The sequence below is a fragment of the Yunchengibacter salinarum genome (genome assembly GCF_037658235.1).
GTDB lineage: Bacteria > Pseudomonadota > Alphaproteobacteria > Sphingomonadales > Kordiimonadaceae > Yunchengibacter > Yunchengibacter salinarum.
Window position 1 is genome coordinate 1 of sequence record NZ_JBBJLN010000002.1, and the last position, 348,404, is coordinate 348,404.

Genomic DNA, 348,404 nt, shown 5'->3' on the forward strand with positions numbered 1-348,404 from the left:
TGACCACAAGGTCAACCGCCTGCACGAACTGCTGCCGTGGAACTGGGCGCCTCTGCACGCCACAAAGCCGGAGACCGAAGCCGCATAAATGCGCAAGGCGGTCTAAACCGGGCGGTTACCCTGAGGCGAAGGGAATTCCCCGGTAATCATTGGTCATTTGTAGTTAATCACCGTTAACGAACTTTCCCGGCGAGCATATTTGCGGCTTTCTTGTCACCGTCGCGGTATAACCAGATGGAGGTACCGTGATGCCGATTGATGACCCTGCTTGACTCTTTGAAGCCCTGACCACCGACGAGGCCGCGAAGGTGCTCGGCTCCACTTCGAAAACGCTGACCACATGGCGGTGCCGGAAGGGCGGGCCCCACGGCGTGCAGGGTGTGCCTGATGAAAGACAATCCACGAATGGTCCGCACAGCGTCTGGCTTTATAAATTATTACTCTTCCCATTGTGCCTTTGGGCAAGCGCCGGTGATTGCTTCAGTCGTGCTGTTTTGCGCGGAGGGGCGCCGGGGCATACAGCACGGCAAATCCCAGAAAGGATGCGATCCAGCTTATGCCTGCTACGGTGTGGATCATCTGGGCCTGAGCTGGCCATATGCCGGCCATCAGGCGCGCCCCTACGGCGATCAACAGTAGGACATAGAGCCCGCATGTGCCCGCATCGGCGCGCAGCGGGCGGCCACTATGGCCAAGGGTGGCGCGGCTCATCACCGCCAATGTCATCAACCCGATGGCGCCCGCCATCCACAGATGTTGCGCCGTGGCCAGGCCAAGGCCGCCGGGCTGCCTGATTTCCGCTATGCCGATCTCCACCGCCATGAGCAGGGCGCCGAGGGGCAGGAACGCATAGCCCACATGCAGCACCCACACCAGCGGCTCCGACAGGGTGCGTTCCCCGGCCCAGCGCGCGAGCCGGATCAGGTGCGCCGCTGCGGCGATCAGCAGCAGAATACCGGTCGCCCGTGCGTCGGGGGCCATCACCCAACCGGCGAGGGCGAGCGCAAGGGCCGCGAGGGCGGCCTTGTCATATGGCTGCATGGGGGGCACGGGAAGCCGCCCCGCCCGTTGCCCACCCAGCCAGTTGCGGGTGAAGGCCGGGACAATGCGCCCGCCGATCACCGCGATCATCATGAGCGCCGCCGCCAGCCCGGTGCGCAGGCCGGTGCCCCGTGCGGCGAAAATACCGTGTGCCGCTTCCCAGTGGAACAGGGCGTTACCCATGGCGAAGACACCCAGCAGGACGACGATGATCAGGTTCCGCCAGTTGCGGCTTGAGACGATTTCATATGTGAGAACCGCGGCCAGGGCGAGCACAAGGGCGCTGTCCGCAATGAACACGGCCATGGGCGGCAGGTCGCCCGCCGCTGTGACCGCCAGCCGCCCAAGCAGCCAGAGCAGGAAAAGGCCAATGAGCGGCCAACCGGACAGGGGCGGTCGCCCGGTCCAGTTGGGAACGGCGGTCAGCAGAAAGCCGCTGAGAATGGCAAAGAGATAGCCGTAGAGAAACTCATGCGCGTGCCAGGAAACCGGGTCGAAGCGTGTTGGCAGGGCGATCGCCCCGCTTATCGCCAACAGCCACAGGCCCATGGATAGGGCGGCCCAGACCGCCCCGCTGAAAAAGAATATTCTGAATCCGTGGCTGAAAACAGGCAGACGACTGATGGCGCGGTGTTTATGCATGGTGTCCGTCACTTTCAATGCCCCGCAAGGGTCCGAACCGTCAGGGCTGGCCGCGCCCCGCCGCCCTGATCCGGGACGTGCGCAGGCGAATCTGTTTTTCCGTTTCGATGATGGCGAACAGCGCCGCGCCCACGCCCACAATCAGAACGCCGTCCCAGAAGGCGATGGGGCGGGTGGCGAACACAGCCTGCAAGGGCGGCAGATAGGTTATGGCGAATTGCGCCGCGGTCACGACGATTACCACGATCCAGACCGTTCGGGTGCCGCGCACGGCCCGCCATGTGAGCGAGGTGCCATAAATGTTACGGATAAAGAACAAATGGAAGATTTCCATGACCACCAGCGTGTTAAGCGCGATGGTGCGGGCAAGATCAATGGCATATCCCTGATCCATGGCATATTGATACATGCCGAACACGCCGCCAAGAAACAGCACGGACACCAGCACGATATGCCAGACCAGCTCGCCGGTGAGCAGCGGCTCGTCGCGTGGCCGGGGCGGGCGGCGCATGGTGTTTTCCTCCGTCGGTTCGAACGCGAGCGCGATGCCCAGGGTCACGGCGGTGATCAGGTTGATCCACAGGATCTGAACCGGCGTGACCGGCAGGGTCATCCCGGCGAGCAGGGCCACGATGATGGTCATGGCTTCACCCGCATTGGTGGGGAGGGTCCAACTGATCACCTTCTTGATGTTGTCATACACGGTGCGGCCTTCCCGCACGGCCGCGGCGATGGAAGCGAAATTGTCATCCGCCAGCACCAGTTCAGACGCTTCCTTTGCGGCCTCGCTGCCCTTCATGCCCATGGCGATACCGGCATCGGCACGCTTCAGCGCGGGCGCATCGTTCACGCCGTCCCCCGTCATGGCCACGGTCATGCCGTGGGATTGCAGTGCCATCACCAGCCGCAGCTTGTGTTCCGGGGTGGTGCGGGCGAAGATGTCACAGTCCAGCACGGCCTGCCGCAGGTCCGCATCATTCATGCTGTCCAAGTCGTTTCCGGTCAGCACTTTTTCCGGGTTTTGCAGCCCCACCTTTCCGCCAATGGCGGCGGCTGTCCTGGCATGGTCGCCGGTGATCATTTTCACGCGAATGCCGGCGCTGTGGCATTCCTTCACCGCGGCAATGGCTTCCGGGCGCGGCGGGTCGATCATGCCCGTCATGCCCAGCAGGGTCAGCGATCCGTCCACATCGTCCCGCTCCAGCACGGTATGTTCGGGATTTACCGGCATCAGCGCGAAGGCGAGCACGCGCTGACCTTCCGCCGCGAGCGCCTCGGCCCTGGCAGTCCAGTAAGGCGCGTTCAGGGGCTCCGCCGCGCCGTCCCCGGTGCGCTGATCGCGGCACATGGCAAGAATGCGCTCCGGCGCTCCCTTGACGAACACGAAGGCATGGCGGTCATGGTCATGGTTCAGTGTCGCCATGAAGCGGTGCTGGGAATCGAACGGGATGGCATCGGTGCGTGCCCACGCCTTCTGAGTCGTGCGAACGTCCACGTCCATTTTCTCGGCAAGGGCAAGAAGCGCCCCTTCCATCGGGTCGCCTTCCACCGTCCATGTGCCGTCGTGCATACGCAGGGCGGCATCGTTGCAAAGCGCCGCGGCGCGGGCCAACTCGCCCAGAATCGCATGGTCACCCGGCCTTTCGTGGCTTTCGTCCAGCTTCAGAGCCCCTTTTGGCGCATAGCCATGCCCTTCCACGGTGAACATGTGCTGATGGGTGAGCAGGGATGCCACCATCATTTCATTGCGCGTCAATGTGCCGGTCTTGTCGGTGCAGATGACGGAAACGGACCCCAGCGTTTCGATGGCCGGCAGCCGCCGGACAATGGCATTGCGCCGGGCCATGCTCTGCACGCCGATGGCCAGGGTGATGGTCAGCACGGCGGGCAGCCCTTCGGGGATCGCGGCCACAGACAGCCCCACCACCGCCATGAACATTTCCGTGAAGGCGTAATGGGTGACGAAATAGCCATAGACGAGCAGCAGGGCGGCGATCAGCAGAATGAGAATGGTCAGCCATTTGGCAAAAACGCCCATTTGCGCCACCAGCGGCGTGGTGAGCGTTTCCACCGCCGACAGCATCCCGCTGATGCGGCCAATCCGGGTTCGGCTGCCGGTATCCACCACCACGCCCTTGCCCTGACCGCTTGTGACCAATGTGCCGGAAAACGCCATGCAGGCCCGGTCGCCAAGGGGGGCGTTTTCGGCAACCGGCGTGGTGTCTTTCTCCACGGGAACCGATTCACCGGTCAGAATGGCTTCCTGCACCGACATGCCATACGCGCTCAGCAGCCGCAGATCGGCGGGTACCTTGTCGCCCGCTTCCAGCAGAACGATATCGCCGGGCACCAGCGCGTCGCCCTCTACGCTGTGCCGGTCCCCCTCTCGCAGCACATGGGCGTGCGGGGCAAGCATGTGGCGGATGGCATCCATGGCCTTCTCCGCCTTGCCTTCCTGAATGAAGCCGATCACACCATTGGCGACGACCACGGCCAGAATGACGCCCGTATCGATCCAGTGGCCGAGCATGGCCGTGATCACGGCGGCGCCGAGCAGCACATAAATCAGGATATGGTGGAAGTGCATCAGGAAGCGCAACAGGGCGCTCCGCCGGGCGGCCAGGGGCAGGCGATTGGGGCCGTGGGCCGCCAGTCGGGCGGTGGCGTCAGCGTGGGACAGCCCCTCCGCTCCGGTATCGAGTTTGTCCAGTGTCTCGCTCGCGGACAGGGTGTGCCATGGGGGGGTGCCGGTATCGTCTTCCGTCAATGTCATCATTGTCCCCTGATGGGTGGCGCGCCCCGTCTCAGCGCTGTGTCAGGCGCATTTCGATGCGGCGGTTGCGGGCATAGGCGAGGGCGTTGTCCGCCGGGTCGATGGGTTGGTGGGCGCCGAAGCCGGTGGCGGCCAGCCGATCCGGCGCGACGCCCTGATCGATCAGAAACTGCACAACGGAAATCGCCCGCGCGGCGGACAGTTCCCAGTTATTGGCAAAGCGCGGGGATGAAATGGGGCGCTTGTCGGTGTGGCCGTCCACCCGCAGAATCCAGTTCAGATCGTCTGGAATCTCGGCGGCGATGGTTTTCAGCGTGTCCGCGAAACGGCGCATTTCCGCCCGGCCTTCCGGCCCCAGTTCGGCGCTGCCGCTGGCGAACAGAAGCTCGGACGCGAAGACGAACCTGTCCCCCTCCACCCGGATTTCAGGGCGGCTGGACAGCGCCTTTTTCAGCCGCCCGAAAAACTCGCTGCGATAGTCGGCCAGTTCTTCCACCTTGCTGGCCAGCGCCTGATTCAGCCGCTTGCCCAGATTGACGATCACCGCCTGATTGCGCTTGTCCCGCGCCTCGCTTGCCTCCAGCGCCGCCTGCAGGCGGGACAGCTTGTCCCGCAGCGCATCCAGATTGCGGCGCAGCCGGGACACTTCTTTCTGCGCGCGGGCCGACAGGCGCTCTTCCTCGCTCAGTTGTGCCTGTGCGTTATCCCGTTCGGCGCGCGTTTCTTCCAGGTTCGTGGCCAGCCGGTCCCGCTCTTGCTGGACGGTTTCAAGCTGCTCCCGCGCGGTTTCCAGCGCGTCGCGGGTTTCGCCCAGTTTGCCGGACAGCGTATCCCGCTCGTCATTGGCGCTTTCCAGTGCCGCCGACAGGTCGGCCATGGACCGGCGCAGCTCGTCATTGGCCTGCCGTTCCATTTTCAGCATGTTGGACAGTTGCGCCACCTGGCCGCGCAGCTCCGCCAGCGCCTGTTCCCGGCCCGACAGCGCCTGCCCCAGAAAGAACTGGGCCAGCGCGAACAGGCTGATCAGGAACATCATCACCAGAAGCAGGGTGGACAGCGCGTCCACAAAGCCGGGCCATACGCTGTCCCCGCCGCTGTCGGTGATGCGTCGGCGGCCTCCGATCATTGGCCCGGCCCGTCCTGATTGGCGCCATTGTCGCCGCGGCGCAGAAAGGCGGGGGCATCCGGGTCGTCATACGGGTCGGCGGTGCGCTCCGCGGCGGTGGTGTCGGCGCGTGTTTCCTCCCGCGTATTTTCCATGGCACTCGCAATGGTGCGGGCCAGCAGCTTGATTTCGCTGCGCAATTCGTCGGCCAGCATGTCGCTCTGGCGGCTTTGCTCGTCGATCAGGCGCTTGATGCCCACATCCAGATTGCGGATATGGCTTTTGGTGGCATCGTCCAGCGCGGGCGCGGCGGGTTTTTCGCCGTGGCTGGCCAGCCGCTCGATCGCCTGGGCCAGTTGCCGGGTGCTGGCGTCGGTTTTCTCTCGCGCCGCCTCGGCTTCCGCGCGGGCCGTGCTGTCGCCCTCCACCAGCCGATCCCCCAGCGCGCCCAGCTTTTCCGACATGTCCGCAAGCAGGTGATTGAATTCGCCGCGCTCGTCCTCGCCGCGTTTCAGGGTGCGTTGCAGCCGGTCGATCCCATCGGCGGTCTGCTCCATCAGGGCGGTCATATAGGCGCCGGGGCGCGCGCCCTCGCCGTCTCCTTCGCCGCCGCGAGACAGCTTGGTGACACTGGCCAGCCAGTCTTCCACCTGATTGTAGAAGCGGGTCTGGGCCTGACTGGCCTGAAGGTCCATGAAGCCCAGCACCAGCGATCCCGCCAACCCGAACAGGGAGGAGGAAAACGCCGTGCGCATCCCGGTGATCGGCGCGGTCAGGCCGGATTTCAATTCGTCGAACATCAGCGCCATGTCGCTGCTGTCCACGCTCAGGCCGTCAATGGTGTCCACGATGGCCCCCATGGCGCCCAGCAGGCCCCAAAAGGTGCCAAGCAGGCCCAGAAAGATCATCAGCCCGGTGAAATAGCGGCTGATCTCGCGGGTTTCCTCAAGCCTTGAGGCGATGCCGTCCAGCACCGAGCGCATGGACATGGCGGACAGGCGCACCGTGCGCTCTTCATCCTTTGCCAGCAGCGCGGCGGCGGGCGCCAGCAGCCGGGGTTCCGCGCTGGTTGCGGTTTCCTGGCGCTTGAAGGCGTTGATCCAGTCGATTTCCGTATTGAGTGCCACCACGCGGCGAAAGGCGAAGATGATGCCCAGGAGCCCGATTCCGATGATTACCGAATTGAGCGCCATATTGGCCGCAAAGGCAAAGGCCACCGCATCCCGCAGCACCGCCACCAGCAGGAAGACCACCACCAGAAAGGCGGCCATGCGGCGCAGGAATTTCGCCGGTTTCTGCATGATGTGCTGTCCTCCCCCGATGATGGGCAATCGGTGCCCGAATACCGCGCAGGGCCGAACCGCCCCCGCATCACTTGTGACCGCGCCAGTCTATCCGGTGTGCGCGGCCTGACAAGGGCAGGCTTGGCCGGGCGGGCAGGGTCTCTGCCTCCGCTGGCGTTCCATGCAGGGAGAATGCGGCGGGAATCCGGCGCCGTTATGGCATTTCAACAGCGCCGGGGCGGCGGCCACGGGGCAGTCACGGGGCAGTCACGGGGCGGGCAGGGGGTGCCTATGCCGTGTTCGCGTCCTTCAGTTTGCGCCGGGCGCGCTTGATCACGCGCTCCATGGGGGCGTGCAGGCGGTCATTGGCGGCGATGATGTCGCCGCGTTTCAGCATGTCCTTGCCGCCCGACAGGTCGGTCACATAGCCGCCCGCTTCCTGAACGATCAGGATGCCCGCCGCCATGTCCCAGGCATTCAGGCCGTGTTCCCAGAAGCCGTCAAAGCGCCCGGCGGCCACATAGGCCAGGTCCAGTGCCGCCGAGCCGAAGCGGCGTATGCCCGCCACGGAGGGCATGAATTCCGCCAGCTCCGCGTGAAATTCCACATGGCCGGGGCGGCCATGAAAGGGAATGCCGGTGGCCAGAAGGGCGCGTTCCATGCGGTCCCGCCCGGAAACCCGGAGCCGCGTATCGTTCAGATAGGCGCCCGTGCCCTTTTCGGCCCAGTACAGTTCGTCCGTGATGGGCTGATACACCAGGCCCGCCGTGATCTCGCCCCGTTCTTCCAGCGCCACGGTGATGGCGAAATGGGGCAGGCCGTGCAGGAAATTGGTGGTGCCGTCCAGCGGATCGATGATGAAGCGGCTGTCGCCCTTGCCCGCAATCTCGCCCTTTTCCTCCATCAGCAGGCCGAAATCGGGGCGGGCGCGCTGCAATTCCTCTTGCAGGATGCGCTCGGCCCGTTCATCGGCCACGGACACGAAATCCGCCGGCCCCTTGCGGGACACCTGAAGCTGTTCCACCTCGCCGAAATCGCGGCGCATACCCTTGGCGGCTTTCATGGTGGCGGAGACCATCACATTCATGACGGGGGAACGGCGGGACATGGGGCTAAAGCCTTTCTTGCGGGGTCAGGATTATTGCACGGTCAGGATTATTGCCCGGTCAGGGGGCGTAAAGTGGTGCGGCAAAGGACGGCGCCGGGGCGGGCCCGTCAGTCGGCCCGGCTGGCATATTCGCGGGTGTCGGTGGATACCACCACCCGGTCCCCCTCATTGACAAAGGGCGGCACCATGATGCGCAGATCGTTTTCCAGCAGCGCGGGCTTGTAGGAACTGGCCGCGGTCTGGCCCTTCACCACCGGCTCGGTTTCCTTCACTTCCAGCGTGACCTTTTCCGGCGGGCGCACGCCAAGCGGCGTTTCCTCGTGGAACTCGATCTCCACTTCCATGCCATCCTGCAGGAAAACGGCCTTGTCGCCCACATCCTCGGCATTGATGGAAATCTGGTCGAAGGTTTCCTGGTCCATGAAGGTGAACATGTCGTCATCGGCGAACAGGAACTGGTAGGGCCGCTGCTCCAGCCGCACCTTTTCCACTTTTTCGCTGGACCGGAAACGCTCGTTCAGCTTGGTGTTCCCGATCAGGCTTTTCAGCTCCACCTGAAGATAGGCGCCGCCCTTGCCGGGCTGCGTATGCTGGATTTTCGTGGCGCGCCACAGCTCGCCCTTGTGTTCGATCACATTGCCGGGCCGGATCGCGTTACCATCGATCTTCATGATGTCACCTCGCCTGATTCACCGAATCATCGCCGCGCCGCCCTGAAAAAGGCGGCGCATCTGAATTCGGGGCGCATATAGCAGCAAAGCCCGATGCTGGCAAACGCTTATGGGGGCCGTCAGCCCAGAACCCAGGTGCCGCCCTCGGCGGTGATGGCAAGGCCGTGCTCGGCGGCGAAGGCTTCCACGATGCGGCGCATGGGATAGTTCTTGCGGCGGTTCCAGTCCCAGTCGTCGCCGGTGATGCGCGCGGCGGGCCACAGCGCGCGCACCGTGTCCAGATCGGCGCGTTGCTTGGCGGCGTCGATATAAACCAGGTCGGGGACCAGCCCGGCGGCGTCGATGTCCTGAAGCGCCTCCGGCGCGCGCCCGCGCCAGGGCAGGAAGCGATCCCGCACACCGTCCAGATTGGCCAGCGCGCTTTCAAACGGCCCCTGCCGGGCGATGGCGTCGGCGAAGCGCTGTTGGGTCTCCCTCTCCGGCCAGGTTTCCGCCAGCTTGGGGCGGCCCACATAGCGGCGAACCTGATCGATCAGGCCGTCATCCCACGGGTCCAGCCCGATCAGGCGCAGGGCCGGGTTCGCATCCAGCCAGCGCCGGGCGGACACACCCAGAAAACAGCCGATTTCCAGCATCAGGGCAGGGCGGTCGCGCCGGATCACGTCTTCAATCAGATGCCGCCCGCCACTGTCCAGCGTATAAGGCCAGCGCTCCAGCCCCGACACATCCGGCAGGGTCAGCCCCGCCCGCACCCGATCAAACGCCGCCACTTTATCCATGCCACGTCCCAGCCTATCTTCCACCGCCACAGCACGGACCCGCCCGACGGGCGCGAAAACAAAACCCCGCGCCAAAGCCGCCCCTATCGCCACAGCACGGATCCATCCGACGGGCGCGACCGCGCCCCGCCGCCAATGCGGCGCCCTCGCGGAGCCTTAGCGCGCAGCGCTCAGGCGTGAGCGGTAACAAAGCGCGCGACCGCGTCCCGCCGCCAATGCGGCGCCCCCGCGGAGCCGGGCGCATAGCGCTCAGGCGTGAGCGGCAAACAACCCCCGCACTGGCGTTGCCTCTACCGGTGCTGCCCACGGCAGCGCCGGAGGCCACAAGCGTGGCCCGCCGCCAATGCGGCGCCCCCGCGGAGCCGGGCGCATAGCGCCAAGGCGTGAGCGGCAAACTAGAGAATACTAAAGCCCGTCTCGCCCCAGTCCTTCAGGAAGGCATCCAGGCCCTTGTCGGTCAGCGGGTGGTTGAACAGCTTTTTCATCACGTCCCAGGGCAGGGTGACCACATCGCCGCCGATGCGGGCGCTTTCCAGCACATGGGTGGGGTGGCGCACGCTGGCCACCAGGATTTCCGTGTCGAAGCCGTAATTGTCATAGATCAGGCGGATATCCTCGATCAGTTCCATACCGTTGAAGCCGGTGTCGTCATGCCGACCCACAAAGGGGGAAATGAAGCTGGCGCCCGCCTTGGCGGCCAGCAGGGCCTGATTGGCGGAAAAGCACAGCGTGACATTCACCATGATGCCCTTTTCCCGAAGCGCCTTGCAGGTTTTCAGCCCGTCGCGGGTCAGCGGTACCTTGACGGCGATATTGTCCGCGATCCCGGCGCATTTCAGCCCTTCTTTCAGCATGGTTTCATGGTCGGTGGCCACGGTTTCGGCGGAGACGGGGCCGTCCACTTCCGATGCGATTTCGCGGATCACCTCGAAAAAGTCGCGCCCCGCCTTTTTGATCAGCGAGGGGTTGGTGGTCACGCCGTCCAGAAGGCCGGTGGCGTTGGCTTCGCGGATCTCGTCGATATTGGCGGTGTCGAGAAAGAATTTCATGGCTGTCTGCTCCCCGGCTCAAAAGCCTGTGTCATGCAATGCGGCCCCTTGCGAAGTGGTCGCGCGCGTGCGGCGCGGGATTACGGGCCGTGTCTATCCTATCCGTGGTGCTACTTGACCGGGCGACGGATTTCAAGCGACCTTGAGCGCCGTGCCCCGGTGAACCATCGGGGCGTTCAAGGGTTCATCCCGCAAAATCCAGGATGTCATGGCCGATCTGTTTGCATCTGCGCCCGGTGCGCCCCCCGCCACGGTGCCCGTGCTGCTGCCCCTGCCGCTTGCGGGGCCGCTGGATTATGCCTGTGACCGGGCTTTGCCGCCCGGCACGGTGGTGCGGGTCACGCTGTCCGGGCGCCGGGCGGTGGGCGTGGTCTGGGACCGGCAGGCGGATGGCCCGCAGGTGCCGCCCGACCGGCTGAAACCGGTGGAGTCGGTGCTGGACACGCCGGGCATCACGCCGGACCTGCGCCAATTGGTGGATTTCGTCGCCGCCTATACGCTGGCTTTGCCGGGGCTGGTGCTGCGCATGGTCCTGAGTGTGCCCGAGGCGCTGGAAGCGCCGCCCATGCGCCGCCATTACCGCGCCATAAGCCCGATGCCGACCGGCGCGCGCCTGACCGAGGCGCGCCGTAAGGCCCATACGGCGCTGATGACAGCCGGGCCGCAGACCGCCACCGATCTGGCGACACTTGCCGGGGTGAGCGCCGCCGTGGTGCGGGGGCTGGTGGATGCCGGGCTGGCGACGGTGGAAGACCGCTCGCAGGATGCCCCCTTTGCACCGCCGGACCCGGATCGGCAAGGCCCCACTCTGTCCCATGAGCAGCGCGAAGCGGCGACGCGCCTGTGCGATGCGGTGGCGGCGGCCAATTTCGCGCCTTTTTTGCTGGACGGCGTGACCGGTTCCGGAAAGACGGAGGTATATTTTCAGGCCGTGGCGTCGGCGCTGGCCGACGGGCGGCAGGCGCTGGTGCTGGTGCCGGAGATCGCGCTCACCAGCCAGTGGCTGGATCGCTTTCAGGCCCGCTTCGGCGTGGAGCCGGTGGTCTGGCATTCCAATCAGGGCAAGGCGGCCCGCCGCCGGGGCTGGCGCGCGGTGGCGCGGGGTGAAGCTCCAGTGGTGGTGGGGGCCCGCTCGGCCCTGTTCCTGCCGTTCCACGATCTGGGGGTGATCGTGGTGGACGAGGAGCACGACCCGTCCTTCAAGCAGGAGGACGGGGTGCTCTATCACGCCCGCGACATGGCCGTGATGCGGGCCAAATACGCCGCCTGCCCGGTGGTGCTGGCCAGTGCCACGCCGTCGCTGGAAAGCCGGATCAATGCGGCGGCCGGGCGCTATGGCCTGCTGGAACTGAAAGAGCGCCATGGCGGTGCGGCCCTGCCACGCATGGAAGCGGTGGACATGCGCCATGACGGGCCGCCCGCGGGCCAGTGGCTGGCGCCCGCACTGGCGCGGCGGATGCAGGCCACGCTGGAGGCGGGGCAGCAATCCATGCTGTTCCTGAACCGGCGGGGCTATGCGCCGCTCACCCTGTGCCGGGATTGCGGCCACCGCTTTCAATGCGGGCAGTGTACCGCCTGGCTGGTGGAGCATCGTTTTCGCCGGGAACTGCACTGCCATCATTGCGGCCACCGGGAGCCGGTGCCGGAAACCTGCCCCGCCTGCGGCGCGGCGGAAACGCTTGTGGCCTGCGGGCCGGGCGTGGAACGCATCGAGGAGGAGGTGCGCCAGCGCTTTCCTCAGGCCCGCGTGGCGGTGATGACCAGCGACACCATGACCGGCCCCGATGAGACCGCCCGACTGGTGGCGCGGATCGCCGAGGGGGGCGTGGACATTATCATCGGCACGCAGATCGTCACCAAGGGGTATCACTTTCCCGGCCTGACTCTGGTGGGCGTGGTGGATGCGGACCTGGGCCTGCGCGGCGGCGATTTGCGCGCGGGGGAGCGTACCTATCAGCAACTGGTGCAGGTGGCGGGGCGCGCGGGTCGGGCGGATCGCCCTGGCCGGGTCATGCTGCAAAGCTATGAGCCGAACCATCCGGTGGTGGCAGCCCTGCTGGCCGGGGACGGTGACGCCTTCATGGCGCTGGAGGAGGACGCCCGCGCCCGGCTGAACATGCCGCCTTTTGGCAAGCTGGTGGCCTTGATTCTGTCCGGTTCCGATGAAAACGCGGTGGCCGCCCTTGGTCGCGCCCTGGCCGCCGCCGCGCCGCAGCAGCCGGGCGTGGCCGTGTTCGGGCCGAGCCCGGCACCGCTGGCCCGGCTGCGCGGGCATTATCGCTATCGGCTGCTGATGCACGCCCACAAGGGCGTTCCGGTGCAGAAGCTGGTGCGCGGCTGGCTGAAAGGGCAGGGCCACAAAGGGGTGCGCATCCGGGTGGATGTGGACCCGCTGAGCTTTCTGTGATCGCCGCCTTCGGGCCGCCTTTCACGGCGGAATGGAGGCGGGGTCAGAAAGCGGTGCGCGCGCGCTTGCACAGCATCGGGGCTTGTGCTAGACAGCGCTCGCATTCGGCAAGGCGGCTGATTCAAGGGGCTTGAACGTGCGGTTTTCCGCCGCCCGCCGACCGGACCGGGATTGGATTACACCTCATAGCAGGGGACATCGAACGTGGCCTCTCAGATTGGAATTGTTACGGGCATTGCGGGGCGCTATGCCCTGGCGCTTTTCGACCTCGCCAAAGAGGCAAAAGCGCTGGATGCCACCGCGAAGGACCTGGATGCGTTGGCTGCCATGCAGGCCGAAAGCGCCGAGTTCTCGCTGTTCATCGCCTCGCCGCGCCTGTCGCGGGATGAGCAGGTCAGGGGCGTCGGCGCGCTGGCGGAAAAGGCCGGGTTCGGCGAGCTGACGCGGAAATTTCTCGGCGTGCTGGCAACGAATCGGCGCCTCTCCCATCTGGGGAGCGTGATCGGCGCCTATCGCCGGTTGCTGGCCCATCACAACGGGGAAGTGACCGCCGACGTGACCAGCGCCCGCGCACTGGATGACGGGCAGATGGAAAGCCTGAAGAAAACGCTGAAATCGGCTGTCGGACGGGACGTGGCCGTCGCGCCGCATGTGGATGAAAGCCTGCTGGGCGGGCTTGTGGTCAAGATCGGCTCCCGCATGGTGGACAGCTCGCTCAAGACAAAACTGGATAACCTCAAGGTCGCCATGAAAGGGGTTCAATAATGGATATCCGTGCGGCGGAAATTTCCAAGGTTCTCAAGGACCAGATCGAAGGCTTCGGGAACGAGGCTGAAGTATCCGAAGTTGGCACCGTGCTGTCCGTCGGGGACGGTATTGCCCGCGTGCATGGCCTGGACAATGTGCAGGCCGGTGAAATGGTTGATTTTCCGGGCGGCGTGAAGGGTATGGCCCTGAACCTGGAAAGCGACAATGTGGGGATCGTGATTTTCGGTTCCGACCAGGGCATCAAGGAAGGCGATACCGTCAAGCGTACCGGCGAGATCGTGGACGTGCCCGTGGGCAAGGGCCTGCTGGGTCGCGTGGTGGATGCGCTGGGCAACCCGATCGACGGCAAGGGCCCGCTGAAGGATGTGACGCGCACGCGGGTGGAAACCAAGGCGCCGGGCATCATTCCCCGGAAGTCGGTTCATGAGCCCATGCAGTCCGGCCTGAAGGCGGTGGACGCTCTGGTGCCGGTGGGGCGTGGCCAGCGGGAGCTGATCATTGGCGACCGTCAGACCGGCAAGACCGCCGTGGCGATCGACACCTTCATCAACCAGCGCAATGTGAACGGCGCCGCCAAGGATGAGAGCGAGAAGCTTTACTGCGTCTATGTGGCCGTGGGGCAGAAGCGGTCCACCGTGGCGCAGATCGTCAAGAAGCTGGAAGAAGAAGGCGCGATGGAATATTCCATCGTGGTGGCCGCGACCGCGTCCGAGCCCGCGCCGCTTCAGTTCCTGGCACCCTATGCGGGTTGTGCCATGGGCGAATATTTCCGCGATAACGGTATGCACGCCGTGATCTGCTATGACGACCTGTCCAAGCAGGCGGTGGCGTATCGCCAGATGTCCCTGCTGCTTCGCCGCCCGCCGGGCCGCGAAGCCTATCCGGGGGACGTGTTCTACCTGCACAGCCGTTTGCTGGAGCGGGCCGCGAAGATGTCCGACGACCACGGCGCGGGGTCGCTGACGGCCCTGCCGGTGATCGAAACCCAGGCGGGGGATGTGTCGGCCTATATTCCGACCAATGTGATCTCCATTACGGACGGCCAGATCTTCCTGGAAACGGACCTGTTCTACAAGGGCGTGCGCCCGGCCATTAATGTGGGCCTGTCGGTGAGCCGTGTGGGCTCGTCCGCCCAGGTGAAGGCGATGAAGCAGGTGGCCGGCTCGATCAAGCTGGAACTGGCCCAATACCGCGAAATGGAAGCCTTTGCCCAGTTCGGGTCCGATCTGGATGCCTCCACCCAGAAGCTGCTGGCGCGCGGTGCGCGGCTGACCGAACTGCTCAAGCAGGCGCAATATTCGCCCCTGCCGGTGGAAGAGCAGGTGGCCAGCATCTTTGCCGGCGTGAAGGGCTATCTGGACAATCTTCCGGTGGGTGATGTGACCCGCTTCGAGGAACGCTTCCTGGCGGACATGCGCGCCAAGCACAAGGATGTGCTGGACCAGATCCGCGAAGGCAAGAAGCTGACCGACGAGATTGAGGACAAGCTGAAATCCATCCTTGGCGATTTCGTCAAGTCCTTCTCGTAATGGTCGCCCGGCCCGGCGTGATGCCGGGCCTTCACGCGGATTAAGGAGAGGCTGGAGCCATGCCAAGCCTTAAGGATCTGAAAAACCGGATCTCGTCCGTTCAGTCGACGCAGAAGATCACCAAGGCCATGAAGATGGTCGCGGCGTCGAAGCTGAAGCGTGCGCAGGACGCGGCGGAAGCCAGCCGCCCCTATGCCGAGCGGATGGAAAAGGTGATCGCGGCCCTGGGCGAAGGGGTCAAGGACACGCCGGGCGCCCCCGCCCTGCTTGCCGGTACCGGCAAGGACGATGTGGAACTGGTGATCGTTGCCACGTCCGAACGGGGGCTGTGCGGCGGTTTCAACGCCAATATCGTCAAGGCGGCCAAGGCGCATATCGAAAAGCGCCGATCCGCGGGCAAGACGGTGAAGGTGATGACGGTGGGCCGCAAGGGACATGCGCTGCTCAAGCGCACCCACGGCGCGCTGATTGTCGCCAACCCGGACATGGGCGGCATCCGCAACCTCACCTTTGGCGATGCGGAGCCGATCGGGCGGGACGTGCTCGCCATGTTTGAGCGCGGCGAGTTTGACGTGGCCACGCTGTTCTATGCCCGCTTCCAGTCGGCGCTGACGCAGGTGCCCACCGGGCAGCAATTGATCCCCGCGCCCATGACCTCCGCGGCCAATGAGAACGCCCCCGCACAGGAAGCGGGCGGCGCCGCGGGCTATGAGTATGAGCCGGGGGAAGAAGAAATTCTGACCGATCTGTTGCCGCGCAATGTGGCGGTTCAGATCTATCGCGGGCTTCTTGAAAATGCCGCCAGCGAGCAGGGCGCGCGGATGACCGCCATGGACAATGCCACGCGGAATGCCGGGGACATGATCGACGATCTGACCCTGACCTATAACCGCACGCGCCAGGCATATATCACCAAGGAACTCATCGAAATCATTTCGGGCGCGGAAGCCCTTTAGAGAGGCGAAGGAGTGTAGCAAATGGCTGCCACCAAGAATACCGGCCGCATTACGCAGGTGATTGGCGCCGTTGTGGACGTCCAGTTCGACGACCAACTGCCGAATATCCTGTCGGCTTTGGAAACCATGAACGGCGATCAGCGCCTGGTGCTGGAAGTGGCTCAGCATCTGGGCGAGAACACGGTTCGCACCATTGCCATGGATGGCACGGACGGGCTCGTGCGCGGTCAGCAGGTGACCGACACCGGCTCCGCCATCGAGGTGCCCGTGGGTCCGGAAACGCTGGGTCGCATCATGAATGTGATCGGCGAGCCGATCGACGAGCGCGGCGAGATCAAGACCAAGGGCAAGGCCCCCATCCACGCCGAGGCGCCCAGCTTCGAGGAGCAGAGCACCGAGGCCGAGATGCTGGTGACCGGCATCAAGGTGATCGACATGCTGGCCCCCTATGCCAAGGGCGGCAAGATCGGCCTGTTCGGTGGCGCCGGCGTTGGCAAGACGGTTCTTATTCAGGAACTGATCAACAACATCGCTAAGGGCCATGGCGGCTATTCCGTGTTCGCCGGTGTGGGGGAGCGGACCCGTGAGGGCAACGACCTGTACCACGAGATGATGGACAGCGGCGTGATCCAGCCGGACGGCGAGAGCAAGGCGGCGCTGGTCTATGGCCAGATGAACGAACCGCCCGGCGCGCGGGCGCGCGTGGCGCTGACCGGCCTGACGCTGGCGGAATATTTCCGGGACAAGGAAGGCCAGGACGTGCTGTTCTTCGTGGACAACATCTTCCGCTTCACCCAGGCGGGGGCCGAGGTGTCCGCGCTGCTGGGCCGGATTCCCTCCGCCGTGGGGTATCAGCCCACGTTGGCCACGGACATGGGCCAGTTGCAGGAGCGGATCACCTCCACCAAGAAGGGGTCGATCACGTCCGTGCAGGCCATTTACGTACCGGCGGACGACCTGACCGACCCGGCGCCCGCCACATCGTTCAGCCACCTGGACGCCACCACGGTTCTGTCGCGCTCCATCGCGGAAATGGCCATTTTCCCGGCTGTGGACCCGCTGGACTCCACCTCCCGCATTCTGGAGCCGCAGGCGCTGGGCGAAGAGCACTATAATGTGGCCCGCCGGACGCAGGAAATCCTGCAAAAGTACAAGTCCCTTCAGGACATTATCGCCATTCTCGGCATGGATGAACTGTCGGAGGACGACAAGCTGGTGGTGGCCCGCGCACGGAAGATTCAGCGCTTCCTGTCGCAGCCCTTCCATGTGGCCGAGGTATTCACCGGCCTGCCCGGCGTGTTCGTGCAGCTTGAAGATACCGTCAAGGGCTTCAAGGGTATTGTGGAAGGGGACTATGACCACCTTCCCGAAGCGGCCTTCTACATGGTCGGCACCATTGAGGATGCCGTGGCCAAGGCCGAGAAACTGGCAAAAGACGCGGCCTGAGCCGCTTGAGAGACAAGGGGGCAGGCGGATGATCCCGCCCGCCCCGGTTAACCGGGCATCTGACAGGAAAGCACACCCATCATGGCCGACAGCTTTGCTTTTGAACTGGTCTCTCCCGATCGTCTGGAAAAGACGGGCAGCGCCACCGAAATCGTGGTGCCCGGCATGGATGGCGACTTCGGCGTTCTGGCCGATCACGCGCCGCTCATGTCCACCCTGCGCCCCGGCGTGCTGACGGTGCTGGAAGAAGACGGCAGCGAAGGCACCCTGTTCGTGAAAGGCGGCCTGGCCCAGGTGACGCCGGAAGGGCTGACCATCCTGGCCGAGTCCATCATCGACCCGGCCAGCGTGGACAGCGCCGATCTGGACAAGCAGATCAGCAATACGCGCGAAGATATCGCGGATGCCAGGGATGTCGTGGAAGCCGACCGCCTGACCAAAGACCTGACCTGGATGGAAGCCCTGCGCGAAGTGGTGTGAGTCGGACCTTTCCGGCAATGAGCCTGTCGCCCTTCGCGTGGAGCGAATCTCCTTTCATTCCGCCAGTCAGATGATCACCGGACCTTATCCGGTATGAAAATCAGCGGCAGGGCGCTGTTACGGCGTATAATCTGCCGTGGCCAGAAGCGCCACAGGCGTTCCGCGCCCTCGAACCGCTCCCGATCCGGGCTATCCAGGTACAGGGCCGCGCGACCGGTCATTTGCAGCAGGTGGCCTTCCGCGAAGTCCATAAACAGCAGGCCCGCTTGTCCGGTTTCCAGGATATTGCCCAGCGTGTTGAAAAACTTGTTGCCGGCATAGTCGGGGATGGTCAGGCCGCCGTCCCCGTCGATGGTGACAAAGCCCGGCTTGCCGCCCCGGTGCGACACATCCAGGTGGCGCGCGCCTTCATCGTCCTCATAATAGCTGCCAATGAAGAAGGTGTCGCTGTGGGCGATCAGGGACCGGGCGGCGCTATCCAGCGCTGTCAGATGTTCCGCCGGTCGCGGCACCGGTGCGGGGTCGAGGCGCATGGCCGGGGCGCGGCGGGAGATGTATTTCGGGCAGTTCCCGAAGGATTGCACTACGGATATGGTCGCGCTGTCTGACGACAGGTTCTTGATGATGCCGTTCATCCGGTTGCGCCGCCGGCTCTGAAACTCGATGCCGAGCAGGCCGATGGCAGCGCCCGGTTTCAGGTTTTGCAGCGCCGGGTCATTGCGGCGTGGGCCCGTTTTCAGAACAAGGGTTTCGCGGGTCGGGGATGCGATCATCCCCGGCTGCCCGGTCAGGATGGTGGCCCAGGGAGCATCGGCCCCGTCCAGACCGCTCAGAAACACACAGGGCTGGCTTTCGAAAAATCGCCTGTGCTGATCGGGCATGGCGGGGCGGATCACGCGCTGACCCAGCTCGGCCATGCGCTCTTTCAGGCCGAGGCTTTCCTGAATCCGTTTCTCACCCGGATGCCAGGGCGTGGTGTCGGCAGTTTCGCTTCCGATCACGGGGCCACCTTCCTTTCCGCGGGGACAGTCCGGCGCGCTCAGTTCGCCGCCTCAAGGCCCACGGCGCTTTTGGGGAAGGGGACAAAGCCGGGCAGGGCTTCCACATTGGCGAGCCAGCCCCGGATATTGCGGTAGTCGGCGCAGTCCACATTGCCTTCGGGCGCGCGCTCCACATAGCTGTAAAGTGCGATGTCCGCGATAGTGGGGCCGTCCCCGACCAGCCAGCGGCGCCCCTCAAGGGCATCGTCGATCAGGCGCAGGATGGCATGGGCCTGACTGATCGTGGTTTCCGGGTCGAACGGGGCGCCGAACAGGGTGATCAGGCGCGCCAGCCCCGGCCCGTTGGCCAGTTCCCCCGCGGCCACGGAAAGCCAGCGCTGTACCTGAGCCGCTTCATTCGGTGTTTCGGGCAGCCAGTCGGAGCGGCGGTATTTCTTTGCCAGATAGGTCAGGATGGCATTGGAATCTGGTATGGTCGTTTCCCCGTCCACCAGTACGGGCACCTGGCCGAAGGGGTTGAGCGCAAGAAAGTCGGGCTCCTGATGCTCGCCCTTGGCCAGATCAACCGGGACGGTTTCATAGTCGGCCCCGATCAGGGAAAGGAACAGCTCCGCACGGTGCGCGTGACCGGAAAGGGGGAAGTGATACAGTTTCATGGCAAATCCGTTCGTTTGATGCCTCAAAAGGTACGCGGGAGCCTTGATTGATTTGCCTGAAACAACAATAATGAAAATATAAAAATTATTATTTCAGATTATGGAATGGTCTGTGGATAAGCTGCGGGCCATGGGCATATTCGCGCAGGTGGCGGACAAGGGCGGCTTTGCCGCGGCGGCGCGGCACCTGAACATGAGCCCGCCTTCCGTCACGCGCGCCGTGGCCCAGTTGGAGGACTCGGTGGGCGCCGCGCTTCTGGTGCGTTCCACCCGCCGGGTGAGCCTGACCGATGCTGGCCGCCGCTATCTGGCTCTGTGCCGACAGGTACTGGCGCAGGTGCGGGAGGCGGATGCCGTGGCCACTGGCCTTCAGGCGGCGCCGTCGGGCGTACTGGCGGTCACCGCGCCGGTCATGTTTGGTGAGAAATGCGTGATGCCGGTTCTGCAAACCCTGCTCGCGCGCCATCCGGGCCTGTCCGCGCGGAGCTTTTTTATTGACCGCATGGTCAATCTGCTGGACGAGGGGATGGACGTGGCGGTTCGCATCGGCCCCGTGGCTGACCCCACCCTTGACGCCAGGATGGTGGGCCATGTGCGCCATATGATCGTGGCGGCGCCCGCCTATCTGGAAGAGGCCGGCACACCGGACAGCCCGCAGGCGCTCGAAGGTCACCATCTGATCGCCCCCACCGGGGCGTGGTCCGGCCATCAGTGGGATTTTGGCGGCGCCGGGCCGCGGCGGGTACCTGTCTCCCCCCGCCTGACCACCAATACGAATGAAAGCGCCCTGAACGCCGCGACCGCCGGGCTGGGCATCACGCGCCTGTTGTCCTATCAGGCCGCCCCGGCCATCGCGGACGGTCGGTTGATCCCGATCCTTGAAGCCTTCGAGCCGGACCCGGCCCCCGTCGCCCTCGTCACGCCCAAGGGCCGCCAACGCCCCGCCAAGACCGCTGCCTTCATGGAGCAGGCACAGACCGAAATACCGAAGGTGGCGGGGGTGTTGGGGGAGTAGGTGTGTGGCGGTGCGATTTTAGGGCTGATCGACAAGGGTGCGCAAAACCCGCTCATACATATCCCGTTTGAAAGGCACGATTTCGTCCAGCACTTGTTCCGGGGTGGACCATTTCCAGCGGGTGAATTCGGGGTGGGCGGTGTCCAGATTGATGCGGGAGTCCGGGGCCGTCAGGCGGAGTTTCAGCCAGTGCTGTTTCTGGCCGCGATATTTGCCGCCCCAGACCTTGCCCAGCAGGTGGTCCGGCAGGTCATAGAGCACCCAGTCGTCCGTCTGGCCCTCGATCGTCACGTCCGACGGGGTCAGGCCGATTTCTTCCTCTAGTTCCCGCAGGCCCGCTGTGGTCACATCCTCCCCCGGATCGATGCCGCCCTGGGGCATCTGCCAGGCGCCGGGGGTGTCGATGCGCTCCCCCACAAAGATGTGGCCCCGGTCATTCAGCAGCATCAGCCCCACACAGGGGCGATAGGGCAGGCTGGCGCGGTCGGGGGACGTATCGGGGGGCATGGGGGCTCCTGTCCTGTTGGGGTCGCTGGCGGAGGCTAGCAGGCGGCGGCGCGGCGTCAAGCCGGGGGTGATCCCTCGGCGGCCAACGAAAATGGGGCGGGAGATGACCCCCGCCCCAGGTGTACCGCCAGAGGGCAGTGTGGTTCGGCGTGTTGCCTATTCCGCCGCCTGATCCGCCGGGCGGCCACGCACCAGCCGTTTCACCGCGCCCGCGAGGGCCTGTTTGCCGTGCACCAGATCGTCGCCGATCACGATGATCGCGGGCACCAGCAGCAGGGTGATGAACAGCGCGATCGCCACGCCGAAGGCCAGCGCCACCACGATGGGCTTGAGGAAGGCGGCCTGCGTGCTCTGTTCCAGCATCATGGGCATCAGGCCCACAAATGTGGTGACGGAGGTGAGCAGGATGGGCCGGAAACGCGCCACGCCCGCTTCCACGATGGCTTCCCGCGTGCCCATGCCGCGTTCTTTCAGACGGTTGTAGAAGTCGATCAGCACCAGATTGTCGTTGATGACGACGCCCGCCGCCGCGGCGATCCCGAAATAGCTGAAGATCGCCATGGTCATGCCCAGCAGGAAGTGGCCGTAAATGGCCCCGGCAAAGGCAAAGGGAATGGCCACCAGAATGGCGATGGGCTGGCCATAACTGCGAAAGGCGATGGCCAGCAGCGCATACATGATGAAGAAGGCGGTGCTGTAGAGCGTCAGCACCTCTTGCAGGAAGCGCTGTTCGCCTTCCGCCTGGCCGGTCACGTCGCGGGTGAGGCCGGGATAGCGGGCCTCCCATTCGGGGAAGAAGTTTTCCCGAAGATCCGTCATGATGTCGCCGCGCACGTCGTCGGTCAGGTCGGCGCTCACTTCGGCGGCACGCTTGCCGTTGCGGCGGACGATCTGCTTGATCCCCGGTTCGTACACAAGATCGGCAACCGCCGTTAGCGGCACTTCGCGCCCGTCATCGGTGCGCACCCGGAAGTCTTTCAGGCTTTCCACGGAATTTCGGCTGCTTTCGGGATAGCGGACCATCACCTTCACGTCCGACCCGTCGCGGGGCAGGCGTTGCACTTCCTCCCCGTAATAGGCCTGGCGCACCTGCCGGGAAACGTCCGCCAGGTCCAGCCCCAGCTTTTCCGTGCCGGGCTTCATGCGGAAACGGATTTCCTCCGTCGCGCCCTGAAGATTGTTGCGCACGTCATAGGTGGCGTCATAGCTGCGGAGCTTTTCCTCCAGGTCCGCCACGGCGGCGCGCAGCATGTTCAGGTCCTCATGGGCCACGGAAAGCTGAAAGCCGGGGTCCGGGTTGTTCAGGGTGTAATTGACCGTCACTTCCTTGGCGTCCGGGATGTCGCCGATCAGCTCACGCAGGCGCAGGGCGGCTTGCTTGGAAGACATGTCCCGCACTTCCGGCGGGGCCAGCTTGACAATGGCGATCACGCTGTCCCGGCGGGACCGGGTGTACCAGTTCTCGATCAGGGTGTTCTCTTCGCCGGAGCGTTCCGCCACTTCCCGCACCAGCGTTTCCTGGGCCCGCTGAAGCTGCGCCAGCACATCTTCGGATCGCCAATAGGGGTTGCCGTCCGGCATGGTCACATTGATATAAACCTCGTCGGACTCGATTTCCGGCATGAAGCTGGTCTTGGCAAAGCCGCTCGCCATCAGGGCAAAGGCCAGGAACAGCGCGAACAGGAATATGGCAACCGTCATATAGCGGTTCTTCACCGCCAGTTCGCCAAAGCCGCGATAGCGCGTGTCGGCGAAGGTCACGATGCCGTCGGCGATGCGCTTCTGGAAGCGGTCGAAGCGGGTCAGGTTTTCCCTGGGCTTCAGGTGCGACAGGTGCGCGGGCAGGATCAGCAGGCTTTCCACCAGGCTGAAACTGAGCGCGGCGATCACCACCCAGGTGATGTGCCGGGTGAATTCGGATGTGGACCCCTCGATCCAGATCCATGGCAGAAAGGCGATGATGGTGGTCAGCACCGCGAAGATCACCGGCTTGGCCACAAGCTGCGTGCCCAGCATGGCCGCGGTCAGGCCGCCGCCGGTCTTGTGGCTTTCGGTGTGGATGCTTTCCCCCACCACGATGGCGTCATCCACCACGATCCCCAGCACCAGCAGAAAGGCGAAGGTGGACAGCATGTTGATGCTGACCCCCACCATGGGCAGGATGATGAAGGCCCCGGCATAGGCGGTGGCGATCCCCACCGTCACCCAGAAGGCCACCTTGGGCCGCAGGGTCAGCAGCAGCACCAGCGTGACCAGGAACAGCCCCTGCAGGGCGGCCCCGCCAATGGTCTCCATACGGCTGTTGAAGATGTCCGCATTGTCGGTCCACAGGGTCAGGCTCACGCCTTCGGGCAGGGTTTCCTGGCGCTTGTCCAGCCAGTCGCGCACGGCCTCGCTCGCCTTGACGATGTTCATGGTGTCTGTGGTCATCACCTGGATCAGCACCGCGGGTTCGCCGTTCAGCGTGGCCAGAATGGGTTCGTCCACGAAGCCGTCGATCACCGTGGCCACATCGCCCACGGTGATGGTGCCGCCGTCGCTGGTCTGGCGCACCACGATGCGGGAAAAGTCCTGTTGCGTGTCGGCCATGTTGCGCGCGCGCAGGCTGTAGGAGCCCGTGTCCGTGCGCACCGTGCCGCTGGACAGGTTGATGGAACTGCCGCGAATGGCCTGTGCCACTTCGTCGAAGGTCAGGCCGTAGCGGCGCATCGCCTCTTCCGACACTTCGATGGAGACTTCCTCGTCGCGGGTGCCGAAAAGCTGCACGATGGAAATGGCGGGCAGGGCGGCCACCTCTTCGCGCATGTCCTCGGCCAGCCGTTTCAGTGGCCGTTCGCCAATGTCGCCGGACACCGCCACGCGGATATATTCATTGCGGTTCACCCACTGCACGATGCGCGGCGGCTCGATATCCTGCGGGAAGGTGGATATGGCGTCGATCCGGCGCTGCACATCGGCCATGAACTGGCCGAAATCAATGCCCATATTGTTGGCCAGAATCAGCACCCGGCCCGACCCTTCATTGGCGAAGGAGCGCACCCAGTCCACATTGTCCAGGTCGCTGACGGCTTCCTCGATGCGCAGGATGATCTGTTCCTCCACTTCCTGCGGCGCCGCGCCCGGCCAGGGCACGGTGATCTCAAGGCCGGGGAAATGAACCTGCGGGTCCAGTTCCCGCTCCATGGAATTGAAGGCAAGAAAGCCGGACAGGAAGATCCCGGCCATAAGCAGGTTGGCCGCCACGGTGTTGCGCGCGAACCATTCGATGATGCGATTGATCATGGGGGCCTCCCTCAGCGGTCAGGCGTGGCGGGAACGGCTTCAGCGGAGCGTGTGATGGGCTCCACCTTCATGCCGTCCACGGCGGCCCGCACGGGGGAGGTGACCACCCTGTCCCCGGCTTTCAGGCCGTCCTTCACCAGCACGCGATCGGCGTTGGAGGACAGCACCGTCACTTCCCGGATGGAAAGGGTGTTGTCCCCGGCGATCACATAAACCGTGTTTTCCGAGCGCAGCGCAGCGCGCGGCATGACCAGCGCATCGGTGCGGGTGGCCCCTTCCACACCGGCCTGAACGAACAGGCCCACCGGCAGGGGCATCCCGTCGGATGTGCCCGCGCCATAAGGGTCATCCACCCGTGCCACGGCAAAGGCCAGCCGCGATTCCTGATCGATCCGGGCATGGGTGCGCACGATGCGCCCCTGCCAGTGCCGCACCTGCCCGCCAAGGGTGGCGGTGAGCGTGACTTCGGGCGCCGTGTCCATGGACTTCGCCACGAAGCCGAGCGGCAGGTTCAGGTCCGCAAGCTGGCTGTCCGACAGGGGCAGGCGCACTTCCACCGCATCGGTGGCGAAGACCTGGCCCAGATTGTCGCCGGCCCGCACAAACTGGCCCAGGCTCACGGCCCGTTCGGCCACGCGCCCCTCAAAGGGCAGGCTGATCCGGGTGCGTTCCAGATTGAGTTCGGCCTCCCGCAGGTCCGCCTCGGCTGCGCGCAGCGCCGCCTGGGCACGGGCCACCTGCGGCTTGTTCAGCGCCAGATCGGTGGGGTTGCCGTCCTTGACCCATTCCTTCCACTGTTTCTGCTTGATCCGCTGATCGGCCAGTTCCTGTTCCAGCGTCACGCGGGCTTCCGCCACGCGGGATTCGGCGCGGGTAAGGGCCAGCTCATAGTCGCTGGGGTCGATCTGCAACAGGGTCTCGCCCGGTTGGAAGCCGGCGCCTTCGGAAAAGTTGTCCGCCACGGCGATGATGCGGCCCGATACCTGCGGAATCAGATCCACCTGTGTCAGCGGGCGCACTTCGCCCTGGGTCGCCACTTCAAGCGTCACCTTTTCCCGGCGCACGTCCTCGACGAACAGCGAAACGGGGCGGTTGGCCTCAATCTTTTTGTCGGGGTCGGGTTTGGCGGCCTCAAGTGTGGGAAAGGTGGCCACACCAGCCGCGATCACGACCACGGGGGCCGCGATTTTCCAGATGGTTTTCATATGTCTGTCCTCGCATGTCGTGCAGTTTTGCAGGTCTTGTTACTTGCTGCATGATAAGGGCGCGGAGCGGACTTTATTATTTGGCCGTCTCCGGGCCCGGCTGTCGTGACGTTTTTTGTTGTTGTTGAAACTATCAGCCAGTGCGCGGGGCTTGTCAAGGCCGGTCCCGCGTCCTGTTCGCCCGTCTGTACACACACACGGGGGAAAATCGTGAACATGACTAGGCAGACCGGGTTCACCGTACTAGGGTATCGTCGGTTCGATGCGCGCGTCCGGCTTTGGCCGGGTGAGGGTGTCTGTTTGGCCGTGGCTGCGGCGTATGACGGCGGTTGGTGTCGATATGTGCGGGACGAGAATGTGACGGGCCGAAAGACTGATGATATGGCCGGGTTGCTGGATGGCCTGGCGGAAGCCGTTATGGTGCTGCGCGGCGCCGAGGTGTTGTACCATAACGCCCCCATGGTGGACCTGCTGGGCGGGGACGGCGACCCCTTGTCCGGGAGCATTGATCATCTTGTCCACCCGGAAGACCGGGAAATCCTGCTGGATACCAGCCAGCGCTGCCTGGACGGCGCGTGGGAGCCCGTCGTTTTCCGGTTCCGGCTGCTGTGCCCAAAGGGGGATGACGGCCCGGAAGGGAACGTGCGCTGGGTGGAATGCCGGGCGCGGTCGATCACCTGGCAGGGCGCCCCGGCGATGGCCGCCTGCCTGTTCGATGTTACCGATACTGTCGCCGAAGCCCGCGCCGAAACCCGTGCGCGGGAAATGTTCCAGTCCGTTTTCAGCCTGTCGCCTGAAGTGCTGATGATCACCCGCCTGTCGGATCGGCGGCTTGTGGATGTGAACCCCGCCTTTCTCAATGTGTTCGGCTTGCGGCGGGATCAGGTGCTCGGTCGCACGCCGGACGAGTTGGGCGTGTGGGCCGACCCCATGTTCCAGAGCCGGTTCGCCGAGGAACTGAAGATGACCGCCTCCATGGCCGATGTGCCGGTAACCGTGCGCACGCGGGGCGGGCTGGTGCGTCATTTCCGCCTGTTCGTTCAAAAGATAGAGGAAATCGACAACCCCCTGCTGTTGATCATCGGGCGGGACGTGACCGACGATCTGTTGCAGGCGCAGGAATTGCAGCGCAGCCGCGACATGGCGGAATTGGCGAACCGGGCCAAGTCGGAATTTCTCGCCAATATGAGCCATGAACTGCGCACCCCGCTCAATGCCATTCTCGGTTTTGCCGAGATCATCCGGGATGAAATCCTGGGGCCGATCCATAATGCCCGCTACCGCGAATATGCCGAGGACATCCATGTGAGCGGGACTCACCTTCTCGCCATCATCAATGACATTCTGGACCTGTCCAAGGTGGAAGCCGAGCGCCTGGACACGGAAATCCGCTGGATCAACCCGCGGGACTGCATCGAAATGGCCATGACGATGATCAAGCAGCGCAGCGTGGATGCGGGCCTGATGCTGCGGGAAGACATTGATCGCGGCCTGGAAATCGAAGCGGACGAGCGCCTGGTGAAGCAGATATGCCTCAATCTGCTGGCCAATTCGGTGAAGTTCACGGAAACCGGGGGGCGTATTTTCCTCAAGCTGCGCCAGGCCACCGATGGCGGCGCCATATTGATGGTGGAAGATACCGGCCTGGGCATGACCGAGGAAGAAGTGAAACTGGCCCGTCGGCCCTTCGGCCAGGTGGATACCAGCATGACCCGCCGCCAGAGCGGATCGGGCCTGGGGCTGCCGCTGGTGGCCGCCTTCGCCGAAAAGATGGAAGCCCATATGGCGATTGACAGCGTGCCCGGCAAGGGCACCCGCGTCTCCATCACCTTCCCGCCGGAAAAGGTGCGCATGATTACCGGCGCACCCAATGCCAGTGCGGTGGCCGAGGACATCCGCTCTATCTAGGCCCCCGTCCCGGTGCCAGGGTCTCAGGGCCTCGGTATCAGGGCGCCGGTATCAGGGCGCCGGTATCAGGGCGCCGGTCTCAACGCCCTGGTGTCAGGCGGGATCGCCACGCATTTCGTCGTTCAGGAAGCTTGCCAGCATGGCGTTCACCTGTCCTGGCCGGGTCAGGTGCGGGTGATGCCCGCCGCCCAGCGTGGTCGCCCATTGCAGGTTCGGCGCCCGGTGCAGAATCGCGCTGCGTTCGTTCAGCGGGTTTGGGCCATTGATGATCGCCAAAGGCTTGCCCGTTCCGGCGACGGCGCCAAGCGCCTGCGGGCCGGACCAGTCCAGCATCCCGCGCCAGGCGGTAATGGCAACCTGGCCGGGCACGCGGCGGCTGCTTTCCATCAGCCAGTCCCGAAGCGCCGCTTCCTCCGGCGCGGCGGCAAGGCTGCGGTCGATCATGCGCTCGAAGGTGGGTTTCACGCCGTCCCGTTCCATGGCATCCAGGGCGCGCTGCATGGGGTCGGCAACCGGTGTGTTGTGGATCATCATGGCCGGATCGATCAGCACGGCGGCGCGGACCAGGTCGGGGGCCTGGCGCATCATTTCGATCGCCACCGGCCCGCCCATGGAATGGCCCACCAGCACCGGCGGAAACAGGCGCAGTTCCTTGATCAGGCCCACCATCACCTCGGCCAAAAAGGTGATGCCATGGTCGATCCGTGTCTTGATGGACTGGCCGTGGCCGGGCAGGTCCGGCGCGATGCAGCGGTGGCTGTCCTTGAAGGCGGCCATCTGTTCGGCAAAGCTTTGCCGGTCCCCGCACCAGCCATGCAGGAACATCAGCGGCGGCGGATCGTCCGGCGTTTTCGCCGCCGGGCCGGCCACATCATAGCCGATGGTCAGGCCGTAAACCTTGCTGTTCGCCATGGACGGTGGGTTTCCTTTCACTCCGCGTCCGGCGCGGCCAGGGCGGCAATGTCTTGCCGACAAAAACCACCGGGCCACTCTATCCGGTCCACCGCCTCATAAGCGGTCTGCCGTGCCGCGTCCAGCGTGTCGCCAAGTGCCGACACATTCAAGACCCGACCGCCCGCGCTGACCAGCGTGCCGCCATCCATGGCCGTGCCCGCCTGAAAGATGCGCGCGCCGGTTTGGGCCGCCGCGTCAAGGCCGTGGATCGGCTCCCCCTTGTCATAGGCGCCCGGATACCCCTGCGCCGCCATTACCACGGTCACCGCCGCTTGCGGTGACCAGCGGGGCGGCGTCTCCAGGTGCGCCAGCGCGCCGGTGGCGGCGGCATACAGGGCGGGCACCATGTCCCCGTCCCAGCGCAGCATCAGCACCTGTGCTTCCGGGTCGCCGAACCGCACATTGTATTCGATCAGCCCCATATGGGGGCCGTCGATCATCAGCCCGGCATAGAGCACCCCGCGAAAAGGCGTGCCGCGCGCCTTCATGGTGGCCACGGTGGGGGTGATGATCTCGTCCATGACCTGATTGATGCGCGCCTGCGTCATCAGCGGCGACGGGCTGAACGCCCCCATGCCGCCCGTATTGGGGCCCTTGTCGCCGTCAAAGGCGCGCTTGTGGTCCTGCGCGGTGGCGAGCGGCAGGGCCGTTTCGCCATCCACCAGGGCGAAGAAGCTGGCCTCGATGCCGGTCAGCTTTTCTTCCAGCACCAGCCGGGCGCCCGGCTCGGTAAAGATGGCGTCTATGGCGGCGCGGGCCTCGTCCACGGTTTCGGCCACGGTCACGCCCTTGCCGGCGGCCAGCCCGTCCGCCTTGACCACGATGGGCGCGCCCATGCGATCCAGATGGGCATGGGCATCTGTGGCGCGGTCGAAACTGGCATGGGCGGCGGTGGGAATGCCGGCTTCATCGCACAGCGCCTTGGTGAAGGACTTGGACCCTTCCAGCCGCGCCGCCGCCGCGTCCGGCCCGAAAACGGCCACGCCCGCCGCCCGCAGATGATCGGCCAGGCCGCCCACCAGTGGCCCTTCCGGCCCGATCACCACCAGGTCTATGCCTTGATGATCGCAAAAGGTGGCAACAGCGGCCCGGTCATCCGGGTTCAGCGCCACATTGGTGCCCAGCGTGGCCGTGCCCGGATTGCCCGGCGCGATGAAAAGCGCCGGGGTCAGGGGGGATTGGGCGATCTTCCAGGCAAGGGCGTGTTCCCGCCCGCCCGATCCGATGAGAAGAATATTCATGGGCGCCCCTTCGTGGCCGTGGCCGCTTGTGTGGTGTCGCTTGAAGCGTGGCGTGTTGTATCATAGGCTCCGGGCGAGGCAAGGGGTGGTCGTGCGCCCCTTGCGTTGCTTTTCCCGCTTGAGCGAGGGACCCGCCCCCCGATGACCCATCCCCCGACCGAAAATTCCCGCTCTCACCCCGCGACGGACGCACCGGGGCAGGCGGGCGACAACACCCCGGAATACAGCGTTTCAGAGCTTTCCGGCGCGCTGAAGGCCACGGTGGAAAGCAGCTTTGGCCGGGTGCGCGTGCGGGCGGAGCTGTCGGGCGTGAAGCGGGCGGCATCCGGCCATCTTTATGTCACCCTGAAGGATGACAAGGCGGTGATGGACGGCGTGTGCTGGCGCGGCGTGGCCAGCCGTTTGCGATTCCAGCCGGAAGACGGGCTGGAAGTGGTCTGCACCGGCAAGCTCACCACCTATGCGCCGCGCTCCAAATATCAGATGGTGATCGAACGGATGGAGCCCGCGGGCGCCGGGGCACTTATGGCGCTTCTGGAGGAGCGCAAGAAAAAGCTCGCCGCCGAGGGGCTGTTCGCGGCGGAGCGCAAGCGCCCCGTGCCCTATATGCCGCGCCTGATCGGTGTCGTCACATCGCCCACCGGGGCGGTGATCCGGGACATTCTGCACCGGCTGGCGGATCGCTTTCCGCGCCCCGTTCTGGTCTGGCCGGTGCCGGTGCAGGGGGACAGCGCGGCGGGAAAGATCGCGGCGGCCATTCGCGGCTTCAATGCCCTGTCGGAAGGTGGGCCGATTCCCCGGCCCGATGTGCTGATCGTGGCGCGCGGCGGCGGCTCGATCGAGGATCTGTGGGCCTTTAACGAGGAAGAGGTGGTGCGCGCCGCCGCCGACAGCACCATTCCGCTGATTTCCGCCGTGGGCCATGAAACCGACACCACGCTGATCGACTTTGCCAGCGACCTGCGCGCGCCCACCCCCACGGGCGCGGCGGAAATGGCGGTGCCGGTCATGGCCGACCTGAAGGCCACGCTGGCCGATCTGAATCGGCGACTGGCGGGGCAGAAATCCCGCCTGATCCATGACCGGCGGGACCGCGTGACCGCGCTGGCCCGTGCCCTGCCGCGCCCGCAGGATCTGCTGGGCCTGGCCCGCCAGAAGCTGGACGATCTGAACGACCGGCTGCCCCGCGCGCTCGGCTCCGTGACGGAACGGCATAAGGCCCGGCTGAATCATCTCACCGGCAGCCTGAGCGCCGGGCGCCTGCGTCAGCAGGCCCGATTCCAGCGGGACCGGATGGAGGCGCAGTCCGCCCGCCTGGCCCCCGCCTATCGCCGCCAACTGACCGGCCTTGGGGATCGACTGGCGGCGCAGGGCCGGATGCTGGAAAGCCTGTCGCACAAGCGGGTTCTGGCGCGGGGGTTCGCGCTGGTGCGCGACGGCGATGGCACGCCGGTTACGGCCCGCGCCGGTCTGGCCCTGGACGATGCCGTGACCGTCACTTTCCGGGACGGGGCCAGCCTGATGACGGTCACGGACCCGGCGGTGAGCCTGGATGCGCAGGACAGGCCCGACACGGACACGCCGCCAGACAAAGCCGCGCCGCGTCGCCGTTCCAAGGCGCAGAAACCTACACCGCCGGGGGATGACCGGCAGGGCAGCCTGCTATGACCCTGGCCCTTATACCGTTTAATGGAAAGACCGCGCCCATGAAGCCTTCTCCCTGCCTTTTCCGGCTTTTTATCCGGCGTTTCGCCGGTTATCTGGTGGCTGTTTCCGGCCTGATGCTGGCCGGGGCCCTGCCGGGTTACGCCCTTGATCTGTCCGGCCAGATCACGCAGGGCGGCATGGCCTGGGGCCGGGTGGCGCCGGGCAGCAGCGTTACGCTGGACGGGCGCACCGTGAAGGTGGGGCCTGAAGGGCGCATCGTTTTCGGCTTTGGCCGGGATCATGACGGGGACGCGCTGTTGAAAGTGACCCGCCCGGATGGGGAGACCATCACCCGCACCCTGTCGGTGGCAAGCCGCAAGTTCGATATCGAGCGGGTGGACGGCCTGCCCCCCAAAACGGTGACGCCGCCCGAAAGCTGGCGCAAGCGGCGGCAGACGGAAATGCGCCGGGTGGGCGAGGCGCGCGGCCACCTGACCGACGCCACCTTCTGGACACAGGGGTTCATCAAGCCCGCCGAGGGGCGATTTTCCGGCTTTTATGGCAGCCAGCGGATTTTGAACGGCAAACCCCGAAGCCCCCATTTCGGGCTGGATATCGCCGCCGAGCCGGGCACGCCGGTGCGGGCGCCCGCGGGCGGTGTGGTGCGGCTGGCGGACCCGGATTATCTGCTGGAAGGCGGTATTGTGATCATTGATCACGGCTTCGGCGTTACATCCACCCTGTTTCACATGCGCACCGTGACGGTGAAAGAAGGGCAGGCCGTTTCCCAGGGCGATCAGATCGGTGAGATCGGCGCCAAGGGGCGGGCCAGCGGCCCCCATGTGGACTGGCGCATCAACTGGCGCAATGTGCGGCTGGACCCGGCGTTGATGCTGGGCGCGCAGGTGGCTGAAAGCGAGGTGCGGGATGGTTAGACTGCTCGCGGTGATGGGGCTTGTTGCGGGCCTGGCCGCCCCGGCGGGGGCGGATGACTGGTTCGTGGATGGCTATGTGGGCGGTGTCAGCGACCTTCGGGACCGGGGCCTGAGCCTGTCCGGCGGCGATCCGGCCTTTGACGGCAGCCTGATGATCAGCCATGCGGACGGCGCCTATCTGGGCCTGCAAGTGGGGCTGTTCGACAGTTTCGCCGGGGACCTGACGGAAAAGGACGAGCTGTTCGTCGGCTATCGCACGGACTGGGCGGGACACACGCTGGATTTCTCGGTGGAGATGGACAGCTATCATCAGCTTGACCGGCCCGATCCCACCGTCAACCGCGTGCAGGGCGCGGGCGGGCGCAGTCGTTTCTTTCCCGAAATAAAAGCCAGCCTGTCACGGGATCTGGGGCTGTTCTATGTGCGCCTTGCCACCGCCTATGCCCCTTCAGGCCGGTGGAGCGCGCCGGATGCGGGCGACAGCCTGTTCGTGGGCGTAGACCTGGAAGTGCCCGTACCCACAAGGCCCAGCCTGACCGTGATCGGCAAGCTGGGCTATGACATGATTTCCGAAAGCCGGGTGGGGGACCGGCGCATCAGCAACCCGGATCGGCTGAACTGGGGGGTGGGGCTGAGCTATTTCATCGGCGACGCCGAAATCACGGCCCTCTATGAGGACACGGACCTGAGCGGCCCGGAACCCCTGCCCGAAAGCGCCCCCGGCGGCGGCACCATCGTGCTGGGACTGCGCTATTATTTCTGATCATGGGGCGGCGGGGGCGTGGGCTGCCTTGGGAATATTGCAATGGCATCCGTGATTGTTTTCGATGTGAACGAGACCCTGCTTGACCTGTCGGCGCTTGATCCGGCGTTCGAGGCGGTTTTCGGTGACAGGGCCGTGCGCCGAGAATGGTTTGCTCTGGTGCTGCGCACCGGGTGGACCGGCACCATTATCGGCGCGTACCGCGATTTCGGGGCTGTTGGCGCCGCGGCGCTGGAGATGACGGCGGAAATCCATGGCATTACGCTTGCCGAGGACCACAGGGAGGCGATCCTTGGCGGCATGACACGGCTGCCGCCCCATGCCGAGGTGCCCGGCGCGCTGGCCCGGCTGCGTGGGGCGAATTACCGGCTTGCCGCCCTGACCAATTCGACCCGCAAGGTTGCCAGGGCGCAGCTTGATTTCGCCGGTCTATCCGACAGTTTCGAGGACATATTATCGGCGGATACGGCGGGCGCGCTGAAGCCGGCGGCGTCGGTCTATACCACGGCGGCGCGTGCCCTGGGGGTGCCGCCGGGGCGGATGTGGATGATCGCCGCCCATGACTGGGATGTGGCCGGTGCGATGCGGGCCGGGTGTCGCGCGGGTTTCGTGGCCCGGCCCGGCATGGTGGCCAATCCGCTGTTTGCCGAGCCGGATGTGGTGGCCGATGATCTGGATGCGCTGGCCACGCGGTTGCTGGAACGGGGTCTGGACTGACCGGCACTTTCATTGGCCGACCGTCAGGGTCGCCGCAATCCTTTTGGCTGGTTTTCCGTCCAGTGTTTCAGGGCCGGGTCCACCCGGTTCATCAGGGCGGGCATCAGGGCCGGGGTGCCGGCGACGATATGGGCGTGCAGCGGCTTTCTGGCATTATAGGTGAGCGGCGCGCCTTCGCCGGTGGTGATGGCGCCGCCCGCTTCGCGCAGGATCAGGTCCGCCGCGGCCACGTCCCAGTCGTTCTTGGGACGCAGGGTGACGCAGCAGTCGCTTTCCCCGTCGGCCACCAGACACAGCCGAAGCGCCATGGAATTGATCGCATGGGTGGTCATGGCGGCGGGCCAGGGCTTTGGCCACAGCCTGCGGGAGCGGAAGGCATCCGGGTCCCCGATCATGCGGGCTTCGTTCAGCCTGTCCTGTCCGCTGACCCGGATGGGGGTGCCGTTGCAGGTGGCGCCCCGGCCCAGCCGCGCGCTGTAAAGCGCGTTCCGGGCGGGCGCGGCCATGATGGCCAGCACCGGCACGCCGTCCTGCACCAGCGCCAGGGATACGCCCCAGTCCGTGCCGCCGCGCAGAAAGGCGCGGGTGCCGTCGATCGGGTCCACGATCCACAGCCGGCCACAGCGCAGCCGATCCGGCGCGTCCTCGGTTTCCTCGGACAGCCAGCCATAACCGGGGCGCGCCCCGGTCAGCCGCTCTTTCAACAGGCTGTCCACCGCCATGTCCGCATCCGATACCGGGTCTCCCGCGCGCTTTTCCCATGCCGTTACCCCGCCCCTGAAATAGGACATGGCAAGCTCGGCGGCTTCCTGCGCCGCGTCCGCCAGCACCTGGGCATCCGCATCCAGCGTGGGGCAGGCCGGGTCCGGCGGCTGGTCGGTGGGCGGATATGGCGCATGGTCGCGCATGATGCGATCAGGCCCCCGCGATCATCAGGTCGTCGATCCGCACGGTGGGCGCATTGACGCCGTGCTTGAACACCAGATCGTTCGCCACCTGAAGCCGGGCGAACATGTCCAGCAGGTTTCCGGCGATGGTGATTTCATGCACCGGTTCGGCGATTTCACCGTCTTCGATGCGAAAGCCCGCCGCGCCCCGGCTGTAATCCCCCGTGACGGTGTTGACGCCCATGCCGATCAGCTCCGTCACATAAAGGCCGTCCTTGACATCCGCCATCAGATCGGCGGGCGTTGTGTCGCCCGCCGCCAGATAGAGATTGCTGGGCGAAATGCCGGGCGCGCTGCCCGCGCCGCGACTGGCGTGGCCGGTAACGGGCAGGTTCAGTTGTCGTGCCGTGGTGCTGTTCAGCATCCAGCTTTTCAGCGTGCCGTCCGCCACCAGGCGCTGACGGGTCACCCGCACGCCTTCGCCGTCAAACAGGCGCGAACCGGAGCCGCGCCGCATTTTCGGATCATCGATGATGTCCACACCCGAAGGGAACAGGCGTTCCCCCATGCGGGATTTCAGGAAGCTGGCGCCGCGCGCCACCGCATTGCCATTGATGGCGCCCGCGAAATGGCCCACCAGCGAGCGGGAGACGCGCGGATCGAACAGCACCGGGCGGGGGCCGCTGGTCATGCGGGTGGCGTTCAGCCGGGCCACGGCCCGTTCGCCGGCCGTGCGGCCCACCTGTTCGGCGGCGTCCAGGTCTTCAAAGTGCCGGGCGGTGGTGAAGTCAAAGTCGCGCTGCATGTCCGTGCCACCACCGGCCAGCGCCGAGCAGCCAATGGAAAAGCTGCTGCCGCGAAAGCGGTTGGCAAAGCCATGGCTGGTCATCATGGATACGGTGTTCTCCCCCGCTGTGGCGCTGCCCCCCTCGGAATTGGTCACACCGTTCACGTCGCGGGCGGCTTCATCCGCCTGCCGGGCCAGCGCCAGCAGGTCTTCCGCGCTTGTGCGGCGTTCATCCCACAGGTCCAGCTCGGCGGCGATGGGGTCGATGGGGTCCAGTTCCAGCGCCTCTTCCGGTGCCAGGCCCACATAGGGGTCTTCCGGCACATTGCGGGCCATGGTGACGGTGCGGTCCACCAGCCGGTCCAGCGCGTCGGGGCTGCGCTCGGAAGACGAGGCGATGGCCGCCTTGTGGCCGAAGATGACGCGCAGGCCGATATCCTCCCCCTCGCTGCCTTCCATCTCTTCAAGCTGGCCGTCCCGCCAGCCCGCCGATCGGGACACCCCTTCCAGGGCCACCGCGTCCGCCGCGTCCGCGCCCGCCTTGAGCGCCTTGGTGATGAGATCGTCGAGGAGGTCGAGGCTGTTGGTCATATAATATCCATATCTGTGTGAAGTGCGATTGGCGTGGCTCAACCCCGCCAGATGGGGGCGCCGCTGCCGGGGATGCCAAGGTCGTCCCACATCTGGCTTACCCGGTCCACCACCGATTGGTCCATGGCGATCACGTCGCCCCAGTCCCGGTCGGTTTCGCCGTCGATCTTGTCCGTGGCGTCCATGCCCAGCTTGCCGCCAAGGCCGCTTTTGGGGCTGGCGAAATCCAGATAGTCGATCGGGGTGTTTTCCACCATGACCAGATCCCGCACCGGGTCCATCTTGGTGGAGATGGCCCACATCACGTCCTTCCAGTCCCGCGCGTTCACGCTGTGGTCCACCACGATCACGAATTTGGTGTACATGAACTGGCGCAGGAAGGACCAGACCGCCATCATCACCCGCTTGGCATGGCCCGCATACGCCTTTTTCATGGATACCACGGCGATGCGGTAGCTGCACCCTTCCGGCGGCAGCCAGAAGTCCACGATTTCCGGGAACTGTTGCTGCAACAGGGGGATGAACACTTCGTTCAGCGCCTCGCCCAGCACGCTGGGCTCATCCGGCGGGCGGCCCGTATAGGTGGACAGATAGATCGGGTCTCGCCGCATGGTGATGGCCGTCACCTCGAACACGGGGAAAGGCTCTTTGGCGTTGTAATAGCCGGTATGGTCGCCGTAAGGGCCTTCATCTTCATGCTCGTCCAGGCTCACATAGCCCTCAATGACGATTTCGGCGCTGGCGGGCACCTGAAGGGGCACGGTCTTGCAATCCACCAGCTCCACCTTCTTGCCGCGCAGCAGCCCGGCGAACTGATATTCGCTGAGCGTGTCCGGTACCGGGGTAACGGCGGCGAGCGTCGTGCCGGGGTCTGCCCCGATCACGGCGGCGGCGGGTACGGGTTCGCGCTTTTCGCGCTTCCAGCGGTCATATTGCTGGGCGCCGCCGCGATGCTTCAGCCAGCGCATCAGGGTGCGCTTGCCGTCCAGGCGCTGCATCCGGTAGATGCCCAGATTGACATTGTCCTCCCGCGCGGTGGACGGCCCCCTGGTCACCACCAGCGGCCAGGTGATCAGCGGCGCCGGTTCGCCGGGCCAGCAGGTCTGGACCGGCAGCTTCATCAGATCGATATCGTCGCCGGTCAGCACCACATCCTGCACCGGGCCGGAGCGCACCTTTTTCGGCTTCATGGACAGCACTTTTTTCGCCAGCGGCAGCATGTCGAACGCCTGCCGCAAGCCCTGGGGCGGTTCCGGTTGGCGCAGAAAGGCCAGCGTTTCCCCCACGCCCCGCAGTTCATCCGGCGTGCGGTTCATGCCCAGCGCCACCCGGTCCACCGTGCCGAACAAATTGACCAGCACCGGCATGGGGCTTTTCTCGCCCGTTTCCGTGATGACATTTTCGAACAGCAGGGCGGGGCCACCCTCCGCTATCACACGGGTCTGGATTTCGGTCATCTCCAGATTGGTGGAGACCGGTTGCGTCACCCGGACGAGACGGTTCGTCTGCTCCAGGTGCTGGATGAAATCCCTGAGTGAGTCATAGGCCATACGGGGTTTATAGCCCGCTTTGGGGAAAAAACAATTCCCCCCGGCCATGGCTGCCGGCCTGGCGATGGGGTGGGTCGGTGAGGCGGCGGGAACTTGTAAATGTCAGTCCGGGATCGGTTGATTGTTATTACCTTAAGGGTTTTGTTAACGGCCTTTAGGGATAGTCGCCGTATGTATATCGGGAAGATTCGAAGAAAACTGCGGGCAATGCTGTGTATCGTGGCGTTCGCAATGCCGGCCATGTCCGCCATGGGGTCGCCGCTGATTGCCTATGGCAATACCTATGCGGATGCGATCTTCGGCCCGTTTACCGAGACCGTGGCCTGCCTGTCCGAAGCGGTGGGGCGAAAGATCGAGACCGCGCAGCTCCCCCTGCCGCGGGCCGATCAGGTTCTGAACAGCGACGAGCCCGTCCTGTGGTATCCCGATTTCTACGATCCCACCCGTTCCATTGCGGATCGGCTGATTGGCCCGGCGGCGCAGGTGTCCATTTATTGGTATCAGCGGCGGAAAGACAGCCGTGATGTCACGTCGCGGCATTTCATGGAAACCGCCACGGTGGCGACTCCCAAAGGCTCCCGCACGGGCAAGTTTCTGTCGGATCGCGGGTATCATGTGGTCTGGGCGCCTTTCAAGCCGGGGCGGTCGGTCGCCAGGCTGTTGAGCGGCGACTATGATGCGCTGGTGGGCAGCGATTATGGGCCGGTGCTGGATGAGCGCGTGATGCAACGGATGCGGCGCAGCCTGTACGCCCGGCTGCCGGTGGGGTTTCGGGCCAACAAGGCCCTGAAGCAGCAGGAGCCGGACCTGCTCGCCGCGCTCAAGGTGGCCATCGGGTCCTGCGGCGAACCCGCGAAGACCGCCCCGGAAAAACGGGGTGGGGCGACGCCGCCGCCTCGTTGAGTCCCTTCTCGTGGTTTCGCCTCTGGAGCGCCTTTCTACAGCCAGCGCCGCACCCGGTCCTTATAGGCAAGATAGGGGGCGCCCAGATGCTGTTCCAGAAAGGCTTCTTCCCGCCGGATATAGGCCCGGTCGATCCACAGGGCGAACGCAATCGGCACCAACAGCCCCGCAAGCGTGCCGCTTTTCACAAAGGCGCCCAGAAGAATCAAAACCATGCCCAGATACATGGGGTTGCGGGTCAGGCGGTAAGGGCCGCCGGTGACCAGGTGCCGGGCCTCGCTGAAGGGCTTGATGCCCGTCCCCGCCCGGTGGAACAGGCCGATACCACTGATGGTGAGCGCCAGTCCCAGAACAGCCAGCCCCCTGGTGATGGTTTCGGCGGCGGGATGGTCCAGAAAAGTGGGGCCATAGGGCAGCAGGCGGTGCAGGCCCCAGATCAGGCCGAGCGCCAGAAGGCAACCCACGGGCGGCAGAATGCGCGGGGGGCGGATCTTAGGGGGTTGCGGGGGAGGCGATTGGCGGGAATCGGGTTCCTGGCTCATCGGGCTGTGTCCTTGCGCGGTGTTGGCGGGGTGATCAGGGTCATCGGGCGAACAACTGGCCGGGGTTTCGAAAGGCTTTCAGTTCCAGCGCATTGCCCGCGGGGTCGCGGAAAAACAGGGTGGCCTGCTCCCCCGGTGCACCTTCGAACCGGATGCGCGGGGGAATGATGAAGCGGACGCCGTGTGCTTCAAGATGGGCGGCCAGCGACTGCCACCGCGCCCAGGGCAGCACGGCACCGAAATGAAAGCCGGGCACCGCGTCTCCGTCCACCTCGTTTCTGTCCGGCTGGCCAAGCGGGGTGCCCAGATGCACCACCAGTTGGTGGCCGAAGAAATCGAAATCCACCCAGGTTTCGCTGGACCGGCCTTCCGGGCAGCCCAGCAGATCGCCGTAAAACCGCCGGGCCGCGGCCAGATCGTTCACGGGCACCGCCAGATGAAACGGGCAGCGGCTTTCCAACGTGCGGGTGTCGGCTGTTTCCGGCATGGCGGTTCCTTTCATGATGGTGCACCCTGTATAGCCGCTTTGCCGGGGCCTGTTCAAATCGCCCCGACAGCCGGCGCAAACTTTTTTGCCCGCGCCATGACAGTGCGCATTGACAGGCCGGGGCCCCTTGGCTATCCACGGCGGCGGAGAGGTGGCCGAGTGGTTTAAGGCGCTCGCCTGCTAAGCGAGTTGGGTGGCAACACCCTCGCGGGTTCGAATCCCGTCCTCTCCGCCATATATCGTTTATTTTCAATGACTTATAATTGAAAATACGGATAGTATGCCCATGGTGATGCCTTCCTGAAAGGTGATAGGATGCCATGGGATGCAACAGGGGCCGGGCAGGGAATCGGCTGGTGTTATCCGGCTTTTCCCGCCAGAAGCCGCCTACCCTTTGCGCGCTATGCGCCCGTATTGAAAGCACGCCAGAAGAACCTATGGCACACCCCATGGGGCAGGTAGGCGGTTGCCGCTCACGGGGCACAACAGGGTTTTTGCGATAAGTACACGCGGGCGGGGATATGAGGATTTCGTGATAAGTACACGCGGGCGCGTGGGTGGTGAAAAACTCAGTCGATTTAAGACTTCAAGTCGCTGTTTTGAATAGGCCTTCACGATTTTCGTATTTTGCCCCATTCTTACGTTAAGGGCGGTCTATGCGAAACGTGCTAGTCCCGCGAAACAAGGGCGCGTGTTTCGCATGAATAGCACGATTCGCAAGGGGTCAGCGGGGGTAAGTGGACCGGGTTATATTCTGCCGTGACCGGGCCGGGTTGCGTGCTAATCGTGCTAAATGTGCTAATCACCGGTTCCTGTTTAGCCGTTTTAGCACGTTTAGCACAGGCCAAGGGGGCAGCCGTGTCTTACCGTTGGCGGGGCGTGCGACACCGGTGATATTGGCGACACAGGGCCGAACACGGCGGCGCACATGCCGCCATGCCGCCCGCCTCACCGCGTCATGGGCGCACAATGCGGTAGGCTTCCCGGCGGGCCTTGCCGCGCACCACCGCCCCGGCTTCATGGGGCACCAGCCATCCGGCATCCACCAGCCGCGCCAGTGCCCGGCGGGCCGCTTCCCGGTCCCTTAAAGCCCTTGTGGGCGCTTTTTGCAGAACGTCGCCCGGCAATACATCCGGTTCCGGCCAGCCGTTCACCAGCCAATGGCGCAGGGCTTCCGCTTGGCGGGCGGCTTCGGATACCGCCGCCTTGTCGGTCAGGCGCTTGGCTTCATCCAGATAATAGGCCGCAAGGGTGATTCCCTGGTCCATGGCCTCCCCGTCCACCGCTGGCGCATCCGGGTTTGCCCACAGGGTCAGCACACCGGCAAGGCGTGCCGCCTGTTCCGCCGCCTTGCTGGCGCTGGCGGTCATGTCCGCATAAGTGCCGCCGGGGGCTTGCGCCGCCTCAATCTGGTCCGCCCAGACAATCAGCCTTTCCCGCGCTTCCGGCGACAAGGGCAGTTGCCGGGGGTTCAGCCCGCCGCCGGTATCTTGGCGGGGCATGTCCTGTCCCAGAATATCCCGCAGGCGGGCGTTGAAGGCATCCAGCGCCGCCGGGTCGTGCCGGTTGCGGGCATGAAGGCGGGTGCCGATGGTGGACGGCGGTTCGGTTATCAGAAAGCGGGCCAGAAAGCCTTGCCCCTGTGCCAGCGGGTCCGCCAGCAGTTTTTCCGTCACCACCGGTTGGGCCATCAGGTGAATCGCCAAGCGGCGGCCCCACAGGGTGAACGCGCCGTCCCCGGCACGGGTGCGCTTGATCGGCTCCCCGCCCCACAGGGCGGAAAGCGCCGTGATGGTTTTCTGGCGGTGGTCCTGGCTCATGCCATGGCCGCCCAGCATCTGGCCGCCTTCGTCCGAAAATATCCCCAGCGATGGATTGCCGGTGGCGAACAGGCGGGTCAGCCCTTCAAAGGTCGGTTCGGACACGGTGCGGTCTGGCAGGGCGGGCGGTTCCGGCGGCTGGTTCAGAATGTCCAGTTCCTGTTCCGCCGCCTTCCGCGCGTCCGGCTTGTTGCTGGCGGCTTCCTTGATTAGCCGGGTCCGTTGGTTTTCCCACACGGCTTTCGCGTTTTCATGGTCCACCAGCGCCGCGCCATAATGCGCGCCCTGTTCCCGCTCATGGTCGCGCAGGGCTGCCATCAGGGGCCGGTCACAGGCGCTTTTCCGCTCCCCGCTTCTGGCGATGGTCAGCAGATAGAGCGACAGGGGCGCATAGCCGCCAAGGGTTTCCACATCCGCCAGCCCTTGCACGGCCAGCGATGCCACCGCCAGGGCGCTACCCGCCGGGATTGCCACGGGGGCTTGTGTCTGCCCCTGTACGGCTTCCACCGCCGGGCGCAGGGGGCCAAGGGCTTCCACCGGGAAAGTGGCTGGCCGTGGGCTTTGTGCCACGATGGGTTCCGGCCCGTCGGATGGGGCGGGGATTTCCTGTGCGATGGTCATGCCGCCCCCTTTTGCAGAATGTCGTTCCAGTCCTGCCCGTTGGGGACGGGCAACGCCCAGCAGTCCCAGCCAAGGGCGCGGGCGCGGCCCACAAGGTCCGCCCCGGCTTCCCGGCCCGGTGGGTCACCGTCCGGGGCCACGGTCAGGCGGCCCGGCGCACAGGGCAGGCGCAGGCGCTTTATGCCGCTGGTGGACAGGGCCGCCCAGATGGTGCGGGGGCCGTCCATCAATCCGTTGGCAAGGGAAAGCCCGGTTTCGATGCCTTCACACACCACCAGCGGGCCGCCATCGGTCAGGCGGACAGCACCGCCCACCGCATGGCCCAGCATGGCCTTTGCCGGGGCCACGGCGGCCTTGCGGCCATCACGGGAAAGATAGGTGCGATGCACCCCGAACCCGTCCGCGCCATCAATGCGGGCAATCATGGCGGGCAGGCGCTGGCCGGTGGGGCCGTGCCAGCAGTCGGGCAAAAAGCGCAGGCTGCCCGGCAAGGGGCAGGTGACGCCCCGTCCCCGTAGATAGCGTTCGCCAGGTGTGCCCTCGATCGGTTGCGCGGCTTGCCATATCTCGCCCGCCTGCCGGGCGCGCTGGTCAGCCCTGTGCCGGGCTTCCGCCTGCTGCCGGGCCGGGGCCAGCGGGTCGGGGGCCGGGGCGGTGCCGTCCACCAGCCCGCGCGCCTTCAGGGCCGCCAGAATGGCATCAAAGGTGCAGCCTGCATGACAGGTTAGAAGCAGGCGGCCCCCGCCCCCATCGGCCAGCGACAGGGCAGGCGTCCGGCTGTTCGGGTGGGCCGGGCAAAAGGCGGTGCCATAATGCCCGTACCAGCGGCCCCGCAGGGCGGCGGTCAGGGTGCGTGCATCGCTCATGCGGCCACCTCCACCGGGGCGGCCCGGTCTTTCAGGATATAGCGGCCATGCTGGCCCGGATATGGCCCGCCGTGGGGCTCATAGCGGGTGGCGATGGTCAGCCCGACGGCGCGCAGATTGTGGACATAGGCGGACCAGCGCGGCGCGGGGTTTTCCAGCGTGGTCAGGCCACGCGGCCCGGCCTGAATAAGCTGGTCCAGCGCCCAGGCCGTGCGGCCCTTCAGGGCCACCGTGAAAGCGGGGCCGCCATCGGCGGGGATGATTGTGTAAGTTCGGGATTTCGGATACATTGCAGGCGTCCTTTATGCTGGTTGGACGATTTCACAGGTCGCCGGGGCGCACCCGGCGGCCTTCTCATTCGGTTTCATGGGGTTTTAGCCGCTCGAATTTGACGGCAACGGCGGGGTGGGCCAGCCGCTGTTCCAGAACCCGCGCCATGGTGGCGCAGGGGTCAGGTGTGCCGGTGGGGTCTATCCCCATAATGGCGAGCCATCCGCAGGCGGTGGCGGGGGATGCCTGGCGCGCCTCATGCAGAAAGCGCGCGGCCATTGGGTGCAGGGTCGTGGGGTGTAGAGTCTGGGCGCTCATGCCACGTCACCCCCGGCCCGGTCAGCCTCCCAGCGTTCCACGTCCGCCGCACGCCAGCGGGTGCAGCCTTCCGTGAGTTTGACGGGGCGGGGAAAATGCCCGGCCTGAACCCAGCGCCATACGGTCGCCCGGTTCACGCCAAAGCGGTCAGCAAGTTGAAGGTCGGATAGGTATTGCATCGCTCAATCTCCATGCGTCTTGAATGTCGATGCATGGAGTTTGGCGGCATTCCCTTGCGCGGTCAGGGTTGCGAATGCGGATTTTTTAATCCGCGTTTAGAACCCTAGCGTTGCGGACGGATATATCTTTGTTTTTCAACAGGAAATGGAATTCTAGTGTGCATCCAGTCGGGTGCACGCTTTCGTTCGGGCCTGCAAACATAGCTTCGCGAATCTCTCGGGCGTTTCCGGTAATGGGCCGCCAGCGCTCTCGATGCAATCTTTCACCATTTGCTCATAGGGGGTAAGGTCGGAATATTCGATGCCTTCGCCTGCCCGGCTCCCGCTGGTTACTTGGGGCTCTACACCGTCGAGCAAAAGGTAAAAAAATATCCGTGTTATGAATTCATTGCGCCGCTCGGCGGTAGTATAGGCGCTGCCTTCCACATCCCCATCGCAAACTGATTGAAACTTGTACAAGCGTTCCGCCGCGCCCCATATTTCTTCGAGGGCGGCCCTCACATCGAAGTCTTGCCCGTAGTTTTTTTCAAAGAAAGCATGTTCCAACTCCCTGAAGTAATCGTCCATTCTCATCAGGTCCACTGTGTGGTCCATGATACTTTTAATTTTTCTCTTTGCGCTGGCGCCCTTGGGACCGATGCTGTCGGGGTTGTTTTTGTCGTTATTTTTGACCAGCGCGCCGTTGTTTGAGTCGCGCTGGAATTGCGCGTAAAAAGCGAATTCGTTGCGGATTCGCTCCCACCTTTCGGGCGAAATCTCGCAGCCCAAACGCTCTTCGGCCTCGGCCCGGTCGAGCGGTACGGGGTTTTCCTCGGACCATTCCGCCTCGGTTGGTTCAAAGTACCTGCTCATATCTATTTTTCCATACTCCCGATGCTGACAACATCCGCCCCGGCCTCGAACGGGTGGGTGCAGAAGGTGGCCCAGTCGCCCATCAGGCGGGCGCGTTGGGCCAGCAGTTCATCCCGCGCATAGGCGGCGCGGGTGGCGTCATTGTTCACATGGGCCAGCGCCAGTTCAGAAATTTCATCGGGGTAGCTGGTGCGGTTGCGTGCCCAGTCCTTGAAGGTGGACCGGAAACCGTGAACGGTGACGGGCCGCCCGGTGGTGGGGTCGGTCCAGCCCTCGCCCCCTGCATCAATGGCGGTCTGGTGCATCCGTTTGACCACGGCGGCCATGGTCATGTCGGTCATCACGCCACCGCGCGGCGCGGGAAACACCAGCGGGTTCCCATCCATCCGGGGCAGGCTTTGCAGCAGGGCCACCGCCGCATCGGACAGCGGCACCCGGTGCGGGCGGCCCGCCTTCATGCGCTCACCGGGGACGGTCCACACACGGGCCTTCAGATCAATTTCAGCCCATTCCGCCTTGCGGGTTTCCCCTGACCGGGCCGCCGTCAGGATGGTGAAGGCAAGCGCCCTGGCGGCCATGCCTTCCCGCTGGTGCAGGGCGTCCATGAAGGCGGGCAGGCGTTGCCATGGCAGGGCGCTATGGTGCCGCGCCTTGGCTATCTTGTTGGGGGCGGGCAGCACTTCTTTCAGATTGCCCCGCCAGCGGGCCGGGTTTTCCCCCTTGCGGTGGCCGGTGACTGTGGCCCAGGTCAGCACCGCTTCCATGCGTTGGCGAATCCGGCTGGCGGTTTCAGTGCGGGTGTGCCAGATCGGTTCCAGCACCTTCAGCACATGGGGCAGGTCCACCGCGTCCACCGATACCCGCCCTATGGCGGGGAAGGCGTGGCGTTCAAGGGTGGTTATCCATTCTTTCCGGTGCTTGGCATTGCGGTATTCGCTTTCCCGTGCCGCGTGGCACTGGCGGGCGGCTTCCTCAAAGGTCAGCCCCGCCGCCTGTTCGGCTATCAGGGCCGCCTGCTTCTTGCGGCGTTCCGTCACCGGGTCCACACCCTGCCAAAGCTGGTCCCGAAACTCCCGCGCCCGCTCACGGGCCTGTGCAAGGGTTACATCAGGGAAGCGGCCCAGCCCGGCATTTTTCCGCCGCCCGCCGATATAGTAGCGCAGCACCCATGACCGGCTGGCCCCGGTTGGCGACACCCGCAAGCCCAGACCGGCCACCCCGCCCACGGCATGAAAGCCCGGCGCGGCTATGCGCCGAACCTCTGCCGCCGTCAGTTCCTTCGCCGCCCTTGGCATTGTTACCGTATCCCTATCAGTATGCCTTCCCAGAAGTCATACCATGCGATAGGGCGCAAAGGGGCGCAACAGGAAAATGGCGGTTTTCCGGTACATAAGAAGGTATATGCGACAGGTAACAACATGAAATCATTGAAGAATTGCGGACGTCCTCTCCGCCACAAAACAGGCGCCCCTTGCGGGCGCCTTTTTTTGTGGGGGAATGGTCAGGTTGAGAAGATGCGGCACGGGCTCAGTGACGCGATAGCGGAGCGACGCGCGGGCCTGCCCCGCCCGCCTTGATCAGGGCTGGCTGTGGCCGTGCAGGTGTGTGGCGGCCCATGTCTCGGTGGCGATGATGTCGTCCCTGAATTCATGGAACAGGGCATTGTCCGCCCGGCTTTGGTCCGGGAGCCGGAAATGGTTGATCCCGTGGGATTTCGCGTGGGTTGCCAGCAGGGGCGCAAGGGCCTGTTCCACATCCGTGTGAGCCGGGTTCAGGCCCAGCGCGCGGCATACATGATCCAGTGTATCCCGCAGGTTTTCCGTCAGACCCCGATGGCTTATTTCCAGCGCCGGGCGGTTGCCCCGGTCGGCATTGCGCTGCGCGAGGGTCTGGAAATCCTGCTCCTGCAAGGCATGGAGAACCGCCAGCATGTGAAGCGGCGCCCGTACCGGCGATGTGCCGGTCATGCGGTTGATGTCCGCAATAAGCGGTTTCCAGCTCGGTTTCATGGACAGGTGCAGGTTCAGAAGTGACAGGGAATAGCCAAGGCGGTCTTTCCCGCCGCGAAGGTTCGCCAGCAGAAAAGCGACCAGATCAATGCGCAGCAGGACAAGGCCGGGCGCCGATGCCACGGGATGCGCGGCGAGATATGGATTCACCCAGTTGGACGGCTTGACCACGCAGGGCTGCTCGCCTTGAGGTGCGCGGCGAAAGAGCGCCAGAATGGCTTCTGTCGCCGGTTGGTCCGCCCGTTGGGCATGGCTTTCCAGAGCCTGAATCAGGATTTGCGGTTCACGGTAACTGGCGGCGCATCCCGCCATTTGCAGGGCGCGCGCCAGAAGGGTGGAGCCGCAAAAGGACTGGTGCAGCAAAAGGCGATCCGGTGCGGGGGTGGCGGCCCGCCAGGCGGCGATCACATCGCTTAAGAGGCGCGCATCGGCAGGGCGGTCGGTGATGATCCGGGTGCGCCCGTCATGAAAGGGGGCCCGCCGGAATGCCGCCAGGTCCAATTCCCTGAAAAGGACACGCCCGGCTGCCTGATCCAGATGTATGGGCATCCAGTGAGGGGGCGGCAGGGTGCCGCCCGTCTTGTGGTGTGTCATCAAGGCTACCGTTTTTTCCGCAGCCAGCCGGTGAAGCTGTAGCGATAGCGGTTGGCATAGGGCGCCACGGCGGAGACGCTGTGGCGTCGCGGTACGGTGAAAACGCTCAGGGCGTTGAAAAGGGGGCTTAACCCCGTGGCCCGTTGTGTCTCTTCGTCGTGGAAACAGAGCATCCCGCCGAAATCGATCCGCCAGTTAGGGGTCAGGGACAGCACATAGGCGGCCACCCTGTTCTTGCCCGCCACATCATCATCATGGGCGGTCAGGAAATCGCCGGGGCCGAAGCGGGTAAGCTGGCAATCGGCAAAGGCGATATCCGGTGCCTTGAGAAGGCGCCGCATGGTGGCCAGGAACCCGCTGGAATTGATCAGTTCGTGAACGGCCCGCAATTCCGGCGGGCAGACATGGGCTGCCAGCGCATCGTCTATGGGGAAGCTGTCGAAATGATAGCCAAAGCCACGGGCCGCCTGCGCGCAGGCGGCATGGTGAAGCTGCTGCCGTGTGGTGGTGTCCAGTGCCCTGCGTTGCTCGGCGGTGACGGTATAATGTGTGCCGTTCTGTTGAAGCGATGTGGTCCAGCCGTCAAAGGCGCGCACCCATTCATAGAGTCGCGCGGCCAAATCTGGCTCCAGCACATTGGTCCAGCGGGTTTTGCCTTCTCGCTCAATGGCGCTGTCCGGCGTCTGGGGGAAGGCATCTTTGCGCCAGCGGGGCTGAAGGGCCGCGATGGTATCTGCCGGCATGGGGCGCCTGTCCTTCAACTGTTCCGGGGCTGTCTTCAAGTGCCTGAACAGGCACCGTTTTATCGTGAGTGGAGAGGGCTATCATGACAGGGAAAAAAAGGTAAACACGGCTTATGGTTTAGGGGTGCTCCGGCGCGCCTGTCCCCCGCTGTGGGGACAGACCGGCCAGCCATCGCCGTGGACGGTGGCGCAGGGAGGGGCCAGCATGACGGCACAAAGCGATGCACTTGGCACGCCTGCAGGGGCGCGGCGGTTCGAGGCGCTGCTGGCGGCGCTCGTTTGCCTGACAGCCGTTAGTGTGGATATGAGCCTGCCCGCGCTGCCCAAGGTGACGGCGGCTTACGGCGTACCCTCGGCGCAGGGGGCGCTGGTGGTGGGCGTGTTCGTGGTGGGCTATGCGCTGGGCCAGTTCATCTGGGGGCCGCTGTCCGACGCGGTGGGCCGCCGTCCGGCCTTTCTGGGCGGCCTGCTGGTGTTCGCCGCGCTGGCCTTTCTGACGCCGCTGTCACCGGATTTCGACACGCTTCTGGCGGTGCGCTTCGTGCATGGCATGACCGGCGGCGTGGGGCCGGTGGTGGGCCGCGCAACCATTCGGGACATTGCCAGCGGTGCGCGCGCCGCATCGCTTCTGGCCAAGGTAACGGCCATTCTGGGCCTGGCGCCGCTTCTGGCGCCACTGGCGGGCAGTGGCATTCTGGCGGCCTTGCCCGACGGGGTGGACTGGCAGGCCACCTTCTGGAGCCTGGGAGTGTTTGCCTGTGGCCTGGCCGTGCTGGTCTGGCGCATCGCGCCGGAAACCGTGCCCGCCCACCGGCGCACAAGGCTGCGCATGAGCACTTTTCTGGCACCCTGGCCCGTGGCACGAAGCATGGCGGGCATGGCCGAGGTGCGCCGCGCCATGCTGCTGGTCGCCCTGCCGTTTGCGGGCTATTACGCCATTCTGACCGGCTCCCCCGCCTTGCTGGTGGATGTTTTCGGGTTTTCCGCCGATCTCTTTGGCCCGCTGTTCGCCTTTGTGGCCGTGTTCTGGTTCCTTGGGGCCACCGCGGCCCGGTTTCTGGTGCGCCATATGGCCGATGGCGTGCTGATGCGGGGCGCGGCGGCGCTGGTGCTGGGTGGTGGCGGGCTTGCCCTGTTCGCAAGTGTGTGGACCGACAGCCCCGCCTTCATCCCCATATGGACCGGTTTCGCCCTGTTCGTGGGGGGCGTGGGGGTGATGCTGCCGCTCGCCACGGCGCGGGCGCTGGCACCCTTTGCCGGGGCTGCCGGCTCCGCCGCGGCGGTGCTGGGGGCCACGCAGATGCTGGCCGGGGCGGGCGCGGCGGCGCTGGTGGCGATGCTGTATCAGGGCAGCCCGGTTTCGGTGGCCCTGATTCTCAGTGCATTGGGGTTGGCCTCGGCGGCATTGCTGCTGCGACGACCCTGACGTTTATCGATACAGCTTTTGAGGGATAAACGTATGGAAAAGCACCCGAAAAGGCCCGTGCTCTCTTGTTCGTGATCGGTTTGTGATCCATAGTTAATTCCAGATTAAGGATTGAATCATGCACGAGCAGAAGTCCTTTCACGCCACCAGCCCGGTCCACAGCGAAAGCCAGTGGAATGATGTCCTGCGTGATGTGTGCGGGCCGTTTGACAGCGACTTCCGCGACCGGGGGCGCGTGCGCGGTCATATCGGCGTCAAGCGGATGGGGCCGGCGGACATCGCCCATATCGCCTGTAATGCCCGGCGCATTACCAAGCGCCGTGCCCATCTGGGGCAGTCGTCCAGCGATTATTATTTTCTGGTTTTCCAGAAGGGCGGGCAGGCGCGGCTGGCCCAGAACGGACTGGAAGCCCATTTGCGGCCCGGCGATCTGACATTGATCGACAGTCGCTATCCGTCCCGGTTTTCTTATGACGAAACGAACGAGCAGCTTTCCCTGCATCTGCCGCTGCCCCTGGTGAGCGACTGGATGGGGACGGATCGTGTGCCCTGCGCCACGCCCATTCGCGGCGATACCGGGCTGGGGGCCATGCTGGCGGGCCATGTGCAGGCGTGCCACCGGCTGGGGGACACCATGAACCCGGCGGAGCAGAAAGTGGCGTTCGACATGGTGTTCCGCCTGTTGGAGGGCGTTGTCTCTGGACGGGATGCGGAAGGTGCCGCTGGCAGGCGCGGCGCGGTGGTGGGTGGCAGGCATCTGGAGCGGATCGCGGCCTATGTGCAGGAGCGCCTGAGCGACCCGGACCTGACGGTGGACCGCATCGCGGCGGAGAACAACATGTCCCGCCGCCAGCTTTATCGCCTGTTCGAGGAAACCGGCATGAGCCCGGCGGGGTGGCTGTGGCAGCAGCGTCTGAACCGGGCGCGGGCCATGCTGTGCGATCCGGCCATGAGCGACCGGTCGCTGACCGTGGTGGCGTTCGATTGCGGCTTTTCCGATGCCGCGCACTTTTCCCGTGCCTTCAAGGCGCGCTTCGGGGCCACGCCCAGCGCTTTTCGACAGGCCCGCCTGACCCGAAGTGCCTGAAGCGGGGTCGCCTGATCCGAAGTGCCGGGGGCGCCATGCCTGCCATACGCGGTGCAAAACGCGTTTTTGGCACGCTTAGCAAAGAAGCTGGCAAACCCAGACAAGCCGCCCCGGCCCGCGCCGCGTAGTGTGACACTGGCATGACAGACCGCGCCCCGGCAGGGGGTCGGCTGCGCGGCATCACTCATCAGGGGAGGGGGACCCATGCGTTGTAGCAATCAACCGTCTGCATCTCGTCGTTTGAAGGGGCGCACGCTTCTGGGCACCGCGCTTTCCGGTGTTCTGACCGGTGGCCTTGGCGGTCTTGCCGGGCTGGGGCTTGTGAGCGAGGCGGCCTCCGCGCAGGTGATGATGGACGAGATCACCGTCACCGCGCGCAAGCGCGAGGAAGGGTCGCAGGATGTGCCGGTCTCGGTAACGGCCCTTTCAGGTTCCGCGATCCGCGATCTGGGCTTCGAGGACAGCACCAGCATCGCCTCTCAGGTGCCCAACTTCAGTTTCGGTACGCCGGTGGGGGAGGGCAACAATCCCGGCTTTTCCCTGCGCGGTGTGGGGCTGAATGATTTCGGCGACGGCAATGAAAGCCCGGTGGCCATGTATGTGGATGGCACCTATCTGGGCACGCTGGCCGGTCAGACCATCCAGATCTTCGACGTGGAACGGGTGGAAGTGCTGCGCGGGCCGCAGGGCACGCTGTATGGCCGGAACGCCACCGCCGGGCTGGTGCACTTCATTTCCCGCAAGCCCACGCCCGAACTGGAAGGCTTCGCCAAGCTGGACGTGGCCGAGTTCGGCGAAGTGCGCTTCGAGGGCGGCATTGGCGGCCCGTTGAGCGATACGGTGCGCGGGCGGGTTTCCGGTGTCTATCAAAAGGACAATGGCTTCGTCACCAACCGGCTGGACCCGGATCAGGATGCCAACAATACGGATTTCTATTCCGTGCGCGGGCAGCTTGAATGGGCCCCCAGCGACACGGCGAATGTGCTGCTGATAGGCCATGCCGGGCAAGTGGACCAGTTCGCGCCCTATTATGACCATGTGGGCATTCTGGACGAAAATTTCGCCCCCTGTTCCAATGAGCGCATCCTCAATGACGAATGCCAGGACGTGACCGGCTACCGCGATGCGGACGGCGACATCTATACCGGGGACTTTGACCGCCAGGGCGTTCTGGAAGTGGATACAGCGGGCGTGTCCGCCACCGTGAATCTCACGCTGGGGGGTGTGGACCTTACCTCCATCACTGCCTGGGAAAGCGTGGAAAAACTGCACGAGGAAGACACCGATGTGGGCCCCAATCCCTATCTGGTGCCCACCTTTGGCGTGGATAGCGACCAGTTCAGCGAGGAATTGCGCCTGTCCGGTTCCACGCCGAAGCTGAACTGGGTGCTGGGGGCCTATTATTATACCGATGAAAAGGATGGCCGCGCCGATCTTCTGGTGAACAATGAACTGGATGACTTCCTGATCGATGTGGGCGCGGCGCCGCCGCCGAGCGTGGTGCCGGTGCTGCTGGACTATCGCGGGCTCTATACCATCGAGACCGAGAGCATCGCCCTGTTCGGCCAGGCGGATTATGCCATCACGCCCGATCTGGAACTGACCCTGGGACTGCGCTACACCGACGAGGAAAAGCGCATGGATTTCGAGAGCACCATCAATGGTGCCACCGGCCCCGGCACGGGCGGGGAGCGGAAGACATCCTTTGACGATGTATCCGGCAAGGTCGGGCTGACCTATAATGTCACGCCGGACAACATGTTGTTCGCCAGCGTGGCGCGGGGCTTCAAGTCCGGCGGTTTCAACGCCACTTTCATCTTCGACGAGGCGGGCTTCACCCCCTATGACAAGGAAACGCTCACCTCTTATGAGGTGGGGTCCAAGAACTCGATGTTCGGCGGACGGCTGCGGTTCAACCTGACCGGTTTTTATTATGATTATGAAGACAGTCAGGCGCTTTTGAACATCAATCTGGAAGGCGGCGGCGCCACCTCCATCCTGACCAATATTCCGCAGGTGGAAGTGTATGGCATGGAGGCCGAAGTGGTGGCCAATCCCTTCGAGGGGTTCGAGACCACGCTCGGCGCGGGCCTGATGGACAGCAAGGTGAAACGGGTTCTGCCGGGCAATGAAGACCTGCTGGGCAGCGAGCTGACCTTCGCCCCCAATGCCACGCTCAATGGCGTGTTCCGCTATTACCAGCCGATGGGGAACGCGGGCGAGTTGAGCTATCAGGTGGACTTCACCTATCAGAGCGAGCAGTTCTTCTCGCTGGATAACGATCCGTTGCTGTCACAGGATGGCTATTCCATCTGGAATGCCAGAATCACCTATGCCGGTGACAATGGGCGCTACAAGGTGTCGGCCTTTGTCAACAATCTGTTCGACAAGGAATACACCACCTTCAAGTTCCCCTTCTTCGAGGACGGGTTCTTTCAGCAGATGATCGGTCATCCGCAGTGGTTTGGCGGCTCGATCGAGTTTAACTTCTAGTCAGTGGCTCTTTGCCAGGGAGACCGACCCATGCCGGATAGCAATGAACCCGTTACCGAAGCCCCCATCAGCCCGGCGGTGCGCGCCTTTCTGGATGCCGGGCAGGGCCTTCTGATCGGGGGTGAATGGCTGGCCGCCGCCGACGGCGCCATGCTGGAAACCCCGAACCCCGCCACCGGGGCCATGCTTGCCCGTGTTCCCCGTGGCGGCGCCGCGGACGTGGACAAAGCGGCCCGTGCCGCCCGCCGCGCCTTCGAGGACGGCGCCTGGCCGGCCCTGATGCCCGCCGAGCGGGAACGGCTGATCCTGAAGCTGGCCGACCTGGTGGAGACCCATGCCGACACGCTGGCGGAACTGGAAAGCCTGGACAATGGCAAGGCCAAGGGGCTCGCCCGCGCCGTCGATGTGGCGGGGGCCGTCAATTATCTGCGCTATATGGCGGGCTTTGCCACCAAGATCGAGGGCAGGTCCATTCAGCCGTCCATCAATGCGATCCCGAACGCGAAATTCCACGCCTATACCACGCCGGAGCCGGTGGGCGTGGTGGGCCAGATCATTCCGTGGAACTTCCCCTTCCTGATGGCGATCTGGAAGCTGGCACCGGCGCTGGCCTGCGGCTGCACCTGCGTTCTGAAACCGGCGGAGGAAACCCCGCTGACCGCGCTCTATCTGGGCAAGCTGGTCGGCGAGGCGGGCTTTCCGCCTGGCGTGGTGAATGTGATCACCGGCCTTGGTACCGAGGCGGGCGCGGCGATCACCGAACACCCGGAGATCGACAAGGTGGCCTTCACCGGCTCCACGGAAGTGGGCAAGATCATCAACCGCACCGCCACGGAGAGCATGAAGCGCGTCAGCCTGGAACTGGGCGGCAAAAGCCCCGTGGTGATCATGGACGATGTGGACCTGAAAACGGCGGTCAAGGGCGCCGCCATGGCGAGTTTCTTCAACCATGGCCAGGTTTGCACCGCCGGATCGCGGCTCTATATCCATGAAAGGATTTATGATGATGTGATCGCCGGACTCGCGGAAGCGGCCAGGGGCATGACGCTTGGCTCCGGTCTGGATCCCAAGGCGGACATGGGGCCGCTGGTGTCCGAGGCGCAGCAGAAGCGGGTTCTCGATTACATCGAAGCCGGGCGCGGTGAGGGCGCGGAAATCGTCGCTGGCGGCAACCGCCCCGACCGCCCCGGCTTTTTCGTGGAGCCCACCGTGTTCGCGGCCTGCAAGGGGACCATGCGCATCGTGCGGGAGGAAATCTTCGGCCCCGTGGTGGCGGCGGAAAGTTTCGCGGATGCGGACGAGGCGGTGGCAAAGGCAAATGACTGCGCCTATGGCCTGGCCGCCAGCGTGTGGACGAACAATCTGAGCAATGCCCACCGCCTTACCAGCCGGATCAAGGCGGGCACGGTCTGGGTGAACTGTCATAATCTGGTGGATGCCAGCCTGCCCTTTGGCGGCATGAAGCAATCCGGTTTCGGGCGCGAGCACGGCGCGGAGGCGATCCGCCTCTACACCGAACTCAAAACCACCCTGATGGCGCTATAGGCGGGGAGAGAGCGATGAAGACAGCCTTCAGACACATGGCACCGGGCCTTGTCGCCTGGGCGGCCCTGTTCATGCCGGGGGCCGCCACGGCCCAGGACCGGCCCGCCCCGCTGCCGGTGGAGGATCTGACGGTGGAGACCATGCCCGAACAGGCGGGTGCCCACCATTTCTGGGTCAATGACGTGTCCTTCACGCGGATGCTGGATGGCCGCGCCTATCTGGTGGACGGTGACACGGGCCGGTTCGAGGGCATGGTGAGCGCCGGCTACGGCCACGGCTTCCTGCTGATCCCGGACTCCGCCGATCGCTTTTACATCCCGGAGACCTATTACAGCCGGGGCACGCGGGGCGAACGGACGGACGTGCTGACCGAATACAGCTTCACCGATCTGGCCCCGGTGGATGAAACCGTGCTGCCGCCGCGTGTTTTCTCCGGCCTGCCCTTTATTGGCAACTACGCCCTGCTGGACGGGGACCGCCACGCGGCCATCTATAATTTCACACCGGGCCAGAGCGTATCCATCGTGGACGTGGCCGCCGGTGAAATGGTGCGGGAAGTGGACATTCCCGGCTGCGCCATGATCTTTCCCAGCGGCCCGAAACGCTTTCACAGCCTGTGCGGCGATGGCGCTTTCATGACCGTCACGCTGAAGGGCGACGACCTGACAGCCGAACTGGAACACCATGATCCCTTCTTCGACCCGGACAGTTCCGCGCGCCTGTTCGAAAAGGCGGTGCGGGTGGATGATACATGGCTGTTTTCCACCTATGACAGCCACATTCATCCCGTGGACATGGCCAGCGGCACGCCGGAGCCCGGTCAGCGCTGGTCCCTTCTGACGGACAGCGAGCGCGACGCGGGCTGGCGCATTGGCGGCATTCAGCCGCTGGCGGTCAGCACGGCGGTGGGGCGGCTTTATGCCCTGATGCACAAGGGCGGGCCGAACACCCACAAGAACCCCGGCACCCATGTGTGGGTCTATGATCTGCACAGCCGGGAAAAGGTGGCGACCATCGCGCTGAGCCCCATGGCCACATCCATGGCGGTGTCGAACGATGCCGACCCGGTGCTGGCCACGGCGCTGTTCGGGATGCCGGAAGTGCATGTCTATGACGCGGTGAGCGGCGACATGGTCCGCAAGATCGAGCATATCGGCGATACCATCAGCTATCTTCAGGCGGCCCGGCCATGAGCGGCGCCCTTGCCAGCGTGGCCGTGGACCCGGCCCTGGTGCTGATCGCGGGGCTGGCGGTGGCGGCGCTGTTCGCCGTCGCGGCCTGGCACAAGGCCAGCGATCCGGTGCGCTTTGAAGGCGTGCTACAGGGCTATGGCGTGGCCTCCGCGCGTGGCCGCTGGCTGCTGGCGCGCCTGCTTCCCGCCGTGGAGGCGCTGGTGCCCGTGCTGCTGGTCTGGCGGCCCGGCCCCGGCTTTGCTTTGGGCGCGGGCCTGTTCGCCCTTTTTGGCGTTGCCATGGCGGCGGCGCTGGTTCAGGGCAGGCGCGATCTGGATTGCGGCTGCGGTGGCCCCATGGCGCGGCAAACCGTTGGCTGGGGGCTGGTGGCGCGCAATGCCATATTGACCGTGATCGCCGGGGCCATGGCGGTTCTGCCGGTGGTGGATCGCGGGCTGACCCCCTGGGATGCGGGGCTGGCCCTGTTGGTTCTCGGCGCGCTCTGGTCCCTGTCGCTGGCGGCGGGCGGCCTTGCGGGCAATGCCGGGCGGCTGAAGCGCCTGCGTGCCCTGGATGTTTGAGGAAGGACACCACCCATGACCATCACCCTGATCCTGTCCAATGTGCTGCTGTGGCTGGCGGTGATCGCGCTTGGCGCGGTCGTGTTCGCTCTGACCCGGCAGATCGGCGTGCTGTATGAACGGGTGGCCCCGGCGGGCGCCCTGATGACGGGCGCCGGGCTGAAAACCGGTGAGCGCGCGCCCGAAATCACCGTGGAGGACATGGACGGCGACACCCGCACGGTGGGCGCCCCGCGCGCCGATGGCCGGTCCACGCTGGTGTTTTTCCTGTCGCCGTCCTGCCCGATCTGCGAAAGCCTGCTGCCGGTGCTGCGCCATATCGAAAAGGAGGAGCGCGGCTGGCTGGACATCCTGATCGCCTCGGACGGGGAGGGCGACCATGCCGGGTTTCGCCGCGCCAAGGGGCTGACGGACCTGCCTTATCTGGTGTCCACCCGGCTGGGGCTGGCCTATCAGGTGTCCAAGCTGCCCTTCGCGGCGCTGATCGATGACAAGGGCGTGCTGACCGCCTTCGGCCTGACCAACAGCCGGGAGCATCTGGAAAGCCTGTTTGAAGCCAAGGCCCGCAATGTGGCGAGCCTTCAGGACTATATGAAAGCGGAAGGCCGCAGCGCCTGAAGCGCGGAGCCTTTCAGACGAGGGAGCGGATATGGCCTGGTTTGATACATGGATGGAAAAAGCGGCCCGCGGCACGGCGCGGGGCCTGTCGCGACGGCACTTTCTCAGCCGGCTGGGCAGCGCGCTGGTGGGTGTGGGCCTGCTGCCGCTTCTGCCGATTTCCCGCCTGGCGCCCGCGGGCGCGGCGGACCCCGGCGGCGGGGCGGAAGGCGACCCGCAATCCTGTGACTATTGGCGCTATTGCGGGGTGGATGGGTTTCTCTGCTCCTGTTGCGGGGGCAGCCAGAACACCTGCCCGCCGGGCACGGAACCGTCGCCCATCACCTGGCTCGGCACCTGCCACAACCCTGCTGACGGGCGCGATTATGTGATCTCCTATAATGACTGCTGCGGCAAAAGCGCCTGTGGCCGCTGCGAATGTTACCGCAGCGAGGGCGACCGCCCGATCTATCGGCCCAGCCTGTCCAACGATATCAACTGGTGCCTGGGCACGGAGTCGGTGGTCTATAACTGCTCCACGGCGGTGGTCGTCGGGGTGGCGGATGACAACGGTTAGGCGCGCTGTGGGGATCGGGCTGCTGGCGGGACTGATGGGCCTGCCCGCCACAGCCCTGCCGCCCGCCATCAATTACAAGCTGGAATGCATGGGTTGCCACCGGCCCGACGGCAGCGGCATGGGCGACAAGGTGCCTTCGCTCCGGGGCGACATGGCGCGCTTTCTGGGCGTGGAAGGGGGCCGCGCCTTTCTGGTGCGGGTGCCCGGCACGGCGCAAAGCCCGCTGAATGACGCGGATACCGCCGACTTGCTGAACTGGATGCTCCGGCGCTTCAGTGCCGAGACCCTGCCCGACGATTTCACCCCCTTCACGGCCACGGAAGTGGGCCGCTACCGCGCCGCGCCACTGACCGAGGTGAAAAAGACCCGCCAAGCCCTGATGGACAAGATCGAGCGGCTTGAAAATAGGGGTCATTAGGTTTGCCGCTCACGCCTGGCCGCTTGCGCGGCCCGGCTTTGTTTCCGCTCACGCAAGCGCGCTGTCGCGCGCGCTCCGCTAGGGCGCCGCACTTGCGGCGGGCCACGCTTGTGGCCTCCGGTGCTGCCGTGAGCAGCACCGGTAGAGGCAACGCTGGTGCGGGTGGGGATGGGTTTGTTTTCCGCTCACGCAAGCGTGCTACGCACGCGCTCCGCTGGGGCGCCGCACTGGCGGCGGGCCACGCTTGTGGCTTCCGGCGCTGCCGTGGGCAGCACCGGTAGAGGCAACGCTGGTGTGGGTGGGGATGGGTTTGTTTTCCGCTCACGCAAGCGCGCTGTCGCGCGCGCTCCGCTAGGGCGCCGCACTTGCGGCGGGCCACGCTTGTGGCCTCCGGCGCTGCCGTGGGCAGCACCGGTAGAGGCAATGTTGGTGCGGTCACGGCTGTCGGATAGGTCGGTGTTTGTGTGGGGCGGTGTGGCCTTGCTTGATCCCATGGGCGTGCTGGTCTACACCACCGGCAAGATGGCTCCGCCCTGCCAGCGGGGCTCCGGCTGACAAAAGGGCGCCGATTGCCCGGAAGGAAAAGACCGCCATGACCGATGCCAAACGGGTGATGATCACCAGTGCGCTGCCTTATATCAACGGGATCAAGCATATCGGCAATCTGGTGGGGTCCATGCTGCCCGCGGATGTGTATGCCCGCTATCTGCGCCAGACCGGGCGGGAGGTGATCTATATCTGCGCCACGGACGAGCACGGCACACCGGCGGAACTGGCGGCGCGGGAAGCGGGGCAGGATGTGGCCGACTATTGCGCCGAGCAGCATCAGGTGCAGAAAGACATCTATGAAGGCTTTCACATCGCCTTTGATCATTTTGGCCGGTCCAGCAACCCGTCCAACCATGATCTGACCCAGCATTTCTGCACCCGGCTGGCGGAAAACGGCCTGATCGAGGAACACAGCATCCGCCAGCTTTATTCCCCCGCGGATGACCGCTATCTGCCCGATCGCTATGTGGAGGGCACCTGCCCCCATTGCGGCTATGAAAAAGCGCGCGGCGATCAGTGCGAAAGCTGCACCCGCGTGCTGGAACCGGCGGACCTGGTGACCCCGCGTTCCGCCATTTCCGGCAGCACCGATCTGGAAGTGCGGGAAACCAAGCACCTGTTCCTGAAGCAGTCCGCCATGGCCGACCGGCTGCGCCAGTGGATCGACAGCCACGGGGACTGGCCGCATCTGGTCACATCCATCGCCTATAAATGGCTGGACGAGGGCATCCGGGACCGGGGCATCACCCGTGATCTGAGCTGGGGCGTGCCGGTGAACCGGCCCGGATTCGAGGGCAAGGTATTCTATGTGTGGTTCGATGCCCCCATCGCCTATATCGCCGCCACCCGCGACTGGGCGGAGCAGGACCCCGCCAGGCGGGACTGGAAAAGCTGGTGGTATGACGCGGACGAAACCGTCCACTATGTGCAGTTCATGGCCAAGGACAACATCCCCTTCCATACCATTTCCTTCCCCGCCACCTGCATGGGCAGCGGCGAGCCGTGGAAGCTGGTGGATCAGCTCAAGGGGTTCAACTGGCTGACCTATTATGGCGGCAAGTTTTCCACCAGTTCCAAGCGCGGCATCTTCACCGATCAGGCGCTTGAGGAATTTCCCGCCGACCAGTGGCGCTACTGGCTGATGGCCAATGCCCCGGAAGGCGGGGACAGTTCCTTCACCTTTGACCGGTTCGCCGATCAGGTGAACAAGGATTTGGCCCATGTGCTGGGCAATTTCGTCAACCGGTCCATGAAGTTCTGCGCCAAGAAATTCGGCGAGCAGGTGCCGGAAGCCGCCGCCTTCGGCGCGGCGGAAGAGGCGCTGGTGCAGGAATTGGAGCCGCTGATCGCCGATTATCGCAAACATATGGACGCCATGGAGTTCCGCAAGGCCATGGCGGCCCTGCGTGCCATCTGGGCGGCGGGCAATGGCTATCTGACCGAGGCCGCGCCCTGGACTACGGTGAAGACGGACGAGGCCGCCGCGAAGACCGCCATCAATGTGGCGCTCAATCTGGCGCGGCTGTTTGCCGTGCTCAGCCACCCGGTGATTCCCGGTGCCAGCGCCACCATCCGCGCCGCGTTCGGGGAAGGGGAGGCCAGCGATACGGGCACGCCGCCGCTGCTGCCGGAAGGTGTCCGCCCGGCCCTGTCCGCCCTGCCGGCGGGCACGCCCTTCACCCCCATTCCGCCTCTGTTCCAGCCTATTGACGGGGACCGCGTGGCCCAGTTGACGGAAAAATACGGCGCCCCGGAGGCGGGCTGACCCCCACAGGGCGGGGGCCGCATTTCCCCCTTGCCCTTTCCGGCCTGTCCTGCCACACAGGAAAAAGACGGTGCCCCCGCATGGGGGCTAAGAGGAAACGCGGTGCGGGGGCTGCCCCAAATCCGCGACTGTGCCCGCAACTGTAAGCGGCAAGCCGGTGTCCATCTGTGCCACTGATCGCATGATCGGGAAGGCGGACCCCCGGCGATGACCCGCAAGTCAGGAAGCCTGCCGTCGCGTCGCCTGAGCCCTGGGGCGGGAATACCCCGTGGGCGCGGACCAACCGTTTTGGCGACAGAAGACAACACTGTTGCCGGAACGGGGAGACGAAATTCCCCCGTAAAGGCTGACTTTATGAACAGGGCGGGCGCCCCGCGTGCCTGCCATTGGGGGATATATGATCAATCGCACCGCGCCTGTGAGCGCACTTCTGTTTGCCGCCGCCCTGCCTGCCGGTGTGGCGGCGGAAGGCCCTGAAACCATCCAGATCACGGCCACCCGCGCACCCCGGCTGATCAGCGAGGTGGCGAGTCCGGTGACCGTCATCACCGGCGAAGACCTTGAAAAAGCCCGGATTTTCCGCGTTGCCGATGCGCTCAAGGGCGTGGCGGGGCTGTCCATTGCCCGCGCGGGCGGCGTGGGCGGCCAGACCCAGCTACGCCTGCGCGGCGGGGAGGCCAACCACACCCTGATTCTGATCGACGGCGTGGAAATGAACGATCCCGCCGCCTCGGACGAGGTGCAGCTTGAGCACCTGACCGTGGCCGAGATCGAGCGTATCGAAGTGGTGCGCGGCCCCATGTCCGCCGCCTGGGGCAGCGAGGCGCTTTCCGGTGTCATTAATATCATCACCAAAAAGGGCGCCGGTGCGCCCAGTCTGTCCGCCAGCACCGAGGGCGGCTCTTTCGGCACCGTGCGCGGCCAGCTTGGCCTTGGCGCGGGCGGCACCCTTGGCGACGGGCGCCGCTGGCACCTGCGCGGCGGGCTGACTGCCAGCGACAGCACCGGCACCAATGTGAGCCGCAGCGGGGCGGAAAATGACGGCTATGACAATCTGACCGCCAATCTGCGGGGCGGGCTGGATCTTTGGGGCGCGGTGACGCTGGACATGAGCGCCCGCCATGTGGATACCCGCAATGAATTCGACCCCGTGGGCGCGGACGGCCTGCCGGTGGACGGGGACCGGGTGTCCAAAACGGAAAAGACCTATCTGAGCGGGCGCCTGACGGGTCGCTTTCTGGCTGACCGGCTGACTGTGAACGCCAAGGCCACTTTTCTGGACAGTGCGCTGGACAATTTCGCGGATGGCGCCCCCAATGGCAGCACCGGGGCCGAGGAACTGAACCTGGCCCTTGAAGGCACGCTGCGGATCAACGGGCGCCACACCCTTCATGCGGGTCTGGAGCGGGAGGAGACCGACTTCACCCAGGCCGGGGCGGCCAGCCCCTTCGGCGATCCGAACCAGCGCCAGAGCCTGAACAATACCGCCTTTTTCGCCGACTGGAGCGGCCGCCCGCTGGACGGGGTGAGCCTGAATGCGGGTCTGCGCCACGACGATAACAGCGCCTTTGAGGACGTGACCACCTTCCGGCTGGGCGCGGCCTGGCGGCTGGCCCACAGCGGTACCCGGTTTTTCGCCAATCTGTCGCGCGGGCAGAAGGCCCCTACCTTCATCGAACGTTTCGGCTTCTTTCCCGACAATTTCATCGGCAACCCGGACCTGGAACCGGAGCGCAATCTGTCCGTGGAAGCGGGGCTGGAGCAGAGCCTGTGGGGCGACCGGCTGAGCCTGACCGTGACCGGCTTTTCCACCCGGCTGAAGAACGAGATCGACGGCTTTGCCTTCGACCCCGGCTCCGGCCTGTTCACGGCACGCAACCGGGACGGCAAGTCCAAACGCGAAGGGGTGGAAGCGCGTCTTGTGGCCCGGTTCAGCGATACGATCACCGGCCAGGCCAATTATGCATTCGTGGCCAGCCGCACGCCCGACGGCAGCCGGGAACAGCGCCGCCCCCGGCACACCGCCCATGGGCAACTGGACTGGCAGGTGACACCCCGCCTGGGTCTGTCCCTGACCGGTGATTATACGGGCACCGCGCTGGACACGCTGTTTCCCGCCTTCCCCGAACCGGCCCGCACCGTGGCGCTGGATGATTATCTGCTGGTGCGTATCGCCGGGCGTTACAGTATAACCGATCGCGTGCGTGTCACGGGCCGGATTGAAAACCTGCTCGATGAACGCTATGAGGATGTGATCGGGTTTCAGGCACCGGGCCTTGCCGCCTATGCCGGTCTGGCCGTGGACTTCTAACCCCGCTGGAGGATGTTATGCAGACGTTTCTGACCCTTTTCGCCTTTGTGGGCCGCCTGATCCCGCATCCATGGAATATTTCCCCGGTGGGGGCCAGTGGCCTTTTCGCCGGTGCCCATCTGCCGCTGTGGCGGGCCTGGCTGGTGCCGGTGCTGCCCATGCTGATGGCCGATCTGCTGCTGGGCTTTTATGACTGGCAGTCCATGGCTTTTGTGTATGCCGGTTTCGCGGCGAGCGTGCTGGTGGGCCGGCTGATGCTGGCCCGCGCGCAAAAGCCGGGCCGGGTGGCCGCCGCCGTGGCGGTGAATGCGGCGCTGTTCTTCCTGCTGTCCAATCTGGGGCCGGTGCTGGCGGGCTTCTATCCGCTGACCGGGGAAGGCATCCTGGCCGCCTATGTGGCGGGCCTGCCCTTCCTGGCCGCCAGCCTGATCGGGGACGGGGCCTATGCGGTGGTGCTGTTCGGCGGCTATGCGCTGGCCCGCGATCGTGGCTGGCTGCTCGCCCGTGCCGTTCAGCGCCGCGGGGTGTAAGCCCATGTGGAAGAAGGCCCTGATCGGTCTGGGTCTTGGCCTCGGCGCGTTGGCGCTGGGGCTTTTTCTTTTCTGGCCGGACAAGTGGGTGGTACGCGGCCCGGCGCTGGACATGCTCACCGGCGAACAGGTGGCGGCGCCCGACCGGGAGACCATTAATGACCGCTTCACCCTGCCGGACGGTTTCGCCATGGGTGTTTTTGCCGCGGACGTGCCCCATGCCCGCATGATGCGGGTGACCGGGGCGGGGGATGTGCTGGTTTCATCCATGCGGGAAGGGCGGGTGATCCTGCTGCACCGGGACGACGACGGCGATGGCCGCGCCGACGGGCGCACCGTCCTGTTTGACGGGCTGGACGTGCCCCACGGCCTCGCGCTCAGGGATGGCATGGTCTATGTGGCCGAAACCGACCGGGTGAGCCGCGCGCCCTTCGATGCGGACGCCCGCACCGCCGGGGCGCTGGAGCCGATCATCACCGGCCTGCCGGGCGGCGGCAATCACCGCACCCGCACCATCGGCTTTTCCCCGGATGGCTGGCTGCACATCACTGTGGGGTCGAGCTGCAATGTGTGCCGGGAAGACCACCGCTATCGCGCCACCATGCTGCGCGCGCGAGCCGATGGCAGCGACCTTGAAATTTTCGCCATCGGCCTGCGCAACACGGTGGGGTTCGATTGGCAGCCGCGCACGGGCAGGCTTTTCGGTACCGACAATGGCCGCGACCTGCTGGGCGACACCATCCCCACCGACGAGCTGAACCATATTGTGCGCGGCGGCTTTTACGGCTGGCCGGTGGCCTTTGGCAACCGGATGCCGGACCCGGACATGGGCCGGGGTGCGGCGGATCGCATCGCGCAATCCCTGCCGCCCGCGCACGGTTTCGGCGCGCACCGGGCGCCGCTGGGGATGCGCTTTCTGGCCGGTACCGCGGCGCCGGACGGCTATCAGGGCGCGGCGCTGGTGGCGCTTCACGGCAGTTGGAACAGCAGCGTTCTGGTGGGCTACAAGCTGGTCAGCCTGCACTGGCAGGGGGACGCGGTGACATCCAGGGATTTCCTGACCGGGTTCGAGCGGGACGGGGAGGTGATCGGCCGCCCGGTGGATGTGGCGCTGGGCGGTGATGGCACGATCTATGTGAGCGATGATTATGCCGGGGCCGTGTATGCCATTCGCCGGGGTGACGGGGCGGCGGGCGATGCCCTGCCGGCGCGGGCTCAGGGTGAGACTGCGGACGGCCCGCGGCTTGATGATCTTGATCCGGCTGAGAAGACCGCCGCCCTTGCCAAGGGGGCGCTGGTGTTCGCCACGGGCGGCTGCGCGCGCTGCCATGTGCAGGCTGCCGCGCCGGAAGGGGCCCATGTCACGCCCCTGAAAGGGTTGAAGGCGCGCTATGACCTGCCGGAGATGATCGCGCTTTTGAAAAACCCGCCGCAGCCGATGCCCGTGCCACAGCTCACACAGGCTGAACGAAAGGCGCTGGCGGTTTATCTGTTGGATCAGGCGGGCCGTTAGCAAAAAAGGGCCACAGCTCACACAGGCTGAACGAAAGGCGCTGGCGGTTTATCTGCTGGATCAGGCGGGCCGTTAGCAAAAAAGGGCCACAGCTCACACAGGCTGAACGAAAGGCGCTGGCGGTTTATCTGTTGGATCAGGCGGGCCGTTAGCAAAAAAGCGCCGCCTGAGTCGGGCGGCGCCCCTGCCGGGCCGTGGCTGGGGCCGCGCCGGCCTTCGCTTCAGCTTGTGGGCGCTTCGCTTTCGGCCTTAGGGGTTATGTCGGCCTTCGGAGCCACGTCGGCGCGGGGCACCAGCGCGCGATAGGCGTGCCAGCTTGCGTGGCCCACCAGCGGGAAAACCAGGATCATGCCCAGAAACAGCGTGGCGATGCCAAAGGCGGTAAAGAGCGCGATCAGCCATGCCCACAGCATCATGGGCCAGAAATTTTCCTTCACGGCCCGGATGGAGGTGATCACCGCGGTCATGAAATCCACATCGCGGCGGAACAGCAGCGGCACGGAAATCACCGATACCGCATAGACCGCCAGCGCGATGCCAGCCCCCACAATGGTGCCCACCACCAGCATGGTGGCGCCTTCCACGCTGAACAGAAGCTCCGGTACGAACTGGTCGATGGGGGGAAAGGTCTTCATGCCGAAAAACAGGGCATAGATCAGCGTTGCCAGCCGCACCCAGGCCAGGAACATGAACATCAAGGTCAGCCCCATATAGGCCATCTGCATGGTGAAGGCTCGCTTGACGAACAGCATTTCCTTCGCCGTAATGCCCTGGCCTTCTTCCAGGCGGCGGCTGGCTTCATACAGGCCCACGGCGACCATCGGCCCCACCAGCATGAACCCGCCCCCCAGCACCAGCACAAGGGCCGCCATTTCCAGTTCCAGCAGGGCGAAAAACAAGGCCAGCGAGATGCCGGAGAACAGCACGCCATAGGTCAGGCTGAGCCGGGCATTGGCGCGCAGATCCCGCCATCCCGCGGACAGCCAGCGCCACGGATCTTCCGGCGTGATCCGGTTCAGACCGGGCCCGGTGACGACGGTTGAGAAGCGGTCACTGTGGGTTGGCTTGTCGGATGTCAGGTCCATTGCTGTTCTCCCCCCAAAAAAGCAAATCCGCGTCCATCTATGGGGCAGCCTAACAGAAATCGCCTTGCGATGGATCAAAAACCGTGACAGCCACCGCGCATGATCGACCCCATGCGCGGCTCACGCACGGCCCATGTGTGGCCCAAGGGGCGGCGGGGTGGTTGCCGCCTTGTTTTTCGCCCCGGCCCGCTCAGTCGGGTCAGTCGATTTTCGAATAATCGCTGAGAAAGCCGTCCACGTCCGTGCGCAGGGTCTGGGCGGTCTGTTCCAGCTTTTCGATGGCCGACAGCACATCCGCCGCGGCGGCGCTGGCCTGATCGGCGCCGCCGGTCACCTGTTCCAGGCCGGATGCCACCTCGTCGCTGCCCTGCTGGGTCACGGTGGCGGCCCGGCTCAACTGATCGGTGGCGGAATACTGCTCCTGAATGGTGCCCACCACCCGGCGCAGCACCCCGGCCAGTTCGGTCATCTGCTCGTCGGCGGTGGTGATGGCCTTGCGCACCTCTTCCGAGACGTTTTGCATCGCCTTGACCTGGGTGGAAATGTCGGCTGTGGCGTTGGCGGTCTGGCTGGCGAGCGATTTCACCTCCCCCGCCACCACGGCAAAGCCCTTGCCCGCATCGCCCGCGCGGGCGGCCTCAATGGTGGCGTTCAGCGCCAGCATGTTGGTCTGTTCGGCGATGTCGTCGATCAGTTCCACCACGGCACCGATCTTGCCGGATGCCTCGGTCAGTTTTTCCACCGTGGTGGCGCCGCGCCTGGAGGCTTCGGATGCTTCGCTGGACAGCGAATCCGCCTGTTCCATATGCTCGGTGATGGACTGCATGGCCTGGGTGAAGCCCTCCACCGCATCTTTCATGCCGCTCGCTTCGCTTTGCATTTCCGAGGATGTGCGTGACACGCGGGTCACCTGTTCCTGCGTGCTCTGGGCGCTTTCGGCCATGTCGTCGGCGGTCTGGCGCATGTCGGTGGATGCGCTTTCCATATTGCCTACGCTGGTCAGGATGCGGTTTTCAAAGTCCCGCACCAGTTCTTCCAACTGGTCGGCGCGGGCCTGGCGGCGCTCGGCGGCCTCTTCCCGCTCGGCCACGCGGCGGCGCTCTTCCTCGGCGGCGCGGGCGGATTCCTCCGCCTGCTTTTCCTGCTGGCGGCGGGTTTCCTCGGCCAGGCTTTCCGTTTCCACCATGGCGTCGCGGAACACCACCACCGTCTTGGCCATGGCACCGATTTCATCGCCGCGGCCCTGGTGGGGGATGGACTGTTTCTTGTCCCCGCCCGCAATGGCACGCATGGCGCCGGTGATGTCCTCCACCGGCTGGGCGATCCGCCGCCCGGTCAGGCGGCTCAGGGCGATGGCCAGCAGGATGGCGAGGATGGCGGCGATGCCCAGCGAAACCTTTTGGCTGAAGAAGGCATCGCGCATGGCCGCTTCGGCCTGTGCCTGCTTGGCTTCCTGATGCTCGATCAGGTCGGCGATGGTGAAGAGCACGGTTTCCAGATATTCATACGCCTTGCCCTCGGTCTCATAGGCGATGGCCTTGTCGATATTGCCCTCCTCGCCGGACATGGCGAGTCGCATCTGCTCGCTATAGACCTTTTCCTTCAGGGTCTCGAAGGCGTCCCGCACCTTTCGGCCCATTGCGACGCCCTTTTCGTCGCCTTCGATGAGCTGCATGAATTTGCGGAAATTCTTCTGATAGCGCACGTCGGTATCTTCATAGACCTGCACCAGAAAATCGTTCTGGGTCAGCATGATGCCGCGCACTAGGCCGTTGATGTCCACCATGTCCGCATGGGCCGAACGCAGCGCGATGGTGGCCCGGTACTGGGTGCTGGCGCGCTCGGTGGCGGACTCGGCCATCAGGGTCTCTATGAAGGTGACAAGGATGAACAGCATGAACACCGCCATCACCGCACCCTGGCCCACGGCCACCTTGTGGGTCATTTTCAGGTCCGCGAACCAGCCTTCGAATCGGTCCTTGATTGATGCCACCTTGGCCCCCTTGCTTTTTGTATGCTGCCCTGTCCCGCGCCGCTTTTGCCTGTATTGCCCGCGCGACCCCCGCTTGCCCGCCCGTGTATCTTGAGGAAGGGCGGGCTGGCGTTGGTGTTGCCGGATTTCGACCGGTAGCCTTTCATCTTCCTAGCGCGATGACAGGTCCGCGCCAAGATTCTTCTGGGGACGGGTTAACCATGTGCCCTCGGCAGACTCGCCATGCCAGCGACAGTGTTCCGCATCGCCGCCATTTGCGCAGAACACGTTTTCGTGAACATCGGGTGACCCCGCGCAGCCACCTTTGCGACGCTTTGGCGCAGGGAACCTTCATGGCCTTTGACCTGGATCAACCCGGCTGGCACTCTGTCTTGGCAGAAAGCGGTCTGGAATGAAGAAAAAGACCGTGCGGGCCGCACAGCCGCCTGCATCAAGGGATGAAGCAACACCATTTGGGGAAACGCACATGGCGACCAATCTGACGGCTGAGCCGGGTTCCGGTATGCGGCCTGCTGGCGTGGTGATGATGGCACTGTTCGCGGCGCTCGCGCTGGGCAGCCTTTTCGTTGCCGCGGGGGCCTATGATGCCACCATGGAATTTCACGCGCTGGTTTTCGCCATCTTTTTTATCGGCGGCATTTTGTGGATCGGCAGGGACGCCCAGACCGCGCCGGAGCAGGGCTATGCCATGCAGGTGGTGCGCCACGGCGTGGTTGCTTCTGTTTTCTGGGGCATTGCCGGGTTCGCGGCGGGTACGCTGATCGCTTTTCAGCTTGCCTATCCGGCGCTCAACTTTGATACGAGCTGGTTCAATTTTGGCCGCATGAGACCGCTGCACACCAGCGCGGTAATTTTCGCCTTTGGCGGCAATGTGCTGATCACCACCAGTTTTTACGTGTTGCAGAAAACCACCAAGGCGCGGCTTTGGGGCGGCAATCTTGCCTGGTTCGTGTTCTGGGGCTATCAGCTTTTCATCGTGCTGGCGGCCACGGGCTATCTGATGGGGACCACCCAGTCCCGCGAATATGCCGAGCCCGAATGGTATGTGGATATCTGGCTGACCCTTGTGTGGGTCGCCTATCTGGTGGTCTTCATGGGAACGCTGGCCCGCCGGCACGAGCCGCACATCTATGTGGCCAACTGGTTCTATCTGGCCTTCATCGTCACCATTGCCATGCTGCATCTGATCAACAATCTGGCGGTGCCGGTCAGCATCTATTCCAGCAAGTCGATCGCGCTGTTTTCCGGCCTTCAGGACGCCCTGATCCAGTGGTGGTACGGCCATAACGCGGTGGGCTTCTTCCTGACCGCCGGTTTCCTGGGCATCATGTATTATTTCGTGCCCAAGCAGGCGGAGCGGCCCGTTTACAGCTATCGACTGTCCATCATTCACTTCTGGTCGCTGATCTTCCTGTATATCTGGGCGGGCCCGCACCACCTGCACTATACCGCGCTGCCGGACTGGTCGCAGACGCTGGGCATGGTGTTTTCCGTCATGCTCTGGATGCCAAGCTGGGGCGGCATGATCAACGGCCTGATGACCCTGTCCGGCGCCTGGGACAAGCTGAGGACCGATCCGATCATCCGTATGCTGGTGGTGTCGGTGGCCTTTTACGGCATGTCCACCTTTGAAGGCCCGCTGATGTCGGTGAAGGCGGTGAACTCGCTGTCCCACTATACGGACTGGACCGTGGGTCATGTGCATTCCGGCGCGCTGGGCTGGGTTGGCTTTGTCAGCTTCGGGGCGCTGTACTGCCTGGCCATGTGGGCTTTCGGGCGGCGCCAGCTTTATTCCAAGGCGCTGGTGGAATGGCACTTCTGGATCAGCTCCATCGGCATCGTGCTCTATATCACCTCCATGTGGGTGGCGGGCATCATGCAGGGCCTGATGTGGCGCGCCTATGACGAGCTGGGCTTCCTGCAATACAGCTTCATCGAGACCGTGGAACAGATGCACATCTATTATGTGATCCGCGCGCTTGGCGGGGTGCTCTATCTCATCGGGGCCATCATCATGGCCTATAACATCACACGGACCATACAGGGCGCGGTTCGTCCGGGCGAGGCGGAAGAACCCGCGCCCGCGCCTGCGGCAGCGGAATAAAGGGGGGCGTCATGAAGTTCCAACACGCCATAATCGAAAAAAACTCCATCCTGCTGCTGGTGCTGACCCTGCTTGTGGTCTCCATTGGCGGCCTGGTGGAGATCGTGCCGCTCTTCTTCATCAAGAGCACCATCGAGAAGGTGGAGGGGATGCGCCCCTACACCCCGCTGGAGATGGCGGGCCGGGAAATCTACATCCGGGAGGGCTGCTATAATTGCCACAGCCAGATGGTGCGCCCCTTGCGGGACGAGGTGGAGCGTTACGGCCATTACTCGCTGGCGGCGGAAAGCATGTATGACCACCCCTTCCAGTGGGGCTCCAAGCGCACCGGGCCGGATCTGGCCCGCGTGGGCGGCAAGTATTCAGACGAATGGCACCGCCTGCATATGGAAAAGCCGCAAAGCGTGGTGCCGGAATCCGTGATGCCGGGCTATCCCTTCCTGGCGGAAACGCCGCTGGACTATGAGCACATCCAGGATCACATCGCCACCTACAGGCTGGTGGGCGTGCCCTATGACAAGGCCATGGTGGAAAACGCCAAAGCCGACCTGGAAGCCCAGCTCGACCCTTATTCCGATGGCTATGACGGCCTGGTGGAACGGTACGGCGAAGACATCAATATCCGCGATTTCGATGGCCAGCCGGAACAGGTGACGGAACTGGATGCCCTGGTCGCCTATCTGCAAATGCTGGGCACGCTGGTGGACTTTGAAACCTTCGATGCCGCCAAACAGAAACAGTAGGATCGCGCCATGTATGCCGACCTGATCTATTTCGCGGAAACCTGGGGGCTGGTGTTTCTGGTTGCCCTGTTCCTTGTGGCGGTCGTTTATGCCCTTTGGCCGCGCAACCGCGACATGTTCGATCGGGCCGCGCACTTGCCGCTTGAGGATGACGACGCCCCGACGGGCGACCGGGACGGGCAGGGTGGCGGAACCCGCGACCCCGATGGAGAAAAGCGATGAGCGACACGCACAACACCAACGGCACGGGCCATACGGGGCGGGAACGGGATGCTGTCTCCGGTACCGAAACCACCGGCCATGAATGGGATGGCATCAAGGAACTGAACACGCCGCTGCCGCGCTGGTGGCTGTGGACTTTCTATGCCAGCATTCTCTATGCGGTGGTCTATGTGGTGCTGTATCCCGCCATTCCCTATTATGACGGTGAAAAATGGGATCATACGGATGGCGTGCTCGGCTACCATCAGCGGGAAGTGGTGGCGAAAGACATGGCTCAGGCCGACGCGGCCCAGTCCGGCTATGTGCGGGAAATCCGCGATGCCTCCTATCAGGAAATCATGGCGGATGATGCCTTGCGCACCTTTGCCAATCGCGGCGGCGCGGCGGCTTTCGGGGACAATTGCGCCCCCTGTCATGGCAGCGGGGCGCAGGGGTTCAAGGGCTTCCCCAACCTGAACGACGATGCCTGGCTCTGGGGCGGTACGCTTGAGGCGATCGAAACCACGATCCGGCACGGCATCCGCTGGGAGAAAGACCCGGCAACGCGCTTTTCCGAAATGCCCCGCTTTCTGGATGATCAGATTCTCAGCCGGGACGAGGTGCTGAACGTGGTGGAATATGTGCTCTCGCTTTCCGGCAGGGCGGAGTATGATGACCGTGTGAAGGCCGGGGCCGACATCTTCCAGACCCAGTGCACAAGCTGTCACGGCGCTGATGGCAAGGGCATGAAGGCACTGGGTGCGCCCGACCTTACCGATGCCATCTGGCTTTATGGCGGGGACCGGGAGACGGTCTATGAAACCGTGGCCCATTCCCGCCGCGGCGTTATGCCCTCTTGGGCGGACCGGCTGGATCAGGCAACCATCAAGCAGTTGACCCTGTATGTGCACGGGCTCGGCGGCGGCGTGGCCACGGATTCGGCCAGCAGCCGCTGACGCCGGTGGCAGCAAAGCCAGACGAGGCACCCGCCATGACAGAGGCCGAGGCCGACACACGCAAATCCCCCGCCGGTACCAGTGCGGGCGGGCAGGTGCTGGGCACGCCCGGCGCCGAGCCCGTGAATCGAAAGGAAACCCGGCTTTATGCGGGGCGGAAAAAGGTGTATCCGCGCCGTGTCTATGGCCGCTTCAGGCTGATCAAATGGGTGGTCATGGCGGTGTCGCTGGGCATTTATTATGTCACGCCCTGGCTGCGCTGGGAGCGGCCCGGAAGCGCCCCGGATCAGGCGGTATTGATCGATTTCCCCACGCGCAAGGCCTATGTGTTCGGGCTGGAAATCTGGGCGCAGGAAGTCTATCTGGCCACCGGCCTGCTGATCATGGCGGCCTTTGCGCTGTTTCTGATCACCGCGCTGGCGGGGCGGGTCTGGTGTGGCTATATGTGCCCGCAGACGGTCTGGACCGATCTCTTCGTGCATATCGAGCGCTGGATTCAGGGCGATCGGAACAAGCGCATCAAGCTGGACAAGGCGCCCTGGGGGCCGGAAAAAGTCATCAAGAAGGCCGTGACCCATCTGGCCTTTCTGCTGGTGGCCATGGGCACCGGCGGCGCGTTCGTTTTCTATTTCGGCAATGCGCCCGATCTGGCGGTGCAACTGGTCTCCGGCACGGCGCCGCTGACCAGCTATTTCTTCGTGGGGCTGCTTACCTTCACCACCTATCTGCTGGGCGGCATCGCGCGGGAACAGGTGTGCATCTATATGTGCCCCTGGCCCCGCATTCAGGGCGCGCTGGTGGATGAACACAGCTTTCTGGTATCCTATGACCGCCAGCGCGGGGAACCACGCGGCAAGCACAAAAAGGGCGAAAGCTGGGAAGGCCGGGGCGACTGCATCGATTGCCAGCAATGCGTGGCCGTATGCCCCACGGGGATCGATATTCGGGACGGCTTTCAGCTTGAATGCATCCAGTGCGCGCTGTGCGTGGATGCCTGCAACAGCATCATGGACAAGGTGGGGCGCCCGCCCAATCTGATCCAGTATGCCGCCACCCATGTGGATCAGGCGGGCGGCAAGAAGCTTCAGGAAACCAAGGTCATCCGCCCGCGCGTGGTGCTGTATGCCGCGATGCTGGCGCTGGTGGCGGGGCTGATGCTTGCCTCCGTGGTCACGCGATCCGATATTTCCATGAACATCATGAAGGACCGCAATCCGCTTTTCGTCACCTTGTCGAACGGTGAAATCCGCAATGACTATACGGTCAATATCATGAACCGGCTGCACGATTCCCGGCCTGTGACAGTCACGGTGGATGGCCTGCCGGACCTGGCCGTGAAAACCGCTTTCGGGGCGCCGGGCGAGGCCGTGCGCACCACCGTGCCCCCGGATGACATGCGCGCGCTGAGCCTGTTCGTCATCATGCCGGGGGAGCATGTGCGCGCCGGTGTGCTCGATGCGGGCAAGGGCAGGGTGACAATCAGGGTGAAGGATGATGCGGGGACCGTGCTGCTCAGCGAGTCCGTGGCTTTTCACGGGCCCGAACGATAGGGATACAGCCGCCATGACCGGAACCGACCCATCACAGCCGCCGCATGGCGATCGCCGTCTGACCGGGCGCCATGTGCTCTTTGGCGTGATCGGCTTTTTCGCCGTGGTGTTCGGGGTGAATTTCATCATGGCGTGGCTGGCGCTGGATACCTTTTCCGGTGTCAGCACCAGCAATGCCTATGAGCGGGGGCGGGCTTATAATGACACCCTCGCCGAGGCAAAGGCGCAGGCCGCCCTTGACTGGGACATGGCGCTGGAAACCGAACGCGGCGAGGGGCGCGCGCTCGATCTGACATTCACCATCCGCCAGAACGGCGCCGTGGTGCCGGGCCGCCCGGTGACCGCCCGCATCCGCCGCCCCGCGCGCAAGGATATGGACCACACCATCCGCCTGCAAGAAACCGCCCCCGGCACCTATCGCGGCACGGTCAGCCTGCCGCTGGACGGGCGCTGGTCCGTGCGGATGATCACCGAGGCCGCGAACGGCACGCCGGTGCGTCAGGACCATGATCTGTTTCTGGAGCCGAAGTCCGGCGCGGAAGGGCCGCCGTCATGACGGCGCGCAGCCTCGGCGAACCCGCATCCTATGTGCGGCTGGACGAGGCGGGCCGCGCCCATCTGGATCTGGTGGTGCCCACCATGCATTGCGCCGGATGCATCAAGAAGGTGGAGCGGGGCCTGTCCGCCACGCCGGGGGTGATCGCCGCCCGCGCCAATCTGACCAACAAGCGTGTGTCGGTCACCTATGACCGGGACCGGCAGGATATGGACGGCGTGATCCGCGCCCTGTCCGCCACCGGCTTTGAAGGCACCCCCTTTCATCAGCAAAAGGCCGAAACCGCCGACCGGGAAGGCCGCCGCCTGATGGTGGCGCTGGCGGTGGCGGGGTTCGCCAGCGCTAATATCATGCTGTTTTCCGTGTCCGTCTGGCATGGCGGCGAGATGGCGGAGCCCACCCGCCGGCTGTTTCACTGGCTGTCCGCCCTGCTGGCCATACTGGGCGTGGCGGTGGCCGGTCAGCCCTTTTTCCAAAGCGCCTGGTCCGCGCTGAAGGTGCGCACCACCAATATGGATGTGCCGATTTCGCTGGCCGTGGTGCTGTCCCTGTTTGCCAGTCTGTTCGAAGCCTGGCGCGGCGGCCCGAATGTGTATTTCGAGGCGGGCGTGATGCTGCTCTTTTTCCTGCTGATCGGCCGCGTGCTGGACCATCGGATGCGCGCGCGGGCGGGGGATGCGGCGCGCAACCTGCTGGCCTTGCAGGACAGCCCGGCGGTGGTGATCGGCGATGATGGCCGCCATCGTACCGTGCCCGCCGACAGCGTGGCCGAGGGCGCGCGCATCCTTGTGCAGACCGGGGCCCGCGTGCCGGTGGACGGCGTGGTGGAAACCGGCGAAAGCGACGTGGATCGCTCCCTCGTCAGCGGTGAAAGCCTGCCGGAAAAGGCCGTGCCCGGTGATCGGGTGCTGGCGGGCACGCTGAACATGACGGCGCCGCTGACCGTGCGCGTCACGGGCCGGGGCGAGGATACGCTGCTGGCGGAAATCGTGCGCCTGATGGAAGCCGCGGAGCAGGGCCGGGGCCGGTTCGTGCGGCTTGCGGATCGCATGGCGCGCGCTTATGCGCCGGTGGTGCATGTGCTGGCGCTGGCCACCTTTCTGGGCTGGTGGGCCTATGGGGGGGAGGCTTATCTCGCCCTGATGCGGGCGGTGGCGGTGCTGATCATCACCTGCCCCTGCGCGCTGGGGCTGGCCGTGCCGGTGGTGCAGGTGGTGGCCGCCGGGCGGCTTTTGCGGCGCGGCATTCTGATCAAGGCCGATGACGGGCTGGAGCGGCTGGCCAATGTGGACATGGTGGTGTTCGACAAGACAGGCACGCTGACCCACGGCGCCATGGTACTGCAAAACCCCGCGGCGCTGAGCCATGGCCAGATGACGCTGGCGGCGGGGCTGGCGGCCACCAGCCGTCATCCGCTGGCCCGCGCCCTGGCCGAGGCGGGTGGGGATCGCAAGCTGCCCATGTTCGATCATGTGGATGAAACGCCGGGCGCCGGGCTTTCGGGCAGGCTGGACGGCCACAGCGTGCGCATCGGCAGCCGCGCCCATCTGGACTTGCCGGGTGATGCGGGCGTGGCCACCCACACGCCGGACCTGTGGGTGCGCATTGACGATGGCGCGCCGGTGCAGCTCTTCTTCGAGGACGCGCCCCGCCCCCATATGGCGGAAACCATAGAAGCCCTGAAGGCTCAGGGGCGCCGGGTGGCGCTGCTGTCCGGGGACCGGCAGGCGCCGGTGTCCCATCTGGCGGCGGAAGCGGGCATAGAGGACTGGCACGCCGGGCTCAGCCCCGATGGCAAGATCGAAATATTGGAGGCCATGAAGGCCGAGGGCCACCATATCCTGATGGTGGGGGACGGGCTGAACGACGCGCCGGCGCTCAGGGCGGCGCATGTGTCCCTGTCGCCCGCCAGCGCCAGCGACGTGACCCAGACCGCCGCCGATTTCGTCTTTCAGGGCCAATCGCTTCACGCGGTGTTGGACCTGCTGGATGTGGCCCGCCGCACAAGGCGGCTGGTGCGGGAAAATTTCGCGCTGGCGCTGGGTTATAATGTGATCGCGGTGCCGCTGGCCGTGCTGGGCTTTGTAACGCCGCTGGTGGCGGCGGTGGCCATGTCCGCGTCCAGTATCGTGGTGACGGTGAACAGCCTGCGCCTGCGCCTTGGCCGCCTGTGGGGGGAGGGGTTGCAGCCATGAGCGCGCTCGGCCTGCTCATTCCTATCGCGCTGTTTCTGGGCGGGCTTGGGCTGGCGGCTTTTCTGTGGTCGCTGCGTTCCGGCCAGTTCGATGATCTGGACGGCGCCGCCGAGCGCATCCTGATCGACGATGATGAGGAAGACACACCCCCAGACGACAGCCCGCCCCCCGGTAACGACGACCACTAAGCCCCTACCGCCAGGCTATTGATCCGCTCCCAGCTTGCGCGCACGTCCTCAAGGGTGGTGGCCTCGGCACCGATCTGGAAGCGGATGGCTTTCCGGCCCGCCACCTGGCCGCGTGTGAGATAGCAGAAGCCATCCGCGTTCACCGCTTCCAGAAGCGCCTCGGTCAGCCGATCGCCCTGTGCGCCTTCGGGGCCGAAGCGGAAGGTGACCAGTGACAGGTTCGGCCCCGCCAGCCGTGTGAAACCGGGCGCGGCGTCGATCCAGTCGGCCAGCGCCTGCGCCCAGGTTACATGGTTGCGGATCATGGCGCGGATCGCGTCCAGCCCGGTCAGCCTGAGCACCAGCCACAGCTTCAGCGCCCGGAACCGGCGGCCCAGCGGCAGGCCCCAGTCCCGGTGGTCCCGCACATGGCCGGTATGGGCGGTTTTCAGATAATCAGGCAGGATGGACAGCGTGCGGGTCAGGCTGTCCGGGTCGCGCACATAATGGGCGGTGCAGTCGAAATGCACCCCCATCCATTTGTGCGGGTTGAAGACGAAACTGTCCGCCCCGTCCACGCCGTTCATCCATGAGCGGTATTCCGGGCACAGCATGGCCGTGCCCGCCCAGGCGGCGTCCACATGGAAATACAGGCCGTGCTGGCGTGCCGTGGCGGCCAGATCGCCAAGCGGGTCGAAAGCGCCGATGTCCGTGCTGCCCAGCGTGCCCACCAGCAATGCGGGCCGGTGGCCGGTTTCAAGGTCCGCCGCGATCCGGGCATTGAGCGCATCCACATCCATGCCGCCATCGGCGCGGGCGGGAATCCGCCGCAGCGCCGAGCGGCCGAGCCCGGCCATCATCACCGCCTTTTCCACGCTGGAATGGGCGTGGACACTGGCATAGACGGTGAGCTTCGGCGCACCGGCGAGGCCGTCCTCATTGCCGCGCCAGTCAAGCGCCTTTTCCCGCGCCACCAGCGTGGCGATGAAGGTGGCGCTGGATGCGGTATCCTGTATCACGCCGTGCCAGCCGGGGGCCATGGCCAGGCTCTGGCGCAGCCAGTCCAGCACGCGGGTTTCAAGCTCCGTGGCGGCGGGGCTGGTTTCCCACAGCATGGCATTGACCCCGAAGCCCGCCATCAGCATTTCGCCCAGAAAGCTGGCCGCATTGCCATTGGCGGGGAAATAGGCAAAGAAGCGGGGGTGCTGCCAGTGCGTCAGGCCCGGCAGTATGATGCGCTCGATGGCGTTCAGGGCGTCGTCCAGCGTGCAGGTGGCTGGGGGCGGTGCGCTTTCCAGCAGGGCGGCGATGTCGCCCGGCTGCACCTGCGCGCGCACGGGCCGGTCCCGCAGCCCGGCGCGATATGCCATGATCCAGTCCAGCACGCGCACGGCGTCTGAGCGAAAGCCGTTTTCCATCAGCCCCTCCCCCTCTTTTCAGGTGCATTTCGATGGCGGTTCAGCTATAGCACCGGCCATGCCTGATACCATGGACAAAACGCCCCATGCCCGCCCCGCGCCCGGATCGTTGACCGACCCGGCCAGGGTGGGCTTTGTCTCCCTCGGCTGCCCCAAGGCGCTGGTGGACAGTGAGCGCATTCTCACCACCCTGCGCTCGGAAGGCTATGCCATTGTCGGGGAGTATGACGGCGCGGACGTGGTGGTGGTCAATACTTGCGGCTTCATCGACAGCGCCAAGCAGGAAAGCTTTGAGGCCATCAAGGAAGCCATGCGGGAAAATGGCCGGGTGATCGTCACCGGCTGCCTCGGCCCGGAAGAAGAGGCGATCCGCGAGGTGGCGCCCGATGTGCTGGCGGTGACCGGCCCGCACCAGTATGAGGCCGTCGTGTCCGCCGTGCATGATGCCGCGCCCCGGCCCCATGACCCCTTCACCGACCTGGTGCCGCCGGGCGGGTTGAAGCTGACCCCGCGCCATTATGCCTATGTGAAGATATCGGAAGGGTGCAACCACACTTGCCGCTTCTGCATCATCCCCAGTTTTCGCGGCAGGCTGAACAGCCGCCCGGTGCGCGCCGTGCTCAGGGAAGCGGAAAAACTGAAACAGGCGGGTGTGCAGGAATTGCTGGTCATCAGTCAGGACACCAGCGCCTATGGCGTGGACCGGCGCCACGCGGCGGAAAGCTGGGCGCCCGCAAGCGGCGCGCCGCGGGACGTGCGCGCCCACATTACCGATCTGGCGGATGCGCTGGGGGACCTGGGCCTGTGGGTGCGGCTGCATTATGTGTATCCCTATCCCCATGTGGACGACCTGATCCCGCTGATGGCAAAGGGCGCGATCCTGCCCTATCTGGATATTCCCTTTCAGCACGCCAGCCCGAAAATCCTGAAGGCCATGAAGCGCCCCGGCGACAGCACCGGGCTGCTGGAACGCATCCGCACATGGCGCGATCAGGTGCCGGAACTGGTGATCCGGTCCACCTTCATTGTCGGCTTTCCGGGGGAGACGGAGGCGGACTTCCAGTATCTTCTGGACTGGCTGGAGGAAGCCCGGCTGGACCGGGTGGGCTGCTTCACCTATGAGCCGGTGGAAGGCGCTGCCGCCAACAACCTGCCGGACCCGGTGCCGGAAGACGTGAAGGCGGATCGCAAGCGCCGCTTCATGGCGGTGCAGGGCCGCATCTCCGCCGAAAAGCTGAAGGCGCGCGTGGGGCTGGAAATGGCCGTGCTGATAGATGATGTGGGGCCGGACGGCGCCGTGGGCCGCACCTATGCGGACGCGCCCGAAATCGACGGCGTGGTGTATCTGGATTTTGCCACGGGCCTGCAACCCGGCGACATGGTGATGGCCCGCATCACCGACAGCGACGACCACGACCTTTACGGCCACCCCGTCCCGGACGAAGAAGACGGCGACGACTGGGACTGGTAGGGATGCCCTTCAGGGCGCCGCCGTGACCATTGATCAGTCCCTGTCCTCGGCACCGTCCAGCCCGACGAGGGCTTCGGCGAACTGGCGGGGGTCGAAGGGTTGCAGGTCTTCCACCGCTTCGCCCACGCCGATGGCGTGAACGGGCAGGCCGTAGGCATCCGCCACGGCCACCAGCACGCCGCCGCGGGCGCTGCCGTCCAGCTTGGTCATCACGATGCCGCTGATATCCGCCATGTCCCGGAAGGTGCCCACCTGGTGCAGTGCGTTCTGGCCGGTGGAGGCATCCAGCACGATCACCGTGTCGTGGGGGGCGCCGTCAAGTTTCTTGCCGATCACCCGCACCACCTTGGCCAGTTCCGCCATCAGTTCCTCGCGGTTCTGAAGGCGGCCCGCCGTGTCGATCATCAGTATGTCCGTGCCCTCGGCCTTTGCCCGCTCCAGCGCTTCATAGGCGAGCGCGGCGGCGTCCGAGCCGATCTCTTTGGTGACAACGGGCACGCCGGTGCGCTCCCCCCATATCTGCAACTGTTCCACCGCCGCGGCGCGGAAGGTGTCCCCCGCCGCCAGCATGACGGACTTGCCCGCATCCCGGTATTTCTTCGCCAGCTTGCCGATGGTGGTGGTCTTGCCCGCGCCGTTCACGCCCACCATCAGGATCACATGGGGCGTGTTGGCGGGATCGGGTTCAAGCGGTCTGGCCACGGGCTTGAGGATGGCCTCGATCTCGTCCGCCAGCACGCGGCGCACCTCTTGGTCCGAAATGGCCTTGTCATAGCGGCCTTTCGACAGGGCGGCGGTCAGCCTGCCAGCGGTGGCCACCCCCAGATCGGCGGTGATCAGCAGGTCTTCCAGCTCTTCCAGCGTGTCATCGTCCAGCCGGGCGCGGGTGAAGATGCCGCCAATGCCGTCCGACAGCTTGCCGGTGGATTTCTTCAGGCCGTCCCTGAGGCGGCGGAACCAGCTTTTCTTTTCCTCGGCCATGGGCGAACGGAATCCTTGTTGGTGTTCAGGGGTCGATCGGGGTGCCGGTCATGGCGTTCGGCCCGGTATCGGCAAGCCGCACGGGCAGGATATCCCCCGCCGCGCGGGCGCCGGACGGGATGTGCACGGGGATGAAACGTTCGTCGTGGCCGGTGGCACTGCCGTCATCGGCGATCCGTTCCACCAGAACGCGGGCGTTCGCGCCGTGCGCCGCGCTGAACAGGTCGGCCACCCGTGCATCGCCCAGAGCGCGCAGCCGGGCGGCGCGGGCCTTGCGCACGTCACCGGGCAGTTGCGGCATCCGGGCGGCGGGGGTGCCTTCCCGCGCGCTGTAGGGGAAAACGTGCAGCCAGGTCAGGCCGCAGTCTTCCACCAGCTTCAGCGAGTTCTCGAACATTTCTTCCGTTTCGGTGGGGAAGCCGGCGATGATGTCCGCGCCAAAGGTGATCTCTGGCCGTCGGGCGCGCACGGTTTCGCAGAAGCGGATCGCATCCTCCCGCAGGTGGCGGCGCTTCATGCGCTTCAGGATCATGTTGTCGCCCGCTTGCAGGGACAGGTGCAGATGCGGCATCAGCCGGGGGTCCCCGGTGATGGCGTCCATCAGGGCGTCGTCCACCTCGATGCTGTCGATGGATGAAATGCGCAGCCTTTGCAGGCCCGGCACCAGGGACAGGATTTTCTGCACCAGCGTGCCCAGCGTGGGCGTGCCGGGCAGGTCCTCCCCATAGCTGGTCAGGTCCACGCCGGTCAGCACCACTTCGCCAAAGCCCTGATCCACCAGCGCTTTGATCTGGTCCACCACGCCGCCCATGGGCACGCTGCGGCTGTTGCCCCGGCCATAGGGGATGATGCAGAAGGTGCAGCGATGATTGCAGCCGTTCTGGATCTGCACAAAAGCCCGCGCCCGGTCGCCGAAGCTCTCGATCATGTGGCCCGCCGTTTCCCGCACGGACATGATATCGTTCACCCGCACCCGTTCCAGCCGGTCGGCCTTCAGATCCCGGAAGGGGGCTTCGCTCAGCTTTTCCTGATTGCCGATCACATGGCTGACTTCCGGCATGTCCGCAAAGCTGGCGGGGTCCACCTGCGCGGCGCAACCGGTTACGATGATGCGGGCATCGGGCCGCTCCCGGTGGGTGCGGCGGATCGCCTGCCGCGCCTGCCGGGCGGCTTCCGCCGTGACGGCGCAGGTGTTGAAGATCACGGTATTGTCCAGCCCGGTGCGGCTGGCGTGACCGGCCATCACCTCGGACTCATAGGCGTTCAGCCGACAGCCGAAGGTGACGATCTCCGCGTCCTGTTGTGTGGGCGTGCTGCTCACAAGACAATCCTGCCGTCAAAAACATGGGTGGCCGGGCCTGTCATGGACACATGGCCCGTGTCCTCCAGGGTGATGTCAAGCCGCCCGCCGTCAAGGTCCACCGCCACACGGCGCCCGGTCAGCCCGCGCCGGTGGGCGGCCACGGCGGCGGCACAGGCGGCGGTGCCGCACGCCTGGGTGATGCCCGCGCCCCGCTCCCATACGCCAAGGCGCAGATGGTCCGGGCCTGCCAGCGTGGCAATCGACACGTTCACCCGTTCCGGGAACAGGGCGTCATGCTCCACCAGCGGGCCAAGGCGGGCAAGGTCGATCCCGGCCTCCGCGCCCGGAAAGAACACGATATGGGGATTGCCCAGGTTCACCGCCACGCCGTCGTTGAGTAGGCCGACCGTCAGGTCCATATGGGCCGTGTCCATGGGGCGGGCAAGGGGGATGGCATCCCAGTCCAGCCGGGGGCGGCCCATATCGACCCGTATGCCGTCGGCTGTCCGCTCTGCGCTGAGCAGCCCGGCGTCCGTTTCTATGGTGATGCGGTCGCGGCCCGTTTCCGCGGTCAGCTTCGCACCGATGCAGCGGGTGGCGTTGCCGCAGGCGCCGACGCGGCTGCCGTCTGCATTGTGGATTTCCATGAACACATCGGCGCGGGCGCTGTCGCGCAGCAGGATCAACTGGTCGCACCCCACGCCGCGATGCCGGTCGGCGATGTGGCGCACGTCCGCCGTGTCCAGCACCAGGCCGGACTGGCGCGCGTCAATGACGACAAAATCATTGCCGAGCCCGTGCATCTTGGCAAAGTCCATGGTGCGTGCATCCGTCATGGCGCGCCTTATAAGGCCGCCGGGGGGTGGCTGTCCACGGCTTTCCCGCCCTGTGCCCTACAGGTCGAACACCAGGGGCACCAGCGCATAGGTGATCGCCGAGACCACGAAGGTGCCGATCACATTCATCCAGAAGCCCGCGCGCGCCATGGTGGGAATGCGCACCCGCCCGGTGGAAAAGATCACCGCATTGGGCCCGGTGGCCACCGGCAGCATGAAGGCGCAGCTTGCCGCCATGGCCGCCGGGGCGGCCAGCAATATGGGGTTGAAGTCGGCGTGCGCGGCCAGGGCCCCCAGCACCGGCACCAGGGCGGCGGTGGTGGCGGTGTTGCTGGTCAGTTCGGTCAGGAAGATCACCAGCGCCACGATCGCCAGAATCAACACATAGAGCGGCGCGGCGGCCAGCGGCGAAAGCGCCTCCCCCAGCCATATGGCGAGCCCCGTGCTCTGGATCGCGCTGGCCAGAGACAGGCCGCCGCCGAACAGCACCAGAACGCCCCAGGGCAGGCTTTCGGCGTTTTCCCAGTCCAGCAGGCGGCGGCTCTGGCCCGGCCCGGCGGCGGATGGCACCAGAAACATGGCGAGCGCCCCGCCAATGGCGATGTGCATGTCCCCCAGCCGGGCCAGCGGCGGGATCAGGGCGGTCAGGGTTTCGCTCTGTTGCAGGAAGGGGCGGGCCACCCACAGAAAGGCCATGGACCCCATCACCACGGCCACCCGGCGTTCCGGGCGTGTCATTGTGCCAAGGGCTTCAAGCTCGGCTCTGACCACCGCGTGGCCGCCGGTGACAAGATCGGCGCGGAAGGGAAAGATCAGCCGGGTCAGCAGCAGCCAGGCCAGCGGTACCATCACCACCACCACGGGCACGGCAAAGGCCATCCAGTGGATGAAGGTCAGGGTGATGCCGGTCTGGTCCTCTATGAAGCCCTTGACGAAGGCATTGGGCGGCGTGCCGATATAGGTGCCGAGCCCGCCGATGGAGGCGGCCCACGCCGACCCGATCAGCAGCGCGATACAGAAGGGGTGGGTGCGGCCTTTTTCGCCCAGTACCGTATCCACCACCGTGATGGCGATGGGAATGATCATCAGCGTGGTGGCGGTGTTGGAAATCCACATGGACAGCACCGCCGCCACGCCCATGAATCCGCCGATCAGGGCCTTTGGGTCATCGCCGGTGCGGGCCAGAATGGCCAGCGCGATACGCCGGTGCAGGGACCATTTCTGCATTGCCGTGGCCGCGATGAAGCCGCCCAGCAGCAGGAAGATCACCGGCCTGGCATAGGGCAGCGCCGCGCCGCTTGTGTCCGTGGCGCCCAGAAGCGGCAGCAGCACCAGCGGCAACAGCGCCGTGGCGGCCACGGGGATCGCTTCCGTCACCCACCACACGGCCATCAGCGCCGCCACGGCCACCACCATCCAGCCATCGGCGGTCACGCCCGCGGGGGCGGGCAGGGCATATATACCCAGAAAGGCCAGCGGCCCCAGAACCATGCCGATACGCCGTGTTCGCAGGATGCCCGGTTCCAGTTCGTTCATGCAGCGCTCCCCCTTGCCCGTGATCCGCCGGTCGAGAGCCTAGCCGCCCGGCCAGCCCCGCGCAACGCCGCCTTTACCCGCCCCGGCCACACGCCTTCCCATGCTTGACAGCGGCAGTCCGGGGCAGTAAAAGGCGCCCACTCCCGAAAAAGGAGCCATACAGAATGCGTCCTGGCCCGTCATAGGGGCGCCCGTCAATGAGGCGGGGGGATGTCCACCAGTCAGCGAGGGTTCGCACACTGGTGCCATTCGTGTTGTTTGTGGCCGCCCTTTGCCGGGACACAAGGATTTTTCCGACGGGCCCCTTGGGGCTTCAGAGCATGGAAAGCGCGATGTTCGACAGTTTGTCAGACCGACTGAGCGGTATTTTCGATGGCCTCAAGCGCCGCGGCGCCCTGAAGGCATCGGATGTGGACGCCGCCATGCGCGAAGTGCGCACCGCCCTGCTGGAAGCGGATGTGGCGCTGCCCGTGGTCAAGGACTTCATCAGCCGGGTGAAGAAAAAGGCCGTGGGCCAGGAAGTGCTGAAGTCGGTCACGCCGGGCCAGCAAGTGGTCAAGGTGGTCAATGACGAGCTGGTGGAAACGCTCGGCAGCGAGGCCAGCACCATCAACACGGTGGGCCTGCCGCCCGTGCCGATCCTGATGGTCGGCTTGCAGGGGTCCGGCAAGACCACTACCACCGCCAAGCTGGCAAAGCGGCTCACCGAGAAAGACCGCAAAAAGGTGCTGATGGCGTCGCTGGACGTGCGGCGCCCGGCGGCGCAGGAACAGCTCCGTGTGCTGGGGGAGCAGATCGGCGTCAAGACGCTGCCCGTCGTCGAGGGGCAGATGCCCGTGGCGATCGCCCGTCGCGCCATGGAAGCGGGCCGCCTTCAGGGCTTTGACGTGGTGCTGCTGGACAGCGCCGGGCGGCTCCATGTGGATGAAAGCCTGATGAGCGAGATCCGCGAGGTGCGCGATCAGGTATCCCCGGTGGAAACCCTGCTGGTGGCGGACAGCCTGACCGGGCAGGACGCGGTGAACGTGGCCGAAGCCTTCGACCGGCAGATCGGCATTACCGGCGTGGCGCTGACCCGCATGGACGGCGACGGGCGCGGCGGCGCGGCCCTGTCCATGCGCGCCGTGACGGGCAAGCCCATCAAGCTGGCGGGGACCGGCGAAAAGCTGGACCAGTTGGAGGACTTCCACCCCGAACGGGTGGCCGGGCGCATCCTCGGCATGGGGGATGTGGTCAGCCTGGTGGAAAAGGCCGCCGAAACCATTGAGGAAGAAGACGCCGAGAAAATGGCCAAAAAGATGGCCAGGGGCACCTTCGATCTGGATGACATGCGCAGCCAGCTTCGCCAGATGAAGAAGATGGGCGGCATGAAGGGCGTGCTCGGTATGCTGCCCGGCGTGGGCAATATGAAAAAGCAGCTCGGCCAGGCGGGCATGGATGAAAGCGTCTTCAACCGTCAGGAGGCGATCATCAATTCCATGACGCCGAAGGAACGCACCCGCCCGCAACTGATCAATGCCTCCCGCAAGCGCCGGATCGCCACAGGCTCCGGTACCAGCGTGCAGGAGGTGAACAAGCTTCTCAAGAGCCACAAGCAGATGGCCAGGATGATGAAGAAAATGTCGTCCATGAAAAAGGGGGGCGGGATGCCCGCGCCGGGCCAGCTCCCCCCCGGATTCGACCAGCTTTTCAAGGGCTGAATGGGCGCACCGCGACCTTAGTGAAACCGAACCCTGAACCCACAAGACGATCTGAAAGGATAGACCCCGATGGCAACTGCAATTCGCCTCAGCCGTGGCGGCGCCAAGAAGCGCCCTTATTACCGTATCGTGGTGGCGGACACCCGCGCCCCGCGTGATGGCCGCTTCATCGAACGGGTGGGCAGCTATAACCCGATGCTGCCCAAGGACCACGAAAACCGCGTGGAAATGAACCTTGAGCGGATCAAGGTCTGGCTTGAACATGGCGCCCGCCCCACGGATCGCGTGGCCCGCTTCCTGGAAGCTGAAGGTCTGCTGAGTGCCAAGAAGCGCAATAATCCGAACAAGGCCGAGCCGGGCCAGAAAGCCAAGGACATGGCCGAAGCGCGCCGTGAAAAGGAAGAAGCCCGCAAGGAAGCGGAAAAGGAAGCCCTTGAGGCTGCCAAGGCCGCCAAGGCCGGTGGCGGCGCCGAGGCGGACAGCGGCGAAGAAGCCAGCGAGTCCTGATAGCGGGGCCGATAAGCGGAGCGCGCCATGGCCCGCAAGGGTGCCAGCAGGGGCGGCAGCCCGGAAGACAGCGAAACCCAGCGTCGGCTTGCCGGCGTTGAGGGGGACTGGATCTGTGTTGCCGCCGTGACCGGTGCGCACGGGGTTCACGGCGCGGTCAGGGTGAAGAGCTTCACCGCCGAGCCGGAGACCCTGTTCGCCTTTGACCGGCTGCATGACGGGCCGGGCGGGCCGGTTGTCACGCTGTCGCGCCAGAAGACGGTTCGTGACGGCTTCGTGGTCGCCCTGGATCGGCCCCTTGACCGGGAGGCGGCGCAGGCGCTCAAGGGCACCCGGCTTTATGTGCCGCGCTCGGCGCTCGACCGAATGCATGACGCCGCTGACGAAAGCGCCGGATCGGGCGAGGCCGGACTGGACGAGGAGGAGGACAGCTTCTTCCTCGCCGATCTGATCGGGCTTGAGGCCCGTGACGAGGCCGGGAAGCGCATCGGTTTCGTGCGGGCGGTGGAGGATTTCGGCGCCGGGGACCTGGTGGAACTGGTGCTGGATCAGCCGGTGCCCCATCATGGCCGCTATGCTTTTGTGCCGTTCACACGCACATTGGTGCCCATGGTGGATATCGGCGGCGGCGCGCTTACCGTGGCCTTTGATCTGTGGCGGCACCAATATGCCACCGCGGCGCCAGAGGGCGACGTGCCGAAAGACGGGGACGTGCCGAAAGACGGGGAGGCAACGGGATGAGCGCCCTGTTCACCGCCGAGGTGCTGACCCTGTTCCCGGAGATGTTTCCGGGGCCGCTTGGCCATTCGCTGGCGGGGCGGGCGCTGGAAAACGGTCTTTGGGCGCTGAAAACGGTGGACATCCGCGATTTCTCGCGCGATAAGCACCGCTCTGTGGACGATACCCCCGCGGGCGGGGGTGCGGGCATGGTCCTGCGTGCCGATATTCTGGCCGATGCCATTGACCGAACCGGGCAAGGCATGGCAGATGCGCCGCTGGTTTATCTCAGTCCGCGCGGGCCGCGTTTCGATCAGGCCATGGCGCGGCACTGGGCGAGCGCCGGGGCGGTGCGGCTGATCTGTGGCCGGTTCGAAGGCGTGGATCAGCGCGTGCTGGATGCGCGCGGCGTGCAGGAAGTGAGCCTGGGCGATTTCGTTCTCTCCGGCGGGGAGCCGGCGGCCATCGCCATGCTGGATAGTGTGGTGCGCCTGCTTCCCGGTGTGATGGGCGGGGAGGAAACGCTCAGGGAAGAAAGTTTTGAAAGCGGGTTGCTCGAATATCCGCACTATACCAGGCCCACGGTCTGGGAAGGTCGGGCCATACCCGAGGTGCTAACCAGCGGTCATCATGACCGGATCGCGCGGTGGCGCCGGGAAAAAGCGGAAGAAATCACCCGCATACGCCGGCCAGATCTCTGGTCGTCCTATGTGCGGGATCAAGATCAAAAGGACCGATGAAATGGATACGATTCAGAAGCTGGAACAGGAACAGATTTCCAGGCTGACCGACGGCAAGGACATCCCCGATTTCGCCGCGGGCGACACCGTGCGGGTGGACGTGAAGGTGAAGGAAGGCAACCGGGAGCGGACGCAGGCGTTCCAGGGGCTGGTGATTTCCAAGCGCAACAAGGGCATGGGCTCCAACTTCACCGTGCGCAAGGTCTCCTATGGTGAGGGTGTGGAGCGTATTTTCCCGCTTTACAGCCCGATCCTCGAAAAGATTGTCGTGGTGCGCCGGGGCAAGGTGCGGCGTGCCAAGCTGTATTATCTGCGTGGCCGCACCGGGAAGGCCGCCCGCATCGCGGAAAAGAAGCAGCAGCGCTAAGCCGCGCGCAGCTTCATGCGGACAGTACAAGGCGTCGCCCATCGGGCGGCGCCTTTTTTGTTGGCCAGGCGCGGTTCATGCCCGGCCATTTTGTGCCCGGTCCCGTTGGTCCGGGTTTGCCTGTTTTGATGAGGGCCTCTGCCCACCTGCCCTGTGCCCGCTTGTGTGAGACGGGATGGTGCCCGAAACGCAAGAAAGGCATTGCATCTGAAATTAATAATGATTATCAAACTTAAATGACAGGCTGGCCATGCGGTTCACGGGCCAGCCACCAACCCCTGAATACGGAGGGCCTGCCCATGTCATCCCGCGCCAATCCGAACCATTCCGCCGCCAACCCGGACGGGGCTTTTCACCATGATCCCGCCGCCGCGCGGGGCCCCGCCAGATTATCCGCCAGCCATGCAGGGCAGGAGGCGCTGGACATGCTGGCCATGAGTGGCGTCGGCCCGCGCCTTGTGGGAATGATGCGCCTGTTCGCGCGAATCGCCAATACGCCCGCTGGCAGTGATGAGCGCCGGGCCGCGCTGGAATCCTGGGGGCGTGAAAGCTGCCTGCTGGGCTCCCTTGCCGCCGCGCGGTCGCTGGATGGTTTTCTGGCCACATGGGTGCGCAATGCCCGCTGCATGGTGCGTTGCGGCTGTGCCTGTTGCGGGCGGATCAGTGCGGATGAAGGGCGGTTTCTGGCGGTGGTGTCCCTGATGCAGCACGGGGAAACCGCCGCCGCGCGGCGCTTGCTGGCGGTCATGGTGCACCCTGGCGCAGTTTCAATGGTGCAGGATGCGGCGCTTCATCTGGCCGACGGCCTGAACCGGGGCGGCCTTGGCCTGGCGCCCGCCACGGCACCCGCTTTGCGGAGTCTTTGGGTGATGACGCTGGCGGAACAGGGCCGGGTGCCGCACGGCGCCCCGCATCTGCCCAACAGCCCGGTGGCCCAGGCTTAGCCCCCTGAGCCGCCTGGCGCAGCGCCCCCTGAGCGCTTAACGCAGCAGGCGGCGCCCGGCTGCCACGCCCAGAAGCCCCACGGCCATCAGGGCCAGCAGGGGCGGTTCGGGGACGGTGGCGGGGGCGAAATTCACCTGAAGCAGGAAATCGTCAAAGTCCGAGTCGCCACCCCCGGCGCGGTCATTGAAGCCGAAGACAAGCTGGGTCAGGCCGGTGGTGTCGCTGCCCGACGATCCGAAGAAGCTGGCGACGAAGGGTGAGTCGGTCCCGAAGGTGCCCCTGGTGCGGTTGCCGCCAAAGAAGATGTCATCCCCCGTGAAGCTGGTGCCCGCGGCCACGTTCACGGTGCGGATGGCGCCATTGTTTTCATTGATTCGCACGCCGCGCGCCGGGGTCATGTTCGGGCGCGGGCCGGTATCGAAAGCGAAATAGTTCTGATCCCTGCTTTCTTCCGCCAGAAAGGAGAAGGTGAGCGCGCCGGCGCTTTCCACGCTGAGCGTTACATCGGTCACGGCCTGCGTGAGCCCCCGGTCCCGCATCAGGTCGGTGAAGCTGAAGCCGTTGATACGGTCCCCTTCGCCGTCGTCTTCCAAAGTGAGCCAGACGGAGTCGGAATTGGTGTCCAGGCGCATTTGCGCCTGTACCGGCGCGACAAGGACCACCAGCCCGGCGGCAAGGCCGAGCAGAGCGCGCGGAAAGGAACGGGGTGTGATCATGGCATTTCTCATCTTGCAACCTTTGTCAGAAAGGTATCAGACTGTCGCGAAGAAATTGAGTAAAAATTCAGGATATCGAGAATAAAAGAGAAAAATTCACCATAGGAGTGCGGTTTGTGGCGTGTTTTGTCGAGATGTTCAGGGGGCTTGTTCCGGCCCCGGCACGGCTGCGCGTTTCCGCATTGTGCCTGATGTCATTTGCCGCCCTTGGGCTGGCGGGTTGCGGTGATGACGGCCCCGGCGTCGATGAGGCGCGCAGCCCCACAGTGCAGGAGGAGCCCGCCGCCTGGCGGGTGGCGGCACGGGTGAACGGCGAACCCATCCTGATCGAGGATGTGGACCGGGAAATGGTCCGCCTGCAAATGGAGGGATTGGGGCAGACCTCTCGCCGTAGCGCTTTGCGGGCTTTGGTGGAGCGGGCCGTGCTGCGCCAGAAGGCCGAGGCGGCGGGCTTGCAGGCGAAAGACGATACGGCCTGGCTGATTCGCCGCGCACAGGACCGCCTTCTGGCGGAGGCGTATGCGGCCACCCGCATCGGCACCGGTGTCACGGTCACGGGAAGCGAGGCCCGCGCCCATGTGGCCGAAAACCCGGATTTGTATTCCGATCGTGCCCATGTGGCGCTGGATACCGTGTTCATGGACATGGACGCGGTGAGCCGGGACCTGCGTGCCGCGCTGGACCGGGCGGAGACTTTGGGTGCAGTGGTGAAGCTGGCGCGCGAGGCCGGGGTGCGCCATCGCCGACAGCCCTTTGCCGCCATGAGCGAGACCCTGCCCGCCGCCATACGCAGCCGCCTGAAGGGGCTTGCTGACAGCGGGGCGGTGTTTTTCGTGCGCCGGGGGGACAATTTGCAGGCCCTTCAGGTGTTGTCCCATGAGCCCCGGCCCCTTGAGGGCGGCGCGGCGGTGGACGCGGCGGTGACCTTGCTCCGCCGTCAGCGCGTGCAGGATCGCCTGGCCGAGGTGCGCAAGACCGCGGCGGAACAGGCGTCGGTATCCTATTTCCGGGAATTTTCGTCGCTTGGAAAGGGGGATGACGGGGCTGGTGATGGCGGGGTTGGCGATGGCGGGGCGCAAGAGGGCGGCAAGGACAATGCCGGCAGCGGCGCGAAGGCGGCTGATGCCCCTGATGCCTCTGATCGTCCCTGATCGCCCCTGATTCCGGCCATCCTCCCGTGGTCACCGCGCCCTTTTGAACCCGTTCGTGGCTTTCCGATAATTGCCGGGTCGGCGGAGAAACTGATTCCATCTTGCCCCGCGCCGGGCAGGCGGGTAAACAGCGGGGGACTTCTGGGCAAGAACGGCGCGCGGATCAGGGCGGCGCCTGCCCGATCCCGCGCCCTCCGTAACAAGGGTTTCTGCCATGTCCGATGACCATGCCGCGCCGGGTGAGCGCGTGATCGCCCGCGCCCCCGATGACAACAGTGCGGGCCCCCGCACCCTGTATGACAAGATATGGGACAGCCATCTTGTGGCGCGCCAGGGGGAGACGGGCGGCCTTATCTATATCGACCGCCATCTGGTGCACGAAGTGACCTCGCCGCAGGCGTTCGAGGGGCTGCGCATGGCGGGCCGTTCGGTGTGGCGCAAGGACAGCATCATCGCGGTGCCGGATCATAATGTGCCCACGGTGGACCGGGACAAGCCGAACCCGGACCCCATGTCCACCGCGCAACTGGCCGCGCTGGAAGACAATGTGGCCGAGTTCGGCCTGAATTACATTTCCATGAGCGATGTGCGCCAGGGCATTGTGCATGTGATCGGCCCGGAACTGGGCTTTACCCAACCGGGCGTGACCATGGTGTGCGGCGACAGCCATACCAGCACGCACGGCGCGTTTGGCGCGCTGGCCTTTGGCATCGGCACGTCGGAGGTGGAGCATGTGATGGCCACCCAGACACTTGCCATGACCCGCGCCCGCAATCTGCGCGTGGTGGTGGATGGCACCATGCCCCCCGGCTGCACGGCCAAGGATGTGGCGCTGGCCGTGATTGGCAGGCTGGGTACGGCGGGCGGCACCGGGCACGTGATCGAATATGCGGGCAGCGTGGTGAAGGCCCTGTCCATGGAAGGCCGCATGACCCTGTGCAACATGGCGATCGAGGCGGGCGCCCGTGCCGGTCTGGTGGCGCCTGATGACACCACCTTCGCCTATCTCAAGGGGCGCCCTTATGCGCCATCCGGTGAAAACTGGGACAGGGCGGTGGCTTACTGGTCCGCGCTGCCCAGTGATGACGGCGCCCGGTTCGACCGCGAAATCCATCTGGACGGATCGGATATCAGCCCGCTGGTCACCTGGGGCACCTCGCCCGAAGATGTGGTGCCGGTGACCGGCGACGTGCCCGACCCCGCTGGTTTTGACGATCCCTCCCGCCGGGAGGGGGCCGAAAAGGCGCTGGATTATATGGGCCTGAAGCCGGGCCAGAAAATGACCGATCTGCGCGTGGACCGGGTTTTTATCGGCTCCTGCACCAACAGCCGGATCGAGGATCTGCGCGCCGCCGCCCGCTATGTGAAGGGCGCGCGGCTGGCCGATACGGTGAAAGAAGCCATTGTGGTGCCCGGCTCCGGTCTGGTGAAGCAGATGGCCGAGGCCGAGGGGCTGGACCGTGTTTTCACCGATGCCGGGTTTCAGTGGCGGGAGCCGGGCTGCTCCATGTGCCTGGGTATGAACCCGGACAAGGCCGGGCCGGGGGAGCGGGTGGCGTCCACCTCCAACCGGAATTTCGTGGGCCGCCAGGGGCCGGGATCGCGCACCCATCTGGTATCGCCCGCCATGGCGGCGGCGGCCGGGATTGCCGGGCATTTCGTCGATATTCGCGCCCTGGACACAAAAGATTAGGAGAGCGTGATGGACAAGGTTGGTAAAATCACCGCGCCCGCCATTTCCCTGCCACGGGACAATGTGGACACGGATTTGATCATTCCGGCGAAATATCTCAAATCCATCAAGCGCACCGGCTTTGGCGCCGGGGCCTTTGAAACTTTGCGCTATGATGCGGATGGCCACCTGCGCCCCGACAGCCCGTTTGACAACAAGATGGCCGAAGGCGCGGAAATCCTGCTGTCGGGCCGGAATTTCGGCTGCGGGTCCAGCCGGGAACATGCGCCCTGGGCGCTCAGGGATCTGGGCATCCGCGCCGTGATCGCGCAGAGCTTCGCCGATATTTTCCGGGGCAATTGCGTGAAGAACGGCATTGTCACCGTGGCGTTGGGGGCGCCGGAACTGGCATCGCTGCATGACACGGCGGCTGAAGGCGGGCGCATCACGGTGGACCTGGTGTCGCAGACCGTGATGAGCGAGGGCGGCACCCCCATTCCATTCGATTATGATGCCGGGCACCGGCACATGCTGCTGAATGGCCTGGACGAGATCGGCGTGACGCTGGGAAAAAAGGCGGAAATCGCGGCGTTCGAGCAGTGGCAGCGATCCCGGATGCCCTGGCTTTACAGCGCCTGACCATTGGCGCGGCAGAAGGCGCGCACATCCGTTTTGACCGAAGGAGGCCCCATGGCTGACAAGGCCCTAATGTTCCTGCCCGGTGATGGCATCGGCCCGGAAATCATGATCGAGAACCGCCGCGTGCTTGACCGGCTGGGCGCGCTGTATGGTGTGCGTTTTCAGGTGTCGGAAGACCTGGTGGGCGGCGCCGCCTATGAACGACACGGCGTGCCGCTGGCGGATGAAACGCTGGCCCGCGCGCGGGATGTGGATGCCATACTGTTCGGCGCCGTGGGTGGCCCGCAATGGGACAATGTGGCCTATGACAAGCGCCCGGAAGCGGGCCTGCTGCGCCTGCGCAAGGAACTGGACCTGTTCGCCAATCTTCGGCCCGCCATCTGCATGGAGGCATTGGCCGATGCCAGCGCGCTCAAGAAAGACCGGGTGGCGGGGCTGAACATACTGATCGTGCGCGAATTGGCGGGCGGGGTTTATTTCGGCGAGCCCCGCGGCATCGAAACCGATGCTCACGGCCATCGGGTGGGCATCAACACCCACCGCTATGCGGATTGGGAGATCCACCGCATCGCCCGCGTGGCGTTCGACCTGGCGGAAAAGCGGGACGGGCGCGTGGTGTCGGCGGAAAAATCCAATGTGATGGAGGCGGGCCTGCTGTGGCGGGAGGAAGTGAGCCGCATTCACGACGAATCCTATGATCACATCACGCTGGAACACATGCTGGCGGACAATTGCGCCATGCAACTCGTGCGTGCCCCCAAGCAGTTCGACGTGATCCTGACCGACAATCTGTTCGGCGACATGCTGTCGGACGAAGCGGCCATGCTGACCGGCTCGCTGGGGATGCTGCCGTCCGCTTCTCTGGGCGCGGACGGTCCCGGCCTGTTCGAGCCGGTGCACGGCTCCGCCCCCGATATTGCCGGGGAAGGCAAGGCCAATCCGCTGGCGGCGATTCTGTCGCTGGCCATGGCCCTGCGCTACAGCCTGAATATGGGGAAGGCGGCGGACCATCTTGAAAAAGCGGTCTCGGATGCGCTATTGACCGGGCTGAGAACCAGCGACATCTGGCAGGATGGCATGACGCCTGCGTCCACGCGGGACATGGGTGATGCTGTGCTGAAAGCACTGGAAAGCGACTGACGGGCGCCGCCATCGGCGCCGCTTCGCCGGTCCCTTGAACACATATCCATCAGGAGAGATGACCATGGGCTATCGCCTCGCTGTCGTGGGCGCCACTGGCAATGTGGGCCGTGAAATGCTGACTATTCTGGCCGAGCGGGATTTCCCCGTCGATGAAGTGGTGGCGCTGGCCTCCCGCCGCTCCGTCGGTCAGAAGGTGGGGTTCGGTGACAAGGAGCTGACCATCCAGGCGCTGGACAGCTTCGACTTTTCCAATACGGACATCGCCCTGTTTTCTGCTGGCGGCAGCGTGTCCAAGGAATACGGCCCCAAGGCCGCCGGGCAGGGTGCCATCGTGATCGACAATTCCAGCCATTTCCGCATGGACCCGGATGTGCCGCTGGTGGTGCCGGAAGTGAATGCCCATCACCTGAAGGATTTTCGCAAGAAGAACATCATCGCCAACCCCAACTGCTCCACGGCGCAGATGGTGGTGGCGCTGAAGCCGCTGCATGATCGTGCCAGGATCAAGCGCGTTGTGGTGGACACCTATCAAAGTGTGTCGGGCGCCGGGAATGCCGCCATGGACGAGCTGTTTTCCCAGACCAAGGGGGTCTTCACCAATGACGAGGTGGCACCGGAAAATTTCCCCAAGCAGATGGCCTTCAATGTGATCCCCCATATCGACCAGTTCCTGGAGGATGGCTCCACCAAGGAAGAATGGAAGATGATGGTGGAGACCAAGAAAATGCTGGACCCGGCCATCAAGCTCACCGGCACCTGTGTGCGGGTTCCGGTTTTCGTCGGCCATGCGGAAGCCATCAATATCGAGTTCGAGGAAGCGCTCACCGATGACGAGGCGCGGGACATCCTGCGGGAAGCGCCCGGCTGCCTCGTGGTGGATAAGCGCGAACCCGGCGGCTATATCACGCCGGTGGAGTGCGTGGGCGATTTCGCCACCTATATCTCCCGCATCCGCACCGACCCCACGGTGGATAACGGCCTGAACATCTGGGTGGTGAGCGACAATCTGCGCAAGGGCGCCGCCCTCAACGCCATTCAGATTGCCGAGAGTATGCTCAATCAGGGCCTGCTGAACAAATAGGCGGGCGCCGCACTGATCCCGCGCAGGGCCCGCGCCGCCATTCCGCCCCGCGCGGCGTGGCGGTCGGCCCGGTGCAATGGCCCTGTTGGCGTTGACTTGCCCCGGTGGCGCGCACATCATGGTGACGATCTGGTTCGCGTGCCGATCCCGGCGCGCGGGCTGTTTGTTTTCCAAGGGGGGAAATGTGATGACGACGCGGATGCAGGGCCGTTATTTCGGCGCGAACACACGGGTGTCCAGATGGGCCATGGTCGGGGCGCTGGCCCTGACCCTGGGGGCCTGTTCCGGTGGGGATCAGCCCACGGTGGAAGAGGCGCGCGCCTTCATGGAGCAGGCGGAAGCCGACCTTCAGGAGCTGGGGGTGAAGGTATCCCGCATCTTCTGGGTGCAGAACAATTTCATCACCGTTGATACCAACAAGCTGGCCGCGGAAGCGGATGAGGAATACACCACGCTGGCGGTGAAGCTGGCCAATGCCACCAAGCGCTTTCAGGGGGTGGACCTGCCGCCCGCCCTGGATCGCAAGATGGGGATGCTGAAAGCGGCCCTGACCCTGCCCGCCCCGGAAGACCCGGAAAAAACCCGTGAACTGGCGGAGATCAAATCCCGGCTGGAAAGCACCTATGCCACCGGCTCGGTGGAGATTGACGGCGAGTCGCAGGATCTGGGGCAGTTGTCCGATACCATGGCGCACAGCCGCGATCCGCAGAATCTGCTGGCCGCCTGGCGGGGCTGGCGCACCGTGTCCCCGCCCATGAAGGATGATTATGCCCGCATGGTGCAGATCGCCAATGAAGGGGCGGACGCGCTGGGCTTCAAGGATGTGGGCGCCATGTGGCGGTCCAAATATGACATGCCCGCCGATGATTTCCGGCAAACGGCGGATGAGCTGTTCGAAGACGTGAAGCCGCTTTATGAAAGTCTGCATTGCCATGTGCGGGCCAGGCTCAATGACTTTTACGGCGATGACGTGGCCCCCGATGAAGGCCCGATCCCCGCGCATCTGCTGGGTAATATGTGGGCGCAGCAATGGGGCAACATTTTTGATATCGTCAAGCCGGAAGGCGCGGGCCAGAGCTATGACCTGACCGCTTTGCTGACGGAAAACGATTATACGCCGGTGAAAATGGCCGAGGCGGCGGACAATTTCTTCCAGTCGCTCAGCTTCGAGCCGCTGCCGGATACCTTCTGGGACCGGTCCCTGTTCGAGGACCCCAAGGATCGGGACGTGGTGTGCCATGCCAGCGCCTGGAACATCGATAGCAAGGAAGACGTGCGCATCAAGATGTGCACCAAGGTGAATGGCGAGGATTTCGTGACCATGCATCACGAAATCGGCCACAATATCTATCAGCGCGCCTATAAGGATCAGGACCCGCTGTACCAGACCGGCGCCCATGACGGCTTCCATGAGGCCATTGGAGACATGGTGGCGCTTTCCATCACGCCGCAATATCTAAAGCAGATCGGATTGCTGGATACGGCCCCCGGCTCGGACGCGGACACCGCCATTCTGTTGCAGCAGGCGCTGGACAAGGTGGCCTTCATGCCCTTCGGCCTGATGGTGGACCAATGGCGCTGGCAGGTGTTCTCCGGCGAGGCGACCCCGGATGACTATAACGAAGCCTGGTGGGATCTGCGTGAATCCTATCAGGGCGTGGCCGCGCCGGGGGATCGCCCGGCGAATGCCTTTGATCCGGGTGCCAAGTTCCATATTCCGGGCAACACGCCCTATATGCGCTATTTCCTGGCGCATATTCTGCAATTTCAGTTCCATCAGGCCGCTTGCGAGCAGGCCGGTTGGGACGGCCCGCTGCACCGCTGTTCCGTTTACGGCAATGAAGAGGTGGGCGCGCGTTTCAAGGAAATGCTGCAAATGGGGGCCAGCAAGCCCTGGCCGGACGTGCTGGAAACCTTCACCGGCAGCCGGGAAATGGATGGCTCCGCCGTTCTGGCCTATTTCGCGCCCCTGAAGGCGTGGCTGGATGAGCAGAACAAGGACCGCACCTGCGGCTGGTAGGCGCGGCGCCCGACATGTGTGGCCCCGTCCGCGCCGCGCGGGCGGGGCCGTTTCGTGACCGTCATCGCCCCCCGCGCGGGTATGCGGGGCCAGGTTCCGCGATGGCGTAAGAAAGAGGTTGGATGAATGACCCGCACCGATGGGGCCGCTTCTCGCCCGCAAACAATGTGTGCCGAACCGCCGGGGAGCAGGCCGCTCAGAAGCCTGCTGTTCATGCCGGGCAGCAATGCGCGTGCGCTGGAAAAGGCGCGCGGCCTGCCCGCCGACGGGGTCATCATCGACCTTGAGGACGCCGTGGCGCCGGATCAAAAGGAAGGCGCCCGCGATCAGGCCCGCGCCGCGCTGGCGCAAGGAATGGGAAACCGGCTGACGGCGCTTCGCATCAATGGGGTGGACACGCCCTGGTGGCGGGACGATGTGGCCGCCGCCGTGGCGGGCGGCGCGGATGCGGTGGTGATCCCCAAGGTGGAAAGCCCCGCCCCGGTTCTGGATGTGGCAGGGGCTTTGTTTCTGGAAGGCGCACCCCGGTCTCTGGCGATCTGGGTGATGCTGGAAACGCCCGCGTCTTTCCTGGCGCTGGAGGCGATCGCCAGAAGTCACCCCCGGCTGGGGGCACTGGTGCTGGGCACCAATGATCTGGCGCATGGCCTGAAGGCGGCCCATGTGCCGGGTCGGGCACCGCTGAGCGCGGCCCTGTCAATGGCGTTGCTTACTGCCCGCGCGCATGGTCTGGCGGCGCTGGACGGCGTGTATAACCGGCTGAAGGATACAGCCGGTCTTGAAGAGGAGTGCCGGGCGGGCGCCGCCCTTGGCTTTGACGGCAAGACGCTGATCCACCCCGGCCAGATAGAGGCCGCCAACACCGCCTTCGCCCCGGACCCGGACGCGGTGGCCAACGCCCGCAAGCTGGTGGCGGCGTGGGAGGAGTCCGACGGCGGCGTGGTACGGGTGGACGGCCACATGGTCGAGGACATGCATGTGCGTGACGCCAGAGACCTGATCGCCCGCGCCGAGGCCCTGAGGGAACAGCAATAGCAACCACACTTCCCCCCGCACCGGCGTTGCCCCTACCGCCATCCCGCCCCACGCGGGATGAGCGGAGGCCACAAGCGTGGCCCGCGGCAAGTGCCGCGCCCCCGCGGAGCGCGCGCGATAGCGCGCTTGCGTGAGCGCAAACAAACCCCGTCCCCGCTTGCACCGGCGTCGCCCCTACCGCCATCCCGCCACTACGCGGGATGAGCGGAGGCCACAAGCGTGGCCCGCGGCAAGTGCCGCGCCCCCGCGGAGCGCGCGCGATAGCGCGCTTGCGTGAGCGCAAACAAAGCCACTTGATCGACCGTTTGGTCGATTTATCTGTGAGTTGGCACCGTGGCCGGATCGGGGCTTTTGAAATCGCGCCTTGCGGTGGCGGGTGGGAGCGGAGTACAACAGGCGCGAAAGAAACGGGGCCATCGGCTCGACATATGGGGTGCCTTCGCGGCGCCGATCGACCGACGGGTCAGAACCTACCGGGGAGAGGATTTCATGTCAGAGGCTCGCAATAAGGTGCGCCGCCCCCTGTCGCCACACCTGCAAGTGTATCGCTGGGGCCCGCACATGCTGGTGTCCATTCTGCACCGGGTGACCGGCAGCGCCAATGCGGTGGGCACGGTGCTGCTCGCCTGGTGGCTGTACGCCATGGCGGACGGCAAGGCGCATTTCGATTATGTGCAGGGTCTGGCGGGCAGCGTGATCGGGCAGGTGGTGCTGTTCGGCTTTACGCTGGCGCTGATGCAGCACATGGCCAGCGGCGTGCGCCACCTGGTGATGGATACGGGGCGCGGGCTCGCTCCCGGTCCTAATGCGACATGGGCGCGCATCACTCTGGTCTTTTCCCTTGTTGCCACCATTCTGATTTTTGTCGCGGCCTATGCTGCCAGCGGGAGGCTTTGATCATCATGGCTGAAGTGGAAACCGATTTCAAAACGCCAGCGGCGCGCGTGCACGGGCTTGGTTCGGCCAAGGACGGCACCCACCATTTCTGGATTCAGCGGGTTACGGCGCTGGCCAATATTCCGCTGACCCTGTTCATGCTGGTTTCGGTGGTGCTCAATGCGGGCAAGGATTACGGGCAATGGGTGGCATGGCTCAAGCAGCCGCTGGTGTCCGTGCTGGTGATCCTGTTCCTGCTGAACATGTTTCATCACATGCGGCTGGGTCTTCAGGTGCCGATCGAGGATTATGTGCACGGCAAGGGCGCGCGCGTGGTCAGCCTTGTGCTGATTAATTTCGCCACCGTATTACTGGCCGCGATCAGCATTTTTTCCGTTCTTTACATTTCCTTCGGGGGCTAACGGTATGTCAGCAAGCTATCCGATCTTCGAGCACACATATGACGCCGTTGTGGTGGGCGCTGGCGGTTCCGGGCTCCGGGCCACCATGGGCCTGGCCGAGGCGGGCTTGAGCGTGGCCAATATCACCAAGGTGTTCCCCACCCGATCCCACACCGTGGCGGCGCAGGGCGGCATTGCCGCGTCGCTGGGCAATATGGGGCCGGACACCTGGCAGTGGCACATGTATGACACGGTGAAGGGGTCCGACTGGCTGGGCGATCAGGACGCCATCGAATATATGGTGCGGGAAGCCCCCAAGGCCGTTTACGAGCTGGAGCATTTCGGCGTGCCCTTCTCCCGCACGGAAGAGGGCAAGATCTATCAGCGCCCCTTTGGCGGCATGACCACGGAATTCGGCGAGGGGCCGCCCGCCCAGCGCACCTGCGCGGCGGCCGACCGCACCGGCCATGCCATGCTGCACGCGCTGTATCAGCAGTCCCTGAAGCATGACAGCGACTTCTTCATTGAATATTTCGCCATCGATCTGATCATGGAAGATGGCGAATGTCGCGGTGTCATCGCCATGGACATGGAAGACGGCTCCATCCACGCCTTCCGGGCGCACGCGGTGGTGCTGGCCACCGGCGGCTATGGCCGGGCCTATTTCTCCTGCACCTCGGCGCATACCTGCACCGGGGATGGCGGCGGCATGGTGCTGCGGGCCGGGCTGTCGCTTCAGGACATGGAGTTCGTGCAGTTCCACCCCACCGGCATTTATGGCGCGGGCGTGCTGATCACTGAAGGCGCGCGGGGCGAGGGCGGTTATCTGCTTAACAGCGAGGGCGAGCGCTTCATGGAACGCTATGCCCCCTCCGCCAAGGATCTGGCGAGCCGGGACGTGGTTTCCCGCTCCATGTCCAACGAGATCCGCGAAGGGCGCGGCGTGGGCAAGAATGGCGATCACATCTATCTGCATCTGGACCATCTGGACCCGGATGTGCTGGCGGAACGGTTGCCCGGCATTTCCGAGTCCGCGCGCATCTTCTCCGGTGTGGACGTGACCAAGCAGCCCATCCCGGTGCTGCCCACCGTGCACTATAATATGGGCGGCATTCCCACCGACTATAAAGGCCAGGTGCTGAACCCCACGCAGGAGGATCAGGACGCCAAGGTGACCGGCCTCTATGCCGTGGGGGAGGCGGCGTGCGTGTCCGTGCACGGCGCCAACCGGCTCGGCTCCAACTCGCTGATCGATCTGGTGGTGTTTGGCCGCGCCGTGGCGCAGCATGTGCCCACCGTGGTCAAGGCGGGCACCACGCACAAGCCGCTGCCCAAGGGCTATGCCGACATGGCGCTGGAGCGGCTGGACAAGGCGCGCTATGCCGATGGCGGCGTGTCCACGTCCGAGGCGCGGGGCGCCATGCAGCGCACCATGCAGGAAAACTGCGCCGTGTTCCGTACGGAGGAAGTGCTGGCCGAGGGCCGGGAAAAGATCGCCGATGTGGTGGCCCAGACCGAAGACCTGCGCACCACGGATCGGTCGCTTGTGTGGAACAGCGATCTGATCGAAACGCTGGAATTGCAGAACCTGATCGGGCAGGCGGTGCTGACCATGGAATCCGCCGCCAACCGCAAGGAAAGCCGCGGTGCCCACATGCACGAGGATTACCCGGATCGGGACGACGAAAACTGGATGAAACACACCGCCGCCTGGTGGGATGGCAAGAAAGCCACCATCGGTTACCGGGACGTGCACAGCTATACGCTGAGCGACGAGGTGAAATACATCAAGCCCAAGGCGCGGGTTTACTGATGGCCGCGCGCTGTCTGGTGTTTGAACAGGGGATGAGACATGGCTGAATTCGCACTGCCGGCCAATTCGAAAATCACCAAGGGGCAGGCCCACAAGGCCGAGGGCGCCGAGAGTGCCAGAACCTTCCGGGTCTATCGCTGGAGCCCGGATTCCGGTGAAAATCCGCGCATGGATTCCTATGAAGTGGATCTGGATGACTGCGGCCCGATGGTTCTGGACGCGCTGATCAAGATCAAGGACGAGATCGACAGCACGCTCACCTTCCGCCGGTCCTGCCGGGAAGGGGTGTGCGGGTCCTGTGCCATGAACATTGACGGCAAGAACGGCCTGGCCTGCACCACCGCGATCGAGGATGTGAAGGGCGATGTGACCATCACGCCCCTGCCGCATCTGGAGGTGGTGAAGGATCTGGTGCCTGACCTGAAGATGTTTTACGCCCAGTATGCCTCCATCAAGCCATGGATGCAGACCACGTCCCCCGCGCCGGAGCGGGAGCGGCTGCAATCGCGGGAGGACCGGGAAAAGCTGGATGGTCTGTATGAGTGCATCCTGTGCGCCTGCTGTTCCACAAGCTGCCCCAGCTATTGGTGGAACGGGGACAAATATCTGGGTCCGGCCACGCTGTTGCAGGCCTATCGCTGGCTGCTCGACAGCCGGGACGAGGCCACCGGCGATCGGCTGGACAATCTGGAAGACCCGTTCCGGCTGTATCGCTGCCACACCATCATGAACTGCGCCAATGCCTGCCCCAAGGGCCTGAACCCGGCCAAGGCCATTGCCGAGATCAAGAAGATGATGGTGGAGCGCAAGGGGTGAACCTTGCCATGATCCGATCCGAACCGTACAATCCGGGCATGAGGGGCCGGGGTTTCCCGGCTTTCTGATGCTGTCGCGGGAAAGGATTACATTTTGTCTTCGAAGCGAAATTTGAGCGCACGAAGTGTTCGAAACAAGGTTTTGCGGTATGGCGCAGGACTTAGCTTGTCCGCGTTTGCTGATTTTTATCTTCCGCGCCGCATGGTCGCCACGCGCCTTTCTTTCGACAAGGAAACAGGACGCCGCAACCCGGTGCTCGAAAAGCGGCGTCATATTGTGCTGGCTGACCGCTGATGGATAAGGATACCCACGGGCAGGATCGTGACCCCCATCAGGATCATGGCCACTCTCAGGCCGTGCCGGATGATGCCGCTGAACGCCGCCAGGTGGACGGACATGAACAGCAGGACGCCGTTCTTTCAGCGGCTCTGGTTGCGCAGCGGGAGTTTTCCGGCCCGATCCCCAATCCTGAAATGCTAAAAGAATATGATGCGGTGGTTCCTGGCTCGGCTGAGAAAATCGTCAGGAACTGGGATGATCAGTGCCGTCACGATCGGCTGATAACAGACCGCATTTCCCTCATGGAAGAACGCAGCCTGGCGCGCGGCCAATATTTGGGGTTGATCGCATTGGTCCTGCTTCTGGGTAGCAGTATATTTGCCGGCTTCATGGGTTTGACAGAGATCGGGTTGGCGATTGCGGCCATGGGCGCCGCGGGGATTATAACAGTGTTGGTTCGCGGGCGTAATGGCAACTGATCATGTTGTTTAGATGTTGTGCCTATTGGATTGCCCTGTTGCTTTTTTTCTGGGACGGCCTGACTGCCGCCACGGCGGCAGAGCCGGTGCCCGCCAGCCGGATCGGGCACAGTGTGTACCGCGATGTGTGGCACGCCATTCTGGATGAGGCCGGGATCGAGGCGCGCCTGATCGCGGCGCCGCGCGATGTGCGGCGGGACATGTTCATCAAGGGTGATCTGCTGCTGGACTGCTGCTCCAACCCCGTCTGGCGCGAAAGGCCGGAAGAAAAGCGGCTTCAGCATTTCACCCAACCCTTTGCCGTGATTGTGGATCATCTGATCCTGCACAAGGAGCGGGATTACCACTTGCCCGATCCCACCGACCTGAGCGCCTACAAGGTCGCCCTGATCCGGGGCTTTACCTATCCGTCCAAGCTGCGCTTCGGCGAGACCATCCGCCGCGTGTCCATGCGCGACACGTTTCAGGCGGTGGCGGACGGCGAGGCGGACATGACCGTTGCCAGCACCACGGAATTCCAGCGCCGCCAGCAGGACTGGCCCCGCGCACTCAAGCTCGGGCCGGTGTGTGACCGGGTTCTGTTGAGTGGGCGGGTGCATGAAAAGGCCCGCCATCTGCTGCCCCGGATCAATGACGCCATCGAGCGGCTGAAAGAACGGGGCCGCATTGACCGGCTGACCGGCCAGGCCGTGCGGGAATGGTAGGGATTGCCCCGGTGGCCGGGGGCGGCGGCGGGAATCAGGCCGGTTCCATCCATTTATCCCGCATCTGCGCGCGCGTGGCCTCGCACCAGCCCATATTGTGCGCGATATAGGCATCCACCGAGCCCGCATGGTCCCGGATGGCGTCGAACGCGGCGTCCAGAAAGGCTTCCTCCACGCCCACCAATGGGTGCAGATGATCCGGGTCCACGGGGCGCCCCAGGCGCTTTTCCAGCCGCCGGGCCATCTGTGCGGCGCGCGCGGGCAGGTTCACCGCGCCGTTGGTGGCCAGAAAATCCGCCAGCACGGCATCCCGGTTGATGCCCAGCGCGTGAAGCAGCAGGGCGGCGGCGATACCGGTGCGATCCTTGCCCGCCGTGCAATGGAAGAACACGGGCCCCGGCGCGGCGCGCAGGGCATCGAAAAAGCGGCGCAGCCCGTCTTCATTGGCCACCGGGATTGTGCGGAAGGCGCGCAGGAACTCGGCGCGAAGGGCATCGCCGGGAAAGGGGTCGCTGCCCATTCGCGCGAACAACTGCTTTACCCAGGCGGCCGCATTGCCGCCAATGGGCAGGGGGAGGTAGCGAATATCACGCCGGTCTCGCAGGGGATTGGGGCTGTGGTCCGACTCCGCCGTGCTGCGAAAGTCCACCACGGTCAACGGTGCCGTGGCGGTGGTTATCTCATCCGGCAGGTCGCGCGGCAGGGCGCCACGCATCAACAGGCCCGCCCTGATCCGCCCGTCCGGGCCGGAAAGGCCGCCAAGGTCGCGGAAATTGTCGAGGGCGGGGCTGGCTGCGGGCATGAAATTCGGTTCCGGCTTGATGACGCTGAGGGGATCGCAGATGGTGCCCGCCCGGCCTGTCCCGGTCAATTCCCGAATATGCCGTCATTTCCCGCATATACGGGGCTTGACTGGAACGGTGATCCCGCCAATCTGGGCGGCATGTTCTTTTGTCGCTTCATCTTTCAGGGCCCCGCGTGTGACCGCCGACCATTCCGCTGAAAAACCGAGCCAGCAATATCAGACCCTTGTGGATACGGGTGCGCTGACCGCCGACCCGGAACAGCGCCGCACCGTGGGCTATATGGACCGGCTTCATGATGCCCTTGTGGACTACCCGGAAGTGGGGGGGCGCGGCGCCACCCTGTCCATCAAAAGCTGGCGGCTGGCCAATCTGTTCGGGCGCAAGCGCGTGGCCGAGCCGCCCAGGGGCCTGTATCTCTATGGCGGCGTGGGGCGCGGCAAGTCCATGCTGATGGACCTGTTTTTCCAGTCCGCGCCGGTGCGGGCGAAGCGCCGGGTGCATTTCCACGATTTCATGGCGGACGTGCATGAGCGGCTGCGCCAGTGGCGCGCCATGGACGGACGGGAGCGCGTGCGCCGGGGCGGGCGCGCCTCGGAGGAGGACGTGGTGCTGCCCGTGGCGCGGGAAATCGCGGGCGAGGCCACGCTTCTGTGCTTCGATGAATTGCAGGTCACGGATATTGGCGATGCCATGATCTTGTCGCGCCTGTTTCACGAATTGCTGGAATGCGGCGTGGTGGTGGTGGCCACGTCGAACAGGCCGCCAGATGATCTGTACAAGGACGGCCTGAACCGGCCCCTGTTCGAACCTTTCATCGCCCTGGTGCATCGCAGCTTTCATGTGATCGCGCTGGACGGCGACACCGATTACCGGCTGGAACGCCTGAAGGGCGTGGACACCTATTTCACCCCGGTCAATGAGAAGACCACCGCCCGGCTGCGGGATGCCTTTTTCCGCTTGACCGACCGCAATGTGGATGACCGGGCCAGCGTGCCGTCGGACAAGGTGGAGGTGGCCGGGCGCACCATTTTCGTGCCGAAAGCGGCGCGCGGGGTGGCGGTGTTCTCGTTCAAGCGGCTGTGCGCCAAGCCGCTGGGCGCCCGTGATTACAGCGCCATCGCCCGGCGTTATCACACGCTGATCCTTGTGGCGGTGCCGCAAATGGGGCCGGAAAAGCGCAATGAGGCGAAACGCTTCGTCACCCTGATCGATGTGCTTTATGAACACGGGGTCAAATTATTGTGCAGTGCGGAGGTGCCCCCGGATGCGCTATATACCGAGGGCACGGGCGCCTTTGAGTTCGAGCGAACCGTCTCCCGCCTGATGGAGATGCAAAGCGAGGATTATCTGGCGCGCGGCCACGGCAAACAAACCCCGTGACAGGCGGCGAATCCGTCCTGTTTTCGGGGGACGCGGGCGTGATCACATCAAGGTCGAACAGGCTGTTTTTCCAAGGGGGCGGGGTTGCCTGACCCCGGTAAACACGGTAGAAACTTGCGCGACTTTTCATATCTTGTCGATGCGCGGCGTTCTGCGGCGCACACTCAAGGGCTGGAGCATTTCTCATGGCACGAAGAAAGATTGCATTGATCGGCGGCGGCCAGATCGGTGGTACCCTCGCGCATCTTGCGGCGCTCAAGGATCTCGGAGACGTGGTTCTTTTCGATATCGTGGAGGGCCTGCCGCAGGGCAAGGCGCTGGACCTGGCGCAGAGCGGGCCGGTGGAAGGCTTTGATGCCCGTCTCAAGGGCACCAATGACTATGCGGACATCAAGGGCGCGGACGTGGTGATCGTCACCGCCGGCGTACCCCGCAAGCCGGGCATGAGCCGGGATGACCTGGTGGACACCAATCTCAAGGTGATGAAGGCGGTGGGCGAGGGCATCAAGACTCACGCACCGGATGCCTTTGTCATCTGCATCACCAACCCGCTGGATGCCATGGTCTGGGCATTGCAGAAATATTCCGGCCTGCCGAAGGAAAAGGTCTGCGGCATGGCGGGTGTTCTGGACAGCGCCCGTTTCCGCCACTTCCTGGCCGACGAGTTCGGCGTATCGGTGGAAGACGTGACCGCCTTCGTGCTGGGTGGGCACGGCGACACCATGGTGCCGCTGGTGCGCTATTCCACCATTGCCGGTATCCCCGTGCCCGATCTGCTGGAAATGGGCTGGTCCAGCCAGGAAAGGATCGATTCCATCGTGCAGCGCACCCGTGATGGCGGGGCGGAGATCGTTGGCCTGCTCAAGAGCGGATCGGCCTTTTACGCACCGGCGGAAAGCGCCATTCAGATGGCGGAAAGCTATCTGAAGGACAAGAAGCGCCTGCTGCCCTGCGCGGCTCATCTGGATGGGCAGTATAATGTGTCCGATCGCTATGTGGGCGTGCCCGCGATCATTGGCGAAAGCGGCATCGAGAAAGTGGTGGAAATCCGGCTCAAGGGTGAGGAGCGGGACAATTTCGATCATTCCGTCAAGGCTGTCGAGGGCCTGGTGGAGCTTTGCATCAAGATGGACGGGTCGCTGGCCTGACCATCTCTGGCTGTCCGTCCTTGCCGGGTCCGTGCCCGGCTGCCGGGCGGGATCAACCGGATCGGGAAAACCCGGATTGGGGAAACTATGAATATTCATGAATATCAGGCAAAGGGCCTGTTGAAGACATATGACGCGCCGGTGCTGGACGGCGGCGTGGCCTATACCGCCGACGAAGCGGTGGAGCAGGCGGAAAAGCTGGGCGGCCCGGTATGGGTCGTCAAGGCGCAGATTCACGCCGGTGGCCGCGGCAAGGCGGGCGGCGTGAAGGTGGTCAAGTCGATCGAAGACGTGCGCGCGGCGGCCAGCGAACTGCTGGGCAAGACGCTGGTGACCCATCAGACCGGGCCGGAAGGCAAGGAAGTGGGCCGCGTTTATGTGGAAGACGGCTGCGCCATCGCCAAGGAATTCTACCTTTCCATGCTGGTGGACCGTGTGACCGGTCGGCTGGCCATCATGGCCTCCACCGAGGGCGGTGTGGATATCGAGGAAGTGGCGGAAAAAACCCCGGAAAAGATCGTCACCATCACGATCGATCCCGCCACCGGCCTGCAGGCGTTTCACTGCCGCAAGGTGGCTTTCGGTCTGGGCCTGGAAGGGTCCGCGGCCAAGGAATGCATCAAGCTGGTGGGGTCGCTTTATCGTGCCTTTACCGATCTGGATGCCAGCATGTTGGAGATCAATCCGCTGGTGCTGACGGGAGACGACAAGATGGTGGTGCTCGACACCAAGATGGCTTTTGACAGCAACGCCCTGTTCCGCCACCCCGACGTGAAGGACCTGCGCGACGAGTCGGAAGAAGACCCCAAAGAGATCGAAGCCTCCAAGTTCGATCTCAATTATATCTCGCTTGATGGCAATATCGGCTGCATGGTGAACGGTGCCGGGCTGGCCATGGCCACCATGGACATCATCAAGCTGAAGGGCGGCGAGCCCGCAAACTTCCTGGATGTGGGCGGTGGTGCCACCAAGGAGCGGGTGACGGAAGCCTTCAAGATCATCCTGTCGGATGACAATGTGGAAGGCATCCTGGTCAATATCTTCGGCGGCATCATGCGCTGTGACGTGATCGCCGAGGGCGTGGTCGCCGCGGCCCGCGAAGTGGCGCTGAGCGTGCCGCTGGTGGTGCGCCTGGAAGGCACCAATGTGGAGATCGGCAAGAAGATCCTCGCGGACAGCGGGCTTGCCATTGTCGCCGCCGATGATTTGAACGACGCCGCCGAGAAGGTCGTCAAGGCCGTGAAGGAGGCCGCTTAATGTCTATTCTTGTTGACAGCAACACCAAGGTCATCTGCCAGGGCTTTACCGGCGCGCAGGGGACTTTCCATTCCGAGCAGGCGATCGCCTATGGCACGCGGATGGTGGGCGGTGTCACCCCCGGCAAGGGCGGCCAGACCCATCTTGATCTGCCGATCTTCGACACCGTATCCGATGCGCGGGAAAAAACCGGCGCCAATGCCAGCGTGATCTATGTGCCGCCGCCCTTTGCCGCCGATGCCATTCTGGAAGCCATCGACGCCGAGATCGAGCTGGCCGTGTGCATCACCGAGGGTATTCCGGTGCAGGACATGATCACGGTGAAGCGCGCGTTGAAGAATTCCAACACCCGCCTGGTGGGGCCGAACTGCCCCGGTGTGATCACGCCGGGCCAGTGCAAGATCGGCATCATGCCCGGCCATATCCACAAGCCGGGCAAGGTGGGCATCGTGTCCCGTTCCGGCACGCTGACCTATGAAGCCGTGGCGCAGACCACCGCCGCCGGCCTGGGGCAAAGCAGTTGTGTGGGCATTGGCGGGGACCCGGTCAATGGCACCAATTTCATCGATGTGCTGGAACTCTTCCTGGACGATGACGAGACCGATGCCATCATCATGATTGGCGAGATCGGCGGTTCGGCGGAAGAGGAAGCCGCCGAGTTCATCAAGGCCAACAAGGTGAAGAAGCCGGTGGCCGGTTTCATTGCCGGGCGCACGGCACCGCCGGGCCGCACCATGGGCCATGCCGGGGCGATCGTGTCCGGCGGGTCCGGTGGCGCCGATGACAAGATCGAGGCCATGCGCTCCGCGGGCATCCATGTTTCCGACAGCCCGGCGGCCCTCGGCGAAACCCTGCTGGACGCCATCAAGGGCTGATGACGTCTTAACAAGCGGCACCGTCCCTGCCATGGCGGTGCCGCATCTGCCCCGGCGCGTCGATAACGGCGCGCTCAACCCCAACGGAGGCGGGCGCGGCCACCTGACCGGCCCGGAAACAGCATGGCATCAGACCTGGATCAGCTTGCCGATCTTGAGGGCGTCAGCCCCGGCTTTGTGGAAGCCCTTTATGAGCGCTATCAGTCCAGCCCGGATTCCGTGGACACGGGCTGGCGGGAGACCTTCGACGGGCTGGAGCGGAATATTTCCCACCTGTCCGGCCCAAGCTGGTCCCGCAATGACTGGCCGCCCCGGCCTTCCGATGACTGGACGGACGGGCTCGACCCCGCCGACATGATGATTGAAAAGGCCCCCGCCGAGAAGGCGGCGGGCGGCGGCGTGAGCGAGCAGGCGCTGCGCTCCGCCACCATTGACAGCATCCGGGCGCTGATGATGGTGCGCACCTATCGGGTGCGCGGCCATCTGATTGCCAATCTGGACCCGCTGGGGCTGGAAGAGCGCACGCCCCACCCCGAACTGGACCCGGAAACATACGGCTTCGGCCCCGAAGACATGAACCGGCCCATCTATATGGATTATGTGCTGGGGCTGGAAACCGCCACGGTCACGGAAATCCTGAGAATTCTTCGGCGCACTTATTGTTCCAATCTGGGCGTCGAGTTCATGCACATCAACGACCCGGAGGAAAAAGCCTGGATTCAGCGCAAGATCGAGGGGCGGGACAAGGAAATCCACTTCACCGATCGCGGCAAGATGGCGATCCTGAACAAGCTCATCGAGTCCGAGCAGTTCGAGAAGTTCCTGGGCCGTAAATATACCGGCACCAAGCGGTTCGGCCTGGATGGTGCGGAAAGCATGGTGCCCGCCCTTGAGGCGATCATGAAGACCGGCGGGCAGCACGGCTTGCGGGAAATCGTCATCGGTATGCCGCACCGGGGGCGTCTCAATGTGCTGGCCAATGTGATGAAGAAGCCCTATCGGGCCATGTTCCACGAATTTCACGGCGGCTCTTTCAAGCCCGATGACGTGCAGGGTTCGGGCGATGTGAAATATCACCTTGGCACCAGCGCGGATCGGGAATTTGACGGCAATGCCATCCACCTGTCGCTGACCGCCAACCCGTCCCATCTGGAGGCGGTGAACCCGGTGGTGATCGGCAAGGTGCGCGCCAAGCAGCAACAGCGCGGGGACAAGGAACGCCGCGAAGTGCTGCCTTTGCTGCTGCACGGCGATGCCGCCTTTGCCGGGCAGGGCATCGTGGCGGAATGTTTCGCCATGTCGGGCCTGCGCGGCTATAATTGCGGCGGCACCATCCATTTCATCGTGAACAACCAGATCGGCTTCACCACAAGCCCGCAGTTCGCCCGCTCCAGCCCCTATCCGAGCGACGCGGCGAAGATGGTTCAGGCGCCGATCTTCCACGTCAATGGCGACGACCCGGAAGCGGTGACCTTTGCCACCAAGCTGGCCACCGAGTTCCGGCAGACCTTTGGCCGCGATGTGGTGATCGACATGATCTGCTACCGCCGCTTCGGCCATAATGAATCCGACGAACCCGCCTTCACCCAGCCGCTCATGTACAAGGCGATCAAGGGCCATCCGCCCGTGACCAGGGTGTATGCGGAAAAGCTGGTGAAGCAGAAGCTTCTGGCCGACATGGACGATTTGAAGCGCCTTGAGGGCGAGTTCAACGACATGCTGGAGGAGGAGTTCAGCGCCGGGCGCAATTACGAGGTGAACAAGGCCGACTGGCTGGAAGGCAAGTGGCAGGGCTTTGGCCTTGCCGCGAAGGACCCGGAAAAGCGCCGCGCCGATACCGGTGTGGCGGAAACGGCGCTCAGGGATGTGGGCAAGGCCATCACCGAGGTGCCGGAAAACTTCAATCTGCACCGCACCCTGAAGCGCGTGCTGGACGCCAAGGAGACCATGTTCGAATCCGGCACCGGATTCGACTGGGCCACAGCCGAGGCTTTGGCCTTCGGCACGCTGCTCCGGGAAGGCTTTCATGTGCGCCTCAGCGGCCAGGATTGCGGGCGCGGCACGTTTTCACAGCGCCACGCCCATCTGGTGGATCAGAAGTCGGAAAAGCGCTTCACACCGCTGGCCCAGATCAACCCGGAAGTTCAGTTCGAGGCGCTGGACAGCCCCTTGAGCGAGTTTGGCGTGCTGGGCTTCGAATATGGCATTTCGCTGGCAGAGCCCAACAGCCTGACGCTCTGGGAGGCCCAGTTCGGCGATTTCGTCAATGGCGCCCAGATCATCATCGACCAGTTCATCACGTCCGCCGAGCATAAATGGCTGCGCATGTCGGGCCTGGTGATGCTGCTGCCGCACGGCTATGAAGGCCAGGGGCCGGAACACAGCTCCGCGCGGCTGGAACGCTTCCTTCAGATGTGTGCGGAAGTGAACATTCAGGTGGCCAATTGCACCACCCCGGCCAACTATTTCCATATATTGCGCCGTCAGTTGCACCGGGATTTCCGCAAACCGCTGATCATGATGACGCCCAAATCGCTGCTGCGGCACAAGAAATGCGTCTCGAAGCTGGAGGAATTCGGCCCCGGTTCCCAGTTCCACCGGTTGCTGTGGGACGATGCCGAAATGAAGGACGGCAAGTCGGACCTGAAGCTGAAACCCGCCAAGGGCATCAAGCGGCTGGTGATGTGCAGCGGCAAGGTCTATTACGATCTGCTTGAGGAGCGGGACAAGCGCGGACAGGACGACACCTATCTGCTGCGCGTGGAGCAGCTTTATCCGTATCCGCACAACGCCGTGGTCAAGGAAATCAAGCGGTTTCCCAATCTGGAAACGGTGGTCTGGGCACAGGAAGAGCCGAAGAACATGGGCAGTTGGGCCTTCATCAATGAGCGGATCGAGTATTCGCTGAATGAGGCGGAGTGCAAGGCCCGCCGGGCGGTCTATGCCGGGCGACCGGAAAGCGCGGCCACGGCCACGGGGCTGGCTTCCAAGCATCAGAAAGAACAGCAGGCATTGGTTGAAAGCGCGCTGGACGCGTAAGACAACAAGGGAAGGCGCCAGGCATGGCTATTGAAGATATCAAGATTCCCCAACTGGGCGAGTCGGTGACCGAGGGTACCATCGGAACCTGGCTGAAACAGGAAGGGGACGCCGTAGAGCAGGACGAGCCCATCGTTGAGGTGGAGACCGACAAGGTCGCCATGGAAGTGCCGAGCCCGGTGGCCGGTGTGCTGGTGGAGCAGGTGGTTGCCGAAGGCGACACCGTGGAAATCGGCGCCCTGATCGCCAAGGTGGATACGGAAGGCAAGGCCGGCGGCGGCAAGAAAGACGAAAAGGCCGACAAGGGCGACGAGCCCGAAAAGGCCGCCGACGCCGGGGACGACTCCGCAAAGGATGACTCCGCCACGGACAAAGGCGGCAAGGACAAGAGCGAAAAGGCGGCCAGGGCCGATGATGGCGGCGGCAAGTCCGCCGGTGCGGACAGTGGCAAATCGGGCGCGCCCTCCGGTGGCGGTTCCGGCGATGCGCTGACCCCCATGTCGCCCGCCGTGCGCCGGATCGTGGACGATTACAATCTGGACCCGGCTTCCATCAAGGGCACCGGCAAGGATGGCCGCCTGACCAAGGTGGACGTGCTGGATGCCATCGACAAGGGTACCGCGAAGCAGCGCGGTGGCGGCGGCGGTGGCCAGCGGGCCGCTGGCGGGTCTGCCGCCAGTGCGGACAGCGGCGAACCGCGGGAAGAGCGGGTGAAGATGACCCGCCTGCGCAAGCGCATCGCGGAGCGGCTGAAGGAAGCCCAGAACACTGCGGCCATGCTCACCACCTATAATGAGGTGGACATGTCCGCCGTGATCGCCGCGCGCGGTCGCTACAAGGATCTGTTCGCCAAGAAGCACGGCATCAAGCTGGGCTTCATGAGCTTCTTCACCAAGGCGGCCTGTCTGGCGCTGAAGGAAGTGCCCGCTGTCAATGCCTCCATCGAAGGCGACGAGATCGTCTATCGCAGCTATGCCAATATCGGCGTGGCCGTTTCCACCCCCAACGGGCTGGTGGTACCGGTGCTGAAGGATGCTCAGGACATGAGCTTCGCGGCCACCGAAAAGGCCATTGCCGACATGGGCAAGCGCGCCCGCGACGGCAAGCTGAAGCTGGAAGAAATGCAGGGCGGTACTTTCTCCATCACCAATGGCGGCATCTTCGGGTCGCTTCTGTCCAGCCCCATCCTGAACCCCCCGCAGGCGGGCATTCTGGGGATGCACAAGATTCAGGAACGCCCCATGGCCATCAATGGCGAAGTGGTGATCCGGCCCATGATGTATCTGGCGCTGTCCTATGATCACCGGCTGATCGATGGCCGGGAGGCGGTCACCTTCCTGGTGCGCCTGAAAGAGGCGATTGAAGATCCGAATCGCCTGCTGATCGACATGTAAGACCGACCGACCCGGACTCTGGAAAGGATACATTTCTCATGGCTGACCCTTATGACGTACTGGTGCTGGGCGCTGGTCCCGGCGGGTATGTGGCCGCCATCCGCGCCGCGCAGCTTGGCCTGAAAACCGCCTGCGTGGACAAGCGGGAAACCCTTGGCGGCACCTGTCTGAATGTGGGGTGCATCCCGTCCAAGGCGCTGCTGCACGCCACGCATCTGTATGAGCAGGCGGACCACGACTTCGGCAAGTTCGGCATCAAGACCACCGGCCTGAAGGTGGACCTGAAGGCCATGCTGGGCGCCAAGGACAAGGCTGTGACGGACCTGACCGGCGGTATCGAATATCTGTTCAAGAAGAACAAGATCGACTGGTTCCGGGGCACGGCCAGCTTCAAGGACAAGAGCACCGTCAGCGTGGACCTGAACGATGGTGGCAGCGAAACCCTGTCGGCGAAGAACATCATCATCGCCACCGGCAGCGAGGTGGCGACCCTGCCGGGCATCGAGATCGACGAGAAGAAGATCGTCTCATCCACCGGGGCGCTCAGCCTGCCCAGGGTGCCGAAAAAGATGGTGCTGATCGGCGGCGGCGTGATCGGGCTTGAACTGGGCTCGGTCTGGCGTCGGCTTGGGGCCGAAGTGGAAGTGGTGGAATATATGGACGAGGTTCTCCCCGGCATGGACGGGGAAGTGCGCAAGTCCTTTGGCCGTCTGCTGAAAAAGCAGGGCATGACCATTCACACCAAATCGAAAGTCACCGAGGTCAAGAAAACCAGGGCCGGCGTGTCGGTCACCTATGAACCCGCGAAGGGGGGTGATGCCACCACCATTGAGGCGGATGTGTGCCTGGTCTGTGTGGGGCGCAAGCCGCATACCGAAGGGCTGGCGCTGGACAAGGCGGGTGTGGCGATGGACGACAGGGGGCGCGTGGACATCGGTGCGGATTTCGGCACCAATGTGCCGGGCATCTGGGCCATTGGCGACGTGGTGAAAGGGCCCATGCTGGCCCACAAGGCCGAGGATGAAGGCATCGCCGTGGCGGAGAATGTGGCCGGGCTGACCGGCTATGTGAACCATGATGTGATTCCCAATGTGGTCTATACCTACCCGGAAGTGGCCAGCGTCGGCAAAACGGAAGAGGAACTGAAGGAAGCAGGCGTGGCCTATAATGCCGGCAAGTTCCCCTTTACCGCCAACAGCCGCGCCAAGACCAATCAGGACACGGACGGCTTCGTGAAGATTCTGGCGGACAGCAAGACGGATCGCGTGCTGGGCGTGCATATTGTGCACACCATCGCCGGGAACCTGATCGCACAGGCCGCCACAGCCATGGAAATGGGCGCCAGCGCCGAGGATATCGCGCTGACCTGCCACCCGCACCCGACGGAGACGGAGGCGGTGAAGGAAGCGGCGCTCGCCGTGCACAAGCGGCCCATCCATATGTAAGGCACGCCTGTTGATCGGTCATGGAAAAGGCCCGGCACCCTGTGGGGGAGCCGGGCCTTTTCACATTGCGCTGTCTGTTTCAGCCCCCTTGCGGCGGCTTGATCCGCCCGCCCCGCCGGGGCCTCAGGCGGCTTCAGCCGCGGGCAGGGCCAGCACCAGCCAGCTTGCGGCGAACAGCGTCAGGGCCACGAAGAACAGCGGCACCAACTGGAATTCGGGCGCCGGTTCGTCGGGGGGCGTTCGGGATGCATCGGCGCGGGGGGCGGGCATGAAATAGCTGGTCATCAGATCCCAACTGGCCCGCGCGCAGGTCAGCATGGCCACCACCCCCGCCACCAGCAGCAGAAGCAGCTTGAGATAGCCGCCGACCGACTCAAGCGCGGGCCACAGGAAAAATCCCGCCAGCACCAGCAGCGCGGACAACAGCGACAGGGCACCATAGAGGGCCACCAGCGTGCCGCGTCGAAACCGGGTCAGCCCATCTTCCGGCGTGGGGCCGGGGGTGTTGGGGGTGTGTGGTTCCCGGTTCCTGTGGTCATTTTCGCTGCGGTCGGGCATGAAACCTCCTGATTGGGGTGGTGCGCATCAGCGCCGCCGAAACGCGGCGTCATAGCTGGCTTTCAGATGTGCCGGGTCCACCTGGGTGTATAATTGCGTGCTCGCCAGGTCCGCATGGCCCAGCAGGTCCTGAATGGTCCGCAGGTCCCCGCCCCGGCCCAGCAGATGGGTGGCGAAACTGTGCCTGAGCGCGTGCGGCGTGGCATCTTTCGGCAGGCCCAGTGCGGCGCGCACCGCTTCCATGCGTTTCTGGATGGCCCGCGCCCCCAGTCGCCCGCCCCGCACGCCCCGGAACAGCGGGGCTTCCGGCGCCAGGCTGAACGGCATTTGCGCCACATAGGCATCCACCGCCCGGCGCACCACAGGCAGCAGCGGCACCAGGCGCGTTTTGCCCCGCTTGCCGGTTACGCGCAGCGTGTCGCCGGTGGGTATGTCCTGGCCATTCAGGCCCAGAACCTCGCCAACGCGCAGGCCGCAGCCATACATCAAGGCCAGCACCGCCCGGTCCCGTGCATCCACCCAGTCGCCGCCATCGTCCGCCAGCGAACCGGGCGTGCTGATCGCGGCGCGGGCTTCCTCCTCGGTGATGGGGCGGGGCAGTCGCGCGGGCAGGCGGGGGCGCTTCAGCGCCTGAAGGCTGTCATTGCTGATGCCCTCGAAGCGGTCCAGATAACGATAAAAGGTGCGCAGGGAGGACAGCACCCGTGCCACGGAGCGATTCGCCAGCCCCTCGGCGCGCACATGTGCCAGAAAGGCGCGAAAATCACTGAGCGGCAGCGCGGCCAGCAGGGGCTTTGTCACCGTTTCGCCGCGATGGGCGGCCAGAAAGTCCAGAAAGCGGGTCAGGTCCCGGTCATAGGCATCCAGCGTGTGGGCCGAACAGCCCCGTTCGCTGTGCAGCCACCGTTTGAACCGGCCACGCAGCACCGCCAGATCGGCACCGTCATCGGGTTCCGTGCCGTCATGTGGCCTGTCATCCGGGGCCGGTGGCGCTGTGCCGCCCGCCCGCATCAGGACCGGTAGCGCAGCTTGCCGAGAAAGCGACTGATGGACGGGAAGCGCCCGGAATTACCGGTCAGCCGGGCCTTGGTCTTCTCAAAGGTCATCACATCTTCTATCCGGCGGTCCAGAAAGGCCCATGTGGCTCCGAAATCCTCGGACTCGTCGTCCAGCCAGAACAGCAGTACGCTGGCATAGACCCCCGACAGGGTCAGCCGTTTGGTGTACCAGTTGTAATCGGTGCTGGTATCACCCGCCGCGCGCCACATCACATCCGCCGTCCGCCAAAGGGCCCGGCTGCCTTTTATGGCATAGGGCGGCATCATCAACAGGGCCATGCCGCGGCGGATCGCTTCCCGTTCGTCGCCGTGCTGGGTCAGCCGCGTCTTGATTGCCACGGTGATACGGTCCCGGATTTTCATGGACGGCAGGTCCATTTCCGCCAGTGCGTCCGCCAGCATATCATCGGCCTGGGACAGGTGCAGGTCCAGCGCTTCCAGCGCGCCACCGGGAAAGGCCAGTTCCGCCATTTCGGGCGAAATCGCCAGGTCGGCGGCGGCGCTTTTCAACGCCCGGTCGGTCCAGCCTTCATAGGGTACATGGCCGAGCATGGCATCCAGCAACAGGTTGCGAAGCCCCCTCGGCGCTGTCCTGATCGTTTCGTCCGCCATCATGCATTCTCCTGCCAAACCCGCATGAGCCTAACATAGCGCGGACGGGCTGTCATGAAAGCCCGAAGGTGGGGAACGCCGGAAAAGCGCCCGTGCCCGCGTCCCGTGTGGCGGGGGGTGCGTGGCGGCTTGCGCGGCGGGGCGGTGTGTCTTATACTGTGTCCCAACAGGTTCGTAGGTGCCACCACCGGGATCGCCGGTGGGGTGGTTTTATTTGCTTGTCTCGGCGTCCTGGCTCTGCTAAATGCGCACCCAATGGCGGACGCTGTGGGGGCTATTGCCCGGCAAGTGTCAAATCTGGCCTTGGAAAGGAGTGAGCAACCCCATGCAGGTTGTTGTACGTGACAATAATGTGGATCAGGCGATCCGGGCGCTGAAAAAGAAACTTCAGCGTGAAGGCGTGTATCGTGAAATGAAGATGCGCCGCAATTATGAAAAACCGTCCGAGAAGAAAGCGCGGGAGCGGGCCGCCGCTATCCGCCGCAGCCGGAAGCTTGACCGCAAGCGCGCCGAGCGGGACGGTCTGATCGCCAAGCGCCGTTAAGGCGCCAGATCAGGGTGAGCCGCTAAGGCACTCTGGCTGGACGACCACAGCAAAGTTGGGCGGGCAGTCTTCGCCCGCGCCCAGCAACAGAATAAAAAGCCGCGCGCCCCGGTTTGGGGTGCGCGGTTTTTTCATGGTTCGATGCCTTTCATGGCAGCCGTTTGTGCGCCATACGCCGTGGCGGCGCGGTGGACCGGCCACCCTATAGCGTTTTTCCCGGCGCGATGGCGCGCGGGTCCACCGGTATGTGGATCAGGTGCGGGCCGCCCCGGTCCTGCCAGCGGTCCACCGCGTTCAGCAGGCCGTCCGTATCGGCCACCTTTTCCGCACTGATCGCAAAGCTTTCGGCAAAGGCGACAAAATCGGGATTGGTCAGCCCCGTGGCGCTGATCCGGCCCGGATAGTGCGCTTCCTGATGCATCCGAATGGTGCCGTACTGGCCATTGTCAAAGACCAGAAACAGGATGGTCAGCCGGTGCGCGGCGGCGGTGGCCAGTTCCATGGCGCTCATCATGAAGCAGCCATCCCCGGCGGCGGCGATGACGGGCCGGTCGCCGTGGTGCAGGGCGGCACTGATGGCCGCAGGCACGCCATAGCCCATGGCGCCGCTGGTGGGGGCCAGTTGGCTGACCCCGCCGCGATAGCGGTAAAAGCGGTGCAGCCAGGCGGCATAATTGCCCGCGCCGTTGCAGATGATGGTCTCCGCCGGGATATGGTCGCCAAGCTCGGCCCAGAAGCGCGCCAGCTTCACGGTGCCCGGATTGTCCACCGGTCTGCGCCAGGCATCCAGGTCGGCGCGGGCTGTCTGGCACCAGCGGGCACGGGCGCGGCTGGGGGTCAGGGTCACGCTGTCCAGCGCGGGCAACAGGGTGGCCGGGCTGGCCTGTATGGCAAGATCGGGCTGATAGACGCGGCCCAGTTCCTCCGCGCCCTGATGCACATGAATGAAGGGCTGGTCCAGCACGGGGGGCACAAGGCGCCGATATCCCCCCGTGGTCATTTCGCCAAGGCGCGGCCCCAGCGCCAGAAGCAGGTCCGACTGTTGCATACGCTGTACAAGGGCCGGGTTCGCGCCGATCCCCATATCGCCCACATAGGCGGGGCTGGTGCTGTCCAGCCTGTCCTGACAGCGGAAGGACACCGCCACCGGCAGATGATTGCGCTCCGCAAAGTCTTGCAGGGCGGTGCGCGCCGCCGCGGTCCAGCCGCTGCCGCCGACCAGCAGGAAAGGGCGTTCCGCCTCGTCCAGCGCGGCCACCAGCCGTTCCATCTGGTCCTGCCCGGCATGGGCGGGGGCCGGTTCCGCCGGTTTCAGGCGCGGCATGGGGGCGGTTTCGCTCAACATGTCCTCCGGCAGGGCCAGCGCCACCGGGCCGGGGCGGCCCGCCATGGCGGTGCGCAGGGCCCGGCCCACATATTCGCCCAGCCGATCGGCGCTGGGCACTTCCGCCGTCCACTTGGTCACCTGTTCCAGAAAGCGGCGATAGTCGATCTCCTGAAAGGCTTCCCGATCCATCTGGTCGCGGGCCACCTGGCCGATCAGTAGCAGCATGGGCGTGCTGTCCTGAAAGGCGGTGTGCAGCCCCGTGGTGGCGTGGGTGGCGCCAGGGCCACGGGTGACGAAACAGACACCGGGCCGCCCCGTGAGCTTGCCCGCCGCCTCCGCCATGACGCTTGCCGGGGCTTCGTGGCGGCAGGTGATGAAACGCAGCGCCTCGCCGTGGTCCCGGCAGGCATCCAGCGCGGCGAGGAAGCTTTCACCCGGCACACCGAACACCCGATCCACGCCGTTCCGCCTGAGCGCGGCCATCAGGATCTGGCCACCGGTGCGGATGGCCCCCGGTTCCGGCAGGGCCGTGTTGTTTTCAGTCATGAAATCCCCCTTGCGTCGTTCCCCGGACGGGCGCATCAGCGCACATTAGGGGGCGCCGGGATGCCTGTCACCCCTTGCGGGCAGCCACCCCTCCCGTTCCATTCACCGAGGCGTGATGGCCGATCCGGGCTCTCGGCCTTGAGATTTCCCCGGATCGGTACCACACTCACCCCCTGATTCGGTTTCAAGTGACAGCAATAACAAGGCATTGATACCTGCATGACAGAACAGTCCAAGACGCCGTCCGGCGCGTGCGTGCGGGCCGGAAATCCCGTTCGGGCCACCCACCGGCCCAGCCCCGATGTGGCGCGGGAGTTGAGGGAGCAGGCGGTTTACGGCGTGCCGGAGCAAATGGCGCCCGGCGTTCTCAGGGTGCTGGCGGACAATGCGAAGGATTATACCGGCCCCGGCACCAACACCTATGTGGTGGGCGATGAACGGGTCTGGGTGATCGACCCCGGCCCCGCTTGTGAGCGGCACCTGGACGCGGTGCGGGAAGCCGTGGCCGAGCGCCCGGTCGATGGCATCTTCATCACCCATACGCACCGGGATCACAGCCCGGCGGCCCGCCCGTTGCAACAGGCCGCCGGCGCGCCCGTATACTGTGCCGGGCGCCTGCCGGACAGCCTGCTCGCCGCGACGGAGGAGGACGTGGACCCGGACTTCTCCCCCGACCGGACCCTGAAGGACGGTCAGACGCTTCGCCAGCAGGGCGGGGATGATCGCTGGCACCTGCGGGCGCTGCATACGCCGGGGCATTTCCCCAATCATATGTGTTATGCGCTGCCGGCGCAGGGTCTGCTGTTTTCCGGCGATCATGTGATGGGCTGGTCCACCACCGTGGTGGTGCCGCCCCTTGGCAATCTGAGCGACTATCTGACCAGCCTGGATCGCCTGGCCGGTCAGACATGGCGACTGATGCTGCCCAGTCATGGCCCGCTGGTTGAGGAGCCCGGCGCCCGCATGGCGGAAATCCGTGCCCACAGGATGACCCGGCACGGTCAGGTGCTTGACTGCGTGCGCCGTGGCTGCACCGATCCCGCCCGCATCGTGGACCAGATTTATGAAGGGCTCACGCCGCGTCTTGAGCGGGCGGCCAGGGGCTGTGTGATCGCCCATCTTCACATGGCGGAACGGGATGGAGACCTGGCCCCCATGGATGACACCGCCAACCCCCTTGCCACATCCGCCTGACGGGGTTTCCGATCGGGCGTGATGCGCCCCCTGTATGTGTCTCTCCCCCTGTGCGACAGCCCCCGGCTGCGTGCCCGCAGCGTTTTCGTTCCGTGCCTTATATGGCTTGCGGGGCGCAGACCGTCTCGTTAGCGTATGCGCTTCGCGGTCTGGAGTTCGCAGTTCGGGGTAGACGGTCAGGGTTGAGGAATGCGGATACTGGGGCGGCTGAGGGATGAGATCGGGGCGGATGGCACCGGGATGCTGCCCCCCTTTCAACCGCGCTTTCCATGGCTTTCCGGGGATTTGCAGACGGTGCGCAACACGCTGGTGCGCGAGGCGGCGGGCGCGGCGGCGGATCGGCGGCTCAGCCTGCCCATCACCGGCCAGCGCGGCGCCCGGCTCAGCATTGCGGTGACAGACCCGGCGGCCCCCGCCCCCGACCATGAACTGGACCCCCACGCCGACGAAGTGCCCCGGCCCAATGGCCGCGCGGTGCTGCTGCTACACGGCATTGCGGGCAATGAGGGCAGCGTTTACATGACCGCCACCGCGCGCCGGTTCAGCGCCCGTGGCTGGCGGGTCTATCGTATGAATTATCGCGGTGCCGGGCCGTCCCGCGCCACCAGCCGCGCACCATATCATGCGGGCCTTACGGATGATGTGCGGGATGTGATCGCCGCCCTCCCGCGGGAGGAGTTTCCCGAAGGGCTGTCGCTGATGGGGTTTTCGTTGGGCGGGCAACTGACCTTGCGCCTGCTGGGCGAAGACGGGGCCGCTGGCCGCGATCCGGCGGTGCGTTCCGCCGTTACGGTGTCGGCGCCGCTCAATCTGTCGCATTGCCAGAAAGCGCTGGAGCGCACGCGAAACCGGCTCTATATGCGCTATCTGGTGCGGGATATGAAGCGGGAGTTGGGCAATCTCTGGCCCAGGGCCATTACCCGGCCCGGCGATTCGATCGATACGGTGCGCCAGTTGGACAATCATGTGATCTGCCCGGTGTTCGGCTTCCGGGATGCGGAGGATTATTACGCCCGCGCCTCGGCCATCTATCACCTGGCCGATATTCGCCGCCCCTTTCTGGCCATTCACGGTGATGATGACCCATGGATACCATCGGGGGATTATGAAGCCGCCCCCTGGCCGGATGTTCCGGGCACCGGTGCGGCCCTGCTAAGTGGCGGGGGACATGTGGGTTTTCATGATCGCGCTTTCCGCGACCCTTGGTTTGTCGCGGCGGCGCTGGCCTATTTTGACAAGTACTGAATAACGGTTTCGATATTTTTTATAAAATTCGATCTTTTCTTTAAAAGTTATGTCTTTTCATTTTCAAATTCAGTCGAATTTTACTCGTAAATTGACCATTTAGGCTTTTTGACTTCACCTTGAAGGCAGAGTCGTGGACCGGGTGTTGGTCCCGCCAATGTATGATCGAGGTGGCCAGATGAGCCTGATAAATGAAACCACCATGGAGAAGATCGTCCTCGCCAAGCGGGTGGGGCAGTTTCTCAATGGCAGCCAGGACCCCGGTGAGCGCGATCAGGTGGCCGATGTGGCCCGCAAGCTGGCCGGTGATGTGTGCCGCGAGGTGCGGGAAGTGCTGGCCTATGAACTGCGCAACTGCAAGGATTTGCCCAAGGATCTGGGGGCGCGGATCGCGGCGGATGTGGAGAATGTCTCCGCCCCCTTCCTGGAAGTGACCGAGATTTTCACCGATGCGGAAATGGCCGAGCTGGTGCCGGAACTCTATACCGGCGCGCAGATCACCGTGGCCCGTCGGCTGAGCCTGGGCGACCTGACCATGGTGGCTCTGGCGGAAAAGGGCAGCGAGGAAAGCGTGCTGTATATGGTGCGCAATGACCATATTCAGTTGAGCGATGTGGCCTGCTCAAAGGTGATCACCCGCTTTGTTCATGACAAGCGGGTGCTGGATCAACTCGGCGCGCGGATGGACCTGCCGCTGGCGGTGGTGGAAAAGCTGGTGGACCGGGTATCGGACCATTTCCGGGCCGCGCTGGTGCGCCATTATGCAGTGGATGTGAGCGCCGCCGAGAAGCTGGCCGATCGCGGGCGCTTCGATACCATGCTGGACCATGTGAGGAGCGCCACGCCAGACCAGATTCACGCCTATGTGAAAACCCTGCGCGAAGAAGGCAAGCTGACCAATCTGCTGACCCTGGAAATGGCGCGCAACGGCGTGCACAGCTTCCTGGAAAGCGCGCTGGCGCTGGCGTCCGGGATGCCGCGCGGGGCGGTGCGCGACGCCCTGTCATTGAAAAATGTGCATGATTTCGTGGACCTGATGAAAAAGGCGCGGGTGACCAAGACCATGGCCGCCCATTATATGACCGTGGCGCGGAACGAGTATGCGGCCAAGCAGGATGCCGCCAATGCCGTGCGCCAGATCGACGCGGCGACCACCGCCAGGGTCGCCTGACGGCGGGGGCAGACCCCGGAGACCATGCGCCCCTGGCAGCGGGGCGTTTCTTTGGCAACAAGGCGTGAAAAAGGGCGCGAGGGGATGATCCCACGCGCCCTTTTTCACGGGGGCATTTCAGGCAGCCCGTCCCGGGGCGTGCCTGAAGCCGTCTTCCTTACTGGCCACCGATGATCGGCAGCTTCTGACGGTGCTTCAGCGTCAGATACAGGGCGGAAACGAACACCAGAATGGCCATGTAGAACAGGCCGCCATCCTGCATCACCTGGCCGCCATTTTCACCGCACTGGGCGAGCGGCGCACCGGTGGAGCAATAGCTGACCACCATGCCGAGCCGGGTGAACAGGTGAAAGAAGATCGCCCCGGTCATTACGGCCAGCGCCAGAACGGCACCGTAAGCCCGTGTGGCGGGGATCAGCACCAGGATGCCGGCCACCAGTTCTGCGGTACCCACCAGATAGGCGCCGATGCTTTCGAAAAAGCCCAGACCAAGCGCCTGGCCCACCTGCCGGAAAATGGCATCGGTCATGGCGGCACCGCCGAACTTGGACGGTATTGTCATCAGCAGAATGCCCGCGATGATGATGGCGGGCAGCCAGTCGATATGTTTGCGTACTGCGTCCATGGGTATCCCCCTCATATGCCTTTGCCCGGCCTGTGAAAGGGCAGCCGGGCGGTTTGGCCGATCATGGCCCTGTTGGGTTTCGTTTCGTGCCGCGCTTCATGTGGCGCTTTGTCACACTTATACAGTATGCATCGGGGCGCGGGTCTTCAATGCGTTTGCGGATAACGTTTGCTCAAGTTTTGTTCATGTCGCCAGGCGCGGAACAGGGCGAGCAGGCCGCTTGGCCGGAAACCGCGGCGCCGATTGGCCGCGCCGATGCGATAGAGATGGCGGAACTGATCCGCCAATGTGCGGTAAGCCTGCCAGAGCGTGGTGCGGCTGTCCCAGATATGGGTGGCCTCGCCGCCCGCGCCGTTGATTTCAAGGATGCGGAATCCGTGGCCCGCCCGGAAGGCTTCGAAATCGCCGAAGCGCACGTCGAACCGGCCAAAGTGGAAATCGGGCATGGCCTTGGCGATGTCATCGAAACGGTCGGTCATGGCCTGTGTGACATGATCCGCGCCATTGCGGAAAATGGTGCCGCGACAATGGTTTCCGGCAAAGGCCAAGCGTATTTTTTCGCCTTTGGGGACCACCGTGTCCAGCCGGTCCCGGAAGCGGTCCAGATAAAGGTGAGGCAGGGCACCGGCGCGGGTGTCCGCCATGATCAGATCCCTGAGCGTGCGGTGGCCGTCACCGGTGACGCGGGGAAAATATTTCAGCGTCAGGCTGATGATGCGGCCCTGTGCCTCCCCCGGATAGCGCACATAGAAAACGCCGGCCTCGCCCTCTTCGTCCACAAGCGCCTGAACCAGGAAATGCCCGCCTTCGGGGAAGGCGGCGATATAGGCTTTCAACGCCTCGGCGCTGTCGATCTTCTGAACGCCCGCGCCGCGCATCCCCATGTCCGGCTTGGCGACGCAGGGATAGGTGATGCCCGCCGCGTTCATGGCCTGCTCCGCCCTTGCAAGGGTGGCGGCCATATCGCCGTCGCGGGTGATGGTCACATAAGGCGACAGCCAGTGCCGCATATGGTCCGGCACCGTGCTCATCACCTCTGTCTTGCTTTCGCCGATCAGGCCGGACAGCGGCAGATGCGGGTTCACATTGGTGGGCAGGCTGGCGCCCAGATGTCGCAGCGACAGCCAGGCGATATAGGCGGCGATGGGGGTGTAGAACAGCCTTGGATTGGCGAATTCGAAACTGGAAATGGCCGCCGCGCTGTCGTCCAGCGGCGGCATTCCGGCATGGGGGGCATCGGTGCGGGGCAGCGGGTCCATGGCGTTCAATCGTCCTTTTCCGGGAAGGGCAGGCGGGCTACCGACTTGATATGCCGCATCAGGCGCGGCATCAGGATAATGATGGCGATGGCCAGCACAAGGGCCCCGATCACGCCCCACACGCCGCCGATTTTGGACAGAAGCCGCTGTGTGTTCGATACGAAAAGCACCATGCCGCTGACCCACACAAGGGCCGCCACCGTCATGGTGATCCAGAAACGCCAGACCGAGAAGCGCAGAAAGCCGAAGCTGATATAGGTGGGCACCCGCGTGCCCGGCAGAAAGCGGGAGAAAAACAGAATGGGGATTTCCCGCCCCTTCAGCCAGCGCCGGAAGCGCCGGATACGCCTGAGCGGCAGGCGTCGCCGCAACCAGCGCACGGAGCGCGCCAATCGCCCCACCATATAAACGCCCACATCGCCCAGCGAAATGCCCGCCACCAGCCCGCCAATGGCGAACTCGACGGGCAGGCTGTCATTGCCCACCAGCAGGGAGCCCGCGATCAGGGCGCCGTCTTCGGTGATCAGGGTCGCCACCGCCAGAAGGGCCGCCATGGCCAGCGGTGCATTGCCGATGGCGGTGACAAAATCAATGATGCTGCTGGCGCTGGTTTCGGTCATGGCCTTCCCTGTTGCCGCGGGCGGCGGAATGGCGCCCACCTGCGGCGTCATGAGCCACAGTTGGCCCGTGATTGCAAGTGCCAAGGGGATCACACCGGGTCACAGCCCGGTCAGGTCGGCCCCGGCGCGCATGGGCCGGGGCCGATCGTGGAACAGGGACAGGGCGGTAAGGTCAGGGTACCAGAACCACGGGCACGCCCGCCGTGTGGGCCAGGCTGTTGGCCACGCTGCCCAGCAGCAGGTCTGCCACCTTGGAACGGCCCCGGCGCCCCACAAAGATCATATTGGCCTTTTCGCGCTTGGCGGTTTCATGGATGGTTTCTACCGGGTGGCCCCAGAAGAATTCGCCGCTGATGTCCACGCCGCTGTCTTCGTGCTTCTTCATGATGGCATCGAGGATTTCCTGCTTGGCGGTGGCTTCTTCCTGCTTCTTGTCCAGCGGGCGATGGGCCATTTCGTCCAGCGTCAGCGGCTGAATGCCGGACCATGGGATCACCGTGATCAGGCGCACCTTGGCGCCGGTCTGCCGTGCCAGTGTAATCGCCCTGTCCGCGGCCCGGTTGCCCCATTCGCTGCCGTCAACGGCAACCATGTAAAGCTGCTTACCCATTGCTTTCTCCTCTGTTTGATCTGGATGGGTTGAATATTGGTCTTTCGTGTTCGTGGCCGCCTTGACCCTGATCAAGCCGGGGCGGCGTGCTGACTGTCCTGACGGTCTGGCCGCTCCGCATTCCGGCGGATCATATGGGCCACTTTTTCCGCGATCATGATGGTGGGGGCGTTGGTGTTGCCGCCGATCAGCCGCGGCATGACGGAGGCATCCACCACGCGCAGCCCGGAAAGGCCGATCACCCGGCAGGCCGGGTCCACAACGCTGTCCGCGCGATCCACAGGCCCCATGGCGCAGGTGCCCACCGGGTGATAGATGGTTTCCGCCGCGCCTCGGATCGCTTCCATGGTGGCGGCGTCATCGTCCAGCGGGATGGTGTCGAACGGCGCTTTTTCGCCGCTGATCATGGCTTGCAGCGCGGGTTGGCGATACAGTCGGCGCACCAGTTTCACACCCTCCAGCATGATCCGTTCGTCCTCCGGCTCACCCAGATAGTTGGGGTCTATGGCGGGGGCTTTCAACGGATCATCCGATTTCATCCGGATGGACCCGCGAGACCGGGGCCTGAGCGGGCATATATGGATGCCCATGCCGTGGTCGGTCGCCTTGGTCAGGCCGTGCGCCTCGTCCGCCATGGCCAGCATGATGTGAAGCTGGATATCGGGTCGCTCCAGTGCCGGGTCGGTTCGCAGGAAGCCCCCCGTGGGTGTGATGCAGTCCGACAGAGGGCCGGGCAGCCCCATCAGCCATTTGCCGATTTCCCACAGCCCCCGATGGGGTGCCTGATATTTCAGCACGGACAGCGGCTGCTTCAACGGCGCCGAGACGATCATGTCCAGATGATCCTGAAGATTGCGCCCCACGCCGGACAGTTCATGGACCATGGGAATATTGAAGGGGGTGATGTCCTCCGCCCGGCCCACGCCGGACAATTGCAGCACTTGCGGGCTGTTGATCGCCCCGCCGCACAGGATCACTTCCCGGCCCGCGGCCCAGTTTTCCACCCGGCCCTTGCGGTTCACCTCCACGCCGGTGGCGCGCTTGCCCTTAAAGGTGATGCGGCGTACCTGCGCGCCCGTCAGGATGGTCAGATTATCCCGTCCGCGCGCTTCGTGCAGATAGGCGCGCGCGGCGGTCTGTCGGCGGCCACCGCGAATGGTCTGGTCGTACCAGCCAAGCCCTTCCTGGCTTGGGCCGTTGAAATCGTCCGTATAGGGCAGGCCCATTTCCTCGCCCGCCTTGAGGAAGGCGTCATTGAGCGGGTTCTTCGAGGTGTGCTGGCTGGTTTTCAGCGGCCCGCCCCTGGCGTGGAGCGCATCTTCCGGGCGGTCGCTGTCTTCCAGCTTGCGAAAATAGGGCAGCACCTCATCGAAGCTCCAGCCCGTGCAGCCCAGTTGTGCCCACTCGTCATAGTCCCGTGGGTGGCCGCGCACATACAGCAGGCCGTTGATGGCGCTGGAACCGCCCAGCACCTTGCCGCGCGGCCAGTATACCCGGCGGTTGTTCAGCTTTTCCTGCCGCTCGGTCCAGAAGGCCCAGTTGTATTTGTTGGGCGGGACCACCTTGATCAACATGCCGGGCATGTCGATCTTCATGGAGCCGTCCCTGTCCCCGGCTTCCAGCAGCAGAACGCGGTTGCGGCTGTCCTCGCTCAATCGCGCGGCCATGGCGCAGCCGGCGGAGCCGCCGCCGACAATGATATAATCGAACCCGGTATCGCTCATGCCGCGCGTCGCTCCCCCGAAAACGGCTGTTGAACAATGAAGCCTAGCTGTTCAAGGGCCGCCAAGTCCAGCCCGGACGGGCGGCCACGGGGCATCTATCCGTCAGGCCAGTTGTGCCCGTAGCCAGGCGGCGGCCCGTTCCAGCGCCTGAAGGGCGGTTCGGCTGGCCTGATAGAAGGTGACATAATCGTGGATCAGACCGTTTTCTTCCGTATAGGTGAGCTTCACGCCCGCATCGCGCAGGGCCGTGGCCAGCGCCCGGTTCTGGTCCAGCAACGGATCGAAGCCGCCGACGCCGAGAAAGCAGGGCGGCAGGTCCGCCAGGCGCTCCAGCCGGGTCAGATCCAGAGGCGGGGCGCCGGGGCCGCTGCCCGCCTTTTCGCCGTGGCGCCCGTCCTTGCCCAGATATTGGCGCTGGAACCAGTCTATCATGCCTTTGGTCAGTATATAGCCGTCCCCGAAGGTGGTCATGCTGGGCCAGTCCGTGCCCGGCGCGGCGGCGGGGTTGAACAGCCAGAGCGCGTGCGCCGCCCGCCCGGTCTGGAGCAGGCCGTGTGCCGCGCCCAGCGCCAGCGAGGCCCCCGCGCTGTCCCCGCCCAGCGCCACGCGGCGGCAGCCGGGGGCGAAGGCACCGGGATCGTCCACCACCGCCTGCGCGGCGGCCAGCGCGTCCTGGGATGCGGCGGGAAAGGGGTGTTCCGGCGCCAGGCGATAATCCACCGACAGCACCGGCATCCGGGTCAGATAGGCGACGCGGCGGGTGAAAGGCTCGAAGCCGTCCAGGTCGCCAATGGTGAATCCGCCGCCGTGAAAGAACAGCAGCATACCATCACCGTGGCGGCCATGACTGGGGGTATAGAGCCGGGCGGGGCGGGGCCCCTCGCCGCCGGGAACGGTCAGCTTCAATCGCTCCACGCCCAGCGGCACAAGGCTGATGGACATGGCGCGCAGGGCTTCGCTATAGACGCGCCGGACCCCTTCGACCCCCACCTTGTCGGCCATCTTGTCCACGTCTTTCAGGCCCATCTTTTCCCGAAGCGCGATCAGCCGGGCAAAGCCGGGGTCGAGTGTTTTGCCGTCCCGCAGGATGGCGGTGCGGGGGGTCATTGGCAGGGCCATGGCCGCCTTCATCAGCAGGCATTCAAGGATGGCGCGCATGGGGCTGATCCTTTTCCTTATCTGTGCCCTTTTCCGGGGCGGCATCGCCCGGCAGGTCGGTGGACTTTGGCACGTCGGTAGACTGGCGGTTGCCCGCGCGCACGAAGCGCAGCGTTTTCACACCGGTGCCGCGCTCGATATTCACCTGGTTCACCTGATCGGGAAACACATCGCGGAAGATGTCGTTCTGCACGCTCATCCGGGTGCCGGGGCCGTCCAGCCGGTCGGTTTCCTGATAGAGCACCAGATGATCGCCCATGATCTCCCCGCCAATGGGGGTGAGCGAAAGGGCCTGCCCGTCACGCGCCAGCTTGAAACGATCCGCCACATGCAGCAGCAGGCGGGCGCGGCCTTCCACCTCGGCCACCAGCAAATCCCGATCGCCGTCGATCCGGTCCAGCACTTCCTGGGCGTCGTGCAGATGCACTTCGTGCATGATCTGCCATGTGCCGCTGTCCGGCGACCATTGCATCACCGTGAAGGCGGTTTGCGAACGGTGCGCCCGCGCCGGGGCGGCGGTTGCCAGCAGGGCTGAAAAAAGGGCCGCCGCCACGGCGACGGCCCCCATGTAGCTGCGAATGGGCATGGATCAGCGCCCGGCGGACAGCGGCACCTGGCGGGCGTTGCTGTCGGTCTTGTGGTTGCCTTCCAGCTCTTCCAGCATCCGCTTCATCATGTCCCGGTCGGCGGAGCGCGACTTGTACAGCTCCAGCCGGTTGCGGGTGATCTTCGGCGGGAAGTGGTTGTTGCCGAAATCCGCATCCGCGGTCTGGTGGTGCCGGTCCAGTTCGATGGACGCGATCTCCCGCTCCCGGATCAGCAGCTTGGTGACCGCGCGGTCGTCGCGGCGCCAGATTTCCGCCGGGATCATCAGCTCTTCCGTATCCCCGTTTGCATAGGTGATGGTCAGCGGCAGCGGCGTGACCAGGCCGCCTTTGTTCACCAGGTCCACGAAATAGAGGGTCTTGTCTTCCTCGACGGCCCGCTTGAGCACGTCCCGTTCCCACTGATCCAGCTTTTTCAGATAGGCGTTATAGGTGTTCACGTCAGCCGGCGTGACGGTGTATTCGTCATTCTTGTTGTAGAAATCCTTCAGTTCCGGGTAACGCTCCACCCGCATCTCGATGCCTTCATCCAGATTGCGTTTCTGTTGCAGGCTTTCCGGTTCCAGCGCCGTGTCGCGCTTGCGTTCCAGCGGGAATTCCACGTTCGGGTCCAGCGAGGACACCTTGTAGCTGCGCACATCCGTGATGCCCGCGTCCACATGATCGGTGGAGAAGAACCAGCCTTTCCAGAACCAGTCCAGATCCACGCCGGAGGCATCTTCCATGGTGCGGAAGAAATCTTCCGGGGTGGGCCGCTTGAACTTCCAGCGCCGGGCATATTCCTTGAACGCGAAGTCGAACAGTTCCCGGCCCATCACGGTTTCACGCAGCACCGTAAAGGCGGCCGCGGGCTTGGAATAGGCATTGGGGCCGAACTGCTGGATGCTGTCCGACTGGGTCATGATCGGCACCTGGTTTTCGGATGTCATATAGCGGCCGATATAGTCCAGCACATTGGGCTTGAAGTTGTAGTGCTTGCCGCCGACGGCGGAGCTTTCCACCGCGGTCCAGGCGGGGAAATCCTCTTCCCAGCGCAGTTCCGCCAGATATTCCAGGAAGGTGTTGAAGCCTTCGTCCATCCAGGTCCAGCGCCGCTCGTCCGAATTCACGGTCATCGGGAAATAGATATGGCCGATCTCATGGATAATGACCCCGATCAGGCCGTATTTGATGCGCCGGCTATAGGTGCGGTCCCCGGCCTTTTCCTGGTCCGTGGGCCGGTAGCCGTTGAAGGTGATCATGGGATATTCCATGCCGCCGCGCGCCCAGGTGTTCACCGACTGGGCGGTGGGGTAGGGATAGTCGAAGGAAAATTCCGAATACACATCCATGGTGTGGACCACCGCATGGGTGGAATATTTCGACCAGATGGGCTCCGCCTCATGGGGATAGAAAGACATGGCCATGACGGTTTCATGCTCCGCCCCCGGCTGTTTGTGGCCCATGGCATCCCAGATGAATTTGCGGCTGGATGACCAACTGAAATCCCGCACGTTTTCCGCCGAGAAGTGCCAGGTGCGGCTGCCGCCTTTCTTGTCCTTTTCGTTTTCCAGCGCCTCTTCGGGGGTGACGACGAACACCGGCTTGTCCGCCGTGCGGGCCTTTTTCAGCCGTGCCCGCTGGGTTTTGCTCAGCACCTTGTCGGGGTTTTGCAGCACGCCGGTCGCCGAAACCACATGGTCTTCCGGCACGGTGATCGCCACGTCATAATCGCCAAACTCCAGCGTGAATTCGCCGCGCCCCAGAAAGGGCTTGTTCTGCCAGCCAGTATAGTCGGTCAGCGCCGCCATGCGGGGGAACCACTGGGCCAGGAAATAGATATAGGTGTCGTTTTTCTTGAAGTGCTCGAAGCCGCCACGGCCACCGATCTTCGTTTCCTCGATGATGTTGAAGGCCCAGTCGATGCGGAAGGATATGGTCTCGCCAGTTTCCAGCGGCTCCTTCAGGTCGATCCGCATATTGGTGTCCACCACGGTATAGGGCAGATCGCCGCCCCCTTTCAGGGCCACTTTCTTGATTTCATGGCCGAACTCGCGGTCCTCGAAAGCCTGCTGCCGGCGCAGGGCGCCATAGCTCAGCGAATCGCCCGCGCCCGCGCTGTCCCGCCGCGACCCGGCGGTTTGCGCCGTTTCAGAGCGCCGCGCCAGGCTGTCATCCCGAAAACGGTTCTGATCAAGCTGCACCCAGAGATAGTTCAGATCATAGGGTGCCCGGTTGGTATAGGTGATCACCTCCGAGCCGATGATGCGCTTCTCGTCCTCGTCCAGCGTGACATCGATGTCATAATCCGCCTTCTGCTGCCAATATTCGGGGCCGGGGCGGCCACTGGCATCGCGGTACATGCTGGGCGAGCGCAGCATACCGCGCAGGGGATTGAACTTTTCGGCAGACCGGTTGGGCTGTTCGGCGCCCGCGGCGGTCGCGCCCAGCATCTGGCCCGCCACCATGGGCAGGCCGATGGCCGCCATGGTCAGGCTTTTGCCGAGGCCGCGCGTCACGCGCTTGAGCAAAGTCAGTGGCATGTCCTCTCTCTCCCTTGATGATCCTGTGACGGAACGCTCCGGCCAATGATGCATTGGCACGATCATGGGCGACCTTAGACCGAACTGGACGGCCCGGTCCAGTGTTCCGCTTCTGCTTGACCGGGCGGCCCCACAGGGTGAAGCTGATCCCATGGAAGCACTGTACTTTCTGTTTATGGAGCGCCCCTATGGCGCCATCCTGCTGGGGGCGTTGCTGTGGCTGGCGCTGCGCCCCTTCCGGCACCGAATTGGGCGCCGTGTGCCCGTTTATGTGGCGGCGACGGTGGTGATTCTGGGGGGCTGCGTGCTGCCCAGCCTGCCCCGCTATCAATATGAAACACGCATCCGGGACATGGCCGCCTACAGCCCGGAAATGGTGCTCAGGGAAACGCGCCGGGAGCGCTTTCTGCTGGAGCCGGTCACCTGGATCAACCCGCCCGCCACGCGGCTGGTTTACAGCGGGCCACGGGAACCGTTCGCGCCGGATGCGGCCATTCGCCGCTTCCGGGTGGAGCGCTATGACATGGACATGGGCCACAAGCCCCGGCGGCTGGATATCGATTGCGCCAATGACCGGTTCAAAAGACAGGTGACCGATCGTGCCGGGCGCTTTTTCGAGGATGGGCAAGGGAACCGTCCGCTATCCGACCAGATGCGGGAATTCTACTGCCTGCGTGACTGGCGGGCGGAAGTGGCCGCGCTTGAAGGGGCGGCGGATCAGGCGCCCGACCCAATGGATGAAGGGTCGGATGAAAGCCGGGCTGACAAGAAGGACGCGGACCAATGAGCGAGACCGGTTTCAAACCCGCCGATACCGCCCTGCTCAGCCCGTATCTGACCGTGGACGGCGCCGCCCGCGCGGTGGACTGGTACGGGGATGTGCTGGGCTTCCATCCGCTGCACCGGCTGGAAAGCCCGGATGGTCGGCTGATGCACGCCGAGTTGCGGCTGGATGGCCAGACCCTGATGGTGTCCGATGCCTGGCCGGAACATGGCCGATCCGGCCCGGACGGCACCAATGCGCCACCGGTCAGCCTGATGCTGTATGTGCCGGATGTGGACGCCGCCCATGCCAGGGCATTAGGGGCGGGCGCCACCGAACTGATGGCGCCGGACGATATGTTCTGGGGCGATCGCATGGCCAGGTTCCGCGACCCTTTCGGCCATGACTGGGCCGTGGCCACCCATCACCGCCATGTGGACGCCGAAGAACTGGCCGCCATCATGGACCAGATGCAGGCGGAGGATGCCTGACCATGTGATGACCGCCCGGTGGCCGGGCGCCGGTTGGGAAGGGAGCGCAGGGGGTCAGCCCCCATCCTCTTCTTCCAGCGCGTCGAAGATGGCGTCGGCCTCGCTGGGTTCCTTGGCGCGTTTGCCGTTGCGGATCTGGAACTCCCGGTTCTGGCGATAGGTGGAGCGCATGAAGATATAGGGATCGTCTTCCTGATACAGGCTGTCGATCAGGCCGTCATTGTCGGCCCTCAGTGACAGGCCGTTGGTCAGCACCAGCCCCAGTTGCAGGCCCTTTTCATTGGCCCGATCCGCGGCGATGCTTACCGGGTCGGCCCAGAAGCTGGTTACGGTGCCCGCGCCATCCCGTACGCTGGACGGGCCAAGCAGCGGCAGCACCAGATAGGGCCCCCGATCCACGCCCCAGACCGCCAGGGTCTGCCCCAGGTCTTCATTGTGATATTTGATGCCCATTTCGTCCGACACCCGGAACAGGCCGCCAATACCCAGCGTGGTGTTGATCACGAAGCGCCCCAGCGCCGTGCCGGCGCGGCCGAAATTGCCCTGCAGCAGATCATTCAGGAAGGTCCACGGTTCGCGCAGGTTGCGCATGGCGTTGGACACGCCGTCCCGCGCCGGTTCGGGCACCACGGTATTATAGCCGGTGACCACCGGGTCCAGCAGGTTGCGGTCCACCACCTTGTTGAAGGCGAAAACGGCCCGGTTCATGTCTTCATAAGGGTCATGAATGCCGGATGCGTTTTTCGGTTCCGTGCCACCGGCGCAGGCGGTAAGCAATGTCAGGCAAAGGCCGAGCGTGATTCGCTTGAGCGCGGAGTCCGCGCCGCGTGTGTGCCGAATGTGAGAGGTCACAGCCGCCTCCAGATGGTGATGCCGCATGGCGGCGAACAGGGATCAATGCGGCGACACTGGCGCGAAACCGGCGCCGGGGCAAGGGGGGTCCGGTCAACAGATGCCCCCGCCTTATCAAAGCCGCGTGACCACGGCCTTTTTCCAGGCGATCTTGAGAAGGGCCTTTACAGATATAAAGATTTCCTTATATATGAGCCCTCATCAGCCCTGTGGCTGGTATGGGGCCCGGATCGCCGGGCGGAAACGGAACAGGCAATGGTGGACGATCTTCTGGCAGCCCTGCGCGCCGCGGGGGAGACGACACGGCTTCGCATCCTGGCGCTTCTGGCGCGGGGCGAACTGACCGTGAGCGATCTGGTCCGCATTCTGGACCAGAGCCAGCCGCGTGTCTCCCGCCATTTGAAGCTGATGGTGGATGGCGGGCTGCTGACCCGGTTCCGCGATGGCGCCTGGGTGTTCTACCGGCTGGCCGCCGACGGTGTGGGCCGCCAACTGGCCGAATCGCTGCTGGCGCTGACCCCGTCGCACGATCCCTTGCTGGCGGCGGATGCCGACGCGCTGGATGCGATCCGGGCGGAACGGTTCCGCGCGGCGCAGGACTATTTCCGGGCCAATGCGGACCAGTGGGATGCCGTGCGCTCGCTCCATGTGCCGGAGGCGGAGGTGGAGCAGACCCTGATCGCACTGGCCCCCGAAGGCGGAGATTTGCGGCTGGTGGATGTGGGCACCGGCACCGGGCGGATGCTGGACGTGTTCCGGGACCACACCCGCGAGGCCGTGGGCGTGGACATTTCCCCCGACATGCTGGCCGTGGCCCGTCGCCAGCTTGAACGGCCCGACCTGGCCCATTGCCGGGTGGCGCTGGGCGATATGTACGATCTGCCGGTGGCGGCGGGCGGCAATGATCTGGTGATTTTCCATCAGGTGCTGCACTTCGCCGAACAGCCGGGGCTGGCGCTAAGGGAAGCCGCGCGCGTGCTGGCGCCGGGGGGCAGCCTGCTGGTGGCCGACTTCGCCCCGCATGAGGAAGAAAGTCTGCGCACCGTGCACGCGCACCGGCGGCTCGGCTTTTCGGTGGATGAGATGGCGGGCTGGGCGCGGGAAGCCGGTCTGATACCGGTGGAAAAACGCCACCTGACCGGGGATCGGCTGGTGGTGACGGTCTGGCGTTTCGACAAGCCCGACCAGACGGCGGAAAACGACCGGACAGGGCAAGCCGGCCAAGCGACAAAGGAGAATACATCGCATGTGGCATGACCCCAGCGGGCGCGAGAGACCGGCGCTGCCGCCCCATCTGTCGCCCACCCTGTTTGCCGAAGAGGCGCGGGACGTGGCCGTATCATTCGAATTCTTTCCGCCCAAGACGGACAGGATGGCGGAACGCCTGTTTGATTCGGTAACGGCACTGAGGCCGCTTGGGCCGAAATTCGTTTCCGTTACCTATGGCGCGGGCGGCTCCACCAAGGAGCGCACCCATCGCACCATCGAACGGATTATCGCCGAGACCGACCTGGACGTGGCGGCCCATCTGACCTGCGTGGATGCCACGCGGGAAGACGTGGATGCCGTGATCCGGCGCTATGGGGCGGCGGGCGTGCGGCATATCGTGGCGCTGCGCGGCGATGCCCCGCCGGACTGGGACGGCTATCACGCCACCCCCGGCGGCTATCGCAATGCCGCCGATCTGGTGGCGGGGATCAAGCGCATTGGCGATTTCGAGGTGACCGTGGGCGCCTACCCGGAAAAGCACCCCGACAGCCCAGACTGGCAGGCGGAGATGGACAATCTCAAGCGCAAGATCGATGCCGGGGCCAGCCAGGCCATCACCCAGTTCTTTTTCGAGCCGGACCAGTATTTCCGCTTTCTGGACCGCTGCGAGAAGCATGGAATCGATGTGCCCATCATTCCCGGCGTGCTGCCCGTGACCAATTTCAAAACGCTGTCCAGCTTCGCGGCGGCGTGCGGGGCCACCGTGCCGGACTGGCTGGGCCGCCTGTTCGAGGGGCTGGACGAACAGCCGCAGACGCGCAATCTGGTGGCCGCCACCGTGGCCGGGGAGCTGTGCCGCCGCCTGCACGCGGGCGGTGTGCGCCAGTTCCATTTCTACACGCTGAACCGGTCTGAGCTGAGCTATGCCATCTGCCACATGCTGGGCCTGCGCCCCGACACGAGGGACGCGACCCCGGAACCGGAACAGGAGACCGCCCGATGACCCCGCCCGCAAGCGAAAAGACCGCCGAACTGACGGCGCTGGCCGACCGGCGCATTCTGGTGCTGGATGGCGCCATGGGCACCATGATCCAGTACCAGAAGCCCACCGAGGCCGAGTTTCGCGGTGACCGGTTCACTGACTGGCCCAGCGATCTGAAGGGCAATAATGATCTGCTGAACCTGACCGCACCGCACATGATACGCCGCCTGACCGCCGATTTTCTGGCCGCCGGGGCGGATATCGTGGAAACCAACACCTTCAACAGCACCCGTATTTCCCAGGCGGATTACGGCATGGAGGAACTGGCGCGGGAAATGAACGTGGCCGGCGCGCGGCTGGCGCGGGAAGCCGCCGATGCGGCCATGGCGGAAACGCCGGATCGGCCCCGCTTCGTGGCCGGTGCGGTAGGCCCCACCAACAAGACGCTGTCGGTGTCGCCCGATGTGAACAATCCGGGCTATCGGGAGGTCACCTTCGATCAGGTGGTGGCGGCTTACGCCGAGCAGATCGACGGCCTGATGGAAGGCGGCGCGGACATCATCCTGATCGAAACCGTGTTCGACACCCTGAACGCCAAGGCCGCCGCCTTTGCCGCCGAGCAGGTGTTCGCGGATCGCGGGGTCACGCTGCCGATCATGCTGTCGGTTACGCTGACCGACATGTCTGGCCGCAATCTGTCGGGGCAGACGGTGGAAAGTTTCTGGTATTCCATGCGCCATGTGGCGCCTTTTTCCATCGGGCTGAACTGCGCTTTCGGGGCCGATGCCCTTCGCCCCCATGCCGCCACGCTCGCCCGCATCGCCGAAACCCGTGTGTGCGTGTATCCCAATGCCGGGCTGCCCAATGAAATGGGGGAATATGAGGAAACGCCCGACATTACCGCCGCGCATCTGGGCGCCTGGGCCGATGAGGGGCTGCTGAACATTGTCGGCGGCTGCTGTGGCACCACGCCCGATCATATCCGCGCCATTGCGGCGGCGGTGGCGGGCAAGCCGCCGCGCGTTCTGCCCGGCGACCCCCACAGCCTGCGCCTGGCCGGGATCGACCCGCTGGTGCTGAGCGCCTGAGCTTCCCGAAATTTTGTGTGCAAGAGAGAGTCCCGCCCCATGACCCAATCCACCGCCCAGTTCATCAATATCGGCGAACGCACCAATGTGGCCGGGTCCGCCCGCTTCAAGAAGCTGGTGATGAACGGCGATTATGAAGAAGCGGTCAGCGTGGCCCGCCACCAGGTGGAGGGCGGCGCCCAGATCATCGATGTGAACATGGACGATGCCATGCTGGACGGGGAGGAGGCCATGACCACCTTCCTTCAGCTTATCGCGGCGGAGCCGGACATCGCCCGCGTGCCGGTGATGATCGACAGTTCCAAATGGTCGGTGATCACGGCGGGGCTGAAATGCGTGCAGGGCAAGGCGGTGGTCAATTCCATCAGCCTGAAGGAAGGCGAGGAACCTTTTATCGAGCAGGCGGAAACCCTGCGCCGTTTCGGGGCGGCGGTGGTGGTGATGGCCTTTGACGAAAAGGGCCAGGCCGACACGGTGGAGCGCAAGGTATCCATCTGCACCCGGTGCTACCGGCTATTGGTGGACAAGGTGGGCTTTCCGCCCGAAGACATCATCTTCGACCCCAACATCTTTGCCGTGGCCACGGGCATAGAGGCGCATGACCGCTACGGGCTGGATTTCATAGAAGCCACCCGCATCATCAAGGAAACGCTGCCCCATGCGCGGGTGTCCGGCGGTGTGTCCAACATTTCCTTTTCCTTTCGCGGCAATAATGCGGTGCGGGAGGCCATGCACAGCGTGTTCCTGTATCACGCCATCCGGGCGGGCATGGACATGGGCATCGTCAATGCCGGGCAGTTGACCGTTTATGACGACATTCCCGCCGACCTGAAGGAAGCGGTGGAGGACGTGATCCTGAACCGCCGCAGTGATGCCACGGATCGGCTGCTGGACATGGCGGAGCGCTACAAGGGCAGCGGCGTGAAGCGGGAAACCGATCTGGCCTGGCGCGACCAGCCGGTGGAAAAGCGGCTGGAACATGCGCTGGTCAAAGGCATTACGGACTTTATCATCGAAGACACGGAAGAAGCGCGCCAGAACGCCGCAAAGCCGCTGGATGTGATCGAAGGCCCCCTGATGGACGGCATGAACGTGGTGGGGGACCTGTTCGGCGAGGGCAAGATGTTTCTGCCGCAGGTGGTCAAGTCGGCGCGGGTGATGAAGCAGTCCGTGGGCCATCTTCAGCCGTTCATCGAGGCGGAAAAAGCCGAAGGCGCCCGGCCCAAGGGCACCATCGTCATGGCCACGGTGAAGGGCGACGTGCACGATATTGGCAAGAATATCGTGGGCGTGGTGCTGCAATGTAACAATTTCCGGGTGATCGACCTGGGGGTGATGGTGCCCTTCGCCGACATTCTGAAGGCCGCGAAGGAGCATGACGCGGACATGATCGGCCTGTCGGGCCTGATCACGCCGTCGCTGGATGAAATGGTCACGGTGGCCGAGGAAATGAAGCGCGCGGGCTTCACCATGCCGCTGCTGATCGGCGGTGCCACCACCAGCAAGGTGCACACGGCGGTGAAGATCGACCCCGCCTATGACGGCCCGGTGATCCATGTGCTGGATGCCAGCCGCGCCGTGGGCGTGGCGGGGCATCTTGTCTCGGAAGGCTACCGGGAAAAGCTGGTGACCGATACCGCTGCCCAGTACAGGGAAGCGCGGGAAAAACGCGCCGCCCGGCCAAAGACCGACCGCCTGGTATCGTTGGATGCCGCGCGGGCCAATGCCGCAACCGTTTCCTTTGACGGTTGGCAACCGGTAAAGCCCGCCTTTTTGGGGCCGAAGGTTCTGGACGACTATCCCCTTGAGGACCTGGTGGAACGGATCGACTGGACCCCCTTCTTCCGCACCTGGGAACTGGCGGGCAGTTATCCCGCCATTCTGGAAGATCCGGTGGTGGGCGAAAGCGCCCGCAGCCTGTTCGATGATGCCCGCGCCATGCTGGACCGGATCGTGGCGGAGAAATGGTTGACCGCCAGGGGCGTGGTGGCTTTCTGGCCCGCCATGCGGGTGGGGGACGATATCGCGCTATACGGGGATGAAGCCCGCCGGCAGGAAGTGGGCAGGGTCCATTGCCTGCGCCAGCAGGTGGCCAAGCGCGCCGGGCGGGCCAATGACTGCCTGGCGGATTTCGTGGCGGACAAAGACGGCCCGAACGATTGGTTGGGCGGATTTTGTGTCACCACCGGCCATGGCATCGAGCCGCATCTGGCCCGCTTCAAGGAGGCGGGAGACGACTATAACGAGATCATGCTCAAGGCGCTGGCGGATCGCCTGGCGGAAGCCTTCGCAGAGCGCCTGCATCAGCGGGTGCGCACTGAATTCTGGGGCTATGCCCCCGATGAGGCGCTGGACAATAAAGCGCTCATTCAGGAACGCTATCAGGGCATCCGCCCGGCGCCCGGCTATCCCGCCTGCCCGGATCATAGCGAAAAACCCGCCCTGTTTGACCTGTTGGGCGCGCGGGAGAGCATTGATGTCAGCCTGACGGACAGCTTCGCCATGCTGCCCACGGCGGCGGTGTCCGGCTATTATTTCGCGCACCCGGACGCCCATTATTTCGGCGTGGGCAAGCTGGACCGGGATCAGGTGGCTGATTACGCGGCCCGGCGCGGCGTGGACATGGCGCAGGCGGAGCAGTGGTTGCGGCCCAATCTCGCCTATTGATCCCATCTTGCGCGGTTGTGGGGAATGATACCGTGCCCGCCCCCCATGGCGGGCATGGGTGTGCACTGGGGCGGCACGCAGGGCGGCGCCTGCCAGTACTTGTCCGGTATGGCGCGCACGCTGGCCGACAGCAGGGGGTTGTCCAGCCATACCACCCGTGCCTGCCCCCTAGCGATCAGGTCCAGCGTGTCTTGCACGCCCGGATCGGCATTGAAATGGCGCATGAAGGCACCGCTGAGATAAGCGGCCTTCAACCCTTTTGTGATGATGCGCTGGCGGGCCGTGTCGTCCGCACGCACATAAAAGAACAGCGGGCTGCGATAGGCCAGGATCAGGTCATCGGCGACCCGAATCCTTGCCTTGCCCGGTTGCCGGTTGGCGATCGCCAGTTCCATGGCGACTTCGGTAACGCTTCGGGGCAGGGCATCCACCCGGCCTCGACGCACAAGATCGAAGAGCTTGTCATAGGTGGCGGTGAAAAGCCGGAATCCCCCGGCCTTCAGGATTTGCGTGTCGGGCCATGTGGGGGCGGAGCCGAGCACCAGATCCCGCGCCGGGATTTCTTTCCCGTCCGCCCCGTGGGTGAGCGATTCCCGGTCAGCCCGTATCAGCAGGCGCCGATAGCCCAGCATCCCCCGGATCAGGGGTATGGGGACGGCCTTCAGGCGGTCATCCCGCTGCGGGCTATAGGCCAGCGCCAGCGTGTCATAATCGGCATTTCCGGTGGCCATGATGCGGGCATAGCGGGCCTGTGTGGTTTCCGGCGCTCTGGCAAAGCGCAACTGGTGCGCGCCCGGCGCGTGGTCCAGCGCGATTTGCAGCAGGCCGTGATGATAGGTGCCCTCCGACCAGTGCGGAAGCGTGAAGGTTTCCGCCGCGACCGGTGCCATGGCGCCACCAGCCAGGGCGCCAAGCGCAAGAGCGCTCCGCCTCAGGCTTTTGAGGGGCGGCCTTCTCAAGCCTGTAACGCACCGTCGCACGTCAGCACCCTTTGCCAACAGGGCCGACAGCAGCCGGGGTCGGGGCTTCGGGTTGTGCGCACGGTGAACTCTGAAAACGGTGGCGATAATGCCCCTCCACTGCGGAATGATGATGACGCCGGAATCTGACGCCAGGGTCAGACTGACCTCAGTTTATAGCAAAAACCGGCATCAGAAATCCACAAAGACAGCAAGTGTGACCCATCACCGTCGCGCCTGTCGCTCCTGCCACCATGCCGCCCCGCACACGCGGACCCACCCGCACCGGCGTCGCTTCTACCGGTGCTGCCCTACGACAGCGCCGGAGGCCACGACCGTGGCCCGCCGCCCATGCGGCGCCCTCGCGGAGCGCGTGCGCAGCACGCTTGCGTGAGCGGAAAACAAAGCCCTTCAAGCAGGCCGTTCAAGAGCGAAAAGAGGGTGAAAATACAGGCCGACCAGCACCTGGTTCGGGGTTGTGCCGTCATCCGCCAGGGGCAGGCATAATGCGGAATAGTGCTGCGCGGTCTGGCGCTGGAGAATGGGCCCGCCGCCCAAGCGGACACTGCTGGCGAAATAGGGGGCGGCATCATCGATCAGGCGGTGCAGCCGGTTGATGGTTTCCGATGGAAACACGTCGTCCACGAGGCTGCCGGTCAGATCCCGCCCGAAATCCTCGCTCATTCGGGTGCCCATCAGTTTGACACGAAAGGCGGGGTGGGCGGATTTGGCGGTGGCATCGCTGGCGGGGGCTTCCAGCTTCAATATGGCGATGTTTCCCAGCAGGCCCCGCATGTCACTGGGGTGGATGTCCCGCCGCGCGGGCAGGCCGCTGGCCGCCAGCCCTTCCCAATAGGCATACAGGCGCTTCAGCATGGGGTGCCAGATATCCCGCGCCGTGGGGTGGAAGGTGGTTTCATTCAGAGCGTTTGCCGCGCCTTGCAATACCATCGATCCCAAACCCTTTCCGAGGTGCCATGACCAACCTTCTGGTCGTCCTGCCATGTGCGCTTCCTGTGCCGGGGCATCACGCGCACCTCACGTTTCAGTGAAAGCCTGTCAGAATTCTTTTAAAAGGTTCTTAAAACGAGGCTCAAATTTTAAGCGCTTCTTCTTGGCGCCAAAGGGGATGGTCGCTGGACCGGGTGCCCCCGCCGTGCTAGGTCCACACAAGGGCTTGCGGGGCCTGTTACATCTCTGCGCGTTACAGGGCAAAATTCATGCACAGCATACCGTATATCAGGGAAGGACTGGTCTTTCTGGCCATAGCCGGTCTGGTTGTGCCGATTTTTCACCGTATGCGCATATCGCCCGTTCTGGGCTATCTGGTGGTTGGTCTGCTGGTGGGGCCCAACGGGTTGGGCCTGCTGGTGGATCGCTGGCCGGCGCTGTCCCATGTGGTGATTTCGGATGTGAAAAGTGTCCAGACCTTTGCCGAGCTGGGCGTGATCTTCCTGCTTTTCGTGATCGGGCTTGAACTGTCGGTGGAGCGCCTGTGGCGAATGCGGCGCCTGGTGTTCGGGCTGGGCGGTTTTCAGGTGGTGATCACGGGCGTGATTGTCTTCCTGTTATCCCGCACGCTGGGCCTGTCGGCTTCCGCTTCGGTGGTGGTTGGGGCGGCACTGTCGCTGTCGTCCACGGCCATGGGGGTGCAGCTTCTGTCGGAAAAGCGCCAGCTTGCCACCCGATTCGGGCGGGCCAGCTTCTCCATCCTGCTGTTTCAGGATCTGGCGGTGGTGCCCATCCTGTTCGTGGTCAGCATGTTGGGCCAGCAGTCGGACGGGCAGGTGGGCCAGGCGCTCTTGCTGGCATTGGGGCAGGCGGTGCTGGCCATATTGCTGATTTATGGCGGCGGGCGGCTTTTGCTGCGGCCATTGTTCCGCATGGTCAGCCAGACCCGCAATGTGGAGCTTTTCATGGCCACCACGCTGTTGGTGGTGGTGGGGTTGTCGGTGATCACGGGCGCGGCGGGCCTGTCCATGGCCATGGGCGGCTTTCTTGCCGGGTTGCTGCTGTCCGAGACCGAGTTCGTACATGAGATCAAGGTCCAGATCGAGCCGTTCAAGGGCCTGCTCATGGGGCTGTTCTTCCTGAGCGTGGGCATGGGCATCGATACCCGCATGGTGCTGGATGGCGCATTGCCGGTGATCGGCGGCGCCCTTGGCCTGTTGTTGCTGAAGGGGGTGATTCTGGCCGTTCTGGCGCGGCTTTATGGCCTGCCCCGGCATACCGGGCTGAAAATGGCCTTTTTGCTGCCCCAGGGCGGGGAGTTCGCTTTTATCATTTCCGCCCTGGCGGCCACGCTTGGGGTGTTGAGTGAGCCGGAGCACCAGTATCTGCTGCTTCTGGTGGGGCTGACCATGCTGGCCACACCGGCAATCGCCAGCGTGGGTCAACGGCTGGGCGATCGGCTGGAAGCCGCCATCAGGCCAGAAGACCCGGCCCATGGCGTTGTGCCCGGCGCGGAGGATGTGGACGAGGTGGAAGGCCATGTGGTGATTGCCGGGTTTGGCCGCGTTGGCCGCACACTGGCCCATGTGCTGGACGCGGAGAACATTCCTTTTGTGGGCCTTGATACGGACCCAGGAAATGTGACCCGCGCGCGCAAGGACAATCTGCCGGTTTATTATGGCGATGCCGCCCGCACGGCCATACTGGAAGCGGCCCATGTGGAACGTGCCCAGGCATTGGTGGTGACCCTGAACAATGCCGAAGCCGCCAGCGAGATCGTGGAGGCGGTGCGCTTCATGGCGCCGGACCTGCCGATCTATGCCCGCGCCCGGCACCGCCAGCACGCCCGCGAACTGCGGGATGCGGGGGCGACGATGGCCGTGCCCGAAACGATCGAGGCCAGCCTGTCGCTCGCCGCCCGCGTGATGGAAGGGGCCGGCTTGACGGAAGACCTCGTTACCCGCCGCATTGATACGCAGCGCAGCCAGGAATTGCTGTAACAGGGGCCGGTCGCGCTCGTGCGTTTATGGCAGCCCCAGCATCACCGCGCGTATCGCCGGATGCCATGTAAGCCAAAGCGCCAGCGCCAGCACGGGGCCGAAGGGCAGGGCGGTGCCCGCGGTTACTGTCCGCCCCGCCAACCGGGCGATTCCCGCCACCAAAAGGGCCGAAAGGGCGGCCATCAGGATCATCAGTGGCAGCGCCAGGGGGCCGGTGAAGGCACCCGCCCCGGCCATCAGGCGGCTGTCGCCCCCGCCCAGCCCCTCGCGGCCCCGCAGCGCGCGATAGGATCGCCGCAGCCCTTCGAACAGCAGGAAACCGAAACCGGCGGCGGCCAGATGCCAGATGACCGCTTCCGCCCCGTTGCGGGCCAGGGGATCGCGCACCTCGGGCAGCGCCCAGGCCAGCGCGAGGCCGATGGGCACCAGCGGCAGGGTCAGGCTGTCCGGCAGGCGCCAATGGGTCAGGTCGATCCGTGCCAGTACCAGCAACCACCAGCCAAGCCCCGCCATCGCCAGGGCAACAGCGCCGGATGCGGTCAGCACTGCCAGCAGGGCGATCAACAGGGCGGCGCCTTCCATCAGCGGCAGGTGGCGGGGGATGGGGGCACCGCAGTAACGGCAGCGTCCGCGCCGCGCCAGAAAGCTCAGGGTCGGCACCAGATCACGCGGGCCAAGCGGGTGTTGGCACGCCCCGCAGCGGGACCGCCCGGTGATCCAGCCGCGCCCTTCCGGCAAACGGTCGGCCACCAGCGCGGCGAAGCTGCCCATGAAGGGGGCGACCATCAGGACCATGGCGATCGCCCAAGGGGGTAGCGATGTGTCGGGCATGGGGCGGAACTCCGGGAATGCGCATCGGGGCCAGGGGCCGGTGATCATGCAGTTGCATCTTGTTTACGGTCAGGAAACTGCCTAGATTGCGGCCACTCTTTCAGTGGGACAGTCTAAGGTTGTTAGTATAAAAGGGGCCGTCATGCCGTCCAATCCGGCGTTCATGCGTGCGGGCGTTCTTGTTGTGGATGACGAAGCGGTCATTCGCAAGCTCACCATCAAGCTGCTCAAGCAATTGGGGGTGCGTGACGTGGCGGAGACCGCGGACGGCTCGGAAGCGCTGCGCCTGCTCGACAAGCGCAACTTCGACCTGATCCTGTGCGATATCCATATGGATAAGCTGGATGGCCACGGTTTTGCCCAGTCCCTGCGCCAGGGCGCCAATGTGCGCTATGCGCCGAAGAAAGCCAATACGCCGATCATTTTCCTCACTTCCAGCAGCGACGCCTATGACGTGTTGCAGGCGAAAAAGGTTAAGGCGCAGGGCTATTTGCTGAAACCCCTGCGGCTGGAATCGCTGGAACGCAAGCTGGCCAAGGTGCTGGGCGTGTGATCTGACCGGCGGTGCCCGGTTACACCAGAACCGCATCCGCGACGGCGCGGGCCAGGGTTCCGATAGTGCGGGCCGTGGCCACGGGGTCGGCTTCGCCGTCCGTCAGCACCGCGATCAGAAAGCCGCGCCCCTTGTGCGCCACCATCCCCACATCATTGACAACGCCGTTCAGGCTGCCGGTCTTGTGCGGCGCGTGCCAGTCCTCGTCCAGAAACAGGCTCAGCCGGGTGTTGCGCAGGCTGCTGGCCAGGGCCGCTTCCAGCGTCGGATAATGGGCATGGATATGGGCCATCAGGGCGATCGCGTCCGCCGCCGTCAGGCGGTTGGCGCGGCCCCTGGGGCCAAGCGCCGTTTCATCGAACCCCACATCCATGCGGCTTTCCGGGTGTGCCGCCAACCGGCGGAGGACCGCATTGACAGCCGCCATCCCCACCGCATCCAGAAGGCAGGTGGTCATGGGATTGTCGCTGGTGATCAGTGTCAGGTGCAGCATTTCCCGCAGCGACAGCCGATGGTCCGGCGACAGGCCGTGGATGACGCTGGCATAGCGGGTGTCCGGCAGGTCGGCCACGCGGCGGGTCTCATCGCCGTTCAGCCGGTTGGCCTGGAAAGCCTCCTCGGCGGCGATGGCCAGGGCCAGCTTGATGACACTGGCCGCCGGGCGGGGTGCGTGGCCCGCTTCATGCAGAAGGGGCGCACCATCTTCAAGGCGCTGCACCGCCACGCTGCGCCGCGCGCCGCCGCTGGCAAAGCGCCTGATGGCGGCCTGAATGGTCTGGTCTGTGGTGTTCATGCTGATCCGGTGCTGCGGGAAAAAGGGGTCTGCCTTGTTGGCTATGCCCTTGCAGTCTGGATGTGTGTGCAGTAGCACTGCAAGCGTTTTTGAAGGGACATGACAGGGCAGCAGTTGGGACAGAACCATGCGTTTCCTTATGATTGGTGTGTTGGTCTGGGTTTTGGCAAGCGCCGCTGCATGGGGGCAGGACGGTGGCCTGAAGGATCGTATCGCCCGGCTGGAAGCCCTTGTGGCCGCCCAGCAAAAGACCATCGCCGCGCTTGAAAGCCGCCTCGACGCCCTCAAACGGCCTGACAAGGCGGCTGATGCGCCGGACGGTGTGGCCCTTTCAGCCCGTCAGGAAAAAGCGACTACAAAGGCCGATGCCGGGCAGGATGGGGCGCAGGCCGATTACAGGGTCAAGATCAATCCGGGCCTGACGGTCACGGACGCGGACAGCGGCGAAAGCATCAGCATCCGTGGTATGCTCCAAACCGACCTGGCCTTTTTCAAGGATGACCGGCGCGACTTTCAGGACGATGCCGCGTTCCGCCGGGCCCGGATCGATTTACGCGGCAGGCTGAACCCCGATATCAGTTTCCGGGTGGAATCCGATTTCTCGCTGGGCCGCGCCCGGATCGTCAATGGCTATGCGCGCTGGCAGCCGGGTGACCACAGCCGGTTGACCATCGGCCAGCAAAAGCCCAGGGCCGACATGGCCTTCAATACCAGCAGCCGGGAGCGGACCTTCGATATCGCCGGCGTCAATGCGACCCTGTTGCCCCGCCACAGGATCGGCGCGCAGGTGGAACAGTGGGGCCGCCATCACACCCTGTCCGCTGGCCTGTTCGCGCAGGATTCCGACAAGGACCCCGTGGCCGATGAAGGGCTGATGGTCGCCGGGCGGGCGGTATGGCGCCCGGTGGTCACGCCGGATGCCCGACTGCATCTGGGGGTCAATGTGCTGCACCAGGATGTGAACGGCGACGTGTTCCGGTTGCGGACCCGCCCGGTGGTGCGGCTGTCGCGCGGGGACCGTCTGATCGATACGGGCACGTTGGCCGGCATCAACCGGACCACCACATGGGGCGCGGAACTGGCCGGTGCGCTGGGGCCCGTGACCTGGCAGGGCGAATGGAAGCATATGGACATCGACCGCGACGGCGCCGGTTCGGGCCTGTCGGCGGACGGGGGCTATGGCCAGGTGGGCATATTCCTGACCGGCGAACATCGCCCCTACAGCAATACTGCCGGTGTGTTCGGCAAGGTGATCCCCAATCAGTCATTGGCCGATGGCGGGCCGGGTGCCCTGGAAATGGTGGTGCGTTATCATGAACTGGACCTGTTCGACGGTCCCGCCATGCCGGGCGGCGTGATGTCTGACTGGACTCTGGGCCTAAACTGGTTCCTGACCCGCTCGGTGCGGTTCATGGCCAATTACAGCTTCATCCAGTCCCGCGATCCGCTGACCGGCCTTGAGGACGACCCGGAAGTGCTGTTGCTGCGCACCGCCGTTCACTTCTGATGTACTGCGCAAACACGGACTTATCCAAATACAGACCCATCCGACGGGCGCGACCGCGCCCCGCGGCAAGTGCCGCGCCCTCGCGGAGCGGTGAGCGTCAGCGAACAAGCGTGAGCGGTAAACCAAGCGCGCGACCGCGCCCCGCCGCCAGTGCGGCGCCCCCGCGGAGCGCACGCGCCAGCGTGCTTGCGTGAGCGGAAAAACAGCTTCCCACCCGCACCAACGCCGCCTCTACCGCCATCCCGCCACTGCGCGGGATGAGCGGAGGGCGCGACCGCGCCCCGCCGCCCCTGCGGCGCCCCCGCGGAGCGCACGCGCGAGCGTGCTTGCGTGAGCGCAAACAAAGCCGGGCCGCGCCAGCGGCCAAGGCGCGAGCGGCAAAAAGAGAAATTGACAGCGTGCGCCGCGCGTTCCATCTTCTGGCCCGGTCGCCATCCGGTGAAACATCGGATGTACCCACGCGGGAGAGACCGGCCACGCAGGTGGCCCGGCGCCGAAGGAGCAACCGCCCCGGAAACTCTCAGGCACCCAGGACCGCGCCGGGTGAGACACTCTGGAAAGCAGCGTGGCGGTGCCGCGCTCACCGAAGGGGAAAGCCCGCCAGCCGTGCGGGTCAATCTCTCAGGTTCCATGACAGAGGGGGTGCGGACGGGCCGGGCGATGCACGCCCGGACCAAATGTACCCATTGACCGGGGAGAGCGACCGTGTCCGACCAGACGGAAAACCTGAAGCACACTCCGCTGACCCCGCTGCACATGGCGCGGGGCGCCCGAATGGTGCCTTTTGCGGGTTATTCCATGCCGCTTCAATATGAGGGCGGCATCATCGCCGAGCACACCCATTGCCGCAATCATGCGGGCCTGTTCGACGTGTCGCATATGGGGCAGGCCACCGTGCGCGCCACCGATGGCGGCGACCCGGCGGCGGCTTTGGAAGAGATCACGCCCGGATTCCTGACCGGCCTGAAACCCGGCAAGATGCGCTATACACTGCTGCTGAACGACCGGGGCGGCATTGTGGACGACCTGATGGTCACCCGCCTGCTGGACCCGGAAGGGTCGCTTTATATCGTGGTCAATGCCGCCTGCAAGGAGCAGGACTATGACCGGATAGAGGCCGCGCTTGGTGACCGGGTGGCGCTGGAACCCCATGACGATCATGCCCTTCTGGCCCTTCAGGGGCCGGAGGCCGAGGACGTGCTGGCGGCCATCGCGCCGGATGTGCGGGATCTGGGCTTCATGCAGGGCACCATGATGACCCTTGAAGGCGTGGTCTGCTGGCTGTCCCGCAGCGGCTATACAGGGGAGGACGGCTTCGAGATTTCCATTCCCGCGGACGAGGCGCCGGATTTTGCCCAGCGGCTTCTGCGGGACGACCGGGTGGCCCTGATCGGGCTTGGGGCGCGGGATTCGCTGCGGCTTGAAGCGGGGCTGTGCCTGTCCGGTCATGATTTCAATGCGGATATGGACCCCGTTGAAGCGGGGCTGGCCTTTGCCGTGTCGAAGAAGCGGCGGGGCAGCGGCGGCTTTGCCGGGGCGGATCGCATCCTGTCGGCGCTGGACAAGGGGCCTGCGCGGGTGCGCGTTGGCCTGACGCTGGACGGGCGGCGCCCGGCGCGGGAAGGCGACAGCGTGCTGGATGAAAGCGGCGAGGCGGTGGGCGTGGTCACCAGTGGCGGATACGCGCCCAGCCTGGGTCATCCCATTGCCATGGCGGTGGTGCCCCATGGCCTGAGCGCGCCGGGCACGGCGGTGTCCGTGTCGGTGCGGGGCAAGCCGCTGCCCGCCACGGTGACGACGATGCCGTTCCGCGAGGCGGGCTATAAGCGCCAGGGTTGAGACAGGCTCAGGGTTGAACACGAAAGCACAGGGCCATCAAGGCCCAAGAGGGGGACAAGCATGATCAAATACACACAGGACCATGAATGGGTGCGCCTTGACGGTGAGGAAGCCAGGGTGGGCATTTCCGACTATGCCCAGAAATCCCTTGGGGATGTGGTGTTCGTGGAATTGCCGGAAGAAGGCCGCACGCTCGCCAGGGGCGATGAGGTGGCCGTGGTGGAATCGGTCAAGGCGGCGAGCGAGGTGTATGCGCCCGTCGGCGGCACGGTGACCGGCATCAATGCCACGCTGGAAGACGAGCCGGGACAGGTGAATGAGAGCCCGGAAGGGGATGGCTGGTTCTTCACCATGACATTGTCGGATTCCAGTGAACTGGAAGGCCTGATGGATGCGGCGGCCTATGCGGATTTCGTCGCCACGCTGGACTGAGGCCGCGCACCGCGGGCGCCCGCAAAGGGGGTGCCCACAAGACGGGAGAGCATGATGCGTTATCTGCCCTTGAGCGAGACCGACCGCGCGGACATGCGCCGGGCCATCGGCGTGGATCATGTGGATGATCTGTTCCGGGATGTGCCGGAAAGCGCGCTGAACCCCGCGCTGGACCTGCCCGACCATCAGAGCGAGCTTCAGGTGGAGCGGCACATTGCCCGGCTTGCCGCGCGCAATGTTCATGCGGGCGCGGGGCCGTTCTTTCTGGGCGCCGGGGCGTATCGCCATCATGTACCCGCCAGCGTGGATCATATCATCCAGCGCGGTGAATTCCTGACCGCATACACGCCCTATCAGCCGGAAATCGCCCAGGGCACGCTTCAGGCCATTTTCGAATTTCAAAGCCAGGTGGCCACGCTGACCGGCATGGATGTGGCCAATGCCAGCCTTTATGACGGCTCCACCGCCTGCGGCGAGGCCGTGTTGATGGCCCTGCGCGCCACGCGGCGGAAAAAGGCGCTGATCGCGGGCAATCTGCATCCCCACTATACGGCTGTTGCCGAAACCATGACCCGCTTTCTGGATGAAAGCGTGGACGTGCTGTTCCCGTCGCCGGACGATGCGGCCCGCGACGATGCGGCATTGATCGAAAAGCTGGACCGGGACGTGGCCGCCGTGGTGGTGCAGAACCCGGACGTATTCGGCCATGTGCGGGACTTGACGGCGCTGGCCGAGGCGGTGCACGCCAATGGCAGCCTGCTTGTGGTGGTGGTCACGGAAGCGGTGTCGCTGGGCACCATGACACCGCCCGGCGCCATGGGCGCCGACATCGTGGTGGGTGAGGGGCAGAGCATCGGCAACGGCCTGAATTTCGGCGGGCCCTATCTGGGCCTGTTCGCCACGCGGGACAAGTTTCTGCGTCGGATGCCGGGCCGCCTGTGCGGCGAAACGGTGGATGCGGACGGCGCGCGCGGCTTCGTGCTGACCCTATCCACGCGGGAACAGCATATCCGCCGGGAAAAGGCCACGTCCAATATCTGCACCAATTCGGGCCTGTGCGCGCTGGCCTTCACCGCGCATATGAGCCTGCTGGGCGGCACCGGCCTGCACAGGCTGGCGCGCTGGAACCATCGCCGGGCGCAGGCGCTTCGGGATGCCGTGGCCCGTGTACCGGGGGTGGCGGTGCTCACGCCCGCCTTTTTCAACGAACTGACCGTGCGGCTGCCCGGCCCCGCCGCGCCGCTGGTGGATCGGCTGGCGGCGGACGGCGTGATGGCGGGTGTGCCCGCGTCCCGGCTTTATCCGGGGCGCGGCCTGGATGATCTGCTGATTCTGGCCGCCACGGAACTGAGCGACGATGCGGACATTGCCGCGCTTGAGACGGCAATGCGGGAGGCACTGGCATGAGCATGAATACGCAGGGCCGGCCCAGCAGCCCGGTGGCGATGACGCAACCTGAAGACCATGAGAGCTTTTCCGGTCATCGCGGGCTGGATCTGAAGGAGGGCTTGATCTTCGAGATTGGCGACACGCGCGAGACCGGCGTGGACTTTCCCGGTTTCGATGATGATGGCGCGCTGGACATGGCCGGGCTGGAACGATCCGCGCCGCCCGCGCTGCCGGGCCTGAAGGAACCGCTGGTGCAGCGCCATTATACCCGGCTGAGCCAGAAGAATTACGGCATCGACATGGGGCTGTTTCCGCTTGGTTCCTGCACCATGAAGCACAATCCCCGGCTGAATGAAAAGCTGGCCCGCCTGCCGGGCTTCCTGGACCTGCATCCGTTGCAGCCCATGGGCGCGGTGCAGGGCGCGCTTGAACTGATGGAAGAGCTTTCCCGCTGGTTGACGGAACTGACCGGGATGCCCGCCGTGGCGCTGTCGCCCAAGGCGGGGGCGCACGGGGAGTTGACCGGCATCATGGCGATCCGCGCGGCGCTGGAAGCCCGTGGTGACGCCCGAAAGGTGGTGCTGTGCCCGGATTCGGCCCATGGCACCAACCCGGCCACGGCGGCCTTTTGCGGCTACCGGGTGAAATCCATCCCGGCGACGGATGCGGGCCGGGTGGACCTGCCCGCGCTGCGGGAGGCGCTGGATGACAGCGTGGCGGCGGTGATGATCACCAACCCCAATACCTGCGGCCTGTTCGAGCGGGACATGATCGCCATAGCCGAAGCGGTGCACGCGGCGGGGGCCTTCTTTTACTGCGACGGGGCCAATTTCAACGCCATTGTGGGCAAGGTGCGGCCCGGCGATCTGGGCGTCGATGCCATGCATCTCAATCTGCACAAGACCTTTTCCACGCCCCATGGGGGCGGCGGTCCCGGCTCCGGCCCGGTGGTGTTTTCCGACCGGCTGAAGGATCATGTGCCCTTGCCCTATTGCGTGCGGGACGGCGAAGGGTTGCGGCTGAAGGAATGGCCGGACGGCCCGGATGATCCCGCCTTTGGCCGCATGACCGCCTTTCAGGGGCAGATGGGCATGTATGTGCGGGCGCTGGCCTATATGCTCAGCCATGGCGGCGACGGTCTGCGGCAGGTGGCGGAAGACGCGGTGCTGAATGCCAATTACCTGCTGGCGCGCTTGAAAGACGATCTGAGCGCCAGCTTTGACGGCCCCTGTATGCACGAGGTGCTGTTCGATGACCGTTTCCTGAAGGATTCGGGCGTGACCACGCTGGATTTCGCCAAGGCCATGATCGATGAGGGCTTCCACCCCATGACCATGTATTTCCCGCTGGTGGTTCATGGCGCCATGCTGGTGGAGCCGACGGAAACGGAATCAAAGGCCGATCTGGATCAGTTCGTGGACAGCCTGAAAGGTCTGGCCCGCGCGGCAAAGGCGGGGGAGCTGGAGCGCTTCACCGCCGCGCCCCATTCAGCCCCCTTAAAGCGGCTGGACGAAACCCGCGCCGCCCGCCACCCGGTGCTGCGCTGGCAGGAAGAGCAGCAGACCGCAGCGGAATAAGACACGCCGTCTCTACCGCCGTCCCGCCACAGCACGGACCCATCCCTTGGTCGCGACCGCGCCCCGCTTGCCCCAACCTATCTTCTACCGCCATCCCGCCACTGCGCGGGATGAGCGGAGGCCACGACCGTGGCCCGCCGCCAATGCGGCGCCCATTTGGAGCCGGGCCGCGTAAGCGGCCAAGGCGTGAAATCAAATAAGCCCGCGCCCCGCTTACCCCAACCTATCTTCTACCGCCATCCCGCCACTGCGCGGGATGAGCGGAGGCCACGACCGTGGCCCGCGGCAAGTGCCGCGCCCCCGCGGAGCGCGTGCGCAGCACGCTTGCGTGAGGGCAAACAAAGCCGGGCCGCGCAAGCGGTCAAGGCGTGAGCGGTTAATAACCCCTTTATTTCCCCAGCGTGTCTTTCACCGCCGCTACCAGTGTGTCGGATTGCGGTTCCACCTTGCTGTCGAAATAGGCTTTGGGCGTGCCGTCCGGCGCGATCAGATATTTGTGGAAATTCCACGCGGGGCGGGAGCCTTCGCCCATGCGATCGGCCAGCCAGTTGTAGAAGTCCGCCGTGCCTTCCTCGCCATTCACCTTCATCTTCATGGTCATGGGGAAATCCACGGAATAGTTCATCTTGCAGAAGCGCTTGATGTCCTGCTCGGAGCCCGGCTCCTGCCCGCCGAAATCATTGCTGGGCACGCCGATCACCACCAGCCCGTCGTCCCGGTACTGGTCCCACAGCGCCTGAAGCCCCTCATATTGCGGGGTGAAGCCGCAATAGGTGGCGGTGTTCACCACCAGCAGGGTTTTGCCCTTGTACTGATCCAGCGGCATGGCCGACCGGTCGATGGATGTGAGGGTGAAATCGAATGCGCTCTTGCCGTCCCCGGCGGTGGCGGGCAGGGCCAGGGCCGCCGTGGCCATGATGGTGATGAAAAATCGTTTCAGCATGGGTCGCTCCCCCCGTGAAATTGCACCTGCCCCTATAGTGGGGCGGTGCGGGTGAAAAGCAAGGCCCGCTCGGTGTCTGCCTTGCTGCGCGACGGGCGTGGTTTGACGCAACAGAGCTGTCTGAAAACGCCCGCCCGCTGCCGGTTTCTTGCTTTTCGGGGCAAGGGCGCGCGCCGGGGCCGCTTCCGGGTGACAGGGGGGTGCGTGGTGCGTTAAGAAAAGAGTAACTTTCATATGAAACCGGTTTGTCGGGAGACGCGGCATGGATGACCAGATTGCCCAGAAAATGACCCATAGCGCGGAGGCGAGCGGCCTCGGTGCGGTGCGCGCACGCTTTCACGCGGACGAGGCGGAGGTGGTGGGCGATCTGCGGGCAGCCTATCCGCTGGACGGGCCGGGCCGCGCGGCGGTGTCCGCCGCCGCCAGCGCCATTGTGGCCCAAAGCCGCGCCATGCGGGAGGATCAGGGCAGTCTTGATGCCTTTCTGGCGGAATTCGGCCTGTCCAATCAGGAAGGCGTGGCGCTGATGTGCCTGGCCGAAGCGCTGTTGCGCGTGCCGGATGACCGGACCAGGGATCAGCTTATCGCCGAAAAGATTCGATCGGGGGACTGGTCATCCCATCTGGGCCATTCGGATCGCGTGTTCGTCAATGCTTCCACATGGGCGCTGATGCTGACCGGGCGGGTGGTGTCGCTGGATGACGGCATCACGAAAAGCCCCGGTGCCTGGATCAAGCGCATGGTCAGCCGTACCGGCGAGCCGGTGATTCGCGGTGCCGTGGGGCAGGCCATGAAGATCATGGGTCGTCAGTTCGTGTTTGGCCGCTCCATCGCGGAGGCACTGTCCCGCCAGGCGAAGCAGCCGGAGGAGCGCCGCCGCATGTCTTTTGACATGCTGGGCGAGGGGGCGCGCACCATGGCGGCGGCAGAGCGCTATTTCGAGATGTATGCCGATGCGCTGGAACAGGTGGGCCAGGCCACGGGCGTGGATGGCGCCAGCCCGCACGAGCGGTCCAGCCTGTCGATCAAGTTGTCGGCGCTGCATCCGCGCTATGACAGCCTGCACGAGGACCGGGTGCGGGCCGAAATGCTGCCCCGTGTGAAGACGCTGGCCAAGCGGGCGCGGCACTATGACATTCAGATGACCATTGATGCCGAGGAAGCGGATCGGCTGGACCTGTCGCTCCGGTTGTTCAGGGCGCTGGCGGAAGACCCGGAACTGGCCGGCTGGGAAGGGCTGGGCCTGGCGGTGCAGGCCTATCAGAAACGGGCGCCGGAGGTGGTGGACTGGCTGGCCGATCTGGCCCGCGCCACCGGGCGCCGTTTCCCCGTGCGGCTGGTGAAGGGGGCCTATTGGGACACGGAAATCAAGCACGCCCAGATCGGCGGAGAGGCGGACTATGCCGTCTTTACCCGCAAGCCCAATACGGACCTGTGCTATCTGGTGACGGCATCGCGGATGCTGGATGCGGGCGCGGCCTTTTACCCGCAGTTCGCCACCCATAACGCCCATACCATCGCCGCCATCGCCCATATGGCGGGGGATCGGCCGTTCGAATTCCAGAAGCTGCACGGCATGGGCGATCTGCTGTACGAGGCGGCGGGCCGGGCGCTGGGCCAGACCATCACCACGCGCACTTATGCGCCGGTGGGCGCCCATGCGGACCTGCTGCCTTATCTGGTGCGTCGGCTGCTGGAAAACGGCGCCAATTCCAGCTTCGTCAACCGGTTCATGGATGCGGATGTGCCGGTGGAGGAAATCGCCACCGACCCTTATGAGACCACCGGCGGCGATCGGGTCCGCCATTCGGCCATTCCCCTGCCGGGTGATCTGTACGGCGCGCGGCGGCGCAACAGCAAGGGCATCAACCTGTATGACGAGACCCAGCGGGACGCTTTCCTTGCCGCGATTGAGCGCGCGTCCACCCGCGAGGTGAACGCCACCTGCCTGATTGGCGGAAAGCCCGGCGGTGGTGCGGCCGAGCCGGTGATGAGCCCGTCCGACGGGCGGGAGCGCGTGGGCAGTGCCGCCTTTGCCGAACCGGATGATCTGGAGCGCGCCGTGCAGGCTGCCGAGGCCGCCTTTCCCGCCTGGGACAGCCGGGGCGGCGCGGCGCGGGCGGCGATCCTGCGCCGCATGGCGGATGCGCTGGAAGCCCATATGGCGCGCCTGAGCGACGTGCTGATCCGCGAGGCGGGCAAAACACTGGATGACTGCGTGGCGGAAGTGCGCGAGGCGGTGGATTTCCTGCGCTATTACGCGGTGCAGGCGGAAGATGGCTTCGAGACGCCCATCGAATTGCCCGGTCCTACCGGGGAAAGCAACCGCATGATGCTGACCGGGCGGGGTGTGTTCCTGACCATCGCGCCGTGGAATTTCCCGCTGGCCATTTTCACCGGCCAGCTTGCCGCCGCCTTGGCGGCGGGCAATACGGTGATCGCCAAACCTGCGGAGCAGACATGCCTTGTGGCCCATGAGGCGGTGCGCCTGTTCCATGAGGCGGGCGTGCCGGAAGATGTGCTGCATCTGATCCTCGGCCCCGGCGCGGATGTGGCGGCGCCGCTGGTGGCGGATGCGCGCATCAGCGGTGTGGCCTTTACCGGGTCCACCCGGACGGCCCGCGCGATCAACCGAACGCTTGCGGCGCGGGACGGGGCGATCGTGCCGTTGATCGCGGAGACCGGCGGCCAGAACGCCATGGTGGTGGACAGCACCGCCCTGCATGAGCAGGTGGTGGATGACGTGCTGCTGTCCGCCTTCGGGTCCGCCGGGCAACGCTGTTCGGCGCTGCGGGTGCTTTATGTGCAGCGCGATGTGGCTGACCGGTTTCAGGATATGCTGGTGGGCGCCCTCAAGGAGCGGCGGGTGGGTTATCCCGGCAATCCGGCCACCGATGTGGGGCCGATTATCGACCGGCAGGCGCTGTCACGGCTGGAAGCGCATGTGAGCCGGATGGAGCGGGAAGCCCGGCTGGTGGCCCGTGCCGACCTGACCGACGGCACCCAGTATGGCACTTATCTGGCGCCGCATATCTTCGAGATCGACGGCATTCACCAACTGGACGGCGAGGTTTTCGGCCCGGTGCTGCATATTGTGCGCTTCGATGCGTCTGAGTTGGACAAGGTGATCGCCGCGATCAACAGCACCGGCTTCGGCCTGACCTTTGGCGTGCATTCCCGGCTGGAAAACCGTTGGGCCACGCTGTTTGACGGGGTGAAGGCGGGCAATAGCTATATCAACCGCAACATGACCGGCGCCGTGGTCGGCGTGCAGCCCTTTGGCGGGCAGGGCCTGTCGGGCACCGGGCCGAAAGCGGGCGGGCCGCATTATCTGTACCGCTTCGCCAATGAACGGGTGTTGACGGTGAACACCGCCGCGATCGGCGGCAATACGGCCTTGTTCAGCCTGTCGGATGGCTGAGGCCACCTGAATCAGGCCGGGTCGAACAGGGAATATTGGCCGCGCGCCGCATCCTTCAGTGCGGCCCGGTTCGGCGGTGTGAAGGCACTGCAATCCAGCCGTATCGGGGCCTGGCGGTTCAGCCCGACGGCGCGGGCGGCCATGTGAAAACGCTGGCGCAGCAACGCCCCTTCCATGCCCTGGGCGCGGAAGCGGTCATGAAAGCCGGGATCGTTGAGCGCGCCCCCGTGCAACGCCCGGACACCGGAAAGCACCTTGCCCGCCCGGTGGGGGAAATGGGTGCGCAGCCATTCCTCGAACAGGGGGGCCACTTCGCCCGGCAGGCGCAGGGGGATGAAGCCCGCCTCCCGCGCGCCGGAGCGTGCCGCGGCCTGTAACAGTTCTTCCAGCAGATGGTCATTCAGGCCCGGTATGACCGGTGCCACCATCACGCCCACCGGCACCCCCATATCCGCCAGCACCCGCATGGCATCCAGCCGCCGGGTGGGGGTGGTGGCGCGGGGCTCCAGCGTGGCGGACAGTTTGTGGTCCAGCGTGGTGAGGGACAGTGATACCTTGACCAGATTGCGCCGGGCCATGTCCGCCAATATGTCCCGGTCGCGCAGGATCAGCCGGGATTTGGTGAGCAGCGTGACCGGATGATTGTGCCTGTTCAGCGTTTCCAGTATTTGCCGCGTGGTTTGCGTTTCCTTTTCCACCGGCTGATAGGGGTCGGTATTGGTGCCGATGGCGATGGGCTTCACCTGATAATTCTTGCGGGCGAGATCGTGGCCCAGGCGCTCCGCAAGGCCCGGTTTAATGGTGATGCGCCGTTCGAAATCCTGCCCCGGTGACAGGCCCTGATAGGCATGGGTGGGCCGGGCGAAGCAATAGATGCAACCATGCTCGCAGCCGCGATAAGGATTGATGGACCGATCAAAGGGTATGTCGGGGGAGCGGTTGCGCATCAGGGCATGGCGCGGGGTTTCCGGCGTGATTTCCCGCCGGGGGCGGGATTCCGCCTCGGCGGCCAGGCCGTTCCAGCCATCATCCACCAGCAGGGTTTCGAAGCGCTCGTACCGGCCCGCCGGATTGCCGACCGCACCCATGCCCTTGCGTACAAGGCCGGTGGCGGGCGCGCTCCCGTGGGCGTCTCTGTGGGCATCCCCGCCGGCCCCCGTGCTCGCGCCCCCATAAGCGCCTGTGCGATTGTCATGCGACATGTTCATGGCCACAATCTACACCATGAACAAATCAGGAACAAATCAGGAACAAATCAGGAACAAACAAAAAATGGTCCCTGTGGGGCATGTGGGCAAGGCCCGGTTTTTTGAACCCGGACCTGCCTTTGCGCTACCCCCTGAACAGGTCGCCGCTCAGGCGGTCCAGCAGGGCCATCACCCTGGCGGATGCGTCACCCGCACGATCCACCGCATCCACGGCGGTGGCCAGGTCGCCCCGTTGATAGGCTTGCGCCGCCTCAATACCGGCCCTGTGCACCTCGCTGTGGGGCGATTCCAGCTCCTGAAAGGCGGGGTGGTTGGTGATGGCCGGGTCATCCAGCCTATCCGCCCATTGGCCCAGGCGGCATTTGTGGTGGTCGGCCAGTTCGTTCGGGTTCAGGCGCATTTCGCCAGCCAGCATTTCCGCCAGTTTGCGCATCCACATCACATGGTCCGCCTTGGCCACTTCCAGCGTGGCATAGGGCAGGTCGGCCTCAAGCACGCTGTCGATTCCGGCCTGTAGCGGGCTGTCCAGCTCCTTCAGGGCGGCGATCGCATCGGCCACGGTGCGCACCGTCTCAGCGCTCTGGCCGGAAATGGACTGGATGGTGCCGGAAATTTCCTGCGCCGCTTCGGTTTGCTGGGACAGGATGGCGCTCACGTCCTGCATTCGGGTTTTCACGCTGTCCACCGTTTCGGCCAGTCGGGCAATGGCGTCCCCGGCGGTGCCTGTGGCGTCCTGGCCGGTGCGGGCGTTCTTTTCCGCATCCCCCATGCTGGTGACGATGCCGTCGATCTCGTCGCGCAGGTCGGCGATCCGTTTGCGGATATCTTCGGTGGCGCGGGCGGTCTGCTGGGACAGGGTTTTCACCTCGCTGGCCACCACGGCAAAGCCCTTGCCCGCTTCCCCGGCGCGGGCGGCTTCGATGGTGGCGTTGAGCGCCAGCAGGTTGGTCTGCCCGGCGATGCCGTCAATGGTATCCACGATATCGCCGATATGAACCGAGGCTTCCGCCAGCCGGTTCACCTTTGTCACCGCTTCAGCCACGCCTGATGCCACGGAATTCATGGTGTCCACCGCCGTGTGGGCGGATTGGCGGCCCGTATCCGCTTCAGAACTGGCCTGTTCCGCCTCGGCGGTGGCCTGGCTGGCGTTTTCGGCAATCTCCGAGACGGACTGAACCAGTTCCTCCGACGCGGCGGCGATGGACTGGGCGCCGTCATCCACCTGGCGCGCGGTGCGCATCAGCCGGGCCACGCGGGTCACCCCCTTGTTGGCGCCCACGGCGATGGTTACGGTGCGGCGCAGGCGATCGCGGGCCTGGCTGTCTTCTTTGCCGGATCGCGCGGCAAGCAGGCGGTCTATCCGGCGTGCCAGTGGATCATCCGGCGTATTGCCCGCTTCACCGGATTCCAAAGCGGCCAGATAGGTTTCCAGATTGGCCAAGCGGGCTTCGCTTGTGTGTTCCTGATCCATGATATTCGCCTCCCCTTGCCAACCCGCGCCGGGCCTGCTCGATAAAACTTTAACGGATCGAAGCAGAGCGCCCGGCCCGCGTCAATGCGCGTTTATGGCGCGGGGCAGGGGGGGCTCAGGGGATGGGGTGGGGGTCGTCCAGATAGGCGCGGGCCTTTTCCACCGGCATGGGCGGCGCGATCAGATAGCCCTGGGCGTGGCTGAACCCGGCTTCGCGCACCAGCGCAAGCTGATCCGCGCTTTCCACCCCTTCCGCCACCACGGACAGGCCCAGCCTGCGGCCCAGTTCCACCGCGCATTCCAGCACCATGCGCGCCCGGTCGCTGCCGGTGGCGGCGCGGATGAAGGCGCGGTCCACCAGCAGCGCCTGAAAGGGTATGTCCGCCAGGGTGATGAGGGTTGCAAAGCCGCCGCCGAAATCGTCCAGCGCCAGCGAGAAGCCCCGGTCATACAGGTCCTTGATGGCGTCGATCGGGGGATGGTCCAGATCCAGGCTGCTGTCCTGCACTTCCAGCCGCAAAAGCGCGGGGGGCACATCGAACTGGCTGGCCAGCGAAGCCACCACGTCGGCGAAATCCGGCTTGGCCAGGTTGCGGTTGTCCACATTTACGGACAGCGGCACGGACACCCCCTCTCCGGCCCAGCGGCCCTGCACCTCCGCCGCCAGTTCCAACATGCGGTAGGTGAGCACGTCCATATAGCCTTTTTCCAGCGCCAGTTTCAGCACCGCGCCCGCCCCCAACAGGGCGCCGCGCGGGCTGCGCCAGCGGGCCAGCACTTCGAAGCTGGACACCCGATTGTCGGCCAGGTCCAGACGGGGCTGTAAAAGCGGGGTCAGGCCATCCGTCATCAGGCCACGGACGAATTCGGTTTCCATCAGAACCGGGCTGTCGCCACCCACGCGCCGATCCATTATGCCGGCGAGCAGGTCGGTCAGGTCATTGGCATTGAGCGGCGGTTCCAGATGGCCCAGCAGATTGATGCTGTAGGCCAGCGCCATATCCTCGGCATGGGCGAGCCGCGCCGGGTCACCGTCGGACACCAGAACCACGGATGCCCCCTTGCCGCCCCTGGCGAGCGCCTGAAGGCCGCTTTCCAGGTCCGCCCCCAGCGCGCCCATATGGACCAGAAGGGCGTCATAGTGTTCCGTGGCAAGCACTTCCACCGCCTGATCCAGCGTGGCCGCATGGGCGATCGGCGTGCCATGCTGGCTCGATGCCCGGTGGGCGGCGTCGCGCAGGGTGCCGGTGGCATCCACCACCAGAATATGCGTGTCCATGCGTTTTCCCCTCAGGGCCATGCCCGGCCCAACCATTACCACCGGGCGTTTCCCGCGCGGAAGTGTAGGGCCACCATCCAACCCGGCGCAAGCCCGCACCAAAGCGAGAGCGCCAATCAAACCGCCCCCACAGACCGATCCGACCTATCCGACGGGCGCGACCGCGCCCCGCCGCCCATGCGGCGCCCTCGCGGAGCGGTGAGCGTCAGCGAACAAGCGTGAGCGGAAACCAAGCGCGCGACCGCGCCCCGCCGCCCATGCGGCGCCCTCGCGGAGCCGCAACGCGCAGCGTTCAGGCGTGAGCGGTACACAAACCTCGCTCCGTCCGCACCAACGTCGCCTCTACCGGTGCTGCCTCACGGCAGCGCCGGAGGCCACAAGCGCGCCCCGCCGCCTATGCGGCGCCCTCGCGGAGCCGCAACGCGCAGCGTTCAGGCGTGAGCGGTACACAAACCTCGCTCCACCCGCACCAACGTCGCCTCTACCGGTGCTGCCTCACGGCAGCGCCGGAGGCCACAAGCGTGGCCCGCCGCCAGTGCGGCGCCCTCGCGGAGCCGTAGCGCGCAGCGCTCAGGCGTGAGCGGAATCAAAGACCTCTAAACATTAAACCGGAACAGCAGCACGTCGCCGTCGCGGACCAGATAGTCCTTGCCCTCAAGGCGCATCTTGCCCTGTTCCTTGGCGCCCACTTCGCCGCCGCAGGCGATATAGTCGTCAAAGGCGATGGTTTCGGCGCGGATGAAGCCCTTTTCAAAATCGGTATGGATCACGCCCGCCGCCTGCGGCGCGGTGGCGCCCTTTTGCACGGTCCAGGCGCGGGCTTCCTTCGGGCCGCAGGTGAAGAAGGTAATCAGGTGCAGAAGGTCATAGCCCGCCCGGATCACCCGCGCCAGGCCGGTCTGGCCGAGACCCAGCGTTTCCAGAAATTCCGCCTTTTCGGCTTCGTCGTCCAGGGTGGCGATTTCGGCTTCCACCGCGGCGGAAATCACCACTACGCCGGCGCCCTGTTCGCTGGCCATGGCTTCGGCCTTGCGGCTCAGCGTGTTGCCGTCGGCGGCTTCGTCCTCGCCCACATTGCACACATACAGCACCGGCTTGGCGCTCAGCAGTTGCAGATTGCGCAGCAGGCGGGCTTCCTCCGCGTCCGCCGGTTCCAGCAGGCGGGCGGGCTTGCCATCGGCCAGCAGGGCGATGGCCTTGTCCACCAGCTTCATGGTGGCGACGGCTTCCTTGTCGCCGCTTTTCACCTTGCGGGTCAGGCCGTCCTTGCGCTTCTCCAGGCTGTCCATGTCCGCCAGCATCAGTTCGGTTTCGATGGTTTCGGCGTCGGCCACCGGGTCCACCCGGCCATCCACATGGGTGATGTCATCATCCTCGAAGCAGCGCAGCACATGGCAGATGGCGTCCACCTCGCGGATATTGGCCAGGAACTGGTTGCCGAGCCCTTCCCCCTTGGAAGCGCCCTTTACCAGCCCGGCAATATCCACGAAAGACAGCCGCGTGGGGATGACGCTGGCCGAGCCCGCGATCTGAGCCAGCTTGAACAGGCGCTCGTCCGGCACCGGCACTTCGCCCACATTGGGTTCGATGGTGCAGAAGGGGTAGTTTTCCGCCGCTGCCGAGGCGGTATTGGTCAGCGCGTTGAACAGGGTGGATTTGCCCACATTGGGCAGGCCCACAATACCGCATTTGAAACCCATGAATTCTAATCCTTGTTCCTGTTGCCGGGACGCAATGACCGGAGCATGGCCGCCATCGGCCCGTCCGCTTTCTTTTCCGCCACGGTCTTTTCCGTGGCTGGCCTGTTCGAATCTGCTTTTCGGGGGGCATTGGCGGCCTGTTTGGGTGCCGTGTCCGTATCGGGTCGGGCGCCCAGGCAGGCGGCAACATCGCTTTGATAGCGCGGCGCATCACCGGCCACCAGATGGTCGATGGGGCGGGCGAGGCAGTCCAGCAGATGGGGCAGGTCCGCCTTTTCCGCACTGTTGAAATCCCCCAGCACATGGCCGGTGACCATGGCCTTGTCGCCGGGATGGCCGATACCGATGCGCACCCGGCGAGTGGCATTGTCGAACTGCGCGTCGATGGACCGCAGGCCGTTATGCCCCGCATGGCCGCCGCCGGTCTTGAGCCGCACCTTGCCGAAAGCCAGATCCAGCTCGTCGTGAAAGATCACCACATCGTCCGGCGCCAGCTTGAAGAAGCGCGCGGCTTCCGCCACCGGGTGGCCGCTGCGGTTCATATAGCTTTCCGGCTTGAACAGCAGAACCTTTTCCCCCGCCAGGCGACCTTCGCTCATCTGGCCCTGAAAGCGCGCGCGAAAGGCGGGAAAGCCGTGCAGCCGGGCAATGGCGTCCACGGCCATGAAGCCCACATTGTGTCGGTGCCCGGCATATGCCCGACCGGGATTGCCCAGCCCTACCAGAAGCAGCATGGTCGCCTCTCTTTGTCTGTCACACCGGTGCGCGGTGGAAGCAAAAGGGGCCGGCCAGCATATGCCGACCGGCCCCGAAGACACGCCAGCGGAGGATTATTCCTCTTCGCCTTCGTCGTCCGTCCCGGCGCCCTGAACGGTGGTTTCGGGCTCTTCCGCTTCTTCCTCTTCAGCGCCTTCCTCGGATTTCAGGCTGCTGGGTGCGGAAATGGTCAGGATGGTGAAATCCCGGTCGGTGATGGTAGGCTGGCAGCCCTTGGGCAGGTCCACATCCGAGATTTTGACGGCTTCGTTGATGTCCAGCCCGGCCACGGAAATAGTCAGCTCTTCCGGGATGTCATCCGCGGGCACGTCCAGTTCCACTTCGTGGCGGGTGGCGGTGACAACGCCGCCGCGCTTCACGCCGGGGCTTTCCTCCTCACCGACCACATGCACGGGCACATTGACCACCACGGTGGCGCCTTTTTCCAGGCGCAGAAAGTCGATGTGCATGATCAGGTCATTGGCCGGATCGAGTTGCAGATCCCGCGGCAGGACGGTGGCCTGCTTCTTGCCACCATCAACGGTGATCTTGAAGGTCTGCGACAGGAAGTGCCCCTTGTTGATCAGGGCCTTGATCCGGTTATAGGGAAGCTGGATGGATTCCGGCTTTTTGGACCCGCCATAGATCACGGCGGGAATCAGGCCGGCGCGGCGAACGGCGCGGGAGGCTCCCTTACCAACCCGGTCGCGCGATTCCGCCTCTAGGATTTCCGTATCGGACATCGATGTCTCTCCAAATTTCAAGCCCCACCGGCCCATCCGGTGCGGGACCGCCACTTCCTCCAGGGATGCAAGGGCGGATTGCCCGGTGGCACAGTCCGGCCACCGGGTCGGGCGCGGAATACAGCCTTTTGTCGCCTTTGGCAAGGGGATTCCCCTGCTGGAGAAGGCTCGCACCACTCTCGGAAATGTGAAAAGTTGTGTCGGGTTTTCAGTAAAATTGAATGAAATTGTTTACAGCATGGAAATCCGCCTGTCTGATAATGATCACATGGTTGTTTTGAAATTCTTGTGCACCTGTCTTGTGATCGTTGGCCCTGGTCGGCGATGGGCGGCAGGATTGCTTGCAGCGTTCTTCCTGGGTCTCGTGACAATGGAGGCCGCCCCTTTTGCACGGGCGGCGGATGGGCCGCTGCGCGCCGTGCTGCCAATGTACACCCACGGCGAAACCGCCTATGCCCGCGCCCTGGATGGTGGCGGTGTTGAAGGGCCGGGCGTGACCCTGTTCCGCTGCGCCATGGCCCGGCTGAAGCAGGATGTGGTGATCCGGCTGGCGCCGCTGTCCCGCGCGGGGCGGTTGCTGGAAAGCGACCGTCATCTGATCTGGTTCCCGGTGGCACTGCGGGATGCGGGGCCGCGCCAGCCGCGCCAGGCAGGCCCGATGGCGACACTTGAAACCCGCTGGCACGTGCTGAAAACCGCTACGCTGACGCCGGACGATCCCGCCTTTATGCAGCAGGCGCGGGCCACCGCCTTTCACGGCTCCCGGCTGAGCAAGGAAATCCAGAAACTGGGCATGACCTTCGTGAAGGGCAGCGCCGAACCGAAACGCCTGTTGGGAATGCTTTATACGGGTGAGGTGGATGCCGTTCTGTCCGTTCCGCTTGAACGCACGCTGGAACCGAAAGCCAGATTGCAGATGCAGTCAAAGGTGGACGTTTTTCCCTATCGCACATGGGAGATCGGCTATGAGGTCTCCCGCGGGCTGATGGCGGATCACCCGCGTTTCCCGGCGGATTTTGATACGGCCCTGTCCTGGTGTATGGATGGCGCGCCCGCCCAGCAACAGGCCGGTGCGGGCACGGGCGCCACACCCCCGAAGGACGAGGGCGCTTCCCGCTGAGGAAGCGGCCCCCGCGCCCCGCGCGCTGACCGGCTGGATGCCCGGCCTGGGCGGGTCAGTCGAACAGGCTGGAAACGCTTGTGGAATGGGCAATGCGGTTCATCGCTTCCGCCAGCAGCGGGGCCACGGTCACTACCCGCACCTTCTCATTGGCGACCACGTCCGGGCTTGGGCGGATGCTGTCCGTGACCACCACTTCCTCGATCACGCTGTCGGTAATGCGCTCCATGGCCGGGCCGGAAAACACGCCATGCGCCAGATAGGCGGATACGGACTTGGCGCCGCCTTCCACCAGCTTGGCGGCGGCATTGCACAGCGTTCCCGCGCTGTCGCAGATATCGTCCACCAGCACGCAGTGCTTGCCGTCCACATCGCCCACAATATTCATGACTTCCGACACGCCCGCCCGCTCGCGGCGTTTGTCCACGATGGCGATGGGGGCATCCAGGCGCTTGGCATAGGCGCGGGCACGCACCACGCCGCCCACATCGGGCGAGACGATCATATTGTCCCGGTCGCCATATTTTTCCCTCAGGTCCCGCACCAGTACGGGCATGGCATAGAGATTGTCCGTGGGGATATCGAAAAAGCCCTGAATCTGGCCCGCGTGCAGGTCCATGGTCAGCACCCGGTCGGCGCCCGCCTTGGTGATCAGATTGGCCACCAGCTTGGCGGATATGGGCGTGCGCGGGCCGGGTTTGCGGTCCTGCCGGGCATAGCCGAAATAGGGCAGCACCGCCGTGATCCGCTTGGCCGATGCGCGCCTGAGCGCGTCAATGCAGATCAGCAGTTCCATCACATTGTCATTGGCCGGATTATGGGTGGGCTGAATCAAAAAAACGTCCTCACCGCGGACGTTTTCCTGTATCTCCACAAAAATTTCACCATCGGAAAATCGCTTCACCGACGCCTTGGTCAGCGGCATGTTCAGATAGGCGGCAATGGCCTCTGCCAGTGCCGGATTCGCATTCCCGCTCAGGATTTTCATGCCCACGGTCGGCTCTCCCCTGTTCGCCCCTGATCGTTGTGGATGGCCTTGCCATGGCCAGGCCCCAATGCGGGCGCCGCGCCCGCCTGCGCGATGGTCTTTATCAGCACTTGGCGCGCCCTGTAAAGCGCCCCGCGCATAAGACGCAAAGCGCCCCTGCGCAGGGGCGCATCCATGCCGGTTACAGCCTGATGGCCGCCACCTGTCGCCCATAATCTTCCGCCCCCGCCTGCCGGGAACGGCGATAGGAGAAATAGTTCCGGTGGGTCAGCGTGTCCGCCAGCGGCCCGTCCGGCGCGGCAATGCCCAACTGTACCAGGCGATCCGCCACATAGCCGGGCAGGTCGAACTGGCGGTGGTCTTCATCCCGGCCAGCGCTGAAAAAGCGGGCGGACCCGGCGTCACGGGCGAGAAAGTCCGCCTCGAACCGGCTGTCCACTTCATAGCTGGGGGCCGTGATCACCGGCCCGATGGCGCCCCGGATGGCCGTGCGCCGGGCGCCGAGCCGCTCCATGGCGGTGATGGCCGCATCCACAATGCCGTCCCGCGCGCCGCGCCATCCCGCATGGACGGCGGCCACCACGCCCGCCTCCGCATCGGCCAGCAGAAGGGGGGTGCAGTCCGCCGTCAGAACCCCGATCACCAGCCCCGGCGTGGCGGTGACCAGTGCGTCCCCCCTGGGGCGGTCGCCGTCAAAGGGGGCGGACACGGCAATGGCGTCGGCGCTGTGGTGCTGATGGGCGGTCAATAGCGGGCCGCCGCCGCCCAGGGCCGCCACCACACGGCGGCGGTTTTCCGCCACCAGATCGGGCGAATCGTGCGATCCCACGCCGCAGTTCAGGCTGTCATACAGCCCCGTGGACACGCCGCCCCGACGGCTGAAAAAGCCGTGTGTGACGGGCGCAAGCGCGGCGGCGCGTTGAAAGGGCGGCTGGGTCATGGTTCCAGTGTGGCGGCGATCGGGCCCAGCGTCAAAACCTTGAACAGGGTGCCCATCTGATCCGGCGCGGTCAGCCTTTTCAGCGCGGCCAGAATATCCCGACGGGTGCTTTCATCGGCCCCGGCGGCCAACTGTTCGGCGCGCAGGCCCAGCCCCGCTTCCATCAGCCAGGCCCCCTGATCGGCGATTCGGGCGGGAATGCCCTGTTCTTCGGCAATGGCGACCAGCGCGGCAAAATCCACATGGGCGGTGATGTCGGCGGTGCCGGGCGCCGCCAGCGGATCGGCATAGGCATGATCCTTCACCGCCTGCACCGTGTCGCCCGTGCCAGGCCGGTGGCTGCCATAGTCGATCAGCACCGCCGCGCCGCCGTGGCGGCTGAGCCGATCCGCCAGTGTGGCCACCAGGCTGCGGGCGGCGGGGCACACTTCCAGCACGGTGCCATCGGGCGCGGCGGCGGTGCGGCTTTCATCCAGCAGGGCAAAGGCGGCGCCGGGATGGGTCAGAACCGGCACCAGCCGGGGCGTGTGGGCGGTGTCGTCCGCCAGGCCGATCCGCCGCTCCAGCCACTGGCCGTCGCGCTTTTCGAACTGGTGGACGGGCAGGGCGTCCAGAAATTCGTTGCCGAGCAGAAAGATCGGCCCGTCCGGCAGGCTGTCCGGGGTGGTGTGGTGGATCACATCGGGCACGGCCTGTTTCTGAAGCGTCTTCAGGCGGGCGCTGGCTTCCACCATGTGCGGGGCCAGCGCTTGGCGGGCGGCGGGCTGCACGGCCAGTGCCCGGCGCATGTCCGCCATGCAGGTGCCGCGGCCCGGCCCCAGTTCCACCAGCAGGCTGTTTTCCGGGCGGCCCGTCCGGTCCCAGAAATGAGCCATGGTCAGGCCGATCACTTCGCCGAACATCTGGCTGATTTCCGGCGCGGTGATGAAATCCCCCGCCGTGCCGAACACCTGCTTTTGCTGATAATAGCCGTGGCGCGGGTCCATCAGGGCGGCGGTCATGTAATCGGCCATGGTCAGGGGGCCTTCCGCGCGGATGCGGCGGGCCAGCCGGTTCAGCAGGGGCGCGGGGGCCGCCATCGGGCTCAGCCCTTCCGGCTTTGGCGGGGTGCGGGCAGGCGGTGTGCATGGGCGGCGACCCACAGAAGAACGCCCACCGCCACCATGGGCAGGGACAGCCATTGCCCCTGCGACAGGCCCAGGCTCAGGCCCAGATGGGAATCCGGTGCGCGGAAAAATTCCACGATGAAGCGGGCCGTGCCATAGCCCGCCACGAACACACCCACCAGCGCGCCGGGCGCCCGCCGTGCCAGCCCCGTCAGGCGATAAAGGCCGATCAGGACGGCGAACAGCAGCAGCCCTTCCAGCCCCGCTTCATAAAGCTGGCTGGGGTGGCGGGGCAGGGCCGCCGGGTCTGCCGGAAACACCATGGCCCAGGGCACATCGCTTGGCCGGCCCCACAGTTCGCCATTGATGAAATTGGCAAGCCGCCCCAGGAACAGCCCCACCGGCGCGATCACGGCCACCCGGTCCCCCACGCGCCAGAGCGCCAGTGCGTGCTTGCGGCAGAACAGGATCAGCGCCAGCACCACGCCCAGAAAGCCGCCGTGAAAGGACATGCCGCCATCCCACAGCCTTAGAATCTGGCTGGGATGGTCCAGATAATGGCCGAGATTGTAGAACAGCACATAGCCGATCCGCCCGCCCGCGATGACGCCGAGCATGGCCCAGGTCAGCAGGTCATCCACCTGTGTTCGGCTGATGGGCGCATCCGGCGTTGCGGCCTGCCGGCGGACGAACCACCAGCCGATCAGCAGCGCCAGTATATAGGCCAGCGAATAATAGCGGATCGGCACGGGGCCGATTTCCACCATCACCGGCCCGATATCGGGAAAGGTCAGGACAGCCACCGGCAGCAGGGCGGAAAGGCTGGCGATGGCATCAGCGAAAACGGACATGGAGCGCGCCTTGTTTGACTTGGGTGGGCGCATCTTGGCGGCCCGGTTCCGTGTGTCAAGGTTGGCGTGACGCGGGCGGGGCGGTTGTCAAAACGCCCGTGGCTTGCCATATCAATAGATTATGATCGCCGCGAACCCCATCGGATCGTTCCCCTGGGGCGCGCCCCGCTGGAAGGAGCCTACCCATGCAGACCAATTCACGCTTTTTCGATGATCTGGCCAATCTGATGTCCGGTGCCGCGGGGGCCATGAACAGCGCCCGTTCCGAGATGGAAGACCATTTCCGCCAATGGCTGCATCAGCAGTTGCAGCAGATGGACCTGGTAACGCGCGACGAGTTTGACGTGGTGCGCGACATGGCCACCCGCGCGCGGGAGGAGAATGCCGCGCTGAAGGCCGAGATCGAGGCGCTGAAGGCCGCGCCGCGCGGGTCCGCTTCCGGCAAGGCGGCCACGGGTGGCAAGGCAAGCACCGCCAAGGCAAGCACTGCCAAGGCAAGCACCGCCAAGGAAAGTGCTGGCAAGGCAGGCGCCGGTAAAGGCGCATCGGGCAAGAGCGCGCCGGGCAAGGCTTGACGCGATCAAGGCTGACTGAGCGCGAAGGGCAAATCGCATGAGCATGGGGTTTCGGTGCCAGGGCACCGGAACCCTTTGTGATTCCGCGATTTTTCGGCCTTTTGCACAAATTATCCACAGAAAAATGCACAGCCGGGCGGTTCGGGCCTTGCCAGCGGACTCGCCCGGTGGCACGCTATATGTGGTGTTGGTCTTCTGAGAAGGAGCCAGATACTGTGACTTTGGCCTTGTCATTGCTGATGCATTAACCGACGCACGCCGGGTTCGTCGGTTGGCCCTGCCGCGACGGACCTGCAAGGGCGCCGGAAACACCGGGGGGAAAGGCACCATGACCACGCTGGCCACCGAGACGCGCAGCGCCGCGGCCACCAATCCGGTTGACCTGGCCGAGGATCTGGCCGGGATCAATGACTGGATTTATGAACGGCATGACGACAATGAGCTGATGCTGTTCCTGAACGGTCATTATACCGATTTGCAGTTTCGCCTGTTCTGGCGGGACGATTTTCGCACATTGCAGTTTGCCTGCCTGTTCGACATGAAGGTGCCGGATTCCTGCCGGGACAGCATTTACAAGGCGCTTGGCCTGATCAATGAGCGCATGTGGATCGGCCATTTCGAATTCTGGGCCGATGAAGGGGTGCTTTTGTTCCGCCATGCCAGCCTGGCGGCGGACCCGGCCATGGGTCGCTTTTCCGCTGATCATCTGGCCACCATCATCGAAACGGCGGTGGGGGACTGCGAGCGCTTCTACCCGGTGTTTCAGTTCATCATGTGGGGCGGTCAGTCCCCGGAAGAAGCGGTGGAATCCGCCATGCTGGACGTGGCGGGCTCCGCCTGACCGGCGGCAGCGCGGGGGCGGGTATGTGGCCTCTTGCCAAAGGCGGGGCGGGGCGGCATGGTCGGCACTGTTCCTGAACCCCTGAACCTACCCCCTTGAAACGGGAGCCCCGCGCCATGCTCAGTGATTTTACCGCTCGTGAACCGCTCGTTCTGGTGGGCTGCGGCAATATGGGGGCCGCCATGGCCACCCGCTGGCTGGACAGGGGGCTGGACCCGGCCGCCTTTCATGTGATCGACCCGGTGGCGAAAGCCGCGCTGGACGGGGCCGACCCCGGCCATTTCCATGAAAGCCCTGACAGGCTGCCCGGCTCGGTGCACCCACGCATGATCGTGGTGGCGGTCAAGCCCCAGATCATTGCCGATGTGCTTGCCGCGCTGGAGCCGGTGCTTGCGGCTGATACGCTGGTGGTGTCGGTGGCGGCGGGCACCGCCATGGATAGCCTGCAACGCGGTCTGGGCGGGCACCGGTGCATTGTGCGCGCCATGCCCAACACCCCCGCCGCTGTGGGGGCCGGGGTCACGCTGCTGTATGCCGGTTCGGGTGTGGAAGAGCTTGACCGCGTTCTCGCCGGGCAGTGCATGAGCGCCGTGGGCCGGGTGTTCTGGATGAAAAGCGAAGACCAGCTTGATGCGGGCACGGCCATTTCCGGCTGCGGGCCCGCCTATTGCTTTCATATGGTTGAGGCCATGGCCGCCGCCGCCCGCGATCTGGGCCTTGAGCCGGATATGGCCGAGGACATGGCCCGTCATACCCTGATCGGTGCCGGTGCCCTGCTGGCCAGCCGGACGGATGTGAGCGCGGCGGACCTGCGCCAACAGGTGACCAGCCCGAACGGCGTGACGGCGGCGGGGCTGGAGGAACTGAAGGACGGGGGCGAACTGGTCAGCCTGATGAAGCGAACGGCGCGCGCCGCGCTGAAGCGGGCACGGACCCTGGCAGGCCGATGACGGCCCCGCCCGCAGCAACGCCGCCTCTACCGCCATCCCGCCACTGCGCGGGATGAGCGGAGGCCACAAGCGTGGCCCGCGGCAAGTGCCGCGCCCTCGCGGAGCGGTGAGCGCAGCACGCTTGCGTGAGCGGCGAACAAATCCCGCACCAACGCCGCCTCTACCGCCATCCCGCCACTGCGCGGGATGAGCGGAGGCCACAAGCGTGGCCCGCGGCAAGTGCCGCGCCCTCGCGGAGCGCGCGCGAAGCGCGCTTGCGTGAGCGGAAACAATGCCGGGCCGCGCAAGCGGCCAAGGCGTGAGCGGAAAAATGTAATCGATTGCAAAGGGGGGATGTCGGCTCCGGGGGGGAGTGGGAGGGGGGGAGGACCCCGGAGCCGACCAAGACGGATTGAACCGTCCCACGCGCCTCATTCGGCGTTGGAGGGGATATAATCCTGACCGTTCGCTCAGAGAATAGCCGATTTTCGATAGCTGCCATGCAAAAAATGCATGGTTAACAATTATTTAACCTCGACTTTTTTGCCATGTATAAATTCCCATGCCTTTAAATGAAGTCCGCAAGGCTTGCGCCGTCGATGTAGATTTTCATGGCTCGATATATCAAATTCATTACGTATATGAGGTATGGGAAATACATTCGAATCTATGGAGAAAAAAGATGGTTTAAGAGCGTTTAGTTCCCAAATAGACCGAAGATCAAATCCGTTTTCTGTCTCATAAAAATGCCAGAAGTTCCTATGTATACCATCATTTTTATCAAGGTAACTAAAATCTGAGTATAGATGCCATGCTATATTATTATAACCGGCGGCAAATTCATAACCTATTCCCCCGCAGGCAACTATATTCCAGCTTTTTAATTTTATTTTTTCTGGATTCAATAATTTTTTAATGTGTTCTTTTTTGTATCCATGTTTTCTTCCTTCATTTAGAAAAACATCATTTATGAATTCTTCAGAATTTTGCAATTTTCTCCAAGTATTAAAAAGAAAATTATACGATATTAATTGTCCAATAACGTCACCTCTATGTATTTGATCGCTGGTAAATATTTTCATTTCCCATAAATGAAAATTACCTCTCTCATCGATCTCTATAAGGTCGCATAGGTATAATGGCACCTCCCTTTTTCCGCGGGTTTTGTCTTGGCTATAATATAAAGGAAAATTATTCATAAATATTCGATCAGGAAATTTTTCTTTGGCGATTATCGTGAATTTCCTTTCAAAGAACTTTTCGCTTCGTGATTTTTTCATAGCCAGTCCGTTTCCGACCGGATCTGCCGGATCATGAAATCCCGGAAGAGATTGACACGCTGGGAGCCTTTCAGCTCCGGCGGATAGCAATAAAAACTGCGGAAGGTGGTGCCTTCCTCTTCCGGCAGGACGCGCACCAGTTTCTTGCGGTCATGCACCAGATAATCCGGCAGAACCGCCAGGCCCAGCCCCGCTTCCACCGCGTGCAGCACACCGTACAGATTGTTCACCTGAAGCCGGGGGGCGCGTTTGGTCCCTTTGGATACGGCCATCAGCCAGTTCAGCCCCTTGATGGTGGGGGAGCCGGTTTCCCCGAAGGTGATCAGGTCATGATGGTCCAGATCGCGCCTGCTGCGCGGCGTGCCCTTGCGGTCCAGATAGGCGGGGCTGGCATAGATATGGGCGTGGAAGGTGGCCAGCGGTCGGGCGATCAGGTCCGCATGTTCCGGTTCGTGCAGGCGGATCGCCACATCCGCCTTGCCGGTGGACAGGTCCACATCCTCGTCATCCAGGATCAGCTTGATGTCGATATCGGGATACTGTTCCAGAAACTGGTTGAGATGCGGGGTGAGCCACACGGCCCCGAAGGTAACCATGGTGGTGACCCGCAACAGGCCCGCCGGTTTTTCCCGGCTTTCCATCAACTGGCGCTCGGTTTCCTCGATGCGGCGCACCACGTCTTCGGCGGTGGCATAAAGCCGCCTGCCGTCTTCCGTGAGCACCAGGCCGCGGGCGTGGCGGGTGAACAGGGCTGTACCAAGGCTTTCTTCCAGGGTGCGAATCTGGCGTGAAATAGCGGATTGGCTGCTGTTCAGGGCGGTGCCCGCGCGGGTGAAACTGCCCGACTGCGCCACGGCGTGAAAAATCCTCAGCCTGTCCCAATCCATTCATGATCCCCATTGCCCACTGCGCCCGCCCTTTGTGGTGCGCGATTGTTCGGTTAAAGTATTTCTAACATGACAGGGGGTGACAAGGGATGTTCGATTCCACCCTTTTTAAAAAAGCGGCCAATTATTTCCGGGCCAGTTTTCCCAATGTGACCCCGGAAGCCGTGGTTAGTTTTCTGTATGTGGCGGGCAAGGACCGGCCCACGGCGGGCGATGTGGCGCGCGCCCTTGGCCTGAGCGAGCCGGAAGCCTATCGTCATTTGTCGCTGTTGTCCGAGGGGCGGGGTGTGGGCCTGCTGCACTTCACCAATATGGGGGACGGGCGCAACGCGGTCGGCCTGACCGAGGCGGGCAAGGCGGCGGTGAAAGGGTTGGAAGGGGCCTTTGAGGACAGCCCCTTTGGCGATGAAGATGCCGTGGACGACCCGGATGACGGTGCCGCCGCCCCGCGGCAGGCAGCAGAGGGCGGGCCGGAAGCGCCGCCCGAACCAGCAAGCCCCGAACCAGCAAGCCCCGAACCAGCAAGCCCCGAATCTCCTCCTGAGCCCCATGCCGCGCCTGACCCCGAACCGGCGCCGGCGCCCTCATATGACCGTCCGCATGAAACCGATGCGGCGCCCGTGTCGTCGTTTGATGAGCAGCCCCCAGGGCCCGAATCATCAGGGGATCGGGAATTTCCCCATGACCCCCCGCCGAACGATCCGCAGTCCCCGGTGCAGCCTGCCATCGGGGGCGGGCAGGGTGCCTTTGGGCATGATGACGGGGATTATGACGATCCCTTCAACTGAAAACGCCCGGCCCCTTTGTGCAAAGGGCCGGGCGCCGTGCGTTTCGCCGTCGCCGATTGGCCGGGATCAGGCGGCTTCTTCGCCTTCTTCCAGTTCGGCGATATATTTTTCCGCTTCCAGTGCGGCCATGCAGCCCATGCCAGCGGCGGTCACGGCCTGGCGGTAAATCTTGTCCGTCACGTCGCCCGCCGCATAGACACCGGGAATGTCGGTCTGGGCGCTGTCCGGCTTTTTGAAGATATAGCCCTCATCATCCATGGGAAGCTGGCCCTTGAAGATTTCCGTGGACGGTTTGTGGCCGATGGCGATGAAGACGCCTTCCACGCCCAGTTCTTCCTTTTCGCCGGTTTTCTTGTTCATAATGCGGATGCCGGTCACGCCGAGCGGGTCGTCTTCGCCCAGAACTTCATCCAGTTCGCTGTCCCATTTCATCCGCACATTGGGCTTCTTGAACAGGCGATCCTGCAAGATTTTTTCCGCCCGCAATTCGTCCCGGCGGTGGATCAGGGTCACTTCCGCGCACAGATTGGACAGGAACAGGGCTTCTTCCACGGCGGTATTGCCGCCGCCCACCACGGCCACCTTCTTGCCGCGATAGAAGAAGCCGTCGCAGGTGGCGCAGGCGGATACGCCGTGGCCGTTGAAGCGGGCTTCCGAATCCAGGCCCAGCCATCTGGCCTGCGCGCCGGTGGAGATCACCACCGTATCGGCGGTATAGACGGTGCCGCTGTCGCCCACGGCGCGCTTGGGGGTGGCGTGCAGGTCCACTTCGGTGATCATGTCGAACACGATTTCCGTGCCCACATTTTCCGCCTGCTGGCGCATGGCTTCCATCAGGTCGGGGCCCTGCACGGCTTCCGCGAAGCCGGGATAGTTTTCCACGTCCGTTGTAATGGTAAGCTGACCGCCGGCCTGCATTCCGGTTACGATCAGGGGCTCGATGCTGGCGCGGGCGGCATAGATGGCCGCCGTATAGCCAGCGGGGCCGGACCCGATAATCAGCATCTTGGTGTGTTTGGTGTCGCTCATCGCCTCGCTCCTAAAACCGGATCGTTTTCATGGACTGGCCGCCGGGCCGCGTCGTTTCATTCTCTGCGGTCATAAATAGGGATTTGGCCCATGGTTGCAAATCAAGAATGCCGATCAGTGTGAGTGATAGGCAAGGCCCGCCGCAAGGGGCGCACCTTGTCGGAAGGCTTTATTGCCCCTAGTTTTATCCCAGTCAGAGGAGAGCCCGTGTCAACATTGAGACATCCCCCATGGCCCGATACCGAGGGCGGCGCCCCCCGGCGTGTCGGCGTGGAACTGGAGTTTGCCGATTATCCCGCCGCTGATGCCGCCCGGCTGGTGGCGGCACTGTATGGCGGCACGCTGCATCAGGAAGACCCCCACCGGTTTCGCGTGGCGGACGCGCGCTGGGGCACCTTTACGGTTGAACTGGATACCCGATTCGCCCACCCCGACCCGCACGCCGTGCCGGATGATGACGGGCCGGAAGACGATCTGGAAGCGGACTGGCGCCAGTTTTCCCGTGAAATGGATGCGGGCGCGCGGGAGCTGATCGGCGATGCCTTTCAGGGCGTGGTGCCGACGGAAATCGTGACCCCGCCGGTGCCCTGGTCTGAACTGGACGGGCTGGACCCGCTGTTCGACCGGCTGCGCGCCGCCGGGGCGCGGGGCACCACGGAAGGCGCCTTTTATGCCTTCGGCCTGCATCTGAACCCGGAAGCGGCGCGGCTGGATGCGGACCATCTGACCCGGATGATGCGGGCCTATATGGTGCTATCCCCCTGGCTTAGGGAGCAATCCAGCACGGATTGGACGCGGCGGTTGCTGCCCCATGCCAACCCGTTTCCCAAGCCTTATGCGCTGAAGGTGGTGGACCCGTCCTACAGGCCGGACCTGGGCCGGTTGATCGATGATTATGGCCACTTCAACCCCACCCGGAACCGGGAACTGGATATGTGGCCCCTGTTCCGTCATCTGGACCCGGCGCGGGTGGACCGCCTGATTCAGGATGGCCGGATCAAGGCCAGACCCACTTTCCACTATCGCCTGCCGGACATGCGGCTGGCCGAGGCGGGCTGGTCGGCGGTGACGGTCTGGAATAGCTGGATGGCCGTGGAATCGCTGGCGGCGGACCCGGCCCAACTGGAAAAGGAAGCCCGCGCCTTCATTCAAACCCATGGCCGTGCCCGCCCGGTGCAATGGCTGGAGCGGCTGATGGCCTGGTGGGAGGGCCCCGATGGCGCGCGCTGACGAAGGCCAGGCGCCGGGCAACCCCGCCGCCTGGCGGGGAAGCCGCCCGCGAATCGGTGTCACCACATCCGAATATAAAAGCCGGATCGCCTGGTGGTGCGACTGGCTGGCCGTGTGGCGGGCCGGGGGCGCGCCGGTGCGGATCACCCCCGCGCGCCGGGTGGACCCGGCGACCCTTGCCGGGCTGGTGGTGGGCGGCGGTGATGATATCGGCGCCACGCTCTATGGCGGCGAACTGACCGTGGATGTGCGGCTGGACCCGGACAGGGACGCGCTGGAACTGGACCTGTTGCAGGCTTTTGACGGCACGGGCAAGCCGGTGCTCGGCATCTGTCGCGGCGCCCAGATGATGAATGTGCATTATGGCGGCACATTGCATCACGACATCAGCGAAAAGCTGGGGGTGCGAAACCCGCCGCGCACGGTGATGCCGCTCAGGACCATCCGCATCGTGGAAGAAAGCCGCCTGCATGGGATTGTGCGGCGCCGGCAGGCCCGCATCAACAGCCTGCACCATCAGGCGATGGACCGGATCGGCGACGGCCTGACCGTGGTGGCCCGCGACCGCGACAGGATCGTGCAGGCCATAGAACGCAGCGGCGAGCGCTTCATGGTGGGTGTGCAGTGGCACCCGGAATTTCTTATTTTCGACCGTGCCCAGCAGCGCCTGTTCCGCGCGCTTGTGGCGGCGGCGCGGGAACGGGTGCCCGCCCCGAACCGGGCCTGATGCCGGGGCACGGGCCTGGAAAAATGCCCGGCCAGCGGGGCTGACCGGGCACGCATTTCAGGCTTGAAAGGGCGGCCTAGAGCTTTTCGGTGTGCTTGGCCAGATAGTCGGCCACGCCGGCCTGATCGGCCTTCATGCCTTCGTCGCCTTCGTTCCAGCCGGCGGGGCATACCTCGCCATGCTCTTCGTGGAACTGAAGCGCTTTTACCAGGCGCACGAATTCATCCACATTGCGGCCCAGCGGCAGGAAGTTCACATACTGGTGCCACACATTGCCGTCCTTGCCGATCAGGAAGGTGCCGCGCAGGGCCACGCCGTCCTCTTCGATCAGCACGTCATAATCGCGGGCGATCTGCTTGGTGATGTCGGCCACCAGCGGGAATTTTACCGGGCCGATGCCGCCTTTTTCCACCGGCGTTTCACGCCATGCAAAGTGGCTGAACTGGCTGTCGATGGAAATGCCCACCACTTTCACGCCCAGCTTTTCGAACTGTTCCATGCGGTTGTTGAACGCCAGGATTTCGGACGGGCAGACGAAGGTAAAGTCCAGCGGATAGAAGAAGATCAGGCCATAATCGTCGCCGATATACTCCTTCAGATTGAAGCCTTCCTTGATGGTGCCATCGCCCATCACGGCGGTGGCGGTGAAATCGGGTGCGGGTTTGCCTGCAAGTACGGCCATGGTCGTCCTCCTCATGAATGCGTTGGACCGGCGGGGTGCCGGTGGGCGCCCCGAAGGCATGTCACCTTCGGGGGTCTGCCCCTGTTGTAGGGTGTAACGAACGCGGCGCCAACCGATGCTTTTGGTTCAGTCTGATCGACTGCATCAATCAGCCGCGCCCGCCGCACGCATCAAAGGACATAGGCACCCCGCCCGCGCCTTCAAGGGTTCAAGGGGCCAGCTTTTTCAGGATGGTATCCCAGTGGGAATAGTTGAAGACGTCATCCTTCACCTTTTCGAAAATTTCGTTACGAGCCTTAAATATCTGCGACCTTTGCTGCCTATCCATGTTTTCTTCGTCTATATCCGCCATAGGGTTGTAATAATAACCCTTGTGTCTGAAGTAACGATGGAGGTGAGTCTCTCCATGGGTTTTGCCAAATAAAGATGGAAGACCAGTTCCCTTGTTAACAGCTATTGCATTTACCGGTGGCATATTAGGTTCATTCTCCCAAAGATAATTTTGCCCTGTGCCGGCGATATGCCCTATTTGTCTGGTGTATGTTTTATCTGTGAAATCTTGGGTCCTCAAAAGATAAGCGACGTCTTTATAGGGAATTACATTTTTGTTTTTCGCTGAATGGGCGAGTATCGCCATCACAGGGCGCCAAAGAAATTTTATATATTCAGGGGCATTTGCATCCATTTTAATGTCTCCATACTACTTTATTCCTGAGGGTGAAAAATACACCCTCAGGAAGTGTTGTCACGTCAAAATGTCCAGCTAATGCCGAACTGGATGTGGACTTCCTCTATGTTGAATAGCTCGGTTCCGCCAAAGCTGGTATTGCCGTCAAAGGCGTAATTGGCGCCGAAGTCCGCGGTGATGGTGTCTGTCAGGTCGATGCCGACCCCGGCGGAAATCTGTTTCTGCCAATAGGGCTGTGTGATGGTGGCCTGCACCAGTTGCACCACCGGCGGGCTGACGGGCAGGGGCGCGGGGGCGCCGCCGGGGCCGACGGGGGCGAGGATGCTCTCAAGGCTGCCAAGGCTGGTGGCGCCGCTCACGTCTTTTTTCCTGAGTTCGGAATGCAGCGCGAAACCGGTGCGCAGGCGCCAGCCATGGCCCGTGTCGTATTCCGCGCCCATGGCAAGCGTGGTCTGGTCCTGCCAGATGTCGCGGAAGCCCTGTGCGCTGCCATATTCAAGCTGGATCACGTCCACTTCCAGGCTGAGGGTGCTGGAAAAGCTGTCCGTGGTGGCGATGCCAAAGTGAAATTCCTGCGGCTGATCCAGGGTCACATCGGAAAAGACCGGCTGTGCGCCCGGCCCCAGGTCCGTGGCGGTCACGTCGTTGAAGGTCTGGTCCAGCTTGCTGGCATAGGACGCGCCCAGCATCACCGGGCCCAGATCATAAGTGGCCCCGATCAGGCCGCGAAACCCCACCTGTTCCTTCAGGCCGGTATCGCTGGCCAGCCCGAATTCCAGCAGGCCATAGGTCATCTGGCCGGTCAGGCCCAGGGTCAGTCGATCCGTCACCTCATATGCCGCGCCCAGATTGGCGCCAAACAGCATATAGGTCACCTGCGGCGACAGCGGCGCATTGCGGAAATCAGAGCCCAGCCCAGAGATTACCCCGATGCCGCCGCCCAGCACCAGCCGGTCGTTCACCCGCTGGCGAACGGCCACTTGCGGCAGCACATACTGGTTGAATTCCGATTTCTGTTCGAAGGCGGGCACGATGGAGCCATCATGCCGGGCGCCCGGCTGCACATGCATATAGGCGGCGCCCACCTGAAAGGAGGTATCCCCGCTTTCCTGTGCCATGGTGGCGGGATTGCCGAAAACGCTGGCATAGACATCCCTGGGCCGCACATAGCCCGCCCCGGCCATGGCGCCGGTGGCGGGGCTGGTGGTCAGGTTGAAATTGGCCCCCAGATTGGTGGCCGCCGCCGGGGTGGCGGCAAGCGTGGCCGTGGTGGCGACGCCCGCAAACAGAACCTGGCGGATATGACGGGGCAGACGGGTGGCATTGGACATGGATTGTCTCCTTGATGAAAAGGGGGGCGAGGCGCCGCGTTTACGCCTTGCGCAGGTCTTCGGCGAGTGACTGAAACCGCTGCCTGAGGGAGTCGGTCGCACGGTTGACTTCGCCGCTCTGACGGGTGACATCCTCCACGCTGCCGGTGGTGGTGTCGGCGGTTTCGCTCACCCTAGAGATGGCCTTGTCCAACTCGGCGGCGGCACCGTTGGCGTGGCTGATGTTCTCCGTGATGTCGCGGGTGGCCTCGGTCTGCTGCCCCACCGCGTGGGCCACATCCTCCGCCGCTTTTTCGATCGCCTCGAACCGGTCGCTGACGGTGCCCATGGCATCCACGGCCACCTTGCCGGTTTCCTGAAGCCGGGCCACCTGGGCCTCGATTTCCGCGGTGGCCTTGCCGGTCTGGCTGGCCAGGCTCTTCACCTCGCTGGCCACCACGGCAAAGCCCTTGCCCGCATCGCCCGCGCGGGCGGCCTCAATGGTGGCGTTGAGCGCCAGCAGGTTGGTCTGTTCGGCGATGTCGCGGATCAGGTCCACCACGCGGCTGATTTCCATGGCGCCGTCCGACAGGCCGGAGACACGCTCCCGCGCGGCGCCCAGACCTTCGCCGGACTCCTTGATCGCCTGGGAGGTATCGTTGAGCCGCGAGGTGATTTCCTCGAATGCCGTGGCCAGTTCCTCCGCCGCCGAGGCGATGGTTTGCAGATTCTGACTGCTCTGCTTGCTGGACCCTTCGGCGGATTCCGCGGTTTCGGCGGCATTGCGCGCCATGTGGTCCAGCCCGTCGGCGGTGTCCTCCAGGCTGTGGGCAAGGCGGGCCAGGGCCTTGAAGTCTTCCTCGCTGGCAGTCTGGAAGTGCTGGACGATGGCTTCCACCTTTTCGGCCCGCCGGGCGCGTTCTTCGGTTTCGGCGCGTTCGCGCTCCAGCTTGGCGCCTTCCTCCCGGCGGCGCGCTTCCTCGGCGCGGCGTTCCTGTTCCAGCCGTTCTTCCTGTTCCTTTTGCCGGGCCTGTTGGGTTTCGCGGTTTTCCAGGGCGGCGGTGCGGAACGATTCGAAGGTGCGCATCAGGCCGCCAATGGTGTCGCGCCGCTGGCTGGCCGGAACCGGTGTATCGATGTCGCCGTGGGCGATCCGGTCGGCAATGCCGCTGACTCTGTGGATCGAGCGCCGAATGGACAGCAGCGAGGCCAGCATCACCACACCCAAAGCCGCCGCCATCAGCACGGTCATGCCGATCATGGACAGCTTGATGAAGGAAACGGTGGCCTCCACCGGGGCCTCGAAGGCGCTGGAATTCTGCCGGAAAGCCCGGTCGGCCCGGTCCAGCCGGTCCAGCAGGGCGGCGCGTTCCATGCTGCCGCGGTCATATGCCTTCAACGCGGCTTCCGCCTTGTCGGCGGCATCGATGTCATCCCGACAGATATCGAGCGCATGGGCCGTGCCGATCATTTTCATCACCAGCACGTCGAGAAAATTTACCGTGTTCAGGCAGCCCTCCGGCTGTGCCCGCACCAGGGCGAGTGTCCGCGTCAATCCCGCCGGAGAGCGGCTCTGGTCCGCTTTCAGCGTCGCCAGATCGCGGCTAAACTCATAGGAATATTTGTAATGCTTGTAATTGAGGTAATGAAACTTGGCGCCCTTGGCCAATTCGAATTGGCCGAAAATGGCCACCACCGCAAGAACAGCCACCAATGCAAGGTTAAGACGGATGCGATACCCGATGGAACGATTGTCGAACCTGCGAATTAAGGGGGAAAGGAAGCGTGCGGGGTCCAGCTTGGGCGGGGAATTGTCCACGGGGCACCTCTGTGATGGTCAGGATGTTGATGTCGCTAGTAACGATACGCTCACAACACCATCACAGATTTGTGATTCGGAATTAAAAAAGCTTTAAAGTCATCGGGTTGTGCCGCACCCCCTGGTTGAAGTCGCCATCAAGCCGCTGTTAATATTATTAAAATTTTTTCGATGATATCGACGCACCCGGCCTGTGGATAACGGGCTTGTGCGCGTGGAGATTGGGGCGTTTCCCTCGCTGATTGCGGGGTGTGCGGCGCGGGGGCCGTCGCCGTCAGACCTGGCCGTCTTCCCGCAGGATTTTCAGGCAGGCGCGGGCGATTTCCGCCTGAAGGCGGATGTCGGTCTGTCCCTGGCTGCGGGCTATCTGGCTGATCCGGCTCAGTGCGGCGGCCAGCATATCCCCGGCGGTGGCGCTTTCCGTGCGGTTGTCCGCGCCCGCTTTTCCGGCTGCGGCGGCATCGGCCATGTCTGCCACGGCCTGCTGGATGGCATCCAGGTCGGGATCATCCACGCGGCTTTCTGTGCGCGGAGTGGTTTTCGCGGCGGCATCGGGCGTCATATCGCCGCCCAGCGTAAGATCGTCCACCCCGTCACCTACCAGCGCTTCCCGGTAGGGATCGGTGGTCGGCGCCTGTGCCTGTGCCTTTGTGTGCTGTGCGGCCATGTCCACGGGCGCCGGATCGTCAAAGGTGCTGGTGTCGGCGAAGGTTTCCCGCAACATGCGGCGCAGGCTGTCTTCGGGGGATTGCGCGAACGGGTTTTCCTCTTCCGTGCCTGACTCTCCCGTACCTGACTCTTCCGGGTCTTTCATGTCCGGGCCGTCTTCATTGCGGCCCCGCCTGTGGCGGGTCAGCGCCAGATCGGCCAGCCGGTCCCGGATCGGGCGATCCGCATTGTTCTGTTCCGCCCTGAGCGCGGCGGCCACCGGATCGTCCGTGTTTTCCGTGCCGTCCGCTTCCTGATGAGCCGGGCTCAGACATGCCGCATAACCGAGAAACTGGCCATCGGCGGTGAAGCGGGGCGTGGCATCCAGCATCCAGTATTTCCGGCCCCGCGGCATGGACGCCAGAAAGATCGGTGCGTCATGAATGGGGCCGCGCCGCTGAAAGGCGCGCGCCACCGGGTGACCCAGCTTTTCATTCAGGGCCAGCAGGTCCATCATTGGTGTGTGCAGCAGCGCCGCGGGGCTGGAGCCCAGAAGGGCGGCGGCATTCGGGCTGGTATCCACCACCAGCCCGTCCCGGTCGCTGGCCCAGCTCCAGCCGCCGGGGGGCGGCGCGGGCGCTTCCGGTGGATGGGGGCTGCCCTCATCGCCGCTTTGGTCCGCGCGTGAAGTTTCAGGCGGTGCCGGATCGGGGGGCGGGCTTATGGGGTCCGGCTCGGTGAACAGCATGTCGGCGTCCGTTTCCGCAGACGCCTCCCTTGTGGGGGCGGATGCCTGGGCTCCGGGGGGCGTCCCGGCTTGCGTTTCGGCTTCGGCCTCAATCCGTGATTTGGCGGGCGCCCCATGGCCGGGCGCGGGGTCATTGTCCTGTGCCTTGTTGGGGTGAAGGCCCAGATCGTCCCGCCAGAGTGCCAGGGCGGACTGGTCCCGCCTGTCGCTGCCCGGCTGCCCCCCTGGTGTGGCGCGGGCCAGCGCCACCCAGGCATTGGCCGTCAGGTCGTCACGGGCGGACAGTTCCTGATGGTGGTCCCGGCCCGTCTCCTCAATCAGGGTGATCACATCATCCTCGCTATAGGGGGCCTGTCGGAGCAGGGGCGCGGCCAGTGCGGCCCGATCCCGCGACAGGCGCATCACCAGATCCATGGGGGGTTTGGAAAGCCCGGCCAGCAGGTCCGCCGCGATGCGGCGCTCATCCGCTTCCACATGGGGGATCAGGGCTTCCAGCACGTCCAGAATCTGGCTGCGGACCTGCTTGTCCCCCGGCGCCTTGTTGGTCAGGAACAGGTCGATCAGGTTGCGGAACAGGGTGGACCGGTCCTCCCCGTCATGGGACCGGGCATAGCTGACCAGGTCCCTGATCCGTGAATCCAGCGCATTCATGGCCCGCATCCCCCGATACACGCACCCACTCGCGGCGCCGCGCCCCCCTGGCCGACCCCATCGACAGAATCAAAAAACCCGTTCGTAAACAGGGTCTTGGTGCGCCACAATGCGGCGGCGCCCAGCCATTGAAACGGGTTCATTTCCCATGATACGCATTTTGCCACGGCGTGCCAGCCTTGTGATGAATTAGAACAAAATTGTCTTGGGCTGGAACTTTATTTCATGGATGGTCTTCTGTAGAGTGTCGGCCGGGCCGCAAGGAGCGGTTGTGACTGTATCGGGAGCATACCATGGGGCGAGTGAAGCTGGATGCGGTGGATCGGAAAATCCTGTCCTGCCTGCAGGATAATGGCCGCATCACCAATGTGGAACTGGCGGAGCGGGTTGGCGTGACAGCGCCGCCCTGCCTGCGTCGTGTCCGCGCGCTGGAGGAAGAGGGATATATTCAGGGCTATCATGCCGAGCTGGATCAGGAATCGCTTGGTTATGGCCTGACCGTGTTCGCGCTTGTGGGCCTGCACAGCCAGGCCGAGCGGGACCTGGAAGCCTTTGAGGGGCAGGTGCAGCACTGGCCGCTGGTGCGGGAGTGTCACATGCTCAATGGGGAGATCGATTTCATTCTCAAGATCGTCGCCCATGATCTGGCCGAGTTTCAGCAATTCCTGACAAGTGAGCTGACCCCGGCGGCCAATGTGGCCAGCGTCAAGACATCGCTGACCATTCGGGCGTCCAAGAAGGTACCGGGCGTGCCCTTGCCAAAGGTGCCGCCGCGGCGCTGACCGGCGCTGCCGCCGGCGTGGCCTTCACATAGAAAAGGCGCCCCGTGCCGGGCGCCTTTTCCGCTGTGTCTCGCCGTGTGGCGGGCCGTTCGCCGGGGCCGGCCCTTATTTGAATTCCACCTTGGCGATCTCGTAATATTTCTCGCCGCCGGGGGTTTTCACTTCCACTTCGTCCTCCACCCGGCGGCCGATCAGGGCGCGCGCAATGGGGGAGCGATAGGTGATCCGGCCCTGTTTCACGTCGCCTTCATCCTCGCCGACGATCTGATAGACCACTTCCTCGTCGTCCTCGTCGATCAGGGTGACGGTGGCGCCAAAGACCACCTTGTCGCCTTCCAGTTCCTTGGGGTCGATCACCTGTGCGCGGGAAAGCTTGCCTTCCAGCTCGATGATGCGGCCTTCGATATAGCTCTGGCGTTCCTTGGCCGCATGATATTCGGCATTCTCAGACAGATCGCCGTGGGCGCGCGCTTCCTCGATCGCCTGAACCACACTGGGGCGCTCGACCGATTTCAACTGTTTCAACTCCTTCTGCATGGCCTCATAGCCATCAAGAAGCATCGGTGCTTTTTCCGTCATGAGTGTCACATCCGCTTGTCGCGCCGAAGCGCGGTCTGAAGGTTTCATGATGCCGGACATAAATCGCCGGACAAGGGAACGACCAACGCCCACTGGCCAACACCAGCCAAACGGGACAGGCTGACGGGGCGAGCCTGACAGGCGCATCGTCACCTGCTTGCATCCGCTTGCTGCCCTGGCGCCCGCCTGTTCGTGGCCGCCCATTTCAAAACGGGTAACGCCGGGCCACGCATGGCCCGGCGCCTCTCATGTCTCATTAGCTTAAAGGTGTGGAAAACTCAAGTGCGTTCGCCAAACGCATCGCGGGCACCGTATTCCTGTAGCGATTGCACATCCAGCGCGCCGCCCCGCAGCGCCTTCAGCGCCTTCACCGCGGCGCGCGCGGCGGCCACCGTGGTGTAATAGGGAATACCCCGCTTGAGCGCCAGATTGCGCAGGGCGTAGCTGTCCTTTATGGCCTGCGCGCCTTCGGTGGTGTTGAACACCAGATCCACGCCGCCATCGCCCATCACGTCCAGCACATGGGGGCGTTGCCCCTCGGCCACCTTGGGCACACGGGTCACATGCACGCCATTGGTTTCCAGATAGCCCGCGGTGCCGCTGGTGGCGATCAGCTTATAGCCCATGTCCAGCAGGGTGCGCGCCAGGGGCACGGTTGCGTGCTTGTCGCTGTCCTTCACCGACAGAAAGACAGTGCCTTCGCGCGGCAGGTCCTGCCCGGCGGCGAGTTGGCTCTTGTAAAAGGCCATGGCGAAGCTGCGGTCCAGCCCCATCACCTCACCGGTGGATTTCATTTCCGGGCCGAGCAGTACATCCACACCGGGGAAGCGCGCCCAGGGCAACACCACTTCCTTGACCGCCACATGGTCGGGGATCGGGTCTTTCACCTCGAATCGGGACAGGCTTTCACCGGCCATGATGCGGGCGGCGATGGCGGCAATGGGGCTGCCCACGGCCTTGGCCACAAAGGGCACGGTGCGGCTGGCGCGCGGGTTCACCTCGATCAGATAGACCTCGTCGTCCTTCACCGCGAACTGCACATTCATCAGGCCCTTCACGTCCAGCCCGCGGGCGAGCGCGGCGGCCTGGCGTTTCAGTTCGTTCACCAGGCCCACCGGCAGGCTGTAGGGTGGCAGGGAACAGGCGCTGTCCCCGGAATGGATGCCCGCTTCCTCGATATGCTCCATGATGCCGGCCACACGCACCTGTTCGCCGTCGGACAGGGCATCCACATCCACTTCGATGGCGTCTTTCAGGAAGCTGTCGATCAGCACCGGGCTGTCATTGGACACATGCACCGCCGCCTTCATGTAATGGCGCAGTTCTTCTTCGCTGTGCACCGTTTCCATGGCGCGGCCACCCAGCACATAGGATGGCCGGATCAACACCGGATAACCGACACGGGCGGCCACTTCCACGGCCTCTTCCTCGGATCGGGCCATGCCGCCGCCCGGCTGTTTAAGGCCCAGCCGGTTCACCAGATCGTGGAAACGCTCCCGATCCTCGGCCAGGTCGATGGCGTCCGGGCTGGTGCCCAGAATGGGAATGCCCGCCGCTTCCAGCTCGCGGGCCAGTTTGAGCGGAGTCTGGCCGCCGAACTGCACGATCACACCGGCCAGCGTGCCCGCTTGCTGCTCGCGGGTGAGCACATCCAGCACGTTTTCCGCCGTCAGTGGCTCGAAATACAGCCGGTCGGACGTGTCATAGTCCGTGGAAACGGTTTCCGGGTTGCAATTGATCATGATGGTCTCGAACCCGGCATCCGACAGGGCGAAGCAGGCATGGCAGCAGCAGTAATCGAATTCGATTCCCTGGCCGATGCGGTTCGGGCCGCCGCCCAGAATCACCACCTTGCGCCGCTCGGTGGGGCGGGATTCGCAGGCGGCTTCCAGCCCTTCCGCCCCGGTTTCATAGGTGGAATACATATAGGGCGTTTTGGCCTCGAACTCGGCGGCGCAGGTGTCGATGCGCTTGTAAACCGGCGAAACGCCCAGCGCCAGCCGGCGGCGGCGGACCTCTGCCGGTTCCATGCCGGTCAGGGCGGCCAGCCGGTCGTCGCCCAGCCCCAGCGATTTCAGATGGCGCATGGCGGCCGCGTCGGCGGGCAGGCCGTGGGCGCGCACGGCGTCCTCCGCCGATACCACGCGCGCGATCTGGCGCAGGAACCAGGGCTCGAAGCCGCTGGCGGCGTGGATGTCTTCCAGGCTCAGCCCTTCCCGGATCGCCTGGGTTGCGCGCAGCAGCCGATCCGGCTTGGCGATTTCAAGATCCGCCTTGATCGCCGCCGTCCGTTCCGGCCCCGTAACACCTTCCGCCAGGGTCACTTCGTCCAGCCCGGACAGGCCGGTTTCCATGGACCGCAGCGCCTTTTGCAGCGATTCGGTCAGGTTGCGGCCAATGGCCATGGCCTCGCCCACCGATTTCATGGTGGTGGTCAGCACCTCTTTGGTGCCGGGGAATTTCTCGAAGGTGAAGCGCGGGATCTTGGTGACCACATAATCGATGCTGGGCTCGAAGGATGCGGGGGTCACTTCGGTGATGTCGTTGGACAGTTCATCCAGCGTATAGCCCACCGCCAGCTTGGCGGCGACCTTGGCGATCGGGAAACCGGTGGCCTTGGATGCCAGCGCCGAGGAGCGGCTGACCCGCGGGTTCATCTCGATCACCACCATGCGGCCAGTCTCCGGGTCCACCGCGAACTGCACGTTGGAGCCCCCGGTTTCCACCCCGATTTCCCTGAGCACCGCGATGGAGGCGTTGCGCATCACCTGATATTCCTTGTCCGTCAGGGTCAGCGCGGGGGCCACGGTGATGCTGTCCCCGGTGTGGACGCCCATGGGGTCCACATTCTCGATGGCGCAGATGATGATGGCATTGTCCGCCCGGTCGCGGACCACTTCCATCTCGTATTCCTTCCAGCCGAGGACCGATTCCTCCACCAGCACTTCATTGGTGGGGGAAGCATCCAGCCCGCGCTCGATGATGTCCTCGAACTCGGCTTGCGTGGTGGCGAAGCCGCCGCCGGTGCCGCCCATGGTGAAACTGGGCCGGATGATCACCGGCAGGCCGATTTCGTTCAGGGCTTCGCGGGCTTCCTCCATACTGTGAGCGAGCCGCGAAATCGGGCTTTCCAGGCCGATCTTGTCCATGGCATGGCGGAAGCGCTCCCGGTTTTCCGCCTTGTCGATGCTGTCCGCATTGGCGCCGATCAGCTCCACCGAATAGCGTTCCAGCGTGCCGTCCCGGTCCAGCGCCAGCGCTGTGTTCAGCGCCGTCTGCCCGCCCATGGTGGGCAGGATGGCATCAGGCCGTTCCTTTTCGATGATGCGCGCCACCACCTGCGGCGTGATCGGTTCCACATAGGTGGCGTCGGACAGTTCCGGGTCGGTCATGATGGTGGCCGGGTTGGAATTCACCAGGATCACCCGGTAACCTTCCTCCTTCAGCGCCTTGATGGCCTGTGTGCCGGAATAGTCGAACTCGCACGCCTGCCCGATGATGATGGGGCCGGCGCCGATGACGAGGATGCTCTCTAGGTCTGTTCTTTTCGGCATGGGCTGGCGATCTCTTGCTTGTTGGGGGAGATGGGAGGGGGCGCGGCGTCAGCCTTCGCGGCGGGCGACCACCGCTTCCATGAAGCGGGAGAACAGCGGGAAGCTGTCCTGCGGGCCGGGGCTGGCTTCCGGGTGCTGCTGAACGGAGAAAACCGGACGCCCGGTGATTTCCAGCCCGCAGACCGTGCCGTCGAACAGGGAGATATGCGAAACGGCCACCCCGTCGGGCAGGCTGTCGGCGGCAACGCAGAAGCCGTGGTTCATGGAGGTGATTTCCACCTTGCCGGTGCGGGTGTCCTGCACCGGATGGTTGGCCCCGCGATGGCCCCGCTGCATCTTGAAGGTGCGCCCGCCCAGCGCCAGCGCCAGCAACTGATGGCCCAGGCAGATGCCGAAGATCGGCAGGCCGGTTTCCAGAAGCTGGCGGATCACCGGCAGGGCATAGGCGCCGGTGGCCGCCGGGTCGCCGGGGCCGTTGGACAGAAAGATTCCGTCCGGCTCAAGCGCCATGATGTCCTCGAAGCTGGCGGTGGCGGGCACCACGGTCACCCGTGCCCCCGCTTCCGCCAGACAGCGCAGTATGGCGTGCTTGGCGCCATAGTCGATGGCCACCACATGGCCGGTGGGGGCACTCTGGCGCCCGGCGCCGCCCGCGCGCTGCCAGCGGGTGGCGTCCCAGGTGAAGGGCTCCCGCGTTGTCACCTCTTTCGCCAGGTCCATGCCTTCCAGCCCCGGCCAGCGGCGGGCCTGATCCAGCAGGGCGGCCACGTCGCCAAGGGCGGCATCGCCATAGGCGATCACGGCCTTCTGCGGCCCCTTGTCCCGGATCAGCGTGGTCAGGGCGCGGGTATCCACGCCGCTGATGCCCACCAGGCCCTGATTGCGCACCCAGTCGGTGAAGGGCTCGGTGGCGCGCCAGTTGGCGGGCGGTGTCACCGGTTCCCGCACGATCAGCCCGCGCGCGGCGGCGGTCTCCCGCTCCAGGTCCGCGTCATTGGTGCCCACATTGCCGATATGGGGAAAGGTGAAGGTGATGAGCTGACCGGCATAGCTGGGATCGGTCAGTATCTCCTGATAGCCGGACATGGCGGTGTTGAAGCAGACTTCCCCCACCACGGTGCCGGGGGTGCCGAATCCGCTGCCGCGCAGCAATGTGCCGTCTTCCAGTGCCAGAACGGCATCCAGGGGCGGGGCGCTGAAGGGCGGTGGAGTCGGGCGGGCGGTGGCCTGGGCTCCGGTCTCGCTCATGGTCCTTAACTCTCCGACTGTGGGGGCGGCGATCTGGCCGCTCCCCAGGGGTTTGGGCTCTGTGCGGCGGTGGCAACCGGCCCGCCGAAAGGGGCGGACGGCGGCGTCCACCGAATTCCCTTGCCAAGAAAAGGGGGCTCGGCTAAGACCGCCTGCGCCCCGGATGTGCCGGGCTGCCGACGGCCAAATTGGCCGGAAAGTAATGGGTCAGGGGCAGCCGGTCAAGGGTGCAACAAAAGAAAAACGCCAGATATATCAGTGCCTTGGCTGGTTTCTGATAACCCCTTCCCTGTTTGCTGATCCGGCGTGCATGGGGTAAAGTGGCTGCCGGCCCGATCCGTTCAATCCGTTGCGCGGCCCTTTCAAGAGGCGAGACATGGTACGTAAAGAACTGAGTGACGCCCTGAAAAAGGCGATGAAGGCCCGTGACACGCGGGCCGTGGCCACGATTCGGCTGATCAATGCCGCGATCAAGGAAAAAGACATCGACCGCCGGGGCGAAGACCTGAGCGACGCCGAAGATGACGCCATGATCATCGACATTCTTACCCGCATGGTGAAGCAGCGTCGTGAAAGCATCAAGGCTTATGAGGAGGCGGGGCGCTGTTCCCTGGCCGAGCAGGAGCGGGAGGAGATCGACGTGATCGAAAGCTTCCTGCCCCGCCAGATGGATGACGATGAAATCCGCGCCGCCTGTCAGGCTGTGGTGGACGATCTGGGCGCGGACAGTCTGAAGGATATAGGCCGCTGCATGGCGGAACTGAAAAAGCGCCATGCGGGGGCCATGGCGTTTTCTCGCGCCAGCGCGGTGGTCAAGTCTCTGTTGAGCTGAAGTGCGGCCCCACCGGGGCGGCCTGTTCTGTGGGGGAGTTCTGTCCTGTGGAGGGAAGCAGTGGCGCTGTCCAGCCAGTTTCTGGATGATCTGAAGGGTCGCCTTACCCTGTCTGAAATTATTGGCCGCCGGGTAAGCCTGAAACGCGCGGGCCGGGAATATAGCGGCCTGTGCCCCTTTCACAGCGAAAAATCCCCCAGCTTCACGGTGAACGACCAGAAGGGGTTTTATCACTGTTTCGGCTGCGGCGAGCATGGCAGCGTCATTGATTTCGTCATGAAGACCGACGGCCTGGAATTCCGTGAAGCGGTGGAACAGCTTGCCGGGGAAGCGGGGATGGAAATGCCCCGCAGCGACCCGGAAGCCGCTCGCAAGGCGGAGCGCCGGGCCAGCCTGTGGGATGTGATGGCGGCGGTGGCGCACTGGTATGAAGCGCAGCTTTTCGGTCAGGTGGGGGCCGAGGCCCGGCGCTATCTGACCGGGCGCGGCCTGGGGGAGGATGTGATTCGGCGCTTCCGGCTGGGTTATGCGCCCGCCGACCGGCAGGCCCTGCGCGGGGCCATGCAGGCGCGCGGCTTTACCGACGACCAGTTGGTGGCCACGGGCATGGTGATTCGCCCGGAGAGCGGCGGCGCCCCCTATGATCGCTTCCGGGACCGGGTGATGTTCCCCATTACCGACCGGCGCGGCCATATCATCGCCTTTGGTGGCCGGGCGCTGAGTGCGGATGTCAAGGCCAAATATCTCAATTCGCCGGAGACGGATCTCTTTCACAAGGGGGCCAGCCTTTACAACTGGGCCACCGCGCGGGCTGCGGCCCATGACAGCCAGCAGGTGATCGTGGTGGAAGGCTATATGGACGTGATCGCGCTGGCGGAAGCGGGGATCGATTATGCCGTTGCACCGCTCGGTACCGCATTGACGGAGGATCAGATCGGCCATTTGTGGCGCATGGTGGATGAACCGGTGCTGTCCTTTGACGGCGACCGGGCGGGCACGGGCGCGGCCATGCGGGCGGTGGACAGGGTGTTGCCGCTGCTGGCGCCGGGCAAGTCGCTGCGTTTCGTGTTCATGCCGGAAGGCGACGACCCGGACAGTCTGGTGCGTCGGGAAGGGCGCGGCGCGGTGGATCGGCTGGTGGACAGCGCCCGTCCGCTGGCGGAAATGCTGTGGCGCAAGCTGACGGACGGCGCCGCGCTGGACACGCCGGAGCGGCGCGCCGGGCTGGAAAAGGCGGTCTTTCAGGCGTTGTCCGCCATCAAGGATGACAGCGTGCGCCCCCTGTATCAAAGCGATTTCCGCCGCCGTTTGCGCACGCTGTTCCAGCCGCCCCGCGCCGAGGGGCAGGGCGGATACCGCACCGGCGACCGGTGGCGCCCGCGCAGGGACGGCCAGCGCTGGCAGGGCGCCGCCGGGCCGGGACTGAAGCAGACGGCGCTGGGCCGAGGGCAGGAGGCGGTCACCACCCGGCTGGAACGGCTTATTCTGCTCACGCTGTGCCGCCACCCGGAAATCCTGTTCAGCCATGAGGAGACCGTGGCGGGCCTCGATCTGCATGATGCGGCGCTGGATCGGTTGCGCGCGGCGCTGCTGGCGCTGGTGGCCGGCGGGGAAACTCTTGACCATGAGCGCGTTGTCGCCCACATGACAGAACATGGTCTGGGGTCGGCGCTGGCCGCGCTTCAATCGGACAAGAGCCTGATGGTGGATCGATTTGCGGCGGGCGACGCCCCGTTGTATGAGGCGCTGAACGGATTCGAGCATCTATTGGCCCGGCACCTGCAACTGACGCGGGCGCAGGCGGACCTGAATGCGGCTCAGGCGGATCTGGCGGCGGACATGACGGAAGAAAACTGGGCTCGGTTCCGCGCGGCACAGCAGCTATGCCGCGATCTGGAAGAGCAGGAGGCGGCGCGCGCGGGTCTCTGATCGAATCAGTACGCTATGCGCCCATGGATATGATATAGACTGCGATTCGTGCGCAGACCCGGAGAGAATTTATATGGCGAATACCGCGACTCAGGACGACAAGGCCCCGGCGACGGAAGACAGTGGCCAGAGCCCCATCGTCGATAGTACGGAGGCGGCGGTCAAGAAGATGATCGCCAAGGCCAAGACCCGTGGCTATATCTCTTATGACGAGCTGAACGAAACATTGCCCACGGAAGAAATGTCTTCGGAAAAGATCGAGGACATCATGACCATGCTCAATGATATGGGCATCAATGTCATCGAGGGCGACGAGCCTGACGAATCCGAACCGGAGGAGGCGAGCGCCGAACCGGAAAAGGAAGCCGAAGGCGAGGTTCACAAGCAGCCGGAGAAGAAGGAAAGCAGCGACCGTACCGATGACCCGGTGCGCATGTATCTGCGCGAAATGGGCTCGGTGGAGCTGCTGTCCCGCGAGGGCGAGATCGCCATTGCCAAACGGATCGAGGCTGGCCGCGCCACCATGATCGAGGGGCTGTGCATGTCCCCGCTGACCTTCCGCGCCATCACCGACTGGGCCGAGCGGCTGGAAGACGAGCAGATGTTGCTGCGTGACATCATCGATCTGGAAGCCACGCTGGGCAAGGAGCCGGACAGCCGCGAACTGGAAAAGGAAGAGACCGGCGAAGCGGATGCGGAAGCCGAGGCCGCTCCGGTGGGCGACGCCAAGGCCGCCGAACCGGCCAGCACGCCTGACGAGGAGACGGCCCCCGCCGCAGCCCCCGCCGCTACCGCTGACGGCGAGGCCGTGGCCGAGGACGCGCCGTCCGGCGACGAGGCGGGCAAGACCCGCGAGGCCGAGGCGGACGATGACGAGGACGACGAGGATGGCACGCTTTCCCTGTCGGCCATGGAAGAGAAGCTGAAGCCGGAGACCATAGAGGCGTTCCGCGACATCACCGCCATCTACAAGAAATACGCCAAATTGCAGGATCAGCGCCTGAAAGCGGCCCGCACGGGGGATGCGCTGTCCCCGGCGCAGGAGCGGCGCTTCAAGAAGCTGACCCGTGAACTGATCGAAAAGGTGAGTGCGGTACGCTTCAATAATCTGCGCATCGAGGAACTGGTGGATGAGCTGTACGGCCTGAACAAGCGCCTGATGAGCCTTCAGGGGCGCCTGTTGCGGCTGGCCGAAAGCCACAAGGTCAAGCGCGATCAGTTCCTGGTGGAATATGAAGGCAATGAGCTGGAAGACGGCTGGATGGAGCGGGTGTCCGTTCTCAAGGGGCGCGGTTGGACCCAGTTTGTCGAGCATGAGGGCGACGCGATCCGCAATATCCGGGAGCAGATCGCGGACATCGTGGCCCGCACCGGCCTGCACGTGTCGGAATTCCGGCGTATCGTGCGCACCGTTCAGAAAGGCGAAAAGGAAGCCCGGATCGCCAAGAAGGAAATGGTGGAAGCCAATCTGCGCCTGGTGATCTCCATTGCCAAGAAATACACCAATCGCGGCCTGCAATTCCTTGACCTGATTCAGGAAGGCAATATCGGCCTGATGAAGGCGGTGGACAAATTCGAATATCGCCGCGGCTACAAGTTCTCCACCTATGCCACATGGTGGATCAGGCAGGCCATAACCCGGTCCATTGCGGATCAGGCGCGCACCATCCGTATTCCGGTCCACATGATAGAGACCATCAACAAGCTGGTGCGCACCGGGCGCCAGATGCTGCACGAGATTGGCCGGGAGGCGACGCCGGAAGAACTGGCGGAGCGGCTGTCCATGCCGCTGGAAAAGGTTCGCAAGGTGATGAAGATCGCCAAGGAACCGATCTCGCTGGAAACCCCGATCGGCGACGAGGAAGACAGCCATCTGGGCGACTTCATCGAGGACAAGAACGCCATCCTGCCGGTGGATTCGGCCATTCAGTCCAATCTGCGGGAAACCACCACGCGGGTGCTGGCATCCCTGACACCGCGGGAAGAGCGGGTCTTGCGGATGCGGTTCGGCATCGGCATGAACACCGATCACACGCTGGAAGAAGTGGGGCAGCAATTCTCTGTCACGCGGGAGCGGATTCGCCAGATCGAGGCCAAGGCCCTGCGCAAGCTGAAGCACCCCAGCCGGTCCCGCCAGCTCAGAAGCTTTCTGGACACCTGACCGGTGGCGGCCTTGTTCGGCACGGCATTCAGGGGCGCCCGGCATTGGGCGCCCCTTTTGTCTGGTCTGATGCTGGCGGCCTTTGGTCTGGCCGGTTCCGCGTTCGCCGACTCCGTCTGGTCCCCGGCGCCGCCGCCACAGGCCGCGGCGCTGGAAGACGGGCGACCGCTCGTGCCGGTGCGGGTGGGAAAGGGATCGGGGAATGGATCGGAGAACGGAAGGCCTGATGCCGATTCCCCCTTCGCCTTCATCGTGGACAGCGCGGCCAGCCATTCGGTGATTTACGACACGCTGGTCAGCCGCCTTGGTCTGGAAAGCGTGCCCGGTGCGTCCATACCGGTGACGACGGCGGCGGGGCGGCGGCTCAGGCCGGTCTATGACGTGGGCAGCCTGTCCGCTTTCGGCGTGACGCTGCCCATCGGGCGCACCGTGGCGCTGAGCGATCGCACCCGCGGCGCCGCTCACGGTCTGATCGGGGTGGACTTGTTGCGCGGACGGATGCTGGTGCTGGCCGGTGGAGCGCCGCGGCTCATAATGGGGGGTGAAGCGCCTGCAAGCGACGGCGAGGCGGGGCCGTGGCAAGCCGTTCAGGGGCGGCCCGTGGGGCGCGGCTCCATCGCCGTGGACATGCGGATCGACCTGCCGGACGGGGGCCGGCGCACCGTGCCCGCCATTCTGGATACGGGGGCCAGCCACACCATCCTCACGCCCGCCGCGGCCAGGGGGCTGGCGCGGCACCAAGGGCGCGACGTGCGCGTGGAATCCGATGGCCTGCCCGTGCCGGGCCGCCCGGTTCAGGTGCCGGGCCTTGCCCTTGGCGGCCTGCATGTGGCCGGTGTGCCCGCCATTGCCGCCGATCTGCCGGTGTTCAGGCGCTTCGGGGTGGGGGCCGATACCAGCGCGGCCCTGATCGGCATGGATTTGCTGAGTCGGGTGGATGTGGCGCTGGATTTCCGCCAGTGGCGGTTATGGTGGCGCCCGCCCAAGGAAAGCGCCGACCCCGGCGGATCGTGAAGGCGCCTGCCTGCAAATCTTCAGAAAACCGAGAACAATGAGAATACGGACAGCGGGCTGGCATTGGTGATGCTTGATCCGCTGCGTCCCAGCCCTTCCCGCACCTCGGCGGCCTGTCGGTTGCCGTCTTCCTCCGCCCCGAAAAGGCTGGCGATGGAGTCGGAGCCGGCGGCGGCCTGCCGCGTCAGTTCCGCCTGAAGGGCATTGCCCTGGGATTGCAGGTCCGCGATCACGGCGGCCACATTGGCGATGCTGTCCTCAATGGCGGCCAGGCTGTCCGCCGTGGCGCCGGGGGATGACAGGGTGTTGTCCGGGCCAAGGGGAATGGTATCGCCGCCCGGGCTCAGGTCTCGTCCGCTGAACACGGTTTCCCGGTTGCCGCCGGGGCGCTGTATGGTGATGTTCCCCTCGCCGGTCAGCGGGTTCACATTGTTGAAGCCGGCCTGTTGCAGGGTTTCGCTGATCTGGTTGCGCAGGGCGATGAAAGCGGTGTTGATCGCGCTGCGCTGGGCGGCGGGCAGGTCGGCCCTGTTGGCATCCAGTGCATTATTGCGCAAATCGCCGAGCAGCCCGGCCACCTGACCCGCCGTGGCGACGGACAGATCCACAGCGGTAAGCGCCGAGGCCGTCGTGTCCTGAACCTGATTGCGGGCGGTCAGGCTGTCGCCCACCGCATCGTTGAAAGCGCGCAGCACATCCGCCGTGTCGTCCTGCGGCGCGCTGCGGCCCGCCCGCTCGGCGTTGTTGAATGTGGAAACGGCAAGCCCATCCGGTTCAGGGCGAGCACCTTGCCCGGCCTGTTGCGCCGAGGTGGCGCCGAAACTCGCACTGGTTTGCGTGCGAAGCGTCCTGCTGGTGTCCCGTAATAGTTGAACAGCGGCAAACGCACCCGCACCGGACGTGGTTTGCTCAATCATCTCCATCACTCAGCCCGGCGTGGTCCGAAAGGAATGATTCCCTTGGGGCCAGCGCCGGGGCACCCGTTTTCACCCACATTCAATATGCCATAAAAATGGCTTGACAACAAGCGCGCCCCGCTTCTGCCTTAAGGGGTCGATCCGGTTCAGTGTGGTTAAGAGAGGTATGGCATGATCTGGTTTATGCGCGCCAAGGCCCGAATGGCATGTGGTCTGATGTTGGCTGCGGGGCTTTTGGCGACGGGCTTTCCCGCGGCCCTGATGTCGTCGGGGGCGCAGGCTTATGACTATCGCATGGCGGTACGAAGCATCAATGCCCAGTGGCAGACCAGTTGGGAGTTCCGCGCGCTCAGGCTGGCGGTGCAGCACGCGCCGGGCCAGCACACCGTGAACCTGGTGGAAATCGACATGCCGCAGGACCAGTTGCTGGACCGACTGGAAAACCTGCCCGCCAGCGAGCGGGATTTCAATGTGTTCATGTCCGTGTTTTCCCAGGCCCGGCAGGATCGCTTCGCTCAGGTGGATTTCCCCGTGGCGCGCGGCCTGCTCGGCTATCGCCTGCTGGTGATTCGGGAAGGGGAACAGAGCCGGTTTGACGGCATCACCGATCTGGACTCGTACCGATCCGCCGTGACCACGCTGTCCGGCACGGGCTGGCCGGATACGGACATCCTGAAAGCCAATGACGTGCCCGTGGAAACCGGCGTTTACAAGCAACTATGGAAAAAGCTGCGCGCGGGGCAGGGGGACGGCTTTTCCCGCTCCCCCATGGAAATCGAAAGCGAACTGGCCGAAGGGCTGGGCGCGGGGGGCAGCCCGACTCTGACCATAGAACGGGGGCTGGTGCTGCGTTACCTCAACCCGCTGTTCGTCTATATGCGCAAGGAGGACAGCGAGGCGGCGGAAGACCTGCTGATCGGCTTTTACAATGCTTTCGAATCCGGGCGTTATGAGCGTATGTTCCGGGGCCATCCCCGCACCGGTGGCGGCATGAAGCTGCTGGAAGGCAGCGGACGCACGGTGATCCGGCTGAAAAACCCCATGATCAATGAACGCATCCGCAACATCCCCGACTTTTACTGGGTGGACCCGGATTTTTAAGGGGCCCTGTTTCTTGGCGTCCACCGTTTTTCAGCGTCGCCATCCCTGGGGCGATCACGCAAAAAGCCCGGCCTGCTGGCCGGGCTTTTCATTCTTCTGATACCGTGAAAGGTATGAGCGCCCCTGTAAACGCCCCTGTGGGCGCCGCGCGCCCTAGCCGTTGAACAGTTGCAGCAGGGTGGCGGGCTGGCGATTGGCGATGTTCTGCGCCTGAATGCCCAGTTCTTCCCGCACCTGATTGGCCGCAAGATTGGCCGCGTCCTCCGCCAGATTGCTGTCCACCAGATTGCCCACGCCCACTTCGGTGGTGTCGGATCGCAAGGTGTTGAAGGTGCGGCTCTGTTCCAGCCGATTGGCGCCGGCACCCAATTCCGCGCTGACCGTGTTCAGATTCTCGATGCCGGTATCCAGCGCGCCCACGGCGGCCTGGGCATCGGCGGCGGTGGCAATGCTGCTGTCCTGCGCCAGCGGGATGTTACCACCGCCCAGGCTCAGATCCTGTTCCGGGATGGTAAGCTGGTTTTCGCCATTGGCATCGGTGATGGCCGCGATATCCCCACCGCCGGAGACCAGCGGATTGGTGCCGTTGAAACCGGCATTTTCCAGCGTGGTGCCTATCTGATCCCGCAACTGGGTGAATTCGCGGTTCAGGGCTTCCCGGCTGGTCTGGTCCAGGCCCGGATCGGCGGCGGCCACGGCCCGTTCCCGAAGCTGGCCCAGCAAGTCCCCCACCTGGCTACTGGCGGCCAGCGCCACATCGCTGGTGGATAGCGCCCGGTCCAGCGATTGCTGGGAGGCATTGAGCCCCGAAATTTCCGCCCGCTCGCGCTGGGCGATGGAAAAGATCGCGGCGTTGTCCTCCGCGCTGTTCACGTCCCGGCCACTGCTGATCTGGCTGCGCGTGGTCGCGCCGCTTTCGCGCGTGGCCTGCAACTGCCGGAGCCCGTTGAGCGCGCCCGCATTCGTGTTGATGCTGTCTACCATGATTGATCACCCATTTGTTCAAACACCCGACATTCATTATGTCACAATCCCGATTGAGCTGCCAAATTTCCTGTTGAATTGTCCGCATCTTGTGATCCCGGCGTGAAAAGGATTGCTCACGGGGACAGCTTTTTGCTAGCAAGCATTCGGGTTGGGCCCGTAGCTCAGTTGGTTAGAGCGGACCGCTCATAACGGTTTGGTCGGGGGTTCGAGTCCCTCCGGGCCCACCATATGGTTTGATCCTGCGAAAGCCGCCGCGTTCCTTCCTTGCCGGAGATGTGTTCGTGCCAGCCACCATCCTTCTGGAGCCGGTTCAGGCCGCTGATCTGCCGCAGGTGCGGGCCTTGCTGGCCCGGCTGGCTTTGGACGAAGGCAGGCCGGACGTGATGACGGCGGACGAGCGCGCGCTCGCCCGGCTTTTTCTGGATGGGGCGAGCCCGGCGGAAGCCTTCATGGTGCGCCGCCAGGGGCGCGATGTGGGGCTTGTGGTGACCATGCCCGCCATTTCCACTTTTCGCGGCATGGTGGGCCTGCATCTGGAGGATGTGGTGCTGGCACCCGAAGCCCGTGGCATGGGCCTTGGCCGGGCGGTCATGGCGGCGGTGGCGCGGCTGGCACAGGCGCGCGGCGCCGCCTTTCTGGACTGGTCGGCGGTGGCGGCCAATACGGGGGCACAGGCTTTTTATCGCGCGCTGGGCTGCCGGGCGGACGGCGACACCCTGCTGTATCGGCTGGACCGGGCCGGGCTTGACGCATTGGCGGAAGACGCCATATGAGCGGCCTTGAAGGCTGACTGGCCGGGGCTTCAGCGCCGCGTGCGGATTTCAGGGTGTCATGAATCGGAATGCCATGAATCAGAGTTTCAGGGATCAGATCACATGAATGAACAGAATGCCGCCACTGTCGGGGAGAGCGAGCGTGACCGGTTGTACCGTCAGGCGGAAGAGCAGATCATGGCCGTGCTGGACGGGGAGGGCGACCGGATCGCCCGCATGGCCACCATCACCTGCCTTTTGCGGGACACCTTCCCGGAGCGCTATTTCTGGACCGGCTTTTACCTTGTGGCGGGTGACAACCCCGACGAACTGGTGGTGGGTCCCTATCAGGGCACCATGGGCTGCCTGCGTATCCCCTTTGGTCGGGGCGTGTGCGGCATGGCAGCGGAAAGCCGCGCCACGCAGGTGGTGGATGATGTGCTGGCGCTGGACAATCATATCGCCTGTGACAGCCGGTCCCGCTCCGAGATCGTGGTGCCGGTGATGGACGAAACGGGCACGCTGATCGCCGTGCTGGATGTGGACTCCACCGACACCGGCGCCTTTGACGACCGGGACCGGGTGGCGCTGGAGCGCCTGATGCGGCGCGTATTCGCCTGAGGTCATGACGGCGGACAGCGGTACAACCCAAGGGAGAGGTTTTGATGAAATATCTGCACACCATGGTGCGCATCAGCGACATTGACGAGTCCCTTAAATTTTATTGCGACGGCCTGGGGATGAAGGAAATCTCCCGCCGCGATGTGGAAAAGGGTCGCTTCACGCTGATCTTTCTCGCCGCGCCGGGGGATGAGGATGCCCAGATCGAACTGACCTATAACTGGGACCCGGAGACCTATGACGAGGGTCGCAATTTCGGCCATATCGCCTATCGGGTGGACGACATTTACGCGCTCTGTCAGCACCTTATGGACCGCGGCGTGACCATCAACCGTCCGCCGCGGGATGGCCATATGGCTTTTGTGCGCAGCCCTGACAATATTTCCGTCGAGCTGTTGCAAAAAGGTGACCCGCTGCCCGCGCGGGAGCCGTGGGCCTCGATGGAGAACACCGGCCACTGGTAGGCTGGTCCGCACCCATGGGGCGCGAATTGCCGGGTGTCGGCTTGGCTAAAAGGCGGTTAACACTCGCCAAACCCTGAGCAAGGCGCTAAACTCATTGTCCGGTCGGTAGTTGAATGGGGCTATTGACGTTTTGGGTGTTGATCGGGGGATCGCCAGAGTGCGGCTGCATTGGTCCAACAGAATAGCCTTTCGGATGGCGCTCGCCGCCGTGGTGGTTGCTTTCCTGCTGGGCTTCGGGATGTCGCTTGGGCAGGCCTATCTGGACTACAAGGAGGAAGTGGGGCTTCTGGAGCAGAAGATCACCAAAAGCCTCCAGGTGGCGGAAAAGGCCGCCTCTCGCGCGGTGCTGATTCTGGATAGCGACCTGGCGCAGGAAGTGGTCTCCGGGCTTCTGGAATATGACTATGTGGTGGCCGCGCGAATCCTGGACGATCAGGGCGCCGTGCTGGCCGAGGCGGAGCAGGAATCCCGGCGCGCCGGGGGGTCCATGCCGCTGCTGCATTCCTTTTTCGAGGAAACCGACCTTTACAATTTCCCGCTGCAACTGCCGGAAATGATGGCCGACCAGCCCGGTATGCTGAATGTGACAGTGGATCGGGCGCGCGGGCTTGAGCCCTTTTTCTCCCGCGCCGTGACCAATCTGGTCTCCGGCTTTGCCCGCAACCTGATTCTGGCGCTGCTGCTTTACATGGTCTTTTATCGCGGCGTGACGCGCTCCCTCACCTCGGTGGTGGACAACATCTCCCGCATCAATCCCGAACAGCCGGGCGAGCAGCGGATCGATGTGCCCGCCCGCCATGAAAAGGACGAACTGGGCCTGTTGGCGCGGCAGATCAACGGGGCTTTTGACGCGGTGCAGGAACTGCTGGACAATCTGCGCGCCACCAATCAGGCGCTCAGCACCAGCGAAGAAGCGTTGCGCCGTCGCTCCGACGAACTGGAGCGGGAGGTTGAGCGCACCAAGCAGACCTCCGAGGAGTTGATGCGCACCAAGGAGGAGGCGGAGGCCGCCAACCGCGCCAAATCGGTTTTCCTAGCCAATGTGAGCCACGAACTGCGGACGCCGCTCAATGCCATTATCGGCTTTTCCTCCATCATGGATGACGCCATGTTCGGGCCGCTGGGCAATGAGAAGTACCAGCATTACGCCAATGATATCCGGTCTTCCAGCCAGCATCTGTCGGAGATTCTGGGCGAAGTGCTCGATCTGGCCAAGATCGAGGCCGGACAGGTGGAGATCGAGGACGAGGACGTGGACGTGGTCCGCCTGATACGGGAGGCGGTGGCCCTTGTGGATGCCCAGGCCACAAAGAAGAATCTGCGCATCCGGCAACATATCGACACGGATTTGCCGCATCTGCGCTGTGATCGTTTGCGGGTGAAGCAAAGCCTGCTCAATCTGGTGTCCAACGCGGTGAAATTCACCCCGGACGGCAAGGGCGATATCGAGATTGCCGCCTATGTGGACGAGGGCGGCGGCATGGCCATCAGTGTGACCGACAGTGGCATCGGCATCCCGGAAGAAGAGCAGGAACTCATCTTTTCCCCCTTCATGCGCTCCGCGTCCGCCCACAGCCGCAGCCATGAGGGCACCGGGCTCGGCCTGTCGCTGGTCAAGGCCTTTACGGTCAAGCATGACGGCGATGTGACGCTGAAAAGCAAGCCGGGTCGCGGTTCCTGCTTTACTATGCACTTCCCGGCGGATCGTGTGCTGAACGGGGCGTCAGACGGCGGTGAAAAACACGCCTGATCGTGCCCGGCCCGGCACCCTTCCGGCGCGCTGCTTTCCCGGTCGGTGGTTTTTCGGGGGCGGCGTCAGCGCGCCGTCCAGCCGCCTTCCATGGGCAGGGCGGCCCCGTTGAAGGAACGCCCCTCCTCGCTGCACAGAAGCCGGGTGAAGGCGGCCAGTTCCAAAACCGTAACGAAGCGCTTGTTGGGCTGGGCGGCCAGGATCACATCCCGGATCACCTGATCCTCGCTCATATTGTGGGCGCGGGCCTGATCGCGGATCTGGCCGTCCACCAAAGGGGTCCGCACATAGCCGGGGCAGATGGCGTTGATGGTCAGATTGTCCTCTTCCGCCACTTCCAGGCCCACCGTCTTGGTCAGCCCCACCACGCCGTGTTTTGCGGCCACATAGGCGCCCTTGAAGGGGGATGCCACCAGCCCGTGGGCGCTGGCGATATTGACGATGCGCCCGAAGCCGCGCTGCTTCATGCCGGGCAGGGCCGCCTTGATGGTGTAAAAGCTGCTGGACAGGTTGAGCGCGATAATGGCTTCCCATTTGTCGTCGGGGAAGCTTTCCACCGGGCTCACATGCTGGATGCCCGCATTGTTCACCAGAATGTCCACGCGCCCCAGCCGCGCCTCCGCCTGGCGAATCAGGTCGGCGGCGGCCGCGCCCTTCATCAGGTCGGCTTCGATATAGAGCGCCCGCACGCCGTGGGTCTGCTCTATCCGCTGTTGCAAGGCGCGAATTTCGTCCGCATCGCCGAAGCCATTGAGCACCACATCAACGCCGGCGGCGGCCAGACCCTCGGCCAGGCCAAGGCCGATGCCGCTGGTGGAGCCGGTAATGACGGCGGTTTTCCCCTTCAGGTCCTGCATGACGATAGATCCTTTCCACACTGATCCGCCGCTTTGCCGCAAAGGCGTGCCGTGGCGGTGATCGACGGCACCGAAACTCAGCTATGGCCTTTTTTGCTGCGGTGCACTATAAGTTTGTCAGATGTTTCCGATGAAGGAAACTGAACCACGATTCAATATGGCGCAAGGGCCATTCGCCCCATGGCGATCCCCGGCGCAGTGAAAGGCCGAGTTCCATGCTCTATACATTATACGAGCTTCAGCATACCGCTTTTGCCCCGATCCGCTTCATGGCCGATCAGGGGCAACAGTTCTTTCGCCATCCGATGAATCCCATGCGCGGCACGCCCGTGGGCAAGACCATGGCGGCAAGCTGCGATATGGTGGAACAGCTTACCCGGCGCTATGGCAAGCCCAAATTCGGCCTTGAAGAAACCGTGATCGACGGCAAGACCGTGGCGGTGGAGGAAGATATCCTGTGCCGCAAGCCGTTCGGGCAGCTCAAGCATTTCAAGCGCCGCGCCCATCGGCAGGACCCGCGCGTTCTGGTGGTGGCCCCCATGTCCGGCCACTTTTCCACCCTGCTGCGCGGCACGGTGGAAGCCCTGTTGCCGGACCATGAAGTGTTCATCACCGACTGGCGGGATGCCCGTGACGTGCCGGTGTCGGAAGGCAGCTTCGATCTGGACGACTATGTGGATTATATCATGGACTGGCTGGCGGACCTGGGGCCCAATACCCATGTTCTGGCGGTTTGCCAGCCCGCCGTGCCGGTATATGCCGCCGTCAGCCTGCTGGAGGCCGAGAATCACCCCTGCGCGCCCCCCACGCTGACCATGATGGGTGGCCCGATTGACACGCGCAAGGCGCCGACGGAAGTGAACAAGGTGGCCACCACCCGCCCGCTGAGCTGGTTCGAGGAACATGTGATCACCGTGGTGCCGCTGCCCAATGCGGGCTTCATGCGCCGGGTGTATCCGGGCTTCCTGCAACTGGCCGGTTTCATGACCATGAATCTCGGCGACCATGTGATGAAGCATAACGAGCTGTTCGAGCATCTGATTGTCGGGGACGATGACAGCGCCGACAAGACCAAGAAGTTCTACGAGGAATACCGCTCGGTCATGGACATCACCGCCGAGTTCTATCTGCAAACCATCGAAACCGTGTTCCAGAAGCACGCCCTGCCCAGGGGGGAGTGGGTGTCCCGTGGTCGGCGGATCGATCCCGCCGCCATCAAGCGCACCGCCCTGCTCGCCATTGAAGGGGAACTGGATGACATTTCCGGCGTGGGGCAGACCCGCGCGGCGCTGGACATTTCCACCGGCCTTGATGACGAGCGGAAAGAATATTTCCTGGTACCCAAAGTGGGCCATTACGGCATCTTCAACGGCAGCCGCTGGCGGGATACCATCGCGCCGCGGGTCAAGGCTTTCATCCGTGAGTTCGATCATGCCCTGGGCGCCAAGCCGGTAACGGCGAAGAAGGCGTCCAGCACAGCCGAGGCGCCCGAAGCCCCTGCGCCTGCCAGCAAAAAGGCAGCCGCCACGCCCAAGGCGGCCCCCGCCAAAAAGGCCGCGCCGCAGAAGGGCGGCCCCAAAAAGGCGGCTTCCAAACCGGCGGCCCCTAAAGCGGCAACTGGCAAGGCGACGACTGGTAAGGCGACGACTGGTAAGGCGGCATCCAGGGCGGACGCTGCGCCGCCCCAGCCCGCAAAGGACACGCCCGCAAAGGGTGACGCGCCCAAGGGTGAAGCCGCCCCTGCTTCGGCGCCCATGTCAGGGGCCAAGGCACCTCAGGCCGGTGCGACTCAGGTGAAAGAGCCGCAGGCCGCAACGCCTTCGGCCACAGCGGCGGGCACGCCGGGCAGCGCAGGCCCGACCCCGGTTGGCGCCAAAGGCCCGGCTGAAACCGCCGCCGCGCCGAAAAATGCCCCGGTATCCAAGGCCCCGGTATCCAAGGCCCCGGTATCCAAGGCTCAGGCATCCAGTGATCAGGGCGCGGCCAAGCCCCTGACCACTGGCAAAGATCAGAAAAACAGCAATAGCGGGAGCTGATCGCGGCGCTGGGGTTCAAAGCCACATCATGGAGGTCGGGCACCGTGCCCGGCCATTTTTTGGCGATGATATATCTGACACTCCATTACCCGGACTTTTCGAAGTTTCCGATGTTGGCGAACAGATAACCAATAAAAGCCCCTATCAATGCCGCGCTTGTTTCACCACCGATAAAACCACCCGTAGCAAGGATCACCACACCGGGTATTACCATTGCCGCAGCGGTAAATTGCACAACCCGGACGCCAATACCCTTTCCGGATGAAAGCCGGTTGATGATGACCGCCACAACGACAAGCGGAAAAACTGTGGCTGATGCCAATTGAACGCAATCAATCGTTGTCACGGTCGGCCCCCTTCTCGGTCGGATTCGACTTCACCAGCTTCTTAAGCTTCGCGTCAAACGCGGCCTCGTCGTCATCAGCCTCTAGCAGGCGCGCCATCTCTTTGAACTTGTCGGATTGGGATTTTTTGTCATTCATTGGGGAGCAAATTATGTTGTGCGTGTTTGGGTGGCAAATCCAAATCCCATGTGTGCTTAACCGACATGCCAAGCTTCGCAGCAAACACTGCTTGAGTTCCATCGTCTGTGTAAAAAATATCCGCTCCATTCACTTTTGCAATGACTGCGATTTGACGATCAAACTTAACCTCTTGCCACCCAGCATCGACTCCGCCCTTTTTGTCGCCAGATCGTATCGCGTCTTGCGTTTCCAAGGCCAGTTCAAGTGCGCAACGGGAATCAAACCCGAACGGGTCCATTGATGGTGACCTGTTGATTTCGTCCAATGCTTTCATGACATCCGGGACCGCAGTAAGAAGCTCCGCAAGGCAAGGCGTCGGGATGATCACTGTATCGCCCGCATCTGAGTGCTGATCTATCAACGCCTCTATCCGTTCCCTGCAATGCGAGATTGGGGCGGTTGTTCCCGGAACTGGAGTCGGCTTTGAATCCGGGTTCAAAAACAGGGATAAAAACGTGTTATCGAGAGCAACTATCAATGGACCTGACCACCACCATTCTCTTCGATTTCACGGATCAAACCGATTGGGTCGTCCGGCCAATTAATTTTGATATCTCGTAAGCGGTCGACGCTTTCCCTTAAGCCGCCGGATGCGACAGGGGCAAAATCAGTTATCGTAAAGTCGTCAATATCCCACTTGCCGTCAGAAGACCGGGACCACATGCCGCGCCCGCTGACCTTCACATTTTCGAACAAAAAATCCCTTAAGGCTCTACCTATTTCTTTCGTGGTAGTGCAAAAAACTACCCCGTAAGCGTCCGTGCTGACGCGCGCTTTCACATCGTCCTTATTGCCGGAAATGTGATACAATTCGCCCATGAAAGATGCCGCATCGCGCGTTCGATACAGCACTGCATCATCCGCCCGTTTGCCTGGGAACTGAACAATATTGTGATTTTGTTTGTCGAAAAAAGCACCGCTGGTGCCGTCTTCTTTCAGCATGGAATTGATCGCGGACTGCGCACGTATCGCTGTCTTCGGCGCGGTGCCCTCATTGATGGCGATTAGGCGCTTCACCAACTTACTTTCGTAGTTTCGATCAATGGCAAATGCGCTGCCATGACTGCTCTTAAATACGCCGACGAGATGAAGGTTCTCTGCTACCCCAAGCATTTTCTTTATTTCCGCATAATACTCCACCAGACGTCCGAAAGGCATGCTGTCGGGCGTGAAATCGTCAATCTTGAAAGTGTAGCTTATCGCGTCAGTCATTTTCTGTGCCTCTTGCGCAGATTCTACGCGCCCAACGAGTCCCGGTAAAGAACTCTCTTGCCCACGATACCAATTAGGGTGTTAACCGTCTGTTGTCGATCATCCACACCATTGGCTATCCGATTGTTGTAACGGAAATCGAACTCAGCCGCATCGCGGTGCAGGTGTTTCTTGGCGCAATGCTGATACACCCCCTTCCTGCCCCGCTTGAACACGCTGTAGAGGCCTTCGACTGTGTCGGTATGGACCTCGCCGCGAACATATCCACCTTGGCTGTGATGGGTGAAATCATGGTCAACGAACCCCTTCTTGAGGTTGCGATACTGATCTGCCTCGCCGGTGTAGACCACGGCTTCCTGTGCAATTTCCTCGCGCAGGATCGGGACAAGCGTAGAGGCTTTCAGATCATTCACAATGATGCTTTTGGCGCGGCCCGTGCTGCGATCAACAAGAGTCAGCATCTTGTGCTTGTGCGTGTAACCACGACCTTTCTTATCGCCATGCGGCTTCTTGGTGCGGTCACGCCAATAAAAGTTTTGTCGGCCTCAACCGTATCGCCATTGCCGCCCATCGGCTCGAACTTGCCGGAGCGCATGGCTTCGCGGATGCGATGGCCCAGGAACCACGCGGTTTTCTGCGTCACTTCAAGTGTGCGTGCAAGCTGGTGGCTGCTGATATCCTTCTTGCTGGATATCATCAGGTGAATGGCTTGAAGCCACAGGTGAAGGTCAATGTGGCTTTCTTCAAAGATGGTGCCTTTGCGCACAGTGAATTGCTTGCCGCAGTCTTTGCACTTTTTGAGGCCGTGGCGCTCTTTGCCTTCCGGGTTTTTGCGGCTCGGCTTGCTGCGAACGCCATTCAGGACGTATGCGTTATCCACCATGCCGCAGTGCGGGCAAGCCGGACCATCCGGCCACAACAGCCTTTCCACATGCTCAAAGGCTGCGGCTTCGTCATGCATGTAATTGGCGTTCACTCTTCCAGCGCCTCGCGTTTTTCTTCCAGCTCCAGCCAGCGCATTTCCATGTCTTCCAGCGCGGTCTTTTTCCGTTCGATCTCGTCGCTGAGCCGATGAAAGCGATCCGGGTCGTTCCGGTAGAGCGCGGGGTCGCCCAGGTCCGCTTCCATGCGCTGTATTTCGCCGTTCAGGCTCTCGACCTCGGCGGGCAGGGTGTCCAGCGCAAGCTGATCCTTATAGCTCAGCTTGCGGCTTTTGTTGGCGCGCTTGCCGGGCTCTTTCGCCTTGCGGGGCTTGATCGGGGTAATGGTGGCGCTGTCTTGTGAGTGTTCCGCCACTATGGCATCGGCGCCCGCTTTCTGGCGGCGACAATCGCTGTAGCCCCCGGCATATTCGGTGGCCGTGCCATCGCCTTCCAGCACGATGGTGCTGGTGACCACCCGGTCGAGAAAATCCCGGTCGTGGCTGATCAGCAGCACGGTGCCCGGATAGTCCGCCAGCGTTTCCTGCAACAGGTCCAGCGTGTCCATGTCCAGATCGTTGGTGGGTTCGTCCAGCACCAGCAGGTTGGAAGGGCGGGCGAAACCGGCGGCCAGCAGCAGCCGCCCCCGCTCTCCGCCCGACAGGCTTTCCACCGGGGTATCCGCCTGCGAGGGATCGAACAGATAATCCTTCATGTATGAGCGCACATGGCGGCTTTCCCCACCCACGCTGACCATGTCGCCCCGTCCGCCGGTCAGCACGCCGCGAATGGTGTCATCGGGCTTCAGTTCGGCGCGCTTCTGGTCCAGCCGCACAATATCCAGATTGGTGCCGATGATCACCTCGCCCGCGTCCGGTTGTATCGTGCCGGTCAGGCAGCCCAGAAGCGTGGATTTCCCGGCCCCGTTGGGGCCGATCATGCCAACCCGGTCACCGCGCAGGATGCGGGTCGAAAAATCGGAAAACAGGGTGCGCCCGTCATAGGATTTGGCAATGTTCCGGGCTTCGATCACCCGCTTGCCGGAGGTGCCGGCGCTGGCCGCCGCGAAGGTGACGGAGCCTGTGCTGGCGCGCTGCTCGGCGCGCTCATGGCGCATGGCCTGAAGGTTGCGCAGGCGGCCCTGATTGCGCTTGCGGCGGGCCGTGATGCCTTCCACCGCCCAGCGTGCTTCCTCGCTGATCTTCTTGTCCAGCTTGGCCTGATCGACCCTTTCCTGCTCCAGCACCGTTTCCTGCCATGATTCGAACTGGTCGAAGCCCGCTTCCAGGCGCCGGATGCGGCCCCGGTCCAGCCACAGGCAGGCGCTGGACAGGGCGCCGAGAAAGGCGCGGTCGTGGCTGATCAGCACCAGCGCGCCGCGCCATGCCTTCAGCCAGTCTTCCAGCCAGGTGATGGTGGCGATATCCAGATGGTTCGTGGGCTCGTCCAGCAGCAGCAGGTCCGGCGCGCTCACCAGCGTGCGGGCCAGCGCCGCCCGGCGCACCTCGCCGCCCGATGCGGTCGCCGGGTTCATGTCCGCCTTCACCTGAAGCGCATCCATCAGGGCATCGGCGCGGTAGGTCTCGAAGCGTTCATCTTCCGGCAGGCCGTCAATCACATAGTCGGCCAGCCGGTCATAGCCGCGTGTGTCCGGCTCCTGCGGCAGGGTGGCGAGCCGGGTGCCGGGCTGCACCCATCGGCTGCCACTGTCCGCCTCCACTTCCCCCGCGATCACCCTGAGCAGGGTGGACTTGCCTTCGCCATTGCGGCCGATCAGGCACAGCCGATCCTGAGGGGCGATATGCAGTTCCAGCCCGTCCAGCACGGGCGCACCGCCCCAGCCCAGACTGATATCGGTCAGCGATAGAAGCGGTGGCGTGGTCTGCATGGGGGGCTGTGTCCTTGGGGTGGGGGCCAGGCGCGGGCATGAACTCAATCCGGTGCCGTCGGCCCCAAATCGGGGCCGCAGCATCCATACCGGGGGTGATAAAGCCCGCAGCGGCCCGGCGCAAGAGGGCGTACCCACGCGCCCGGCTCGATCCGGGGATGGGCCGGATATCGCTGACCGGTGGGCCGATGGGTGCTTTATGCGGGGAAGGGCGTGACGCCGAACAACCACAGATGCGCCTGGGCAAACACCGCAAAGACGGTCAGGCCCACCACCACCAGCACGCCGTCGCGGAAGTGGGGCACCGGTTCCGGTGCCGGGCGCGCACCGTCGCGGCGGTTCAGGCCGAACATGGTGACCACGGCCCAGACCCCCAGCACGCCGAACAGAATCACGGAGCGGCTGTCCCCATTGGCCAGCAGGTGCCCTACGCCCCAAAGCACCACGGCGGTAAGCTGTGGATGCCGGATCAGGCGGCGCAGATTGGTGGGCAGGCGGCTGGCGAAAAACAGGATGAACGCCACCACCATGAACAGCGGCGTGACATGGATGCCCCATGCGGGCGGCATATAGACCTGGGTGGGTGCCTGTTTCCCCCAGCCGAAAATGATCGCCAGCAATGCGCCGAGAACCAGCAGGGCGAACAGGCCCTTATAGGGCATTTCCCCGATTGCCCCGGCCATGCGCTGCCGCAATTGCGGCAGAAAGACCGGTATCAGATGCAGCCCCGCGAACAGGATGACACCCATCAAGCCAAGTGCGGACATGGAACCCCTCCCCTTTGAATCGGATACTTACAACCAGACGGTTACAATCAGATCCTGTGGCATATCCTAGACCCGATTGAAGCGCGCAGACAAGCCGCGCCTTGCGCCGTCATGATGCGGGCAGGGGATCGTTCGCCGACGGGGCTGGCCCGCCGGGCGTGATCATTCCCCGTTAATGGGGGTCATTCCGCGCCATTCTGCGTCATTCCGCGGCATTCAGGGGCGGCACGTTCTGGTCCGGGTCGCCAACGGCCAGGAACCAGGGGTTGAGGAAACGCTCCAGGTCCTTGCCATAGGTGAGCGGCTGCCCGTCGCCCGTTTCCACCCGGCCACCGGCGGCCAGCAGAACCGCGTGGGCGGCTGCCGTGTCCCACTCGCAGGTGGGGCCGAGGCGGGGATACAGGTCCGCCTCACCGGTGGCCAGCAGGCAGAATTTCAGCGATGAACCGATGGACACATTGTCGGCCCCGTCGAAATGACCGAGCCAGGCTTCCAACTCCGGCGAGCGGTGGGATTTGCTGGCCACGATGGTCGGGGCGCCCTTGTCCGCCGCGCGCACGCCGATGGCCTGCTTTTCGCCCGGTTCGGTGCCATTTACCGGCGCGGACCAGGCCCCGGCGCCCACCCGGCCCCAGTAAAGCCGGTTGCGGGCGGGGGCCAGTACCAGCCCCATGATCGGACGCCCGCCATGGACGAGCCCGATATTCACCGTGAAATCCGTGCCGCGCTTGATGAATTCCTTGGTGCCGTCCAGCGGGTCCACCAGCCAGAACAGCCCTTCGGCCATGGCCGGGGTCAGGGTGGGCCCGGTCTTGTCGGATACGGCTTCCTCCCCGATCATGGGGATATCGGGGGCGATGGCGGTCAGGTGTTCGCGGATCACGGCCTCGCCCCGGCGGTCGGCCTCCGTGACCGGGGACTTGTCGTCCTTGTCGCTGACCGCGAAGCCGCTGTTGAACACCTCCATCACCACGCGGCCCGCATCGAGCATGGTCTGGATCAATCGCGGCTCCATGTCCGCCATGCGGGCGGCGAGGTCTGTGGGAACCGGGGCAGAGGGGCGGGGCGGAACATGGGACGGCATGAGGGCGGGTCCTTTGCTTGCGGAATTGAGCGTTTGAACACATCAGGGTCTTGGCGGTTGCCGGGCGAGTCGGTACACTACCATGGGTGATATGGGGCACCGTGCCCCGACAGGGCCGAACGCCAAAGGCCCTTAACATGCTCCTCCTGCAACTGAGAAGACACTTATGGCCGATTCCGATCTAGCCGCCCTGTTATGTTCCCGCCTGTGCCACGATCTTGTCAGTCCGGTGGGGGCGATCCAGAACGGGCTGGAAGTGCTGGGCGACGAGTCCGGCGCGGATATGCGTGATCAGGTGGTGGAACTGCTGGCAAGCTCCACCCGCCAGGCCAGTGATCGTCTGCGATTCTATCGCCTCGCTTTTGGCGCCGGGGGCGCCTTTGGGGACGTGGTGGACACGGCGGAAGCCCATTCCGCCGTTGCCGGCCTGCTGGTGGGCAGCCGGGTCACGCTGGACTGGTCGGTGCGGGCCTCGCGGGCGGAAAAGCGCCTGATGAAGGGCCTGCTGAATCTGGTTCTGGTGGGCTATGAATGCATTATCCGCGATGGCACGCTCAGCGTCGCGCTGGACGGGCAGGGCACGGCGGAAAGCCTGCGGGTGAGCGCCGCGGCGCCCCGGCTCAATGTGCAGGACAGCCTGCGCGGCGCCTTGCAGGGGCGTAAAAGCGCCGACGATCTGGACCCCAAGACAGCGCCCGCGCTACTGGCGGCGGATATTTTCTCGGCTCAGGGCCTGATGCCGGTGATGGAAGAAGACGCCGACGGGGCGGGGGGTGTCGTGCATCTGCGGCTGAAGGCATCGTGATGTGCTTTCGGCGCGCGCCCGGGCACGGATCGCGGGAGGCTTGCAGGGCATTGATCTTTCTGGCGCCTTTCCAGGTTCTTTCTGGCGGTTTAAGGCTTGTTAAAGTTTTTGTGGGACCGTCGCCAAGCTGGACCCGCGATGCTGTTTTGCCTATAGCTGGGGAAGTGACCGATCCAATAGCCGGTGGCGCGCCGTAATGATGATGGCAAGGCGCCGGAAATGGGCGGATTTGATGACCGTACTTTCCGGGCCGGCCTTGCCGGTCCTGAAAGTGGGACGAGCCGAGAGGGGCGAGCGTCATGGATGACCTGCTGAACGAATTTCTGACCGAGACAGCCGAAAGCATCGACGTTGTGGACGTGGAGCTGGTGAAGCTGGAACAGGACCCCAAAAACAAGGAGGTTCTGGATAACATCTTCCGGCTGGTGCACACCATCAAGGGCACGTGCGGCTTTCTTGGCCTGCCCCGTCTGGAATCGGTGGCGCACTCTTCCGAAAACGTGCTCGGCAAGTTCCGGGACGGCGACCTTGAGGTGACGGAAGGCTCCGTGACCGTGGTGCTGGAAAGCCTGGACCGGATCAAGGAAATCCTGAACGGTCTGGAGCAGACGGAGGAAGAGCCGGAAGGCGATGACAGCGAACTGATCGCCAAGCTGGACGCGATTTATGAGGGCGGCAGCGTGGATGGCGCCGCGGGCGGCGACAAGGCGTCGGATGGCGGCTCGGAAGACGAAGATACTGTGGATGGTGAAATCGTCGATCCCGCCCTTGGGCGCCCGCTGAAAACCGGGGAGGTATCCCTGGACGAACTGGAGGCCGCCTTCAACAACGCCCCCGGCCCGGAAGAGTTGGCCGCGGAAGAGGCGGCAGAGGATTCGGGTGCTGGCGGCGGTGACAAGGCCGACCAGACCCTGTTCGAGCGAATCGGCGGTGAGGATCAGATCGCCGTGGCGGCTCAGCTTGCGGCCAGCCGGGTGGACGGCGTGGGCACGCTCGCGCCCTTTTTCAAGGAAACGCCGCTCGACAAGCGCAAGGGCCAGTTTCAGGGCCTGATGCTGTCGCTGTTCAAGAATGACGAAAAGGCATCCGAGTCGGTCGCGCGCCAGCTAGTGACCCAGTCCGGCTTTGACGACAGCGCCTTTGACGCGCTGCTGGACGTGGTGAAATCGGCGCTCAAGGAATGCGACCTGTCCGAAGACCTGATCGACGAAGCCGTGATGAGCTTTGAACTGGTGCGGGACGCGGTCCTGTCTTCCTCGCGCGCGGTGGCCAAGGCGGAGCAGCCCAAGGGCAAGGAAACTGCCGCCGATCAGGGCGGCGGCCAGGGCGGCGGCAAGCGCACGACCCAGAGCATCCGGGTCAGCGTGGACCTGCTGGAAGACCTGATGACCATGGTGTCCGAACTGGTGCTGACCCGGAACCAGTTGATGCAGATTGTCCGCAACAGCGAGGAAAACGGCGAGACCAACGAACTTTCCGTGCCGCTGCAACGGTTGAGTCAGTGCACATCCGAATTGCAGGAAAACGTCATGAAGACGCGGATGCAGCCCATCGGCAATGCCTGGGCCAAGCTGCCGCGGATCGTGCGTGACCTGAGCGTGGAACTGGACAAGAAGATCGAACTGGAAATGATCGGCTCGGAGACCGAGCTGGATCGGCAGGTGCTGGAACTGATCAAGGACCCGCTGACCCACATGGTCCGCAATTCCGCCGACCACGGCATCGAGACTCCGGCGGAGCGGATGGCCGCGGGCAAGCCGGAACTGGGCACGATCACGCTCAATGCCTTCCATGAAGGCGGGCACATCATTCTGGAAATCCGGGACGATGGCGGCGGTGTCTCGGCGGAAAAGCTCTATTCGGCGGCGCTGAAAAAGGGCCTGGCAACCGAATCCGAATTGCAGGAAATGTCGGACGCCCAGATTCAGAATTTCATTTTCCACCCCGGCTTTTCCACCGCGGCGGAGGTGACGAGCGTTTCCGGCCGCGGGGTCGGCATGGATGTGGTGAAGTCGAACATCGAGAAGATCGGCGGCACCATCGACATGACATCCGTGGTTGGAAAGGGGACCACCTTCCAGATCAAGATTCCGCTGACCCTGGCCATCGTGGCCGGGCTGATCGTGGAGGCCTCCGGCGAACGCTATGCCATTCCGCAGATCAGCGTACTGGAACTGGTGCGCACCTCGGAAGAGAGCGAGCACCGCATCGAGACGATCAAGGACAGCCCGGTTCTGCGGCTGCGGAACCGGCTGTTGCCGCTGGTTTATCTGAACGAGGTGCTGGGCTTCAACAGCCATGAAGAGATGATGTCCCGCGAGAAGAAGGACGACTTCATCGTGGTGGCACAGGTGGGCGCCTTCACCTTTGGCATCGTGGTGGACCAGGTGTTCGACACCGAGGAAATCGTGGTCAAGCCCGTGGCGCCGGTGCTGAAACATCTGGATATCTATTCGGGCAACACCATCCTCGGCGATGGCAGCGTGATCATGATTCTGGACCCCAATGGCATTGCCAAGCTGGCCTCCTCCGCCGCCACGGACAGCCGGGACGACGAAATTCAGGAAAAGGCCGACGCACAGCGCCGCCTGAACGAAGACGAACTGGAGAGTATGCTCCTGTTCCGCGCCGGGGACGATACGCCAAAGGTGGTGCCCCTGGCGCTGGTCTCGCGGCTTGAGGATATCGAGGTGGAGCGCATAGAGCGGTCCAATGGTCGCCTTGTGGTGCAGTATCGCGGCAATCTCATGCCCATCATCAAGGCCACGAACGACATGTCGATGAAGAGCGAGGGCCGCCAGCCGGTTCTGGTTTTCTCCGACCGGGAGTTCACCATGGGGCTCGCCGTGGACGAGATCGTGGACATCGTCGAGGAAAAGATGGATGTGAAGCTCGCCTCTTCCAATGAAGGGGTGATGGGCTCCGCGGTGATCAGCGAAAAGACCTGCGAAGTGATTGATGTGGCCTATTATTTCAACAAGGCCTTCGAGAAATGGATGCGTCGCGGCGGCGAGCAGGACGGCGATGCCGAAGCGGAAGGCCATTATGTGCTGGTGGTGGATGACAGCGACTTCTTCCGCCACATGCTCAAGCCTCTGCTGCGCGCGGAAGGGTACGGCGTGACCTGCGTGGCGTCCGCCGCGGAGGCGCTGGCCCTTCGGGACGAGGGCGAGACTTTCGATGTCATCATATCCGACATCGACATGCCGGATATGAACGGCTTCGAGTTCGCCGAGACCCTCAAGCGGGACGGGGCGTGGAAGTCCATTCCGCTGGTGGCCCTGTCCGGCATGGCCGCCGACCGCGATGTGGCACGGGGCCGTGAAGCGGGCTTTGATGATTATGTGGCCAAGTTCGACAAGCAAACCGTGCTCAAGAGCCTGGCGCAACAGCTTAAACTCAGGGGAGATGCCGCATGAACGAGGTCGCTGTCCGAAAGGAAACCAGCCCCGCGGTCACCACTGCGGCCAGCCAGGACTTCGTAACCGTGCGCCTGGCGGGCCAGTTGCTGGGCATTCCCGTGCTGGCCGTGCATGATGTGCTGAACCCGCAGCAGATCACAGCCATTCCGCTGGCACCGGATTATGTGTCCGGCGTGCTCAATCTGCGTGGGCGGATCGTGACCGCCATCAATCTGCGCCGCCGCCTGGGCCTGCCGCCGCTTGAGGCGGACAAGAAGAGCATGTCCGTGGTGGTGGAACACAATGAAGAGCCCTACAGCCTTCAGATCGACAGCGTGGGCGAGGTGCTTTCCCTGGATGACGAGGTGTTCGAGAAAAACCCGGTTACGCTGGACCCGACCTGGCGGGAAATCAGCCGGGGGATCTATCGACTGGAGAAGGAATTGCTCGCCGTGGTCGATGTGGAAAAACTGCTGGATTTTGAAGCGGCGAACGCTAAAACGGGTTAGAGTTGGTCAGGTGCAGTGCCGTCTGGCGTTTGCTGAAGGGGGAAAGCGTTGACAATGAAAACCTGTCTGGTTGTTGACGACTCCAAGGTCATCCGAAAAGTTGCCAGGCGCATCCTGGAAGAGCTGGATTTTGCCGTTGAGGAAGCGGTGGATGGTAAAGACGCGCTTGAAGCTTGCGAGCGCGATATGCCGGAAGCTGTCCTGCTCGACTGGAACATGCCGGTGATGGACGGCCTGGAGTTCATGCGTGCCGTGCGTGCGCTTGAAGGTGTGGAGCAACCTGTGATTGTCTTCTGCACAACGGAAAATGACATGAGCCACATTCGCACCGCCATGGAGGCGGGCGCCAACGAATACATTATGAAGCCTTTCGACCGGGAAATTATCGAGGCGAAGTTTTCTCAAGTCGGTTTGATGTAATAGCCAAAGGGCTTTTTTGTGACCACACACCTTTCAAAGGACGGCAAAAACGCCGATGTGAACGATCAGTACCGCGTGATGGTGGTGGACGACAGCGCCATTGTGCGCGGATTTCTGACCCGTTATCTGGAAGAAGACCCTGAAATTCAGGTTGTCACCACGGCCAGTAACGGGTCGGTCGCGCTGCGCCAACTGGAAGCGAACGCCATCGAAGTGGTGGTGCTGGACATCGAGATGCCCGTCATGGATGGCATGGAAGCCTTGCCCCGGCTGCTGGCGCAGCAGCCGGACGTGCAGGTGGTCATGGCATCCACACTGACCAAGAAGAATGCGGATATATCCCTGCGCGCCCTGCAAAGCGGCGCGGTGGATTATGTGCCCAAGCCCGAAACGGCGCGGTCGGTCAATTCCAATATCGATTTCCGCACGGAGCTGGTGGAAAAGGTCAAGGTGTGGGCCAAGCGTCGCCGCAACCGGCGGGGGGAAAAGCTGCCCGGCGCTTCCGCCAGGGCGGCGCCCGCCAATGATCGCGCCAGTGGGTTCGTAACCGCGCGGCAGCGGTCCCGACCCGTTGTGTCGGAGCCGGCGGCCGCCGCGCCGGCGCGGGAACGGGCCCCGGATCGATCCGGCCCGGTTACCCTGCGCAAGGGGTCCAGCTACAGGCCGCAGGTGATCGGCGTGGGGTCTTCCACCGGCGGGCCGCAGGCGCTGATGAAATTCTTTGCCCGCTTCAGCGCGGCGCCGAAGGTGCCGGTGCTGGTGACCCAGCATATGCCCGCCACCTTCACCGCCATTCTGGCCAATCATATCGGCCAGGCCACTGGCTGGCCGTGCAGCGAAGCCATTGACGGCGAGGAAGTGCACGCCGGTCATGTGTATGTGGCGCAGGGGGGAAAGCATCTGGTGCCGGAAAAAGAAGGCGGCGTGGTTCGTCTGCGCCTGACGGAAACACCGCCGGAAAATTTCTGCCGCCCGGCTGTGGACCCGATGTTCCGCGGCCTTGTGGACGTGTATGGTGATCGGGTGCTGGCCGTGATACTGACCGGCATGGGGCATGACGGCCTGAAGGGCTCGCGCGAAGTGGTGCGTGCTGGCGGCACGGTGGTCGCCCAGGACGAAGCCACAAGCGTGGTCTGGGGAATGCCCGGTGCGGTGGCCACTGCCGGGCTGTGCAGCAATGTTCTTCCGCTGGAGGATTTGGGTGATCTGGTGGCCGCACGGGCCAGAGGGGAGCTGACATGAAAGCCGATGATTTCGATTTCATCGCCGGCCTCCTGAAAAAGCAGTCCGGCCTGACCATCAATCCCGATAAGGTTTATCTGCTGGAAAGCCGCCTGACTCCGGTGGCTCGCCGACAGGGGCTGGACAGCCTCGATGCGCTGGTTGGCCGCCTTCGGTCCCGTCGTGATCCCAAGCTGATCGACGAAGTTACCGAGGCGATGACCACCAATGAGTCATTCTTCTTCCGGGACAATACGCCGTTCAATATCTTCCGGGATCATGTGCTGCCGGGGCTGGCGGACGCGCGCAAGAACACCAAGCGCCTGCGCATATGGTGCGCCGCCGCATCCACCGGGCAGGAGCCCTATTCGCTGGCCATCACCCTGCGGGAGCAATGGCACAAATGGAAAGACTGGCGAATCGAGATTGTCGGCACCGACATTTCGGGGGAGGTGCTGGACAAGGCGCGGCGCGGCCACTACAGCCAGTTCGAGGTTCAACGCGGCCTGCCGATCCAGATGCTGATCAAATATTTCGAACAGGACGGGGATGTGTGGAAGATCAGCGATGACATCCGCAACATGGTTCAGTTCAAGAAATTCAACCTGCTGGATCGGTTCATCGGCATGGGCGCCTTTGACGTGATTTTCTGCCGTAATGTGCTGATCTATTTCGATCAGGATACCAAAAAGGACGTGCTGGACCGTATGGGAGCCTTGCTGAACAAGGATGGCGCCCTGTTCCTGGGCGCGGCGGAAACCGTTCTGGGCCTGACCGATGCTTTCCGGCCCGTGCGCGGCCAACGCGGCCTGTATGTGCCGAGCGCCGGGCAGGCCGAGGAACTGATGGGCTTCTAAAACCCCCGCGCCCCGCTTGCACCGGCGTTGCCTTTACCGCCATCCCGCCACTGCGCGGGATGAGCGGAGGCCATAAGCGTGGCCCGCCGCCAATGCGGCGCCCTCGCGGAGCGCGTGCGCAGCACGCTTGCGTGAGCGAAAACACCCCCGCGCCCCGCTTGCACCGGCGTTGCCTCTACCGCCATCCCGCCACTGCGCGGGATGAGCGGAGGCCACGACCGTGGCCCGCCGCCAATGCGGCGCCCTCGCGGAGCGCGTGCGCAGCACGCTTGCGTGAGCGGAAACACCCCCGCGCCCCGCTTGCACCGGCGTTGCCTCTACCGCCATCCCGCCACTGCGCGGGATGAGCGGAGGCCACAAGCGTGGCCCGCCGCCAATGCGGCGCCCTCGCGGAGCGCGTGCGCAGCACGCTTGCGTGAGCGAAAACACCCCGCACGCAAAGCGTGCGGGGTGCGTGAAATCAAATTTTAAGCAGGTGACGCGCTGTCCGCCAGTTCGGCGGCTTGGGGATCGGGGGTTTCCGCTTCCTCGCCATCCGGGTCGCGCAACACATAGCCCCGGCCCCAGACGGTTTCGATATAATTGTGGCCGTCCGCCGCTGACGCCAGTTTCTTGCGCAATTTGCAGATGAACACGTCGATGATTTTCAGTTCCGGTTCATCAATGCCACCATAGAGATGGTTGAGGAACATTTCCTTGGTCAGGGTGGTACCTTTGCGCAGGGACAGCAGTTCCAGCATGGCGTATTCCTTGCCGGTCAGGTGCACCCGTTCCTTGCCCACATTGACGGTTTTGGTATCCAGATTCACGGTCAGGTCGCCGGTGGTGATCACCGACTGGCTGTGCCCCTTGGAGCGGCGCACAATGGCCTGAATCCGAGCCACCAGCTCTTCCTTGTGGAATGGCTTGGTCAGGTAGTCGTCCGCCCCGAAGCCCAGCCCGCGCACCTTGTTTTCCATTTCCGTGAGCCCGGACAGGATGAGAATCGGTGTGCCCACCTTTGAACCGCGCAGTTTTTTCAGCACGTCATAGCCGTGCATGTCCGGCAGGTTCAGGTCCAGCAGGATGATGTCGTAATCGTACAGTTTGCCCAGATCCAGGCCTTCTTCCCCCAGATCGGTGCTGAAAACATTGAGCCCTTCCGAGGACAGCATCAGTTCGATGCTGCGGGTCATGGTGGCGTCATCTTCGATCAGCAAAACACGCATTTTCGGATCCCCTGAGATCGCCGCGCCCCTTCGGGGTGAGTGCCCGGCTGTTTCCTGGTGTCGCGTTCCACGGTGTGTCCCTTGCATCGGGTGTCACACCGCCCCATTCCCGGAAGCGCGTCCCCTATTAGAATTTTACGCAAAAAGTTAACACTTTTACAAGGCTGAACCGCGCCAATGGGATGCCCGCTGCCACCACAGGGTCTTAGGGCCGTATTGATGCCCGGCGGTGATGGGGATACCATGGAAAACACGGGCGACTCGCGGTGGGGCGCTCCGCACCTCTGTCTGAAAGGGCCGGGTTTTGGATGGACTGATTCAGGACATCACGTCGCTGCGCGCCGTGCGCAAGTTTGGCCGGGTCAAGGGCGTGCGCGGGCTGTTGCTGGAGCTTGCCGGAATCAGCCAGCTTGTGAGCGTGGGCTCCCGGCTGATCGTGACCACACAGGATGACCGCGGCGTGCCGGTGGAAGTGGTGGGCGCGGAAGGGGATCGTGTGCTGGCCATGCCCTATGGCCCGGTGGAGGGCATCGGCGTCGGTTGCCGCGCCGAGGTGGTGGAGAGCCAGCCCGTGGTCCATCCCAGCGAAGCCTGGCTTGGCCGGGTGGTCAATGCCTTTGGCGAACCGGTGGACGGCAAGGGCCCGATCGGTGGCGGCACCCGCCCGGCGGCGCTGCGGTCGCCGCCGCCGCCCGCCCACAGCCGTCAGCGCGTGGGGGGCAAGATCGATCTGGGCGTGCGCGCGCTCAATGCCTTTGCCAGTTGCTGCGCCGGGCAGCGCATGGGGATTTTCGCCGGGTCCGGCGTGGGCAAATCCGTGCTGATGTCCATGATCGCCCGCTATGCGGCGGCGGATATATCCGTGATCGGCCTGATCGGCGAGCGGGGTCGGGAGGTGCAGGAATTCATCGAGGACGACCTGGGGGAGGAAGGGCTGGCCCGTTCGGTGGTGGTGGTCGCCACGTCGGATGAAAGCGCCCTGATGCGCCGCCAGGCCGCCTATCTGACGCTGACACTGGCGGAACATTACCGCGATGACGGCAAGGAAGTGATGTGCCTGATGGACAGCGTGACCCGCTTCGCCATGGCCCAGCGGGAAATCGGTCTGGCAGGGGGGGAGCCGCCCGCCAGCAAGGGCTATACCCCCACCGTGTTCACGGAACTGCCCAAGCTGTTGGAGCGTGCTGGCCCCGGCCCGCGCGGCAGCGGCAATATCACCGGCCTGTTCACCGTTCTGGTGGAAGGGGATGATCATAACGAACCGGTGGCGGACGCCGTGCGCGGTATTCTGGATGGCCACATCGTGATGGAGCGCGCCATTGCCGAGCGGGGCCGCTATCCGGCCATCAATGTGCTCAAGTCCATCAGCCGGACCATGCCGCGCTGCAATTCCGACGATGAGAACCTGATCGTGCGGGAGGCCAAGCGCTATATGTCGGCCTATGCGGACATGGAAGAGATGATCCGCCTTGGCGCTTATCGTCAGGGCAGCAATGCGGAGGTGGACGCCGCCATCCAGTACAACCCCTATTTCGAGGATTTTCTCGGCCAGTGGAAGGATGATCACACCCCCATGGCGGAGGGGTACCAGAAGCTGGCGGATATCCTGCGCCTGGGCCCGGCGGCGCAGGCGCTGGAATCGCTGGGGGCACCGGTTGCCGGAGGTAAGGCATGAGTCGGCTGGACGGCATCATCCGCCTGCGCAAGCGGGAACTGGATGCCAAGCGCCGGGAGCTCGCGGCGCTGGAGGAAAAGCGGGAGGCCATCGTGGCCCGGCTGACGGCGCTCGCCGAGGAACTGACGGCGGAAGCCCGAAACACCGGCGACATAGCGGCCCTGACCATGGGGGCCTATCTGGACGGCGCCCGCAGGCGCGATGCGGCGCTGCGCGATGATCTGGCCGCGGCGGACGAGGTGCTGGAAACGAAGCGGGACGAGGTGGCCGAGGCTTTCCGCGAACTCAAGACATTCGAGACCGCGCGGGAACGCGAACAGGCGCGTGAGAAGGCCAAGGCCGAAAAGGCCGAACAGGCAGCGCTGGACGAGCAGGGATTGAGAGCTTTCACCGGCCTTCCCGGCGTATCGAAGTGAACCGGGCAAGGCCCGGCCAAGGGGGAGTGGCACAGCCATGGACGACGAGTCGGGCAAGGCCCGCTATCGGAAACTGATGGAAATGGTGGAGCGGATGCAGGGGCTGGACCGGGTCCATCATCTGCACCCCTTCACCGACCCTGCCGCACTGAAGGCCGCGCCGCCCTTCGTGATCGACAGCGGGGTGGACTGCTTCATTTCGGGCCAGGGCATCCGGCTGCTGGACATGATGGCCGGGCTGGCCAATGTGATCCTGGGGTATGGCCGGGAGGAACTGGCTGAAACGGCGAAGGAGGCCATGACCCAGCTCAGCTATTATCAATCCTTTGCCGCCACCACCAACCCTTATGCCGCCAGCCTGGCGGCGCGGGTGGCGGCACGGGCGCCGGGGCCGCTCAACCGAGTGTTTTTCGCCAATAGCGGGTCGGAAGCGAACGAGACCCTGCTCAAGCTGGCGCTGCTTTACTGGCGGGCCAAGGGGCAGCCGGAAAAGCGCATCATCATTTCCCGCGATCTGGCCTATCACGGCTCCACCATCGCCACTACGGCGCTCAATGGCGTGGAGCAGATGATCAAACCCTTTGGCATTGAGGGGGACGAGGTGCGCTTTGCCGACAGCCCCTTCTGGTATCGCTATGGCGGCGATATGAGCCCGGAGGAATTCGGCCTGAAGGCCGCCGCCAGCGTGGAGCAGCGCATTCTGGAAGAAGGCCCCGAAGAGGTGGCCGCCTTTATCGGGGAGCCGATCCAGGGCACCACCGGCGTCATCGTACCGCCGGACAGCTACTGGCCGGAAGTGGCGCGCATCTGCCGGAAATACAATGTGCTGCTGATCGCTGACGAGGTGATCACCGGCTTTGGCCGCACCGGTCACTGGTTCGCCCAGGAAACCTTTGGCTTTCAGGCGGACATGATGACCCTGGCCAAGGGCATGGCATCCGGCGCCGCCCCGATCAGTGCCGCCGTGGTAACGGACGAGATCGTCGAGACCATCACCAATTATCATCAGGGCTTCAGCCACGGCTTCACCACATCGGCGCATCCGGTAAGCTGCGCGCTTGCGCTCACCACCATGGACATACTGGAACGGGATCAGCTTGTGGAACGGGTGCGCGACCAGATCGGCCCTTATTTCCATGCCAAGCTGGTGCAGCTTGAAAGCCATCCGCTGGTGGGGGAGGTGCGCTGCAAGGGCCTGATGGCGGCCATCGAACTGGTCAGGGACAAGGACACGCGCACCCAGTATCCGCTGGAAATGGCGGTGTGCAATCAGGTGTCCCAGACCGCGCTGACCCGTGGCGTGATCGTGCGCCCCACGGGCAATACCATCGTGCTGTGCCCGCCTTTTATCCTGAAAGAGGCCGAGGCCGATTATTGCGTTCAGGCGCTCAGCGAGGCGCTGGATCAGGTTTATCGCAAGCTGGGGCCGCAGTCCGGCGGTCACCCGGCCAGAGCGCGCCTGGGAACATTGTAACCCAGCCACACCCCGACCGGGCGCTGGTCGGGGCGGTCCCCGATTACCGCCCCGATACGCTGTTGGGCCGTTTATCAGAAGCCGACGCGATAGCGCAGGCTCGCCTTCACATTGGTGCCGGGGGCGACGGCGCCGGGTGCCACGCGGGCAAAGCTGGCGTCGGTCAGATTGTCCACGCCCAGATCCAGCCGAATGCCTTTCAGCGCGGGAATGGCCGGGCTCCAGTTGGCATAAACATCCCATTTGGTGAAGCTGTCCAGCCGAAGCGCGGGATCGTTCACCTTGTTCAGGGCGCCGGTGATTTCAAGCCGGCTGCCAAGCTGGACCGTGCCGTTCAACAGGCGCACGCCACCATCGAGAAACAGGGTTTCCGGTTGCAGCACGCCCACAAAATCCCCCGACTCCCGGTCGCGCCCGTCCATGGTGGTATAGCTGGCATAGAGATAGCCTTGCGGGCTGTCATATTGCAGTTCCGCCTCGATGCCTTCGATGCGGGCGCGGTCGGTGTTCACATTGCGGCTGGTCCCGGCGGAGCAGGGGCCCGCCACCGGGCTGAAGCAACCGGGGCTCAGGGCCACGTTCACCTCCAGATCGATCAGGCCGTTCACATCGCTTTGATAGGCGGACCCCTTGATGAACAGCCGGTCATTGCCGGTGATCAGATCGGTGAAGCTGAGCCCGGCGCCCAATTCAACCGTGTCGGAGCGTTCCGGGGACAGGTCCGTATTGGGAATGAAGAAGTTGGGCGCGGTGGCGAACGGCCCCACGGGAATCTGGAAGTGGATGCCATCGGCGAACACTTCGTTGAAGCTGGGCGCGCGGAAGGCTTCCGCATAATTGGCGAACAGCATCAGCGGCCCGCCGGGGCGATAGGTGAAGGCCACCTTGGGCGTTACATCGTCCGTGCTGTCGCTCAGGCCCTCCGCGTCGGTGTTTTTGAAATAATCATAGCGCACGCCCGGTATCAGCAGGAAGCGTCCGATGTCCGTTGACCAGTCCAGTTCCGCCTGGGCGTAGGCGGCGGCGAATTCGGTTTCCGCATCCGGCACGCCGCCGCGGGTATTGTCGGGGGAGGTGCTGTCGAAACCGGTCTGTTCGTCGCGGAACAACTCGCCGCCATAGGTCAGGGTCAGGTCCGCGCCGCCCAGGTCGAAGCGGGAGCGGTTGTCCAGCCTGAGCCCGATCGTCTCCACCTCGCGGGTCAGGTCGCGGCCACTGTTCACCTCGGTCTCGTCCACGTCGGTGCGAGTGTAATAGGCCACCAGATCCGCATCCACCAGCGCGCTTTCGGGATTGACGGTCAGCCGGGTGCGCAGATTATCGCTGGTGATGGTCTTGTCCACCAGCGGGTTGTCCGGGCTTACCCGGCTGCCCACATCACCGTTGTTGGGCTCAAGCGCATCATTGCGGAAGCGGGTATAGCTGGCCTCGATCCGTGCCCAGTCGGACAGGTTGGTGCTGGCCTTGGCAAAGCCGCTGGCGATATCGTCGTCGGCCATCAGGCTTGATCCGTCGCCCAGCGCGATATCTCCGCTGCCGCGCAGGGTCAGGCTGCCCACCAGGTCTAGGTCGCCCTGGCGCGTAAAGGCGCTGGCCCCGGTCATCCATTCATTGTTGACGCCCTGAAAACCGGTGCGCAGGCGCAGGCCCCATGTTTCGTCGTCCTGAAGCATATCCCTGGCATCCAGGGTCTCGAACGCCATCACGCCGCCGAGCGCGCCCGTGCCATACAGGGACGAGGACGGCCCCCGGATCACGTCGGCGCGGGCCACCAGGTCCGGGTCCAGAAAGAATCGGCCATCATGGCCGGATTGAAAGGACTGCCGCGCACCATCCAGCAGAATCAGCACGCCCGCGCCGGACAGGCCGCGAATGCTGGGCACCTCGCCCGTGCGCCGTGGCCCATTGCCGAACTGCACACCCGGAATGCCCCGGAACAGGTCGCCCATGGTGGACGGGATGCGGTCATTGATGAAATCCCGGTCCAGCACGGAAACCATTTTCGGCACCTCGAAAGCCTGCTTTTCCGTGCGGGTGGCCACCACGGTAATGGTTTCCAGCCCCTGCATGGCGGCGGCGGCCATGGTGGCCGGACCCATGGTGACCGGCGCGGCGAGCGCCGTGCCCAGCGCCAGAGCGGCAAGGCGGGCGGATCGGCGGGAAGCGGGGTGTTTCCTCATGATTTTATCCTTCATTCCGGTTGTGGGCTCTGATTTTTGCGAGTCATTATCACTATGAATTATCCATTGCAATCAAGAATGATTCCTAATATCAAACACCAGACGCGCCAATCCGATCCCCGCAGGAGGTTTCCGATGTCCCGTTTCAAGTTTTCCCGCCTGATGGTCGCCGCCTTCTGGCTTCTGGGGGGCGCCTTCCTCGCCCACGCCGTTTCGGCCGCCCCGTCTTCAGCCCCGTCCCCGCAGGCGGGTCGGCTGGTATCGCTGGGCGGCGCGGTAACGGAGATCGTTCACGCTCTCGGCGCGGGGGACAGGCTGATCGCCGTGGACAGCACCAGCACATATCCCGAAGCCGTGACGCGGCTGGACAATGTGGGCTATCTGCGCCGCATGTCCGCGGAACCGATCCTGGCGCTGGGGCCGCATATGGTGTTGGCCAGCGATGATGCGGGGCCGCCCGCCGTGCTGGATCAGATCAGGGCGGCGGGAACGCCCGTGCACATGATCCCTGACGAGCCGGGCATTGCGGGCCTGAAGGACAAGATACGCGCCGTGGGCGCGGCATTGGGCCGCGAGGGCGCGGCGGATGCGCTGGTGCGGGAACTGGCCGGGGCCCTTGCGCCGTTTCCGCCTCAGGTGAATGACAGGCCCCAGGTTCTGTTCTTTCTTTCCGCCGGGCGCGGCGCCCCGCGCGCGGCGGGGGAAGGCACCAGCGCGGCGGCCATGATCCGGCTGGCGGGCGGGGTTAATGCGGCCAGCGGGTTTCAGGGCTACAAATCCCTGTCGGCGGAAGAAATCCTGCGCCTTCAGCCGGATTATCTACTGGTTGACGCAGGCTCCCTTGCGCGCATGGGCGGGCGGGATGCCTTTTTGAACCGGCCCGCCATTCGCGCCAGCGCGGCGGCGCAAGCCGGGCGTGTGGTGGTGATGGATGCACTGCGCCTGTTGGGCTTCGGCCCCCGCACGCCGGGCGCGGTGCGCGATCTGGCCGCCGCCATCGACACCCTGCCGGAACGGGAGGCCGCCCGATGATGGCCCGCGCCCGCGCCATGCCATCCGCCCCGCGCATGAACAGGGTGGGGGCGCTGATGGCACACGCCGCCCGGCGCCACCGGCTCGGCTTCCGGGCGCTGGTGCTGGTGCTGGGCGTGGCTTTTCTGTCGGCGCTCACCATCGGGGCGATGGACCTGTCCGTATCGGCCATCCTGTCCGATATGGCCTATCGGCTGGGCCTGCCCGGCGCCGCGCTGGACGGGGCGCGGGAAGCGGTCTTTTACCAGATTCGCCTGCCGCGCGCCGTGCTGACCCTGATGACCGGCGCTGTGCTGGGCGTGGCCGGGGCCACCCTTCAGGGGCTGTTCCGCAATCCACTGGCGGACCCCGGCCTGATCGGCATTTCCAGTGGCGCGGCGCTGGCGGCGGCGCTGGTGATCGTGGCGGGAAGCTGGTTGCCCGCCCTGCCGCCCGCGATCATGCCCTTTCTGCTGCCGCTGGCGGCTTTTGGCGGTGGCCTTGGGGCCACCATTCTGGTGATGCGATTGGCACGGGTGGGGCGTGCGATCGATGTGGGCACCCTGCTGCTGGGGGGTGTGGCGCTCAATGCGGTTGCGGGCGCCGGGCTGGGGCTGGCCATGTATGCCAGCACCGACCAGCAACTTCGCGATCTCACTTTCTGGATGCTGGGCAGTACGGCGGGGGCCGACTGGTCGGCACTGGCGCTGGCCTTGCCTTTTCTGGGGTTGCCGCTGCTGCTGTTGCCGGGCCTGGCGCGCGGGCTCAATGCCCTTGCGATGGGGGAGACGGGCGCCCGCCATCTGGGCCATCCCGTGGACCGGCTGAAGCGCCGCGCCGTGGTGCTGGTGGCGTTGGGTGTGGGGGCGGCGGTCTCCCTGACCGGGGTGATCGGATTTGTCGGGCTGGTGGTGCCCCACATCGTCCGGCTGCTGATCACGGCTGATCATCGCTTTCTACTGCCCGGCGCGGCCCTGATGGGCGCTGCCCTGCTATTGCTGGCCGATGGGCTGGCGCGCACGCTGGTGCTGCCCGCGGAACTGCCCATTGGCGTGATCACGAGTGCCGTGGGCGGGCCGTTTTTCTTCTGGCTGCTCTTGCGGCGCAAGGCGCGAGGGGCCGCATCATGATGGAAGCCCGCTCGGTCAGCCTTTTGCACCGGGGCCGCGCGCTGGTGGACGATTGCTCGCTGCGCCTTGCGCCGGGACAGGTCACCGCCATTCTCGGACCCAACGGGGCGGGCAAGTCCAGCCTGATGGGGCTGCTGACCGGTGCTCGCACGCCCGACAGGGGGGCGGTCATGCTGGGCGGGCGGCCCCTGGCCTATTGGCCCGGCCCGGCGCTGGCCCGGCGCCGCGCCGTGCTGGACCAGATGCCGCCGCCCGCGCCGGGTATGCGGGCGGTGGACATGGTGATGATGGGCCGCGACCCCTATATGGGGCTGGAAAGTGCGTCTGACAGCCAGGGCATCGTGGAATGGGCGCTGCACCAGGCCCATGTGACGGACCTGGCCGGGCGAATCATGACCACCCTGTCCGGCGGTGAGCAACAGCGCGTTCATCTGGCCCGTGCGCTCGCCCAGATCGGCCCCCTCGGCACCGCCCGACCGGGGGACGGGGCGCCCCGCGTGCCGCCGGTCCTGTTTCTGGACGAGCCCACCAACAATCTGGACCTGACCCACCAGCAAAGCGTGCTGGGCGTTGCCGAAGACCTGGCCCGCGCGGGCGCGGCGGTCTGCGTGGTGCTGCACGATCCCAATCTGGCGCTGGCCTTTGCCCACCGCGCGGTGGTGTTGAACCAGGGGGGCATGGTGGCGGACGGGCCGCCGCACGGCGTGCTGACCCCGCGCCTGATGAAATCGGTTTTCAAGCTGGACATGACCCTTGCAAAGGTGCCGGACGGCCCGTCCGTTCTGGTGCCCGTGCCACGGACGGCGCCAGCCGAACCGGCCGTCTGACACATCCTTCAAACACCAACCAACCCACAAACAGGAAAGGACTGATCCCATGTTTATTGCCATGAACCGCTTTCAGGTGGTCAAGGGAGAGGAAGAGAACTTCGAACGTGTCTGGCGCGAGCGGGACACCTATCTGGGCGAGATGGAAGGCTTTAGGGAATTCCATCTGCTGCGCGGCCCGGAAGCGGATGAATACACGCTCTATTCCTCCCATACCGTCTGGGAAAGCGAAGACGCCTTCCGCGCCTGGACTCGATCGGAAGCCTTCGCCGAAGCCCACCGCAATGCGGGCGCCAACAAGCACATGTATCTGGGCGGCCCGAAATTCGAGGGCTTCACCGTGGTCCAGCAGCACGGTGGGGATGTTTGATTGTAAGCTTTGGCCGCTTGTGCGGCCCGGCTCTTTTACCGCTCACGCAAGCGTGCTGCGCACGCGCTCCGCGAGGGCGCCGCTGGGGCGGCGGGGCGCGGTCGCGCCCTCCGCTCATCCCGCGCAGTGGCGGGATGGCGGTAGAGGCAACGCCGAGTGGGGGTTTGGGGCTGTTTGTTTGCCGCTCACGCCTTGGCCGCTTGCGCGGCCCGGCTCTTTTACCGCTCACGCAAGCGTGCTGCGCACGCGCTCTGCGAGGGCGCCGCAGGGGCGGCGGGCCACGCTTGTGGCCTCCGCTCATCCCGCGCAGTGGCGGGATGGCGGTAGAGGCGGCGTTGGTGCGGGTTTGGGGCTGTTTTTTTACCGCTCACGCAGGCGTGCTTTGTAGAAGGCGGTCGCTGACCAGCGAGAGCGGTGCGTTGTCTTCAATGGTCAGGCGGGCGCTGAAGCCGCCCGCCGATGCCGTGTCCGCCAGCAGGCCCGGCAGCCGGGTTTTCAGGTCATCGGGCAGGGCGGCGCTGGCGCGCAGGATCAGGGACAACTGATTCCGGCCCCAGCGGCCATCAAGCTGGGTGGGGCCAAAAGCCGTGAAACGGGTTTCGATCAGGAACCGTTTTTCGCCCGCCATGCAGGGGTCTTCCCCGTCGTGGTGGTCATCCTCCCCGCCGTCAGGGCTCAACACGGCCAGAAGCGGTGCGCCGCTCTGGCCCGCATCAAGGGGCAGGAAAAAGCCCCGCCAGTCGCCGCGTGTCTCCCCGTCGCGGCGGCTTTCCACGCGCCCGGCAAGCCGCATCAGGCGACCCACATCGCCGCGCAGCCGTTCCAGCAGGCGCGGCGCCGATTGTTGCAGCGCCTGCCGGGCCTGCTCGCCGATCCATTGATCCACCGATCCGCCCCGAAGCGCGGCCATGAAGAACAGCAGGCTGTTGGCAAGCCGCCCGCCGCCGCTTGCACTGCGGGCTGCCAGGTCCGCCGCCACGGCGGGGATGCCGCCCGTGGACGCCGCCATAGTGGCCGGGTCCGTCCCGCCGGACGATGCGAAAAGCGGCGCCGAAGTGTTTTGGGGTAAAGCGCTTTGGGGGGCTGCCGGGGGCACGCCCGCTTCGGTCGATCCGGCATGGGCGTCGCCGGGTGCGCCGCCCGCTGGCCCGCCCGCCGCGCCACTGGCCGAGGCGGGTGCATCCAGACCGCCTAGGGTGGCCACCGCTTCCCGGAAGGCGGGCCACTGTTCCGCCAGGCGCCCCACGGGCAGGCTGCCCGTGGTGGGGAATGAGTCTCGCGGGGCGGTGATCTCCACATGGCCACCGGCCTCAGGCATGGCGGCGGCGGGTACGCTGGCCATCAGGCTGCGTCCGTCCGCCAGAGTCAGCACAACGGGTACCGGCCCGATCAGGCCGGGCATTGCGCTGCCGGGGGGCGGCGCCGCGCTGGCCGGCCTTCCGGTGCTGTGGGTTGGTATGTCCGCGCGTTGTGCCGATCTTTCGGCGGCCTGTGCGGGCGCCGCCCCCTCTGCGGGCCGTATGCGCACATCGGTGACGGTCACCGACGATTGTGGCGGCGGGCTGTCCGGCGGCCAGTAATCGGCCCGCACGGGGTCTGGCTCTGCCGGGGGCATGGGGCTGCGGGTCGGGCGCAGGGTGGCATCCGCCAGGGTCAGGGCGGGCGGTGTGGCTTTCCCCGCTGCGGGCGCGGATGGGGTGGCGAGGCCCGTGGGGCCGGGGTCTTCCGTCATGCGGCGCACCAGCGCTTCGGCGGCGGCCTGCGGGTCCGTTTCGGTGATGCGTACCTGTTGCCCCACCAGCGGGGTCACGGTTTCGGCGGGCATGAACAAGCGTTGCCGATCCGTGGTCAGCTTCAGCATGGGGGGCGGGGCCGTGTGATCGGGCGTTTCGGCCAGCGCCGCCACCTCCGCCGGACGGGCGGTTTCCACCGTGCGAATCACCTGCGTGTCGGTATCGGGCGGGGTGCTGGCCGCCGCATCCGCGGGAAGCAGATGCAGGGCGCGGGCGTATCCCGTTTCGGTGAAGGCGGGCAGGGTTAGCGGCGCTGCCGGCAAGGGGCGCGCGGTTTCACCGGGCGGTGTGCCATCGGTGCGTTCGCCGCCGGGGGCGGCAATTGCGGCAAAATGGCTGTAGGCCGTATGGGCGGCCCGCAGGCGCGCCTGCTGCGTGTCCATGGACGCAGCGGGCTGGTCGGCGCGGGCACTGTCCCGCGACCCGGTGGGGGGAAGCTGGTCCGCTCCACGGGGCAGGGCGCGCCGGGTATAGGTCAGCGTGGGGTGGGCCGCGACCGGGCCGTGCGCGGGCTGGTCATGCGGGGATTGGCCGGGCAGCGGCTCTACCCCCTCCGGCGGCGGCGCGCCCGCATGAAGGCTGATGACGGTCAGGTCCACCCTGGGCGCGGGGTCCAGCGGGCGACTGTTATGCGCGGTCAAGCGCCCCGCAAGCGCGTGGCCCGCCTCAGTGATGATCATTTCCACCCGGTCGCCCGGCGCCAGTTCGGGGCCGCCTTCCACCGCCAGCCGCATGGCGGCACTGTCCACGATGGGGCGGTTTTCGCTGTCCAGCCGAACCACGGTTACGGCCATGCTGTCGCCGCGATCCAGATGGGCGGTGGCCGCCGCGATCGAGACCGCCGGGTCCCGGTGCGGATGCGGCCTGCTGCCGGACTGGCCGGGATCACTCTCCTGCCGGGCATGAGAGCCGCCGTCCCGCTCCGGTGGCGGGTTTTGCTGGTGATCGCGCCTGGTTCGAACCGTTTCCAGCGGCTCCCGCACGGCGCGGGTATGGCCTTCGCTGGGCGGCGGCCCGGAAAATTCGCTCATGGCCGCAGACTTCCCGCATCAATGGCAATGGGGGCGCAGGGTCCTTGAAACGCGGGCAGGGGCGCCCCTCAGCTTCCTTTTGTCAGCCGACCGGCGAGCGCCTTGATGTCCGCCGCCGCTTCCGATTGCGGATGGCGCGCCAGAAGCGGCACCTGTGCCCGCACGCTGTCGCCAACCCGGCTGTCTGAGCGTATGATACCGGCAAGCGGCGGAGAAATCTTCAAAAATCCTTCACAGGCACGCTTGATGGCCTCATAGGCCCGTTCCCCGGAGCGCTTGTCCGCCACATTGTTCACCACGATCATGATATCCGCCTTGGGGTTGCGCATGGCGGTGAGCTTGATGAAGGCATAGGCATCGGTGAGCGATGTGGGGTCGCCGGTCATCACGGTCAGGATCTTGCCTTTGTGGTGGGAAAGCGTGGTCACGGACTGATCCACCCCGGCGGCCAGATCCAGCAGCACATGATCATAGTCGCTGGCCAGGTCGATCAGGTCGCCGCGCATGGATTCCAGCTTCTGGCGGGCCAGTTGGCCCAGTGCGCCGGAACCGGATTTGCCCGGCACGATATCATAGCCGATGGGGTCGCCCTTGGCGCTGTGGCTGTCGATCACGTCCCGCATGGTCCGCTGGCCTGAGATCACGTCGCCCAGGTCCCGATCCGGCATCAGGCCGAGCTGGATGTCCACATTGGCGAGCCCCAGGTCGCCATCGAACAACAGGACGCGCCGGTTCATGTAAGCCAGCGCCTGTGACAGCGTGACGGACACCCATGTCTTGCCCACGCCCCCCTTCCCGGAGGCCACGGTGATCAGCCGGCGCTGCGCCTGTTCTGCGTCCTTGTGTGCTGTGTCTGTGGTCATGTCTGGCTTGACTTTCTTTCGGCTATTGGTCGCGTTTCGGCTGGCTGTCATTCCCGGCGCCGCGCCCTTTGGGCAAAGCCGTGAGCAGGCGGGCCAGCGCCATGGGGGAGGCGGTTTCCAGCCCTTCCGCCACAAAGGGGCTGCGGCTGATGGCGGCCATGGCGAGCCTGCCGGGCCGCGCGGCGGTGATCAGGTTACCATAGCGCCGCGCGGCATCCAGCCGGGTTGCGATGAAGCGCTGGCAGCCCATGCGGGAAAAGACCTCCGCGATCTCCTCCCCGTCCGTGGGGTCCAGCCCGGCGGGCATCACCAGCACGGGTTCCGCATCCACCGCGCGGGTGAAGCGCAGCAGCAGTTCCAGTTCCTGAATGTCGAACGGGTTGGCGCCGGGTGTGTCGATCAGGGTCAGATTGCCCACCCGGTGGCCGCCCTGAAGGGCGTTGGCCAGGTCTTCCGGGGTATCCGCCTGTACCACCTTTTGCCGCATCAGCCTGGCGAAATGGTCCAGTTGCGCAATGCCGGTGGCCTTCACCGTGTCGGTGGAGATCAGTGTAATGGTTCGCTCGTGGAGAACCGCGTCCGCCGTCAGCTTGGCGGCGCAGATGGTCTTGCCCACGCCCGGCGGCCCCACCAGCATGATGGGGCGGGCGGTGGCATCGGTCAGCGGGGAGAAGCGCAGAACCGTATCCAGCGCGTCGGCAAAGGCTTCCACAAGGGTGCCGCCTTCCACCGCCTCCACCGCCTCGGTCAGGTGGCTGCCCGTGGCATAGGGAATGGCGTGATGGTTGAGCACGGCGGTCACGTCCGCCTGGTCGAAGTCCTTGCTTCGGGGCAGCGGGTGCGAAACCTCGAACTCGCTGGGGGTCTGGTCCGGCTCCGGGGTGGTTTCCGGCGGCGGCGGGGTGGCGCCGGCCTCAAGCGCGGCGGTGACGCGCACGCCGCCCACGTCGCGCCCTTCCTCGCTGGAAATGATGATGGCGTCCGGTCCCATTTCCCGGCGGACCATCTCCATCACCTCGCTCATGGACTGGGCGTGGAATGTCTTTAACCGCATTTAGGCGTCAACCCGACTGAAGGTGGACGGGCGCACGCGCAAAGAAAGGCATGATGTGCGACCCGATGATGGTTTTTCTTTACACGCTCTGATCAGATCTGTCCAAGGGTCTGAATTTTTGCCTGAGGGTGAATTTCGTTCTGGCTCATCACCACGGTGGCGGGGCGGAAACGCTCGATGATGGACCGCACATAGGGCCGCACCAGCGGGCTGGTGAGCAGCACCGGGTTCTGGCCGCGATCCGCCTGCTGATCGAACGCCATGCGCACGGCGCCAATGAATTCCTGCAACTGGCTGGGCGGCATGGCAAGCTGCTTGTCTTCGCCGGGGCCGACCAGATTTTCCGAAAAGGCCTGTTCCCACTGGGGCGACAGGGTCAGCAGGGGCACGAAGCCTTCCGCTGATTGATTGGTGGCGCAAAGCTGGCGTGCTAGGCGGGTGCGCACATGTTCCGTGACCTGGGTGATGTTCTGGGTGAAGCCCGTGGCCTCGGCGATGCCTTCCAGAATGGTGGACAGGTCCCGGATCGAGACCCGCTCGGCCAGCAGGGTTTGAAGCACGCGCTGAATGCCGGATGTGGTGATCTGGGCGGGAACGATGTCCGAGAGCAGCTTCTGGTGCTCGCCGCTCAGATCGTCCAGCAGTTTCTGGGTTTCGGCATAGCTGAGCAGTTCGGACATGTTGTCCTTGATCACCTCGGTCAGATGGGTGGTGATCACCGTGGCCGCATCCACCACCGTATAGCCGCGGAACTGCGCTTCTTCCTGGCTGCCCCCGTCGATCCAGGTGGCGGGCAGGCCGAAGGCGGGCTCCGTGGTGGATTCGCCCGGAATCTGGACCGGTTCGCCCCGCGGGTCCATCACCAGCAACATGCCGGGGCGCACATCGCCGCGGCCCACTTCCGTTTCCTTGACGCGCAGCACATAGGTGTTCGAGCCAAGCTGCATATTATCCAGAATCCGCACGGACGGCATCACGAAGCCCATTTCGCTGGCCAGTTGCCGGCGCAGGGCCTTCACCTGATCCGTCAGGCGGAATCCGTTGTCGTCATTGATCAGGGTGAGCAGGCCATAGCCCAGCTCCAGCCGCAACTGGTCGATGGCGAGGGCGGTGGTGATGGGCTCTTCCTGCGGGGTGCTGTCAGCCTGCTGCTGTTCCACCAGGGCGCGCTCCGCCTCGGCGGCCACATCGCCGGCCTGGCGGCGGGAAAGATACCAGGCGGTGTAGCCCAGCGTTCCCCCCATCAGCGTGAAGGGCACAAAGGGCAGGCCGGGCAGGAAGCCCATGGCCAGCAACAGCCCGCTGGAAACCCCCAGTGCGCGGGGATAGGCGGTGAGCTGGCCGATCAGGGCCTCGTTGGTTTTCTGGTCCATGCCCGCCTTGGTCACCAGCAGGCCCGCGGCGGTGGAGATGATGAGCGCCGGAATCTGTGAGATCAGGCCGTCGCCCATGGTCAGGATGGTATAGTTGTTCAGCGCGTCCTCGAACGACATGTCCTGCATGACAATGCCGATCAATATGCCGCCAATGATGTTGATGCCGGTGATCAGAAGCCCGGCAACGGCGTCCCCGCGCACGAATTTGGACGCGCCGTCCATGGAGCCGAAAAAATTGCTTTCGTTCTGAAGTTCCAGGCGCCGTTCCTTGGCTTCCTGTTCGTCGATCAGGCCGGCGGACATGTCCGCGTCAATGGCCATCTGCTTGCCGGGCATGGCATCCAGCGAGAAGCGGGCGGCCACTTCGGCGATCCGGCCAGACCCCTTGGTGATGACGATGAAATTGACGATCACCAGAATGATGAAGACGATCACGCCCACGATCACACTGCCGCCCATCATGAAGGCGCCGAACGCCTCGATCACCGCGCCCGCCGCGTCCGTGCCCGTATGGCCTTCCGACAGGATCAGGCGCGTGGAGGCCACATTGAGCGACAGGCGCAACATGGTGGCGACCAGCAGAACGCTTGGAAAACTGTTGAAATTGAGCGGCTTTTCGATGAACAGCGTGGTCATCAGGATCATCACCGAAAAGGTGACGCTGATCGCCAGCATCATGTCCAGCAGCATGGCGGGCATGGGCAGGATCAGCACCAGCAGGATCATCACGAAGCCGAGCGCGAAGCCCACATCGGTGCTTCTGAGCGGCGCGAACAGGGCGCCCAGATTCACGCCGCCGCCCTGGCCCGCTGCCTGGCCGCCTTCGGTGGTTTCATTGCCTGCGCTGTCACTCATGTTTCAATCCGTCAAAGGCCGCGCGCGGCGGTACCGCGGGGCGGTGTTCATCGCGGTGCCTATACCGGGGCCTGCTGGCCGCCGCCTTCGCCGGGGGCGGGAATACGCATACCTTCGTTCTGGTACTGGTTCAGCTTGTTCCTGAGCGTGCGGATGGAGATGCCCAATATGTTGGCCGCATGGGTCCGGTTGCCGAGGCAGTGCTTCAGCGTGTCGATGATGAGCTGCTTTTCCACCTCCGCCACGGTCTGGCCCACCAGGCTGGCTTCGCCGCCCTCAGTGGTTTCACCGCCCGCTCCCCCGTCGCTGGCGGGTGTATCCTCGAAGGCGTGGTGCTGGGCATAGGCCATATTGCCGCTGGCATCGGGCAGCAGAATGGCATTGGTGCCGATTTCGTTCCCCGTGGCCAGCAAGACGGCGCGGTGCATGGTGTTTTCCAGCTCCCGCACATTGCCGGGCCAGTCATGCCGGGTCAGCATGGTCAGCGCGTCTTCCGACAGCTTGCGATCCGGCATGGAGTTCACGTCGGCATATTTGTTGGCGAAATGCTGGGCCAGGGCGCGCACGTCCTGGGGGCGGTCCCGCAGGCTCGGCACCTGGATATTGACCACGTTCAGGCGGAAGAACAGGTCTTCGCGGAAATTGCCGGCCTTGACCTCCTCCTGCATGTGGCGGTTGGAGGTGGCGATGATGCGGATATCCACGTCCACCGGCTTGGTGCCGCCCACCCGGTCGATCTGGCGCTCCTGAATGGCGCGCAGCAGCTTGGCCTGAAGGCGCACGTCCATCTCGGAAATCTCGTCCAGCAGCAGGGTGCCGCCATTGGCTTCCTCGAACTTGCCCACCCGGCGGGCCACGGCGCCGGTAAAGGCGCCCTTTTCATGGCCGAACAATTCCGATTCCAGCAGGTTTTCCGGGATGGCCGCACAGTTCACCGCCACGAACGCCTTGTTGGCGCGGTGGCTTTTCTGATGGATGAAGCGGGCCATCACTTCCTTGCCGGTACCGCTTTCGCCGGTGATCAATATGCTGGCCTCGCTGGGGGCCACCTGTTCGGCGAGCGCCGCCACATTCTTCATGATCGGGTCCAGATAGATGAAGGACTGATCGTCCTGGGACACTGCCTGAAGCACGGCGGCGATCATGTCCGCCTCCGGGGGCAGGGGCACATATTCCTTGGCCCCGTTGCGGATCGCGCTGGCGGCGGCCTTGGGGTCCGCCCCGATGCCGCAGGCGATCACCGGAAGCGAGAAATGCTCCTGGCGCAGCTTTTCCACCAGATTCCCGATATTGAGCGAGACTTCCACCATCAGCAGGTCCGCGCCCTGATTGCGCAGAATGGCGAGCGCCCGCTCCTCGTCCGGTGCGTGGGTCACCTGCGCGCCCCGCTCCATGGCGATGCGGCTGGCACTTCCCAGTTGCCCGTCCAGTGTTCCAACAATCAGCAGTCGCATGGTCTTTCTCCGTCTGCGTCTTCCGCGCGCGGGCCCTGCATGGCCCCTGGCGCCGCGGCTATTTGAAGAATTTCACCTGTTTGGCCGGCGGCAGGATGGTATTGAGCAGCATTTCCAGCCGCCTCGGGTTTTCCCGCCGCCCGATCGAGGCCGCCCCCATGGCATAGAGATTGTTCACCAGCGCCTCTTCCGAGGTGCAATGCTCGGTCTTGGCGGCCAGCGGAATGAACACCAGATGCGCCAGCAGGGCGCCGTACAGGGTGGTCAGCAGCGCCACCGCCATGGCCGGGCCGATCTGCGAGGGATCGTCCAGGCTGCCCAGCATCTTCACCAGCCCGATCAGCGTGCCGATCAGGCCCATGGCCGGGGCCACATCCCCCGCCCGGCGCAGGAAATCCACCGCCTGCATGTGGCGGGACGATGTGGAGCTGGCTTCCCGCCGCAGCATCTGCTCGATCTCGTCCGCCTGGCTGCCGTCCACCACCAACTGCATGGCCTTGGCCAGAAAGGGCCGGTGCCGCAGCCGGGGCACCAGCGCTTCCATCTTTTTCAGGTCGCCGGCCTTGCGGGCTTCATTGGCCAGGCGCAGCACGGTCAGCGCTTCCTGCGTCGGGTCTTTCTGGCCGTGGCGCAGCAGCACGAACACATCGCGCGGCAGGCGGATCATGTCACCCGGCGGGAAGCTGATGGCCGTGACGGCGAAGGTGCCGAGCACGACGATCAGCCCGCCCTGAACATTGAGAAAGGCCAGCGGGTCACCGCCGATCCAGATGGCGGTGACAACCAGGGCAAAGGCCACGAACATGCCAATCACGGTACTCATGAAGCGCCCCCCACCACGGGGATGCGCCGGGCGTTTACGAGGCGCGGCCCGGTCAGCATCAGTTGTCGTCCAGCTTGATGATTTCCGTCATGGTGACGCCCAGATGCTCTTCCACGAGCACCACCTCGCCGCGCGCCACCAGCCGGTTGTTCACATAAATGTCGATGGCCTCACCCACCTTTCGGTCCAGCTCCACCACGGCGCCGGGCGCCAGCTTCAGAAGCTGGCTGATTTCCAGCTTCGATTTGCCAAGCACCGCCTGAACCCGTACCGGCACGTCATAGACCGGCTCCAGGTCCGACGCGGCGCGCTGTTCCTGATCCGCCTTCTTGGCCAGGTCCGGCGCGCGGTCGTCGCTGGAGCTCACATCGTCGAGCCCCATGCCTGCGCCGCCATTGCCGTCCCCCTGATCCTGTTCGTCTTCAGCCATAGATGCTGCCCTTCATCCTGTTGCCCTGGCCGGGTTGGTCATTGCTTGTTGTCGCCATCGCTTCGGGTGTCGCTCTCGCCCTCGGCTTCGCTCTCGCCCGTGGTGTCGCTCTCGCCGTCGCCCTCGGCCTCGCTCCGGTTCTCGCCCCCGGTTGTGGAGGTTTCTTCCGGTGTCGCCCGGTTTTCCAGATCGGCGAGCGGGTCTTCCTCTCCCAGAAAGGATTCGAGCGCGTTGGAAATGCCCTGATGGATGGCGTCCATGTCCCGAACCAGGCTGCCGTCCGGCCATTGGACGCTCATGTCCTGTGGCGACAGGGACGGGTCCGTGGTCACCGCCAGTTCGCCGCCGAAATCCAGTCGCTCGGCCTGTTGATGCAGCCGGGGTTCGATCTGTTCCTTCACCTGCTCGTTCAGCCGCACGGTGATGCGCGGCGCCGCCAGTGCGGTTTCCAGACAGTCCGACACCAGCTGCTCGATATCGTCGGTGGCGTTGGTATTGGCGAGCGACGGGGCCATCTTGTTGATGATGGCGCGGGTCAGGCTCACCATGTCCCGTTTCAGGCTGTCCACCAGTGCCGCGCGCTCGTCGAACAGTTGCCGCGTCACCCCGGACAGGTGGCCCAGCGCCTCCTCGGTGGCTTTCTCTATGCTGGCAAGGGCTTCCTGCCGGCCCTGTTCCACCCCCTGAGAAAGGCCGTCCTGAAAGGCCTGCTGCCGGGTGGTCTCCACCTCCTGGCGCAGCCGTGCCACTTCCGCTTCGAGCTGGGAATGCCCCTGGCTTTCGAAGTTTCGGTCGAACTGGAATTTGACCGCCTTGGTCATGCCGTTATCGCCCCTTGTGTGCCGATCATCAGTAAACCAGCTCGTCTTCGCCCTTGTTGTCCGACAGCAGGACTTCGCCGGCTTCCGCCAGGTCCTTGGCCTTGTTGACCATTTCCATCTGCGCCTCGTCCACGTCCCGCAGGCGCACCGGCCCCATGGCCTCCATGTCCTCGCGCAGGATCTTGGCCGCGCGCTCCGACATGTTGGAGAAAAACAGATCCCGGAGCGTGTCGCTGGCGCCCTTCATGGCGACGGCCAGCTTGTCCTTGTCCACATTGCGTAGCAGCGTCTGTACGCCTTGCGGGTCCAGATTGGCCAGATCCTCGAAGGTGAACATCAGCGCCCGGATGCGTTCGGCGGAATCGCGGTTGCGGTCTTCCAGCGCGGACAGGAAGCGGCTTTCCGAGGCGCGATCCAGATAGTTGAAGATTTCGGCGATGGTCTCGTGGCTGTCACGCTGGCTGGTGCGCGCCAGATTGTTCATGAATTCCACCCGCAGGGTCTGCTCCACCTTGTCCAGAATGTCCTTCTGGACCGCTTCCATGCGCAGCATCCGCATGACCACTTCCATCGAAAAGTCTTCCGGCAGTACGGACAGAACGCGCGCCGCATGTTCCGGCTTGATCTTCTGCAACACCACCGCAACGGTCTGCGGATATTCGTTCTTGAGATAACTGGCCAGCACCACTTCGTTCACATTGCCCAGCTTGTCCCACATGGTGCGCCCGGCGGGGCCGCGGATCTCGTCCATGATCTGGCCCACCTGGTCTTCCGGCATGATCTTTTTGAGCAGCCGTTCGGTGCTGTCGAAGGAGCCGTTCAGATTGCCCACGGTGGAGACCTGGGAGGCGAAGTCCACAAACAGTTCCTCCACCACGCGGGCCTCGATCTGGCCCAGGGCGGAAATGTGCTGGGACAGTTCCTTCACCTCGTCAGAGCTGAGCGATTCCCAGATGACCCGGCCATGTTCCTCGCCAATGGCCAGCATGAAGGATGCCGCCTTTTGCGGGCCCGACATCTTGGTCAGGTCGGTCATCTTGCCTTCTTCAGCCATGGTCGGTCCCTTTCCCGTCACTCATATCCGCACTCATGTCCCGCACATCATGGGGGCGGTGTGCGCCTTGCCTCAACTATCCGCGTACAGCCACTGTCGCACAATGGCCACGGAATCATCCGGGTTGGCCTGGATGATATCGGCCACCTTCTTGATGGCGGATTCCTGAATGCGCCCTTCCACCTGGGCCACATCGATCCGGCTTTCGGTGTTCAGGTCGTCCAGGTTGAATTCGCCTTTCTGCTGGGCCTGCCGGATCAGGGCCCTGGCCCGATCATCGCCCCGCGCCGCCGCCGACAGCATTTCCGGCGTGATGGAGCCGTCGTCAGGGGCCTGCAAGGCCAGTTGCTCCCGATCCTGTTCCATTTCGGCGGCGAGGCGGGCCTGTTCCTGTTGCTGGGCTTCCTTCATCATCTGGGCATCGGGGATCGCCTCCAGAATACGGGAGACCAGGGGGCGAATCACGGTCAACAGAACCAGCGTGGCCACCAGTATGAGACCGCCCACCTGCAAGAGCTGGAAGATGTCCTGCTTTTCGAAGCCCATGATGTTGATCTGGGTCTGCTGGTCCAGCATGGGGGGCGGATCGGCAAAGCGCATGGCCTGCACCGTCACGGCGTCACCGCGTTCCGCATTATAGGGAATGGCTGTCAGCACCAGTTCCCTGAGCGCGTCGATTTCATCTTCCGTGCGGTCCTGATAATTGGTGGTCTCGCCCTGATCGTTCTTTTCCCGGATGCCATCCACCAGCACCGCCACGCGCACCCGATCCACCGTGCCCGGTTCGCTGACCACCACGGTTTCGGTGCGGCTGTTCTGGAAATCGGTGCGTTCCTCCACCCGTTCCTCGCTGCTGCCGGGGCCGCTGGAGGCGTTGTTGTCCGCGTCGGGCAGGTTGTTGCCCACGGTGACGGAGCCGCTCTCCTCCCGCTCGGAGCTCTGCTCCTCGATCACGGTCTGGGCGGCCACCACCTGCCCCGCCGGGTCGAAGCGGGTTTCGGAGCGGGTGGTGCGGCTCATGTTCATCTCAACCGATACTTCAGCGCGCACATTGCCCCGGCCAACGCGGCTGGCCAGCAGGCTTTCCACCTTGTTGCGATAGCGTTGCTCCATCGCCATGCGGGCTTCTTCCAGCGATGAGAAACTGCCCATTCCCTCGCCGCCGCTACCTTTGGACAACAAGCGCCCGCTGGTGTCCGTGATGGTGACGCGCCCCGGCGAGAGGCCGGGTATGGCGCTGGCCACCAGGGCCTGAATCGACTGGGCGTGGGCTTCGGTAACGCCCATGCCGCGCGGCTTGATCACGATGGCGGCGGAAGGTTCGTCCGCATCCCGCTGGAACGGGCGCCGTTCGGGCATCACGATATGAACGCGGGCTTCCTGCACGGACTGGATGAAGCTGATGGTGCGCGACAGTTCCCCTTCCACCGCGCGCACATAATTCACATTGAGCTCGAAACTGGTGCGGCCAAAGGAACTGTCCTCGTCGAACAGTTCCATGCCCACCACATTGCCGGCCAGCCCCTCGCCGGCGAGCGACAGGCGCAGGCGGTCCACTTCCCCTTCGGGCACCTTGATGATGGTGCCGCCCGCATCGGTTTCATAGGGGATGTTCTGGGCATCCAGACGCTGGGCTATATCGGACGCGGCGGCCGGTTGCAGATCGCTGTAGAGCACCGTCATCGGCGACGATTGCAACTGGCCGATGATCAGGCCGAAAAAGCCGATGGTGACGGCCCCCACGACGCCAATGATGATCAGGCGCGTGGTGCCGAGATTCTGTACGAATTGCCGCAGCGCTTCCAATTGCAGTCCCGCTCTTCCACCGGCTCATGGCCGGTCTGGTTCATTCCGTCGCCGGGCCGGGGCACCTGTTTCCAAACCGGCCCCCGCCTGTTTACGGCCAGCAAAAGCCGGGCCACTCTCGCCGGGCGGGCTTCGGCGGCGCAGGGCCTTGACCCTTCTGGGGAATTTGGCCCGTCAACCGCCTGTCCGCCCGTTTCGTCCGCACTCTAGCAGGGGCGGAGTCGCCCACACAATGCTGTTCTTTGGGCCGTTTGTTCGGGCCGTCTCCCCGGCATACTGGATCAGGGAGAGTAAAGACGAGGTTAAAATAGGCAAATATTGCCTAACCTCAAGCGCTGATTTCGGCCTGAAGGGTGGGCGGCAACCTTGAAGCGGGGTTCGCGGATCGTCAGCCCTGCTGGCGGCGGTATTGCTGGGCGCGGGTGACCCGAAGCCCCGCCAGACCGTTGCGGTCAATGGCTTCCTGCCAGGCGAGGAATTCCTCTATGGACAGGGCATACATGCGGCAGGCTTCATCCAGGGTCAGCAGGCCGCCACGCACGGCCATGACCACCTGCGCCTTGCGGCGGATCACCCATCGTTTGGTGTTGGTATCCGGCAGATCCTCGCGGGTCATTGCCGTCTGGTCCGGCCCCATAACGGATTCGGGCCGGTTTCCATCCTCATTCTGTTGTTCCATGTGGCACCCATTTACTACTCACGCAACTCACGCCGATACACTGGCGGCGCATCCATGCCTCGTCTTGAACCGCCGGACACCCGTGAACCGGATGCGGCGTTTCGCTGCCACTTTGAACAAGGCCGATGCCAACCCACCGGCATCGAAGGATGGCGCAGGATGATGGGGGCAAGGTGTGAATTGAAAGTTAAAAATTGACCTATTCTGATCACAATCCTGCTACCAGGGGGTGTGTTTCTGTGATCGGCGGATAACCAGGCAGGAATAAGGGGCGGAAAAAGCATCGGGCCGCCCCTTTTTGGGGCGACCCGATGGCAGCATGACGATGGCGCGGGGCGCCTGGCCCCGAACCGGGAGCCCTGATGGCATCAGACCAACTGGGTCAGTTCCGTCAGAATCTCGTCGGACGTGGTGATGATCCGCGTGGATGCGGAAAACGCCCGCTGCATCTTGATCAGGTCGGCGAACTCATTGGCCAGATCCACCGTGGAAAGCTCCAGCGAGTTGGGCGAAACCTTGCCCGCGCCCCCTTCATTGGGGTTGTTCAGGGTGAAGTTGCCGGAACTGTCGGACGCGCCAAAGGCGTTGCCCTGCCGCCGGTTCAACCCTTCGGGGTTGGAGAAGGTGGCCACCGGCAGGCGGAACACGGTCTTGGCCAGACCGTTCTTGAACAGCGCGTTCACGTCGCCGTTCTCGGTGATCTGGATGCCGTTCACATTGTCGAACTGGGCACCGTCCACCGCGGTGGAGATCACCGTGGACTGGCTGTCGAAGTGGGTGAAGCCGTTGGTTTCCGTATCCGTACCGGCTTCGTAATCGATCTGGCTGGTGGCGGCGTTGGAAATGCCGTCATTCCAGTCGATCATCAGGCCGCTGTTCTGGTTGTTCAGCACGTTTTCGTCCGCCAGGCCGTCGCCATCGGCATCGGTGCTGGGGTCGGTCACATCCCCGGCGCTCAGGTCGCTGGGCAACGGGCTGTGTACCACATTGCGCAGATTGCTGTTGCCAAGATCGATGCTGCCATCCGGGTTGAAGGTCAGCGTGCCGCGCCCGATCAGGCCGTTGCTGCCATGGGCGCCGTTCAGTTCCGACGGATTGTCCGCATAGACCTCGAAGGTCCAGGCATTGGATGCGGTTTTCTTGAAGGCGCTGACCACGGTGTGCGCCTGACCCAGGCTGTCGAACACCGTCACATTGGTCTCGAAATCGGCGGTGACGGTGCGGCCGCCGGTGGCCGTGCCGTTGGCGGTAAGGGCGCCGATATTACTGGGGTCCGTCAGCGGTGCGCCATTGCTGAGATTGGTCGTCAGCGGCTGGGTGGAGCTTTGCAGGTTCGCCCGGATGGATACCTCATCCGTGGCCTCGGCAATGCCGTTCAGATTGTCGATATTGATGGGCTCCAGATTGCGCAGGTCCTGGCGGTTATTGGTGATGTTGCCCTGCGTATCCAGAATGTTGCCCTGGTTATCCAGCGGCCAGCCCAGCAGGTTCTGCCCGGCGGTGTTGACCAGGAAGCCCTTGTTGTCCTGCGTGAAGGAGCCGGCGCGGGTGAACAGGGTCTCGCCCGTCTTGTCTTCCGGGTCCACCGCGTTGCGCACCACGAAGAAACCGGCGCCGTCAATGGCCAGATCGGTGGTGGAGGCGGACGGCTCCAGCAGGCCCTGGCCGCTCACCAGTGTGGTGGACGATGCCCGCACCCCGCCCGGCGAGAAGCTTTGCAGGGCTTCCGTTTCGGTCACGAGGGTGGAGAAGTTGGTGCGCGTCTCCTTGTAGCCCACCGTGTTGACGTTGGTGATGTTGTCACTGATGACACCGATGCCTTCGCCGAAGGCCTGAAGCCCGGATACACCGGTGGAAAGCGCCGTGAATGCCATGTCTTGTCTCCTTGAATGCTCACGTCGTCATGCTGTTCTGGCATTCTGCCCTTTGACCAGGGTGGCCCCATACTGCGGCCACCCGGTTTCATGCCGCGTCGATCAGCTTCCTTCAGCGATCAGACGCAGAATGCTGTCCTGTTTCACATTGCTGCCGCCAATCCTGAACAGCGGCTCGCCACTGTTGGATGTGTCCACGGCGGTGATGCGGTCTTCCACGAACACCGAATTGTCCACCGGATCGCCCAGCCCGTCCGTTGCGCGAACCGACAGGGTGTAGGTGCCGGGGCCGGTCTGGAACCCGCCCTGATTGGTGCCGTCCCAGTTCAGAACATGCTCGCCCTGGCTGGTGTTGCCCTTGGCCTGGAAGACGGTGAAGCCGTTTTCGTCCTTGACCTGCAATTCCACATCACGGGCCGGGCCATCAAGCTGGTAGATCCAGTCGGCGCCGGTGCCGTCACTTTCGACCGTGTCCGCTTCCACCCGGGCCGTATTGCCCAGGAAACCGGCGGCGACCGAGGCGTCATTCTTGCTGAGCGACTTGGCGATGGTTTCCAGATTCTGGTTGGTCTGAATCTGTTGCTCCACGCCGGAGAACTGCACCAGTTGCTGGGTGAATTCCTTGGATTTCATCGGCTCCAGCGGGTCCTGATTCTGCAACTGGGTGGTCAGCAGGGTCAGGAACTGGTCGAAGTCGTCCGCCAGCCTGGCGGCGCTGCCTGCGGCCTTGCTTCCGTCATTTGCCGCTGCGCCTGTGATGCCGTCGAGTTCCATAGCCTCAGCCTTTCCTTTAGATCCTGATGTCCAGCCCGGTATCCGCGTTCACGTGACCGAGTATGGCATCCAGGTCCACGTCTTCCCCGTCATCGGGGGCGGTTGTGGATTGATTTGCAATATCCGGGCCAGAGTCCGCGCCTTCATCCGCGCCGCGCTGGGCGGCGGCCAGGGCCGCTTCCTCGCGGTGTTTGTCCGCAAGGGCCGCTTCGGCCATGGCCCGTCCGGCACTTTCTTCCCCCGTGGGGTCGTCCAGCGTGAAGGCCAGCCCCTTGGGGTCCAGCTTGTGCCCACCGGCTTCGATGGCCCGTTCCAGCGTGCCGCGATCCTTTTGCAGCATGTCCAGCGTTTCCGGCTTTTCGGTGCGCACCTGGGCGCGCACCAGGCCGCGATCGGTGAATTGAAGCTGCACCAGCACCCGGCCCAGTTCCGGCGGGTCCATGCGCATGGTGAACTGTTTTTCCCCCTTGTCGGCAGCGCTGGATACCTTCAGGCCCAGATCGTGGGCGGCCTGCTTGGCGGTCTGGCCCCGTGGCTGGCCGCCGAGCGCCTGTCCCCCCGCCGCGCGGGCGGGGTTGGGCTGCCCGGAAAGGCTTGCCAGCCCGGCGGCAATACCGGTCATGCCGGCCCGGTCATTCATGCCGGTCAGGGATTCCGGCGTGATGGTCATGCCGCTTGGCCTTGCGAACAGGCCACCGGCTTCGCTGCTGGGCCGCCAGAAGGAGCCGCTGTCCAGCATCCGGGAAAAGGCCCCGCCGTCACCGCCAGTCTGGCGCGGCACGGTGCTTTCCGCCCCGGACTGACCGGCGGCCAGTCGGGCGGCCTGGGGGGTGTTCTGCTGTCCCGACCCCTGATTGCCCGCGCCCCGGTCGCCGGTGCCGTGATTGCCCGCGGTCATGGCGCGCGGGTCAAGACCACCCGTGACGGGCGCAGCCGATTGGCCGGTGCCGCTGGCGGCGGTGGCCCCGGATTGCCCAGGGGTCGGCTGTCCGGCTGCGGTTTGTCCCGCGCCGAAGGGGGCCGCGCCGCTGGCGGCGGCGGTGGTGGCCGCGTCCTGGGCGCCGCCCGGTGTTTGTATGGCGGCGGCCTGGTTGGCTTGCGTGCCGGGGGCAGCCTGATCGGACTGGTGCGCGGCGGCGCGGGGGTCCGCCTCCGCCATGGCCTGAGCGCGCGGATCATTAAGGGGATCGTTGGTTCCCGACTCGTTTGATCCGGCCCCGTTCAGTGCCTTCCCGTCGGCGCCCGTTGCATCGGGGTCGCCGTCCATATCCGCATCAAGGGCTGCCTGATCCGGGGTTGCCTGATCCTGCCCAGCCTGGCCTTGAGCCGTCCGTACCGGTGTGGTCCCCGCCTGCGTCGCGTGTTCTTGCGCGGCCTGTGCCTGTGTGGCCTGTGCCTGTGTGGCCTGTGTCTGTGTAGTGTGTGCCTGCGTTTGGGTGCCTTGCGCCGCTTCGGGGTGCGCCCCGGATGCGGCCATGCTCGCGCCGTCACGCGCTGACCCCTGACCCGATGGTGCGCTGTCGCCAGAGGCCGTGCCTTCCGCGCCGGTTCGGGCCGTTTGCGGGCCGCCTTCGGGCGCGCTTTGTGTGGCGCCGTGGCGGGCCGGTTGCTCGCCAGTGCCGCCCTGGCCAGCACCGGGCGCAAGTGTGCCGGTTTGCAGGAAGCGGGTCAGTGTCGCCATGGGGTCATCGGCATGGGCACTGGCATTGGCGCTGTGTGCCAGCCCCTGGGGAAGCGGTTGGTCGCTGCCCCGCAGGCTGAGAGCGCCATCTGTTTCATTGAGCCTGAGCAGCGTCACCCGGGCGGTGAGAACGCCGTTGTCCTGACCGGCGGCAGGCGCATCGGCGCCGTCCTGTTGGCCGCCATGCCGGGCGGCAAGCAGGTGGCCGCTGACTTTGCCAGCCAGCGACAGGGCGCCGGACACGGCAGTCTCGCTGGCCATATCGGTGCCACCAGCCTTCAGGCCGGGCAGGGCGGGGGCGCCTTCGGGCATCGTGCCCGGCAGCAGGCCGAATTCGCTGACCGCATCGGCCTTGACCAGCCCGTCATTGACCAATGCGGCGGCGCCAGCATCGCTCATCAGGGCCAGATGGGTGCCGTTTTCCTGTAATTTTCCCTTGAAGCTGTCTTCGGGCAGGCTGTCAATGGCGGCCTCAAGGGCGCCGTCCGGCACGCCGTCCAGCGACACCAGCTTCAGGCCGTCCAGCGCACCGCCTTCGCCGCTGTGCAACAGGGCGCCAAAGCCGGGCGCATCTTGCGCCCTGTCCTGTGCGGATGCCTGCCCCGCGGCCTTTGTGGCGGCGCCGGTCAGGCCCTGTGCAGGGGCGCTGGCGAGTAGCTGAAAGAAATTGTCCAAACTGTTCATCTGACCCTTCCGTCCATGAGCGTCTTTGTTGCGGCTTCATTCTGAACGCCTGGACGCGGAGAGTTTTTCCGGCGCTTTCGGGGAAGCAAGGCGCGGGCCAGTTTGCCCCAGGCTGTGCAATGCCGCCATTCCGGGCCAAGGGACAGGGGGGTGATGCCCGTGCCATCAGGGGGTGAAGGGGTGAACCGGGCAAACACTGCCGGGGTGGGGTGATGTGCCCCGGTTCATCTTGTCTCTTGTCATCGGGGCGGCTTTTCCTATATGCAGCCCTCTAAATCTGATAGTTTTGGTCTGCATTGATCCCCGGCACCGCGCCGGGCACGGCAGACGTATGGCCCGCCAACCGGGCGGAGAAGCGCAATGACGGATATGGACACGCACATCACCACCCACGCGCCCGACCCCGCCCATGGCGGCCCCGGTCAGGATGGTGGCGCGCAAGGCGGTCTCAATTCCCTGGGCTTTGCCCGCCCCCCTGCTGAAACGCGGGTGGTGGTGGCCATGTCCGGTGGGGTGGACAGTTCCGCCACCGCTGCCCTGCTGCATGAACAGGGCTATGACGTGGTGGGCATCACGCTTCAGCTTTATGATCACGGCGTGGCGGTGCAGAAAAAGGGCGCCTGCTGCGCCGGGCAGGATATTCACGACGCCCGCCGCGTGGCGGAAGGGCTGGGCATTCCCCATTATGTTCTGGATTATGAAAGCCGTTTCCGGGATTCCGTGATGGAGGAATTCGCCGACAGCTATATCAAGGGGGAAACGCCGATCCCCTGCGTGCGCTGCAATCAGACAGTCAAGTTCCGCGATCTTCTGGAAACGGCCAGGGATCTGGGCGCCGACTGCATGGCCACCGGGCATTATGTGCGCCGTGTGGTGGGGGCGGATGGCACCGCGCATCTTCTGGGCGGCGTGGATGATAACCGGGATCAGAGCTATTTCCTGTTCGCCACAACGCAGGAACAGCTTGATTTCCTGCGGTTTCCGCTGGGCGATCTGGAAAAGCCGGAAGTGCGCGCCCTGGCGGAGCGTTTCGGCCTGTCCGTGGCCGACAAGCCGGACAGCCAGGATATCTGCTTCGTGCCGAATGGCCGCTATGTGGACGTGATCGAACGCCTGCGCCCCGGCGCCATGGAACCGGGCGAGATCGTCGATCTGGATGGCAATGTGCTGGGCCATCACAAGGGCATTGTGGGCTATACCATCGGGCAGCGCCGGGGGCTCGGTATTGGCGGTTTCCTTGAGCCCGTCTATGTGGTGCAGCTACAGCCGGAAAAGCGCCGTGTGGTGGTGGGGCCGAAGGCGGCGCTGGATGTGGCGGCGCTTCGGATCAAGGAAGTGAACTGGATCGGCGGCCCCATTCCCGACGGGGGCCTGCCGGTATCAGTGAAGATCCGATCCACCCGGCCCGGCGTGCCCGCCCGTGTCACGCTGGAAGACGGCGCCCGCGCCCGCGTGGTTCTGGATACACCGGAAGCCGGTGTCTCCGCCGGTCAGGCGGCGGTCTTCTATGATGGGGACCGGGTGCTCGGCGGCGGCTGGATCGACGGCACCGAGAGCGTGGACAGGCGCCTGCGCGCAGCCTGATAAGGGTCTGGCCGAAAGCGGGCAGGGGCGCGGGGATCACCTGCGTCCCACGGCGCACCCAACACGGCGATTTTTGCTTGACGGGCTTGTGGCGCTTCGCCTATATAGCCGCCGTCCAAGCGGGGTGGCATCCCCGCCCGGCCTTGCCGCATCGCTGCGGGGCCGTGCCTTTCGGGGCGGAGTAGCTCAGCTGGTTAGAGCACGGGAATCATAATCCCGGTGTCGGGGGTTCAAGTCCCTCCTCCGCTACCACCCCTTTCTTGTGGGCCTGTGGCGCTGTCGGGCACTGTCGGCGCGGCGTTTAACACAAATGTGATGCCATTCTGATCAGGCGTGGCGACGGGCGCTGATCCGCCGCCACCCGCGCCGGGCCGCCGGTTTTGCGTGGGCATTGTGTCCGATCCGGTTCCGAATTCGGGTTCATACCCCCTAGGCAATCCCCGGAGAGTCCGTTAAGAGACCGTTACCTGACCGCGCGGTCTGGCGTGGGTCGATACAGCGAGGGAGGCATGTCCATGCCGTTGGGCGGGCTTGGTCGTTTCGGTTTCGGAGTTGTTTTGACGGCGCTGCTGATGGCGGCGGGCCGAGAGCCCGTGCGCGCGCAGGCGCCGCAGAATGGCCCGCCCCCCGCCGTGACCACGGCGGTGGCCGAACCCGCCACCGTGCCGCTCAGTGTCAGCCTGCCGGGTCGTGTGGTGGCCGAGGCGGAATCCGTGGTGCGCCCGCGGGTGAATGGCCTGATCGTGAAGCGCCATTTCACGGAAGGCGCGCGGGTGGAAAAGGGCGACAGCCTGTATCAGATCGACCCCCGGCCCTTTGAAGTGGCGCTGGATCAGGCACGGGCGGAATTGGACCGTGCCGAGGCGCAGGTGACCATGCTGAAGGCCCGCGTGGCGCGGCAGAAAGCTCTTTTGGCGCAAGATAATACCAGCCCCAGCCAGGTGGAAGAGGCCGTGGCCGCGCTGGCGGGCGCACAGGCGGACGTGGCCGCCGCCAAGGCGACCCGCCGCCAGGCCCGGCTGGACCTGGAATTCGCCACGGTCAAGGCGCCGGTATCCGGCAGGGTGGGACGCACGCGCATACAGGTGGGCAATCTTGTCTCCGCCGGGCAGGAACAGCCGCTGACCGTGATCACCCGCACCGATCCCGTTCTGGTGGACCTGCAACAGACTGCGGCACAGGCTTTGCGCGTCAAGCGGCTGGTGGGCGATCCGGCGGGTCGATCCGTCAGCTACAGTTTTGCCGATGACAGCGGCACATCCTTTGACCAACAGGGCGAGGTGCTGTTCGGCGAGGTGCGCGTGGAGCCCGCCACCGGCGCCGTGGTGCTGCGCAGTCGCGTGGCCAACCCGGATGGTGTTCTGCTGCCGGGCCTGTTCCTGCGCGGGGTGGTATCGCTGGGCGAACGATCCGGCGTGTTCCTGATCCCGCAGCGCGCCACGGTGCGCGACCCGGAAGGGCGGCTCCGGCTCTGGGTGGTGGGGGATGACAATACCGCCACGCCCGTGCTGCTTCGGGATTCGGGCAGCCATGACGGCCACTGGATCATCGAAGAGGGCCTGAGCGCGGGCACCCGCTATGTGCTGGAAGGCTATCAGGCGCTCCGCCCCGGCATGAAGGTGCGCCCATCCGCCACTGACGCGGCACCCGGCAAATCGGGCGGGGAGCAGGGCTAGACCATGGCACGCTTTTTCATTGAGCGCCCGGTTTTCGCCTGGGTCATCGCCATCATCATCATGCTGGCGGGCGTGCTGGCCATTCGCGGCCTGCCGGTGGAGCAGTATCCATCCGTGGCGCCGCCCACCGTGGCGGTCAATGCCACCTATCCCGGCGCGTCGGCCAAGACGGTGGAAAACGCCGTGACCCAGGTGATCGAACAGCGGCTGACCGGCATCGACTATCTGCGCTATTTCACCGCCAGCAGTTCCGACGGCAGCGCCACCATCACCCTGACCTTCGAGCCGGAGGCGGACCCGGACATCGCCCAGGTGCAGACCCAGAACAAGGTGCAGGGCGCCTTGTCGCAACTGCCGCAGGCGGTGCAGCAGCAGGGCGTGACGGTCACCAAGTCCAACGATACCTTCCTGCTGGTGGTGGGGGTGTATTCGCCGGACAGCAGCGTGCCCCAGGGGGAAATCAGCGACATGCTGGTGTCCCGCTTCCGGGAGCCGCTGTCGCGCATCAATGGCGTGGGCAGCGTGACTGTTTTCGGCGCCCAGCACGCCATGCGGATATGGCTGAACCCGGATCGGATGAACACTTATCGCTTCACCCCCATCGATGTGGTGGAGGCGATCGAGGCGCAGAACACCGATGTGACCGCCGGTGAACTGGGCGCGCGCCCTGCCGTGGAAGGGCAGGCGCTCAATGCCACGGTAACGGCCCGGTCGCTGTTGCAGACCGAGCAGGATTTCCGCGACCTGGTGCTTCGGGTGAACCCGGATGGATCGCGCCTGCGCCTGTCCGACGTGGCGCGGGTGGAGCTGGGGCAGGAAAGTTACAACCGGATCGTGCGCTATCGACGACAGCCCGCCGCGGGCATGGCGGTGAGCCTGTCCACCGGCGCCAATGCGCTGCAAACCGCCGAGGAGGTGAAGGCCCGCGTGGCGGAACTGGCCGAATTCATGCCCGCCGGGCTGGAATACACCTTCCCCTTCGACACCACGCCCTTTATCGAACTGTCCATCGAAGCGGTGGTGCAGACCCTGATCGAGGCGGTGGGCCTGGTCTTTCTGGTGATGCTGCTGTTCCTGCAGAATCTGCGCGCCACCCTGATTCCCACTATTGCCGTGCCGGTGGTTCTGCTGGGCACCTTTGCGGTTCTTTACGCCTTCGGGTTCACCATCAACATGCTGACCATGTTCGCCATGGTGCTGGCCATCGGCCTGCTGGTGGATGACGCCATCGTGGTGGTGGAGAATGTGGAGCGGGTCATGTCCGAAGAAGGGCTGTCCCCGCGTGAAGCGACGCGAAAATCCATGAAGCAGATCACGGGCGCGCTGGTGGGCATCGCCGTGGTGCTGTCCACCGTCTTTATTCCGATGGCGTTTTTCAGTGGTTCCGCCGGGGCCATTTACCGGCAGTTTTCCATCACCATCGTTTCGGCCATGACGCTGTCCGTCCTGGTGGCGCTCATATTGTCGCCCACACTCTGCGCCACCCTGCTCAAGGAGGCCAAAGACGGTGGCCGCCGAAAGGAGACCGGCTTTTTCGGCTGGTTCAACCGGCATTTCAATCGCGCGCGGGACGGCTATCAGAAAAGCGCCGGGCACATTGCCGGGCGTTTTGGCCGCTATTTCGGCATCTATCTGCTGCTGGTGGCGGGCATGGCGGTGATCTTTCTGCGCCTGCCCACCGCCTTTCTGCCGGACGAGGATCAGGGCAGCATGTTCCTGACCATCAAGACCCCGCCGGGCGCGACCGCGCAGCGTACGCTCGAATCGGTCAAGAAGGTGGAGGATTTCCTGCTGGATGAGCGCGCGGACGTGGTGCAGCATCTGTTCACCGTGGTGGGCTTTTCCTTTGCGGGCTCCGCGCAGAATGCGGCGATCGGTTTTACCAGCCTGAAGGACTGGTCCGAGCGTCAGGGCGAAGGGCAGAGCATATTCGCGCTGCAACAGGATGCCTTCCGCAGCCTGTCGGGCATTCAGGATGCGGACGTGTTCGCCTTTGTGCCGCCGCCGATCCGGGCGCTGGGCAATGCCACGGGCTTCGACATGCAGTTGGTGGACCGCGCCGGGCTGGGGCACGAGGCGCTGATGGCGGCGCGGGATGATCTTTTGCGGCGGGCCCGGCAGAACCCCCTGCTGTCCGGTGTGCGCCCGAACGGGCTGGATGATGTGCCCCGTTATGACATCCATATCGATTCCACCAAGGCGGCGGCGCACGGCGTTTCCCTGCAAGCGATCAACCGTACGCTCCAGATTGCCTGGGGGTCTTCCTATGTGAACGATTTCCTGGATGACGGGCGAATCAAGCGGGTCTATGTGCAGGCGGACGCGCCTTTCCGCATGATGCCGGACGATCTGAGCGTCTGGCATGTGCGCAACGAGGCGGGCGAGATGGTCTCTTTCGACAGCTTCGCCACCGGTCAGTGGGGCTTTGGGTCGCCCAAGCTGGAACGCTTCAACGGTGTCAGTTCGCTGAACATTCAGGGTGGCCCTGCGCCGGGGGTCAGTTCCGGGGTGGCGATGGATGAAATGGCCGATATCGTGCGGGAGCATCTGCCCGACGGGCTGGATGTGGCCTGGTCCGGCATATCCTATGAAGAACGGGCGAGCGGGGCGCAGGCACCGCTGCTCTATGCGCTGTCCGTGCTGGTGGTTTTCCTGTTCCTGGCCGCGCTTTATGAAAGCTGGGCGGTGCCGCTGGCCGTGCTGCTGGTGGCGCCGATCGGTGTGCTGGGCGCGGTGGTGGCGGCCTATCTGTTCGGCCTGTCCAATGATGTCTATTTCCAGGTGGCCTTGCTGACCACGGTGGGGCTGGCGTCCAAGAACGCCATTCTGATCGTGGAATTCGCCAAGGAAATGGTGGACGACGGCACGCCGCTCCTCAAGGCCACGGCCATCGCGGCCCGGCAGCGTTTCCGCCCCATTCTGATGACCTCTCTGGCCTTTGTGCTGGGGGTTACGCCGCTCGCTCTTGCGGACAGTGCCGGCGCGGCCAGCCAGAACGCCATCGGCATCGCCGTGATGGGCGGTATGCTGGCGGCCACCTTCCTGGCGATCTTTTTCGTGCCCATGTTCTATGTGGCGGTGGAAAAGCTGTTTCGTGGGCGGCGCACGGTCTCCCGATCCGGCTGATCGGGTGTCGCCGTATCGGCTGGCACGGCTGGCGGGCTGAAGACCTGCGGCTTTTCTGATCATATTGTCAGAATGATGATTTCCTGACACAATCCCTTCAGGTGGGATATGTCAGGAGCACTCTTTTGTCACTGAAAAGCGGGTCTTTTGGTATTCTGCTGGCATCCTTGTTGGCGGGCATGGCGGCATTGATCGCGTCGGGCGCGGTGGCCGCTGATCCTGTAGGACCGGAAGGAGATCAGGCGCCCGGCAAGGCCATATGGCTGGAACCGCACGACCTTGCCGAGGATGCGGAAAACGCGCCCCGGCACATGCGGTTGTCGCTGGAGCTTTTCCGCCTGCTGGCCGGTGAAATGGATGACGTGACCTTTCGGGTTTCCGGCGCCACACCGGCCCGCACGCGCGCCATGCTTGAACAACGCCCGAATGTGTGCGTGGGAAACCGGCTGAAAAATGCGGTGCGGGCGCGCTATACGGTGGGCACCACCCTGCCGCAACTGGTGGCGCCGGGTCTCAGGCTGTTTCTGCGCCGGGATGCTGTATCGGCCATGGACGCATCACGGCCCGAGGCCACCGAAACCGTGCGCCTTGACGCCCTGTTGCGCGCCCATCCGGGCCTGACGCTGGGCGTGCCGGAAGGGCGCTTTTACGGTCGGCCACTGGATCGCCTGCTGGCGGACCCGCCGCATCCGGGGCAGGTCTGGCGGGTGCGCACGCCGGATATCAATGACAGCGTGGTCAGCCTGCTGCACAAGGGCCGCTTTGATGGCCTGCTGGAATATGAAAACCAGTTCCGCTTCTATAGCAGCCCCGCCGAACTCGCCCGTATTCTGCCGCTCAAGCTGGAAGAAAGCCCGGCTTTCATCCCCGGCTATATCCTGTGTTCCAGGACGGACACGGGGCGTCGGCTGGTCGCGGCTTTTGATCGGGCCATTCGCACCCTGTCGCGGGAGCACATCTTTCTGGCCATTCATCTGCGCTGGTGGCGCCATGTGGATCGCGCGGCGCTGGTGCAGTTTTACAATGATACCTATGGCACCGCCTTCAGCCTGCCACCAGGCGGCAACACCGGGGAGCCAAGCGCCTGGTAATGCGCGGGGCTGGTGCACCGGGCCGGGCATCCCCGTTGACGCCGTGATGGAAAGCGGTCAGGCGGCGCGAGAGGACCGGTTCAGCAGCGGCAATACATGGGCCAGTACCGCTTCCGGTGCGTCGTCCTGCACCAGATGGCCGCCGCTTTCGATCCACTCAGGCGTGCCGTCGGCTGTTGTTTCGGCAAGACGACATGCCTGTTCCGGCGGCAGCCAGCCATCCTGTCGCCCCCACAGCACCGAGACGGGGCAGCGAACCGTATCCAGCGCGGGCACGATCTCTTCGGTATAGGCGTCGTCCATCTGGGCGATCTGGCGGTAAAAGGCGGCCTGTCCCACATCCCCACGCCAGGGCGCGGTGTACACCTCCAGCGCTTCGCGGGACAGTCCGCGATGGCTGGCGCTGTCGATATAGGTGTTCAGCAGTCCTTCATGAAGCGCCGACGGCATGTCGGCAAAGGCGCCGTGGTGCTTTCTGACATGCTGGACGAACGGCGTGCCCCACGGGGCAAACACCACGGCATCCATCAGAATCATCCGGTTGAAGTCCGCCTTGTCCAGAAGGTGGGCGCGCAGGGCGGTGGTGCCGCCAAAATCATGGGCGATCACGTCCGGCGCATCCAGGCCCCAATGGTCGATCAGTTCCATAAGAATGCGGTTCTGAATGCCAAGGGAGACATCCTGCGTCTTGTGGGGCGGCGCCTTGTAGGACTGGCCATAGCCCAGCAGGTCATAGAAATAGACCCGCCGGTGCGCGGCCAGGTGCGGGGCGATCCGGCGCCACACCTGGGCGGAAAAAGGGGTGCCGTGAATCAGGACCAGCGGCGGCCCGTCGCCCATCATTCCCCAGGCTATATGATGACTGTTGAAAATGAATCGTTGGTCCAGCCTGAGCATGGCGTTACTCTTGTCCACAACACTAACCCTTTTTAACGTTTTTTACGGTTACATCAGAATGCCCGAATTGGCAAGGAGGGATCGTGACTGATCTCGTGGATGGAAAATGGACGGAAACGGCCTTTCTGGGCGGTGATCCGGCGCTGGATTTCATCAATACCGTCAGTGATGATCTGAAAACCCGTGTGCGCACGCGCCTGACCGACTGGGAACGGCTGGTGGGCTGGACCCGCATGGCCGATCTGGACCTGCCCGCGCCCCCCGCCGCCGAGGTGCCCGATGATGCCGGGCAGCAACTGACGGCGCTCCATCAGGTGCGGGAAGCGGTGTATCATCTGTTGCTGGCACGGCGGGACGGCGCACCCCCCGCGCCGCTGCCGCAAGACCTGACACGGGCTTTCCAGCAGGTGCTGGCCCGCGCCCGCATGGTTTCCGGGCCGCAGGGGGTTCAGTGGCAGGCGGTGCCGGGGCCTGCCATGCTGCATGATGCCATCCTTATCGACCTGCACCGGTTTCTCACCACCGGCCCGCTGGACAAAGTGCGCCAGTGCGGGCGCTGTAGCTGGCTTTTCCTGAATCCGGGGCGTGGTCGCGGGCGGCAGTGGTGCAGTATGCGGCTGTGCGGCAACCGCACCAAGGTGGCCACCCACCGGCAGCGCCGGGCGCACGCCTGACCGGCACGGCCTCCCTCGCGGGGGCTCTCATATGGAAAAGGGCGGCCCCGCAGGCCCGCCCCATACCGGATCGATGCTCGGCGGTGTCAGTGCGCGTGGGCCGACCCGGTGCCGGATGGCACGCGGATGTCTTCCACCATGTCCTGAACCGATTGCGGCGGCGCGCTGGTGCGCAGTGCTACGGTCACGGCCACCGCGACGTTCAGCAGGCTGCCCACAAAGCCGATGCCCTCTGGCGAGACGCCGAACAGCCAGTGTTCCGCCGTGTTCAGGCCCGGCATCATGAACTTGAAGAACACGATATAGCCGAAGGTGAACAGCAGGCCGGTCAGCATTCCCGCTATGGCGCCCGCCTTGTTCATGCGCTTGAAGAAGATGCCCATGACGATGGCGGGGAACAGGCTGGCCGCCGCCAGCCCGAAGGCGAAGGCCACCACCTGCGCCACGAAGCCCGGCGGGTTGATGCCCAGATAGCCCGCCACTACGATGGCCGTGGCCGCCGCCAGCCGGGCGAACAGCAACTCCTGCCGATCCGTGATGTGCGGCATCAGGGTCTTTTTCAGCAGATCGTGGCTGACGCTTGATGAAATCACGAGCAGAAGCCCCGCCGCCGTGGACAGCGCCGCCGCCAGACTGCCCGCCGCCACCAGGGCGAATACCCAGTCTGGAAGCCGGGCGATTTCCGGGTTGGCCAGCACCATGATGTCCCGGTCCACATAGACCTCGTTCGGGGTGTCGGTGGGCGGGTTTTCCAGCAGGCGCTGACCGTGCTGGCCGGTGGCGCCCCGATAGTCGGGCTTGCCCTCGAACGGGGCGCCCGCGCGGTACTGGATGGCGCCGTCGCCGTTTTTGTCCCGCCAGCCGATCAGGCCCAGCTCCTCCCAGTTTTTGAACCAGTCGGGGGTGGCGGCATAGTCGGTCTCGTTCACTTCATTGATGAAATTGATCCGGGCAAAGGCCCCCACGGCGGGGGCGGTGGAATAGAGAATGGCGATGAACACCAGCGCCCAGCCCGCCGAGCGCCGCGCGTCCGACGCCTTGGGCACGGTGAAGAAGCGCACGATCACATGGGGCAGGCCCGCCGTGCCCAGCATAAGCGCGGCGGTGATGGCGAAAATGTCGATGAGCGATTTGGAGCCGTCCGTATAGGCATTGAAGCCCAGGTCGATCAGGGTTCGGTCCAGCTTTTCCAGCACGCTCAGCCCTGATCCGTCGATCACGGTGGCGCCCAGGCCGAACTGCGGCACCGGATTGCCGGTGATGATCAGCGACATGAAAATGGCGGGCACGGTGAAGGCGAAGATCAGCACGCAATATTGCGCCACCTGGGTATAGGTGATGCCCTTCATGCCGCCCAGAACCGCATACAGGAACACGATCGCCATGCCGATGATCACACCGGTGTTGATGTCCACTTCCAGAAAGCGGGAAAACACGATGCCGGTGCCGCGCATCTGTCCCGCCACATAGGTGAAGGAAATGAAGATCAGGCACACCACGGCCACCAGCCGGGCGGCATTGCTGTAATAGCGATCGCCGATGAAATCCGGCACGGTGAACTTGCCGAACTTGCGCAAATAGGGGGCCAGCAGCAGGGCCAGCAGCACATAGCCGCCGGTCCAGCCCATCAGATAGACGGACCCGTCATAGCCCAGAAAGGCGATCAGCCCGGCCATGGATATGAAGGAAGCCGCCGACATCCAGTCCGCCGCCGTGGCCATGCCATTGACCACCGGATGCACGCCGCCGCCCGCCACATAGAATTCACGGGTGGAGCCCACCCGCGACCAGATGGCGATGCCGATATAGATGGAAAAGGAAATGCCGACGAAAATATAGGTGAGTGTCTGCGCGTCCATGTCCGCCCCCTCAGTCGCCAAGCCCGAAGCGGGCATCGATTTTGCGCATCATCCGAGCATAGACGAAGATCAGCACCACGAATGTATAGATGGACCCCTGCTGGGCGAACCAGAAGCCCAGCTTGAAGCCGAAAACCTCAATGGCGTTGAGCGGTTCGTGCAGCAGAATGCCGAAGCCGAAGGATACGGTGAACCAGATTGCCAGCAGCGTGGCCAGCAGTTTCAGGTTCGCTTTCCAGTATCCCGCGCGTCCGCCCGCGTCCGGCGGTGTGTCCGTCTCATTTTCGGCCATGGCGCCCCTCCCTCCAGAACATGAAAGCCATATAACGGCCTGGCAGGCTAATGCACTTTGCGGTTTCCCTGAATCGTAAAATGACAAAGACGCGCAGAATCACAAATCGCGCATTCCGGTTGCGCCGCTGTTGCGCCCCATGATGGTCTGCCATTGTGCCGGGGCGTGTCGGGCGTCTATGCTTCACCCTGTTCATCCTGCCCGCACCGATCAGGGATACCCCATGGCCCGCTTGTATATTGTTTCGGATCGTCATGCCTTTGTCGCCGCGCCGCAAGGCGGGCTGGACGGCCTGTCGGTTCATTTCGCCGCCGCCGCGCTGGAATTGTCGCCGGTGACGGATCTTGCCCCCTTGGTGCATGGCCGCAATCTGCTGCCCAATGCCGATTTCGGGGACGGGTTGACCAACTGGACCCTGCGGGGCGGCGACGGTGACAGCGCCGGGCTGGATGCCAAAGGCTGGTCCCTCGCCGGGGCCCATACGGCCTATATCCGCCAGAAGCCGGGCGCATCCGGTGCCCGGCTGATGAGCGTGCCCACAACCAGCCAGGGCCTGCCCCCCGTGGTGCCGGGGGATCGTTACCGGCTGTCCGCTTTGCTGGGGCTGCATGGCCGCGCGGCGGTGATGGGCGTCATCTTTCTGGATGAAGCGGGAAAGCCGGTGGCGGAACAGGTGCTGGATGTGCCCCACCGCGCCCTTGGCGGGGCCGGAATGGGCGATTATCAGGCGGAATGGATGACCGCCACCGCGCCGGACGGGGCCGCTTTCGCCCAGGTCTGGTTCGCGCTTGAGGATGGCGCGCCGGTACCGGGCGGCGTGACGGATGCATCGGTTCTGCTGGTGGCCCGTCCGTTTCTTGCGCTGGATTTGCCGCACTGGTCGCTGTCCGGCTGGGCCCCTTTTGACCGCGCGGCGGACGTGGCCGCGCGGGTACGCGCCGCCGGTGGCCATATCGGCGTGATCGCGCTGCCGGGCAAGGCGGCGAAAAAGCCGAAGGCGCTCCGTGTCACGGACGCGCAGGGCGCCGCCATCATGGACAGCCCGCAGGACTGGCGGCCCGCACCCTACCGCCCCTTGGTGTTCCGCCAGTTCGACGATGCGCTGATTCAGGCCCATCTGGACCTTCAGGAAAAACGGGACGGGCGGTTCCACACGCTCACCGGCTGGGTGGACGGCCATTACACCGGCGTCTGCCATCTGGACTGCGCCGGGGCGACCCGCCCGACCGAGGCGCGATTGCCCCTGCCGCCCCACTGGCGGGACGGCGCGCCCCACCATCTGGTCCTGTCGGATCGGGCCGGGCGCACGCTGTGCGGTGGCACGCGGCTGGTGACGGGGGTGGATACAGGCTGGTTTGATGTGCTCAAGCATACCACGCCGCCGCACGATGCGGGCCTGGCGCCCACGGCCCGGCTGCGGCATGAAGCGCTGCTCGGCCAGTTGCGCCGGGTGGCCGGCGGGGAGCTGGCACCGGGCGATCTGGGTGATCTGGTGGCGGGACACCGGGCGCTGGTGCGGGGCTATCCCTATATCGCGCCGGATCGTGCCCTTGCCTTTCCGCACCGGGCGGCGCCGGAGGTCAGCGTGGTGGTGCCGGTGCACAATGGCTTCAACCTTACATATAGCTGCCTTGCCGCGCTTCTGTTGGCGCCCACGCACACATCGTTCGAAGTGATCGTGGTGGATGACGGTTCCACCGACGCGGTGCAGACCCTGGCTGATTGGGTCAGCGGCATCACCCTTGTGCGGCATGATACGGCGCAGGGTTTCGTGGGCGCCTGCAATGCCGGGGCGGCGCGGGCGCGGGGCGCGCATATCGTGCTGTTGAACAATGACACGGAGCCCGGCCCCTATTGGCTGGATCATCTTCTGGCACCGGTATTGGCGGACCCGGATGCCATCGGGCAGGTGGCGGCCCGGCTGATCTATCCCCACGGCATCCTTCAGGATGCGGGCGGCATTGTCTGGAAGGACGGCAGCCCGCAGAATGCCGGGCGGTTCGAGGACGCCTTCGACCCCTTGTTCGATCGCGCGCGGGATGTGGACTATGCCTGCGGCGCGGCAACCCTGGTGCCGAAGGCTGTCTGGGCCGAGGTGGGCGGGCTGAGTGACGATTTCGCCCCCGCCTATTTCGAGGATACGGACCTGTCCTTCAGGATTCGCGCGGCGGGATATCGGGTGGTTTATGCGCCGGATGCGGTGATCGTCCACCATGAGGGCATTTCCAATGGCCGGGACGTGGCGGAGGAAAGCCGCTTCAAACGGTTCCAGACCGTCAACGGCCCCAAATTCGCAAAAAAGTGGAAAAAGGCGCTGAAAGCCTATCCCCGGCGCGACACGTCCAAGGGCACCGACCACGCCTGGCGGCAGGTGCAAGCCCTGCGCGACCGGATCGCGGATACGGATGCGGATTGATGACCCCGGCGGCGCCCGCTGGGGATGCCTGAAACTTTTCCCGCCGGGCGGTGGACATTCCGGGGACCGGCCCTGATAATCCGCCTGTATTTTTCCGTGCGGCCCGTTTCCGTGGCCGCCTAAAATCCATCCGTGGAGAGACCTCATGTTCGAGACGCTGAACGCATTGCCGCCCGATCCCATCCTTGGCCTGACCACCGCTTTCAAGGCGGATGACAGCCCGAAAAAGGTGGATCTGGGTGTGGGCGTCTTCAAGAATGACGATAATGAGACCCCGATCATGCGCGCCGTCAAGGCGGCGGAGCGCACCATCGTGGAAACCCAGACCACCAAGGCGTATGCCCCGCCCATCGGCGTGGACGGCTTCGGGGCGGGCATCCTGTCGCTGGTGCTGGGTAACGGCCACAGCGCGATCGAGGATGGCAGGGCCACCGCGATCCAGAACCCCGGCGGCTGCGGCGCGCTGCATGTGGCGGCGCGCCTGATCATGGCGGCGCACAAGGACGCCACCGTGTGGGTGTCCGATCCCACCTGGGCCAATCATCGGCCTTTGCTGAAGAATGCGGGCGTGCCGATCCGGGATTATCCCTATTTCGATTATGACAGTTGCACCGTGCGCTTTGATGCCATGATGGAGACCCTGAAGTCGGAAACCCGCACGGGTGATCTGGTGCTGTTGCATGGCTGCTGTCACAACCCCACCGGCGCCGACCTGACGGACGATCAATGGCGCCAACTGGCCGATCTGATGAACGAAAAGGGCCTGGTGCCCTTTATCGACCTGGCCTATCAGGGCTTTGGCCGCGGCGTGGATGCGGACGCATTCGGCGTGCGCCTGATGGCGGAAAGCGTGCCGGAACTGCTGGTGACGGTATCCGGTTCCAAGAATTTCGGCCTGTACCGGGAACGGGTGGGCAGCCTGATCGTGATCGGGGAGACCAAGGCCCGCACGGACATCGCGGTCAGCCATGCGCTGTCCATCGCGCGGGGCATCTATTCCATGCCGCCCGCCCACGGCGCCACCATCGCCAGCACCATTTTGAACGACGAGGCGCTCCGGGCCGACTGGCTGGACGAGCTGAACACCATGCGGGAGCGGATTCAGGGGCTTCGGGACATGTTCGCGGACAGCATGAAGGCGGCGGGCGTGCCGCAGGACTTCAGCTTTGTGAAGTCCCACAAGGGCATGTTTTCCTTCCTTGGGCTGACAAAGGATCAGGTGCGCGCCATTCGCGCCGAGGGCAGCATTTACATGACCGATACCAGCCGCATCAATGTCACCGGCGTCAACCGCGGCAATATCGATCATATCGTGGCGAGCTTCAAGGCGGTGCTGGCGGGATAACGCCCCGATACCCGGCCCCTGACGCCCTGACCTATGTGCGGGCCACATATGTCGGAACCGGGGCGCCCGCCCATGCTTTTTCTTGTGAAAACGGCACAGCCCCTTGTACCCTCGTCGCCGGAGCGCGACGGGGATGCAAGGGGGTTTGCGCGTGGCGGAAATCGCGGATATCACGGCTTTCCTGGCGGCCACGCCGCCGCTGGACAGCGTGCCCGAAGAGGCGCTGTCCCGCCTCGCCACGGCCATGGAGATCATCTACCACCCACGGGGGGAGAATATCTTTCCCGCCGGGGCAGAAAACCATCATGTCTATCTGGTGCGCAGCGGCGCCATATCGCTGTTGCTGGGGGATCGGGTGCTTGCCGCCAAGCTGGGGGAGGGCGGCTTTTTCGCCTATCCCAGCGTTCTGCGCGGCGGCACCACGCGCCACGGCGCCCGCGCGCTGGAAGACTGCCTGCTGTATCGTATTCCGGCGGATGCCTTTCTGGCTTTGCTGGACCGGCACCCCCCGGTGGCGCGTTTTTTCACTTTGGCGGAGGCCGACCGCCTGCGCGCCGCGCTGGACCGCCAGACCGGGGAGGGCACCTTTGCCGGAGACGGCGCGCTGGCCGCCCTTGTGCTGAAAGACCTGATCCGGCGCCCGCCCGTGACCGCCCCTGCCAATATGACGGTGCGGGCGGCGGCACGGCAAATGCGGGCGGCGGGTGTCTCGACCCTGATGGTGGTGGACGCCGGGGATGACGACACGCTTGCCGGAATCGTCAGCGACGGCGATCTGCGCAACCGTGTGCTGGCCGAAGGGCTCGGCGGCGACGTGCCGCTTGCGGCGGTCATGACCCCGGACCCGGTGCACCGCCCGCCCGATGCGGGGGTTCTGGAAGCCATCACCCTGATGGTGGAGCGCGGCTTCCAGCACCTGCCGGTGGTGGAACAGGGTCGCGGGGGCCGGGCAGGCGGGGTGCTGAAGGGGCTGGTCAGTGCCAGTGATATTCTCAATGTGCTGAGCACCAGCGCCGTGCATCTGATCAAGGCGCTGGAGCGCGCCGACAATGTGGCGGCGGTGGCCGCCGTCACCGCCCATATTCCGGCCATGGCGCACAGCCTGTCCCGCGCCGGATTGCAGGGGCCGCGCATCATGGCGCTGATCAGCGCCGTTTCCCGTGCCGCGCATCAGCGCATGGCCGCGCTTGCCGAAGCCGAACTGGGCCCCGCGCCGATCCCGTGGTGCCTGATGGTGTTCGGTTCCCTCGCGCGGCGGGATCAGACCACGGTGAGCGATCAGGACAATGGCCTGATCCTGGACGACAGCTATGACGCCGACGCCCACGGCGCCTATTTCGCGGCGTTGGCAGAGCGCCTCTGCGACGGGTTGAACGCGGCGGGCTTCGCCCATTGCGGCGGTGGCATCATGGCCAGCAATCCGGCCTGGCGCCAGACGCTTTCCGGCTGGCGGGAAATCTTCGCCCGCTGGATCGACACGCCGGAACCAAAGGCCCTGATGCACGCCACGATCTTTTTCGACATGGCCCCGGTGGCGGGCGCGGAGCACATGGCGGCCCGGTTGCAGCGGGATGTGCTGGCCATGGCGCGGGGCAATGGAATCTTTCTGGCGCATATGGTGGAAAATGCCATGGCGTCCCGGCCCCCGATCGGCTTTTTCCGGCGTTTCGTCCTGATCAGCGACAGCGAGGAAGGCGATGTTCTGGATATCAAGAAGCAGGGCATGGCGCCTGTTCAGGATATCGCCCGCCTGCACGCGCTGGCGCATGGCCTGGCCGAGGTGGGGGTGGTGGCGCGGCTGGAAGCGGCCATGGCCGCCGGGGCCCTGACCCCCTCGGACGGGCGGGAACTGATCGATGCCTGGACCTTCATGGCCGACGTGCGCATGGCCCATCAGGCGGCGCAGGTGGCGGCGCATCGCGCCCCCGGCAATCTGATCGCGCCGGATCGCCTGTCCACGCTGGAACGGGAGCATCTGCGCGATGCCTTTCGCATCGTGCGCGGCCATCAGGACGGCCTGAACCGCGCTTATGCGGGCGGGATGGTCTAGGCGGTGGCGGGGCTGATCCGGCGCCGGGTGTTCCATGCCCGCTGGTCCCGTTTCAAGGCGGAAGCGGCCCCGCTGGGCGGCGCCGTGGCCGCCTATGCCGATGCCGGCCCGCCCGATCTGGCGTGCCCGGCGAACAGGCTTGCCGCGCTGGCGCTGGACATGGAAACCACCGGATTGGACCCGAAGCGTGACAGCCTGCTCAGCGTGGGTCATGTGCCGCTGGACGGGCGGATGATCACCCTTGGCGGGGCGGCGCGCTTCTATGTGCGCCCGCACAGGGCGCTGGACGGGGTGAATGTGGCGATCCACGGCCTGACCGACAGCGTGGTCGCCGAGGGCATCGAGCCGACGCTCGCGCTGACCCGTCTGTTCACCGCGCTCAGCGGGCGGATTCTGCTGGCCCATCATGCGGACCTGGAGGTGCGCTTTCTACAGTGTATGGCACAGCATTTGTGGGGCCTGACTCCCCCGATGGCAGCACTGGATACGCTGACGCTGGCGCGCCGCCATCCCCGCATCGACCCGGAAACACTGGGGCCGGGGGATCTGAAACTGGGCAGTCTGCGCGCCCGCTTCCACCTGCCCCGGCTTCAGGCGCATGAAGCATTGGCCGATGCGCTGGGCGCGGCGGAACTGTTCCTGGCCCTGACCGCCGGTCGGCGATCCCCGCCCCTTGGCCGACTGGTGCGCCTTTTTTGAGGCGACCCGGCCGGGGAGACTGGCCGAATGCCCCCGTTCGCCCTATTGTGCACACTCATGAGAGGCTATCGCGCCACGGGCGAACCGCCGATGGATGATCCGTCCGCCGTGCCCAACAGTCAGCGTTTCGAGGATCTGGCCGCCCATCGTGCCACGTTGGGCCGCACCCTTGCGCGCCTGTTTACCACCTTTTTCCGCCACGACCTCAGGCGCTGGCGACCGGCCATCGTGGCCGCCTTCACGCTGACCGTGCTGGCCAAGATGATTTCCGTGGCGGCCCCCCTGATGATCGGGGAAGGGATCAACCGCCTGGCCGCCGACGAGGGCGCCGAGGCGCCGACCCATGGCCTGAAAGCCTTTCTGGCGGACCTGATTCCCGCGGGCGGCGCCACACAAAGCTTCATCTGGTTCTTTGCCGCCTATGCCGGGGCGCGCTTTTTGGCGCAGGCGCTGCCGCAATTGCGCGATGCCTTTTTTGTCAAGGTGACACAGGATGCCAGCCGGATCGTGGCGGTGGAGGCGTATGGCCATGCGCAGAATCTGTCGCTGGGGTTTCACCTGTCGCGGCGGGCCGGGGCGCTCAACCGGGTGATCGAGCGGGGCGCGGCCAGCATGGAATATCTGCTGCGCTTTCTCGCCTTCAATATCGCCCCCACTCTGATTGAACTGGTGCTGGCGGCGGTGGTGCTGCAAGCGACCTTTGGCGGCTGGTTCGCGCTGGCCGCCGTGGCCACGGTGGCGGCTTACGGCCTTTTCACGATCGTGGTGACCGAATTCCGCACCCGGCAGCGGCGCGTGCTGAACGAGGTGGATACGGACCTGCGGGCGCGGGCCATGGATTCGCTGACCAATTTTGAAGTGGTCAAGGCGTTCGCCGCCGAGGACCGGGAGCGCGACCGCTATGACAGCGCACGCCGCCGCTTCAATCGGCTTTATGTGCGGCTGATGCGCTCGCTGTCCGGGCTGAATGCGGGCCAGGAACTGATCATGAATGGCGGCCTGCTGGCGGTGGCGCTGCTGGCGGGCTTCGGCGCGCTTGAGGGGACCATGCAGGCGGGGGACGTGACCGCCGTGGTGCTGATCCTGATGAACATTTATCGCCCGCTCAATATTCTGGGCTTTGCCTGGCGGGAGATCAGGCAGGGCATGGTGGACATGGAAAAGCTGTTCGCCCTGATGGACGTGCGCCCGGATGTGGCGGACAGGGAAGACGCCGGGCCACTCAGCCATCCGGGCGGCGATATCCTGTTCGATCGGGTCAGCTTCATCCATGCGGGCCGCGCGGGCGGGCTGGATGATGTGTCCTTCACCCTGAAAGGCGGTGAAAGCCTGGGCATTGTGGGGCCGAGCGGGGCGGGCAAATCCACCATATTGAAGCTGCTGTTCCGCTTTCACGATGTGGATGCGGGGCGCATCACCATTGGCGGGCAGGATGTGCGTGACGTGCGCCAGAAGGACCTGCGCGGCGCCATGGCGCTGGTGCCGCAGGATGTGGTGCTGTTCAACGACACGCTGCGCTACAATATCGCTTATGGTGCGGCGGGCGCCGATGAAGCGCGGGTGATGGCGGCGGCGGAACAGGCCAATCTGGGCGATTTCATTCGCAGCCTGCCGGATGGGTTGGAAACACTGGTGGGCGAACGGGGCCTGAAGCTGTCCGGCGGCGAGAAACAGCGGGTTGGGGTGGCGCGCGCCATTTTGTCCGACCCGGCGATTCTGGTGCTGGACGAGGCCACGTCGGCGCTGGACAGCGGCACCGAATCGCAGGTGCAGGCAGCCATTGGCCGTGCGGCGCGGGGGCGCACCACCATTGCCGTGGCCCACCGCCTGTCCACGCTGGCGGGCGCGGATCGCATCATCGTACTGGATGCGGGCCGGGTGGTGGAAAGCGGCACCCATGACGACCTGATCGCGCGGGACGGGCTTTATGCCCGGCTGTGGCGTCAGCAGGGCGGGGCCGCACCGCCCCGCGCGGCGGAATGACAGCCTTGCGCTGGGCCATCGCCACGGTGAGCTTTGTGGGCACGGGGCCGCCCGCCATGCTGACCCTTCAGCGTCGCTTCATCGAGGCCACGGCCCCAGGCCCGGACATGCCGGTTTATTGCGCCATACCCCGGCTGACGCAGGCGGAAAAAGTCCGCCTTGCCCACTGGCCGCGTGCGGTGCTGATGGCGGAAGGCGCGGAAACACGCAACCCCAATCGGGAACATGGCCTGTTGCTGGACCGGCTGGTGGCGCGCGCTTTCGCCGAGGGGGCCGACCGCGTGCTGACACTGGATACGGACAGCTTCCCCATCGTGCCGGACTGGGCGGAGCGGCTGTCCGGCGCGGCGCCCTTTACGGCCATTCTGCGCCGGGAGAATGGCGACACGGTGCTGCCGCATCCATCCGGCTGTGTCATCACCCGGCGCTTTTTCGAGGATGCTGGCCCCACCTTCTGGCCGGATGAGGCCACGACCCGATCCGATGCCTATGCGAACTGGCTGTCACAGGTGGGCCAGCGGCCCGATACCGGGATCGGTTATGCCCATGCCGCGCACCGGGCGGGGCTGCGCTGGCAGCCGTTGTATCGCAGCAACAGGCGGAATGTGCACCCCCTTGTGGGCGGGCTGTACGGGGATGTGCTGTTCCATCTGGGTGCCATGTCGCGCAGGCCCCTGTTTCATGCGGACGGCAGGCATTGGCCCCTTTCCGTGACCCGCCACCTGGCGCGTGTGCCTGTGTTGTGGCGCCTGCACCATCTGGCGCTCTCCCTGCGCGCCCGATATAATCGCCGGGTGGCGCACACGCTTCTGGCCGACCTTTTAAGCGATCCGGCAGGCACCCTGATCCGCCTCGGCGCCCCATCCCATGTGCCCGCCATACTCCCGGTTTCGGATGATCAGCCCCCAACCTGAAGCACCCCATCCCACATGCTCAGCACAAACCACACCCCGCCCGCACCGGCGCCGCTTCTACCGCCATCCCGCATTTGCGGGATGAGCGGAGGCCACGACCGTGGCCCGCGGCAAGTGCCGCGCCCCCGCGGAGCCGCAGCGCGCAGCGCTCAGGCGTGAGCGGAAACAAAGCCGGGCCGCGCAAGCGGCCAAGGCGGGATGAGCGGAGGCCACAAGCGTGGCCCGCGGCAAGTGCCGCGCCCGCGCGGAGCGCGTGCAAAGCACGCTTGCGTGAGCGCAAAAAGACAGCTTCCCACCCGCACCAACCTATCCTCTACCGCCATCCCGCCACTGCGCGGGATGAGCGGAGGCCACGACCGTGGCCCGCGGCAAGTGCCGCGCCCCCGCGGAGCGCGTGCAAAGCACGCTTGCGTGAGCGAAATCAAAGCATCCCCGCCGTGTGGTGCGCGATCATGGCTTCCTCATTGGTGGGGATGGTCAGCGCCCGGAACGGGGCCAGATGGGCCAGGCGGTCAGTGATGGCGGCGCGCATTTCGGTGTCGTTTTCGCCGATGCCGCCGGTGAAGACGAGGCCGTCAAGCCCGCCCAGCGATATGGTGAGTGCCGCGATCCATTTGGCTGCCCGGTCGGCGAACATGTCCAGCGCGAAGGCGGCGGCGGTGTCGTGGCTCTCGCGCAGGCGGCGCACATCATGGCTGCGCCCGGACACGCCCTTGAGCCCGGCGCCGGTGGAAAGCAGCCGGTCCACCGCGTCCGCCGTCATGCCTTTCTGGCGGATCAGATACAGCACCACGCCGGGGTCTATGCTGCCGGATCGGGTGCCCATCATCAGGCCGTCCAGCGCTGTCATGCCCATGCTGGTATCCACGCTTTTGCCCGCTTTCAGCGCGCAGGCACTGGCGCCATTGCCCAAATGGGCCACCACCACCCGGCCATGGGACAGATCGGGATGGTTCTGCGCCAGATCCTGCGCCACCCATTCATAGGACAGGCCGTGAAAACCATAGCGCCGCACGCCTTCCTGATAAAAGTGTTCCGGCAGGGCGAAATGCGTGGCAAGGGCAGGCATGGTGGCATGAAAGGCGGTGTCGAAGCAGGCAACCTGCGGCAGGTCCGGGCGATCGGCCATCAGGGCGCGGGCTGGGGCCAGATTGTGCGGCATGTGCAGGGGGGCCAGCGGTGTCAGCCTGTCCAGCGTGTCCAGAAGGGCGGGGGTGATGCGTTCCGGCTGCACATGGTCGGGCCCGCCATGCACGATACGGTGGCCCACGGCGGTCAGTTTCAGGCCCGGCATGACATCCACCCTTTGCAGCACATGATGAAGCGCGGCCCGGTGATCCATGTTCGGGTCGAGCGCGGTGTCCTTGCCAGCCACGCTTAGCACGGGCGCTTCGCCCAGCCCGGTGACACGCAGATCGCCGAGGTTTTCAGCCGGGGCATCCGCCCGCACCAGGCGGCATTTCAGGCTGCTGGAACCCGCATTGATGGTGAGGATCGCATCTGACATCGGGGTGCTTCCGGTCATTGGCCCGCCTGTATCATGCGGCTGCCGGTGGGGCGGGGCGTGGCTGGGTCAGGTGAACATGCCCCGTGATCGGGCATCGCCGTAGAGCACGGCCAGCGCGGCGGACAAAAGGCGCGTCTGGCGGCTGTCGGCCCTGCTGGTCAGGATGACCGGCACGCGGGCGCCCAGCACCAGCCCGGCGGCCTCCGCTTCGGCGAAAAAGGTCATCTGCTTGCCCATGATGTTTCCCGCTTCCAGATCGGGGGCCAGCAGGATATCGGCGTCGCCCGCCACCTCGGATCGGATGCCTTTTTCCTCCGCCGCGGCCCGGCTGATGGCATTGTCGAAGGCCAGCGGCCCATCCAGCAGCGCGTCGGTGATCTGGCCCCGATCCGCCATTTTGCACAGTGCCGCCGCATCCAGCGTGACCTGCATGGACGGGTTCACCGTTTCCACCGCCGCCAGCAGGGCGGCCTTGGGCAGGCGGTTCTGCGACGCGAACAGGGCGTGCCACAGATGGATGGCGTTTTGCAGGATATCCACCTTGGCCGACAGATCCGGCGCGATGGAAATGGCCGCGTCCGTCAGCAGGAAGGGTTTGTGATAGGTTTTCACGTCCATGGCATAGACATGGCTGATCCGCCGTTCGGTCCTGAGCGCGCGGCTGCGGATCACCGCGCTCAGAATTTCATCCGAATGAAGGGCGCCTTTCATGACCGCCTGAACCCGGCCCTCCGCCGCCATTTTGCAGGCGGTGGCGGCGGCGTCGTGGCTGTGTTCGCTGTTCACCAGGTCGAAAGGGCTGATGTCCAGGCCCGCCGCATCCGCGGCAGCGCGTATCTTCGCTTCCGGCCCCACCAGGGTCGGCACCAGAAGGTCCGCCTCCGCCCCGTCAAGGGCTGCCTGTATGGCATTGGCATGGACGGGGTGGGCCACGGCCACGCTCAGGGGTGGCAGGGGCGCGCACTGGTCCAGCATCATTTTGGCAAAGCTGCCGTCGGGGCGGCGCGGCGCTTTGGCGCGTATCCCGCTGGGATTGAGGGTGTGGGTCATGGTCTTGCCGGTTCCTTTCCTGCCGGATCGTGATGGCCGGATGGTATGGGACGCCGTGCCTAGAATCTGAGTTCCGTGATCAGATGGTCCGCAGTTTTGCCATCCTCGGCAAAGGGGAGCAACAGGGCCTCCACCCGGATGAAATCCTTGGCGGTGCCTTTTTGTGGCCCCGTAATGCGCATGGGCCGGGCGCGTTCGGCCACATGGCAGTGCATGGCATAGGATCGCTGCGTCCGTTCGGGAAAGGCGGAATGCACATCCGCCATGCTCAGGCCGGTCAGTTCCATATCCATCAATCGGGTCAGCGCACTGCCGAAAACCCGGTAATAATGCCCTGCAAGGCCCGTGCGTCCCTCATGGTTCAGCGCGATCAGTGCCACATAGGGCAGATGTTCGGGCAGGTCCATGGCCCGGAAGGCGCCGATGGGCGGCAATGCATCCGGCGCCGGGCGCAGCGCTTCATAATAGTCCAGCAGGGCCTGCAGGGCCGGGTGTTCCAGCGTCTGTTCGGTTTCGCGCCAGCGCGTGTCGTCCCCCGACAGGGTCAGAACCTGATGGCGAATTCTGGATATATCCCCGCTAACCATGGCCAGAAGTTAGCATGTTTCACTGGACGCACAAGCGATACCGGGATAAGCGGATTGTAAATATCACAATTCTGTGATTCCCTAGGAGGGCCCGGCTACCGGACTTTTAACCTTTTTTGCCCATATTAGTGAAAAAGTCTGTTGCGACCTGCTGGCAGACAGATGCCGAACAGGGGAGGCGCGTGGTGCGTGCGCGGCCTGATACAGTGACCTTGACGGGGCGTATGAAGCGCCCCCTGCGTCTGATGGGCCTTGTGATCTGCGGGCTGTCCGCGCCTCTGGCGGGTACGCTTGGGCAACCCACTCTGGTCGAGACGCGCGCTCTGAACCAGGCCGGGTCCGTGGGCAATCTGGATGCCGCCATTCGTATGCGCCTTGAAGATCCCGAACGGGCGATCCGTCAATTGTCCGCGATCCGGGAACGTGACCTTTCCACCGAGGACCAGGGCCGTCTGCTGGTGGCGCTGGGTCATTCCCATCTGATTCTGGGCGACCATGATGCGGCGAGCGCGGTTCTGGAAAACGCTCTTGCGCTGGATGGCGCCGCCACCGTCACGCGCATTCGGGCGCTGTATTACATGGCGACATTGAAAGACCGGCGCGGCGCGTATGAAGCATCGCTGGAATATGTGATTCAGGCGGCTGAGCTGCTCAATCGTGCGTCCGTGCCCTTTACCTATGCACTGATCAATATGGCGGCGTCCCAATATCTTCTGGAAGCCCGGAAGTTCGCCGAAGCCCATGTTTTCGCCGATGCCATGCGCCGGCTGGGGCGCCTGATGCGTTCGCCGCTTCTTGAATGCGCGGGCCGGGCGCAGGAGGCGCGGCTCATTCTGCTGCGTCGCGGGCTTGACCCGGCGGGGCCGATGGTGCGCCGCGCACTGGATGCCTGCGAAACGGCGGGGTATCGCGCCATTGCTGCCGGTGTGCGGGCGGAGCTGCTGATCCGGCAACTCTATCATGGTGAGCCGGAAGCCGCCGTGCGGGATGCGCGGGCGCTGGTGCGGGAAGGGGATGTGACCGCGCTGGGACGAAACGTGATGGACCTGCGCAGCGCCATAGCGGTGGGGCTGCTGCGGGCCGGGCGGGTCAGCGAAGCGATCGTTCATGCCCGTGCGCTGCTGCGCCAGACCGAGGGTGCGCCGGTGGGCCCCGCGCGCCAGACCGCCTATCTTGTTCTGCGGGATGCCTATAAGGAATTGGGTGATCAGGCCATGGCGCGCCGCTTCCAGCATGAAATGAGCGAAACCATGCTGGCGCTCGACGAAGAGGCCGAACGCCGCCAGGAAGCGCTCAGGGAAACGGATTTCCGCCGCCGTATGGGCTATTGATCCTGCCGCGCCGCCCGCCGGGCGCGGGGCAGGGCGGTGCGCATTCTGTCCATCAGGGTGGGGTCGGTATCGGGATGGCAGCCCAGGGACAGGCGCACGTCGCGGAAGGTCAGGGCCAGCCGGGCCTTTACGCGGGGGTCGCGTTCCATCACATGGTGCGCGTCCCGCTTCCCCGTCAGCCACAGGCGTGCCCGGCCGTGCATCAGAAGATCAGCGGCCATGGCATCTTCATCCACGGCGATGATGCGCTTGCCCCCGGTGGCGCGGTAACTGGCCAGATTGGCGCTGCCCCGCAGGCCCACGACCACGAGATCATGGGCGTCCTCGACGCTTTCAAGGGTCAGGTGATCCTGCTGGCGGCTGTAAAATTGCCATTTGCCGGTGATCAGCGGCCCCACCCAGGCAAAGCGATCTTCCCGTGCCGCTGTGCGGTTCATGGAAAACAGGCAATGGTCCGGCGCGCTCAGCGTTTTCTGGAAAGCGCGCTGCCATGGCAGCAGGGTGATGGTGTGCGCGATGCCGGTAAGCTGCATCAGTTCTTGTACCACCCTGGTGCCGGTGCCTGTCAGCCTGCCCGTTTCCGGGTGTTGATAATTGTGCGGCGGGTTCTGTTCCGTCAGCAGGGTCAGGTCCGTCGCGGTGGCGGCAAACAGCGCGCCTCTCGCCGCATCGGTCAGAAACAGGAGCCCTATAAGGAGCGCCCCCGGTGGGGCACATGCCGCAAGTCTGGCCAGATGCCGCACCCCGGTGCGACCCCACCTTGATATCTGCCTGACAAGGCGCAATCGTTTCATCCTTCATGGGCGTGATTCAAGACCCCCATCATGCGCCGGGTCACGGCCCGTCACAAGGGGGTGATGGCGATAAAGGGACGGCATTTTCCGCCGGATACACGGTGACATGGCAGGATACATGCCATACTTTCATCAGGATGGTCAGTCCACCCGCTCGGCCCTTTCCGGCCCGGCGCCAAGCGGCGGGCGATAGGCGCCTCCGGGCTCTTCGCCCAGAAAGGCCGCGTTTTCCCGGCGGATGGCAGCGCCGGTATCATCATACAGGAAGGGCAGGGTGCAGAACCGCTCCCCCCGGATGACGGGCCGGGCCTCATGCAAAAGGGAACAGCCAAAGACCACGGCGCCGCCCTTCGGCGGATTGTAGATTTGCTGGCCGAATTCGGGAAAGCACAATCCGCCCCCCTCGAAATCGTCATTCAGATGGATGGTAACCGCGAATCGCCGGTGGGCCGTGCCTTTGGTCGTGTTGTCCCGGTGCGGCTTGAAAAAACCCGTATCCTGGGACCGGTAGCAGGCCACGATATAGCGCTCGATATGGGTGGGGCGGAAATTGAAGGCTTTTTCGATCTGCGGGAAAAGCCGCCTGCGCAGCCGCCAGTTGAAGGCGGCGCGAACGCGGGGATCATCAATATGATAGTCGTACCGGCGTTTGAAGCCGGGGTCCACCTCGCCCACCGTGCGCCCGCCGCGTTCCACCATGGTGCCGGACTGGCGGGGCTGTCCGGCGCGGTAAAGCTGTACCAGATGGTCGCAGAAATCAGGTTCCAGGATGCGGGGCATCACCAGGATGGGTGCCGGGCGGGTACAGCCCGCATGGGTTTCCGCCGGGGGCGTGGCCTGAAGTTCGTCCGCTATGCGGTGAAGCACGTTCAGTCGCCCCGCCGCCATGATCCGCATGTCCGGGTCGATGATCAGCCAGTGTTCGAACACCTCGCCGCTGGCCGGGTCATGGGCGCCATAAGCCCGCGCGATGGCGCGATCCGTGTCGATGAACACCCGGTCGCGGATGAAGGCCCGGCGCAGCCGGGGATTGTCCGCCGCAGCGGCATCGGGCACCACGGCGAACAGGCAGTACTGGGCATCGTTCACCGGAATATCGCGGGCGATCAGATTGTCCAGCAGTCGGGCCGTTGCCGGGTCCGCCGGGTTTTCCACAAAGGCAAGGGCGATGAACCGTCCGCCAAGGCTGGAAAAGGCAAAGCGGTTGCGCGTGGGGGTGGGCGCATTGAAATGCGGCGCCGGTGCCCCCCAGGGCAGCGACTTGAATGTTTTTTTGGTGGTCGTGTGTCCGTGCATGGTATTTCAGCGTATCAAGCGCCGCCAATCGGGCGCAAATCACTTATAGCGTCATTCCTTTTCCTTCCGCCATTAAAATGCGCAAGGGCGCGGCGGGCGCATTCATTGCGCGGCGCCCCCGCCGGTTGGCGGGGCGGCTCCATCCCCCGGTGGGGATTTCGGGCGATCGCCCAGATGGTCCATGGCCTGATACTGGCTCAGGAACACATTGCCGCTCAGATGCGTCAGGAAATCGGTTTTTTGCAGCCGGTCCATGACGGGGCCTTTCACTTCGGACAGGTGAAAGCGGATGCCCGCTTCATCCAGCCGTTCATTGATCGCTTCCAGGCTTTCCAGCGCGCTGGCGTCGATATGGTTCACCGCCGGGCACATCAGGACCACGTGCCGGACCTCTGGATTATCCGCCACCAGGTCCTGGATCAGGTCTTCCAGATAGCGTGCATTGGCGAAATACAGCCCTTCGTCCACGCGCAGGGTCAGTACATGCGGATGGGTGACCACATCGTGCCGGTTGATGTTGCGATAATGTTCGGTGCCGGGCACCCGGCCCACAATGGCCGTGTGCGGGCGGCTGGTGCGCCACAGATACAGCGCGATGGACAGGGCCACGCCGGTGACCACCCCCGCTTCCACGCCCACGGTCCAGGTGACGATGATGGTGCCCGCCATGGCGGCGAAGTCACTGCGGCTATAGGCCCAGGTGGTGGCCAGCGTGCGAAAGTCCACCAGGCTGAGCACCGCCACGATGATGGTGGCGGCCAGCACCGCATTGGGAAGATTGGTCAGAAGCGGGGTCAAAAACAGGGTGGCGAGCGCGATGCCCGCGGCGGTGAAGATGCCCGCCGCCGGGGTTTCGGCCCCGGCATCGAAATTGACCACCGAGCGGGCGAACCCGCCGGTGACCGGATAGCCGCCGCTGACCCCGGCGCCCAGATTGGCCGCCCCCAGGGCCACCAGCTCCTGATTGGGGTCGATACGCTGGCGCCGCCGGGCGGCGAGCGTCTGCGCCACGGACACGCTTTCCACAAAGCCGATGACGGAAATCAGCACCGCCGCGCCGATCAGGTCCCGCCACAGCGCCATGTGGAAATCCGGCACCCTGAGCGGGGGCAGGCCGGAGGGGATGGCGCCCACCACCGCCACGCCCTTGCTGTCGAGCCCCAGGGCGGTGACGATGGTGATGGCGAGGGCCACCGCCGCCACGGGCCCGGCCTTGACCAGCGTGGCCGCCGCGGCGGGCCTGATGCCGGCCCGGATCAGCAGCCCCTTCAGCGGCCCGCGCACGAAGAACAGAAAGGCCACGCTGCCCAGCCCGATCAGCAGGGTGGGCAGGTGGGCCTGATCCAGCTTGCCCGCCAGCGCGGTGAGCACATCCACCAGGGTGTGCCCGTCCGCCTCCACGCCCATAATGTGCCGGACCTGACTGGCGGCGATGATCACGCCGGATGCGGTGATGAAGCCGGAAATCACCGGGTGGGAGAGGAAGTTGGCCAGAAAACCCAGCCTGAGAACGCCCAGCAGCAGCAGGAAAAGCCCGCTGAGCAGGGCCAGTGTCATGGCGGCCATGAGATACATGTCGCCGCCCTGCGGCGCCACGCGGGATACGGCGGCGGCTGTGAGCAGCGAGACCACCGCCACCGGCCCCACCGCCAGCGCGGAACTGGTGCCCAACAGCCCGTAGAGCACGATCGGCACCATGCTGGCATACAGGCCCACCTGCGGCGGCAGACCCGCCAGCATGGCATAGGCCAGCGATTGCGGGATCAGCATGATGGTAACGATCACCGCCGCCATCAGGTCCGCGCCGAGGGTGGCCTTGTTATAGCGTTTCATCCACCGCAGGGCGGGCAGGGCTTTGAGCATGAAAGACTGGCCGGACATTGGGTGCCTTGTGCGCTGGGGGTGCCTTTGTGCGATGGCGGCGGTCTTGTCGGGCCGGTGCGGCCAGTGCGCGTTATCAGATCACATTGAGCGGAATCTTGATATAGCGGGTGCCGTTGTCTTCCGCCGGTGGCAGGTGCCCCGCGCGCATGTTCACCTGCACGCTGGGCAGCAACAGGCGCGGGGCGCCCAGTGTGCTGTCCCGCTCGGTGCGCATTTTCACGAAGCTGTCCATGTCGATGTCCGTATGCACATGGATGTTGCGGGCTTTTTCCTCCCCCACCGTGGTCTGCCACTGATATTCGTCCCGGCCCGGTGCCTTGTAGTCGTGGCACAGGAAGATCCGGGTCTCATCCGGCATGGCGAAGATTTTCTGGATGGATTCATAGAGCGTGCGGGCATCGCCGCCGGGAAAATCGCAGCGGGCGGTGCCATAATCCGGCATGAAGATGGTATCGCCCACAAAGGCGGCGTCGCCGATCAGATAGGTCATGCAGGCGGGGGTGTGGCCGGGGGTGTGCAGGGCCGTGCCGGTCATGCCGCCAATGGTGAACCGGTCGCCATCCTGCAACAGCCGGTCGAACTGGCTGCCATCCCGCTCGAACGCGGTGCCCGCATTGAACATCTTGCCGAACACGTCCTGCACGGTGGTCACATTGGCGCCGATCAGCACCGGCGCCCCCAGCTTTTCCTGTAGATAGGGCGCGGCGGACAGGTGGTCCGCGTGCACATGGGTTTCCATGATGGCGTCCACACTCAGGCCGTTTCGGATCACATGGTCGATCAGCCGGTCGGCGGACGCGGTGGATGTGCGGCCCGCGGCGGGGTCATAGTCCAGCACCGAATCGATGATGGCCGCATGGTGGCTTGCCGGGTCCTTGACCACATAGGACACGGTGAACGTGTCCTCGTCGAAAAAGGCGGTCACATCGGGTTTTACGGTGTTGAACCCGGCGGTGTTCGTGTCCGGCATGGTTTCCTCCTTGGCTGGGCGATCGGGCGGTGGTTGCCGGGCTTCGGGGTGCCCTGCATGATGCGTTGTCTGTTACATATGGATTTAGTTTTACTTGTTCAAGAACGCCGTTTCAATTAGCGGAACTAATCTGAACCCCTGATTGAACCCTGAAAAGCGCAAAAATCCGCCAGTTGGGGGGCAATGAAGCGCCCCTGGTCATCGCCGGGTGCGGCAGTTTGTCATGGACCGGGTGCGCAAACCGGCAGGGGCGGCGCGGTCTGGTGCCCTGAGGGCGGTCAGGCTCTGATGGTGGTCAGGCCAGCCACTGGACCGCATTGCAATGGGGGTCGGCCACGGCCAGGCGCTTTCGCACGCCGTCGTCGCCGTCGCCGCGCCACAGGGTCAGGCTCAGGGCATGGGTTTCTCCGTCCCGCTCCGGCTCGAAGCGGAGCCAGGCCAGGGGGCTGCGCGGCCCGGCCTTTTCGCCCGCCTGTTCCAGGCTGTCCTCGATCGCCATGCGTTCCCGGTCGGACAGATAGGGCCAGAAGATCGAATGCATCACCACCGTGGCCCAGCCTGCGGGGTTCTCCCCCAATCGGCTGGCGAGCCAGGGCGCTGCCGCCCCCGTATCCAGCGCCACGGGCCGGGCGCGGGCGGTGTCCATGGCGGCCTTTACGCGGCGCAGCCGGGCGATCTGGTCCGGCCAGATATAGGCCATCAGGGTCAGCCGGTGTGCCTCCCGGCGCAGGTCCAGCGGATGAAGGTCCACGCCGCGTCGTTCCCGGATGTCCAGCCTGGCCGATAGCGGCGGCAGGGGGCCGGACCATTCTGGCGTGATGACGGTTTCCGACCGGGGCTGGCCCCATTCGGCGGGCGGGTCGTCGCCGCTTCGCAAAAAGCGATAGAAGAAGCGGTCACAGAGCAGGTTGAGCCCGGCGCTGGCGCCCGGCTCCAGCAGCCGGATCGGCAGCTTGCAGCGGTCGGCGACGGTAAGCAGGCCCGGCAGCAGCACGGCGCTGCGCTGTACTTCATTGGTCTGGGGTGGGTGGTCCAGCAGATTGGCGATGGCGTCTTCATGGGTGGACAGCGCCGTTCGCACCGTCAACCAGAAGGCGGCGTCCCCGTCCGGCGGGTCATTGGGCGGGAACAGCGCGGCCAGGTCGTCATCGGTGCCTGCCAGTACCAGATGATGCAATGCCCCCGCCAGCCTGAGCGGCAGCGCATCCGCCACCGGATCGCGCCGCCCCCTGGCCCACGGGGCCACAAGCCGGGCAAGCACCGGATCGGTCATGCCATGCGCCGCCGTGACCCGGCAGAGCCGCGCCACGAAGGGGGAGCCGAGCCGGTCGGCCCAATCGGCCTGATGCGCAAGGGCATCGATAAGGGTGTTCATGGCCTGAACTGTAACGGGCCGCGACACGCGCCACAAGCACCATTGGCGGCGGTGATCAGCTTGCCTTGGCGGCTTTCTTGCGCTCGTGCGGCTTCAGGAACACCTTGCGCAGACGGATATTCTGCGGCGTCACTTCCACCAGCTCGTCGTCATTGATATAGGACAGCGCCTCTTCAAGCGGCAGCTTGCGCGGCGGTGTCAGTTTCACGGCGTCGTCCTTGCCCGCAGCGCGCACATTGGTGAGCTGCTTGGCTTTTTGAACATTCACATCCAGGTCGTTTTCCCGGCTGTGCTCGCCGATGATCATGCCTTCGTAAACGTCCACGCCGGGGTCCACCATGATGACGCCGCGGCCTTCCAGATTGAACAGGGCATAGGGCACCGCCTTGCCCGGCGCGGTGGCCACCAGCACGCCCGCCTTGCGCCCGGCAATGGGGCCCTTGTGCGCGTCATAGCGGTCAAAGGTGCGGTGCATGATGCCGGTGCCGCGCGTGTCGGTCAGAAATTCGCCATGATAGCCGATCAGACCGCGCGCGGGGGCATCGAAGGTCAGCCGCACCTTGCCCGCGCCGGACGGCACCATGCCTTTCAGCTCCGCCTTGCGCTGGGACAGTTTTTCCACCACGTCGCCCTGATAGGCTTCGTCCACGTCTACCTGCACGGTTTCATAGGGCTCTTGCAGGCGGCCATTGTCGTCCGTGCGCTCCAGCACGCGGGGGCGGGAAATGGCCATTTCATAGCCTTCCCGGCGCATGGTTTCGATCAGCACGCCCAGTTGCAGTTCGCCGCGGCCCGCCACTTCGAAGGATTCCTTGCTTTCGGTTTCGCGCACCTCGATGGCCACATTGCCTTCGGCTTCCTTCATCAGCCGGTCCCGAAGCACGCGGGAGGTGACATAATCGCCTTCCCGGCCCGCCAGCGGGCTGTCATTGACCGAAAAGGTCATGGCCAGCGTCGGCGGGTCCACCGGCAGGGAGGGGATGGGCTCGGAAATGCTGCGGTCGGCCAGCGTGTCGGCCACGGTGGCCACTTGCAGGCCGGCAATGGCAACGATGTCCCCGGCGCTGGCTTCCTCCACCGTCACGCGCTCCAGGCCCCGGAAGGCCAGCAGCTTGGTGATGCGGCCCGTTTCCACCACGTCCCCCTTGCGAGAGAGCGCGTGCATGGTGTCGCCCACGCGGATCTGGCCGGACTGCACCCGGCCCGTCAGGATGCGGCCAAGGAAGCTGTCCCGCTCCAGCAGCGAGATCAGCATGGAGAAAGGCTCCTCCCGCCGCTCCTCGCGGATCGGGCGCGGTTCGGGCACATGCTCCACAATGGTGTTGAACAGCGGGTGCAGATTCTCCCGCGCGCCGCCTTCCAGATCGTCCGTGGCCCAGCCATCGCGGCCAGAGGCATACAGGATCGGGAAATCCAGTTGGTCGTCTTCCGCTTCCAGCGCCACGAACAGGTCAAAGCAGGCGTCGGTGGCGTCATCCGGGGCGGCATCGGGCTTGTCCACCTTGTTGACCACCACGATGGGCTTCAGGCCCAGCGCCAGTGCCTTCTGGGTGACGAACTTGGTCTGTGGCATGGGGCCTTCGGCGGCATCCACCAGCAGCACCACGCCGTCCACCATGGACAGGATGCGCTCCACCTCGCCGCCGAAATCGGCGTGGCCGGGGGTATCCACAATGTTGATGCGGGTATCCTGCCACATCACGCTGGTGCACTTGGCCAGAATGGTGATGCCGCGTTCCTTTTCCAGATCGCCGCGGTCCATGGCGCGCTCGTCGAAGCGCTGGTTTTCCCGCACTTCGCCGCTTTGGCGGAACAGATTGTCCACCAGGGTTGTCTTGCCATGATCCACGTGGGCGATGATGGCAATGTTTCTCAGGGACTTGGATTGTTCGGCGGCCATGGATGAACCCTTAACGCTGCAAAAGAAAAAAGGCCCGGTGCCGTTCATGTGGCAAGCCGGGCACCGGATATCTTACCGGACCATTTGCGGCGCCTTATACGCGTTTGTGCGCTGCGGCACAAGCCCTGTAAAAGGCAGTCGCCAACCGCGTGGGGGCTTGACGGCGGGGCCGCGGGCGGCCAAGCCCTGAAGGGCGGGCCGGGCGTGACATCGGCCACCGACCATGCACCCCGGCCAAGGGAGTTTGACAGCGTGCCACCCCTTTTTCAGTCGCGCCGCGCGGCGCTTGCCTTCCTTCTGATCGGGCAGACCGCCGCCATGGGGCTGTGGTTCATCGCCAGCGCCGTATTGCCGGACATGCTGCAAAGCGTGGACCTGTCGCCGGTCATGCAGGCCCTGTTGGCCAGCAGTGTACAGGCCGGGTTCGTGGTGGGGGCGCTGGGCTCGGCGGCCCTGTCGCTGCCGGATCGGCTGGACCCGCGCCGCGTGTTCACACTTAGCGGTCTTCTGGCCGCCGCCGCTACGCTGGCGCTGGCACTGTTGCCGCCGGGCGGGGCCGTTTCGGTGGGGCTGCGCTTTTTCACCGGCGTGATGCTGGCCGGTGTGTATCCGGTGGGAATGCGGCTGGCGGTGGCCTGGGGCGTGCGGGATCGCGGCTGGCTGGTGGGTCTTCTGGTGGGCGCGCTCACGCTGGGTTCGGCCACGCCCTATCTGATCGGCTTTCTGGGCGGCGCGGACTGGCGGCTGGCGCTGATGGTGGCGGCGGGCGTGGCGGCGCTGGGCAGTCTGCCAACCATGGCCACGGCGCTGGGCCCCCATCATGCCCGCGCCGCCCGGCTCGATCCCGGCGCCCTTGGCACGCTTTGGCATCATCCGGGCCTGCGCTATGCCACGCTGGGCTATCTGGGCCATATGTGGGAGCTGTACGCCTTCTGGGCATGGCTGGCGCTGGCGCTGGGCACCACTTATGCGGATGCGCTGGGCGCGGGCCCGGCGGCGCGCATGGGCCAGATTGTCACCTTTGCCGCGGTGGGCGCGGGCGCGGTGTTCTGCCTGATCGGCGGGCGGCTGGCGGATCGGGTGGGCAAGGCCAATGTGACCCTGCTTTTCATGGCGATCAGCGGCCTGTCGGCGCTGGCCACGGCGGCGGCCCTTGGCGGCCCGGTCTGGCTTGTGGCGCTGGCGGCGCTCGTCTGGGGGGCAAGTGTGATTCCCGACAGTCCGCAATTCTCGGCCCTGATCGCGGACATGGCCCCGGCGGATCGGGTGGGCAGTCTGCTCAGCCTGCAAACAGCGCTGGGCTTTCTGCTCACCGTGGGCACGGTTCAACTGGCCCCCAGCGTCGCCGCCGCGATTGGCTGGCGCGGCACGCTGGCGCTGCTGGCCCTGGGGCCCTTGTTCGGCAGCCTTGCCATGCTGCGCCTGAAAGTGGTGACCGGTGTGCGCTAGCCATGGTTTTGCGGGTTTGATGTCCCGGCTTGCATTCACGGGCGTGTTGTCCTGAAATGGCACAATGTGATTCAGGATGGCGCCGCTGAAGGCGTGACAGCTCAGGAGTGACCATGCCATGTCTCAGCGCCGTGTCTTGATTGTGGAGGATGAAGCCACCCAGCGCACCCTGCTGACCGCGGTGGTGGAAAAAGCGGGCTATCTGGCCGAAACGGTCCCCGACGGTGCCGCCGCCATTGACCGCCTGAACGATGCGCACAGCCCGCAGGTGGATGTGATGCTGCTGGATCTGGTGATGCCGGGAATGGATGGCATCGCCGTGCTGAAGTCGATTCAGCCTCATCTGGCCCGGCTGCCGGTGGTGATGCTGACGGCCCGGTCGTCGGTGGCCACGGTGGTGGACGCCATGCGCGCGGGGGCCAGCGATTTCATCGTCAAGCCCGCCAGTGCGGAGCGTATCCGGGGCGCCCTGCGCGCGGCGCTGGAAACCGAAACCCTGATGGGGGACATCGCCCCCATGGTGCCGGAAGACAGCCCCCATGGCTTTGACGGTCTGGTGGGGGACAGCCCGCCCATGCGCCGGGCCAAGGCCATGGCCAGAAAGGCCGCCGCCAGCAGCATCCCCGTTTTGCTGGACGGCGAATCCGGCGTGGGCAAGGAGGTGTTCGCCAAGGCCATCCATGAGGCGGGCCGCCGCGCCGCCGGGCCGTTCGTCGCCGTGAACTGTGGTGCGATCCCGGAAAACCTAGTGGAAAGCATTTTGTTCGGCCATGAAAAAGGGGCCTTTACCGGCGCCACCGAGCGCCGGATCGGGCGCTTTCAGGAAGCCAGCGGGGGCACGCTGTTTCTGGACGAGGTGGGGGAACTGCCACTGGATGTTCAGGTAAAGCTGTTGCGCGCCTTGCAGGAAAAGCGGGTGGACCCGTTGGGCGCGCGGGCATCCGTGCCGGTGGATATCCGGGTGATTTCCGCCACCAACCGCGATCTGGCCGGGTTGGTGGATGAGGGCGGCTTCCGCGAGGACCTTTATTACCGGCTGAACGTGTTCCCGGTGACCCTGCCCCCGCTGCGGGAGCGGCGGGAGGACATCCCGGCGCTTACCCATGCGCTGCTGTCCCGCATATCAGAGGTGGAGGATCTGCCGCTGAAGCGCCTGTCCTCGGCGGCGCTCGCCCTGCTGGAAGGGTATGACTGGCCGGGCAATATCCGGCAGTTGCAGAATGTGCTTTTCCGCGCCGTGATCCTGTCCGGCGGTGACCGGCTGGAGCCCGCCGATTTCCCCCATATCCCAAGGCCGGAGGATGCAACGCCCGCCGAGGCCGATGGCCATGTGCCCGCCCGTTCCCCGGCCCTGAAGGGGGCGGATGCGGCACCGCTGACCACACCGATCCGGGAGGGTGGCTTTTTCGATGATGCCGGGCATGTTTGCCGCCTGGCGGACATAGAGGCGCGGGCCATTCGGGCCGCCCTGATCCGCTATGAGGGCCGCATGAGCGAAGCGGCCCGCCGCCTTGATATTGGCCGATCCACCCTGTATCGCAAGGTGGCCCGATACGGGTTGGAGCATCTGGCCGCCGGGGGCGGCGGGGAGGCATCATGATCGGCGTATTCGATTCCGGCTCTGGCGGGTTGACCATCCTTCAGGCCCTGAGGCGCACATTTCCCGACCGTGATTTCCTCTATCTGGGGGATCATGCCAATGCCCCCATGGGCCACCGCAGCAATGAGCAGATCGTTGCCATGACCCGGTCGGGGGTGGACCGGCTGATGCAGGCGGGATGTACGCTGGTGATCCTGGCCTGCAACACGGCGGCGGCGGTGGCGCTGCGCACCCTGCAACAGACATGGCTGGACCATGCCTGGCCCGGCAACCGCATCCTTGGTGTGCTGGTGCCGACGGTGGAGCAGGTGACAGGGCTGGACTGGCAGGAAGAGGCGCCCCGGCAGCGGGGCGGCGAGCAGACCATTGTGCTGTTCGCAACCCGCAAAACGGTGGAAAGTGGCGCCTATTCCGAGGAGGTGGCCAAGCGCGCCCCCGGCATCCGGCTGGTGCAGAAAGCCTGTCCGGGGCTGGTGGATGCGCTGGAAGGCGGGGCCGGGTCGCGGCCGGTGGACGGGCTGGTGGCGGGCTATGTGGCCGAGGCGCTGGACAGCCTGTCCGGGCTCGGCGTGCTCCGCCCGGATGCGGTGCTGCTGGGGTGCACCCATTTCCCGCTGGCGGGGGACAGTTTCCGCAAGGCCCTGGGGCCGGATGTGCCGATCTATTCCCAGCCGGATATCGTCGCCCATGCGCTGGGTCGTTATCTGGTCCGGCACCCGGATATGGACCCGCCGGGGCGCGGGCAGGTGCGCCAGCTTACTACCGGCACGCCGGGCGACATGGCCGCGCTGGCCCGCGTTCTGCCCGCTGAATATCTGCGCTTCTCACCGGTCGAGGCCGCCCTCGGCCCGCGTTGATAGCGCCGCGTCGGATGCAGCCCCGCCGTTTGCGCGGCCCCACGGGGCGATTGGCGTGATCGCATTCAGGAACTGGTCGGCCACCCGGTCCCAGTCATACAGCCGGGCAAAGTCGGCACAGGCGGCCCGGTCATGTTCGAGGGCCTGGGTGATGGCGGTGTCCAGGTCGTCGTTCAGCGCCGCCACGGGCTGGTGCCAGTGCGCGAAGGGGCCGGTGCCGTCGGCGCCCAGCACGTCCAGCGGTCCCTGCACGGGATAGGCGGCCACCGGTGTGCCACAGGCCAGCGCCTCGATCATCACAAGGCCGAATGTGTCGGTTCTGCTGGGAAAGACAAACACATCCGCCGCTCTGTAGGCCGCCGCCAGTTCCGCCCCGAACAAGGCGCCGGTGAACACCGTGTCTGGATAGGTCGCTTCCAGACGGGCGCGGGCAGGGCCATCGCCCACCACCACCCTGGTGCCGGGAACGGTGCTTTTCAGGAAGGCTTCCAGATTTTTTTCCACCGCCACGCGGCCCACATAAAGCTGGATCGGACGCTGGGCTTCTTCGGGCAGAAAAGGGTTCAGCCCGGTGCGCGGTCCCGGATGGAAACAGGCGGTGTCCACGCCGCGGGTCCAACTCCTGATGTTGCTATAGCCCCTGGCGCGCAGGGCGGCCCGAACGCTGGGCGTGGCCACCAGCATACCCGAACCCGCCGCATGAAAACGCCGGAACAGCGGATGGAACCAGCCTGCCGGCAATCCGGTGCGGGCGGCAATATAGTCGGGAAAGGCGGTATGATAGGCGGTGGTGAACGGCCAGCCCCGCTGTGTGCAGATCGCGCGCGCGGCCCAGCCGAGCGGGCCTTCCGTGGCGATATGGACCGCATCTACGCGGCGGCGGTTCATCAGGCGGCGCATAAGCGGTCTGGCACCCACAGCCAGCCGGATTTCCGGGTAGGTGGGGCAGGCCACGGTGTGGAAAAGCCGTGGTGCGATGATCGTCACCCGGTGCCCTCGCGCCTGAAGGTGGCGGCGCAGCGTTTGCAGTGTGCGCACCACGCCATTGACCTGCGGTGTCCAGGCATCGCTGACCAGCAGGATATTGAGGCCGGTCATTCGGCGGCCACCCTGTCCGTTCCGGCGGCCACGCCCCGCCGTCGGCCAAAGGCGGGCCGGGCGCGGCGGACTTTGCGCGCGGACAGGCGCCCTTTGGCCGGTTTCGGGGTTCGGCGGTCCTTCGCGGCGGCCATGCGGGCGGCCACTTCCTCTGCCCAGTTGATGATCGTCCACTGGCCGCTGTCGTCTTCCGCCAGGGCGGTGCAGCTTTCCACCCAGTCACCGTCATTGAGATATTCAATGCCGTTGATCATGCGTTTTTCCGCATGATGAATATGGCCGCAGATCACACCGTCCACGCGGCGGCGACGGGCTTCGAAGGCCACGGCCTCTTCGAACTTGCCGATATATTCCACGGCGTTCTTCACCTTGTGCTTCAGCCAGGCGGACAGGGACCAGTAACTATAGCCAAATCGTCGGCGCACCGCGTTGAAGGCCATGTTGAGCCGCAGCAGCAGGCCGTATGCATGATCCCCCACATGGGCGAGCCATTTGGCATATTTCACCACGCCGTCGAATTCGTCGCCGTGCAGCACCCAGTAACGCTTGCCGGTGGCGCCCACATGGATGGCGTCCCGCTCCAGCCGGACCCCGGCCATGTTGTTACCGAGAAAGCCGCGCAATCCTTCATCGTGATTGCCGGGAATATAGATCACCTCGGTGCCCTGACTGGCGATTTTCAGGATGCGGCGGATGACATCATTATGGGTGGTGTCCCAATACCAGCTTTTCTTCAGCCGCCAGCCATCCACGATGTCGCCCACCAGATAAAGCTGATCGCAACTGACCGTTTTCAGGAAATTGAGCAGCAGATCCGCACGGGCCGTTCGCGTGCCCAGATGGGTGTCCGATATGAAAACAGCCCGGTAATGACGTTTGCCGGACTGCTTCTTCAACCATTTGCCTGCCTGCTTGTCGATGCGGGGTGGCAAGCTGTTCTCCTCCCGCGGGGAGATGTCCGCCTTCAGCGGGGGATCGTCAAGCTGAGCGTCGATGCGCGGCAGATCAGCCATGGTGCCCTCCAGGATGTGACGCCACTACATGTTGAACCAGGGCCGTCACTGTGGCCTGTGTGCGGGCGGACCATGACAGCGGCGTGTCTGCACTATGACAGTTTTGTTGAGCTGCCCCCGGGCCGTCCCTTGTCGAAAATGAACAGGATTTCGGTATGCTGTTCACTTGAAGTTAACGCTTCCATGATTACATTTTGGATACGGCGACACGCCGTAGCCCCCCTGTGGGCGTTTCCTCCCTGAGCCTGGGCCACGCACCGCGGTGTGCGTGGCTCCTTTTTTTGTGGTGGGTGCGGTGGGGCCCCGGATCGGCGACGCTTTTATTCCGCCGCCTGGCCCATGCCCGGTATGGATGGCAGGGTGGCTGGAACCTCGTCCAGAAACGCCAGAAAGGCCCGTTGCAATGCCCGGCACAGGGGGTCGAATCCGGCGCTCTTCCGGCAGGTGTCTTCATTCATGTACAGGGCGCGGTTGATCTCCACCTGAATGGCATGGCGCCCGGCCACGGGCTGGCCGTAATAACTGGTGCAGTAACCGCCCGCATAGGGGTGGTTGCGCCGAACCGACAGCCCCTCTCCGCGCAGACAGGATTCCATCAGGGCCATCAGGGCGCTGCTCGCGCTGCGGCCCCATCGGTCGCCCAATATGATATCCGGCCCGTCGTCCAGCCTGACCGGGCGAAACGGGGGGCGCATTGACGCCGCGCGACTCGCCTTCGATTCCCGGCGCGTGCGCCGGGGGGAGGGCATGGAATGACAGTCCACCATCACGGCCTGGCCGAACCGGCGGGCGGCATCGTCCAGAAGGCTGGTGAGCCGCGCGTGATAGGGGCGGTGCAGGGCATCGAGCCGTCGCGTGGCCTCTTTCGGGTGCAGGGGGCCGGGATAAAGGGGCCGACCCGGCGCCAGCCGATGGGGCAGCACACCCAGCCCGGCAGCCACGCGGTCGCTGGGTGTAACGGAGGAAAGCGGCAGTGATGGCTGGAACATGGCGGGGTCCAGTTCGTCCCGCGCGCGGTTCAGGTCCAGATAGGCGCGGCCATGGGTGGCCACCAGAATATGCGCCCGCTCCGGCAGAACGGCGCCGCCTTGGCCCGCCATAAGCCTGCCGCGGATCAGATGATCCACATAGGCATCTTCACCCTGGCGCATATGATCCAGCGTTTGCGGGCTGGCATCCACAAAGCCCGCCGGATAATGCCGTCCGCTGTGGGGCACGGCAAAGACCACCTCGCAGCCGGAGCGCGTTTCCCGCCCTCCGTGCAAGGCGGCGGGGCCGAATTCCAAAAACGGGGGCGGGTCGGTGCTGGGCATGACCGGATCACTGATTGCAGGAATGAATGACCCCCGCAGGATAGGCGCCCCGGAAAGGCGCTGGCAAGCCCGGATGCGAAAGCCACACCGGAATGGCGCAAAAATTTGCTCTTGCAGCCCTCGGCGCCAACGGCTAAAACCGCCCCGGTTCGGTGGGAAAAACACCACCGGCACACCCCCAGGGGCGCGTAGCTCAGTGGTAGAGCACTACGTTGACATCGTAGGGGTCGCTGGTTCAATCCCAGCCGCGCCCACCATTTATTTCCAGAGCTTATTAAATCAGCCTGACCGATTGGTTCGGTACAGCCGGACCACCTAGCGCGATTTTGCCGCCCCGCCCCTGTCCGGCGTGGCGCTGGGCCGTGCGGGTGGGCGGCGTTGTGTTGTGCACATTTTCGCCCGGTGATCCGTGTGATTGCACAAAGACCCATCTGCACACCCTGACATGTTCAGAACGCCATTGAGGCCGCGGCGGTGGGCCGCGGAAGTGAACTAGGGTGCTTGCCGGGGCGCCAAATTTCAGCGCCAGCTTCAATGAGGCCGCGGCGGTGGGCCGCGGAAGTGGTGGCATCCTTATCGCCGCCAGTTTGATCCTTACACCGCTTCAATGAGGCCGCGGCGGTGGGCCGCGGAAGTGGCGTCAAACTCAACGTAGATCGTGCCCTCCCGCGACGTGCTTCAATGAGGCCGCGGCGGTGGGCCGCGGAAGTGGGCCGCACGGGAAGAATACGATGCATTGCCTGATCACATGCTTCAATGAGGCCGCGGCGGTGGGCCGCGGAAGTGCGCCAGACCGCACTATGGGATTCTTCCCGTTGATATAACAGCTTCAATGAGGCCGCGGCGGTGGGCCGCGGAAGTGGGATCGGTCCCAATGTATCTGTGGGGAGCTGGTCGCGGCTTCAATGAGGCCGCGGCGGTGGGCCGCGGAAGTGGGGGAAAATTTCTCGCCACGCTTAAGGCGACGGTTTTGCTTCAATGAGGCCGCGGCGGTGGGCCGCGGAAGTGGCCGGTAGTAAATTGCAGTTTGGCCGCCTGATCGGCGCTGCTTCAATGAGGCCGCGGCGGTGGGCCGCGGAAGTGGCGTTATGCGCTCATCCCGATCAGGGAAAGGTGGGTGCTTCAATGAGGCCGCGGCGGTGGGCCGCGGAAGTGGGTGACGATCATCGCCACGCGCTCTCGGATATTTTCGGGCTTCAATGAGGCCGCGGCGGTGGGCCGCGGAAGTGCGTCAGCGGCAACAAGACGTTGATCGCCGAAGCCACGCTTCAATGAGGCCGCGGCGGTGGGCCGCGGAAGTGCGGACAGACGACTCCCATGGGACGTAATTATCGTGGACGCTTCAATGAGGCCGCGGCGGTGGGCCGCGGAAGTGGGCCGTCCCCCCGCGGGAATATTCGGTGGCCCTGCTCTCAGCTTCAATGAGGCCGCGGCGGTGGGCCGCGGAAGTGGAATAACAGATTCAGTGAATCCCAATCCAACTTATTCCGGCTTCAATGAGGCCGCGGCGGTGGGCCGCGGAAGTGGATTGTGACTCGCGCTCAGGAAATCGCAGTGAGGGAGCTTCAATGAGGCCGCGGCGGTGGGCCGCGGAAGTGTCTTCGCGCGGGACAATCTGAACGGCAATATCACCAACGCTTCAATGAGGCCGCGGCGGTGGGCCGCGGAAGTGGGCGCGACATTGTCTGCAAAATCGCCGCGCGTGGCACCCGCTTCAATGAGGCCGCGGCGGTGGGCCGCGGAAGTGTTATGCGGTCGCGGAGATAATCCACGTGGGTGCCCACGCTTCAATGAGGCCGCGGCGGTGGGCCGCGGAAGTGCAGCTTAACAAGGAAGCAGGCGTTGCTGCTGAGGTAGAAGCGGCTTCAATGAGGCCGCGGCGGTGGGCCGCGGAAGTGATAGCGCCGCAGGTGCGGGCCGTCCGCCCCTCTTTGCAACGCTTCAATGAGGCCGCGGCGGTGGGCCGCGGAAGTGCTCAGATGCTATCTACAGCACATCGTGTATTAGACGGCTTCAATGAGGCCGCGGCGGTGGGCCGCGGAAGTGTGCTGGAAGCGCCGGCCCTGTCGGGGGCGGTTATGTTGCTTCAATGAGGCCGCGGCGGTGGGCCGCGGAAGTGGGAGATAAACGATGACCCAAAAAAACAATTTCAAGAGGCTTCAATGAGGCCGCGGCGGTGGGCCGCGGAAGTGTTAGCGATTTGCTGGAACCGCAATCCGCAGATACGCGCGCTTCAATGAGGCCGCGGCGGTGGGCCGCGGAAGTGGGGCAAGCGGCCACCGAACAGGCTGGCATTGAGGCGCTCGCTTCAATGAGGCCGCGGCGGTGGGCCGCGGAAGTGCTCTCTTTTATGATAGGGCACAATAGGGCAGCTACCTTAGGCTTCAATGAGGCCGCGGCGGTGGGCCGCGGAAGTGCGCTTGTGACGCCCACCAAAGCCGGGCTGATGGGCGCTTCAATGAGGCCGCGGCGGTGGGCCGCGGAAGTGACAGAACTGGATGATGACATGGTCGCGGCGCTTCACTGCTTCAATGAGGCCGCGGCGGTGGGCCGCGGAAGTGCAGCCGCTCGTGCGGGATCACATAGCCCAACCCGGTCTGGCTTCAATGAGGCCGCGGCGGTGGGCCGCGGAAGTGATCATGAGCGCTTTTTAGGCCGTTTGACACATCCCGGGCTTCAATGAGGCCGCGGCGGTGGGCCGCGGAAGTGGACCCCCACATTTCACCTACAACACACCCCTCACTTTCGCTTCAATGAGGCCGCGGCGGTGGGCCGCGGAAGTGACCGAGTTTTCGATGGAGTGGAGCCTAGACGATGGGCGGGCTTCAATGAGGCCGCGGCGGTGGGCCGCGGAAGTGGAATCACGGCTGCGCACCCCGACAGCGAAACCGCATTGCTTCAATGAGGCCGCGGCGGTGGGCCGCGGAAGTGGCGACGTGGTGGAGCGGGTCTTGCCTCCCTACGAAAGAGCGCTTCAATGAGGCCGCGGCGGTGGGCCGCGGAAGTGACACAACACACTAAGGAGATATAATATGGCTGCTAACGCTTCAATGAGGCCGCGGCGGTGGGCCGCGGAAGTGGTCCGCGAAAAACTGGACAAGCACGGGGGCACCCTCGAGCTTCAATGAGGCCGCGGCGGTGGGCCGCGGAAGTGGCCGCTACGCTTGTCACGATTGCGGCAAGTGCAAATAGCTTCAATGAGGCCGCGGCGGTGGGCCGCGGAAGTGGACTGATTATACCACGCTTCTCAACATCTGGGCACACGCTTCAATGAGGCCGCGGCGGTGGGCCGCGGAAGTGGTTATTGCAGTGGAAAAATTGGTCGTTCATAAACCTCTCCAGGCTTCAATGAGGCCGCGGCGGTGGGCCGCGGAAGTGAGCGCTTGCATCGCGGCTAGAAAACGGGCCTGATCCAAGCTTCAATGAGGCCGCGGCGGTGGGCCGCGGAAGTGCCAACAAAGCGTACCGTGTCGCTGCATACTTCGAGCAGCTTCAATGAGGCCGCGGCGGTGGGCCGCGGAAGTGAAGTCTCACCGCAAGCAGAGCGGCTTTATCTGGACCCGCTTCAATGAGGCCGCGGCGGTGGGCCGCGGAAGTGAAATGATTGGGAGACCGACCAATGACTGAGACGATTGCTTCAATGAGGCCGCGGCGGTGGGCCGCGGAAGTGGATTTCGCCGTCAGCGCCAGCGGCGCTAATAGCCTTGCGCTTCAATGAGGCCGCGGCGGTGGGCCGCGGAAGTGGCATGAGCACCCTGCTGTGCCACGTCCAGCTCGCGGCGCTTCAATGAGGCCGCGGCGGTGGGCCGCGGAAGTGCTGAACCGCCGCCGCGCGAGCATCCCCGCACACCAGCGCTTCAATGAGGCCGCGGCGGTGGGCCGCGGAAGTGCCCTACGCCATCACGGTCTATCAGCCGCACCCGGAAGACATGCTTCAATGAGGCCGCGGCGGTGGGCCGCGGAAGTGACTGATGGAGAGGGCGCCCCGCTGGGCGCGTTCGTGACCGCTTCAATGAGGCCGCGGCGGTGGGCCGCGGAAGTGTGCAAACAGTCGCGGCTTTTAACAGCGGGAGTTCCGAGCTTCAATGAGGCCGCGGCGGTGGGCCGCGGAAGTGTGGCGCGATGGTAGAACGGCACACACCAGCCATCGCATGGCTTCAATGAGGCCGCGGCGGTGGGCCGCGGAAGTGGTGGAGCAGAACTTTCGGGATGAAGGAGACATTCTCTTGCTTCAATGAGGCCGCGGCGGTGGGCCGCGGAAGTGAGCCTGTTTCCAAGTCTTGAAAAGGGCTCGTGATTTTCCGGTCTGTGCGAGGGCTGTGTTGGCGCATGGTAACAAAGCCCGGAACCACATCCGTTTATCGTCTTCACTATATCAAAGAACGCAAGAAAAACAAGGCTTTGTTGCCTTGCGTGCGCTGCGGGGGTTTGAGCGAGCATCAAAGCCCTCGCACACAGGGCGGCAACCGGGCTCGTGGGCCTGTCTTATCTTATATGATTATGACTTCCCGTTTCTGCGCCGTAAAGGTCTTGCCCAGACTTTCCACCTTCGGGTCCACGGTTTCTGCTGGTCCCATGTCCATCAGCATCACGTGGTCTTCATCGTGATGGATCAGGGCCTCCAGGCGGGCGGCCAGATCGGCGCGGCGGCGTGCTGTGAGGCGGCATTGGAAAATCGAAAGCTGCAACCATGTGCCGTATCCCTGGCAGGTCTTGAAGACACGCCGCCAGCGTTTGCGATCGGCGATATCGTAGGCGACGATATATAGGCGTTCTTCGGCCATGCTTTATCTCGGCAGATAGTGGGGATATTGGGACAATTCGCCATCCAGATACCGACCCAGAAGCCGTGCCTGCACTTCGATCAGGCGCCGCATGGACAGGCGATAGCCGAATACCGGGTGCGTGGTTTCCTGTGACAGCCTGCGTTCATAAGCGGCAATCAGGGCTTTTTTCGTGGCTGGTTTCATGGTGCATCCGGTGCCCCGGATCGTGAAGCCATCGGGCTGTATCTCGCCATTGTTGATTGCCTGTATCACAACGGAATCGGACAGGATCGGCCTGAACGGTTCCATCATGTCCAGCGCCAGAGCCGGGCGGCCATGGCGCGGGCGATGATAAAAGCCACGATAGGGGTCAAAGCCCACAGCGGACAGGGTTGTGTGCCAGGTGCGGGTCAGCAGGGCATAGGCAAAAGACAGCAGGGCATTCATTGGATCGGCGGGCGGGCGGCGGTTGCGCTTATGGAAGGCAAAGGCCGGAAAGCCCGATTTGCCGGGTGCGAGCATCTGTTCGAAATGTTGAAAATAGATGGCGGCTGCTTCCCCTTCCAGCCCAAGAAGCGTGGCTGTTTCGGGGGCGTGGTGGCTGCGATCCACCAGCCGTTTCAAACGATCAAGGGCATGATCCCGATCGTTTCGCCTTGTCTTGTCCTTCCAGTTTCGCCGCAATTGGGTGCGGCTGTTCTGTATCTTGGCGGCAACAAGGCCGCGGGCGATGGCCAGACAGCGCCGATCATCGAAACTGGCTTTGTACTGATTGGTGCGCAGGTCCACATTTTTTGATCCGGTGTTGACCGTATGGCCCAGAACCCAGCCACCCCCGGATGCCCAGGTGACCGGAATATCCTGCCTTAGCAGGGCGTGCAGTGTGGGGGTGGTCAGGGAAACGGGGCCCATCAGCACCAGTTCCGAAATGCCGATGATGGGGGCGCGGGTCTTGGTGTCATCGGTGGTGATCAGCAGGGTTTCGCCATCCTTGCGTATGCGGGCACCCGGTGTCTGCACATACAGAGGCAGGGCGGGATCGTCTGACGGGTTCAGGGGCCGCGGCACATGATTGCGTCGGAAAAAATTGGTTTCGTCCGGCATGCATATGCCGGCGAGAGAGCATGACACGCATTTCCGGCTGGCTTCGAGCGGCGGCGGTCTGCGCCCCGCCGCAGCGGCCAGGCGCAGGTCTGAAATGGCGGTGAGGGTGCGGGTTCGCAGGTCTTCATCGAGATGGACGGGCACTCTCTCGCGGGATCCGGCAAACCACAGGGCGCCTTCGGTTACGGTGTAGCCGCTGTCTTCCAGTATCAGGGCCTGTGCGCACACCTGCACCCGTTCCGGTTCATATGCGCCTTTTTCCACATGGGGGCGCTTGCCTTTCTTGTAGTCCACAGGCGTGACCCGCCCGTCTTTCGCTTCCAACAAGTCGATTCTGGCGATGATACCCAGTTTTTCGGAAGACAGGGTGAGAGCCCGTGTTTTCAGGCCGTCTTCCGGGGTTAGATCCTGTGCCTGGGGCAGAGCGCCTTCCTGCCTGTCCACCCGTGTGTGGACCCGGCGACCCTCGGCGGTGTCACCGCTGTCGGCCCATTCCCCTTCCACCCATTCAAGCCATGCCAGTCTTGGGCAATAGACCCATTCGTTGACCATTCTGACTGGCACCAGCGGCGTATCCTGCGGCGCGGGCGGCGCGGGCAGGGGAAGTGTATGCTGGTGCGGGTGCCTGGGCATGGATCATTCGGCGCGGATAAAGGTTCCGTCCCCCCTGTGTGCCCCCTTGCCCAGCAGCAGCGGGCCGCTGACCGCCACGGCAAAACGCAGGCGTATGCGGGCATAAGGCCCCGTTTCCGGTTCAACCCCGCAAGACAGGATGGTGACGTCAGCCGGTTCCGGCAGGCCCCGGCGGTGCAGTTCCCGGCGCACGTCCTGTTCCATGAAGGCGCGCCGGTCATCCCGGCGCTTGGGATGGCGCGTGGCGCGATAGGGGGTATTGCTGACCCAGACCCGCCCCTGCCCGAACAGGCGGCTTTCATTTTCAGGATCAGGCAGCGGGCGCAGGGCCAGCACGCCGCAGTGCCCGGCGCGGACGGATTCAAGGGCGTTTGTTACCTGTTCGAAGCGATCTTTATCGCCATGATCCAGTTTTGTCTGCGGGTCCGCCATGTCGGGCCGGATGACATAAAGGCGGGAAAGGGTGCCCGTGTCCTCGTCGTGGTCGGCGGTGAGAAACACATGTTCGTGCCCACCATTGCCCGCAGGTCGGCCATCGGGCTTGTGCCCGGAGAACAGGGGCGATAAAGCGCCGGTCACATCGCGGTCCAGTGCCATCAGCGCCCGGCGCAGGGCGTGGATGATCGGGCCGTGGCTTTTGGCGGGTGGGGGGCTGCCTTCAATGGCAAAGGCCGCGACCCTGCGGCGGGCATCCGGCATAGGCGCCATCAGACCCAGCCCCAGATAGCGCCCGTTGCCCAGAATGAGCGGCCCTTTGACGGGGGCCTCAAAGGCGATTTCCACATGCCAGAGCTGGTGCTTTGAGAAGCGGGTGCGGGCGGCGAAACCTTCTGCCCGCGCCCCTTTTGCGTGGAAGGGTTCCCGCTGGACATGGATTTGCGCGGTCGCCGTATCGATCCCGGCATGGCGCAATGCCTGGCGCACGGCATGGGCGGCGCGGCTTTCTTCCTGCCCACGCTCCCCACCGCCCTTGGGCTTGTTGCGGGTTTCGGACGGGTCGATGCGGCGGCGTGCCGCCTTTTCCGGCAGGGCGGCGGGGGTGATGGTGCGCCAGATGCGGGCGCCGCGATTCAGGCCGTAATGGCGGGTCATGCGCGGGTTGTCTGTATCGGTCAACTGGATGTCTTGCACGATTTCGCCGGTGTGGGGGTTTGTCTGCTCTGACAGGGTGACACCGGCAAATGCCCAGTGGATATCCCCGGAAGGGAGTGGGCAATGGGGCGGAACATCCACCAGAATTCGCCGGATGGATGATTCCGCATGGGGGTGGCCAACAGATGGCAGGGGAATGATGCGAATGCGCTGGGCCTTGTCCGCGTTGCCCATGGCCTTGACGCGGCCAAAAACCCGGTCGATCTCCGTGCCCTGGTCGGGCAGGGCCTTTTTTAACCGATCCGCCACCTTGTCGCGCACAGTCTCCACCAGTTTTGCAACATCAGTGAGCGCGGTCGGGTGGAAATCCGCCCGGCGGGTGGCGAGGTTCCGTATATCGAACAGCAGCCGCGTGGGCGGGCTGTCATACGCCACATCCTGGAACCGCGGCTTTGGGGGCTGTGTGAAGGCAGTCTTCATCGAGCGGCCCTTTTTTGATGTGGTCAGGCGCTTTTCCAATGCCTTGTGGCGGTTGATCAGGCTGATCAGAGAGCCGGGTGCGGGGCAGGGGAGCAGGTTGCCATTTCCCGGCGCCGGGCGGCTGTGTGCGCCGCCGTGCGCGTGGATATGCTTGTCCGCTTCATCCTTGCCGAATATCGCACACTTGGCCCAGGCCATATCCACACCGCGGCCAAGCTGGTAGAGCCTGTCCGTGATGGTGGCGATTGTTCGGGCATGGTTTTCGGGATCATCGGAAAACCGCCAGCAATAAAGTAGCGGCTTGGCGGCATTGAACAGATAGGGCCGTATCTGCTTGGGCGTCCGGATATCTGCAACCTTTTTCGGGTCGCCGTTCTTGGCATCCAGATCATTGTTGGGCACATAATTGCGATATCCCTGCCCGGCGCGGGCGATTGGTGCGGTGATTTCCGGCGGGGGCAGTGTTTCCAGCCAGGCGAGCGCCGCTTGTGCATTCGCGGGCACATCGCCCCCTTCGGCGGCTGCGGCCACCAGCGCCTGAAACAGCCGTGCCGGTGCGGGCGGCCACGGCCCCGTGCCATGATAGCGGCCATCATGAAAACAGACGGATATGATTAATGCGCGGGTCATAACAGCGCTCAGGAGGCTTTGGCGGTCTTGGATTTTTTCGCGTCCTCGCGGGCCTGCTGCTTGTTGAAGTTCAAGCGGTAAGACGACCCCACGCCAAAGCCGGAAGCGGCCTGTTGCGCATATGCCAGCGCCGTGCTTTCATCAAGCGGCACGGGATTGCGGCCCCCGTCCCGGCCCACAAGGGACCATTCGGCGGGGGTGTCCGGGTCCGGTACGATCAGGCAGCCCTGGCGCAGGAACGGGTCCAGCGGTGCGGTGGCCGCCACCAGCGACAGCCCCAGCACATAGCGGCGCAGGGCGGGGGCGTTATCCCCTTCCAGACGGCGCAGGGCGACCAGATTCAGGGTGACGGTGCGTTCAATCCCGTCTCTGGCAATGATGCCGCCATGGGTTTTACCTGAAGGCACATGCACATAGCCGCGTTTTGCAAGCGGGCTTTTTGGGTCGCCTTCCTGTTTTTCCTTGTCGGATTCGGTGAATACGTCCGTTTCCGCATAGTCGATCGGCGGGTTGTACTGGGCGGCCCGGTGTAATTCTTCCACATTCCAGGCGCGGATGACGGATTGCACGATGCGGGGCAGCTTGGCTTGTGTATCGCGGGAATCCCAGGCGCCGAAAACAAGTGAAGTAGGGGCGATCCTGGCGATTTCGCTGGCGTCTTCCCGGTCTTTCAGGGCAAGGAACGCATCATGCGCGGCGCTTTTCAGGTCGAACCCGCTTGCGTCATCGGGCTCAACGCAGCGGATCAGAGCATCGCCCAGCCGGTGGCCGGCATCAAGGATGGAAACGGTTTTTTCGTTGCCGTACTGAATGTCGATCTGCGGGATCAGGTCGGCGTGGGGGCTGTGTTTGAAAATCGGCTCCATACGGTTGGCCTGGGCGCCCACGCTGTCAATGGTGGCAACTCTGGTGCCGTCAGACAGGTCGTCGATATTATAGCCGATGTCTGCATAGGTGGGCGGGAATATCACGCCGCCTTCCCCTTCTACCGGCATCAGCTTTTGCTTCAGGTGCAGCGCGACCGGGCCGTTTTCATCGTCGGCCCATTGATTGATCATGTCCTGGGTGAGCGTGGTCATGGTTTTGGCTCCTCTGTGACGTCAAGAATGCAGCGGGCCTGGCCTTCCTGGCCGGGCCAGCCGAGTTGCATACGGAACGAACGGTGGGGAAAGGGAAGGGCGGCGCAGCCCAGCGCGGCGCGGTGAAACAGTGCGGGCAGAAGCGTGCCGTGCTGTGTGCCTGCCACGCCATATCGGTATTCCAGCTTGGTGTGTCTTTGCGGGCGGGCATGGGTCAGGCCGATGGCCGCCAGAAGTTCCACCACCGGATAGCCGGTCATGCTGATGGTCTGGTGGTCATTGGGGGAAAAGCCAGCATCTATGGGGATATAGTCCCGGCGCCAGTCGAAGCGGAAACTGCTACTCTGTATTACCGAGAACGAGAACGGGTCTTCTGTGAGGGTGTCTGCTGCATCCCTGAACAGGGCCAGCGAGTCTTGCGTGAAGGCGGCGCCGGGATAGCCCCCGGACCCGGCCCAGAACTTCACATTGTCCCGTGTGGTTGCATCCCCCCAATGATCGAGCGTGATCGCTTGGTCGCCGTCGCGCAGAATGGCAGGCAAGGTGGCGGGGCTTGACGGATCGGGAAAAGGGAAGGGGTCTTCCGGAGCCGCGTGTATTGTGGGAATTTTCCATTTACGGGTATCATTTTTTGACCCCTGCGGGGCAATGGATTTCACCTCCGCACGGGCCAGAAAATTCAGCACTGTCGCCACCGGATTTTCACCCCCTGCGGCGTGGATGTGAAAACGCGGTTCGGCCTCGTCGTGCCAGTTGAATCCGCCTTTGGCGCCCCCCAGCAGAACATCAGCCGCTTCCAGAAAGCCGAGACAGGCAAAGACCTGGCCCGGATTGAACAGGTCCACGGGGATGGAATGATCAGCCATGGTTGCCCTCCCACTCAGATACTGCTTGATCCAGCCGACGGGAGGCGCGCTGATCCGCCGCGCGCACCACTGCTTCCAGCCAGGCAAGCCCCCATGGGTCGAACCGGTCCTGCAGGCGGGCGAATCTCAGCGCCACCTCCTGCGCCTTATCCGCCAGGGCGGATGGTGGCAGGGAGTCGCAGCCATTCACGGATAAAGTGGGCCGGGCCTGGCCATGGTGGGCCGCGATCAGATGCAGGGTCAGGTCGCGTATTGTCTCCGGCAGGGCTTCGGGCGCATCGTGCCCGTCCAAGGCCAGAACGGAGCCGAATTCGTGGCGATAGCCTTGCAGGATGGAAGGGCGAACCGGCCCCCTGGTCTTGGCGTAAGGGCCGTCCGCTTTGGGTGCGTTGAACGCGTTTTGCCACACCCGGCTTCGCTTGCCTTCATCATGATACCGCGCGGCGAGACAGACAGCGTCTGCGATCTCCGGGGCGCTATGGGTAAGCCCCAGGGCCGCGACCAGTCTTTTTGCTTCTTCTGCGACCCAGCCCTGATGTTCCTCAAGGGACTGGCTTTTGCGCGTGATGGCGCGCGCGTCTTCGCTGCTGTCCTCGCCGTGCCATTTTTCCACGACAAGCCATGATGTGGGCGCGCCTTCTTCTGTGGTGGCCGTAACGAAGGAATGGACAGGCTGCCAGTTTTCCGGTTCGGTTGCGGCATCGCCCTCGCTGTCGGCGTCCGGGTTTACTGACGCTGATGATCGAAGCACCCGCACCGGCACGCGCGGCGCGGCGTTTGCATCGTCTGGGGGCGAAAGCCACCCGTTTTCGTCATCCGCGGACGGTGCCGGGTCGTGCGTTTTATCGGCAAGCAGTCCGTTCGAAAGGCCGCCGATCCGGGCATCCAGCACAAGGGTTTTGCCGGATAAATTCGTTACGGCGTTTTTCTTGGTTCTGAGAAGTTCAGACAGTTCCGCGAGGGAGAAACGGCCCACCACGTCGTTGGTACGATCAAGGGCAAAGGCGACCACACCCTGCTTCCAAAGCGGTATGGGCATGTCTGCCGGGCATGGGCCGGTGTGTTTTGCCGCGGCGCGTACGCGCTTTTTAAGCCAGTCGCACACATGGTCGGTCTGTGTTTCGAGGCGCTCCGCCAGATGAGGGGGCGCCGCTGTGAAGAATGTGTCGATCTCTGTCGCTTCGGCGACACCGCCATCCGTGCGCACGGGCAGGTGGCGGCGCCAGACAAGGCTGGTCTGTTCCTGTTCATCCACCCATCCCCTTAGCCAGGGTTGGATTTCGGGCCGCCCTGTATGGTCTCTCAGGCTGGTCATGGACCAGGCTTCCAGAAGCGGACGGTTCAAGGCCGGGTAAAGCGGCGCCGGGGTGGAGGCATTCACAACTGCCCGCCAATGCTCATCCATCAATTCCATAAGGGATTGCGGGCTGGCGTTCAGGCTGCCGTCTGTGTGTTCGGGAAGATGACCCAGCAGTTTTCGCGTGGCTTCCGCAATGTGATCATGGTCCTTGTCGCTGCTGGGGACATCACCGTGCAGGACGATAATATCCGACTGCTTGTTTCCCAGCCGATTGACGCGCCCAAGCCTTTGCACCATGCGTTCAATCGGCACCAGGTCCATGACCATATGGTCCGCATCCAGATCGACCCCCACTTCGCCTGCTGACGTTGCCACCAGAAAGGCGGGCAGATCGCTTTGCACGCCGCCCGAGAAGAAACCTAACTGATCCAGTGCACGCCTGGCCTCCTCGCGCTCATGCACACGGCGTGCGCCCACAAGAAGCTGGGTGTTTTCTTCCGGTAACTTAAGCGATTTGGCCAGTTTTCTGATGGCGGCCAGCGTTTCTTCAGCATCGGCCCGCCTGTTGCAGTAAATGAGGATTCGTCCGGGTCGATTGCCTTCATCAGTCAGCGCCCAGGCCCGTTCGGCCAGGGTTTGAGGCAGACTGCTGGTATCAATGCTTTCAAAACGCAGGCTTTTATCGGCTGTCAGGCGTTCCCTTACCGGACCTTCTGTTTTCTCCTCCTCATTGAGTCGAAAGACACTCTCCCCTTCGCGCCTTCCCGTGGCTGACAGGGTGAGCAGTTCGACAGGCGGCGCAAGTTGTCGGAAATCCTCTCCCTCAGGGCGTGATGCCCGCTTGGTGATCTGTTCCACCAGCCTTTCAAAAGGTGGCACAAGATGGGATTCATCCAATACAATCAAAGAATCCATGCCCAAAAGGCCCGCATGATAGGGGCGCATTCGGCGGCTGACCCCGTATCCGCCGAACAGCAGTCGGGACCCGATCATGTCCACCGTTCCGACAATAATTGCGGGCGCGGACGGGTCGCGGAGCCAGTCTCCCCGATCGGCATATTGACCGCGCAAGGTGGAGATTGGCAGGTCGCCTCCCTGCGTGGCTGCCCAGGTGCGGATTTTCTCCGCCTCTACCGTGGCCTGGTCCACCACCGCGCGTCGGTCCACAACATAAACAAGGCGTCGCGGCAAATCCGTCGCGCCAGCTTCTCTGGCAAGGTACCAGATGACCATGACAGAGGTTTTACCCGCCCCTGTCGGCAGATCAAGTGCATCAGGGCGGCAATTACCGGTAAATTCGTGAAACAGGCGCACCTGCCAGCGGAAGGGTGAATGGCCGGTCAATGCCTGAAACCGGCTTTGAAACAGCGCCGTGCTTCCAGTTTCCTGAGATACATCCATAAGCATATCGCCAATATTTGAAATTCAATCAAACATCATATCTATGAATGCATTTTACAACCAAAAAATAACACCTCTGGCGGGATTTTGGTGCAGGGTCGCCCTGTATGCTAGCGCCTGGTATTTCGTGTGGTCGTGGGCCTGTTCAGCGGGGTTCTTTGTTGTAGCGGCGGCGCAGCAGGAGTGAATTGCCGATGACGGATAGCGAGCTGGCGGTCATGGCGATCACGCCGATCATGGGGTGCAGCAGGCCGGTGGCCGCTATGGGGATGGCTGCCGCGTTGTAGCCGCTGGCCCAGAGCAGGTTCTGGACGATTTTCCTGAAGGTGGCGCGCGACAGCACCATGGCATCGACCACGCCGGAAAGTTCCCCGCGCACCAGGGTTACGTCCGCGGCTTCTATCGCCACATCTGCGCCGGCGCCGATGGCAATGCCCACATTGGCCTGTTTCAGGGCCGGGGCGTCATTGATTCCGTCCCCCACCATGGCCACATGGTCGCCGTATTGCTTCTGAAGTTCCCGTATGGCATCCACCTTGCCTTCCGGGAGCACACCGGCGCGCACCTCGTCGATGCCCACCGCGCGCGCCACGGCGTTGGCGGCGCGTTCATTGTCGCCGGTAATCATCACCACGTGCAGGCCCTGTTCATGCATGGCATGAATGGCCGCGATCGACTCATCCTTGAGCGTATCGGCAACCGCCACAATGCCGCGGGCCTGGCCGTCGCGGGCGACGATGACGGCGGTTCTGCCCTGATTTTCAAGGTCGCGCAGGTCTTCGCTCAGGGCGTCCAGCCCCTTCACGCCGTGTTCTTCCAGCAGAACCCGATTGCCAATCAGTACGGTCTTTTCATCGACCATGCCCGACACGCCCCGCGCGCCGGTGGACCGGAAGCCAGTGACCTTTCCGGGCTTGATGCCGCGAGTACGGGCGCCGTCCACAATGGCGCGGGCGATGGGGTGTTCGGACGCATTTTCCACCGTGGCGGCGAGGGTCAGCACCTCCGTTTCCGAGACGCCGCCGGCCACGACCACATCGGTCAGTTTCGGCTCGCCCCGCGTGATGGTGCCCGTTTTATCCAGGACCATCACCCTGATATCCTTGAAGGTCTGGATTGCTTCGCCGGAGCGGATGAGGATTCCCCGCTCGGCCCCCACGCCGGACCCCACCATCAATGCGGTGGGCGTTGCCAGCCCCAATGCGCACGGACAGGCGATCACTAGCACCGCGATGGCCGCCAGAATGGCCAGCACCGGCGTGGCCGCATCGGGGTTTACCCAGGGCAGGAAACCGGCGCCCCATTCCAGGATCGGGCGCAGCGTATCCGCCGCCAGAAGCCAGGCGGCAAAACTGGCCACAGCAATCACAAGCACAAGGGGCACGAAGCGGCCCGTCATGCGGTCTGAAAATTCCTGAATGGGCACTCTGGACCCCTGGGCCTCATCGATCAGCTTCACCACCTGGGCCAGGAAGGTGTCACCGCCAACGCGGGTGGCCTTGATCCGCAGGCGGCCTTCCTTGTTGATGGTGCTGCCGATAACGCTATCCCCCGCGCTTTTGAAGACCGGGATGGATTCCCCGGTGGCGATCGATTCATCCAGATGGCTTTCGCCGTCCACCACCGTGCCGTCGGTGGGCACCTTTTCTCCGGGCCGGATGACCATGATGTCACCGGGGGACAGATCCTTGACGGATATCTCCGTCTCCTCCCCGTTCCGCTCCACGCGGGCGGTCTTGGCGCCCAGGGTAAGCAGCTTGCGGATCGCCTGCGACGCCTTGCCCTTGGCCTTCGCTTCCAGATACCGGCCAAGCAGGTGAAAGGTCATGATGGTGGCCGCCATTTCGATGAAGGAGGTCATGGGATAGATGAAGCCCACCAGCCCGATCAGATAAGGGGGCAGGCTGCCCATGGAAATCAGAATGTCCATGTTGAAGGTGCCGTTCTTCAGCGAACGCCACGACGCCTTGTGGGTGGCGGCCCCGCCATACAGAAACACCACGGGAAAGCCGAGCAGCGCAATGATGGCCAGATAGCCCGGAATGGGCTGCCAGAGCATGTGCGGCATCATCAGAAGCATGATCAGTGTGGTCGGTATGGCGGCGATCAACAGCCGTCGCACGGCCAGCTTCAGATAAGCCTCTTCAACAGCCGAGTCGCCTTCGCCATCATCATCGCCCTCCGGCGCGATCGCGGCCACATCGTACCCGGCGCCTTCTATCAGCGCTTTCAGTTCGTGCTGTGTGGGGCCGTCCGCGCCGACCGTTACATTGACCGTATGACTGGCGATATTGGTCGCGGTTTTGCGCACCCCGCCGTGCCGGGCAAGCGTGCTCTTGATGATGCCGGCGCAGTGATCCGACCCCATGCCCGGAACCGTCACCCTGAATGTTCTGGCGCCGATTTCCCTGACGGCGGCCACGTCGTAGCCCGCCCCCTCCACGGCGTGTTTGATGGTCTCCCCATCGGGGCCGGACGCGGCAGTGCGGATGCTCACCCGGTGCCTGGCGATATTGGTCTCGATCGTCTCGATACCGTCCAGGCGCTCGATCGTTTCGCGGATGATGCCGGCGCAGTGGTCCGACCCCATTCCCGGCACGATCAGTTCGAGATCATGTGAGTCTTGCGCTGCCTGCCCGTCCTTACGGCTCATCGGGGTCTCCTTCATTGCTCCCGCCACCCGGCCAGTCATTGAACGCGATGAAATACAGCAGCAGGATATTGACGACGGGAACCAGTATCAGAACACCGAACCAGCCAGGAAATCCCATGCGCTGGCAGATGCGCCAGGCCGGGATGACGACGATAACGGCGACCACCAGCATCCATAGCGAGTGCCCCGCCCACATGAAGCTGCCAAACATGCTGTTTCCCATGATGTTTCCCTTCGTTTGTTGGGTATGCCGTGTCAGTGATGGCGGGCATGGGATGTGTCATGCCCCGATTGTTCGGATTCCCGCACCCTTTTCAGGAAAACATACTCGGCGAGCGCAATAACAAGCATGGCGAAGACTGCCAGGCCGATGACGAACGGGTCGGTGTGCAATTTGACCCAGACAAAGCCACCAAGGGCGAGCGCATCCAGCAATATGGCTGTTGCCGGTATCCAGGCGCCGGCATTCACGGCCTTGCGCAGATACCGTAGCACACCCCAGTGAATGGCTATGTCCATGATCAGGTAGAACACGATTCCCAGCGCGGCGATCCGGGACAGGTCGAAGAAGCCCGTCAGGATCAAACCCAGAACCACAGTGTACACCAGTGTGTGTTTCTGGATGTTCCCCGGCATACCGAAATGCCGATGGGGAACCAGCTTCATTTCCGTCAGCATGGCCAACATGCGCGAAACCGCGAAAATACTGGCCAGGATACCCCCAGCCGTGGCCATTATAGCGATCGCAACCGTAAACCAGACACCATAATCGCCCAGCGCCGGGCGCGCGGCGGCGGCCAGGGAATAATTCTGCGTTGCGATGATTTCGGGCAATGACAGATTGCTGGCAACGGCGAAACCGACCAGGGCATAGATCACCACGCAGGCCGCAATGGAAATGACGATGGCGCGCCCCACGTTTCGATGAGGGTCCTGCACCTCGGCGCCGCTGTTGGTGATGGTCGTGAAGCCTTTGAAGGCCAGAATGCCGAGCGCGGTGGCCCCCAGGAAATTACCGGCAGTCCCGGCCTCGCCCGGGCTTGAGAAGTCAATTGACAGGTTGTCGGCAATCCAGATGCCCACCAGGCCGAAAATCAGTATGCCCCCGATTTTCAGAAGTCCGATGAAGGACGCCACGCCCTGAATCATGCGGTTTCCGAGCAGGTTGATCAGAAAGGCCGTCAGGATCAGAGACACACCGAGAAGGGGCACCATGCGCCCGCTTTCGTCGCCCCCGAAAAGCTGCATCGTGTAGGCGCCGAAGGTGCGGGCCAGAAAGCTTTGGGCAATGACCATGGAAAAGTACATCAGCAGGGCGTTGAAGGCCGTTGGCAACCGGTTTCCATAGGCCTTGTGCAGGTACATGCCGATGCCGCCCGCCGAGGGGAACGCGTTGGAAATCTTTATGTATGAATAGGCACTGAAGCCGACAATCACGGCGGCTGCAAGGAATGCCAGCGGGAACAGGGCTCCCGTCATCTGCGCCATCTGCCCGGTGAGCGCGAAGATACCGGCGCCAATCATGACACCGGTGCCCAGCATCACCGTTCCCGGAAGGGTCAGGCTGCCCTGCTGGTAATGCGTGGTTCTGTCCTGCTCCCGGTTCATGTCACGTCCTGTTGCTCAGGGGGCGTGGATGGGATTTGCAGTACTCGGACATCTGGCGCCGGCAGACACGCGCAGGCAATCCCTGTTGCCAACACCCTACATGTCCGGGGCCGCTTTTGCCATGGTGCGGATTGGTGAGTATTGCGGGCCTTTGAGAGGGCGTGTCGTCATCCTGGCCGCATGGGCGGACATGCTGGCGCCCGTCAGGTCCGGCCGGTCAGCATGGATATGCCGCGATCGGCTGCCGCCACCGCATTGTCCAGACCGTGGAACGGGGCCAGCGCGATCACCCCTTCCAGCAGCAGATAGATGCTGTCCGCCTGAACCGTGTCCGACACGAAGGGCCGCGACGCGGACAGCACAAGGGCGCGCCAGGCATTCTTGTACCGGCTGGCTTCCGCGTCCACAGCCGGGTGGTTCATCTCTCCGCTCAGGCGCTGGAACAGGCAGCCATTGGCGTTGGGCACACTGCGCATCCACGCCGCCAGCCGGGTCAGCAATTGCCGGGGGTGTGGCAGGGTGTCCTCGTCGCCGCCCACCTCGGCAATGAACCGGTCGTGCCGCGCCCGCAGCACGGCCACGACCAGATCCGTCTTGGACGGGAAATGCTTGTACAGGGTGCGGGGGGATACGCCCGCGTCCCGGATCACCAGGTCGATGGGAACGGCTGCCGCGCCCGATCGTTCAAACAGGGCGTCCGCGGCGGTCAGAATGTGGTCTCGCTTGTCCATGGGATCATGCATATAACGATCGTTTTACTGGGCGTCAAAAGCACATAATGTCACACGCGGAAGGCGGGCGCGAACGCGGGGCGGCGCGCGGGCGGGGCGGGAAATCTTCGCTCATGCGTGATCCTGTCTTGCGGGCGGGGGGCTGGGGCTTTTAGGCTACATGCTTTGGGACCGGTTCCGACAAGGGGGGACACATGAAAAGCAGAGCAGCCATAGCCTGGGCCGCGGGCGAGCCGCTGAGCGTGGAAGAGGTGGACCTGGACGGGCCGGGACCGGGCGAGGTGCTGGTGGAACTGAAAGCCACCGGCGTGTGCCATACGGATGCCTATACCCTGTCCGGCAAGGACCCGGAAGGGCACTTCCCCGCCATTCTGGGCCATGAAGGGGCCGGTGTGGTGGTGGACAAGGGCCCCGGCGTGCGGGATGTGGATGTGGGCGATCATGTGATCCCCCTGTATGTGCCGGAATGCCGGGAATGCGAATACTGCCTGAACCCGAAAACCAATCTGTGCCAGGCCGTGCGGGATACTCAGGGCCGCGGCGTGATGCCGGACGGCACCAGCCGGTTTTCGTTGAACGGCAAGCCGATCCATCACTTCATGGGCACCAGCACCTTTTCCAACTATACGGTTCTGCCGGAAATCGCCGTGGCGAAAATCCGCAAGGATGCGCCGTTCGACAAGGTTTGCTATATCGGCTGCGGCGTAACCACCGGGGTCGGGGCCGTGGTCAATACCTGCAAGGTGGAGCCCGGCGCCACTGCCATCGTGTTCGGCCTTGGCGGCATCGGGCTGAATGTGATCCAGGGCTTGAAGCTGGTGGGCGCGCGCCAGATCGTGGGCGTGGACATCAACCCGGCCAAGAAGCCGCTGGCCGAAGCCTATGGCATGACCGATTTCGTCGATCCCGGCACGGTGAAGGGCGATCTTGTGGGCCACCTGATCGAACTGACCGGCGGCGGCGGTGATTATACCTTTGAATGCATCGGCCATACCGGGCTGATGCGCCAGGCGCTGGAAAGCGCCCACAAGGGCTGGGGCATGAGCTGCATTATCGGCGTGGCCGGCGCGGGGGAGGAAATCGCCACCCGCCCCGTGCAACTGGTAACCGGGCGGCGCTGGGTCGGCACTGCCTTTGGCGGCGCGCGGGGGCGGACAGACGTGCCGAAGATCGTCGATATGTATATGGAAGGCCAGATCGACATTGACCGCATGATCACCGCCACCCTGCCGCTGGAAGACATCAACCGGGCCTTTCACATGATGCATTCGGGCGAGGGTGTGCGCACCGTCATCACCTATTAAGGGGGTTCCATGGAGGAGCAAGAGCGCTGGCAGGAAGCCGGTCTGACAGTGGTGGCCGAGCATAAATGCTTTGGTGGCCGGCAACTGGTGTTCCGGCATGACAGCAAGGTCATCGGCCTGCCCATGGAAGTGGCCGTTTACCTGCCGCCCCATGCGGCGGAAGGGCCGGTTCCGGCGGTGACCTTTCTGTCCGGCCTGACCTGCACCTGGGAAAATTTCGTCACCAAGGCCGGCGCCCAGAGGGAGGCGGCCAATCTGGGGCTCGCCCTGATCGCGCCGGATACAAGCCCTCGCGGTGCCGGTATTGCGGGGGAGGACGAGGCATATGATTTCGGCACCGGTGCGGGCTTTTATCTGGATGCCACCGAGGCCCCCTGGGACCGGCATTACCGCATGTACAGCTATGTCACGTCGGAGCTGCCGGACCTGCTCGCCCGCGGCCTGCCCGTTGATCCGGCGCGGCAATCCATCACCGGCCATTCCATGGGCGGCCATGGGGCGCTCGTGGCGGCGCTTGCCAATCCTGACCGCTACCGGGCGGTGTCCGCCTTTGCCCCGATCGTGACACCGATGGACGTGCCCTGGGGCCAAAAGGCGTTCACCGGCTATCTGGGCGAGGACCGGGAGCGCTGGGCCGCCTATGACGCCACCCGGCTGCTGGCGACCACCGGCTGGAACAGTGACATTCTGATCGATCAGGGCACGGCGGATACCTTTCTGGACAGCCAGTTACAGCCGCAAAGGTTCGAGGCCGCGGCCCTGGCGCGGGAGATACCGGTTCAACTGCGTTTTCAGGCGGGCTATGATCACAGCTATTATTTCATCGCCAGCTTCATGGACGAGCATCTGGCATTTCATCATGATCGCCTGATCGCCTGATCGCCGGAATAGTCACGCCGCGCCCTCATGCAGTGCCCGGCTCGGTGGGGGCGCTGGTGGTGTCCGGCGCCGCCGGGCCGCCGATGGAAGGGCGCGGGCGTGCCCGGTCCACGCGCGGGCTGTTGGCGAACTGTTCCTTGTAACATCGGGCGAAATGCGCGCTGGATGTGAAGCCGCAGGCCACCGCCACTTGCAGGATCGACATATCCGTCTGTCTCAGCAATTGCCGCGCCCGTTGCAGGCGCAGGCTGAGATAATAGCGCGATGGCTTGATCCCCAGATGGTCGCGGAACAGGCGGGCCAGCGTGCGTTCCGTGGTGCCCACCTGGTCGGCGACGGCGCTGATCGGCTGGGGCGTTTCCAGATAGGCTTCCATGAAGGCGATGGCCGCCAGGATTTTCGGGTGGCTCTGGCCGGTTCGGTATCCCAGGTCCATGCGCTGGGGGTTGGTGGGCTGGCGCTGCACGCCGTGGACCATTTCTTCCGATACGGCCTTTGCCAGATCGGCGCCGTGATGGTCGGCGATGGCATAGGTCATCATGTCGAGCGGCGCTGTGCCACCGGAACAGGTGAAGCGGTCCCGATCCGTTTCGAACAGGGTGGCGGTGATGTTCAGGTCGGGGAATTCCTCGGCCAGTGCTTCCACATTCTCCCAGTGGATGGTGCAGCGATAGCCATCCAGCAGGCCCGCCCGCGCCAGAAACAGCGTGCCGGTGCAGACGGCGCCCAGCGACAGGCGCCGCCGCGCCATGTCCCGCAGCCAGTCGAGTATGCGCCTGTCCGTATAGTCGCGCGCCCGCACCCCGGCACAGACAATGGGGATATAGTCGGCGCTCATGTCCGACAGGCGGCTTGCCGGGGTGACGGACACCTCGTTGCTGGCCTGTACCGGGCGGCCATCCAGGCTGATGGTGCACCATTCATACAGGGTTTTGTCCGCCAGCCGGTTGGCCGCGCGCAGGGGTTCCACGGAAGAGGCGAAAGCCATCATGGAAAAATTCGGCACCAGCAGAAAGGCCACCTTGCGGCTGACCATCCTGTTGTGGGCGTGGCGGGGCCGGGGTCCGAACATGGGCCGCCTCCTAACCGGTCAGTGCCGGGGGTTGCCGGGTCGCTGCCCGGATGGTCTGCGGCGACGCCCCGAAGGCGCGGCGCATGTGCCGGGAAAAATGCGACAGGTCCGCGAACCCGCAGGCATGGGCGATGTCCGTCACCGAGCGATCGGAACGGGTCAGCAGCCAGTGCCCCTGCCGCAGGCGGCGCTCAAGGCGAAAGGCGGCGGGCGTGGTGCCCAGTTCAATTCGAAACAGTCGCTCCATCTGGCGCCGGGACAGGCCCAGCCGCTCCGCCAGCGCGCCCATGGTTTCCTGCCGGGCCAGCGCTTCGTCGATCAGGCGAACCGCCTTTTTCAGCCGCGCATCGCGGGCGGTGCGGTCGGGCGCGCTGTGTGGCTGGGGGGCATGGGGCGGCCTGGCCCGATCAGCCAGAAGGATATGTAGCGCCTTGTCCGCCACGCTGTGGTCAAGGTGCCGTCGAAGCAGATGGGCCGCAAGATCAATGGCGGCAGTGCCCCCGGCGCAGGTGATGCGCGGGCCATCCACCACGAAAAGCTGGTCGGCGATGGGCGTGATGTCGGGAAAGGCGTCTTTCAGGTCGGTCAGGTGAAACCAGGAAACGCAGCAGCGCCGCCCGGACAGCAATCCCAGGCGCAGCAGGGTAAAGACCGCTGTGCATAACCCCACAATGGTTCGGCCCCGGTTCGCCGCATCCAGCAGAAAGGCATCCGTGTGGGGGTCGGGCCTGCTGTCGTCGCGTAGCAGGCCCCCCACCACAACCACATAATCCATCGATGCATCCTGTGTATCCAGTGCGTCCAGCCGGATGTCGGCGCCCACCTGTGTGCCACAGCTTGCCCGCACGGGGCTGCCATCGGCGCTGGCCACATGCCAGCGGCAGCGGGTCTGGCGGCTGTTGTCGCCGTCATCGGTGGCCAGCCGCAGCATGTCGATGAAATTGGCAAAGGGTGTCAGGGTGAAATTGGGCAGGGGCACAAAGACCACGGAAAGGGCACAGCCGGATTCCCCGGCGCCGGTCCTGCCGGGTGCCGTGGTGGCTGCCGCGCCTGGGCGTATGCCCGGCGTTCCCCTTGCGGCTCTGGTCATGGCCTTCTCCCGAACCGGCTGGCACCGGCCCCTCTCCGCCAATGAGAATGCGACCGGCCCGGGGCGCGAGTCAAGAAGGACCGCACGGGGCCATGTCGCAAACAGACAAACGATCATGTCGCGCTTGTTCTTTGGCCCGGCGCCGGTTTGCCCGACCATGAAAGCTGGCCACACACCAGTCGGGGAGAGGCGCCCATGCAGCGCTATTCCGTTCTATCGCTGGCCCGCCGGGCGCTCGGCGGGCATCAGGGCTGGCGCCGCCAGTGGCGCAGCCCCGAACCGAAGCGGTCCTATGATGCGATCATTGTGGGCGCCGGGGGGCATGGCCTGGCCACCGCCTATTATCTGGCGAAGGAGCACGGCATCACCAATGTGGCGGTGCTGGAAAAGGGCTGGCTGGGCGGTGGCAATATCGCCCGCAACACCACCATTGTGCGATCCAATTATCTGATGGATGAAAGCGCGGCCCTTTACGAAACCTCCCTGAAGCTGTGGGAAGGGCTGTCGAAAGACCTGAATTACAACATGATGTTCTCGCAGCGCGGCGTGCTGAACCTGGCGCACAATCTGGGGGACGTGCGGGCCGGGCGCCGCCGGGCGGAGGCCAACCGGCTGAACGGCATCGATTCCCACTGGCTGGACGCCGCGGGCGTCAAAAAGGTCTGCCCGGAACTGAACACGGCCCCGGATGCGCGCTATCCCGTTCTGGGCTCCACCTTCCAGCCGCGCGGCGGCACCGCCCGGCACGACGCCGTGGCCTGGGGCTTTGCCCGCGCGGCGGACGGGCTGGGCGTGGACATCATCGAGCACTGCGAAGTCACCGGCATCCGCCGATCCGGGGGGCGCGTGATCGGGGTGGAGACCAGCCGTGGCCCCATTGACAGCCCGAAGGTGGGCCTTGTGGTGGCGGGGCACAGCTCCGTGCTGGCGGAAATGGCGGGTCTGCGCCTGCCGATCCAGAGCCACCCCCTTCAGGCGCTGGTGTCCGAGCCCATCAAGCCGGTGCTGGATACGGTGGTCATGTCCGGCGCGGTGCATGTGTATGTGAGCCAGTCGGACAAGGGTGAACTGGTGATCGGCGCGGGGATCGACTCGTACAATTCCTATGCCCAGCGCGGCAGTTTCCACATCATCGAAGAGCAGGTGCGTGCCATGATGCAGCTTTTCCCGCGCTTTTCCAGGCTGCGCCTGATGCGAAGCTGGGGCGGTATTGTGGACACCTGCCCGGATGCCTCCCCGATTCTGAGCAAAACGCCGGTGGACGGGCTGTACATAAACGCCGGCTGGGGCACCGGCGGGTTCAAGGCCACGCCGGGCTCCGGCTTCGTGTTTGCCCACACCATGGCGCGGGACGAGCCGCACCCCGTCGCCGCACCCTTCGCGCTGGATCGTTTCACCACCGGCGCCCTGATCGACGAACACGGCGCCGCCGCCGTGGCCCATTGACAGAAAGGGGGAGGCACCCATGCTGAAACTGGATTGCCCCTATTGCGGATCGCGCGACGAGGTGGAGTTCCACTATGGCGGTCAGGCTCATCTGAGCCGCCCGGAAGACCCGGACGCGCTCAGCGATGCCCGGTGGGCGGAATATCTGTTCATGCGGGACAATCCCAAGGGCCCCTTCGCGGAGCGCTGGGTGCACTGGGCGGGCTGTCGGCGCTGGTTCAATGTGCTGCGGGACACGCGGGACCATCGGGTGATCGCGGTGTATGAAATGGGCGCGGCCCATCCCCCCATGGTGGAAGGGGAAACGCCGTGAGCGGCGCGCGGCTGAGCGAAGGCGGCCTGGTGGATCGCGGGCGGGTGATCCGTTTCACCTTCAATGGTCGCCGCATGACCGGCCATGTGGGGGATAGTCTCGCCGCGGCCCTGCTGGCCAATGGCGTGACCACCGCCGCCCGCAGCTTCAAATATCACCGGCCACGCGGGATCATGGCGGCGGGGGTGGAGGACGCCAATGTGATGGTGCAGTTGGAGGAGGGCGCCCGTACCATCCCCAATCTGAAAGCGACCGAGGTGGCCCTTTATGACGGGCTGGTGGCGCGCAGCGTCAATGCCTGGCCGTCCGTGGCATGGGATGTGGGGGCGGTGACCGGGGCGTTTTCCCGCTTTCTGCCCACGGGGTTTTATTACAAGACCTTCTTCGCCGCGCCGTTCCTGTGGAACCGCCTGTTCGAACCGGTGATCCGCCGGGGCGCGGGGTGGGGGCGCGCGCCGCGCGAACCGGACCCGGAGGTTTATGATCATGTGCACCGCAGCACCGATGTGCTGATCGCGGGGGGCGGGCCGTCCGGCCTGGTGGCGGCGTTGCGGGCGGCGCGCACGGGCGCGCGGGTGATGCTGTGCGATCTGGATGAACGCTTTGGCGGCAGCGCGCTTTACCGGCCAGTGACGCTGGATGGGCGGTCGGGGGCGGATTGGGCCGATGACATGGTCGCCCGCCTGGAAGACTGCCCCAATGTGACCCTTTTGGCCCGCACCACGGTCACGGGCGGCTATGATCAGGGCTTCTACACGGCGCTGGAACGGCTGAGCGATCATCTGGCGCCCGCAGAGCGACCGGTGGGCCGTGCGCGGCAGCGGCTGTGGCATATCCGGGCCGGGCGGGTGATATTGGCCACCGGCGTGCATGAACGCCCGCTGGTGTTCGCCAACAATGACCGGCCCGGCATCATGCTGGCGGCGTCGGTGCTGGCCTATATCCGCCGCTATGGCGTATTGCCGGGGCGGCGGGCGGTGTTATTCACCAATAATGACCGCGCCTATGAAGCGGCCCATGCGCTGTGCGCGGCAGGGGCGCGTGTGACCGTGGTGGACAGCCGCCCCGATCCGAACGGGCCGCTGGTGGCGCAGGCGCGGCAGGCGGGGGCCGACCTGATCACCGGCAGCGCGATCACGGATAGCCGCGGGCGCACGGCCCTGAAACGGGTGCGGGTGCAGCCGCTGGACGGGCCGGATGCCCGGCCCGCCGGGCGGGGCCGATGGCTGAAGGTGGATCTGCTGGCGGTGTCGGGCGGTTACAGCCCGGTGGTGCATATCTACAGCCATGTGGGCGGCAAGCTGCGCTATGACGCGGACGCATCCTGTTTCCGCCCCGGCGATCCCGTGGCCGGGCAGGTGCCCGTGGGCGGTTGCAATGGCACATTCGATCTGGCGGACGCGCTGGCGGAATCCGCCCTGGCGGGAAGCGGCGCCGGGGCCAATGGCGGCGCCGGGTCGGACGGGGCAGTGGATGGCGTGCCGACGGTGGCGGAACAGCCCGCCGCCATGCCCGCGCCGCTATGGTGCGTGGGCGGCAGGGATGCGGCCCGGCGCCTGCCCAGCAAGCATTTCGTGGACCTGCAAAACGACACCACCGCCGGGGATATCGGCCTGGCCGTGCGCGAAGGTTTTCGCGCGGTGGAGCATATGAAGCGCTATACGCTGACCGGGTACGGCACGGATCAGGGCAAGACATCCAACATCAACGGGCTGGCCATACTCGCCGCCCTGCTGGATCGGCCCATGGGCGCGGTGGGCACTACCACTTTCCGCCCGCCCTATACGGCGATCACTTTTGGCGCGGTGGCCGGGCACGACCGGGGCGACCTGTTCGATCCGGTGCGGCGCACGGCCATGCATGACCGGCATCAGGCGCTGGGTGCCCTGTTCGAGGATGTGGGGCAGTGGAAGCGCCCCTGGTACTATCCTCGCGCGGACGAGACCATGCGGGAAGCCGTGGCACGGGAATGCCGGGCCGTGCGCACGGGCGTGGGGGTGCTGGATGCCTCCACACTGGGCAAGATACTGGTGCAGGGGCCGGATGCGGCCACTTTCCTGAACAGGGTCTATACCAATGCCTGGTCCGCCCTGAAGGTGGGGCGCGCCCGATACGGCCTGATGTGCGGCGAGGACGGCATGGTGATGGACGACGGCACCACCGCCCGGCTTGATGAAAACAGCTATCTGATGAGCACCACCACCAGCGGCGCCGCGCGGGTGCTGGACCATCTGGAAGACTATTTGCAGACCGAATGGCCGGACCTGCGCGTGCGGCTCACATCCGTGACGGAACAATATGCAGTGGTTTCCATCGCCGGGCCGGACAGCGGCACCGTTTTGCGGCGCCTTGCCCCCGGCCTGCCGCTGGACCCGGAAAGTTTCCCCTTTCTGGGTGTGCGCGAAGCCCGCGTGGCGGGGCTGGATGCCCGCATCTTCCGCATCAGTTTCACCGGCGAGTTGAGCTACGAGATCAACGTGGCCTGGCGCCATGGCCCCGCCTTGTGGGATGCGGTGATGGCGGCGGGCGCGGACCTGGACATCACCCCTTATGGCACCGAGACCATGCATGTGCTGCGCGCGGAAAAGGGCTTCATCATTGTGGGGCAGGAGACGGACGGCAATCAGACGCCGCTGGACCTGGGCATGAGCTGGGCGGTTTCGCGCAAGAAGGATTTTATCGGTCGGCGTTCTCTGCTTCGATCCGACTGTGTGCGCGATGACCGCAAGCAGCTTGTGGGCCTGTTGCCCGAAGATGGTGCCATGGTGCTGCCGGAAGGCAGTCAGATCGTCGCCGCCGGGGCGGCGGGCGGGCGGCCACCGATCCCCATGGAAGGGTTCGTCACCTCCAGCTATTGGAGCCCGGCGCTGGGCCGTGGCTTCGCCCTGGCCCTGATCCGGGGCGGGCGCACCCGCTACGGCGAGCGGCTGGAGGCGGAGCTTGATGGCCGCCCGGTGCCGGTCACGGTCACCGATCCGGTTTTTTATGACAGGGAAGGAGCGCGGCGCGATGGCGACCCAGAGCGGCTCTGATGCATTTTCGGGCATTCTGCTGCCCGGCACCGGCCCGCTGGCGCCGGTGACAGGCCGGGATGTGACGGTCTTCCCCATTGGCTTCACCGGCCTGGTGAGCCTGCGGGTGCCGGCGCATAATGCGGCCTGTCTGGCGGCGCTGGAAACGGCGCTGGGCCTGCCACTGCCCCGTGCCGTGACCGGCTGCCGGATCGACGGGGAGACGCGGGCGCTCCGGGTCGGGCCGGACGAATGGCTGATCATGACTGTGGATGGCGCCGCCCCTGACCTCGCCGCCCGGCTGGAGGCCGCCGGTGCCCCCGCCTGCCAGGAAACGGACCTGCCCGTTTCGGCGGTGGATGTGTCGGATACGCTGTTCGGCTTCCGCCTGAGCGGGGCGGGGGCCGCCGATCTGCTGGCGCGTGGATGCAGCCTTGATCTGGTCGGGCGGGAAGGGGGTGGGCAGAACGGGGATGGCCCGGTGGCCGTGATGACCCTGCTGGACAAGGCGCGGGCCCTGATCCTGTGCGGCACCGGGCTGGAGGGGGGCGAGGTCTGGGTGCGCACCTCTTTCGCCGCCCATATGCACGATTGGTTCGCGGCTGTGGCTGATCGTCGGGGGTAGGGGCGCCCCTTGCGAACCGTCAGCGTGGCTTATCATGTGGTTTGTCAGGTGTAATCACCAAGTTGTGATCCCGTGAATACTTTGTGCGCTGCGGTATAGGTATGGTGCCATGCAGAAAAATGGTGGTAAAATTTCCGTAATCGGATGCTTTTGTCCTGTTTGGTATGAAATTTGTCCGTTGTGGTGAAGTGACGCGGCGATGGCGGGCCTATGCTGGGACACGAAATTTGGTGTCCCTTTGGCAAAGGAAGCCCGTTATGGACGATACATTCACCCCTGAACTCGGCGCGGCGGACCTCGAAACCGCCTATCAGCCCCAAAGCGTGGATCAGAGCGATCGGCGCGTTCCCATCAATCTGCGCCAGAGCGGCCGCACACCGGTGGAAATGCTGATTTCCACGCGGGTCCGCAAGTCGCCATACTGGCACCTGTCGCACCGGGAAGGGTGCTGGCGGGCCACCGTTTACAACCGCATCTATCACCCGCGCGGCTATGTGCGCCCCGAAGACGGTGGTGCCATGGTGGAATATGACGCCCTGATCAATCATGTGACCATGTGGAATGTGGCGGTGGAGCGCCAGATTCAGGTGAAGGGCCCGGATGCGGAAGCCTTTGTCAATTACGTGATCACGCGGGATGCCACCCGGATCAAGCCCATGCACGGCAAATATGTGATCCTGTGCAATGAAGAGGGCGGCATTCTGAACGATCCGGTCCTGCTGCGCATCAGCGAGGATGAATTCTGGTTCTCCATTTCCGACAGCGATCTGGAAATGTGGCTGCGCGGAGTCAATCTGGGCAAGGGTTATGATGTAACCATCGCCGAGATCGACGTGGCGCCGGTGCAGATTCAGGGGCCCAAGTCCGAAGCCCTGATGACGGACCTGTTCGGCGAGGCCGTCAGCGACATCCCCTATTACGGCCTGATGGCCGGGCAAGTGGCGGGCCGGGACGTGATCATTTCCCAGACCGGCTTCACCGGCGAAAAGGGGTACGAGATCTATCTCTATGACGCCACAATCCATGCGGAGGCCATGTGGAACACCGTGCTGGATGCGGGCCGGAAGCACAATCTGACGGTCATCGCCCCGGCGCACCATCGGCGCATCGCGGCGGGCATCCTGTCCTGGGGGCAGGACATCGATCAGGAAACGCTGCCTTTCCAATGCAATCTGGCCTATCAGGTGCCGCGCAAGAAGACCGCCGACTATATCGGCAAGGCCCGCCTGGAAGAGGTGCGCGCCCAGATCGAGGCGGGCAACCCGCCCTTCAAAACCAAGATGGTGGGGATCACCTTTGGCGGGCTGCCGGTGGATGATTACGCGCCGGATTTCTGGCTGATCTCCCGCGAGGAAGACAGCGAGCCCATCGGCTATGTGACCTCGCCCTGGTACTCGCCGGAGCTTCAGATCAACATTGCTCTGGCCTATGTGCCCATAAACGATACGGCAGTGGGCACCAAGCTGCATGTTCACCTGCCGGAGGAATACCGCGTGGGCCACCCCGGCCCCAGCGTGGCCGCCGAGGTGGTGGACGTGCCGTTCCGGCCCTCGGTGAACCCGAATGCGCGGGAAGTGGCGAAATATAAAGGCCGCGACTACGCCTATTGAGGTGCCGGGGCGGATGGGCGTGATGCCCTTTCGCCCCGTTACCCTGGCGCCCCGCCGATGCCCCCGCCGAAGGAGACATGCCATGGCCCCGAAGGATACCGCACCCCCCGCGCCTGAGACGGCGCCCCGTTTGCCCGACACGGCGCAAGACCTGCCGCCGCTCAGGGCATTGTTGCAGGATGTGACGGTGGAGGCGACCCCGGCCCAGATCGACGGGGAAGCGGACATGGCGGCGCTTTTGCCATCCGGCAGCAGCGTTTATATCCCCTTCCTGCCCGGTGGCAGCGTGGAGCCGGTGATCCGGGCGTCGGCACAGGTGCGGGCCAGGGGGTTGGTGCCCGTTCCGCATGTTCCCGCGCGCACCATGCCGTCCCGCGCGGCGCTGGATGATTTTCTGGCCCGTCTCAGGGAAGCGGGGGCGGATCGGATGCTGCTTATCGCCGGGGACACATCGACCCCGCGCGGGCCCTTTGCCAGCACGCTGGACCTGCTGGAAACCGGGCTGCCGGTGCGCCACGGCTTCCGCATGATGGGCGTGGCCGGTCACCCTGAAGGCCACCCCGTGGCGGATGACGATACCCTGTTCCGCGCGCTGCTGGAAAAGCGGGCCTATGCGCGGGAAACAGGGACCGAAATGTGGATCGTGACCCAGTTCATCTTCACGTCCGAGCCACTGTTTCACTGGTTGGACCGGCTGGCCGTTTCAGGGCTGGACCTGCCGGTGCGTGTGGGCGTACCGGGGCCGACCCGGCTGAAGACCCTGATCCGCATGGCCATGGCCTGCGGTGTGGGCCAGTCCGCGCGTATGCTGGCCAAACGTCCCGACATGGTGGGCCGTCTGTTTTCCCGCTGGACGCCGGATGACCTGGTGGGCGCGCTGGCCGGATACCGGGCGCGCTGGCCGGAACACAATCTGGCGGGGATGCATGTGTTCCCCTTTGGCGGCCTGCGGGTGGCGGCCACCTGGCTGGACCGTTTGCGATCGGGCGAGGAATCCGTGCCCGTGACAGTGCCGGAAACCGGTGGAAGCACCGTCCTTGCCGGGGCGGAGTGAGATTGCCTTCTTGTCAGGAGAGAGACCGTGACGACCATTCAGGACATTGCCGCCGCCCAACCGCCCGACAGCCTGTCGGCGCCTGACAGCCTGCCGGAGCCGGGCGCCCCGGATATCGAGATCGCCCGCGCCGCCACCATGCGGCCCATTCTGCCCCTGGCGGAGGAGCGCATGGGCATTCCGGCGGATGCCCTGATCCCCTTCGGCCATTACAAGGCGAAACTGTCGCTGGATTATATAGACAGCCTCAAGGATCGCCCACGGGGAAAGCTGATTCTGGTGACCGCCATCACCCCCACCCCGGCGGGAGAGGGCAAGACCACCACCAGCGTGGGGCTCAATGACGGTCTCAATGCCATCGGGATGCAATCCAGCGTCTGCCTTCGGGAACCGTCCCTCGGCCCCTGTTTCGGCATGAAGGGCGGGGCCGCCGGCGGTGGCCGGGCGCAGGCGGTGCCGATGGAGGACATCAATCTTCACTTCAACGGGGACTTCCACGCTATCACCTCGGCGCATAACCTGTTGTCGGCCATGATCGACAACCATCTGCACTGGGGCAACAAGCAGGATATCGACACCCGCCGCGTGGTCTGGCGCCGCGTGGTGGACATGAACGACCGGGCGCTCAGAAACATCACCATCGGGCTGGGCGGCCCGGCGCACGGTGTGCCGCGCGAAGACGGGTTCGACATCACCGTGGCCTCGGAGATCATGGCCATTCTGTGCCTGTCGGAAAGCCTGTCCGACCTGCAATTGCGTCTTGGGGACATCATCGTGGCCCGGCGCCGGGACAAAACCCCCGTCACCGCCCGCGACATCGGCGCCGACGGCGCCATGGCCGTTCTGCTGAAGGATGCGCTGGCGCCCAATCTGGTGCAGAGCCTGGAACACAATCCCGCCTTCATCCATGGCGGCCCGTTTGCCAATATCGCCCATGGTTGCAATTCGGTCATGGCCACCAAGGCGGCGCTGGCGCTTAACGACGTGGTGGTGACGGAAGCGGGCTTCGGCGCTGATCTGGGGGCGGAGAAGTTTCTGGACATCAAGTGCCGCAAATCCGGCCTCAGCCCGGACGGCGTGGTGCTGGTGGCCACGATCCGCGCCCTGAAAATGCATGGCGGCGTGGGGCGCGACGATCTGGGGCAGGACGACCCGGATGCCGTCCGCCGCGGTGCGGTCAATCTGAAGCGCCATGTGGAGAATTTGGGCCAGTTCGGCATCAGGCCGGTGGTGGCGCTCAATCATTTCATTCATGACAGTGACGCCGAAGTGGCGGCGGTGGAAGCGGCCTGTGCCGGGATCGGCGTCAGGGTGGTGGTGGCGAAGCACTGGGCCGAAGGCAGCCGGGGCACGACGGCGCTGGCTGAGGCGGTGCGTGACCAGATCCGGGACGCGCCCGTATCCCTGAAGCTGTCCTACCCGGACGAGATGACGCTGGAAGACAAGGTGCGCACCGTGGCCCAAAAGCTGTATCGCGCCGACGATATCGCGGTGTCGGACGCGGCGGCCCGTCAGCTTCGGGAATTCGAGAAACTGGGCTATGGCCACTTCCCGGTCTGCATCGCCAAGACCCAGTACAGCTTTTCCGCCGATCCGACCGCCAAGGGCGCGCCGGATGGCTTCACCCTGCCTGTGCGCGAAGCGCGCCTGTCCGCCGGGGCCGGGTTCGTGGTGGTGGTTTGCGGCGACCTGATGACCATGCCGGGCCTGCCGCGCTATCCGGCGGCCCTGACCATCGGCCTGGACGAGGGGAACCGGATTGTCGGACTGTCCTGACCCATGACGGGCCTGTCTTTGCAGTCGGGAGCAGCGCTGACAACGCCGACCGCCCTGGCCGATGCCGTTTTCGCCGGAAGTCTGGTGCATGTGACAGAGGTGCCCGCCCTGCGGCGGCTGGGTGCGCGGGTGCGGGCGATCCTGTGCGATTGCTTCAACAGCGACAACCCTGAAGCGGCGGAGGCCCATATGGCCCCGTCAGTCTTCCGCAAAGCCAGCACCGCGGCCCGCAAGCGCGTGGCGGAAGACAGCGCGGTTCAGGGGGCGTGGCTGGATGTGCTGGCGGCCTTCGGCCATGATCGTGAAACAACACTGAGCGACCGTCTGCGGCTCAGGGTGGTGCCGAGCCGCCTTGCGGCGCGCGGGCGGCGCACATTGCCCCTGCCGCCCCACCGGGACAGTTGGGGTGCGGGGCTGGACGCGCAGGTCAACTGGTGGCTGCCGCTTTATCCGCTGCGGGAAGGCAATACCATGGTGCTTTGGCCGGGCCTGTTCGATACGGCCCTGCCGAACGATACGGCACACTGGTCGTTCGAGGCGCTCCGCGCCGACACCACGGGCGATTATCCCCTGCTGCCCAGCCTGACCGGCCCGCCGCCCGGCGGTGGCCGCCCGGTTCTGATCCCGCCCGATACGCTGCTGGCCTTTTCCGCCGCGCATCTGCACGCCAGCCATGTGGTGCCGGACGGGTGCAGCCGCTTCAGCCTGGATTGCCGCACGCTCCGGCTGCCTGATCATGAAGCCGGGCGCGGCGCCCCTAATGTGGACCGGGCACCGATGACACCACGCCTGGAATGGTTCACCCCGCTTGAGACCCTTCGCGCCCATGTTCGGGGCGAAGGCCGGCCAACCCGCGCACCGGGGGCGTCCGCCGCCGGGGCCGCGCACGACAGTATGGGAGAGACGACATGACGGAGACGGCACGGGTCGTTGTCATTGGTGGCGGTGTTGTGGGGGTCTCCACCCTGTATCATCTGACGCAGAAGGGCTGGTCGGACGTGACTCTGATCGAGCGCAAGGAGCTGACATCCGGGTCCACCTGGCACGCGGCGGGCCTGTTGCCCCTGTTCAATATGAGCTATTCCGTGGGCCAGATTCACAAATATTCGGTCAATCTCTATCGCCGTCTGGGGGAGGAAAGCGGCGAGGATATCGGCTTCCGCCCGGTCAGCAATATCCGGCTTGCCACCACGCGGGACCGGATGGACGAATATCACCAATATGCGGGCGTGGCGGAGACCATCGGCGTGCATGTGGACTTTCTCACCCCCGACGAGGTGCGGGATATCTGGCCGCTCTGTGTGACGGACGGCCTGGTCGGCGCCATTCGCCACCCGGACGACGGCTATGTGCAGCCCGCCGACCTGACCCAATGTCTGGCGCGCAAGGCCCGCGCCGGGGGTGCCACCATAAGGCGTTATACCACCGTCACCGGCATAGAACGCCAGTCGAACGGGGAATGGTTGGTGCGCACGGACAAGGGGGATATCCGCTGTGAGCATGTGGTTTCCGCCACCGGTAATTTCGCCCGGCAGACCGGCGCCATGGTGGGGTTGAATGTGCCCGTCATGCCGGTGGAGCACCAGTTCATCGTGACCGAGCCACACCCGTTGATCAAGGAACGCCATGCCAAAGGGTTGCCGGAGCTGGGTGTTCTGCGGGAGTCCGATGGCTCCTGGTACATGCGGGAGGAGGCGGGTGGTCTGCTGCTCGGCCCCTATGAAAAGGGTGCGCCCGCCTGCTACCGGAACGGCCCGCACCCGGACAGCGAATATGAGCTGTTTCAGGAGGATATCGACCGGCTGATGCCGCATATCGAGTCCGCCATCGCGCGGGTGCCGATCTTCAGCGAAGCGGGCGTCAAGGAAGTGTATAACGGCGCCATCGCCTATACGCCGGACGGTAACCCGGTGGTCGGCCCGGCGCCGGGCGTGCGTAATTTCTGGCTGAACGAGGGGCACAGTTTCGGCATCACCGCCGCTGGCGGGGCGGGCTGGCAACTGGCCGAATGGATCGTGGAGGGCGAGCCCGGCATCGACATGCTGGGCGTGGACCCCCGCCGTTACGGCGATTATGTGACCCATGGCTATCTGGTGGAAAAGAACGAGGAAGCCTATGCCAATGTGTTCACCATCCACTACCCGGACGAGGAGCGCCCCGCCGCGCGACCTCACCGCACGGCGCCCTGCTATGACAGGATGAAGGCGCGGGGCGCGGTTTTCGGCCAGAAATTCGGCTGGGAACGGCCCAACTGGTTCGCGCCGCAAGGGTGGCAGCAGGAAGATCACTGGTCCTTCCGCCGCTCCCGCTGGTTCGAGCCGGTGGGCGAAGAGGTGCGCAATGTGACAAGCAATGTGGGCCTGCTGGACATGACCGCCTTCGCCAAGGCGCGTGTGTCGGGGCCGGGGGCGCAGGATTTTCTGGACCGGCTGGTGGCCAACCGGCTGCCGAAGGCCGTGGGGCGCATCACCCTGGCGCACGCCCTGTCGCCCGGTGGCGGCGTCCACAGCGAGTTCACCATCATGCGGGAAGCGGCGGACAGTTTCTATCTGGTTTCCGCCGGGGCCTATCAATGCCTAGATCATGACTGGCTGCGGCGCCATATGCCCGATGACGGCAGCGTGCGCCTGGACAATCTGACCAACACTCTGGGCGTGCTGGTGCTGGCCGGGCCGAAGGCGCGGGATGTGCTGCAATCCCTGTCGCCGGATGATTTTTCCAACGATGCTTTCAAATGGCTGACCGGGCGGGATGTGACCATCGCCATGGCGCCGGTGCGGGCCATGCGGGTGAATTTCGTCGGCGAACTGGGGTGGGAACTGCACCATCCCATCGAATATCAGAACCAGCTTTTCGATGCGCTCATGGAGGCTGGCGAGCCGCACGGCATCAAACCCTTCGGCATCCGGGCCATGGAATCCATGCGGATCGAAAAGTCCTATCGTATGCCGGGGGCGGAGCTGTCCATCGAATATGCGGCGCTGGAATCCGGGCTCGATCGCTTCGTGCACCTGAACAAGGGGGATTTCAACGGGCGGGATGCGCTGACCCGCTGGCAGGCATCCGGTTTCGATAACCGGTTGGTGACGCTGGAAGTGACCGATGTGACGGATGTCGACCCCGTGGGCAACAATCCGCTGTACCGGGATGGCGCGCTGATTGGCCGGGTGACCAGCGCGGCCTATGGCTTTCGCACACAGAAAAGCCTGGCGCTTGCCATGGTCCGCCCCGATCTGGCCGAGGCGGGGGAGCGGTTCGAGATTGATATTCTGGGCCAGCGCCACAGCGCGGTGGTGGTGCCGGAAAGCCCGTTCGACCCGGACAACACCGCTCTGCGGTCCTGAACATGCCGGCCTCTGGCCAGTATCGGCCCGCAAGGTCATAATGCGGTCATGGAAAACTGCGGCATGGCCCTTCTGGGAGTTATATTGGCGGGCGGGCGCGGCGAGCGTCTTGGCCGGGGGGACAAGGCGGCGGTGGCCCTTGGTGGCCGCACCCTGCTGGACCGTGCCGTTTCGCGCTTGATGCCGCAGGTGGACGATGTGGTGATCAGTGGCCGGGACGATGGCGGGTTCGACCTGCCCGTGCTGGGCGATGCACCGGGCGGGGTGCGGGGGCCGCTTGCCGGTATCCGGGCCGCGCGCCGTCATGCCGGGGCGAAATATGACGGCTTGTTGACCGTGCCGGTGGATGCCCCCTTTTTTCCCCATGATCTGGCGGCCCGGCTGACGGCGCCCGGCGGCCCCGCCATCGCCGTGGCCGGGGGGCGGGCGCATCCGGTCCTGGGCTATTGGCCCCTTGCCGCACTGGACCGCGCCCGCGCGCTGTTCGAGACGGACGGTGGCCGCCCCGTGCAGGATTTGATATCAGCCACCGCCGCCGCAGAGGTGCCGTTCGAAGATGCCGATGCCTTTTTCAATATAAACCGCCCGGCGGACCTGACCCGCGCTGAACACATGCTGGCCGCACGCACTGGCACGGAGCGATAAACAAAACAGCTTCCCGCCCGCACCGGCGTTGCCTCTACCGCCATCCCGCCAAACGCGGGATGAGCGGAGGCCACGACCGTGGCCCGCCGCCTATGCGGCGCCCTCGCGGAGCGCGCGCGATAGCGCGCTTGCGTGAGCGGAGACAAACCCGCACCGGCGTTGCCTCTACCGCCATCCCGCCAAACGCGGGATGAGCGGAGGCCACGACCGTGGCCCGCCGCCCCTGCGGCGCCCTCGCGGAGCGCGCGCGATAGCGCGCTTGCGTGAGCGGTAACAAACCCGCACCGACGTTGCTTCTACCGCCATCCCGCCAAACGCGGGATGAGCGGAGGCCACGACCGTGGCCCGCCGCCTATGCGGCGCCCTCGCGGAGCGCGCGCGATAGCGCGCTTGCGTGAGCGGTAACAAACCCCGCCTATTCGGCGGGCTCCGTGGTGATCACCCGGCTTTCCCGGCCAAAGGCGCGGTCTTCTTCCTGCCAGTCGGACAGGGCGTTGGTCAGCCGCACATCCACCGCCGTGACCTTGTATTCCGGGCAGTTGGTGGCCCAGTCGCTCAGTTCGGTGGTCACCACATTGGTGCCGCTTTCCGGGTTGTGGAAGGTGGTATAGACCACGCCCGGCGCCACCCGATCCGAGATTTCGGCGGCCAGGGTCACATCCCCCTTGCGGCTGGCGACGCGCACCCGGTCACCGGTGCGGATGCCCCGTTGCTCGGCATCGTGGGGATGGATTTCCAGCACATCCTCGTCGTGCCAGCGGGCGTTTTCCGTACGCCGGGTCTGGGCGCCCACATTGTACTGGCTGAGAATGCGTCCGGTGGTCAGGATCAGCGGGAAGCGCCGGTTCACTTTTTCCGGCGTGGCCACATAATCGGTGACGACGAAATGCCCTTCGCCGCGCACGAAGCGGTCCACATGCATGATGGGCGTGCCCTGGGGCGCGGCCTCGTTGCAGGGCCACTGAATGCTGCCCTCCCGGTCCAGCCGCTCGAAACTGATGCCGGCAAAGCTCGGTGTCAGGCGGGCCACTTCGTCCATGATATCGGCGGCACTGTCATAGTGCATGTCATAGCCCATGCGGCTGGCCAGTTCCGCGGCCACCTGCCACTCATGCTTGCCGCATTGCGGGTCCATGACGGGCCGCACGCGCGAGGTGCGCCGCTCCGCATTGATGAAGGTGCCGTCCTTTTCAAGAAAGCTGGTGCCGGGCAGGAAGATATGGGCGTAGCGCGCGGTTTCGTTCAGGAAAAGATCCTGTACGATCAGGCAGTCCAGCGCCTTGAGGGCCGCCTGAATGTGGCGGGTGTTGGGGTCCGACTGGGCGATGTCTTCCCCTTGAATGAACATGCCCCGGTAGCGGCCATCAATGGCGGCGTCCATCATGTTGGGGATGCGGTGGCCGGGTTCGCCGTCCAGGGTTACGCCCCAGTCCGCCTCGAAGGCATGGCGCACGACATCGTCCGACACCGGACGGTATCCGGCGAATTCATGCGGGAAGGAGCCCATGTCACAGGACCCCTGTACATTGTTCTGGCCCCGCAACGGGTTCACGCCCGCGCCGTTGATGCCCAGATTGCCGGTGGCCATGGCCAGATTGGCCAGCGCCATGACGGCGGTGGACCCTTGTGAATGTTCGGTCACGCCGAGGCCGTAATAAATGGCCGATCGCGGCCCCTCGGCATACAGCCGGGCAGCCGCGCGAATGTCCTCGGCGGGCGCGCCGATCTCCCCGGCCACGGCTTCGGGGGCGAAGCGCGGATCAGCGACGAAATCCCGCCATTCGGCGAAGCTGTCCGCCTCGCAGCGGTCGGCCACATAGGGCGTGTCCACCAGCCCTTCGGTCACCACCACATGGGCCAGGGCGTTCAGCATCAGCACATTGGTGCCGGGCTTCAGCGGCAGATGGTGGTCCGCCCGGATATGGGGCTGTTTCACCAGGCCGATGCGCCGGGGATCAATCACGATCAGCCGCGCTCCCTGTCGCAGGCGGCGCTTCATCTGGCTGGCAAAGACGGGGTGGGCCTCGGTGGGGTTGGCGCCGATAACCAGAATCACGTCCGCCGCCATTACGCTGTCGAAATCCTGGGTTCCGGCGGACGTGCCCAGCGTCTGCTTCAGGCCGTACCCGGTGGGGGAGTGGCAGACCCGCGCGCAGGTATCCACATTATTGTTGCCAAAGGCGGCGCGGATCATTTTCTGGACGGCGAACACCTCCTCATTGGTGCAGCGGGAAGAGGTGATGCCGCCAATGGCCTTGCGACCATGCGTTTCGCGGATGGCGGTCAGCCTGCGGGCGGCTTCATCCAGCGCGTGATCCCAACCGGTTTCCCGCCAGGGGTCCGTGATGCTGTCCCGGATCATGGGTTTGGTGATGCGATCCGGGTGCATGGCATAGCCCCAGGCGAAGCGCCCCTTGACGCAGCTATGGCCGTGATTGGCCTTGCCGTGCTTGCTGGGCACCATGCGGATCAGTTGGTCCCCCTTCATTTCGGCCTTGAAGCCGCAACCCACCCCGCAATAGGCGCAGGTGGTCTCCACGGCGCGATCCGGCAGCCCGGCATCAAGCACGGATTTTTCCGTCAGCGCGTCCGTGGGGCAGGCTTGCACACAGGCGCCGCAAGACACGCACTCGGACTCGAAAAAGCTTTCCCCGGCGCTGGCCGCCACATGGCTGCCAAAGCCACGGCCTGCGATGGTCAGCGCCAGTGTGCCCTGAATTTCGTCACAGGCGCGCACGCAGCGGGAACAGACGATGCAGGAACCGGGATCGAAACTGAAATAGGGGTTGCTGTGGTCCCGTTCCGGCCTTGGGCTGGCCGTGTCCGGGCGGAAGCGCGCGGCGTCCGCGCCAAGGTCCGCGGCGATCTGCTCCAGTTCGCAGCCGCCGGTGTGCGCCGCCGGGTCATGGTCGGACAGGTACAGTTCCGCAATGCCCTTGCGCATTGCCTGAAGGCGCGCCGAGCGGGTGGTGACGGTCATGCCCTCCGCCACCGGCGTGGTGCAGGACGCGGGCGTGCCCGCCTTGCCTTCGATTTCCACCAGGCACATGCGGCAGGAGCCGAAGGGCTCAAGGCTTTCCGTGGCACACAGCCTGGGAATGTCCACCCCCGCTTTCGCCGCCGCCCGCATCAGGGTGGTGCCCGCCGGTGCGGTGACGCTGTGTCCGTCAATGGTCAGGGATACGGGGTCGCCCTCGCCGTTTTTCGGCGGCGGGGTGCCCATATCGGGTTCCAGATAGTGCGGTTTGGCGAATTGCGTGGTCATGGCGTGGGTCTCCCGCTATCGGGGTGGGGTCCGGCAAAGGCATCCGGGAAGCCGTCCAGTATGCTTGTGACAGGGGTGGGGGTCAGGCCGCCCATGGCGCAGAGCGAACCATCACGCATCAGCGTGCACAGGTCTTTCAGGTCTGCGCGCCCGTCTTCGGTGGCGCCGTCGGCGATCATGCGGTCAATGGCTTCCAGGCCGCGCACGGCGCCGATGCGGCAGGGGGTGCATTTGCCGCAGGATTCGAGGGCGCAGAATTCCATGGCGAAGCGGGCCTGCGCGGCAAGGTCCACCCTGTCGTCGAACACCACGATGCCGCCATGGCCCATCATGCCGCCAATATCGGCCAGTTCCTCATAGCCCAGCGGGGTATCCAGTTTGTGCGGCGGCACATAAGCGCCCAGCGGCCCGCCCACCTGCACGGCGCCGATGGGCCGCCCGCTCAGCGTGCCGCCGCCCACATCCTCGATCAGGGTTTTCAGGCTCATGCCGAAGGGGGCCTCCACCAGCCCGCCGCGACGGATATTGCCGGCAAGCTGAAAGGCCGTGGTGCCACGGGACCGGTTGATGCCGCGCGCCTGATAGGCGGCGCCGCCTTCGGCCAGAATGTCGGGCACAGCGGCCAGCGACAGCACATTATTGACCACGGTGGGCGCGCCGAACAGCCCTTCGATGGCGGGCAGGGGCGGCTTGACCCGCACTTGCCCGCGCTTGCCCTCAAGGCTGTCCAGCATGGCGGTTTCCTCGCCGCAGATATAGGCGCCCGCCCCCATTCTGAGCGTGATATCGAACGGGCGGCCAAGGCCCAGCGCGTCCGGCCCCAGCAGGCCCGCCTTCCGCGCCCGGTCCAGCGCGTCGCGGAATACATCGCGGGCCAGCGGATATTCCGAACGCAGATAGACATAGCCCGCCCCGGCGCCCACGGCATGGGCGGCGATGGCCATGCCCTCAATCAGCAGAAAGGGGTCCGCCTCGAAGATCATGCGATCCGCAAAGGTGCCGGAATCGCCTTCGTCCGCATTGCAGACGATGAATTTGCGCGCTCCCTCGGCCTCGCGCACGGTGCGCCATTTGATGCCGGTGGGAAAGGCGGCGCCGCCCCGCCCGCGCAGGCCCGATGTGACCAGTTCTTCCACCACGTCGCCGCCGTCCATGGCAAGGGCGGCCTTCAGGCCCTTCAGCCCGCCATGGGCTTCATAGTCGGCCAGCGAAAGGGGGTCCGTGACCCCGGCGCGGCGAAAGGTCAGGCGGTCCTGCACCCTGAAATAGGGAATATCGGCCACCGGGCCCAAAAAGCGGTCGTGGTCATGGGCAAGGCCCAGCATGTGATCAAGGGCGGAGTCCGCATCCATGGCCGTCAGCGGGCCATAGGCCAGCCGCTCTTCAGGCTGCCCGTTCGGCCCGTCCGTCTCCACCAGCGGTTCCAGCCAGTGGGCGCCGCGCCCGCCCGTGCGGATCAGATCCAGCCGGATGCCGCGCGATCGTGCCGCCGCCATGAGGGCGCGGGCCGTTTCCTCCGCGCCGACGGACAGGGCGGCGGTTTCCCTTGGCACATAGACCCTGACAGGCGCTTCCTGTGTCGTGTTCCGCGTCATGAGCGCCCTCCGTTTTTCAGCCGGGTTATCAGGCCGTCGATCCGCTCCGGGGTCAGGCGGCCATGCACATCCTCATTGATCATCAGGTTCGGCCCCAGCGCGCAATTGCCCAGGCAATAGACCGGCTCCATGGTGATGCCTGAGCGTCCGTCCGTTTCGTGATCCCGCAGGCCGTGCCGGGTTTTGAGATGGGTCTCCACCGCTGCCGCCCCCGCCGCCTGACAGGCTTCCGCCCGGCACTGTTTGAGAACATAGGGGCCGGGCGGTGCATCCCGAAGGTCGTGATAGAAGCTCTTGACGCCGTACACTTCCGCCCGCGACAGGTTGAAGGCTTCCGCCAGCATGGGCAGCGCCTCGGCCGGGACGCAGCCGAAGCGCGCCTGAAGCCGGATCATGGTCTCCAGCAGGGCGCCTTCTTCCGCCGCGCCGGTTTCGATGATCCGGGCTGCCTGTGCCGCGTCAAAGGCAGGCCAGGGCGCCGATGGCGGGCTGTCCCCGCGATGGGTGGGGGCCGTGTTGGCGGGAGCCAAATGGGCATGGGTGTTTTCGGGGCTGTCGGTCATGATGCGCTGCTTTCACAAGGGTGGTCTTCGGGCGCGGGGAACAGGCCGTGCGGGTCATGGAAGCACAGCATGGAATCCTGCCGGGCCAGGGCCAGAAGGGTCAGGCCCGCCTGTTCGGCCAGCCGAACCGCCAGCGCCGTGGGGGCGGAAATGGTGACCAGTGCCGGCACCCCCGCACAGACGGTTTTCTGCACCAGTTCATAGGAACAGCGGCTGGTCATGATCACGGCGCCGCTTTCCGGTGGTGGCCCGGTGCGGGCCAGCCAGCCGGTCAGTTTGTCCAGTGCGTTATGGCGGCCCACATCCTCCCGGATGGCCTTGATCCGGCCTGTGGAGTCTGCGAAGGCGGCGGCGTGAACGGCGCCCGTGTCCCGGTTCAGGGGTTGATGGTCGCGCAGGGCCAGAAGGGCGGTGTGCAGGGCGTGGTGGTCGATTCGGGGCGCGTGCCGCAACGGGGCGAGGGGGCGGATCGCGTCTTCCAGGTCTTCCACCCCGCACAGGCCGCAGCCGGTCTGCCCCACAATATTGCGCCGGGCGTCGATCAAGCGTTCCATAAGGGGCGGAGGGATGGTGATGTCCACCAGCAGGCCCGCATCCACGGTGCGCACGGACAGGCGCTTGATGTCCGCCGCCGAGTGGATCAGCCCTTCCGACAGGGAAAAGCCGGTGGCGAAATCCTCAAGGTCCGCCGGGGTCGCCATCATGACCACATGAGAGACGCCATTATAGACTAGGGCGGTGGGCGTTTCTTCCGCCAGGGGCCGGGGCGACGGGTCGCGGCGCGTGGACCCGTCCGCCATAAGCCGCGTTGCGGGCCTGGCCACCATAAGGCGGCGTGCCGCGCGGCTGTCGGCCTGCGGCGGGGGCCGTGCGTCTTTCCTGTCTGCCGTCACCGCGCACCCTCCCGTGCCGGAGGCCGGGCACCGTTTCCGATACCCTTTGATGGTGATCATTTTAGCGCTTTTGGGCCGGTCACGAAATTCAAAAACGACATGCGGCTAAAGGATTATGACACTTTCCCCTTCATGTTCCCTTTCATGCACGGGCGCGGGGACGGGATCAGGCGCAATTCAAGGGCATTGCCTGAGAAAAGACCGGGGAAATGGCATGAAAAAAGGGGGCGTCGCCGCCCCCTTTTCCGTATCCGGTTTTGTGCCTGTCGGTGTGCGTCGACCTAGGCCGCCGGACGCCGCCGCATGGGCCGCTCGCCCGTGTTTTGCATCGGCGGGCGATTGCCCCCCGTTTTGTTGCCGCGCGGTGGGCCGTTACGGCGACCACCGGGCTTGCCGCCCGCCTTTTTGCCGCCCGGTTTGCGCTGCGGCTCCGGCGGGGCATCGCCAATCACGGTGAGCTTGAGGCCGGTCAGGCGCTGAATGGCCGCCAGATAGCCGCGCTCCGACTTGTCACAGAAGGAGATGGCCGTGCCGCTGCGCCCGGCGCGGGCGGTGCGGCCAATGCGGTGCACATAGCTTTCCGCCTCGTTGGGCAGTTCAAAATTGATCACATGGGTCACGTCGTCCACGTCAATGCCGCGGGCGGCGATATCGGTGGCCACCAGAACCCGAAGCTGACCGTCCCGGAAGTTTTTCAGCGCGCGCTGACGGGCGTTCTGGGATTTGTTGCCATGGATGGCATCCGCCTTGATCCCCGCCTTGTGAATCTGGGTGGCCAGCCGGTCGGCGCGGTGCTTGGTGCGGGTGAAAACGATCACCCGTTCCAGCGCCGGATTTTCCAGAAGCTCGCCCAGAAGGCCGCGCTTGTCATCCGGCGTGACATGATGCACCTGCTGGGTGATCCGCTCGATCGGGGTGGTTTCGGCGGCCATTTCCACGCGCTTGGGATTGTTCAGAAGATCGCGGGACAGCGCCGCGATGCTATCCGGCATGGTGGCGGAAAACAGCAGGGACTGGCGCTTGGCGGGCAGGTGCGGGATGATCTTCTTCAGGTCCCGCATGAAGCCCATGTCCAGCATCCGGTCGGCTTCGTCCAGCACCAGCGTGTCCACCTCACCGAGGCGCACCTTGTCCTGGCCCATCAGGTCCAGCAGGCGACCGGGCGTGGCGATCAGCACGTCCACGCCCCGGCTCAGCGCCTTGACCTGGCCGCGCTGGTTCACGCCGCCGAAAATAACGGTGGTGCGCAGGCGCACATGCGTGGCCAGCGTGCGCACTTCCTCAGCGATCTGGCTGGCCAGTTCGCGGGTCGGCGCCAGAATCAGCGCCTTGGGGTGGTGCGGGCGCGCCTGGTCGCCGTTGATCAGGCGGTGAATAACGGGCAGGGCAAATGCGGCGGTCTTGCCGGTGCCGGTCTGGGCGATGCCCAGAACGTCGCGCCCTTCCAGCAGCGCCGGAATGGCAGCCGCCTGAATGGGCGTGGGGGTGGTGAAGGCGCGATCCGCAAGGGCACGCTCAAGGGGCTCGGCCAGGCCGAGTTGGTCGAAAGTCGAAATTGTCATGAAATGTCCTGTATACGCCAGCGCTGCCGCCGCATCACGCGGGGCATCGGTTTGCGCCTTGGCGCTTGTATCCGGTGCCGGGCGCGGCCAGAACGGGATGGATGAGAAAAATGGCCCGAGAACTCAGCCGGATTGCCCGGCCCTACGCGCTATCGCGAGACATGTAAGTGGTGTCGCTGCTTATGAGGCCAGGCCGCCCTGCTGTCAAGCTGTTTGTGGCCGGGCGGTGTCTGATGGCAACCGGACGCGCCGGGTGACAAAGGTTTTGCGAAGCGTGCAAATTTTTGCAAATGTCGGCGCAACACATGATCCGGGGGATATGATGGCGCGGAAAAAATTTCGGCTGGAGGATGTGGCCAAAAAGGCCGGGGTGTCGGTGGCCACCGTAAGCCGGGCGCTGAATGACAGCCCGCTGGTGAGCGCGCGCACCCGCGACCATATCCACGAGGTTCTGCGCCAGGCGGGCTTTTCCCGGCCCCGTCGGGCGGAAGTGGCCCGGCCCGTGCGCACCATTTCGGTGGTGGTGCCCCCGCCGCAGGGCCGGGATACGCGCATTTCCGATCCCTTCCTGCTGGACCTTCTGGGCGGTATCGCCGACGCGCTTCGGGAGCAGCAGTGCGACATGCTGTTGTCTCACATCATGCCGGACGGGCCGGAAGCGATCGAGACGCTGGTGGCGCCGGGCCGGTCGGACGGGCTGATCTTTGTTGGCCAGAGCAATATGCACGCGGTGCTGAACAGCATGGCCCGCAGGTCCGTGCGCGGCCAGTTGCCCTTCGTGGTGTGGGGGGCGGAACTGGATGATCAGGCCTATTGCACCATCGGCAGCGACAATTTCCGGGGCGGGGAGGTGGCCACCAGCCATCTGATCCGTCTGGGCCGCAAGCGCATTGCCTTTCTGGGCGACGTGGAAAGCTGGGAAGTGACGCTGCGCTATCGCGGCTACAAGGCGGCGCTGGAAAAGGCGGGCATGACGGTGGACCCGGCCCTGGTGCATCCGACCCAGTTCTTCGTGGATTCGGCCATGGAAACGGTGGAAGCGCTGCTGGCGCAGGGCGCCGTGCTGGACGGGATCGTGGCGGCTTCCGACCTGATCGCCATGGGGGCGCTGCGCTCGCTTGCCACCAATGGCGTTTCCGTGCCGCGGGATGTGAGCGTTGTGGGCTATGACGACACGCACACGTCCAGCTTCATCAGCCCCTCGCTGACCACCATCCGGCAGGATGTGGCGCTGGGGGGCCGTATGCTGGTGGCCAAGCTGATGCGCCGCATCCGTGGGGAGGATGTGCGCTCGGAAATGCTCGCCACCGAACTGATCGTGCGGGAAAGCTGCGGCGCGCTGGGGTGATGCCCCACCCCGGCCCGACTTGACCCAACCCGCCCCGCCCCGGCGGCTTGACGATCTATGATTTCCGGGCGATCAGGCCGCCATAGGCGGGCAGGGTGGCATGGCCGCCCGCTTCGATCCGGCCCTGAAGGCCGGTTTGCGTTTCCAGGGTCCATGTGCCATCGGGCAGGGGCACGGTGCAGGGTGCGCTATCCATGTTGAACAGGCACAGCAGGCTTTCCCCTTCCGCCCGACGCTCAAAGGCGACCACCGCGTCCGGCGCGGCGTTCATCGGTGTGTCCGCAAAGATGATATCGCCGTGCCGCAGGGCTTTCTGCCCGGCCCGGTAGCGCAGAAAACAGCGGGTAAAATTGAGCGTGGAGGCCGGGTCCGCTTCCTGCCGGTCGGCGGCGAGCGGCAGGTGCGCCGGGTCCATCGGCAGCCATGGCGTGGCGCTGGAAAAGCCGCCATGCGGTGCCTCGCCGGACCATGGAAAAGGGGTGCGGCACCCATCCCGGCCCAGGGTTTCCGGCCAATTGGCGATGGCTTCCGGGTCGGTCAGCCGTTCATAGGGCACATGGGCCTGTGGCAGGCCCAGTTCCTCCCCCTGATACAGAAAGGGTGTGCCCTTCAGGCTCAACACCAGCGCGATCAGCATGGCGGCGAAGTGCGGGTCGTCGGCGTTGGACCAGCGGGTCAGCGGGCGCGGCGCGTCATGGTTGCCAAAGGTCCAGGACGGCCAGCCGATCCGGGTCGCTGCTTCCCAGTCCTCCACCGCCTTGCGCACGATGGCGGGGCTGATACGGTCGCTTTCCAGAAACACGAAGCTGTAGGCGGTGTGCAGCTTGTCCGGGCCATCAGTGAAGCTGGCCACTTCTTCCACCGGGCTGTTGTCCCCGATTTCCGCCACGGAAAAGCGCGCGCCGTAACTGTCCAGCAAATCCCGCAAGCGCTGGATGAAGGCGAAATTGTCATCCTGCGAGCGGTTGTGCACATGGAGCTGGAAATCGCAGGAACGGGTGGCGCCCTGTGGTGCCGGATGGGGCGGGTTGTCCGTCAGTGCCGGGTCATGCATGTAGAAATTGGTGGCATCCAGCCGGAAGCCGTCCACACCCCGATCCAGCCAGAAACGGGCGGTGGCGAGCAGGGCTTCCTGCACATCCGGGTTGCGCACGTTCAGGTCCGGCTGACGGCTCAGGAAGTTGTGCAGATAATACTGTTTGCGCCGGGCATCCCATGTCCAGGCCGGGCCGCCGAACAGGGACTGCCAGTTATTGGGCGGGCTGCCATCGGGCCGGGGGTCCGCCCACACATACCAGTCCGCCCGTCGATTGGTGCGGCTGGTGCGGCTTTCCTGAAACCAGGGATGGGCGATGGAACTGTGGGAATAGACCTGATCGATCACCACCTTCAGGCCCAGTTCGTGGGCCTTTTCCAGAATCCGGTCGAAATCGTCCAGCGTGCCGAAAATCGGGTCCACATCGGTGAAATCGGAAATGTCATAGCCGAAATCGGCCATGGGGGAGCGGAAGAAAGGCGACAGCCAGACCGCATCCACGCCAAGCGCCGCCACATAGTCCAGCCGCGCCAGAATGCCCTGAAGGTCGCCAATGCCGTCGCCATTGCTGTCCATGAAGCTGCGGGGATAGATCTGATAGACCACGCCGCCGCGCCACCAGGCATCGTCTGGCGTGGCGGATTTCGCCTGCCCCCTGTTTTGCGGCGGTGACGGGGTGGCCTGTGCCGTTCGGGAAAAGTGCTGGCTCATGGTGTGGGTCCTGCTGTCGTGGTTTCTTGTCTGTGGTTTCTTGTCTGGGGCTTCTTTTTTGTGGCGCGGGTGGCTTCGCCCGGTGCGCTTATGGCTGGCGGCGGTACAGGGCGAAACTTAAAGCGGGAACCTGAACCGTCACGCCGTCCCCGGTGGCGGTCATGGTGCCGTCACCCCCCAGCTTTGCCAGCGCGGCGGCGCTTGTGGCCACGGTGGTGCTTCGGGCGCTTCGGGCGGTGTTGACGGCGAACAATACGCTTTCGCCGCTGTCGCTGTCCCGTCGGGCCAGAACGAACAGGCCCGGCCCCTTGCGGGTGGCGTAAAGCGGGGTCTGCACGCCCCGGCGCAGGGCGGGGTGGGCCTTGTAAAGGCCACTGAAGGCGCGAATGGCCGCATAGAGCGGGTGGCTGGTGTCGAAATTCTCGCTGGCGGGGGTTGCGTCCGTGCCGATCTGCCGGTTGTCGCGGTAGCTGGCCACCTGGCTCGGCATCATGTCTTCCCGCGCGTCCTGATCGTTGCCGTCGCCGGTGAAGCCCTGTTCGTCGCCATAATAGATCACGGGAACGCCCCGCGCGAAGAAAAGAAAGGCATGGGCGGTTTTCAGGGCGTTCAGGCGCTCTTCATCGGTCATGAAGCGGTCGGATTGCCGGATGAAGCGACCGATGCGGCCCATATCGTGATTGCCAAGAAAGACGGGCAGGCGGTTCGCCCGCGCCGGCCCGCCATAAAGCGCATCCGCCGCGAACAGGGTGGCCAGCTTGTGGGTGGGGGCGCCGTCCGCGAACACGGCCTGCGCCGCGCTCTGGAACGGGAAATCCAGAACCTGCGGCAGGCCCGCTTCCCGCACATGGCGGGACAGGACGACGGGGTCCGGCTCATACACTTCCCCGAAGATATAGAAATCGGGGATGCCCTCTTGTCGGGCGTGCTTGCGAATGGCGGGGATGAAGGCGCGCCAGAACGCATCGCCCACATGCTTCACCGTGTCGATGCGGAAGCCGTCAATGCCCACTTCGCTGATCCAGAATTTGTGAATGTCGATCATGCCGCGAAGCACGCGGGGATGCTCGGTGAACAGGTCGTCCAGCCCGGCGAAATCGCCGAATAGTGCGCTTTCGCCTTCCCAGTGGCTGTCGCCGCGATTGTGATAATAGATCGGATCATTGAGCCAGTCGGGCACTTTGACGGACTTTTCCGAAGCGGGCACATAGGGCGTGTAGGCATAGGCCGGATCGATGAGCCGGGCGAAATTTTCTGCCGTCTGATGGGGCGGGGCGTCTCCCCTGAAGCCCCGGTTGATGGCGGGGCCGTCCGGCAGGCCGCGCGTGGTATAGGGGTGGCTTTCGCGGTTCAGATAGGGGCAGTCGGGAATCCGTGCGGCAGAAGACCGGGCGGCTTCCGGCAGGCATTGCCGATATTTGATTACGTCCGCCGTATGATTGGTGATGATGTCGAAGAATACCTTCATGCCGCGGGCATGGGCGGCATCCACCAGGGCCTTCAGGTCCGCATTGGTGCCCAGATGCGGGTCGATGCGGGTGAAATCGGTCACCCAATAGCCGTGATATCCGGCGCTGGCCTGGGCGCCGATGCCCTGAACCGGCTTGTTCTTGAAAATGGGTGTCATCCAGATGGCGGTGATGCCCAGGTCCTGTAAATAATCCAGCCGCCCCATCAGCCCTTTCAGGTCGCCGCCATGGAAGAATCCCTTGTGGGCGGGGTCGAACCCGTGGCGCAACCGGTCACCGTCCAGCCCGCCCCGGTCATTGGCGGAGCTGCCATTGTCGAACCGGTCGGGCATGACGAAATAGATCACATCGTCGGTGATGGGGCGCTGGCGCCAGGGCATATCCGCCGTTGCGGGCGCCGCGGCCGATTCAGCCCGCGCGGCGCCGGACAGCATCGGGCCGGGGGCGTCGGCAAGGCCGGCCACCAGTGCAAGCGCCGCCGCGCCCGCGCACCGGGCGAACCATGCGGCGGACCCTTTTCCGCCCACATATTGACGACGGCGTTCCCCGTTGCCCCGCAGGGTCGTGAATGTGCGCGCGTTGGCCGCCATGGCTCCTGCCCCCTTTGGTCACGCTGTCCGCCCGTTTGGCGGACGTCAGCCGTGCGATCCGGCTCTTCCGTTGGGAGTCGAGTATTGCAAAAAAATGCAAAATTAAAAGGGGTAATCCAAAAAATTTTGGAAAAAAGCTTCTGGCGATCCGAGGCTGCAATACATGCATTATCTATAAAAATGACTTAATATCATATATTTATACTATTAACAGGGTGCATGTGGCGTGACGTGTTTTGCGGTGCAATAATGAAAAAAATGTGAAAAATTCCTTGATTTTTGCAAAATGCGGTTTCAGTGTCGGGACTGCGCCAGGGGAGGGCGGATGGTCGGTCAAGCCATTCGCGGCCTGTTGGGCCGGTGTTGCCGGGGGAAGGCGGCATGGGGCGCCACGGGGCTCCTCCCTTATTGAAAGAAAAGCATTCCGGCCAATCAGGGGAGGCGGGTTTGCGGCACTGCCCCACGGCCAAAGCGTCGGCACAGGCGCGCGGACGGGATCACGGGGCGGCCATTTGAGGGAATCGGGAGGAATACCATGTTATTTGAACCGGGCGGCATGTCCGCCAGAACACGTTTGAAAATTTTTGCATCCGCCTCTGTGATCGCGTTGGCCACCGCGCCGGCCATGGCGCAGGATCAGGGCGGGGTGGACCCGGTGGAGGAAGCGGATCAGCGCGACCCCTCCCTTGAGCTTCAGGAAGTGGTGGTGACCGGCTTCCGCAGCTCCATCAAGACCGCCATTGCCAAGAAGCGCAACGCCCAGGGCATTGTGGAAGCCCTGTCGGCGGAGGATATCGGCAAGCTGCCGGATGTTTCCATCGCGGAAAGCCTCGCCCGGCTACCGGGCCTGACGGCGCAAAGGCTGGAAGGCCGCGCGCAGGTGATTTCCATTCGCGGCCTGTCGCCGGACTTTTCCACCGCCCTGCTGAACGGGCGGGAACAGGTGTCCGTGGGCGATAACCGGGGCGTGGAATTCGACCAGTATCCGTCAGAGCTGATCAATGGCGCGCTGGTCCATAAAACGCCCTATGCCGGGCTGATCGGGCAGGGGCTTGCCGGTACGGTCAATTTGCAGACCATCCGGCCACTGGAATCGGGGGAGCGCATCGTGGCGGTGAATGCCCGCTATGAATTCAACGAGGAAGCGGCGCTGAACCCCGACAGCCCGCGTGATGGTTTCCGTGGCAGTGTCACCTATGTGGACCAGTTCGCGGACGATACGGTGGGCGTGGCGCTTGGCGCCGCCATCCAAAGCACCCCCACCCAGAACGAGCAATTCAATGCCTGGGGCTTCCCGGCGCTGGATGACAATGCGCTGGTGATCGGCGGGTCCAAGCCCTTTGTACAGAGCAACGATCTGGACCGTGTGGGCCTGATGGGCACGCTGGAATACGACCCGCGCAGCAATTTCCGCACCACGCTGGACCTGTATTATTCCGATTTTCAGGAAACCCAGGTCAAGCGGGGCATCGAGCTGCCGCTGTTCTGGTCCGCCGCCCAGTTGCAGCCCGGCTTCACCGTGGATGACGGCCTGGTGACGGAAGGTACCTTTTCCGGCGTGAAGGGCGTGATGCGCAATGATTTGGACAAGCGCGACGCCGAACTGTTCGCCGGTGGCTGGAATATCGAATATGACATCGCCGACGACATCATGGTTACGGCGGACATCAGCTACAGCCGTGCCGAGCGCAACGACCTGCTGCTGGAAAGCTATGCCGGGACCGGCCCGGCGGGCGAGGGCGCCACGGACGATCTGGGCTTTTCCATTCCCGATAATGGCGTGATCCAGTTCGATCCGTCGCTGGATTACACCGATACCAGCCTGTTCCGCCTGACCGACCCGCAGGGGTGGGGTGCGGGCTCCCGCCCCGGCGATCCGCTGACACAGGCCGGTTTCCTGAACCAGCCGGAGGTGGACGACGAACTGACCCACCTGAAATTCATGGTGGACAAACGCTTTGAAAGCGGCTTCCTCGCCAATCTTCAGGTGGGTGTGGACCTGAGCCGCCGCGACAAGTCCAAGATCGCCGACGAGCGCTTTCTGACCCTGGGCGGCGCCACCAGCGCGGAAATCCCGGAATCCGCTCTGCTGGATGAAACGGTCTCGCTGGATTTCATCGGCATTCCGGGGCAGGTCACCTATGATCCGCTGGCGCTGGTGGAAAGCGGCGTTTACACGCAGGTGGTGGATGACCGGCCCTTTGTGGTCACCCGGAACTGGGATGTGCGCGAGGACGTGATACAAAGCTGGATCAAGGCGGACCTGGACGGCGCCATCGGCGGCATGGCCGTGACCGGTAATGCCGGGGTGCAGGTGGTCTATACGGATCAGGAATCCAGCGGTTTCACCATTCAGGGCGGCAGTGACGGCAGCGGCGGCACGGTGGTGGATATCACCGACGGCGACGATTACTGGCGCGTCCTGCCATCTCTGAACCTGAACTTTCAGGTGGCGGATAATACCCGCGTCCGGCTCGGCGCGGCGCGGACCCTGACCCGCCCCCGGATGGATCAGCTATCCGCCAGCCAGGACCTGAGCGTCAATTTCGCCCAGCTCACCAGTACGGACCCGAACCAGTCCTTCTTCTCGTCCAGCGGCGGCAATGCACGGCTACGGCCCTATATGTCCAACAGCGTGGACCTGTCGCTGGAACACTATTTCGCCGACGGGGCGGGGATCGTGTCCTTCGCGCTGTTCTACAAGGACCTGGAAGATTATATCGACCCCAATTCCAGCTTCGTCTTTGATTTCGAGAGCTTTCAGGACTTTTTCCTGACCCTCGATCAGCAGGCGGTGCTGGGCACCACGCAGGGCATTGTTTCCGGCCCGCGCAACACCGGCAATGGCGAGATCGGCGGCTTTGAATTTTCCGCCAATCTGCCCGCCGATGTGATCGCCCCGGCACTGGAAGGCTTCGGCGCCCTGACCAGCGTGTCCTATACGGACAGCTCCATTCGCCTGAACCCGGAGGGGGCGAAGATCACCGTTCCGGGCCTGTCCGAATGGGTGGTCAATTCCACGCTCTATTTTGAGAAGGGCGGGTTCGAGGCCCGGATCAGCGAACGCTATCGCAGCAATTTCCTCGGCGAGGTATCCGGCCTCAGCGCCACCCGCATTCTGCGCACGGTCAGGGGCGAGTTCCTGATGGATGCCCAGATTTCCTATGAATTTCAGGCCGGTTCCAGCCTTGAGGGGCTGACCGTGACCTTGCAGGGGAATAACCTGACCGACGAACCCTTTGTGACCATCGACAATGAAGATATCCGGCAGGTGATCGATCATCAGCGCTTTGGCCGCACCTATCTGCTGGGTGTGAACTACAAGTTCTGATGCCTCCCCAAAGGGCACAGTGCAAAGGGGCTCGCCGCTGTGGCGGGCCTCTTCTGCTTTGCGCCATGTGCGATGGGCTGGCACTGTCGGCCAATAGGCCGGGCCGGGTGATACAGGGAGACGGGCAATGACGCATGAACCGGTGGAACGGGTGGTGATCGTGGGCGGCGGCACGGCGGGCTGGATGGCGGCAGCGGTGCTTGCCAGGGCCTTTTCCGGTCGGCTCACTATTACGCTGGTGGAATCGGATGCCATCGGCACGGTGGGTGTGGGGGAGGCCACTATTCCGCAAATTCGCCTGCTCAACCAGTATCTTGGCATAGATGAAGATGACTTTATCCGCGCCACCGGCGCCACCTTCAAGCTGGGCATTGAATTCGTCGGCTGGGCGCGCCGCGGGGACCGCTATCACCATGCCTTTGGTGATGTGGGCCTGCCACTGGGCGGGGCGCCTTTTCAACATGCATGGGCCCGCGCCCGCGCCGAGGGGTTGGCGGACGATCTCTGGGCCTATTCCCTGAACGCACAGGCCGCGGATCAAAACCGCTTTCAGCGCATGGACACCACGCCCGATGGCCGCTTGCAGGGGCTGCGCCACGCCTTTCATTTTGATGCCGGGCTGTATGGTCAGGCGCTGCGCCGCTATGGCGAGGCCAAGGGCGTGACCCGGCTGGAAGGCCGGATCACGCAGGCGCCGCTGGACGGCGAGACCGGCCATGTGCAGTCGGTGGTGCTGGACGATGGCCGCACCGTGCCGGGTGATCTTTTCATCGACTGTTCCGGCTTTCGCGGCCTGCTGATCGAAGGCGCGCTGAAAACCGGCTATGAGGACTGGCGGCACTGGCTGCCCTGTGACCGGGCCATTGCGGTGCCCAGCGAAGGCGGCCCCATGCGGCCCTTTACCCAGTCCATCGCCCATGAGGCGGGTTGGCAGTGGCGCATTCCGCTGCAACACCGCACCGGCAACGGCCACGTGTTTTGCAGCGACCATATAAGCAGCGACGAGGCCACGGCGCGCCTGCTGGACGGGCTGGAGGGCGCGCCACTGGCGGAGCCCGCCGAGCTGCGTTTCACCACCGGGATGCGCAGGCAGGTGTGGCGCCGCAATGTGGTGGCGCTGGGCCTTGCCAGCGGTTTCATGGAGCCCCTGGAAAGCACCAGCATCCATCTTGTGCAAAGCGGCATCAGCCGCCTGGTGCAGATGTTCCCCGGCAAGGCCATGCCCGCCCGCCTGCGCGACCTGTATAACCGCGAAACCCGTTTCGAGTTCGAGGCCATCCGCGACTTCCTTATCCTGCACTATCACGCCAATGAAAAGGCCGAGCCTTTCTGGCGCGCCTGCGCGGCCATGGATGTGCCCGACACGCTTCTGGAAAAGATCGACATTTTCCGCCAGACCGGCCAGATCCACCGGCGCGGGGAGGAACTGTTCACCGATGTGGGCTGGTTGCAGGTGCTGGTGGGGCAGCACATCCTGCCAAAGGCATGGTCGCCTTTGGTGGACGCTGTGGACAGTGCGCGACTGAAGACCTTTCTGGATCGCATCCGGCAGACCGTTACCGCCACGGTGGACCGGCTGCCGGACCACGCCGAGACGGTGAGCCGGATTAGGGTTTAATTTTTTTGCCGCTCACGCCTTGGCCGCTGGCGCGGCCCGGCTTTGTTTCCGCTCACGCCTGAGCGCTGCGCGCTGCGGCTCCGCTTGGGCGCCGCACTGGCGGCGGGGCGCGGTCGCGCCCTCCGCTCATCCCGCGCAGTGGCGGGATGGCGGTAGAGGCTCCTTTCCGCTCACGCAAGCGTGCTGCTCACGCGCTCCGCGAGGGCGCCGCACTGGCGGCGGGCCACGGTCGTGGCCTCCGCTCATCCCGCGCAATGGCGGGATGGCGGTAGAGGCTCCTTTCCGCTCACGCAAGCGCGCTGCGGCTCCGCTTGGGCGCCGCACTGGCGGCGGGGCGCGGTCGCGCCCTCCGCTCATCCCGCGCAATGGCGGGATGGCGGTAGAGGCGGCGCCGGTGCGGGGTTGACCCGGTTTGGGGCCTTTATCAGGCGGCGGGGGTGTTTGTCAGGCGGGTCAGGGTGTCTTCGTGGGGTGGCATGGCGTGGGCGGCGGCGTCTATGGTGCGGACCAGTCCGGCCAGGGTGTTCCGTCCGTCCTTTCCGCGCAAGTCCGCCAACGGGTCGTGGGTTCGGGGCATCACATTCTGCCCGATCAGCACCGCCAGCCAGCTTGGGTTCTGGAACAGTTCCAGATCGTGCGCCACGATCCGGCCAGAAGCGCGGAAATGATGGATTTTGTAGGCGAGATCATCGGGAATGGTCATGTTCGCGCACATACGCCAGAAGGCGCTGTCATCCCGTCGGGTGGCCGTGTAGTGCAGGATCAGGAAGTCCCGCGTGCGTTCATATTCCAGGGCGGTCAGGCGGTTGAATTCCTGCGCCAGAAGGGGGTCGAAATCGTGCCGGGGCCAGAGCGCCAGAAGCCGGTTGATGGATGACTGGATCAGGTGAAGACTGGTGCTTTCCAGCGGTTCCATGAATCCGGCGGCAAGCCCGATGGCGACCACGTTCCGGTTCCAGAACGCCTTGCGCCGCCCCGTGGTGAAGGCCAGCGGGCGCGGCTCGGCCAGGGGGGCGCCATCCAGATTGGCCAGCAGGGTTTCCGTTGCTTCGTCCGCGCTCATATGATCGCTGCAATAGACCATGCCGTTGCCGATACGGTGTTGCAGCGGAATGCGCCACTGCCAGCCCGCCCGGCGCGCGGTGGCGCGGGTATAGGGGTCGGCGGGGCCGGGCTTTTCGCAGGGCACGGCCACCGCCCGGTCACAGGGCAGCCAGTGCCGCCAGTCCTCATAACCGGTTTTCAGGGTGCCTTCGATCAGCAGGCCGCGAAAGCCGGAACAGTCGATGAAAAGGTCGGCGGCAAGCCGTGTCCCGTCCGCCAGTGTCACGGCGTTCACAAAGCCCGTTTCGCCGTTCTGGCCCACGTCCACCACGCGGCCTTCATGGCGTGTGACACCCCTGGCCTCGGCATAGCGGCGCAGGGCCGCGGCATACAGCGTGGCATCGAAATGATAGGCATGGTCATGGGTGCTCTGCACCTTGCGGCGGTCGCTTTCCCGTGGGGCGAAGCGGCCAAGGCGCGCCATGACAGCCGCCATGGAACAGGCATCCAGCGGTGTTTCATCCCCCGCCGCGCGGGCTTGAAGCCAGTATTGGTGCAGGGGCACCGCGTCAAAGTCCGCCCCGTATTGTCCGAAGGGGTGAAAATAACGCTCCCCCAGGCCGCCCCAGTCCGCGAATTCTATGCCCAGCTTGAACGTGCCCTGGGTGGCCTTGAGAAAGGCGGCCTCGGAAATGCCGAGCATCTGATTGAACAGCTTGATCGGGGGAATGGTGGCCTCCCCCACGCCCACCGTGCCGATGGCATCGGATTCCACGACCGTGATATCGGCCCGCCCCGCCGTGCCCTGCGCCAGTGCCGCCGCCGTCATCCAGCCAGCGGAACCGCCGCCCACAATCAGCACCCGGCGCACCGGCTCCCGGTGGTTTTCCATCAGCCCCTCCCTGTTTGCAAGAATGGTAATTTTTTGCAAATGGGGATGTCAAGTCCGCACCGGTGAGACTGCCCTTAAAGTATGTAATTAAAGAATTTACGGCGCCCATAGGAGTTGCAAAATATGTTGCAAAATACAATTTTATTTCATAACCGTTGCAAAACCGGGTCGGGGCGGCCATGCTCCCGACCATAGGGAAATCGCACCATGCGCGAGGGGGAGACTGGCTTATGTCCACACCGTTTCTGAAATTCATGCTGCCCGGCTTTCTGGCCCTGTTACTGGTTGCCTGTGGCGGCCGGGCGGAAACGGCGCGCACTGTCACGTCGCCCGATGGCAGGCTTGCCTTCCATCTGGAAAGTGGGGAGGGCGCCTTGACCTATCGCGTCACCCGTGGCGACGAGGTGATCGTGCGGCCATCGCGGCTTGGCTTCCGGTTTCGCCAGGCGGCCCCGCTTGGGGATCATATGACCCTGGTGGATACCACCATCACCCGCCGCGACCGGCAGTGGGAGCAGCCCTGGGGCGAAAAACGCATGGTGCGGGATCATCATGTGGAGGCGCGCTTTACCCTGCGGGAAACAGCCGCGCCGGGGCGCACCCTTGTGGTGGTCGCGCGCCTGTTCAATGACGGCCTCGGCTTTCGCTATGAACTGCCCGCCGGGGCCGATGCGGACGATCTTGTGGTCACCGATGAACGCACCGCCTTCAACCTGCCCATGGATGCCACGAGCTGGTGGATTCCGGCGCGGGAATGGAACCGCTATGAATATATCTATGAGGAAACCCCCCTTGCCGCGGTGGAAGAAGCGCACACCCCGATCACCCTGAAGACCGCCGCGGGAACCCATGTGTCGGTTCATGAAGCCGCGCTGGTGGACTATGCGGGCATAACCCTGAAACGTGCCGGGGACGGGTTCGAGGCCGATCTGGCGCCCTGGCCCAATGGCGACAAGGTGCGCACGTCCGGGGGGTTCACCACGCCGTGGCGCACTTTCCAGATCGCGGACGACGCCACGGGGCTGATGGCCTCCGACCTGATCCTGAACCTGAATGAGCCCAACAGGCTGGGCGACGTGGACTGGGTGGAGCCCGGCAAATATGTGGGCATCTGGTGGGCCATGCACATTCGCAAGGCCACCTGGGGCCGCGACGGCAATCACGGGGCCACCACGGAAAACACCATGCGCTATATGGATTTCGCCGCCGAGCATGGCTTTGACGGCGTTCTGGTGGAAGGCTGGAACAAGGGCTGGGACGGGGACTGGTACAGCCATGGCGAGCTGTTCGATTTCACCACGCCCTATCCCGATTTTGATCTGTCGGCGGTGGCTGAATACGGGCGGAAAAAGGGTGTGCGCCTGATCGGCCACCATGAAACCAGCGGTCATATCACCAATTATGAAGACCAGATGGATGCCGCTTTCAGGCTTCTGGCCGAGCACGGCGTGCGACAGGTGAAAACCGGCTATGTGGCCGATGCGGGCGAGGCGATCCGGGTTCTGCCGGACGGCAGCCGGGAAAAGCATTTCCATGACGGCCAGTACATGGTGAACCATTATCAGCGCGTGCTGGAAGTGGCGGCGAAATATAACATCGCCATCAACACCCATGAGCCGGTCAAGGCCACGGGGCTCCGGCGCACCTATCCCAACTGGATTTCCCGCGAGGGCGCGCGCGGGCAGGAATACAATGCCTGGGGCGACCCCACCAATCCGCCGTCCCACACGGCGACGCTGCCCTTTACCCGGATGCTTGGCGGGCCGATGGATTTCACCCCCGGCATTTTCGATCTTCTGTTCAAGGATGAAATGCCCGACCACCGGGTGAAAACCACGCTGGCCAAGCAATTGGCGCTCTATGTGGTGCTGTACAGCCCGATCCAGATGGCGGCCGACCTGCCGGAAAATTATGAAGCCCGGCCCGAGGCTTTCCAGTTCATCAAGGACGTGCCCACGGACTGGGAAGACAGCATACCGCTGGAAGGGGTCGTGGGCGATCATGTCACCGTGGCTCGCAAAGCGCGCGGCGGGGATGACTGGTTCCTGGGCAGCCTGACGGCGGACAAGGCCCGCACCATGACGGTGGCGCTCGATTTCCTGGACGGCGACCGCGCCTATGAGGCCCGGATATACCGGGACAGCGATGATGCACACTGGCGCACCAATCCCTATGGCTTCACGCGGGAGATGCGCACTGTCACAAAAGATGACAGCCTGTCCCTGCCGGTGGCGCCGGGTGGTGGTTTGGCCATCCGGTTCCGCGCCCTGCCACAGGACGATTGAGGCCCGCCGGGGCGCGCGGGTACCCGTGGCGGCGGCATTGTAACATTCTTCGGGGGAGGGGATCATGACACAGGAACAGGCGGATACATCATCCACGGCCACACCGCGGCCCAATGCGGTTGTTATATTGAGCACCATCGTTGCGGCGCTGGGCGGTTTTTTGTTCGGCTTTGACACTGCGGTGATTTCGGGCACCACGGGGGCGCTTGAGAGCG

At 64.5% G+C, this 348,404-nt stretch carries 278 protein-coding genes, 4 tRNA genes, 3 pseudogenes, 1 CRISPR repeat array and 2 riboswitches; of the genes and pseudogenes, 146 read left to right on the forward strand and 139 right to left on the reverse strand.

What is annotated here, in order from left to right; translation table 11 throughout:
• Positions 1-480: 480 nt before the first annotated feature.
• From WGH93_RS02220 to fsa, 8 genes are all read right to left on the reverse strand, one after another.
• Positions 481-1,683 (reverse strand): NnrS family protein, encoded by a 1,203-nt coding sequence (locus tag WGH93_RS02220; RefSeq protein WP_374763221.1) that lies wholly within the window; start codon positions 1,681-1,683, stop codon positions 481-483.
• Between the two features lie 40 nt (positions 1,684-1,723).
• Positions 1,724-4,456 carry a cation-transporting P-type ATPase gene (locus WGH93_RS02225; RefSeq protein WP_374763490.1) on the reverse strand — a complete coding sequence of 911 codons (2,733 nt, stop codon included), beginning with the start codon at positions 4,454-4,456 and terminating at the stop codon, positions 1,724-1,726.
• Between the two features lie 31 nt (positions 4,457-4,487).
• Positions 4,488-5,582: a peptidoglycan -binding protein gene (locus WGH93_RS02230; RefSeq protein WP_374763222.1), complete on the reverse strand. Its 1,095-nt coding sequence runs from the start codon at positions 5,580-5,582 to the stop codon at positions 4,488-4,490.
• Positions 5,579-6,862, reverse strand: a complete 1,284-nt coding sequence (locus tag WGH93_RS02235; RefSeq protein ID WP_374763223.1) for a flagellar motor protein MotA — start codon at positions 6,860-6,862, stop codon at positions 5,579-5,581. The genes WGH93_RS02230 and WGH93_RS02235 overlap by 4 nt, the downstream gene beginning before the upstream one ends.
• Positions 6,863-7,133: 271 nt before the next feature.
• Entirely contained in the window at positions 7,134-7,952 is an 819-nt protein-coding gene (locus WGH93_RS02240) for an inositol monophosphatase family protein (RefSeq protein ID WP_374763224.1), read from the reverse strand.
• 107 nt (positions 7,953-8,059) lie between these two features.
• Positions 8,060-8,623: an elongation factor P gene (gene efp, locus WGH93_RS02245; RefSeq protein ID WP_374763225.1), complete on the reverse strand. Its 564-nt coding sequence runs from the start codon at positions 8,621-8,623 to the stop codon at positions 8,060-8,062.
• 119 nt (positions 8,624-8,742) lie between these two features.
• The gene (locus WGH93_RS02250) at positions 8,743-9,402 is read right to left on the reverse strand and encodes a class I SAM-dependent methyltransferase (RefSeq protein WP_374763226.1); all 660 of its coding nucleotides are present in this window, start codon (positions 9,400-9,402) and stop codon (positions 8,743-8,745) included.
• 395 nt (positions 9,403-9,797) lie between these two features.
• Positions 9,798-10,451, reverse strand: a complete 654-nt coding sequence (gene fsa / locus WGH93_RS02255) for a fructose-6-phosphate aldolase (protein WP_374763227.1) — start codon at positions 10,449-10,451, stop codon at positions 9,798-9,800.
• A 208-nt stretch (positions 10,452-10,659) separates the two neighbouring features.
• On the opposite strand from fsa, the gene WGH93_RS02260 reads away from it, so the two are divergent.
• From WGH93_RS02260 to WGH93_RS02285, 6 genes are all read left to right on the forward strand, one after another.
• Positions 10,660-12,858, forward strand: coding sequence for a primosomal protein N' (locus tag WGH93_RS02260; protein WP_374763228.1), 2,199 nt, complete (start codon positions 10,660-10,662; stop codon positions 12,856-12,858).
• Between the two features lie 204 nt (positions 12,859-13,062).
• The gene (locus WGH93_RS02265; protein WP_374763229.1) at positions 13,063-13,623 is read left to right on the forward strand and encodes a F0F1 ATP synthase subunit delta; all 561 of its coding nucleotides are present in this window, start codon (positions 13,063-13,065) and stop codon (positions 13,621-13,623) included.
• Positions 13,623-15,155: a F0F1 ATP synthase subunit alpha gene (atpA, locus tag WGH93_RS02270; RefSeq protein ID WP_374763230.1), complete on the forward strand. Its 1,533-nt coding sequence runs from the start codon at positions 13,623-13,625 to the stop codon at positions 15,153-15,155. Before WGH93_RS02265 ends, atpA begins: the two co-directional genes overlap by 1 nt.
• Before the next feature lie 59 nt (positions 15,156-15,214).
• Entirely contained in the window at positions 15,215-16,111 is an 897-nt protein-coding gene (locus WGH93_RS02275; RefSeq protein WP_374763231.1) for a F0F1 ATP synthase subunit gamma, read from the forward strand.
• Positions 16,112-16,132: 21 nt separating this feature from the next.
• Positions 16,133-17,557, forward strand: coding sequence for a F0F1 ATP synthase subunit beta (gene atpD, locus WGH93_RS02280; protein ID WP_374763232.1), 1,425 nt, complete (start codon positions 16,133-16,135; stop codon positions 17,555-17,557).
• Positions 17,558-17,638: 81 nt separating this feature from the next.
• A complete protein-coding gene (locus WGH93_RS02285) occupies positions 17,639-18,037 on the forward strand; it encodes a F0F1 ATP synthase subunit epsilon (protein ID WP_374763233.1) in 399 nt (132 codons plus the stop codon).
• Positions 18,038-18,111: 74 nt separating this feature from the next.
• Here WGH93_RS02285 and WGH93_RS02290 read toward each other — a convergent pair whose 3' ends face one another.
• Both WGH93_RS02290 and WGH93_RS02295 read right to left on the reverse strand, forming a co-directional pair.
• Positions 18,112-19,038, reverse strand: coding sequence for a pyridoxamine 5'-phosphate oxidase family protein (locus WGH93_RS02290; RefSeq protein WP_374763234.1), 927 nt, complete (start codon positions 19,036-19,038; stop codon positions 18,112-18,114).
• Positions 19,039-19,076: 38 nt separating this feature from the next.
• Positions 19,077-19,694: a glutathione S-transferase family protein gene (locus tag WGH93_RS02295; protein WP_374763235.1), complete on the reverse strand. Its 618-nt coding sequence runs from the start codon at positions 19,692-19,694 to the stop codon at positions 19,077-19,079.
• A 112-nt stretch (positions 19,695-19,806) separates the two neighbouring features.
• Between WGH93_RS02295 and WGH93_RS02300 the strand changes: the two genes are divergently transcribed.
• Entirely contained in the window at positions 19,807-20,709 is a 903-nt protein-coding gene (locus tag WGH93_RS02300; protein ID WP_374763236.1) for a LysR family transcriptional regulator, read from the forward strand.
• A gap of 18 nt (positions 20,710-20,727) precedes the next feature.
• Here the strand turns inward: WGH93_RS02300 and WGH93_RS02305 are convergent, their stop codons facing one another.
• The 3 genes from WGH93_RS02305 to WGH93_RS02315 all read right to left on the reverse strand — a co-directional run bounded on the left by WGH93_RS02305 (position 20,728) and on the right by WGH93_RS02315 (position 25,703).
• Positions 20,728-21,216, reverse strand: coding sequence for an RNA pyrophosphohydrolase (locus WGH93_RS02305; RefSeq protein ID WP_374763237.1), 489 nt, complete (start codon positions 21,214-21,216; stop codon positions 20,728-20,730).
• 156 nt (positions 21,217-21,372) lie between these two features.
• The gene (locus tag WGH93_RS02310) at positions 21,373-24,498 is read right to left on the reverse strand and encodes an efflux RND transporter permease subunit (protein ID WP_374763238.1); all 3,126 of its coding nucleotides are present in this window, start codon (positions 24,496-24,498) and stop codon (positions 21,373-21,375) included.
• 11 nt (positions 24,499-24,509) lie between these two features.
• Entirely contained in the window at positions 24,510-25,703 is a 1,194-nt protein-coding gene (locus WGH93_RS02315; protein ID WP_374763239.1) for an efflux RND transporter periplasmic adaptor subunit, read from the reverse strand.
• A gap of 306 nt (positions 25,704-26,009) precedes the next feature.
• Here WGH93_RS02315 and WGH93_RS02320 point away from each other — a divergent pair, with 306 nt between their 5' ends.
• The gene (locus WGH93_RS02320) at positions 26,010-27,611 is read left to right on the forward strand and encodes a PAS domain-containing sensor histidine kinase (protein WP_374763240.1); all 1,602 of its coding nucleotides are present in this window, start codon (positions 26,010-26,012) and stop codon (positions 27,609-27,611) included.
• A 93-nt stretch (positions 27,612-27,704) separates the two neighbouring features.
• On the opposite strand, the gene WGH93_RS02325 is transcribed toward WGH93_RS02320, so the two are convergent.
• Both WGH93_RS02325 and purD read right to left on the reverse strand, forming a co-directional pair.
• Positions 27,705-28,523 carry an alpha/beta fold hydrolase gene (locus tag WGH93_RS02325; protein WP_374763241.1) on the reverse strand — a complete coding sequence of 273 codons (819 nt, stop codon included), beginning with the start codon at positions 28,521-28,523 and terminating at the stop codon, positions 27,705-27,707.
• Positions 28,524-28,540: 17 nt separating this feature from the next.
• On the reverse strand, positions 28,541-29,806 hold the full coding sequence (purD, locus tag WGH93_RS02330; protein ID WP_374763242.1) for a phosphoribosylamine--glycine ligase: 1,266 nt from the start codon (positions 29,804-29,806) through the stop codon (positions 28,541-28,543).
• Positions 29,807-29,947: 141 nt separating this feature from the next.
• Here purD and xseA point away from each other — a divergent pair, with 141 nt between their 5' ends.
• Genes xseA through WGH93_RS02350 form a run of 4 tightly spaced genes read left to right on the forward strand, consistent with a single transcriptional unit; the run spans position 29,948 to position 33,868 of the window.
• The gene (gene xseA, locus WGH93_RS02335; protein WP_374763243.1) at positions 29,948-31,474 is read left to right on the forward strand and encodes an exodeoxyribonuclease VII large subunit; all 1,527 of its coding nucleotides are present in this window, start codon (positions 29,948-29,950) and stop codon (positions 31,472-31,474) included.
• 38 nt (positions 31,475-31,512) lie between these two features.
• Positions 31,513-32,388: a M23 family metallopeptidase gene (locus WGH93_RS02340; protein WP_374763244.1), complete on the forward strand. Its 876-nt coding sequence runs from the start codon at positions 31,513-31,515 to the stop codon at positions 32,386-32,388.
• Positions 32,381-33,151 carry a TorF family putative porin gene (locus WGH93_RS02345; RefSeq protein WP_374763245.1) on the forward strand — a complete coding sequence of 257 codons (771 nt, stop codon included), beginning with the start codon at positions 32,381-32,383 and terminating at the stop codon, positions 33,149-33,151. The genes WGH93_RS02340 and WGH93_RS02345 overlap by 8 nt, the downstream gene beginning before the upstream one ends.
• Positions 33,152-33,193: 42 nt before the next feature.
• Positions 33,194-33,868, forward strand: coding sequence for a haloacid dehalogenase type II (locus tag WGH93_RS02350; RefSeq protein ID WP_374763246.1), 675 nt, complete (start codon positions 33,194-33,196; stop codon positions 33,866-33,868).
• A gap of 23 nt (positions 33,869-33,891) precedes the next feature.
• On the opposite strand, the gene WGH93_RS02355 is transcribed toward WGH93_RS02350, so the two are convergent.
• Genes WGH93_RS02355 through WGH93_RS02365 form a run of 3 tightly spaced genes read right to left on the reverse strand, consistent with a single transcriptional unit; the run spans position 33,892 to position 37,683 of the window.
• Entirely contained in the window at positions 33,892-34,776 is an 885-nt protein-coding gene (locus WGH93_RS02355; protein ID WP_374763247.1) for a 3'(2'),5'-bisphosphate nucleotidase CysQ, read from the reverse strand.
• A 7-nt stretch (positions 34,777-34,783) separates the two neighbouring features.
• Positions 34,784-36,133, reverse strand: a complete 1,350-nt coding sequence (locus WGH93_RS02360; RefSeq protein ID WP_374763248.1) for a TldD/PmbA family protein — start codon at positions 36,131-36,133, stop codon at positions 34,784-34,786.
• A gap of 38 nt (positions 36,134-36,171) precedes the next feature.
• Positions 36,172-37,683 (reverse strand): UbiD family decarboxylase, encoded by a 1,512-nt coding sequence (locus tag WGH93_RS02365; protein ID WP_374763249.1) that lies wholly within the window; start codon positions 37,681-37,683, stop codon positions 36,172-36,174.
• A 219-nt stretch (positions 37,684-37,902) separates the two neighbouring features.
• Between WGH93_RS02365 and WGH93_RS02370 the strand changes: the two genes are divergently transcribed.
• Positions 37,903-38,586, forward strand: coding sequence for a hypothetical protein (locus WGH93_RS02370; protein ID WP_374763250.1), 684 nt, complete (start codon positions 37,903-37,905; stop codon positions 38,584-38,586).
• Between the two features lie 35 nt (positions 38,587-38,621).
• On the opposite strand, the gene WGH93_RS02375 is transcribed toward WGH93_RS02370, so the two are convergent.
• Positions 38,622-39,128: a methyltransferase family protein gene (locus WGH93_RS02375; RefSeq protein ID WP_374763251.1), complete on the reverse strand. Its 507-nt coding sequence runs from the start codon at positions 39,126-39,128 to the stop codon at positions 38,622-38,624.
• Positions 39,129-39,168: 40 nt separating this feature from the next.
• Entirely contained in the window at positions 39,169-39,615 is a 447-nt protein-coding gene (locus tag WGH93_RS02380; protein WP_374763252.1) for a VOC family protein, read from the reverse strand.
• 145 nt (positions 39,616-39,760) lie between these two features.
• Here WGH93_RS02380 and WGH93_RS02385 point away from each other — a divergent pair.
• Positions 39,761-39,850 (forward strand) — tRNA-Ser (locus WGH93_RS02385).
• Positions 39,851-40,571: 721 nt separating this feature from the next.
• On the opposite strand, the gene WGH93_RS02390 is transcribed toward WGH93_RS02385, so the two are convergent.
• The 9 genes from WGH93_RS02390 to WGH93_RS02430 form a co-directional block, all read right to left on the reverse strand.
• On the reverse strand, positions 40,572-42,056 hold the full coding sequence (locus tag WGH93_RS02390) for a YfjI family protein (RefSeq protein ID WP_374763253.1): 1,485 nt from the start codon (positions 42,054-42,056) through the stop codon (positions 40,572-40,574).
• The gene (locus WGH93_RS02395; protein WP_374763254.1) at positions 42,053-42,922 is read right to left on the reverse strand and encodes a DUF7146 domain-containing protein; all 870 of its coding nucleotides are present in this window, start codon (positions 42,920-42,922) and stop codon (positions 42,053-42,055) included. Before WGH93_RS02395 ends, WGH93_RS02390 begins: the two co-directional genes overlap by 4 nt.
• Positions 42,919-43,212 (reverse strand): winged helix domain-containing protein, encoded by a 294-nt coding sequence (locus WGH93_RS02400; RefSeq protein ID WP_374763255.1) that lies wholly within the window; start codon positions 43,210-43,212, stop codon positions 42,919-42,921. Before WGH93_RS02400 ends, WGH93_RS02395 begins: the two co-directional genes overlap by 4 nt.
• 64 nt (positions 43,213-43,276) lie before the next feature.
• Entirely contained in the window at positions 43,277-43,510 is a 234-nt protein-coding gene (locus WGH93_RS02405) for a hypothetical protein (RefSeq protein ID WP_374763256.1), read from the reverse strand.
• Complete coding sequence (locus WGH93_RS02410; protein WP_374763257.1) at positions 43,507-43,689, reverse strand: helix-turn-helix transcriptional regulator; 183 nt, start codon at positions 43,687-43,689, stop codon at positions 43,507-43,509. The genes WGH93_RS02405 and WGH93_RS02410 overlap by 4 nt, the downstream gene beginning before the upstream one ends.
• 153 nt (positions 43,690-43,842) lie before the next feature.
• The gene (locus WGH93_RS02415) at positions 43,843-44,541 is read right to left on the reverse strand and encodes a hypothetical protein (protein WP_374763258.1); all 699 of its coding nucleotides are present in this window, start codon (positions 44,539-44,541) and stop codon (positions 43,843-43,845) included.
• A 2-nt stretch (positions 44,542-44,543) separates the two neighbouring features.
• Entirely contained in the window at positions 44,544-45,836 is a 1,293-nt protein-coding gene (locus tag WGH93_RS02420; RefSeq protein ID WP_374763259.1) for a tyrosine-type recombinase/integrase, read from the reverse strand.
• Positions 45,837-46,118: 282 nt separating this feature from the next.
• On the reverse strand, positions 46,119-47,144 hold the full coding sequence (locus tag WGH93_RS02425; protein ID WP_374763260.1) for a hypothetical protein: 1,026 nt from the start codon (positions 47,142-47,144) through the stop codon (positions 46,119-46,121).
• Positions 47,145-47,149: 5 nt separating this feature from the next.
• Positions 47,150-47,887: a 2OG-Fe(II) oxygenase gene (locus tag WGH93_RS02430; protein ID WP_374763261.1), complete on the reverse strand. Its 738-nt coding sequence runs from the start codon at positions 47,885-47,887 to the stop codon at positions 47,150-47,152.
• A 205-nt stretch (positions 47,888-48,092) separates the two neighbouring features.
• Here WGH93_RS02430 and WGH93_RS02435 point away from each other — a divergent pair, with 205 nt between their 5' ends.
• The 13 genes from WGH93_RS02435 (at position 48,093) to WGH93_RS02495 (ending at position 64,451) form a co-directional block, all read left to right on the forward strand.
• Positions 48,093-49,313, forward strand: a complete 1,221-nt coding sequence (locus WGH93_RS02435) for an MFS transporter (protein WP_374763262.1) — start codon at positions 48,093-48,095, stop codon at positions 49,311-49,313.
• A 118-nt stretch (positions 49,314-49,431) separates the two neighbouring features.
• Positions 49,432-50,400, forward strand: coding sequence for a transcriptional regulator FeaR (gene feaR / locus WGH93_RS02440; RefSeq protein ID WP_374763263.1), 969 nt, complete (start codon positions 49,432-49,434; stop codon positions 50,398-50,400).
• Between the two features lie 204 nt (positions 50,401-50,604).
• Positions 50,605-52,893, forward strand: a complete 2,289-nt coding sequence (locus WGH93_RS02445) for a TonB-dependent receptor (RefSeq protein WP_374763264.1) — start codon at positions 50,605-50,607, stop codon at positions 52,891-52,893.
• A 30-nt stretch (positions 52,894-52,923) separates the two neighbouring features.
• Positions 52,924-54,438, forward strand: a complete 1,515-nt coding sequence (locus WGH93_RS02450; RefSeq protein WP_374763265.1) for an aldehyde dehydrogenase family protein — start codon at positions 52,924-52,926, stop codon at positions 54,436-54,438.
• Positions 54,439-54,452: 14 nt separating this feature from the next.
• Positions 54,453-55,631, forward strand: a complete 1,179-nt coding sequence (locus tag WGH93_RS02455; protein WP_374763266.1) for an amine dehydrogenase large subunit — start codon at positions 54,453-54,455, stop codon at positions 55,629-55,631.
• Complete coding sequence (locus tag WGH93_RS02460) at positions 55,628-56,191, forward strand: MauE/DoxX family redox-associated membrane protein (RefSeq protein ID WP_374763267.1); 564 nt, start codon at positions 55,628-55,630, stop codon at positions 56,189-56,191. Before WGH93_RS02455 ends, WGH93_RS02460 begins: the two co-directional genes overlap by 4 nt.
• 15 nt (positions 56,192-56,206) lie before the next feature.
• Positions 56,207-56,809, forward strand: coding sequence for a methylamine dehydrogenase accessory protein MauD (mauD, locus tag WGH93_RS02465; protein ID WP_374763268.1), 603 nt, complete (start codon positions 56,207-56,209; stop codon positions 56,807-56,809).
• Between the two features lie 31 nt (positions 56,810-56,840).
• Entirely contained in the window at positions 56,841-57,365 is a 525-nt protein-coding gene (locus tag WGH93_RS02470; protein ID WP_374763269.1) for a methylamine dehydrogenase light chain, read from the forward strand.
• Entirely contained in the window at positions 57,352-57,783 is a 432-nt protein-coding gene (locus WGH93_RS02475; protein WP_374763270.1) for a c-type cytochrome, read from the forward strand. The genes WGH93_RS02470 and WGH93_RS02475 overlap by 14 nt, the downstream gene beginning before the upstream one ends.
• Positions 57,784-58,375: 592 nt before the next feature.
• Positions 58,376-60,097, forward strand: coding sequence for a methionine--tRNA ligase (gene metG / locus WGH93_RS02480; RefSeq protein WP_374763271.1), 1,722 nt, complete (start codon positions 58,376-58,378; stop codon positions 60,095-60,097).
• A gap of 51 nt (positions 60,098-60,148) precedes the next feature.
• Positions 60,149-60,347: riboswitch (cobalamin riboswitch) on the forward strand.
• A 147-nt stretch (positions 60,348-60,494) separates the two neighbouring features.
• Positions 60,495-62,408, forward strand: a complete 1,914-nt coding sequence (locus WGH93_RS02485; RefSeq protein WP_374763272.1) for a TonB-dependent receptor plug domain-containing protein — start codon at positions 60,495-60,497, stop codon at positions 62,406-62,408.
• 17 nt (positions 62,409-62,425) lie between these two features.
• Positions 62,426-62,938: a DUF6580 family putative transport protein gene (locus WGH93_RS02490; protein ID WP_374763273.1), complete on the forward strand. Its 513-nt coding sequence runs from the start codon at positions 62,426-62,428 to the stop codon at positions 62,936-62,938.
• A 4-nt stretch (positions 62,939-62,942) separates the two neighbouring features.
• A complete protein-coding gene (locus WGH93_RS02495; protein WP_374763274.1) occupies positions 62,943-64,451 on the forward strand; it encodes a PQQ-dependent sugar dehydrogenase in 1,509 nt (502 codons plus the stop codon).
• A 221-nt stretch (positions 64,452-64,672) separates the two neighbouring features.
• Here the strand turns inward: WGH93_RS02495 and WGH93_RS02500 are convergent, their stop codons facing one another.
• Both WGH93_RS02500 and WGH93_RS02505 read right to left on the reverse strand, forming a co-directional pair.
• Positions 64,673-65,536, reverse strand: a complete 864-nt coding sequence (locus WGH93_RS02500) for a DUF2189 domain-containing protein (RefSeq protein ID WP_374763275.1) — start codon at positions 65,534-65,536, stop codon at positions 64,673-64,675.
• A 199-nt stretch (positions 65,537-65,735) separates the two neighbouring features.
• Positions 65,736-67,529, reverse strand: a complete 1,794-nt coding sequence (locus WGH93_RS02505; protein ID WP_374763276.1) for a methyl-accepting chemotaxis protein — start codon at positions 67,527-67,529, stop codon at positions 65,736-65,738.
• Between the two features lie 466 nt (positions 67,530-67,995).
• Here WGH93_RS02505 and ccoN point away from each other — a divergent pair, with 466 nt between their 5' ends.
• The 8 genes from ccoN to ccoS are packed head-to-tail and all read left to right on the forward strand — an operon-like array spanning position 67,996 to position 76,022.
• Positions 67,996-69,633, forward strand: coding sequence for a cytochrome-c oxidase, cbb3-type subunit I (gene ccoN / locus WGH93_RS02510; RefSeq protein WP_374763277.1), 1,638 nt, complete (start codon positions 67,996-67,998; stop codon positions 69,631-69,633).
• An 11-nt stretch (positions 69,634-69,644) separates the two neighbouring features.
• The gene (gene ccoO, locus WGH93_RS02515) at positions 69,645-70,376 is read left to right on the forward strand and encodes a cytochrome-c oxidase, cbb3-type subunit II (RefSeq protein ID WP_374763278.1); all 732 of its coding nucleotides are present in this window, start codon (positions 69,645-69,647) and stop codon (positions 70,374-70,376) included.
• Positions 70,377-70,385: 9 nt separating this feature from the next.
• Positions 70,386-70,598, forward strand: coding sequence for a cbb3-type cytochrome oxidase subunit 3 (locus WGH93_RS02520; RefSeq protein ID WP_374763279.1), 213 nt, complete (start codon positions 70,386-70,388; stop codon positions 70,596-70,598).
• Positions 70,595-71,533, forward strand: coding sequence for a cytochrome-c oxidase, cbb3-type subunit III (gene ccoP / locus WGH93_RS02525; protein WP_374763280.1), 939 nt, complete (start codon positions 70,595-70,597; stop codon positions 71,531-71,533). The genes WGH93_RS02520 and ccoP overlap by 4 nt, the downstream gene beginning before the upstream one ends.
• A 35-nt stretch (positions 71,534-71,568) precedes the next feature.
• Complete coding sequence (ccoG, locus tag WGH93_RS02530) at positions 71,569-73,083, forward strand: cytochrome c oxidase accessory protein CcoG (protein WP_374763281.1); 1,515 nt, start codon at positions 71,569-71,571, stop codon at positions 73,081-73,083.
• A gap of 13 nt (positions 73,084-73,096) precedes the next feature.
• Positions 73,097-73,639 carry a FixH family protein gene (locus tag WGH93_RS02535; protein WP_374763282.1) on the forward strand — a complete coding sequence of 181 codons (543 nt, stop codon included), beginning with the start codon at positions 73,097-73,099 and terminating at the stop codon, positions 73,637-73,639.
• A complete protein-coding gene (locus tag WGH93_RS02540; RefSeq protein ID WP_374763283.1) occupies positions 73,636-75,834 on the forward strand; it encodes a heavy metal translocating P-type ATPase in 2,199 nt (732 codons plus the stop codon). Before WGH93_RS02535 ends, WGH93_RS02540 begins: the two co-directional genes overlap by 4 nt.
• Positions 75,831-76,022 carry a cbb3-type cytochrome oxidase assembly protein CcoS gene (gene ccoS, locus WGH93_RS02545; RefSeq protein ID WP_374763284.1) on the forward strand — a complete coding sequence of 64 codons (192 nt, stop codon included), beginning with the start codon at positions 75,831-75,833 and terminating at the stop codon, positions 76,020-76,022. Before WGH93_RS02540 ends, ccoS begins: the two co-directional genes overlap by 4 nt.
• On the opposite strand, the gene WGH93_RS02550 is transcribed toward ccoS, so the two are convergent.
• Positions 76,019-77,419, reverse strand: coding sequence for a pyridoxal phosphate-dependent decarboxylase family protein (locus WGH93_RS02550; RefSeq protein ID WP_374763285.1), 1,401 nt, complete (start codon positions 77,417-77,419; stop codon positions 76,019-76,021). The genes ccoS and WGH93_RS02550 overlap by 4 nt on opposite strands.
• A gap of 58 nt (positions 77,420-77,477) precedes the next feature.
• On the opposite strand from WGH93_RS02550, the gene rimO reads away from it, so the two are divergent.
• Positions 77,478-78,890, forward strand: a complete 1,413-nt coding sequence (rimO, locus tag WGH93_RS02555) for a 30S ribosomal protein S12 methylthiotransferase RimO (RefSeq protein WP_374763286.1) — start codon at positions 77,478-77,480, stop codon at positions 78,888-78,890.
• 33 nt (positions 78,891-78,923) lie between these two features.
• On the opposite strand, the gene ftsY is transcribed toward rimO, so the two are convergent.
• From ftsY to WGH93_RS02575, 4 genes are read right to left on the reverse strand one after another with little or no spacing between them, the layout of a single operon-like run.
• Positions 78,924-79,871, reverse strand: coding sequence for a signal recognition particle-docking protein FtsY (gene ftsY, locus WGH93_RS02560; RefSeq protein WP_374763287.1), 948 nt, complete (start codon positions 79,869-79,871; stop codon positions 78,924-78,926).
• A 25-nt stretch (positions 79,872-79,896) separates the two neighbouring features.
• Positions 79,897-81,192, reverse strand: a complete 1,296-nt coding sequence (mtaB, locus tag WGH93_RS02565) for a tRNA (N(6)-L-threonylcarbamoyladenosine(37)-C(2))-methylthiotransferase MtaB (RefSeq protein WP_374763288.1) — start codon at positions 81,190-81,192, stop codon at positions 79,897-79,899.
• Complete coding sequence (gene dapF / locus WGH93_RS02570; protein ID WP_374763289.1) at positions 81,189-82,010, reverse strand: diaminopimelate epimerase; 822 nt, start codon at positions 82,008-82,010, stop codon at positions 81,189-81,191. Before dapF ends, mtaB begins: the two co-directional genes overlap by 4 nt.
• A gap of 57 nt (positions 82,011-82,067) precedes the next feature.
• Positions 82,068-83,546: an SLC13 family permease gene (locus WGH93_RS02575; protein WP_374763290.1), complete on the reverse strand. Its 1,479-nt coding sequence runs from the start codon at positions 83,544-83,546 to the stop codon at positions 82,068-82,070.
• Positions 83,547-83,878: 332 nt separating this feature from the next.
• Here WGH93_RS02575 and ffh point away from each other — a divergent pair, with 332 nt between their 5' ends.
• From ffh to WGH93_RS02605, 6 genes are all read left to right on the forward strand, one after another.
• On the forward strand, positions 83,879-85,246 hold the full coding sequence (gene ffh, locus WGH93_RS02580) for a signal recognition particle protein (RefSeq protein WP_374763291.1): 1,368 nt from the start codon (positions 83,879-83,881) through the stop codon (positions 85,244-85,246).
• Between the two features lie 69 nt (positions 85,247-85,315).
• A complete protein-coding gene (gene rpsP, locus WGH93_RS02585; protein ID WP_374763292.1) occupies positions 85,316-85,753 on the forward strand; it encodes a 30S ribosomal protein S16 in 438 nt (145 codons plus the stop codon).
• 27 nt (positions 85,754-85,780) lie between these two features.
• Positions 85,781-86,494, forward strand: coding sequence for a ribosome maturation factor RimM (gene rimM, locus WGH93_RS02590; RefSeq protein ID WP_374763293.1), 714 nt, complete (start codon positions 85,781-85,783; stop codon positions 86,492-86,494).
• Positions 86,491-87,210 (forward strand): tRNA (guanosine(37)-N1)-methyltransferase TrmD, encoded by a 720-nt coding sequence (trmD, locus tag WGH93_RS02595; RefSeq protein ID WP_374763294.1) that lies wholly within the window; start codon positions 86,491-86,493, stop codon positions 87,208-87,210. The genes rimM and trmD overlap by 4 nt, the downstream gene beginning before the upstream one ends.
• 1 nt (position 87,211) lies before the next feature.
• A complete protein-coding gene (rplS, locus tag WGH93_RS02600; RefSeq protein ID WP_374763295.1) occupies positions 87,212-87,577 on the forward strand; it encodes a 50S ribosomal protein L19 in 366 nt (121 codons plus the stop codon).
• Between the two features lie 299 nt (positions 87,578-87,876).
• Positions 87,877-88,521 carry a hypothetical protein gene (locus tag WGH93_RS02605; protein ID WP_374763296.1) on the forward strand — a complete coding sequence of 215 codons (645 nt, stop codon included), beginning with the start codon at positions 87,877-87,879 and terminating at the stop codon, positions 88,519-88,521.
• A 36-nt stretch (positions 88,522-88,557) separates the two neighbouring features.
• On the opposite strand, the gene WGH93_RS02610 is transcribed toward WGH93_RS02605, so the two are convergent.
• On the reverse strand, positions 88,558-89,238 hold the full coding sequence (locus WGH93_RS02610) for a hypothetical protein (protein WP_374763297.1): 681 nt from the start codon (positions 89,236-89,238) through the stop codon (positions 88,558-88,560).
• 116 nt (positions 89,239-89,354) lie between these two features.
• Between WGH93_RS02610 and WGH93_RS02615 the strand changes: the two genes are divergently transcribed.
• The 14 genes from WGH93_RS02615 (at position 89,355) to WGH93_RS02680 (ending at position 103,347) form a co-directional block, all read left to right on the forward strand.
• Entirely contained in the window at positions 89,355-90,389 is a 1,035-nt protein-coding gene (locus WGH93_RS02615) for a hypothetical protein (protein ID WP_374763298.1), read from the forward strand.
• 214 nt (positions 90,390-90,603) lie between these two features.
• Complete coding sequence (gene leuC, locus WGH93_RS02620) at positions 90,604-92,082, forward strand: 3-isopropylmalate dehydratase large subunit (protein ID WP_374763299.1); 1,479 nt, start codon at positions 90,604-90,606, stop codon at positions 92,080-92,082.
• A 9-nt stretch (positions 92,083-92,091) separates the two neighbouring features.
• Complete coding sequence (gene leuD, locus WGH93_RS02625) at positions 92,092-92,700, forward strand: 3-isopropylmalate dehydratase small subunit (protein ID WP_374763300.1); 609 nt, start codon at positions 92,092-92,094, stop codon at positions 92,698-92,700.
• Positions 92,701-92,751: 51 nt separating this feature from the next.
• Positions 92,752-93,840: a 3-isopropylmalate dehydrogenase gene (gene leuB, locus WGH93_RS02630; protein WP_374763301.1), complete on the forward strand. Its 1,089-nt coding sequence runs from the start codon at positions 92,752-92,754 to the stop codon at positions 93,838-93,840.
• A 64-nt stretch (positions 93,841-93,904) separates the two neighbouring features.
• Entirely contained in the window at positions 93,905-94,924 is a 1,020-nt protein-coding gene (locus tag WGH93_RS02635) for an aspartate-semialdehyde dehydrogenase (RefSeq protein WP_374763302.1), read from the forward strand.
• A gap of 187 nt (positions 94,925-95,111) precedes the next feature.
• Positions 95,112-96,944, forward strand: coding sequence for a M2 family metallopeptidase (locus WGH93_RS02640; protein ID WP_374763303.1), 1,833 nt, complete (start codon positions 95,112-95,114; stop codon positions 96,942-96,944).
• Between the two features lie 126 nt (positions 96,945-97,070).
• Positions 97,071-97,979 (forward strand): HpcH/HpaI aldolase/citrate lyase family protein, encoded by a 909-nt coding sequence (locus WGH93_RS02645; protein ID WP_374763304.1) that lies wholly within the window; start codon positions 97,071-97,073, stop codon positions 97,977-97,979.
• 489 nt (positions 97,980-98,468) lie between these two features.
• Entirely contained in the window at positions 98,469-98,876 is a 408-nt protein-coding gene (gene sdhC, locus WGH93_RS02650) for a succinate dehydrogenase, cytochrome b556 subunit (RefSeq protein ID WP_374763305.1), read from the forward strand.
• A gap of 5 nt (positions 98,877-98,881) precedes the next feature.
• On the forward strand, positions 98,882-99,277 hold the full coding sequence (sdhD, locus tag WGH93_RS02655; protein WP_374763306.1) for a succinate dehydrogenase, hydrophobic membrane anchor protein: 396 nt from the start codon (positions 98,882-98,884) through the stop codon (positions 99,275-99,277).
• Positions 99,278-99,281: 4 nt separating this feature from the next.
• Positions 99,282-101,069 (forward strand): succinate dehydrogenase flavoprotein subunit, encoded by a 1,788-nt coding sequence (gene sdhA, locus WGH93_RS02660; RefSeq protein ID WP_374763307.1) that lies wholly within the window; start codon positions 99,282-99,284, stop codon positions 101,067-101,069.
• A 39-nt stretch (positions 101,070-101,108) separates the two neighbouring features.
• Complete coding sequence (locus WGH93_RS02665; RefSeq protein WP_374763308.1) at positions 101,109-101,885, forward strand: succinate dehydrogenase iron-sulfur subunit; 777 nt, start codon at positions 101,109-101,111, stop codon at positions 101,883-101,885.
• Between the two features lie 165 nt (positions 101,886-102,050).
• Positions 102,051-102,179 carry a hypothetical protein gene (locus WGH93_RS02670; protein ID WP_374763309.1) on the forward strand — a complete coding sequence of 43 codons (129 nt, stop codon included), beginning with the start codon at positions 102,051-102,053 and terminating at the stop codon, positions 102,177-102,179.
• On the forward strand, positions 102,179-102,643 hold the full coding sequence (locus WGH93_RS02675; protein WP_374763310.1) for a DUF2335 domain-containing protein: 465 nt from the start codon (positions 102,179-102,181) through the stop codon (positions 102,641-102,643). The genes WGH93_RS02670 and WGH93_RS02675 overlap by 1 nt, the downstream gene beginning before the upstream one ends.
• Before the next feature lie 2 nt (positions 102,644-102,645).
• Positions 102,646-103,347 carry a substrate-binding periplasmic protein gene (locus tag WGH93_RS02680; RefSeq protein ID WP_374763311.1) on the forward strand — a complete coding sequence of 234 codons (702 nt, stop codon included), beginning with the start codon at positions 102,646-102,648 and terminating at the stop codon, positions 103,345-103,347.
• 34 nt (positions 103,348-103,381) lie between these two features.
• Here the strand turns inward: WGH93_RS02680 and WGH93_RS02685 are convergent, their stop codons facing one another.
• On the reverse strand, positions 103,382-104,149 hold the full coding sequence (locus WGH93_RS02685) for a tyrosine-protein phosphatase (RefSeq protein ID WP_374763312.1): 768 nt from the start codon (positions 104,147-104,149) through the stop codon (positions 103,382-103,384).
• Between the two features lie 178 nt (positions 104,150-104,327).
• Between WGH93_RS02685 and zapE the strand changes: the two genes are divergently transcribed.
• The 7 genes from zapE to lpdA all read left to right on the forward strand — a co-directional run bounded on the left by zapE (position 104,328) and on the right by lpdA (position 114,691).
• A complete protein-coding gene (gene zapE, locus WGH93_RS02690) occupies positions 104,328-105,533 on the forward strand; it encodes a cell division protein ZapE (RefSeq protein WP_374763313.1) in 1,206 nt (401 codons plus the stop codon).
• 185 nt (positions 105,534-105,718) lie between these two features.
• A complete protein-coding gene (gene mdh, locus WGH93_RS02695; protein WP_374763314.1) occupies positions 105,719-106,681 on the forward strand; it encodes a malate dehydrogenase in 963 nt (320 codons plus the stop codon).
• 87 nt (positions 106,682-106,768) lie between these two features.
• Positions 106,769-107,938 (forward strand): ADP-forming succinate--CoA ligase subunit beta, encoded by a 1,170-nt coding sequence (sucC, locus tag WGH93_RS02700; RefSeq protein WP_374763315.1) that lies wholly within the window; start codon positions 106,769-106,771, stop codon positions 107,936-107,938.
• On the forward strand, positions 107,938-108,813 hold the full coding sequence (sucD, locus tag WGH93_RS02705; protein WP_374763316.1) for a succinate--CoA ligase subunit alpha: 876 nt from the start codon (positions 107,938-107,940) through the stop codon (positions 108,811-108,813). The genes sucC and sucD overlap by 1 nt, the downstream gene beginning before the upstream one ends.
• 123 nt (positions 108,814-108,936) lie before the next feature.
• Positions 108,937-111,852 carry a 2-oxoglutarate dehydrogenase E1 component gene (locus WGH93_RS02710; protein WP_374763317.1) on the forward strand — a complete coding sequence of 972 codons (2,916 nt, stop codon included), beginning with the start codon at positions 108,937-108,939 and terminating at the stop codon, positions 111,850-111,852.
• A gap of 23 nt (positions 111,853-111,875) precedes the next feature.
• Complete coding sequence (odhB, locus tag WGH93_RS02715) at positions 111,876-113,246, forward strand: 2-oxoglutarate dehydrogenase complex dihydrolipoyllysine-residue succinyltransferase (protein WP_374763318.1); 1,371 nt, start codon at positions 111,876-111,878, stop codon at positions 113,244-113,246.
• Positions 113,247-113,284: 38 nt separating this feature from the next.
• Complete coding sequence (lpdA, locus tag WGH93_RS02720) at positions 113,285-114,691, forward strand: dihydrolipoyl dehydrogenase (RefSeq protein WP_374763319.1); 1,407 nt, start codon at positions 113,285-113,287, stop codon at positions 114,689-114,691.
• Positions 114,692-114,814: 123 nt separating this feature from the next.
• On the opposite strand, the gene WGH93_RS02725 is transcribed toward lpdA, so the two are convergent.
• The 3 genes from WGH93_RS02725 to WGH93_RS02735 are packed head-to-tail and all read right to left on the reverse strand — an operon-like array spanning position 114,815 to position 116,922.
• The gene (locus WGH93_RS02725; RefSeq protein ID WP_374763320.1) at positions 114,815-115,249 is read right to left on the reverse strand and encodes a hypothetical protein; all 435 of its coding nucleotides are present in this window, start codon (positions 115,247-115,249) and stop codon (positions 114,815-114,817) included.
• Between the two features lie 27 nt (positions 115,250-115,276).
• On the reverse strand, positions 115,277-116,260 hold the full coding sequence (locus tag WGH93_RS02730) for a tyrosine recombinase XerC (RefSeq protein WP_374763321.1): 984 nt from the start codon (positions 116,258-116,260) through the stop codon (positions 115,277-115,279).
• On the reverse strand, positions 116,260-116,922 hold the full coding sequence (locus WGH93_RS02735) for a COQ9 family protein (protein WP_374763322.1): 663 nt from the start codon (positions 116,920-116,922) through the stop codon (positions 116,260-116,262). Before WGH93_RS02735 ends, WGH93_RS02730 begins: the two co-directional genes overlap by 1 nt.
• A 322-nt stretch (positions 116,923-117,244) precedes the next feature.
• Here WGH93_RS02735 and rpsU point away from each other — a divergent pair, with 322 nt between their 5' ends.
• Complete coding sequence (rpsU, locus tag WGH93_RS02740) at positions 117,245-117,463, forward strand: 30S ribosomal protein S21 (protein WP_374763323.1); 219 nt, start codon at positions 117,245-117,247, stop codon at positions 117,461-117,463.
• 202 nt (positions 117,464-117,665) lie between these two features.
• Here rpsU and WGH93_RS02745 read toward each other — a convergent pair whose 3' ends face one another.
• A complete protein-coding gene (locus WGH93_RS02745; protein ID WP_374763324.1) occupies positions 117,666-119,336 on the reverse strand; it encodes a thiamine pyrophosphate-binding protein in 1,671 nt (556 codons plus the stop codon).
• A gap of 219 nt (positions 119,337-119,555) precedes the next feature.
• Between WGH93_RS02745 and WGH93_RS02750 the strand changes: the two genes are divergently transcribed.
• The 3 genes from WGH93_RS02750 to WGH93_RS02760 all read left to right on the forward strand — a co-directional run bounded on the left by WGH93_RS02750 (position 119,556) and on the right by WGH93_RS02760 (position 122,946).
• Positions 119,556-120,530, forward strand: a complete 975-nt coding sequence (locus tag WGH93_RS02750; RefSeq protein ID WP_374763325.1) for an MBL fold metallo-hydrolase — start codon at positions 119,556-119,558, stop codon at positions 120,528-120,530.
• Positions 120,531-120,719: 189 nt separating this feature from the next.
• Entirely contained in the window at positions 120,720-121,775 is a 1,056-nt protein-coding gene (locus tag WGH93_RS02755) for a YheT family hydrolase (RefSeq protein ID WP_374763326.1), read from the forward strand.
• 178 nt (positions 121,776-121,953) lie between these two features.
• Positions 121,954-122,946, forward strand: coding sequence for a DUF2336 domain-containing protein (locus tag WGH93_RS02760; RefSeq protein WP_374763327.1), 993 nt, complete (start codon positions 121,954-121,956; stop codon positions 122,944-122,946).
• 157 nt (positions 122,947-123,103) lie between these two features.
• On the opposite strand, the gene WGH93_RS02765 is transcribed toward WGH93_RS02760, so the two are convergent.
• From WGH93_RS02765 to WGH93_RS02800, 8 genes are all read right to left on the reverse strand, one after another.
• Complete coding sequence (locus WGH93_RS02765; RefSeq protein ID WP_374763328.1) at positions 123,104-123,571, reverse strand: hypothetical protein; 468 nt, start codon at positions 123,569-123,571, stop codon at positions 123,104-123,106.
• Between the two features lie 146 nt (positions 123,572-123,717).
• Positions 123,718-124,830: an ATP-grasp domain-containing protein gene (locus tag WGH93_RS02770; RefSeq protein WP_374763329.1), complete on the reverse strand. Its 1,113-nt coding sequence runs from the start codon at positions 124,828-124,830 to the stop codon at positions 123,718-123,720.
• A 5-nt stretch (positions 124,831-124,835) separates the two neighbouring features.
• Positions 124,836-125,450, reverse strand: coding sequence for a DedA family protein (locus WGH93_RS02775; protein WP_374763330.1), 615 nt, complete (start codon positions 125,448-125,450; stop codon positions 124,836-124,838).
• Between the two features lie 172 nt (positions 125,451-125,622).
• The gene (locus WGH93_RS02780) at positions 125,623-126,060 is read right to left on the reverse strand and encodes a universal stress protein (RefSeq protein WP_374763331.1); all 438 of its coding nucleotides are present in this window, start codon (positions 126,058-126,060) and stop codon (positions 125,623-125,625) included.
• Between the two features lie 71 nt (positions 126,061-126,131).
• A complete protein-coding gene (locus tag WGH93_RS02785) occupies positions 126,132-127,784 on the reverse strand; it encodes a GMC family oxidoreductase (RefSeq protein ID WP_374763332.1) in 1,653 nt (550 codons plus the stop codon).
• 102 nt (positions 127,785-127,886) lie between these two features.
• A complete protein-coding gene (locus WGH93_RS02790) occupies positions 127,887-128,942 on the reverse strand; it encodes an alpha/beta hydrolase fold domain-containing protein (protein WP_374763333.1) in 1,056 nt (351 codons plus the stop codon).
• Positions 128,926-129,528 (reverse strand): DUF6702 family protein, encoded by a 603-nt coding sequence (locus WGH93_RS02795; RefSeq protein ID WP_374763334.1) that lies wholly within the window; start codon positions 129,526-129,528, stop codon positions 128,926-128,928. Before WGH93_RS02795 ends, WGH93_RS02790 begins: the two co-directional genes overlap by 17 nt.
• 3 nt (positions 129,529-129,531) lie before the next feature.
• A complete protein-coding gene (locus WGH93_RS02800; protein WP_445530148.1) occupies positions 129,532-132,015 on the reverse strand; it encodes a M1 family metallopeptidase in 2,484 nt (827 codons plus the stop codon).
• 205 nt (positions 132,016-132,220) lie between these two features.
• Here WGH93_RS02800 and WGH93_RS02805 point away from each other — a divergent pair, with 205 nt between their 5' ends.
• Together WGH93_RS02805 and WGH93_RS02810 are read left to right on the forward strand one after the other, a co-directional pair.
• Complete coding sequence (locus WGH93_RS02805; RefSeq protein WP_374763335.1) at positions 132,221-132,856, forward strand: hypothetical protein; 636 nt, start codon at positions 132,221-132,223, stop codon at positions 132,854-132,856.
• A complete protein-coding gene (locus WGH93_RS02810; RefSeq protein WP_374763336.1) occupies positions 132,853-133,323 on the forward strand; it encodes a VOC family protein in 471 nt (156 codons plus the stop codon). Before WGH93_RS02805 ends, WGH93_RS02810 begins: the two co-directional genes overlap by 4 nt.
• 54 nt (positions 133,324-133,377) lie before the next feature.
• Here the strand turns inward: WGH93_RS02810 and WGH93_RS02815 are convergent, their stop codons facing one another.
• Positions 133,378-134,175: an MlaA family lipoprotein gene (locus tag WGH93_RS02815; RefSeq protein WP_374763337.1), complete on the reverse strand. Its 798-nt coding sequence runs from the start codon at positions 134,173-134,175 to the stop codon at positions 133,378-133,380.
• A 255-nt stretch (positions 134,176-134,430) separates the two neighbouring features.
• Between WGH93_RS02815 and WGH93_RS02820 the strand changes: the two genes are divergently transcribed.
• The 3 genes and pseudogenes from WGH93_RS02820 (at position 134,431) to metH (ending at position 140,121) form a co-directional block, all read left to right on the forward strand.
• Complete coding sequence (locus WGH93_RS02820; protein ID WP_374763338.1) at positions 134,431-135,432, forward strand: ArsR/SmtB family transcription factor; 1,002 nt, start codon at positions 134,431-134,433, stop codon at positions 135,430-135,432.
• A complete protein-coding gene (gene metF, locus WGH93_RS02825; protein WP_374763339.1) occupies positions 135,422-136,387 on the forward strand; it encodes a methylenetetrahydrofolate reductase [NAD(P)H] in 966 nt (321 codons plus the stop codon). Before WGH93_RS02820 ends, metF begins: the two co-directional genes overlap by 11 nt.
• A pseudogene (metH, locus tag WGH93_RS02830) lies at positions 136,384-140,121 on the forward strand (methionine synthase). Before metF ends, metH begins: the two are co-directional and overlap by 4 nt.
• On the opposite strand, the gene WGH93_RS02835 reads toward metH, so the two are convergent.
• Positions 140,115-141,011: a transporter substrate-binding domain-containing protein gene (locus WGH93_RS02835; RefSeq protein WP_374763340.1), complete on the reverse strand. Its 897-nt coding sequence runs from the start codon at positions 141,009-141,011 to the stop codon at positions 140,115-140,117. The pseudogene metH and the gene WGH93_RS02835 sit on opposite strands and share 7 nt — an antisense overlap.
• 480 nt (positions 141,012-141,491) lie before the next feature.
• On the reverse strand, positions 141,492-142,031 hold the full coding sequence (locus WGH93_RS02840; RefSeq protein ID WP_374763341.1) for a PAS domain-containing protein: 540 nt from the start codon (positions 142,029-142,031) through the stop codon (positions 141,492-141,494).
• A gap of 269 nt (positions 142,032-142,300) precedes the next feature.
• Here WGH93_RS02840 and WGH93_RS02845 point away from each other — a divergent pair, with 269 nt between their 5' ends.
• The gene (locus WGH93_RS02845; RefSeq protein ID WP_374763342.1) at positions 142,301-144,031 is read left to right on the forward strand and encodes a cation:proton antiporter domain-containing protein; all 1,731 of its coding nucleotides are present in this window, start codon (positions 142,301-142,303) and stop codon (positions 144,029-144,031) included.
• 24 nt (positions 144,032-144,055) lie between these two features.
• Here the strand turns inward: WGH93_RS02845 and WGH93_RS02850 are convergent, their stop codons facing one another.
• Positions 144,056-144,862, reverse strand: coding sequence for a prepilin peptidase (locus tag WGH93_RS02850; protein ID WP_374763343.1), 807 nt, complete (start codon positions 144,860-144,862; stop codon positions 144,056-144,058).
• Between the two features lie 142 nt (positions 144,863-145,004).
• Here WGH93_RS02850 and WGH93_RS02855 point away from each other — a divergent pair, with 142 nt between their 5' ends.
• A complete protein-coding gene (locus tag WGH93_RS02855) occupies positions 145,005-145,415 on the forward strand; it encodes a response regulator (RefSeq protein WP_374763344.1) in 411 nt (136 codons plus the stop codon).
• A gap of 19 nt (positions 145,416-145,434) precedes the next feature.
• On the opposite strand, the gene WGH93_RS02860 is transcribed toward WGH93_RS02855, so the two are convergent.
• Complete coding sequence (locus tag WGH93_RS02860; protein ID WP_374763345.1) at positions 145,435-146,208, reverse strand: serine hydrolase; 774 nt, start codon at positions 146,206-146,208, stop codon at positions 145,435-145,437.
• A 127-nt stretch (positions 146,209-146,335) separates the two neighbouring features.
• On the opposite strand from WGH93_RS02860, the gene WGH93_RS02865 reads away from it, so the two are divergent.
• From WGH93_RS02865 to gcvPB, 5 genes are all read left to right on the forward strand, one after another.
• Positions 146,336-147,715, forward strand: a complete 1,380-nt coding sequence (locus WGH93_RS02865; protein ID WP_374763346.1) for an OprO/OprP family phosphate-selective porin — start codon at positions 146,336-146,338, stop codon at positions 147,713-147,715.
• A 543-nt stretch (positions 147,716-148,258) separates the two neighbouring features.
• A riboswitch (glycine riboswitch) is annotated at positions 148,259-148,362 on the forward strand.
• Positions 148,363-148,420: 58 nt separating this feature from the next.
• Positions 148,421-149,554, forward strand: a complete 1,134-nt coding sequence (gene gcvT, locus WGH93_RS02870) for a glycine cleavage system aminomethyltransferase GcvT (protein WP_374763347.1) — start codon at positions 148,421-148,423, stop codon at positions 149,552-149,554.
• A 60-nt stretch (positions 149,555-149,614) separates the two neighbouring features.
• The gene (gene gcvH / locus WGH93_RS02875) at positions 149,615-149,986 is read left to right on the forward strand and encodes a glycine cleavage system protein GcvH (protein WP_374763348.1); all 372 of its coding nucleotides are present in this window, start codon (positions 149,615-149,617) and stop codon (positions 149,984-149,986) included.
• 54 nt (positions 149,987-150,040) lie between these two features.
• Positions 150,041-151,393, forward strand: coding sequence for an aminomethyl-transferring glycine dehydrogenase subunit GcvPA (gene gcvPA / locus WGH93_RS02880; protein ID WP_374763492.1), 1,353 nt, complete (start codon positions 150,041-150,043; stop codon positions 151,391-151,393).
• Positions 151,390-152,952 carry an aminomethyl-transferring glycine dehydrogenase subunit GcvPB gene (gene gcvPB, locus WGH93_RS02885; RefSeq protein WP_374763349.1) on the forward strand — a complete coding sequence of 521 codons (1,563 nt, stop codon included), beginning with the start codon at positions 151,390-151,392 and terminating at the stop codon, positions 152,950-152,952. Before gcvPA ends, gcvPB begins: the two co-directional genes overlap by 4 nt.
• Positions 152,953-153,340: 388 nt before the next feature.
• On the opposite strand, the gene WGH93_RS02890 is transcribed toward gcvPB, so the two are convergent.
• Complete coding sequence (locus WGH93_RS02890) at positions 153,341-153,895, reverse strand: glutathione peroxidase (RefSeq protein WP_374763350.1); 555 nt, start codon at positions 153,893-153,895, stop codon at positions 153,341-153,343.
• Between the two features lie 262 nt (positions 153,896-154,157).
• On the opposite strand from WGH93_RS02890, the gene putA reads away from it, so the two are divergent.
• Positions 154,158-157,316, forward strand: a complete 3,159-nt coding sequence (putA, locus tag WGH93_RS02895; RefSeq protein ID WP_374763351.1) for a bifunctional proline dehydrogenase/L-glutamate gamma-semialdehyde dehydrogenase PutA — start codon at positions 154,158-154,160, stop codon at positions 157,314-157,316.
• Between the two features lie 11 nt (positions 157,317-157,327).
• Here the strand turns inward: putA and WGH93_RS02900 are convergent, their stop codons facing one another.
• From WGH93_RS02900 to WGH93_RS02925, 6 genes are all read right to left on the reverse strand, one after another.
• The gene (locus tag WGH93_RS02900; protein ID WP_374763352.1) at positions 157,328-158,524 is read right to left on the reverse strand and encodes a PA0069 family radical SAM protein; all 1,197 of its coding nucleotides are present in this window, start codon (positions 158,522-158,524) and stop codon (positions 157,328-157,330) included.
• A gap of 124 nt (positions 158,525-158,648) precedes the next feature.
• Positions 158,649-159,995, reverse strand: a complete 1,347-nt coding sequence (locus tag WGH93_RS02905) for a methyl-accepting chemotaxis protein (RefSeq protein ID WP_374763353.1) — start codon at positions 159,993-159,995, stop codon at positions 158,649-158,651.
• Between the two features lie 115 nt (positions 159,996-160,110).
• Entirely contained in the window at positions 160,111-161,274 is a 1,164-nt protein-coding gene (locus WGH93_RS02910; RefSeq protein ID WP_374763354.1) for an EAL domain-containing response regulator, read from the reverse strand.
• A gap of 596 nt (positions 161,275-161,870) precedes the next feature.
• Positions 161,871-162,974, reverse strand: a complete 1,104-nt coding sequence (ychF, locus tag WGH93_RS02915; RefSeq protein ID WP_374763355.1) for a redox-regulated ATPase YchF — start codon at positions 162,972-162,974, stop codon at positions 161,871-161,873.
• Between the two features lie 5 nt (positions 162,975-162,979).
• Complete coding sequence (gene pth, locus WGH93_RS02920; protein WP_374763356.1) at positions 162,980-163,708, reverse strand: aminoacyl-tRNA hydrolase; 729 nt, start codon at positions 163,706-163,708, stop codon at positions 162,980-162,982.
• A 96-nt stretch (positions 163,709-163,804) separates the two neighbouring features.
• On the reverse strand, positions 163,805-164,473 hold the full coding sequence (locus WGH93_RS02925) for a 50S ribosomal protein L25/general stress protein Ctc (protein WP_374763357.1): 669 nt from the start codon (positions 164,471-164,473) through the stop codon (positions 163,805-163,807).
• A gap of 370 nt (positions 164,474-164,843) precedes the next feature.
• Between WGH93_RS02925 and WGH93_RS02930 the strand changes: the two genes are divergently transcribed.
• On the forward strand, positions 164,844-165,593 hold the full coding sequence (locus WGH93_RS02930) for a hypothetical protein (RefSeq protein WP_374763358.1): 750 nt from the start codon (positions 164,844-164,846) through the stop codon (positions 165,591-165,593).
• Between the two features lie 55 nt (positions 165,594-165,648).
• On the opposite strand, the gene WGH93_RS02935 is transcribed toward WGH93_RS02930, so the two are convergent.
• From WGH93_RS02935 to lgt, 4 genes are all read right to left on the reverse strand, one after another.
• Positions 165,649-166,581: a ribose-phosphate pyrophosphokinase gene (locus WGH93_RS02935; protein WP_374763493.1), complete on the reverse strand. Its 933-nt coding sequence runs from the start codon at positions 166,579-166,581 to the stop codon at positions 165,649-165,651.
• A 181-nt stretch (positions 166,582-166,762) separates the two neighbouring features.
• Positions 166,763-167,521, reverse strand: coding sequence for a peptidoglycan editing factor PgeF (gene pgeF, locus WGH93_RS02940; protein ID WP_374763359.1), 759 nt, complete (start codon positions 167,519-167,521; stop codon positions 166,763-166,765).
• Positions 167,518-168,600 carry a class I SAM-dependent methyltransferase gene (locus tag WGH93_RS02945; protein ID WP_374763360.1) on the reverse strand — a complete coding sequence of 361 codons (1,083 nt, stop codon included), beginning with the start codon at positions 168,598-168,600 and terminating at the stop codon, positions 167,518-167,520. Before WGH93_RS02945 ends, pgeF begins: the two co-directional genes overlap by 4 nt.
• 5 nt (positions 168,601-168,605) lie before the next feature.
• A complete protein-coding gene (gene lgt, locus WGH93_RS02950) occupies positions 168,606-169,478 on the reverse strand; it encodes a prolipoprotein diacylglyceryl transferase (protein WP_374763361.1) in 873 nt (290 codons plus the stop codon).
• Between the two features lie 185 nt (positions 169,479-169,663).
• Here lgt and WGH93_RS02955 point away from each other — a divergent pair, with 185 nt between their 5' ends.
• The 3 genes from WGH93_RS02955 (at position 169,664) to proC (ending at position 171,844) form a co-directional block, all read left to right on the forward strand.
• Complete coding sequence (locus WGH93_RS02955) at positions 169,664-170,053, forward strand: accessory factor UbiK family protein (RefSeq protein ID WP_374763362.1); 390 nt, start codon at positions 169,664-169,666, stop codon at positions 170,051-170,053.
• Between the two features lie 328 nt (positions 170,054-170,381).
• Positions 170,382-170,894 (forward strand): type III secretion system chaperone family protein, encoded by a 513-nt coding sequence (locus WGH93_RS02960; protein WP_374763363.1) that lies wholly within the window; start codon positions 170,382-170,384, stop codon positions 170,892-170,894.
• 116 nt (positions 170,895-171,010) lie between these two features.
• Positions 171,011-171,844, forward strand: coding sequence for a pyrroline-5-carboxylate reductase (proC, locus tag WGH93_RS02965; RefSeq protein WP_374763364.1), 834 nt, complete (start codon positions 171,011-171,013; stop codon positions 171,842-171,844).
• A 503-nt stretch (positions 171,845-172,347) separates the two neighbouring features.
• On the opposite strand, the gene WGH93_RS02970 is transcribed toward proC, so the two are convergent.
• Positions 172,348-173,103 carry a hypothetical protein gene (locus WGH93_RS02970; protein WP_374763365.1) on the reverse strand — a complete coding sequence of 252 codons (756 nt, stop codon included), beginning with the start codon at positions 173,101-173,103 and terminating at the stop codon, positions 172,348-172,350.
• The gene (locus WGH93_RS02975; RefSeq protein ID WP_374763366.1) at positions 173,100-173,990 is read right to left on the reverse strand and encodes a LysR family transcriptional regulator; all 891 of its coding nucleotides are present in this window, start codon (positions 173,988-173,990) and stop codon (positions 173,100-173,102) included. The genes WGH93_RS02970 and WGH93_RS02975 overlap by 4 nt, the downstream gene beginning before the upstream one ends.
• Before the next feature lie 89 nt (positions 173,991-174,079).
• Here WGH93_RS02975 and WGH93_RS02980 point away from each other — a divergent pair, with 89 nt between their 5' ends.
• A complete protein-coding gene (locus tag WGH93_RS02980) occupies positions 174,080-174,778 on the forward strand; it encodes a hypothetical protein (RefSeq protein ID WP_374763367.1) in 699 nt (232 codons plus the stop codon).
• A gap of 66 nt (positions 174,779-174,844) precedes the next feature.
• Here the strand turns inward: WGH93_RS02980 and trxB are convergent, their stop codons facing one another.
• Positions 174,845-175,807, reverse strand: coding sequence for a thioredoxin-disulfide reductase (gene trxB, locus WGH93_RS02985; protein ID WP_374763368.1), 963 nt, complete (start codon positions 175,805-175,807; stop codon positions 174,845-174,847).
• Positions 175,808-176,014: 207 nt separating this feature from the next.
• On the opposite strand from trxB, the gene WGH93_RS02990 reads away from it, so the two are divergent.
• Together WGH93_RS02990 and WGH93_RS02995 are read left to right on the forward strand one after the other, a co-directional pair.
• Positions 176,015-177,037, forward strand: coding sequence for an amidoligase family protein (locus WGH93_RS02990; protein ID WP_374763369.1), 1,023 nt, complete (start codon positions 176,015-176,017; stop codon positions 177,035-177,037).
• Positions 177,024-177,764, forward strand: a complete 741-nt coding sequence (locus tag WGH93_RS02995) for a gamma-glutamyl-gamma-aminobutyrate hydrolase family protein (protein ID WP_374763370.1) — start codon at positions 177,024-177,026, stop codon at positions 177,762-177,764. Before WGH93_RS02990 ends, WGH93_RS02995 begins: the two co-directional genes overlap by 14 nt.
• Before the next feature lie 76 nt (positions 177,765-177,840).
• Here the strand turns inward: WGH93_RS02995 and WGH93_RS03000 are convergent, their stop codons facing one another.
• From WGH93_RS03000 to WGH93_RS03020, 5 genes are all read right to left on the reverse strand, one after another.
• Positions 177,841-178,446 carry a peroxiredoxin gene (locus WGH93_RS03000; RefSeq protein ID WP_374763371.1) on the reverse strand — a complete coding sequence of 202 codons (606 nt, stop codon included), beginning with the start codon at positions 178,444-178,446 and terminating at the stop codon, positions 177,841-177,843.
• Positions 178,447-178,654: 208 nt separating this feature from the next.
• The gene (locus WGH93_RS03005) at positions 178,655-179,131 is read right to left on the reverse strand and encodes a hypothetical protein (protein ID WP_374763372.1); all 477 of its coding nucleotides are present in this window, start codon (positions 179,129-179,131) and stop codon (positions 178,655-178,657) included.
• A gap of 65 nt (positions 179,132-179,196) precedes the next feature.
• Complete coding sequence (locus WGH93_RS03010; protein WP_374763373.1) at positions 179,197-180,465, reverse strand: OmpP1/FadL family transporter; 1,269 nt, start codon at positions 180,463-180,465, stop codon at positions 179,197-179,199.
• Positions 180,466-180,505: 40 nt separating this feature from the next.
• Entirely contained in the window at positions 180,506-182,263 is a 1,758-nt protein-coding gene (locus WGH93_RS03015; RefSeq protein ID WP_374763374.1) for a methyl-accepting chemotaxis protein, read from the reverse strand.
• 274 nt (positions 182,264-182,537) lie between these two features.
• On the reverse strand, positions 182,538-184,310 hold the full coding sequence (locus WGH93_RS03020) for a nitrogen regulation protein NR(II) (RefSeq protein ID WP_374763375.1): 1,773 nt from the start codon (positions 184,308-184,310) through the stop codon (positions 182,538-182,540).
• A 293-nt stretch (positions 184,311-184,603) separates the two neighbouring features.
• Between WGH93_RS03020 and WGH93_RS03025 the strand changes: the two genes are divergently transcribed.
• Entirely contained in the window at positions 184,604-185,092 is a 489-nt protein-coding gene (locus WGH93_RS03025) for an Lrp/AsnC family transcriptional regulator (RefSeq protein WP_374763376.1), read from the forward strand.
• A gap of 105 nt (positions 185,093-185,197) precedes the next feature.
• Here WGH93_RS03025 and greA read toward each other — a convergent pair whose 3' ends face one another.
• The 3 genes from greA to carA form a co-directional block, all read right to left on the reverse strand.
• Positions 185,198-185,671: a transcription elongation factor GreA gene (gene greA / locus WGH93_RS03030; protein WP_374763377.1), complete on the reverse strand. Its 474-nt coding sequence runs from the start codon at positions 185,669-185,671 to the stop codon at positions 185,198-185,200.
• Between the two features lie 278 nt (positions 185,672-185,949).
• The gene (carB, locus tag WGH93_RS03035) at positions 185,950-189,225 is read right to left on the reverse strand and encodes a carbamoyl-phosphate synthase large subunit (protein WP_374763378.1); all 3,276 of its coding nucleotides are present in this window, start codon (positions 189,223-189,225) and stop codon (positions 185,950-185,952) included.
• A gap of 48 nt (positions 189,226-189,273) precedes the next feature.
• Positions 189,274-190,473, reverse strand: a complete 1,200-nt coding sequence (gene carA / locus WGH93_RS03040) for a glutamine-hydrolyzing carbamoyl-phosphate synthase small subunit (protein WP_374763379.1) — start codon at positions 190,471-190,473, stop codon at positions 189,274-189,276.
• Positions 190,474-190,849: 376 nt separating this feature from the next.
• Here carA and WGH93_RS03045 point away from each other — a divergent pair, with 376 nt between their 5' ends.
• The 4 genes from WGH93_RS03045 to WGH93_RS03060 all read left to right on the forward strand — a co-directional run bounded on the left by WGH93_RS03045 (position 190,850) and on the right by WGH93_RS03060 (position 196,409).
• Positions 190,850-191,305: a GatB/YqeY domain-containing protein gene (locus WGH93_RS03045; protein WP_374763380.1), complete on the forward strand. Its 456-nt coding sequence runs from the start codon at positions 190,850-190,852 to the stop codon at positions 191,303-191,305.
• 60 nt (positions 191,306-191,365) lie between these two features.
• Entirely contained in the window at positions 191,366-193,234 is a 1,869-nt protein-coding gene (dnaG, locus tag WGH93_RS03050; RefSeq protein WP_374763381.1) for a DNA primase, read from the forward strand.
• A gap of 73 nt (positions 193,235-193,307) precedes the next feature.
• Complete coding sequence (gene rpoD, locus WGH93_RS03055; RefSeq protein WP_374763382.1) at positions 193,308-195,395, forward strand: RNA polymerase sigma factor RpoD; 2,088 nt, start codon at positions 193,308-193,310, stop codon at positions 195,393-195,395.
• A gap of 57 nt (positions 195,396-195,452) precedes the next feature.
• Positions 195,453-196,409, forward strand: coding sequence for an aspartyl protease family protein (locus WGH93_RS03060; RefSeq protein ID WP_374763383.1), 957 nt, complete (start codon positions 195,453-195,455; stop codon positions 196,407-196,409).
• Positions 196,410-196,429: 20 nt separating this feature from the next.
• Here WGH93_RS03060 and WGH93_RS03065 read toward each other — a convergent pair whose 3' ends face one another.
• The gene (locus WGH93_RS03065) at positions 196,430-197,326 is read right to left on the reverse strand and encodes a hypothetical protein (protein WP_374763384.1); all 897 of its coding nucleotides are present in this window, start codon (positions 197,324-197,326) and stop codon (positions 196,430-196,432) included.
• Positions 197,327-197,497: 171 nt separating this feature from the next.
• Here WGH93_RS03065 and WGH93_RS03070 point away from each other — a divergent pair, with 171 nt between their 5' ends.
• Positions 197,498-198,427: a hypothetical protein gene (locus tag WGH93_RS03070; RefSeq protein ID WP_374763385.1), complete on the forward strand. Its 930-nt coding sequence runs from the start codon at positions 197,498-197,500 to the stop codon at positions 198,425-198,427.
• 153 nt (positions 198,428-198,580) lie between these two features.
• Here the strand turns inward: WGH93_RS03070 and WGH93_RS03075 are convergent, their stop codons facing one another.
• A complete protein-coding gene (locus WGH93_RS03075) occupies positions 198,581-199,411 on the reverse strand; it encodes a flagellin (RefSeq protein WP_374763386.1) in 831 nt (276 codons plus the stop codon).
• Between the two features lie 153 nt (positions 199,412-199,564).
• On the opposite strand from WGH93_RS03075, the gene WGH93_RS03080 reads away from it, so the two are divergent.
• From WGH93_RS03080 to WGH93_RS03100, 5 genes are all read left to right on the forward strand, one after another.
• Positions 199,565-199,641: transfer RNA gene (locus WGH93_RS03080), tRNA-Ile, on the forward strand.
• 54 nt (positions 199,642-199,695) lie between these two features.
• Complete coding sequence (locus WGH93_RS03085; RefSeq protein WP_374763387.1) at positions 199,696-200,187, forward strand: GNAT family N-acetyltransferase; 492 nt, start codon at positions 199,696-199,698, stop codon at positions 200,185-200,187.
• Positions 200,188-200,289: 102 nt separating this feature from the next.
• Complete coding sequence (gene msrC / locus WGH93_RS03090) at positions 200,290-200,787, forward strand: free L-methionine (R)-S-oxide reductase MsrC (protein WP_374763388.1); 498 nt, start codon at positions 200,290-200,292, stop codon at positions 200,785-200,787.
• A gap of 44 nt (positions 200,788-200,831) precedes the next feature.
• A complete protein-coding gene (locus tag WGH93_RS03095) occupies positions 200,832-201,251 on the forward strand; it encodes a VOC family protein (protein ID WP_374763389.1) in 420 nt (139 codons plus the stop codon).
• A gap of 193 nt (positions 201,252-201,444) precedes the next feature.
• A complete protein-coding gene (locus WGH93_RS03100) occupies positions 201,445-203,001 on the forward strand; it encodes a sensor histidine kinase (protein WP_374763390.1) in 1,557 nt (518 codons plus the stop codon).
• A 65-nt stretch (positions 203,002-203,066) separates the two neighbouring features.
• Here the strand turns inward: WGH93_RS03100 and WGH93_RS03105 are convergent, their stop codons facing one another.
• Positions 203,067-203,858 (reverse strand): 3-hydroxybutyrate dehydrogenase, encoded by a 792-nt coding sequence (locus WGH93_RS03105; RefSeq protein ID WP_374763391.1) that lies wholly within the window; start codon positions 203,856-203,858, stop codon positions 203,067-203,069.
• Between the two features lie 215 nt (positions 203,859-204,073).
• On the opposite strand from WGH93_RS03105, the gene WGH93_RS03110 reads away from it, so the two are divergent.
• On the forward strand, positions 204,074-205,894 hold the full coding sequence (locus WGH93_RS03110) for a polyhydroxyalkanoate depolymerase (protein WP_374763392.1): 1,821 nt from the start codon (positions 204,074-204,076) through the stop codon (positions 205,892-205,894).
• Positions 205,895-205,979: 85 nt separating this feature from the next.
• On the opposite strand, the gene WGH93_RS03115 is transcribed toward WGH93_RS03110, so the two are convergent.
• From WGH93_RS03115 to cysQ, 8 genes and pseudogenes are all read right to left on the reverse strand, one after another.
• Positions 205,980-206,240, reverse strand: a complete 261-nt coding sequence (locus WGH93_RS03115; protein WP_374763393.1) for a hypothetical protein — start codon at positions 206,238-206,240, stop codon at positions 205,980-205,982.
• Positions 206,227-206,376, reverse strand: a complete 150-nt coding sequence (locus tag WGH93_RS03120; RefSeq protein ID WP_374763394.1) for a hypothetical protein — start codon at positions 206,374-206,376, stop codon at positions 206,227-206,229. The genes WGH93_RS03115 and WGH93_RS03120 overlap by 14 nt, the downstream gene beginning before the upstream one ends.
• Entirely contained in the window at positions 206,369-206,692 is a 324-nt protein-coding gene (locus tag WGH93_RS03125; protein ID WP_374763395.1) for a hypothetical protein, read from the reverse strand. Before WGH93_RS03125 ends, WGH93_RS03120 begins: the two co-directional genes overlap by 8 nt.
• 200 nt (positions 206,693-206,892) lie before the next feature.
• The gene (locus WGH93_RS03130) at positions 206,893-207,630 is read right to left on the reverse strand and encodes a hypothetical protein (protein ID WP_374763396.1); all 738 of its coding nucleotides are present in this window, start codon (positions 207,628-207,630) and stop codon (positions 206,893-206,895) included.
• 23 nt (positions 207,631-207,653) lie between these two features.
• Positions 207,654-208,591 (reverse strand): annotated as a pseudogene (locus WGH93_RS03135) (IS1595 family transposase).
• An 11-nt stretch (positions 208,592-208,602) separates the two neighbouring features.
• Complete coding sequence (locus WGH93_RS03140) at positions 208,603-210,438, reverse strand: ATP-binding cassette domain-containing protein (protein WP_374763397.1); 1,836 nt, start codon at positions 210,436-210,438, stop codon at positions 208,603-208,605.
• Positions 210,439-210,635: 197 nt separating this feature from the next.
• The gene (locus tag WGH93_RS03145) at positions 210,636-211,205 is read right to left on the reverse strand and encodes an NnrU family protein (protein WP_374763398.1); all 570 of its coding nucleotides are present in this window, start codon (positions 211,203-211,205) and stop codon (positions 210,636-210,638) included.
• A gap of 202 nt (positions 211,206-211,407) precedes the next feature.
• Positions 211,408-212,289, reverse strand: a complete 882-nt coding sequence (cysQ, locus tag WGH93_RS03150; RefSeq protein ID WP_374763399.1) for a 3'(2'),5'-bisphosphate nucleotidase CysQ — start codon at positions 212,287-212,289, stop codon at positions 211,408-211,410.
• 166 nt (positions 212,290-212,455) lie between these two features.
• On the opposite strand from cysQ, the gene WGH93_RS03155 reads away from it, so the two are divergent.
• The 6 genes from WGH93_RS03155 (at position 212,456) to WGH93_RS03180 (ending at position 219,502) form a co-directional block, all read left to right on the forward strand.
• Positions 212,456-213,094 carry a histidine phosphotransferase family protein gene (locus tag WGH93_RS03155; RefSeq protein ID WP_374763400.1) on the forward strand — a complete coding sequence of 213 codons (639 nt, stop codon included), beginning with the start codon at positions 212,456-212,458 and terminating at the stop codon, positions 213,092-213,094.
• A 299-nt stretch (positions 213,095-213,393) separates the two neighbouring features.
• The gene (locus tag WGH93_RS03160; protein ID WP_374763401.1) at positions 213,394-216,513 is read left to right on the forward strand and encodes a chemotaxis protein CheW; all 3,120 of its coding nucleotides are present in this window, start codon (positions 213,394-213,396) and stop codon (positions 216,511-216,513) included.
• On the forward strand, positions 216,510-217,004 hold the full coding sequence (locus WGH93_RS03165) for a chemotaxis protein CheW (protein WP_374763402.1): 495 nt from the start codon (positions 216,510-216,512) through the stop codon (positions 217,002-217,004). The genes WGH93_RS03160 and WGH93_RS03165 overlap by 4 nt, the downstream gene beginning before the upstream one ends.
• Positions 217,005-217,058: 54 nt before the next feature.
• Entirely contained in the window at positions 217,059-217,424 is a 366-nt protein-coding gene (locus WGH93_RS03170) for a response regulator (RefSeq protein WP_374763403.1), read from the forward strand.
• Positions 217,425-217,502: 78 nt separating this feature from the next.
• Complete coding sequence (locus WGH93_RS03175; protein ID WP_374763494.1) at positions 217,503-218,666, forward strand: protein-glutamate methylesterase/protein-glutamine glutaminase; 1,164 nt, start codon at positions 217,503-217,505, stop codon at positions 218,664-218,666.
• Positions 218,663-219,502 carry a CheR family methyltransferase gene (locus WGH93_RS03180; RefSeq protein ID WP_374763404.1) on the forward strand — a complete coding sequence of 280 codons (840 nt, stop codon included), beginning with the start codon at positions 218,663-218,665 and terminating at the stop codon, positions 219,500-219,502. The genes WGH93_RS03175 and WGH93_RS03180 overlap by 4 nt, the downstream gene beginning before the upstream one ends.
• Before the next feature lie 467 nt (positions 219,503-219,969).
• On the opposite strand, the gene ctrA is transcribed toward WGH93_RS03180, so the two are convergent.
• Complete coding sequence (gene ctrA, locus WGH93_RS03185) at positions 219,970-220,710, reverse strand: response regulator transcription factor CtrA (protein WP_374763405.1); 741 nt, start codon at positions 220,708-220,710, stop codon at positions 219,970-219,972.
• A gap of 304 nt (positions 220,711-221,014) precedes the next feature.
• On the opposite strand from ctrA, the gene fliI reads away from it, so the two are divergent.
• From fliI to WGH93_RS03200, 3 genes are read left to right on the forward strand one after another with little or no spacing between them, the layout of a single operon-like run.
• Positions 221,015-222,385: a flagellar protein export ATPase FliI gene (fliI, locus tag WGH93_RS03190; RefSeq protein WP_374763406.1), complete on the forward strand. Its 1,371-nt coding sequence runs from the start codon at positions 221,015-221,017 to the stop codon at positions 222,383-222,385.
• On the forward strand, positions 222,382-222,801 hold the full coding sequence (gene fliJ, locus WGH93_RS03195) for a flagellar export protein FliJ (protein ID WP_374763407.1): 420 nt from the start codon (positions 222,382-222,384) through the stop codon (positions 222,799-222,801). Before fliI ends, fliJ begins: the two co-directional genes overlap by 4 nt.
• A gap of 37 nt (positions 222,802-222,838) precedes the next feature.
• Entirely contained in the window at positions 222,839-224,275 is a 1,437-nt protein-coding gene (locus WGH93_RS03200) for an aminotransferase (protein WP_374763408.1), read from the forward strand.
• A gap of 74 nt (positions 224,276-224,349) precedes the next feature.
• Here WGH93_RS03200 and WGH93_RS03205 read toward each other — a convergent pair whose 3' ends face one another.
• On the reverse strand, positions 224,350-226,455 hold the full coding sequence (locus WGH93_RS03205) for a TonB-dependent receptor domain-containing protein (RefSeq protein WP_374763409.1): 2,106 nt from the start codon (positions 226,453-226,455) through the stop codon (positions 224,350-224,352).
• Between the two features lie 135 nt (positions 226,456-226,590).
• Between WGH93_RS03205 and WGH93_RS03210 the strand changes: the two genes are divergently transcribed.
• Genes WGH93_RS03210 through hmuQ form a run of 4 tightly spaced genes read left to right on the forward strand, consistent with a single transcriptional unit; the run spans position 226,591 to position 229,793 of the window.
• On the forward strand, positions 226,591-227,487 hold the full coding sequence (locus tag WGH93_RS03210) for a heme/hemin ABC transporter substrate-binding protein (RefSeq protein WP_374763410.1): 897 nt from the start codon (positions 226,591-226,593) through the stop codon (positions 227,485-227,487).
• The gene (locus WGH93_RS03215; RefSeq protein WP_445530149.1) at positions 227,487-228,596 is read left to right on the forward strand and encodes a FecCD family ABC transporter permease; all 1,110 of its coding nucleotides are present in this window, start codon (positions 227,487-227,489) and stop codon (positions 228,594-228,596) included. Before WGH93_RS03210 ends, WGH93_RS03215 begins: the two co-directional genes overlap by 1 nt.
• Entirely contained in the window at positions 228,593-229,423 is an 831-nt protein-coding gene (locus WGH93_RS03220) for an ATP-binding cassette domain-containing protein (protein ID WP_374763412.1), read from the forward strand. Before WGH93_RS03215 ends, WGH93_RS03220 begins: the two co-directional genes overlap by 4 nt.
• A gap of 49 nt (positions 229,424-229,472) precedes the next feature.
• Positions 229,473-229,793, forward strand: a complete 321-nt coding sequence (gene hmuQ, locus WGH93_RS03225) for a heme-degrading protein HmuQ (RefSeq protein ID WP_374763413.1) — start codon at positions 229,473-229,475, stop codon at positions 229,791-229,793.
• Between the two features lie 367 nt (positions 229,794-230,160).
• Here the strand turns inward: hmuQ and WGH93_RS03230 are convergent, their stop codons facing one another.
• The 14 genes from WGH93_RS03230 to WGH93_RS03295 form a co-directional block, all read right to left on the reverse strand.
• Entirely contained in the window at positions 230,161-232,617 is a 2,457-nt protein-coding gene (locus WGH93_RS03230) for a hypothetical protein (protein ID WP_374763414.1), read from the reverse strand.
• Positions 232,618-232,685: 68 nt separating this feature from the next.
• A complete protein-coding gene (locus WGH93_RS03235; RefSeq protein ID WP_374763415.1) occupies positions 232,686-233,480 on the reverse strand; it encodes a nucleotide-binding protein in 795 nt (264 codons plus the stop codon).
• Between the two features lie 22 nt (positions 233,481-233,502).
• Positions 233,503-234,534 carry a flagellar biosynthesis protein FlhF gene (locus tag WGH93_RS03240; RefSeq protein ID WP_374763416.1) on the reverse strand — a complete coding sequence of 344 codons (1,032 nt, stop codon included), beginning with the start codon at positions 234,532-234,534 and terminating at the stop codon, positions 233,503-233,505.
• Positions 234,535-234,626: 92 nt separating this feature from the next.
• Positions 234,627-236,765 (reverse strand): flagellar biosynthesis protein FlhA, encoded by a 2,139-nt coding sequence (gene flhA, locus WGH93_RS03245; protein ID WP_374763417.1) that lies wholly within the window; start codon positions 236,763-236,765, stop codon positions 234,627-234,629.
• A gap of 59 nt (positions 236,766-236,824) precedes the next feature.
• Positions 236,825-238,219: a sigma-54-dependent transcriptional regulator FlbD gene (gene flbD, locus WGH93_RS03250; protein WP_374763418.1), complete on the reverse strand. Its 1,395-nt coding sequence runs from the start codon at positions 238,217-238,219 to the stop codon at positions 236,825-236,827.
• Between the two features lie 58 nt (positions 238,220-238,277).
• Positions 238,278-239,042: a motility protein A gene (locus tag WGH93_RS03255; protein WP_374763419.1), complete on the reverse strand. Its 765-nt coding sequence runs from the start codon at positions 239,040-239,042 to the stop codon at positions 238,278-238,280.
• Positions 239,043-239,100: 58 nt separating this feature from the next.
• Complete coding sequence (gene fliN, locus WGH93_RS03260; protein WP_374763420.1) at positions 239,101-239,472, reverse strand: flagellar motor switch protein FliN; 372 nt, start codon at positions 239,470-239,472, stop codon at positions 239,101-239,103.
• 38 nt (positions 239,473-239,510) lie between these two features.
• Positions 239,511-240,293 (reverse strand): FliH/SctL family protein, encoded by a 783-nt coding sequence (locus WGH93_RS03265; protein WP_374763421.1) that lies wholly within the window; start codon positions 240,291-240,293, stop codon positions 239,511-239,513.
• A 28-nt stretch (positions 240,294-240,321) separates the two neighbouring features.
• On the reverse strand, positions 240,322-241,347 hold the full coding sequence (gene fliG / locus WGH93_RS03270) for a flagellar motor switch protein FliG (protein ID WP_374763422.1): 1,026 nt from the start codon (positions 241,345-241,347) through the stop codon (positions 240,322-240,324).
• Between the two features lie 72 nt (positions 241,348-241,419).
• On the reverse strand, positions 241,420-243,153 hold the full coding sequence (fliF, locus tag WGH93_RS03275; RefSeq protein ID WP_374763423.1) for a flagellar basal-body MS-ring/collar protein FliF: 1,734 nt from the start codon (positions 243,151-243,153) through the stop codon (positions 241,420-241,422).
• Between the two features lie 388 nt (positions 243,154-243,541).
• Positions 243,542-243,832: a CtrA inhibitor SciP gene (sciP, locus tag WGH93_RS03280; RefSeq protein ID WP_374763424.1), complete on the reverse strand. Its 291-nt coding sequence runs from the start codon at positions 243,830-243,832 to the stop codon at positions 243,542-243,544.
• A 368-nt stretch (positions 243,833-244,200) separates the two neighbouring features.
• The gene (locus WGH93_RS03285; protein ID WP_374763425.1) at positions 244,201-245,706 is read right to left on the reverse strand and encodes a flagellar hook protein FlgE; all 1,506 of its coding nucleotides are present in this window, start codon (positions 245,704-245,706) and stop codon (positions 244,201-244,203) included.
• Between the two features lie 102 nt (positions 245,707-245,808).
• Positions 245,809-246,480, reverse strand: coding sequence for a flagellar hook assembly protein FlgD (locus WGH93_RS03290; RefSeq protein WP_374763426.1), 672 nt, complete (start codon positions 246,478-246,480; stop codon positions 245,809-245,811).
• Between the two features lie 16 nt (positions 246,481-246,496).
• The gene (locus tag WGH93_RS03295) at positions 246,497-248,845 is read right to left on the reverse strand and encodes a flagellar hook-length control protein FliK (RefSeq protein WP_374763427.1); all 2,349 of its coding nucleotides are present in this window, start codon (positions 248,843-248,845) and stop codon (positions 246,497-246,499) included.
• A gap of 369 nt (positions 248,846-249,214) precedes the next feature.
• Between WGH93_RS03295 and mnmA the strand changes: the two genes are divergently transcribed.
• The 5 genes from mnmA (at position 249,215) to WGH93_RS03320 (ending at position 256,322) form a co-directional block, all read left to right on the forward strand.
• Positions 249,215-250,429, forward strand: a complete 1,215-nt coding sequence (mnmA, locus tag WGH93_RS03300; RefSeq protein WP_374763495.1) for a tRNA 2-thiouridine(34) synthase MnmA — start codon at positions 249,215-249,217, stop codon at positions 250,427-250,429.
• Positions 250,430-250,604: 175 nt separating this feature from the next.
• Positions 250,605-250,681: transfer RNA gene (locus WGH93_RS03305), tRNA-Met, on the forward strand.
• A 257-nt stretch (positions 250,682-250,938) separates the two neighbouring features.
• A complete protein-coding gene (locus WGH93_RS03310) occupies positions 250,939-252,105 on the forward strand; it encodes an efflux RND transporter periplasmic adaptor subunit (RefSeq protein WP_374763428.1) in 1,167 nt (388 codons plus the stop codon).
• A gap of 3 nt (positions 252,106-252,108) precedes the next feature.
• Entirely contained in the window at positions 252,109-255,231 is a 3,123-nt protein-coding gene (locus tag WGH93_RS03315) for an efflux RND transporter permease subunit (protein ID WP_374763429.1), read from the forward strand.
• Positions 255,232-255,356: 125 nt separating this feature from the next.
• Entirely contained in the window at positions 255,357-256,322 is a 966-nt protein-coding gene (locus tag WGH93_RS03320) for a hypothetical protein (RefSeq protein ID WP_374763430.1), read from the forward strand.
• 57 nt (positions 256,323-256,379) lie between these two features.
• Here the strand turns inward: WGH93_RS03320 and WGH93_RS03325 are convergent, their stop codons facing one another.
• Positions 256,380-257,237, reverse strand: coding sequence for an alpha/beta fold hydrolase (locus WGH93_RS03325; RefSeq protein ID WP_374763431.1), 858 nt, complete (start codon positions 257,235-257,237; stop codon positions 256,380-256,382).
• Between the two features lie 65 nt (positions 257,238-257,302).
• On the opposite strand from WGH93_RS03325, the gene WGH93_RS03330 reads away from it, so the two are divergent.
• On the forward strand, positions 257,303-257,893 hold the full coding sequence (locus WGH93_RS03330) for a CGNR zinc finger domain-containing protein (protein ID WP_374763432.1): 591 nt from the start codon (positions 257,303-257,305) through the stop codon (positions 257,891-257,893).
• Between the two features lie 86 nt (positions 257,894-257,979).
• On the opposite strand, the gene WGH93_RS03335 is transcribed toward WGH93_RS03330, so the two are convergent.
• Together WGH93_RS03335 and WGH93_RS03340 are read right to left on the reverse strand one after the other, a co-directional pair.
• Positions 257,980-259,752, reverse strand: a complete 1,773-nt coding sequence (locus WGH93_RS03335; protein WP_374763433.1) for a sodium:solute symporter family protein — start codon at positions 259,750-259,752, stop codon at positions 257,980-257,982.
• Between the two features lie 10 nt (positions 259,753-259,762).
• A complete protein-coding gene (locus WGH93_RS03340; protein ID WP_374763434.1) occupies positions 259,763-260,044 on the reverse strand; it encodes a DUF4212 domain-containing protein in 282 nt (93 codons plus the stop codon).
• A 223-nt stretch (positions 260,045-260,267) separates the two neighbouring features.
• Here WGH93_RS03340 and WGH93_RS03345 point away from each other — a divergent pair, with 223 nt between their 5' ends.
• From WGH93_RS03345 to WGH93_RS03370, 6 genes are all read left to right on the forward strand, one after another.
• On the forward strand, positions 260,268-262,460 hold the full coding sequence (locus tag WGH93_RS03345) for a glycosyltransferase family 2 protein (RefSeq protein ID WP_374763435.1): 2,193 nt from the start codon (positions 260,268-260,270) through the stop codon (positions 262,458-262,460).
• A gap of 145 nt (positions 262,461-262,605) precedes the next feature.
• Positions 262,606-263,805 (forward strand): amino acid aminotransferase, encoded by a 1,200-nt coding sequence (locus tag WGH93_RS03350; protein ID WP_374763436.1) that lies wholly within the window; start codon positions 262,606-262,608, stop codon positions 263,803-263,805.
• 151 nt (positions 263,806-263,956) lie between these two features.
• Positions 263,957-265,855 (forward strand): DUF294 nucleotidyltransferase-like domain-containing protein, encoded by a 1,899-nt coding sequence (locus WGH93_RS03355; protein ID WP_374763437.1) that lies wholly within the window; start codon positions 263,957-263,959, stop codon positions 265,853-265,855.
• Positions 265,856-265,858: 3 nt separating this feature from the next.
• Positions 265,859-266,554 carry a 3'-5' exonuclease gene (locus tag WGH93_RS03360; protein WP_374763438.1) on the forward strand — a complete coding sequence of 232 codons (696 nt, stop codon included), beginning with the start codon at positions 265,859-265,861 and terminating at the stop codon, positions 266,552-266,554.
• A 57-nt stretch (positions 266,555-266,611) separates the two neighbouring features.
• Positions 266,612-268,537 (forward strand): ABCB family ABC transporter ATP-binding protein/permease, encoded by a 1,926-nt coding sequence (locus WGH93_RS03365; protein ID WP_374763439.1) that lies wholly within the window; start codon positions 266,612-266,614, stop codon positions 268,535-268,537.
• Positions 268,534-269,451 (forward strand): hypothetical protein, encoded by a 918-nt coding sequence (locus WGH93_RS03370; RefSeq protein WP_374763440.1) that lies wholly within the window; start codon positions 268,534-268,536, stop codon positions 269,449-269,451. The genes WGH93_RS03365 and WGH93_RS03370 overlap by 4 nt, the downstream gene beginning before the upstream one ends.
• A 421-nt stretch (positions 269,452-269,872) precedes the next feature.
• Here the strand turns inward: WGH93_RS03370 and WGH93_RS03375 are convergent, their stop codons facing one another.
• The 3 genes from WGH93_RS03375 to WGH93_RS03385 all read right to left on the reverse strand — a co-directional run bounded on the left by WGH93_RS03375 (position 269,873) and on the right by WGH93_RS03385 (position 272,595).
• Entirely contained in the window at positions 269,873-270,958 is a 1,086-nt protein-coding gene (locus tag WGH93_RS03375; RefSeq protein ID WP_374763441.1) for an acetate/propionate family kinase, read from the reverse strand.
• 66 nt (positions 270,959-271,024) lie between these two features.
• Positions 271,025-272,008, reverse strand: a complete 984-nt coding sequence (locus tag WGH93_RS03380) for a bifunctional enoyl-CoA hydratase/phosphate acetyltransferase (RefSeq protein WP_374763442.1) — start codon at positions 272,006-272,008, stop codon at positions 271,025-271,027.
• A 59-nt stretch (positions 272,009-272,067) separates the two neighbouring features.
• Positions 272,068-272,595, reverse strand: coding sequence for a PAS domain-containing protein (locus tag WGH93_RS03385; RefSeq protein WP_374763443.1), 528 nt, complete (start codon positions 272,593-272,595; stop codon positions 272,068-272,070).
• A gap of 224 nt (positions 272,596-272,819) precedes the next feature.
• On the opposite strand from WGH93_RS03385, the gene WGH93_RS03390 reads away from it, so the two are divergent.
• A complete protein-coding gene (locus tag WGH93_RS03390; protein ID WP_374763444.1) occupies positions 272,820-273,926 on the forward strand; it encodes a hypothetical protein in 1,107 nt (368 codons plus the stop codon).
• Here WGH93_RS03390 and WGH93_RS03395 read toward each other — a convergent pair.
• The 6 genes from WGH93_RS03395 to typA all read right to left on the reverse strand — a co-directional run bounded on the left by WGH93_RS03395 (position 273,920) and on the right by typA (position 282,145).
• Positions 273,920-274,669 (reverse strand): substrate-binding periplasmic protein, encoded by a 750-nt coding sequence (locus tag WGH93_RS03395; protein ID WP_374763445.1) that lies wholly within the window; start codon positions 274,667-274,669, stop codon positions 273,920-273,922. The genes WGH93_RS03390 and WGH93_RS03395 overlap by 7 nt on opposite strands.
• 192 nt (positions 274,670-274,861) lie before the next feature.
• A complete protein-coding gene (locus WGH93_RS03400; protein ID WP_374763446.1) occupies positions 274,862-276,016 on the reverse strand; it encodes a 2OG-Fe(II) oxygenase in 1,155 nt (384 codons plus the stop codon).
• 102 nt (positions 276,017-276,118) lie between these two features.
• Positions 276,119-277,897, reverse strand: a complete 1,779-nt coding sequence (locus WGH93_RS03405; protein WP_374763447.1) for a SulP family inorganic anion transporter — start codon at positions 277,895-277,897, stop codon at positions 276,119-276,121.
• Positions 277,898-277,973: 76 nt separating this feature from the next.
• A complete protein-coding gene (locus WGH93_RS03410) occupies positions 277,974-278,870 on the reverse strand; it encodes an MBL fold metallo-hydrolase (protein WP_374763448.1) in 897 nt (298 codons plus the stop codon).
• A 295-nt stretch (positions 278,871-279,165) separates the two neighbouring features.
• A complete protein-coding gene (locus WGH93_RS03415) occupies positions 279,166-280,245 on the reverse strand; it encodes a DUF2332 domain-containing protein (protein WP_374763449.1) in 1,080 nt (359 codons plus the stop codon).
• 55 nt (positions 280,246-280,300) lie between these two features.
• The gene (gene typA / locus WGH93_RS03420; RefSeq protein WP_374763450.1) at positions 280,301-282,145 is read right to left on the reverse strand and encodes a translational GTPase TypA; all 1,845 of its coding nucleotides are present in this window, start codon (positions 282,143-282,145) and stop codon (positions 280,301-280,303) included.
• Between the two features lie 252 nt (positions 282,146-282,397).
• Here typA and WGH93_RS03425 point away from each other — a divergent pair, with 252 nt between their 5' ends.
• The 3 genes from WGH93_RS03425 to WGH93_RS03435 all read left to right on the forward strand — a co-directional run bounded on the left by WGH93_RS03425 (position 282,398) and on the right by WGH93_RS03435 (position 286,051).
• A complete protein-coding gene (locus WGH93_RS03425; RefSeq protein WP_374763451.1) occupies positions 282,398-283,594 on the forward strand; it encodes an MFS transporter in 1,197 nt (398 codons plus the stop codon).
• Between the two features lie 118 nt (positions 283,595-283,712).
• Positions 283,713-285,194, forward strand: coding sequence for a sigma-54-dependent transcriptional regulator (locus WGH93_RS03430; protein WP_374763452.1), 1,482 nt, complete (start codon positions 283,713-283,715; stop codon positions 285,192-285,194).
• Complete coding sequence (locus tag WGH93_RS03435; RefSeq protein ID WP_374763453.1) at positions 285,191-286,051, forward strand: glutamate racemase; 861 nt, start codon at positions 285,191-285,193, stop codon at positions 286,049-286,051. The genes WGH93_RS03430 and WGH93_RS03435 overlap by 4 nt, the downstream gene beginning before the upstream one ends.
• Here the strand turns inward: WGH93_RS03435 and WGH93_RS03440 are convergent.
• From WGH93_RS03440 to WGH93_RS03450, 3 genes are all read right to left on the reverse strand, one after another.
• Positions 286,019-287,149 carry a glycosyltransferase family 4 protein gene (locus WGH93_RS03440; protein WP_374763454.1) on the reverse strand — a complete coding sequence of 377 codons (1,131 nt, stop codon included), beginning with the start codon at positions 287,147-287,149 and terminating at the stop codon, positions 286,019-286,021. The genes WGH93_RS03435 and WGH93_RS03440 overlap by 33 nt on opposite strands.
• On the reverse strand, positions 287,146-288,162 hold the full coding sequence (locus WGH93_RS03445; protein WP_374763455.1) for a UDP-2,3-diacylglucosamine diphosphatase: 1,017 nt from the start codon (positions 288,160-288,162) through the stop codon (positions 287,146-287,148). Before WGH93_RS03445 ends, WGH93_RS03440 begins: the two co-directional genes overlap by 4 nt.
• Before the next feature lie 320 nt (positions 288,163-288,482).
• Positions 288,483-289,475 carry an N-formylglutamate amidohydrolase gene (locus WGH93_RS03450; protein ID WP_374763456.1) on the reverse strand — a complete coding sequence of 331 codons (993 nt, stop codon included), beginning with the start codon at positions 289,473-289,475 and terminating at the stop codon, positions 288,483-288,485.
• A gap of 182 nt (positions 289,476-289,657) precedes the next feature.
• Here WGH93_RS03450 and WGH93_RS03455 point away from each other — a divergent pair.
• A tRNA-Val gene (locus tag WGH93_RS03455) sits at positions 289,658-289,732 on the forward strand.
• A gap of 197 nt (positions 289,733-289,929) precedes the next feature.
• Positions 289,930-293,739: a CRISPR direct-repeat array (repeat unit 36 nt; unit sequence GCTTCAATGAGGCCGCGGCGGTGGGCCGCGGAAGTG).
• A gap of 226 nt (positions 293,740-293,965) precedes the next feature.
• Here WGH93_RS03455 and cas2 read toward each other — a convergent pair.
• The 10 genes from cas2 to WGH93_RS03505 form a co-directional block, all read right to left on the reverse strand.
• Positions 293,966-294,259 (reverse strand): CRISPR-associated endonuclease Cas2, encoded by a 294-nt coding sequence (cas2, locus tag WGH93_RS03460; RefSeq protein WP_374763457.1) that lies wholly within the window; start codon positions 294,257-294,259, stop codon positions 293,966-293,968.
• Between the two features lie 3 nt (positions 294,260-294,262).
• On the reverse strand, positions 294,263-295,978 hold the full coding sequence (gene cas4g/cas1g / locus WGH93_RS03465) for a CRISPR-associated endonuclease Cas4g/Cas1g (protein ID WP_374763458.1): 1,716 nt from the start codon (positions 295,976-295,978) through the stop codon (positions 294,263-294,265).
• Between the two features lie 3 nt (positions 295,979-295,981).
• Positions 295,982-298,180: a type I-G CRISPR-associated protein Csb2 gene (gene csb2, locus WGH93_RS03470; protein WP_374763459.1), complete on the reverse strand. Its 2,199-nt coding sequence runs from the start codon at positions 298,178-298,180 to the stop codon at positions 295,982-295,984.
• 8 nt (positions 298,181-298,188) lie between these two features.
• Positions 298,189-299,259, reverse strand: coding sequence for a type I-G CRISPR-associated RAMP protein Csb1/Cas7g (cas7g, locus tag WGH93_RS03475; RefSeq protein ID WP_374763460.1), 1,071 nt, complete (start codon positions 299,257-299,259; stop codon positions 298,189-298,191).
• Positions 299,256-300,125 (reverse strand): type I-G CRISPR-associated protein Cas8g2, encoded by an 870-nt coding sequence (cas8g2, locus tag WGH93_RS03480; protein WP_374763461.1) that lies wholly within the window; start codon positions 300,123-300,125, stop codon positions 299,256-299,258. The genes cas7g and cas8g2 overlap by 4 nt, the downstream gene beginning before the upstream one ends.
• A complete protein-coding gene (cas3g, locus tag WGH93_RS03485; protein ID WP_374763462.1) occupies positions 300,118-302,826 on the reverse strand; it encodes a type I-G CRISPR-associated helicase/endonuclease Cas3g in 2,709 nt (902 codons plus the stop codon). Before cas3g ends, cas8g2 begins: the two co-directional genes overlap by 8 nt.
• Before the next feature lie 145 nt (positions 302,827-302,971).
• Entirely contained in the window at positions 302,972-305,479 is a 2,508-nt protein-coding gene (locus tag WGH93_RS03490) for a heavy metal translocating P-type ATPase (protein WP_374763463.1), read from the reverse strand.
• On the reverse strand, positions 305,469-305,705 hold the full coding sequence (locus WGH93_RS03495) for a hypothetical protein (RefSeq protein WP_374763496.1): 237 nt from the start codon (positions 305,703-305,705) through the stop codon (positions 305,469-305,471). Before WGH93_RS03495 ends, WGH93_RS03490 begins: the two co-directional genes overlap by 11 nt.
• 29 nt (positions 305,706-305,734) lie before the next feature.
• Entirely contained in the window at positions 305,735-307,087 is a 1,353-nt protein-coding gene (locus WGH93_RS03500; RefSeq protein ID WP_374763464.1) for an APC family permease, read from the reverse strand.
• 203 nt (positions 307,088-307,290) lie between these two features.
• The gene (locus WGH93_RS03505) at positions 307,291-307,818 is read right to left on the reverse strand and encodes a TetR/AcrR family transcriptional regulator (protein WP_374763465.1); all 528 of its coding nucleotides are present in this window, start codon (positions 307,816-307,818) and stop codon (positions 307,291-307,293) included.
• Between the two features lie 194 nt (positions 307,819-308,012).
• Here WGH93_RS03505 and WGH93_RS03510 point away from each other — a divergent pair, with 194 nt between their 5' ends.
• Positions 308,013-309,122, forward strand: a complete 1,110-nt coding sequence (locus tag WGH93_RS03510) for an S-(hydroxymethyl)glutathione dehydrogenase/class III alcohol dehydrogenase (RefSeq protein WP_374763466.1) — start codon at positions 308,013-308,015, stop codon at positions 309,120-309,122.
• 9 nt (positions 309,123-309,131) lie between these two features.
• Entirely contained in the window at positions 309,132-310,001 is an 870-nt protein-coding gene (gene fghA / locus WGH93_RS03515) for an S-formylglutathione hydrolase (protein ID WP_374763467.1), read from the forward strand.
• Positions 310,002-310,026: 25 nt separating this feature from the next.
• Here the strand turns inward: fghA and WGH93_RS03520 are convergent, their stop codons facing one another.
• A complete protein-coding gene (locus WGH93_RS03520) occupies positions 310,027-311,073 on the reverse strand; it encodes a GlxA family transcriptional regulator (RefSeq protein WP_374763468.1) in 1,047 nt (348 codons plus the stop codon).
• 10 nt (positions 311,074-311,083) lie between these two features.
• Positions 311,084-312,163: a GlxA family transcriptional regulator gene (locus WGH93_RS03525; protein WP_374763469.1), complete on the reverse strand. Its 1,080-nt coding sequence runs from the start codon at positions 312,161-312,163 to the stop codon at positions 311,084-311,086.
• Positions 312,164-312,358: 195 nt separating this feature from the next.
• On the opposite strand from WGH93_RS03525, the gene WGH93_RS03530 reads away from it, so the two are divergent.
• The 10 genes from WGH93_RS03530 to mobA all read left to right on the forward strand — a co-directional run bounded on the left by WGH93_RS03530 (position 312,359) and on the right by mobA (position 325,987).
• Positions 312,359-313,609 carry a sarcosine oxidase subunit beta family protein gene (locus WGH93_RS03530; RefSeq protein WP_374763470.1) on the forward strand — a complete coding sequence of 417 codons (1,251 nt, stop codon included), beginning with the start codon at positions 312,359-312,361 and terminating at the stop codon, positions 313,607-313,609.
• A gap of 19 nt (positions 313,610-313,628) precedes the next feature.
• On the forward strand, positions 313,629-313,922 hold the full coding sequence (locus WGH93_RS03535) for a sarcosine oxidase subunit delta (protein WP_374763471.1): 294 nt from the start codon (positions 313,629-313,631) through the stop codon (positions 313,920-313,922).
• Complete coding sequence (locus WGH93_RS03540) at positions 313,919-316,954, forward strand: sarcosine oxidase subunit alpha family protein (protein ID WP_374763472.1); 3,036 nt, start codon at positions 313,919-313,921, stop codon at positions 316,952-316,954. The genes WGH93_RS03535 and WGH93_RS03540 overlap by 4 nt, the downstream gene beginning before the upstream one ends.
• On the forward strand, positions 316,932-317,558 hold the full coding sequence (locus WGH93_RS03545; protein WP_374763473.1) for a sarcosine oxidase subunit gamma: 627 nt from the start codon (positions 316,932-316,934) through the stop codon (positions 317,556-317,558). The genes WGH93_RS03540 and WGH93_RS03545 overlap by 23 nt, the downstream gene beginning before the upstream one ends.
• 257 nt (positions 317,559-317,815) lie before the next feature.
• Positions 317,816-319,168 (forward strand): glycine cleavage T C-terminal barrel domain-containing protein, encoded by a 1,353-nt coding sequence (locus tag WGH93_RS03550; RefSeq protein ID WP_374763474.1) that lies wholly within the window; start codon positions 317,816-317,818, stop codon positions 319,166-319,168.
• An 82-nt stretch (positions 319,169-319,250) separates the two neighbouring features.
• Positions 319,251-320,222 (forward strand): methylenetetrahydrofolate reductase, encoded by a 972-nt coding sequence (locus WGH93_RS03555; RefSeq protein ID WP_374763475.1) that lies wholly within the window; start codon positions 319,251-319,253, stop codon positions 320,220-320,222.
• 72 nt (positions 320,223-320,294) lie between these two features.
• Positions 320,295-321,998 carry a formate--tetrahydrofolate ligase gene (locus tag WGH93_RS03560; RefSeq protein WP_374763497.1) on the forward strand — a complete coding sequence of 568 codons (1,704 nt, stop codon included), beginning with the start codon at positions 320,295-320,297 and terminating at the stop codon, positions 321,996-321,998.
• Between the two features lie 3 nt (positions 321,999-322,001).
• On the forward strand, positions 322,002-322,910 hold the full coding sequence (locus tag WGH93_RS03565) for a hypothetical protein (RefSeq protein WP_374763476.1): 909 nt from the start codon (positions 322,002-322,004) through the stop codon (positions 322,908-322,910).
• Complete coding sequence (locus WGH93_RS03570; RefSeq protein ID WP_374763477.1) at positions 322,907-325,342, forward strand: GcvT family protein; 2,436 nt, start codon at positions 322,907-322,909, stop codon at positions 325,340-325,342. Before WGH93_RS03565 ends, WGH93_RS03570 begins: the two co-directional genes overlap by 4 nt.
• 63 nt (positions 325,343-325,405) lie before the next feature.
• A complete protein-coding gene (gene mobA, locus WGH93_RS03575) occupies positions 325,406-325,987 on the forward strand; it encodes a molybdenum cofactor guanylyltransferase (protein WP_374763478.1) in 582 nt (193 codons plus the stop codon).
• 415 nt (positions 325,988-326,402) lie between these two features.
• On the opposite strand, the gene fdhF is transcribed toward mobA, so the two are convergent.
• From fdhF to WGH93_RS03600, 5 genes are all read right to left on the reverse strand, one after another.
• Positions 326,403-329,252, reverse strand: a complete 2,850-nt coding sequence (gene fdhF / locus WGH93_RS03580; RefSeq protein ID WP_374763479.1) for a formate dehydrogenase subunit alpha — start codon at positions 329,250-329,252, stop codon at positions 326,403-326,405.
• Positions 329,249-330,847, reverse strand: a complete 1,599-nt coding sequence (locus WGH93_RS03585) for an NADH-ubiquinone oxidoreductase-F iron-sulfur binding region domain-containing protein (RefSeq protein WP_374763480.1) — start codon at positions 330,845-330,847, stop codon at positions 329,249-329,251. Before WGH93_RS03585 ends, fdhF begins: the two co-directional genes overlap by 4 nt.
• On the reverse strand, positions 330,844-331,410 hold the full coding sequence (locus WGH93_RS03590) for an NAD(P)H-dependent oxidoreductase subunit E (RefSeq protein WP_374763481.1): 567 nt from the start codon (positions 331,408-331,410) through the stop codon (positions 330,844-330,846). The genes WGH93_RS03585 and WGH93_RS03590 overlap by 4 nt, the downstream gene beginning before the upstream one ends.
• Positions 331,407-332,303: a formate dehydrogenase accessory sulfurtransferase FdhD gene (fdhD, locus tag WGH93_RS03595; protein WP_374763482.1), complete on the reverse strand. Its 897-nt coding sequence runs from the start codon at positions 332,301-332,303 to the stop codon at positions 331,407-331,409. The genes WGH93_RS03590 and fdhD overlap by 4 nt, the downstream gene beginning before the upstream one ends.
• Positions 332,304-332,584: 281 nt before the next feature.
• On the reverse strand, positions 332,585-333,865 hold the full coding sequence (locus tag WGH93_RS03600) for a DEAD/DEAH box helicase (RefSeq protein ID WP_374763483.1): 1,281 nt from the start codon (positions 333,863-333,865) through the stop codon (positions 332,585-332,587).
• Positions 333,866-334,184: 319 nt separating this feature from the next.
• On the opposite strand from WGH93_RS03600, the gene WGH93_RS03605 reads away from it, so the two are divergent.
• On the forward strand, positions 334,185-335,213 hold the full coding sequence (locus tag WGH93_RS03605; protein WP_374763484.1) for a LacI family DNA-binding transcriptional regulator: 1,029 nt from the start codon (positions 334,185-334,187) through the stop codon (positions 335,211-335,213).
• A gap of 55 nt (positions 335,214-335,268) precedes the next feature.
• Here the strand turns inward: WGH93_RS03605 and WGH93_RS03610 are convergent, their stop codons facing one another.
• Together WGH93_RS03610 and WGH93_RS03615 are read right to left on the reverse strand one after the other, a co-directional pair.
• On the reverse strand, positions 335,269-336,960 hold the full coding sequence (locus WGH93_RS03610; protein WP_374763485.1) for an alpha-glucosidase: 1,692 nt from the start codon (positions 336,958-336,960) through the stop codon (positions 335,269-335,271).
• A gap of 88 nt (positions 336,961-337,048) precedes the next feature.
• Complete coding sequence (locus tag WGH93_RS03615; protein WP_374763498.1) at positions 337,049-338,863, reverse strand: alpha-amylase family glycosyl hydrolase; 1,815 nt, start codon at positions 338,861-338,863, stop codon at positions 337,049-337,051.
• 691 nt (positions 338,864-339,554) lie between these two features.
• Here WGH93_RS03615 and WGH93_RS03620 point away from each other — a divergent pair.
• Both WGH93_RS03620 and WGH93_RS03625 read left to right on the forward strand, forming a co-directional pair.
• On the forward strand, positions 339,555-342,350 hold the full coding sequence (locus WGH93_RS03620; protein WP_374763486.1) for a TonB-dependent receptor: 2,796 nt from the start codon (positions 339,555-339,557) through the stop codon (positions 342,348-342,350).
• Between the two features lie 127 nt (positions 342,351-342,477).
• Positions 342,478-343,968, forward strand: a complete 1,491-nt coding sequence (locus WGH93_RS03625) for a tryptophan halogenase family protein (protein ID WP_374763487.1) — start codon at positions 342,478-342,480, stop codon at positions 343,966-343,968.
• Between the two features lie 424 nt (positions 343,969-344,392).
• Here the strand turns inward: WGH93_RS03625 and WGH93_RS03630 are convergent, their stop codons facing one another.
• The gene (locus WGH93_RS03630; protein ID WP_374763488.1) at positions 344,393-345,904 is read right to left on the reverse strand and encodes a tryptophan halogenase family protein; all 1,512 of its coding nucleotides are present in this window, start codon (positions 345,902-345,904) and stop codon (positions 344,393-344,395) included.
• A gap of 230 nt (positions 345,905-346,134) precedes the next feature.
• Here WGH93_RS03630 and WGH93_RS03635 point away from each other — a divergent pair, with 230 nt between their 5' ends.
• Complete coding sequence (locus WGH93_RS03635; RefSeq protein WP_374763489.1) at positions 346,135-348,189, forward strand: glycoside hydrolase family 97 protein; 2,055 nt, start codon at positions 346,135-346,137, stop codon at positions 348,187-348,189.
• A 64-nt stretch (positions 348,190-348,253) separates the two neighbouring features.
• Positions 348,254-348,404: pseudogene (locus WGH93_RS03640) on the forward strand (sugar porter family MFS transporter); the annotation flags it as partial.

Coding starts and splice junctions, on each gene's coding strand:
- WGH93_RS02220 (WP_374763221.1), bottom strand. CDS start 1,683: ATGCATAAACACCGCGCCATCAGTCGTCTGCCTGTTTTCAGCCACGGA.
- WGH93_RS02225 (WP_374763490.1), bottom strand. CDS start 4,456: ATGACATTGACGGAAGACGATACCGGCACCCCCCCATGGCACACCCTG.
- WGH93_RS02230 (WP_374763222.1), bottom strand. CDS start 5,582: ATGATCGGAGGCCGCCGACGCATCACCGACAGCGGCGGGGACAGCGTA.
- WGH93_RS02235 (WP_374763223.1), bottom strand. CDS start 6,862: ATGCAGAAACCGGCGAAATTCCTGCGCCGCATGGCCGCCTTTCTGGTG.
- WGH93_RS02240 (WP_374763224.1), bottom strand. CDS start 7,952: ATGTCCCGCCGTTCCCCCGTCATGAATGTGATGGTCTCCGCCACCATG.
- efp (WP_374763225.1), bottom strand. CDS start 8,623: ATGAAGATCGATGGTAACGCGATCCGGCCCGGCAATGTGATCGAACAC.
- WGH93_RS02250 (WP_374763226.1), bottom strand. CDS start 9,402: ATGGATAAAGTGGCGGCGTTTGATCGGGTGCGGGCGGGGCTGACCCTG.
- fsa (WP_374763227.1), bottom strand. CDS start 10,451: ATGAAATTCTTTCTCGACACCGCCAATATCGACGAGATCCGCGAAGCC.
- WGH93_RS02260 (WP_374763228.1), top strand. CDS start 10,660: ATGGCCGATCTGTTTGCATCTGCGCCCGGTGCGCCCCCCGCCACGGTG.
- atpA (WP_374763230.1), top strand. CDS start 13,623: ATGGATATCCGTGCGGCGGAAATTTCCAAGGTTCTCAAGGACCAGATC.
- WGH93_RS02275 (WP_374763231.1), top strand. CDS start 15,215: ATGCCAAGCCTTAAGGATCTGAAAAACCGGATCTCGTCCGTTCAGTCG.
- atpD (WP_374763232.1), top strand. CDS start 16,133: ATGGCTGCCACCAAGAATACCGGCCGCATTACGCAGGTGATTGGCGCC.
- WGH93_RS02285 (WP_374763233.1), top strand. CDS start 17,639: ATGGCCGACAGCTTTGCTTTTGAACTGGTCTCTCCCGATCGTCTGGAA.
- WGH93_RS02295 (WP_374763235.1), bottom strand. CDS start 19,694: ATGAAACTGTATCACTTCCCCCTTTCCGGTCACGCGCACCGTGCGGAG.
- WGH93_RS02305 (WP_374763237.1), bottom strand. CDS start 21,216: ATGCCCCCCGATACGTCCCCCGACCGCGCCAGCCTGCCCTATCGCCCC.
- WGH93_RS02310 (WP_374763238.1), bottom strand. CDS start 24,498: ATGATCAATCGCATCATCGAATGGTTCGCGCGCAACACCGTGGCGGCC.
- WGH93_RS02315 (WP_374763239.1), bottom strand. CDS start 25,703: ATGAAAACCATCTGGAAAATCGCGGCCCCCGTGGTCGTGATCGCGGCT.
- WGH93_RS02325 (WP_374763241.1), bottom strand. CDS start 28,523: ATGGCGAACAGCAAGGTTTACGGCCTGACCATCGGCTATGATGTGGCC.
- purD (WP_374763242.1), bottom strand. CDS start 29,806: ATGAATATTCTTCTCATCGGATCGGGCGGGCGGGAACACGCCCTTGCC.
- xseA (WP_374763243.1), top strand. CDS start 29,948: ATGACCCATCCCCCGACCGAAAATTCCCGCTCTCACCCCGCGACGGAC.
- WGH93_RS02340 (WP_374763244.1), top strand. CDS start 31,513: ATGAAGCCTTCTCCCTGCCTTTTCCGGCTTTTTATCCGGCGTTTCGCC.
- WGH93_RS02345 (WP_374763245.1), top strand. CDS start 32,381: ATGGTTAGACTGCTCGCGGTGATGGGGCTTGTTGCGGGCCTGGCCGCC.
- WGH93_RS02350 (WP_374763246.1), top strand. CDS start 33,194: ATGGCATCCGTGATTGTTTTCGATGTGAACGAGACCCTGCTTGACCTG.
- WGH93_RS02355 (WP_374763247.1), bottom strand. CDS start 34,776: ATGCGCGACCATGCGCCATATCCGCCCACCGACCAGCCGCCGGACCCG.
- WGH93_RS02360 (WP_374763248.1), bottom strand. CDS start 36,133: ATGACCAACAGCCTCGACCTCCTCGACGATCTCATCACCAAGGCGCTC.
- WGH93_RS02365 (WP_374763249.1), bottom strand. CDS start 37,683: ATGGCCTATGACTCACTCAGGGATTTCATCCAGCACCTGGAGCAGACG.
- WGH93_RS02375 (WP_374763251.1), bottom strand. CDS start 39,128: ATGAGCCAGGAACCCGATTCCCGCCAATCGCCTCCCCCGCAACCCCCT.
- WGH93_RS02380 (WP_374763252.1), bottom strand. CDS start 39,615: ATGCCGGAAACAGCCGACACCCGCACGTTGGAAAGCCGCTGCCCGTTT.
- WGH93_RS02390 (WP_374763253.1), bottom strand. CDS start 42,056: ATGACCATCGCACAGGAAATCCCCGCCCCATCCGACGGGCCGGAACCC.
- WGH93_RS02395 (WP_374763254.1), bottom strand. CDS start 42,922: ATGAGCGATGCACGCACCCTGACCGCCGCCCTGCGGGGCCGCTGGTAC.
- WGH93_RS02400 (WP_374763255.1), bottom strand. CDS start 43,212: ATGTATCCGAAATCCCGAACTTACACAATCATCCCCGCCGATGGCGGC.
- WGH93_RS02405 (WP_374763256.1), bottom strand. CDS start 43,510: ATGAGCGCCCAGACTCTACACCCCACGACCCTGCACCCAATGGCCGCG.
- WGH93_RS02410 (WP_374763257.1), bottom strand. CDS start 43,689: ATGCAATACCTATCCGACCTTCAACTTGCTGACCGCTTTGGCGTGAAC.
- WGH93_RS02415 (WP_374763258.1), bottom strand. CDS start 44,541: ATGAGCAGGTACTTTGAACCAACCGAGGCGGAATGGTCCGAGGAAAAC.
- WGH93_RS02420 (WP_374763259.1), bottom strand. CDS start 45,836: ATGCCAAGGGCGGCGAAGGAACTGACGGCGGCAGAGGTTCGGCGCATA.
- WGH93_RS02425 (WP_374763260.1), bottom strand. CDS start 47,144: ATGACACACCACAAGACGGGCGGCACCCTGCCGCCCCCTCACTGGATG.
- WGH93_RS02430 (WP_374763261.1), bottom strand. CDS start 47,887: ATGCCGGCAGATACCATCGCGGCCCTTCAGCCCCGCTGGCGCAAAGAT.
- WGH93_RS02435 (WP_374763262.1), top strand. CDS start 48,093: ATGACGGCACAAAGCGATGCACTTGGCACGCCTGCAGGGGCGCGGCGG.
- feaR (WP_374763263.1), top strand. CDS start 49,432: ATGCACGAGCAGAAGTCCTTTCACGCCACCAGCCCGGTCCACAGCGAA.
- WGH93_RS02445 (WP_374763264.1), top strand. CDS start 50,605: ATGCGTTGTAGCAATCAACCGTCTGCATCTCGTCGTTTGAAGGGGCGC.
- WGH93_RS02450 (WP_374763265.1), top strand. CDS start 52,924: ATGCCGGATAGCAATGAACCCGTTACCGAAGCCCCCATCAGCCCGGCG.
- WGH93_RS02455 (WP_374763266.1), top strand. CDS start 54,453: ATGAAGACAGCCTTCAGACACATGGCACCGGGCCTTGTCGCCTGGGCG.
- WGH93_RS02460 (WP_374763267.1), top strand. CDS start 55,628: ATGAGCGGCGCCCTTGCCAGCGTGGCCGTGGACCCGGCCCTGGTGCTG.
- mauD (WP_374763268.1), top strand. CDS start 56,207: ATGACCATCACCCTGATCCTGTCCAATGTGCTGCTGTGGCTGGCGGTG.
- WGH93_RS02470 (WP_374763269.1), top strand. CDS start 56,841: ATGGCCTGGTTTGATACATGGATGGAAAAAGCGGCCCGCGGCACGGCG.
- WGH93_RS02475 (WP_374763270.1), top strand. CDS start 57,352: ATGACAACGGTTAGGCGCGCTGTGGGGATCGGGCTGCTGGCGGGACTG.
- metG (WP_374763271.1), top strand. CDS start 58,376: ATGACCGATGCCAAACGGGTGATGATCACCAGTGCGCTGCCTTATATC.
- WGH93_RS02485 (WP_374763272.1), top strand. CDS start 60,495: ATGATCAATCGCACCGCGCCTGTGAGCGCACTTCTGTTTGCCGCCGCC.
- WGH93_RS02490 (WP_374763273.1), top strand. CDS start 62,426: ATGCAGACGTTTCTGACCCTTTTCGCCTTTGTGGGCCGCCTGATCCCG.
- WGH93_RS02495 (WP_374763274.1), top strand. CDS start 62,943: ATGTGGAAGAAGGCCCTGATCGGTCTGGGTCTTGGCCTCGGCGCGTTG.
- WGH93_RS02500 (WP_374763275.1), bottom strand. CDS start 65,536: ATGGACCTGACATCCGACAAGCCAACCCACAGTGACCGCTTCTCAACC.
- ccoN (WP_374763277.1), top strand. CDS start 67,996: ATGGCGACCAATCTGACGGCTGAGCCGGGTTCCGGTATGCGGCCTGCT.
- ccoO (WP_374763278.1), top strand. CDS start 69,645: ATGAAGTTCCAACACGCCATAATCGAAAAAAACTCCATCCTGCTGCTG.
- WGH93_RS02520 (WP_374763279.1), top strand. CDS start 70,386: ATGTATGCCGACCTGATCTATTTCGCGGAAACCTGGGGGCTGGTGTTT.
- ccoP (WP_374763280.1), top strand. CDS start 70,595: ATGAGCGACACGCACAACACCAACGGCACGGGCCATACGGGGCGGGAA.
- ccoG (WP_374763281.1), top strand. CDS start 71,569: ATGACAGAGGCCGAGGCCGACACACGCAAATCCCCCGCCGGTACCAGT.
- WGH93_RS02535 (WP_374763282.1), top strand. CDS start 73,097: ATGACCGGAACCGACCCATCACAGCCGCCGCATGGCGATCGCCGTCTG.
- WGH93_RS02540 (WP_374763283.1), top strand. CDS start 73,636: ATGACGGCGCGCAGCCTCGGCGAACCCGCATCCTATGTGCGGCTGGAC.
- ccoS (WP_374763284.1), top strand. CDS start 75,831: ATGAGCGCGCTCGGCCTGCTCATTCCTATCGCGCTGTTTCTGGGCGGG.
- WGH93_RS02550 (WP_374763285.1), bottom strand. CDS start 77,419: ATGGAAAACGGCTTTCGCTCAGACGCCGTGCGCGTGCTGGACTGGATC.
- rimO (WP_374763286.1), top strand. CDS start 77,478: ATGCCTGATACCATGGACAAAACGCCCCATGCCCGCCCCGCGCCCGGA.
- ftsY (WP_374763287.1), bottom strand. CDS start 79,871: ATGGCCGAGGAAAAGAAAAGCTGGTTCCGCCGCCTCAGGGACGGCCTG.
- dapF (WP_374763289.1), bottom strand. CDS start 82,010: ATGACGGATGCACGCACCATGGACTTTGCCAAGATGCACGGGCTCGGC.
- WGH93_RS02575 (WP_374763290.1), bottom strand. CDS start 83,546: ATGAACGAACTGGAACCGGGCATCCTGCGAACACGGCGTATCGGCATG.
- ffh (WP_374763291.1), top strand. CDS start 83,879: ATGTTCGACAGTTTGTCAGACCGACTGAGCGGTATTTTCGATGGCCTC.
- rpsP (WP_374763292.1), top strand. CDS start 85,316: ATGGCAACTGCAATTCGCCTCAGCCGTGGCGGCGCCAAGAAGCGCCCT.
- rimM (WP_374763293.1), top strand. CDS start 85,781: ATGGCCCGCAAGGGTGCCAGCAGGGGCGGCAGCCCGGAAGACAGCGAA.
- trmD (WP_374763294.1), top strand. CDS start 86,491: ATGAGCGCCCTGTTCACCGCCGAGGTGCTGACCCTGTTCCCGGAGATG.
- rplS (WP_374763295.1), top strand. CDS start 87,212: ATGGATACGATTCAGAAGCTGGAACAGGAACAGATTTCCAGGCTGACC.
- WGH93_RS02605 (WP_374763296.1), top strand. CDS start 87,877: ATGTCATCCCGCGCCAATCCGAACCATTCCGCCGCCAACCCGGACGGG.
- WGH93_RS02610 (WP_374763297.1), bottom strand. CDS start 89,238: ATGATCACACCCCGTTCCTTTCCGCGCGCTCTGCTCGGCCTTGCCGCC.
- leuC (WP_374763299.1), top strand. CDS start 90,604: ATGTCCGATGACCATGCCGCGCCGGGTGAGCGCGTGATCGCCCGCGCC.
- leuD (WP_374763300.1), top strand. CDS start 92,092: ATGGACAAGGTTGGTAAAATCACCGCGCCCGCCATTTCCCTGCCACGG.
- leuB (WP_374763301.1), top strand. CDS start 92,752: ATGGCTGACAAGGCCCTAATGTTCCTGCCCGGTGATGGCATCGGCCCG.
- WGH93_RS02635 (WP_374763302.1), top strand. CDS start 93,905: ATGGGCTATCGCCTCGCTGTCGTGGGCGCCACTGGCAATGTGGGCCGT.
- WGH93_RS02640 (WP_374763303.1), top strand. CDS start 95,112: ATGACGACGCGGATGCAGGGCCGTTATTTCGGCGCGAACACACGGGTG.
- WGH93_RS02645 (WP_374763304.1), top strand. CDS start 97,071: ATGACCCGCACCGATGGGGCCGCTTCTCGCCCGCAAACAATGTGTGCC.
- sdhC (WP_374763305.1), top strand. CDS start 98,469: ATGTCAGAGGCTCGCAATAAGGTGCGCCGCCCCCTGTCGCCACACCTG.
- sdhD (WP_374763306.1), top strand. CDS start 98,882: ATGGCTGAAGTGGAAACCGATTTCAAAACGCCAGCGGCGCGCGTGCAC.
- sdhA (WP_374763307.1), top strand. CDS start 99,282: ATGTCAGCAAGCTATCCGATCTTCGAGCACACATATGACGCCGTTGTG.
- WGH93_RS02665 (WP_374763308.1), top strand. CDS start 101,109: ATGGCTGAATTCGCACTGCCGGCCAATTCGAAAATCACCAAGGGGCAG.
- WGH93_RS02675 (WP_374763310.1), top strand. CDS start 102,179: ATGGATAAGGATACCCACGGGCAGGATCGTGACCCCCATCAGGATCAT.
- WGH93_RS02680 (WP_374763311.1), top strand. CDS start 102,646: ATGTTGTTTAGATGTTGTGCCTATTGGATTGCCCTGTTGCTTTTTTTC.
- WGH93_RS02685 (WP_374763312.1), bottom strand. CDS start 104,149: ATGCCCGCAGCCAGCCCCGCCCTCGACAATTTCCGCGACCTTGGCGGC.
- mdh (WP_374763314.1), top strand. CDS start 105,719: ATGGCACGAAGAAAGATTGCATTGATCGGCGGCGGCCAGATCGGTGGT.
- sucC (WP_374763315.1), top strand. CDS start 106,769: ATGAATATTCATGAATATCAGGCAAAGGGCCTGTTGAAGACATATGAC.
- sucD (WP_374763316.1), top strand. CDS start 107,938: ATGTCTATTCTTGTTGACAGCAACACCAAGGTCATCTGCCAGGGCTTT.
- WGH93_RS02710 (WP_374763317.1), top strand. CDS start 108,937: ATGGCATCAGACCTGGATCAGCTTGCCGATCTTGAGGGCGTCAGCCCC.
- odhB (WP_374763318.1), top strand. CDS start 111,876: ATGGCTATTGAAGATATCAAGATTCCCCAACTGGGCGAGTCGGTGACC.
- lpdA (WP_374763319.1), top strand. CDS start 113,285: ATGGCTGACCCTTATGACGTACTGGTGCTGGGCGCTGGTCCCGGCGGG.
- WGH93_RS02725 (WP_374763320.1), bottom strand. CDS start 115,249: ATGCCCGACCGCAGCGAAAATGACCACAGGAACCGGGAACCACACACC.
- WGH93_RS02730 (WP_374763321.1), bottom strand. CDS start 116,260: ATGCGGGCGGGCGGCACAGCGCCACCGGCCCCGGATGACAGGCCACAT.
- WGH93_RS02735 (WP_374763322.1), bottom strand. CDS start 116,922: ATGATGGCGGACGAAACGATCAGGACAGCGCCGAGGGGGCTTCGCAAC.
- rpsU (WP_374763323.1), top strand. CDS start 117,245: ATGCAGGTTGTTGTACGTGACAATAATGTGGATCAGGCGATCCGGGCG.
- WGH93_RS02745 (WP_374763324.1), bottom strand. CDS start 119,336: ATGACTGAAAACAACACGGCCCTGCCGGAACCGGGGGCCATCCGCACC.
- WGH93_RS02750 (WP_374763325.1), top strand. CDS start 119,556: ATGACAGAACAGTCCAAGACGCCGTCCGGCGCGTGCGTGCGGGCCGGA.
- WGH93_RS02755 (WP_374763326.1), top strand. CDS start 120,720: ATGCGGATACTGGGGCGGCTGAGGGATGAGATCGGGGCGGATGGCACC.
- WGH93_RS02760 (WP_374763327.1), top strand. CDS start 121,954: ATGAGCCTGATAAATGAAACCACCATGGAGAAGATCGTCCTCGCCAAG.
- WGH93_RS02765 (WP_374763328.1), bottom strand. CDS start 123,571: ATGGACGCAGTACGCAAACATATCGACTGGCTGCCCGCCATCATCATC.
- WGH93_RS02770 (WP_374763329.1), bottom strand. CDS start 124,830: ATGGACCCGCTGCCCCGCACCGATGCCCCCCATGCCGGAATGCCGCCG.
- WGH93_RS02775 (WP_374763330.1), bottom strand. CDS start 125,450: ATGACCGAAACCAGCGCCAGCAGCATCATTGATTTTGTCACCGCCATC.
- WGH93_RS02780 (WP_374763331.1), bottom strand. CDS start 126,060: ATGGGTAAGCAGCTTTACATGGTTGCCGTTGACGGCAGCGAATGGGGC.
- WGH93_RS02785 (WP_374763332.1), bottom strand. CDS start 127,784: ATGAGCGATACCGGGTTCGATTATATCATTGTCGGCGGCGGCTCCGCC.
- WGH93_RS02790 (WP_374763333.1), bottom strand. CDS start 128,942: ATGCGCGCCATCCTTGAATGCCTGCTGATGAAGGCGGCCATGGCCCTG.
- WGH93_RS02795 (WP_374763334.1), bottom strand. CDS start 129,528: ATGCCCATTCGCAGCTACATGGGGGCCGTCGCCGTGGCGGCGGCCCTT.
- WGH93_RS02800 (WP_445530148.1), bottom strand. CDS start 132,015: ATGGCGGCCATCGGCCTGCCCATGGTGGCGGGCCAGATGCTGGGCGCG.
- WGH93_RS02805 (WP_374763335.1), top strand. CDS start 132,221: ATGGAAGCACTGTACTTTCTGTTTATGGAGCGCCCCTATGGCGCCATC.
- WGH93_RS02810 (WP_374763336.1), top strand. CDS start 132,853: ATGAGCGAGACCGGTTTCAAACCCGCCGATACCGCCCTGCTCAGCCCG.
- WGH93_RS02820 (WP_374763338.1), top strand. CDS start 134,431: ATGGTGGACGATCTTCTGGCAGCCCTGCGCGCCGCGGGGGAGACGACA.
- metF (WP_374763339.1), top strand. CDS start 135,422: ATGTGGCATGACCCCAGCGGGCGCGAGAGACCGGCGCTGCCGCCCCAT.
- WGH93_RS02835 (WP_374763340.1), bottom strand. CDS start 141,011: ATGGCACCGGTCGCGGCGGAAACCTTCACGCTTCCGCACTGGTCGGAG.
- WGH93_RS02840 (WP_374763341.1), bottom strand. CDS start 142,031: ATGGTATTGCAAGGCGCGGCAAACGCTCTGAATGAAACCACCTTCCAC.
- WGH93_RS02845 (WP_374763342.1), top strand. CDS start 142,301: ATGCACAGCATACCGTATATCAGGGAAGGACTGGTCTTTCTGGCCATA.
- WGH93_RS02850 (WP_374763343.1), bottom strand. CDS start 144,862: ATGCCCGACACATCGCTACCCCCTTGGGCGATCGCCATGGTCCTGATG.
- WGH93_RS02855 (WP_374763344.1), top strand. CDS start 145,005: ATGCCGTCCAATCCGGCGTTCATGCGTGCGGGCGTTCTTGTTGTGGAT.
- WGH93_RS02860 (WP_374763345.1), bottom strand. CDS start 146,208: ATGAACACCACAGACCAGACCATTCAGGCCGCCATCAGGCGCTTTGCC.
- WGH93_RS02865 (WP_374763346.1), top strand. CDS start 146,336: ATGCGTTTCCTTATGATTGGTGTGTTGGTCTGGGTTTTGGCAAGCGCC.
- gcvH (WP_374763348.1), top strand. CDS start 149,615: ATGATCAAATACACACAGGACCATGAATGGGTGCGCCTTGACGGTGAG.
- gcvPA (WP_374763492.1), top strand. CDS start 150,041: ATGCGTTATCTGCCCTTGAGCGAGACCGACCGCGCGGACATGCGCCGG.
- gcvPB (WP_374763349.1), top strand. CDS start 151,390: ATGAGCATGAATACGCAGGGCCGGCCCAGCAGCCCGGTGGCGATGACG.
- WGH93_RS02890 (WP_374763350.1), bottom strand. CDS start 153,895: ATGCTGAAACGATTTTTCATCACCATCATGGCCACGGCGGCCCTGGCC.
- putA (WP_374763351.1), top strand. CDS start 154,158: ATGGATGACCAGATTGCCCAGAAAATGACCCATAGCGCGGAGGCGAGC.
- WGH93_RS02900 (WP_374763352.1), bottom strand. CDS start 158,524: ATGAACATGTCGCATGACAATCGCACAGGCGCTTATGGGGGCGCGAGC.
- WGH93_RS02905 (WP_374763353.1), bottom strand. CDS start 159,995: ATGGATCAGGAACACACAAGCGAAGCCCGCTTGGCCAATCTGGAAACC.
- WGH93_RS02910 (WP_374763354.1), bottom strand. CDS start 161,274: ATGGACACGCATATTCTGGTGGTGGATGCCACCGGCACCCTGCGCGAC.
- ychF (WP_374763355.1), bottom strand. CDS start 162,974: ATGGGTTTCAAATGCGGTATTGTGGGCCTGCCCAATGTGGGCAAATCC.
- pth (WP_374763356.1), bottom strand. CDS start 163,708: ATGCTGCTTCTGGTAGGGCTGGGCAATCCCGGTCGGGCATATGCCGGG.
- WGH93_RS02925 (WP_374763357.1), bottom strand. CDS start 164,473: ATGTCCGATACGGAAATCCTAGAGGCGGAATCGCGCGACCGGGTTGGT.
- WGH93_RS02930 (WP_374763358.1), top strand. CDS start 164,844: ATGGAGGCCGCCCCTTTTGCACGGGCGGCGGATGGGCCGCTGCGCGCC.
- WGH93_RS02935 (WP_374763493.1), bottom strand. CDS start 166,581: ATGAAAATCCTGAGCGGGAATGCGAATCCGGCACTGGCAGAGGCCATT.
- pgeF (WP_374763359.1), bottom strand. CDS start 167,521: ATGACCCAGCCGCCCTTTCAACGCGCCGCCGCGCTTGCGCCCGTCACA.
- WGH93_RS02945 (WP_374763360.1), bottom strand. CDS start 168,600: ATGGCGGCCCCCGCGCCCCTGCTGAACCGGCTGGCCCGCCGCATCCGC.
- lgt (WP_374763361.1), bottom strand. CDS start 169,478: ATGTCCGTTTTCGCTGATGCCATCGCCAGCCTTTCCGCCCTGCTGCCG.
- WGH93_RS02955 (WP_374763362.1), top strand. CDS start 169,664: ATGCAGACCAATTCACGCTTTTTCGATGATCTGGCCAATCTGATGTCC.
- WGH93_RS02960 (WP_374763363.1), top strand. CDS start 170,382: ATGACCACGCTGGCCACCGAGACGCGCAGCGCCGCGGCCACCAATCCG.
- proC (WP_374763364.1), top strand. CDS start 171,011: ATGCTCAGTGATTTTACCGCTCGTGAACCGCTCGTTCTGGTGGGCTGC.
- WGH93_RS02970 (WP_374763365.1), bottom strand. CDS start 173,103: ATGAAAAAATCACGAAGCGAAAAGTTCTTTGAAAGGAAATTCACGATA.
- WGH93_RS02975 (WP_374763366.1), bottom strand. CDS start 173,990: ATGGATTGGGACAGGCTGAGGATTTTTCACGCCGTGGCGCAGTCGGGC.
- WGH93_RS02980 (WP_374763367.1), top strand. CDS start 174,080: ATGTTCGATTCCACCCTTTTTAAAAAAGCGGCCAATTATTTCCGGGCC.
- trxB (WP_374763368.1), bottom strand. CDS start 175,807: ATGAGCGACACCAAACACACCAAGATGCTGATTATCGGGTCCGGCCCC.
- WGH93_RS02995 (WP_374763370.1), top strand. CDS start 177,024: ATGGCGCGCGCTGACGAAGGCCAGGCGCCGGGCAACCCCGCCGCCTGG.
- WGH93_RS03000 (WP_374763371.1), bottom strand. CDS start 178,446: ATGGCCGTACTTGCAGGCAAACCCGCACCCGATTTCACCGCCACCGCC.
- WGH93_RS03005 (WP_374763372.1), bottom strand. CDS start 179,131: ATGGATGCAAATGCCCCTGAATATATAAAATTTCTTTGGCGCCCTGTG.
- WGH93_RS03010 (WP_374763373.1), bottom strand. CDS start 180,465: ATGTCCAATGCCACCCGTCTGCCCCGTCATATCCGCCAGGTTCTGTTT.
- WGH93_RS03020 (WP_374763375.1), bottom strand. CDS start 184,310: ATGAATGCGCTGGATTCACGGATCAGGGACCTGGTCAGCTATGCCCGG.
- WGH93_RS03025 (WP_374763376.1), top strand. CDS start 184,604: ATGGGGCGAGTGAAGCTGGATGCGGTGGATCGGAAAATCCTGTCCTGC.
- greA (WP_374763377.1), bottom strand. CDS start 185,671: ATGACGGAAAAAGCACCGATGCTTCTTGATGGCTATGAGGCCATGCAG.
- carB (WP_374763378.1), bottom strand. CDS start 189,225: ATGCCGAAAAGAACAGACCTAGAGAGCATCCTCGTCATCGGCGCCGGC.
- carA (WP_374763379.1), bottom strand. CDS start 190,473: ATGAGCGAGACCGGAGCCCAGGCCACCGCCCGCCCGACTCCACCGCCC.
- WGH93_RS03045 (WP_374763380.1), top strand. CDS start 190,850: ATGGTACGTAAAGAACTGAGTGACGCCCTGAAAAAGGCGATGAAGGCC.
- rpoD (WP_374763382.1), top strand. CDS start 193,308: ATGGCGAATACCGCGACTCAGGACGACAAGGCCCCGGCGACGGAAGAC.
- WGH93_RS03065 (WP_374763384.1), bottom strand. CDS start 197,326: ATGATTGAGCAAACCACGTCCGGTGCGGGTGCGTTTGCCGCTGTTCAA.
- WGH93_RS03070 (WP_374763385.1), top strand. CDS start 197,498: ATGATCTGGTTTATGCGCGCCAAGGCCCGAATGGCATGTGGTCTGATG.
- WGH93_RS03075 (WP_374763386.1), bottom strand. CDS start 199,411: ATGGTAGACAGCATCAACACGAATGCGGGCGCGCTCAACGGGCTCCGG.
- msrC (WP_374763388.1), top strand. CDS start 200,290: ATGAATGAACAGAATGCCGCCACTGTCGGGGAGAGCGAGCGTGACCGG.
- WGH93_RS03095 (WP_374763389.1), top strand. CDS start 200,832: ATGAAATATCTGCACACCATGGTGCGCATCAGCGACATTGACGAGTCC.
- WGH93_RS03100 (WP_374763390.1), top strand. CDS start 201,445: ATGGCGCTCGCCGCCGTGGTGGTTGCTTTCCTGCTGGGCTTCGGGATG.
- WGH93_RS03105 (WP_374763391.1), bottom strand. CDS start 203,858: ATGCAGGACCTGAAGGGGAAAACCGCCGTCATTACCGGCTCCACCAGC.
- WGH93_RS03110 (WP_374763392.1), top strand. CDS start 204,074: ATGCTCTATACATTATACGAGCTTCAGCATACCGCTTTTGCCCCGATC.
- WGH93_RS03120 (WP_374763394.1), bottom strand. CDS start 206,376: ATGAATGACAAAAAATCCCAATCCGACAAGTTCAAAGAGATGGCGCGC.
- WGH93_RS03125 (WP_374763395.1), bottom strand. CDS start 206,692: ATGAAAGCATTGGACGAAATCAACAGGTCACCATCAATGGACCCGTTC.
- WGH93_RS03130 (WP_374763396.1), bottom strand. CDS start 207,630: ATGACTGACGCGATAAGCTACACTTTCAAGATTGACGATTTCACGCCC.
- WGH93_RS03140 (WP_374763397.1), bottom strand. CDS start 210,438: ATGCAGACCACGCCACCGCTTCTATCGCTGACCGATATCAGTCTGGGC.
- WGH93_RS03145 (WP_374763398.1), bottom strand. CDS start 211,205: ATGTCCGCACTTGGCTTGATGGGTGTCATCCTGTTCGCGGGGCTGCAT.
- cysQ (WP_374763399.1), bottom strand. CDS start 212,289: ATGCCGTCCCATGTTCCGCCCCGCCCCTCTGCCCCGGTTCCCACAGAC.
- WGH93_RS03155 (WP_374763400.1), top strand. CDS start 212,456: ATGGCCGATTCCGATCTAGCCGCCCTGTTATGTTCCCGCCTGTGCCAC.
- WGH93_RS03160 (WP_374763401.1), top strand. CDS start 213,394: ATGGATGACCTGCTGAACGAATTTCTGACCGAGACAGCCGAAAGCATC.
- WGH93_RS03165 (WP_374763402.1), top strand. CDS start 216,510: ATGAACGAGGTCGCTGTCCGAAAGGAAACCAGCCCCGCGGTCACCACT.
- WGH93_RS03170 (WP_374763403.1), top strand. CDS start 217,059: ATGAAAACCTGTCTGGTTGTTGACGACTCCAAGGTCATCCGAAAAGTT.
- WGH93_RS03175 (WP_374763494.1), top strand. CDS start 217,503: ATGGTGGTGGACGACAGCGCCATTGTGCGCGGATTTCTGACCCGTTAT.
- WGH93_RS03180 (WP_374763404.1), top strand. CDS start 218,663: ATGAAAGCCGATGATTTCGATTTCATCGCCGGCCTCCTGAAAAAGCAG.
- ctrA (WP_374763405.1), bottom strand. CDS start 220,710: ATGCGTGTTTTGCTGATCGAAGATGACGCCACCATGACCCGCAGCATC.
- fliJ (WP_374763407.1), top strand. CDS start 222,382: ATGAGTCGGCTGGACGGCATCATCCGCCTGCGCAAGCGGGAACTGGAT.
- WGH93_RS03200 (WP_374763408.1), top strand. CDS start 222,839: ATGGACGACGAGTCGGGCAAGGCCCGCTATCGGAAACTGATGGAAATG.
- WGH93_RS03205 (WP_374763409.1), bottom strand. CDS start 226,455: ATGAGGAAACACCCCGCTTCCCGCCGATCCGCCCGCCTTGCCGCTCTG.
- WGH93_RS03210 (WP_374763410.1), top strand. CDS start 226,591: ATGTCCCGTTTCAAGTTTTCCCGCCTGATGGTCGCCGCCTTCTGGCTT.
- WGH93_RS03215 (WP_445530149.1), top strand. CDS start 227,487: ATGGCCCGCGCCCGCGCCATGCCATCCGCCCCGCGCATGAACAGGGTG.
- WGH93_RS03220 (WP_374763412.1), top strand. CDS start 228,593: ATGATGGAAGCCCGCTCGGTCAGCCTTTTGCACCGGGGCCGCGCGCTG.
- hmuQ (WP_374763413.1), top strand. CDS start 229,473: ATGTTTATTGCCATGAACCGCTTTCAGGTGGTCAAGGGAGAGGAAGAG.
- WGH93_RS03230 (WP_374763414.1), bottom strand. CDS start 232,617: ATGAGCGAATTTTCCGGGCCGCCGCCCAGCGAAGGCCATACCCGCGCC.
- WGH93_RS03235 (WP_374763415.1), bottom strand. CDS start 233,480: ATGACCACAGACACAGCACACAAGGACGCAGAACAGGCGCAGCGCCGG.
- WGH93_RS03240 (WP_374763416.1), bottom strand. CDS start 234,534: ATGCGGTTAAAGACATTCCACGCCCAGTCCATGAGCGAGGTGATGGAG.
- flhA (WP_374763417.1), bottom strand. CDS start 236,765: ATGAGTGACAGCGCAGGCAATGAAACCACCGAAGGCGGCCAGGCAGCG.
- flbD (WP_374763418.1), bottom strand. CDS start 238,219: ATGCGACTGCTGATTGTTGGAACACTGGACGGGCAACTGGGAAGTGCC.
- WGH93_RS03255 (WP_374763419.1), bottom strand. CDS start 239,042: ATGAGTACCGTGATTGGCATGTTCGTGGCCTTTGCCCTGGTTGTCACC.
- fliN (WP_374763420.1), bottom strand. CDS start 239,472: ATGGCTGAAGACGAACAGGATCAGGGGGACGGCAATGGCGGCGCAGGC.
- WGH93_RS03265 (WP_374763421.1), bottom strand. CDS start 240,293: ATGACCAAGGCGGTCAAATTCCAGTTCGACCGAAACTTCGAAAGCCAG.
- fliG (WP_374763422.1), bottom strand. CDS start 241,347: ATGGCTGAAGAAGGCAAGATGACCGACCTGACCAAGATGTCGGGCCCG.
- sciP (WP_374763424.1), bottom strand. CDS start 243,832: ATGGAACAACAGAATGAGGATGGAAACCGGCCCGAATCCGTTATGGGG.
- WGH93_RS03285 (WP_374763425.1), bottom strand. CDS start 245,706: ATGGCATTCACGGCGCTTTCCACCGGTGTATCCGGGCTTCAGGCCTTC.
- WGH93_RS03290 (WP_374763426.1), bottom strand. CDS start 246,480: ATGGAACTCGACGGCATCACAGGCGCAGCGGCAAATGACGGAAGCAAG.
- WGH93_RS03295 (WP_374763427.1), bottom strand. CDS start 248,845: ATGAACAGTTTGGACAATTTCTTTCAGCTACTCGCCAGCGCCCCTGCA.
- mnmA (WP_374763495.1), top strand. CDS start 249,215: ATGGACACGCACATCACCACCCACGCGCCCGACCCCGCCCATGGCGGC.
- WGH93_RS03310 (WP_374763428.1), top strand. CDS start 250,939: ATGTCCATGCCGTTGGGCGGGCTTGGTCGTTTCGGTTTCGGAGTTGTT.
- WGH93_RS03315 (WP_374763429.1), top strand. CDS start 252,109: ATGGCACGCTTTTTCATTGAGCGCCCGGTTTTCGCCTGGGTCATCGCC.
- WGH93_RS03335 (WP_374763433.1), bottom strand. CDS start 259,752: ATGGACGCGCAGACACTCACCTATATTTTCGTCGGCATTTCCTTTTCC.
- WGH93_RS03340 (WP_374763434.1), bottom strand. CDS start 260,044: ATGGCCGAAAATGAGACGGACACACCGCCGGACGCGGGCGGACGCGCG.
- WGH93_RS03345 (WP_374763435.1), top strand. CDS start 260,268: ATGGCCCGCTTGTATATTGTTTCGGATCGTCATGCCTTTGTCGCCGCG.
- WGH93_RS03350 (WP_374763436.1), top strand. CDS start 262,606: ATGTTCGAGACGCTGAACGCATTGCCGCCCGATCCCATCCTTGGCCTG.
- WGH93_RS03365 (WP_374763439.1), top strand. CDS start 266,612: ATGAGAGGCTATCGCGCCACGGGCGAACCGCCGATGGATGATCCGTCC.
- WGH93_RS03370 (WP_374763440.1), top strand. CDS start 268,534: ATGACAGCCTTGCGCTGGGCCATCGCCACGGTGAGCTTTGTGGGCACG.
- WGH93_RS03375 (WP_374763441.1), bottom strand. CDS start 270,958: ATGTCAGATGCGATCCTCACCATCAATGCGGGTTCCAGCAGCCTGAAA.
- WGH93_RS03380 (WP_374763442.1), bottom strand. CDS start 272,008: ATGACCCACACCCTCAATCCCAGCGGGATACGCGCCAAAGCGCCGCGC.
- WGH93_RS03385 (WP_374763443.1), bottom strand. CDS start 272,595: ATGGTTAGCGGGGATATATCCAGAATTCGCCATCAGGTTCTGACCCTG.
- WGH93_RS03390 (WP_374763444.1), top strand. CDS start 272,820: ATGAAGCGCCCCCTGCGTCTGATGGGCCTTGTGATCTGCGGGCTGTCC.
- WGH93_RS03400 (WP_374763446.1), bottom strand. CDS start 276,016: ATGCACGGACACACGACCACCAAAAAAACATTCAAGTCGCTGCCCTGG.
- WGH93_RS03405 (WP_374763447.1), bottom strand. CDS start 277,897: ATGTCCGGCCAGTCTTTCATGCTCAAAGCCCTGCCCGCCCTGCGGTGG.
- WGH93_RS03410 (WP_374763448.1), bottom strand. CDS start 278,870: ATGCCGGACACGAACACCGCCGGGTTCAACACCGTAAAACCCGATGTG.
- WGH93_RS03415 (WP_374763449.1), bottom strand. CDS start 280,245: ATGAACACCCTTATCGATGCCCTTGCGCATCAGGCCGATTGGGCCGAC.
- typA (WP_374763450.1), bottom strand. CDS start 282,145: ATGGCCGCCGAACAATCCAAGTCCCTGAGAAACATTGCCATCATCGCC.
- WGH93_RS03430 (WP_374763452.1), top strand. CDS start 283,713: ATGTCTCAGCGCCGTGTCTTGATTGTGGAGGATGAAGCCACCCAGCGC.
- WGH93_RS03435 (WP_374763453.1), top strand. CDS start 285,191: ATGATCGGCGTATTCGATTCCGGCTCTGGCGGGTTGACCATCCTTCAG.
- WGH93_RS03440 (WP_374763454.1), bottom strand. CDS start 287,149: ATGACCGGCCTCAATATCCTGCTGGTCAGCGATGCCTGGACACCGCAG.
- WGH93_RS03445 (WP_374763455.1), bottom strand. CDS start 288,162: ATGGCTGATCTGCCGCGCATCGACGCTCAGCTTGACGATCCCCCGCTG.
- WGH93_RS03450 (WP_374763456.1), bottom strand. CDS start 289,475: ATGCCCAGCACCGACCCGCCCCCGTTTTTGGAATTCGGCCCCGCCGCC.
- cas2 (WP_374763457.1), bottom strand. CDS start 294,259: ATGGCCGAAGAACGCCTATATATCGTCGCCTACGATATCGCCGATCGC.
- cas4g/cas1g (WP_374763458.1), bottom strand. CDS start 295,978: ATGCCCAGGCACCCGCACCAGCATACACTTCCCCTGCCCGCGCCGCCC.
- csb2 (WP_374763459.1), bottom strand. CDS start 298,180: ATGACCCGCGCATTAATCATATCCGTCTGTTTTCATGATGGCCGCTAT.
- cas7g (WP_374763460.1), bottom strand. CDS start 299,259: ATGACCACGCTCACCCAGGACATGATCAATCAATGGGCCGACGATGAA.
- cas8g2 (WP_374763461.1), bottom strand. CDS start 300,125: ATGGCTGATCATTCCATCCCCGTGGACCTGTTCAATCCGGGCCAGGTC.
- cas3g (WP_374763462.1), bottom strand. CDS start 302,826: ATGGATGTATCTCAGGAAACTGGAAGCACGGCGCTGTTTCAAAGCCGG.
- WGH93_RS03490 (WP_374763463.1), bottom strand. CDS start 305,479: ATGAGCCGTAAGGACGGGCAGGCAGCGCAAGACTCACATGATCTCGAA.
- WGH93_RS03500 (WP_374763464.1), bottom strand. CDS start 307,087: ATGAACCGGGAGCAGGACAGAACCACGCATTACCAGCAGGGCAGCCTG.
- WGH93_RS03505 (WP_374763465.1), bottom strand. CDS start 307,818: ATGGACAAGCGAGACCACATTCTGACCGCCGCGGACGCCCTGTTTGAA.
- WGH93_RS03510 (WP_374763466.1), top strand. CDS start 308,013: ATGAAAAGCAGAGCAGCCATAGCCTGGGCCGCGGGCGAGCCGCTGAGC.
- fghA (WP_374763467.1), top strand. CDS start 309,132: ATGGAGGAGCAAGAGCGCTGGCAGGAAGCCGGTCTGACAGTGGTGGCC.
- WGH93_RS03520 (WP_374763468.1), bottom strand. CDS start 311,073: ATGTTCGGACCCCGGCCCCGCCACGCCCACAACAGGATGGTCAGCCGC.
- WGH93_RS03525 (WP_374763469.1), bottom strand. CDS start 312,163: ATGACCAGAGCCGCAAGGGGAACGCCGGGCATACGCCCAGGCGCGGCA.
- WGH93_RS03530 (WP_374763470.1), top strand. CDS start 312,359: ATGCAGCGCTATTCCGTTCTATCGCTGGCCCGCCGGGCGCTCGGCGGG.
- WGH93_RS03535 (WP_374763471.1), top strand. CDS start 313,629: ATGCTGAAACTGGATTGCCCCTATTGCGGATCGCGCGACGAGGTGGAG.
- WGH93_RS03545 (WP_374763473.1), top strand. CDS start 316,932: ATGGCGACCCAGAGCGGCTCTGATGCATTTTCGGGCATTCTGCTGCCC.
- WGH93_RS03550 (WP_374763474.1), top strand. CDS start 317,816: ATGGACGATACATTCACCCCTGAACTCGGCGCGGCGGACCTCGAAACC.
- WGH93_RS03555 (WP_374763475.1), top strand. CDS start 319,251: ATGGCCCCGAAGGATACCGCACCCCCCGCGCCTGAGACGGCGCCCCGT.
- WGH93_RS03565 (WP_374763476.1), top strand. CDS start 322,002: ATGACGGGCCTGTCTTTGCAGTCGGGAGCAGCGCTGACAACGCCGACC.
- WGH93_RS03570 (WP_374763477.1), top strand. CDS start 322,907: ATGACGGAGACGGCACGGGTCGTTGTCATTGGTGGCGGTGTTGTGGGG.
- mobA (WP_374763478.1), top strand. CDS start 325,406: ATGGCCCTTCTGGGAGTTATATTGGCGGGCGGGCGCGGCGAGCGTCTT.
- fdhF (WP_374763479.1), bottom strand. CDS start 329,252: ATGACCACGCAATTCGCCAAACCGCACTATCTGGAACCCGATATGGGC.
- WGH93_RS03585 (WP_374763480.1), bottom strand. CDS start 330,847: ATGACGCGGAACACGACACAGGAAGCGCCTGTCAGGGTCTATGTGCCA.
- WGH93_RS03590 (WP_374763481.1), bottom strand. CDS start 331,410: ATGACCGACAGCCCCGAAAACACCCATGCCCATTTGGCTCCCGCCAAC.
- WGH93_RS03600 (WP_374763483.1), bottom strand. CDS start 333,865: ATGACAATTTCGACTTTCGACCAACTCGGCCTGGCCGAGCCCCTTGAG.
- WGH93_RS03605 (WP_374763484.1), top strand. CDS start 334,185: ATGATGGCGCGGAAAAAATTTCGGCTGGAGGATGTGGCCAAAAAGGCC.
- WGH93_RS03610 (WP_374763485.1), bottom strand. CDS start 336,960: ATGAGCCAGCACTTTTCCCGAACGGCACAGGCCACCCCGTCACCGCCG.
- WGH93_RS03615 (WP_374763498.1), bottom strand. CDS start 338,863: ATGCTGTCCGGCGCCGCGCGGGCTGAATCGGCCGCGGCGCCCGCAACG.
- WGH93_RS03620 (WP_374763486.1), top strand. CDS start 339,555: ATGTTATTTGAACCGGGCGGCATGTCCGCCAGAACACGTTTGAAAATT.
- WGH93_RS03625 (WP_374763487.1), top strand. CDS start 342,478: ATGACGCATGAACCGGTGGAACGGGTGGTGATCGTGGGCGGCGGCACG.
- WGH93_RS03630 (WP_374763488.1), bottom strand. CDS start 345,904: ATGGAAAACCACCGGGAGCCGGTGCGCCGGGTGCTGATTGTGGGCGGC.
- WGH93_RS03635 (WP_374763489.1), top strand. CDS start 346,135: ATGTCCACACCGTTTCTGAAATTCATGCTGCCCGGCTTTCTGGCCCTG.